The sequence below is a fragment of the Myxococcus guangdongensis genome (assembly GCF_024198255.1).
Taxonomy (GTDB): domain Bacteria; phylum Myxococcota; class Myxococcia; order Myxococcales; family Myxococcaceae; genus Myxococcus; species Myxococcus guangdongensis.
The window spans coordinates 283758-745130 of record NZ_JAJVKW010000004.1; the positions used below are offsets into that span (position 1 = coordinate 283758).

The window sequence follows — 461373 nt, forward strand, 5'->3', positions numbered from 1 at the left end:
GTCGCGCGGAACGCAGCGCGTCATTCCCTTCGACGTTGATGCGCTTGTCGCGCTCCTGGTTGCCGAGCGTGTAGTAGCGGCTCAAGGCGGCGGCCACGTCGAGCAGCAGGCGGGCCACGAGGCTGGGCTCGTACTGCTCGGCCGCGTCGCGCACGACTTCGGGCAGGCGCATGATTTCGCGCACCAGGGCCTGCTCCTCGGGGAGCGTCAGCAGGCTGGCGTCGTAGGTGGCCGGAGCGCCGCCGCCCTTGCGCAGCACGTTGACCACACGCGCGTGGGCGTACTGGAGGTAGGGGCCCGTGTGGCCCTCGAAGCTGACGACCTCGTCCCAGTCGAAGGTGTAGTCGGTGGCGCGCTTGTGCTTGAGGTCGCCGAAGGCGATGGCGCCCAGGCCGATCTGCTCGGCGAGCTTGTCCGGGTCATCCGTCTGGAGCCGGCCGGCCTCCTGGTTCTCCTTCACCTTGGCGGCGGCGCGCTCCTTGGCCTCGTCGAGCACGTCGTTGAGCTGCACCACCTGGCCCTTGCGCGTGCTCATGCCGTGGATGCGGCCGAACGCCACGTGCACGCACTTGTCCGCCCACGGCTGGCCCATCTCCTTCAGCGTGCGGAACACCTGACGGAAGTGCAGCGCCTGGTCCTGGGCCACGACGTAGAGTGACTTCTCGAACTGGAAGCGCGTGTGGCGGTCCTCGGCGGCGGCCAGGTCTCGCGTCGCGTAGAGCGTGCTGCCGTCGTTCTTCTTGAGCAGGATGGGCGGCTCGTTCTCCGCGTAGGGCAGGTCGACGATGAGCGCGCCCTGCGACTCCTTCACGCCGGGCTTCTTGGCGATCTGCTCGATGACCGCGTCCATCTTGCCCTGGTAGCGGCTCTCGCCCTCGATGTGCTCGAACGCGATGCCCATCCGCGCGTAGATCTGCTTGAAGCCGCGGATGCTCGTCTCGCGGAACTGGTTCCAGAGCTTGAGGGCCTCGGCGTCACCGGCCTCCATGCGGCGGAAGAACTCGCGGGCCTTCTCGTCGAACGCGGGCTCCGTCTCGGCGCGCTTGTTGGCGCGCACGTAGACCTCCACCAGGTGGCCCATGTCGTCGATGCGCGCCGGGTCGCCGTACTCCTGGAAGCCCACCGCGACGAGGCCGAACTGCTTGCCCCAGTCACCCAGGTAGTTGATGCCCTCCACCCGCCAGCCGAGCGCCCGGTAGATGTTGGCGATGCAGTGGCCCAGGAACGTGGTGCGGATGTGGTGGAAGCCGATGGGCTTGGCGATGTTCGGCGACGAGTAGTCGATGACCACCGTCTTGCCGCGCCCCGCGTCCGTGTCTCCGCCGTAGTGGACGCCCGCCTTGCGAGCCGCGTCGAGGACCTCGCTCGTGAAGGGCACCGCGTTGAAGCGGGCATTCACGTACGGGCCCACGGCCTTGATCTCCAGGCCCGGCACGGTGACCTTCTCGGCCAGCTCCTTGGCGATGACCGGGGGCGCCTTCTTCTGGGCCTTGGCGAGAGGGAAGGTGGCGAAGCTCAGGTCGCCGTGCGCCGCTTCCGCGGGCTTGACCTGGGCTTCGATGTCGGCGGCCTGCACGCCGAGGGCGCTGGCGAGGCCCTCGGCGAATGCGGCGCGGTAGCGGGAATAGACGGAAGTGCTCATGAACGCGCGGATACTAGCCAAGCCGAGGTGGCGTGCGGCCACCTCTTGTTCGTTCCGCGGTCCATTCCGTCCCCCTCAGGGGACGGCGGGAGCCCGGCGGCTGGGCCGCACCACCGCCGACACCGTGTCCAGCAGCTTGGGGAGCTGGAGCGGCTTCTCGAAGAAGCCGTCGATTCGCTCCAGACCCTGGCCGGACGTGAGGGACGCCACCTCGCTGGCACCCGAGATGATGTACACGACGATGTCCGCGAGCGACTCGGTGCCCCGGATGAAGCGGAGCACCGACTGGCCGTCCTCCTCGCTCAGCCGCAGGTCGAGCAGCACCATGGCCGGGCGGATGTGCGAGAGGATGGAGCGCGCCTCGGAGGCTCCCGAGGTGGCCATCACCCGGTAGCCCTCCTGCTCCAACACCTGCTGCAGCACCTCGCGGCAGTCCGCGTCGTCCTCGACCAGGAGGATTCCGCCCGCCTTGGGCGCCGCCTGGTTCGGGTCCGGGGAGCTCACCGCGCCGGCGAACATCGGCAGCACCAACTGGAACGTGCTCCCTTCTCCGAGCACGCTGGAGGCCTCCACGCGGCCCCCGTGGAGGGCGACGATCTTCCCCACCAGCGGCAGGCCCAGCCCCGCCCCTGGAGGACGCGGCACTCCGGGCTGCGCCCGATAGAAGGCATCGAAGATGTGCTCCAGCGCCTCGGCCGACATGCCGGGGCCGCTGTCCTTCACCGTGAGTGCGGCGAGCCCCTCCTCGGCGGAGACGGTGACCTCGACGGTGTCGTCCTGCTCACTGTGGTGGATGCCGTTCTCGACGAGGTTGTGGATGGCCTCGGCGATGCGCTCGCGATCTCCCCGGACGAAGACCTCCGCGCACGGGGGGATGTGCACCTGCACCTTGCCGTGCTCAGCGACGACGGCCAGGGAGCGGACCACCTCCTCGGCCACGGCCTTGAGGCCGAAGGGGCGCTGGTTGAGCTGCATCTTCCCGGACTGGAGCCGGGACATGAGCAGCAGGTCGTTCACCATGCGCAGCATGCGGTCGGAGTTCCGATCGCAGATCTGCACGGCGCGGCGCTGGGAGTCCGTGAGAGGGCCCAGCTTCTCTCGCCCCAGCATCGCCAGGTACGACTTGATGGTGGTGAGCGGGTTCTTGAGGTCGTGCGAGACGTTGCCGAGCAGCTCCTCGCGGTTCTGCTCCAGGCTCTTCAAGCCCGCGATGGCCGTCTGCAAATCTTTGTTGCGGCGGGCGCTGTCGTCGCGGAGCCGGGCCACCTCGTACGCGGCGCCGAGCTGCGCGGCCAGCGACTGGAGCACGGTGTCGGAGACGGCGCGGCGGGCGCCCAGGACGACGAGCACGCCGGTGACGCCGTGAGGGCTCTCAAGCGGCACCGCGAGCGTGTCCGCTTCGCGCAGGAGCTTCTTCTCGGAGAAGGCGCGTCCCACCACGCCCTCGCCCGGGACGGCGGCGACCACGCGGCTGTCATAGCGGCCGCGGACGTGCTCGACGTGGAGCTGCTCGCGCGAGGCGAAGAAGCGGGCCACGTAACAGACCTTGGGTTTGAGCAGCGCGTGGAGCGTCTGGAGGTGGGAGCGCAGGGCCTCGGTGGGGCCCGCGTTGTCGGTGAGGTGGCGCGCCATCTCCAGGAGGGCGCGCGCGACGGCGTCGGCGTCAGCCGGGGGAGCCGGCTTCGCTGCTCGACGGGTGGTGGACTTCTTCGAGGTGGTGGGGCGCAGCGGCACGACCTCTGCCAGGGCCCCTTTCTTCTTCGAGCGCACGGGTGAATCCTGCTCCAGGTTCCGAGCGCCTGGGAACGGCCCAGGTGTGCAGGGCCTTCCGGAGGACAGTGGCCGTGTCGGCTGCCCGACACGACCGGGCTCGGGCACTCAGGCCCGGCGCTGGATGCGGCCGTCCTTGTCGACGACGAAGGGCTCCACCAGGAGCGACTCCACGCGGGCGCGCTGCTCGCCCACGCTGAAGCCCGAGTCCGCCAGGGCGGAGAGCGCCGAGGTCTGCACCCGACGCGCCGTCTCGTCGGCGGTCAGGAGCTTGAGCATGGGCTCCCTGGCCGGCTCGTACTTGAAGGAGGCGAGCGCCTTGAGCGCGGCGATCTTCACGTCGTCCGACATGTCCTCGAGGAAGGGGACGACCACCGGAGGGATGCGCGCGTCCTGGCGACCCGTGACGTGGTGGAGCAGGACGACCTTCTTCTCCGGGTTCTTCGTGTAGGTCGCGGACAGGTGCTGCAGCGCCTTCACACAGGCCTCGGTCACCTCGTCCTCGGTGACCAGCTCCCCCAGCAGTCGGAGCGCCCACGACGTGGCGGGCTCCGTCTTGCTGAGGAACTCGACGATGGGAGGGACGGCGTCCTTGCCGAAGGACTTCACCAGCTCGAAGGTGTGCTCCTTCTCGTCGGCGTCCGTGGTGAGCGGGTCCACCGTGATGGTGAAGCGGGCCAGGAGCACGGAGACGGCCTCGGGAAACTTCATCTCCCCCAGCTGCTGGATGGCCTTCTGGCGGGTCGCCGGGTCGCCGTACTTCTGGGTGACCTTGGGCTTGAGCTTGAGGGCTTTCTCGGGGCCCGAGCCGCCCGTGAAGATGTCTAAGAGGCCCATGTGCGCGTGTGCTCCGTTTGCGGCGACGTGTGAACCGACTGTGGGAGGGGCCGTCTATGCCTTGGCGGCGCCCAGGACAAGAGACAAGAGCTTCAGAGGGTCAGCTCGCGACGGACATCGTCCCGGTAGGCCTTGGCCAGGGTCTCCGCCGCGGCGCGGGTCTCCGGGGTGTCGGTGTCCGGCACCTTGACCTGGAGGCGGAGGTAGAGGTCACCTGGTGAACCCCCCTTGAGGGAGGGCACCCCACGTCCCTTCAGGCGCATCTGCCTGCCGGACTGGGAGCCGGAGGGGACCTTGACGGTGAGCTCGCCCTGGAAGGTGGGGACGCGCACCTCGGCGCCCAGCATGGCCTCCGGCACCGTCACGGGCACGTCCATGTGGAGGTCGTCACCTTCCCGACGCACCAGGGGATGCTCCATCACCTCGGTCTCGATGTAGAGGTCGCCCGGAGGCCCACCCCTGGCGCCGGGGGCGCCCTGGCCCGCGAGCCGGACCTTGGAGCCCGTCTGGACGCCCGCGGGAATCTTCACCGTCAGGCGGACGCGCTCGTCCGGGGTGGAGCGGTCGGGGGAGGCGCGGCTGACGGACAGGGGCCGCTCGGTGCCGGTGACGGCCTCGGCCAGCGTCAGGCGGACCTGGGCGTTGAGGTCCTCGCCGCGCTCGGGACCCATGGGGCCTCGCCCCCGGGCCCGACCGAAGGCGTCATTGAAGCCGCCCCCTCCGCCGCGCCGCCCTCCGAAGAGGTCGTTGAACAGGTCCCCCAGGTCGAAGTCCTCGCCGCCGTAGGGGATGCCGCCCACGCCCCCCCGGGACGCCTGGGCCCGGTACTGCCGGTAGGCCTCCGCCTTCTTCTCGTCGAAGCCGATCTTCTCCGCGTCCTCGCCGAACTCGTCGTAGAGCTTGCGCTTCTTCGGGTCCGACAACACTTCGAAGGCCGAGTTGATCTGCTTGAACTTCTCCTCTGCGGACTTGTTGCCGGGGTTGACGTCGGGGTGGTGCTGGCGCGCGAGCTTCCGGAACGCCTTCTTGATGGCCTCCTCGGAGGCCGTCCGTTCCACGCCGAGGATCTGGTAGTAGTCGTCCGCCATTTGTTCCCGCCGAGCTGTACGTGATTGAAAGTAACCAGTCGGTGGGAGTGCGCCAGCAAGGACTGTTCGGCTGGCCTGGGATGTATAAAGTCCGGCGGAAGGTGAGGGAGTCCATGTCAGCGCCGCGCCGAGCGGGAGCAGGTACCTTCTGGCTGGCGGGCTGGCTCCTCCTGCTGGCCGCCCCCGTCGTACGCGCCCAGGCTCCCGTGGGGGACGCGCAGGGCAGGGTGATGGACCGGGTGGTCGCCATCATCGAGGGGCGGGTCCTCACCCAGAGCGAGCTGGAGTTCGAGGCCCGGGTGGCGCTCGTCCAGCAAGGCGGCCTCCAGGCGCTCGAGGAACCCCTGGACGAGGAGCTCCTCCGGGGGGCGCTGGAGCTGGCGATCAGCCAGCGGGTCCAGGTGCTCAACGCGGACCGGCTCCAGGCGTTCCCGGCCGAGCCCACCGAAGTGGAGGCCCGGCTGGAGGCGTTCCGGCTGCGCGTCGGGGGCTCCCAGGCCCTGGAGCGCTTCCTGACCCGGGCGGACGTGGACGTGGAGGGGCTCAAGGCGGTGCTGACGCGGGGGCTGAGGGCGGAGCGTGTCCTGGACAGCCGCATCCGCCTGAGGGCCCAGGTGGGTGAGACGGAGATCCGTCGTTTCTACGAGCAGCACCCCGGGGACTTTCCGGCCGACTACGAGACGGTGCGGGAGTCCATCCGGGAGAAGCTCTTCCGCGAGCGCTATGCGGCGCTGGCCGTGGAGGAGCTGGCGCAGGTGCGGGCCTCGGCCCAGGTGCGCCGGGTGGCGCCCTTCACACGGGAGGCAAAGCGATGAGGCGGATGCGGGAGGACGCCGAGCCACGCGAGCCGCATGGCTTCTCCATCCGTCAGATGACGGAAGGGGACCTGGCGGCGGTGATGGCGCTGGAGCAGGCGGCGTTCAAGAACCCCTGGTCCCCGGAGCTGCTCAAGCGGGAGCTCCAGCACGAGTGGTCCACCATCCTCCTGGTGGAGGAGCCCCGGCAGTTCGTGCCGCCGCTGCTCCTGGGCCTGGCCATCTTCTGGATCGTCCACGACGAGGTCCACGTGCTCAACGTCGCCACCGCCCCTCAGCATCGGCGGCGGGGCGTGGCGCGGGCCGTCATGGAGGAGGTGCTCGAGCGGGGCAAGGCGCGCCGCTGCTGCCTCGCCACCCTGGAGGTCCGCAAGAGCAACGAGCCGGCGATCCAGCTCTACCGCGCCTTCGGCTTCCGTCCGGTGGGCATCCGGCCGAACTACTACGCCGACGAGGGCGAGGACGCGGTGGTGATGGTCCTCGACTTCTGAGCGCACGCGGAGTAGAGGACCGACCCGTCGTAAGCTGGGTTGACGAGTCTCAAGGAAAGACCTCATGGGCGCTGACCTGTTCCAGGTCCGCGTCATGCCGTGCTTGACACGGAGGGGTCGCTCCCTATACTCGCGGCCTTTTTCAGTAGTCCTGTAGGTAGATATGCGCCGCCTCGCGTCTCGGGGCGGCTGTGAACCCGAAGAACGAGGTATCAGTGCCGACCATTAGCCAGCTGGTCCGCAAGGGCCGCGAGAAGCTGAACATCAAGGGCAAGAGCCCCGCGCTCAAGGAGTGCCCCCAGAAGCGCGGCGTCTGCACCCGCGTGTACACGACGACTCCGAAGAAGCCGAACTCGGCCCTCCGCAAGGTGGCCCGCGTGCGTCTGACCAACGGAATCGAAGTGACGTCCTACATCCCCGGCGTGGGCCACAACCTCCAGGAGCACTCGGTGGTGATGATCCGCGGCGGTCGTGTGAAGGACCTCCCGGGCGTGCGCTACCACATCGTCCGTGGAACGCTCGACTCCGTGGGCGTGGCGGGCCGCAAGCAGAGCCGCTCCAAGTACGGCGCGAAGCGCCCGAGCTGAAGCGCGACCACCTTCGTTTCACTGTCTGGACGTTGAGCCCCGCACCCTGGGGAGCGTCCTCATGAAGTTTTCTCGAGCGGTACTTCAAGCCCGTTGTCGTGCTCCCAAGGGGGCCAGGGCGTAAGGGAAGAGAGAAGAGATGCCTCGCCGTCGCGTAGTCGCCAAGCGCAAGATTCTTCCGGATCCGAAGTTCCAGGACCGGCTCGTCACCAAGTTCGTCAACGACCTGATGCGGAAGGGCAAGAAGTCCATCGCGGAAGGCGTCTGCTACGGAGCCTTCGCCCTCATCGAAGAGCGCGCGAAGGAGGACCCCCTCAAGACGTTCAAGAAGGCCCTCGACAACGTCAAGCCGGTGCTGGAGGTCAAGAGCCGCCGCGTCGGTGGCGCCACCTACCAGGTGCCCGTCGAGGTCCGTCAGGACCGTCGCGTCGCCCTCGGCATGCGTTGGATCATCACGTACTCCAAGGCCCGTGGCGAGAAGACCATGCAGGAGAAGCTGGCCGGCGAGATCATGGACGCCGCCAACAACCGCGGCAACGCGGTGAAGAAGCGTGAAGACACGCACAAGATGGCGGAGGCCAACAAGGCCTTCGCGCACTACCGCTGGTAGGTCTTTCGGCCTCGCGGTGTCCCGCCCGGATGCAGAGGTTGCATCCGGGCGGTTTCTTTAGGTGAAGCAGGTTCTCTGAAATCGTCCGGGTGGGAACGTGAGACGGGCTTCACAAAGCCCTCCCGCCCTCATGGAGAGGTACCGACGCAATGGCTCGCGAGCATCCCCTGGAGCGCTACCGCAACATCGGCATCATGGCGCACATCGATGCCGGCAAGACGACCACCACCGAGCGGATCCTCTTCTACACCGGCGCCATCCATCGGATGGGCGAGGTGCACGAGGGAAACACCACCACGGACTGGATGGTCCAGGAGCGTGAGCGCGGCATCACCATCACCTCCGCCGCCATCACCGCCTTCTGGCAGCGCAACGAGCATCGCTACCGCGTCAACCTCATCGACACCCCCGGGCACGTGGACTTCACCATCGAGGTGGAGCGCTCCCTGCGCGTGCTCGACGGCGCCGTCGCCGTGTTCGACGCGGTCAACGGCGTGGAGCCGCAGTCGGAGACGGTCTGGCGCCAGGCGGACCGCTACAAGGTCCCCCGTATCTGCTTCATCAACAAGATGGACCGCATCGGCGCGGACTTCGAGATGTCCGTCGGCACCATCCGCGAGAAGCTCGGCGCCAGGGCGGTGCGCATGCAGCTGCCGCTGGGGGCCGAGGACAAGCACCGCGGCGTCATCGACCTCCTGACGATGAAGGCCCTGGTCTTCGTCGACTCGGAGCAGGGGAGCCGCTACGACATCGAGGCGATTCCCGAGGAGTACCGCGAGCAGGCCGAGGCCGCGCGCGCGGAGCTGCTCGAGGCCGCCGCGGAGCAGGACGACGCGCTGACGGAGAAGTTCCTGGAGGGCCAGGAGCTCACCGAGCAGGAGGTCCGCGCGGCCATCCGCAAGGGCTGCGTGGGGCTGAAGCTGTTCCCGGTGTTCTGCGGGTCGGCGTTCCGCCACAAGGGCGTGCAGCCGCTGTTGGACGCGGTCATCGACTACCTGCCGAGCCCGCTGGACATCCCGCCGGTGCACGGCAAGACGCCCAAGGGCGAGGACGCGGTGCGCGAGACGCGGGACGACGCGCCCTTCAGCGCCCTGGCGTTCAAGATCATGAACGACCCGGCGTTCCAGTCGCAGACGCTGACGTTCCTGCGCGTCTACTCCGGGAAGCTGGAGGCGGGCACGGCGGTGTGGAACTCGGTGAAGGGCAAGCGCGAGCGCGTCAGCCGCCTGGTCCAGATGCGCGCGGACAAGAAGGACGAGCTGACCGAGTGCTACGCGGGTGACATCTGCGCGGTGGTGGGCCTGAAGCTGGCGGCGACGGGCGACACGCTCTGCGACGACAAGCAGCCCATCATCCTCGAGCGGATGGAGTTCCCCGAGCCGGTCATCGACATCGCCATCGAGCCGAAGTCCACGGCGGACCAGGACAAGATCATCCAGTCCCTGCAGCGCCTGGCGATGGAGGACCCGTCCTTCCGCGTGCGGACGAACGAGGAGACGGGGCAGACGCTGATCGCCGGCATGGGCGAGTTGCACCTGGAGATCATCGTCGACCGCCTCCTGAGGGAGTTCAAGGTCGACGCGAACATTGGCAAGCCGCAGGTGGCCTACCGCGAGACCATCACCACGCCGATGCAGGCCGAGGGCAAGTTCATCCGCCAGACGGGCGGCCGGGGGCAGTACGGCCACATCTGGCTGAGGGTGATGCCGAACGAGCCCGGCAAGGGCTTCGCCTTCGAGAACAAGATCGTCGGCGGCGTGGTGCCCAAGGAGTTCGTGGACGCGGTGCGCGACGGCGTCCAGGAGGCCCTGCAGAACGGCCCCGTGGCGGGCTACCCCATGGTGGACGTGAAGGTGGAGGCCTACGACGGCTCCGTGCACGACGTGGACTCGAGTGAGATGGCGTTCAAGATCGCCGGCTCGCTGGCCTTCAAGGACGCGGTGCGCGCGGCCAGCCCCGTGCTGCTCGAGCCCATCATGAACTGCGAAATCGTCACGCCCGAGCCCTTCATGGGCGACGTGATTGGCGACCTGAACGGCCGGCGAGGCAAGGTGCTGGGCATGACGCCCCGCCCAGGCAACCTGCAGGCCATCCAGGCACAGGTGCCCCTGGCCGCCATGTTCGGCTACTCGACCGACCTGCGCAGCCGCAGCCAGGGAAGGGCGACCTACACCATGCAGTTCAGTCACTACGCGCCGGCGCCCAAGACGGCGCTGAACCGCTACTGACGGCCCGGCAGTCGACCCTGCGGGCGATTTCAGTTGACGTTGTGGCGGGTTTGGAGCAGGACGCAGCACCTTCGCAGTGAGTTTTTGCGGGATTCGATACGCGCCGGGTGATTGACCGGCTCAGCCGCGGTGAGGAGTGTCATGGCCAAGGAGAAGTTCGAGCGTAACAAGCCCCACGTGAACATCGGCACGATCGGACACGTGGACCACGGCAAGACGTCGCTGACGGCGGCCATCACGAAGGTGCTGGCGAAGACGGGCGGCGCCACGTTCCTGGCGTACGACCAGATCGACAAGGCGCCGGAAGAGCGCGAGCGCGGCATCACGATCTCGACGGCGCACGTCGAGTATCAGACGAAGAACCGTCACTACGCGCACGTCGACTGTCCGGGCCACGCCGACTACGTGAAGAACATGATCACGGGCGCGGCGCAGATGGACGGCGCCATCCTGGTGGTGTCGGCGGCGGACGGCCCGATGCCCCAGACGCGTGAGCACATCCTGCTAGCGCGCCAGGTCGGTGTCCCGTACATCGTGGTCTTCCTGAACAAGGTGGACCTGCTGGACGACCCGGAGCTGCGCGAGCTGGTGGAGATGGAGGTCCGGGACCTGCTGAAGAAGTACGAGTTCCCCGGCGACAGCATCCCCATCATCCCGGGCTCCGCCGTGAAGGCGCTCGAGGGTGACGCGAGCGACATCGGCGAGCCGGCCATCCTGAAGCTGATGGAGGCGGTGGACAGCTACATCCCGACGCCGCAGCGCGCGACGGACAAGCCCTTCCTGATGCCGGTGGAGGACGTGTTCTCCATCGCCGGCCGTGGAACGGTGGCGACGGGCCGCGTGGAGCGCGGTCGGGTCAAGGTCGGCGAGGAGGTCGAGGTCGTCGGCCTTCGCCCGACGCAGAAGACGGTCGTGACGGGCGTGGAGATGTTCCGCAAGCTGCTGGACGAGGGCATGGCGGGCGACAACATCGGCGCGCTGGTTCGCGGCCTGAAGCGTGAGGACATGGAGCGTGGGCAGGTGATTGCCAAGCCTGGCAGCATCACGCCGCACACCAAGTTCAAGGCGCAGATTTACGTGCTGTCGAAGGAAGAGGGTGGTCGTCACACGCCGTTCTTCAAGGGCTACCGTCCCCAGTTCTACTTCCGCACCACGGACGTGACGGGAACGGTGAAGCTGCCGGAGAACGTGGAGATGGTGATGCCGGGCGACAACATCGCGATCGAGGTGGAGCTCATCACCCCTGTCGCGATGGAGAAGGAGCTGCGCTTCGCTGTTCGCGAGGGTGGCCGCACGGTGGGCGCCGGCGTCGTGGCGGAAGTGATCGAGTAGCAGACCTCCTACCGGCTCCCCGGGACGTCCTTCCGGGGAATTTCCAGGGAGCCGGAGGAAATCCAGTTGCATACACCGGGGCGGGATGGTAATCACCGCGCCCCTTCGTTCTGAAGAAACGGCTCTGTGACAACCAGGGGACGTCGGTCGTAGCGCCTTCCGGGGCGTTGGCACAAAGTTCGTTCTAAGAGGTTCTTGCGAATGGCGACACAGAAGATCCGCATCCGGCTGAAGGCATACGACTCGAAGCTCCTGGACCAGAGCGCGGGTGAGATCGTCGAGACGGCTAAGCGCACTGGCGCGAAGGTGGCCGGTCCGATCCCCCTTCCTACGCGCATCAACAAGTTCACCGTGCTGCGTTCTCCGCACGTGGACAAGAAGAGCCGCGAGCAGTTCGAGATCCGCACCCACAAGCGCCTGCTCGATATTCTCGAGCCTACGCAGCAGACGCTGGATGCGCTCATGAAGCTGGATCTGTCGGCCGGCGTTGACGTCGAGATCAAGTCCTAGGAAGCGGGTGGGCGTCTGAGTGGTTTCACTCCGACCCCCGCGAGGAAAGTGCCATGGCGAAGTTTGACGTTGTCGACCTGGATTTGAAGAAGGTGTCGGAGATCGAGCTCTCCGACGACATCTTCGGCGCTGAGCCGAACACGCACCTCTTTTACGAGGTCGCGAAGATGCAGCAGATCAACCGGCGCCGCGGCACGGTGGGTGTGAAGAACACCTCGCTGGTCAGCGGCGGCGGCAAGAAGCCCTGGAAGCAGAAGGGCACTGGCCGCGCCCGCCAGGGTTCCATCCGCGCTTCCCACTGGGTGGGCGGCGGCAAGGCGATGGCTCCCAAGGCTCGCGACTACTTCTACCGCCCGCCCCGCAAGGTGCGCCGCGGTGCGCTCAAGTCCGCGCTGTCCCTGCGCGCCAAGGAGAAGACGCTCATCATCCTGAGCGGGTTCTCCCTGGACGCCCCCAAGAGCAAGCAGGCCTTTGAGGTGCTGACCAAGCGCCTGAAGCTGCAGAACGCCCTGGTGGTGGACGAGAAGGGCAACACCAACCTGCACCGCAGCGTGCGGAACCTGGCCAAGTTCGACGTGCTTCCTCCCGAGGGTGTCAACCTCGAGATGGTGCTGAAGCACTCGCACCTGGTCCTGACCTCCGCGGCCGCGAAGACCCTCGAGGGGGCGCTGTCATGAACCTGAACGATGTCATCAAGGGCCCGCTCATCACCGAGAAGCTGGACAAGGCCCGCGAGAAGTTCCGTCAGTACTCGTTCATCGTCGACCGTAAGGCCACCAAGCACGACGTGGCTCGCGCGGTGACGACGCTGTTCAAGGTCACCGTCGAGGGCGTTCGCACCAACATCGTCCGCGGCAAGATCAAGCGCGTGGGTCGGAGCATCGGCAAGCGGCCCAACTTCAAGAAGGCGGTCGTCACCCTCAAGGAAGGCGACTCGATCGAACTCTTCGAGGGAGGGGCGGCCTGACGCTACGGCGTTGAGGTCAGCCTGAGGAACACACCATGGGCATCAAGAAGTACAAGCCGACAAGCGCCGCCCGCCGTCTGATGACGGTGTCCGATTTCGCGGACATCACCAAGGACGCGCCCGAGAAGAAGCTGACCGAGCCGCTGAAGCGCTCGGGTGGCCGCAACGTCCACGGACACATCACCCGTCGTCACCAGGGTGGTGGTCACAAGCGCCGCTACCGCGTCATCGACTTCAAGCGTCGTGACAAGGATGGCGTGCCGGCCAAGGTCACCGCGGTGGAGTACGACCCGAACCGCACCGCCAACATCGCCCTGCTGACGTACGCGGACGGTGAGAAGCGCTACATCCTGGCCCCCGTGGGCCTGAATGTGGGCGACACCCTGTTCGCCGGCGAGAACGCGGACATCCGTCCGGGCAACTCCCTGCCGCTGCAGAACATCCCGGTGGGTACGGTCATCCACAACGTGGAGCTGAAGCCGGGCCGTGGCGCCCAGGTCATCCGCTCCGCCGGCACGTCCGGCCAGCTGATGGCGAAGGAGGGCCGCTACGCGCAGGTGCGCATGCCTTCCGGGACCGTCCGCATGGTCCTCATCGAGTGCCGCGCCACCGTGGGCCAGGTGGGTAACATCGAGCACGAGATCATCCGCATCGGCAAGGCGGGTAAGAGCCGGTGGCTGGGCATCCGCCCGACGGTTCGTGGTCTCGCGATGAACCCCGTGGACCACCCGCACGGTGGTGGTGAGGGTAAGTCCGGTCAGGGTAACCCGCACCCGGTGTCGCCGTGGGGCAAGAAGACCAAGGGTCTCACCACGCGTACCAACAAGCGTACTGACAAGTTCATCGTGAGCGGCCGCCGCCAGGGCGCGCGCAGCCAGTAAGAGGATTCGCAAGCCATGGCTCGTTCGATCAAGAAGGGTCCGTTCGTCGACGACTTCCTCGTCAAGAAGATCGAGGACATGATCAAGACGAACAAGAAGACTGTCGTGAAGACGTGGTCCCGCCGCTCCACCATCCTTCCGGAGTTCGTGGGTCACACCTTCGCGGTGCACAACGGGAAGAAGTTCATCCCGGTGTTCGTCACGGAGAACATGGTGGGCCACAAGCTCGGCGAGTTCTCCCCGACGCGTACGTTCGGTGGTCACTCGGCGGAGAAGAAGGTCGCCAAGGCCCCGGGCAAGTAGCCTGGCGCATTGCCTGAGAGCCTGAGGAGATGACCATGGAGTCGACTGCACATCTGCGTTTCCTGCGCATGAGCCCCCGCAAGCTGTCTACCGTTGCGGCGCTCATCCGGGGCAAGCCCGTCGAGGCGGCCCTCAACATCCTGAAGTTCACCCCGCGCGCCGCGGCCCTGCCGGTGGAGAAGCTCATCAAGAGCGCCGTGGCCAACGCGACCGACAAGTCCAAGGGACAGGTCGACGTGGACACGCTCTACGTCAAGACCATCTCGGTGGACCAGGGTCCTACCCAGCGCCGGTTCATGCCGCGCGCCATGGGCCGGGCCACCCCCATCAAGAAGAAGACCGCCCACGTCCACGTGGTGCTGGCCGAGGCCAAGAAGTAGGACCCGTCGGGCCCTGCCCGGACGTTCAAGGAGATTCACGTTGGGACAGAAAGTTCATCCGATCGGGTTCCGGCTTGGCGTCATCAAGACCTGGGACTCCAAGTGGTTCGAGCACAAGAACTACGCGCAGTGGCTCCATGAAGACATCCGCATCCGCGAGTTCGTGAAGAAGTCGCTGAACCACGCGGGCGTGTCCAAGGTGGAGATCGAGCGCGCCGCAAACAAGGTGAAGGTCAACGTCCACACCGCGCGCCCGGGTATCGTCATCGGCAAGCGCGGCGCGGGCATCGAGACGGTGAAGAAGGACCTCCAGCAGTTCACGAAGAACGAGGTCTTCCTCAACATCGTCGAGGTCCGCAAGGCGGAGACCGACGCGCAGTTGGTGGCGGAGAACATCGCCACGCAGCTCGAGCGCCGCATCGCCTTCCGCCGCGCCATGAAGAAGGCGCTGCAGACGGCCATGAAGTTCGGGGCGAAGGGCATCCGCGTGGCCTGCTCGGGCCGCCTGGGTGGCGCCGAGATGGCTCGCTACGAGTGGTACCGCGAGGGCCGCGTGCCCCTGCACACCCTCCGCGCGGACATCGACTACGGCTTCGCTGAGGCCAAGACGACCTACGGCAAGATCGGCTGCAAGGTCTGGGTCTGCAAGGGCGAGGTTCTCCCGGGCAAGGGTGGCCAGGCCCCCATGCCCTCCAACCGGTAATTGCCCTCCCGCGCCGGGTGTCTCCGCGAGGAGGCACCCGGGGCAGGGTAGGGAAGGACAGCGACGATGCTTCAGCCTGCACGTACGAAGTACCGCAAGATGCACAAGGGCCGCATGCCGGGCGCCGCTCACCGTGGCAGCGACCTGACCTACGGCGAGTTCGGCCTGATGAGCCTTCAGCCGGGCTGGATCACCTCCCGGCAGATCGAGGCGGCTCGTATCGCGATGACCCGCCACGTGAAGCGCGGCGGCAAGATCTGGATCCGAATCTTCCCGGACAAGCCCATCACCAAGAAGCCCGCCGAGACTCGAATGGGTACCGGTAAGGGTGGCGTGGAGTACTACGTCGCGGTGGTGAAGCCCGGCCGCATCCTCTATGAGATGGAGGGTATGACGACCGAGGTGGCCACCGGGGCGCTGAAGCTGGCGCAGGCGAAGCTGCCCGTGCTCACGAAGATCGTGAAGCGCGCGGACCTGAGCCTCTAGGCACCGCGGCGGGAGCTGTCCTCTGGATGGCTCCCGCGCGCATGTGGAGATTGCAATGGCGACTGCGAAGGAACTGAGGGAGCTGTCGGCGGACGACCTGCAGCGGCGGGCGACGGAACTGCGCGAGACGCTGTTCCAGGACCAGCTCAAGCGGCGGACCGGCTCGCTGGACAACCCGGCGGAGCGGACCGGACACCGGCGTGACCTGGCCCGTATCCTGGCCGTGCTGACCGAGAAGAAGAAGGCGGCGAAGGCGTAACGCCTCCACCCGCGAATCCTCCAAGCGCGCTCGCTCGAGTCGGGTGCGCAAGGCCATCCGGGACGTGCGAGCGCCCGGGTGCATGAGAGACAGTGAGAGAGAAGATGGCTGAGACGACCGAAGCGCCCAAGGCAGAGACCTCCACCCGCGGCCGTCCCAAGACGCGCGTGGGAATCGTCACCTCCAACAAGATGCAGAAGACGGTGGTGGTCACCGTCCAGCGCCGGGCTCCCCACCCGAAGTACGGGAAGATCATGAGCCTGCGCGAGAAGTACAAGGCCCACGTGGAGGACCACGACTACCCGAAGAAGGTCACCATCAACGAGGGTGACCGGGTCCGGATCGCCGAGACCAAGCCCGCTTCGAAGGACAAGCGTTGGCGCGTGGTCGAGGTGCTGGAGAAGAGCAAGAACGTCTAGCACGCACCTCCACATGCGCGGCCGTGAGGCTGCGCGGTGGAGACACCGGCGATAGGAGATTCCCAGATGATTCAGATGACGAGCGTGCTCGACGTGGCGGACAACTCGGGCGCGAAGAAGGTGTTCTGCATCAAGGTGCTCGGCGGTTCGAAGCGCAAGTACGCGTCCATCGGCGACGTCATCGTCGTGTCGATCCGCGAGGCGCTGCCCAACTCGAAGGTGAAGAAGGGTGACGTGGCCAAGGCCGTCATCGTTCGCACCAAGCGCGAGGTGGGTCGTCCCGACGGCAGCTTCATCAAGTTCGACGGCAACTCCGCGGTCCTCATCAACAAGGACATGGAGCCCATTGGTACGCGTATCTTCGGGCCGGTGGCCCGTGAGCTCCGCGCCCGTAAGTTCATGAAGATCATCTCGCTGGCGCCCGAAGTCCTCTAAGAGGACCCCCAGGCCGGACGGCGAGCAGCCAGAGAGACGAGGAAGCCATGCAGAAGATGAAGGTGGGAGACACGGTCCAGGTCATGGCCGGGGCCGAGGCCTCCGAGAAGACCCCTGCGACGAAGCGCGGCAAGGTGCTGAAGATCGACCAGGAGGCCGGCCGGGTGACTGTGGAGGGCCTGCGCCTGGTCAAGCGTCACCTGAAGAAGACGCCGCAGAACCCGGAGGGTGGGATTGTCGAGAAGCCCGGCACCATCGCCCTGGCGAACGTCCAGGTCGTTTGCGTCAAGTGCGACAAGCCGACCCGCGTGGGCATCAAGGCGGACGGTGAGAAGCGCCAGCGGTTCTGCAAGAACTGCGACGCGCTGATTGACTAGGAGTCCCTGTTGGGGCATGTATGCGCGCCCTTCTGTCCGCCCTGGTAGGCGGGTAGGGGGGCGTGCAGGCAACGAGGGCCTGGGTAGTCCACGGGGCCCTCGCGGTGTTTTCAGTTTCCAAGTGAAGGACTGATCGGAAGCGCTGGGTCACGACGGCGCCCGAAGCAGAGGATACGACGATGGCTGACGAGAAGAAGCCGGACCAGAAGGAAAAGAAGGCGAAGCGGGGCAAGAAGGAAGAGGCCAAGAAGGTTGGCTTCGCGGCGAACATCGAGGAAGGCCTCGAGAGCAAGCCGGCCCGCATGAAGGAGCGCTTCCGCAAGGAAGGGGTGCCCGCCCTGATGAAGGAGCTGGGCCTCAAGAACCCGATGGAGGTTCCGCGTCTCCAGAAGATCGTCGTCAACATGGGTCTGGGCGAGGCGCTCGCCAACAACAAGATCCTGGAGTCCGCGGTGGACCAGCTCGCGGCGATCACGGGCCAGAAGCCCATCGTGACGCGCGCCCGCAAGAGCATCGCGAACTTCAAGCTGCGCCAGGGCCAGGCCATCGGTGCCGCCGTCACCCTGCGTGGCGCCCGCATGTACGAGTTCATGGACCGCCTCATCACCGTGGCGCTGCCTCGCGTGCGTGACTTCAAGGGCGTGTCCCCGAAGGCTTTCGACGGGAAGGGCAACTACACGCTCGGCGTCCGCGAGCAGATCATCTTCCCCGAAATCAACTACGACCAGATCGAGAAGGTGAAGGGGCTCAACATCAGCTTCGTCACCACTGCCCGGAACGACGAGCAGGGGCTGGCGCTGATGCGTCACTTCGGCATGCCCTTCCGCCAGTAAGCCCTCGAGCCAAGGACCTCAAAGACAATGGCCAAGCTCTCCAAGATTGCCCAGGCGAAGCGCAAGCCGAAGTTCGCCGTGCGCCAGTACAACCGCTGCCCGCTCTGCGGCCGCCCGCGCGCGTTCCTGCGCAAGTTCAAGATGTGCCGCATCTGCCTGCGCAACCGTGCGCTGCGCGGTGAGATCACCGGCGTGACCAAGTCGTCCTGGTGAGCCGGTAGAGCAGGGTGCCAAGGGAGCCTGGAAGGGCTCGTTGGCACCCTGGACGCGCTTCGTGAGGAGCGTGTCCGCAAGCAGTTTCAACCCAAGCAGTTGCGCTCGGCGCGAACCCCCGGGATGGGCCCGGCAGGCGCGACGAACGCGAACACGAAGCGCCCGGACAGGGTGCTCGTTTGGAAAAGGTAGCCCATGCCGGTCAATGATCCTGTTGGCGACATGCTGACCCGCCTGCGCAATGCGTCGCGCGCGCGTCACGACAAGGTCGTCATTCCCCACTCGAAGCTCAAGCTCGAGGTCATCAAGGTCCTCAAGGACGAGGGCTACATCGGGGAGTTCGTCGTCCACACCCAGGACGGCTCGCCCCAGAGCGAGATCACCGTTCAGCTCAAGTACGGGCCGGACCGCGCTCCCGCCATCACCGGCATCCGCCGCGTGTCCAAGCCGGGTCTGCGCCGCTACGTCGGCGTGAACGACATCCCGCAGGTGTTGGGAGGCATGGGTATCTCCATCCTCTCCACGTCGCGCGGCATCCTGGTGGACTCCGAGGCCCGCAAGCAGAAGGCGGGCGGCGAGCTGCTCTGCACCGTCTACTAGCCAGCGGCCTGGTGGCCGCGCCTCGCGAGAGTGCGCGCCCCGGGCATACAGGACCGAGGCAACCATGAGTCGGATTGGAAAACTGGCGATCAAGCTCGGCGACAAGACGAAGGCCGTCGTCGCCGGCCAGCAGGTGAATTTCGAGGGCCCCAAGGGCAAGCTGTCCGTGAAGCTGCCCGGCAAGGTCAAGGTGGAGATCAAGGACGGCCAGGTCAGCGTGCTGCGCGCGGATGACTCGCGCGAGGCGCGCAGCCTGCACGGCCTGACGCGCACCATCCTCGCGAACGCCGCGAAGGGCGTGTCCACGGGCTTCGAGAAGAAGCTGGACATCCGCGGCGTCGGTTTCCGCGCCGAGGTGAAGGGCAAGGCCATCCACTTCGCGCTGGGCTACTCCCACCCCGTCGTCTACGAGCTCCCCGAGGGCGTGACGGCGGAAGTGGACAAGACGGCCCGCACCGAGGACAGCCTCCCCACCGTGGGGCTGACGCTGCGTTCGGCGGACAAGGAAGTGCTCGGCGCGACGGCGGTGAACATCCGCTCGCTGCGCCCGCCCGAGCCGTACAAGGGCAAGGGCATCAAGTACTCCGAGGAGCGCATCCGCCGTAAGGAGGGCAAGACCGGAACGACGTAATCGTTCCGTCTGTCCTGAGTGTTCCCAATCCCGCCGGACCCTTGGGGTCTGGCGGCATCATCCGGCGGCGGAAGACCGCATCGCCGCCGGAAGGACAAGGAAGCAGCCATGCCGACGAAGATCGACTCCCGTATCAAGAGGAAGAACCGCATCCGCAAGAAGCTCTCGGGTACCACCGAGCGGCCGCGGCTTACCGTCTACAAGAGCCTCAAGCACATCTACGCGCAGGTGGTGGACGACACCACGGGCAAGACCCTCGCGTACGCCTCGTCGCTGTCCAAGGAGCTGAAGGGCCAGGACGAAGGCGACAAGAAGGCGGACGCGAAGCGGGTGGGTGCCCTCATCGCGCAGCGGTGCAAGGCTGCCAACGTCGAGGCGGTGGTGTTCGACCGCAACGGCTTCCCTTATCACGGGCGTATCGCCGCCGTGGCTGACGCCGCGCGCGAGGCCGGGCTGAAGTTCTAGCTTTCGAAAGGATTTCCAAGTGGCAACTCCGATCAATCCGAACGATCTGGACCTCACCGACCGCGTGGTGAACATCAACCGCGTCGCCAAGGTGGTGAAGGGTGGCCGGCGGTTCTCGTTCGCCGCCCTCGTGGTGGTGGGTGATGGCGCCGGGCACGTGGGCGTCGGCCTGGGCAAGGCCAACGAGGTCCCCGAGGCCATCCGCAAGGGTGGCGAGAACGCGAAGAAGAACCTGTTCCGCGTTCCGCTGATGGGTCACACGATTCCGCACGAGGTGCTCGGGCACTTCGGCGCCGGCTGGGTGCTGCTGAAGCCGGCCAGCGAAGGTACGGGCGTCATCGCGGGTGGCGCGGTGCGCGCGGTGCTGGAGGCGGCGGGCATCCGCAACATCCTGACGAAGAGCCAGGGTTCGCGGAATCCGCACAACGTGCTGAAGGCCACGGTCGCGGGCCTGAAGCTGCTGCGCAGCGCGGCGCAGGTGTCGCGCCTCCGTGGCAAGGACGTCGAGTCGGCGAAGCTCGCCGGGGAACAGAGGGGCTAGTCATGGCGCTCAAGGTGAAGCTGACGAAGAGCTACGCGGGCGCTTCCGAGGACATGCTGGCCACCATCCGTGGCCTGGGTCTGAAGAAGTTCGGTGATGAGCGCCTGCTGAAGGACACGCCCGCCATCCGCGGGATGGTGTTCAAGGTGAAGCACCTGGTCTCCTCGGAGACGGTGTCCGCCGAGGCGCCGGCGCCCAAGCGCCGCAAGCCGCGCAAGATCGCCCTGCGGGACCGCGCGCGCGCTTACCAGGCCAAGGCCTGAGCACGAGAGGACCTAAGACAATGAGCACTCTGCACGGTTTGAAGCGCCCCTCGCGCTCGTGGCACCGCAAGAAGCGCGTGGGCCGCGGTCAGGGTTCCGGCCTGGGCAAGACGGCCGGTCGCGGTGGTAAGGGCCAGAAGGCCCGCACCGGTAACATGCGGTTCGAAGGCTTCGAGGGTGGCCAGAGCCCCCTGCAGCGCCGCCTGCCGAAGTTCGGCTTCAACTCCCCCAATCGCACGGTGTACGCGGTGGTGAACCTGTCGGATGTGGACACCCACTTCGACGCGGGCGCCACGGTGGATGAGGCCTCGCTGAAGAAGGTGGGCCTGGTGAAGGGCCGCTACGACGGCGTGAAGCTGCTGGGTCGGGGCGCGCTGACGAAGAAGGTCACCATCCGGGTGCACAAGGCCTCCGAGACCGCCAAGTCGGCGGTGGAGAAGGCTGGTGGCGCGGTGGACGTCCTTCCGCTGATGGCCCACAAGCCCGAGGCGGCCGCCAAGGCCCACGCTGGCAAGGGCGTCAAGGCCCCTCGGCAGCCGAAGGCCTGAGCATGTCCGACGCGCATCACTTGTCGGTGGTGCGCGTCATTTCGCTTGTGTAGGCTTCTGCGCCCCTTTCCCATCCGTGGAACAGGGGCGTTTTGTCGTCCTGGCAGAACCCTCACGAAGAGGATGGCTACCCCGTGGCTCTCAATGCCTTCGCCAACGTCTTCCGCATCGCGGAGCTGCGCAGCCGGCTCGCGTACACGCTAGCCCTGCTGGCCGTCTACCGCATCGGCATCTTCATCAACACACCCGGCGTGGACCGGGCCGCGATGAACGCCTTCATGGACGCCCAGAAGCAATCGGGCGGGCTGGTCTCGCTGTTCAACCTCTTCTCCGGCGGCGCGCTGGAGCAGATGTCCATCTTCGGATTGGGCATCATGCCCTACGTCAGCGCCTCCATCATCATGCAGCTCCTGGCGGTGGTCATCCCCAGCCTCGAGCGCCTGCAGAAGGAGGGGGCGGCGGGCCGGCAGAAGATCAACCAGTACACGCGCTACGGCACCATCGTCCTCTCCGTCATCCAGGGCATCGGTATCTCCCGCTGGCTGGCGTCCTTGGGGCGCTCGGACGCGGGGCAGAGCGGCTTCAACCAGGTGGTCGTGCCGGACGACAGCGTCTGGTTCACCTTCATGACGGTGGTCAGCCTGACGGCGGGCACGGCCTTCATCATGTGGCTGGGTGAGCGCATCACCGAGCGCGGCATCGGCAACGGCATCTCGCTCATCATCTTCGCGGGCATCGTGGCGGGTGTGCTCCCCGGCGCCAGCACGCTGCTGGACCTGACGCGGCAGGAGGTCATCGCGGTGGCCGAGGTCCTGGCGCTGCTGGTGTTCATGCTCCTCATCATCGCGGTGGTGGTCTACGTGGAGCGCGGCATGCGCCGCATCCCCATCCAGTACGCCAAGCGCATGGCGGGACGGCGGATGTTCGCGGGCCAGGCCACGTACTTCCCGATGAAGGTCAACACGGCCGGCGTCATCCCGCCCATCTTCGCGGGCGCGGTGCTGTCGTTTCCCGCGACGCTGGGCACGTGGTTCCCGTTCCTCCAGGATGTGCAGCGCGCCATCGAAGGCAACCTGTGGATCTACAACGGGCTCTTCGTGCTGATGGTCATCTTCTTCGCCTACTTCTACACGGCGTTGACCTTCCGTCCGGATGACGTGGCGGACAACATCAAGAAGCAGGGCGGCTACATCCCGGGCATCCGCCCGGGCCGGCAGACGGCGGAGTTCATCGAGCGGGTGCTGAACCGGCTCACGTTCGGCGGCGCCATCTACCTGGCGGTCATCTGCGTGATTCCGTCGGTCATCAGCGGTCTGCTCAACGTGCGCTTCACGTTCGGCGGCACGGCGCTGCTGATCGTCGTGGGCGTGGCCCTGGACACGGTGCAGCAGATCGAGGGTCACCTCATCAGCCGCAACTACGAGGGCTTCGCGGGTCCGCGCGGTCCCCGCATCCGCGGCCGGGTGCGCGTGGCGGCCTGAGTCACGGCGACAACGTCACGGGCGCCTCTCCTCGTCGTGGGGAGGGGCGCCTCGTCGTTCCGGGGCGCAGTCATTTTCGAGGTATTCGGTGGTGCACATGGGGGGCGCGTGAAAGTTTCGTGGCCGACGACTTCCGTGCCTTCCTTGGGAGCTGAGAGGAGCACATGAACCTGATCCTGTTGGGACCGCCGAACGCGGGGAAGGGTACGCAGGCGAAGAAGCTCTTCGCCGACTTCCACATCCCGCAGATCTCCACCGGTGACATCCTCCGCAAGGCTGTGGCGGAGGGGACGGAGCTGGGGAAGGTCGCGGGGCCGCTGATGGCGGCGGGCCAGTACGTGCCGGACGAGGTCGTGATTGGAATCGTCGAGGAGCGCCTGAAGGAGGCGGATGTCGCTCAGGGCTTTGTCCTGGACGGCTTCCCTCGCACGCCAGGCCAGGCGGACGCGCTAGACAGGATGCTGGAGCGGCTGGGCAGGAAGCTCGACGCGGTGGTCTCGCTCGAGGTTCCGCACGAGACGCTGGTGAAGCGCGGCTCGGGCCGGCGCGTGTGTCCGAAGGACGGCAGCGTCTACCACGTGGAGACGAGCCCCTCGAAGCGCACGGGCTTCTGCGACAAGTGCGGCGAGGGCCTGGTGCAGCGGCCGGACGATATGCCGGAGGTCATCGAGAAGCGCCTGCAGAAGTACGACGCGGAGACGCGTCCCCTGAAGGCCTTCTACGAGAAGAAGGGCGTGCTCAAGAGCGTGGACGGCGTGGGCTCCCCGGAGGGCATCTACGAGGAGATCAAGGCCGCCGCGGGTCGGAACAAGGCTTGAGGGCCGGACGGGCTGGCGAGCGGAGCTCGAGGGCTTGCGGTGCCTCGAGTCGCTGGCCACCCGTGTCCCGTGCAGGTGAGGACGGCGCGGGAATCCGATGAGCCAGGTGGAGATCAAATCCCGGGAGGAGATCGCGCTCATGCGCGAGGCCGGCCGCATCGTGGCCGACATCCTGGACGCGCTCGAGCAGGCCGTGGCGCCGGGCATCACCACCTGGGAGCTGGATGCGCTCGCGGAGAAGATGACCGCGGAGCGGGGCGCCAGGCCAGCCTTCAAGGGCTACCTCGGCTTCCCGTGTGTGCTCTGCGCCTCCATCAATGACGAGGTGGTACACGGCATCCCCAGCCGGAAGCGGAAGCTGGTCGAAGGCGACCTGATGAAGCTCGACTTCGGGGTGTCGTACCGAGGGTGGTTCGGGGACTCGGCGCGGACGGTGCCGGTGGGGAAGGTGACCGCGCAGGCGCAGTCTCTGGTGGACACCACCCGGGAATCGCTCCAGAAGGCCATCCAGGCGATGAAGCCGGGTAACAGGCTGGGGGACATCGGCCATGCGGTCCAGCGGCACGTGGAGGGGCGGGGGTTCTCCGTGGTCCGGGATTTCACGGGGCATGGGATCGGCCGCAAGCTCCACGAGCACCCACACGTGCCCAATTACGGGCAGGCGGGGGCGGGGATGAAGCTGCGGGCGGGCATGGTGCTCGCGGTGGAGCCGATGGTGAACGAGGGGACCTCGGACATCGAGATCCTGGACGACGACTGGACGGCGGTGACGGCGGACCGGAAGTTGTCCGCCCATTTCGAGCACACCATCCTCATCACGGATGGGGGGCCCGAGGTGCTCACCCGAGGGCGGTGATGCGGCCGGGACTGCGGGTGAAATAGGTCCTTGTTACGGTGGGTTGGTAGGAATCCGAGTTTTGCTGCGCGGGACGCTTGCCACTTGCGGACCAAAGTGCTACTTCGCCGCGCTTCCAAGAGGTTCGTGGTCCGGGAAGAGGTTTGACGCTTGCCGAAGGATGATTCCATCGAAGTCGAGGGGACGGTGATGGAGCCCCTCCCCAACGCGATGTTCCGTGTGGAGCTGGACAACGGCCACAGGGTGCTCGCGCACATCTCGGGCAAGATGAGGATGCACTTCATCCGAATCCTTCCCGGTGACAAGGTGAAGGTCGAGCTGTCTCCGTACGACCTGACGCGTGGACGGATCACGTACCGGGCGAAGTAACGAAAAGGGCGGCCCGCCGAGGTAAAGGTGGGTGGCCCGCTGGCTTTTCTCTGTTCGAAGGAAGGAAGTTCGCTCCATGAAGGTTCGGGCGTCCGTCAAGAAGATCTGCGACAAGTGCAAGGTTGTCCGCCGCAAGGGTATCGTGCGCGTGATTTGCGCCTCCAACCCCCGGCACAAGCAGCGCCAGGGCCGATAGCCGCAAGGCTGTTGGCTTCAGACCAACTCCACTCCAGAAGGAAGACCGAAGATGGCTCGTATCGCCGGCATCGACCTGCCGCCCAACAAGCGCGCCGTGATCTCGCTCCAGTACATCTACGGGATCGGCAACAAGTCCGCGCAAGACATCATCGAGGCGGCGGGCATCGACCCCACCACCCGGACCAAGGACCTCACCGAGGACCAGGCTCGAAAGATCCGCGAGATCATCGAGGCCAGCTACAAGGTCGAGGGTGATCTCCGGCGTGAAGTGACGATGAACATCAAGCGCCTGATGGACCTGGGCTGCTACCGTGGCCTGCGTCACCGCAAGGGTCTGCCCGTCCGCGGCCAGCGCACCCACACCAACGCGCGCACCCGCAAGGGTCCGAAGCGTGGCATCGTCCGGGCGAAGCCGGCGGCTCCGGCTCGGTAAACCGCAGCGCCGGCCCATGAGGCGCCGGCGTCGATCACCTTTCAGGAGCAGCAATTCACATGGCTGACGAGACCAATACTTCGGCTGCGGCGCCTACGGGTGCCGAGGGCGAGGCCCCTGCCGCGAAGAAGACCAAGCGCAAGGGCAAGAAGAGCATCCTCAACGGCGTGGTCCACATCCAGTCCACGTTCAACAACACCATCATCACGATCACGGACGTGTCCGGGAACGTGATCTCCTGGTCCTCGGCCGGGGCGCGTGGCTTCAAGGGAAGCCGCAAGTCCACCCCGTTCGCCGCCCAGGTGGCCGCTGGCGACGCCGCCGCGAAGGCGATGGAGCACGGTCTGAAGAACGTGTCCGTGTTCGTGAAGGGCCCGGGCGCGGGTCGTGAGTCGGCGCTGCGCGCGCTGGCCGCCGCTGGCCTGAAGATCAACCTCATCCGCGACGTGACGCCCATCCCGCACAACGGGTGCCGTCAGCCCAAGCGTCGTCGCGTCTAAACCCTTCGTCCGGGTCGCCCCGCGTGCTCGCGCGCGCCGGGGCGGCTCCAGATCATCTCCAAGGACAAGACCATGGCCCGTTATACCGCGAGCGCTTGCCGTATCTGCCGGCGCGAAAACCTCAAGATGTACCTGAAGGGCGACCGCTGCTACACGGACAAGTGTGCCATCGAGCGCCGCCCGTATCCCCCCGGCCAGCACGGCCAGGGCCGCGTGAAGTTCTCTGGTTACGGCGTGCAGCTGCGCGAGAAGCAGAAGGTCAAGCGCATGTACGGCCTGCTGGAGAACCAGTTCCGCGGCTACTACCACCGCGCGTCCGCCGCCAAGGGCAAGACGGGTGAGAACCTCCTGCAGCAGCTGGAGCTCCGCCTGGACAACGTGGTGTTCCGCATGGGCTTCGCGGACACGCGCAACGAGGCGCGCCAGCTGGTGCGTCACGGTCACTTCCAGGTGAACGGCCGCAAGGTCAACATCCCCTCGTTCTCCATCAAGCCGGGCACGGCCGTCGAGGTGGTGGAGAAGAGCCGCAAGGTGCTCCGCATCTCGGAGGCGCTGGAGACGGTCGACCGTCGTGGCGTTCCGCAGTGGATCGACCTGGACAAGAAGTCGTTCAAGGGCACGGTTCGCACGGTCCCCAACCGCGAGGACCTGACCATGCCCATCCAGGAGCAGCTCATCGTCGAGCTGTACTCGAAGTAATCCTCCACGCCAGGTGCAGTCTGGCACCTGGAAGTGGAACCCAGCGCCCTGGCCGACGAGGCCGGGGCGTCGTGCTTTATCGCAGTCCCCTACGTGGCCATCCTCCCGCCGTGCTGGTGGGTAAGTCGGTGGTGGCGCACGTCTCGAGGAGTCGTACACCATGGCTGATACGTTCGTTGCGAAGAACTGGCGTGACCTCATCAAGCCGCGCCGGATGGAAGTGGACCAGGACAGCCTGACGCCCACCTACGGCAAGTTCGTCGCGGAGCCGCTCGAGCGCGGTTTCGGCACGACGCTGGGCAACTCGCTGCGCCGGGTGCTCCTGTCGTCGCTGCAGGGCGCGGCGATCACCTCCGTGAAGATCGAGGGTGTGGACCACGAGTTCACCACCATCGCCGAAGTGTCCGAGGACGTCACGGACGTTGTGCTGAACCTGAAGGAAGTCCTCCTTCGGATGCACACGAACGAGACGAAGACGCTGCGCATCGAGGCGGAGGGCCCCAAGGAGGTCAAGGCGGGTGACATCATCGCCGACGCCGACGTGGAGATCCTCAACCCCGGTCACCACATCTGCACCATCTCCGAGGGTGGCAAGCTCCGCATGGAGCTGACGTGCCGCCGCGGCCGTGGCTACGTGCCGGCCAACTCGAACAAGGTGGCGGGTGCGCCCATCGGCACCATCCCCATCGACTCGCTGTTCTCGCCCACGCGCAAGGTGAACTACCAGGTCACCAACGCCCGCGTCGGTCAGGTCACCGACTTCGACAAGCTGTCGCTCGAGGTCTGGACGGACGGCTCGGTGTCTCCGCAGGACGCGGTGGCGTACGCGGCGAAGATCATCAAGGAGCAGCTGACCGTGTTCGTGAACTTCGACGAGACCGAGGAGCCGGTCATCGCCGAGGCGCCGAAGGAAGAGGCGAAGCTCAACGAGAACCTGTTCCGCTCGGTGGATGAGCTGGAGCTGTCGGTGCGCTCCGCCAACTGCCTGCAGCAGGCGAACATCAAGACCATCGGCGACCTGGTGCAGCGCACCGAGGCCGAGATGCTCAAGACGAAGAACTTCGGCCGCAAGTCGCTCAAGGAGATCAAGGAGATCCTGGCGGAGATGGGCCTGTCGCTCGGCATGAAGCTGGAGAACTGGCCGCCGAAGCAGGCGCCGGCTCCCGCGGCTCCCAAGGCGTAAGTCTTTCGCGGTATGTGGTACTTTCCCCGCGCGCCCGCGACATGGCGGTAGGCGGCGCGCGGAGGGAAGGAGCCCGGTGAAGTCCTCCGGGCTCGACGAGCAGTGGTGGACCCCGTGTCGGGTCCACCCTTCCCACCCGGTACCTGATACGGCCGGAGTGGCGGGCTCCCACGGGAGCCCGGAGCACGACGATGCGTCATAGGGTAGGACAGAGGAAGCTGCACCGCAGCACGAGCCACCGTCTCGCGATGCTGAACAACATGGTCACCTCGCTGCTCGAGCACCAGGCCATCCGCACCACGCTGCCCAAGGCCAAGGAGGCCCGGAAGCTGGCGGAGCGCATCATCACGCTGGGTAAGCGTGGTGGGCTCTCCAACGTGCGCCTGGCGGCCCGGACCGTGAAGGACCGTGACGTGCTGAAGAAGGTCTTCAGCGAGTACAAGGATCGCTACGCCAAGCGTCCCGGCGGCTACACCCGCATCATTCGTCTCGGCTTCCGCCGGGGTGACGCTGCGGAGATGGCCCTGCTGGAGCTGGTGGACCGGCCCGAGAAGAAGGCCGCTCCCGCCGCCGAGGCTCCTGCGTCCACCGAGGAAACCAAGGCCGAGTAACGGCTTGCCAACCGCGCCCCTTCGCGAGGAGGGGCCGGAGGCTACGCGAGGGCGCTCTTCCCGCTGGGGAGGGCGCCCTTCGCTATTGCGGAGCCCCTGGGGGACCGTGGGGCTACTTCTTGGGGCCCAGCAGGCGCTTCCACTCGTTGCGCAGGTCCTCGGTGAGGTTCGCGCTGTCGTCGTGGCTGCGCATCTCCAGCGTCTCGAAGCGCAGGTCCGCGGGGGCCGCGCCGCTGGTGCCCATGAGCTGCTTGGGCGTGATCGTCATGAACTCCCCCGCGCCCACGGACGCCACCGCCGCGCGGTACTGGCCGTTGACGATGAGGGTGACGTCCTTCCACGCCTCCTTGCTCTCGTTCCAGATGGTGATGGAGGGCCGGTCCAGCTTGTCGCTGAGCACCAGGCGCGCGTCCATGTCACCCGTCTGCATGGAGCTGCCAGGGCAGGCGATGGCGAAGCTGGCCGCCGTCATCACCAGCCACCCGGCGACGATGGAGGCCTTGTACTTGAAGAACCGGTCGCGCTGACTGAAGTCGGCCGCGAACTCCTTGAGGACGGAGAGCGCGTTGAGGGCCTGGTTGGAGGCCTCGCCCGCGAGCCGCTTGCCCAGCGGCCCATCCTGCTTCGACTTCTCCAGCGGCGCGGTGCGCGCGGCGGACATCACACGCATGCCCGGGCTCGTCGGCGTGCGCGGCATGCCCGGATTCGTCGGAGTGCGCGGCTGAGTGCCCGTGGGGGCTGCCGTGCTCGGAGACTTGCGACCTTCGCTCATCGGAGCTCGAAGTGTAGAGGGCCGGGCCCGTTGGTGGCTACTGGCCCTTGAGGCTTTGCAACGCGCGCGATGCCATCGCGTTCTCCGGCTGCGCTTCCAGCACCTTGGAGAGCCAACGCTCGGCCTCCGCGGCCGCTGCCTTGCGCGCCTGCGGGCGCGTGGACTTCAGCGTCTGCTCGGTGAAGAGCAGCCCCAAGCGCAGCGTGAACTCGACGTTCTCCGGGTCCTTTTCGACCACGTACCGCAGCTCGCGCTCGGCGGCGGGGTAGTCCGCCTCGAGCTGGTACACGAGGGCGAGCTTGCCTCGCGCGGGGAGGGAGTCGGGCGTGAGGGACACCGCGACGGTGAACGCCTCGCGCGCGGCGGGCAAATCCCGCCGCTCCAGGTGCAGATCGCCCAGGCGGAACCACGCCGCGTCCAGGAGGGGGTGCAGCGCGACGGCCCTCTCGAAGGAGCCGCGCGCCGCGTCGGGGCGCTGGCGGGCCGCGTAGAGCTCGCCCAGGTACAGGTGGTTCTTCCCGTCACGCGGAGCGCGCTCGATGGCCTGCTTGAACTCGTCCACCGCGCGGCCCGCGTCGTCCAGGCGCTGATAGGCCAGGCCCAGCAGCGAGTGGAGCACGGCCAGGTCCGGGTAGTCGTGCAGCACCTCCTCGAAGGCGAGGATGGCGTGCTGCGGGGCATCCAAGTCGTTCAGGTAGCGAAGGCCCTCCTCGAGTTTGGCCTCGGCCGCCTTGGGGGTGCCTCCGAAGGGGTCGCTGATCTGCTCCATCAGCGCGCGCGCCGTCGCGACGTCCGCGGCCGAGGGGCGGCCTCGCACCACGACGCCCAGCGCCTCCACCGCGCCTGGGGAGTCCCCGGTGCGGTGCAGCGCCTTGGCCAGGGGCAGCCGCCACGCGGTGCGCTCGGGCGCGAGCAGGGCGGCGCGGCGCAGCGGCTCCACGGCGGCGGGGTACTGCTCGGACTCGAGCCGGGCGACGCCCAGCCGGTAGTGGTACTCAGCCGTGTCCGGGGCGAGGGTGATGGCGCGCTCGAAGGCGGCCACGGCCGGGGCGCCGGCGTCCCTGGCGCGGGAGAACAGGGCGAGCCCCAGCATGTACTGGTCCACGGCGCGCTCACCCTTGGCGATGCGCCCCTGCAGCTCTTGAATCCACGCGTCCGCGCGGCCCGCCTTCACGTGGGCCTCCGTCAACGTGCGCGCGACGTCCACGTCCTCGGGGGACCGGGCATGCAGGTCCGCCAGAATCCCGAGGGCCTTCTGGGGCTGGTTCTCCTCCAGGTAGGCCCGCGCGCGCGAGCGCTCGTCGGTGGGCACCGCGGCGCCCGTCTTCGTGGTGGAGGTGTGGCCGCAGCCAGCGGCGAGGAGTCCCAGACCCAGCACGGCGGCGCGAGCCCAGGGGCGGAAGCGGAAGGCGGGAGTCATCGTCACGGAGCGAATCTCAGGAGGTAGGGGTGGCGTGGGCGGAGCCGACGCCCTCGTGGCCGGCGGAGGCGATGGCGTCCTCGTGGTCGCCGCCCTTGCCGCCCATCTCGAGGTTGTCCGCGATGATGGCCTCGCGCACGGCCCGGGCGAGACCCTCGCGGTCATTCTCCGCGAAGACGGTGGTGTCGATGGGCTTGCCCACCCTCACGCGGATGACGCCGGGGGTGATGTTCCAGCTGTCCTTGGGCATGAGGTTTCCGGAGCCCTCGATGGTGACCGGGCAGATGGGGACGCGCGCCTTGAGCGCGAGCGCGAAGGGGCCCTTCTTGAAGGGCAGCACGCGGCCGTCCGAGGAGCGGGTGCCCTCCGGGTAGAGGAAGATGCTGGTGCCGCCGCGAATCTTGGCCGCCGCCGCCGCCAGCGAGCTGATGGCCTTGGCGCGGTTGGTGCGGTTGATGAAGACGTGGCCTCCCAGCGCCAGGTACCAGCCGATGAGCGGCACCCACTTGAGCTGGTCCTTGGCCACGAAGCGGAAGGGCACCGGCACCGCCATGAAGTGGGCCGGGATGTCGATGGTGGACTGGTGGTTGCCCACGTAGATGGTGGGGCGCTTGGGGTCCACGTGCTCCTGACCGGAGACCTCCAGCTTCGCGCCACCGGCCCACAGGAGCACCGGGGACCACAGCTCGCGGACCACCCACAGCGCGCTCGAGGAGCGCAGCGTGACGAGCATCGCGACGAGGGTCAGGGGAAAGCAGACGAGCGTCCAGACTCCAGCGGTCAACATGCAGAAAAGCTTGCGCATCCCTCGGCCCCCTCCTCGGGGCCGGCTCGACGCCCAGGCAAAGGCCTGGACCCGAGGGCAGTCCCGCCGCGAGATGTCCTGTCCCGAACGTCCAGACGGGCGGCCGCACCCTGGGTGGTGGCGGCTCCCGAGACGTGGCGGGACGGTGAGGGCGGGGGCATGCACTTCTTCTACCACGAGCCTTCCGTACCTTGTTGCTGGTGTGCTCCGCTCGCCGGGGTTACAAGCAGGGGTGGCTTGGCCAGGAAAAAGTTCATCGCCATCGCGGGCAACATCGGCGCCGGGAAGACGGAGCTCACGTCCTTCTTGTGCCGGAAGTACGGGCTGACACCGTCCTTCGAGCCCAATGACCAGAACCCCTATCTCGCGGACTTCTACAAGGACATGAAGACGTGGGCGTTCCGCTCACAGCTCTTCTTCCTCACGCACAAGTTCCGCCTCCACCGGGAGTTGGAGCGCACGACCGGTACCGTGTTGCAGGACCGCACCCTCTACGAGGACGCGGAGATCTTCGCGAAGAACCTCCACCGCCAGCGGCTCATCGACAAGCGGGACTGGAAGACGTACTGCGAGCTGTACGAGACCCTCTCCGAGTCGCTGCGGCCTCCCGACTTGATGATCTACCTGCGCTGCCCGGTCCCCACGCTCAAAGCGCGCATCCGCCTGCGCGGCAGGTCCATGGAGAAGGACATCCCCACCCGCTACCTCCAGCGCCTCAATGCCCTGTATGAGGAATGGTTCGGTGCCTACCGGTTGTCTCCAGTGCTGGTGCTGGCCACCGACAAGCTCGACTACCTGACCAATCTGGTGGACCGCGTGGACCTCTTTCAGCAAATCGAGAAGCACCTGTGATGGAGGTCTACCTCCTGGCGACCGAGCAGGAAGGGCCCGTGCCGTTGGATGCCCTGCGGGCCTCGTTCGCGACGGATGAGGTGGAGTTCACCCCGGACGAGGATGCCCAGGGGTTCGTGCTCCGGGCGGACAGCTCGGAGGTGCGGGTGCGGCTGACGGTGGGCCCCGAGGGCCTGCCGAAGTTCAACAAGGCCGCTTACAGCGGCAGTCCGGAGGCCTTCGCGCGGTTGGGCAAGGCGCGCGCGTACTACCACCTGTCGCTGGAGCCGGGTGGGGCGCAGCCCACGTTGCCGGTGTTCGAGGCCCTGTGGGCGGTGCGCACGCTGTTGGAGCATGTGCCCGGCGTCCTGGTGGACCTGGCGGCCTACAAGCTCCACGAGCCCGAGGACGTGGTGGAGATCACCGAGCTGGACTTCGACATCCGGGACCACGTCCACCTGCACGCGGTGGAGGTGACGGAGGGCGACACCCCGCTGTGGGTGCACTCTCACGGGATGGAGAAGTTCGGCGCTCGCGATCTGGAGATCTTCCACCTGGCGGAGCAGGACCTGCTGCCGGCGGAGAGCTTCCTGCACGAGCTGTGTACGGACCTGGCCTTCGGGCAGGGGCCGGCGCTGCGCTCGCAGGTGGGGACCAGCGAGGGCCAGGCCTTCATGGTGGTGCCTTCCGAAGAGGCCCGGGCGAACCTGCTCGGCGTGCCGCTGGAGACCTTCGAGGGGCACGAGGGGCTGTTCCTCACGGTGGTGTCGCCCCTGGGGCGACACAACACGTCGCAGCTGCTCGCGCCCTACCGGGAGCGCTTCTCGCAGGAGCCCGAGGAGCAGACGGAGTCCATGCGCCGCGAGGCCCAGGCGCTGCTGCCCGCGTTCCTGGCGCGCTTCCAGCGCCGGGGGTTGATGGAGCCGCTCACCTTCCTCGTCCGGGCGCCGTTCGACACCCACCCGGATGGGAACAAGGTGGTGGAGAACCTGTGGCTGGAGCTGATGGCCCGGGATGACGGCAGCCTCGTGGGCAAGCTGGTGGATGGCGCGGTGCACACCACGGAGTGGCGCAAGGGCGCCCACGTGGAGGTCGAGGAGACCCAGGTCAACGCGCTGGCGCTCAGCCGCGAGGGCCGGGCCCTGGACGAGGCCGAGATTCGGGCCCTGCTCAACGCCGAACGGCCGATGTAGTGCGACGCGGCGCCGCTTGCCCGCGTCATCCAGGACGCTAGGCTCGCGCGCCGCATGCCCGCACTCCTGCTGCTCACCGGCCCGTCCGCGGGGCGCCATTACGAGGTGCTCTCGGACATGGCCATCGGCCGCAGCCCGTCCTGCGAAATCCCCCTGCGGGATGACCAGGTCTCGCGCAAGCATGCCCAGCTCACCGTGCAGGAGGGGCAGGTCCGGCTGACGGACCTGGACTCGCGCAACGGGACGCTCGTCAACGGCGCTCGCATCAGCGGACAGGTGGTGCTGCAGCCAGGGGACCGCGTCCGGGTGGGCTCGACGATGGCCGTGTTCGAGCCGGCCCCCGTGACGCTGGTGGAGGGTGGGCCGACGTCGCCGGGGCATGTGCCCATCGAGGAGGTGCTGCCTCACGTCGGCGCGGCGGCGGCGCTGTACTCCGCAGGCACCGCGCTCCTGGGGGCCACCAGCGAGGCCATGGTGCTGCGCAGGCTGGCGGACGAGACGGCGCGGGCGCTCAGCGCGGACCGGGCCGCGGCGCTCCTGGGCAGCAATACGGGGCTGCTCACCGCGGCGGTGTCGGGCGCGGACGCGGTGGCCGTGCCCCGCTCGCTCGCGCAAGTGGCGTTGGACCGCAAGGAGTTGGTGCAGGCGGAGACGGAGATGTGCGCGCCGCTGGTGGCCTCGGGCGGCAAGCCGTTCGGCGTGCTCTATGCGACGCGGGCGGACTCGTCGTTCACGGGGGGAGAGGGACAGCTCCTCGCCGCTCTGGGGCGGTTGGGGGGCGAGGCGTATACGGCGGTGCGCTCGCGGGTGGAGGCGGAGGCGCCGGTGCCCGTGCTGCTCGGGACGTCCAGGCCGCTGCGTGCGCTCGCGGATGCGGCGCGCCGGGCCGCCAACAGCGCCGCGCCAGTGGTGCTGCATGGCGAGCCGGGCACGGGCAAGACGCTGCTGGCTCGCGTCATCCATGCCCGCTCTCCGCGCGCGCTGGAGCCCCTGGTGACGGTGGACTGTCGGCTGCCACAGGATGCCGTGGAGGAGGCGCTCTTCGGTCGGGCCAGCGCGCCGGGGCAGCCTCCGGTGGCGTCCGCGCTGCTGCGCGCGGACCGGGGCTCGCTGCTGCTCCAGCATGTCGAGGCGCTGCCGCGTGCCACGGCGGAGCGACTGGTGCGGTTGCTGGCCCGGAGGACGGCTCCCGCACGGCAGGGTGGTGAGGAGCCCGTGGACGTGCGGCTGCTCGTCACGTCGTTGGCTCCGGTGGCGGTGCTGGGCTCCAAGGGCGAGGTGGACGCGGCCCTGGCCCGGACGCTGATGGGCTTCGAGCTGGAGGTGCCGGCGCTGCGGGAGCGACGGGCGGATGTGATGGCGCTGCTCGAGGGATTCCTGGCGCGCGCGTCGCGTCGGGTGCGCCGGGAGCCTCCGACGCTGGGACCCGATGCGCGGCGGCTGCTGACGGACTATCCATGGCCTCACAACGTTCGCGAGCTGGAGCTCGTGGGGGAGCGGCTGGGGTTGCTGTACGCGGGAGCTCGCGTGGGGGCGCTGCACCTGCCTCCCGAGGTGCAGCAGGGCGCGGCGGCGAGTGATGCGCAGACGCTCCAGGCGCGTGTCGGGAGGCTCGAGCGCGACGCCATCGCGGAGGCGCTCCGTGAGGCGGGCGGCAAGAAGGTGCGCGCCGCGGCGCTGCTGGGCATCAGCCGGCCCACGCTGGACAAGAAGATTGAAGAGTACGGCCTGGCGGTGGAGCGCGGGCGGCGAGGCGAGGACGGGCGCTGACGGCAGGCACCGCTTTCCGTCTCCGAGCTGTCACCCCTCGATGCCGAAGGGCCTCTTCGCGATGAGCGGGCAGCGAGGCGAGGACGGGCGCTGACAAACAGGCACCGCTTTCCGTCTCCGAGCTGTCACTCCTCGATGCCGAAGGGCCTCTTCGCGATGAGCGGGCAGCGAAGCGAGGACGGGCGCTGACGGCAGGCACCGCTTTCCGTCTCCGAGCTGTCACTCCTCGATGAGAAGGGTCTCTTCGCGAAGCTGGGCAGCGAGGCGAGGACGTAGCCCGTTTTTCCTCGATGCGGTGGCCCCCTCAACGGCCCGAGCGCCGCGATGGGGTCGAGCGTCCGCGGCGCACCTGCCTGCGTCTCGAACTCGAAGGTGCCTCGGCCGCGCCGAGGGAACGGACGCACGACGCTCGCGGCGTCCGTCCGCTCACTTCCTGCGGCTGAGCAGCACGCCCCCGAGGATGAGCGCCGCGCCCAGGGCCTGGAGCCACGTGGGCCGCTCGCCGCGCACGCCCCACGCCGTGAGCGCCGCGACCACCGGCACGCCCGTGTTGTAGAGCGACGCGCGGGCGCTGCCGACCTGCTGCACGGTGCGGCCCCAGATGAAGTAGCTGAGCACCAGCGGTATCAGCGCCGAGTACACCACTCCGGCCCATGCCCCGAAGCCGATGCTCCCCACGTCCAGCGCGAGCACCTCCGGCACTCCCGCGAGCACCACGCCCGGCGCCCCCGTCAGCATGGTGATGGCGGTGATGCGCAGCGCCGACACCTCGTTGCCCACCGAGCGGATGCCCACCGTGTAGAGCGCCCAGCACGCGCACGCCCCCAGGATGAGCCCGTCGCCCAGGCGCGTGCTGGTGCCCAGTGATGGGCCTCGCGCGGCGACCACCAGCAACATGCCCACCACCGCCAGCGACATGCCCATCACCAGCGGACGGCCCGGACGCTCCACGCCCAGCGCCGCGCCCAACGCGGCCACCAGCACCGGCGTCACGGCCGTCAACAGCCCACTGTTCGCCGCCGTCGTGTTCGCCAGGCCCAGGATGAAGCACAGCTGGTACAGCGTGTTCCCCACCAGCCCCAGCGCCGCGAGCTTGAGGAACACTGGCCGACTCACCGGCTTCCAGCCCTCCACCACCAGCAGCAGCGCGGCCATGGCCACCGAGGCGATGGCGAAGCGCACCGCCATGAAGGCCAGCGGCGGAATCGTGCCCAGCGCTTCCTTCACCACCGTGTAGTTGGTGCCCCAGACAACGACGACGCACAGGATGGCCAGGTCGTTCGCGGAGAAGGCGCGAGACGGCGCGGCGGGAGCGCTGGCGACAGTCGTGGACACGGCGCGCGAGGGAATAAGGCCCGACACTCCCGCGCGCAAGCCGACGTTTCAGCGCGCGCCTCGCTTGTGCCCCAACGACAGCCATGGCTTAACCGCGCGTCATGGACCTACGCTTTTCGGACGAGGTGCGTCGCGCCCTCGACTCGCGCCAGCCCGTCGTCGCGCTCGAGACGAGTGTGGTGGCTCAGGGGCTTCCCTATCCGGACAACCTCGCCGCCGCCCGGGCGTGCGAGGAGGCCATCCGCCGCGCCGGCGCCGTGCCCGCCGCCACCGCCGTGGTCGACGGTCAGGTGTACATCGGCCTCGAGGACGCGCAGCTGCGTCGGCTCGCGGAGGGCAAGGAGAAGCTGCTGAAGCTCGGCTCTCGTGACCTGGCCATCGCCGTGGCCACGCGCGCCACCGGCGGCACCACCGTCAGCGCCACGTGCGAGCTGGCCGCCGCGGCGGGCATCCGCGTCTTCTCCACGGGTGGCATCGGCGGTGTCCACCGGGGCGCCTCCGAGCACTGGGACATCTCGCAGGACATCGCCGCGCTGGCGCGCTTCCCCGTGGCCGTGGTGTGCGCGGGCGCGAAGTCCGTGCTCGATTTGCCCAAGACGATGGAGCTCCTGGAGACCGCGGGCGTGCCCGTCATCGGCGTGGGCACGCGCGAGCTGCCGTCCTTCCACAGCCGCGAGTCCGGCATCCAGCTGGAGCACAGCGTGGGGGATGTGGCGACGGCCGCGCGCATCGCTCGCGCGCGCTTCGAGACGCTGGGGCAGGGCGGGGTGCTCTACACCGTGCCGCCGCCAGAGGAGACGGCGCTGCCCAAGCACGAGGTGGAGCTGCACATCGCCTCCACGCTCGCGGAGGCGGAGCGTCAGGGCATCCGTGGCAAGGACGTGACGCCGTTCCTGCTGCGCGAGCTGGGCAATCGCACGGGGGGCAAGACGCTCAAGGCCAACCTCGCGCTGCTCGCCAACAACGCCCGCTTCGCCGGACAGCTCGCCGTGGCCTACGCGCGCGGGGACTGAGCCCGCGCGCCAGGGGGCCGCGTCGTCTACTCCTGGAACCAGCGCATCATCGTCTCGAGCTCGCGGCGGTCCACCTCGTCGAAGGTGGACTTGCTCGCGGAGTCGATGTCCAGCACGGCGATGAGCTCGCGGTTCTTCCCGTACACGGGCACCACAATCTCCGACGCGGAGCGCGCATCACAGGCGATGTGTCCGGGGAAGGCGTGCACGTCCTCCACCACCTGCGTCTCGCCCTTCTCCGCGGCCGTGCCGCACACGCCCTTGCCGAACTTGATCTCCAGGCACCCCAGCGTGCCCTGGTAGGGGCCCACGCGGAGCAGCTTGCCCGGCGTCACCACCCGATAGAAGCCCGTCCACAGGTGGCCGAAGGCGTGGTGGATGAGGCAGCTCATCGTCGCCATGCCCGCGATGGGGTCATCCATGCCGGCGAGCGCGGCCTTCACGTGCTGCTGAAGCTCCTCGTACGCCTGCGCCTTGGGAACCGCGCGCAGGTTCAGCGTGATTTCCGCCATGATGGGCTCCTCGAGCCAAGGGCTTGCGCACCCACGAGTCAGACCCGGGTGCGGTCAACGTCCCGCTTCATAACCTGAATCCCTTGTCGTGCAGGAGGCTCCATGGAAACGCTCCTTCTTGATTCCAATACCTGGCTGCTCGTCCTCACCGGCGCTGGCGTCTCCGCCGAGAGCGGAGTGCCCACCTTCCGAGGAATGAACGGGTTGTGGGAGGACCAGCCCGTGACGGAGGTCGCCTCACCGCAGGGCTTCGCCAAGGACCCGCTGCGCGTGTGGCGCTTCTACTCGCAGCGCCGGGCCGGAGCGGCCGACGTCGCGCCGAACCCGGGCCACGACGCCCTGGTCGCCTGGGAGCGCCACCTGGGAGACCGCTTCCTCCTGGCCACGCAGAACGTGGATGGCCTGCACCGACGCGCCGGCAGCCAACGCGTCGTGGAGATGCACGGCAACCTCTTCACCAGCCGCTGCAGCAATCCCGACTGCACGCGCGCGCCCTTCCCGGACACCACCGTGTACGCCTCCGGCACCGTGCCCGGCTGCAAGGACTGTGGCGCACTGCTCCGACCCCACATCGTCTGGTTCGGGGAGCACCTGGACCCCGATGACCTCACGCGCATCGAGTCCTTCGCGGTGAAGGCGATGCGCTCGGGCGGGCGCCTCGTCTTCCTCGCGGCCGGCACGTCCGGCGCTGTCTATCCGGCGGCGGGCATGGTGGACAACGTGCGGGCCGCGGGCGGCGAGACGTGGCTCATCAACCTGGATGCGTCGGAGAACGCCTCCAGCTTCGAGCACTTCGTCCAGGGCAAGAGCGGTGAGGTGCTGCCGAAGCTGGGCCGGCTCGTCTGAGGACCCCGTCGTGAGGCGTGACTCCCCGTGACGTGACGGGGAGCCCGCGACGCTTCACTCGAAGACGTTGATCTCCTGCCCGGGGTTGGCTGGCCGGGTGGGGCGCGGCTTGGGCGGCGTGGCGGCGCGGATGGGCTCCAGCGACACGTCCACCGTCTGGCTGTCTCCGGCGACGCGGCTGAAGTTGAGCGAGCGCTCCTCCGGCTTGTGGTTCGCCAGCCGGAAGGTGAGCTGGTGCGACTTGTCGCGCGGGAGCATCAACTCGATGGGCGTGGTGCCGATCTGCTCCTCGCCCTCGAAGATGGCGGCGCCATCCGGCGACGAGTTGAACTTCACCCGGATGGACTGGGCCGCGGCCTGGGGCGGCGGCGTGTTGGTCGTCGTCGTGGGGCTCGTGGGACGATCCCTGGGGACCTCGACGACCTGCGTGGCGGGCGTCTTGGAGCCACCCTGGCCTCCGATGACCACCGCGGCGGCGATGCCGAGCAGGAGCAACGGCACCACGACGAGGGCCGCCTTCTTGCCCGTGGACATGCCCTCCGGGGCGAAGGCCTCCTCGTCGGGAGGTGGGGCCTGGACCGGCGCGGGGCGCGGCGGGCCCTGGCGGACGCGACTTGGGGATGAGCCGCTGCCTCCGGGCACCCCCGCCTGACTGCGGGCGATGACGACGTTGGACGGCGTGGAGCCTCGGCCCGGTGCTCCGCCGGCGCGCGAACGCACGCCACTGCCGCTGCCCGGGGAGGGCCGTCCGGCGCGGCTGCTGGCCCGGCTGCCGCTGCCGCGCTCGTTGACTCCGGAGGCGGAGCCGCCGCTGGGCATCGCGTCGAACTGCTCGGGTGTCGCGTCCGCGACCGAGTCCATCATCGCGTCGATGAACTCCTGAGCGTTCTGGTAGCGGTCGTCCTTCTCGGGCGCGAGCGCCTTCCTGAAGAACGCGTCCAGCGCGGGAGGAACGGGGGCGCCCTGGCGCTTGGTGTTGACGGCGGGCACCTGCTGCGTGAGCGACGCGGTGAGCGCCTTGCGCACGGTGTTCGCGCCGAACGGCGAGCTGCCCGTGAGGCAGAAGTAGAGCACGCCCGCCATCGAGTACAGGTCCGAGCGCTGGTCCACGGACTCACCGCCGGCCTGCTCCGGCGGCATGTACTGGGGCGTGCCCAGCACCTGGCCCGTGGAGGTGAGCTGCTCCTCCTCCTCGGCCTCGAGCGCCTTGACCAGACCGAAGTCCAGCACCTTGACGAAGTCCCGTCCGGCCAGGTCCTGCACCATGATGTTGTGGGGCTTCAAATCGCGATGGACGCAGCCCTCGGCGTGCGCGTGCGCGAGGCCCTGGGTGGCCTGCTCCAGGAGGCTCGTCGCGCGGCGCAGGGACATGGGCCCCTCGCGCTTGACGACCTCCTTGAGGCTTTCGCCCTGGAGCAGCTCCATCACGTAGTAGCAGGTGCCGTCGGGGGCGCGGCCGAAGTCGAAGATGGTGATGACGTTCGGGTGACGCAGGCGGCTGGCGATCTCCGCCTCTCGGCGGAAGCGCTCGAAGAACTGGGGCGCCGCGGCGAGCGACGGGTTGAGCGTCTTGACGGCGACGGGGCGCTGCACCGACGTCTGCGTGGCGCGGAACACCATGCCCATGCCGCCCTGGCCGAGCACGCTCTCAATCTTGTAGCGGCCATCGAGCACCTGGCCGATGAGCTGGAGGCTCTGGCCTGCGCAGAGGTGGTCGACGCCGTCGGTGCTTCCGCAATGGGGACAGGGGGCAGCCATGTGGGGCCGGAGTATAGGCAGGCCCCGGGCAGGTCCGGAAAGGGGGCGTTGGGCCGCAGGGCCTCCGGGCAGGCATCTGCGCCATTTCCCGAGGGGCCGGAGGCTGTTACATCCCCGGCCGCCATGAGCCTCGTCATCGCCCAGGACCTCAGCCTCTCCTATGGGAAGAAGGTCCTCTTCGACAGCGACAACTTCACCCTCGGCCCCAAGGACCGTGTAGGCCTCGTGGGGGCCAACGGGACTGGGAAGAGCACCCTGATGAAGATTCTGGCCGGGGTGCTCCAGCCGGATTCGGGGTCCTTGACGTATCGGCGCCGCGCGCGGTGGGGGTATCTGCCCCAGGAGATCGCCGGCCTGCCGGAGGGCACCGTGGTGGAGGCGGTGATGAGCACCGTCCCCGGGCGCGACTCGCTGGAGGTGCGCCTGAAGGACACCGAGGAGGCGCTCTCGGCGGCCACGGACGAGGAGGAGCAGCTCGAGCTGGCCCAGTCCCTGGCCGACCTGCACGCGGAGCTGGACGACTTCGAGAACCGCTTCGGGAAGCACCACGCCGAGCGCATCCTGAAGGGCCTGGGCTTCCGGGACATGGACCTGGCCAAGCCCACCTCCGCGCTGTCGGGCGGCTGGCGGATGCGCGCGGCGCTGGCGGGCCTGCTCCTCCAGGACCCGGACCTGTTGCTGCTCGACGAGCCCACCAACCACCTGGACGTGCCCACGCTGGCGTGGTTCGACGGCTTCCTGCGCCGCTCGAACAAGGCGCTGGTGCTCATCTCCCACGACCGCGACTTCCTCAACCGGCAGATCGACCGGGTGGTGTCGCTGGAGCTGGAGGGCGTGCGCGAGTATGCGGGCAACTACGACGACTACAAGCGCCTGCGCGCGGAGGAGAAGGAGCTCCTGAAGGCGCGCGCCGAGAAGGTCGAGGCGCGGCGCGCGGAGCTGCAGGGCTTCATCGATCGCTTCGGCGCCAAGGCCACCAAGGCGAAGCAGGCGCAGAGCCGCGCGAAGATGTTGGAGAAGCTGGAGAAGGTGCACGTCCTGGAGGAGCGCTCGACGATGCGCTTCCGCTTCCCGGAGGTGGACCGGAGCGGCCGGGACGTGGTGACGCTGGAGCACATCACCAAGAAGTACGGCGCGCAGACGGTGTACGACGGCCTCACGGGGCGGGTGGAGCGCGGGCAGCGCATCGCCGTGGTGGGCGCCAACGGCGCGGGCAAGACGACGCTCCTGAAGATGGTGGCGGGGGAGCTGGCGCCGGACACGGGCACGGTGACGCTCGGGCACAACGTGGTGGTGGGCTATTACGCGCAGCACCACGCGGACAAGCTCGACCGGTCGAACACCATCATCGAGGAGGTGCGGCCCCTGGCGGCGGACAAGCCGGAGAGCTACGTGCGCGGCGTGCTGGGCGCGTTCCTCTTCAGTGGGGACGACGTCGACAAGCCCATCGGCGTGCTCAGCGGTGGTGAGCGCGCGCGCGTGGCGCTGGCCAAGCTGCTCCTGGTCCCCTCCAACTTCCTCTTGATGGACGAGCCCACCAACCACCTGGACCTGGACTCGTCCGAGATGCTGATTGAAGCGCTCAAGGGCTACGGCGGCACGCTGCTGTTCGTCAGCCACAACCGCAGCTTCATCAACGGGCTGTCGTCGCACGTCTGGGAGGTGGCGGAGGGCAAGCTGACCCCGCACCCGGGCAACCTGGATGACTACCTGTACCACCAGGAGCAGCAGCGACTGGAGGCGGAGGCGGCGGCGGGCGGCGTGTCACGCGGAGGTGACAAGGCTGCCTCGGGTCCCGTGTCGGAGAAGGACCGCAAGCGGCTGGAGGCCGAGGCGCGCCAGCGACGCAGCGTGGTGGAGGGGCCGCTCAAGAAGGAGATCGCCAAGCTGGAGGAGCAGATCGCCAAGGTGGAGGCGGAGCAGAAGGAGCGCGAGGCGCAGCTCGCGGACCCCGTGCTCTACAACGACTTCGCGCGCGCCAAGCCGCTGATGGATGCGCACCGCGCGGGCAAGGAGTCGCTGGAGGACCTCTACGCGCGCTGGGAGACGGCGCAGGAGAAGCTGGCGGAGGCGACGGCGTCGTTGGGCTGAGCCGTCGTCGAATAAAGAGTCCGCGCGCTTCAGGAACGCGCGGGCCGCGTCGCCCATCGAGGACAGCGCGGTCGTAAGCCTCAGCCCGCCTTGCGCTTCCTCTCGCGTTTGCTGGCGCGCGGGGCGGGGGAGGGCGGCTTGGGGGGCTCGCGCAGCTCCTCCGGCACGGGAATCGACTGGGAGATGCGCGTGGCCGGAGGCGGCGTGCCCGTTCCTTCTGGCAACCCCTCCACGGGCTTCTCCACCGGCAGTGCGGGCATGCGGATGATGAACGTCGTGCCTTCGCCCGCCTTGCTCTGCACGGAGATGCTGCCTCCGTGGTTCTTCACGATGCGCTGACAGATGGCGAGCCCCAGCCCCGTGCCCTTCTGCTTCGTCGTGAAGAACGGCACGAAGATGTGTGGCTGCTGGTCCGGAGGAATGCCCGGGCCGTTGTCTGAGACGCGCACCTCCAGCAGCTCGCCGCCCGCGTTGCGGAATTCACCGAAGCGCTCCGGCCGCTCCGTGCGCACCGTGATTCGCCCCTCGCGCGTGTCCAGCGCCTGCACCGCGTTCTGCACCAGGTTGATGAGCACCTGCTTGAGCTGCTCCGCGTCTCCGTCCACTCGCGGGAGCTGCAAATCCAACTCCACCGCCAGCGCGACGCTCGACGGCACGTCGTTCTGGATGAGGCGCATGGTGCGCGTGACCACCTCGTTCAAGTCCGTGGGTCCGAAGCTCTGCTTCATCGGCCGCGCGTAGTCGAGGAACGCCGTCACCACGCCGTTGAGCCGGTTGACCTCCTCGACGATGACCTCCAGGAACTCGCCGTCCTCGCCCGGCAGCCGCCGAGGGTCCAGGCACTGCGCCGCGCCCTTGATGGCACCCAGCGGATTGCGAATCTCATGCGCCAGACCCGCAGCCATCTCACCCAGCGCCGCCAGGCGGTCCCGCTCCCGAATCTTCTCGTAGAGCTTGGAGTTCTCCAGCACCGTCGCCAGCTTCTCCGCGACCTCCAGGATGAGGGCGATCTCGTCGGACGCGTACGCCTCCGGCACCCGCTCGTCCCACAGGTTCAGGAAGCCGATGACCCGGTCATTGCCCACCAGCGGCACGCTGATGCCCGCGCGCATCTGCACCAGCGCCGCGCGCGTGTCGTTCAACCGCTTGAGCTCGTCGCGGTACCGGCGCCCCTCCACCGACTGGAGCCGCATCGTCGCGCCCCGGCGCTCCACGTTCTCCAGCAGCACCGCCTTCTGACCGCTCGCCACCGCGAACAGCAGGCCGCGCGCCGCCGCCGTGTCCAGGAACGTCGCTGGCAACGGACCGCGTGAGTCGAGCAGCCGGTAACCGGGCCGGTCCTCCGCGAGCAGGTACACCGACGAGTGCGTCACGCGCCCCGTCTCGTGCAGCGTGTCCAGCACCAGCGTGGCCAGCTCGGAGATGTCGATGACGTTCGCCATCCGCGCGCGCAAGGTCCCCAGCGCGTCCAGCAGCGCGAAGCGCTCGCGGAAGAAGATGCGCACCACCATCTCCTCCACCTTCGTTCGCAGCGGGTCCAACAGGATGAGGATGACGAACGCCGCCACCACCGTGTTGAACAGGAACAGGCCCGTGTCCTCGTCCACCCACGCCGTCAGCACCGTGAAGACGGCCGCGAGAATCACCGCCAGCACCGTCTGCGAGGCGATCTTCCCGAGCAGCTCGTGCAGGTCCATCAGCCGCAGCCGCAGCAGCGTCTGCGCGAGGAAGAACAGGTACAGCGTCGTGAAGACCGGCCCCAGCGTCGGCAACGGCACCGAGCGGCCGATGAAGTCCAGCGCGGAGAACAGGATGCCCGCCGCCGCGCCGATGGCCAGGTACATCAGCCTCAGCTGCTCGATGCGCGAGTCGTTGCTGCGCACCCGGTGGAGCAGCAACGACACCGAGGCGAGCAGGGAGCCGTGCACCCAGACGCCCATGGCCACCCGGGCCCACAGCTTGTCGGCCAGGGGGGTGACCGCCACGGCCAGGCCCAGGAAGACCGACAGGAGGGCGAGCCGGCGGCCGACGAGGTGTGTTCCCTTGCTGACATCCAAGAACTCGAGGAAGAACCCCACGGCGGCGCCCGGGATGAGCGAGGCGACCAGGACGGTGATGCCCAGGGTGATGCGGTGCGCCCAGGGGTACGTCACCTCGGGGAAGAGGCTGTGGAAGAAGAACGAGAGGTAGTACCCGGCCACCGTCAGGGCGAAGACGGAGTACAGGGTGAGCACCTTGGGCCTGGCCGGCCGCAGCAACATGGACACGCCAAGGGCGAGGCCGATGATGGATGCCAGCAGCGCGCTCTGAGTCCGGATGTCCATGGGCGGGCGGACAGTCTAACCTGTGACAGCCTCCGGAAATTTTCCATGCACCCCCGGTTGTCCTGGGGCGAGCCCGCGCCCAACTCCCAGGCTCCCCAGCCCCGCGTATGAAGCCCTTCCTGCCCAAGCTCGCCGTCATCGCCTCCGCGCTCATGCTGTCCGCGCAGGCTCCCTCGTCCCAGGCTCCCTCCGGGACGGAGGCCTCCGAGGCCCCCACGACCCACACCGAGAACGCGCCCCCGGAGGCGCAGCTCTCGCCGCCGCCGGACGCGGAGAAGGCGCCGCTGCCGCCGGGCTTCGTGGAGGTGTTCAACCCGGCCTTCCCCAACGCCGCGCCGCCCGCACCCGTCGTCCACCGGGGCCGCCGCTACGCGCTGGAGGACCTGTCGCCGTACTTCGGCGAGGGCAAGAAGAAGGAGGCCCGCGCGGCCTTCGACAAGGGGCACTTCGCCCGCGCCCGCGAGCTCTTGAAGGACGAGGGTGACAGCGCGCCGGTGCGCTACCTGCGCGCCCTGGCCGCGCTGCGCTCGGGGGACGAGGAGACCGCCGCGAAGGAGCTGGCCGCCCTGGCGCCGGACTACCCCGCGCTGAGGGACCGCTGCCTGACGCACTCGGGCGTGGCGCTGGAGGGGCTGCGCCGCTACGACGAGGCCGCCGTGCAGCTGGCCCAGGTGCCGCCCGAGTCCCGGCTCTACGTGGACGCGCGGCTGGCGCTGTCGCGGGTGCTGCGCAAGAAGAAGGACGCGGATGGGGCCATGGCGGCGCTGGAGCCGCTCACCTCGCGCGCGGCGCCCAGCTGGGGGCGCAACGTGGGCGCCGAGGCGCTGATGGCCATCGCGGACATCGCCGCGGAGAAGAAGGACAAGGCCGCCGAGCGCGCGGCGCTGTGGCGTCTGTGGGGCGCGCATCCGTTGTCGCCGCTGGCGGTCCAGGCGGACAAGCGGCTCAAGGGTCAGACGGCGCCGCTGGAGGCCCGGGTGGCTCGCGGCGAGGCGCTGGTGGAGCTGCACCGCAACAAGCAGGGCCTGGCGCAGCTGGAGCCGATGCTCACGCAGCTGAAGCTCCCGGACGCGCTCGCGTGTCGGGCGCACTTCTCCTACGGCAAGGGGCTGCGCAAGGAGCGTGAGCACACGCGCGCCATCCAGATGCTGTCGCCCGTCGTGGAGAAGTGCACGGACCGCGACCTCCTGGCGCGAGCGCTGTACGTGCTCGGCTCGTCGCGCTCCATCGTCGACTCGTCGCGCGGCACGGAGACGTACGAGCGGCTGGCGCGCGAGTTCCCGGACCACAGCTTCGCGGACGACGCGCTCTTCTACGCGGCGGACCTGTACGTGAAGACGGGTCGTCCCAAGGAGGCGATGGCGCGGCTGGACGAGCTGGCGCGGCTGTATCCCCAGGGGGACTTCCTGGGCGAGGCGCTCTTCAAGGCCTACTGGATCGCGCGCACGAGCAAGGTGGAGGACGCGGGCCTGTCGTTCCTGGACCGCATCGAGCAGCGCTTCGCGCAGGCGGACGAGAGCTACGACGTGGAGCGCGCGCGGTACTGGCGGGCTCGGACATTCCAGGACCAGGGCAACATCCAGGGCGCGGCGGAGCTGTTCGAGAAGATCTCCGTCGAGCACCCGGCGACGTACTACGGGCTGATGGCGCGCTCGCAGCTGTCCTCCGTGGACCCGCAGCGACTGGAGCGCATCTCCCCGGAGATCTTCGCGGTACCGGAGGCCGCGAGCCCCTGGCCGCTGTTCGCGGGGCCGGTGGGGGAGGACCCGCACTTCCGCGCGGGCGTGGAGCTGTTGCGCCTGGGCTTCCCGGAGGCGGTGTCGTCGGAGCTGCTCGCGGTGAGCCGGACGAACCAGCCCGCGGAGGCCATCCGACTGTTGGTGCTCGTGCTGCACGAGGCGGGCGACGAGCGCGCCGCGCACGCGGTGGCTCGGCTGGCGCTGCGCAAGGATTTGAGTGGCCGCATCACCCGCGAGACGCGCGTGGTGTGGGAGGTGGCGTATCCCAACGCGTTCCGCGACCTCATCGAGAAGCACACGGCGGTGTCGGGCGTGGAGGCGGACCTGCTCCAGGCGTTGATGCGCGAGGAGAGCGCGTTGGACCCGAAGGCGCTGTCATGGGCCGGCGCACTGGGCCTCACGCAGCTCATGCCGTCCACCGCGAAGGGTGTGGCGCGGGAGCTGAAGCTCAAGCGCTTCACGGTGGACCAACTGCTCCAGCCGGACCTCAACATCCGCTTCGGCGCGCATTACCTGGGGGGGCTGCTCAAGAAGTTCGGTGGCCACACGCCGTACGCGGTGGGCAGCTACAACGCGGGGCCGGGCGCGGTGAACCGCTGGCGCGCGGACAAGCCGGACCTCCCGCTGGATGCGTGGGTGGAGGAGATCCCCATCTCCGAGACGCGCGGCTACATCAAGCGCGTGCTGCGCTCGTACAACACCTACCAGTTGCTCTATGGCCGGGCGCCCAAGCTGCCCGTCATCAAGACCGCCAACCGGGAGTGATGAAGCAACGGCGCGCTCACGACGGACCTTCGTGAGCGCGCGGCTGGCTCGAGGCTGACGCTCGGACGCGTCGCTTCAGGGCGCGCGTCACGCGCCCGCTCGACGCGCGAGCAGGGCCATGGCGATGAGCGCGAACAGTACGGACGTCGAGGCGGGGCCTGGAGAGGCCGAGCAGCCACCGGAGGGCGGAGGCTTGGGAGGCGTGGGCGGAGCAGGGGGCGCCTGCACTTCGATGCGCACCCGTCCTTCGCTGGTCTCGAACCCGTCCGACACCGTGTACGTGAACGACTCCTCACCCGTGAAGGACGCACTGGCGCGATAGGTCAGCGTCGGCGCTTCACCGGTGAGCGTGCCCGACGCGGGCGCCTGGGTGATGGCGTACGTCAACGCATCGCCGTCCAGATCCTCCGCATCCAGCACGATGTCGATGGCCTCGCCTTGCTGGACGACGAAGGTCTGCTCCCGGGTGACGGGGCTCCGGTTCCGCCGGGTGACATCGACCGTCACCGTCGCCGTCGCGTTGAGCGCCCCATCGCTGATGGAGAACTCGAACGAGTCCTCCGCTGGCTCCGCCTCGTCCGCGCGATAGACGAGGCGAGGCGGCGTACCCGAGAGCGCTCCCTTCGTGGGCGGCCGCGTCACGCTGTACATCAGCGCATCGCCGTCGACATCGCTTCCCTCCAAGGTCACCTCGATGCTCCCTCCCGCGGTCACCGTGAAGCGGCCGGTCCGGGCGACAGGTGCGTCGTTAATCGGCGTCACCGTGAGCGACGCGGCGACGGGCACCGAGGCCTGCTTGCCATCGAACACGACGAACTCGAAGGCATCCATGCCATGGAAGTCAGCGTGTGGGGTGTACGTGAGCGTCGGCGGTGTGCCCGTCAGCGTGCCGTGCGCGGGCTGCGCCGAAACTTCGAACGTCAGCGTGTCCCCATCACCATCCGAGCCCGAGAGCACGAGGTCCGCTGCCGTGTCCTCCTGGAGTGATCGCGTGAGCGCGTGCGCGACGGGGACGTCCTCCTTCGAGGTCACCGTCAGCGCGACGGTGGCCACATCCGAGGGCGCGCCGTGGTCCCTCGCGATGAACCGGAACTGGTCCGTCCCATGGAAGTTCTCGTCCGGCGTGTAGACGAGCTGGGGTGGTGCGCCCGTCAGCGTGCCGTGCGCGGGAGGCTCGGTGATGAAGAAGTCGAGCGCATCGTCTTCCGTGTCCGAGGCCGTGAGCGTTATGGAGAGCGGCGTGTCCTCCTCGAGCACGAGCTGTCGCGACTCGGCCACTGGCCCCAGGTTGTAGGAGATCTCCCGAGCGTGGACCCGCAGCGTCTCGTGCGACGTGCTCGCGAAACGCGAGGAGACCAGCATGAAGTGACCGGCCCCCACCGAGGCGATGCTCGTCCCTCGCGAGACGATGCTCTCCTGGCCTGGTACCACCTCCATCAAGTCTCCCGAGGTTTCACCCGAGGGCAGCACGCGTCGAGCCCAGACTCGCTGGGGGGGCTGCCCCGATTCTCCGGGCAGCTTGCTCGACATGATCACGAGGAAGGCCTCTCCGTCGAAAGCCACGTCCGGCAGGATTGGGAAGTCGAGCCCGGTCGCCAGCACGAGCGGCTCGGTGTCGAGGACCGCTCCCTCCTTGCTCACGCGCATGCCCATGATTGACGTCGGCTCCCTCCACACCAGGAGGTGGTTCTGCCCATCGAACGCCAGGGCGGGCCGGTCCGTGGGCCTCCCGAGCGGCGCTCCCAGGGGGAATCGCCCTGGTGGATGGATGACTCCCAGCGGACTGACGCGAACTCCTTCGAGCTGCGTGCCGCCAGTCACCGGGAGAGAGAGGTCCCAGACCACCAGGAAGTCCGTTCCGTCGAATGCCACGGAGGGCGTCGCGAAGATGTTCCACACGCCCGGCGTCAGGATGAGTGGCGTCGTGTCCAGGACCTCTCCATTCGCGCTCACCCGCGCCGCGAGCAGCTGGTAGCCGCTCCACCACGCCACCAGGCAGGTGCCCCCTCCGCACGCGACCTGCTGATTCATGTTGTATTCGTACTCGTTCTGGATGCGGAGCTCGGCTCCGGGCGCACCGTGGCCGGGCGGCGGAATCCTCCGGCTGTAGAGCTTCGGCTTCTCGGGCGTGGCGCGCTCGTCCTGCCAGAGCACCAGGTAATGCGTCCCATCGAACGCGACCGTGGGGAAGCGCTGCGCTCCCACGGCATCGCTGATGACGAAACCTCCTGGAGTCAACTCCGTGCCGGCCGCGCTCAGGAAGGTTCCGTGAATGTCCTCGAGCCGGGGCGTCCGGTCGCGGCTCGACCAGACGACCAGGTACCCATCGCCATCGGTGGCGATGGCGGGATGGGTCTGCGTATTCGTCGAGCTGCTGAGCCGCTGCTCGGCTTTCAGGACCGTCCCCGAGAGGCTCATCACCGAGGCCCACGTGTCCTGCTCATCGCTCGCGTTGGAGGCATCGTGCCAGGCGACGAGCAGGGCGCTTCGGGTGAGTGCGAGTCCCGTGCCTTCACGCACTCCATCCACGGTGTTCCGCCGGAGGATGATGCTGGCCGGGTCGAGCACGGCTCCCGCGCGGCTGACTCGCGTGGCGCGCAGGCCTCCCGAGTTGTAGTACGCGCCTCCCGCGAAGTCGGTCCAGGCCACCACGTGGTTCGCGCCGTCGAACGCCACGCCCACGGGCCAGCGGTCACCCGCGCCGGAGAAGAGCGTGACGGGCGTGGCCAGCGCCCCCGATACGCTCACCCGTGCCCCCTTGATGTCGACGGCGGCGCGGGTGGTGTCGTGTGCCTCGCTCCATATGACGAAGTACTCCTCCCCGTCGAAGTCGATGGCGGGATGCCTCAGGTCACGACCCGCGGGTCGCTCCAGGAAGAGACGCTCGATGAGCGCGCCGTTCGCGTCCAGCCGCGCGCCCCAGAGCTTGTTGTCGGAGAGAAAGACCCCCGTGGAGACGACGAGATACTCCGAGCCGCTCCACGCCACCCTCGCGTCACCGCCGTAGTAGAGCTCGTGGCCGGCGGGGGTCGCCGCGAGGCCTTCCAGGCTCACCCGGGTCGCGCGCAGCTGGGGCGTTTCGAAGGAGGCGATTTCCCGCTCGCCCCAGATCAGGAGGAAGTCCGTCCCGTTGAAGATGAGCTCCACTGCGCTGAACTCCCGATGCGCGGCGAAGGGTGCGGGGATGAGGACCTGCGGTGTGGCATCGACCACCGTCCCATCTGGACGGACCCGAACGCTGAAGAGGGCCGTGCCTCTCGTCGGCGCATAACCCGCCCAGACAACGCGATGGTGCGTGCCGTCGAAGACCACGGCAGGTGGGTGATTGGCCCCGACGCCCGGCAGCGGAATTCCGAGCGGGTCCAGCACCTCTCCAGTCGGACTCACGCGCGTCGCGCGGAGCTGGCGGTAGCTGCGTTCGTCACGCTCATCGCTCCACACGACCAGGAAGTTCGTCCCGTCCGACGAAGCTTTGGGCGTGGACTGGGCTTTGCGCGCGGGCCCCAACTGTCGTGCGCCCACGTGCCGCTCCGGCGAGAGGAAGGGTGGAGTGACCTGGGCCGGAGCGACGTCCAGCCAGTGCGACGGGGCCAGGAAGTGCTCGAGCGGGTCCGAGGACAGCCTGGACCGGGAGGCGCCCGTCGAGGCCCTAGGCACTCCTGCTGGCGCCTCGACGTACGAGCCCGTCGATGTGGCGCCCCATGCGGGGCTCAGTTTCTCGAACACCCCAAGACCAAGACACACCATGAGCGCGGCGATGGCTCGCGCTCGCATTCGCATTTGTCGTCCTGACATTTCTGACCTCGCGGGGAGCAGAGGCCGGGGGGGCGTCCGGGACACTCAAACCCGCGCGAGTCCCAACGCTCATCACGGAATCATCATGACTTCCGCATGCGTGAGGCACCGTCACATCCGCCTTCGACATGAGGGCCGCGCGAACGAGCGTGTCCGCGTGGCTCTCGTCGTTCCGCGCTGGACGCGCCAGGTGTCGCTTCGCCAGGAATGGGCGCGGAGCGGACCTCCGTCGTGGATGGCCGAAGCCGAGGCATCACGAGACCTGCTGGAAGTCCTGGCGGGGCGTGGCACGTGGGCCCGACCGAAGCAGCTCGGGCCCACGCGTGACGCTCGACTTCAGCCTCGGTGCTTCGTGACGCGCGCCTGTGCGTAGCCGCGGTGGCGCCGCGCGAGCAGGGCGAGGACGCCGAGCACCAGCACGAGCGACGGTGCGCCGCCGGATGACGAGCATCCCCCCGACTTGCCGGGAGACGGAGCCGCCGGCCTGGCGAGAGACCGGATGAACACGCGGCCGGTCGCTGAGTCCAGACCATCGCTGGCGACGTAGGTGAAGGACACCTCTCCGGTGAACGAGTCACTCGCCTGGAAACGCAGGTGGGGCGGCTCACCGGACAGCGTGCCCGACGCGGGCTGCTCGGTGATGACATAGGTCAGGGCATCACCGTCCGGGTTCTCGACGTCGAGCTCGATGTCGATGCTCTCCCCAGGGGTGACGGCGAGGCGTTGATCCTGGGTGAAGGGCGGGACGTTCTGGAACCGGACATCGATGGTGACGGTGCCCGTGGCCACACGCTTCCCGTCGCTCACGGTGAAGACGATCGACTCGTCCTCCCGGGCATTGGGGAAGGGGGTGTAGACGAGGTTCGGCGCGGTGCCAGTGAGCGTTCCATTCCGCGGCTGTGCCACGGAGTAGGTGAGCGCATCTCCATCCACGTCGTGGGCCTTCAGGAGGATCTCGACGGAGGACCACCGGTCCACGATGTAGGAAGAGTCCTCCGCGACCGGGGCGTCATCGATGGGGCGCACGGTGATGGTCACCCGGACCCGCGCGGACTCGAGGGTGCCGTCGCTCGCGAGGTATTCGAAGGTGTCGGTGCCGTTGAAGTCCGCGTGCGGCGTGTACTGGAGGTCTGGCGGTGTCCCCATCAGCGTGCCGTGCAGCGGAGGCGGGCCGACCCGATACGTCACCGCGTCGCCGTTCTCATCCGTGGCCATCAGCCGGAACGAGAGGGTCGTGTCTTCGTCCAGCTCGAGGTCGAGTGGCACCGCCTGGGGCGCCACGGGTGCGCGGATGACCGTCACCCGGACGGTGGCGGTGCTCGACATGCCCTCTGTATCGGTCGCGGTGAACTGGAAGCTGTCCTCGCCGCGGAAGCCGGGCGTGGGCGTGTAGGTGACGTCCGGCGGCGTTCCCCTCACCGCGCCGTGCGTCGGCCCCGCGGAGATGCTCAACGTGAACGCGTCGTTCTCCACGTCGCGCGCGGTGAGCGAAAGGTCGAGCGACCTGTCCTCCACCATCTGGTGCGAGCGGTCCGTCACCTGGGGCGCGGTGTTGTAGCGGGCCTTGCGCGTGAACAGCCGATGGGTGCCATGCGGCGGCCCCTCGAACCGTGAGTACGCGACGAGGAACTGCCCGGGCTTCATCGAGGTGCCCGCCGCGAAGGTGTCGCTCCACGGCGCGGCGGCCAGGACCTGGGGCGTGCCCGGGGTGCTGTCGAACGCCATCGTCCGCGTGCCGTGAATCGTGTTGAGCGTCGAGCCCTCGGGAGGACGCGAGGCCCAGAGCACGAGCGACGAGATGCCGTCGGAGACGACCGTCGGACGCTGCTCGAGCGAGGACTCCACCGGAGACATCTCCCAGGGCGTGGTCTCCAGCACGGTGCCACCGACGCTCACGCGGGTGGCCCGGACCTGCGAGCCCTCCATCCATGCGACGACGTGGTTCGTCCCGTCGAACGCGGCGGACGGGGAGCGCATCCCCGATGCCGCCTCGCTGATGGGGAAGCTGTTGGTGCCGGGCTGGCCGCTGGTCGTCGCCACCAGCCTGCCTTCGACGCGTCGGGTGTTCGTTCCCGTGTTGAAGCCCGAGCTGTACACCACGAGGAAGTGCGCTCCACTGGTGGAGACCGACAGGTCCTTCTCCAGGGGGCCTCGCCCGACGAGCTCCGCTGACGCACCCCGGGGGAGCACGTCGTCGTTCGGGTTCACGTAGTTGCTGGTGATTGCATCCGACGATGGGTTGGAGGACGGGTCATACCACGCCACGAGACACGTCTTCGTGACGCACGCGAGTTTCGGCCGGGCCGAGGTGGTCGCGAACGCGTTGATGCGGAACTCGGGTTTGACGGGAGCGCCGAACGCGGGAATTCGTCGCGCCATGACGTAGGTGGTGGTGGTTGAAACCGTCTCCGTCCAGGTCACCAGGAAGTGCGTGCCATCGAACGCGACGGCGGGGTGCTGTTGGTCCTGCGCGGACTGGGTGATGGCGAAGCCGCCCGGCGTCACCTCGATGCCCGCGTCATCCACGAAGGTGCCGAAGATGTCCGAGCCCTGCGGGAGCGCATTCGGCTCGGTCCAGACCACCAGGTGGTGCTCGCCACCCGAGGCCATCGCGGGTGAGAGCTGTGTGTTGGAGGCTGACGAGACGAGGAGCGGGTCCGGCAGGGGCGCCCCCGTGCTGTCCATCCGCGAGGCGTAGAGGGCGTCGTCGAGGTCCCCGAGCCTGCTGTGCCAGGTGACGAGGATGTCCGTGCCGGAGGCCGCCATCGCCTCCTGGAAGAGGGCGACGTTTCCCGGGTTCCTCCGGACAAGGTAGCTTTCGGCGTCGAGCACCACTCCGGAGGGAGAGAGCCGCCTGGCGTAGATGCTGGTGACGCGTGCGCCGTTGAGCACCTCATCGTCCTGCCACGTCACCACGTAGTTCGTGCCGTTGAAGGCGACCTGAGGGAAGGACTGGTAGGTGGGGGCGTCGTGGATGAAGAAGGGCGCACCGAGGACGCCCTGCGTGGGGCTGACGCGCGCGCCCAGGACCTTGTCTTCGCCGCTGGATTCCGGGGCTGGCTCGGTCCAGACGACCAGGTGATTCGTGCCATCGAACGCGACCTGTGGGCTGCCGGGTCGCTCGACGTCGGGCGCGTTGATGCGGAACGCGCTCCCCTGGGCTTCTCCACGGGCATTCACCCGGATGCCCCAGATTCCCTGGGACCAATAGAGGAGGAGCCCGCCCTGGGGTGTCCAGGTCATCCGCGCGATGCTTCCTACCCCCACGTCCACTCCCGTGGGGTCGAGCACCGTTCCATCGAGCTCCACCCGCGAGGCGAGGATGCGTTCCCGCCCCTCGGCCGTCCGTTCGTTCCAGACCAGCAGATAGCCATCACCCGTGAAGGCCAGTCTGGTCAGCGTGGAGGTCCCGGCCCTGGGGCGGATCAACTCCTTCCCGGCCCACACGACCTGTCCATCCGCGCCGACCCGCGTGCCGAGGAGCGGGTCGACTGTGTTGCCGTCGAGCGACGCGTCCTGCCAGGCCACGAGGAAGCCCGTGCTGTCCGCGGCGATGGAGATCCCCTGCTGATAGTGCGGCACATGGGCGCCCGTGCTCAAGCGGATGCCCGCGGCGTCCAGCACCTCACCGGAGGCGCTCAGTCGGGTCGCGTAGACCTGTGTCCCATGGCCCTCCTCCCCATGGATGCCGTGACGAAAGTCCACCCAGGCCGCGAGGTAGTTCGAGGTGCCCCAGGCCAGGGCGGACTCATACTGGGTGAGGTGCGCCGGGCCCGACCGGGTGGCCCCCACGGGCCGCTCCGTGGAGAGCACGGGGCCCGACTGGGGCGTGGCACCCCACGCACGTCCTTGTACGCCCGACACCCCGAGAAAAAGAACGAACGCCGCGATGGCTCGCGTTCGCAGCTGTGACGACCACATGGTTGACCTCGAAGGGAGCCGAGGCCGGGGGGGTGTCTCCGTCGTGAACGGAAGTCAGACGTCCGCGCACCACTTTAATTCGGGGGGGTGCTGCTCCCGCATCAAGAAAAAGCAATGGGCCGCGCGAACGTGTCCGCGCGGCCCCGAGTCGTCAGCCTTGGATGAAGGCGAGCAGGTCCTCGTTGATGATGCCCTTGTTGACCGCGCACATGCCGTGGCTGAAGCCCGGGTAGACCTTGAGCTTCGCGCCCTTCACCAAGGTGGCGGTGAGCCGGCCCGCGCCGTCGATGGGGACGATCTGGTCGTCATCGCCATGCATGACCAGCGTGGGCACGTCGAACTTCGCCAGGTCCGCGCGGAAGTCCGTCTCCGAGAAGGCCTTGATGGTGTCGTACTCGGCCTTGATGGAGCCCATCAGTCCCTGCATGACGAACGTGTCACGAAGTCCCTCGGAGACCTTCGCGCCCGGGCGGTTGAAGCCGAAGAAGGCCAGGCTCAGCTCGCGGAAGAACGACGCCCTGTCATTGCGTACGCCCGCGCGGATGTCGTCGAACACCTTCATGGGGAGTCCATTGGGGTGCCAGTCCGTCTTGAGCATGATGGGCGGCACCGCGCCGATGAGCACCGCCTTCGCCACGCGCGAGGTGCCGTGACGGCCGATGTACCGGGCCACCTCGCCACCGCCTGTCGAGTGGCCCACGTGCACGGCCTTGTTCAACCCCAGCGCCGAGGTCAGGTCCGCGAGGTCGTCCGCGAAGTGGTCCATGTCATGGCCGCTCCACGGTTGTGAGGAGCGACCGTTGCCTCGCCGGTCATGCGCGATGGTGCGGTAGCCGCGGTCCGACAGGAACATCATCTGGTCCTCGAACGCGTCGGCCGACAGCGGCCAGCCGTGCGAGAAGACGATGGGCTGGCCATCCCGGGGGCCCCAGTCCTTGAAGTAGATCCGCGTGCCGTCGCGGGTGGTGAGGTAGCTGCCCGTGATCTTCCCGGCCCCTGTGGACGCTTGTGTCGCCATGGCGTGTCCTCGCGTTTCGGATGGGTGCAACCGTCGCGAAGATGGGGCCCGGCTCCAGGGGACGCCACGGAGCCCGGGCGCGCGGCCGGCCGGCGATTCGAGTGGCTGAGGCAGGGGGCTGCCTGGGCTGGCCAGCAGGGGAGCGCCTGGGAGCGGACATCCGATGACACGGAAGGATGCAGGCCGCGGCGTCGGTGCTACCCTGCGCCGCGATGAAGAAAGTCCTCGCGGCTCTGGCAGTGGTCATCGTGTTGGCGGTGGTGGCGGGTGTGGGCGCCTTCGTGGTGATGGAGGGGGCGGTCAACAAGGCCGTCGCCGCTCCGGGTGCACCCGTGGTGGAGTTCACCGTGCCCAAGGGCACCTCGGGCAGGGGCCTGGGCGGCCTGCTCGTCACGCAGGGGTTGCTCGCGGACACCAAGGTCTGGCGCTACCACCTGTTCCGTCGGGGTGGGTTCTCGCCCAAGGCGGGCCGCCATCCGGTGAGCCCGTCCATGACGGTGGCGGAGCTGGCGAAGGCGCTGGAGGGCAACCCGCTCCCGGACGACATCCCGTTCGTGGTGGTGGAGGGCTGGCGGCTGCGCGACACGGACGCGGCGCTCGTCGCGGCGAACCTCATCAAGCCGGGCGAGTACATCGCGGCGGCCAGCAACCCCAGCCGCTTCAAGGCGCCGTTCCCGCTGCCCGTCACCACGCTGGAGGGTTACCTCTACCCGGAGACGTACGGCATCATCCCCGGGGACGTGGACGTGGAGGACCTCATCCAGCGGCAGCTGGACGCGTTCGCCGCGCGCTTCTTCACGCCGAACAAGGACGCCATCGCCAAGAGCGGCCGTTCGCTGCACGAGGTGGTGGTGATGGCCTCCATGCTGGAGCGCGAGGAGCCGGTGCCGGCGCAGCGTCCGCTGGTGGCGGGCATCCTCTGGAAGCGCGTGGACAAGGGCTTCCCGCTCGGCGTGGACGCGACGTCGCGTTACGTGCTGGCGCAGTGGAATGACCGCAAGGAGTTCCTCAAGCGGCTGAGAGATCCCGAGGACCCGTACAACACGCGGCACCGCAAGGGCCTGCCGCCGGGGCCCATCGGCGCGCCCACGGTGGAGTCGCTCCAGGCCGCGATGGCGCCGAAGCCGAGCGAGTTCTGGTACTACCTGCACGACGCGCAGAAGAACCTGCACCCCTCGCGCAACGCGGACGAGCACGAGGCGCTGCGCAAGAAGTACAACGTGTACTGAGCCTGGAAGGCGCCCCCTTGCTCGTCAGGCGGGGGAGCGATGCCTCGGCTCCATCTGTCCTCGGGTGGCCAATCGCTGGCGCACCTGTTGCTCAGCCACCTCCCTCGTTGAACACGAGGGAGAGGTGTCGTGCGGCGCAAGACAGTCGGGGCGGTGGGGTGGGGGGTGGGTGTGGCGCTCGTGCTCCTGGGTGGGTGTGGGCCTTCCCAACATGGGGCACGGAGTTCCACGCCGGTGGTGGCCTCCCCGGACTCGAGCCCGGAGTCGAGTGACGAGGAGCTGGTCACCCGGACGGTGACGTTCGTCGCGGGCGCGGACACGCACGTGGTGGCGACGTCCCCGACGACGCGCTTCGGCGACTCGCCCACGCTGGAGGTGGGCCGCGCTCCCGAGTCCGAGGCGTACCTGCGCTTCTTCATCGCGCCCTTCACCGGGACGGTGACGACGGCGCGGCTGCGGGTGTTCGCGGTGGAGGGCTCGGCCGATGGCCCCACGGTGTTCGACCCGCCCGGCGTGCGTCCGTGGAACGAGCTGACGACGTGGGACAGCCGCCCGGACTGGGGCGGGTACTGGGGCGTGGTCAGCGCGGGCGCGGTGCAGAGCGGCACCTGGATGGAGTTGGACATCAGCGACATGTCCATCTCGCAGGGCAGCGACGTGGACGTGTTCCTGCGCGGGGACAGCACGGACGGCATGACGCTCGCGTCGAGCGAGCATCCCGACCCGGCTTTGCGTCCCCGACTGGTGCTCACCGTCGAATCCGCGTCGGACCATCCGCCGCCGCGCCCGGTACCGCTCACGGTGTCCGGTGCGCCGGTGTCCTTCGTCCCGAGCGCGGACACGTTCGTCTCCGAGGACGCGCCGGGCTCCTCGGAGGGGGGCGCGGAGCGGGCGCTGCGCGTGGGCTCGAGTCCGCGGCGTGAGGCACACCTGCGCTTCTCCGTGACGGGGCTGACGGAGACGGTGCAGCGCGCGGTGTTGCGCCTGCGGGTGGGCGCGGACGGCGCGGAAGGTGGCCCGTCTGTCTTCGGTACCCAGGGCCCGTGGAGCGAGTCGGGCCTGACGTGGAGCACGCGTCCGGCGCGGGTGGGCGGCACGTTGGACCGGGCGCCGTTCCTCGCGCCCTATGGCTTCGTCGAGTACGACGTCACGAACCAGGTGCGCGGCAACGGGGACGTCACCTTCGGGCTGTATGGCAACTCGGGGGACGAGGTGTCGTTCCACTCGCGCGAGGCCGCGGACCTGGAGCCCCGGCTGCTCGTGTGGGCCGGCGCGTCGCGCAGCGAGCCGGGCGACGACTGCCTGACGCGACAGGAGGTCATCGCGACCACCGTCCACCCGCTGAATGACACGTTTGCGACGCCGGAGACGCCGTCGACGAAGTACCACCGCGAGGCCTCGCTGCGCGTGGATGGGTCGCCGCGCGCGGAGGGCTTCCTGGACTTCGACGTGCAGCTCGGCGCGCAGCCCGTGCGCCGGGTGCTGCTGCGCCTGTATGCGTTGGATGCGTCGGCGAATGGCCCGCAGGTGTTCCCGGCGCAGCCGTTCGACGAGGCGACGACGGACTGGGCCCATCGTCCTGTCGTGAGGGGCGGCGCCCTGGCGGACCTGGGCGCGGTGACGCGCGACTCGTGGGTGGAGGTGGACGTGACGGACGTGGTGACGACGTCGGGGCGTCATGCCTTCGCGTTGGTGCCGGACTCGGCGGATGGGCTGCGCTTCGCGTCGTCCGAGGCCCGTGAACTCGGCATCCTCGACGCCGCGCCCCAGCTCGTCGTCGTCACCGACACGGCGCCGCGCTGCTCGTATCGGGGCACGAAGCCCTCGGGGACGACGGCGTGGGTGAAGCAGTCCACGGCGGTGGAGGCGGAGCGCTCGCAGCACACCGCGCCCGCGCCGGGTGGAGGCTTCGTCGTCCTCAGTCACCAGGAGCAGACGCGAGATGCGCCTGCTTCAGCCGAGCGGACGGACGTCCTCACGCTGCACCGCGAGGACGGGAGCGTGGTGTGGACGCGCGCCTTCTCGCAGGCGCAGGTCCACTTCTCGAAGGTGGCGGTGACGGCGCAGGGGCACGTGCTCGCCGCGGGTTCCTATGCCGGGACACCGGACCTCGGGACGGGCGCATTGCCCCAGGGCACCGGCATGTTCGTGCTGGAACTGACGGCGTCGGGCGCGGTGGAGTGGACGCGGGGCTTCACCGCGTGGTTCCAGCGAGCCGACGAGCGGCTCGACAACCCGATGCAGGTGCTCGACCTGGCCACGGACGCGCAGGGCGGCGCGGTGCTGGTGGGCACGTTCTGGGGCTACACGGACTTCGGCGCGGGGCCTGTCTACTCCGGCAAGCCGTTCCCCTATGACGACACGTATCCGAACTCGTACGTGCTGAAGCTGGACGGGCAGGGGGGCTACCAGTGGGCGAGGCTGCTCCTGGCGGACACCCTGCGTGGCACGCTGGCGACGAGCGTGGCGGTGGATGCCGGCGGCAACGTCACCGTGGGCGGCTGGGCGGGGAGGGCGACGGACTTCGGCGATGGGCCTCTCGCGCAGAGCGGTCCCTTCGTGGCGCGGTGGGACGCGAGCGGTGCGTATCGCTGGGCGCGGCTCATCCCGGTCTATTTCAGCAGCCTGAAGGCGTTGGCCGTCTTGCCCGACGGTGGCGTGGCGTTCATCGGGGACTTCGGTGGACGCTTCGACTTCGCGGGCCAGTCGTACGCGAGCCGCGAGCCCGACGAGTACGACGGTGGGCTGCGGGACACGATGCTCGGTCGGCTGAGCGCCACGGGGGCGGACGTGGTGCTGCGCACGTTCCGTCAGCTGACGTTTCGAGACCTCATCGTCGACGCCGAGGGGCACCTGGTGACGACGCAGGCGGGCGGCGGAGGTCTGCTGGGCCTGGGGGACGTCGGCCCGTTGGAGTCGGAGGCGCCGTACCGGCCCACGGTGGCCAGCTTCACTGCCTCGCTGGAGACGCGTTGGGTCCGGGTGTTCGACCTGCTCCAGTCGAACCTCCTCACGCCGCTGCCGGGCGGTATCCTCTTCACCGGGGACCTGGTCAACACGTTCGAGGTGGATGGCGTCTGGTACACGCCGACGTCACGCCGCTCGGATGTGTTGCACCTGATGCTGCGTCTTTAGGGTTTGGGATGGCACCCAGACGTGCTGTTCACCACCGCTCGGTCCAGTGACCGGGCGGTCGCATTTTTCCGGCAATGACATCCACTCCAGGTCATTCAATGGCTCGCACGCGTTGGCGCAGCTGTTGCTTTCCCAATGCAATGGCAGCACGCGAGGGAGAGGTCACGTGAACCGGTGGACAGTGGGTGCAATGGGTTGGAGTCTGGGAGTGGCACTTTTCTTCCTGAATGGGTGCGGAAGTGCCCAACCAGGAACAGGGGTTGACCCGGAGACGGGGAGCAGCGCGCAGGAGCTCGTCACGCAGACCGTGGCGATTGTCGCGGCGGCGGATACGTATGTGTCGGCGGCCTCGCCGGCGACGAGCTTCGGCTCGCAGCCGACGATGGAGGTGGACCGGTCCCCTGAGTCGGAGGCGTATCTGCGCTTCTTCGTCGCTCCGGTGGACGGCACCATCACCACCGCCCGGTTGCGTGTGTATGCCTTGGATGGCTCGGCGGATGGGCCCACGGCGCACGACCCTCGCATCGGGGGACGGGCCTGGAACGAGCTGACGACCTGGAACACACGGCCGACGCGGGATGGATTCTCCGCGTTGAGCAGCGCGGGGGCCGTGGCCAGCGGTACGTGGATCGAACTGGACATCACCGACCTGCACATCTCCACGAGCGCCTTCACGGACGTCCATCTGGTGGCCGACAGCACGGACGGCGTGACGATTGCGTCGAGCGAGCACCCGAACACGTCCCTGCGTCCCCAACTGGTCCTCACCGTCCAGTCCGCCAAGGACCACCCCCCGCACCCCGCGCTGCCCATCACGGTGTCGAGCCCTCCGGTGGTCTTCCCCGCGAGCGACGACACCTATGTCTCCGCCGACGCGCCCACGTCCACCGAGGGTGGTTTCGACACGGACCTGTGGGTGAGGCAGTCGCCCGAGCGCGAGGTGCACCTGCGCTTCGACGTGCTGGGCCTGACGGAGTCGGTGCAGCGCGCGGTGCTGCGGATGCACGTGGGCCTGGATGGGACGATGGGTGGACCGGCGGTCTACGCGACGCAGGGGCCCTGGAGCGAGATGAGCGTCTCCTGGAACACCCGGCCCACGAAGGTGGGCGCGGAGGTCGACCGGCTGCCCTACCTCTCGCCCTCCGGGTACGTGGACTACGACGTCACGGACCTGGTGCGTGGCAACGGCAACTTCACCTTCGGCGTGTATGCGACGTCGGGTGACGCGGTGACCTTCTTCTCGGGGGAGCACTGGGAAGGCATTGGCCCGGAGCTGCTCGTGTGGACGGGGGCCTCCAGGGCCGCGCCGACCGATGCGTGCATGACGCGCCGGGAGGTCGTCTCGAAGGTGACGGAGCTCCGGCACGACACCTATGTGAGCGCGGACCGCCCGACGACGACGTTCCACCGGGAGGCGTCGGTGCGCGTGGATGGCTCGCCGGGGATGAACGGCTTCCTGGAGTTCGACGTCCAGCTCGACGCCGCGCCGGTGCGTCGCGTGCTGCTCCAGCTCTACGCGCTGGAGGCGACGGACAACGGGCCGCTGCTCTACCAGGCGCAGCCGTTCGACCCGGCGACCGCGACCTGGCAGAACCCGCCCGCGATGACGGCGTTGGTGGGCGACGCGGGCGCGGTGAAGAAGGACCAGTGGGTGGAGTACGACGTGACGAGCGTGGTGACGACCTCGGGGCGGTACGCCTTCGGACTGCTCGCGGACTCCTCCAATGCGTCGAGCTTCGCGTCGAGGGAGGCCAGCGCGAAGGGCCTGCTGGACGCGGCGCCCCGGCTGGTCGTCGTCACGCAGAGCGAGCCGTTCTGCTCGTACCGGGGCACGCAGCCCTCGGGGACGACGGCGTGGGTGAAGCAGACGAACAATGCCTCGGCGGAGCGCGCGCGGGACACGGCGCCCGCGCCGGACGGTGGCTTCGCCGTCGTGGGCACCCAGGCCCAGACGCGGGACGGTGAGTCCTGGGCCGAGCAGACGGATGTCGTGACGCTGCACCGGGCGGATGGCTCCGTGGCGTGGCGACTGACGTTCACCCAGCCCGACGTGGAGCTGCGCAAGGTGACGGTGACCACGCTGGGCAACGTGCTCGTCGCGGGGGAATACCGAGGCGCTCCGGACCTGGGCAAGGGCGCGCTGCCTCGGGGCACGGGCATGTTCGTGATGAAGCTGACGCCGTCGGGCGCGGTGGACTGGACGCGCGGCTACACGGCGTATTTCCGCCGGGACGACGAGCTCCTCGACAACCCCATGTTCGTGCACGACCTGGCGACGGACGCACACGGCAGCGCGGTGTTGACGGGTGGCTTCTGGGGCAAGACGGACTTCGGTGGCGGTGAGGTCGACGCCGGCAAGCCCTTCCCCTACGACGACGAGTACCCGAACTCCTTCGTCCTCAAGCTCCAGTGGGACGGCGCCTACCAGTGGGCGCGCGTGCTGAAGACGAACGCGATGCGGGGCACGCAGGCGGTGAGCGTCGCGGTGGACGCGCAGGAGACCATCACCGTGGGCGGCTGGGCGGGGCCGGGCACCGACTTCGGCTCGGGCGCGCTCGCGCAGGGTGGGGTGTTCGTGGCGCGCTGGAGCGTGACGGGAGCCCCCCTGTGGCAGTGGCTGTTGCCGACGTCCTACGACACGGTGTTCGCGGACGTGCGCCAGGTGGCGGTGCTGCCGGATGGGGGTGTGGCCTTCACGGGTGACTTCGATGGCCGCTTCACCTTCGCGGGAACCCCGTACGCCAGCGCCGAGCCGGACGATTCCTACGATGGACCGCGCGAACCGTTCCTGGGCCGGCTCACCGCCACGGGCGCGGAGCTGACGCTGCGGCAGTTCCCGCTGAGCACGACGAACGCCTATGGTCTGGGCTCGCTGGTCGCGGATGCCAACGGGAACCTGTTCACGGTCCAGGCGGGGAACGGGGGCCTGTTGGGCCTGGGCACCGTGGGGCCGCCGGAGACGGTGGCGCCGGAGCGACCCACCGTGGCCAGCTTCTCGCCGACGCTCCAGACGCGCTGGGTGAGGGTGTTCGAGCCGCTCCAGCTCCCTCGGCTGACGGCGGTGACGGGCGGTGTGGTGCTGACGGGAGAGCTGGGACAGTCCATCGAGCTGGAGGGCACCTGGTACACGCCGACCTCGCGCCGGCTGGACCTGCTGCACGTCAAGCTGAGGCCATGAGCGACGGGTGACCGCCGGGGGTGTGACCGTCCGTGCTTGTGCGTGCGGGCGGTCACCTGCCCTGGGGGCGACGAGGCGAGCCACCTGTCCATTGGCGCGCGTTCGTCATGTTCGTGGGGGATGGTCTCTTCCTGCTTCCCGGGAACGGGATTCGCGATATGGACGGAGGGGTACATGACTCCTTTCCCCAAGAAGCTCCAAGATCGTGCAGAGGCCCTCGAGGCCGCGGATGAGCAGCTCACCACGTTGGACGAGGACGGCCTCCTGGCCGCGCCCGTCGATATCTTCTCGATGCTACGGGATGGCATCGACCTCCACGAATCCCTGAAGGACACCTCCCGGACCTTCGCCTCGGGCGAATGCGTGGTGGTGACGGGGAACGTGGATGTGGAGACGCTGGTGTTGAAGGGGCCGGGCGGGATGCTCGTCCTCGGTGACCTGAGGGTCGGCACGGCGGAGCTCCACGCCAACGTGCTCGTGCTGGGGAACTGTGACATCTCCGAGCGCGTCGTCGGACACGACGAGCCGAACACGCTCACCGTGCTGGGTGAGGTTCAGGGCGGCCGGGCGGAGATGCAGAAGCAGTTCATCATGCAGTTCCTCGGCGGCGGCAAGCTGACGGCGCTGGTCGACAGCGAGGGTGGCGCGGCGGAGCTGCTCGAGCTGCTGAGCGGCGCGGGCAGTGAGCTGGAGGTCGACGAGGTCGACCCGTAAGTCGTGCAGGGAGCCCGCCGGGACGTACTCCACGTCCCGGTGGTCCCGCATGGAGGCTCGGGCGCGTGGCGTGGTGTCAGGCCGCCACGCCGAGCAGCTCGCGCAGCTGGCGCAGCATCTCGATTTCGCTCGGGTGGATGTGCCCGTCGCTGGCGATGAGGTCATGCGCCGCGTCGATGACGGCCTTCGGGTGGGCCTTGAGGATGCCCAGGTTGGGCGCGGGCAGCGGCGTGCCGTTCTGCAGGCACTTCGCCAGCTGCTCCAGGTCCGGCAGGGGAACGCTCATCCCCCGGGCGGTGGCCATGATGTGGTCGATCTCCTCGCGGCTGACCCCGTCGTCTCCGCTGGCGACCTGGAGCAGCAGCTTGAGGACTTCAATCTGGAAGCGGGCGTCGGGGCTTGAGGCGGTGGACATCCTTGGTACATCCTCCGAGGTGGGCTCGCGAGCGGGCGCGACACATGTATCGCTCCTACAAGTGCACGGGCTGCGCGGAGAAAGCTTCTCATGAAAGTGGTGGAGACGGAGCGGCTGGTCCTGCGTCGCGTGACGCATGAGGACGCCGCTTTCATCCTGGGGATGTTGAACGAGCCCTCGTGGCTGCGTTTCATTGGAGACCGTGGCGTGCGCACCCTCGAGGCCGCCCACGACTACATCAAGACGGTGCCCCTGACGCAGTACGCCCAGCTCGGCTACGGGCTGTACCTGGTGGAGGGCCGGAAGGACGGCGCGTCCATGGGGCTGTGTGGCCTGCTCAAGCGCGACGCGCTGGAGCACCCCGACATCGGCTTCGCGTTCATGCCGGCCTACTGGAACCAGGGCTACGCGCGAGAGGCCGCCGAGGCGGTGCTGCGCCACGCGCGGGAGGACCACGCGATTTCGCGCATCGCCGCCATTGTCTCCAAGGACAACGTCAGCTCCATCAAGCTGCTGGAGCGGCTGGGCCTGCGCTTCGAGCGGTACATGCGACTGCCCGGCGCCAGCGAGGACATCAGCCTCTATCTGACGGCGCCATGAGTCGAGCGGGGAATCCAGGAAGAAGCCCGCGCGTGAGCGGGACGTCACCTGGCTGACACCCCCGCTGGATTGGCGTGCGGGCCGCGCGTCTCCTAGACTCGCGAGCGTGGGCCCCCCGTCGAACAGCGTAGACGGCGGGAAGAACGCGCTGCTGCGCGCACTCCCCTCCATCGAGCAGCTCCTGCGACGGCCGTCGCTGGAACCGCTGCTGTCCGGTGTTCCCCGCGCCAGGGCCGTGTCCGCGCTGCGTCTGGCGGTGGACCGCGTGCGCGCGCGGCTGCTCCAGGGCGACGCGCGCCCCTTCGACGACGCGGACGTGGGCGACGCGCTGAGCACGTTGTCCACGCCGGGGCTGCGCGCGGTGCTCAACGCCACGGGCGTGGTGCTGCACACCAACCTGGGGCGCGCGCCGCTCGCGCCGGAGGCGGTGGCGCGGGTGGCCGAGGTGGCGCGGGGCTACTCGAATCTCGAGTACGACCTGGACGAAGGCGAGCGGGGCAGCCGCTACGCGCCGGTGGTGGGGCTCTTGCGTCAGCTCACCGGCGCGGAGGACGCGCTCGTCGTCAACAACTGCGCGGGCGCGGTGCTGCTCGTGCTGGCCGCGCTGGCGTCCGGCCGCGAGTGTGTCGTGTCGCGCGGGGAGCTGGTGGAGATTGGCGGAGGCTTCCGGGTGCCGGACGTCATGCGGCAGTCCGGCGCGCGGCTCGTGGAGGTGGGCACCACCAACCGCACGCGGCTGTCCGACTACGCGGCCGCGGTGGGCCACGACACGGGCCTCCTGGTGAAGGTGCACCGCTCCAACTTCGCGGTGGTGGGCTTCACCGAGGAGGCGAGCGTGGGAGCGCTCGCGACGCTGGGCCGCGAGCGCGGGGTGCCCGTGTTCCAGGACCTGGGGTCGGGGGCGCTGGTCCCCATGGTGGGGGAGGGGATGGGGCAGGAGCCCACGGTGGCGCAGGTGGTCGCCGAGGGCGCGGATGTGGTGGCGTTCTCGGGGGACAAGCTGTTGGGGGGACCGCAGTCGGGCGTGGTGGTGGGGCGCTCGGCGTTGCTCGCGCGCATCAAGGCGCATCCGCTCACCCGGGCGTTGAGGGTGGACAAGCTGACGGTGGCCGCGTTGGAGGCCACGCTGGAGTTGTATCGGGACGGCAAGCCAGGGGCCGTGCCCACGTACAGACTGCTCGCCCAGTCGTCCCAGGAACTGCGCGCCCGTGCGCTGCGGCTGAAGGACCTGTTGGCCGAGCAAGGTGTGAGTGCCCGAGTGGACGGGGTGGTGGGACAGGTGGGCGGGGGCGCCATGCCGCTGGCCCGGTTGCCTTCCTTTGCGTGCATCCTCAACGTGGGTGCACCGGAATCTTTCCTCGAGCGCCTGCGCGCCGGCGGAATGCCGGTTATTGGCAGGATCGCGGATGGCGAGGCGGTCCTCGACGTCCGCTGTCTCGCGGAGGAGGAGCTCAGGTCGGTCGCCGAAGGGGTGGCGACCGCAAGTCCCGGGAAACCACCATGATCAACAGCGCCGTCCTCGTACTCAACCGGTATTACCAACCGGTGCATGTCACGTCGGTGAAGCGTGCCTTCAGCCTGTTGTATCAGGGCGTCGCCAAGGCCATCGACGCGCAGTACCGGCTCTACGAGTTCGATGATTGGGCGGCGCTGAGCGCCACCAATGACTGCATCACCACCATCAACCGGACCATCCGCGTCCCCCGGGTGCTGGTGCTCAGCGCGTATGACCACCTGCCCCGAGGGCGGGTGCGCTTCTCCCGGCTCAACATCTACGCGCGCGACGCGGACACCTGTCAGTACTGCGGGAAGAACCTGCCGCGCAGCGAGCTGAACCTGGACCACGTCATGCCCCGTACGCAGGGGGGCAAGACGACGTGGGAGAACGTCGTGTGCTCGTGTGTGCCCTGCAATCTGAAGAAGGGCGGGCGCACGCCGGATCAGGCGGACATGCGGCTCTTGAAGAAGCCGGTGCGCCCGCGCTGGACGCCGTTGTTCCGGGGCGCCACGCGCAAGGTGACGTATCAGGAGTGGTTGCCGTTCCTGCACCTGGCGGACGCCTCGTATTGGAACGTGGAGCTCCTGGACGAGTAGGGCGCCCGAGCGCTTGTTCACTGGCCTGCCTGGCGAACCCTGTAAAATGGGGTGTCGCGGGGTGAGCCATGCTCGGGTTGATCCACGAAGTGGCCACGGATTGGCGGGGAGTCGACTCGGGCGGTAGGACGGGCTTTGATGCCCCTGCCCATGTCCAAGTCCCCGCGAGCGCCCCAGGCCGATGCCCGTGCCCTGGGGACCCCGACCGCCGAGCCGGTGGCCCCCGGGCCTCCAGGGGTTGGCGGCGCTCGACAGCGGCCCCGGCGCATCATCGCGGTGGGCGGCGGCAAGGGTGGCATCGGCAAGTCGATGGTGTCCGCCAACCTGGGCGTGGCGTTGGCCCAGGCGGGGCTGAACGTGCTCCTGGTGGACGCGGACCTGGGCGGGGCGAACCTGCACACGTGCCTGGGGGTGGGGCAGCCGGAGGCGACGCTGTCCGACTTCCTGCGGCGCAACAAGGCGCGGCTCGAGGACGTCATCGTCCCCACGGGCGTGCCCCGGCTGTCGCTCATCGCGGGCGCGCAGGACGCGCTGGACGCGGCGAACCTCAAGTACGCGCAGAAGCAGAAGCTGCTCAAGACGCTGATGGGCGCGTCGGCGGACTACCTCATCCTGGACCTGGGCGCGGGAACCAGTTTCAACACCATCGACTTCTTCATCCTGGCGGACCACGGGTTGCTGGTGGTGTTGCCGGAGCCGACGTCGGTGGAGAACGCGTACCGCTTCGCGAAGGCGGCGTTCTTCCGGCGGCTGCAGCAGATGGAGGCGGAGTACGGCATCCAGGACCTGGTGGACAGCGCGCTCACCACCCGGGAGGGCTCGCTGAGAACGCTGCATGACGTGCTGGCGCAGGTGCGCAACAAGGACCCAGCGGGTGCGGAGCGACTGGAGCGGGAGCTGGCCGAGTTCCGCATCCGGCTGGTGGTGAATCAGGCGCGCACGGACGCGGACCTGAACGTGGGTGCGGCGGTGGCCTCGGCGTGGAAGAAGTTCTTCGGCATCGCGATGGATGACCTGGGCGCCATCCGGTATGACGATGAGGCATGGCGCGCGGTGCGAAAGCGGCGCCCCGTGCTCATCGAACGTCCCGACGCCCCGGCCGCCCTGGCCATCCAACGAATCGCCTCACGACTGCTCGCCCTCGACGCGACCCCCGACCCCTCGTCTTCACCATGAAGCCCTTCGCGCAGCAGACCTATTACGAGCTCCTGGAGGTCCCGGTCACAGCGCCCATGGAGGAGATTCGCGCCGCGTACTCCCGACTCATGGAGCTGTATGCGCCGGACTCCATCGCCGTGTACGCGCTGGTGGAGCCGGACCAGGTGGATGCGCTCCGCGCCCGGATGACCGAGGCGATGGAAATCCTCACGGATGTGGACCTGCGCGGTGAGTATGACCGTGACCTGGGTCTGCCCGCGCCCTGGGGCACGGTGAAGGCGCCCGAGGCAGGCGTGGTGGCTCGCGCGGCCGAGGCGCTGGCGAGCGCGGTGGAAGAGGGGAAGAAGCGTGAGCCCGAGGAGGAGGCTCCGGCCCTGAGTGGGCCCGAGGCGTTCCGGGCGAGCTTCGTCAGCGGATACTCGTTGTCGTATGTGACGAGCTCCCTGCAGTCCGTGCCGCTCGTCGGCGGGCTGGTGGATGTGCCCGCCTCGCTGAGCGTGGGCGCGGAGGCGCAGGCCTCGTCGTCGGCGACGGAGGCTGTGTCGTCCGGCTCGAAGGCCGTGAGCACGGTGGAGCAGGGGGCCGCGCAGAGCGTGCCTCGGCAGGAGCACGTGTCCGCTGCGGAGCAGGCTCGGGTTGCCGCGGTCCCGGTCCCGCCCGAGGTCTCGCCGTCGGTGGAGTCCGCGCCTGTTGCGGCGCCTCCGGTCGCGGTCGCTCCGTCTGCGCCTGTCGTCTCGGCTCCGGCTGTGGCCGCGGCGCCCGTGGAGCCGGCTCCTGTCGCCGCTCCCGTGGTCTCGGCGCCGGTCGTCGTCGCGCCGCCGGTGGTGGCGACTCCCGTTGCCTCGGCGCCGCCCATGGAGCAGGTCCCCGTCGCCGCTCCCGTGGCCGCGGCACCTCCCGTGGAGTTGAACCCCGTCGCCGCTCCCGTGGCCTCGGCACCTCCCGTGGATCCATCCCCGGCCACGCCGGCTTCCGTCGCCCCGGTGATCTCCGCTCCGCTCCCCGTGGCCGCGAGCCCGGACGTCCCTGCGTCCGTGCCGACCCAGCCCTCGGAGCCCGTCACGTCCATCGTCGTGGCCCAAGCGCCCTCCCGGACCCCGGAGCCCGCTTCGACCCCCGTGACGCGTCCCGTCGGGCCGGCGGCGCCCCCGCCCGTGTCCTCCTCGCAGAACCGCGTCTCGGCGGGGCGGCAGCTGAGCGAGGCGCAGGTGCTCGCCCAGGACTCGGCCATCGCCACGGCGGAGGCGGCGCTGGCCCAGGTCGCGGCCCGGACTCGCGAGCCCCGTCCCCGTCTGCCGGACATCCCCGCCGACGCCGAGTTCAACGGCGAGCTGCTGCGCAGGGTCCGCGAGACCCGGGGCTACACGCTCCAGCAGGTCGCCGACCGCACCCGCATCTCGTCGCGTCACCTGGAGAACGTGGAGGCGGACCGCTACACGGCGCTGCCCGCCCAGGTCTACCTCCGCGGCATCCTCATGAACCTCGCCCGGGAGCTCGGGCTGGATCCGCTCCGGGTGTCCAGGAGCTACCTGGGCTTGGCTTCTGAGAAGTCAGGCAAGAAGTAACGCCGCCCTGGCGGGGGGGCCGACTTTTGCTGGTACCACAAGGAAAGTTGACTCCCCTCCGAGCGGTGCCTATGTAGGAAAGACGATGACGGACGAGGAAAAGATCAAGGCGATGCGGCTCGCCCGTGCGATTGCCTCGGATATCTCGCTCTACAACGAGCAGAAGATCATCAAGGGTATCGAGCAGGACAACCTCTTCGAGGTCCTCAAGGAGGAGCTGGAGGAGGGCCGAGAGCTCTACAAGAGCCGCGTCAGCCAGGAAGTCTTCACCACGGCGAACTTCTTCGAGCGCGCCATCAACGACATCGTCCTGCGCTCCAAGGCGCACGTGAAGTCGAAGATCTGGTAGTCCGCTCCCTGTGGCAGCGCCCGACACCCGAGAGCATCGCGCCCCGCCGGAAGCCCGCGGAGAGCGCATCGACCAGTATCTCGCGGGCGTCTTCACCGACCTGACCCGCTCCCGCATCCGGGGACTCATCGACGACGGGCACGTGCTCGTCGCCGGCAAGCCCGTGAAGGCGGCGATGCGTCTGCGCGGTGGTGACACGCTCACCCTCCATGTCCCGCCTCCCGTAGCCGCCGTCCCCAAGGCCGAGGAGCTGCCCCTGTCCCTGCTCCACGAGGACAAGGACCTGGTGGTCGTGGACAAGGCCGCGGGCATGGTGGTGCACCCCGGCGCGGGCCACGCCTCCGGCACCCTGGTCAACGCGCTCCTGCACCGCGTGAAGGACCTGGCCGGCGTCGGCGGCGAGCTGCGCCCGGGCATCGTCCACCGGCTCGACAAGGACACCACCGGCTGCCTCGTGGTGGCGAAGAACGAGCAGGCCCTCGTCGCGCTCCAGAAGTCCTTCAAGGGGCGCGAGGTCTCCAAGACGTACCTCGCCCTCGTGCACGGCGCGCCCCCGGCGGAAGGGCGCATCGAGACGCTCTACGGCCGTCACCCCGTGCACCGCCAGCGCTTCACCGGCAAGGTGCGCGAGGGCAAGCCCGCAATCACCTTGTTCCGCACGCTCGCGTCCTTTGACGGCGCGGCCCTGGTGGAGGTGGACCTGCTCACCGGCCGCACGCACCAGATTCGCGTGCACCTGGCCGAGTCGGGCCACCCACTGCTGGGAGACACCCTCTACGGCGCCGGCCGCAAGCCCAAGGGCGAGGCCGGTTCCGCGCAGGAGCGGCTGGGCCGGCAGGCCCTGCACGCGTGGAAGCTGGCCTTCGCGCACCCGCGCACGGGCAAGGCGCTGTCGCTGGAGGCCCCGATTCCGGAGGACTTCTCCGCGGCGCTCGCGCTGCTCCGAGGCCCCGAAGCGCCCCCGGTGGCGGAGGCGAAGAAGGCCCCCGCCCGCAAGAAGGCGGCGACGAAGAAGCGCGCGGCTACAGCCCGGAAACGCTGAGCGACTGCTGTCGCTTGCTCAGCACCTTCACCGGCTGGATGGCCATGACGCGCATGAAGACCTCGAGCAGCTCGGGGTCGAACTTGTTGCGCATCTCCGTCCACATCAGCATCAGCGCGACTTCCGGTCCGTAGGCATCCCGGTACGGACGCTTGGACGTGAGCGCGTCATACGCGTCGCAGATGGCGATGATCTTCGCGTACGCCCCCAGGTTCGTCTTGGGGATGATCATCTGGATGTTGCCGCGTGAGTCGCGCACCGCGGTGCCGAAGTCCGTCTTGTGCTCGAACGTCGTCACCACGCGCAGCAGCGTGGAGCGGCTGAAGCCCTTCTCCATGAGGATGTTGCGCACGGAGATGAGCGGCGCGCGCTGCACCGCCACGCGCTCCTCGGGCGTCAGCGCGCCGCGCTTGGTGGCCAGCTCCTCCGGCAGCGTCGTCATGCCCGCGTCGTGGAACAGCGCGATGTAGCCCAAGTCGCGCAGCTGCGGCTTCGTCAGCCCCAGCTCCGCGCCGAAGACGATGCTCATCAGGCACACGTTGACCTGGTGGTACACGAGGTACTCGTCCTCGCGCCGCATCGTCGTCATGCCCAGGAAGTGTGTGCGCTGGTCGTAGCTGATGTCCACGAAGTCCTGCACCAGCCGCAGCGCCTTGGAGGCGTTGATGGGCTTGCCCGCGCGCACCGACTCCAGGTACTTGGAGAGGAAGAACACCGAGCGGGCGTAGACGGTCATCGCGTACTTCTTGCGATCGACCTTCTGGTCGCCCGGGTTGTTCATGTCCTTGTCCAACTTCTCCTTGAGCTTGGAGAACTTGGCCACGCGCATGTTGAGCAGCTTGCGGCCGGACAGCCCGTCCTCTTCGGCCTGGGTCGTCTGCTCCTTGCTGAAGATCCAGATGAAGTTCTTCAGCTCCGGCACCGTCACCGGCTTGGTGAGGGTGAAGCCGCCCACGTCCTTGCCGCGCATCTCCGCCAGGAGGTAGCGCTGGTTCTCGATGGAGTTGAGGTCCACCTTCACCAGCATGCCGTTCAGGTAGAACGAGTCCTTGACGCCCGCGAGCTCCAGTCGGCCTTCCTTGCCGATGATTTGATTGATGATGTCCTGGAGCTGGTGCAGCGGCTTCTGGAAGACGGCGTTCTCGGGGTCATACATCTTCACCGAGCGCACGAGCATGTAGAGGCCGGCCACCATGGCGCGCGAGAGCGACTGGAGCTTCTCGTTGTGCTCGCGCCCGAACTCGCTGGTGCTCTCGTCCTGGCTCTGCGTGATCTTGAGATTCTCGGCCATGGCTCAGTTCTCCTCCGGCAGTGCCGAGTCCCCGAACAGCGTCTTGCGTGTCTGGTACATCGCCTTGCGACCCGCGGTGAGCAGCTCCACCGGCTGGTTGCGGTCCTCGACGACGGCTTGCAGCATCTTGTAGCTCTGGATGGAGCACGCGCCCGCCAGCCCCGCCACGGCCAGCATCTTGTCCTCCAGCACCCGCCGCTTGTTGAGCAGGGAGGGCTTCACCGCGAGCAGCTGCTGCATGTGCGAGAGCGCGCCCGGCGTGCCCGTGGCGCCCACCGCCGTGTAGAAGGCCGTGCGCTCATCGGGCGTCTTCTTGTCGAAGGTCGGCTCGCGGATGAGGCGCATCAAATCCGAGAACGCCTTGTCGCGGTCGAACTCCGGCAGCATCCGGGCCGCGAGCATGCGCACCTGCGACACGGGGTCCGCCAGCGCCTCGGCCACCAGCCGGCGCGCCTCGCCGGTGCGGCCACGGCCGATGATGCCGAGCACCTCCAGCTTCACCACCAGGTTGGGGCTCTTGAGCACCTGGCCGAACATCTTGATGCGCTCGGGGTGGTTGCTCTTCTCCAGGATGTAGACCATGTCGCGCACCGTCTGGGGACGGTCCGACGTGAGCCGCGCCACGAAGGGCTCCGGCGTCTCCCGCGCGACGACGGCCAGCGCGTCGCACAGCAGCGCGCGGTTCTCGGGAATCTCCAGCGTCTCCAGCACGGTGAGCAGCGGGATGACGGAGTCGCGCCCCAGCGCCTGCAGGTAGCGCGTCACGTCCTGCGGCTGCTTGGGCCGCGCGCCCTTGAGCGACTCGCCCAGGCGCATCAGCCGCTGCTCCTCGCCCATCCTGTGCAGGAACGACTCCAGCAGCTTCTCCAGCGACTGTCCGCTGTCCTTCTGCGACAGCGCGCGCAGCTTGAGGACGATTTGGTTGATGGTGCCGAAGTCGTCCTGGAGCAGGAGCATGTCCAGCAGCTGCACGAAGATCTCCTCGAGCAGCGTGCCGTCCTCCACGCCTCCTTCGACGACCTGGAACACGGCGCTCACCAGCTTGGGGAACAGCCGCGAGCCTTCCTCCTCCATCACCTCGCGCTGCAGCCGGGCCTTCAGCTCGTCCGACGCGTGGCGACCGCCGACGACCAGGCCGCGAATCTGCTCCACGCCGTCCATCTTCGCGTCCAGGTCCTCCGCGGACACGCGCGCGAAGCGCAGGTAGTCATCCGAGTTCGTCTGCAGGCGCGAGTAGAGGTAGCCCACCACCTTGTCCACCTCGACCTGCACCTCCTCCTCGCTGGCGTTCTCCATGGAGAAGCCTTCCACCACCACGTACTCCACATGCTCCATGCCCGCGCGCCACAGCTGCGCCAGCACGTCGTCCGCGCCGCGCTCGGGCTCGGACAGGGAGATGAGCGTGAAGGTGGTCAGCTCCTCCACCGTGAGGCCGGGGCGGAAGATGAGCTGACGGATGCCGTCGCGGTAGAACTTGTAGGGGAGCGGCGTGTCCTCGGAGAAGAGCGAGTCGTTGTGGAGCGTGAGGTTCTGCTGCTCCACCTTCAACGACAGCGGTCCGTTCTTCTCCGTGTATTGGGAGATGGCCTCCAAGGCCTTCGAGAGGAACTCGGGGAAGCGAGCCTCGTTGTGGCGGTACATGCCGATCTGCTTGATGCCCTTGAGGAGATGGAACGCGAACGTGCGCGCCATCTCCACCTTCTCTCGGACCTCCGGAGACTGCTCGGCGTCCGTGCTCGCGTCCTGGGTCTTTTGGGGCTGGGCCATGCGTCTGCAACTCTCCGCTCGGGCGGTATCACCAGCCTACTCCGAAATCCTCAGAAGCCCCAGCCGGCGGCGGTAGGAACTACGAGGACTTGGAGAGAGATGGGTCTACCCCGACACGGTCGTACAGGGATTCCCCAGTAAGAGCCGGGAGCTGGGCTCCGTCGCGCCGCTGGGAGGCGGGGGTGTCAGACGCGCTCCCTAGGATTCCTTCCGAGCGGCCAGAGAACTGGCCCTCCCTTCGGAAGGAATTCACATGCATCGTCTCTTGAAGCGCGGAGCCTCGGCTTGCTGTGTCGCGACGTTGCTGTCGGCGCCCGCGGTCCTCGCGGGTTTCACGACGGAGTCAGCCAATTGTTACAAGAACGCGGATGGCTCCGGGAGGTGCTACGGCAGCCTCCTCGGCTTCCGCAATCACGCCGGCGCCAACACCCAGGCGTACTTCTCCCGGTCCAGCAACGCCACGCCGTTCTTCTACGCCGCGCTCACCACGGGCGCGACGACGGCGTACTTCAGCTGCACGCCCGACGCGATGACGGGGGCCCACTGGAGCAAGGCCATGAACCACGAGGGCTACTTCTCCATCTTCTGGTCGGCCGCGGGTGACTGCTATTCGTTGTTCCTGATCAACGGCAGCCAGTACTCGAACTTCTGAGCCATCTCATGAACGCCCAGGTGTTGCATGGCTGGCTTCCGAGCCTGACCACGGCGGTGGGGTGCGCATTGGGGTGCTGGCTCGCGGTGATCCAGGCGCAGCAGTCCCAGGAGCAGCGCATCGAGCAACTCACGGATGAGGTGGGTTCGCTGCGCCAGGCACTCGATGCGCGTGCCCACGCGGCGGGAGCAGGCTCGGGGGTGCGCGCTTCCTCCACGAGGGGCTCGGGGCAGGGGCGCCTCTCCGGTGAAGAGCTGGAGGCCATGGCCCTGCGGGTGGCCACGTTGCTGAAGGCATCAGGAGGGCCCGTCGTGGGGGCCCGTGAGCCCGAGCCGTCCGCGCCCTCCGTGCCGGAGCTCTCCTCGGAGCAGCGCGAGTCGGCAACGCGGGTGGGCACGATGGTGGACCGGGTGGTCTCCAACGGACGCATGACGGCGGAGGACGTGCTCGAGATTCGACGTGAGCTCGCCCACCTTCGAGGCCGCCCCGAGGCCGATGAGCTCCGCAAGCGGCTCATCGTCGCCATCAACCAGGACCGGCTCATCCCCGCGCCGGACGCCGATGGTCTTCCGTAGCTCTCGCTTCACTTCGCTTCGAGCAGTCGAACGTCACACGGCTCAGGAGTCACAAACATGAAGCAGCTCTCTTCTTCGAGGTCCCTTGTTCGCAAGGGCTTGTTCCCTGGCGTTGCGCTCGCGGCCCTGGCGCTCGCTCCCGTCGCGTGGGGAGGACTCCAGTCGCGGACCGTCTTCTGCCAGAAGAACACGGATGGCTCGGGGCATTGTTTCGGCAACCTGGTCGGCTTCCGCCAGGACGCGGTGACGACCTCCTCCGCGTCCTTCCGGGATGACATGGTCGGCGGTCGCCTCTTCCAGGCCTATTCCACCCCGGCGGGGGCCACCACCTACACCATCTACAGCTGCGTGCCCGACGCCGTCGTGGGCGAACTCTGGGAGCAGGCCCTGAGCACCCGGGGCTTCTTCCGGGTGGAGTGGGACGCGACGGGCACCTGCAAGTACCTCAGGCTCGTGAACGGCTCGCAGAACACGAACTTCTGAGGAGGGGAGGGACGGCGCTCCGAGCACGGGAGCGCCGTCGCCTCACGGTGCTACTTGCCGGGCGGCGGCGACACCGCGGCGCTGGGGCCACGCAGGGCCGAGCGCAGCAGGAACAGCGTCAGGCCGCCGAAGAAGAGCAGGCCCCACAGGTTGGACCAGAGCGGATGCGCCAGCTCGCTCTCGCCCACCGCGTTGAGGAAGCCGCCGAAGGCGCCCTCGTGGCCGAAGACGGCCGGCAGGTTGATGGCGCGGGAGCCGGCGCCATCCGTGGCGATTTCGAGGAAGGCGATGAGCACGCCCGCGATGGAGCCACCGGCGATGTAGCCGGAGGAGAGCAGGGTGCCCGGCGAGAAGTCGGACTCACCGCCGCGCACGCGGTCCACGAAGTAGCGCACCATGCCGCCCACGAAGAGCGGCGCGCTGCTGCTGATGGGCAGGTACACGCCCACCGCGAAGGGCAGCGAGGACACGCCGCACAGCTCCAGCATCAGCGCGATGAACACGCCCAGCAGCACCAAATCCCAGGGCAGCCGCTGCGTGAGGATGCCGTCGATGATGAGCGCGAACAGCTGCGCCTTGGGCGCGGCGTAGCGGGTGAGGGCCTGGCCCTCGTAGGTGGTGATGCGGCCGCCGATGCCCGGGTCCACCACGTACTGGATGGTGCCGGCGCCATCGACCAGGTACTTGCCCGCGGGCACCGGCGTGTCCGCGCCGCGCACGTAGCCTTCCTTGAAGGTGCGCTGGGGGCCCTCGGTGACGGCGCCCAGGTCGGACACCTTCACCTGCGAGCCGCCCGTGGGGCTCAGCATCACGCCGCCCACGTCCTGCGCGGGCACCTGCCGCCAGCTGCGCAGCTCCAACGCGCCGTTCGTGTTCGCCAGCTCGTAGCCCTGCGCCCAGGCCGCCTTGCGCAGCGCCGCCTCGTCCAGGTTGCGCGAGGCCAGGGAGTCCGCGGACACGCTCCAGGGGAACACGTACTGGGTCCGCGTCTCCTCGGTCAGCTCGGTGACCTGCACGTTCGGGTGCGGCTCCGGGATGGTGACGGTGGCGCCCTTGTTGAGCGTCACCAACACCACGCCGATGAACATGGCGCTCGTCAGCACGCCCACGAAGAGCGCCGTCTGCTGCCGGCGGGGCGTACCGCCCACCAGGAAGGCCGTCTTCAGGTCCTGCGCGGTGGTGCCGCCGTTGGACGCGGCGATGCCGACGATGGCCGCGGTGGTCAGCGCCATGAAGCGGTCATTGGAGTCCGTCCAGCCCAGCACCAGGTACACCAGGCACGTGACGAGCAGCGTGGCCACCACCATGCCGGAGATGGGATTGGAGGAGCTGCCGATTTCACCCGTGATTCGCGCGCTCACCGTCACGAAGAAGAAGCCGAAGACGATGATGAGCAGGGCGGAGATGAAGTTGACGTGCAGCGGGGGCGCCAGCCAGATGGTCAGCACCAGCATCAGGCTGCCCACCAGCACCACGGTGATGGGGAGGTCCTGCTCGGTGCGCAAGAGCTGCGGGGCGCCGCCGTGGGCGCGCGAGGCCTTGAGGGACTCCACGCCGCGCTTGAACGCGCCGATGATGGTGGGCAGCGAGCGGATGAGGCTGATGAGGCCGCCCGTCGCCACCGCGCCCGCGCCGATGTAGAGCACGTACGCGTTGCGAATCTGGTCCGGCGACATGTCCCGGATGAGCTGCCCGTTGTGCACCAGCAGGGGCTGGTCCAACCCGCCGCCGAAGAAGGAGATGGCGGGGATGAGGATGAGGTAGCTCAGCACGCCGCCGGCGAAGGTGATGGCCGCCACCCGGGGGCCGATGATGTAGCCCACGCCGAGCAGCTCCGGGCTCACCTCCGTGGAGAGCGTGGCGCTCTTGAGGCCCTTGAGCGGGGTGCTCAGCACCTCCCGGAAGAGCTTCATGCCGGAGTAGGCGAACTTGTAGATGCCGCCCACCAGGAAGCCGATGATGACCGTGCGGGCGTTGGTGCCGCCCTGCTCACCGACGATGAGCACGTCCGCGCTGGCCGTGCCTTCCGGGTAGGGCAGCTTGCCGTGCTCCTGGACGATGAGGCCCTGGCGCAGCGGAATCATCATCAGCACGCCGAGCACGCCGCCCAGCGCCGCCGTGAGGAACGCGTGCGTGAGGCTGATGTCGTAGCCCAGGAGGAGCAGCGCTGGGAGCGCCGCCGCCACGCCGAAGGCCAGCGACTCACCCGCCGAGCCCGTCGTCTGGACGATGGTGTTCTCCAGGATGTTCGACTTGCCCAGCGCCCGGAAGATGGCGATGGAGAGCACCGCCACCGGAATCGACGCGGACACCGTGAGGCCCACCTTGATGGCCAGGTACACGGAGGAGGCGGCGAACACGATGCCCAGCACCGAGCCGAGCACCAACGCGCGGATCGTCATCTCCGTGGGCGACTGGTCGGGTGGGATGTACGGGGAGTGTTGGTGGGGCGCGTGCGATTGCGCGAGCGGAACACGCTCGTCGACGACCGGCGGGGTACCGTGGGCCAAGCGAAAGGCTCCTTACGAGGGAATCGGGCCCCTTCTAGCAGGGCCCCGCCCGGCGCGCGAAGCAATGCCCCTCAAATGGCAAGCGCCCCCACCCCGGGAGGGATGGAGGCGCTCGGGGCCCCCCCTCGGTGGGGAGGCCGACCTGCCGCGTCAGGCAGGGGCTACTGCTGCATGGAGGCGGCGTCCGGGTCCACCTCGGCCATCAGCGCGGCCAGCTCCGCCTTGAGCTTGTCCTTGGCGCGAATCTCGAGCTGACGGGCGCGCTCCCGCGAGAAGCCGAAGTGCTCGCCCAGCTCCTTGAGCGTCATGGGGCGCTCGTTCATGACCCGCTGCTCGATGATGAAGCGCTCGCGCGGGTCCAGGCGCATCAGCGCGGTGCGGACGCGGGCGTTGATGAGGCCCGCCTCCTCCTTGTCGGCGAACTCGTCGTCCTGGGGGGCCGCGGCGCTGACCACGAAGTCCACGTGGCTGTTGCCGCCGTCCTCGCCCATGGGTGCGTCGAGGGAGAGGTCGCGGCCGCCCATGCGCTGCTCCATCTCGCGCACCTCGCCGGGCTTCACGTGCAGCCGGCGGGCAATCTCCTCCACGTTGACCACGGCCTCGCCGTTGCCGAACTTCTCCAGCTCGCGGCGCGTGCGCGCCAGGCTGAAGAACAGCTTCCGCTGCGCCTGCGTGGTGCCGAGCTTCACCAGCGACCAGCTCTTGAGGATGTAGTTCTGGATGTACGCGCGAATCCACCACACCGCGTAGGAGATGAGGCGGATGCCCTTGTCCGGGTCGAACTTCTGCACGGCCTTCATCAGGCCGATGTTCCCCTCCTGGATGAGGTCCGACATCTTGATGCCGTAGGAGCGGTACTCGTAGGCAACCTTCACCACGAAGCGCAGGTTGCTCGTGACGAGCCGGTGGCCGGCGGCCAGATCACCCTGGATGAAGCTGCGCGCGAGCGCTTGCTCCTCCTCCACGGTGAGCAGGTTGTAGTGGTTGATCTCCGAGAGGTACATCGCCAGGGAGCCGGAGTTGGACGACTGCTCGGTGGACGCCTGCATGGATGGTTTCTCCCGACGTGGGGCCTCGTGGAGGCCGCTAGGTTTTTTCGGACCGCTTGACGACTGAACGAGGGCTGTCATGAGCAACCCGGATGCCAGCGCCACCCACACCCCCTTCCCCTGTGTCTGCGGGGGGTTGGCGGAACTGTCGCTCATGTACAAAGAAGGAGGGCTGTAACCGTTACGGCCGACCTGGGAACTTGCTCGGACTTCCCGGCTGTAGAATGTGCCCGTCTGTGCACGTCACGCCTCCCAGGGAGGAGCACCCGGGTCCCGCATCCAGGACCGAGGTGCCGGGCGAGCGTGGAGGCCCCTTGCCCGCCTGGCAGGTGAACTCCTGACGAGAGGGCCGCGCACGGCGCCTTTCGCCTTCCCGTGGATGAACGGCTAACGACTCCAGCGACCTCTGTCCGGCGCGATTTTCCGCGCCCGAGGGGACGCCCGGACAGCCTCCCGCCACGCGAGCCCCTGCGGCTCGGGAGGGCGGGGGAGGATTAAGAAGCGCGGGCGCGAGGCGCGTCCGCGCGGGCCCGGAGCTGGGCCTCCATGCGGACGAAGTCGGAGACGGCGCTCTTCAAGGCGCGCAGCAGCGTGTCCGCCTCTCCCTGACGCAGCGGGCGCCCGCCGAAGCGGGCCTCCAGGTAGCGCCGGGTGATGGGCGCGAGCGCGGGCGCCAGCGCGTGCCCGTCCGAGGACATCCGCGCGTGCAGCTCCTCCAGCGTCTCGTCGTCACCCCGCACGATGCCGGCCGAGGCGAGCACCGCCTCCACCGCGTCCACGAAGCGCGTGGCCTCGAGTGGACGAGGCCGTCCCGACAACCGCTCCGCGAGCCGCCACCCGGCGTAGACGAGCATGCCCACCACCAGCGCCGCGCCCCAGGCCCGGGCGGGAGGCAGCTGACTGCGCTCGTTCTTCTCGGAGCCCTGGGGCGGACGCACCAGCGCGCGCGCCACGTCCACCTGGTCCCGGAACGAGTAGTCGACGACGGAGTTGCGCCACCGCGACTCGATGGCCTCGTACAATCCCAGCAGCCGCTGCAGCCACTTCGAGCCCTGGCCCGGACGGTTGGCCGGCGGCGTCGCGTCCACCGTGACGAAGCCCCGCTCGGGCACCAGCACGTGCGTCCATGCGTGGGCGTCACCGGCGCGCAGGATGTAGCCTTCGTTCACGCGCTCGCCGCCGAAGAAGCCCGTGGCCAGCCGGGCCCGGATGCCCTGGGTGCGCAGCATCAGCGTCAGCGCGGTGGCGAAGTGCTCGCAGTGCCCGGCCTTGCGCTCGAAGAGGAAGTCCGCCAGCGGGTCGTCCCGCTCACCGGCCTGCTCCAACGTGTACGAGAGCTCGCGCTGGAGCCACGCGGCCAGCTTCTGCGCGGCGGCCATCGGCTCGCGCTCGCCATTGAGCACCCGCGCCGCCGTCTGGGCCACGCGCGGGTCGATGTTCTCGGGCAACGCCAGCAGCGCGTCCTGCTCCACCGTGGGAAGCTTGCGGAACCGGTCTCCACTGCCACCCGGCGGCAGGCTGTACGCCTCATAGGAGTAGGAGAGCCCCGGCTCCAGGAAGCGCGCCTCGCCGCCGGACAGCTCCTGGAGGAAGGTGCGCCGGCCGCCGGTGCTCGTGTTCGCCACCGCGTTGCCCAGCCGCGACGGCGTCTCGAGCGCGATGAGCGTGCGGCCTCCGTAGGCGGGGAGCAACTCCACGCGCTGGTGCACCAGGTTGTCGCCGCCTGGACGCAGCGTCAGCAGCGGCTCGCGCTCCTTGCGCACGCCGCCCGCGTTCGTCCACTCCAGCCCGTCGAAGATGTCGTAGGTGCGGCCCACCCAGTACGCGCCGAGCGCGTCCACGCCCGGGTCCGGGTTCAGCGTCGCGCGCAGCACGACGCGCGGGTTGTCCTTGATGGTGCCCGTGCCGCCCAGGCGCACCGTGTTGGAGAAGCCCGTCGTCGCGGGGCCGATGCCCGGTGACGCGCGAGGCCCCGTCATGTTCCAGTTGAGCCGGGGGAAGAGGATGAAGAAGGCCACCGCGCCGGCCACCGCGAAGCTGACGCCCGTGCTCAGGGGGCGCAGCACCTGGCGCACCGGGATGGGCTCGCCCTCCGGCACCGCCGACTCCACCACGCCCAGCGCCAGCGAGACGCTGGACATCACGCTGAAGGCGACCAGGAACAGTCCGTAGACCAGCTCACCGGACAGCGCCGCGCCGCCCGCCACCATCAACAGGCCGGACAGGTGCACCTGTCCATCCGTGGCCGGGTCCGGCGCGGACAAGAGCCGGTGCGCGGAGATGAGGCCCGCGAAGGCACACGCGGCCACCACCAGGTTGAGCGAGCCCGCCGTGACGTTCACCGCCAGCACCGCCGCCACGCCCAACAGCAGGAGCGCGGTGAGCTTCGCGCGCCGGGCGAACAGCCGCTTGCCCAGCAGCGCCGCCACCAGCGAGAAGACATAGAGGCCCAGCGTCCACAGCGGCAGCTGGCCGGACACGGCCATCGACGCGAAGGCGCAGCCGGACGCCACGTCGCGCAACACCAGCCGCAGCTTCGAGCCGCGCGTCATGCCGCCGCCTCCTCGTCTCCAGGCCGCTCGAAGCCCAGCCACGCCAGGGCCCGCAGGATTCGCCGCTCCTGCGCCGCGCCCGTGCCCGCGCGCAGCCGCTCCTCGGCGGTGTGGAGGCCCACCTCATGGCCCTCCTCGAGCAGTCGGTGGGCCAGCGCCGCCACCTCCTCGCAGCGCCGCTCCAGCGCCTCACCCTCCAGGCCCGGCTCAATCGAGAGCATCCACGTACGGCGCTCCTCGCGCTCGCGCTCCACGCGCAGGAGCTTCCCCATCGACGCGCTCTTGAGCCAGTGGATGCGCCGCGCGTCCTCGCCCTCGGCCAGCTCGCGCAGGCCCGTCACGTCGCCGCTGCCGTCGTTGCGGCGCGGGTTGCCCGCGTCACCCACGGGGCCTCGCTCGGCGTCACCCGGGTCCATGCAGGCATAGCCCCGCTTGGGGTAGACGAGCAGCAGTCCCTCCAAGGGGAGCACGCGCGTCTTGGCGAACAGGCCCAGGGGCCACGTCGTCGTCACCTGCACGCCCGTCAGCCGCACGGGCCCACGTCGGGGGGCGACGAGGTCCGCGCGGACGATGTGCTCCACGCCGGAGGGCAGGTAGCCCACGCCGCCCACGCCCGTCAGCGGCGAGTCCGCCTCCGCGAGCACCAGCGCGAAGGCCTGTCCCTGCTTGCGCGACACCGCCCAGCGGAAGGCGAAGGGCTCACCGGCGAAGGCCGCGTCCGTGCCCACGCGGCGCACCGAGAGGTCCCGGATGCACCGCTCCGACAGCACGCCGGACACCACCACCATGCTGAGGAGCAGGCCGAGCAGCAGGTACAGCAGGTTGTTGCCCGTGTTGAGCGCGCCCAGGCCCACGCCGAACGTGACCACCAGGTACGTGCGGCCAATGCGCGTCACCCGGAGGGTGCGCGGCGGACGGAGCCTGGCGCGAAGTCGCGCCCAGCGCTGCTTCCACGGGGACTTCACCGCGGCGCCGGGACCTTTCGGACCAGCTCCTCCAAGAGGTGCGCCGCCTCGTCCCGCGCCGCCACGCCCTGCACGGCGCTGCGCAGCAGCACGCGGTGCGCCCAGCACGGCACCAGCACCGCCCGCACGTCCCCGGGCGTCACGAAGTCCCGGGCCTCCCACAGGGCCTGCGTGCGGGCCGCCGCGCCCAGCGCCAGCACCGCGCGCGTGGAGGCGCCTCGCTCGATGTCGCCGTGCTCACGCGTCGCCCGCGCCAGCCGCACCACGTACTCCGCCACGGACGCGTCCAGGCGCTGCTCCGCGGACAACGCGCGCAGGGCCGCCAGCTCCTCGGGGCTGGACACGCCCTTCACCGCGTCCAGCGGCGGCGCGCGGCCCCGCGTGGCGAGCAGTCGCGCCTCCACGTCGGCGGCGGGGTGCCCCAGCGACAGGCGCACCATGAAGCGGTCCAGCTGCGAGTCCGGCAGCGGATAGGTGCCGGAGAAGTCCACCGGGTTCTGCGTGGCCACCACCGTGAAGGGGGCGGGCAGGGCGTGCGTGCTCCCGTCGAGCGACACCTGGCCCTGCGCCATGGCCTCCAGCAGCGCGGACTGCGTGCGGGGCGGGGCGCGGTTGAGCTCGTCCGCGAGCACCAGCTGTCGGAAGAGGGGGCCGGGACGGAACTGGAAGGTGGCCGTCTGCGCGTGGAAGACCTGGGCGCCGAGGATGTCGGCGGGCATCAGGTCCGCGGTGAACTGCACGCGCGCGAAGCTCAGCCCGCAGGCGCGGGCCAGGGCCTCCGCGAGCGTCGTCTTGCCGACACCCGGCACGTCCTCCAGCAACAGGTGCCCACCGGAGACCAGGCACGTCGTCACCAGGCGCGCCTGGGCCTCCTTGCCCTCGACGGCGCGCCCGAGTTCGGCGGCGATTCTCTCCATGGCCGGGCGCGCGGAGGCGGGGGACGGTACGTCGGCGGCGAGGACGCGGGCGGGCTGGGTCATCCGCCGTCACTCTAGCCGACTCCCCCGGGGGCCGGCACCGCCAACTCCAGGGCGCCCGCTCAGGAAGCGCCCGTCTGCTCGGCCTCCCTCTAGAGGGAGAGCACATCCTCGGGCGTGTAGTACGGACGCGGCACCACCACCCCCGTCGTCACCCCGAAGTAGCGGAACATCCGCTCGTGGTGCGTCGCCAGCCCGCGCAGCTTCACCGAGTGGGCCAGGTTGCGCGTCAGCACCCCCACCGCGCTGTCCTTGAACTCCCGCAGGTGGGTGAAATCCACCACCACGTCCTGCCCCTGCAACGTGTCCAGCGACGTCTGCACCTCCTGCGCCGTCTTACCGTCCAGAACCCCTTCCAGACGCAGGGTGATGCGACCTGCGACGTCCTCACGGTGGATCTGCAAACCCGCCATTGCTGTGCTCTCCCAATCGATGCGTGTGCGCGCTGTGCCGAAGTCTCGGGCACGGCGGCAGGAGCACATACCGGGCCAATGTCGCACCCGGAAAACCCATGGAATATCCACGGGGTGCACTGCCGGGCGCGAACACTGCCGAAGGAGCGGCAGGAATTTCAGCCACCAGGATGCAACATCTACACGACTGTCAGCTGTCGGGCGTCGTGGCTGTCGCCTGGCGATCAACCCTGCCGGTCAATCGTCTTCTGCTGGTCTCGCAGGGTCAGCTCGCGCTCCTGCTGGGCCTTCAGCTTGCGGAACTCCTTCACCACCTTGGTGGGGTAGCCCGCCATGAACTTCGTGCGCGACTCCTTCTTGGCGAGGATGCGCCGGGCCAGCCCCGGCCCCGCGTTGTAGGCGACCAGCGCCTTCTCCACCGAGCCGAAGCGCTCGATGAGGTCCGCCAGGTAGGCGGTGCCCAGCGTCACGTTGGTCTCCGCGTCGAACAGGTTGGTGGAGCGGCCCAGCCGGAAGCCGGCCTTGTCCGCCAGCCACGTGCCCGTGTCCGGCATCACCTGCATCAGGCCCATGGCGCCCACGTGGGACACCGCGTAGTTGTTGAACGAGCTCTCGCAGCGGATGACCGCCACCACCAGCAGCGGGTCCACGTTGTTGCGCTGCGCCTCGCGGACGATGGCCACCGACAGCCGGCGCTGCTGGTGCACCGGCAGCCCCGACGCCTTCACCATCTCCGCCACGCCCAGGCGCTCGGCCTGCGCGAACATCGCCTCGTCCTCGTACTTCTCCAGCTTCGCCAGCGCCGCCTTCAGCTCCCGCTCCCGCTGCTCCAGCGAGGCGCGCAGGTACATCACCTCTGCGGGCTCTCCCTGGGGCCCCGTGGGCACCTGCACCGGAAACGCATACGCCCCCGCGCTCAACAGCATCGCCGCCGTCGTCACCGCCACCGTCCAGCCCCTCATCCCGCCCTCCCCGGCAACCCCATGCCCACTGGCCCACGGATGTCGCGCTCGTTCACCCGACTCCGACGAGGAGACACCCAAGCAGGCGCCGTGCCAGGTCCAAAGGTGCCCCTTGCACGCGTGTCTCTCCTTTAGATCTCTTGGAACACCGAGTTCCTGGTGGGTACGCGGGCTTCTCGGGCGTCGGAAAAAATGCCCGGAGAGGGAACTTTGCTTCCTGTGAAAAGGACCGGGTTGCCGGTGGGCAACCGCGTTCCTAGTTTGGGCCGCTCCGGGATGGGGATACGGGGGAGGTGCCAACGTGTACTGGACCATGGGGATGATCCTGCTCGTGCTGTGGGGCACGGGCCTGACGGTGGGCTCCACGGAGGGCTACTGGGTCCACCTGTTGCTGCTCTTCGCGCTGCTCACGTTCGTGGTGGGCGTGGTGGCGCGGGGCCGGAGGACGGCGGTGTCATGAGCGCGGTCCGAGGTCCCAGGGCCGACGGGGTGGAGCTGCCCCGGGACACCGCGGGCTTCACCCGCCGCGAGTGCCCCAGCTGCATGCGCGCGTTCAAGACGCGCCCCGGCCCGCATGACGCCCGTGCGCTCCTGCACAAGCTGCAGGCCTTCTTCACGCTGGAGAACGCGCACGAGGGCGAGGAGGGGCTGCCGGTGTGGCGCTGCCCCTACTGCGGCCACCGCGCGGAGGCGGACGGCTTCCTCACGCCCGCCCAGCAGACGCACCTGGAGTCGGTGGCGCGGGCATGGGCCAACCACGTCCGCTACGAGCAGCTGGCGCACGTCTCGCGCACGCTGTCGCTCAACCCCCGGCCCACCTTCGTCGCCGTGGAGCCCGAGTCGATGCCGGGCCCCATGGACCCGGAGCCGGACGAGCTGCTGCGCGTGATTCCCATGCTCTGCTGCGGCGAGGACGTGAAGCTCCTGTGGGAGTGGGATCAGCTCATCTTCTGCCCCCGCTGCGGCGCCCGGCACGGCGGGCTGAGCGGTCGGCAACAGATCCAGCTCGAGGTCATCCAGGAATAGCGCGGGTGGGGTGGACTCGGCCGCCGGCCGACGGCAGGCTCGCGCGCCATGAAGAGGTTCCCCTGGTGGGGGCTTGGGGCGTGTCTGCTGCTCGGCGCACGGCCCGCCTTGGCCCACGACGCAGACATCCTCTACACCCAGGTGCATCGCACGCCGGACGCCCGCGCGTCCGAGGTGCGCCAGGTCCTCACGATGACGGGAGCGACGCTCGGGCGGCTCGTCCCGGCGGGCGTGGACGCGGACTCGGATGGCGCCCTGTCGCAGGCGGAGCTGGACGCGCGCCCCGACGCCCTCTCGAGCGGCGTCTGGGACGCGCTGCCGCTCACCGCGGGCGGCGCCCCCTGCGCGCGCACGGCCCAGGCGGCGCGGGCCCGGCAGACCTTCATCGAGCTGACGGCGACCTTCCTCTGTCCCGAGGGACGGCTGCGCCAGCGCTACGGCGTGCTGTCGGTGCTGCCCTCGGGTTACCGGGTCATCCTGGGCAGCGTGGGGGAGGGTGGGGCTCCGGGCGCGCTCTTCGCGGAAGCCGGCCAGCCCTCGCTCGACATCCCCGACCCCGGGGATGTGTCCTCGTCCGCCATCGGAGGTTTCCTCGGGTGGGTGGGGCTGGGCATGCGCCACATCTTCGAGGGCGTGGACCACCTGGTGTTCCTGCTGGCGGTGCTGCTGGTGGGCGGCGGCTTCAAGCGGGTGCTGCTGCTGGTGACGTCGTTCACGGTGGCGCACTCGCTGACGCTCGGGGCCACGGCGCTCGGCTGGGTGGTGCTGGATGGCGAGCGGGCGCGCTGGGTGGAGGCCGCCATCGCGCTGTCCATCATCTATGTCGCGGTGGAGAACCTGCTGCTGCGCGAGCACCGGCACCGCGCGCTCGTCACGTTCCTCTTCGGACTGGTGCACGGCTTCGGCTTCGCGAGCGTGCTGGCGGGCTATGGCCTGGGAGACTCCGTGGCGAAGGGGCTGCTCGGCTTCAACCTGGGCGTGGAGCTGGGCCAGGCGCTCGTCGTCGCCGTGCTGCTGCCGCCCCTGCGGATGCTCCAGCGCAGGCCGCGCGCGCACCTGGGGACCGTCCGCGTGTTGTCCGTGGGCATCCTCGCGGCTGGTGGGTACTGGATGGTCCAGCGCGCACTCGGTTGAATCCCGCGGACCCCGTTCCTACGTTGGCCTCGAAGAGGGTAGGGATCGGGGGACGTAGATGGGTGCGAGGCATACCCGGCTGGCCGCGGCACTGGCGGCCGCGTGGGAGGCGGAGGTCGTCTCCGCACGGCGGATGACGATGCTCGCCGAGCGAATCATGGATGCGCGCATGCGCGCGAGGCTGATGGTGCTGGCCGCCTTCTGCCGGGCGCATGCCTCCAGGTTGCTCGCGCGACTGGCGGCGCTGGGGCGGGGGCCGCTGCCGGTTCCTCCCGAGGAGATCATCCTGGACCCGGACACGCAGCTGGAGCTGCGGCGCGAGGGGGCCTTCGCCCGCGCGTCCGCCGCCCGCTACGAGGCCACCGCGGAGCTGGCGCGCCAGCAGGCGGACCTGTCCTCGGCCTGGGTCTGCGAGCTCAACCGCACCGAGGAGCAGGACCGCTCCCGGGAGCTGCTCATCATGGCCGAGGGCGCCCTGGCCGGCGCCACCCTGTCGAGCCCCGCCGCGGCCGCCGCGCCCGCCGACTCCTGAATTCGAGCGCCGGGGGCGCGCTCTCCCGGTGACAGTCCGGGGGCCTTGGGCGTAGAAATCCGCCCATGGCGAAGGAGAGCTACGACGACCTCATCTTCCAGCTCGGAGACCTGTCCCGCGACAGGCTCCCGGGCAAGCCGAACTGCCCCCGCTCCATGGACCGCGTCTACAAGGCGGAGGAGGCGGTGGTGGCGCGCCGCGAGGAGCTGGCCGGCTTCGAGCAGGAGATGAACGACGAGGATGCCGCCTACCAGGCCTTCCTCGACCAACAGGAGCAGGAGAAGGCCGGCCACCAGGCCATCGTCCGCAAGTGGAAGAAGGCGGTGGATGCCATCGACGGCAAGGTGAAGGACCTGCGCAAGACGCTCGCCACCCGGCGCGCGGAGCTGCGCTACGCCGCCGACGCGCTCATCAAGATGGAGAAGAAGATCGAGGACATGGAGCTGACGCGGCAGGACATCGCCCGCATCGACACCGCGCGCACCAACCTCAAGAAGAACCGCCTCACCCAGATGCGGCTCGGCCGGGAGGTCGAGGACCTGGAAGAGCGGCTGTCCACCGCCCTCACGCCGGAGCCCGGCCAGCCCGGCGCCCCCGGCATCCTGGCCCACAAGCGCCTGCTGGAGATGGAGGACGAAGCGGAGGCGCGCAAGGAGGAGCACGAGGCGCGCATGGTGGAAATCGACCAGTCCATCGCCACCCTCGAGGAACAGGTGAAGGCCGCCGAGGATTATCTGGACCAGGCGCTGTTCCTGCTCGGGGAGGACGTGTACGCTCAACGCATCGCTGATCCACAGCTGGCCGCGTTCTACCCCCGGCTTGATCGCGCGCAGTGAGGGAACCTGGCTCCCGTAGTGCTTGACGTCAGGGGTATGTCTGCTACATTGCGCCGCTTCCTGGGGACCGCAGAGTAGTTCGCGGGCCAGATCATTGATTTTATTGGGTTTTTCCGCGCCTACGCGCGCTGGCAGTGTGAGGACGACGTGAAGGGTCTGATTGGCAAGAAGATCGGAATGACCCAGGTGTTCACCGACGAGGGCAACCTCGTTCCCGTGACGGTCATCGACGTGAGCACCTGCCAGGTGGTGGGCAAGCGCACTCCCGAGAAGGATCAGTACTCCGCGGTCACCCTGGGCTTTGGTGAGATCCGCGAGAAGATCCTGAACAAGTGCGAGCGGGGCTTCTTCAAGAAGAACAACGCCCCCTACCGCCGGCACCTGAAGGAGTTCCGCGTCACGGTGGAGGAGGCGACCTCCTTCAACGTGGGCGACGCCGTCAAGGCGGACCTGTTCTCCAAGGGCCAGCTCGTGGACGTCACGGGCGTGACCAAGGGCCGCGGCTTCTCCGGCGTCATGCGCCGCTGGAGCTTCAAGGGTTCGCAGACGAAGACGCACGGTACGCACGAGTACCAGCGTCACCCGGGCGCCATCGGTCAGCGTAAGACGCCGGGCCGCACCTACCCCAACAAGAAGATGCCGGGTCACTACGGCGTGGAGCAGGTCACCACGCAGAACCTGACCGTCGTCGACGTGGACCTGGAGAAGGGGCTCGTCCTGGTCAAGGGCGCCGTCCCGGGCCACAACAACGCCATCGTGTACGTCCGCCCGAGCATCAAGGTGGCCATGCGCGAGCAGCACAAGTCCGCGCGCCGCGCCTGATCCGCTGTCCGAGCGGCTTCGCCTGAAGCCCTCATGACGCCCCGCCTCCGGGCCCGCTTCGTCGGGCATCCGGGCGGGGCGTTTGCTTTTGGGGCCTGGGTTTCCCCGCGGTGGGTGGGCACAGGTGTGTCCCGCCGTGGGAAGCGCCGTGGGCCGCCTTCCGTGCTCCAGGGCCGCGCGAGCGCCCGGAAACGTTGAGAGGTGGTCGGCGCGGGGGCCTCGGGGTGAAAAGAATTCCGCCTCCAGGGCTCCGTGGCTTGTCGGGCGTGGAAGGCGTGTGCACATGGATGCGCCATGAAGGGGCCTGGCCGTCGGTGACGCAGGCGCCCTGGATGGGGGAGGCTTTGATCTTCCCGCACACGTCGGCCCAACCCCTTGGGCCGGGCAGGAACCATGAACGCACGCACGCTCCGCGTCTTCGCACCTCTGGTGGTCTGGTTGGCGGCCTCGGCGGCCGCCGCGCAGGATGACGAGGCCGTCCTCGACAACGTCGTCGTCCGCAACCGGCTGTACGAGCCGGGTGGCAAGCTCGAGCTGTCCTTGGGGGTGGGGCTGCCCCTGCAGACGCACCTGACCGCGCACTACTTCTTCAACGTCGGCGTCGCCTACAACCTCTTCAACACGCTGGCCGTGGAGGCGCGGGCGGGCTACGCGGCCAGCCGCCACACGGGCCTGGCGCGCTCCATCTCCGAGAGCTTCCTGGCGCGCGAGGACAAGCGCGTCACGGACGAGCTGGAGGACCTCTGGGAGATGAACCTCCACGGCGTGGCCGGCATCCGCTGGGCGCCCATCTACGGGAAGCTGAGCCTGGTGTCGGACCTGCCCGCGCACTTCCAGGCCTATGTGTGGGCTGGCGGCGGGCTGGGCAGCTTCCAGCGCAACTCCGTCATCCAGTGCTCGCAGGTCGTCAACCGCACGGCGGGCGTCTGCGACAACCGCACCTCACTGGATGACCGGGGCAGCGCGTCCGAGGACTACTGGGTGCGCGAGACGCGCGTGGCGCCCATGGTGTCCGCGGCGGTGGGCTTCCGCTTCTTCATCCTCGACAAGCACGGGCTGCGGCTGGAGGTGCGCGACTGGGTGTTCCGCGACAACTACCGCGTCAACCTGGTCCGCGAGGACTGGGAGGCGGGCCGCGTGACGGGTGAGTCCGCGTCCAGTCCGGGGCTCACGCACCTGGTGCAGTTCGACCTCGGCTACACCTTCTCCTTCTAGGGCACGTTCGAACCATGCGACCGATTTTGTCCCTCGCGCTCCTCGTCGCCGCGGTGGCCCAGGCGGCCCCGCGCTTCCCGACGTCCGCGGCCTACCTCGCCCAAGCCGAGGCGGCGCCGTCCGTGCCCGCTCCGGGCGCGGAGACCGCCGTCCCGCCGCCTCCCGCCGCGCCCGAGCCGAAGCTGGAGGTGCCCCGCGCGCCAGCCTCGCGCCCGGAGCCCACCGTGCCCACGCAGGCCGCCCAGAAGCCCTCGGTTCAGCCCGCGCTCGCGCCGGTGCAGGAGGAGCTGCCTGTCCAGGAGGACTCCGAGCCCGCGGTGGCCGAGCCCGTGCGCGAGCACGACGTGGACGCGCCGGTGACGCCGGACGACGCGCCGGTGCTGGCCTCGTCCGACGACGAGGCGCCGCGCACCACCGACGCGCAGCAGCAGCGCCTGGTGAACGGCGCGCCGCTCTACAACCCCAACGTGTCGCTGCACATCGTCCAGAAGAAGCGCTTCGCGGACGAGGGCAAGCACGAGCTGGCGCTGTACCCGGCGGTGGTGCAGGTCAACGGCAAGTACACCAACCACGCCGGCACCGCGCTGCACTACATCTACCACCTGCAGGAGAACTTCGGCCTCCAGGTGACGGGCCAGTACAACTGGCACACCAACGAGAGCGGCTTCAACCTGGAGCTCATCGACAAGGTGCGTGAGCAGGCGCAGGCGGCCTCGTCGCTCCTGTTGGTGTGGGGCGCGCAGGCGGGCGTGGAGGTGACGCCCCTGTACGGCAAGTTCGCGTTCCTGGACAACAAGCTGGCGCAGTTCAGCCTGGTGCTCAGCGGCGGCGCGGGCATCGGCTCCACGCGCCACCTCATCCGCCCCGCGGTGTCCAACGAGGTGGACGGCCAGCGCTACGACGTGCCGGCGCGCTTCGGCGACACGGGCACCAAGTTCCTGGGCTCGGTGGGCGGCGGCTTCCGGCTCCAGTTCGGTGAGTCCTACGCGTTGCGCCTGGAGGTCCGCGACCTCATCTACACGGCCCGCGTGGACAAGGTGGACGGCTGCAACCTGGCGGACTTCGAGGCGCTGGAGGCCGCGCGCTCCACCGGGCAGGACTTCGCCGCGCTGCAACTGAGCGGCAGCTGCAACTACCAGAAGTTCGACGGCGTCGACCCGAAGACGAAGAAGAACTACCGCGAGGACATCATCCTCGGACGCGACCTGGTGGCCGAGCCGTCCTCCGACGTGCTCAACAACATCAGCTTCTACGCAGGCTTCTCGTTCCTCTTCTGATTGCGCCATGAAGGCACGACTCGCCATGAACCGACTGCTTCCTCTCCTCGCCGTCCTGGCTCCGCTCGCGGCCAGCGCCCAGCAGGACTCGGGCGGCTACAACCGCGCGCTGGCCGCCTTCAACGCCGGCGACCTCGACACCGCCGCGCCGCTCTTCTTCCAGGCCTCCGAGGCTGGCGGCGACGCGCAGACGCAGGGCAAGGCGGAGTACTTCCTCGCCCAGTCGCTCGCGAAGAAGGGCCTGCCGGTGGCGGCCTTCATCTCCTACGCGGCCATCGTCAACGCCGGTCCCTCCCACCCCTCGTACCTCAAGGCGGTGGAGGGGCTGGTGGACATGCAGCAGCAGCTCGACGAGCAGAACCTCATCCCCAGCATCCTCAACCAGGCGTACTCGGACGAGGTGCGGGACCAGTGGGTGACGCTGCCCAAGGAGGTGCTCGCGCGCATCAACTACCTGGTGGGCACGGTGAGCCAGCGTCGCATGCGCTTCGAGGAGGCGCGCGCGCTGCTGGAGGCGGTGCCCAAGGACAGTCGTGTGTACGCCAAGGCGCGCTACCTGTTGGGCGTGGTGCTGGCGGACCCGCGCTTCCCGGGCCGTCCCGGTGAGGGCGAGGCGCTGGACAAGGAGGCGCTGTCCGCCTTCACCGTCGCGCTGTCCTCCAAGGAGCCGCAGGTGGAGCTCAAGGCGACGCAGCACCTGGCGCTCATCGGCCTGGGGCGGCTGCACTACCGCCGGGGCGAGTACGCGGAGGCGACGGCGGCGTACGAGCGGGTGCCGCGCTACACGCGCTACTGGGACCAGGCCCTCTTCGAGAACGGCTTCGCGCGCTTCCAGAACGAGGACTTCGGCGGGGCGCTCGGCAGCCTCCAGGCGCTGCATGCCCCGCAGTTCGCCGGGGCCTTCCAGCCCGAGTCGTGGATCCTGAAGTCCACCGTCTATTACTACTCGTGCCTCTACGACGAGGTGAAGACCACGCTGGCGGCCTTCGACGACCTGTATGGCCCCATGGCCAAGCAGCTGGAGCCCTTCACCGCCGAGGACGCCGACCTCATCCAGGCCTACAACCTGGTGGCCGCGGAGAACCGCCGGCTGCCGCGCCCGGTGTACCTGTGGCTGCGCAACAACGAGCGCATCCGCGAGGTGATGCGCGTGCTGGCCCGCGTGGACCAGGAGAAGCGGGAGCTCTCCTCCGGACCCTGGCGCGGCACGCCCCTGGCGACGCAGACGGTGGCGTCGCTGGAGGAGATTCGCGGCACGCTGCTCCAGGTGGGTGGGACGCTGGCGCGCAGCCGCATCCGTGAGGCGGCGGACAACCTGCGCACGTTCTCCGACCAGGCCGAAATCATCCGCGTGCAGACGGCGCTCGACGAGAAGGACCTGCTGCAGGCGGGCCTGGACCAGAAGACGCTCCTGACGCGCCAGTCGCTCTACCGGCCGAAGATGCCGGGCGCGGCGTGGAACTACTGGAAGTTCCAGGGCGAGTTCTGGATCGACGAGATTGGGTACTACCAGTACACCCTGAAGCGGGGCTGCCCGGCGAAGACGGCGGACGCCCAACAGCCGTGACACTCCGGGCACACGCTGCCCGGCTTTCGTTCCCAAGGGGACCTCCTCCGCACACATCGTGTGCCGGGGTGGTCCCCTTCGTGTTTCCTGCGTCGCAAGAGCCGTTCCACACCACTTCTCATTCAGGGTAGGCGCGTCTACTTTCGTTCGTCCCTCGTCGCCGGGTGAATGACTGCTCGGGGGGCGGGGCGGCGTCACAGGCGGGAGCTCGCATGAAGGTGGTGCTTCGTTTCGGTGCGCTGGCGGTGGGCGTGGCGCTCGCCACCAGCGGGGTGGGGGAGGCGGCGGAAGCGCCGGCACGCAAGGCGGCGAAGAAGCCCGCGGCTTCGGCGTCGAAGACTCCGGGCGCGGACAAGGGCAAGAAGGGCGCCCAGGCGAAGAAGGCCGAGGCGAAACCTCAGCCTCCGCCCGGCGTCGCGCCCGAGGACGTGCGGCGCGGCCCCGCGCGCGTGAAGCCCGCGACGGCCAAGTTCGCGGACATCCCGCGCATCGCGGACTCGCGAAAGTACGCGCTGGCGGACAAGAAGCGCGACGAGGCGATCGAGGCCTTCAAGCGCCTCATCCCCAAGCTCCAGGACGGCAACCAGCAGAAGGCGGAGATGCTCTACCGCCTCTCGGAGCTGTACTGGGAGAAGTCCAAGTACCTCTACCAGCTGGAGATGGACCGCTTCCTGGCGGAGGAGAAGAAGTACGACGCGGCCGTGGCGCGCGGCGAGCAGGTGGAGGCGCCCAAGCAGGACCATCGCGACAGCGAGCGCTACCGCACCGAGACGATGGGCATCTACGAGGACATCCTGCGCGGCTATCCGCAGTACCCGCAGCGCGACGAGGTCCTCTTCTCCATGGGCTACAACCTCTACGAGCTGGGCCGGCGCGAGGACGCCGTGGCCCGCTACGAGGAGCTCATCAAGGAGTTCCCGCGCTCGCAGTTCGTGCCGGACGCGTACATCCAGCTCGGCAACCACTACTTCGAGTCCAACAAGCTCATCCCCGCCAAGGCCAACTACGAGAAGGCCCGCGACTCCGGCGTCCCGAAGATCTACGCCTACGCCGTCTACAAGCTGTCCTGGTGTGACTACAACACCGGCGACTACGACGCGGGCCTGGCCAAGCTGCACGAGGTGGTGGACTACGCCGCCAAGCAGCCGGAGCTCGGAGATTTGCGCACCGAGGCGCTCAACGACCTGACGGTCTTCTACGTCCAGTTGGATCAGCCCAAGCAGGCCATCACGTACTTCCGCGAGAAGGCGCCGGCGAAGCGCCAGGGGCGGCTGCTCGCGAAGACGGCCGCGGGCCTGGTGGACGCGGGTCACTTCGACAGCGCCATCCTCCTGTACCGCACGCTCGTGGACGACGAGCCCATGGGCGCCAGCGCGCCGGAGTACCAGCAGGCCATCGTCCGCGCCTTCGAGGGCTTGAGGAACCGCCAGCAGGTCCGCAAGGAGATGAAGCGGATGGTGGACCTCTACAGCCCGGGCGGCGAGTGGTGGAAGTCCAACGAGGGCAAGGCCCCCGTGCTGCGCAACGCCTTCAACGTCACGGAAGAGGCGATGCGGGTGATGGTGACCGAGTACCACCAGGAGGCGCAGAAGACGCGCCAGGTGGAGACCTACCGGCTCGCGCGCGACATCTACAAGCAGTACGTGGACGCCTTCGCGTCGAACGCGAACCCGGAGTTCGTGGCGGACTCCGCCTTCAACCTGCGCTTCTTCTACGCGGAGATTCTCTGGGCGCTCGAGGAGTGGCAGGCCGCCGCGGCCGAGTACGACGCCGTGGTCGCCTTCCAGATTCCGGACCGTGACTCGGCGCGCGAGGTCTCCAATGAGAGCTACCGCAAGAGCGCCGCGTTCAACGCCATCCTCGCCTACGACAAGCTGGTGAAGATCGAGCGCGGGCAGCTGGCCAAGAGCGACCTCAAGGACGGCCAGAAGGTCGACGAGAAGAAGGACAAGGGCGACGTCGCGCGGCAGAAGATCGTCAAGCGCGACGCGAAGGAGAAGCAGGAGGAGGCGCTCACGAAGTTCGAGGAGCGGCTGGTCTCCGCGTGCGACGTCTACGTGAAGCTCTACCCGGGCACGCAGGATGAAATCGACCTGCGCTACCAGGCCGCCGTCATCCTCTACGACCGCAGCCACTTCGTGGACGCGGCGCGGCGCTTCGGCGAAATCATCGAGAAGTTCCCGGAGGAGCGCCGCTCGCGCGACGCCGCGGACCTGACGATGTACGTGCTGGAGAGCCGCCAGGAGTGGCTGGAGCTGTCCACGCTGTCGCGCAAGTTCCTCGAGAACAAGAAGCTGTCCAAGCCCGGCTCCGAGTTCGCCGCCCGCGTCGCCCGCGTCGTGGAGGGCAGTCACTACAAGTGGGTGGACGAGGTCGTCTACAAGCAGGAGAAGAACCCGAAGAAGGCCGCCGAGGAGTTCCTCAAGTACGTCAAGGAGTTCCCCAAGTCGGAGAACGCGGACCGCGCGCTCACCTACGCCATGTCCATCGCGCAGGAGGCGGGCGAGCTGGACCGCGGCATCGAGGCGGGCGAGCGTGTGCTGGCCGAGTACCCGCGCAGCCCCTTCGAGCTCAAGGCGCGCTACACGCTGGCGGGCCTCTACGAGAAGGTCGCCGACTACCGCAAGGCCGCGACGCTGGCCGAGTCCTTCGTCGCCAGCTACGACGCCGCGCTGAAGGCGAGCGACGCGGAGGGCAAGAAGGGCAAGGCCGCTCGCGAGAAGCCGGTGGCGAAGAAGGGCGACACGCCGGGCGCGGAGGAGGACTCGGACTCTCGCCGTTCGCAGAAGGCCGCCGAGCGCAAGGCGCTGGTCGACGAGGCGGGCGCGTGGGTGGCGGATGCCCAGTTCAACGCGGGCGTCTGGTGGGAGAGCGCCGGCGAGGCCCAGAAGGCCGTGACGGCCTACAACGCCTACGTCGCGCGCTTCCGCGACCGCAAGGACGTGCCGCAGGTGGCGTACTCCGCGGCGCTCGTCTGGGAGAAGGAGCGCAAGTGGAGCGAGGCGGCCCGCGCGTTCGGCGCCTTCGCGGAGGGTTATGGCCGCGACGCGCGCGCCACGCCCTCGCAGCTGTACCTGGCGCGCTACCACGAGCTGCTCGCGTGGCAGCAGCTCAAGAACGCCCGCGAGCAGGAGCGCGTGCAGACGGAGCTGGTGCGCGCCTGGGGGCGGCTGCCCGAGGCCACGCGCAAGGAGGACGCGACGCTCAACGCCTACGCCCACGCGCGCTTCCTGGCGCTGGAGCCGGCGTGGAAGCGCTACACGGACATCCGCTTCTCGCGCGTCACCACCATCCGTCGTGACTTGACGGCCAAGCAGCGGGAGATCCAGCGCGTGGAGAAGGAGTACCTCGCGGTGCTCTCCACGGGCTCGGGCGAGTGGGGCATCGCGGCGCTCACGCGCATCGGCCTCGCGTACGCGGACTTCGCGCGCAACATCATGGACTCGCCGGACCCCACGGGGCTCGACGAGGAGCAGCTGGGGATGTACCGCTCGGAGCTGGAGAACCTGGCGCTGCCGCTGGAGGACAAGGCCAACGAGGCGCTGGAGAAGGCGCTGGAGAAGGCCTACGAGCTGGGCATCTACAGCCCGTGGACGCTGGCCGCGCAGGACCAGGTCAACCGCTACCACCCGGGCACCTACGCCCAGGTGCGCAAGGTGGGCTACCGCACGCATGACTCGCTCGCGGCGGCGGAGCTCGCGCGAGAGCCCGGTGGCCCCTCGGGCGCGACGGCCACGCCCGCGGTGACGCCCGAGCCCGGCGCTCCCTCCATTCAGCTCCCGCCGGTGGATGGCGCGCCGAAGACGCCCCTGCCGGAGGACAGAACGCAGGCACCCACCGCCGCGGTCCAGGAGGTGCTGCCATGACCCGCGACGCGAAGAACGCCTTCACGCCTCACACCGGAATGATGCCGATGAAATGGTTCCGCTCGCTCGTCGTCGGCTCGCTGGCCTTCACGGCCGCGTGCGCGACGGGCCCCCAGACGAAGCCCACCGCCACCAGCGCGCTGCCGGAGAAGCCCACGCCCGCGGCGCCGTCGACTCCGGAGGCGGCCCCCGCGGCGCCCAAGGAGACGTCCACCATGGCCGAGCAGTTCGCGGCGGCCATCAAGTCCTACGAGGCCGGTGAGCTGGACGCCGCGCGCCAGGGCTTCGAGAAGGTGCTGGTGATGTCGCCGCAGACGCTCAACGCCCAGTTCAACCTGGGCGTCATCGCCGAGCGTCAGGGCCGCGTCGACGACGCGCGCACCGCCTACGAGAAGGTCCTGCTGCTGGACCCGGCGCACACGCCGTCCGTCGTCAACCTGGCGGGCGTGTACCGCGCGCAGGAGCGGGGCGATGACGCGATTGCCCTCTTCGAGAAGGCGCTGAAGACGCCGGGCCGCGCGCACGACGCGTCGCTGCTCAACGGGCTGTCCGCGACGTACCGGCACCTGGGCAAGCTGGACGAGTCGGAGGCCACCGCGCGCCGCGTGCTCGAGCGCAACAAGGACCACCCGGGCGCGTACAAGAACCTGGCCTACGTGGCCTACGCGCGGGAGAAGTACCGGCTGGCGGAGCTGCTCGTCGGCACCGCGCGCAAGCACGCGGAGAAGGACCCGTCGCTCTACAACCTGCTGGGCATGGTCTACCTGAAGCTGGATGAGCGCTCGCGCGCGCTGTCGCAGTTCCAGAAGGCCGTGTCGCTCGACGACAAGTACGCGCCGGCCTACGTCAACCTGGGCGCGCTGGCGCTCAGCTACCGCGACTACGCGGGCGCGGAGAAGTCCTTCACCCGCGCCACGGAGCTGGAGCCCGACTCCGCCGAGGCGCGCCTGTCGCTGGCGTGGGCGCTGGATGGACAGAAGGGGAAGGACCCGAAGAAGGGCATCGCCGCGGGAGAGACCTTCGAGAAGGTGCTCGCCCATCGCGCGGAGCTGCCCGAGGCCGTGTGCGGCGCGGGCTGGGCCTATGCCGCGGACCGCACGGGCTGGGAGCGCGCCATCGGCTTCCTGGACCGCTGCAAGACGCTGGAGTCCACGACCGAACAGGACCGGCAGATGATCACCGCCAAGGTCACGGGCCTCACCAACATGCTCAAGGCCCCGCCGCCCGAGGCCGCGACGGCCGGCGCGGAGGGCGACAAGAAGGACGAGGCCACCGGCGGCGCGGGCTCCATGCTCAACAACCTGCCGCAGGACGCGAACGCTCCGGAGGGCGCGCCCACGGAAGGTGCACCCGCCGAGGGTGCGGAAGCCGCGCCGCCGCCCGAGGACGAGCAGGCGCCCACGGGCGCGGAGGGCTCGGGCACGCAGGCCCCCGCGGGCGCGACGCCTGGCGCCAACGCCGCGCAGCAGGGGACGGACGCACAGGCGCCCACGCCCGTGCCGGCGGCTCCGACGCAGCAGGACGCGAAGCCCGCGCCTGCTCCGTAGGACGGCAGTCCCTACAGGGACGGGAGGAAGTTTTTTCCAGCCTCCGGGCCCAGGTTTGGAAGGCGGCGAGCGAGGCCCATAGGATTCAGGGACTTGGGTGTGGATCGCCTCGTGCAATGAGTCGCGGGTACCCAGCTCGGAGCCCGCTGTCACACCCGAGGAAGCAAGAGGAGGTTGGGGATGAAGCGACTGGCAGCGACGGTGACGATGATGGGCCTGCTCGCGGCGCCGGCGGTGATGGCGCAGGAGCAGTCAAAAGACTCGGTGAAGATCATCCAGGAGGAGGACCGCACGGTCTTCCGGAAGAAGACGGTGATCGACTTCACGGATGTCGCGGTGGAGGGCGAGCTGACGAAGCCGGAAGGCTCATACGTGCTCCACCGCAAGAAGACGGACTTCCAGAGTCTCATCAAGGTCCGGGAGAACTTCGACCCGGAGCTTCAGAAGTCCGTCGACAACCTCTAGCGGCGGCGGTCAGGCGTTTTCGGGAGCGGAAGGGAAGAAGGAAGAACTTCATGGCGGCGGCGAAGAACAACGGCTTGACCCTTCGAATCACGGGGCCTGATGGCTCCACGGTGGAAACCGTGTCGGAGGCGGAGAGCGTTATCGTGGGGTCGGGCGCCCAGGCGGCGGTGAAGGTTCAGGATCCGCGGGTCTCCAATCTCCACGTGATGCTCAAGGTGGACAAGGATGGTTCGGTAACGGCCATCGACCTCGGCAGCGAGGGCGGCACGGAGGTGAGCGGCCAGAAGCTGGTCATCCCCACCGCGCTCAAACCCGGGGATGTGCTGCGCGTGGGAGGCACGCGGGTGGAGGTCCTCTTCGGAGGCGCCGACGAACCCGAGCGCCTTGCACCCGCGGGCGCGAAGGTGGCGGGACCGCGCTTCCAGGGCTCGTTCCAGGGCTCGGTGACGCAGCGGACACCCACGCCTCCGCCCGTGAACCGCACGGTGCCGGAGGTGGTGACACCTCCGTCGGCGGCGGGCGGCAACACACGCGGCGGCTTCGTCTTCACGAATCCGCGTCCTCCTCCCTCGGCGAACGTCGGCGGCCTGCGCACCGAGCGCGTGGCTCCGCCCGGCCTCAACCGCGTGGGACCTCCGCCCCCGCCGCCCATGGCGCGCGAGGAGCAGCGGCCCACGCCCCGGGTGGACACGCCTCCGGTCGCGGTGGCCCCGCGTCGCGCGGTGCTGCCTCACCTGCAGGAGCAGCTGCCGCCCGAGGCGATGCCCACGGCGCGGGAGAAGGTGCTCCAGGTGTCCATGCTGTGGGGCGACACCCTGTTGCAGGTGCAGCACTTCAAGGACGGCGTCCCCGTCACCATCGGCGAGGGGAAGAAGAACTTCTTCCACGTCTTCGCGCCGACGGTGGGCAAGCGCCACGAGCTGGTCATCAGCCGGGGTGACGTGCTGGAGGTGCACGCGCCGCAGGGCACGGGCGTCATCGTCACCGAGCGCGGCAACGTGAAGTCGAAGGACACGCTGCGCTCCGCGGGCCTGCTGACGGGCACGCCCGAGGACACGGAGCAGGTCTTCAAGCTGGGCCTGCATGACCGCGTGGAGGTGTCGTTCGGCACGGTGGCCTTCGTGGCCCGGTACGTGAAGCCGTCGCCGGCCATCGCGGCCACTTCGTTGGCGGAGGCGGACTACACGTTCTTCAAGATCGTCAGCATCTGCCTGCTCGCGGGAGCGGCGGTGGTGGCGGCCATGGCGCTCACGCCCCGCTCGGAGCAGGCGCCGGCCAACGACATCTTCGAGTCCCAGCAGCGCGTGGCGAAGTTCCTCATCACCCCGGAGAAGAAGCTCGAGCAGAAGAAGCTCCAGCTGTCCGGCGTGGAGGAGGGCGCGAAGGCGAAGGACGAGGAGGGCAAGTTCGGCAAGGAGGAGGCCAAGCAGGCCGAGGCCGCTCCGTCCAAGCCCGGCACGCCCGTGGTGGACAAGACGAAGAAGGAGAAGGACCGCCAGGTGGTGGGCAAGGTCGGTCTGCTCGGCGCGTTCAAGGGCCTGAAGGGTGGGGCCTCGGACGTGTTCGGCCCCGGCGGCTTCGGCACCGGCCTCAACAACGCGCTGGGCGGCCTCAAGGGCGGCGCGGCGATGGGTGACGCCCAGGGCGTGGGTGGCCTGGGCTCGCGTGGCTCCGGCACCGGCGGTGGCGGCACGGCCATGGGCATCGGCGGCCTGGGCACCAAGGGCGAGGGACGCGGCGCGGGAGGCTCGGGCGGCATCGACCTGGGCGGCCGTGGCAAGTCCATCACCAAGGTCATCCCCGGCAAGACGACGGTGGTGGGCGGCCTGGACAAGGATGTCATCGCCAAGGTCATCCGGCGCCACCAGAATGAGATCAAGTACTGCTACGAGTCGGAGCTGAACAAGGACCCGAGCCTCGCGGGCAAGGTGGCGGTGGCCTTCACCATCGACCCGGCGGGCATGGTGTCCGATGCGACGGTCTCCGAGTCGACGCTGGGCAACTCCCGCGCGGAGCAGTGCATGATCTCCCGCATCCGTCGCTGGAAGTTCCCGGAGCCCAAGGGCGGCGGCGTGGTGGCGGTGACGTACCCGTGGATGTTCTCGCCGGCGGGCTCCGAGGGCGAGGGGTAGTCGCGGGTGTAACGGCTCGGGACGGCGCTGACCGTCCCTCCAAGTGGCGTGGACGGAACGGTCCACGCCATTTTCATTCCCGCCCCTCATTGCCGGAACGAGGGGGGCGTCATTAACGTCCGTCGCCGCTTCCGGTTGGACCGGGAGGGCACCGCGTGGGGAGGACCCGTGAAGAAGTCCCAGCTCGTTGCCGCGCTCGCCTTGTTGTCGTCTCCGGCCCTCGCGGCCACGCCGCCGGAGGGAGTGGAGTTCCAGCCGCGCCGCGGCTTCTACACCGACACCAACGTCGGCGTGTTCTTCACCGTGGGCGGTGAGAACGCGTACTCGAACGCTCAGACGTACCTGCAGCTCGGCATCGGCTACGACCTGACGGAGCGAATCTCCCTGGGTGCCCACTTCGGCATGGGCTCGTCCGCGCAGAACTGCTTCGCGGGCTACCTTCCCGGCACGGAGACGTGCGCGCTGTCCGACAACTTCACCATGCAGTTCCTGGACATCTCGGCTGCGTACCACGTGCCGCTGATGAACCGGCTGTACCTGACGCCCAAGCTGGTTGCGGGCTACACGCGCATGGACCCGGCGCCGGTGGACCCCGACAAGGGAGACCCGGGCCGCGCCGTCAGCTCGCCCAACGCGGGCGTGGGCGTGGGCCTGGAGTACGCCACGGGCATGGACCACTTCTCCGTCGGCGCGGACCTGCTGGCGCGCTACGTCATCGGCCCCAACATCACGTCCTTCGCCATCTTCCCGAAGGTGAAGTACACGTTCTGAGCGCGGGCCGAGGGCCTCGCGGGAAGATACGTCGAGGCCGTCGTTGTCCCGGCATGTCCCCTGGAAGGTCCCTGCCTCCGCGCTGGCCGACGCGGGGGCTCGTGCTGTGGTCGATGTGCCTGGTGCTGGGCGTCCTGTGGGGACTGTCCTCGCGTAGGGCGACCTCCCGGCCCCCGGGGCCGCTCCCCGTGTCTCTCGCGGTGTCCCCGGGCTGTGAGGGCCTGGTGGTGGACCCGCGCCCCTCGCGTCATCCCGCGTCGTCGTGGCGTCCGTGTGGCGACGGCTGCCAGGAGCTGGCACCAGCTCCGGGCTCGGGGCACCGGTACTTCGCGCTCTTCGGCGCGGCTCGCGATGGGGCGCGGATGCTGGGCTACTCCCAGGTTCGCGACGCCTCGGTCGAGCTGCGCGTGGAGGACCTCACGCGGGGACAGGTCCTGTTCCTCGCCCGTGTGCGCGAGGGGACGAAGGGCTGTGACCTGCGGCTGCGGGACTTGAGCACGGACCGGGCGTTGTTCGAGGGCAACGCCATCGACGGACGCATGCATCCGCGAAGCCTCATCGGCGTGTCGTTCGAGGACGCGAGTGCTTCGGTCCGGGTGTGGTCCCGACCGGAGGGCGCGAGTCCCCTGGAGGCCGTCCTCGGGCCCGGAGGGATGGCGAGCACCACGACGCGTCGCCGGGTCTGGAGCGCGCGCTGGGAGGCCGACAGCGAGCCCGTGGAGGCGTGGAGCGCGCCGGACCGGAGCGTGGTGGCGGCGCACCTGACGGTGGGCGGCGACGCGCTGCTCTTCAGCGCGCTGGACGAGGGGCGCGCGTCGCTGTGGTCCTGGAGGGAAGGGGAGCCCGCGCGGCCGCTCGTGCTGCCCCCGGCGGGGAGTGGCGCGGCCTGCCCCCGGACGGATGGTGAGCACCTGGTCTGGTTCCAGGGCCAGGGCTACGACGCCGAGCGCCACGCCTTCACGCGCATGGACCTGATGACCTCACCGCTCGTCCACCACGCGGAGGACCTGCGTCCCAGGCGTCTGCGCTCCTCGCGACAGGACTTCCTCACGGACGTCTCCGCCGTCGTGGGGGGAGGCCACGCGCTGCACCTGGAGACACGGCGAGGGGAGTCGCGAGGGACGTTGGTCCTCACTCGCCTCGCGGATGGCGCCACGTGGCACCTCCCGCCCAGAGCTGGCTTCCACTGGGGCGCGCCGCTCTACGTGGACGCGGAGGAGCTCGCGGTGGTCGAGGACGCGCCGGAGCGGGCCTTCGCCACGGGCGCGCTGGGGCCCGGCGAGGCGTGGACGGTGGTGCGCCGCACGGTGTCCTCGCTGGGGCCGCCAGACGTCGAGCCGTGGACGCCGTTGGGCACGGATGCGTCGTGCAGCGCCGCGTCCGACTGAATGCCCTCGCGAACACGAAGGGCCCGCTCCCAGGAAGGAACGGGCCCTCGGTGCTACACCGGCCTGGGGCCGGCGTCGGGACTACTCCGCGTCGGCCGCGCGCTCCTCACGCTTGCGGTCGCGCTCGGCGCGGTAGCGCTCGCCCACGGCCAGCGCCTTCTTGCGCATGCGCACGGACTTGGGCGTCACCTCGACCAGCTCGTCGTCGGCGATCCACTCCAGGGCCTTCTCCAGCCCCATCTCGCGGGGCGGGACGAGGATGACGTTCTCGTCGCGGCCAGCGGCGCGGATGTTGGTGAGCTTCTTCTCGCGGCAGCAGTTGACGTTCAGCTCGGACGGGTGCGCGTGCTCGCCGATGATCATCCCCTCGTACACGGTGATGCCGGCGGGGACGAACAGGTAGCCGCGCTCCTGGATGCTGAACAGCGCGTAGGGCACGGTGTCGCCCAGGCGGTCCGAGACGATGGCGCCGTTCTGCCGCTTCGGGATGTAGCCGAACCACGGCTCGAAGCCGTCGAACTGGCTGCTCATGATGCCCTCACCACGCGTAATCGTGAGGAACTCCGAGCGGAACCCGATGAGGCCACGGGCCGGGATGCGGAACTGGAGGCGGGTGCGGCCCGAGCCCAGCGGGGCCATGTCCGCCATGCGGCCCTTGCGAGGCCCCATGCGCTCCGTCACCACGCCGACGCTGGTCTCCGGCACGTCGCAGAACACCAGCTCCATCGGCTCGTGCAGCACGCCATCGATGGTCTTGGTGATCGGCTCCGGGTTGGAGGCGGTCAGCTCGTAGCCCTCGCGGCGCATGTTCTCGATGATGACGGCCAGCGCGAGCTCGCCGCGGCCGACGACGCGGAACGCGTCCGGCGTCTCCGTGTCCTCCACGCGCACGGCCACGTTGCGGTAGGCCTCGCGGTACAGGCGCTCACGCAGGTTGCGCGAGGTGACGAACTTGCCTTCCTTGCCCGCCAGCGGCCCGTCGTTGACCTTGAAGATCATCATCATCGTGGGCTCATCCACGGTGATGCGCGGCAGCGCCACGGGCTTCTCCGGGTCGCCGAACGTGTCGCCGATTGACACGTCCTCGATGCCGGCGATGGAGACGATCTCTCCCGGACCCGCGTCCTGGATCTCCACGCGCTTCAGGCCGGAGAAGCCGAACAGCTTGACGATTTTGCCAGGCTCGACCTTGCCCCCCTCGCGCACGACGGAGATGGGCATGTTGGGCGTGAAGCGACCTGCCTGCACGCGGCCCACCGCGAGACGGCCGACATAGTCGTCGTAGTCGAGGTTCGCCACGAGCAGCTGCGGCGTCTTCTCGTCCGAGGCCGGCGGGGGCGGGATGTGCTTGATGATGGCGTCGTACAGCGGCTCCAGCGTCGTGCCGGGCACCTCCAGCGACGTCGACGCCTGACCCCTGCGGGCCACGGTGTACAGGACGGGCATCTCCAGCTGCTTATCGTCCGCGCCCAGGTCGATGTAGAGCGAGTAGACCTGATCGAGCACTTCGGGCGCGCGCGCGTCCTGACGGTCGATCTTGTTGATGACCAGCACCGTCTTCAGGCCCATCGCCAGAGCCTTGCTGAGCACGAAGCGCGTCTGGGGCAGGGGACCTTCGGCGGCGTCCACCAGCAGGATGACGCCATCGACGAGGCGCAGACCGCGCTCCACCTCACCACCGAAGTCGGCGTGACCCGGGGTGTCGATGATGTTGATCTGCATGCCCTTGTAGGAGACCGCGGTGTTCTTCGCGAGAATGGTGATGCCCTTCTCGCGCTCGAGGTCGTTGGAGTCCATCACCCGTTCGGCGACGTGCTCGTTGCTACGGAAGGTGCCCGCCTGCCGCAGCAGGTGATCGACGAGCGTGGTCTTGCCATGGTCAACGTGGGCGACGATGGCGACGTTACGGATGTTTTCGCGAGGAATCATACGAACCAAACTGAGGTGAATGGCGGGGGGGAAGCCGCGTTGTGGTCAGGTCTCCCGATCCCCACCGGAACCCGGAAGGCGGGGGCTTATATGCCGTGAGTGCGGCTCCTGCAATGAGTGCGGATGCCCACCGGGCGTTCAGTCAGGGGGTACATCCCGTCTGAACGCCTAAGCGCCGGGTATCCGGGGCCTCTTGTCACCCCGGTGTCACTCGCCAGGGCCTGTTGGCGAGGAATTCCGACCCTGGACGCTGCCCGGGGGGCTGGGGTGGGAGGGCCCGCCCAGCCGCTCCCGGAGGAAGCGCTCGACCCGGACCTCGACCAGCCCCGGAGCCTCCAGGGGGGCGGTGTGGGTGCCGTCGGGGATGAGGACCAGCTCGGCCTCGGGGATGCGGGAGGCCATCTTCCGGGACAGCCACCCGGGGGTGAACTTGTCCCGCCCGCCGGCCACCACGAGCGAGGGCACGTCCACATGCAGCAGGTGGTCCCACGCGCTGTGCTCGGCCAGCGAGTCCAGCGTGCGCACGAACACCACCGGGTCCATGCGGGCCAGGTGCTCGAAGTAGGGGGCCAGATCATTGCGGGCGATGCGCTCGCGGTTCATCTCCAGGGAGATGGCCAGCTGCACCGCCAGCTCCGTGCGCAGGGCCGCGTGGATGAGGCGCGCGGACTGCTCGGGGAAGCGCTCCACCACCCGGCGCAGGGCGGGGAAGAGCTTCTTGAGCACGTCGGAGTCGTGGAAGGTGTCGAGCGGGTTGCCGTAGCTGCCGCAGATGAGCACCAGCCCCGCGACGCGGCTCGCGTAGCGGCGGTGGAACTCCAGCGCCACCTGCACGCCCATGGAGTGCCCGAAGAGCACGGCCCTCTCCATCCCCGCCGCGTCCATCACCCGCTGTAAATCGTCGCAGGTGTAGAGCATGCCGATGCGCTCGCGGTCCTCGGGGATGCCCGAGCGGCCATGCCCGCGGTAGTGCCAGCGCAGCACGCGGTGGCGCCGCGACAGGTACGGGGCCAGGTACTTCCAGGCGAACCCGTCGCAGCCCAGGCCGTCGCACAGGACCACGCCCGGCTCTCCGTCGCCGGTGACCTGGTAGTACAGGTCCGCGCCGTCGGGGACGCGCAGGAAGTCCTGATGGAAGTAGACGGCCTCCGCGCTCACGCCTCCACCTCGGCCTCGTCGTCCTCGGGCAGGCCCCGGTCCAACCCGTAGCGGGCGATCTTCAGGATGAGGTTGGAGCGGCTGATGCCCAGCTCGCGCGCCAGCCGGCTCTTGTTGTTGCGCGTGCGCAAGAGGCCCTGGTGGATCATCTCCCGCTCCAGCGCCTCCACCGCCTCGTGCAGCCGGCCGTGGGCGCGCGGGGGGATGAAGGGGCCGCCGCCGGGCACCACCGCGTCGCGGATGCGGCTGGAGAGCAGCTCCGCGGGGAGCATCTCCAGGTCTCCGCCGAGCACGAGCAGCCGTTCGATCTCGTTCTCCAGCTCGCGGATGTTCCCCGGCCACGCGTAGGCGCCCAGGATGGCGAGCGCCTCCGAGGCCAGGCCGCGCGTGCGCTGGCCCTCGCGGTGGTGCTTGCGCAGGAAGTGGTCGATGAGGACGGGCAAATCGTCCCGGCGCTCGCGCAGCGGGGGCAGCTGCACGCGGATGACGTTGATGCGGTAGTAGAGGTCCTCGCGGAACTCGCCGCGCTTGACCAGCTCGCCCAGGTCCTTGTGCGTGGCGGCCACGACGCGGACGTTGACCTCCTTGTGGTGCGTGCCGCCCACGGGGAGGAAGGTGCCCTCCTGGAGCACGCGCAGCAGCTTCACCTGGAGGGCGGGGGACATGTCGCCCACCTCGTCGAGGAAGAACGTTCCGCCGTCGGCGACCTCGAACAGGCCCTTCTTGTCGCGCAGCGCGCCGGTGAAGGCGCCGCGCGTGTGGCCGAAGAGGGCGCTCTCCAGCAGGTTGTCGTTGAAGGCCGAGCAGTTCTGCACCACGAAGGGCTGGTCCTTGCGCGGGCCGTTGTGGTGGATGGCGCGGGCGACCAGCTCCTTGCCGGTGCCCGACTCGCCGTTGATGAGCACGGTGGAGTCGGAGTTGGCCACCTTCTCCATCAACCGGAAGACCTCCATCATCGGCCCCGAGCGGCCGATGATCTTCTCGAACCGGTAGCGCTCCTGCACCTCGGGGGACGGCAGGGGCAGCTGCTCCTCGCGCCGGGCCAGCTCCGACTCGTGGTTGGCGATCTCCAGCGCGGCGAACTCGAGCAGGTCGGACAGCTTCGCCAGCTCCGCGCCGTCGAGCACGGGGACGCGCTCATCGGCGCGGTCCAGGTCGGAGAAGGGCGGGGCGAACTGGAGCAGGCGCGAGCGCAGCACCTCCACCTCGCGCGCGTTGAGCAACTGGCGGGAGAAGCCCTCGACGAAGAGGCAGCCGGCGTACTCGTTGTCGACGTAGAGCGGGGCCCCCACGATGCTGAAGTTGAGGTGGCAGTCGTGGAAGAGCGAGCGGCGCATCTTCTTGTTCCCGCGGAACTTCTCGTGGAGCACGCGCACGGACTGGCTGCAGCGGCGCAGGCCCTCCCTGGAGAACAGGGCGATGCGACAGAACGGGTTGGGAGGCGGGGAGATGTCCCCCCGCTGCCACTCATGCACCACGCCGTGGCGATCCGCGAAGGAGAGCTCCATCTGCCACCACTTGCGGATGACATCTCTCAGCATGATGATGGTGTGCAGGCCCTGGTGCTTCTCGAAGTCCATCCCTACCTCCGTCCGGCCCCGCGCTCCGGGGAGGGACCGGGCCGTCGGAATCGCGTTTCCCCCCTCTCTTACCCCAGGACTCGGCTGTATCCTCACTTCTCTCTCCCGTGACTACCTCCACTCACACACGCGGCGGGGCGGGGCATGGGCATGACCACGACCACGGGCATGACCACGGCCATGGGCATCACCACCATGGGCACGGGCATGGGCACGGTCCCAAGCGTGGTGGGTTGGCGGAGGAGCGGCGCAAGGATCGTCGTCGGCTCATCTTCGCGCTGGTGCTGACGGCGACCATCGCGTTGGCGGAGGCGGTGGGGGGCTGGCTGACGCACTCGTTGGCCCTCATGTCGGACGCGGGTCACATGTTGACGGACGTGTCCGCGCTGGGCCTGAGCCTGGTGGCGCTCTGGTTCGCGGGCAAGCCGGCGGACGTGAAGAAGACGTACGGCTACTACCGGATGGAGATTCTGAGCGCGCTGCTCAACGGCGTGCTGCTGCTGGGCATCACCGGGTTCATTCTCTACGAGGCGTGGGAGCGCTTCCACTCGCCGCAAGCGGTGGACGTGAAGCCGATGGCGGTGGTGGCCACGGTGGGGTTGATCGCGAACCTGGGGGCGCTGGGGTTTTTGCATCGCACACACTCGATGAACGTCCGTGGCGCATTTCTTCACGTGCTGGGGGACACGTTGTCCTCGGTGGGCGTGTTGATTGGCGCGGGCATCATGGCGTTGACGGGGTGGTTCGTGGTGGACCCCATCATCTCCGCGGTCATCTCGGTGGTCATCGTGGTGGGGGCGGTGCGGCTGGTGCGCGACGCGGTGGACGTGCTGATGGAGGCGGTGCCCGCGCACGTGGACATGCCGCAGCTGCGCGAGTTGATGCTGCGTGTGCCCGGAGTGACGGCGGTGCACGACCTGCACGTGTGGACCATCTCCAGCGGCGTGTACGCGCTGTCCGCGCACCTGGTGGTGCTGGACCCGATGGTCTGCAACAACGACGAGATTCTGTCGGCGGTGAAGCACGACCTGTACGACAAGTTCGGCATCGACCACACCACCATCCAGATCGAGAGCGAGACCTACGCCCATCTGGGTGAGGTGCACTGAGGGCAGGTCCGGCGCTCATGAGCGCGAAGGCAACTGGATGCCATGACAGACCAGGTTGATGACGCGTGCGTCAGCCTCCTGTGTCTGGACGGTACGGGGGACGGGTCGATGCATCACACAGGTGGCGGCTGCCTGGCTTGCTGAGGCGTCCCTCGTGCGGTGTGAACTGGCTTCATTTCCGAATCCTCAGTTGAGATCGCCACCAAGGGAGAAATCAAGGAGCGATGCGTCCGCCGATCCGCAGAAACCGAGCATAGGTTCGGAGCAGCGCGTCCAGGTGGTCGGGCTTGTCCAAATCGAGCGGCGTGTCCGTGAGCTGCACGACCCATCCGCCCGATGCCGTGCGCCGCGCTCGTGAGAGCAGGTCTGCGTCGCGGGCGGGGTCAGGAAATCCGAGCGCTTTCGCGGCATCGGCGGACCAGTAGTTCACCCACGCGAGGAAGTAGGGAATCTCAGGGGCGGGGAACTTCTCGGGCATGTTGAGCATGGGCAGCCCACGGGGGGGCTGTGGGAGGCCATCCGCCGAGCGGCGAAGCTGCTGCGCGACCTCCGCGCCATAACCATACCTCGACGCCTGTCCCCAGAACGCGTGAGCTCCTTCCGCCACGGCTTCAAGCACGGTCGCCGCTGCCGCGAGCACATGATCGTCCAGTGGCATTTCCACGTGGACTTCGAACTGCGGCTGTCCGCCTGGGCTGAAGCGTCCCGAACGTTCCCTCCCAAAAACCGTCACGGGACGACGCTCGTCCCCGTTGCACACGATAGGGAATTCCCCGTCCTCGATACTGTCGATGAGCCATGCGTCGCGCTGTGGCAATGGGATGGGACGCCCGCTGTCAGAGAGACGCCACCTGAGCTGCAAGGAGGGGAGCGCCTTCTCCATTCGATGAAGGATGTCGACTGGGCGAGCGTCTTTGCCCACGAGGGCGGGTGCGTAGACGATGAGCGTGAGGGCATTTCGCCGAGTCATCGTTTGCACCCCGTGACGACGACATTCAGTGAGAAGTCCGCTTCGAGCAGCGCTTCTCGATGCTCCTGGGTGCTCACTCCGATGATGAAGTCATAGCCACACGCCACGGCTGTATCCCGCTCCTTGTTGATCTGCTTGAGCTCCTTCTGGAGCTCCATCCGCTGGACGAAGGAACTGTACTCATCGAATCGATGGGTCTTGATCTCCCACAGCGCGCGCGCCGGCTTGCAGCGCATCGAAGCGAATCCCGCCCACGCGCACGTCCATGCCGGGATAACGGTTGGGAGGAACCTTGTCGGCACACTCGTTATGCGGGCCATCTTTGGAGGCGCGCGGTACCGGGACGGGCTTGCAGTCCGGGCGGCGCTCTCGCTCCCATGGATCTGGAGTCACCGGCGGCTGCCAGTCCTGCCCCGAGGGCTCGGGCTTCGGCTTGCGTTGTGGTTCAGCTTCCCGGGAGGACGTCTTCGTCTCGCGTGAGGTCCCTGCTGCCTCGGGATAGGTGTGGCGGAGCGCATAGGCCTCCAGAGCCTCCTCGATGACAAACCCGACCACCACCACACCCAGCACGACGACCGCGCCCACGGCAATCTCTGGAGCGGCCAGGATGCAGAGCCCGACGCCCATGGCGGCGGCGGCAGTGGATGCGACCGCGCATCTCCCCGTGGTGTCGCGGTACTCGATGCGGTCGTGGTCAAGGGTCCGGTAGCACCGCTCCACCAGGACCGGCCAAGGCTGAGATGCCTCGTGGACGACGCACCGCCCGTCGTCAGCCCAGGGCAGCTTCGCCGCCCGCTCGAGGTTGGTGCGTCGTTGGCTCCGCGTCCCGGAGGTGTCGGGGGTGGGGGGCGACGCGGCGCATGCAGACAGGAAGAGTAGGAGCGCGATGCGGGCGCGGAAACGCATGGCCCCATCCTCGCCGCTAGGAGTGGCCTCGGCAATCAGCACGGAGGTGCCTGCGATTCGCACCCCTAAAGAGGCAGGGACCACCCCGGAGTGCCCCACCCCGAGTCAGCCCAGTGGCAGCCCTGCCTGTCGAGGCGGCCATGCATCAGAGTCGCCGCATGCTCAACGTAGGCGCCCTCGTGCTCGCCGCAGTGCTCACCGCCTCGCCCACGAACAAGGCCGACGTAGACCTGGATGGTGACGGCACGCACGAGCGCCTCACGTTCGATGTAACGAAGCCCGGCGCCTTCCGACTCTCCGCGGGCACGGCCGTCACCGAAGGCGAGCTGCCCGGAGTGCGCGGCGTCACCGTGTTGGACCTCGACAGCAGCGACACGCAACGCGAGGTGCTCGTCCACGGCGAAGCATGCTTCTGCCTCTTCCGCCATGACGGGACCGCGCTTCAGGATGTGCCGCTGCCTCCCGGAGCACCGAGTGCCTCCGGCAATGGCATCCTCCTGTGCGACGTCCCCATGTCCGACGGCTGGGCCCGCTGCGACAAATACCTCTACGACGCGAAGCAGCCGGGCTCCACCGAGGTTCCGCAGGAACTCTACGCCGTGGGCCGCGTCCCTCCCTCCTCCGGGTTGGGTGTCGCTCCAGCAGACGCCCGGGAGCAAGGACGTCGTCACCCTGGCCGGACCCGAGAAGACTCTCTCCATGCCTTCAAGCCAGACCCAGCGGAGCGTGACGGCGGCTGGTGCCTCGCGGGACTCGCGAGCAAATCCGAAGACGCGCTCGGCTGGATTCTCGCACGGGAGCTCCGGAAGAAGGTGAGCGTCGACGACGGCGCGATGCTCGGGGCCATCGCTCCGTGGCAGACGGGCTCTGCGCCGGTAGGCGTTGAGCCCGCAAGGGGCCGCCCGGTCACGAAACCCGGGCGGCCCCCACCCACTCAATGCGTCCGCATCAGCATGACCTGATCGAAGCGCTTCCAACCCATCTCCAGCAGATGGGGGTTCTGGCCATCGAAGAAGAAGGCCTTGCCCTGGAAGTTGATGACGTTGAAGGCATGCCCGCTGCCTGGCTTGCCCTTGAACCCCGCGATCACGATGCCGCGACTGCTCGGTCCCCAGCCCACCACCATCTTCTGGATGGCGCCCTTTCCCGTCAGGGACAGGAAGGCTCCGCCGAACTCCGCCTCCAGGACGGTGGAAGGGAGGGCCCGATGCGGCTCCGCGACCGTGGGCCTCCCCGCGAGGGTGTGCTCGACAGCGGCCGTCGTGCTCGTGCAGTTCGTCGTGCAGGGCTGCGCCTGGACCTTGTCGGCGCCCTTGAAGCGCAGGTACTGCCTGAAATCCTCCACAGTGACCTTGGGCGCCGGGACGAACGCGCTCGGGTTCAGGGACATGATCGACCCGATGATTCCGGTGATGGAACCCCACATGTATGCGCTGCTGTTGCCTCCGGACGTGATTCCCCAGGTCTTGCGCATGTGCTCGGTGCAGCCCGGACACCAGAAGATGATGGAGTCACCGACTCCCTGCCCGAAGCTCGACAGCTCGTCGTAGAACGCGTTCTCCATGGCGGAGATCTGCTTCGCGCCCTCCGTCGTGTTGGCGAGCTGGTCCGCCACCTGTCCGACGGTGAACCCGCGCGCGGCGAGCGAGTCGTAGTCGAACGACGAGCCCGCCCAGATGCCCGTCATGAGCTGGGCGGACATCTTCAGGACCACCCCGGAGGGCGTCTGGGGCCCCGTGGGCGCCTGGGTGAAGGACGCAACCGAGGACGGAACACGGGACGTCGAAGCCGGGGCCGCGGAGCCTCCGGAGGCGCCCATGCTGGGGAGGTAAAGGCTCGGGTCGTTGATGGCGCTGGGGCCTCCACCGCCGCCGGGCTGGCCGGGGAAGCCGCCTCCGCCGCCCTGGCATTCCTTCCCGATGCAGCCCGCGTCCAGACCGGAGGGATCCGACCTGTTCACCGGGTCGTTCATCGAGAACCCATAGGCGTTCGTGGTGGCCGCGGTGCGTGGGACGACGAGCGGATCCCTGCTCAGGAAGCGGCCGATGACCGGGTCATAGAGCCGCGCGCCCAGGTGGGACAGTCCCAGTCCTTCCAATGACTCACCGCCGTTCCACTGGTCGCTCGAGTAGAGCCGCGTGCCCGGATACCCCTCGACGCCGTTGGACCTCGACTCTCCGAAGGGCGAGTACTCCACGTCCTGGACGAACCGCCCCTGGCCGTCCACGGAGTAGCGCGCGCCGCGCAGCTCTCCGAACGGGAAGACCCACTCCTGCTTCATTCCACGACGGGAGGCGATGATGCCGCCCGGCCCGGGGATGTGGCGCGTGAGGATTTGAAGCGGCTTGCCGTTGATGACCTGCTCCTTGAGCTCCAGCAGGTCGCCGAACCCCCACGTGTGCCGCGCGTCCTTGTCGGGGGACACGAGGTTCATCTCCCGCAGGACGTTCAGGGCTCCGTAGCGGAAGGTGGCCGAGGCGCTGGGGTTGGAGTTGACGACGCTGCGCACGTTGCCCGAGGGGAAGAACTCGAGCGTCCGTTTCCCCACGCGCAGGGGCTGGCGGATGATGTTGCCGACGCTGTCATGGACGACGTTGCACGCGGTGCCGCCCAGGCCGCCGTTGCCGTAGCCGACGCGGCAGAGCCTGTCCCTGTCCCCGGTGGAGGCGTAGCTCATCGCCGCGTCAGCCGTGCTCAGCGCGTCGGTCTGCGCGAGCAGGTTGCCCAGGGCGTCGTAGCTGAAGCTCCAATCGGCCAGGGGCGTGGTGCCCAGGTATCGCTTGGAGGTCGCGAGCCGCCCCAGCGCATCGTAGGTGGTGTTCACCTTCACGTAGGTACTGGCGCCATCGACCACCTCCGAGCGTCCGCGCTCCCGGCCCAGCAGGTCGCGCGTGGTGATGTAGGTCGCCCGTGAACCCTGGCTGGTCGCGACCGTGGCGCCGAGCGGCAGCCTGCGGCCCGTGGTGGCGAACTCTCCGATGAACTCCGCGACACCGCCATGGACGGACCCGAGCACCCGGCCGGACGCGTCGATGTTCGTGGCCAGGTAGAGCTCCCTGCTGCCCTTGTCGTCCTGGAACTTGATGTACGTGGGGCGCTGGGCGGTGTCGTACGCGTACCAGACGGTCTCCTCGGCGTAGCCGGTGTCGGGCAGGTAGCGCGTGAGCGTGTCCAGCGCACCGTCCGCGCGCTGCACGGTCTTCTCGATGTAGGGCGTGCCGGTCTCGTCCGTGTAGACATACGCGTTCGGCCGGCCATGGGCGTCGTAGCTGTAGAAGACCTCACCGAGCTTGGACGTGGTGCGCGCCAGCCGGCCCAACACGTTCGTCGGGGTGACGAGCGACGTGGGGCTGGCGCCGACGTCGTAGAAGTAGTCGTGGGCGGTCTCCACGTCCTGCACGCCCTGGATGCGGTCCTCGGTGTGCGTGACGCGGCCGAGCGCATCGTATTGCGTCACCCGCGCGCGCGCGCCCGTGGGCGTGGCCACGGACTCGGTCCAGGAGACGTTCGTCAGCTCGCCCCAGGTGTCGTACTGCAGCGTCTTGACGGCGGTGTCGGCCTCCTGCCACGTGAGCTGCTGGCCGAACGAGTCATACGTCCACGACGTGCTCACGGGGCCGGTGAGACCCACCGGGTCCAGGTAGCGCGTCATGCCCGTCATGTGCCCCAGCTTGTCGAAGGTGAAGGTGGTGTGCTCCAGCGGCGTGCCGGCCTGCGTCGTCGTGCGAGACAGCAGCCGGCCCGCACCCGTCAGCGTGGCGGTGCGCACCACGTTCAGCTGCGGCGACGTGGTGGAGTAGGAGGCGGCGTCGCGGACGCTCACCTGCTCCTGGTGGTTCACGATGGTGCGCGAGTAGCAGAGCGGCAGGCGCTCGGTGGCCGCGTCCGGCGTGGTGGTGTAGGCCTGCGGGCCGATGCCCTGGATGGAGCACGATGGCGTGCCGTCCTGGTTGAAGTAGTGGCTGATGCCGTAGGCGGTGGCGGCGCCCTGGGAGGCCGGGTAGGGGTCCGCCTCGAACACCACGCGGCCCAGGCCGTCATACGTCCGGGCGCCGCTGATCATCACCTCAGTGCCGTAGTCACTGCCCAGCGCGGACTCGGTGCGGCGAGTCCGCGCCAGCTCGTCGAGGAAGGTGATTCGCACGTGGCCGGCGGTGCCGTCCTCTCCGCCCGGCTTGACGGGGTCGCTGAAGCCCTTCTCCACCACGCGGCGGCCCAGCGGGTCCACACCGGTGAAGCCCAGATAGGCCCGGGTGGACAACACGCCCAGCGGCTCGTTCGGAGGTTGGACCAGGGTGCGCACCAGTCGCCCGTAGCCGTCCACCTCGAACACCTCGCGCGTCTGGTTGGGCTCCGTCACGGCGGTGACTTCGGCCGTGAGCGGGTCGAGCTCGGACGTGGTGGAGAACGTCGGCAGGCCGGTCGCCTCCACGCGCATCTCCGTCACGCCCAGGCCGAACTCGTCGCGGAAGAGCTTCACGGTGCGCACGGCGCCGTCCTCGCGCACGCGCTGGACGGAGGCGAGGTTGCCGGCGGAGTCGTAGCCGGCGGTGTACTCGAGCACCGAGTCGAGCACCGTGCCCGAGGCGTTGCGCCGGTCCCTGCGGTGCGTGGTGACGTGACCCACGGAGACGCTGCCCGCCGGCAGCCCGTCATACGTCCAGGACTCGGAGGCATACGTCACGAAGGGCGTCTTGTCGCACGTCCAGACGCGCCGGCTCATGGGCGCCAGCAGCACCCGGGGAGCCATGCCCGTGCTGGTGGGCGTGGCGTAGAGCGTCTCCTGGCAGAGGTCGTCGTCCGCGCGATGGATGTCATTGGAGTGTTTGACATTGAGGACCCTGCCCAGGTCGTCCACGGTCGTCACCTCGGAGCGCGTGGCCACGTGGGCGGTGGACGGAGCCGGGGTGCCGCGCCAGGCGTCGGTGGTGCGCGTGTATTGGAAGCCCCGCGCGCGGCAGGTGTCGAAGGCGGTCGCGGAGCCGAGGACTTGAAGTGTCGAGGCATGGAAGTCGAGCGGGAAGGCCATCTCCATGCAGTCCAGGGGCGTCTGGGTGCCGCCAGCGGGGGCGGGCTCCTCGAAGAGCTTCGCGCCCCACTCGGTATGCGTCGCCTTCAGTCTGCGGGCATAGGTGGAGAGGTCCACGGCCAGCAGTGTCCAGGGGTCCAGGCTGGCGCTGGTGACGGTGGTGACGTCGCGCGCCCGGCCGGCCTGGAGATAGCGCGCGAAGCGCACGAGCTTGGACGTGTTGTCGAACGCGGGCAGCGGGTACGTGTCCGTGATGGTGCCCACGCCCTCGCTCTTGCCTTGGACGGTGACGGTGGACAGGGCCACCGAGCGCTGGTAGCCGGGCAGGCCGAAGCTGTGGAGCGCGGAGTCGTAGACGAGCTCCGCGCCGCCATGGGCATAGCGTGTCTCCGACAGCGTGCCTCCCAGGCCCCGACTGCCCACCGTGGACACGGAGGACACGACAATCTCCGGGAAGGGGACCTGGTGCTTCGTGGTGCCGTCCTCCTTGGCGGAGCGGTAGCCCACGGTGGTGAGCGCGCCGTAGCCGTTGTCCACCTGGATGATGCGCCCGGCCTCGGGCTTGCCGGGACGCGTGCCACCGGAGAGCTCGTAGACGTCCAGGGTGGCGCCGTTGAGTCGCACCACCTCCGGCTTGCCGTCGCCGTTGAGGTCATACAGACCGCCCACGGTGAGGGACGTCAGGCCATCGCAGCGCTCCGTCTGGAGGGAGAGGGCGAAGCTCGAGCCCGCCACGTCGATGTCGACCGCGGGAGCGAAGCCCGCGCCCGTGCCCACCGCCACCGTCCATGACAGGGTGGCGCTCGAGACGTAGTCCGGGATGCCGTCGCCCGTCACGTCTCGCAGCCCCGTGGTCATCCGGGAGGTGAAGGGCGTGGCGGGAGGTGCATCCGGATTCGGCTCGGTGCAGATGCGCTCCTGGGAGTTCTCCTGCACGGAGAGGTAGCCGGGAGCGGGCAGGGTGAGGGTGACGTTGGAGAAGCCGCTGCCGGTGCCCAGGGACACGGTGGCGTTCTCGACGCGGTCGAGCAGACCATCGCCGTTGACGTCCTCGAGGCCGCAGATGACTCGCTGCGAGTGCTGGTTCGTGGCCCACTGCGAGACGCCGCAGGCGCCCTGGGTGAGGGTGACGGCGGAGGAGAAGACAGGGGTGCCTTCGTCGATGAACAGACCTCGGTGGTTGTAGACGGCCCGCACCTCGTTCGAGGCGTCGTCGCGGGGCCGCACCTTGATGTGGAAGTCGCCGTAGACGACCTGTCCGCCGAAGCTGCCCGCGTAGGCCGGCCGTGGCACCACCGTCTCCACGGGGGAGGAGTTGAAGACGAGGTCCGGGAAGCCGTCACCGTTGACGTCCTTCACCTCCCACTCGGTGAAGGTGATCTCCGGGGTCGAGGCGGCCACGGTGCCCAGGACGACGGGGCCGCAGCTCGAGCCCGTGTGGGGAGACCACTGCAGCGTCTGGTCGTTCCACACGAAGCACTGGCGCGTCGTGCGTTCGCGACTGCTGTAGCGGCTGGACAGGGGCAGGTGTCCACTGGGCAGGGAGTGGCCCAGGCCGATGAGCAGGTCGCGCACCGCGGTGATGGAGTACGAGCGACGCAGCCACGTCACCCCCGAGGCGCCCGTGCCCGGCGTGTTGATGTAGATGACCCAGTGGCCCGGCATCTCCGCGGCGTCCACCATGTCGATGCGGCCGTCGCCGTTGACGTCCATGGCCTGGCGCCACACGCGGTCCTTGTTGATGGCGCCGACGTCGTTGGGGAAGCGCACCGCGGTGGCGGCGCGGGACTCGAAGGGGCCCGAGGAGAAGGTGGTGTCCTGGAGCTGGGCGTTGATGGTGCCCAGGGTGGTGGCGCCCGCAGCGTTGGGCCGGTTGTGGGCGACCCAGAGCTTGCCGTTCTTGTTGTAGACGAGGTCGGGCAGGCCATCGCCGGTGACGTCGGTGAGGCTCTGCCGGGTGGTGGAGCCGATCTCCGAGCCGGGCGGGGAGAAGGTGTCATCGCGGCCGGTGCTGGAGAGCCGCGTGGCGTCGGCGCCAGCGGGCATGGGGATGGAGGCCGTCTTCGCGTAGGTGAGCCGGCCGTTGGTGGTGGCGCTGCCGTAGGTGTACGAGGCGATGGGCAACGCGATGGACTGCTCGGGCGTGCCCTGGCGGCCCTGCATCGTCACGGCGTCCAGGCGGGGGTGTTGCGTGTCCGGGTCAATCCCATACGCGAAGGTATAGGTGCGCAGCTTCTCGGGGAGGCTGGCGCAGGTGGCTCGGCTGGAGACGTCCAGGGTGTTCAGGGTGCGAGCGCGCGTCAGCACGCGGTCTCCCAACAAGGACAGCGACATGACCGCGCCGGGCCAGCCGTGGTTCAGGGTGACTTCGTTCTTGAAGCAGTCGCCGGACGGGTGCTGGTTGTAGAGGAGCTGTCGCAGGTCGATGGTCAACCCGAGGCTCCCGCCGGGAACGGGCGTGCGGGAGATGCTGTAGTGGAGCTGGACGGCGGTGTTGCCCGGGCCGGTGATGGACGTGAGCAGCCAGAGGCCGGTCCCCTCCAGACCGCTCAACGCGGTGAAGGTCCAGGTGCGGCCATCGCCGTCGTGCATCACCCAGGTGTTTCCTTGTTCCTGGAGGAGCAGGTCGGGCGCGTTGTACCGGGGCAGCCAGTGCACCCCCTGCGGCGGCCCCGCGGAGACCTGTCGAGGGACCAGGTCCATCACCTGCCCCTGGAGGAAGAGGGTGACCTGCTCGCGGCCGGCGAGGACGGTGCTCGACACCTGTGGCTTGCGGTGGGCGAACGTCATGTCGCGGCGGATGTATGAGAGCGGGATGTCCCAGCCCAGGCCCACCGCGCCCACGCCCCGGGTGCCGGAGTTGATGGAGATGGGCACGGGGAGGCCGCCGCGTGAGGCGGGCAGCTCCAATGGAATGGAGGCGGAGTAGCCGCCGGAGGCGTTGACCGCGCCGGGCGAGGTGCCCGTGTCGGAGGTGCGGCCGCCGTAGTGGCCACCGGTGGGCGCCAACTGCGCCGCGCTCGGACGTGACCACAATCCCAAGAACAGACCCATGGCCAATCCCAGCCAAGGGCTCGAGGACTTCCTCATCATGTCTGTACCCCCTCAGGTACGGTGCTGCTCGTTCGCCGTGGACCGGCGACCCCTGAGGGATGAGTACAGCAGTCCCCGATTAAATTGAAGACCCCTGGTTCCCCGGGTCAATCCCAACCAAGGGCTTGGGGGAATGCGTCATGAATCCTGGTTCATGAGTCACTCACGCCAGTTGTCGAATCCACTGACGCACGAGCGCTTCGAGCGCCTTGCGCTGGCCCTTCACGGACTCGAGCGTGACGAGGCAGCGGTCCTTCGCGAGCCATCGGCAGAGCCCTTCGGGGTCGTCGAGCTCGACGCCATGTTTCGCGCTTGGCTTCACCTTCGCGCCGGTGTGGAAGACGAGCTGCACGCGGTCCTCGGAGCGCAGGTGCACCGCCGCGAAGAACTCGGTGGTGAGGAAGCTCGCGGTGTTCCACTTCACCGCCTCGCGGATGGAGGGGTCGACACCGAGGATGATCTTCCGGACCTGGTCGATGTCCTTGTGCAGAGGATGCGCTCGCTCCTCGAGCAGCGCGGTGACCTCCTGGGTGCCGTCTTGTGTGGACTTCGCTGCGCGCTTCGCGGCCATGCTCCTGTGTCTCCTCTCCGACGATTGCGTCCCGGTGCCGCGCCATCATCGCCTGACGGGGCCTGTCGAGGCATCGATGAAAGTGCGGCGGCATCGGTCAGATGACGTAAAGGACGACCGTATCGGTCAGGTGTCGTATCGGAGTGGCGGAGTGGAAAGGCAGGCGAAACTCGCTCATCGCAGCTCCGATAAGTCCTTTGTACGCAGCACCTACTTCCACGGAGAGACACCATGTTTCGAATTAGCGGACCGAAGACGGGCGCGGTGGTCATGGAGTCGTTGGACAGGACGATGAACGGGGTGGCGCTCGAGGCCACCGCGGCCAAGAGCGTGGGCAACAAGAACGCGCCGTCGGCGCCGGTGACGACGCCGCAGCAGGTGCTGGAGAAGGTGGGCAGCGTGTCCGGCACGGTGGGCAACGTCGCCAGTGTGGCGGACACGTTCGAGAGCGGCGCGAGGGCCGTGGGGCAACTGAAGAAGGGCGTGGAGCTCACGTCGATGCCCACCACGTTCGTCGGAAAGACGCTGGGCCGGTTCGTCCCCGGGCTGAACATCGCGACCGCGGTGGCCTCCGCCTCCAACGCGCATGGCGTGTTCACCAACCCTGCGTCCACGCCCGCGCAGAAGACGCATGCCGCCATCGACGCGTCCACGGCGATCGTCGCGGCGCTGCCCGTGCCCTTCGTCGCGCAGGGCGCCGCGGTGGTCAACACGGTCAACAGCCTGCTCACGCCCGCGTCGAAGTAGGCCGGGGCGAAAGCCTCTCTTCGTCACCCCCGACCTGAGGCAAGGTCCGTGGCGGGACGGGCTGAATGCCATGCATGCGGGAGCGCGCCGTCAGTCGGACCTGGTGTCCACCGTCACGCTCCGCGCGTCGAGCATCAACAACTCCGCGTTCGACACGCACGCCGCCAACGGGGTGACGGTGCATGCCAGCCACCTGCGCATCGCCTTCGAGATGATTGGCCGGAGGGTGGCGGAGATGAGCCTCACGCCCAGCCGCACGAACCCCTCCCAGTCGCTAGGACTTCTTCATCCCCGGCGGCTACGGCGTCTTCGACGGGGTCGCGAGGACCTGAGCCGGACGGTGACGCGGGCGTGCCTCATCAACGTTCCACGCCTCAACGCAGTATGGCGAGGCCGACGATGATTCAGAGCGCCGGTGGCACGACGTTCCTGCGCGCGAACGCGAGCGCCGGTGGGTCACGAGCTTGTCGCTCAGGTGAATCAGCGAGTGGATGACGCGCAGAGTCACGTCGGTGCAGGCAAGGTGGACGACCCGTGGGCTGCCCGAGCACGGCGCTGGACTCCCGGAGCGCGAAGTCTTCGGGCCTGCGGCGCCCGGGACGACTGCCTCGCTCTCGACATTCACGGGTCCTTTCCTTGACCGGGCTGCTGGCGATGAGCGCCTTTCATTCGCATGCAGCCCCCGGCAATAGACAGATGCATGCCTCTGGCAACCATTTGACCACCTTTCCCGCCTGGAGGCGTGAAGCGACCCGCCGGGGCCGATAGTTGCCTGGGGCAAGTATATTCATGCCATCGTGTTGCAAATTCCGCGAAGTCGTGCTTTACATGCCAAGCCTGTCCGTGCGGCCACCTGGGCAGGCAACACACACATCGTGAGAGGAGAGAGCCATGAATGCCGTGGGACTGCGTCGTTTTGCCTTGTGGGCGGGGTTGGTGATGCTGACCGCTTGCGGAGGGCCCCTTGCGGAGGAGGTCGACACGTCCGCGGGAGTTCCCCAAGAGGAACTTTCGATGGAGAACGAGGGGCAATCAGATGCTCCGCAGAGTTGCGCCTACCAGGGGGCAGAGTCCTGTAATCCGAATCGCCCCATCTGCGCGGCCTTCTGCTGCAATGGCGTGCGGCACCGCACCTATCAAGCCTGTGGCAACTGCACGACGTACGCGCTCAATGAGTGCAGCGATGAGGGCGGGGTCTGGCGCATTGAGTGGCATGCGCAGTAGTTGCCACTGCCCATAGGCGGCGTCTCGTCTCGCCGCTCATTGACCCAGCTGACAAGGGGCGCGCCTGCTCGCCAACAGGTGCGCACACCTCGGCAGCGGCGCTGCCATCCATCCCATCGTCAGATGTCCGGCTGCCAGCACGGCCCGAGGCCCTTGTGGGTCCTCTTGCGTCACGCGCCTCGGGGCCTGGCGTCGTCGGAGCCCTCAGCGCTTGCCGAAAGGATTCGACAGGGTCTGCCGGTTCATCTGGCAGTCGATCATCTCCTGCGTGAGTCCCGGATGGCGGAAGGGCGCCAGGCGCATCTGTGGCGAGGCCAGCCCGTCCGAATCCAGCTTGCCCTTCAGGTACTCGAGGCTGTCGCCGGAGCTGCTCTCGACGTTGCACGTCTGCCAATCGAGCTTGAAGGCGGGGTCCGGCCGATAGTGTCCGGAGGCAGAGTCCGCATGCACCACCTGGCCCTGCTGGGCTTGCAGCATCCCGGCGGCGTAGACGTCCCCGCCTGACGCCAGATAGCTGTGAGCCACGGCGTTGTTGGTGTTCGGATCCGTCCCCGTGTGGGTGATGGCCACGTTCCCGTCGCTGGCGCGATAGGCATACGCGTAATAGCCATCCCGCGCGAGGTCCTCCGGGCTGTCCAGGATGTCCACGCCAGGAATGTCGGTCGGGTCCGCGCGGTAGGACCACAGGCCGGTGGCGAGCGCGTTGATCCAATCCTTCCAATAACCCTGGTTGGAGTACGTCTTGGCGTCGGGCGGGGGCTGGAAGGGGACATGGGTCGCAGGGGGCGCGTCGTCCCAGGCGCAGAAGCCAGGGGCCTCGGGCTGGAACAGGGATGGAAGCGCGGGGACCTCGCACAGGTCCTGCTCCAGGTCCTGCGGTGAGGCCAGCGCTTCCGACCCTCGTCCGAGGCCCGGGAGCACCTGCGCGTTCGCCTTGGGGAGCAGGTTCCCCAAGGCGCTCTGGCCCGCCAGCAGCAGCGTCCCGTACTTCGCCAGCTTCCAGGCGAACGCGCCCCACCCACCCGAATTCTCCGCGGGCGCCTCGTCGACCGTGTCCTCCTCTCCAATGGGGTAGTTCGTGCCTTGCTCGTCGTTCAGTCGCGAGGCGAGCAGGTCCGCGATGTCGTCGTAGTACTCGAACGAGGCGTCCTCTCCCAGGGCCAGGAACTGCTCCTTCAGCGCGGGCATGTCCCGGCTGGGGATGCCCTTGTCGTCGAGGAGCAGCTCCACGTCCAGCCAGGCGTCCTCGGCGCTCTGCTCGATGTCGCCGCTGGTGATGCGCATCCTCTGGAGGACGGGGCGCGGAGCGCCATTGACGGCGGCCGTCTTGCGTTGGAGCGCCGAGACGCGAGGGCTCGTGTCCAGCATCCGCTGATAGCTCAACGCTCGCTGCACCGGGTGACTGTGATTGGCGCGTGCCTGGCTTCGGGCCAGGCTCCGCTCCGAGTCCGTGTGCCCCTCGCCCGTGTGGGACTTCGCCTGGACCGCGCCGACAGGCACCCCCTGTCGGGGCGCTTGCGTCATGACTCGCATGGGAGGACCTCGGGGATGGGCGTCGAGGATACGCCCAGGGGGCGTCCGCGAGACAGGCGCTGGCGGGTCCTCTCAGGTGAGAGGCTCCCCGGGACGCGCGGAGTCGGCCCGCGGGCTCTCGAGAATTCGCGCGAGGCAGGGGAGGGGAATTCGCCGGGAGTTTCGTTGAAGAGCCGAGGCCAAAGGGGGGCGGTGCTGAAGCGCGCCCCTCCTGGCCCCAGTCACTCATGCCCCGCACGGGGGGAGACCCGGACGATGAAACCTCGGAAGCACACCCGGAATTGGACGAGCACGACCCTCATGGGGGCGCTGCTCCTGCCCTCGGCGGTCCTGGCCAACGAGACCCATGTCTACGGCATCGCCGAGTTCGGCAGCGCGTCGAGCGGCCTGTGCGAGGCCAAGAGCCACAAGGTCCACACGAAGTCGGCGGCCGAGTTCGCCGGCTACTTCACCTCGCTGAAGAACAGCGGGAAGTGGTCGGACGTCCGCACCCTCAACAACGGGAGCGCGCGCGCCAACCTCTGGAGGGACGCCGCGCTGGTCTCCTCGCCCAACGGTGAGGACGACCGGACCAACGCGGGCGTCGACGACGCCGACGTCGTCTTCGTGCACACGCACGGTGGCCACAACCTGTCCTACAACCAGAGCTGGCTGGTGATGGGCAGCAATGTGGACGGCTGCGCGGCCATCACCAACCACATGCGCCTGGGCAACACCAAGCTGAACATCGCCGTCGTCAAGGCGTGCCAGTCCGGTGACTTCGAGGTCTGGAAGGCGGGCGGCTACAACGGGCTCGCCCCCTCCAGCAGCAGCTTCACCGTGTGGAACGCGTTCCACGGCGACTCGTCGTGCGGCAACTTCGTGAAGCGCTACGTGAAGCGCTACGTGTCCCAGTCGCGCAGCACCGGCGTGGGCGAGAACTGGATCGACGAGTTCTACGACCACGACTACGGCAAGAACAACGACGACTGCCCGGTGTCCATCGTCTTCGGAGAGACCGAGGCCAAGCGCTTCAAGATGTTCGAGTCCGGAGGCTGGACGGACCGCCACAACACCGGCCCCAAGGTCCGCTCCTCCTACTACGGCGTCTACGAGTGCGACCCCGACAGCGGCATGAAGCTGCCCTCGGAATGACCTCCCTCCAAGCCCTTGCCCGGAAAGAACGCCACGCCATGAAGACCCCACTCCTCCGTCTGTTGACCGCACTCCCGCTCGCCGCCGCGCTCGGCTGCGACAGCGGCGCGCCCGTCGAGCCCGCGCAACTCGACACCCAGGTCGCGCCAGCGGCCCTCGGCTTCGTCTTCGACTCCTCGCGCATCGCCACGCCTCCCTCGGGGGCCCTGCCCACCACCTTGCTGACACAGAGCGCGTTCACGGACGCGTCGCTGCAAGGGTTGTTGGTGGGCTCGACCGAGGCCTTCTCCGACGTGGAGGTCTTCGGCTCCCGGCGGGATCGCGAGTCCCTCACCTGGCGGCTGGAGAGCGACCCCGCCGAGGGCCAGGTCCTGGTGCTCAACAATCTGGGCAGCGGACCGGCGACGCCGCAGGAGCCGGCGGTGCTGCAGCGCACGGCCCTGGCCCGCCTGCAGCGCTGGGGCATCCCCACGGCGGAGCTGGGCCCCGTGTTCCAGCGGAAGACCTTCGTGCAGCATCGTGAGGACGGCGTGGAGACCTCACCCATCCTCCACCGCCACAAGACCTTCGTCATGCGCGCCATCAACGGCATCCGCGTCGAGGGGCACCGCGCGGTGGTGACGCACGGCGTGGATGGCACCTTCCAGCGCGCGCTCATCACCTGGCCTCCGCTGGCCCGCACGGGGCATCTGCTCCGCACGCGCCTGTCCACCGCGGACATCGAGCAGCGCGCCCGGGAGGCCCTGCTGGAGGAAGGGGAGACCGCGGGGAACGTGCGCCTCTTCTGGAAGTATCTCCCCACCCAGCTGGCCACCGGCGAGTGGGCGCTGACGCTCGAAGTGGGCGCCGGCACGGCCGGTGTCACGGGCCCCAACGGCTCCGAGGAGCCGCGCATCATCGACGTCGACGTGAGCGCGATTCCGTAGTCGTGCTCCTTCACTCCGGCCCTGCCGTCCTCGTGGGACGGCGGAGCTGGAGGGTGGGATAGGCTGGCGACGTGAACGAGGCCGATGGAGAGTCCCGAAGCGCCAGCATCCGGGAGCAGTGGCTGCCACGCGTCTATGCCAACCCCGAGGACGACGGCGTGCGGCTGGTGATGGCGGACCAGCTTCTGGAGACGGGCGACCCCCTGGGCGAGTTCATCGTGCTCCAGTGCGCTGCCGCCCCGGACCCGGCGCGCATCGACGCGCTGCTCGCGCGGCATGGACGGCGCTGGGAGCTGCCGCTGGGGGACCTCATCGAGCGTGGGGCGACTCGCTTCGAGCGGGGCTTGCCCGTGGCGGTGCGGATGTCGAGGGATGCGGCGCGTCTGATTCCCGCCGAGCCGGGACCGGCCTGGTGCACGGTGCGGGAGCTGGACTGGGCGGTGGTGCCCTGGTCGGTGGTCCATGGACAATGGCTCGCGCATCCGCATCTTCGAGGTGTGACGCGGATGCGAGGGGTGGAGCCATTCTGGGCCCGGTTGATGGGGCAGCCGCCCTCCGTCCATCGGCTGGAGCTGTGTGGGCCCATCGGGCCTCAGACGCGCGGCAGGACCGCGCCGGCGGATGTGTTCGACATCTTGGCCCTCCTGCCGAACCTGTCGTGGCTGGAGTTGCGCGACGCGGACGCGGACGACGTGCGCCTGTGCGCGAGCTCCAAGCTGGCGACGAAGCCGGTGCGCTTCGATGCCATCCTTCGGGGGCACTGGGCGCTCACGGTGAACCCGGGCGGGCAGGTGCCCATGGAGGCGACGCTGGTGAGCGAGCGGGCTGTCGGGACGTTCGAGCGGGTCCTTCGTGCGGCGGAGGGATTCGGGCCACGGGGCCTGCGGGTGCGCTGTGAGCCCAAGCTCGATGCCACGCGTCTCCAGCGCCTCCGCCGGGCCGCGTCTGGGTTCTCCCGCGTCGAATGGGTGTGAGCGTGTCCGTGTCACGGTAGAGTGGTGATGTGGAAGACACCGTGTACGGTCACCTGGAGCGCGCCGCGGAGTTCCTGGCCCGGCACGACGAAGAGCAGGCGCACACCGCCCTGATGGCAGCCTGGCGGGTGTGTCGCTCACCAGCCCTGGTCAAGGTGTGTGAAGAGGTCGAAAGCCGCCTGGTCGTGAGCGGCCTCGCCGTGGATGACGGGCCAGCGCAAGGGGCGTGGGAGGACAGGGCCAGGCACATGGCGTGGCTCCTCGTGCCGAAGGCGGGGAGGGCCTCGACCTCCCAGCTGGTCTACCTCGACGAGCTCCTTCGGGCGTTCCCGAACCCGCAGTTCGGGCCCGTGCTGGTGCTGCTCGCCCAACAGCCCGAGTTCCAGACGCCGCTGAACCTGACGAAGCTGTGTCTGGCGCTCAAGCACGTGGGACCGCCCTTCGACGTCGCCCCGCTCGAAGCGCTGCAAGCCAGGCTGGGGCCGGACAACGACTCCGCGGGGCGGCTCGCCTTCATCATCCGGGTGGGACGTGAGTGGGTGCCACCGGTCCTGGATGCGCGCGCCGAAGCCGCGCTGCGGGACGTTCGCGACGCGCTCTGCGCGAGAGGAGAATATGAGCGGCGCCGCGCGAGCGTCCGGGAGCAATGGCTGCCCCAGGTCTACGCCCAGCTCGACGACGATGCCGCGCGGCTGGTGATGGCCGATGAGCTGGCCACCCTCGGAGACCCCTGGGGGGAGTTCATCGTGCTGCAATGCTCGCCCGCGCCGGATGAGGCCCGGGTCCACGCGCTGCTCCATGCGCATCGGTCGACCTGGGAAGCGCCCCTGGGCCCCCTCGTCGCACCGGCCAGGACACGTTTCGAGCGGGGGTTCCCGGTGGCTGTCCAATTGGGGGAGTGGGCAGCCCTTCACGACTCCTGGCCCGAGCCGAGCGCTGCGTGGAGCACGGTGCGGGAGATTGATTGGGGCGGAGGTTTCGACACGGAGTGGTTCATGCATGCGCACCTGCGCGGTGTCCGACGGATTCGTCGGATGGCGTTCGCGGCGGCGTACAACCTGGACCTCCACCCCGCCGTCAGCAGGCTGGAGTTGTGTGAGTCTGGAGGGAGCGGGGCCCACCTGGCCGCGGGGCCCGGTGTTGGCTGGGCGGCGACGTTCGAGAGGCTGGCGCTGCTGCCGAGCTTGTCGTGGCTGGAGCTCCGCGACGCGGGCCCGGTGGGCCTGCGCCACTGCGCCAGCTCGTCCCTGGCGAGGAAGCTGGAGCGCTTGGATGCCGACAGGCAGGCCGCATGGCGGCTGACGGTGCGGCCCGCGGAGCAGGTGCCCCTCGAGGCGACGCTGGTGAGCGAAGAGGCCGTCGGCCTGTTCGTGAAGGTCCTTCGCGCGGCGGAGGGGTTCGGGACGCGAGGGCTTCGGGTGCGCTGCGAGCGCAAGCTCAGGTCCTGGGAGATGCGGGACCTGAAGCAGGCCACGGAGGCCTACGCCCACGTCGAGTGGGCGTGAGTCCCAATCCGCCGTGTCCATGCCGTGCCGAAGGACAATTCAACGGTCCGGTGGCGGACGGCCTCTCATCGCTCGCTCGAGCCATGTCTGGCAATCCCCACGCCTACCCGCCAGTCCCCTCGTCTTGGGGGACCTGGAAGGGGAGGGGATACCAGAAGGGGCCCAGGTGCATTCCCAGTCCCAGGGTGGGCCCTTCTTCCCAGGCGCGGCGGAACCGCACGGATGACTCGGCCCGCCCTGTCTTGTCCTGTCGCCAGGTGCGCCGCACGTAGACGTGGTCGTGGATGACGGTGCGCAGCTCGCGCTCGGTGATTCGGTAACCGGGGCGCTGGGTCCAATAACAGTCCATCTTGCCGATGATGAGCGGGGGCACCAGCTCCGGGGTCACCATCGGCTTGCCAAAGCCAATCATCAGCGTGGCCGGGGGGATGTCCTCGCCATAGAGCGCGCGGATGGCCTCCCCCTGCGTCCGGGCGCCGCTGCGCGCCGCGGCCTCGAGCACTTCGTTCCAGGAGTCTCCCGGCTCGGCGACCAGGGAGCACCAGAGCGTGTGCTCACCCCGGGGCATCAGGGCGACCGCCCGCTCCGCATGGGGCCGTAGCGCTGGCATGCTCGCGTCCCCCAACAGCCGCACGCGCCACCCGTTCTTCACGTAGAGCGCGGCGGACTCCGGCTCCGTGACGATGAGCCCCGTCCAGTCAATCAGTCGCTCTCGGTAACGAAGGGTGAGCTCCTTGAAGTGGCTCGGAGTGAGGTAGGGCGTGAAGACGTGGCGCACGCCGTGGTGGAAGAGCACCCGTACGCACTCGTTCATCCGGTCGAGGGTCCAGCGCGCGTACGCCTCGGTGCGGAGATCGACGCCGGCCAGGGCGGCGCTGCGGCGGGTTCCCTCTACCATCCAGACGAGGGTCGCGGGCGCCACGGCGCGGACCTGCTCGACAGGGGCCGCGAGGAACGCTTCCAACGTGGGCACTTCAGGCGACATGGGAGGGCTCCACTCCGAGGTGGGACGGGGGCAGCCGCAGCGCGAGCGAGAGGGCCAGCACGGCCATCGCCGTGCTCAGCAGCGGCACGTCGAAGGAGATGGGGCGAGGGCCCATCTGGTCAGGGATGGAGACGAACTCCCCCGTCCCCGCGTCTTGTTGGCGCAGGAGGTACGCGCTCGCTCGTCGCAAGCACGAGGGGGGAATCCGGTCCGCGCACCGAGGAAGGCACAGGGCCGCCAGCGCGTAGGCGGTGCTCAGGCCATCCGGGATGGGGGCGGTCTGCCTTTGTCTCCACCCGCCGTCCTCCCCCTGGCTCTCCAGCAGGTGGCGCAGGGCCCGCTCGCGCACCGGGTCGGGGGCGAGGTCGGGCTCCGCCTTCTCGTGGCACTCCAGCGCCCACAGCACGCGGAAGATGCTGTACGTCTCGCATTGGCTCCAGCTCGTCTCGAAGCGGCCATCGCTCCGTTGTCGCTCGCGAAGGAACTGTCGGGCCCGATGCATCGCCGGGCGAAGGTCGGGGCGGCGGTGGAGCATCAGGCTCTGCACCAGGAGGATGTTGGCGGTCATCGTGGGTTCGGACTCCGCCTCGCGCTCGTAGGTGGGATAACCACCATCCTCCCGCTGCAAGGGCTGGAAGTAGTCGAGCGCGCGCTGGAGGACGGGCGCGAAGCGGACCGCATCCTCCTGGTGCAGGACCTGGGCGCAGTTGGCGGTGCTGTCCGTGTCCGTCTGCCGGACGCCCTCCGCGAAGGCCCATCCTCCGTTGGGGTGCTGCCGCCCGACGAGGAACCGTGACACCTCCTGCCGCACCTCGGGGAGCAAGCCTCCCGCCTGGAGGCTGAGTCCGAGGATGGCGTTGAGCCACACGTCGACATCGTGGAGGAACGGGATGCCGCCGTCCTCCTGCTCCAACTGCCGGAGGAAGCGCAGGCCGCGAGGGAAGGCGGGGTGGGTGGGGCCCAGGGCCATCATGGCCACCAGGGTGATGAGCGACTGCTGCTCCCAGCTCCCGTTGGTGGCTTGCCGCGACTCGAGGAGGGCCAGGTCGCCCTCCTCACGTGTGGACGTGCCGCCCGAGTGGCGGGCATGGATGCGTCGTAGGGCGGCACCATAGGACTCGCTGAACCGATGGACCGCCTGGTCCCCGAAATCCTCCGGAGTCACCCCGGAGTGCTCGAGGCTCGAGAGCCCCAGCTCCACCATCAGCATGAGCAGCAAGGCCTTCTTGCGACGCTTTGCGTACTCCAGCGTGCCCAACAGGCGCTGAAGGGGCTGAAGGGTGTCGTCAGTCTGTGTGCGCCCCAGGGCCGCCAGGGCGAGGAGCCTGCTGAACTCATCCGTGGTGGCTTCGTGTCGGAGCAGATGGTCGCGCAGGCGCTGCTGCCACGCCGGGTCGAGGTCCGCGAGCTTCAGCGCATGCAGGGTGAGCGCTGTCTCCAGGACGCGGCCTCGGGCCCGACCGATGAAACGGCCTTCCCCTTGGGATTGGAAGTGCAGGAGCAGGAAGCGGCCCCCCTGGGCCCGGCCCGCCTCGAGGTCGCTTCTGTCGGGAAGCGCGTGCCGTGGGGAGGAATCACCCGCGCTGCCCGGATGAGAGCCTGCTCTCATGGCGCCTCTCCATTCGAACCACGACAGGGTTCGACGGAGAGGATGCTGCGCGTGATGTCTTGGTGCAAGGCTTTCGGACAGCTGCCTGGCGCCGACGGGCCGGGTGTCTGGATGTTTCAGTCCCCGCAGCTCAATCCAGACATGCCCGCAGCCCGCGCGCGGCTCGCCCCGCAGCCCAGATGCCGGCGACTGGCCCAACCCCTGCCGCGCCCGTGGGCACGGCAGGGGCGAGGGCTCAGGTCGAATCCCTGCCGGTGATCAACACCGTGCGCCTGTCGACACTGACGCCATTGACGTTGTCGAGCGCGGTCACGGTGATCGTGTAGGTGCCTGGCGACGCGTAGACGTGCTGGGTGATGATCTCGTTGCCCGCCACGCTGGCGGTGGCGCCATCGCCGAAGTCGACGACGAGATACGCCACGCTGCCGTCGGGGTCATGCGCGCCGACGGTGATGTCGAGCGCGAAGTTGGTGATGTAGTGGTTGATGTAGATCCAGGGCGTCTGGTTGTTGAGGGTGTTCTCCGGACGCGTTTGCGTGGGGTCCTCCGTCGGCGCGGCCAATGCGGCGGATGTGGCGCCGAGCAGCAGGGTGGCGGATAGAACAGGGAACAGCATGCGTCGCATGACCATCTCCTTGGTGTGATGCCGCGAGCGTCCGCGGCGGCGCGGGGGACTGTTCTTGCTAATGACCTTCATCGTCAATGCCAGCCACTCAGGAATCCTGAGGAACATAGCGCAGACGCGTGCCTCCGATGCCGTGCTCGAAGAGCACTTGCTCGAGCGGGGAGGAGAGGTCTCCGCCCGTGGCGGTCCGCTTGAGTTGCTCCTTCTGTCGGTTCTCGACCTTCGTGGGAGGGGAGGATGGCTTGTTCTCGAAGAGCTTCTTCTCGGATTCCTCTGCCTGCCGTCCCGCCCGCGCGGTGCCACCGCCCGTCATCGGGTACAGACCGTTGTCCGGGAGCATGTCCGCGAAGCCGTGGGTTCCCCTGGCGATCTCCTGGAGGCTCAGCACGCTGTTGAAGATGACGGAGCGGTGCCGGGCGGGCTCCGCGACCATCCAGGTGACGAGCATCTCTCTGAGCAGGGCGTGGAAGCTGGCGAGCTCGTCCGGAGGATCCACGGTGGGGTTCTTCACCATCTCCAGCATCGCCTGGGCGAGCACCGGGTCCGCCACGTCTTCCATTTTCTGCAGTTGACTCAATCGATTGAGGAACTCGGGATAGCTGACCTTGTGCTGCGGTCCGGCGGTGCCGGGCGTTCGCAACCCCTGCTGGTTCGGGTTCTCGTCATAGGCAATCGGCGCATCGTGTCCGAGGACGATGAACTCTCCCTTGGGCAGGGGCTTGCTCTTGCCCTTCACGCCAATGGGGACCTTCCCCGAGCCGACCGCCAGGTGGAGCAACTTGCCTCCGGGTATTTCTTTCTCCGCGGCCTGGCGCAAGCCCTGGGCCGCCGAAGCCCACCAGAGCAGCCCGTCGCCACTGGGGGTCAGCTCGCCCGTCTCGACGGAGCGCGTCCGGCCGGTGGGCACTTCAGAGTCGGTGGAGTCGATGACGTCCACGTTCGTGGGGGCCTCTGGCGTGTCGGTTCCCGGCACGACGTTGCGGTAGAGCCGGTCTGCCGCGCCGCCCAACGCGAGCGATGCCCTGGCGCTCTCGTTCTCCTTCGGGGGGAGGTTCGGCTGGTCACGGAGCACGGGGCGGTGCTTGATGGCCTCGACTCGCGCCTTCAGCCGGAGGCCCGCCATGGCCTCCTCGCTGTCCGGAAGCGCGTCTTTCGCAATCCACGACGTGAGGTTCTTGGACAGGGTGTTGAGCTTGAGGAGATAGCTCTTGAGGACGCCCTTGCTCGAGGCGGACGGACCCTCGCCCAGCGCGGTGAATTGTGTTCGCAGGTCCTCTGGAACCAATTCGTCTCCCGCCTGGGGAACATGATGGTTGTAGCGAAGCAGTCCGGTCTCGCCGTCGTAGACGTTGTTCGTGGCGTCATCCCAGATTTGATGTTCCTCCAGCGTTGGAGGAATCAGCAGGAGGTCGGGCGCTGGGCCGCCATGGGTGGTGTCCTCCGGGACGACGCCCCCTCCCTGTTTTCGCCAGTCCATCCGCTGGATGGGCGCGGCGGAGGCCGGTGCTCCCGGGTTGAGCGAGGTGCCGACGCGCGACAACTCCCGCACGCGAGGGCTCTGGTCGAGCTCACCCTGGCGCGCTCGCAGCTGGCTGACGTGGGGGGAGTCCGCCGCGAGCCCTGGGCGCATCATTCCCGGGGCGCGTTCTCCCGTGCGCTCCTGGGCGGGTCGGGCCATCTGGGTCCGCATGCGGGGGCTCCTGTCCATTCCGCGTGGAGGCCAGGGATTGTGGAGGGACACCCGGTGGCGAAGGAAGGAGCGGGGACGTTCGTCCATCCCCAACGACTCGCTGGGGCGGTGGGGCCGCGGCCCACAGTCCCAACCGGGGGCCCTGATGCCTGGTCACCGCGTCGTCCTTCTCGGCCAGGGTGCCGTCCGCCTTGAGCGCCAGCACGGGAGTGACCCACCCGGTCTGTCCACCGGCTGGAAGTCGAGGTGGGTGCCACTTCGAGCAGACGCAGACGAACCTGTGTGAAGCGGTGACACGGAGCGCGACCTACCCTTGATCGAGGGCAGGGGTTAGCGTGACGGGCCATGCGTCACTCTCTCATCGTGTCGTTGTCGGTCGTGCTGTGGGCGACGGGCTGCGCCCATTCGGGGATGCCGTCGCTCCCCGCGAGTCATGGGCAGCTCTCCCTCGCGATGGCGCACAACCTGGACCCGGAGGGTAATCCGCGCGAGGCCTCGGAACTGCCCCCCGCGTCGTTGTTCAACCCGGAGGCGCAGGGAGGCGTCGCGCCGGAGAGGGCGCGTGAGGCGTTCGACGAGGCCGTGGCGCTGTTGAAGGGCGCGCCCACGGAAGCGCAGGTGCGGCAGGCCTCCGCGACGCTGTCGGCCGCTTGCGCCGTTGACCTGTTCGACGCCTGTGAGTTCCTGCTCGCGAACTTCCAGCCCGTGAAGCGGCTGGAGGGGCCGTCGATGCCGGACGTCCCGAAGGAAGCGTTCCTTCTCCGGAAGCCGCAGGTGGTGGTCCTCCGGGGGCGAGTGGACACGGACGGGCGCGCGCGGGAACTGCACGTCGTGGAGTCGGCGTTCCCGAAGTTCGGGGAGGACCTGGTGAAGGTCTTCGCCGCCACCCGGTATCAGCCGGCGATGCTCGCGGGGCACCCCATCGCGACCTCGCGCCTCTTCCGGATCCAGTTCCAGATGCCCCTCGAGAACCGGACGCCGGAGGCGGAGCTGGAGTGGGTCCGGATGCGCGTCGCCCGCTTCCCCGAGAGCGCCGACGCCTGGTCGCACCTGGCGAAGCTGCTGGGCTCACAGACTCCCGAGGCCCCGGGCTATGTCGAAGCGCTCGAGCGGGTGAGTGCGTTGGCCCCGACGTACTGGTGGGCCGCGAACGAGCTGGCGTGGCACTACGTCCAGACGGGGCGCCACGAAGAGGCGGCGCCGCGGGTGCGGGTGGCCCGGCAGATGGCCCCGCGCAATGCCTACGTCCTGGAGACCGCCGCCGCCGTCGCGTGGGGCAAGGGGCGGTGCGCGGAGGCGCTGGCGGACCAGCGGCAAGCCGTGGCGAGGCTCCAGGCGCAGTGGCCGCGCGAGGAGCGGGAGCGGTTCGAGCGGACCCTCGCGGACTATCAGCGGGACTGTCCGGGTGGGTCCCCGCCTGCGCCGAGTCCCGTCACGCCCTGAAGCGCCGCGTTGTCGTGCCTCATGGGCTCCTTCCTCCCGAGGATGACCGCGGTGGCGGGCCCCACCAGCAGACTGCCCATCCAGAAGAAGTACCCGAGGGTGGGATGGAGCAGCTCGAGTTGCCGATCCGGGCTGCCGCCCTCGTCCGCGGGGATGGGGTTCAGGTACCAGGACAAGGTGGAGAGTCCGACGAGCACCGTCACGACGCCCGCCCAGTAGGCCCCCCGGTACCTGCCCATCAACAGCAGCAGGAGCGTGAGCAGCAGCAGTGGGTTCGCAAACCAGCCCATCTGCATCACGAACACGCCCAGCCAGCCGGTGAGCAGGATCGCCATGCCCCACAGCGACTCTTCCTTCCCCGTCCCGGTGTTGTGCAGGACGAGCGCGGGCTGGGCGCAGCCCAGGACGAAGAGGAGCGCCGACAAGGCGGCGGCGCTCACCCGGGTCAATCGGAGCGGGGAGGCGTGGGCACCAGCGGGTCCAGGGGGAGTGGGTGTCATGGCGCCGCGGATTCTATCCTCGGACGGTTGGACGCGTGCCAGGGGGCCGCCAGCGACCTCAGTCGCGAATCCCAAGAATCGTCGGCGCGAATGTATTGATTTGCGCGGCGTTGTTCGCGCCCGCGTCACCCGTGACGTGTGGAGGGTGTTCTCCATCGTCGTAGGTGACGTCGGGATTGCTGAAGCGTCCGATGATGGGGACCCTGCGTTGGGGAGAGGTGGTGTTGTACGCCATGATGGTGCGCCAGTGGTCGGCGATGTAGCCGTAGCAGGACGCGCCGGTGCGCACGATGACGGCCTCCCGGTTGTGCTCACACCCGAAGAGGTGACCCACCTCGTGCGCGGGCGCGTGCTCATCCAGGAGCTTGGCGGCGGGAACCACCGCGATGGATTCGTCCCAATTCGTGACGCCAATGCCACCGCTGATGGGGTCTCCGATGTTCCCCGAGACGAAGAGGAGGACGTGCGGCCGGTAGCGCTCCCGGAGCGTCAGGTATGTGTTCCGGATGGTCCCGTAGTAGGTGTCCATGTCCGTTGGGATGGGCTCCTGCCGACGGCGCCTGCGCTCCTCCTGATTCTCGGGCTCCCCCAGCAACGCGTCCCGGTACATCGAGGTGGTGATGAACGGAGGCGGAGGCGAGAACCGCTCGATGGCCACCAGGCGCCCCCTCACGGTGATGCCGCTGTGAAGGAACGCTTCGTTCATCTCCTGGATGCAGTCGTGGATGTTCTGCAGGAGTTGGTCCTGGTCGATGCGATCGTCGGACTCCATGAACGCGCCGTCGCTCGTGAACACGGCCAGGATGTCGAAGACATTCTCGGCGTCGGCCCGCTCGTCCAGCGTCCACATCGTCCGGGTCTCCCACTCCTCCGTCACCCAGGGCTGCTCGAGGGGTGGTTGCTCATCCTCTACCTCGATGGGACGCAGGCGCTGCGCGCGTGTCCTTCCGAAACAGCAGCCCATCAGCGCACCTCCTCGGAGAGCGTCTCGAGTCCACCGCGCGCGTTGAGCACGAGGCGCAGTCGTGACGAGGCTTCCGCGTAGAGATTCTTGTAGCGCAGGGGCTCCGGGGTCTGCGTGTCGCGGAGCATCGTGCCGGCCCACGCATACCTCGGGTCGGTCTCGAAGTGACTCCCCAGCAGGAACATGAGCACGAGGTAGAGCGGCCGCACGCCCTTGCTGTGCTCGGCCACGAGCGCCTGCGCGAGCGTGAGCATGGACTTCATCTGGGAGCCCATCACCCGGCTCTTCTCGGGGTGGAGGGTCGCGAGCAGGCGCGACGCCTCTGCCTCGGAGATGCCCACCCGGTCGATGAGCGAGGTGGGGGCGAGCTTGCGCGCCCGGAGCAGGGCCTTGATGTAGAGGTTGCCGGTGTCTCCGGAGATGACGCCCAGGTAGGACAGCGCGCTCTCGAAGAGCACGGTCATCGACTTCTTGCTCAGCGCCGGTCCAACCCAGGGAAGCTGGGGGTCGATGTCGAAGCGGTGCCCGAACATGACCATCAGGTCGAGGTGGTTCAGGACATCCGCGGGCTTGGTGAAGCCCAGGCGCTGCGCGCGCTGGCTGGCCGACTCCGCGAAGGCGGCACCACCGGAGGCGCCCATCAACAGGTGGTCGACGGGGTGCACCGCCATCAGTCGGTGGAGCATCGCCTTCTGCTGCGGGCTCGACTTCTTGAGCGGCTTGCCGACCTCCGGCTGCTTCCTGATATCGAGCAGCGTGGACTTGGGTGTCTCGACGAACAACGCATCCAGGGACGCACTTCGACGACTCCCTGCATACTCAGACATGGTCAACTCGAGGGGGCGAGAGGGGCGGTGTGTCTCATCGCAAGGCACGTGCCACTCCCTGCGCCGGGGCAGGCGTCTGGAGGGAGATCACCTCCAGGCGTCCCGGCGTGACGCCCGTGCGTCCTGGTGGAACGCTGGGGACCTTCCCTTCTCGATGGAGTCTGGGACACCTTCGAGAAGTACCTCGCGAAGCAGGAGGAGCGCGGGCACACGAACATGCACCGCTCCGACTACAACCACTGGGTCCATGGCTGAAGCCAGGGCGCCTGGCGGCCCCAGGCGCCGTGCCGCCGCCGCACGGTCGTCAGCGAGCCTGGGGCGGGTGAGCGTCCCAGGCGACCTCGAGGCTCCTGACGGTGACGCAGAAATCCACGTGAGGACGGCCGGTTCAGGGCTCGGAGAAGCCGCCTTGGACCCACGCGTTGGCGGCGTCCCGGGTGAACTTGAAGTTCATCGGCACGCGATGCTTGGCGACCGTGGTGCCCGCGTCGTCGATGGCCGAGAGCAGGGCATGGGGGTCATACTCATCGGCCACCAGCTCCATGCGGACCTCGTACCAGCGGCCCTCCCAGGCGATGGAGAGCTTCCGGGTCATGGCCTGGTCGCGTTGACGCGCGGAGCGGTCGAGGACCTCCGAGGCCGTCTTGACGAAGGTCGCGAACGCGGGCGCATCGAAGGGCTTGGGGTTCTTCTTGTCGCGGCCCATGACCCACGGGCTGATGAGGACGGGCTCGGCGATGCCCTGCTTGCTGATCTCCACGGCCCAGCCGTCATCTTCTTCGTTCTTGATGACCCGGGCCGACCAACCATTCTTCCGCCAGAACGTAGGCTCCATCACCTCGGGCTCGGCGGGCGTGCGCTCTTCACTCATGGGCTTCTTCATACCCTCCGAGGGCCATTTGTCGGAGCGGAGAATGCGCTTTCCGCCATCACGGCAGCCGACCGCGCGCTCGATTTCCTCGTCGCTGAGCGCTCCCCGTCAGGCGGCCCGAGTTCTCCAGGTTCGCAGGACTCACGAGAAGGTCGTGGGAGACAGCCGTGAGCATGCGCCCTGGCGAGTTGGCGTTGGGGAGCGCCGCAAGGGCTTGCTGTATTTAAGTGTTGTTCTGTTGATATTTGTAATTCCTTTATTGCGCGTTTAGGATTGAATTTGGCCCGCAGGGTGTGCGGGTCATGCTTTGAAAGGAGAATTCCATGAAGATGTTTGCCAAGCTGGTGTCGGTCTCCGCGGCTGCCCTCCTGATGTCCGCCTGTGGCGGCACGATGGAAGACGCCACTCTCGATGAGAACCTCGGCCAGGACGAGCAGGAGGTCTCCTGTGGTTGGGGCGGCCCGCCCGCACACTGTCTGGTCCACTGCTGCTCGCACGCGGACTGGTCCGACATCGGCAATCCAGGTGCGGGCAACTGCACCGCCGCGGGCAACAGCTACTGCGCGAACCGCGGCGGCAACTGCGGCTCCTGTTGGGGTTACCTCTAAAGCCTGACAGCAGCCGCTGAACAGGGAGCCCATGGCCGGTCCTCGCGGCCGGCTGTGGGCTCCTCGGGTGCGGAGGCGCGAAGGCGGCTCGTCGAGTTCGCCGGGGGCATGAGTCAGAAGGGCCGTCTCGTCGGGAGGCCGAGGTCATACGGGCGGCAACTCACCGCGAACATCGTGGAGTGGACAGCCTCGAAGCGGCAGCAGAGGAGCCGAGGCCCTCCACTGCCACTCGTTCAACTCGTAGCGCATCGCGCGGTCATGCATCCCTACTGAGGGCTGCAACTGGCGTCGGCGCTTTCATCGGACGGGGGCTAGCAGTTGTCCCACTTCGCGCCCTCGTAGGCCAGACCCCGTTGCATGCAGTAATACTTCCCGTAGTTCCCGCAGTTGCCATACGCGATCTTCCAGAAGGGCCCCCGCCACGCCGCGTCGGTTGCGCAGAGGACGAAGCAGCAAGCCCTGAGCTCTCCCACGGTGCGGTCTTCGTTGGAGACAGTTTCGTCCTGTCCGAGATACTCCTCCGGAATGGGGGGGGCGGGGCTTTCACCCTCGAGCGGCTCGTTCGCGGTGCCACCACAGGCGAGGAGGAGGGTGGCCGCCAGGGACAGCAGCCCTGTGTTCTTGAATGGGGTCTACGTGGGGGGCTCGTGTGATTGAAGAGGACTAGCACTTCTTCCAGGCATAGGACTGATAGGAGAGTCCCTTCTGCCTGCACCTGTATTTCCCGAACTCAGGGCAGTTGTTGTATTGAACGGACGGATAGAGGCCATACCAGGTGCCTGAGCACTTGATGTTGCAGCAGACGGCGCTACTTCCGACCTCTGCTTGGGGGGGCATCCTCCTGGACCGTCTCGTCATCCTCGGTACCGAGGTTCTCGGGAGGGATGGCCACCGACGAGTCACTGTCCTGGGGCTGCGCCTCGTCCTGAGGAGCGCCACCACAACCCACGGCAAGCACTGCTCCAAGTGCAAGCAGGTACAAACCCCTGAGTCGGAAGTCTGCTCCGGAGCCCCAGATAAGTTGGGTCCCGCCGTCAGTGGTGGAATACCTCTCAGGTGGTATTCCCGCCCCCCGGGGGATGGGGGATGGGGGATGGGGGATGGGGGATGGGGGATGGGGGATGGGGGATGGGGGATGGGGGATGGGGGATGGGGGATGGTATGGGGCGCAGTCGCGCCTTCGTTCTCCACTCCAGGGGCAATCCGCGTTGTGTCGCGTGGCCATCGAAGCGAGCACCTGTCGGGCTGCCGACGCTGTGGTGGCCGCTTCTCGCCCTGGTGGGAGCGCGCAGAGGCCTCAGGTCGGGTGCGCGGACGCAGTTCCCGTCCAGGCTGAAGCCAGAGGGCATGAACCTCCATGCCCCTGTCGTGGCAGCCGCACCCACGAGACAAATCTTTCGGGGTGGTCCGTCGTGGGTTTCAGCGTGCCACCCGCGTGGCGAGCCACGCCATCGGCAGGTAGGCCACCACGATGTCGAGCACGATGAACCACGTCGGCGCGGGGATCATGAAGCTCGCCGCGATGCCGCCGGCCAGGAAGAGCGTGCCGATCGCGAACGCGAAGACCGCGCGATGACTCCCTGCGATGAGGAACGCGACCAGCGCTCCGGCGAACGTGCCGAGCGCGTGGGCCAGGAACGGAAACACGAAGTGCTTTGGCTCGAACGTGTGAATCGAAGCGGCGAGGCTCGCGGCGTTGGCGGCATCGACACCGGCGGGGGCGGGAATCACCCGCGGGCCGAGCATCACGAGCGCCATGTTGACGACCGAGCCCACAGCCATGCCGATGATGACCGCGAGAATGTTGCGAATGATGTTCATAGGGGATGCCACGCATTGTGACATGCCTCTGCGCGGCTGTCCCTCTCCCGTGGAGCCGACCTGACCGCGCTCTGCTCCGCGCGGCCCGTACTGCCGCGCGGAGGGGAGGGAGGCCGACACTTCGGCCCACGACAGGGCGCCGAGTGGTGCCTCAGCCCGAGGAGTGCCCGAGCCTACGGTGTCGTCGTGCAGGCCCACGGCGTCCAGGCGGAGTCGCCCGCCACGTTCTGGGAGCGGATGGCGAAGCACATGTATGTGCCAGCCGCGAGGCCGCCCCAGGTATACGAGGTGGTGTTGGCGCCGAGGTTCAGCGTGGTGACACCGTTGGTCAGCTGGAACCCGGTCTCGTTGCCAGAGGTGTCCGTCCAGTTCACCCGGATGCTGGAGCTGCTGAGGGCGGTGGCCGTCTGATTCGTCGGCATGGCGGGCACCGTGGGCGTGGTGGTGCATGCCCACGGCGTCCAGGCGGAGGCGCCCGCCGCGTTCACCGAGCGAATGGCAAAACACATGTAAGTGTTTTGAGACAGGCCCGACCAGGTGTACGTGGTGGTGTTGGCGCCGAGGCTCATGGTCGTGACTCCGTTGGTGAGCTGGAACCCGGTCTCATTGCCAGAGGTGTCCGTCCAGTTCACCCGGATGCTGGTGCCGCTGAGGGCGGTGGCCGTTTGATTCGTCGGCGCGGCCGGCCCCGCGGGCGTGGTGGTGCATGCCCACGGCGTCCAGGGGGAGGTGCCCGTGGCGCTGTAGGCGCGGATGGCGAAGCACATATAGGTGTTGGGCGACAGGCCCGCCCACGTGTACGTGGTGGTGTTGGCGCCCAGGCTCACGGTCGTGACTCCGTTGGTGAGCTGGAATCCGGTTTCATTGTTGGACTGGTCGGTCCAGTTGACACGGATGCTGGTGCCATTGAGCGCGGTCGCCGTCTGTCCGGTCGGCGCCGCCGGAACGGTGAAGAAGGCGCTCTTGTTCGTGGCGAGGGAGGTCCGGTCGTAGTCGTTCAGACCGATGGTCGGGTAGTCCCACCAGAAGCCCATCACGGAGGTCTCCATCCCCCAGCCCACGCTATCGGGGTGGGGAAGGCCGAAGCCGTGGCCGAGCTCGTGAGCGACCGCGCCGGTCTGCTTGCGCTGGCCGGACCACCAGTAGGCGCCCTCCGCCACGTGGCCCTGGAGGCTGTCGATGGCCCAGTCGCCGACGATGGCCTGGCCGCCGTTGCCGCCGGTATATCCACGGCCTCCAGCGAAGCCTCCGGCGCCCTTGAAGAAGATCATCGTGACGTAGCCGCTCTGATTCTGGGCTGGAGGGGTGGGGAAGCCGCGCGAGTGCAGCTCCGCCATGACGGCCCCCTCCATGTTGCCCGTGATGGTGATGACCCCGTCGTCGTAGATGTTCCCCGGTCCCCAGGAGATGCCGTACGACTCCTTGGCGCCGTTGGCCTGGATCACCTGCACCGGGTTCAGCACGAAGGTCGCCCCGTTGTTGTAGGTCCCATAGAAGCGCTGGATGTCTGCCATCGCGTTGTTGATGGCGGTAGCCTCTGATTGCACCTCGGCGCTGCTCACGCTCCAGTCGGTGGGCACGAACAACACCGGCACCACCGAGTAGTCCGGCCAGGGATACGGAAACGTCGGGCTGGCCGTCGCGACTCCTGACCCCAGCGCGGTGGAGACGAGGAGGGCCGCGCAGAGGATGCTGAGACATCTGTTCATGACGTGCTCCTGAAGCAGGCTTGCCCCGGTCAGGGATTCGGGCCGAGGAGGGGTGTGGCGCGGTGGAGTTTAAGCCGCGCATGTGTTGCCCGATAGAACGCCCGGGAGGCGGAGCGGACTTGTTGCGGTTCGCGCTTTACAGCCGCGATGCGATTGTCCGGTGAACCCATACTGCTCGGGATTCTGGGCTCGCCACGGCGCGTGTGATTGCTACTGGGTTGCCGCGCTGTCCCACCTGCCACCGCGCCTGACGGGCCTCCCCATTCACCCCGCGGGCCCTGACTCGGCAGTGCTGACCCGACAAGGCCTCCCGCCACGTCGCTCGCCGGACGGTGACGTCCGTTCTGCTCGGCGAGAGGACCGTCACCGCCAGCTCATCGCGGCTTGCGCGCCATCAGGAATACGTTCTGCGCGCTGTCTCCGACGTCGGGCGTCTCGATATCGACGAATCCCGCATCGGCGACAGCGGCCCGAAGCTCGTCGCGGCGGAGCACCGCCACCCGTGGCGCCTTGCCGAGCCAACGCATCACCGTGAGGAGGCCCCCGATCAGTGACCCCAGGGGGCCGCCGAGGCACGCAGTGGAGGTGACGAGCGTGCCTCCCGGCGCGGTCACGCGATACATCGCTTGCAGGAGCGCCGCTGGATCGTCGAGCAGGTGCAGGAGGTTGTAGGCGCATACGCAGTCGAACTGCGCGTCCGTGAACGCGTCCAGCGTGCCGGCAGGCTGCGCGTGGAAGACGACGTTCGCGGTGCCCGCAGCCGCGGCCTTGCGGTGGGCGATGGCGATCATGTTCCGCGAGATGTCGACCCCATGTGCCTCCGCCACGTGGGGAGCGAGCTCGAGGACGATGCTGCCGGTGCCACACCCCACGTCGAGCAGTCGGTCCGTCGGGCGGAGCCGATCCCTGTTCAGTGCGAGCTTGCGAGCGGTCGCGGCGGGGTTCGGGAGCGGTTTCTTCGCGTACTTCTCGGCGATTCTGTCCCAGAATCGAGCGTTCGGGTCCGTCGTCATGTCGGCCTCCTGGTCCGCTGCTGGATACACCGGAGGCGTTCGATCAGCCTGGTGCGTCGGCGGAACGCTGTGGTGCGTCCGTGCGCCGCCCGGCGTACCGCGCGATGCGGCGCTCGAACCCCTCGCGGATGACGCCGCGGACCGCCTGCACGCGCGCGTTGTCGCGCAGGTCCGGGTGGTACAGGAGCCAGATATCGGCGACGTGCCGGGCGTCTGCCTCTGGAAGCCGCACCAGCCCGGGCTCCGCGTCACCGACATAGGCGGGGAGGATCACGAGGCCGAGCCCCTCGATCGCCGCGCGCACCAGCAGATGCAAGGTGGAGAACGCGCCCCACATCGGCAGCCCCGGATAGCTGCCCTCGCGGATGAGGGGCTCGAGTTGACGGCGATCTTCGATGGTGAGCCACCGCGCCGCGCCCCCGCGTGGATCGAGCCGCTCCACATGCGCCGCGCCAACGAAGTTGACGCACACGATGGGGGCAAGCCGCCGCCCGGCCAGGTACTCCGGCGGCGTGGTGTCTCTGGGGAGCACCCGCACGGCGAGGTCGGCTTCGCCCTTGGCGAGGTTGAAGGGCCGGCTGTCGGTCGTGACCGCGATCTCCACGCTCGGGTGCTGCGCGCACCAGGGCCGCAGGTCCTCGAGGATCTGCCCTGCGACGTACTCGTCGCAGCACGTGAGATGGACCGTCCCCGACAGGCTCTCGTCATGTCCGGCAGCACCGCGCGTCAGCGCGCATACCTCGTCTTCGACGCGCACGGCGGCCGGCATCATTCGCTCGCCGGCATCGGTGAGCACGAACCCGTCGCGATGCCGGTCGAACAGCCGGGTCCTCAGCTCGAGCTCGAGCGCGTCGACCCGCCGGACGACCGTGCTGTGGCTCACGCCGAGTGCAGCGCCGGCGGCGCGCACCGATCCGAGCCGAGCCAGCGCGAGGAAGTAGCGGAGATCGTTCCAGTCCACGGGGGAAGACTATACCTGTGACGCACGGTGACGAGCCGCCGCGGAGCGAAGTGCCCCGAGCCTCCGTCAACTCCACCGCGCGAGGGGCTGAAGCACAGGACGGGGACAAAGCGCCTGGAATCCTTGAGGTTTCCCGCTCGATTCCAGGTGCCTCCAGGGGCGAGGAGTACGTGACGGAGCGCGAGCTCGCCCTCGAACTCAGCGCCCCCACGCCCGCATCGTCCGAGTCTCCGAACGTGACCTCGGCGGCGCTGAACCCGACGTGGGTCAGTCGAGGGGCAGGAAGTCCGGCCGGGACGCGCTCTTGGACATGGGCCCGGTGGGCCCGTCGTTGAGGATGCACTCGCCAGTGATGGGCTCGGACACTTCGCAGCCTGACTTTGGATTGCCCCAGCGCTCGGTGCGGTTCAGCCAGGACAGGCTCCCCTCGAAGGTGCCCGGCGTGCGCCAGTCGAAGGGCACCAGCGCGCTCCACGTGTCCCAAACGATTCCCCGGCCGGTGTCATCCGCCAGGAAGTCGCCGTTGGGCAGGTTCCGGTAGATGTGCCGCGCGGCATCCGCGTAGAGGCCATGCGAGCCCTGCGCGGAGAAGAGCTCCGGTCGCCAGCCCAACAGACCCAGGCCCTTGTCTCCATAGGTGAAGGTCTGCCCACCGGCGTGTTGGCTCAGATAGACCTGCGACGGGCGGCCGTCCACGAAGCGCACCGTGGCGTGCTCCCAATCACCCACGTGGTTGCCGAAGGTCGAGTAGCCGCCCACGCAACCCCAAGGCGAGTACCAGCCGATGCAGACACGCTTGCCATTGTTGTAAGGGTAGAACATCCAGTACACCACGTCCGTGGTGGACGTGGCCTGGCCATTCACGGTGCGGGTGATGACTTCCGCATAGACAGGCACCGGCGTCTGGTTCGGCCGCTGTCCATCCAGGAACTGCGGGTCCGTGCACGAGTCACAGCCCAGCGCCTGGTTCGTCACCTGATGACCGCCCTCCACGTGCACGTTGGCGAGGTGGAACTCGGTGGAGGAGGGGAAGTATGCCTCGTTCGGGTGGAGCCACACGCGAGGGGCGAAGGCCGCCGCCGTGGCCGCGCTCACGGGCAGCCCCTGGAGCTCCGGGTGCGCCGTCGCGCTCTTGTTGAGGGCCCAGTAGCGGCTGCCTCCCGTGTCCGAGTGACTGGGGCGCGCGACGAAGGTGGTGGCGGGCAGTCCCCGGTGATCCCGGGCGTTCGGCTGCCAGAGCCCCACGTCATTGTCCGCGCCGGAGCCGCTGTCATTCCACAGTGCGGTCGGGTCGGCGGCCACCACGTACTCGCTCTTGATGCAGCGGATGAGGTCCGTGGAGGGCTTGCCGTAGCCCAGCACGCCCACGGCGCCGAGGCAGGTGTAGCCAGCAGGCGCCACGGGCTCCCAGAACGAGCCGTCATGGGTGCCGCCGGAGCCCTTGTCGTTCCAGATCCAGACGTAGTCCACGGGCCGCGCGAGCAGGTCTCCCTCGCCTTGCACCACGAGCGCCGTCGAGGGGGCGGGACCGCCGCCGCCGTTGGGCATCGCGACGTCGCCCAGGGAGTAGTAGCCCGGAGCCTGGGAGAGGTTGGGGCGCCAGATGGAGACGTCGTTGTTCGAGCCCGTGCCGCTGTCGTCGTAGATCCACTGGAACGCCGACACGGGCTTGAGGAGGAGTCGCTGGCTGAAGCGCAGCGGCGCCTTGTCGGAGGAGAGGGTGAGGTCCGCACTCTGGCCCGGTGACGCGGTCGCCGCGACGAGCTTGTACGTGCCGGGGGCCAGGGAGACCGAGAGCCGCGCGCCCAGGTTGCCCGCGCTGTTGTCGTCCTCGGCGAGCACGTTGCCGCTCGCATCGAGGAGGTAGAGATAGGCGTCCACGGACGAGGTGAGCGAGAAGGTCACCGTCGCCGTGGGGCCCGCATGGTCGACGATGAAGGTGCGATTGCCGGGATGCGTGGGATTCCTGCCACCCGAGCCGAGCCAGCGCCCATGCACCGTGTTGCCCTGGAGTCCCGCGAGGGACGCCTCCGTGTCGCGGAGCGCCGTGTCTTCGACTGCCTCCAGCGAACCACCACAGCCCAGCGCGCTCACTCCCAGCGACGACAGCACGAGCCAGCGGCGTGAACCCAGACGTCCAGCGAGCATACGGGCCTCTTCATGGTCCTGCGTGGACGCGCAGGATACACTCAGCGCCTGTTGAAGGAGGCCACCACGATGTCGAGAAGGAGCCGCTGATCTTGTCATTCGGGCCCCGGGCCCGAGAGGGCATGTCAGACCGGTGATGTGCAATCTCCTCGGCGGGCGCGCGCGGCCCCGGGGGAAGGCGTACCCCTCTCAGCGCAGCAGCGCCACGACATGAAACCGTGGAGGCTTGGGACTTGGAACCCTCTGGACGCAGATTCGGAAGCGCCGTGGTCATCGGCGGCAGCATGGCGGGACTCCTGAGCGCGCGGGTGCTCGCGGACCACTTCGACAAGGTGACGCTGGTGGAGCGGGATGTCCGGGGGGACGGGCCCGCCGCGCGCAAGGGTGTTCCGCAAGGGCCGCACATCCACGTGCTGCTGGATGCGGGCCGGCGCATCCTCGACAAGTACTTCCCGGACCTGTTCGAGCACCTCCAGGTCGAGGGCGCCGAGCTCATCGACTCGAGTGGGGACCTCGCGTGGCACCACTTCGGGGTGTGGAAGCTGCGCCGCACCAGCGGCATCCCCGGGTTGCTGTGCACCCGGCCCCTGCTCGAGTGGAACGTCCTGCGCCGGGTGAAGGCGCGGCCCAACGTCGTGGTGCGCGAGGGCTGCTCCATCGAAGGGCTCATCCACGACGAGAAGGGCACGGGACGCATCACGGGCGTCCGGGTCAAGACACCCCAGGGCGAGGAGTCGTGGGAGGCGGACCTCGTCGTGGATGCCAGCGGCCGCGGCTCGCGGATGCCTCAGTGGTTGGAAGCCATCGGCTACGCGCGCCCGGAGGAAGAGCAGGTCATCGTGGACCTTTCCTACACGACGTGCCTGCACGAGCCGCCGCCCCACTTCCATAAGGAATGGAAGGCGCTCTTTCTCTATCCAAATCCTCCCAAGGTCTGGCGCGCGGGTTTCATCTCTCAGGTCGAGGGAGGCCGGTGGATCGTCACCCTCAATGGCTACTTCGGGGAGCACGCGCCGACCGAGTACGCGGGGTTCCTCGAGTACGCGCGCTCACTGACGCGTCCGGACCTGTACGACTCCCTGAAAGAGGCCACGCCGATAGGGCCCATCTCCCAGCACAAGGTGAAGGACTGCCGGTGGCGGCACTACGAGAAGCTGCCCCGCTTTCCCGAAGGGCTGGTCATCCTGGGAGACGCCGCGTGTGCCTTCAACCCCCTCTACGGGCAAGGCATGTCGGTGGCGGGGCTTGGCGCCGAGCTGCTGGACGCCTGCCTTCGCGAGCAGGCCGAACGAGGCGAGCTGTCGGGCCTGGCGCAGCGCTTCCGCGAGCGGCTGCCAGAAGTCATCCGGCTCCCGTGGCTGTTGGGGACGGGCATGGACCTGCTGTATCCGCAGGCCGTCGGGAAGCGGCCCTTCGGGCTGGGCTTGCTGCACTGGTACATCCTGCGGCTGATGGAGCGCACGTCGACTGACGCGCACGTCCATCGCCAGTTCTACCGGATCCTGCACTTGCACGCGGGGCTGGAGGCGGTTCTCCAGCCCTCCGTGGCCTTGCCCGTGTTGGGCCATGGCGTCATGTCGCTCTTCCGACCTCTCGAGCGGCTGGCGAATACCGAGACACGACCTCTCCCTGTCACGCTTCCGCGTCCAGGCCCTGTCCCGGTCGAGAAGTCCACGGGGTAGAGGGGTGGGGTGAGTCTCCAGTCTGGAGACACTCTGGAGACGCGAAGGAGCCTGAAGACACCGAGGTCAGGCCGCTCGCATCGAAGGCTTCGGCGACCTGGAACCAATCCGGCTTCTCAACCGGCTTCGACATTCCGGCCAGGGCCCTCCACAACTGCTGGCCCGGCAGTGCCTCCCGCCATGTCGCTCGCCGGACGGTGACGTCCGTTCTGCCCCGAGAGTGGTCTGGGACCGCCAGCTCATCGCGGCTTGCGCGCTATCAGGAATACGTTCTGCGTGCTGTCGCCGACGTCGGGCGTCTCGATGTCGACGAATCCCACATCGGCGACAGCAGCCCGAAGCTTGTCTCGGCGGAGCACCGTCACCCGTGGCGCCTTGCCAAGCCACCGCGAGGAAGCCCCCGAAGATCGGCCCCAGGGGCCGCCGAGGCACGCAGTGGAGGTGACGAGCGTGCCCCCCGGCACGGTCACGCGATACATCGCTCGCAGGAGCGCCGCGGGATCGTCAAGCAAATGCAGGAGGTTGTAGGCGCATACGCAGTCGAACTGCGCGTCTGTGAACGTGGCCAGCGTGCCGGAAGGCTGCGCGTGGAAGACGACGTTCGCGGTGCCCGCAGCCGCGGCCTTGCGGTGGGCGATGGCGATCATGTTCCGCGAGATGTCGACCCCATCCCTCGATCGCCGCGCGCACCAGCAGATGCAAGTGAGATGGACCGTCCCCGACAGGCTCTCGTCATGTCCGGCAGCACCGCGCGTCAGCGCGCATACCTCGTCTTCGACGCGCACGGCGGCCGGCATCATTCGCTCGCCAGCATCGGTGAGCACGAACCCGTTGCGATGCCGGTCGAACAGCCGGGTCCTCAGCTCGAACTCGAGCGCGTCGACCCGCCGAACGACCGTGCTGTGGCTCACGCCGAGTGCAGCGCCGGCGGCGCGCACCGACCCGAGCCGCGCCAGGGCGAGGAAGTAGCGGAGATCGTTCCAGTCCACGGGGGAAGACTAGACCTGTGACGCACGGTTACGGGCCGCCGCGGAGCGAAGTGCCCCGAGCCTCCGTCAACTCGACCGCGCGAGGGGCTGAGGAGTACGGGACTTGAACCCGTGGGCAGGGCGATAGCAAACCCCAGGCAGGACGCGCTGTTACCCGCTATCACCTTGATTTCCCTCGGGTTCGTCATCCCGCGCCGTTCCCCGGTGCTCCGCGTCAATCCACGCTGGAGGGGCACACTGAGGGCACATGCAGCCAACTGGGTCCAGCCGCTCACGGACGCGAGCGGCCGGAACTCCCCGATTCACAAAAATCCGTGGGAAACTGACGGCAGCATGTGCCCTGGTGATGTGGGGCTGGGGAGAAGCAGGAGGGGTCGTGGGTGGGCGGACCAGCAGGAGGGCGGCATGCGCTTCGAGGCGTTGCCGCTGCCCACGCAAGGTGAGGTGGAGCGACGGCTGCGGGTCGTCACTAGGGACTGAGTCTGCTGGAGAGAGGAGGCAAATCCCGCGCAAGGGCCGGAGGACGTGCAGCAGGACCACTAAGGGTGCTCGCCGCCGCAGCGGCTGCACTGGCTGGAAGTGGACTTCCGGTTCCCTCCCAGAAAACGGCCTTGGTGCTCCTTCTTCAAGGGCGTCTCCCAGCATGCCCAATACGCACCTGCATGCGCGAACGATAGGCAGCATCTGTAATGGCTGTGCCGCTACGCTGCCACCGTCGCCTCCCGGCACCAGTCGGCCTGCCCAGCAGGAGGGCCGCCTTGTCGCCTATGCTTGAAGCGGACAAAGCCCAAGCGCTGTCAGGGAGGAAATGCGTTTCTCGTCTACTTCTGTTCGCCTGCGTCTGGCAGGGGGACGCCGCGCACACCCAGAGTTATTGGATTTTCCATATGAGCACGACTTCAAAGAAGAAGCCTGCGACGAACAAACCCCACCCCTTCCTGGTGTTTCTCTTGGAAAGCGGGCGCCAGTGGCAGAACAAGTTTGCTGACACGGCTCGTCAAACCGGAAGCCGTCCTGGTCAGAAGGTGGAGGTGGAACTCTCGCTTGTAGAGTTCTACCAATCTGAAGTCTTCCGCTACGCGACGCGCCTTGCGGATCTTCCCGAGCAACTCCGCGTCATCGCCAACTTCATGGTTCACCGCCCTAAGGGCCGGGCATTGAAGAGGCTGAGGATTCGCAGGGCGGAATACGTCGCCTACCATTACAGAAACTTCGTTGTTCTACTTCAGACGGCAACGGACATCGCTATACGGCTGACAGGCGTGACTCTGGCTCTTGGGCTGCGTCCGCAAGAGATGAATGAGAAAACGGTCGTCGGGAATGAATGGACAAACCGCTTTCGCTTGAAGGCTCCGTTAGAACGGCTTCAGAAGGTGGCCTCACCTCTCAAGCGGATCCGTAATGAATGGATTCATGCCGGGGTCACTCCTCTCATTGAGCCCACCGATACGATCGCTCTCATCGAGAGTGCCCAGCATCTGAGCGGGGAGGAGATTTGGCTGGCCGAGTGGGAGATTGACGCGTATTTTGATAAGGCTTGCGATGATCTCGTCAAACAGATCGCAGAACACGCGACGGCTCTTCACGAAGCTGTTGACGTGCTACTGACCGCCCTCCAAACTCCCTATAAATACTGGTCCTCCCGTCTGGAGCATGACTGGCGGATCACTGCAGAGGGCACTTCAGCGAAAGAAAAAGCATAAGAAAGAGGGAGCCCTTTGAAGGCAAAGACTGGAGCGGAGCTGTTCCAGCAAATTGGATACGCGGTGCCCCTTCGAGTTCGTCGAGGACGCTCGCAGTTGGGTGGAGCGCTTCGTGAGCTGGTACAACACCGAGCGTCGGCACTCGGCCACCTGCTTCGTCATGCCTGCCGACAGGCACTTCGGCCGCGAGACGGCTCTGCTGGCTCGACGCCACCAAGTGTACCAGTGGGCCCCTGCCCGTCACCCCGTGCGCTGGATCTACGGCATACGCAACTGGACTCCGGCGCGCCCGTCAGTGTCGGTCCCTCTCCGAACCTCATCCTGGCAGTGCAGCAGATGAGGCGCAGGGGCTGCTCCTCTCTCTCTCGACAACTACCTTTGACGCTCACCGTCTAGGTCGAAATGGCTTGCGCGAAAGGTGTAGACATTCGGCCATCCCGCAATCGGGGCGGGGCTTCCTTTTGGGCAGCGAGGCGGCAGGTTCTCTGAAGAGGCTTGGGCGTCCATCTCTTCAATGGGGGCAAAATCGAGGAGCATTCTCCAGCATAGCAATTGCCAAAACTTGCAGTGCAAATCCACATCCAGCCCCAATCTCTCAGCCCGCCAATCAATTCAATGGAATTTGCTCTCGCCATTAGTCTTTTGGGGACGTCAATCCCGCTCACTGTTGCTCTTTTTAATGTTATCTACCAAACAAAAGCTCTAAAGGAAACGCAGCTCTACGAGGCTCTGAAGCGCTCGGGAGACAAGGATAGCCCATTGATCCGGGCGAGCGCATCTGCACTCATTGCAACAATCGGAAACTCTTCAGGTCCTCTGTTGTTTTCAAAGCCGCATCGGTCCACCGCAATCAATCATCTATCCACCAGCCTCCAGATAGAAGCAAATCCGACGGTCCTAGTTGCACTGCAGGACGGACTGCACAAGCTTGCAAAGAAATCCCCAGGCCTCGTCGCCAAAAGCATTGCAACGGCAAACGTCCGCATCCATCGTGCGCTCGCCCACGCAATCACAACAAGCCAGCAAGTCGCGCGGCCACAGTCCGCTGAGGAACCGCATCCGACAGAAGTTTCTTCCCTCGGCTATAATCAAGATACCATCGCATACTTACTCGAACTTTGGGGGAAGGAGGCTAAAAGGCGGCCACATCTCCCGCCGCATCATTATGAACCAGGTGCCCTGCCTCCCATCGCAACTCTCGTCAGCCAGTTAAGGTCGTCAACAGTCGCACTGTCACTCGCCCTCCACCATTCTCCAAGCTTCAAAAAGACAGAACACTCACTCTGCTATGTTTTCATGGCAAACGAGGAGTTGTCGGACATCGAAATCAAGAACACCATCATGCATGGGGCCTGCTTCGACAGTTCCATCCTGCTGCGCACAGAAATCACCTACACCGACATGGCAAACTCAAGGCTTCGAAGAATAGAAGCCCAGTCTTGCCAGTTTGATGGCAGCAACTTGTCCGGCTCAGATATGCGCGAAGCGATTTTTACCAAGTCTTCATTTGAAAAATCCAATCTCGCAAAATGCAATCTCGAAGATGCGAATTTCGAGCAGGTTAATCTTTTGGGATCTAACCTTTCCGGTGCAAACGTTCGCAATGCACGATTGTGGAGTTCGACTATTGGGAGTGCCGCCGATCTTACTGGTGTCAACTGGTGGCTTGCGAATTTTTATGGTCCAGCGCCAGCCCAAGAAGTCAACGAAGAACTCATTGCTTCGCTGGCACAGAAACATCCACCGCCGCCCGACCCGCAGAGCTGGCACCCTTCAGTCCGCGCAGTATTGAAGCCGAGCCTCAGTGCCAACTCCAGCCTCAGTGCCAACTCCAGCCTCAGTGCCAACTCCAGCCTCAGTGCCAACTCCAGCCTCAGTGCCAACTCCAGCCTCGGCACAGGTTTGAATGATTCCGCCAAGCGAAAGCGAAATAAGTCTAAGCAAAATAGATGACTGCCGAAACACATTCGGGCGGAACGAGACTGATGGGTCAAGAGCAAATCTGATCTAGGCTGTACCAATGGGGCTGTGCCCTGTGCGAACGATCAAATTCTATCGTGTAGCCGTCCGGCGAGCGACGTGGTGGGTGTCATTGTAGAGGTTGCAGTCGTGGCGGACCCTGGCTGGAACGTCGAAGCCACTGGAGACTCAGGAGAGGTTCCAGGTCGCCGAGATGTTCGAGGCACGCGGCCTGCCGCATCAAGAACGCGTAAGTGCTCGCCGTGTCCGAAAGGAGCGCGCGTTGCTTGTTGCGAGGTGAACAGGGACTGGGTCAACTCAGGCCATGCCCACCCGCCGCATCTTCCTGAAGGCCGCCGTTCCGGCGATGCTGTCCATCCTGTTGCCTGCCTTGCCCACTCAGGCGCGCGGTCCCTCCGTGGTGGAGGAGAAGGGCAAGATCGTGCTCGTGGAGGCCAACGGGAAGAGGCGCTCGCTGACCTCCTCGGGGCAGGACTCCCAGCCGAGCCTCTCTCCGGATGGCAGGGCCGTCGTCTTTGTCCGCAATGCCTCCGGCAAGAAGGTGGAGTCGGCTACGGGCGAAGTCGAGGCCAATGAGGTCTGGTGGGTGGACACCTCGGGCGGCAAGCCCAGGCGGCTCGTCGCCTCCACCGCGAGCGATGATCCGAAGGCGTCTCTCGGAGCGCTCGAGGCGCCTCAGTTCTCTCCGGATGGCAAGACGGTCTTCTTGCTGAGCGCGGCCTGGGTGACCTCGGGCGCCGTACACAAGGTGGACGTGGCCACGGGCAAGGAGCAGTTCGTCTCGCCAGGCAATACCCTGGAGGTCATCCCCCGCGGAGAGCACCATGGCAAGCTGATCGTCCAACTGCACAAGTACTTCCTGGGGGGCGGCAGCTACGACTGGTTTTGGCTGCTGGAGCCCGATGGGAAGCCAGTCGGCCCCATCGGCGACGACGTGAGCCGCTTCCGAGAGCTGTACTTCCCAGAGCCAGCCTCGCCCTGATGACCGCTCCCGTTCCACGCCGTTACGGCCAACGGCTGAATGGCGAAGAGCAGGGGACTCGGCCCCGTACTCCAACCGACGCTCCCCCAAGCTTCACCTTGCCACGGGCCCCACGGGCGGACGATTCTCCGCGTCCCATGAGCGTGCTCGACAAGGTGCTGTCATTGCGGCCGGGCAACACGGTGGCCCGGGTGGGCGCGAGCTCGCGCGTGCCGCTGCTCAACCCGCGTGAGCCGCTGCGCGCCCTCGACCGCCTCCCGGTCGCCCTGGCCTGTCTCCCCGTCCAGTCGAAGGCCGCGCTGCCGGGTCTGCTCCGCGCCGCGCGCTCGGAGGACGCGGTCCTCGGCCTCGCCTGTCCGCACCCCACCGCCGACCGTGGCGCCGCCGAGCGCTTCATCGCGGCCGTGCACGAGGCCGCCGCCGAGGCCGAGCACGCGCGCCCCCTGTTCCTCCAGGCCGGTCCCATCCGCGTCACCGGCTCCGACGAGGACTCCCTCGCCCCCCTGCGCGAGGGCCTCTTCCGCGTCGTCGACGCGGGCTTCACCCTGGTCTCCCTCGACCTGTCCCGCCTGGACTCCTACGCCGCCGTGGAGGCCGTGAACGGCCTCGTCGGCCCCGTGACGGAGCGGGAGCTCGCCCTCGAACTCAGCGCCCCCGTGCCCGCGTCCGGTGGGCTCATCGACGCCTACCGCACGCTCCTCGAGGGCCTGTCCCAGTGGAAGGTCCCCCTCCGCTTCGTCCGCGTCTCCGAACGTGACCTCGGCGGCGCTGAACCCGACGTGGGCACCCTGCGCTCCATCGTCGACCTGGCCACGGACTACAACGCCTCCGTCTGCGTCGGCGACGTGCGCGAGGGCTTCCCCCGCATGCTCCCCACCTACGTCGCCGCGGGCGCGAAGAAGGTCGACTGCGTGGGCCCCTTCGAGCGGCTCGCCCTGACCTCCTGGCCCTCCGAGGTCCGCGAGAGCCTCGAGTCCAAGTCTGCCGCGTCAGGTCTCCCCGCCGGAGACCTCCTGAGCGTCATCGAGGACAGCCTCCCACCCCTCGACCCCCAGGCCCGCGAGCGGCTCGAAGCCCTCTCCTTCGCCGAAGCCGCCGAGGTCCTCGCCGCCCTGGGCGCCGCGGGCACGGGCCACTCCGTGATGCGCTTCCTCGCGCAGAACCAGGGCGAGTAGCCCCGGCGCGGTGTAGAAGGCCCCCCATGCGAATCGTCTCAGGCTCCGCGAAGGGCAGGGCGCTGGCCGGCCCCAAGCCCACGTCGCAGCACATCCGCCCCACGGCGGACCGCGTGCGGGAGACCCTCTTCAACATCCTCGGCCAGTTCCTCGACGGCCAGCGCGTCCTCGATCTCTACGCCGGCACCGGCGCCCTGGGCCTGGAGGCCCTGTCCCGCGGCGCGGGCGCCCTGGTCCTCGTCGACCAGGACCGCGAGGCCCAGGCCCTGTGCAAGCAGAACACCCAGGCGCTCGGCTTCTCGGCCCAGGTGGAGCTGCTCTCCCAGCCCGTGGTGCGGGGGCTGGACACCCTGGGTCGTCGGGGAGACCGCTTCGAGCTCATCTTCGCGGACCCGCCCTACGCGGCGCGCGTGGTGGAGACGGTGCTGGAGGCCGTCACGGCGGCGGGGGTGCTCGCGCCCGGCGGGATGCTCGTCGTGGAACACGACAAGCGCGAGGAGGCCCCCGAGTCGCACGCCGGGCTCACCCGGGAGGACCAGCGCCGCTTCGGGGACACCGTGGTCAGCTTCTACCGGGCGCCGTGAGCATTGCTTGACCGGCCCTCGGCCCCGTCCGAGACTCCCCGTCTCATGCCTGTCGCCATCTACCCAGGTTCGTTCGATCCGCTCACCAACGGGCACCTGAGCCTCATCCAGCGCAGCCTGAAGATGTTCGACAAAGTCATCGTCGCCATCGCGGTGAACCCCAAGAAGACCCCCCTGTTCACCGAGGACGAGCGCCGCGACCTCATCCGCGACGCTGTCAAGGACGAGCGCGTGGAGGTGGACGCCTTCCACGGTCTGCTGGTCGACTACGTCAAGCGCCGCGGGGTGAACGTCATCGTCCGCGGGCTGCGCGCGGTGTCGGACTTCGAATACGAGTTCCAGCTCGCGAACATGAACCGCAAGCTGGCGCCCACCGTGGAGACCGTCTTCATGATGACGGGTGAGGACTACTTCTACATCTCCTCCCAGCTCGTGCGTGAAGTCGCCTCGTTCGGAGGGGACGTCACGGGGCTCGTCCCACCCAATGTTCACGCGGGGCTGCAGGCGAAATTCGCGCGGAAGACGTAGTGGCCTGACAGCACTTGTCGGGCCGGCCCTGGCGCGCTACGCATCCGGGCCATGAAACTCGCCCGCCGGCTCCAGGCCATCAAGCCCTCCCCGACGCTCGCTCTCAACTCCCGCGCCAAGGCGCTCGCGGCCCAAGGCGTGGACGTCGTGGTCCTGGCGGCGGGCGAGCCCGACTTCGACACGCCCGACTACGTCAAGCAGGCCGCGGTCGACGCGCTCAACGCGGGCTTCACCAAGTACACCGCCACCGCGGGCATCCCCGAGCTGCGCGAGGCCATCTGCAACAAGCTGGAGCGCGACAACGGGCTGCGCTTCACCCCCGAGCAGGTGCTCGTCACCTCCGGCGGCAAGCAGGCGCTCTACAACTTCTGCCAGGCGGTGCTCGACGAGGGTGACGAGGTCATCATCTTCGCCCCGTACTGGGTCAGCTACCCGGACATGGTGCGGCTGGCCGGCGCGACGCCCGTCATCGTCAACACGCGCGAGGAGGACGGCTTCGCGCCGGACCCGGACGCCATCCGCCGCGTGCTCACCCCGCGCACGCGCGCCATCATCATCAACAGCCCCGGCAACCCCACCGGCGCCGTGTACTCGCGCGCCGCGCTGGAGGGCATCGCCGACGCCGTGCGCGGCCACGACTGCCTCATCGTCACCGACGACATCTACGAGAAGCTCCTCTACACCGGCGAGCGGCTGGGCATCAGCGACGTGGCCCCGGACCTGGTGCCCCGGCTCGTCGTCGTCAACGGCATGAGCAAGGCGTACTCCATGACGGGCTGGCGCCTGGGCTACGCGGCGGGGCCCCGGCCCGTGCTGTCCGCGATGCAGCTGGTGCAGGACCAGTCCACGTCCAACGCCTCGTCCATCGGCCAGAAGGCGGCGCTGGCGGCGCTCAAGGGGCCGCCGGACACAATCACCACCATGGTGAAGGAGTACAAGGAGCGCCGGGACTCCTTCGTGGGCGGACTCAACGCGCTCGATGGCGTGCGCTGCCGGATGCCTGAGGGCGCCTTCTACGCGCTGGCGGACGTGCGTGGCCTCTACGGGCGGCCCTACAAGGGGAAGGCCGTGGCGGGCTCGGTGCAGCTCTCCGAAATCCTGCTGGACGACTTCCGTGTCGCCGCGGTGCCGGGAGATCCGTTCGGCGCCGAGGGCTACATCCGCATGAGCTTCGCGACCTCGCGCCAGGTGCTCGGCAAGGGGCTGGAGCGGCTGGGCGAGCTGGTCCAGGCGCTGCGCTGACGTCCCTCGACGGCTCCGGTGTCGCCCTTGAGCGCGACGCCGGAGCGAAGAGGACACCTCAGTCCGTGTAGGCGAAGGCGCGATGCTCCTCGCCATACGGGCGGTAGACGAGCACCGCGGCGCGGCCGGAGAGGTTTCCCACGGCCACCCAGATGTCCTTCGCGTTACGCAGGTCCAGGCCGAGCCGGGCGGGGGCCTTGCCGTACTTCTTCTCCATCGCCTCGAGCGGGAGCACCTCCACGTCGTAGAGCGTGATGAGGTCCGTGCGCTTCAGTCGCAGCTGCTTCACCCACGCGGCGACGAGCTCCTCGGGCGTGGCGTAGCGCTTGTCCTCGAGCTGGAACGGGTAGAACAGCTCGTTGGCGGTGCTGCGCACATCGCCGGTGAGCAGGAACTGGAAGAGCACGCGGGCGCTCGTCTGGATGTCGCGCCGCTTGAGCTCCTCCGGGGACGACGGCGGCGCGGGCTCCGAGGTGTCCAGCCCCGCCGGCAGGTTCATGGGCATGATCGGCGCAGGCGCCGCGGCCGTCGTGGGCGCCGCGGTGGGCTTCTGTGCGGGCGCTGGGGCGACGGGCTCGGCGCGCCTGGGCGGCGGAGGCTTCACCTCGGCGGCGGGCTTCTCCGGGGCGGCGGCGGGGGCCTCGGCGGGCTTGGGGACGGGGGCGGGGGGCGGCTCGGCCTTCACGGGGGCCGGGGCGGCGGGGGCCTGGGCGGCGGGCTCCTGGGGGGCGGGGGGCGCGGCGGCGGGCTCGGGCGTCTCCTGCGCCAGGGCGAGCGCGGGCGACGTGAGGGAGAGGATGAGGGCCAGGGACCAGCGACGCATGCGACCTCCGAGAAGGGGTGGAGCGTAGCAGAGCGGGGCGCCTTGGCGCGTGCCGGGTGTGGACCCGGCGCACCGGGCGTCCGGGCGGTCGGCAGGCCACGGCCACATAACATCCGTGCATGCCGGGGCAGAGGTTGGTATGGGGGCGCCCCGATGCCTAAGCGTACCGATATCCGCAAGGTTCTGGTGATTGGCTCGGGCCCGATTGTCATCGGGCAGGCCGTCGAGTTCGACTACTCCGGTACCCAAGCCATCAAGGCTCTCCGGGATGAAGGCGTGGAGGTGGTGCTGCTCAACAGCAACCCCGCCACGGTGATGACGGACCCCGAATTCGCCTTTCGCACCTATATCGAGCCCATCACCGTCGACGCGGCGGAGCGCATCCTCGCCGCCGAACGGCCGGACTCGCTCCTGCCCACCATGGGGGGCCAGACGGCCCTCAACCTGGCCAAGGCGCTCGCCGAGCAGGGCATCCTGGAGAAGTACGGGGTGCGGCTGATTGGTGCGTCGCTGGAGGCCATCAACAAGGCCGAGGACCGCCAGCTCTTCAAGGCGGCGATGCAGAAGATTGGCGTGGCGCTGCCCAAGAGCGGCTACGCGACGACGCTCGACCAGGCCATGTCGCTGGTGGAGGAGATCGGCTTCCCGTCCATCATCCGGCCCTCCTTCACGCTCGGCGGCACCGGCGGCGGCATCGCCTACAACCGCGAGGAGTTCGAGACCATCTGCCGCTCGGGCCTGAAGGCCTCGCCCACGTCCACCATCCTCGTCGAGGAGAGCGTGCTGGGGTGGAAGGAGTACGAGCTGGAGGTGGTCCGCGACACCGCGGACAACGTCATCATCGTCTGCTCCATCGAGAACCTGGACCCCATGGGGGTGCACACGGGTGACTCCATCACGGTGGCGCCCGCGCAGACGCTGACGGACCGCGAGTACCAGCGGATGCGTCAGGCGTCCCTGGCCATCATCCGGGAGATTGGCGTCGACACGGGTGGCAGCAACATCCAGTTCGGCATCCACCCGAAGGATGGCCGCATGGTGGTCATCGAGATGAACCCGCGCGTGTCCCGCTCCAGCGCGCTGGCGTCGAAGGCGACGGGGTATCCCATCGCGAAGATCGCCGCGAAGCTGGCCCTGGGCTACACGCTGGACGAGCTGCGCAACGACATCACCCGCGACACGCCGGCCTCGTTCGAGCCGACGCTGGACTACGTGGTGGTGAAGGTGCCGCGCTTCAACTTCGAGAAGTTCCCGCACGCGGACCGGACGTTGACCACGAGCATGCGCTCGGTGGGCGAGGTGATGGCCATCGGCCGGACCTTCCCCGAGGCGTACATGAAGGCGCTGCGCTCGATGGAGCTGGGGCGCGTGGGGCTGGAGCCGCCCGAGCTGCCGCAGGAGAAGGAGGAGCGCGAGAAGGTGCTGCGCGAGGCGCTGCGCATCCCGCGCCCCGAGCGGCCGTGGTTCGTGGCCCAGGCCTTCCGCGAGGGCCTGACGGTGGCGGACGTGCACCAGCTGTCCGCCATCGACCCGTGGTTCCTGCGCTACATCGAGATGTTGGTGCGCGAGGCGCAGTCCATCCAGGAGTACGGCCGGTTGGACCAGCTGCCGGACGAGGTGCTGCGGCAGGCGAAGGCGCACGGCTTCTCCGACAAGTACCTGGGCAAGCTGCTCGGCTACCCGGAGGAGGAGGTGCGGGCGCACCGGCACTCGCGCAGCATCCGTCCGGTGTTCAAGCGGGTGGACACGTGCGCGGCGGAGTTCGAGGCCTTCACGCCGTACCTGTATTCGACGTACGAGGAGGAGGACGAGGCGCCTCCGACGGACCGGCAGAAGGTGCTCATCCTGGGCAGCGGTCCCATCCGGATTGGGCAGGGCATCGAGTTCGACTACGCGTGCGTGCACGCGGCCTTCGCGCTGCGCGAGGCCGGGTACGAGACGGTGATGGTCAACTGCAACCCGGAGACGGTGTCGACAGACTACGACACGTCGGACCGGCTGTACTTCGAGCCGCTGACGATTGAGGACGTGCTCGAGGTGTCCCAGCGCGAGAAGCCGGTGGGGGCGATTGTCCAGTTCGGCGGGCAGACGCCGCTGCGCATCTCGGTGCCGCTGGAGAAGGCGGGCCTGCCGATTCTCGGGACGCCGCCGGACGCGATTGACCGGGCGGAGGACCGCGAGCGGTTCAGCGCGCTCATCGAGAAGCTGGGGCTGACGCAGCCGGAGAACGGGGTGGCGCGCAGCCACGCGGAGGCGTTCAAGGTGGCCGAGCGCATCGGCTATCCGGTGATGGTGCGTCCCTCGTACGTGCTGGGCGGGCGGGCGATGGAGACGGTGTACGACGCGTCCAGCCTGGAGCGGTACATGCGCGAGGCGGTGAGCGCGTCGCCGGAGCACCCGGTGCTCATCGACCGGTTCCTGAAGGACGCCATCGAGGTGGATCTGGACCTGGTGGCGGACCGGACGGGCGCGGTGATGATTGGCGGGGTGCTGGAGCACATCCAGGAGGCAGGGGTGCACTCGGGTGACGCGGCGGCGACGCTGCCGCCGCACTCGTTGTCGCCGGACCTGGTGGAGCGGATGAAGGACCAGGCGATTGCGCTAGCGCAGGAGCTGGGCGTGGTGGGGCTGATGAACGTGCAGTTCGCCATCCAGGGGAAGACCATCTACATCCTGGAAGTGAACCCGCGTGCGAGCCGCACGGTGCCGTTCATCTCGAAGGCCACGGGTGTGGCGATGGCGAAGATCGCCGCGCTGTGCATGGTGGGCAAGACGCTGGTGGAGCTGGGGGCGACGCAGGAGCCCCAGATGAACCACGTCGCGGTGAAGGAGAGCGTGTTCCCGTTCGCGCGCTTCGCGGGCGTGGACGTCATCCTGGGGCCCGAGATGAAGTCGACGGGCGAGGTGATGGGCCTGGCGCAGGACTACGCGTCGGCCTTTGCGAAGAGCCAGCTGGCGGCGGGGGTGAAGCTGCCGAAGAGCGGCAAGGTGTTCATCTCCGTGAAGGACGACGACAAGCCGGCGGTGGTGGACCTGGCGCGGCGCCTGCGGGCGATGGGGTTCACGCTCATCGTGACGGCGGGGACACACAAGTACCTGGCGACGAAGGGCATCGAGGCGCAGGTGGTGCAGAAGGTGAAGGAGGGCCGGCCGAACATCGTCGACAAGATCGTCGACGGGGAGATCGTGCTGGTCATCAACACCACCTTCGGCAAGCAGGAGATTTCCGACAGCTTCTCGATTCGCCGTGAGTCGTTGATGCACTCGGTGCCGTACTACACGACGGTGCAGGCGGCGCGCATGGCAGTGGGCGCGCTGGAGTCGCTCAAGCGCGCGGACCTGGAGGTCAAGCCGCTCCAGGAGTACCTGGGCGTCACGAGCACGGTGCCGGGCAAGGCGCGCCGGTAGGATTCAGAGCAGTCCGTCTTGAGGTCAATCGCGGCCCCGTTCCCTGTCTTGGGAGCGGGGCCGTGGTGTTTTCGGGGGCTGAGTCCCGGCGAAACGCAACTGCGTCCTGCCTGTCCATGCTGCGGGCAAGTCTGTCTGGGCGCTCCTCTTGTGAGTCCTTGCATCGGGCCCATGGCACGGAAGACGCAGTGACTGCCAGTGAACCGCCTTGCCGCAGGCGCCTCGGGTTGGTCGTGGTACGGCACGCCGAGCGTGGCTTGTGTCAATGCGTGCTCAAGTCTCGAAGAGAGGAGTGGGGGGCACATGAAGACACGTTTCGGACGGATCTCTGGCGTCAAGCTCCTGGCGATACTCGATGCGGAGGTCTTGCGCCTGGTCTCGAATCCCGATGATGAGAACAAGGAGAGATTCCACTACTGGATTCGGATGAGTGGCGTCTTGGCTGTCACAGATAACCGCAGGCGTCCGACCCGCGTCCCCATCCGGGTGCCGATGCAGAGTCAGGTCTTGGTCGCCGGAAATCCCGCCAGAAGTTCAGCGAGCGGGTCCATTTCCCCGTGTCCTATGGCTCTTCTCCCAAACCTGATTTGAACTATGAGCAGATCGCGCAACACCTCACGACGATCCTATCGACGACCACCTTGACGGATCGCGACATCGCCATCGATTTGCTCCGTCGCATGATGGACAAGCCCACCCTGTTGGACTTCCGGCAGGATCGCGCGCACGGAGCCTTCTTTGATGCGCTCGTGGTGTTGATGTTCGGCGTCGAGGCCTCGCGAAACCAGGCCACCTGGCGACGAGCGTGTTCCTGCTCGACCTCATCCGCAGCGAATGTACCTATGGGCGAAAGGGCACCAAGCGGTTCACGTTCGCCAAGGCCTTTCACAGTCGCTACTACTGGGACGACGGGCTGCTGACAGATGGGCGGTTCAAGGAGAGCTGGTACGGCGGAAAGTTTCCCATGGCTGTCCATGGTACGGGTTCCGGCAACATGCGGCGGCGCTATGAAATCGTGGGCGCTCCAGGGAGCTCGTCGAATCAGGAAGCCCTTGAGTACCTGACCCAGCGTCATGCTGTTCCCCAGCGGGAGATCGCCTTGCTGGTACATTGGTTGGAGGCTTCGGGCGCCGAAGACACGGCCGAGAGCGTTGAAGAGTGCATCCGGACCCGTCTTCACCAAGCCTTTGTCTCGGGGACGCTCCCTCAAGCGCTTCCGCAGAACCCACGTCCAGACACCGTCGAGCACGTGAAGCTCGACTCCCTCTCCGTGGATGGCGATCAGAAGGTGTTCGTTGTCCCGGGTCCCGCGGCTCGTCACTATCATCTGGATCCCACCTGCAAGACGGTGCCCGGAAAGTTCCGCACCCATCACTCGCTCCATTCTCGAGAGGGGGGCGGGATAGAATTCTCGATGAACACACTCCCTTCGCTGGTGCTCTGCTCCCGCGAGGACGCGGAAGAGGATGGCCTGACTGCCTGTCCGTGGTGCTTCGACGTCGAACGACGGGAGAACGGGGACGTCGAGGACCAGTCGGTGTCACTCTCCAGCAGCTCCAGTTCTGGTGGATGCCGCGACGGCTCGCAGTTCTGAGTGTATGCCCGTCCAGTGGGGCGCCATGAGCCGCGAGCGAGGCCGGAAGCCTCCGTGGCGCTCCGGTTTCGTGTTGTCACGGAGAGGACTGGGAGGTGGTGGTCTGTTGCTTCCGTCTCCGTCTGGGAAACGTGACCGCCGGCGCGGCGGGTGCTGTTCCCGGCTTCATTTCGACCCGGGCGATCTCGACCTTGAAACGTGTTCGCTGGAGCATCCGCGCGTGCTTGAGGAGCATGACCTTGCTGAAGATGGGGAGGATCTCCAACAGCGGCTCTGTCCGCTCGGTGCCAAGGGCATAGACGAACCGCAGGGAGTCGATGTCTTCGTGAGAGAAGGTTTGTGAAGGCCACTGCCGCGTGACTTCGGTGACGAACTTGTCCCGGTAGGGGGCGTGCTGCCGGAAGAGGTCCGCTGAGACGGTGGCCTGAGAGAAGAGGTGGCTGAGTGTGGCCGAGTCGTTCAGGCGCTTCACGCAGAACAGCTTCTTGCTCGGGCGATGGAAGAGGTCCGCGATCTCGATCTTGCTGTGACCAAGGCCAGGGCCAAAGGTGAAGAGCTCTTTGTCCATGTACAGGAAATCGGCATCCTGTTTGTACTGGATGTTGTAGTCACCTTCGATGTGTGTCAGTTTTTCTTTTTTGTTGAGGGTTTGATGCCAGGGCTTGAGCCCTGGTGTTTCACTCGGGAGGATGAGCGTGGCGAGCTCTTGCTGTATCTGGTCGAGATAGTCGTTGCTGATGCGGTACCATTTCCGATTGCAGAGCACAAACTTGATGCCATCGAGGTCCACTTCATAGGTGAGGTAGGCGTGAAGTGGCTCCGCCGCAGTCTGTCTCATTGCTCCCGAATCGACCTCGATACCCGTGATCCGGATCTTCTTGAGGTCGGCGAACTCGACCTCATCGTCACCGAGGTAGTCATAGAGTGCGGGTAGGGTGACCTCGTTGAATTCACGGTGGCTGCCGCGCCCCTGGAGCACATAGTGGGAGTTCGCCTCGTAGTCGATCTGATCCGGATAGGCGACGGAGAGCTTCGCGGTCGTTAGACGCTGGTTGAGGGCTTCGACCAGCTTTGAGTCCAGCTTGTCCAAGGTGCGTGCGCTCTTCTCAGGTTTGATGTGATCGATGAAGCTGAACTTTTTCTGGTAGGTGTCCTCGCGAAAGGTCTTGTGGATTGACAGGCATTTTTCGGGCAGCGCCTCGAAGTCGAGCTTGCTCGTGAGCAGGAGGCTATCCGAGCCACGAATCCGCGTCCCGAGCTTCTCGTCAGCGCAGGCTCCGGAGACGATGTGCAGGAGCTCTGCGTCGAACTCGAAGTCGAAATCCGCGAGCTTCGTTTCGAGGTTGGAGGCTTCTCGTTTCTGGAGCGTCTGAACGCCGATACGCTTGGAGTCGACGAGCTTGAGGCGCTCAGGGTCAACTCCATTGAGTGTGGTCAGCAAGCCGAACTGGGGCTCGATGACGTCCTTGTTGATGAGGTGATGCCCGTGCCCGATGGCAATTGCGAAGATCCTGAGGCCTTCCGGAGTCTCGACTTTGAGCAGGATGAGCGCGGAGTTGGCGGCGTTCGCGATATCGGCGACAGCACCCGGCTGGACGTGTGCGTGGATGAAGGGGAGCCACTTGGGTGGATTGGGCTGCGCCTTGAGGAGGTAGATGTCGTACTCGGCCCCCGGGAGCTTCTTGTTGGACCTGATTGATTTGGGGAGACGCGAAGGAGAGGACTTTCGCAGGCAGCTGTCGAAGTCTTGGATCTCCTTGGAGAAGAGTGTGATGTTGAGCTTCATGGAAATCCCCCAATGCCCCGAGCGTGGGGCGTTCGACTCACTTGTTGGGACCGGCGAAACTCAAGGCTGGCATTGGAGGCTTTCAGGGCTCCATACCCCCACAGTGGTATGGCGGGTTCCTCAGCAGGTCAGGCTGATGTCGTGTTCTCAGAGGAGGAGCCACCATCGGCGTTGCCGCTGCTCTGCCTCCTGGCTTCCTCCTCGTAGGCGACGAGCACCAGTGTCCGGAGCTTTTCGATGTCGCCAGACGCGTTGAAGTAGATGCGGCTCTTGCCGATTCCATCCGGCGCCGCCTCCACCTCGAACCCCGGAGCGAGCATCGCCGCTTGTTCCGCCGGCAGTCGGGTGACGAGCGACTTCTTCTTCCCGTTGGTGAACGCCCGGAGGAACCAGGACGTCACCTTGCCCAGGTTGATGCCGAAATAGCTGGTCGAGTCCTTGTAACTGATGGACTGCCTGAGTGCGGACTCAGCGCACTGCTTCTGGACGATTCGGAAGATCTCCAGCTCTAGTTCCGTGGTTTCGATCTGCGGCACTGCGGGCGCCTCGGCGACCTCCGCCGTTCGCTGCAGCGCCTCCGCGGGGCTTGGCGCGGCGGCATTCGGCGGGTTGGGCTGGGCGATCTCCTGCTGGATCGACTTCGTCATCATGTCCAGGAGCGTGGTCTGGATGGACTTCTTCACGATGGGGACGAAGCGCTCGACCACGTTGCGAGTGACGCGCCCGGAGACCAGCTCCACTTCCGCGAGCAGGAACCGGACGAAGCTCTCCGAGGGATTGCGCAGCAGCTCATTGATGAGCGCCGTGACCTTGCCGACGAAGATTATCTCCTCGGCGTGCCCTTGGATGGAGGTCGCGTCGAAGAACTCCTTCGTGAAGGGCCTGAGCAGGTCGACATCACGGTCGGAGAAGTTGAGGACGTTGAACTCCATGAACGGAGTCGCGTCCATCATGTTGGACGACTGGAGGTCGGTGAAGAACCGGTAGCGTGTGCCATTCGTCACGACGCCGATGCGCACGGACGGCGTGGCATTGAAATAGCGAGCCAGTTGTCCGTCGTGGTCCTCGGGCGTGGCATCCGCGGCCTTGCACTCGATGAAGAGCGCGGGCTGGCCCTTCAGGTGCAGCGCGTAGTCGACCTTCTCCATGACGCCGCCGCGCTTCTTGGCGAAGTCCGCGACGTACTCCGGCTGCGTCTCCGTCGGGTCGTAGATGTCGTAACCCAGTGCTTGGATGAACGGGAGGATGAGGGCCTGCTTCGTGGCTTCTTCCCCCTTGATGAACGCCTGCCGCTTACGAACCTGCTCGGACAGCAGTCGCAAATCTTCGCCAAGGCCCATGTCGTTCCCCCAATTCGAGCGCGGCGAACCGCCGCAGCCCTCACACGCTAACGCATGGCACGGGCGACTTGAATACCTCGCGGTATTGGTTGTTTGAGCAAGGTCGGCGCAGACCCTGTGTCATGCATTGACCCTACTACCGTGGTGGTATTGCATCAGGCATTGGGTTCGCTCGCGGTGTGTTCTGTCTCCGCAGTCGGACAGAAGCGCTTCCCGTCCCACGCTTGGGCGGCTACCCTTGACGCGCTGCTTCCGCCCCTGGTCCTACATCCTCCCCCGAGGAGCGTCACGCATGTCGTCGTCTCTGCCCCCCGCGTTCAACATCGCCTCCGTGGACGTGGAGGGCTTCCACCGGGACCTGAAGGCACTGCGCGCGGAGCTGGACGCCAATCTGGGCGAGGCGGACGCGAAGCACCTTCGCAAGATCGAACGCTGGGGCCGCATCGGCACGATTCTCGGCATTGCGACCTGCTGGATTGCTCCCAACCCGTTCAGCGCCGCCGCGCTCAGCGTGGGCCGCTCGACGCGCTGGCTCCTCATGCATCACGTGGGGCACCGTGGCTATGACCGCGTCCCCGGGCTCCCCGCATCCCGCACCGGCAAGGGCTTCGCCAAGGGTGCTCGTCGCTACCTCGACTGGCTCGACTGGATGCTCCCCGATGCCTGGGTGTTCGAGCACAACGTCCTGCACCACTCGTACACGGGTGAGGAGTCGGACCCCGACCTCCTCGAACGCAACGCGGAGGGCACGCTGCGCAACCCGGCGCGCCCCCTGTTCCTGCGCTACGTCCAGCTTACGCTCCTGGCCCTCACCTGGCGCGCCTCGTACTACGCTCCTGAGACGCTCAGCGCCCTGCGGCGCAAGGGTCGTCGTGATGGTGGCTCGCTCTCCGGCGCCGAGTGGAAGGAGCTGCTGCTCCGCTGCTACCTCCCGTACGCCGCCGTCCAGTTCGTCCTCTTCCCGGCCCTGTTCCTCATCATCGGACCCTGGGCGGCGTTCAGCGCGTTCTGCAACTCGCTGATGGCGGACGTGCTCACCAGCGTCCACACGTTCCTCGTCGTCGGCCCCAATCACACCGGCGAGGACCTGTATCGCTTCGACACGTCCCCCGCGAACAAGGGCGAGCGCTACGTCCAGCAGGTCATCGGCAGCGCGAACTACCGCACCGGCGGAGACCTCAACGACTTCGCCCACCTCTGGCTGAACTACCAGATCGAACACCACATCTGGCCCGACCTGCCGATGCTCAAGTACCGCGAGGTCCAGCCCAAGGTCCTCGCCCTCTGCCAGAAGTACGGCATCCCGTATGTGCAGGAGAGCGTCTGGACCCGCGTCCGGAAGATGGTGGACGTCGTCGTGGGCAAGCGCTCCATGCGCAAGCTCACCCAGCGCGAGGGCTCGGAGGCCGCTCCAGTCGCCACCGATGACCTTCAGGCCCACGTGGCCTGACGCGAGGCCTCAGCTCGGTGCTGCGCGGCGCTGGCGGGGCGGTACGGCCCGCGTCAGCGTCTTCTCCGCGGTGCCGCCGTTGTCCTCACGGCGCAGGACCTCCGCGTCCACGACCCGGGCCCCATCGGCGGAGACCGGCGGTCCGAGCGTCACCACCAGCACCCGGTAGGACTCCTCCAACCGCTTGTGCAGCTTGATGAAGTTCACCTGCGCGGTGCCGGGCATGTCCTCGGTGTATGTGAAGTACCAGCGCAGCTCGTCCAGGTGCGTGTAATACCGGTCCACCACCGCCTGCTCCTGCTCGGGCAGGTGGATGAGCTGCTCGAAGGCCCCCTCCGCGTACCGCGAGGCGATGGTCTCCAGCAGCGGCCCTCGGCTGCGCAGGCGCGAGAACAAAGCAAACATCTCGTCACGCCGGGCTTCCAACCGGCGCATGATGCCAGCCGCGTCCATCGCGATCAGGTTGCGGACGCGCGCGGCAATCTCATCGGCCTTCTTGCGACGAGCCATGGGCCGCAGCCTAACCTATGGGGGGGCACCGGACTCAATACACCCGCAGCAGCTTCGCCTGACAGACGAAGCGAGGGTTGCGCAGGTCGATGACCTCGACTTCTCCCGTGGTCTCGTCGAAGCGGCCCGCCAGCATGCCCAGGGCCAGCGCCCCGGCGACGTACAGGCTGTCCTTGCTCTCGAGCTTCTTCAATTTGATGGTGTACACGACGCGTCCCTCCACGGCCCAGCGCGTGTGGATCCCCTCGGCGCGGACGCCGCGCGCTCCCTCCGCGGGGGCCCCGAGCTTCGCCAGCGAGCCCGACACCGTGTTCAGCACATAGGTGTCGTACGAGGGGTTCCCGCTCGGCGTCACCACCTTCTTGTCCCGCAGCGTCCCATCCGCGTCCTGCCAGAGCTCCAGCGTGACGACGAGCTTGGAGCTGCTCCCGTCCGCGAGCTTCCGCAGCTCGTCGCCTGCCTGGTCGAGTCCTCGGAGGCGCTCCATGGACTCGTCTCCCGCGCGGTTCTGGAGCGCCAGGAGCTGCTCGGAGGATGTGGGGGCCAGAGGCGCCGAGCCTCCGGGATTGCCCGAGGCCCCGAAGTTCTTCGCCTGGGATGCCCACGACGTCGCGGCTTGATGCAGCAGCTTCGGCTTCGAGAACAACGGTGCGTCCTCGAGCCCCTTCTCGATCTCCTCACGCACCCGGCTGAAGTACGGGTCGATGAGTCCGTTCGCGACTCGGAGCGCGGCCTGCTGCCCCGTGACCATCTCGTTGACCCGACCTGACACCCGTCCGTGTTCCTCGGCGACGAGGGACTCCGCTGACGGCTTCGGGTCCCCGGGGCGCGAGGTCCGTCCACTCTGTCCGTCCTTGCCGGTCAGCAGCGGAGGTCCTCCAGGAATGAGTGACGGGGGCAGGGTGAACGACCCACTTGGTGCGCTGGCCACGGGAATCTCGTCATGGGTTGGCTCCGTGGCCCGCGGTACATCGCGAGGGAGGGGCTCCGTGAGGGCCACACCGTCCTCGGTCCGTGAGTCCTCCGGTGTCAGGGGATCGGTCCGCGGTTCCTCACGGTGGGGCGCGGAAGCCTCGCGAGTGGCTGTGTCCTCCTGCCGTCGCGGAGCCTCCGAGGGTGGGGGCGTTGCGACATCCTTCCTCGGATGTACCCGGGGGCTCGGCGGCACAGGTGGCTCTCGCCGAGGCTCCGGATCCTTCGGCTGTGGCGCAGGATTCGCGTCGCGCTTGGACGGCGTGAGGATCTCCACGAACAGCGGCGGAGGCTTCGCGGACGGTGGACGCGCGGGCGGAGCCCCATCCCAGAGGAGGGCGAAGAGCACCGCGTGGATGGCGAGTGAGACCAGCGCGGCCCACCCGAGGTGTCGAAACCGTCGCATGCGCCTCCTGCACTCCCAGGAACGAACCCACGGCGCACCGCCGCGAGAATCCAGCGCCGGCCCTCTGTCTTCGAGAGTCTACCTCTTCAGGCGTCCCGGGGCCTGCTCCGTACGGCCTTCTCGCCATGGGATTGCATGTGCCCCACGACTCGGGTGCTCCCACTCTGTGTGCTGCCGGACGCATGAACGCTCGGTCATCCCTGGCGACGAGGCGCCGTTTTCGGCGGCGGGGGACTCCAAATCGCCTGCTACGCTCGTCGCATGGTGCTCAAGATCGTCCAGGCGGGAGAGCCGGTGCTGCGTGCGCAGGCGCGAGACCTGACCCCCGAGGAGATTGGCAGTCCAGAGATTCAACGGCTCATCGTGTTGATGCGCGACACGATGCGCGACGCCCCCGGTGTGGGGCTGGCGGCACCCCAGGTCGGTGTGGGCCTTCGCCTGGTCGTCATCGAGGACCGCGCGGAGTACCAGGCAGGCGTGGCTCCCGCGGACCTCTCGGCACGGGAGCGGCAGCCGGTGCCCTTCCATGTGCTCATCAACCCGACGCTGACGGTCGAGGACGCGACCCCCGCCGAGTTCCACGAGGGCTGCCTCAGCGTGACAGGCTTCGCGGCGCTCGTGGCCCGAGCACGTGGTGTTCGCGTGGACGCGCTGGACGAGCAGGGCCGCCCCGTGACGATTCGCGCGACGGGCTGGTACGCCCGCATCCTCCAGCATGAACTGGACCACCTCGACGGCACGCTCTACGTCGACCGGATGGCCACTCGCAGCTTCACGACGGGGGAGAACCATCGTCGTCACTGGGCCGGGCGCTCCACCGCCGAGGTCCGCTCCGCGCTCCGAATCCCCTCGGACTCGGAGCAGTCCTCGACCTGAGGGCTCGCCGAGGAGCACAGCTCCGGCGCATCCGCATCGGTACAGCGAGAAGCCGAGCCCTCCGCACGTTGTCCCGGGGAGGGCGAGCGCCTACGGTTGCCCCCGTCAAACACTGACGGGGGAACACCGATGACTGTCGCGAACGAAGACCTCATCCGGCCCATCCTGATTGGCCGCTCGAGCTCTCACTTCACCCGCATCGCGCGCATCTTCGCGGCGGAGCTGGGCGTCGCCTACGACTTCCACATCCTGCGGGACATCATGTCCCCCAATCTCCAAGACTACGGCGGCAATCCCGCGCTCAAGATTCCCGTGCTGCGCACGGCCCGAGGCTCGTGGTTCGGTGCGCTCAATGTCTGCCGCGAGCTGCGGCGCCACTCCGCGAGCAAGGCCCGCGTGGTGTGGCCCGAGGACCTGACCGAGTCCCTGTCCGCCAACGCGCAGGAACTGGTCCTCCAGACCATGGCCACGGAGGTGACAATCGTCATGTCCAAGGTGGGGGGCGGGGCCGAGAGTGGGGCTCACCACGACAAGCTGCGCAAGAGCCTGCTCAACATGATGGCGTGGCTGGAGCAGAACGTGGACGCGGCGCTCTCCGAGCTTCCCTCGGAGCGGGGCGTGAGCTTCCTCGAGGTCTCCCTCTATTGCCTGGTGATGCACCTGTCGTTCCGCGAGGTGCTGGACACCACACCCTACGCGGCGCTCACCGCGTTCTGTCAGCGCTTCGGTGAGCGGGCCTCGTGCGTCGGGACGACGTTCCGCTTCGACACCTGAGCACTCGCGTCACACCCGGGGCCACCGTGCCCCGGGTTGCGGCGTGACACGAGTCGCGCGATAAGCGAGACGATGATCACCGAGGTCCAGGCAGGTCCCTATACCGTCCGAGGCATCTCCGTCGGCGGTGTCTACACCTCCCTCCAGGTGCCCGAGCTGGACGTGGTGCTCGACGTCGGCATCCCCATCCGCTCGTTCGCCGGGTGTGATCGCATCTTCCTCAGCCACGCACATCCGGACCACGCCAGTGCGCTCGGGGCTTTGCTCGGCATCCGCCGGTTGATGGGGAAGGGCGCTCCGCAGCTCTTCATCCCCGCCGAAATCGAGGCGCCCGTTCATGAGGCCCTCCAGGTCCTCTCCCGGCTCCATCACACGTCGATGGAGGTGACCACCGTCCCGATGCGGCATGGAGATGTCCAGCCTCTCGGGCAGGGGCTCCACGTGCGCGCCTTCCGCACGCATCACCCGGTGCCCTCCCTTGGCTATCAGTTCTTCCGCCGCGCGACGAAGCTCCGGCCCGAGTTCCTCGCGCTGCCGCCGCAGGAGATCGCCCAGCGTCGCAAGGCCGGTGAGGACCTCTTCACCCAGGTGGACCATCTGGAGCTCGCCTACGCGACCGACACGCTCTCGCGCATCCTGGAGACCGAGCCGACGTTGTTCGACTCGCGCGTGCTCGTCATCGAGTGCACCTTCGTCGACCCGAAGCGGTCCGTGCAGGATGCGAGGGATCGCGCGCACCTCCACCTCGATGAGCTCCTCGCCCAGGCCGACCGCTTCCGCAACGAGGCCCTCGTGCTGATGCACTTCAGCCAGGCGCTCGGACCGCAGGAGGTGCACGCCCTGGTTCGCGAGCGACTGCCTCCCTCGCTCGCGGAGCGCGTCCGCATCTTCGCGCCTGAGTCGGGTCGTTGGTTCGGCTGAGCACCGGCTTCCCGTCCAGCATCAGGGCCTCCGCGACTTGCCAGTCTCGTCGCGGCGAGGTCTCTCCACTCCCGTCACCGAATCGACTGCGCGCCTGCCTTCAGTCCGGCCGCAGCGACTCCAACTCAGTGAGCACCGCGCGCAGCTCGGGCGCCTCCAGGACCTTCTCCACCGACGCGAAGAACTCGGACAGGTCTCCCGCGCCCTGGTGTTCATAGACGCACGCCTGCAGCCCCATCTCCAGCCGGTCCACCTGCCGCACGAGTCGGGCTTCGAACGAGGTGCCTTGTTCGTACTCGTCCCAGAGTGACAGGTATTCCGCGCCGCGCGGCAGCTTCCCCACGAGCTGCTCCATGGCTCGTCGCTCCTTCGCGTGCTTGTCCTCGCGCGCCACGCCGTCGTGCGGCGTCAGGTCTCCCACGTACGCCTCACCCAGGTCATGGAGCAACGCGATGCGCACCGCGCGACCCGCGTCCGCCTCCGGGAAGTGGCTGTCCACGATGAACAGGCACAGCAGCGCCACGAAGAGCGAGTGCTCCGCCACGCTCTCGCAGCGCTCGGTCGGAATCCCCACCCGCAACCAGCCTTGACGGAAGAGCTGCTTCAGTTGGTTCAGCTCGAAGTACGTCTCGATGAGCGGGAGCGTCTTGCGTCCTCGCAACAGGGCCACGGGCGGCGAGCTCTTCGTCTTCATGGGGGCTTCTACAGTACACCGATGCGCGTCCGTACCCCGGGGTGAGGTGCGGCCCCGGGGCCCGGAGCCCTCCGCGTGCGTGTCTCAGGATGCCACGTGTGTCCACCCCGTCACCTCGGGTGAGGTGTGGTCCAGGAGTCCTCCTCGCGCGTGTCTTCGAGGGGCCCGTGTATTCACCGCGTCACGATGGGTGAGGTGGGGCCTCGGGCCGCGAATCCTCTGCGCGCGCGTCTTCGAGGGGCCCGTGTATTCACCGCGTCATGATGGGTGAGGTGGGGCCTCGGGCCGGGAATCTTTTGCGCGCTTGTCTTCGAGGGGGCACGTGTATTCACCGCGTCACCATGGGGAGGTGGGGCCTCGGGCCGGGAATCCTCTGCGTGCGAGTCGCAGGAGGCCACGTGCGTTCACCCCGTCACCTCGGGTAGAGGGGGAGGCGAGGGGAGCGTGTCCACGCATCTGGACATGGCTCCGATGAGGGGGAAGTACCCATGGTGTCGTCTCGTTGTTTTGTCGCCGCGCTGCTCGTGTGTCTCGTCGCCTGCAAGCAGGAGCCTCCCGCTCCCACGCCAGCACCCGTGGCCGCGCCCGTCGTCGCGGAGCCCGAAGACCCGCCGTTCCCCGAGACGCCCCTGCCGCTCGTCGCCGAAGCCGCACCGCCCGACGCCGAGCCCGTGAAGCCCCCCGAGCCTCCATTCACCGGTGACCTCCCGGCCCTCCGCAAGCGCGGCGTGCTGCGCATCCTCGTCGAGACCACCGACGAGAGCTCCCTGCCTCGCCAAGGCACGCCCCGCTCGCAGGACCGCGAGTTGCTGGAGCGCTTCGCCGAGAAGCACGGCCTGTCCGTCGAGCTCATCGCCGTGGAGCGCTTCGACCTGCTCATCCCCCTGCTGAAAGAGGGACGCGGAGACATCATCGCCGCCGACCTCACCGTCACCCCGGAGCGCTCCCGCGAGCTGTCCTTCACCCGCCCCATCGCCCTGGTGAACGAGGTGCTCGTCGGCAAGAAGGGCTCCACGGACCTGCCTCGCAAGCCCGAGGACCTCGCGGGCCGCGCCGTCCACGTGCGCGCCAGCTCCACCTTCGCCACGTCCCTCGCCGCGCTCGCGCAAGCCAAGGCTCCCGGACTCACCGTCCAGCCCGAGCCCGAGAGCCTCGACTCGGAGGAGCTCGTGTGGAAGGTCTCTCGCGGAGAGCTGCCCCTCACCGTGGTCGACAGCCACCTGCTGGCCGCCATCCAGACGTACAACCCCGACGTCGAGGCGCTCTTCCCCGTCGCGGAGAAGCGCGCGCTTGCCTGGGCCGTGCGCCTGGAGAACCCCATGCTGCGCACCGCGCTGGACGCCTTCCTCGTCGAGCGCGCCCTCACCGACCATCGCGACCAACGCTTCACCGGAGACCTCGACGGCATCCGCAAGCGCGGCGTGCTCCGCGTCCTCACGCGCAACAGCCCCGTCACGTACTTCCTCCACCGTGGCGAACAGGCGGGCTTCGACTACCGGATGGCGAAGCTCGCGGCCGACGCGCTCAAGGTGCGCCTGGAGGTCGTCGTCCCGGACACGTACGAGGAACTCCTCACGTGGCTGAAGGAGGGGCGGGGAGATGTCGTCGCCGCCTCGCTCACCGTCACGCCCGAGCGTCAGCGCGAGGTCGCCTTCAGTCGCCCGTACCTCTTCGTGGAGGAAGTCCTCGTCCAGCGGGTCGGCGCGCCGCGCCCCACGTCACTCGCGGACCTGAAGGGCCAGTCCATCCACGTGCGTCGCACCTCCAGTCACTTCGCCCACCTGAGCACCCTCTCGGCTGAACACGGATTCACCGTCGTCGAGGAACCCGAGGACCAGGACACCGAGACGCTCATCGACCGCGTGGCGCGCGGCGAGATTCCCTTCACCGTCACCGACAGCCACATCCTCGCCGCCGAGCGCGTCTATCGCGATGACGTGGAGGCCGCGCTGACGGTGCCCGGGCAGGGGACGCCCGCGGGCAAGGACGGACACCACGGCATCGCCTTCGCCGTGCGCCCGGGGAGCGTGAAGCTGCGCGCCTTCCTCGACGGCTTCGTGCAGAAGACCTACCGCGGCACCGAATACAACCTGGCCCGCCGCCGCTACTTCGAGGGACGACGCAGCGAGGCCCCGACCACCACCGAGGCCGCCTCGGCCGCGGGCACCATCTCCCCCTACGACCTGCTGGTGCGCTCGTACTCCTCGCGCTACGGCATGGACTGGCGATTGATGGTGGCGCAGATGTTCCAGGAGAGCCGCTTCGACCCCACGGCGCGAAGCTGGGTGGGCGCGCAGGGCCTCTTCCAGGTCATGCCCGCCACGGGCCGCGAGCTGGGCTTCCGCAAGCTCGAGGACCCCGACCAGGGCATCCACGCCGGCGTGAAGTACATGCACCAGCTCCTCGGCCGCATCGCTCCGGAGATTCCCTTCAAGCAGCGCCTGCGCTTCGCCCTGGCCTCCTACAACGCGGGCCTGGGCCACGTGCTGGACGCGCGGCGGCTCGCGCAGGAGCAGGGCCTGGACCCCAACCGCTGGTTCGGGAACGTGGAGAAGGCCATGCTCCTCCTGGAGAAGCCCAAGCACTACCGCCGCGCGCGACATGGCTACTGCCGAGGCTCGGAGCCCGTGAAGTACGTCTCCGAAATCCAGACGCGCTACGGCGCCTACGTGTCCGTCGTCCAGCACTGACGGACACGGGCGCTCGGGTCAGAGCCCCACGCCCACGTAGGCCGCGGCCCAGGGGCCACTGAGCGAGACCGAGAAGCTGTCGGGGCCCTTCGTGGGGCTCACCTGGAAGTTCTTCGCCTGCGACACGAACTGCGTGTAGCCGACCTGCATCCGCGTGTGGAACCAGCGGTTGAGCTGGTACTGCAGCGCCGCGCCCGCGCCTCCGCCGAAGAGCCACTTGCGCGAGCGCGCCTGGAAGTACCGGCCGTCGATGACCGGGTCTCCGCCTCCCGTCCCGGGGATGTTCGCGGAGATGCGTCCGGTGGCGAGCGACACCTCCGACGCGGCACCGAAGAGGCTCACGCCCAGGCTCAGCGAATCCGTGAGCGCCAGGCGCTTCTCCAGGCCCGGCCGCAGCGCCAGGACCTGGACGTCGTCACCCAGGAGGTACCAGTCCACGCCATTGGTCCACCACCAGTCCATCCGGCCGGAGCTGCGCACCATGTTGAAGTGGATACCGCCCGCCAGGCGCACCGCGTTGGCCCGGGGGCCTACCGTGCGCACCTCGTTCCTCAGCCCGGGGATGTCCGTCGTCGGATGTTGCATCCGCCCCCAGCCGCCGCCCACATCGACGGCGACCTGGGGGATGCGCCGCTCCTGCTCGGCCTCCGGTGGAGGAGGCGGCGTGTCGGCGAAGGCCGGGGACACCGGCCCCCACGCCATGAACAACCCGAGTGCGGACAGGGACGTGCGCATGCTTGACCTCTAGAGCCCCGCCACCTTCGCGGCGCTGCTCACCGTGTAGACCAGCGTCAACTCCTGCTGCGAGCGCGGTGGCGCCGTCAGCTCGAAGCGGGCGATGCCCTCCGCGCTCACCTTCGTGGGCGCGGGGCGGGTGGTGTCCTTCTGGAGCGTCACCTCCACCGACTCCACCTCCGAGACGGGGATGCGCTCCTCCAGCGCCACCGCCGCGGGCTGCGCGCTCATGTTGGAGAGGAACATCTTCACGTGGTGCGTCTTCTGCTTGCGCCCGGTGAGCCGGCTCGTCTCCTCCTGGACGTCCGTCAGTCGAGCGACGCGCAGCGAGTCCTCGCTGCCGAAGCCCAGGCGCACGCGCTCGCCCTTGCCCGTGAATCGCAGCTGCGAGCGCCCCACGTAGCCACTGGTCCGCACCAGGTCCACCGGCCCCGCCAGCAACACGGAAGGGCCCACGTTGTCGAACCTCGCCACGCGGTGCACCAGCGGCGACAGCTCCGGACACACCACCAGCTCGGACGCGGCGGGCGCGGTGAAGTGGAACAGCGGGATGCGGTGTGGCTCTCCATCCGCGGGGACGTTGGCGCGGTGGGGCGCGACGAGGGAGAGCGCCTCGCCGCCGTCATCCATGCCCGGAAGGCCCTCGTCACGTCGGGCACCGGCGCCCTCGCCCGTGTTCTGGATGACCTCCTCGCGCACCGCGACGTCCACCACCTGCTTCTCGCGCTCCGTCTTGTCGCGCAGGAAGAGCCAGTCCGTCTCCAGCCGGGGGGGCGCCGCGCCCAGCGTGGGACGCGCCGTGGACAGCGCCAGCTCCACGTCCTTCCACTCCTCCTCGGTGCGCTGCCACACCACGGCCTCACACTCCAGGCGCACCGTCGGGCCCTGGGCGCCCGGAGCCTGCTCCAGCGTCGCGCGGTACGCCGGGCGCCACGCCGCGCAGGGCACCAGGTAGGTGATGGACAACAGCGCCGTGCCGCCGGCGGGATGGCCCACCTCGAGCTCGGCTTGCACGTCCAGCTTCGCCTCGGGCTTCTGCGTGTTCGACAGGGCGCCGCGGGCCTGCGCGAGCTGCTGCTGCAGGCGCTGCTCCTCCACGGCCGCCAGACGTCGGGCCGAGTCCACGGCCTCCAGCGCCTGGCGCACGCTGTCGAGCTGTTGCTTCCACGTGTCGGGTTGCGCGACGCCGCCGCCGGACTGCTCGGAGATGGCGCGGTACACGTCGGCGTGGGCCGCGGTGAGCAGGGCGTGGCGCGTGTTCAGTCGCTCCCGGTCCGCGCGGGCCTGACGCTCCAGGCGCTCCAGGTCGGCGACACGTCGGCTCAGCTCCGTGGTGTGCTCGCGCAGCGCCTCGGGAGGCTGGGCGCGCGTCACGCGGCGCACGCGGGCCTGGGACACGGTGCCCCCGGCGAGCTTCGCCTGGAGCGAGCGGTCCACCGCCAGCGGCGACAGGCCGGCGATGACCAGCCGCTGCGCTCCGGGGACCAGGGGGACTTCTCCGCGCCGCTCGACGAGCGCGCGATCTTCCAGGACGGTGACCTTGACCACCGGCAGGGTGAGGGGCGTGCTCATCAGGTCCTCCGGTTTCCGCCGCCGAGCATCTTGCTGGCGGGAATCTTCACGGTCCACGTCGCCTTCAGGGTCTGCGCCTCACCGGGCTGGAGCACCACGCGCCAGGCGCGCTCGCCTTCCACGGGTGTCTCGCCCGGCAGCGGCGTGCGCTTCTGCCAGGGTGGGGCGGTCTCCGTCTCCTCCACCTTGATGTCCTTCTCGTAGCCGGTGGGCACGGCGGGCACGCGCTCGCAGACCTCCACGAGGATGCGGTTGGAGAGCCGGTTGGCCAGCTCCACCGACACGTGGTGCGTGAGCATCGTCGCGCCGCCGAAGATGCCGCCGGTGGCCTCGTCGAAGCGCGTGTTGCGCGCGACCTTGATGGACTCCTCCACGCCCAGGCCCAGGCGCTGGGTGGAGCCCGGGGGCATGGTGGGCAGGGGAGAGGTCATCAGGAACTCGTCGCCGAGCGTGACGTCCACGGGGCCGGCGAGCAGCGGGTAGGGCGTCCGGTTCTCCACGCGCACCGTGCGGAAGGCCCTGGGCTCCACGGAGGGGACGATGACGTACTCGGCGGACAGGCCCACGGGCACCGACAACACCGGCAACGTGTGCCAGGCCGAGTCCGAGGGGACGTCGACCCGTGACTCCAGGTCGAACTTCGCGTCGAAGTGCATCGCCGACTCGCGCGGCGACACGGACCAGGTCGGCAGGGGCAGTTGTCGGAGGCTCGCCACCTGCTGCTCGCTCACCGCGATGAACGAGAGGACGTTCACTTGAATCTGCACGGCCTGCAGGGCGATGAGCTCCCGCGTGACGTGGGTGGGGCGTGAGCGCAGGCGGCCTCGGCCCTCCAGGTCATCGGCGGCGCTCAACGTGAGCCGGTCGTAGTCCAGCAGGCTGTCGGACGGCTCCACGCGCGGGGCGGCGGCGGAGAGGCGATCCACGCTGGCGCCTCCGCCCCCCATGGCCCCGTCGAGGTCGGACATGTCCATCGACGCCATCGGCATGTCGTCGGCGTCGCCCGGCGCTTCGGCGAGGGCCTCTTCCTCCATCGGCACCTGGTTCCTGGAGAAGGAGCCCCGTGAGCGCGACAGCTCCCGCTGGGGCGCGGCGGAGGGGCGGGGGGGCGCGGCCTGCGAGGGGGCCGCGAGACGCTTGGCCTTCGGCGCCATGGAGGGCGCGGAGCGCACGGCAGTACCGGGCGCGCTGCGGAGCTTCTCCATTCCCGACCCGGTGCTCTCGTCGTCCGCGAGGTACGGCGCGGGCGCGGGCGGTGGAGGGGGCGGCTCCATCGGTGGAGGCCTCGGCTTGGCGAGCACCGGGGCGCGCCGGGCGTCGTACCCCGCGAACAGCTCATCGAGCCCCGGTGGAGGCTCACGCCAGCCCGAGCGCGGCGGTGGCGGCTGGCGACGGCCGATGCGCAGCGCCTTGAGCTCGGGGACCTCGGCCCTGCGGTCCAGGGCGGCGGTGGACACGGACAGCTTCACGCCGGTCCAGTCCTCGCCGGTGTTCTGGCTGACGGTGGCCCGCATGCGCAGCGAGCCTTCCTCCAGCGTGCGAGGCAGCCGCAAGTCGTAGGTGGGCACCCAGAGCGCGCCGGGCACCGCGTACTCCAGCGCGATGTGCGCGGGTGTCTCGCGAGGCCAGGGGTTGCCGGACAGCGTGAGCACCGCGGCGCGGTACACGCGGGCGCGCTCGCCCCGGACGGATGACGAGGCCTCGTGCAGGCGCTGGCGTCGCAGGCGGACGTCGTTCTCCGCGTCGCGCAGCTCCCGCTCCAGGTCGAGCTGCCGCGCGTTCAGCGTGGCCAGCTCCGTGTCCACGAAGGACGTGAGCGCCAGGAGCGAGTCGAGGGGCGCCTGGTGGGGCGTGTAGCGGGCCTTCTTCTGCGGCGGGAAGGTGGGCTTGAGCTTGCCCACGGCCTGCAGCTCGCGCCGGGTGACCTCCAGTCGCGCCGTCACGTCGGAGACGCGCGCGAGGGCCTCCTCCAGGGCGCGGTGCTCCAGGGGGACGTCGACCTCGGGAGGGAGCTGGACGTCGAAGGTGGGTCGGATGGCGCGGATGGTGAGGCCGGGCGGTCCCTGTCGCACCGCGGCCCGGAGCGTCCCGGTTCGCAGCGAGAGTGGAAGTCCGTTGAGCTGGATTTCGTTGGGGACGCGGTCCTCCACGAGTTGGAGGGTGGCGATGCGCGTGCAGAGCGCCCCCTCCGCGTGAACGGTGACCGCATCCAGGATGGATGGCACGACGAGCATGCGCCCCCTCGGCTCAGGTGTGGGGCGCCACGGTAGTCGAGATGGGCTCCGGAATCATGTCCCCCTGGGGACGTCGACGCCAGGGGCGGCCGAGGGGCCCGAGGGACGGGGTTCGGGGGCCCATCGGAGCACGCGTCCGCCGGGCAGCCGCAGGGCCCACAAGAGCCGCCGCGTCGTGTCGTGACGCCGGGCGATGAGCACCAGGCCCCGGCGTCGCACCAGCGCGCCCGAGGCGGTCATGCGCCAGCTCGCGTCGAAGTCGAGCAGGTCCCTGGACAGCATGCCCGGCAGTCGGCCCTCGTCGCTCAGGGCCTGGGCGAAGCGTCGTCCCTCCACGCGCGAGTCGGGCTCCACGGACATGGGGTTTGCCCGGGCCCATTGCTCGAAGCGCGGGGCGAAGTCGGGACCGAGCGCCGAGGCCAGCAGGGGCCACGCACGCTCGACGCCTCGGCGGCGCTTGCTCATCAGGGCCTTGGCGGCCGCGAGCACGCGGGCCTCGTCGAACCCTCGTGGAACCGGGGCACCGACACCGAGCGCGCGCACGAGCTCCGCCTGGGCCCGGGCCTGTCGCTCACGCGCGCTCATGCGAACGCCTCCGGAGGCGCGTCATTGGCGCCGCGCTCATGAGCGGGACTCCCGCGTGTCGCGGAGGAGGTCGCGCTCGTGGGGCGCGAGGGAGACCTCCGGCTCGAGCGTCTTCGGGGGAGCCTCGCGGCCATGTCGCTCCGTGCCGCGCAGGAGCGCCTGCTCCATCGCGGACAGCTCCGCGGTGAGCTCCGCCTCGGGAGGGAAGCGGTCGTCGCGCTCGAGCATCACGGGGACGGGCCCCAGTCGCGCGGCCAGTCGCTCCAGCAACGCGAGCGGCCCCGAGGGGAGCGGATGCGCATGCGTGTCGTGATACAGCCCGCCGCGCTGGACGCCGCCGGCGACGTGCACATAGGCCAGCCGCTCGCGAGGCACGGCCGCCAGCACCGCGTCCGCATCCGTGCCGTGATTCAGCACCTGGGCGTGGAGGTTGGCCACGTCCAACAGCAGCGAAGCGCCGGTCCGCTCCAGCACGCCGCGCAGCAGGTCCGCTTCCGTGAAGGCCGCGTCGGGCCACTCGAACAGCGAGGCCACGTTCTCCAGCGCGAGCGGCACCGGCAGCACGGCCTCGGCCATCCGGATGTTCTCGGTCAGCACCTCCAGCGCCTCCTCGGAGCGCTGCACGGGCAGCAGGTGCCCCGACTCGAGCCCTCCCGCGCGGACGAACGCGAGGTGCTCGCTGACGCACACCGCGCCCAGCCGCTCCGCCAGTCCCGCCAGCCACTCCAATCGCCTCGGGTCGGGTGGCTCCGCGGAGCCCAGGCCCAGTGAGACGGCGTGCAGCACCACGGGGACACCGCGCTCACGCAACCGCGAGAGTGGCTCGGGGATGGGGCCCTTCGGCGAGAGGTGCTCGGCGAGCACCTCCACGAAGCCGAGCTCGGGCCGTCGGTCGATGAAGAGCGCGAGCTCGCGTCGCCACCCGATGCCGACTCCCCGAAGGCCGAGCCTCGTCAATCGCCACCTCCACCGCAGCCGCCGCACCCACCACCGCCGCCGTCACCTCCGCTGCTGCAACTGCTGGAGCTGCTACAGCTGCTGGTGCTGCTCGAGCCGCCGAAGGAAGAACCCGAGGGGTCGATGTGCCGGCGCATCAGCTCGAAGTCGCTCATCGCCACCGCGCCCAGTCCGAAGAGGGCCACCGCCACTCCCAGGTCCTGGCTGTTCATCGCCTGGGACGTGTCCGCGCTCATGGTGGACATCTTCAGCGGCTGCTGATTCCAGCGCAGCGCCTGGAGCACCGCCGAGCCCCGACGGCTGGTCCACACGCGCCCCGTGAGCAAGAAGAGGCTGCCCGCCGTCATGAGGCAGAGGAAGACCAGGATGGACACGGGCTTCTCGCGCTCCAGGCCCACGTTGATCTTCGCGAGCCCCAGCAGGAGGACGCCGAGCATGGGCAGCATCGGCAACCACCGGGCCCGCGTGGCCTGGCCTTCGTCGACCAACCAGCCCCGCTGTTGCAGGGGGACCTTGAGCCGCTCGAGGGCGGGCTCGATGCTGGCGACCAGCTCCGCGCTGCTCTTCTTCGACTCATGGACCGCGGCGTAGACGAGCCGCTCGAGATGCGACGCGAACTCGTACCGCTTGCCCGTCGTCGTCAGGTGCGCGCCGTCCATCACCAGGGCCTTCTCGTGGAGCAGCTTCGCCAGGGCCGTGTGCACCACGGCCTTGGGGCCGGAGAGCATCGCGAGCTCGAACGGATCCAACTTCTGCGGCAGCGCATCCGGGCCGCCCCCGGGCGTGCGCAGCATCCATCGCAGGAAGAAACCGAGCGCCAGGGCGCTCATGCTCAACAGGACGTACAGCGCGAGGAAGTCCGGGCCCGGCAGGTTCAAGAAGTCCGTCATTGCGCCCTCCCACGGTGGGTTCGCCCCCTTGATGAAACGCCGTCGGGCGTACGTGACAGCCCGGTCCCGTGACGTCTCCGTGACGTCCGGGTGTCACCGGTGCGCCATGTGTCGGGACCTGTCGGCCAGCCTAACGTGGAAGCGTTCGCGCTGGGGAGGTGCGGCCCTCGCGACCCAGGGTCAGCTCGCGTCCTGTCGGGCCACGGGCTCGGGTGTCGACTTGGGCCGCTTCACCTCCTTGCCCGTGCAGTCATGTCCGACGACGGGCGGGAAGGTGCTGCTGGGGCGGTACTCCCAATGCCATGGCTCGGAGGGCACCGTGCGGCGGAAGCCGAAGCGACAGGCATTGGCCTCCAGCCATTGATGGCGCTTCGACATGCGCTTGCCGATGACCAGGTCCACCGCGAGCCCTCGCTGGTGGTTGGAGCGACCGGGCCTCGCCGCCTTGTTGCCCCGGCCCCGGCGGTACTGCTCGTACAGGACGCGCTGCTCGGGCAGGGAGCGGTAGCCGCTGGTGACCCGCAACACCACGTCGTGCTTCGCCGCGTCCAACGTCATGCGTTGGAGCGCCGTGGCCGCGTCGCGATGAAGGCGGTGGCCGCCATCGATGTGGACCAGCTTCGCGGCCTTCGCCTTGCGGCGAGGACGGGCCTCGGCCGCGAGCACGGCGGTCGTGAACAGGCACACGAGGAGAACGGCACTCCAGCGGAATAGCGCGAGCGACATGGCGGAATCCGGCCCGGGGGTTGGGGCCTGACTTTCGCGCGTCTATTCCCGCAGGCAAGCAGCCGGGGAGCCGAGCCCTCGACGGACGGTTTCGCTTCGTCAGAACAACGAGAGCTGCGCGGCGGCGGGCTTCGGCGTCGGTGCGGGCAACGTCTGGAGGCCGCGGGCGCGCGCCCAGTCCTCGCTCGGGCCGGACCAGTGGTGCAGGTCCATGCGCGCCTGTCCGCGCTCGTCGAACCCGATGCCCTCCGCCTCGAGCAGCTCCTTCTGTCCGTGGCCCGTCAGGCTGATGCCGCCGGTGCGGTTGATGATGCGCTGCCAGGGCACCGTGGCCGAGCGGGCGCCCAGCGCGCCCAACGCATGGCCGACCACCCTCGCGTCGCAGCCGTCACCGACGATGGTCGCGATGTCGCCGTAGGTGGCCACCTTGCCGGAGGGGACGGCCTGGACGGCGGTGTAGATGCGCTCGAAGTAGTCGCGCTCGTCGCGCGCGGGCTGCGTCATGGGGGCGTTGCTCCTGTCGAGGACACGGTAACGGTGTGGGGCCTTTAGCCGCTGCGCGAACCCAGGCCCGTGGCCTCGCCCGCCTTCAGGCGCTCGTGCAGCGTCCGGGCCTCCAGGTACCAGAACTGCACGTTGCCGAAGCTGAGGATGTCGCCGTCGCGCAGGGTCGCCTCGCGCAGGCCCAGGGTGCCCGCGTTGAGGAACGTGCCGTTGGTGGAGCCCAGGTCCTGCACGGTGCAGCGGTGCTGGGACCCGTTCCAGCGCAGCTCGGCGTGCAGCTTGGAGACGGACGCGTCGTCGATGACCAGGTCGCAGTCCATGCGCCGGCCGATGCGCAGGTGGTCCGTGGCGTGGAGGGGCGGGAGCGTGGCGACGCGCAGGTGTTCGAATTCGAACAGGAGGGTCATCATGCCCAGGCTGATGTCCTCGGGGGCGGCCATGCGGGTGGGCGCGAGCACGGCGGCCGAGGCCTCCGAGGGTGGACGCTGGATGAGGGCGAAGGGCCCCAGTTGGCGTTCGAAGTCCCTGGCGGGCAGTGACGCGGCGAGCGCGCGCAATTCCTGGACGGACAGCACGGAAGGCAGCCTAGCGGCTCACCCCGCGTGCGCCCAGCGTCCGCGAGGGTCCCTGTACGGCTTTCATTGACCTGCATGTCACGGGTTCCCTACATTGGGACATTCATGGAGGGGGCCGGGCTCCGGGAGGAGCGCCGGCCCTCGACTTTTTTGTGAACCTGGGAGTGGTGGAAGGAGCTGTGTCGATGGCTAGCGGGAGCGACAACATCCCGATGACCCCCTCCGGGCTGCGCAAGCTCAAGTCGGAGCTCAAGCACCTGCAGTCCGTCGAGCGAGGGAAGATCTCGCGGGAGATCGAGGTCGCCCGGGCCCACGGGGACCTGCGCGAGAACGCGGAGTACCACGCGGCGAAGGAGAAGCAGTCCCACATCGAGGGCCGCATCCTGACCCTCAATGACTGGATTGCGCGCGCGGAGGTCATCGACCCCAGCAAGCTGGGCGGTGACAAGGTCATCTTCGGGGCGACGGTGGATCTGCTGGATACGGAGACGGACAAGCCCGTCACCTACCGCATCGTCGGGGAGATGGAGGCGGACCTGAAGAAGCGCTGGCTCGCGGTGACGTCGCCGGTGGCCCAGGCGCTCATCGGCAAGCGCAAGGGTGACATCGCCACGGTGCGGAGTCCGGGTGGCACCCGCGAGCTGGAGATCCAGGAGATCCGCTTCGAGGATCCTCCGGACGACGCCCCGGCCGGCGAGGGCTGAGTCCGCCGTCCGACGGGAACAGCTGAGGACAGCCGACGGGGGAGCGGGCCTTGGCTCGCTTCCCCGGTCGCGTTTTCTGGGAGACGTCACCCCCGTTCCGTAGGATGGATGGACGTGACTCACGCGTGAACCATCCGCTCGCCAGTCTTGTAGGGCCCCTTCGCTACGCGTGTCAGCGCGACTTCGCCATGCTCGCGACGGTGAAGGGGCTGACGCCCGTCCTGGAGCGCGCGCTGGCCGGAGCCAGTGGCGTGAGCGCCGAGGCGCTGGGACACCTGCGCGCGGCGCTGCCGGATGTGGACCACCCCACGCCCCAGCGCCGCAAGGCCGCGCTGCGACGGGTCGTCGCGGGGCTGAAGCTCAGCGGCGTCGCGCTGCCGGCGGAGCTGAAGGGGCTCGCGAGCGGGGAGGGGACCTCGGACGCGGGGCAAGAGCCGCGTGGGACCGGGGGCGCTCGCGGCGAGGGGCAGCGTGTGTCGGAGTCCATGCCGCCGCTTCGCGAAGGCAGGTCGTCGCGAGAGGCGCCGGAGCCTCTCCGTCAGGCCTCCGGTGCGCGGGGTACCACGTTGAGCGAGTCGAACTCGCCGCGAGGGATGCCTGCGTCGGAGCCTCGTGGTGATGCGGCGAGTGCACGGCGTACCCCTGCGGGGGATGCGAACTCGCCGCGAGGGATGCCGCAGTCGGAGCCTCGTGGTGATGCGGCGAGTGCACGACGTACCTCTTCGGGGGATGCGAACTCGCCGCGAAAGATGCCGCAGTCGGAGCCTCGTGGTGATGCGGCGAGTGCACGACGTACCTCTTCGGGGGATGCGAACTCGCCGCGAAAGATGCCGCAGTCGGAGCCTCGTGGTGAGGCGTCAGGCGCGCGTCCCCCGGCGTCGGGCGAGTGGCCGCGCGGCGGAGCCGATACGGCACGCGCGCCTCGCTCCAATCCGAACGTGGGCCGGGCGCAGGAGGGACAGCTCGGCCCCGCGGTGGGTGGCGCACGCGTGCGGACCTCGGGCGATGGTGGGCCGGGCGCGCCGCCTCCGGGCTACGTCCAGATTCCACCGTGGAAGTCGAACGAGCCCTTGCCGACGTCGCCTCGGGCGAAGACCGCGGCGCCCCGCACCGGGACCGCGGAGATGGGGCCCGCTCCCCGCACTTCGTACGGAGCCCAGGCGGGCCTCGCGCGTCCTGGCACGCCCTCGGCGCCGCGCGCCGACGGACGTCCGGCCCGTCAGACGGCCATCGACACGGGCCCCGCGAGCACGTCTCCGGCCAAGGCGCGCAAGGAGAAGGAGCAGCGCAAGAAGAAGCGCGCCGTGGCCGCGGAAGCCTCCCGCTCCGAGGCGAAGCTGTTGTCCATCGCGCCGCGCTCGGGGCCGCTGTCCTCGCCGCTCAAGACGCTGGGCAAGCGGCTGGGGCCCCGGCTCATCTCCGCATTGGACAAGAAGGGCCTGCGGCGGATGGGCGACATCCTCTTCCTGCTGCCGCGTTGCTACGAGGACCGCAGGCGACTGCTCACCATCGCCGAACTGGAGCCGGGCGCGCGCGGCGTCACGGTGGGCATCGTCAAGGTCGCCGACTTCGTGCCCGGAAAGCAGGGGCGACGGATGTTCCGCGCGGTGGTGGGAGACCGCTCGGGCAGCATCGCCGCCACGTACTTCAACGCCGGCCCCTGGCTCAAGAGCCGCTTCACCGTGGGCAAGCGCATCGTCCTCTCCGGCGAGGTGCGGGCGACGATGAGCGGGCGCGAGATGGCGCACCCGGAGATCGAGCCCGCCGAGGACCTGGACTCCGCCGGCTCCGTGCACTTCAACCGCATCGTCCCGGTGTACCCGGGCTTCGAGCGCGGCGAGCAGCGCTCCTTCCGAGAGCTGGCCTCGCGCGTCGGTGAGCAGTACGCGCACGAGCTCGAGGACCCGCTGCCCCAGGAGCTGCGCCGTCGCCTGGAGCTGATGCCGCTGCCGGAGGCGCTGCGCTTCATCCACTTCCCGCCGGACTCGGCCGACCTGGAGGCGCTGGACGTGCACCAGAGCCCGGCCCACCGTCGGCTCGCGTTCGACGAGCTGTTCTTCCTCCAGCTCGGCATGGCGCTCAAGCGCCAGGGCGTCAAGGCGGAGCTGGGCATCGCGTTCGATGTGTCCCCCACGCGGATGGACACGGCGCGCGCGGCGCTGCCCTTCCAGCTCACGGGGGCCCAGTCTCGCGTGGTGGAGGAGCTCGCAAGGGACATGGCTCGCGAGGAGCCGATGAACCGGCTGGTGCAGGGCGACGTGGGCAGCGGCAAGACGGCGGTGGCCATGGTCGCCGCGATGGTGGCGCTGCAGGCCGGCTACCAGGTCGCGGTGATGGCCCCCACCGAAATCCTGGCGGAGCAGCACGAGCGCAACTTCCGCAAGGTGCTCGGCCCGCTCGGCTTCCAGGTGGGGCTGGTGAGCGCGTCCGGCACGGCGAAGGCCAAGCGTCAGGTGCGCGACGCCGTGGCTCGGGGCGACATCCACCTGGCCGTGGGCACGCACGCGCTCATCCAGCAGGACATGTCCTTCGACAAGCTGGGCCTGGTGGTCATCGACGAGCAGCACCGCTTCGGCGTGCTCCAGCGTCACTCGCTGATGAGCAAGGGCCCCAAGCCGGACGTGCTGGTGATGACGGCCACGCCCATCCCGCGCACGCTGGCCATGACGCTGTATGGGGACCTGGACCTCTCCATCATCGACCAGCTCCCGCCGGGCCGCACGCCCATCAACACGCGCGTGTTCAACGACAAGCAACGCGCGCGCGTCTACGAGTCCATCGCCTCGGAGCTCGCCAAGGGCCATCAGGCCTACGTCGTGTATCCGCTGGTGGAGGAGTCGGAGAAGCTGGACCTGGAGGACGCGACGCGCGGCGCGGAGAAGCTCCGGGCGGCGTTCCCCCAGGCGAAGGTGGGCCTGCTGCACGGGCGGATGAAGGCGGAGGAGAAGGACGCGGTGATGGAGGACTTCCGCGAGAAGCGGCTGCACGTCCTCGTGTGCACCACCGTGGTGGAGGTCGGCGTGGACGTGCCCAACGCGTCGGTGATGGTGGTGGAGGCTGCGGAGCGCTTCGGTCTGTCCCAGCTCCACCAGCTTCGTGGGCGCGTGGGACGTGGCGCCGCGGCCAGCTACTGCTACCTGGTGGCGAGCAGCGCGCGCTCGTGGGAGTCCACCGAGCGGCTGGCGGTGATGGAGGCCAGCAGCGACGGCTTCGTCATCGCGGAGAAGGACCTGGAGATCCGCGGGCCGGGCGAGTTCCTCGGCACGCGGCAGAGCGGCCTGCCGGAGCTGGCGGTGGCGAACCTCGTGCGGGACGGCGACTTGCTCTCCATGGCGCAGGCCGAGGCCCGGCGCATCCTCACCAGGGACCCGGACATGAAGTCCCCCGAGCACCAGGGGCTGGTGAAGGCGCTCGAGGAGCGGTGGGAAGGCCGGCTCGCGCTCGCGCGGGTGGGGTAGCGTGCGTCAGGGCCCCGCATCGGGACTCGCGGGCTTCGGGAGCGGCTCGTAGTCACGCTCCTCCCCCCACTTGCGCTCGCTCGTGGTCTTCCGTCCCGTCTCTCCACCCAGGACGCCCTCGCCCTCGCTGCAGGTGAGTCCGAGCCTGCGCGTGCAGGGGTCCACCGCGACGATGTTGCAGGACTTGAACGTGAAGATGCCGGGACTCTCGTCCGAGTTGCCCGCGAAGGTGTCCTGCGTGAAGCCCAGGTCGATGAGGGTGCATCCCTCCGGGTCCGAGCCTTGGGGCGTGGAGCACAGATACTCCGCGCTGTAGGCACCGCCCGAGGTAGAGCCCGACGTCCGATAGAGGTCGGCGTATCGGTCGGGGCAGAGCCACGCTGTCTCCGCGCACTCCGGGAGCTGGGCCTTCTCGCAGGCCGCGTCGTACCCCTCTCGCGTGAACACCCGGTCGCCGCCGCCGAACTTGTCCAGGTTGAAGTAGGTGTTCTTGCGCGTCTTCTCATCACCCCAGCGCACGGCGTGGCGCGCGGCGTCGAAGGCCGCGGGCTTCTTCTTCGCGCGGAACAGGCACAGGGACAGGTCCGACCACGCGGCGCCGTCCTGGGGTGACAGCTTCGTGAGCTTCTCGAACAGGGGACAGGCCTTGGCGAACTGCTTCGCGTCGTAGGCCTTCTGGGCCTGGGCGCGGAGGGCAGCGGCGTCCGGAGGCGCGGCCGTGAGCAGCAGGAGCAGGGGTGTCAGCATGGGAGTCTCCGCGCTAGAGGCGGGTGGCGGCCGTGACGTACACCGGGAGCCGGAAATTCATCGCCAATCGCTTGCCCTGCTCGGTGATGCCCCACACCTCGAGCTCCCAGGAGACCTCCTCGTCCGATTGTCGCCAGGTGGAGGAGCGCGCGTCGGTGACCAGGAACGTGAGCGGAATCTTCAAGGGACGGTCGGCGCGCAGCCCCTCGAAGTCGAGCTCCTGCCGGTGCTCGTGTTGGATGGTGCGGGTGGTGATGCGCCGCTGGCTCTTGCCCGTGCCCTTGGTGCGGGTCACCTGGTGCGTGCGTCGGAGGGTGACCGTGAGCGAATGCAGCGACGGGACGTCGTGCTCCGGCAACAGCTCCACCGTGTCCTGGCTTCCCAACGACAGGGGAACCTGTGGCAGTCGCAGGCTCACGCGCCCGAAGACGCGGCGTGCCTTCCAGCGGCGATAGAAGGCTCGCAGCAGGAAGCGCCAGGTCGTGTAGAGCCCGCAGGTCGTCAGGGCAAGCAGCATGAATCCACCGCCGAGCCGCTGCTGCTGGGGCGCATGGGGGCTCAGGACTTCGGGGGCGAGGTGCCAGAAGGCGCCGAGCAGCCCCACGATGACGAGCCCACCGAGGATGGGACGCGGGAGCGGGCCGGTCGCGAGCTGGGGCGCCACCGTCTGCTGGGTCCAGGGGTGGTCCCACAGCCAGGGCTCGGTGCGGTGCTCCCTCGCGAAGGCGCGCAGCCGCAGCGAGCGCCGCAGGCGGACCGCGCCCCAGACGCCACACACCAACGTCCCCGTGAGCAACGCGCGCCGAGGGCTGAGCGCCTCCGAGGGGGCCAGCTCGGATGTCGCCGTCCGGAGGCCGAGGAGCAGGTACCCGCCGACGAGCGCCAGCAGCAGCAGCACGATTCCCTGGACGAACGGAAGACGCGTGGGCGGAGGTTGGAGACCGCCTGGGGATTCGACTCTCCCGAAGATGAACGCCGGCTCGGCCATCGCGCGAGCGTAGGGTGGGGGCGTTGTCTTGGATAGCGCGCCGCCGGGGAAATTCCCGCGAGGGCCTGAGGGCCGCCGGACCCTCCCGCTGCTGCGAGCGCCAGGTGTGGTTAGGCTTCAGGAATGGGAGACCTGGACCGCGCCGAGTACCTGTCTCGACAGGGCATCCATGACCCCCGTGTGCTCGAGGGCATCGGGAGGCTGAGCCGGGCGGAGTTCGTGGCGGAGCACTCGCGCTCGGAGGCGGGCGTCGACGCGCCGCTGCCCATCGGCCACGGACAGACCATCAGCCAGCCCTATGTCGTGGCGTTCATGACGCAGGCGCTGCGCCTGGAGGGGCACGAGCGGGTGCTGGAGATAGGCACGGGCTCCGGCTACCAGACGGCGCTGCTGTCGCTGTTGTGCCGCGAGGTGTTCACGGTGGAGATCATCCCGGAGCTCGCCCGCTCGGCGCGCGAGCGGCTCCACCGTCTGGGCTTCGAGAACGTGTACTTCCGCCAGGGCAACGGCGCCGAGGGCTGGCTGGAGCAGGCGCCGTTCGACGCCATCATGGTCACCGCCGCGCCGTCCGAGGTCCCTTCCTCGCTGCTCGCCCAGCTGCGACGTGGGGGCCGGATGGTGGTCCCCGTCGGGCCGCTCGAGGGGACCCAGCAGCTGCTGCTCATCCATCGGGCCAAGGAGCCGGGGCAGCTCCCCCGGGTGGAGTCCTTGTTGCCCGTGCGGTTCGTCCCCCTGACGGGGCCGACGGGGCTCCCCCAGCCTTGATGCGCCCGAGAGGGGAGCGGTCCGCCCGGATGCCTGGAAGCCACCAAGGGCCGAGAAGTCGCGTTGCCCCCGAACGTGGCCGCCCGCTAACGTCCCGGCATCATGATCATCTGTCCGGTCTGCGACCACGTACAGCCCGAAGGCACCGAGTGCGATGTCTGTGGGAAGCGCTTCCCGGTGACCGCCGTGGCCGCGACGCCCCCGGTGGCCCCGCTGCCTGAGCTGGAGCTGACGCCGCACGCGGGGGGCCGTGACGCGGTGAACGCGCAGCCACTGCCGGAGCTGGACATCACGCGCCTGCGCAGCGGGCCGGACCTGCCGCCGCAGGTGGTGCAGGACCTGGAGCTGACGCGCTCGGCGCCCACGGGGGACTTGCCGGTGGCGGTGCTCCCGGAGCTGGACACCGGCCGCGCGCCGGATGATGGCGTGCGCACCGCGGCCCCGCTGGGCGCCGTGGTCTGCCGCTACTGCCGCAACGTGCAGGCGCAGGGGCTGCTCTGCGACAACTGCGGCATGCGGCTGCCTCGAGCGCGCGTGGCGCCCGCCGTGGTGGCCGGGAAGCCGGGCGCGGACGGTGACGACTGGATGGCCTGCCCCTCGTGCCACACCCGGGGCCGCCCGGGTCGGGCCTGCTCCGAGTGCGGCACGCGCCTGCAGGAGAAGACATGAGCGCCTCGGAGTCCGGCTTCAAGGCGGAGTACGCGTGCAGCGAGGGCTGCGACTTCCGAGCCTCGCTCCTGGACGTCGTCTATCGCTGCCCGCGCTGCGAGGGCTTGCTGGAGGTGCGTCACGACGTGGCCGCCCTGCGCTCGGTGCCCGCGGCGGAGTGGAAGCGGCGCTTCGAGTCGCGCTTCGGTTCATCCCGTCTGCCGGACGGCTCCGGCGTGTGGGGCAAGCGCGAGTGGGCCTACCCGCAGCTCCCCGTGGAGGACATCGTCTCGCTGGGGGAGGGCCGTGTTCCGCTCAAGCCCCTGCCGCGCATGGCGTCCGAGCTGGGGCTGTCGGCGTTGGAGTTGAAGGAGTGCGGCGTCTCGCCGACGGGCAGCTTCAAGGACTGGGGCATGACGGTGCTCGTGTCCGCCGTGAAGCACATGCGGGCCCGGGGCGTGCCCCTGCGCGCCGTGGCGTGCGCGTCCACGGGTGACACCTCCGCGGCGCTGTCGGCCTACTGCGCGGCGGCGGGGATTCCCGCGGTGGTCTTCCTGCCGCGCGACAAGGTCTCCCTCGCGCAGCTGGTGCAGCCCATCGCGAATGGCGCGCGCGTGCTGTCGCTCGACACGGACTTCGACGGCTGCATGCGCCTGGTGCAGGCGGTGACGGCGGACACGGGCCTGTACCTGGCCAACTCGATGAACTCGCTGCGCATCGAGGGACAGAAGATGGTCGCCGTGGAGCTGTGCCAGGACCTGGGCTGGGAGCCACCGGACTGGGTGGTGATTCCGGGCGGCAACCTGGGCAACGCCAGCGCCCTGGGCAAGGGCTTCGAGCTGATGCTGGAACTGGGGCTCATCACCCGCAGGCCGCGCATCGCCGTGGCGCAGGCGCAGCGCGCCAACCCGCTGGCCCGCGCCTTCCGGGGCGGCTTCCAGGAACTGCAGCCCATGCAGGCCGAGAGCACGCTGGCGTCCGCCATCCAGATTGGCAACCCGGTGTCCTTCCGCCGCGCGGTGCGAATCCTGAAGGCCTTCGATGGCGTGGTGGAGGAGGCGACGGAGTCGGAATTGGCCAACGCCGCCGCGCGCGCGGACCGCGAAGGGACCTTCACCTGTCCCCAGACGGGGGTTGCGCTCGCGGCGCTGGAGAAGCTCGTGGCCCAGGGTGTCATCGCGAAGGGCTCGCGCGTGGCGGTGGTGTCCACCGCCCACGGGCTGAAGTTCGCGGACTTCAAGGTGGGCTACCACCGGGGCACGCTCGCGGACGTCACCAGCCGCCATGCGAATCCTCCGGTGCAGTTGCCCGCAAACCTCGACGCGGTGCGCTCGGCCCTGTCGGACCTGGGCTGACGGCGCGAGCAGGGACGGGCAGGGCGGGGCTCACCTCACGGGGAGCCGCCGCCCTCGGGCACGGCGAGGCGCGAGTCAGTCCGCGAGCAGCGGGACGCGCTTGTCGATGGTGAGCCCGAAGCCCGCGAGGCCCCGGTAGGTGATGTCCGTGTTGGTCATCACCTGCAGCGTGCGCACGTTCAGGTCATTGAGGATCTGGCAGCCCATGCCCAAATCCCGCGTCTCTTGCGGCCCGCGGCGCAGGTCGGCGCTGCCGTCCGTGTTGCGCTTGTGGTGGATGCCGAAGTCGTCCCCGTGCATGCCGGGCAGGTACACCAGGACGCCGCTGCCCTCGCGGGCGATGCGGGCCAGCGACTGATCCAGCAGCGCGTTGCAGTTGCACGTCGGCGAGCCGAACACGTCGCCCATCGTGCAGGCCGCATGCAGGCGCACCAGGGCGCTCGGGCGGGAGGCGGGGTCTCCCTTCACCAGCACCAGCGACTTGGCGCCGTCGGGCAGCCACGTGTACGTGAGCGCGGTGAAGTCGCCGTAGCGGGTGGTGACGGTGTGCTGGCCCGGCTCGCGGCGCACCAGCCGGTCCTTGCGGCGGCGGTACTCGATGAGGTCCGCGATGGTGATGACGCGCAGCTTGTGCTCGAGCGCGAAGGCCTGGAGGTCCGGCATCCGCATCATCGTGCCGTCGTCCTTCACCAGCTCGCACAGGATGCCCGAGGGGCCCAGGCCCGCCAGCCGGGACAGGTCCACGGTGGCCTCGGTGTGGCCCGCGCGGCGCAGCACGCCGCCCTCGCGGTAGCGCAGCGGGAAGATGTGCCCGGGGCGCAGGAAGTCGTTGGCCTGGCTCTCCGGGTCCGCCAGCGCCAGGATGGTCTTCGCGCGGTCCGCCGCGGACACGCCCGTGGTCGTCCCGTGCCGGTAGTCCACGGACACCGTGAAGGCCGTGCGGTGGGATTCGGTGTTGTCCGACACCATCTGCGGCAGCCGCAGCGCGTCCAGCCGGTCCGCCAGCATGGGCATGCAGACGATGCCGCTGGTGTGACGCACCATGAAGGCCAGGTGCTCGGGCGTCACCTTCTCCGCCGCCATGATGAGGTCGCCCTCGTTCTCGCGGTCCTCGTCGTCCGCGACGATGACGAACTTGCCGTCGCGGATGTCCTGGATGGCATCCTCGATGGAGGAGAGCTTGGCGTCGTGGCTCATGGTGGCTTCGGTCCGCTCGCGGGTCTGCATGTGCAGGCGCATGTAGCGTCTAGGTCCGGGGCTGGCAAGCCAACCCGCCACCCGGCGTGCGCCCGGATGATGGGCCGGAGTAGGTCTTCCACGGGCGCTCTCTCGACTGGCCGTTGTGGTGTGGGTGGAATCCTGTGCGACCTGGAAGGTTGGAGTCCCCAGGGACGATGACTCGACGCGTGGAACAGCCTGCTGTAGGGTGTCCGGTTCCGAGATGAGCGCCAACACCCAGGACTTGAGGACGCGGCTCGACCAGCTCCAGGAGAGCCTGTCCGTCCGCCAGAGCACCACCCACTTCGCCCACACCGGGGTGGCCACCATGGTGGCCCTCATGTTCGGTGGGGCGGCGGGCAAGCTGTTCTACGACTCCCTGCGCACGCCGCTGCTCGCGTGGGGCGTGGCCCTGCTGGCGGTGGTGCTGCTGGGGTACGCCTTCCGCCGCTACGTGCTGGGACGCCGGGTGCTGGCGGACGAGCTTCAGCGCTACCAGACGATGCTGGAGCTGCGCAGCCAGCTCCGGCTGGATGATCCCTCGGCGCTGCTGCCCCAGTGAGCGCGGCGCGCAAGGTCTCCCGTCGGGGCCGCTTCATCGTCCTGGAGGGATTGGACGGCGCCGGCACCACCACGCAGGCGGAGCGGCTGGCGGCCGCCCTGCGCGCGGAGGGCCATGGGGTGCTCACCACGCGGGAGCCCTCGGATGGCCCGGTGGGGACGCTGATCCGCCAGGCCCTCACGGGCCGCCTGGGCCTGCCCCAGGGCGCGGGGCCGCTGACGCCCCAGACGCTGGCGCTGCTCTTCGCGGCGGACCGCACGGACCACCTCGCGGCGCGCGTGCTGCCGGCGCTGGAGGAGGGGAAGCTCGTCCTGTGCGACAGGTACGTGTTGTCCTCGCTGGCCTATCAGGGCGCGTCCCTGCCCATGGGCTGGGTGGAGCAGGTGAACGATTACGCCGTGTCGCCGGACCTGACGCTGTTCGTGGGCGTGGCGCCGGAAGTCGCCGCGAAGCGACGTGCGGCGCGGGGTGGGGCGGCGGAGCTGTTCGAGGCGGACGAGGCGCAGCGGCGCATCGCGAAGCAGTACCTGGCCGCCATCCGCCGCCGCGCGAAGAAGGAGCGCATCGTCCACATCGACGGTGAGCAGGGCATCGAGGCGGTGACGCAGGCCTCGCTGGTCCAGATTCGCAAGCTGCTCGGCCGTAAGCGCTGAGGGAGCCGGGGGCCAGAGGCCCCCGTGGTCCGGTGCGCCCCAGCCCCGCGGGGGAGGCCGGGCCCTTTTGAATTCGGACATGGCGGACAGTCCCCCCGACTCGCGCCACGGAAATCCGAGCCGTTGCGGTAGAGTCCGCCGCTCCATGGAGCGCACGGGCGCGGCGGCGATCATCATCGGCAATGAGGTCCTGACGGCGAAGGTCCAGGACCAGAACGGTCCGCACCTCATCAAGAGGCTGCGCGAGGTGGGCATCCCCCTGCGTTCGGTGGAGACCATCCTGGACGACGTGGACGCCATCGTGGACGCGATGAACCGGGCGCGGCAGCGCGCGCGCTATGTGTTCACCAGCGGCGGCATCGGCCCCACCCACGACGACGTCACGGTGCGCGCCGTGGCGCTGGCGCTGGGCAAGTCCGTGGTGCGCCTGCCGGAGATGGTGTCGCTCATCGAGGCGCGTGCTCCCGAGGGCAAGGTGACGCCGGAGGGCATGCGCCTGGCCGACGCACCCGAGGGCGCCGTGCTGCTGCCCCAGGCGGGCACGTGGTACCCGGTGCTGACGGTGGGGGACATCTACCTGCTGCCCGGCGTGCCGCAGCTCTTCCGGATGCAGCTGGAGACGGTGCTCGCGCGCCTGAGCGGCACCCCGGTGGTGCTCCAGAACCTGTTCCTGCGGCTGGGCGAGAGCGAAATCGCGGCCGTGCTGGACCACGTGGCGCTGAACATGCCGCACGTGGCCATCGGCTCGTATCCGGAGTTCGACCCGGCCAAGGACTACCGGGTGAAGATCACCGTCGAGGCCGGCGAGCGAGGCCCCGTGGAGGAGGCCGTCGCGCGCATCATCGGCGGCCTGCCCGACGGCGCGGTGCTGCGGCGGGAGTGACGAAGCCCCCCGCCGCGCCCGGCGAAACTACAGCGACAGCCCCAGCCGCTGGCGCAGCCGGAAGAAGTCGTCGGTGAAGGACCAGGACACCAGGGTGCGCAGCCGCTCACCCTCGCGCACGGCCTGAATCACCGGCTCGGCAGAGTCCAGCTTCGCGCCCGCGAAGTTCGGGTCCTCGCGCAGCACCATGCCCAGGCCCACGGACACGTCGCCGGCCATCAGCAGACCCGCGCGGTCCGCCGAGTAGTCCAGCGCGTCCAGCCACGGCGCCAGCTCCAGCTTCTGCACGTCACCCAGCGACAGCGCGGGCACCTCCAGCGCCTTGATGGCCTTGCGGGAGAACGCCTTGCGCAGCTGCTTCACCGCCTCGTCGTTGCGCCGGCCCAGCGCGGAGAAGTTCTGCGCGTGGATGCGGATGGCGTTGCCGAACAGGTCCGCCGTCTCGCCCTGCGACAGCTTCTCCAGCACGGCCGCCTTGTTGAGCAGGCCCAGCGCCGCGCGGCCCAGGAGGAACTTCTGCTCGCGCGCGTTGAAGCGCCGCACCACGTCCTGGCCGATGCACACCGACATGGGCTCGGTCGTCTCCAGCACCGTGAGCCCGCGCCGCGCCTGGTACGCGTCGAACTCCTCCACGCCGAACACCTGCGCCACCGTGCGCACGGCCTTGTACACCGCGCTGTCCGGCTTGAGCTTGTCCGTCTTCGGGTTGACGCCGACGATGTCGAAGCTCGGTGGGTAGACCTTCTCCAGCTGGTCCCCCATCGCTCGCAGCACCTCCAGCAGCGGACCCCGGACGCCCGGATGCATCAGCACCGTGTCCACGTCCGTCGACGTCAGCGCCTCGCGAGCCTCCTGCGCCAGCCGCGCGCGGCCCTCCGTGTAGAAGGCCAGCTCCACCTCGTTCGTCGAGCGCAGGAACTGGAGCACCGACGCCACGCAGAACGCCTTGTCCAGCTGCTTGAGGCCCTCCCAGAGCTTGAACAGCGCATGCAGGCTGTCCACCCGCGTCGGGTCCTGGCGGAGGATCTGCTTGTGCTCCTCGATGGCCATCGGCACGGACGACGTGTCGCGCGCGTACAGCCCGGCCAGCGCGAAGCGGGCCGTGAGATTGGCGCCGTCCGCGTCCACCACCTGGCGGTACAACCCGGTGGCGCGGGCGGGCTCGGACAGGGCGCCCGCGTACAGCTCCGCCACGCGAATCCGCAGCGCGCTCGCGCGGCGCGGGTCCGTGGACGCGGAGGCCTGGGCCTCCAACAGCTGCGCCAGCTCCGGCAGGTTCCGCGCGCGCTCGTACAGCGTCACCAGCTTGTCGATGAGCGTGGTGTCGCCCGGCGACAGCTCCAGCGCGCGGCGGTACAGCGGCGTGGCCGCGGCCGCGTCACCCAGGCCCTCGTCATACGTGCGCGCCAGCTCCAGCGTGAAGCGCGCGCGGGCGTCCGGGGACAGCTCCTGCTGCAAGAGCTTGTGCAGGCAGTCCACCGCGCCCGCGTAGTTGCGCGCCTGCGTGTGCAGCGTGGACAGCCGCTCCAGCGCCTCCTGGTGCCGGGGCTGCGAGGCGAGCACCGTCATCAGATACGCGATGGCGCGCGTCGCGTCGTTCAGGTGCGTCTGGTACAGCGTGCCCAGCGTGAGGTGGAAGGGCGCGAGCGTGCGCACGTCCCCACCCAGCTGCACGCGCTGGGTCAGCATGGCGGCGGCCTCCGCGTACTGCTGGGCCTCCAGGAGCAGGGAGGCGCGCAGCTCCAGCGCCTCGATGTGGCCCGGCTGCGCCGACAGCGCCTTCTCCAGCAGCGCCACCGCGCGCGGCTTGTCTCCCAGCGCCCCGTGGTGCAGCCGCGCCGCGCTCACGAAGCCCGTGGCCGCGGCGACGTGGTCCTTCTGCGCGAGCTTCGCCTCGGCGCGCCGCTCGTGCAGCGCGGCCAGGTCCGCCGAGCCGCCCCGGTGCGCCAGCAGCTCCTCCAGGCCCGCCTGCGCGGCCGGGTGCAGCGGGTCTCTCTCCAGCGCCTGCTTGTAGAGCGCCGCCGCGCCGTCGGTGTCCTTCTGGATGAGCGACGCCAGCCGCGCCGCGCCGATGAACGCGTCGATGGCGCCGCGCGGGTCCTTGCTCAGCCGCGCCTCGGCCTCCAGCGCCGAGCGGGCCTCGGCCGCGTCTCCGCGCCGCATCGCCACGCGACGGGTGCCCTGGAGCGCCGGGATGCACTGCGGCTGCAGCTCCAGCGCCTGCTTGTAGAGGGCCGCCGCGCGCTCCAGGTCCCCGAAGCGCGTCTCCGCGAGCTCGGCCGTGCGCAGCAGCATCTCCAGCGCCTCGTCCGCGTCGCGCGCGTGCGCCAGCCGCAGCGTGTACAGCCGGGCCAGGCCCGACACGTCCCCGGCCAGCTTGAGCGAGCGCTCCAGCGCGAACGCGAGCCGCGCGTCACCCGGGTCCGCCTCGAAGGCGCGCTTGTACGCCTCCAGCGTGCCCTCCGCGGGGCCCTTGTCCAGGTCCACCACGGCGGACAGCCGCAGCGCGGTGGCCAGGCGAGGGTCGTTCACCCGCTCGGCGATGCGCTGCCGCAGCTCCGCGCGGCGCGGACGGTCCGACGCGCGGATGCGCTCCAGCAGGGTGAGGGCGGTGAGGTTGCCCGCGTCCAGGCCGAGCACGGCCTCGCAGCACAGCGCCGCGCGCGAGGGCTCCTGGAAGCGGTCCAGGTACAGCCGCGCCAGCTTCAGGTACGCCGTCACCTTGGCCGCGGGCGTGTTGCCCACCTGCGTCTCGCGGTCCAGGATGGCGACCAGCTCCTTGACGTTGTCCTGCGACAGGAACAGCCGCTCCAGCGCGCGCAGCGTGGCGGCGTGGCCCGGCGTCAGCCGCAGCACCTCCTGGTAGGTCTCGATGGCCAGGTCCGGGCGGCGCAGCGCCTCCTCCCAGATGACCGCGGCCTGGAACAGCGCGTTGGCCCGCTCCAGCGGGTCCGTGCGGTTGGCGGCCTCCTCGCGCAGCATCGCGACCAGGCTCTCCCACGCGCCCTGGGCGCGGTAGATGCGGGCCAGCGCGCGCAGCGCGGGGAAGTAGCTGGGCGCCAGCATCAGCGCCTCCTGGTACGAGGCGATGGCGTCGTCCTCGCGCGACAGGCGCTGCTCGTACAGCTCACCAATCTTGTAGATGAGCGCGGCGGCCTGCTCGGTGGACTGCGAGCTCTCCGACTCCGCCCGGTACATGTCCACCAGCTTCTCCCAGCGGCCGTCCTGCGCGTATAGCCGGCCCAGGGCCTTGAGCGCGGGGAGGTACGACGGGGACAGCGCCAGCACCCGCTCGTACGCGGAGATGGCGCCCGCGCGGTCCTTCAGGTTCTCGTCGAGGATCTCCGCGTTGCGGTGGAGCAGCGACAGCACCTGCTTGGTGTCGCCCGCGAGCGACGCCTCCAGGTCATGCGTCTCCAGCAGCTCACGGAAGCGCTGCGCGCGCTCATACAACCGCGCCAGGTTGCGGATGGTGGGCAGGTGGTCCGACGCCAGGTCGAGGATGCGCTTCATGCACTCGATGGCGTGGTCCAGGTCTCCCAGCCTGTCCTCGTACACCCCGGCCATCTTGTTGAGCGTGGTGATGAGCTGATCCCGGTCCGACGTCTGGAGCAGGTCCTGCTCGAACATCGCCACCAGCTCCGCGAAGCGGCCCTGGCGCTCGTAGAGGCGGGTGAGGGCCTTCTGCGCGGGCAGGTAACCGGGCTGCAGCTGGAGGCAGGAGTTGTAGCGGGAGATGGCGTCCTCCTGCCGTCCCAGCCGCTCCTCGAGGATCTCCGCGGCCTTGTACATGCGCGCGGCCTTCTGCTTGGCGTCCTCGGCGGCGGCGACCTCCGCGTCGAAGACGGAGACCAGCCCCTCCCAGTTCTGCATCCGGTAGTACAGCTTGCCCAGGCCCGCGAGCGCCGCCGAGTGACCGGGGATGCGCGCGACGATGGCCTGATAGCGCGCCGCCGCGTCCACCTCGCGCTTGAGGACCTCCTCGTACAGCGCGGCCAGCCGCAGGTTGGTGGCCACCAGCTCGCTCTCGTCGTTGAGCGAGCCCACGCGCGCGAGCAGCACGTCCGCCAGCTCCTCGAAGCGGCCCTGCGTCTCGTAGATGCCAGCCAGCTCGCTGAGGATGAGCGGGTCATTGGGCGCCGCGTGGCGTCCATCCAGGAGCGCGGCCAGGGCCTCGCCCTTCTGGCCCAGTCGCTCGTGGACCTTGGCGATCTGCAGATAGGCCGGCGCGGCCTGGGGCCCCAACAGGGCGGCCTCCGCCGTGAGCGCCTCGAGCAGCTCCTCGGTGCGGCCCTCGCGCTCGGCGACGCGCTTGAGCGCGGCGAGCAGCAGCGCGTCCGCGCGGTCCAGGGCGAAGGCCTCGCGCAGGAGCGACGCGGCGGGCTCGCGCTGCTTGAGGCGCTCCTCGAGCAGCAGGCCCGCGGAGGTCAGGTAGTGCGCGCGCAGCGACGGCTGCTGCATGGTGGCGGCCAGGAGCCGGTAGACCTCCACCAGCGCGGCGGCGTCATTGCGCGCGGCGTAGACGGACTCGAGCTGCGTGAGGACCACCACGTCGGTGGGGCGGCGCTCCAGGCACTGGCGCAGGCACGCGGCGGACTCCTCGTCGCGGGACAGGCGCTCCTGGAGGACGATGCCCTTCTCGAACAGGAGCGCGGCCTGGTGGCGCGCGTCGTCGGTGGCGGACAGCTCCGCGTCGAGCAGCTGGATGACCATCTGCCAGTTGCCGACGTCCGCGAAGAGGCGGCGCGCGGCGCGGATGTTGACCAGGTAGCGCGGCGCGAGCTTGTACGCGTTCTGGAACGCGACGGCCGCGTTGCGCGGATTCTTGAGCGGCTCTTCCCAGAGCAGGCCGACCTCGTGGAAGAGCTGCGCGGCCGTGGTGGCGTCCGTGGCGCTGAGCGTCCGGGCCTCGCGCTCGAGCGAGGCGATGCGCTCGCGGGCCTCGTCCTCCATGCTCGGCGTGGGCGCCGCCTGGGGCGCGGCCTGAACGGACTGGGCGAGCGCCTCCGTGGCGGAGGGGCCCGTCTTGCCGGGCACGACAGCGGACGGAGGAGGGGCGGCCGTGACAGGGGGTCGCGGGATGTCGTTGCGCTCGCTCATGGAAGGCCGGCTCCGGGGGCCAGGGATGATGAGGGGAGAATGGCCGGGAACGGTCGTAACACGCGCTTGCCCGGTCCCTCAACTTCCCGACTTTCCAGGCGATTTGGGTGTCCGGATACCCGGGGAGCGAGCGTGCGCCTGCTCGGGACTCCGGGTGGGAGACTGCGGCGCGGTCCGCCGTGACAGGGGCGCGAAACGGCTTTTGCGAGGGGCCCCATGTCCGCGTTGTGATGGAGTTCGCGGTGAGCTGGGGTTCCCACGAAGGAGACACACAGGTGCCGAGGCAGATGACGCGGTCCCAGGTGATGAAGGCGCTCGAAGCGGCCGGCGACCCGAGGGTGCGTGAGCGCTATGTGCGCGACGGCGCCGGGGAAAACGTGTTCGGCGTGCTGATGGGGAAGCTTCGCGCGCTCGCGGGCGAGGTGGGACAGAACCACGCGATGGGACTGGAGCTCTGGGCCACGGGAAACCACGAGGCCCGCCTCCTCGCTTGCATGGTGCTCGAGCCGGACGCTCTCACGGAGAAGGCGGCCCGTGAGCTGCTCGAGCCACTCACCCTGCCGCTGCTGGTGGATGAGCTGGTCGGGCGGGTGCTCGTGAAGTCGCCGGTCGCCGGGGCGCTGGAGAAGCGCTGGAGGGATGGCGATCAGGAGTTGCCACGGCGCGCGGGCTGGAAGCTCCTCGCGGGACGGATTTCGGCGGGACTGGCGAAGGACCTCGAGGTCGGGGCGACGCTCGCTCGCATCGAGAGGGAGCTGCCGAAGGCGCCGTACCGCGTGCAGGAAGGCCTCAACTTCTGCCTCGTCTGGATCGGCCTCCACCTGCCGGAGCACCGCGACGAGGCCATCGCCATTGGTGAGCGACTGGGCCGTTGGGATCCGAGGCCCATTCCAAAGGGCTGCACGTCCAGCTACGCGCCGGAGTGGATCGCCGCGGTCCTCGCGCTGCGCAAGGGGGAGAAGACAGAGGCGCGCAAGAAGATGGAGGCCACGGCGGCGAAGAAGAAGCCGGCTCCCTCGAGCAAGAAGACCGCGTCGAAGAAGCCGGCCCGGAAACGCACGGCCTGATTGGCGGGCCCTACATCAGGTCGCGCAGGTTGCGTTCAGCGATGCGCGTCATCTGCGAGACGCGCTGGTGCATCCACAGCCCGAACGGCTGGATGCGGCTGACCGGCGTCTTCTTCGGCATGTCGGAGGTGTTCTCGTCGAACGGGACGATGGCCCGCTCCCCGGCGGCGTTCGACGCGCGGTTGTCGAAGGCGAAGGACCGGTTGATATCCCAGCCGCCGTGGAAGGGCTCGAGGTCCTCCAGCTCATCGTTGCCCGTGGCGTCCACCAGATTGCCGATGTCGTAGACGTCAGCGGAGATCTCCAGACAGCTCCAGCCACCCCCGGTGACGTTGCCGCAGTAGAAACCCGGCAGGTCCTCGGAGGCGTTCGTGGCGAGGATCCACGTGGCGGACCCATAGACGCGCAGGAAGTAATCCCAGCTCGACTCCTTCTTCTTGGGCTTGAGCGGCTTCGCCTTCAGCCACTGTCCGAGGCGCAGCTTGTGGTGGCGCACGAAGAACGACACATGCTCCTCGGCGGACTCGATGCGCTTCTTGTCCTTCTTCGCGTCGACCAGCTCCGTGATGAAGTGCCCCGAGGGGAATCGCTCATGGAGGTCCTTGAGCATCGCCACGGCGATGTCCACGGCCTCGAAGGCGTCCTTGGGCTTCGGGAACTTCGTGCCCTTGGGCGGCTTGGGCCGTTTGGGCGCGCCCTTCGCGGGCTTGGGCTCGGGATTGGGGTGCTTCGCGGGCCAGAGCTCCTGGTTGTACTGCACGAAGCCGGCCTTCTCCTGCGCGCGGACGCGCTTCTCCGCGTAGGCGACGGCCGCCTCCCAGCTCGCGTGGGCCTTCTCCTTGCGCTCCTCGATGGTGTGGTTCCCATCGACGGTCATGGACCAGGCCTTCGTCTCCTCCTTGCGGTACTGGCGCTCGAGCACCTTCTTCGACGTCGCGTTCCAGGGGGTTCCGTCACGGAAGCCCATGCTCCGGTAGCGCGCGAGCAGCGCCTCCACTCCGGAGGCGTCGACGAGCGCGACGTGGCTGTGCCCGTTCAACGTGCCACGGCGAACGGTGGCCTTGTCCCCGCGCACCGTCACATCGACATAGAGGAGCCAACCTCCCCGGTACAGCACGTGCCGCGCCGTCACGGGCGCGGTGAACGTCACCGCCTGCTCATCCCGCTTGTAGAGCGTCCCCGCGCTCCAGACTCGCAGCTCGAAGTCCTCCGAATAGAACCAGACCTCATCCTTCGAATCGAACTGTGGGTCAGCGCGCCGGATGGCGTCGCTGCCATTGAGCTTCTGGAGTCGCTTCCAATCGGTATCGGCCATGGAGGGTTTCTCTCCCGGAGCGTGGAGAAGATCAATGCCGCAGGGACGACTCAGCTCCCTGATTGTCGGGACTCCTCGCGCTGTTCGAGTCGGCGCATGAAGTCATTCAGGTGTCGAGTCAGGGTCGTGACGTGTGGCGGTTCGATCATCGTCTGGTGATTTCCCGGGACTCCGATGAGCTCCAGTCCGCCGCGCACCAGCTCCTGCCATGGGCGCTCGGGGTGGAGCGGATGGGGCGGGGTGTACTCCTGGGCGCGCAGGTAGATGGCGCGGCCCTCGGTGGGGCCGGGCTCGTAGCTGAACAGCGCGCGCATGTGCGCCTTCCAGACGGAGAGGAACACCTGCAGGTCCACCAGCGAGAACGACTCCGGCACCGTGGCGCCATCACGTGCGCGGCGCAGCACCTCGAGCATCTGCGCCTGTGGCTCCAGTCCGCGCAGCAAGGTGATGAGCTCAGGAGACGAGTCCCCGAAGATCGCCGCGAGCAGCTCCGCGTCATCCTCGAAGCGCGTGGGGAGCTGGCCCGGGCCGGGCGTATCGAGGAAGACGAGCAGCTCGGGAGGCCCGCCGAGCTGTCGCAGCCGCTGCGCCATCTCGTAGACGATGGTGCCGCCCATCGAGAGGCCCACCAGGTAGTAGGGCGGCTTGGGACGCAGTTGGAGCAGGGCCTTCAGGTGCACCGAGGCGAGCTGCTCGACGGTCTGGAGCGGCTCGCATTCGCCGTTCACGCCGGGCGCCTGGAAACCGTAGACGGAGCGCTCGGGGCCGAGCGCGCGGACCAGCTCCTGATAGCAGAACACCGTGCCCCCAATCGGGTGCATGCAGAGCAGCGGCGGCAGACGGTCGTCACGCCCTTGTTGGAGCAGGACGACGCCGTCGGGCAGTGATGGTGCCTTCGTTGAGGAGGCCACGGGCGCGCGCTGCTCCTCGAACCACGCGGCGAGCGCCGCCACCGTGGGGCTCTGGAAGAGGACCTGCAGTGGGACCTTGAAGCCGAAGCGCTCGGACAGCTTCGCGACGAGCTGCGCGGCGAGCAGCGAGTGGCCACCCAGGTCGAAGAAGCTCGTCGTCACGCTGAGGACCTCGCGGCCCAGCACCTGCGCCCACAGTGCCGCGAGCTCTTCTTCGAGTGGCGTGCGAGGTGCCACGCGCGTCGAATCGTCGGCGGACATGCTGGGTCGAGGCAGGGCGCGGTGGTCGACCTTTCCATTCGCGGTGAGGGGCAGCGCGGACAACACCACGAAGTCCGAGGGCAGCATGTGAGGCGGCAAGGAACTCTGGAGGAGGTCGCGGAGCGCGCGAGGCGACAGCTCCGGAGCGCTCGCGACGTAGCCGACGAGGCGCCGGTCGCCCGGGATGTCCTCGCGGACGAGGACGATGGCGTCACCCACGTCGGGATGGGCCCGCAGCGCGGACTCGACTTCGCCCAGCTCGATGCGGAAGCCGCGCAGCTTCACCTGGTTGTCGGCCCGGCCGACGAAATCCAGCGCGCCGTCGGGGCGAAGCCGGACGAGGTCTCCGGTGCGGTAGAGCCGAGCGCCGGGCGTCGTCGCGAACGGATGCGGGATGAAGCGCTCCGCGGTGAGGTCCGACCTGTCCCAATAGCCCCATGCGAGTCCGTCGCCCCCGACATACAGCTCGCCCGTCACGCCCGTGGGGACGGGCCAAAGGTGCGCATCGAGCACGTAGGCCGTGCTGTTGGCGATGGGCCGGCCGATGGGCACGGAGTGTTCCTGTGGCGTGCTCACGGGGTGCCAGGAGCTGAACGTGGTGTTCTCCGTGGGGCCGTAGACGTGGAGCAGCCGCTGGGGAGCGCCGGACGAGAGGACCCGATTGACGCACGCGAGGTCGGCGTTCTCGCCGCCGAAGAGGAGGAAGCGCAGGCCGGAGAAGGCCGAGGGCTCCGTGCGTGCGACGAGGTTGAAGAGCGCGGTGGTGAGGAACAGCGCGGTGATGCGCTCTTCGCGCAGCCGGCGGGAGAGCATGGCCGGGTCGATGACGTCGTCCTTGTCGAGGATGACGAGCGTCGCGCCGTTGAGCAGTGCGCCCCAGAGCTCGAAGGTGGAGGCGTCGAAGGCGATGGTCGCGGCCTGACCGACACGGTCGTCGGGCCCGAGCTGGACATAGTCCGAGCCCGACACGAGACGGAGGACGGCGCGGTGCGGAATGCAGACACCCTTGGGCCGGCCCGTGGAGCCCGAGGTGTATGTGACGTAGGCCAGGTCCTCGGGGCCGGTGTCACGCGCGAGTCGGTCCGTCGCTCCCTCGTCGGTGAGCGAGAGGGCGTCGAGGCACAGCGGCGCGGCGATGTTCTGGGGAACGCGGGACACGAGTGAGGTCTGCGTGACGATGCACTGGACCTGCGCGTCACGGGCCATCAACTCCAGTCGCTCGGAGGGATAGTCCGGGTCGAGCGGCACGTAGGCACCACCGGCCTTGAGGATGGCGAGCAGCGTGACCACCAATCGGGGCGAGCGGGGCAGGCACACACCGACCCGAGGCCGGGCGCGACTCACGCCCTGCGCGCGAAGCAGGTGCGCGAGCTGATGGGCCTGTCGTTCGAGCTCCGCGTACGAGAGCACCGAGTCGCCGTGCTGGAGCGCGATGGCCTCCGGCTGCCGTGCGGCCTGCGCCTCGAAGAGGTCGACGATGGAGGAGTCGGCCGGGTAGGCGCGAGTGGTGTCGTTCCACTCGACGAGCCACTGGTGACGCTCCTGTTCGGAGAGCAGGTCGAACGCGTGGATGGATGCGTGGGGGTGCCGGGTCACATGCTCCATCAGCGCGCGGAGATGTCGCGCCATGCGCTCGATGGTCGCGGGTGAGAACAGGGCCGTCGCGTATTCGAAGACGCCCACGAGCCCGTCCGCGGACTCCTCCAGGGAGAGCGTGAGGTCGAACTTCGACGTCCCCGGATGCAACTCCATCGTGTCCACGGTGACGCCTGGGAGTTGAAGCTGCCCGGTGGGCGCATTCTGGAGAGCGAACATGACCTGGAGGAGAGGGCCATGAGAGAGGGAGCGCTCGACGCGGAGTTCATCGACGAGCTTCTCGAAGGGGAGCTCCTGATGGGAGTAGGCGGAGAGGCAGACGTCGCGAGTGCGGCGGAGGAGGTCGAGGAAGGAAGGGTTGCCGGAGAGGCGAGCGGGGAGAGGGAGAGTGTTGACGAAGAAGCCGACGAGGGATTCGAGCTGGTGGCGGGTGCGATTGGCGATGGGAGAGCCGACGAGGAAGTCGAGCTGGCCGGAGTAGCGGGAGAGGAGGAGTTGGAAGGAGGAGAGGAGCGCCATGAAGAGGGAGGCGCCCTGCTGGCGAGCGAGAGAGTCGAGAGAGGAGCGAAGGGAGAGGGGAAGAGAGAAGCGGTGAAGAGCGCCGTCGAAGCGCTGGAGGGAGGGGCGAGGGAAGTCGGAGGGGAGGGAGAGGAGGTGAGGGACGCCGTCGAGGAGGCGAGTCCAGAAGGAGAGCTGAGAGGAGAGGACGGTGCCGGAGAGGTGGGAGCGCTGCCAGGAGGAGAAGTCGGCGTACTGGAGGGAGAGGGGAGGCAGAGCCGAGGAGGAGGAGAGCTCGCGGTAGAGGACGCCGAAGGACCAGCCGTCGGAGATGATGTGGTGGAGGTTGAGGAGGAGGACGTGGCGCCGAGGGGCCAACTGGAAGAGGCGGGCGCGGAAGAGCGGACCGTTCACCAGGTCGAACGGCGCCTCGGCTTCGAGTTGCACGCGTCGCGCGGCTTCCTCGTCGGGTGACTCCGCGGAGGAGAGGTCGAAGAACTCCCAGGACAGCTGCGCGGAGTCGTGGATGTGCTGAGTGGGAGTCCCGCTTCCAGGGAACGTCGTGCGAAGAGATTCGTGTCGGTCGACGAGGCGCTGGAGGCTCGCGCGGAGCGCCTCGGTGTCGAGTTCGCCCTCCAGCCGGAGCGCGAAGGGCATGTTGTAGACGCCCTGTTGTTCGTGGAGCTGGCTGAGGAACCAGAGTCGCTCCTGCGCGAAGGAGAGCGGAGGCGCGGTGTCCCGGGGCCTGCGAGGGATGACCTCGGAGTCGTGGCCCGAGGACGCGGTTCCGAGGAGCTTCTCCACGGCGCGCGCGAAGCGTTCGAGTGTCGGCGCCTCGAAGAGCAGCTTCACGGGAACCGTGACGCCGAGCGATTCCCGGGCCCGTGAGACGACCTGGGTCGCGAGCAGCGAGTGCCCGCCCAGGTCGAAGAAGTTCGCGGTGACGCTGAGCTGTTCGAGCTGGAGGACCGAGGACCAGATGGCGGCCAACGCCACTTCCAGCGCGGTGCGAGGCGCCACCAAGTCCTCCACGGTGCCGCCCTCCGGCGCTGGGAGCGCGCGTCGATCGACCTTGCCGTTCGGTGTCAGCGGCAATGCCTCGAGCACGACGAAGGCCGACGGCACCATGTGCGCTGGGAGCTGGCTCCGCAGATGCTCACGAAGCACCGTCTCGGATGCAGACGTCGCGGCGTAGGCCACGAGGCGCCGGTCTCCCGGCGAGTCCTCCCGGACGAGGACGGCGGCGTCTCGGACGTCGGGGTGTGCACGCAGCGAAGCCTCGATCTCACCCAGCTCGATACGAAAGCCGCGCAGCTTCACCTGGTGGTCCGCGCGTCCGACGAACTCCAACGCTCCGTCAGCGCGAAGTCGGACGAGGTCTCCAGTGCGGTAGAGCCGAGCCCCCGGAACCGAAGAGAACGGATGCGGGACGAAGCGCTCCGCGGTGAGGTCGGGCCTGTTCCAGTAGCCCCACGCGAGGCCCTCGCCACCGACATGCAGCTCGCCGGTGATACCGATGGGCACAGGCTGACCGTGGACATCCAGGACGTAGGCCGTGCTGTTGGACACGGGGCGGCCGATGGGAACCGAGTGCTCCTGTCGCTGACGCACCGGGTACCAGGTGCTGTACGTGCTGTTCTCTGTCGGGCCGTAGAAGTTCGCGAGCTGACCGGGAGCGCCGTAGGTGAGCACGTCGTTCACGCAGTCCGGGTCCGCGGCCTCTCCACCGAACCCCAGCCATCGCAGACCCTTGAAGCTCTCCGGCCGGGTGCGCGCGACGAGATTGAACAGCGCGGTGGTGAGGAAGAGGGTGGTGATGCGCTCCTCCTGGAGGCGCCGGTCGAGCAGCACCGGGTCGATGACCTCCTCCTTGTCCAGGATGACGAGCGTCGAGCCGTTGAGCAGTGGCGCCCACAGCTCGAAGGTCGAGGCATCGAAGGCGATGGTCGCGGCCTGTCCGACGCGATCATCCGGGCCGAGCCGGATGTGGTCGGCATCGCGAACCATGCGCACCACACCGCGATGCGGAATGCAGACACCCTTGGGATGGCCCGTGGAGCCCGAGGTGTAGATGATGTGAGCCAGGTCTTCGGACGTGCTCTCGCGAGGAAGCGCGGTCGCCTCGAGCTTCGTCAGTTCCTCGCCCAGTGCTTCGAGACTCAGTACCGGGGCATCCGGGGTGAAGCTCGAGCGGAGTGCGTCGAGGCTCACGATGACGACAACCCGTGAATCACGGGCCATGAAGCCGAGTCGCTCGGAGGGGTAGTCCGGGTCGAGCGGCACGTAGGCGCCACCGGCCTTGAGGATGGCGAGCAGCGTGACGACCAGCTCGGGATGCCGCGGCAGGCAGACGCCGACCTGCGGACGCTCACGGCTCACTCCCTTTCCTCGGAGCAGTCGCGCGAGACGATTGGCGCGAGCGTCGAGCTCTCCATACGTGAGGCTCGTCGACCCATGCCGCACGGCGATTCCCTGGGGACGAAGGGCCACCTGCTCCGCGAAGAGGTCGATGATGGACGCGCCGGCCGGGAAGGTGCGAGCCGTGTCATTCCACTCGACGAGCCACTGTTCGCGCTCCTTCGCGGAGAGCACGTCGAGAGAGCGGACGGGTGCGTGAGGGGTTCGCGCGACCTGTTCCATCAGGTTTCGAAGGTGCTCGGCCATCCGCGCCATGGTGGTCGGCGCGAACAGTGACGTGGCGTACTCGAAGACGCCGTTCAGGCCGTGAGGCGTCTCTTCGATGAAGAGCGTGAGGTCGAACTTCGACGTCCCGGGATGCAGCTCGAGATGATCGACCGTGACGCCCGGCAAGGTGGGCGGAGCACCTGGCGCATTCTGGAGAGCGAACATGACCTGGAGGAGAGGGCCATGAGAGAGGGAGCGCTCGACGCGGAGTTCATCGACGAGCTTCTCGAAGGGGAGCTCCTGATGGGAGTAGGCGGAGAGGCAGACGTCGCGAGTGCGGCGGAGGAGGTCGAGGAAGGAGGGGTTGCCGGAGAGGCGAGCGGGGAGAGGGAGAGTGTTGACGAAGAAGCCGACGAGGGATTCGAGCTGGTGGCGGGTGCGATTGGCGATGGGAGAGCCGACGAGGAAGTCGAGCTGGCCGGAGTAGCGGGAGAGGAGGAGTTGGAAGGAGGAGAGGAGCGCCATGAAGAGGGAGGCGCCCTGCTGGCGAGCGAGAGAGTCGAGAGAGGAGCGAAGGGAGAGGGGAAGAGAGAAGCGGTGAAGAGCGCCGTCGAAGCGCTGGAGGGAGGGGCGAGGGAAGTCGGAGGGGAGGGAGAGGAGGTGAGGGACACCGTCGAGGAGGCGAGTCCAGAAGGAGAGCTGAGAGGAGAGGACGGTGCCGGAGAGGTGGGAGCGCTGCCAGGAGGAGAAGTCGGCGTACTGGAGGGAGAGGGGAGGCAGAGCCGAGGAGGAGGAGAGCTCGCGGTAGAGGACGCCGAAGGACCAGCCGTCGGAGATGATGTGGTGGAGGTTGAGGAGGAGGACGTGGCGGCGAGGGGCCAACTGGAAGAGGCGGGCGCGGAAGAGCGGACCGTTCACCAGGTCGAACGGCGCCTCGGCCTCGCGTTGGAGCGCCTCCTGGAGGTCGTCAGGAGCTGAGGTCAGGTCGACGACCCGCCAGTCGAGGTCCATGTCCTCGGAGATGACCTGCGTGGGAGTTCCATCTCCAGGGAAGCGCGTGCGGAGAGACTCGTGACGAAGGACGAGGGCTCGAAGACGCTCACGAAGCGCGGGGACGTCGAGCTCACCTTCGAGCCGCAGCCCGAAGGGCATGTTGTAGACGCCCTGTTGGTCGTGGAGCTGGCTGAAGAACCAGAGTCGCTCTTGTGCGAACGACAGGGGCAGCGCCGAGGCCCGGCTCACCTTGGGGATGAGCGTGGACTCAGTGGGCTGGGACTCGCTCCTGAGCTGTTCCACCACGCGCGCCAGGGATTCGAGGGTGGGGGACTCGAAGAGGGCGCGGACGGGAACGTGGACGCCGAGCGTGCCCTGGATGCGTGAGACGACCTGGGTCGCGAGCAGCGAATGCCCACCGAGGTCGAAGAAGCTCGCGGTGACGCTGACGCGCTCCAATGAGAGCACCGTGCTCCAGATGGCGGCGAGCTGTGACTCCAGCTCCGTGCGGGGCGCGATGAAGTCCCCGGCGTCGAGCAGGCCGAGGTCCGGAGTCGGGAGCGCGCGCCGGTCCACCTTCCCGTTGGGTGTCAGCGGAAGCGAGTCGAGGACGATGACCGTCGATGGGACCATGTAGCTGGGGAGCTGCTGTCCCAGCTCCTCGCGCAGTCGCGCTCCCTCCACCTGCGTCACGGCATAGGCCACCAGGCGTCTGTCACCCGGAGTGTCCTCACGCACGAGGACCGCGGCGTCACGGACCTCGGGATGCGCACGCAGCGCGGCTTCAATCTCCCCCAGCTCGATGCGGAAGCCACGCAGCTTCACCTGATTGTCGGCGCGGCCGATGAACTCCAGCTCTCCGTCAGGGCGAAGCCGGACGAGGTCTCCGGTGCGATAGAGCCGAGCCCCCGGCGCCGAGGAGAACGGGTGGGGAACGAAACGCTCGGCGGTCAGGTCGGGCCTGTCCCAGTAGCCCCACGCGAGGCCATCACCACCGACGTGCAGCTCACCGATGACGCCCACGGGCACGGGTTGTCCATAGGCATCCAGGACATAGGCGGTGCTGTTGGACACAGGGCGCCCGATGGGCACCGAGAGCTCCGAGGACGGCCGCGCCCGGTACCACGTGCTGTAGGTGCTGTTCTCGGTGGGGCCGTACCCGTTCACGAGCGCGCCAGGAGCTCCATGGGACAGCACGCTCTGGAGGCACGTGGCATCCGCGGCCTCTCCGCCGAAGATGACCCAGCGCAGGCCTGAGAAGGCATCCGGATGCACGCGCGCCGTGTGGTGGAAGATGGCGGTGGCCACGACGAGCGCGGAGATGCGCTCCTCGCGCAGCCGGCGAGCGAAGACCGTGGGCTGGATGAGCTCGTCCTTGTCGAAGATGACCAGGGTGGCTCCGTTGAGCAGGGCGCCCCAGATCTCCAACGTGGAGAGGTCGAACGTCACGGTGGTGACCTGGGCCACGCGGTCGTCGGGCCCCAGTCGGACCTGGTCCGGGTCCAGCGCCATGCGCGCCACGCCTCGGTGCGGGATGCAGACGCCCTTGGGGCGCCCCGTGGAGCCCGAGGTGTAGATGATGTGGGCCAGGTCCTCCGCGGTGCTGTCGCCCGGCAGCGGCGTGGCGTCAGCGCGCTCCAACGTGTCGAGCCGCACCGTGTGCCACGGCCCCTCCGGCAGCCGCGCACTCAACGTGCCGTCGGACACGAGGGCCGTGAGTCGTGCGTCGTGGGCCATGAAGGCCAGTCGTTCGGTGGGGTGCTCCGGGTCGAGCGGGACGTAGGCTCCGCCCGCCTTGACGGTCGCCAGGAACGCGACGATGAGGTCGGCGGAGCGGGGCAGGCACACGCCGACCTGGGGACGCCGACGGTCGACGCCCTGCGCGCGCAGCACCCGGGCGAGCGCATTGGCGCGGGCCTCGAGTTCGGCATACGTCAGGTCGAGCCCACCGTGCCGCACGGCCACGGCGTCGGGGCTGCGCGCCACCTGGGCGGCGAAGAGCTCTCCGAGTGACGCCTGTGACGGGTACGCACGTGCCGTGTCGTTCCACTCGACCAGCCACTGTTGGTGCTCGTCCTCGGAGAGCAACGAAGCCCGGGCGCAGGGACGTTCAGGCGCACGGACGAAGGACTCGGCGAGCTGGACGAAGCGCTCCGCCATCCGCGCGACGGTGCTCGCGGAGAACAGCGCGGTGGAGTACTCCAGGGCACCACGCCATCCGTGGGCTGAAGGCTCCACCGAGAGGAAGAGCTCGAAGCGCGCCGTGCCGGTGTCCATCTCCAGCGGCGCGACCTGAACGCCTGGAAGCCGAAGCTGTCCACCCGGTGCGTTCTGGAGCGCGAACAGCACCTGGACCAGCGGGCTGCGCCCCGACTCGCGTTCGACGTGGAGCTCATCGACGAGCCGCTCGAAGGGATGCTCCTGGTGTGCGTAGGCGCCGAGGCACACGTCACGGGTGCGACGGAGGACCTCGCGGAAGGACGGGTTGCCCGAGAGGCGGGCGGGGAGGGGGAGGGTGTTGACGAAGAAGCCGATGAGCGCTTCGAGCTGGGGCCGCGTCCGATTGGCGATGGGCGAGCCGACGAGGAAGTCGAGCTGACCGGAGTAGCGGGAGAGCAGGAGCTGGAAGGTGGCCAGCAACGCCATGAAGAGCGTGGCGCCCTCATCCTGCGCGAGCCCTTCGAGGGCTTCGACCAGCGGCAGCGGAAGCGAGAAGCGGTGGAGCGCGCCCTCGAAGCGCTGACGCGATGGGCGCGGGAAATCGGTGGGCAGTGTGAGGACGTGAGGCACACCGTCCAGCACGCGCTTCCAGAATGTCTGCCGCGTGGCGAGGACGTCGCCCGAGAGCTGCACCCGCTGCCACGACGAGAAGTCAGCGTACTGGATGGACAACGGCAACAGGGCCGCGTCCTTGCCCTCGAGTCGCGCGGCGTACTCGGCGGTCAGCTCACGGAAGAGGACGCCGAAGGACCAGCCGTCGGAGATGATGTGGTGCAGGTTGAGCAACAGCACGTGTCGATGCTCGGCCCACGTCACGAGCATCGCTCGGAAGAGAGGCCCCCGTGCCAGGTCGAAGGGCCGTTCGGCTTCCTCCTGGAGCAGTCCTCGCGCTGCTCCTTGGGACGCGGCGGACCGACGCTCCAGCGTCACGGACCACGACTCCAGGACATGCTGTTCAGGCGCCCCTTCGCCGGGGAAGCACGTGCGCAGGGACTCGTGCCGGGACACCAGCGCCTGGAGGCTCTGCTCCAGCACGGAGACTTCGAGCGGCCCGTCCAACTGGAACGCCATCGGGAGCGAATAGACGGCGCTGCCCGGCATCCACCGGTCGAGGAACCACAGTCGCTGCTGGGCGAACGAAGGGGCTCGGCGCTCGTCTCCCACGGCTCGCGGGATGAGGCCGGCATCCTCTGTCCCCGGAGCCTCCTCGAGTCCCGCGCACAGCTCGCGCAGGACGGGCCGGTCGAAGAGGGCCCGCAGCGGGATGTGTCGGCGCGTCGCCTCACGCATGCGGGTGACCGCCTGGGTCGCGAGCAGCGAGTGGCCTCCCAGGTCGAAGAAGTTCGCGGTGGCGCTCACCGCGTCCACCCCGAGCACCTCCGCCCAGATGCGCGCGACGGTCTGCTCGAGCACCGTCTGCGGCGCGATGAGCTCCGAGCCCGCGTGGGGCGCGGGCAGTCGCGCGCGGTCCACCTTGCCATTGGGCGTGAGCGGCAATTCCTCCATCACCACGATGGCGGACGGGACCATGTGGCCGGGGAGCTGGCGCTGGACGTGCTCACGCAGCTCCGAGGACGTGGCCCTCGCGACGACATACGCGACCAGTCTCCGGTCTCCGGGCGAGTCCTCACGGACGAACGCGAGCGCCTCCGTCACACGCGCGTGCTGGCGCAGCGCGCTCTCCACCTCACCCAGCTCGATGCGGAAGCCTCGCAGCTTCACCTGATGGTCGCGCCGTCCGAGGAACTCCACCGCGCCATCCGGTCGCACGCGGGCGAGGTCCCCCGTGCGGTACATGCGACCTCCGGGCGTGTCGCTCCACGGGTCCGGCAGGAAGCGCTCACCCGTCAGGTCCGCGCGCTGCCAGTAGCCCCACGCGAGCCCCATGCCTCCCGTGTACAGCTCACCCACCTCACCATCCGGGACGGCGCGAAGCGACTCGTCCAGCACGTACATCCGCGTCCCGGAGATGGACCGACCGATGGCCACGGCCGTGGAGTCCTCCTCCGCCAGCACGCCCCGCATCGGGTGGAAGCTGGTGAAGGTCGTGTTCTCCGTGGGGCCGTAGAAGTTGACCAGTCGCACGTCGGGGAGCTGCGCCAGGGCCTTGCGTGCATGCGGCACGGAGAGGACCTCGCCGCCGGTGAGCAGCTCGCGCACCTTCGCCGTGCCGGGCAACCCCAGCTCCACGAGCTGATGGAACAGGCCCGTGGTCATCCAGACAATCGTCACCCCCTGCGCCTCGAGGAACGGCCCCAGCTCATCCAGTCCCTTGGCCCCTTGGGTGAACACCGCCAGTCGCGCCCCGTTGAGCAGCGCTCCCCAGATTTCGAACGTCGACGCATCGAAGGCGACGGGCGCGAGCTGCAGCAGCACGTCCTCGGGCCGCACGTCGACGTAGTTGGCCCCCAACACCAACCGCAGCACTCCGCGGTGCGGTACGCAGACACCCTTGGGCCTGCCCGTGGAACCCGAGGTGAAGACGACATACGCCAGGTCATCCGGGCACACGTCCCGCGCGGGCGGATGGTGGGGGAGCCCGGCCAGCGCGTCGCCGAGCCCATCCAGACACAGGCGCACGCCCTCCGAGGGCAGGCGCGGCAGCAGCGACGTGCGCGTGATGATGACTCGCACGTCCGCGTCCTGGGCCATCAGCGCCAGCCGCTCGGACGGGTAGTCCGGGTCGAGCGGCACGTACGCTCCGCCCGCCTTGAGGATGGCCAGCAGTGTGACGAGCAGCTCCGCCGACCGCGGCAGGCAGACACCCACCCGGGGATTCTCGCGTCCGACACCCTCGGCGCGCAGCCGCCACGCGAGCTGATTGGCCCGCCGTTCCAGCTCCGCGTACGTCAGGCTCAAGCCGTCACTGGTGAGCGCCAGGGAGTGGGGCCTCAGGGCGACCTGGGCTTCGAAGGCCTCCGGGATGCTGGCCGGAGAGGAGCGCTGCGGGAGGGTCGACAAGGAGGGGGCGTCGAGCATGTCAACGCGTCGCCCCCAGGAGATGAGAGACGGTGGCTGCCGCATGCGACACGGCAGCCGATGGGATGGGGCGTCACGCGTGAGACATATCTAGGAGGCTTGGCCAGACAGACGCAAGATTGGCTGCCCCTCCCCGCCCTGGTGAGGCGGATCTGAAACCCGGCTGTGTTTCAGTCCGGTGTTCTCACGGGTGACTCGTCGGGTCCGCCGGGTTCGTTCCGGCCGCGCGCTCGTCGCCATCACGCGCGCCGTCGAGGTCCCGGTCGATGCCGATGCGCGTCCCCGAGCCGAGCGGCACGCAGGTGTACGTCAACACTCCGCCACTCGCGACGGTGGCCGCGCGCAGCGGCCCATTGCCCACGGGTGGCAGGGCTTGTCGGTCCGACGTGAACTTCCCCCCACCCACGTAGAGGAAGCCCACCTCCTGCGAGCCCATCCGGCCCTTGGCCACCAGGTCACACTCGCCCGCGTCCGCTCGCGCCACCATCAGGTCGATGCGAGGCCCCGCCACACCCACCCGCGCGGCCGTCAGCGTCACCTGCTGTCCGACGATGGGCGCCAGGTTGGTGTCGAAGGCGAGCATGAACTGCTCCATGTCCAGCTTCGCCTGGTGGCCCGCGGGCGTGTTCGGGATGCCCACGGAGTTGAAGATGGGGTGGAAGTCGAAGCCGCTGTTGAACGTGAACAGCGTGGGGACGCTGCCGTCGCTCAGGAAGCCGAAGCCCCGGACCTGGTCTCCCAGGAAGGGGTCGATGGGGGAGTTGCCGCTGACGAACGGCGCGCCGAACATGCCCACCTTCTGGTACGCGTTGCGCAGGTGCGGCACCTTCGGGAACTGCGGCTCCACGTCGAACGACGACTGGCCCGCCGTGCCGAAGAAGCCCTTGAACGGGCCCTCGGAGGGATTCGCCTGCGGGTCGATGACGTGGCACGCGCCGCAGGCGCCGTGGAAGAAGGTCGTCGTGTTCAGGAAGAAGTCCCGCCCCGCCGCCTGCGCGGGCGTCAGCGAGTTGTCCAGGTGGCGGATGGGGTTGGGCGGATAGACGACCTGGAGCGCGAAGTCGGTGAACTTCTGCATCTGCGCCGGCGTGAGCGGGGTGTCGCGGCCCAGCAGGTCCACGAAGGCTGGGTTGAACTGCTTGAAGGCCGCCGCCTCGTCATGGGAGCCCGAGTTGGGCTGCGCCGTGGCCGCGTCGAAGCCGCCGTTGCGGTCGCCTCGCCAGTGCATCGGGCCCTGGTTCGCCATGCCGCGCAGGCTCTGCGTGGCCATGGGGCCCTTGAGCGGATGGAAGGCCGTGGACTGGCCGAACGTCGGGTCGTCGCCGAACTCCGGGAGGATGGGGACGATGGGGCTCGGGTTGGCCTTCACCGCGCCGTCCGGGTTGCCCAGGTCCCACGACAGGCTGTCGAAGTCGCCGAAGATGTGGCAGCTGCCGCACGACGAATCGCCATGGCTGGAGCTCAGCCGCGCGTCGTAGAGGAAGGGCCGGCCTTCGACGACGCTCGCGGGCTCCGGGTTGTACATGGGCAGGTGGGCGATCTCCTGGCGCGTCGTCGTGTTGATGACGGAGATGGCGTTGTCGAAGCGCGTCAGCACGTAGATGCGCCGCCGGGCCTCGTCCAGCACCATGCCCGTGGGTCCGCCGCCGGAGAGGACGATTTGATTCGCCGTGCTCGGCACGAAGGTGCCGTTCTCCAGCGCGGCCGTGGAGTAGACGCCCAGCTTCGACGACCCGAACGCCGCCACGAACAGCGTCGAGCCGTCCGCCGTCACCGCCATGCCCAGCGGCTGCGCCAGGCTCTTCTCGCTCTCCGCGTTGGGTGTGGGCGCGCAACAGACGTCGTAGTCGATGTGCTTGTTGAGGTGGCGCGGCGTCACGCTCGAGCCGCCGAGCACGGTGATGCGGCTCTCGTGCAGGTGGCCACGCAGCGAGCTGCCCGCGAAGGTGCCCGGGCCCTCGAAGCGCAGATCGTTCCGCGCCTCGGTGTTGCTGACGTACACCTTCCCGTTGACCGGGTTGACGGCCATGTTGAACAGGATGGTGCCCACGCCCGAGTACACGCTCCCCGGCCCGTTGACTGGCGCGGGCGGGTTGGCGTTGGCGTTGAGGGTGAAGACGTCCTTGTCCGGGAGCGAGAAGCGCACCGATGATGTCCACGAGCGGTTCAGCACGTCCACCCAGTCCTGGCCGTTGTGTTTGAGGAGGACGCCGCACTCGGGGGCGCGGACGCCCGCGAAGTTGGTGTTGGGACCGGGGACCCCGCCCACGGCCTCGCCGCCGTCCGGCACCGCCAGCTCATGCATCACCGTGGTGCGGTTGCCGGAGTGGAAGGCCGCCGCGTACACGCGCGAGCCGTCCGGCGTCACCGCCAGCGCCCGGGGCGTGTCCGCGAACAGCGAGACGATGGTGAGTGGCGTGCCGCCCAGCGTCGAGCCCAGCTGGTCCGAGTCGAACACCCACACGTCCGCGCGGCCGATGCCCGGCGTGGTGAGCTTCGGGTCGAACGGCGCGTTCTGTCCGCGGTGCGCCGCGGTGATGAACGCGCGCCGGCGCCCGGGGCCCGCGAAGACCACGTCGCGGGGCTCGTCGCCCACGAGCAACGTCCGCGTCACCAAGCCGCCCTGGCCGTCCGCGTCCACGCGCACCACGCTGACGCTGTCCGACAGATGGTTGACGACCCAGACCTCATCGTTCGTCCGCGCGGCCACCGCCACGGGCTCCAGCCCCACGGGCACCGAGCCGCGGTGGGTGAGGCCGTTGTTCGCGACGCGGAAGATCTCCAACCGGTTGTCCGGCGTGTTGATGGCGAAGAGCAGCTTGCCATCGGGGGACAGCGCGAGCGGCCGCACCTGACCACTCTCGAACAGCGTGAAGGGCGCGGCCTGGGCGCTGGGGCCCATCGCGACTCCCGTCATCAACAACAGCGCGACGACGCTTCTTACGGCACCAACTCGAACAGCCGTACACGGGGCTTTCATGATGATGCGCTCCAGGGGTGAGTGACGAATCCCTCCCTCCGTCAGGGGAGTGACGGCAGGGTGGGAATGGGCAATCTTCCGTGGTTCCGCCCCGTGGCGTAAATGCTGGCATCACCCTGCGTGAAGGACTGACACGCGAGCGGGCCGCGCTTGACAGACGCCATTCGTTGAGTCGCGAAGGGGACGGGTGGTTGGGACTGGAGCGTCCGGACCGACCCATGGCATGTGTGGACGCGCTGGACCTTGACAGGAGTGTGAGCGGATGGCCTGGAAGATGCCCGAAGAACCCTTTGTCGACGCGGAGCCCGACTCCCTGCTGGAGACCGTCATCGTCCCACGCACGAGGGACTTGGGGGACGGCTTCGAGGTACGCCGGGCGCTGCCGTCGTCGCGGCGGCGGATGGTGGGCCCGTTCATCTTCATGGACCAGATGGGCCCCGCGGTGCTCCAGGCCGGCAAGGGGCTGGACGTGCGGCCCCATCCGCACATCGGTCTGGCCACGGTGACGTACCTGTTCGAGGGCGAGGTGCTCCACCGCGACTCGCTGGGCGTGGTGCAGCGCATCCGTCCCGGCGCGGTGAACTGGATGGTGGCGGGGCGCGGAATCGTCCACTCGGAGCGGACGCCCCCGGAGCTGCGGGTCTCATCGAACCGGATGTTCGGCATCCAGTTCTGGGTGGCGCTGCCCGGCAAGCACGAGGAGGACGCGCCGTCGTTCGTCCACACGCCGTCGGAGGCGCTGCCCGTGGTGCGGGACGGTGGCGTCGAGCTCAAGCTCATCGCGGGGGAGATGGCGGGCGCGCGCTCGCCGGTGACGACGCAGTCGGCGCTCTTCTACGCGGACGTGAAGCTGGACGCGGGGGCGCGGATTCCCGTGCCCACGGTGCACGAGGAGCGCGGCCTCTTCGTCGCGGAGGGACAGGTGGAGGTGGGCGGCGAGAGCTTCGGCCCCGGGCAACTCCTGGTGCTGCGTCCGGGCAAGGAGGTGGTGGCGCGAGGCGGCGGCACCACGCGCTCGCGGCTGCTGCTCTTCGGCGGTGAGCCGATGGACGGGCCCCGGCACATCTGGTGGAACTTCGTCTCCAGCTCGAAGGAGCGCATCGAGCAGGCCAAGGAGGACTGGACGGCCCAGCGCATCGGCCAGGTCCCCAGTGAGTCGGAGTTCATCCCGCTGCCGGAGCCCGAGCCGAGCGTGCCCCGCTATCCCTGACGTGTCCCGCGGGACGCGGGCTCTCGTCCCCGCAGGCGTCATGCGTCTGCGGGGAGTGGGGGCGGCCCGCCGAGACGCCCGGACATTGAACAGACACTCCAACCTTTCGTGAGTCCCCGCTCGGACCGAAGGGAAGCCGACGAGCGAGTGGGTCTGGCTGTGTTTGGATGGTGCCGTGAGGCTCTCGGTGTCATTGCTTGCGTGTCGGCCTGGGGGCGGTTGTCTCCGCCCGGAGCCGCGGATGGGTATGCGCGACTGAGAGGAGTTGCCGCGCTCGCGACGGCCCATGGCGTGGGCGAGCTGAGCTGGGGCCCCTGGGCAATCGCTGACCCTGCTCATCGAGAAGCCCGAGCCGCTGGCGCAGGCCGTGCGTCTCCAACGAGAGGGCCGTCTGGTGTTCTGCCGCGCTTCTGACGCTTGGCGGCATTGCCTCTCAGGGGCGCGCATGGGCAAATCCCTCTCAGGATGGTAATCTGGGAGGGCCGTACAACCCATGGACTTGTTCCTGGAGGCACGAATGCAGGCTGGAAGGATCGTCAGCGGTGCGTTGCTTGCTGTGGGGTTGGTGCTGGCGGGTTGTGGTGACCCCATGATGGAAGACACTGATGCCCCGGAGACCGCCTCTCGTGAGGCGCTGGTGCCCGACTGTCAGGACACCACGGAGGGGGTCATCTGCTACTCCGATGCGAGCTACACGGTGATCGTCGGTTACGTGGGCTGTGGTTGTGAAGGTCGCTGGTCGCGTTGGGGCGACACGTCGACGCTCTATTTCGTCCCCACGGACGCGTGTTTCGAGGAGCCGTGAATCGTCGTTCAACCCATGAGTCGATGCTGGAGGCACGTATGAAAACGGGAAGCTTCATCCGCGGTGCGTTGCTCGCGGCGGGTCTGATGATGGTGGGCTGTGGTGGTCCCGTGGTGGAGGACGCCGAGGCGCAGGACCTCACCTCGCGTGAGGATGCCGCCCCCAACTGCAATGGGGTGTACTACGAGCACACGTATTACCGCGACGACACGTACACGACCATCGTGGGCTCTCGGGCTTGTGACTGTTCCTTCTATTCGGGCTTCGGTCGGATCAGCGCGTTCGTCGAGTCCTACTATGGGACGTGTGGTTAGCGCGTCACGCTGAAACGAAGACGGCCCGCCCCGGAGTGCTCCGGAGCGGGCCGCGGTGTGTCTGGCAATGACAGGCGTCGGGCTCAGGCCGTGGCCGAGCGCACCGCCGCGAGCATCTCGCCGGAGTCGACCAGGTCGCTCACCGCCTGGATGTCCTTGTGCAGCTCGCGGTCCTTCTCCATGTGCGGCACCTTGGAGCGGATGAGCTCGTAGGCCGCCAGCGCGCCCTTGCCGGGCTTGACGGGCAGCCGGAAGTCCAGCGCCTGCGCCGCCACCAGCATCTCGATGGCCAGACACGAGCGGGCGAAGTCCCCCACCTGACGGCCCTTGAGCGCCGCCGTCATGCCCATGGACACGTGGTCCTCGCGGCCCGCGGACGACGGAATCGAGTCCACCGACGCGGGGTGGCTGAGCACGCGCGACTCGGCCACCAGCGCCGCGCTCGTCACCTGCGCAATCATGAAGCCCGAGTTGAGGCCCGAGTTCTTCGCCAGGAACGCCGGCAGCCCCGACAGCGCCGGGTTCACCAACTGCTCCACGCGCCGCTCGCTGATGGAGGACAGCTGCGTGAGCGCCATCGCCACCACGTCCATCGCCAAGGAGATGGGCTGGCCGTGGAAGTTGCCGCCCGAGACGATGCGCTCGGTCTCCGTGAAGACCAGCGGGTTGTCCGTGGCGCTGTTGACCTCCACCTCGAGGATTCGCCGCGCGAAGGACAGCCCCTCGCGCGCCGCGCCGTGCACCTGCGGCATGCAGCGCAGCGAGTAGGGGTCCTGCACCTTGCTGCAGTTGACGTGCGTCTCCACCAGCTCGCTGTTCACCAGGATGCGCCGCAGGTGCGCCGCGCACGCCTTCTGGCCCGGATGGGCGCGGACGTCATGAATCTCCGGGATGAAGGGCTTGTGGCTGCCGAGCAGCCCTTCCAGCGTCATCGCGCCGGCGACGTCGGCCAGCTCCGCCAGGGACTCGGCGCGCAGCTGGAGCAGGGTGCCCACCGCGCACATCGCCTGGGTGCCGTTGACCAGCGCCAGGCCCTCCTTGGCCTCGAGGATGACGGGCTGCAGGCCGGCCATCTCCAGCGCCTTGCGCGCCGGCAGTCGCTGTCCCTGGTGGAAGGCCTCGCCCTCGCCGATGAACACGAGCGCCAGGTGCGCCAGCGGCGCCAGGTCACCGGACGCGCCCACGCTGCCGCGCTCGGGCACGACGGGGACGACGTCGCGGTTGAGCATGTCCAGCGCCAGCGCGAGCGTCTCCGGACGGATGCCCGAGTAGCCCTTGGCCAGCACGTTGCAGCGCAGCAGCAGCAGCGCGCGCGCTTCGCCATGGGGCATGGGCGTGCCGACACCACAAGCGTGGGAGAGGATGAGGTTGCGCTGCAGGTCGCGCAGGTCCTTCTTGTCGATGCGGACCTCGGCCAGGGTGCCGAAGCCGGTGTTGATGCCGTAGGACGGGGTGTCTCCCGCGGCGACCCGGTCCACCAGGGCTCGCGAGGCGCGGACCCGGGCGGCGGCCTCGGGGGCCAGCTCCACGGTCACCTCGTTGCGGGCGACCTGGAGGATCTGCTCCAGCGTCAGGGTGTCACCGTCGATGAGGATACGGGGGCGCGACATTGGGGGCTCCAAGGGGTGGTTGGAATGCGGGACAGCCGGCAGCGGGGCTTTACACCGGGGAGTGGGGCTCGTATAGGTCCGCGCGACTGAAGAGGGAGGTCACGGTTCCCGTGGCGCTGATCGTCCAGAAGTATGGCGGTACCTCCGTTGGTGACACCGAGCGGATGAAGAACGTCGCCCGCCGCTGTCTGGCCGCCCAACAGGCGGGCCATGACGTGGTGGTGGTGGTCTCGGCGATGTCGGGTGAGACGAACCGGCTGCTCAAGCTGGTGGCGCAGATCACCGACCGTCCAGACGAGCGTGAGCAGGATGTCGTCGTGGCCACCGGGGAGCAGGTCTCCATCGGGCTGGTGGCGATGGCCATCCAGGCCCAGGGTGGAAAAGCGACGAGCTTCCTGGGGCATCAGGTGCGCATCGTCACCGACAGCACCTTCTCGAAAGCGCGCATCAAGAGCATCGACGCGCAGCCCATCCGCCAGGCCCTGTCCAAGGGGCACATCGTGGTGGTGGCGGGCTTCCAGGGCGTGGACGAGGAGGGCAGCGTCACGACGCTGGGGCGCGGCGGCTCGGACACCACGGCGGTGGCGGTGGCCGCGGCGCTGAGCGCGGATGCGTGTGAAATCTATACGGACGTCGACGGCGTCTACACCACGGACCCGAACATGGTCCCCGCCGCGCGCAAGCTGGAGCGCATCGCCTACGAGGAGATGCTGGAGCTGGCGAGCGTGGGCGCGAAGGTGTTGCAGATCCGCTCCGTCGAATTCGCCATGAAGTACAAGGTGCCGCTCTGGGTGAAGTCGTCGTTCTCCCAGGACCCGGGCACACTCGTGTGTGAGGAGGACAAGTCCATGGAGGACGTGCTGGTCCGCGGCGTGGCGTATGACCGCAACGAGGCGAAGATCACCATCTGCGGCGTGCCGGACGTGCCGGGCGTGGCGGCGAAGATCTTCGGCCCGCTCGACGAGAAGCACATCGTGGTGGACCTCATCGTCCAGAACCAGTCCCGCGAGGGGCGCACGGACCTGACCTTCACGGTGGGCAAGTCGGACTTCCTCAAGGCGCAGGAGGTGGTGCGCGAGGCGGTGAAGGAGATTCCCATCTCCGGCATCGAGACGGACGACAACGTGGCGAAGGTGTCCATCGTCGGCGTGGGCATGCGCAACCACTCGGGTGTGGCGGCGCGGATGTTCACGGCGCTGTCGGCGGAGGGCATCAACATCCAGATGATCTCCACGTCGGAGATCAAGGTGTCGTGCGTGGTCCACTCCAAGTACACGGAGCTGGCGGTGCGCGCGCTGCACACGGCGTTCGGGCTGGACCAGCCGCTGCCGCCCGAGGGCGCGACGACGGTGTCGGAGACGGCGGCGCTCAAGGGCGAGAAGGTCTGAGCCGGTGGCGGGGCGGACGGCCGCGCTCGCCATCGTCGCGTTGGCGGTGATGGGTGTCGGGGCGGTGGCCCGCTGGCGCTGGCCGGATTCCCGGTCAGCGTTGGATTGTCCTCCGGAGGCGGTGCGGATTCGGGCGGACGGGGTGGCGACGTGTGGTGAGGGCGAGGAGCCCACGGGGGCGGCGGCGCTGGCGTTGGGGCGCAGGCTGGACCTGAACGTCGCCACGGCGGAGGAGCTGGCGTTGTTGCCGGGAGTAGGGGCTTCGCTCGCGCGGGCGCTGGTGGAGGCCCGGGATGCGGCGGGCGGGTTCCGGAGTTGGGAGGCGGTGGACGAGGTCCCCGGGGTGGGGGAAGCCCGGTTGAAGACCCTCCAGGCGGCCACGGTGTTGGGCTCGCCTCCGGATGCCGGGCCCGTGTGGTAAGCACGCGGCGTGCAGATCGCCTGCCCTCAGTGCTCGATGCAGTATGCCTTGGATCCCCGCCTGCTTCCGCCGGGAGGGGCGTCGGTCCAGTGTACGCGCTGCGGCCATGTGTTCCTGGCCTCGCCCCAGGCGCAGGCCCCGCGCCCCGTGACCTCGGAGGGCGCCGGGCCCAAGACACCGAGTGGTTCGTGGCCCACGACGCCCGGTGGAAACCCGAGCTTGATGCGCACGCAGATCTTCGGCTCTGGCCAGTCGCCGAATGGCGCGGCCCAGACGACTGGGGCCGCGGGCGCGCATGGGACGACGCAGCCCCCCGGCGCGGTGGGCGGAGGCCATGGGGCCCCGCAGACGTTCGATGCCGTGAGCGGGAAGGGTGGGGCGCAGGGCTCGGGTGGCCATGGGGCCCCGCAGACCTTCGGAGCGGTCGGCTCCCAGGGCGCGACACCGGCTGAGGGCGCGGCGGGCTCCCATGGTGCGACGCAGACGTTTGGCGCGGTGGGTACGCCCGGAATGACGCAGTCCTCGTCGGGGACTCACGGAGCAACGCAGACCTTCGGTGCGGTCGGCACTCCTGGCATGACGCAGGCGTCGTCCGGTGCGCACGGTTCGACGCAGACGTTCGGGGCGGTCGGCACGCCCGGAATGACGCAGGCGTCGTCAGGTGCTCACGGTTCGACGCAGACGTACGGCGCGGTGGGCACGCCTGGAATGACGCAGGCGTCGTCCGGTGCGCACGGCTCGACGCAGACGTTCGGGGCGGTCGGCACTCCTGCAATGACGCAGGCGTCGTCAGGCTCTCACGGTTCGACGCAGACGTACGGCGCGGTGGGCATGCCCGGAATGACGCAGGCGTCGGCGGGTGCTCACGGCTCGACGCAGACGTACGGCGCGGTCGGCGCCCACGGGGCGACGCAGACGTTCGACACGGTCCCTCAGTCAGGCTCCGCTCCCGCCACTTCAGGGAGCCTGATCTTCCCCAGCCACACGGGCGGAAGCCCACGCCAGACCGCCCAGGTCTTCGGTTCGGCCACCTCGGGCCCTGCTCCAGCGCCCCCCTCGATTGCTCCCGTGACGCTCAACGCATCGGGGACCTCAGGCGCGAGCGCGTCCACGCCCGCCTCGATCGGGCGCACGCTCACGTACGGCGCCGTGTCCGACTCGGCCGAAGCAGCTCCCGTCCCCGAGCTCCCCGCCGAGAGCTCCACGCATCTGTACGGCGAGGCCTCGCCATCCAGCGACCTCTTCGGTGCCGCCAACGCCGGGACGCCCGTCAATCGCAAGACCTCCGTCTACGGCGCGGCCACCGACGCCGAGTCGCGCGGGGTGAACCTGCCTCCCGTCGAACTGCCTGGACTCGGCGCGCTCGCAGCGGCCGGTGGTCCCGGTCCCAGCGCCTCGGAGCCCGCCTACCGCCGAGGCGGCGTCTCCCTCCCTCCCGAGCTGCTGTCCGCGAACCGTGAGTCCGCCGACCTCGCGGCCTCGGAGCCCGCGAGCTCCTCGCGACTCTGGATGGGGCTGCTCGTGGCGGCTGGCGTGCTGCTGGCTGGAGTGCTCGCCTATCCCGCCTGGAAGAACCGCGACGTGGACATGCCGGCCACCGCGGTGACCGAGAAGGAGCGGGCCTCGGTCCTGCTGCGCCGGGACGACGCCTCCTCCAGAGACCAGGCCATCCAGAGCCTCAAGGCCCTGACGGCCACGCATCCCAAGTACACCGAGGCCCAGGCCGAGCTCGTCGTGGCGCTCTCGCTGCGCCTGGGCGAGCTCCAGGCCGAGGCCGAGCGGCTGCGAAACCAGGGCGAAATCCTCCAGCGCGACATCGACAACCGCGCCACCGCGCAGGCCACCGTCGACTGGGAGAGCCGCGTCAACGCCCTGAAGGCGCAGCGTGAGGACGTCATCAAGGCCGGCGGCCCCCTGCGCATCGAGATCGACCGGCTGCGCAAGGAAGTGGACGTCCTCGCCGAGGCCCTCGAGGCCGCCCCCGAGGTGGAGCCCACGCCGGCCCTGGCCGCGCGCGTGAAGGCCCGGGCCCTGCACGCCGGTGTGACGGCGGCGCCGGATGCCCTCGCGCTGGCCGAGCGTCTGCGCAATGTGGAAGGCGCCCCGAAGGCGTGGAGCACCGTGGCCCGCGCCGAGTACGTGCTCAGCTCGGGCTCTCCGCCGGACTCGGTGGCCCAGTCGGTGGCGGAGCTGGAGGCGCTCCGTCAGGCGGATGGCACCCTCCTGCGCCCCTACGTCCTGGGAGCCCGCCTGGCCCTGCGCCAGAAGGACCCGGCGGCGGCGCGTTCACTGTTGGACGACGTGCTGGCGCTCAACAAGAACCACGAGCTGGCGCGAAAGCTGCTCGAACAGGTCTCCGCGAGCGCCTCGCAGCCCTGAAACGACGTGCGTCACGCCCGGGAGGAGGACTGGAGAAAGTCCAGTCCCACCCAGCGTTGATCCCCACGCCTGCCCCAGCGCTCCGAGCGGAGCCGGGGACTCGGGCGGGGCATGCCTCTTGCTGAACCCAGGGCCGATTCGAGGACTGGGTCTTGGGAGGCATGGTCGATGGCGGAGGTCTTCTTCTGGTGTGCCGCGCTGCTGCTGGCGCACACATATTTTCTCTACCCATTGAGCCTGTTCGTGCTGGATGGGGCGGCGCAGGTGGCGCAGAACATCCGGGCGATGCGAGGGGGGGACGCTCGCCGTGAGCTGTCGAGGAGACGTGGGCCCGCCCCGTCGGTGAGCCTGGTGGTCGCGGCGTACAACGAGGCGTCCTGCATCGAGCAGAAGCTCGAGAACAGCCTGGCCTTCGACTACCCGGCCGACCGGTTCGAGGTGCTCATCGGCTCGGATGGCTCCACCGACGGCACCAACGAGCGCGTGCTGGAGTGCCGGGACGAGCGCGTGCGCCTGTCACCCGCGCCCCGCGCGGGCAAGACGACGGTGCTCAACCGCTGCATCCCCATGGCCAAGGGCGACATCGTGGTCCTCTCGGACGCGAACACGATGATCGAACCCGACGCCATCGAGAAGCTGGTGCGCCACTTCGATGATCCGGAGGTCGGGGCGGTCTGCGGCAAGCTGCGCCTCTACAACCCGACGAAGAAGGACTACGAGGAGAGCGCGTACTGGAGCTACGAGTCCCTCATCAAGATGTACGAGGGGCGCCGGGGCGCGGTGGTGGGGGCCAACGGAGGCCTGTACGCCATCCGCCGCACGCTCTACACGCAGCTGCCGCCGTCCACCATCGTGGATGACTTCGTCATCCCGCTGCGCATCCTCGAGAAGGGCTACAAGGTCGCGTACGAGGAGAAGGCCGTCGCGCACGAGGAGACGACGGAGGACTACGGCAAGGAGTTCGGTCGCCGCGCGCGCATCGCCGCCGGCAACTTCCAGAGCCTGCGCATGGTGCCGGGGCTCCTGCTGCCCACCGCGGGCTTCCCCGCGTTCGCGTTCTGGTCGCACAAGCTCTTGCGCTGGTGCGCGCCCGCGCTGATGGGCGTGGCGCTGCTGGCGAACCTGTTCCTGCTCGACAGCCTGTTCTACCGCGCCACGCTCTTCGGCCAGGGCCTGTTCTACGCGCTGGCGTACCTGGGGAAGGTGGGCGTGCTCAAGCGGGGCGCGGCGAAGCGGGTGGCCTCGGTGGCCTACTACTTCGTCACCATGAACCTGGCCATCGTCGTGGGCTTCTGGCGCTTCCTGCGCAACTCGCAGCGCGCCGCGTGGGACCGCACCGCGCGCGCGTCCTGAGACGACGTCTTCGGACGCGTTCGCTTCACCGGCGCCCGGCTCCTTCCCTGGAGTCGGGCGTCGTGCGTTTCAGCGCAGGGCCACGGGGATGGGCGCGGGCTTCTTCTTCGCCGGAGGGCTGGCGGGGAGCACGCTGCCGTAGGCCGCGAAGAGCTGGCCGGTGAGCACCGGGGCCTTGTTCGGGCCGGGGTGGCGCAGCAAATCGTTGAGCACCTCGCCCGTCTTCGGATCTCTCGGCAGGTGGGGGCGCGCCAGGTTCATCCGGTAGCGCACCACGCCCCGGCCCACCCGGTGGATGACGGTGACGGTGCCCTGGTCATCCACGCCGTCGACGATGCCCACGTGGGTGAGGCCGTCGTTGCGGCGGCCATCCCGGTTCTGGTCATACGTCTCGTTGAAGAACACCAGGTCTCCGGGTACCGGCCGGCCGTCCTCGTACACGCGGCCATTCGCGCGGGCATAGCGGTACAGCGCGGTGACGCCGTTGTCCCCGGGCTTGAGCGTGCCCCGGAAGGACAGGCCCGCCTGCGCGTAGACGCCCTCGATGAGGCCCGTGCAGTCGGACGGGTACTTGCGCCCGTCGAACGTCACCTGCGGCTTGCCCACCACCGAGCGCGCCGCGGCGAGGACCTTCGCGCGCGCATCGGCCGAGACAGGGCGCAGGCTCGCGGTGCTCACCGGGGGGGGGGCCGGCTTGCCCTTCGCCGGCCGGGACGCGGTGGCGCGCGCGGGCGTCTTCGCCTTGGCCGGCGCGGACTTCTTGGGCGGAGCCTCCGCCACGGGCGTGGACAGCGACTCGCGCGGGAAGGCCGGCGGCGAGGCCGAGTGGTAGCGGACCGCGTACGAGTCCAGCCAGGGCTCCAGCCGGCCGGACGGGGTGGCGCAGCCCGTCGCGAGCATCGAGAGCATTCCCATCAGCGTGAGCCACCGCATGCGCGACCTCCCTGTAGCGTCCTGGGGCACCATGCTGGCCCCAGGTTCGTGTGTCGTCAAAAAACCTACCCAGGCAACCGTCCGTGGCGGCGCGTGTTTCCGGGGGGAGCGGGGTGCGGTATTGCTCCAGGAGAATGTTTTCACTCCGCCGAGTCTTCCCCGTCCTCCTGCTGGCCACCGGGTGCCTGCCCAATCCGTATGACCGCGCCGCCAGCACGGACACGGTGGAGGGCTATCGCGCCTTCCTGCGGGAGAACCCGACGCACCCGGATGGTGACGCCGCCGAGGCCCGGCTGGAGGAGCTGGAGTTCGAGGAGGCGAAGCGGCTGCACACGGTGCTCGCCTACAAGCGCTTCCTGGAGGCGTACCCCGAGGCGCCGCACTCGCGCACCGCGAAGACGCTGCTGGAGGGCCTGCGCTTCAACGCCGCGAAGGAGGCCGACGCCGTGGCCGCCTGGAAGCAGTTCCTCCAGGAGCACCCGGACGGCGCCCAGCGCGACGAGGCGAAGCGGCTGATGCTGGAGGCGGAGTCGCGCGAGCTGGCGACGACGGAGGACCCGAAGCGGCTGGCGGAGTACCTGCGCGAGAAGCCGGATGATCCACGCCGCCTCCAGGTCGAGTCACGGCTGGACGCGCAGGCCTTCGAGCAGGCCAGGGGCTCCGGCGCGACGAAGCTGTTCGCCTACCTGAAGGACTTCCCGGCCGGGGTGCACCGCGAGGAGGCGCGCGTGCTGCTCCTGGGGCTGGAGGTGGAGGGGCTGCTCGTCTCCGGCCTGGTGGACGAGGCCGAGGCGCGGGTGAAGGCGCATCCGCTGGGGCCCAAGCTCACGGACTTCCCCGCGCGACTGACGCGCGCCCGGGCCGAGCAGGCCGCGCTGGCGCATCCGGATCCGCTCGTCCGCGCCGCGCACGTGGGCCACTACCTGCGGGACCTGGAGGACCTGAAGCGCTCGCTCCTGGCTCCGGACGCGCTGGACCGCTGGCAGGCGGCCGAGGAGCTGGGTCAGCACGTCTCCGTGCGCGCGGTGGACCCGCTGCTGGACGCGCTGCGCTCGGCGCGAAACCCGTTGATCCGCCAGAACGCGCTGGAGTCGCTGCGCACGGTGCTCACGTCGCTGCCGCGTCCGGTGGCGGAGTACGAGGTGGCCTCCCGGCTGGACGCCCTGCGCGAGAGGGCCAGCAGCGCGGAGATGTACCTCACCGTCGCCGTCCTCCTGGACCTCTCCGGGCAGTTGCCGCAGGCCTCCACCGAGTACCAGCGCGCCTTCGACTCCGGGGTGCCGGACCCCGTGGTGCTGCGCCGCTGGGTGGACATCCGCGAGGGGCGCAAGCAGCCCTTCTCCGCCGCGGTGGCCGCGCGCCAGCTCGCCGTGTGGGCGCTGAACGTGGCCCGCGACGAGACGGTGACGACCGAGGGCCGCGTGCCCCTGGCCTCGGCGCGGCAGCTGTGCGCGGCGGCCGTCAACGCGAGATTCGCCCAGGAGGCCATCGCCCGCGCCCGCTCCTTCTCCACCGAGTTCCCCGAGGACCTGGCCGAGTTCGAGCGCCGCGCCGAGGAGGCCCGCCGCCTCACCGAGGCCCGGCTGGGCGACGCGGAGCTGCTCCTCCGGGAGCAGTCCCCCGGGGTGCGCACCTGCTCGGACCGCGGCGTCACCGAGCGGCTGGAGGGTGGGGTGAAGGAGCGCACCGCCGCCCTGGCCTCGGTGGGCACGAAGCTGCCCCAGGTGGGGCGGGTGCTGCTGGAGCTGGCCCGGGAGCGGGATCCTTCCGCCCAGGTCCGCGAGGCGGCCTCGGCCCGGCTGACGGCGCACAAGCCCGCGCCGTGAAGTCCGGCTGATCCGTTCGTCCCGGGCGGGCGGGGCGGTTAGAGTTCCGCGCCCCATGGTCTCCCCGCCCACCCCCAGGCCGCTCGGTCCGCCGAGTGGCCCGTCGCGCATCGACTACGCCCGGCGCCTCAACGAGGAGCAGCTGCGCGCGGTGGAGGCCGACGCGGGGCCGGTGCTGGTCATCGCCGGCGCGGGCTCCGGCAAGACGCGCACGCTCACCTTCCGCGCCGCGCGCAGGCTGGAGCAGGGGCTCTCACCCGACAACCTCCTGCTGTTGACGTTCACCAACAAGGCCGCGCGCGAGATGACCCGGCGCCTGGCGGACCTGGTGGGCGGCTTCGTGGACGTGGGGCGCGTGACGGGCGGCACGTTCCATCACGTGGCGCACGCGCTGCTGCGCGAGCACGCGACGGCGCTGGGCTACTCGGAGCGCTTCACCGTGCTGGACCGGCAGGACGCCCGGGACCTCATGGTGAGCTGTCTGGCCGAGCGCAAGCTCCAGAGCAGCAGGCGCTTCCCCCGGCCGGAGCTGGTGCTGGAGCTGGTGTCGCTCGCCACCAACCTCCAGCAGGCCGTGTCGGAGGTGCTGGTGGACCGCCGGCCGCAGTTCGTCCCGCTGGCGCCGGAGGTGCTCGCCACGGCGGCGCTCTACCGTCAGCGCAAGACGCGGCTGCACCTGATGGACTTCGATGACCTGCTCCTCAACCTGAAGCGGCTGCTCGTCGAGCAACCCCGGGTCCGCGCCCTGCTCGCCGAGCGCTTCCACGCCGTGCTCGTGGACGAGTACCAGGACACCAACAGCCTCCAGGGCGAGCTGGTGGATCTGCTCGCGGGCGAGCGCCGGGATTTGACGGTGGTGGGGGACGACTGCCAGTCCATCTACAGCTTCCGGGGGGCGGACTTCGCCAACATCATGGGCTTCCCGGAGCGCCACCCCGGCTGCGCCGTCTTCACCCTCACCCGCAACTACCGCTCCACCCCGGAGATCCTCCAGCTCGCCAACGCCGCCATCGCCCAGAACACGCAACAGTTCCCCAAGGCCCTCGTCTCCGAGCGCGCGTCCGGACCCCGCCCTCTCGTCGTCCCCACGCTGGACGCGGCCGAACAGGCGACCTGGGTGGCCGAGCGCATCCAGGCGCTCCGGGAAAAGGGCCAACCCCTGGAGTCGATGGCCGTCCTCTACCGCGCCCACAACCACGGCCTGGAGCTCCAGCTCGAGCTGACCCGCCGGGGCCTGCCGTTCCGGGTGCGCTCCGGGGTGCGCTTCTTCGAGCAGCCCCACGTCAAGGACGTGCTGGCCCACCTGCGCTGGGTGAACAACCCCCGGGACGAGCTCGCGTTCCGCCGGGTGGTGCGCGCGGTGCCCGGCGTGGGACCCACCACGACGGAGCGCCTGTGGACCTCGCTGCGCGCCCTGCCCGAGCACCTGTCCCTGGAGGAGCGGCTGGTCCACGAGGACGTGCGGCGTCATGTCTCGAAGAAGTCGCTCGGGGCCTTCGAGCGGCTCACGGCGCTGATGGGGCGGCTGGGACGCCCGGAGGCCACGCGCGACCCGGGGGGGCTCATCGAGGACGTGCTGGCGGGTGGGGACGCGGCGCGGCTCGCCCTGGAGTCCACGCCCGAGGACAGCCGGGAGGACGACCTCCGGCGGCTGGCGGAGCTGGCCCGGCGGTTCGAGGACCTGCCGCGCTTCCTGTCGGAGCTGGCGCTGGTGGCCGAGTTCGCCGCCAAGGAGGCCCTGGAGGGTGATGCCCCCGGGGACATGCTGACCCTCACCTCCGTCCATCAGGCCAAGGGGCTGGAGTGGCGGAGCGTGTTCGTCCTCTGGCTGGTGGACGGGCGCTTCCCCATGTCCCAGGCGACTCGCTCGGCCGAGGAGGAAGAGGAGGAGCGCCGCCTGTTCTATGTGGCCACTACCCGGGCCCGGGACTCGCTGGCGCTGGTGTACCCCCTGTCCGTGCTGCCCCGGGAGGGGGAGCGCATCGTCCTGCGCCCGTCCCGCTTCCTGGACGAGCTGCCGACGGGGGAGGGGGGGCCGTATGATCGCCTGGTCCTGCCCTCCACGGAGGCGGTACGCGGGGTGTTACCACCCCCCCTGGGGTGGAACGAGCCGGGTCCGGAGGGCTCCGAGGCGGAGGACTGAGGGCTTCGCCCAGAAACGCGCGCGCGAAGTCGCGACGTGATACAGAGTGGGACGGGGGCGCGCGTCTGGTGGCCCGCGCCCGTGAACTTCATGGCGGACAGACCTCGCATCGTCGGGATTGACCTGGGCACCACCAACACGCTGGTGGCGTCCGTGCGCAACCGCATCCCGAAGATCGTCCCCACGGATCGCGGCAACCTCATCCTCCCCACCGTCGTCGCCCTGTCGGCCAAGGGGGACCTCCTGGTGGGCGGGGTGGCCAAGGACCAGATGGTCACCAACCCCCGCAACACGCTGTGGGGGACCAAGCGCCTCATCGGCCGCAAGTACCACTCCAAGTCGGTCGAGGACCTGCGGGGCTCGTTCCCCTACGACATCGTCGAGGGCTCCAACGGGGACGCCGCGGTGATGATGGGCGGCAAGCTCTACTCGCTGCCCCAGGTCTCCAGCTTCGTGCTGTCCCAGCTGAAGACCATCGCGGAGCAGTTCCTGGGCGGCCCCATCGACGCGGCCGTCATCTCCGTCCCGGCCTACTACAACGACAACCAGCGCCAGGCGGTGAAGGAGGCGGGCAGGCTCGCCGGCTTCGACGTCAAGCGCATCGTCAACGAGCCCACCGCGGCGGCGCTCGCGTACGGCTTCAACCGGGGCCTGGACCAGAAGGTCCTCGTCTACGATCTGGGCGGCGGCACCTTCGACGTCTCCGTGCTGCACCTGGCCGGCAACGTCTTCGAGGTCCTGGCGACGGGCGGCGACACCTTCCTGGGCGGCGCGGACTTCGACACCCGCATCATGGAGTACGTGCTGGAGCGCTTCCGGGAGGAGACCAAGGTCGACCTCACCGAGAACCCCATCGCCCTGCAGCGCATCAAGAACGCCGCCGAGGCGGCGAAGATCGACCTGACGCTCATCCCCAACGTCGTCATCGACCTGCCCTTCATCGACGAGCGCAAGGGCAAGCCGGTGGACCTGCGCATCCCCCTGACGCGCGAGTTCCTCAACAGCCTCACCGGCGACCTGGTGGACCGCACCTTCGAGATCTGCGATCGCGTGCTCGAGGAGAAGGGCATCGCCCGCTCGGACATCGATGAGATCATCCTCGTCGGTGGCCAGAGCCGCATGCCGCTCGTGCAGCAGAAGATCCAGGCGCACTTCGGCAAGCCGCCCCGCAAGGGCGTGCACCCCGACGAGTGCGTGGCGCTGGGCGCGGCGCTCCTGGGGGACTCGCTGGGCAGCATCGACGCGGTGACGCTGCTGGACGCGGTGTCCATGCCCATCGGCTACGCGCTGCCCAACGGCCGCGTGAAGCGCATCATCGAGAAGAACTCGCTCATCCCCATGGTGAAGAGCTTCCGCCTGCCTCCGCCGAAGGAGCCGGGCTCGGCCTACATCGAGCTCGACATCTTCCAGGGGGACAGCGACCTGATGGTGGACAACGAGTACCTGGGCACCGTCCGGGTCCCGTCCGCCGCGGCCGGCAGGAAGATCGACTTCCGCCTCACCGAGGAGTGTCTGCTCCAGGTGACGGTGGAGGAGGCCAGCGGCACCCCGCGCCGGGTGGACCTGGCCACGCGCGACACCCCCGAGCAGCTCAAGCGGGCGCTCTCGGATGTCCTGCGCAACAACGTGGACCATCAGCCCGTGGCGAGCGGCTCCAACGCCGCCAGCGATGACGAGCGGGGCCTGCTCTCCAGCATCAAGAGAGTCTTCCGAAGAGGATAGGTAGCAGCTCATGGCGAAGTTCCCGTCGAAGGAGTGGCTGGACGAAGCGGTCCGGCTCACGAACGAGGACCCCGAGTGCGCCGTCGCCGGCAGGGGATGGAAGGGCGACTTCGGGGCCATCATCGAGGCCGAGCCCGGCAAGCTGGCGAAGTCCTTCGTGGTGCATGTCGTCCCGGGCGACTGCCGAATCGAGAAGGCCCGCGTGCTCGCGGATCCGGACGACCTGGACGAGCTGGAGCCCGTCTATCTGGCCCGCGCCCCGTACACCGTCTGGAAGCAGCTGCTGCAGGGCACGTTGGACCCCGTGGAGGCGGTGCTCAAGCGCCGCATCTCCATGAAGGGCGACCTGCAGCCGCTCATCGAGCGCATGAAGTACAAGGGCATCGCGGACCGCGTCTTCGCGAAGCTGCAGACGCAGTACATCGACGAGCCGTAGGTCGGGGGGCACTGAGCCATGGGTATCCGTGACGACTTGAAGAAGCAGGCGCTGGAGGTCTCCAGCAAGGCCGTGGAGAAGCTCATGGCCGACGAGAAGCGCGCCATGGCCATCGCCAACGCCATCGGCAAGGTCCAGCGGGGCAAGCAGGCCCTGGACCGCGGTCAGGAGGAGCTGCTCAAGGCGTTCCACTTCGCGCCGAAGAGCGAGTTCAAGGCCGTGGGCAAACAGCTCTCCGGCCTCAAGCGTCGGCTGCGTGAGCTGGAGGAGAAGCTGGACGGGCTCTCGTAGAAATTGCGTTGACACCTGAGGGAGCAGATGGCATCTAGCTCCCCGTCGCGACTCGGTGGCAACACGAAGCGCGGGCGTATAGCTCAGCGGTAGAGCACTGCCTTCACACGGCAGGGGTCGCAGGTTCAAACCCTGCTGCGCCCAACAAGAAGAGGCCGTGAATCCAAGGGGAAACCCAAGGGTTCACGGCTTCTTCGCTTTCCGACGCATGTCTTCAGCGGCGCCCGGCTTTGGCGCGCCCGGCATGAGGTCCGGACGCGCCCTGGCTTCGAGGAGGTGCCGCTGCGGGCTGGTTCAGCTCTCCGACGGTTTGACCAACGTGTCCGCGCCAGCCTCCGGCGCGTGCGGCTGCGGCGGCAGGTTCTTCGCCTTGATGAGCGAGGCGACGATGCTGGCGCCCAGCAGCGTGGCGATGACGCCCAGCGAGATGGCCGGGTGGATCTTCACGAAGTCGATCAACGCCATCTTCGCGCCCACGAAGACGAGCACGCCCGACAGGCCCACCTTCAGGTAGCTGAACTTCTCCACCGCGCCGGCCAGCAGGAAGAACAGCGAGCGCAGGCCCAGGATGGCGAAGATGTTGGACGTGAAGACGATGAAGGGATCTCGCGTCACCGCGAAGATGGCGGGGATGGAGTCCAGCGCGAAGAGGATGTCCGACGCCTCCACCAGGATGAGCGCCATGAGCAGCGGCGTGGCCAGCCGGCGGCCGTTCTCCACCGTGAAGAAGTGATGCCCGTCGAAGCGCGTCGTGGAGGGGATGCTCTTGCGCAGCATCCGCATCATCCACCCGTCCTCCGGGTGGTCCTCCTTGTTGCGCTGCACGAAGAGCTTCAGGCCCGTGAGGATGAGGAAGGCGCCGAAGACGTAGATGAGCCAGTGGAAGCGCTCCAGCATGGCCACGCCGGCGAAGATCATGATGGCCCGCAGGACCAGTGCGCTGAGGATGCCCCAGAAGAGCACCCGGTGCTGGTACAGCGCGGGGATGCGCATCGCCGAGAAGATGACGACGAAGACGAAGATGTTGTCGACGGAGAGCGACTTCTCGATGAGGTAGCCGGTGAGGAACTCCAGCCCGGGCTTGCCTCCGAACTTCCACCAGAGCCCCGCGTTGAACAGCAGCGCCAGGCTGATCCACACCGTGCTCCAGCCCAGCGCTTCCTTGAAGCTGACCGTGTGGGCCTTCCGGTGGAAGACGCCGAGGTCCAGGGCGAGCATCGCGATGACGAAGGCAATGAAGCCGCCCCACAGGGCGGGACTGCCGACGGTTTGTAGAGGTTCCATAGGTGGGGTTCAGATAAGAGCCACCGTTCTCTTCGACAAATAGGGATTACAGACTCACTCCTTCGAGAAAACCGAAGGATGGCTCCGAAAGAGGCCCAGGCCTGTCCCGGGAGGGGGCGGCCCGGGGAGGGCCGGAGCGGGTGTCACTGGCTGGGGAAGGGTTGCGGGACGTGGTGGGTTTCGCGCCGTCCGGTTGGAAAAACGACAGTCACCGGGCCGCTGAGACCAGCCAGGCGTCATCGCTCCGAGGCAATCCTGGCCTCGGGGGAGCGACGCGGCGAGGGCCCGCAGGGCGATAGGCGTCCGCGGCTCCTCCGCCATTCTCGTGGCCCCCCGCAGAAGGACCGCCATTTGATCCGGAACCGTGTTCTCTCATCCCTGTGTGGCGCCTTGTTCCTCCTGTCCGCCTCCGCGTGTGGCGCCGATTCGGGCGCCCCCGGGGCCTCCACTCCTGGCGGCGGCACCGGGTCGCCGTCCGAGCAACCCCAGGTCCCCAGCCCTGGGCCCACGCCAGGCACCCCCACGCCAGACCCCACGCCCGAGGTGACACCGACGCCCGAGCCCACACCCGAGCCCACGCCGGAGCCGACCCCCGAGCCCACGCCGGAGCCGACCCCCGAGCCCACGCCCGGGCAGGCCTCCGTGGACAAGTTCGGCGTCACGCGGCTGTACCCGTCCAAGGCGGGCGGCGAGTCCTGGGCGCTGGCGGATGACCCCACGTCGGACCCCCGGTTCGACCCGCAGCGCGCCATCACCCGCAACGCGGATGGCTCATGGAAGATGAAGAACCGCCAGGTGCGCATGGGCGTCACCACGTCCACGGGCTACTCCGCCGCGAAGATTCCGACGTATGACCGGGACGTGCTGGCCAGCCGGGGCTACATGCAGGCGCCCAACGACTGGAAGAACGTCGAGATGACGGGCTTCGTGAAGCTCAACGCCGCGTCGGATGGCTCGGACAACTTCGACTGGTACGCGCGCGGCGGCAAGCACAACGACCAGAACTCCGGCTGCGAGGGCAGCAGCTACAAGGGCGGCCTGCACTACGACGGCCGCGCCCGCTGGCAGAAGGAGACGTGGCATGTCTCCTACGAGCAGGCGCCATACAAGCCCGCCACGTCCGCGCTCAAGGGGCGCTGGGTGGGCTTCAAGGCGGTGATGCGCAACACCACCGCCAGCGGCAAGGAGGCCGTGCGGCTGGAGATGTACGTCAACGAGAACGCCGACAAGGTGACGTGGAAGAAGGTCTACGACTGGGTGGACTCCGGCGGCTGGGGCGGTGACGCCGAGCACTGCGGCGGCTCGGTGGGCGCCATGCCGATCACCTGGGGAGGCCCCATCGCCACGTTCCGCTGGGACAACGCGGAGGACGTCGACTTCAAGTGGCTGTCCGTGCGTGAAATCCAGCCGTAGTCGTCGGCGCTTCGCCTGAAGACACAGGGGCGCGGGAGGTCCTCCTTCCGCGCCTCTCGTGTTTCCGCCCCGGGGCGTGTCGGGCCGAGGACGCGAGGTGAGACCCGAAGGCCCCTGGCCCGGGTGACGCCACGTTCGCAGCCTTCTTCGCGCCGTCCATGAGCGCGGGCGGAGACTCGGGTGTGTGTGCGGCTCCGGCGCGTCGTCGGGCCGCTTCGGTTGAGGGCGGGTACATGCGAATCACTTTCCTGGGCCATGCAGGCTTCGCCGTGGAGTGCGCGGGGAGCGTCGTCGTCATGGACCCGTGGCTGTCCCCGCGCGGGGCGTTCGACTCGGCGTGGATGCAACTGCCCCGCAACCACCACCTGGCCCCGCGCGTGCGCGCGCTCCTGGAGACGCCCGGCCGCGAGCGCTACCTGTACGTCAGCCACGAGCACAAGGACCACTTCGACCCGGAGTTCCTCGCCACCCTGCGCACCCGCGACTTCACGGTGGTGATTCCCCGCTTCCAGCGCTCGGAGCTGCAGGACATCTTCGCCCGCTACGGCTGCAAGCGCGTCATCGCCTGTGAGGACGGGCGCGAGGTCCCCATCAAGGGCGGCTACATCAAGCTCTTCGTGTCCGAGCAGGGCACCAACCGGGACTCCGCCGTCATGGTGCGCGGCGACGGCCAGTGCTTCGTCAACCTCAACGACTGCAAGCTGCATGACCGGCTGGCGCGCATCAGCGAGGAGGAGGGGCCCATCGACCTCTTCACCGCCCAGTTCTCCGGCGCCATCTGGCACCCCACCTGCTACGAGTACACGCCGGAGACGTACGCGGCCATCTCGCTGAAGAAGCGCGAGAGCAAGTTCGAGGCGGTGGCGCGCGCGCTGGAGGTGGTGAAGCCGCGGGCCTACCTGGCCTCGGCCGGCCCCGCGTGCTTCCTGGACCCGGCCCTGTTCCAGCTCAACCTGGAGAAGGTGAACATCTTCCCCAACGCCTCCACGCTGTTCCGCTTCCTCGAGCAGCGCCTGCCCGGCCGCCACACCCGCTTCCTGGAGCCCATGCCGGGGGACGTGCTGGACGCGGCCTCGCTGGAGTACGTCTCGCTGGACGGCGAGCGGCTCACGGAGGAGGGCTTCGAATCCTACCTGCGCACGTACGCGGCGGACATGGCGCACCTGTTCCGGGAGCGGCGGCGCAACATGCTGCGCGCGGAGGTGGATGAGATTCACGGCCGGCTGCGCGTGGAGCTCCAGCGCAAGCTGGACCTGTTGGACTTGCACGAGCGGGTGGGGATGCCGCTGTACGTGGAGCTGACGGAGCTGCCCGAGCGCCTCTTGCGCGTGGACTTCAAGGGCCGGCGCGTGGACGAGGTGCCGGAGATTCGCGAGACGACGCGCTACACGATGAAGGTGAGCGCCGCGGACATGGTGCGCGTGCTGGACCGCAAGCTGACGTGGGAGGACTTCCTGCTGTCGTTCCGCCTGCGGCTCAGCCGCTTCCCGGACGTCTACGAGCCCATCCTCCACGGCTTCCTGGGCGTCGAAATCGAGGACATGCGGACCTTCTGCGAGGGCGTGCGCTCCACCGAGTCCCAGCGCGAGCGCACCGTGGTGGCGGTGGGCAACCGGCGCTTCACCGTGCAGCGCTTCTGCCCGCACCAGGGCGCGGACCTGTCCGAGGGGTGGGTGGAGGAGGGCAGGTACCTCGTCTGCCCGCGCCACCGCTGGCAGTTCGACCTGGAGGACGGAGGCCGGTGCGCCCTGAACGGCTCCACGCTCTGCGCCGAGTCCGTGTCGGAGAAGCCCTCCGCCCCGACTCCCGCCGAGGAGCCGCTCGCGCTCTGACGTCCTCGTGTGTCGAAACCATGGCACACCGGGCCATGTGGAAACCCCGTATGCGTGTATCGCCGGGTTGTGACATTCCAGGCCACAAGGGTGGGTCGAGAGGCTTTGGTTTGTAGCGCGGGGTGTCACACGTGTAGTCGCTGTCGCCTCGGGTCCTGGGTGACGTGTCTGTGTTTGATGGAGATTGGTGCTGGGATTGAAACACCCGGCGCCGCCGTGGCAACGTCAGATGAATCACATACCATGCGAGGAGGTGACGCCCTCGGGGTGTCGCCTTTCTTCAACGGGGAGGTATGTGATGTCTCTGTCAGCAATGGTCAGCAAGCGGTGGATGTGGCTGTGTGGCGCGCTGAGCGGCACGATGCTGCTGGGCGCGGCCTGTGGTGCGCCCGAGGGTGAGGCGGAGGCTCCCGCGACGGTGGAGCACGTCCAGCCGCTGGTGACGTGTACGCCTTCGACCTCTGGGACCACCATCTGCGGCGTGGTCACCAACGCGGCGGGAGCTCCGCTCGCGGGGGCGACGGTGAACGTAGGCCCCGCCTGGGGGGTGTCGGCCACGGACGGCTCGTTCTCCGTGACGGCGTCGGTGCCCATGGGCACGCAGGTGACCATCGATGTTCCGGGCTACATGCCCTACGTGGGCGCCGTCACGCGCAACGTGCTCGGGGCGCGCTTCGTGCTCCACTCGCTGCACCGGCAGACGTTCAGCGCGTCGGGCACCGTCGTGGTGACGGACCCGCGCAACGGCTCCTCCATCCAGGTGAACCTGTCCGCGCTGCGCGGCCCCTCGGGTGAGCAGGTGCAGGGGCCGTTCACGGTGGGCGTGCGCCACATCGACACTGGCCTGTTGGCGATGCCGGGCACCGACGGCGCCGTCAACCTGGGCGGGCAGCAGGTGTTCCTGGAGTCGCGCGGCGCCATCTACACGGAGGTCCGCGACGCGAGGGGGCAGATCCTCAAGCTGGCCCCGGGCGCCACGGCGCGCGTCTTCATCCCGCTGACGCGCGACCAGGTCAACACCGCCCCGACGAACATCGCCTTCTGGTCCATGCCCGTGGGCAGCAACCAGTGGCGGCAGCAGCCCTCCAACGGCACGCGGTCCACCAACCCCGTGCAGTGCAACAACCGCGAGACGGTGAGCTGCAACGCGGATGACTGCTCGCGCATCTCCGCCAGTGGCTTCTCGGCCAACACCAACGAGATCGGCTTCATCAACGCCGACATCGAGAAGACCAACCCCGCCTGTCTGCGCATCGACGTGAACGTGGCCTCGCTGCCTCCGGGCACCACGCTGCCCATCTGCCTGGAGCTGGAGATTCCGCTCCCCACCGGTGGCAGCCAGACGCGCAACATCTGCGTGGGCGGGGGCACCGACATCCTCTTCAACCTGCCGTCCAACGCCAACATCGTCGTGCGCCAGGCCCAGGGCAACGGCTGCCCGGCGCCGCCTCCGGGTGGCAGCGTGGTGGTGAACACCGGCGCGCCTTGGGGTGGCACCGGGGTGCCCGCGAGCCCCGGCCAGTGCAACGGCGTGCTGACCCTGCCGCCGCTGCCGTGAAATCCCTGACAGCATGAAGTCAAGAGGCCTCGGCGCGTCCCGCGCCGGGGCCTTCTTGTTGGGGGCAAGGAGACCGAGGCTCTGACGGACAGGCGACGGCCCGATCGGATTCCTTCGACTCCCACTCCGGTGCCGAGCCGGTGTCGGAGACATCCCTCCCGCGCCCACGGAGGCGCCGCTCGTGCGTCGGTGTCGTTGTACGTCGACGCATGGGTGCGCCGAGCCCCGTGGGAACTCCGTAGGTACGTCGCCAAGCCGTGACACTCAGGCGGAATGGCAGGCGAAGAGACTTTGATTTGTGACACGAGGGTCACACGCGTGCTCGGGTGCCTGGAATTGTTTGGCTGTCTCTGATTCGGCGGATGTTGGTGCTGGGAGCGAAGCCTTCCTTGTCGGTATGGCAATGTTCTTTGAATTGCATATCATGCGGGCGGTGACGTCCCGGGGTGTTGCCCTTTCTTGATGGCTGGGAGGTGTGTGATGTCGTTGCCAGGAGTGGTCAGCATGCGATGGATGTGGCTGTGTGGCGCGCTGAGCGGCACGCTGTTGCTGGGCGCGTCCTGTGATGCTCCGGAGCGTGACGCGGACGCTCCCGTTGTGGCGGAGTACGTCCAGCCGTTGGCGACGTGTATTCCCTCGACTTCTGGCACCACCATCTGTGGCCTGGTCATCGATGAGGCGGGCACTCCGCTCAGCGGAGCGACGGTGCGCATGGGCAGCGTAGTCGAGACGTCAGCCGCGAACGGCTCGTTCTCGGTGACGGCGTTGGTACCCATGGGCGCGCCGGTGACCATTGAACTCCCGGGCTACATGCCCTACGTGGGGGCCGCCGCGAACAACGTGCTCCGAGCTGCCTTTGTGCTCCACTCACTTCACCGCCAGACGTTCAGTGCATCGGGCATCGTCTCGGTGACGGATCCGCGCAACGGAGCCTCCATCCAGGTGAACCTGTCCTTGCTGCGTGGCCCCAAGGACGAGCAGGTGCAAGGGCCGTTCACGGTGGGCGTGCGTCACCTCGACACCGGTCTGTTGGCGATGCCGGGCACCGACGGGGCCGTGAATCTGGCGGGCAAGAAGGTGTTTCTCGAGTCGCGCGGTGCCATCTACACGGAGGTCCGTGACGGCAAGGGGCAGATTCTCAAGCTGGCTCCAGGCACCACGGCGAGTGTCTTCGTCCCGCTGACGCGCGACCTGGCCCGTACAGCTCCGGCGGACATCGCCTTCTGGTCCATGCCCGTGGGCAGCAACCAGTGGCGGCAGCAGGCCTCCAACGGCATTCAGTCCCCCAATCCCGTGCAGTGCTCGCCTGATGAGGTGACGGTGACCTGCGATGCGGATCTCTGCTCGCGCATCTCGAAGATCGGCTTCGTCGCCGACACCGATGAGATCGGCTTCATCAACGCCGACATCGAGAAGACCGAGCCGGCCTGTCTCCGCATCGAGGTGGACGAGGCCAAGCTGCCCCCGGGCACCGTGCTACCCATCTGCCTGGGAGTGGAGATTCCGCTGCCCACGGGTGGAAGTCAGACACGTGAGTTCTGCGTGGGTGCGGGCACGGATGTCCTCTACAACCTGCCGCCCAACGTCAACCTCGTCGTGCGCCGAGCCCAGGGCTACGGCTGCCCGCCGGCTCCAGGGGGCAGCGTGGTGGTGAACACCGGCGCGCCGTGGGGGGGCACCGACGTGCCCTCCAAACCCGACGAGTGCAACGGCGTGCTGAAGCTGCCGCCGCTGCCGTGAAATCCCTGACAGCATGAAGTCAAGAGGCCTCGGCGCGTCCCGCGCCGGGGCCTTCTTCGTGAGGTGCAAGCGACTCCGAGGCTCCGTCTGGGAGGCGACAGCCCCGTGGGACCGACAGGCGATTACGAGCCCTGGCCCGAGCGGCCACCATCGGCCACCCCCATGCGAGTCATTCCCAAAGGCTGTGCTGCCTGGGATGCCGTCGTCCTCGGGGTCCCACGTCGCCGTTGGAGGAGTTCCCCATGAGGGATGTCGCGCAGACCCCCACGCTGCAATCGGAGCCCCGCTCCGCCGCCGAGCTCGTCCGCGGCTTCCTTCCCGTCCTGTATGGCTGTGATGCGCACCTGCCGCGCGCCACCGCGTCCAAGCACTATCATCCGGAAGCGACGGTCCAGGACGCGCTCGTCACGGCGGAGGGCGTGGAGGGAGCCCGGAGGCTGGTGTATGTCAACCGGGCACTCCTGTCCGACCGCCACCTGGAGTTCGGTGACGTGGCCGAGACGCGGCGCCCGGATGGTTCCACCGTCGTGCTGGCCGAGGTGACGACCACGCTCGTCTTCAAGCGCTTCCTGGCCCTGAAGGCCTGGCAGTCCCTGGCGGGGGACACCTTCACGTACCACGCCGTGCACAAGGTGGTGTTCGACGGGGACCTCAAGGTCACCGAGCACGAGGAGATCTGCAGCGTCCGCTCCGTGCTCGACTCCTCCACCCTGGGGCGCGCGTTGTCGGGCGTGCTGCGGCGGCTGGGGCGCGAGTGCACGTCCGACTTCGGCTACACGCTCAACCAGTACATCGCCGGCGACCGGAGCATCCGGACCGTCTTCTGAATCCCCTGGCCCTGTGCGGATGTCAGGGATTGAACGGCGCCAGCAGGCCCGCGATATGGGGTGGGGCCCCCCTTCCGTTCGAGGGATTCCGGGTCGGCTGCTCTTCCGTGCACGTCCATCCAGCTCGCGCCGGCCCCATCCCCGGAGGGGCTGACATGGTGAAGTGGACGTGCGTCGGCGGCTTCGATCAGCTGCTGGCCCGGTACTACGCGGCCTCCCCAAATGAGGGAGGGCTGTTCGTCTTCGACCTCGCGGACCGCGCCGCGCCGCGGCTGGTGAACTCCATCACGCACCCCGATGAGGCCTGCTCATCTTCCCGGAGCTCTGAGCTGTCAATGGGCCCGGCTGTCCCCCGCACCGGGCCTCTGGTAGTCTGGATGCCAATGCAGTCCAGGAGGGGGAACTCCGATGAAGGCGCTGATGATTCCGCTCGTGACCTCGTGTGTCGTGGTGGGGGGCTGTCGCGAGAACAAGGTCGAGGGTGACACACCGGGTCCGGCGGCACCTGAAGTCGAGAAACGACTCGAGGTGCCACCCAACGGCAAGGTGGTCATGCACCGGGTGTTCGACGACAAGTTCATGGAGATGGCGGCGATGCCGCTGCCGGACAACTGGATCGTCAACAACGGCAAGGCGGTCATCAGCGGACCGGGCAACGTGAATGTCTACATGGTGCCCATGAAGACCTTCATGTTCTCGGGCGACCCGATGATGCGACAGGTGGCGGCCCGCAGCGGCCAGCCGATGCGGCCCTTCGAATCCATCGACAAGGTCATCCAGCAGGACCTGGTGCCGATTGCTCGCAAGGAGGGCGCGAAGCTGGTGAAGCAGTACGACGCGCCGGACATCGCCGCATCCGACAAGGGCTTCTCGGACCTGCTCTACAAGGTCGCCCCCATGCGCCAGCTCTTCCTGGCGAAGGTGACGGAGTGGACCGACAAGCGCGGTGAGCCGTACATGATGGTCGTCCACCTGAGCGCCACGGACCTGGGCAACATGATGTCCTGGAACTACTACACGCACGCGCTCGACGCGCCCCAGGAGCGCTACGAGGAGAGCAAGAAGGTCGTCCTCCAGGCGCTCGCGGGCACCCGCTACAATCCGCAGTACGTCCAGGCCTACAACCAGGGCGAGATGGCCCGGGAGCGCGCGAGCTGGGCGGCGCACAACCAGCGCATGCAGGCCAACAAGGCCGCCTTCGAGGCGCAGCAGCGCGCCTTCCACGAGAAGAACGACGCCATCAACAAGTCCATCGCGGAGACGTACGCCAGCCGCGACGCCGCGTCGGACCGCATGCACCACCGCTTCGTGAACTACATCAAGGACGAGGAGACGGTGCGCGACACCGCCAAGGGCACGCGCCACCAGGTCCAGACGGGCGCCAATCAGTACTGGATGAACGGCAATGGCCAGTACGTCCCGTCGAACAACCCGAACTACGACCCGAACCGCGACCCCAACCTCAACCACCAGCAGTGGAACGAGGCCGAGATCGAGGACTGAGCCGCCCCCATTCCCTGCCACCGTGCAGCCGGTTGCACAGCTACGCCCGGTGGGCGTGCCGTCCCCTGCACGGTGGCGCTGTCCCTCGCGCGCGGAGCCCCCGGACGCGCTGGTGGGCATCCTGGGTGCATGGCATCCTTTCCTGACTTCCGGAAAAGGGGATGCGGATGGCCTTGGAGCTGGCGGTGATCCTCGGTTGTGCGGCTGTTGTGTCCTTCATCCTGGGGATTGTCTTCGCGCTCCCCAGGAACCACTCCCAACAGACGCGTCGGCTCGGGGGCCGCCTGCTGATAGGGGGCGGCGTGCTGTCGACCGGCGCCGTGGTGGGGGCGGCCTGGGCGTTCTTCGAGTTCCTGTCGTCGCTCAGCTACTCGAAGGGGCGGGTGCTGCGCCTGCAAGGGCGTGCACGCGTGGCGCGCAGGGCGTTGGGGACGGGCTGGGCGGATGAGGCCGTGCCGGAGGTCTCCGGGCTCACCGCGTGGCAGCGGACGGTGCTCGGGGAGTTGTGGATGTATTCGGCGCGCATGGAGCACGCGTCGGTGCCGGCCTTCGCGAAGCTGTCGCTCCGGCTCTCCGCGCTGGGCGCTCCGTCGGCGTTGCTGGAGGACTGTCACCTGGCGGCGCTGGATGAGGTCCGCCATGCCCGGAGGTGCTTCGCGCTCGCCCGGGCCTACTCGGGCATGGCCTGGACGGCGGGGCCCATCCCGGAGCTGGGGCAGGACGGCGGACGGCCCCAGGCGACGGCCTCGGAGGACGACTGGGCCCGGCTGGCGCGCGGCTCCCTGCTGGATGGGTGCCTCGCGGAGGGCCTGGCCTCCCTGGTGGCGGCGGAGGGCGCGCGGCGGGCCTCGGACCCGGTGGTGCGCGAGACGCTGTCCGTCATCGCCGAGGACGAGGGCCGGCACGCCGAGCTGGGCTGGGACGTGCTCGACTTCGCGCTGGAGCGGGGCGGCGGGAGCGCGAAGGCCGGCCTGCGGCGGGCCCTGGCGGAGCTGGACTCACGCAGCACGCCCGCGCTCCCGCCCATCCCGGGGATGGACGAGGCCTTCCTGGCGCGCAATGGCCTGCTGCCCCAGGCGGAGCTGGGGCACTGGATGGGCGTGTGCATCCAACAGACACGGGCCCGGGCGCTTGCGCTCCTCACGCCGGGCAGCGCCCCTCGGGCGGATGACGAGGGACTTCGAACCGCCACCCTGTGAGGACCGCGGAGCCGCTCAAATCGCCTGCCAGGGAACGACGGTCTTCAGGTAGCCCTGACGGTTCGAGCGCAGACCGGAGCGGTGGTAGTCGGTGACGCCGGTGACGTGGAAGAAGAAGTCCCAGGTGTTCACGGCGGTCCGGATGCCGAAGACCAGACACATCGTCTCATGGAGCGCGACGTTCGTCCGGCCCTGTCCCTGCTTGTAGTTGCGGTAGGCCAGCGTCACCGGGGATTCGACCTTCGCGCCTACCAACGGGTCCCAGACCCTGGCCAGGTAGTCATCCTTGCGCATCTGGTGGAGGATGACCTCGTTGGGCCCCTGCGCCGCCGCCATCAACCCGTCCATGTAGGCCTCGGCCAGGTCCGGCCGATTGTGGTCGGTCGACATGCCAATCTTGTTGGCGTTCGCGTGATGAACCCGGACCTGGTTCGTGACGGTGTCCTGCGTCACATAGAAATGACAGCCGTTGAAGGGCCCGGACATCATCCAGGGTGGGCCGACGTTGGAGAGGTCCATGGAGACGATGCAGGAGTCCTCCCAGCTCAGATACTGGCAGGCCAGCGCCGCTCCTGGATTGACTTGATAGGCGTGGAGCTCGTTGGCCGGCGCGTTGCCGAAGTAGGCCTGTTTCCCCGCGGTGATGTCCAGGTAGATGTCGACGTTGTTCTGTTCGATGACGGCGTTGTTGGGCGCTCCGACGACGCCCCCGACGACCATCGCCGCGACGTCGGTCGCGAGGAGGTGCACGAACGGGGCGTTCCCGGCCAGGGGCTTGATGCGATTGTACCAGCCGGGCGCGGGCCGGTCGGTGTGGTGGAGGAACAGCGGCTTCTTCTGGAGGAGGTTCAGCCGCGTGACGTTGTTGTTGAACTGGCCGATGAGGGTCATGTCTTGCTCCTGGCGTGACTGGCTTCAGAGCCAGGTGAACTTCAACTTCTTCGAACTGCCCACGTTCTCGAACATGGCCCAGAGGTCCTTGGGCTCTCTGCGCGCGAGCCCCACGCAGTGCGCCTGGTGGCGCTCCTCGGCCGAGTCGTTCCAGCACGCGCGCGGGACTTCGTACATCCCATGGATGCCGTAGTGGTTGACGAGCCTCGCCTTGACGTGGTTCGCGAAGTTCGCGTCGTCGATGTGCACGTCCAGCTCGCCGTCGTAGTCCATGGCCCGGCAGTCGAAGTTCGCGCTCCCCAGCACCACGTGCTGACTGTCGACGATCATCAGCTTGGTGTGCAGGTAGATGGTCTGCGGGACCTGGTTCTCACCCCCGTAGCGGTAGGGGAAGTAGACCTGGATCTTGGGCGCCACGTCCGCGTGCCTGGGCTGGACCTTGCTCTTCTGACCCGTCCCCTTGTGGATGAACCTCAGGACGGCGTCGAGCCGCACCTCCGTCCTCACGTGGGTCTTCTTGTGCGTCAGGCGCAGGCGGTAGTCCTGCTGGGGCCAGTCATGCAGGTTGATGGAGGGCTCGTACACCTCCCAGACGTAGTCGTCCTTCGAGTACGTCTTCGTCCCCTGGGTGCGCGGGTCGACGTTCGTCGTGATCTCCCCGTCGATGACCTCCACGGCCAGGCAGTTCTCGTCCAGGTAGCCGCTCTCGATGGCCATCATCGCGTAGGTGATGCGCGTCAGGTACGTGACGCCCTTGTCCGCGTCGTGGAGGGGATCCGGGATGACCAGCACCACCTTGAGCTGCTTGGCCCCCAACTGCTTGATGCGCGTGCGCACCGCCTTCACCAGCTCTGGATTGAAGAACTGGAAGTTCTCGATGTAGATGTATTTGTTCGCGTGGGAGATGAGGTCTACCAGCTTGTCTCGGATGTGCGTCTGATTCGAGAACGACTCGCTGTTGGTGGTCAGCGCGGTGATGGTGATGTTTCCGCCCTGGATGACCTGGTCGTTGGCGACGGCCTGGAGGGTGGAGCGGGCGGCGGCGGGGTGCGGCTTGCCGAACAGGCTGAGGGTGGGGAGCTGCTTCCTCCAGCGGCGCAGCCACTCCGCCTCGATGTCGAGGGTGACGGGGCCCTGGAGCAGCACGCCGGTGTCGTGGCAGGAGTGCCCGTAGGGACGCGAGTGCGCGATGTTGTCCCAGTACTCGTGTTCGATGTTGAAGCCGCCCACGAGCACCTTCAGCGTGCCGGCGATGGAGAAGATGGCGATCTTCTGGTGGAGCGAGTAGCCCACGCCGGCGCCGCTGTGCTTCTCCAGGTACACCTGGATGCGCTGGTTGTGGTTGTGGAGCAGCGTCTGGGTGGCCTTGTTCTTGGCCAGCGTCTGCAGGGAGAAGTGGTCCGACATCTTCGCGAGCTCGAGCCCCTTGACGGTGAGGTCGTCGGGTTGCCAGAGGACGATGTCGACGTGGTGGCCCTGGTCCGCGACCTCCTTCAGGATCTGTCCGAAGTTGCGTCCCGTGTCGCGGTCGAGCAGGGTGTCGTGCTGCAGGCACCACCAGCCCAGGCGGACGTAGGTCTTCGGGTCGGGCTGCGCGTCCCGCACCTCGTAGAGGCAGTCGCGGAACTTGTCGAAGTACTCTTCGCCGTCCATCAGGAACACGGCCGTGTTGTTCTGGGTCGGGGGCATGGACCTTCCTCGAGGGGGACCTCGAGACCGAGCCCTGACGAGGACATGACCGCGGAGAACGGCGGTGTGGCAGGACGGCTCCTCCGGGGTGGGGGCTGTCCCGGAGACCTCTCGCGGATGGGCTTCGTCAGGGGTGGGTCACGAGGCGGGCTCTCCCTGAGCAAGGCACGTACCAGTGGAAGCCCCCGGACTCTGGAGCCAGGAGGACCCAGGCGGGGGCTGGGTGCTTGTCACCGGGACGCAGGTGCGTTGCGTGGGGACGCGGGGCGCATGCTCAGGGCGTGGCGGCGGTCGTCGCGCAGGGCCACCAGGCTGGCGGCGTGGCGCGGTCGTCCCAGGTTCCGTCCCAGTAGTCACGCAGCGTGTAGACCTCTGTGTTCGCCGAGACGCAGTAGCGCTCCGGGTGTTTGTTCACGTAGAGGGCCGGCTCCTGGAGGCCGGGGCTGAAGGATCTGCAATAGGCCTCACTGCTCGACGGCGGACGGGGCGCGGTGGCGGCGCGCACCTGTGTGCGCAGGGCGCTCGTGTTGTGCTCGCAGACGTACCCGCGGAAGCGCCCATCCAGCTCGATGAAGAGGTCCATCTTCACGCGTCCGCTGTTGACGTCGCAGCCGTCGAAGTAGGTATGGCCCGGCGGCAGCGCCGGGTCCTCCTTGTAGCGATACGTGACCAGGGAGTAACCCTGCGGCGGCTCGGGGCAGTGCGGGAACATGGCGTTGTAGAACGGGTGGAGCGCACCCTCGCGATACACCACGTGATGGAAGACGAAGGCTTCGTGGGTGTAGCCCTCCTGGTGCCCGATGACCTCGTCCGGGCTGCTCGTCGCGGTCAGGCTCACGCGGTCCAGCTTGCCGTTGCCGTTACCGTCGACGTAGGCGAGCACGTAGGCCATGCCGAACTTCATGCCTTCGTCCCCGTTGAGGACGCCGGGTTCGGGCAGCTTGCGCACGGGCATGTCGAAGGTGTTGGGGAAGCGGCCGCGCACCTTCACGTCCACGCCCTGCCGCGAGTAGTCCGATGATGGGCTGAGGCGGAGGCACTTGTTGTAGTCCTTCAGGCTGGTGATGGTCTTCATGCACTCCGCCGTGGCCTCGGGCCAGTGCTCCCAGTGGAGCGCGACGCGCAGCTTCTCGCGGCGCGCGCCGTCGAGCGACTCGGCCGAGACCAGCGAGCCCTCGACGGTGAACAGGGCGTCGTCCTCGCCCTCTTCGCCGAGGATGCCGCCGCACCCCATCGATGCCCCGGCCAGCAATCCCATGCACAGCACTCGGTGTCGCCATCGTCTCGTCATGCTTCGCTCCCGTGGTGGTTTCATCCCGGAAGACGCGGCACGACGGTGACGTGGGACATGTCGAAGCCGCGTGGGGTCAGCGCTGCTCCCGGGGCAGCTCGCGCACCGCGTGGCGCAGGGCTGGGAGTGGCTCGAGGGTGGGAGGGAAGCCCGCGGTCCGGGCACCTTGTTCCAGCCACCGCCGCACGGCTGTCGGCGAGGGGGCCTCGCGGGTGGACGAGGTCAGCACGAAGACGAGCGCCTCGCGCTCCGAGCCCGTGTCCAGCTCCAGGCTTCCAGGGAGCAATATGCGTCCCGGCTCCAACCGGAGCTCGCCGCCCGTCTCCGGGAAGCCATGCAACGGAGTGACCCGGCCCGCGCCGTCGACGGCCAGTACGTACAGCGCGCCGCCCACCGGGTCCTCGACCTCCAGGCGCACGCGGTCTCCGGCACGCAGCGCTCCATCCTGGGCCTGTTCGAAGACCACGTCGCCGCGTTTGACGTGCAGGCGTGTCGTCAGCCCTCCGCGCACGCGGATCCGCTCCTCGACGTCCGGCGCGGGGCGCAGGAGCGGCAGGCCCAGGGCGAGCAGGGCACAGAGCGCGAGGACGGGCTGGACCCAGCGCTCGACTCCGGCCCAGGCGGGGGTTGGCCTGGTCTCTTGCAGACGCGCCTCGATGTTCGAGAAGGGACGCCGTCGCACGAAGGCGCTCTGCGCGGCGCGACGCTCCTCCAGGTAGGCCGCGAGCAGGGGCATCTCGTGTGCGGCTTGCTCCACGGACCCGGCCTCCTCGGGGGTCACTTCACCGCAGAGATAGCGTTCGATCAGCAGGTCGGGCACGCCCGGGAAGCGAGGCAGCGATGAGGGACTCATGCGGAGGCGGGTCCTTTCCACGAGACGGCGCTCGGAGAGACCTCGAGGAGGCGCCGGGCCGTCTCGAAGAAGGTCTGGAGCTTGCGTTGGACGGTCTTACGGGACACGTCGAGCAGGGTGGCGATCTGCTCCTGCTCGAGCTCATCGAGGAACCGGTGCGCGACGATGCGCTGGACGTCCTCGGGACAGTGGGCGAGCACATGTCTCAAGAGGTCCGCGTCGGTGACGAATCGCTCCATCGAGGTGTCCAACTCGTCATCCACGGGGGCGCGCAGCGTGATGGCCGAGGTGCGCTCGGTGCGACGGCGGCGCAGCAGCGAGAAGCACTGGCGGTCCGCCACCGTGAGCAGCCAGGAGAGCGGAGAGGTGGCCGCGCGCACCTGTTTCAGATGGACGTGGACCCGCAGGAACACCTCCTGCGTCACGTCCCAGGCCTGCGCGTCGTCCCCGAGCAATCGCTGGCAACGCCGGTGCACGGCCTCGCCATAGCGGTGGTAGTAGCCTTCGGTCCGTTCGACGTCCTCGTCCTTCGGTTGCACGCACGACCTCACGTGGCCCCCGGCCAGTGTCGCCGAGCCGCGCGATGGATGGGGAGGAACTGCTGGATGCGCGCCACATGGTCTTCACGGCGTGGGGCATCTTCCCGGGACAGGCTTCACCCCCTTGACGCGCGGCGGTGTCGCTGTTCCCGCTGAAACCTCTCAACGCCGTGCTTGTCCGCGGGGTGGAGGTCTGCTGGGGTGTCTGTCTTATGTCGACCCTTCAAGAGCGGATCGCCGCGTTCTATGACTTCCTCTGGCCATTCCTGGAGGAGGAGGGGACGCGGTATGGGTATCTGGACGCGTCGCCCGGTGGGCGGCCGATGTCGGAGCTCCTCGATGCGATTCCCTCGCGGCGTGGCGTGGGCGCGGGCTCGCGCGTGGTCGACGTCGGTTGTGGCAAGGGACGTCAGGTGGTGGCGCTGGCGCGGCGGTTGGAGGGGCACGTCGTGGGGGTGGACCCGTTGGACCAGAACCTGTCGCTCGCGGCCGAGCGGGCCCGGCGGGAAGGGGTGGAGGGGCGGGTGAGCTTCGCGCGAGGTGGAATCGAGCGGCTTCCGCTGGAGTCGTCCTCGGTCGACTTCGTCTGGTGCCTGGACATGCTCAACCACGCAGAGGACCTCGAGCGCGCGATGAAGGAGTGCGCGCGGGTCCTGCGACCGGGTGGCTCGATGATGAATTGCAGCGCGCTGGCCACGGAGCTGTTGGAGCCGCGCGAGGCGGAGCGCGTCACCTGGCGGTTGGGCCTCAATCCCGCGACGCTGTCACGGGAGCGGATGGACGCGGCCTGCGAGGCCGCCGGGCTGCGTGTCGTGGAGTTCGGCACGACGACGGACGAGGGCTCGCCGTACCTGGAGGAGCTCGACGAGGGGATGGCTCGCCACGCGCTCCGGTTGGCGAAGGTGAGGCGGGCCCGCAAGCAGATGGAGTCCCGGTTGGGGGCCGAGGCGCTCGAGGTGCTGTGTGCCTATGACGAGTGGAACATCTTCCTGCTGCTGGGGAAGGTGACCTATGGCGTGTGGGTGCTCGAACGCGGATGATGCCGCCGGCCTCCAAAGGAGAGACGCCCATGTCGCGACTGCGGGTCAACGCGTTCTCGATTTCAATCGACGGTTACGGCGCCGGTCCCCACCAGGACCTGGCCAATCCGCTGGGCGTGGGAGGTCCCGCGCTGCACACCTGGATTTTCGGCACGAAGACGTTCCAGAAGCTCCATGGCGACTTCGCTGGCGACCTGATTGGAGATGCCGCGGGCCGAGGTGGCCCCGATGACGACTTCGCCGCGCGCGGCTTCGAGAACATCGGCGCGTGGATCCTCGGCCGCAACATGTTCGCCCCCAGCCGGGGCCCGTGGACGGATGACGGTTGGAAGGGCTGGTGGGGTGAGACGCCGCCGTACCATGTGCCTGTCTTCGTGCTCACCCACCACGCGCGCCCGCCCCTGGAGATGAAGGGCGGAACCACGTTCCACTTCGTGACGGAGGGCATCCACGCCGCCCTGGAGCGCGCGAAGGAGGCCGCCCAGGGCAAGGACGTGCGGCTGGGTGGCGGCGCCGCCACCATTCGCGAGTACCTCTCCGCGGGGCTCGTCGACGAGCTCCACCTGGCCATCTCGCCCGTGCTCCTTGGCCAGGGCGAGCACCTGCTCGGCGGCATCGACATGGTGGGCCTCGGCTACACGTGCACCGAGCACGTCGCCACCGCCCAGGCCACGCACGTGGTCCTGACGAAGTCGAAGGTCAGGTGACCCTGAATATTTCCAGGGGGCGCACGTCCTCAGCGCACTCACTGGCCAAGAGTCCCCCTGGCCACATCCCCCGGAGCTGACATGTCTTCGCGCGCCTTCGTCGCGTCCCTGGTTGCGTTCTCCCTCACCGGCTGCGCCGGCATGGTCGTCACCACGACCAAGACGGGGCTCGATGGAAAGACCGTCGTGACCAGCTCGGACCCCGCGGAGCAGGCTCGCATCGACGCCGAGGCGCGCGAGAACGAGGACTACGCCAAGGCCATCGCCGCCGCGCCCCGCCGCGCGCCCCAGGACGTCATCGAGGTCGCCGTGTTCGAGACCTACGTCTCCGAGGAGCTCTCCCAGGCGGTGGACCGCAAGAAGCTCGAGGCCATGCTCCTGGGCGAGCTGTCCAACGACGCGCGGCTGCGCATCGTCCCCGTGAAGGGCCTGTCCTCCAGCGGCCTGCGCGCGAGCGCCTCCACCGAGGAGCGCATCGACGCGGCCCGCGCGAAGGGAATCTCCCCGGACGTGTGGGTCCTCCCCGCGGTCCTCCTCACCGACGCGGTGGGCACCAGCGGCGGCAAGCTCGTCTCCATGAAGGCCTTCACCGTCCGCGGCGAGGTCATCTCCGCGTACGGCACCGGCGCGTCGCAGGCCGAGGACAAGGGCACCCTCTTCCAGAACGAACAGGTCGTGAAGACCACCGCCGCGAGGACCCGCTCCGTGGTCCTCGACCAGCTCGGGCCCAACCTGCCGTCGCGCGAGGCGGTGGCCGGGCTGCAGAAGGCGCGGATGCAGAAGAAGGTGGCCACCATCGAGGAGCAGGCCGGAATCCTCCCCGAGGACGACGCGCAGACGCGCCTGAGGAAGATCCTCGAGGCGGCCAAGAACGGCCCCAAGCCCGCACAGGCGGCCGCGCAGGAGTAGCCAGTCCCTGGCACGGAGGTGAGCCATGCCCGTGGCGGAGCCGTTTCCCGGCGCAATCCCCAAGAAGCTCCACTTCATCTGGATGGGAAGGCCCGTTCCGGAGAAGTACCTGGCCAACATCACCTCCTTCGCCTTCCGCAACCCGAACTACGAAATCAACCTCTGGTCTACCAGCGCCGACCGCTTCAGGACCTCGATGGCGGGCCTGCGGATGCAAGGCTCCAACTGGAGGTTCCGCACGCTCGCCGAGCTGAACCTCCACCCGCGCTACCGCCATTGGATCGACTTCGAGACGCGCGGCTATCTGGTCAACTTCGCCGCCGCCAGTGACTTGCTCCGGCTGGCCATCCTTCATCAGGAGGGCGGCGTCTACACAGACACGGACAACCTCGCGTTGGCGGCCTTCGGAGAGCTCTGGGCCGAGTATGGCTTCCTGCTGGCCAAGGCCGGACTGGACAACAACACCCTCACGAACGCGCTGATGGCGTCGGTGCCCGGCAATCCCTATGTCAATGTGATGGGATTGCACATCCTCGACAAGTACGACACCACGGACCCTGACTTGTTGGAGCGCAAACGCGTGCCGGGGACGCTCGCGCGCCGCTCGATGACCATCGAGATGAGCGGACCTGGGGCGCTGTCGCTCGCGTTGGATGGCTATGGACACCACGAGCAGCGGACGCTGACCAAGGTCCGTCACGTCCGGGACGCCTCCGGCGCGCGGAGGTCCGTGAAGACGGAGCAGGTCGTGACGACCTTCGTGCAGGACCTGCTGCACGGCGGCTTCGCCCCCCACCCGAAGGTCTGCTTCCCGCAGGGGCTGGTGCGGGTGGCCTCGGACAAGACGTGGCTGGGGACGCGGCCTCCCTCCGCCGAGAGCCCGCTCTGAGCGGAGGCGCTGCCATGGGGCCCGGAGTGGAGTAGGGTGTCGCCCCTTCTCGCACCTCGGGATTGCTCGACCGCATGTCCACGGACGTTCCTGTCACCGAAGAGGCCGTGCGCCCCACGCCCTGGCGGGCGAGGCTTCGGGCCCTGGGCTCGGAGCTCGCGTTCCCCGTCAGCCTCTTCTTCTTCAGCCGACTGGCGCTGCTGCTGCTCGCGCGGGTGTCGCTGGTGTTCGACAACCGGCTGCATCGCCCTCCGTTCCAGCAGACGGGCCTGGCGGGACTGGATGCGTTCTGCCGGTGGGACTGCGGTTGGTACACGGAGATCGCCCGTCAGGGCTATGTGCGCCCACAGGCCACCAACTTCTTCCCGTTGCTGCCCATGCTGGGGCGGTTGGTCCGTGAGACGACGGGCCTGAGCATCCAGGTGTCGCTGGTGCTGGTGGCCAACGTGGCCGGGTTGCTCGGGCTCATCGTCCTGTACCGGCTCTTCCGCACGCTCGAGGACGAGGACACGGCCCGCGCGGGCCTGCTGCTCTTCACCGCCTATCCGTTCGCCTTCTTCCAGTCCGCGGGCTACCCGGAGTCGTGGATGGTGTTCCTCACCGCGCTCGCGGTGCTCTTCAGCCAGCGAGGGCGCCACTGGTGGGCGGCGCTGGCGCTGGGCTTCGGTGGGCTGTCACGTCACCTGTCACTCGTGGCGGGGCTGTCGCTGCTCTACCAGCAGCTGCGCTCCCGGGGCGGTGGGCTCAAGGCGTGGTTCCACCGCGACATCCTGGCGCTCGCCGTGCCGCTGGTCGTGACGTCGCTCTACTTCGTCTTCCTCGCATGGAAGTTCGGCGACCCGCAGCTCTGGTGGAAGGTCCGCGCCGGTGAGTGGTCGGGCGCGTGGGCGGGGCTCGGGACCTGGTGGCTCCGCGATGACTGGGCGCCCGAGGTCACCCTCTACGTGGCGGTGTCCTTCATCCCCGGCGTGGGGGCGCTCCTGCTCGCGCGTCGGCGCCAGTGGTGGCCGCTGGCCGCGTTCGGGATTCCGTTGATGCTGGTGCTGTGGACGGTGGGCCTGGTGGGCCTGGGCCGCTACAGCGCGGCGGTGTGGCCCGCGTTCCTGCCGTTGGGCGCGTGGCTCGCGCGCCGTCCCGCGCTGCGCGGGCCCTTGGTGCTGGGCATGGCCCTGTTCCAGGGCATGCTCGTGTTCCTCTTCGTGCACTCCTATCCCATCAACTGACGGCGAGGGCCCCGGTGGCGCGTGGCCGCCGGAGCCCTCGGTGATGCGTCAGTCGCGACGCGCCCGGCGACGCAGCGGCAGCGCCAGGAGCAGCAGGGCCAGCGGAGCGAGGGTGGCCGCGCCGCCCGTGGTGCAGCCGCCTCCGCCGACGACGAAGTCGTCATTGCCGTCCAGCGGGTTGGTGCCACCGGCGACCTCCTCGCCGTCGCTGGCGCCGCCCCCGTCCGTGTCGGCGTTGTTCGGGTCCGTCTCGCCCGGGTCGACGCGGCCGTTGTGGTTCGCGTCCTCCTCGCCGTCCTTCAGGCCGTCCCCGTCCGTGTCCGCGTCGAGCGGGTCCGTGGGGTTCTCGCCCTTCACCTCGATGCCGTCGGGCAGGCCGTCACCGTCCGTGTCGGGGTTGTTCGGGTCCGTCTCCCGCGCGTCGACGCGGCCGTTGTGGTTGGTGTCCTCCTCGCCGTCCTTCAGGCCGTCACCATCCGTGTCCGCGTTCTTCGGGTCGGTGGTGGTGCTGGGGTCCTCGTCCGGACGGAAGTTCGGCGAGCTCTGGTCCGTGTGCGGGTGCGCCGTCTCGCGCGTCACGCCCATCTCGGTGCCGTCCAGCACGCCGTCGTTGTCGCTGTCCGGGTCCAACGCGTCGATGAGGCCGTCCCCATCCGTGTCGGTGATGCCATCCACGCCATCCGGCACACCGTCGGAGTCGGAGTCTGCGTTGCGCGGGTCGAGGCCCAGCGCAATCTCGGTCGCGTCATCGATGCCGTCCATGTCGGAGTCCACGTCGTCGGGCGCGAAGAGCGGGTCCGTCTCCCGCGCGTCGACGCGGCCGTTGTGGTTGGCGTCCTCGATGCCGTCGAACACGCCGCCGCCATCCGTGTCGGGGTTGAGCGGGTCCGTCTTCGTCGACGGGTCCGCGTCCGGCGTGAAGCGCGCCGGGTCCGTGTCGGTGCCCTGCGGCTCGGTGAGGCCCAGCTCCAGGCCGTCCGCCAGTCCGTCGCCGTCCGTGTCCGCCTTCTTCGGGTCCGTCTCACCGTCGTCGACGATGCCGTTGTGGTTGGCGTCCTCGTTGCCATCCAGCAGGCCGTCGTCATCCGTGTCGTCGTCGAGCGGGTCCGTGCCCGCGACCTTCACCTCGATGCCGTCCGGCAGGCCGTCGCCGTCCGTGTCGGGGTTGTTCGGGTCCGTGCCGAGCGCGAGCTCCTCCGCGTCCGTCAGGCCGTCACCATCCGAGTCCGCCGTGATGTTCCACGAGTAGGAGGCCGGCGAGTCATCCACGTTGCCCGCGCCGTCCACCGCGCGAACCTCCAGGGTGTGCGCCCCGAGCGCCAGGTTCGTGAAGGCCATGGGGTTGGTGCACGCCGTCCAGGCCGCGCCGTCCAGGCTGCACTCGAAGGTGGAGCCGGGCTCGGTGGACTCGAAGACGAACGTGGCGTCGGCGGGCGCCTCCGTGAGCGGCGGGCCGCTGAGGATGCGGGTGTCCGGCGCCTGGGTGTCCACCGTCCACGTGTACGACGCGGGCGTCGGATCCACGTTGCCGTCGTCATCCTTCGCGCGGACCTCGAGCGTGTGCTCGCCGTCGGCCAGGCCCGTCAGCTCGGTGGGGTTCTGGCAATCGCCGAAGGGCGCGCCGTCCAGGCTGCACTCGTACGTCACCGGGGACTCGTCCGAGCTGAACCCGAACGTGGCCGAGGTCTGGTTCGTCAGCGTGGGCGGCGTCTGGGTGAACTCCGTCTGCGGCGGCTCGGCGTCCACGGTGAAGGTGTGGACGACGGGCGTGCTGGTGTTGCCGGCCTCGTCCGTCGCGGTGACGGAGACGGTGTGCGAGCCCTCGCCGAGCGGCGCGCTCCCCGTCAGCGTCCACGTGCCCGAGGCATCCACCTCGAAGGTGCCAATCACGGTGCCGTCCACCGTCACGGTGACGGTGCTGCCCGGCTCCGCCGTGCCCGAGTACGTCACCGTCGAGACGCTCGACTCCGAGCCTTCGGCCGGCGAGTCGATGTCCACGGCCGGCGCCTGGGTGTCCACCGTCCAGGTATGCTCCGCGGGCGTCGCGTCCACGTTGCCCGCGGCGTCCACGGCGCGCACCGCGAGGGTGTGGTCGCCGTCCGTGAGGTTGTCGAACGTCGCCTGGGAAGCGCACGCGACGAAGGTCGCGCCGTCCAGGCTGCACTCGAAGGTCACCGGCGTCTCGTTCGAGGAGAAGACGAAGGACGCGGAGGCCACGTTCGTCAGGGCCGCGGGGCCGCTGTCGATGGCCGTGTCGGGCGCCGTCGTGTCCACCGTGAAGGTGACGCTCGCCGACGCGCCGGTGTTGCCCGCGGCGTCCGTCGCGGTGACGACCGCCGTGTACGGCCCGTCACCCAGCGTCACGGGCGGCGTGAAGGACCACCCACCGGTGCCATTCACGGGGATGGGGCCGTAGGTCACTCCGCCCACCGTCAGCGTCACCGACGTCGCGTCGGTGGCCGTGCCCGTGAGCGTCACCACGCCGTCAGCCAGCACCGCGCCCGGAGCGGGAGAGGCGATGAGCGGCGCGGCCGGCGGCGTCAGGTCCACCGTCCACGTGTACTCGGCGGGCGTGGGGTCCACGTTGCCCGCCGCGTCCACCGCGCGCACCGTCAGGGTGTGCTCACCCTCGGCGAAGCCCTCGAACAGGGCCGGGCTGGTGCAGGCGATGTACGCCGCGCCATCCACGCTGCACTCGAAGGTGGAGCCCGGCTCGCTGGCGACCAGCTCGAACGAGGCGTCCACGGCGCGGGTGGGCGAGTCCGGACCGGACACGATGAGCGTGTCCGGCGGGGTGGTGTCCACCGTCCAGGTGTGGGTCGCGGGCGTCGCGTCCGCGTTGCCCACGGCGTCCACCGCGCGCACCGAGAAGGTGTGCGAGCCGTCCGCCAGGCCCGTGAAGCTCACCGGCGAGGTACAGGCCACGTAGGCCGAGCCATCCAGGCTGCACTCGTAGCCCACCGCGTCGCCCTCGGAGCGCAGCTCGAAGCTGGCCGACGTCTCACGGGTGAGCGCCTCCGGACCGGACTCGATGAACGTCTCCGGCGGCGTCAGGTCGATGGTGAAGCCGTGCGACGTCGCGTCGGAGGTGTTACCCGCGGCGTCCACCGCGACGGCGGTGAGCGTGAGCGGGCCCTCGGGCTGCGCGGTGGGGAAGGTGAAGGTCCACGTGCCGGAGGCCGTCACGGGGATGGGGCCGTAGGTGGCGCCGTTCACCTCCAGGTAGACCTCACTGTCCGACGCGGCCGTGCCGGTGATGGTGGGCGTCGCTGTGCCCACCGTGCCACCGTTCGCCGGCGAGACGACAGCGGGGGCCGCGGGCGCCTGCAGGTCCACCGTCCACGTGTACGTCGCGGGCGACGGGTCCACGGTGCCCAGCGCGTTGACGGCGCGGACCGCGAGGGTGTGGGTGGCCTCGGAGAGGCCGGTGAGGTTCAGCGGGCTGGTGCAGGCCGTGAAGGCCGCGCCATCCAGGCTGCACTCGAACGACACGCCGCCGTTCTCCATGCGGAGCGCGAAGGACGCAGTCGTCTCGCGCGTGAAGGCCGCGGGGCCGGAGTCGATGTACGTCTCCGGCGTGGACAGGTCGACGGTGAAGTCGTTGGACGCCGCGTCGCTGGTGTTGCCGGCGGAGTCCGTCGCGGTGGCCTCCACCGTGTGCGGGCCCTCGCTCAGCGCCGTCGGGCTGGGCAGGCTCCAGTCGCCGTCGATGTTCGCCGTCACGGTGCCAATCACGTCCCCGTCCACCTCCACCGTCACCTGCGCGAAGGGCTCCGCGGTGCCGGAGTAGACGGGCGTCGCGGTGGCGATGGTGGTGCCGTCCGCGGGGGTGGTGATGACCGGCGCGTCGGGAGCCACCGTGTCCACGGTGAACTCGGAGGGAGCGCTGTCGTCGCTCACGTTGCCCGCGGCATCGGTGGCCGTGGCAATCGCCGTGTGGAGCCCCTGTCCCAGGTCCACGGTGGGGGTGTACGTCCAGCGGCCCAGCGCATCCACGGGCGCGGTGCCCAGGACGACGCCGTCCACGGACACCGTCACCAGCGTGCCCGCCGTCCCCGTGCCGGAGATGACCGGGCGCTGCGTGGGCACCACGACGCCGTTGGCGGGCGTGTCGATGACGGGCGCGTCCGGCGCCGTCGTGTCCACGGTCCACGTGTACGTCGCGGGCGAAGCGTCCACGTTGCCCGCGGTGTCGCGCGCGCGGACCTCCAGGGTGTGGCTGCCTTCGGACAGGCCCGTGAGGGTGCGGGGGTTGGAGCAGGTGATGAACGCCGCGCCGTCCAGTGAGCACTCATACGTCACCGGGTCCGTGTCGCTGCCGAAGCCGAACGTGGCGGAGGTGGCGTTGGTGATGGAGGGCGGGGTGCTGGTGAACGTGGTGGTGGGCGCCACGGTGTCGACGGTCCACGTGCGGCTGGCCGGCGTCGCATCCACGTTGCCCGCGCCGTCACGCGCGCGCACGGTGAGGGTGTGGGCGCCCTGGGACAGGTTGTCGAACGTCACGGGGTTGGAGCAGGCGACGAACGTGGCGCCGTCCAGCGAGCACTCGTAGGTGACGCCGGACTCCGAGCTGCCGAAGCCGAACGTCGCGCTGTCGCTGTTCGTCAGCCCGGAGGGCCCGCTGACGATGGTCGTGTCCGGCGCGGTGGTGTCCACCGTCCAGGTGTAGGTCGCGGGCGTCTGGTCCACGTTGCCCGCGGCATCCCGCGCGCGAACCGCCAGCGTGTGCGAGCCGTCCGTGAGGTTGGGGAAGGTCTGCGAGGAGGCGCAGGCGCTGAAGGCCGCGCCGTCGAGCGAGCACTCGTACGTCACCGGCGACTCGGTGGCGCTGAAGGTGAACTGGGCGTTCGCCGAGGCGGAGACGCTCGGCGGGCGGGTGACGATGCTCGTATCCGGCGCCGTGGTGTCCACCGTCCACGTGCGGGTGGCCGGCGTGGGGTCCACGTTGCCCGCGGCATCCACCGCGCGAACCGCGAAGGTGTGCGAGCCGTCCGCCAGGTTCGACAGCGACGTCGGGCTGGTGCACGACGTGAACGGCGCCCCGTCGAGCGAGCACTGGAACGTCTGCGGGCTCTCGGTGGAGGTGAAGCTGAACGTCGCGCCGGTGTTCGACGTCGTCCCCGTCGGGCCACCCGAGAGGGTGGTGTCCGGCGCGAGGGTGTCGACGGTCCACGTGTAGGTGGCCGGGGTGGGGTCCACGTTGCCCGCGGCATCCACGGCGCGGACCTCGAGGGTGTGGCTGCCCTGCGACAGGCCCGGGAAGCTCTGCGACGCGGAGCACGCGGTGAACAGCACCGCGCCATCCAGGCGGCACTCGTAGCTCACGCCGCTCTCGTTGGAGCTGAACTGGAAGTTGGCCACCGCCGAGTTGGACACCGACGGCGGGGTGCTGGCGAAGGACGTGTCGGGGGCCACGGTGTCGACGGTCCACGTGCGGGTGGCCGGCGTCGCGTCCACGTTGCCCGCGCCGTCACGCGCGCGGACCTGCAGGGTGTGGCTGCCCTGCGACAGCCCCGTGTACGTCATCGGGTTCGTGCAGGCGGTGAAGGTCGCCCCGTCGAGTGAGCACTCGTACGTCACGCCGCTCTCGTTGGAGTCGAAGTCGAACGTCGCCTGCGTGGAGGCCGTCGTCCCGGACGGACCGCTGACGATGGTCGTCTCGGGCGCCACGGTGTCGACGGTCCACGTGCGGGTGGCCGGCGTCGCGTCCACGTTGCCGGCGCTGTCGCGCGCGCGGACCGCCAGCGTGTGGTTGCCCTGGGACAGGCTGCTGAAGGTCGTGGGCGAGGTGCACGCGGCGAAGGCCCCACCGTCCAGGCTGCACTCGAAGAGCGCGGGCGTCTCCGTGGAGGTGAAGGAGAACGTGGCGCTGGTGGAGTTGGTCGTCCCCGTCGGGCCCGAGGTGATGGCGGTGTCCGGCGCCGTGGTGTCCACGGTCCACGTCCGGCTTGCGGGCGTGGGGTCGATGTTGCCGGCGGCGTCCACCGCCCTCACCTGGAGCGTGTGGCTGCCCTGCGACAGGCTCGTGATGCTCAACGGGTTGGCGCACGCCGTGAAGGAGGTCCCGTCCAGCGAGCACTGGTACGTCACCGGGGCCTCGTTGGAGGCGAAGTTGAACGTCGCGTTCGTGCTGTTCGTCAGGCCGCTGGGGCCGCTGACGATGCTGGTGTCCGGAGCCACGGTGTCCACGGTCCAGGTCCGACTGGCCGGCGTCGGGTCGATGTTGCCGGCCGCATCCCGGGCGCGCACCTGGAAGGTGTGGGAGCCCTGCGCGAGCCCCGTGTAGCTGGTGGGCGAGGTGCAGGCCGTGAAGGCCGCGCCGTCCAGGCTGCACTCATACGTCACGCCGCTCTCGTTGGAGGTGAAGGTGAAGCTCGCGCCGGTCGCCGCCACCGAGCCCGAGGGACCGGTGATGATGCTGGTGTCGGGCGCGACGGTGTCGGTGGTGAAGTTCACCGTGGTGGCCGGACTGGCGTTGTTGGCCGCGTCCCGAGCCGTCACCGTGGCCGTGTGGGCCCCCTCCGGGAGCGCGCTGCTGGTGCAGGACCAGGCGCCGGTGGTGGGGTGCGCCGAGGCGGTGCAGACGGTGACGCCCCCGATCACCACGCTGACGGTGCTGCCGGGCTCGGCCGTGCCGGTGAACACGGGCCGGTTGGTGCCCACGGTGCTCCCGTTCGTCGGCGCCGTCACGACGGGCGCGGGAGGCACGGACACGACGATGTTGGTGGGGCCGGTGGTGGTGGTGGACGGGGAGCTGTTGGCCGAGCTCGCCGGCGCGCCACGCTCGCCCTGGGCCGTGATGGTGGCCTGGTTGGCGATGACGCCGGAGGCCGCGGCATTCACCACGGCGCGGAAGCGGATGCTGGTGCTCTGGTTGAGCTGCAGGCTGCCACCCAGGGTGCTCGTCGCGCCCGTGCCCAGCCGCACCGTGATGACGCCCGTGGGGCTGACCTCGCCCACGTCGTCGCCCTGGATGTCGGTGAGGGGGCCCGCGTTGGGGCCGGTGAGGATTTCGAGCGTGCCCGGGACGTAGGCGAGCTGGGCGGGGAGCGGATCCCGGAGGATGGTCTCGATGCTGACGTCGTCACCGGTGTTGGTGGTGACGATGGTGTAGTCGATGAGGTCGCCGCCGCGCAGCGAGCCGTCCGAGCGCGGGTTCACCGCCGTGGCCGTCTTGTACGTGTTGGTGAAGTCGGGGCGCAGCGTGGCGATGGACGTCGCGAAGGCGCCGAGGATGTACGCGTCACCCGAGGACGTCGCCGTCACCGTCATGGACGTGGCGCCGCCGGAGACGTAGTTGGTGATGTCCACCACGTCCATGTCCACGCCGGACATGCTCGCCGACGCGCCCGTCAGCCGGGGCAAGTCGTTGGCGTGGCTCGCGGGCGTGCCGAGCACCGAGCGGGTGCTGTTGAAGAAGTTGTTCACCGGGTTGGCGCCGTCGGAGATGTTGCTGCCGTTGACGCGGAACTGGTCGCCGGTGCGCGTCGCGTCGCCCTCGAAGGCCAGCACACCCAGCTTGGCGTCGAAGCCCGAGTTCGGCACGGTGAAGCCAGACAGCGTCACCGTCTGCGGATTGCCATTGCTGACGTAGTCCATGCCGTCGAACAGCGTCAGGTTGCGGATGGGCGCGTCCGGGTGGCGATAGAAGACCACCAGCGCCCAGGCGCTGAACGGGTCCGTGCTGTTGAGGTTGGCGAGCGGCGCGGAGTCGACGTCGCTCACCTCGTAGACACCCGAGCCATTCGCGGCGACCAGGCTGGTGACGTCCGCGGAGGACTCGTAGATGTAGCGGCCGTTGGGCGCGTAGCTGTGCGAGACATCCGCCGTCAGCATCTGCGTGAAGACACCGGGCCGGCCGAACTCGGCGGTGAGGTCCGGCGTCCGCGCGTTCGTCGTGGTGGACAGGTGCGCGGCCCAGTACAGCCGCGCGTACGTCACCACCGCGCCCGTGGGAATCACCAGCGCCGCCCGGCTGCGCGCCTGCGTGGCCGTCACCGAGGTGTTCGCCAGGGCCACGCCCGACTCGATGGTCCAATAGACATCCACCGCGTCGTCATTGGTGTTCGAGCCACAGGCCCCCACGGTGCCCACCAGGGGCGCGGGGACGTTGGAGGCGCAGTCGTGGGCGAGCGTGTTGCCCACCATCAACAGGTCGCCGCGCTGGTCCGCCGTGTGGCGGAGCACCGGCGCCGCCAGCGCCTGGCCCGCGAAGGCGGTCATCAGCAGCGGCAGCACCCAGCGCGTTCGCGCCGCGGCGCCGCGAGTGGAGGTCTTGGACATGGTGGGGGCACCTGAAGAGGCTGGAGGAGGGGACGGATGCGCGAGGTCCGCGACGACCTGGGGCCGGACGCCATGAGCCCGGGAATCGCCGGGGGGCATGGAATCCCAGTCAGTTGTGGCTCGCCGGGGGGACGGCTCGGAGGCGGGGGTGGCTCGCTCTGTCACGGACCGTCGAAAAAGCAACCGCGGTGCCAGCGTGAAACACAGGATTCACGGCCGTGTTGTCGGTTTTCGAGGCCACATGAAACACAGGCTCGAAATGTCTGTCCGAGGGCTGGATCCAGATTCTGGAATCCGGACGAACGTGTCTCGACGGGACAGAGCGAGCGTGGAGAGTGGATGTCTGGGATTGCTGATTCGTGGCGAGCGAAATCACGCGTCGTGTCGACACTCGCAGCAGCGAATCCACTGGCACGCGTCGGCAGGGTCAATGTGGACGCGTGGCTGACGGAGGCGGGACGCGGAGCTGGAGCGTCACGCGCACGTTGTCCGAGCGGAGCCCCACCGGGCCATCGAAGGAGAAGGCCTCGGGAGGCAGCGCTCCCTCCCACGCCAGGGTGTCGTCGGCCCAGACGCGGAGGGTGGGGCGGACGAGCTCGACGCGCAGCACGTGCTCCTGTCCCCAGGTGGGCGCGCCCAGCGCGACACGACGGGTGGGGCGCACGGTGACATAGCCCGCGTTCCCGCAGTCGGCGCTGCGGTGCAGGTCCGGGTTGTGCTTGTAGTTGACGACGAGGCCGGGCTTGGGCGTGAAGCGCCACATCACATACACCACGTTGCAGCCATCCTGGGCGCGCAGCTTGAGGCCCACCTGTTGGCGAGGTGCTCCGGATTGCAGCGCGCGTTGCTCCTCGGACGGGGCGTGAGGCGTGAAGCGCAGCTCGGCCCGCGAGGAGTCGGAGCCCGGGAGGATGGCTCTCAGGCGCGCGCCGTCCACGTCGAGCCGGCCGTCGGGCCGCTGCCGGGTCGCTCCCTCCGTCACCTCCAGCTTGCTCGGTGGCAAGGGCTTGTCCGCCGTCCTGGGCGCGGCCGCCAGGGCCCCTGTCCCCAGGCAGGTCGCGAGGAGCCACGTCGAGACGCGTGTCCTCCTCAGGGGGCGGTGCTCCCGAGGAACGAGGTGAGCGCCTCCACGTGGGCGGTGAGATAGGCCTGCTCGGCGCGCAGCCTCGCCAGCTCCAACAAGAGGTAGTCGCGGAAGCGGCGAATCTCTCGGGTCTGCAGCGCCTCCACGTCGCGCAGCTGTCCCTCCAGGTCCGTCACCAGCGCCGTGACTTCGCGCAGCCGGGCCTCCTCCGTGCGATGTCGGGAGCGCAGCTCCACCAGGAGCTCGGAGACCTGCTGGTTCATCCCCTCCACGTCATGCAGCGTCGCGCGGCGGCGACCATCGCGCGCGCGGGCGTTCGCCTTGCCCTGCCACAGGTGACCCAGGTCATACGTGAGCATGACCTGCCCGAAGAGCGGCACGTCCTGGTCCACGTCGAAGACCTCGTCGTACCCGCCGCGCACACTGAGCTGCCAGGCGCGCGCCCGGCGCAGTCCTCCGACCTCGGACTCCACCGCGTCATCGGCCGCGCGGAGCTCCTCCAGCAGCGCCTCCAGCCGCTGCCCCCGAGCGAAGACAGGACGGGCGGCCAGTCGCTCCCGCGCCAGCGCCGTGTCCGTGCTGAGCGAGCGCAGGTGGTCCAGCCGCACCTGGACGGCGTTGAGCTCCTCGAGCGTCGCGCGGCCTTCCTTGAGGTCGTCGCGCAGCGTGGTGACGAGCGCCTCCGCGCGGGGCAGGGCCTCCTGGAGGACGCGGGCGCGGGCCTCGAGGGCGGAGTCCTCGCCCAGGCCCGAGCCCTGTCGCACCGCCGCCTGGAGTGACGAGAGCGCCTGGTGTCTGCGGCACTCCGCCGCCGCGCGTCGGTGGATGGTGCGTCCCCGGTACAGGCCCACGAAGTCGTAGCTCAAGCCCGCGGTGACGCGCAGCTTGGGCTTACCCAGGGCGGTGCCTCCCTCGGCCTCGCCGGTGTTCACCGCGCCGAAGCTCCCGAACACCTCCGGCGCCAGCTCCAGCGCGGCCTCCGCTTCACCCATCCCCTGGACCCAGTCGCAATAGCCCGCGGAGCGCTCCTCCAGGCGAGCAGCTGGCCGGGTGGCCTCGGGCGTCGACTGGGCCCAGGAGACGGGAGTTCGCGCGGCGAGCAACAGCAGCGCGCCGCAAGTCAGGCTCTTCCGCATGGGACTTCTCCACCTCGTCATGGGCGCGCGGCTCACAGCACCAGGGGCGCGCGGCCCAGGTGCAGCAGGTCCTCGCGGGCCGACGCGTCGTCCGTGAGCTTCAGCTCCACCATCACCCCGCGCAGCATGTGCTGACGGATGGGGTGCTTGATGGTGACCTCGCCCTCCAGCACCCCGCCCACCACGCCCACCTCGCGGCACCAGACGACCTTCAAGGCGCAGGCGAACAGGGGCGAGCCCTCCGCCGCGTTGCCCAGGTTCTCGTACGGCACGAAGGCCACCGTCAGGTCCTTCTCGATGGCGCGCAGGTACGGCGACGCCTTGAGCGACGCGATGAGCGCCTCGTAGCGCTGGGCCACGTCGTCGAGCGCCTTCGCGTCGTGCTCCAGGCTGCGCAGCGTCGCCTCCGCGCGCGCCTGCTCCAACATCGAGTGCGTGTACTCCCGCTCCAAGAGCAGCACGTCCGACGTCATCCCGTCCGGCGTGCCGTCCTGCACCGCCGTCAGCCCCGCGATCTCGCGGTGGATGCCCTCCACCCGCGTCTCCAGGTCCACCGTCGTCTGCGCCAGCGAGAGGTTGCTCTGCGCCAGCTGCGCCAGGTGGTGGTTGAGGGTGAGCTTGTCCTCCTGCTGCAAGAGCCGGGCGCCATACAGCGCGTCCGTGCGCGCGCGGGACAGGCCCGCGTAGGCCCGGTTGGACTCGAGGATCTCCTTGCGCGCCTCCTGGTACTCCCGGCGCAGCGTCGACAGGCGTTTGGCGGTGCGGTCCTTGGAGGCGCGCTCGCCGCGCAGGGCGACCAGGAAGCGCTGCTGGAACGAGCGCTCCGCGGCGGCGGTGCGCTGCGCGTCCGTCATCCGGTTCTCCACCGCGCGCTTCTCGGCGAGCACATGATCTCGTGACGACGTCTGCGCCGCCAGCTGGGTGTTGAGCGTGAGGATCTGCGGGTCCGTGGGCGATATCACCGTGGGCGTCGCCCACGAGCGGCTCAGCAGGAAGAAGCCCTGCACCGACAGGAACCAGAGGAGCGCGGTGAGGATGAGGCCCAGCAACACCGAGCCCATCATCTTGTAGAGCGAGACGGCCACGGCGTTGATGCGATTGGCGACGCGTTGGTTCATGGAGAGCCCTCACCAGCGGGGTCGGTCGGCAGCTCGCCGCGGTTGGCCACGGGACTGGGGGCCGGCGCGGTGCTGGCACTGCCCCGCGTCTCCCAGCTCCCGGAGTCCAGCGTCAGCAGCGCCAGCGGCGTGAAGAGCGCGTACGTCACCGGCATCAGCAGGGCCATGGGCAGGAAGCACGCCCCATGCACCCGCCGCTCCTCCGGCAGGTGCCGCGTCTCCAGCCGGTAGATGATTCCCAACAGGCCGATGACCAGGAAGTGGAACGCGAGGATGTCCAAGAACTCGCCCGTCAGGACGTTGTGGACGATGACGACGGGGTAGGCGAGCAGCAGCGCGAGCTGCGACACGTAGTGGATGGTGATGACCGGGTGCAGCCTCCACGCGTGGGACAGGCCGCCCAGCAGGTCCACCAGGTTGGAGCGCCGCCACCGCAGCTGCTGGGAGAAGTAGCCCGCGAGCGTCGCCGGCGCGGCGGTGAAGCAGAACGCGTCCAGCGTGTAGACGGTCTCATAGTCGTGCTTGACGATCTGCCGCGTGAGGAAGCGGTCCTCGCCGTACTTGATGGGCACGCCCGCGATGGAGCGCGCCTCCAGGATGGGCTCCAGCTCCAGCAGCACGTCGCGGCGGTACGCGGTGAGGCAGCCCGACAGGCACATCACCTGACGGAAGCTGCGCTCCAAATCCTTGAGCCACTGCTGGGCAAAGTGGAACTTGATCTCCACCATGCGCGTCAGCCAGTTCTGGTGGCGGTTCGTCACGTAGGTGCGGCCGCCCACCGCGGCGATGCGCGAGTGCGTGAAGCGGCGCACCAGGCGCCGCACGGCGGAGCGGTCCACGATGACGTCCGAGTCCACCGAGACGATGATCTCCGCGTCCACCGCGGCCTTCACGGCCCGGTTGATGCCCTTGCGCTTGCCCAGGTTCTCCGGGTTGCGCATGACGAGCACGTTGGAGTGGCCCTCGGCGGCCTTCATCGCCCACGCGTAGCTGTCATCCTTGGAGCAGTCGTCCACCACGACGATCTGCAGGAGCTCGTGGGGATAGTCCTGCTCCAGCAGGCTGCGGACGGCCGTGAAGATGCCCTGGCCCTCGTTGAAGAGGGGGATGACGATGGCGACCCGCGGACGGTACGCCTCGTCCACCTGGTCGATGCTGCGACCCCGCACGCGGCGCAGGAACGGCCCCAGGATGTAGCGGTTCATCAGCACGACGATGAACAGCAGGTGGATGGGAAAGAGCTCCATCAGACCCCGCCCCCCATCACGCCCCCCTCCCTCGCCACGCCCGCGGCCCCCATGAGGGAGCGGTGGGAAAGTTGGCGATGCGGGGGCCCGCGCCAACTGCCCCCAGGGACGGTGGAAGGGGATTGCCCACCGGGGCGGGAGCACGCCCCCGCGGACGTCCGGAACGCGTCAGCCGGCCAGCCCCGCGCAGAGGGGAGCTTCCGCCGGCCGACGCTCCAGGAGGACGTCAGTGCGCCGCGGGCGGCGAGGGCGACGTCAGGGCGTCCGCGCGCTGCAGGTCGCGCAGGAGCTCCGTCTTGCGTGCGTCGCGCTGGGCCGCGGAGGTGAAGGCGATGCCCTCCATGGACTCGCGCGCGGCGAGCGCCACGCGGGCGAGGCCATCCCGGGAGATGAGGCCCACCGCGAACGCGTCCACCGCCGCGCCCACGTAGGTGTCGAAGAAGTGGATGCGCTTGTCGAGCCAGGCCCGCCGCGTCGTCTCCGGGGTGTCCACCACGTCATGGATGAAGACGGCGTGCACCGCCTCCGGCGCGTGGCGGAGCATCCGGTCGCCGAACTCCACGTCGCCCTGGCCGCTGTCGCCCACGAAGACGAAGCTGTACTCCGGGAAGCAGCGCAGGTAGCGCTGGAAGTTGTCGAACTTCTTCGCGGCGATGCGCGAGTTGCCCAGCAGGTGCGTGAGGCTGCCGGACAGCACCACGTGGGGCGGCACCCCGTGCTTGCGCAGGCTGTCGAACGTCAGGTTCTCCACCGCGCCCAGCGGGTCCATGGGGCGCGCGGTGACGAAGGTGAGGTCACCCTCGCGCCCGGGGATGATGCCCGGCCCCCGGTCCAGCTCCGCGTAGAAGGCGAGCACGCCCGGGTACACCGTCTTGGACGGGTACCGGCTGTCCTTGAGGTTGGCGTAGAAGGTGTCGTCGATGTCGCTGAGCACCTTGCTCTCGCCACTGGGCGCCGTGCGGGCCTCCTGCTGGATGTGGCCGAGGATCTCCTCGCGCAGCGCCGCGTTGTCCACGTCGTCGAAGAGCAGCTTCTCCAGGTCCTGGTGGTTGTTGCCGGCGTCGAGCAGGTTCTTGAAGGCGGTCAGCTCCCGGCCGCGCACGCCGAGGAAGAGGTCGCGGATGCACTGCTCGGCGGTGAACGGCGTGCCGCCCTTCTGGATGGCCGTCACCAGGCTCGCGCGCACGGGCAGCGCCAGCTCCTGGGCCCGCTCCCGGCAGAGCAGCTTCATGAGGATGGTGTGGTGGTCCGGGCCAAAGACGCGGTCGTCCAGATCTCCCAGGAGCGACTCCAGGTCGACGTTGGCCAACAGGTAGTTCAGCTCGGTGGGCGTCGCGTCACGCAGCAGGTCCAGGATGCGCCGCTCCTCGCTGGCGTCGGTGTGCCCGGCCATGAGCGTGCGCAAGGTCTCCAGCTTCTTCGTCGCGGCGTGTGGATCCATGTGGCTCCCCCCGTCCGGCGCGAGGCCGGCACTGGACCCGGGAGCCTACGCGGGGGTGGGGCCGGCGTGGTAGAGCAGGCGCATGTCGACTGTCGGCGCGCCGCTGGAGCTGGGTCCGGACGAAGTCCACGTGTGGATTGTGGAGCCCGAGCGCATCCTGGAGCGGCACCTCCTGGACGCGTACTGGGGCCTGTTGGACACAGCGGAGCGGCAGAAGCAGCAGCGCTTCCGCTTCGAGCGTCACCAGAAGCAGTACCTGGTGAGTCACGCGCTGGTGCGCCTGACGCTGTCGCGCTACGCGCCGGTGCCGCCCACGGCCTGGAGCTTCTCGACCAACGCCTACGGGCGGCCGGAGATTCGAGGCGAGCATGGCGCCCGGCTGCGCTTCAACCTGTCCCACACCGATGGCATGGCGCTGGTGGCGGTGGGGCTGGACGCGGAGCTGGGCGCGGACGTGGAGGACGCGGAGCGCAAGGGCGAGACGGTGGAGATCGCCGACAGCTTCTTCGCCGCCCCGGAGGTCGCGGCCCTCAGGGCCCTGCCCGAGAGCGAGCAGCGAGGCCGCTTCTTCGAGTACTGGACGCTCAAGGAGTCCTACATCAAGGCCCGGGGCGCGGGCCTGTCCCTGCCGTTGGACCAGTTCGCCTTCCACCTGGAGGCGGGCCGCGAGCCGCGCATCTCGTTCGATGCGCGGATGCAGGACACGCCCCAGACGTGGCGCTTCATGCAGCTGCGGCCCTCGGCGCGTCACCAGGCCGCGGTGGCGATGCGGCGGCCGTGGAATCAGCCGTTCCGCGTGCGCTGGCAGTTCACCGTCCCCCTGGCGTCGGACGCGCCGCCCCGCTTCGAGGCGGCGGAAGGGGTCACGCCGGGTTCGACATCCACCGGGTGAGGTCCTCGCCCAGCGCGGCGAGCAGCTCGGCCTGCTTCGCGCGCAGGAAGAAGTGGCCGCCCTCGAAGTGACGGATGCGGAAGTCCGGGCTGCGCGTCTCGTCGCGCCACGTCTCCAGGCGGGGGAGGGCCACGTGCTTGTCGGCGGTGCCCCCCATGACGGAGATGGGCACGTCGAGCTTCACGGGGGAGATGCCGTTCTCCCACCACGCGAGCGCGAAGTCCGCGCGCAGCGTGGGCACCAGCAGCTCCAGCAGCTCGCGGTGCTGGAGGATCTCCTCCGGCGTGCCGTCGTAGCGGCGCAGCTCCTCGATGAACTGCTCCTGCGGCAGGTGGTGGATGGGCTTGCGGTCCGACTCGCGCGGCGCGCCGGACGCGGCCAGCACCAGCCCGCGGGGCATGGGGCCGTTGCGCGCCTGCAGCCGCCGGGTGAGCTCCAGGGAGATGCGCGAGCCCATGCTGTAGCCGAAGAAGGCGAAGGGCTTGTCCAGCAGCGGCGCCAGCACCGGCAGCAGCGTGTCCACCAGCGCGGGCAGGCTGTCGAAGGGCTTCTCCATCAGCCGGCGCTCGCGGCCGGGCAGCTGCACCGCGCACAGCTCCACGCCCGGCGGCAGGCCACCCTGCCAGGCGCTGTAGATGGACGCGCTGCCGCCCGCGAAGGGGAAGGCGAACAGCCTCAGCCGGGCGTCCGGCAGGGGCTTTCGGGAAGGGAACCAGCGTTCGGGGGCGTTCGGATTCGAGGTGGGCGCACTGGGCATGACGGTACGGTTCTGTCGCACAGCCGAGGAAAACGGGTCAAGCCCTGGCCACTTCGAGCCGGCTGAAGACTTCTACCCCGCGTACATTGCTGGCTTGTTACGCGCGTATTTCGTGAATGAGTGGACTGGCGGGACTCCGAGCGAGCCGTGCTAGCGTTTTCTCTCGTGAGCTACGAGCTTTCGCACCTGGACGCCCTCGAGGCGGAGTCGGTGTTCATCATCCGGGAGGTGGTCGCGGAGCTGGACAGCCCCGTGCTGCTGTTCTCCGGCGGCAAGGACTCCGCGGTGATGCTGCACCTGGCGGTGAAGGCGTTCGCGCCCGCGCCGCTGCCGTTCCCCCTCCTGCACGTGGACACCGGGCACAACTTCCCGGAGGTGCTCGAGTACCGGGACGCGCGCGTGGCCGAGCTGGGCGCGAGGCTCCTGGTGGCGTCGGTGCAGGAGGCCATCGACGCGGGACGGGTGGCGGAGGAGAAGGGCCCCCGCGCGTCGCGCAACCGGGCGCAGACGGTGCCGCTGCTCGAGGCCATCGAGAAGCACCGCTTCAACGCCGTCTTCGGCGGGGCGCGCCGGGACGAGGAGAAGGCGCGCGCGAAGGAGCGGGTGTTCTCCTTCCGCGACGAGTTCGGCCAGTGGGACCCCAAGCACCAGCGCCCCGAGCTCTGGAGCCTGTACAACGGCCGTCACCGCCGGGGTGAGCACCTGCGCGTCTTCCCGCTGTCCAACTGGACGGAGCTGGACGTGTGGCAGTACATCGCCCGCGAAGGTGTGGCGCTGCCCTCCATCTACTTCAGCCACCGGCGCGAGGTGTTCCGTCGGGACGGCATGTTGATGGCGTGGTCCCCGTACCTGCCGCTGCTGCCGGGCGAGGCGGTGACGACGGCGGCGGTGCGCTTCCGCACGGTGGGCGACATGACGTGCACCGCGTGCGTGGAGTCGGAGGCGGTGAAGGTGGAGGACGTCATCTCGGAGATTGCCGCCTCGCGCGTCACGGAGCGGGGCGCGAGCCGCGCGGACGACAAGTTCAGCGAGACGGCGATGGAAGACCGCAAGCGTGAGGGGTACTTCTAGTGGAACTGCTACGCTTCGCGACCGCGGGCTCCGTCGACGACGGCAAGAGCACCCTCATCGGCAGGCTGCTCCACGACACGCGTTCGATTCTGGAAGACCAGCTGGCCGCCGTGGAGCGCACCAGCCGCGCGCGCGGGGACGAGTACGTCAACCTGGCGCTGCTCCTGGACGGGCTCAAGGCCGAGCGCGAGCAGGGCATCACCATCGACGTGGCGTACCGCTACTTCGCCACCGCGAGCCGCAAGTTCATCATCGCCGACACGCCCGGGCACCTGCAGTACACGCGCAACATGGTGACGGGGGCGTCCACGGCGGACCTGGCGCTCATCCTGGTGGACGCGCGCAAGGGAGTGCTGGAGCAGACGCGGCGCCACGCGTTCCTCGCGTCGCTCCTGCGCGTGCCGCACCTGGTGCTGTGCGTGAACAAGATGGACCTGGTGGGCTTCGACGCCGCCGTCTTCGAGGCCATCCGCGAGGAGTTCCGCCAGTTCTCCATGAAGCTGGACGTGACGGACCTGACGTTCATCCCCATCTCCGCGCTGGGCGGGGACAACGTGGTGACGCGCTCGGAGAAGATGCCCTGGTATCAGGGGCCGACGCTGCTGCACCACCTGGAGAACGTGCACATCGCGTCGGACCGCAACCTCATCCACGTGCGCTTCCCCGTTCAGACGGTCCTGCGGCCCATGTCTTCGAAGTTCCCGGACTACCGCGCGTACGCGGGGCAGGTGCTGGGCGGCGTGCTCAAGCCGGGTGACGAGCTGATGGCGCTGCCGTCCGGCTTCACCACGCGCATCCGCTCGCTGGACCTGGCGGGGCGTCAGGTCGCGCAGGCGTTCCCGCCCATGTCCGTGAATGTCTCGCTGGCGGACGAGCTGGACATCAGCCGGGGCGACCTGCTGTGCCGCCCGGGCAACCCGCCGCACGTGGGGCAGGATCTGGACGCGATGGTGTGCTGGCTGTCGGAGGGCGTGCCGTTGCAGACGGGCTCGCGGCTGGCGCTCAAGCACACCACGCGCTCGGTGCGCGCGCAGGTGAAGCAGCTGCACTACCGGCTGGACATCAACACGCTCAGCCGTGACGAGCAGAGCCCCAGGCTGGCGCTCAACGAGATTGGCCGGGTGACGTTGCGCACCACGGCGCCGTTGTTCTTCGACGCGTACCGCGACAACCGGCACACAGGCAGCTTCATCCTCATCGACGAAGCGACGAACGCGACGGTGGGGGCCGGGATGATCAACGGCCCCGCCGTGTGAGGTGCGCATGAACCGGCAGGGCTTCATCCTCTGGCTGACGGGCATGTCGGGCGCGGGCAAGAGCACGCTCTCGCGGGCGCTCCGGGAGCGGCTGGCCCCCGAGCGCGCCGTGGAGGTGCTGGACGGTGACGAGGTGCGCACGTGGCTCACGCGCGGCTTGGGCTTCTCGCGCGAGGACCGCGAGGAGAACGCGCGGCGCATCGGCCATGTGGCGCGGCTGCTCGCCCGGCACGGCGTGGGCGTCATCGTCGCGGCCATCTCTCCGTACCAAGGCTCTCGCGCGGAGGTGCGCGCGCTGGCGGCCCAGGTGCAGGTGGACTTCGTGGAGGTCTACATCGAGGCGCCCCTGGACGCGCTCATCTCCCGCGACGTGAAGGGGCTCTACAAGAAGGCGCTGGCGGGGGAGCTGCCGCACTTCACCGGCGTCTCGGACCCCTACGAGGCCCCGGAGTCGCCGGACGTCACGGTCCGCTCGGCGACGGAGCCGGTGGAGGCGGGCGTGGAGCGCGTGCTGGACGCGCTCCGGGCGCGGGGCCACCTGTCGCCCCGCGCCGCGTGAGCCTCCGCTAGAGCACGCGCTCCATGCGCACGTACGGGCGCTCGGCCTGGATGCCCTTGGCGCGGCAGTGCTCCAGGTACTTGTTGGACTCGATGAGCTGGGGCGCCGTCTCGTCGTAGACGAGGATCATCACGTGGCGCAGCCAGGGCTCCTGACCCATGGCGTAGACGTAGACCTCCTTGGGCGTCAGGTAGTTGGAGATCTCCGCCGCGCGGGCGCAGTCGGAGCCGTTGAGGCGCCGGGCCTGGTCCATCTTCCGGGGCAGGGGGTTGGTGAGCAGCGGGCCGTACATCCAGCTCATCGGGCCGCCCTCGCACTCCATGCCGAGGAAGAGGATGTCGATGGGTCCGATGATGTCGCGCAGGTGCTGGTACATCCGAGGCTCGAGCGCGTTGGAGTCCGCCGCCATCAGGATGGACTTGCCGCCCAGCCGCACCAGGTGCGCCGTCTTCGCCTGGATGGCCAGGTCGCTGTGCTCGCCGATGAAGGGCAGGCCGGTGATGGAGCCGCCGGGGATTTGAATCTCCTGCAGGTCGTCGATCTCCACCACGTTCTTGAAGCCCGTGGCCTGGAGCATCAGCCGCAGTGAGGGGTCCGCCAGCGAGTTGCCGTTGTTGCGCGGGACGATGATGGTGCCCACGCGGTGACGCAGCTGGATGAGCGTCTCCATCATCAGGTGGTCGGCGTGGCCGTGGGTGATGACCACGTAGTCCACGTGCTCGGGCAGGTCCGCGTGGGTGTAGCGCGGCAGGTCCGTGGGGAACTCGTAGCTGATGACGGGGTCGGTGAGGATGCTCACCTCCTTGGTCTCCAGCAGCACGCACGCGTGGCCGAAGTAGCGCACGCGCACGCCCTCGCCGTCATAGCGGGCGGCCTTGCGCGGCACGACGTCGGTGAAGAGGTCGGCGAACGCGGCGGCGGCCTTGGACGGCACGCCGAGCATCTCCGCCACCTGGCCCGGGGAGCCCGGCGTGTGGCGCATGCGGAACAGCGCGTCCAGGCCCTCGTGGCGGAAGGGCACGTTGAGCCAGATGGGCGTGTCCTCCTCCAGGCGCGGCGTGCTGAAGATGTACGGGCGCCAGTCGCCGTCCACCTGCGTCAGCGTCACGCTCTGCGAGGACTCCTGGTAGAAGCGGCTCTTGTAGAGCAGAGGCTCGATGAACCGGGCGCTGGCGCGGTTGCTCAAGTCGTACGTGAGCTCCACGTAGCCGCGCAGCAGGTCGGGCACCTTGGAATAGAGCGCCTCCAGAGAGCCGCCGTTGTTGGGCGCGAGCAGCTGCTCCAGCTCACCCACCGCCTTGGTGTAGGCGAGCATGTGGGCCTGCTCCTTCTGCGTGCGCTCCAGGAGCTCCTTCACGCGCGGGGCCTTGGCCGTGGGGTGGTTGATGAAGGGCCCGCCCATCAACATGGGGTTCTTCAGCGCGGCCACGTGCACGTCCGGGTTCGCGACGAACGACTGCATCAGCTTCTGGTGCAGGTTCGTGACGAACAGGGGCGCGGTGGCTGGCGAGAGCAGGTACCACCACGCGTACCACTGGTTGTACAGCGGCTCGATCGCCACGTTGGGCTTGAGGTACATCGGTCGGTCCAGCATCGGTTCTCCAGGCGAGCTTCGATTATCGAGGAGGGCTCGGAGACTGGGAAGCCCCAGGTGACGGCTGGTCGCCCGCCGAGCGCGTGTAGGGCTCTGGGTCCACACGGGGTGCGTCTTCCTGGAGCGGCTTCCTGTTCGCTCGGCTTTCCCGTGCGCTACGATTGCGTCGGAGTTTCAAGAGTGCGCAGGTTTTGCGCGTCATCGGGTGGAGACATCGTGAAAGCTCCGTCGAGCGTGGGCGAGTTGCCGTTGGCGTCGTGGGCGCGGGGGCTGGGGCCGTCCGCCATCCAGGACATGTTGCAGAAGATCACGCGGCCGGGGGTGTACTCGCTGGCCCTGGGGTTGCCAGCGGCGGAGCTGTTCCCGACGGAGGGGATGGCGGAGGCGGCGGCGCGGGTGCTGGCGGAGGAGGGGCAGGCGTTGCAGTACTCGGCGACGCTGGAGCCCTTGCGCGAGCAGGTGGTGGCGCTGATGGCGAAGCGGGGCGTGCGGTGCTCGCCGGAGCAGGTGTTCCTGACGACGGGGGCGCAGCAGGGGATGAACCTGCTGGCGCGGCTCTTGTTGGAGCCGGGGCGGAGCGTGTTGTTGGAGGACCGGGTGTACTCGGGGTTCCAGCAGGTGCTCGCGCCCTACGACGTGCGTCGGGTTCCGGTGCGGAGGGATGCGCGCACGGGGTTGGACCTGGACGGGATGCAGGCGCTGCTCGCTGCGGGCGAGCGGCCGGCGCTGTTCTACACGATGAGCGACGGGCACAACCCGCTGGGGACCAGCCTCGCGCTGTCGGCGCGGGAGCGGCTCGCGGGCCTGGCGCGCGAGTACCGGATGCCCATCATCGAGGATGATGCGTACGGGTTCCTGCACTACGAGGAGGGCGGGGCGATTGCGCCGGTGAAGGCGCTGGAGTCGGAGTGGGTGTTCTACGTCGGCTCGTTCTCGAAGATTCTCGCGCCGGCGCTGCGGGTGGGCTGGGTGGTGGTGCCGGAGTGGATGGTGTCCCGGCTGGCGACGGTGAAGGAGGCGAGCGACATCGACACGACGACCTTCCCGCAGCGGATGGTGCTGGCGTTCCTCCAGTCGGGACGGTTGGAGGGGCATCTGGAGACGCTGCGGCGCGAGTACCGGCTGCGGCGGGACACGTTGCTGAAGGCGCTGGAGACGCAGCTGCCGGCGGGCGCGACGTGGACGACGCCCACGAGCGGGATGTTCGTCTGGGTGGAGCTGCCCGAGGGGATGGACAGCACGGGGTTGCTGTCACGCGCGCTGGAGACGCAGCAGGTGGCGTACCTGCCGGGGCAGGCCTTCGCGGTGAAGGGTGGGCGCTCGGCGTCGCATGGCCTGCGGCTGAACTTCTCCGCCTGCTCGCCGGAGCGGATCACCGAGGCGGTGCGCAGGTTGGGTGAGGTCTTGCGGGCCCGGTGAATCGGGTGGCTGGCTCTTGGTTGAAGGGCCATCTTGGCGCGACCCAGGGCGAGGTGACTGTTTCGAGAGCGTGTCCCTGGTGCCGCGTGCACGATTGATGTCTTGTGATAGGGGCGTTCCAAATGGGCATTCTTGTGGACGTGAAGTGCTCGTCGTTCATCCTTCCCGAAAGTGTCCTCGACCCGGCGCTCGCCGCCTTGAAGGCGCTGGCCGAAGATCGTCCCGGTGAGTTCCACGAACCGGACGGCGTGCTCGAAGCAACCGACTTGCTTGGCGCGGTCAATGCCGATGGTTGGGAAGTCGAACGTGACGCCAACGGATTGACGCGTCTTTGGTACGGCGGCGACAAAGCCCCCCACGACAGCGATGAAGAGTGGCCACGGTCGATCTTCGAGACGCTCGCACCATTCGCGACGGCAGGCGCAGTCGAGGTCTTCTTCGACGGTGAGCGCGCCTGGGCACTTCGTCTTGCTGACGGGGAGTTGACGGTCGAAAGCGACTGAAGCGGGCCGCGGAGCATCCGCCCTATGCCTGGGCCCAATTCAGGCACGCACGCTTCGATGCGGGGCGTCACGCATGTGACCGCGTCGTGCCAACCCGACGGTTGTCGTCAGTGCGCGGCGGCGCTCGGTGGGATGTGTGCCTCCACCCAGCTCACGATGTCTGCGACGACCTTGGCCGCGTCGGGTTCGTGCGCGAGGTCGTGGCGTTGGCCTTCGTAGATGATGAGGCGCTTGTCGGTGCTCGTGGCCTGGGCCACCAGGGCGCGGCTGCCATCGATGGAGGTGATGACGTCCTCGCCCCCGTGCACCACCAGCAGTGGGAGCTTGAGGTCCTGGAATTTCCCCTCGAGCGCTTCGATGGAGGCGATGAGCGCCTTGGCGGAGCCCGCGGGCAGCCGCTCGTGGGTGATGAGGGGATCCGCGAGGAACCGTTCCTTCTCCGGGCCGTCGTGCAGGAACATCTCGCTGTCCAGGTCCTGCGCGGGCAGGCCGGGGAGGAGTGTGCCGAAGATCTTCGCCAGGCGCGTGTCGAAGCCGGATACGCCGGGAGGGAGCACGATGCCCGCGCCGCTCAGGATGAGCCCTGACACGCCGGGGCCGTGCTGGAGCACGTAGTGCGTGGCGATGAGTCCGCCCATGCTGTGGCCGAACACCACCACCGGCACGTCCGGGTGTCTGGCGCGGGCATCCTGGACGACGCCGCCCACGTCATCCACCAACTGCTGCATCGACTCCATGCGCTGGCGGTCCCCACCGGAATGTCCGTGGCCCCGGTGGTCCTGCGCGACGACGGCGAACCCCTGGGCTTGGAGCGCCTCCGCGAGCCGGCCGTAGCGGTCGGAGTAGTCCCGCAGGCCGTGGATGAGGACCACCACGCCGCGCACGGGCGGGCGGGCGGGCTCCCACCGGACGCTGCTCAGGCACAGGCCGTCGGAGGCGGTCCGTTCAAAGCCGGGGGACGTGGCGGGACGCGTGCGGCACGCGGTGGAGGCCGCCGCGCAGCCCTGCAGCAGGGCCAGCGCGGCCAGGGCGGTGAAGAACAGGACGACGGCGAAGGGCTTGTTCATGGGGCTCAATGCACCATGAGGTGTTCCTGCCCACATCGGCCAGATGGCGGATCACACGATGCCCGTGCGCGCGGCCACCAGCGAGGCGCCTGCGCGGGTGCTCACACCCAGCTTTTCGTAGATGTGGATGGTGTGGTGCTGCACCGTGCGGTCCGACACCCCGAGCCTCTCCGCGATCTCCTTGTTCGTCGCTCCTCCCGCCAGCAGGCGCAGCACGTCCACCTCTCGGGGCGTCAGCGCGGACGTGGGACCAGGGCCCGGCGCGCGCCGGACGTGCTTCGTCCCGGCCACCACCGCGACGCAGTCCGCGTCCAGCCGGCCCGCCTTCACCTCGGCATCCAGGGCCTGCCTGGCCAGGGGCGCGGTCCGCGCGGGACGATGGGGACGCTCCTCCTGAAGCGCGACCCAGACGTCGGCCACCGCGAGCAGTCGCGCGGCCCGGGACAGGGCGGCGGGCGCGAGGCCCCGGGGATAGCCTCCGCCATCCAGTCGCTCGTGATGCGCGCCCGCGAGCTTCGCCGCGTCTCTCAGCATGGGCGTGGCGGTGAGCAGCTGCTCGGTGGCGTGGGCATGGCTCCGGGACAGCTCCCGGTCCGAGGGGCTCCACTCGGGGCGCAGCCACATGCCGGTGGGCAGGGTCACGTGTCCCAGGTCGTGCAGATACGCCGCGAGTTGGAGCGTGGCCTGCTCCGCCACGTCCAGGCCCAGGCGGGGCGCGGCGGATGCGCACGCTTCCGCCACGCGCCGGGAGTGACCGCGGGTGAAGGGGCTCTGCAGGTCCGCGAAGTCCCCGAAGGTCGTTGCCAGCGCGGTGGCGTCGATGGTGGGCGGTGATTCGAGCAGGCACGCTTCCGCCGCCTCGATGCGCGCATCCGACAACGTCTGGAGCGCGGCGGTCTGGGCCAGGGCTCGCTTCGCCCACGTCGGGTCCAGCGTCGTCCCGGATTGCAGCGCCAGGGCCTCCTGCGCGACGGCGGTGCCCGAGCCGACGAAGAAGACGACCGCCACATGCGCCGCCTGCGCGACGCGCCCGACTTCACACAGGTTCGTGCCGCCCAGGCGGCGCGGCCCTCCCGTGCCATCCCAGCGCTCGTAGGCCTCATCCAGCCCTTGGAGGACCCGCGTGTCCAGCCCCAGGCCGGAGGCGAGCAGCCGCGCCGCGCCGCATGCCTCCGCGAACCATTCCGAGCGCAGCCGCCGCGATGACGTCAGCAGTCGCGCCAGTCCGACGGCGCGGCGAGGCAGACTGGGGTTGGCCTCCAGGACGGAACGCACGACATGCTCGGGGCGGCCCGTGTCCCCGCGCAGCAGGTTGCGGCGCAGGTGGACGTCATTTCCCAGTCGGGACTCCTCGGCCGCGTAGGCGGTGCAGCCCAGGTGGCGCAGCAGGCCCACATAGAAGGCGGCCCGGGCGTCGTCCTGGGACAGGCCGCCGTCCAGCGCCAACTCCAGCGCGAACAGACCGGTCAGCAGGCTCTTCTCCCCCTCCAGTCCATTGGCGAGGTCGAGCACGGAGGACAGCGCGGAGAGCGAAGCCACCGGATCCTGGCGCAGGTTCATCACGGCAAGAGCTTGGCACGGAGCACGTGCCCAGAGCACAGCGGTTGCTGCTTGCCGATGGCGGACTCGCCCGGTCCTCGCCCATCGCCTGGGACTGTTCTCGGGTGGAGCGAATCGTGGAGGCGGAGGGAGCACGTCCCTTCAGGTGCGTCGCGGCGCCAGGTCGCGGAGCGCTCGCCGGTCGAGCTTGCCGTTCTGGGTCCTCGGCAGCTCCGGCAGCACGCGGAGCTCGTCGATGATCATGTACCGGGGCAGTCGCTCCGCGCAGTGCTTCTTGAGCTGGAGGAGGGTGGGCTTCGTGCCGTCGGCGGCCACGACGAAGGCCACCAGTCGCGCGTCCAGGCCCGACGCGGTGGTGACGACGCCCACCTCACGGACCGCCGGATGGGACAGCAGCGCCGTCTCGATTTCGCCCGGCTCGATGCGTCGGCCCCGCACCTTCAGCATGTTGTCGCGGCGTCCGAGGTACTCGAATCCGCCATCCGGGAGCTGGCGGCAGAGATCTCCCGTCGCATAGGGCCGTGAGCCTTGGGGCGGCTGCCCCCAGTAGCCCAGCATCACCGTGGGTCCCTCCACCATGAGCTCCCCGACGCCCGGCTGCGTCGCTTCGTCCTCGGTTGAGCGGGCCAGCCAGACGCGGTCACCACAGCTCGCATGTCCGATGGGCACCGGCTCGGTGCGCTCGGGGGAGATGTCGCCCACCTCGTAGGCGGTGCAGACGTTCGTCTCCGTGGGGCCATACAGGTTGAAGAACCGCGCGGCGGCGAGGCGCTCTCTCAGCGGACGCAGGTGGCGGATGGGGAAGGGCTCTCCCGCGAACAGCACCGTCCGGAACGGGAGGTCCTCGTGCTCCAGCAGCCCGCCCTCCGACATCATCAGGATGAGCGCGGAGGGCACTGAGTACCAGATGGTGAACCGCTCGCGCAGCACCAGCTCCACCAGCTTCTTCGGCGTGAAGGCCAGCGTCTCCGGGATGAGCGTGACGGAGGCTCCCCCGAGGAACGCCGCATAGAGGTCCAGCACCGAGAGGTCGAAGAAGAACGGCGCGTGGTTGCTGAAGCGGTCCTCCGGCGTGGTGCCCAGCAGCGCATGGCTCCACTCGATGAAGGCCAGGGCGTTGCGCTGGCTGATGCACACGCCCTTGGGCGTGCCGGTGGAGCCGGAGGTGTAGAGGATGTAGGCCAGCGCGTGGTCATCCACGCCATGTCCAGGCAGTGGCTCCGGGGAGACGCCGCCCAGGCTCGTCCATGCGCGCCCAGGGCCCGTGTCATCCACCAGCAGGAAGCGCAGCCGCTCCATGCCTCCATTGCGCAGCTCGGCCGCGCGCGCGGCGCTGGTCACCACCACGTCGATGCGGCAGTCGTCGAGGATGAGTCGCGTCCGCGTGGCTGGGTTCAGTGGATCCAATGGGACATAGGCGGCGCCCAGCCGCGCGATGCCCTGCATGGCGGCCACCGCTCGCGCCGACTTCTCCGTCCACAGTCCCACCCGGTCGCCGTGCTGGACGCCCAGCTCCCGGAGGACCCGCGCCACCTGGTTGGCGAGCGCGTCGAGTTGTCCGTACGTGAGGACTTCATCGGGCCCGCGCACGGCGATGGCCCCGGGGTTCCGCGCCGCGGCGCGCATGACAATCTGGTCGAGCGTCATAGGCCCAGGTGACTGGCGATGATGTCGCGTTGCATCTCCGAGGTGCCGGAGAAGAGGGCGCTGGGAATGGCATCGCGCAGCACGCGCTCGATGCCCACCTCGGCCACGTAGCCCAGGCCCCCGTGGATCTGGATGGCGTCCAGGCCGCACTGGATCGCCGCCTCGCTGATGGCCAGCTTGGCGAGCGACACCTCCATCGCCGCCTCCTGTCCGCGGTCCATCAGCCAGCAGGCCCGGTACAGGAGCAGCCGCGCGGCCTCGAGCCGCTGCTTCATGTCCGCCGTCCGATGGGAGATGGCCTGGTTCTTCCCAATGGCCCGCTTGAACTGCTTGCGCTGTCGGGCGAAGTCCACCGTCTGCTCCAGCACCCGCTCCATCAACCCCACATAGGCGCCGAACAGGCACGCCCGCTCCCACTGCATGGAGCGCTTGAAGAGCGGCGCGCCCTCGCCCTCATCCCCGAGTCGCGCGGAGGCGGGCACCCGACACCCCTCCAGATAGAGCGGAGCGATGGGGGAGGTGGACAAGCCCATCTTCTGGAAGGGCCGTCCCACCGACAGCCCCGGCGTGTCCTTCTCGATGAGGAAGGCGCTCAGGCCCATGTACCCATGCGTGGGGTTGGTGACGGCGTACACCAGGAAGACGTCGGCCACCGGCCCGTTGGTGACGTAGCTCTTGCTCCCGTCGAGCACGTAGTCGTCGCCGTCGCGCACCGCCCGCGTCCTGAGCGCGAAGACGTCCGAGCCTGCCTCCGGCTCGGAGATGGCGTTGGCGCCCACCCACTCTCCCGCGCACAGCCGGGGGAGGTAGCGGTGCTTCTGCGCATCGTCGCCTCGCTCCAGCACCGGGAGCACGCACGCGAACAGATGCGCCCCCACGGAGAAGACCAGCCCCGTGTCCGTGCATCCCCGTCCCAGCGCCTCCATCACTCGCGCCGTCGTCAACGTGTCCAGCCCGAGCCCTCCGTGGCGCTCGGGAACCGGCAGGCCCAGGAAGCCGAACTCGCCGCATCGCCGCCACAAGCCTCGCGGGAAGCCCTCCACATGGGCGTTGGCCTCCGCGTTCAACTCCGACTTCGCGAACGACAGAGCGCTGTCGTACAGCTCCACCTGTTCACTCGAAAAGCTGAAGTCCATGCGGTCCTGAGCCGTCAGGGGTGATGGGCCAGCCGCGCCATGAGACCCGTGGGCGTCTGAAGACTCTCACTCCCGCCTGTGTCAGTCGTCAAGAATCTCTCGGGTTGTCATGGTTTGTATGTGTCCTGGGTTGGGTCTGTTTGGATTGTCTGGTATGTGATTCGCGGTGTTTGACCGCGGCGTTGTGCGTGCGTTAAGGGTTTGTGCAATGCGACACGAGGCAATCGCTGTCGTGGGCATCGGACTCCGCTTTCCTGGAGCCGAGTGCCCGCGGACGCTGTGGAGGCTTCTGTGCGAGGGATTGGATGCGACCCGAGAGATTCCGGCCTCCCGCTGGGAGAAGGGCTGGCTCCATGAGCCCACCCCGGACGCTCCGGGAAAGGTGCGCCACTGGCGCGCTGGGCTGCTGGAGGACGTGGCGTCGGCGGACCCCCAGGCCTTCCGTCTGTCCAAGCGAGAGCTGAGGCAGATGGACCCCCAGCACCGCGTGTTGTTCGAGTGCGCGTGGCGCGCGCTCGAGGACGCGGGCATCCCCCTGGATTCCCTCCGGGGCAGCCGCACCGGGGTCTTCGTGGGGGTCAACTTCAATGACTTCCAGCGCATGCTCGCGCGGGACTGGGCGGCGCTGGATGGGTATTCGCTGCTGGGCACGACGCCGTCCTTCGCGGCCAATCGCATCTCCCATGCGTTCGACCTCCGGGGACCCAGCACCTGCTCTAGCGTGGGCTGTGCCTCGTCGACGACGGCCGTACACGAGGCCTGTAGAAGTCTGGTGTTGGGAGAAATCGACTGCGCGCTCGCCGGTGGGGTGGAGCTGATGCTCTCCCCGGACAGCAGCATCATGCTCTCCCAGGCCGGAGTGCTGTCGGCGCGCGGAGCGTGCCGGACCCTGGATGCCGGAGCAGATGGCTACATCCGAGGCGAGGGCGCCGGGCTGGTCGTGCTCAAGCCCCTATCCCGGGTGGACCCGAGTGATCGCGTGTACGCGGTGATTCGCGGCAGCGCCGTCAACCACAACGGCCGGAACGAGTGGATCATGGCGCCCAGCATCGAGGCGCAGACGGACGTCATTCGTCAGGCCTGCTCACGGGGCGGCGTGGAGGCCGCCAGCCTGGACTACGTGGAGCTGCACGGCTCGGCCTTCCTCAAGGGCGACGCGGCCGAGGCCCTCGCCATCGGCGCGACGCTCGAGGGCACCCGCTCAGGTCCCTGCCGCCTGGGCGCGGTCAGCAACAACCTGGGCTACCTGGGGGCGGCGGCCGGCATCGCGCAGCTCATCAAGGTCTGTCTGTCGTTGTACCACCGCACCTTGCCGCCGACGATTCATGTGGATTCCCCTAATCCCACCATCGCTTTCGGCGAGCTGGGACTTCAAATCCAGTCAGGTCTGGAGGCCTGGCCAGACCGCGGGGCAGGGATGCCCGCACGCGCTGGCGTCGTGTCTACCTCCCTGGGTGGGTCCAATGCCTTTGTCGTCCTGGAGTCCGCTCCGGAATCCCCTCTCATGCAAGGGCTTGCAGCTGCTTCGTCGAGCCACCTCCTGGTGCTCTCCGCGCTGACCTCGGAGGCGCTCGTGCGACAGTCCCAGCAGGTTCTGGATTTCCTTGAGGAGAACGCAGACTCTGCGGGCCGGCTCGGGGATGTCTGCTTTACCGCGATGTTCAAGCGGCAGCACCATCGCCATCGTGCCGCGATGCTCGCCGGGGGGCGGGAAGGATTGATGCGAATGCTGAAGGCATTCATCGGTTCTCCGGAGCAGACCCTCTGGGTGGAGGAGGAGCATCCGATTCCATGGGTCGAGGCGGCCCGGACCTATCTCGAGGATGGCAGGGTTTGTCGTGAGGCCTTCCCGGGGCGCGACGGGAGATGTGTGAGTCTTCCGGTCTATCCCTTTCAGAGACAGCGATTGTGGCCGGAGTGGCTGTCTCCCGAGGTGGTCTCTCGCGCTCCCTCCCCGTCGAGGCAGGAGATGGCCGAGACGCCTGTGCCGAAGGCGGCCACGGGGATGGACTTCCGGGAGGGGACCCCGCAAGCGCGCGAGGCGCGGCTGCTGGAGCTCCTCCAGGGGCAGGTGGCGGCGGTGATGGAAGTGGAGCCCGCGGCGCTGGACTGGCGAGGACGGACGCTGTTCGAGCTGGGGTTGAGCTCGGTGGCACTGGTGATGCTCGCGGGGCGCCTCGTGAGGGCGCTGGGCATCGCGGTGCCGACGACCTTCCTCTTCGAGCATCCACGGTTGGACGCGTTGGCGGCAGGGCTGCGGGGGCTCCTGGATTCACGGGCGGGCGTCGCTCGGGCGGCGGATGACGATGCGGGGCTGGTGGAGCGGATCGCTGGGTTGTCGGAGACGCAGGCCCGCGAGATGATTGCCCGGAAGCTCGCGGAGCTCGACCACGAGGAGGTGGGGGGATGAGCCGCGAGGACGGCGCGAGCGTGGAGTTGACGCCGCTCCAGCAGGCCCTGCTGACCATCGAGAAGCTCCAGCGGAAGCTCGGGGCTGGTGTGCGTGCTGACGACGGTGCCATCGCCATCATCGGGATGGGCTGTCGGTTCCCGGGCGGCGCTTCGAGCCCCGAGCGTTTCCGTGAGCTGCTCTGGAGCGCCGGCGACGCGGTGACGGACGTCCCCGCGGATCGTCGGGCGCTGCGAGGCGCTCATGACGCCGAGCCCTCCACGCCAGGCAAGACGACGATGCGCCGGGCGGCGTTCGTGGAAGGGGTCGACCGGTTCGACGCGGAGTTCTTCCGCATCTCCCGACGGGAGGCGGAGGGGATGGACCCCCAGCAGCGCTTCTTCCTGGAGGTGAGCTGGGAGGCGCTCGAGGACGCGGGGCTCTCGCCGCATCGGCTCGCGGGGACGAGGACGGGTGTGTTCGCTGGCATCCACGCTCGGGACTACGCGCTGGTCGCGGAGGGAGGGCTGGAGCGCGTTGGCGCGCATTACTCCACGGGCGTGGACGCGAGCTATGTCGCCGGTCGCCTCTCGTACCTGCTGGGTCTGGAGGGTCCCTGCATGGCCGTGGACACGGCCTGCTCCTCCTCGCTGGTCGCGGTGCATCTGGCCTGTCAGAGCCTTCGCGTGGGTGAGTCGACGGTGGCCATCGCGGGGGGCGTGAAGCTCCTCCTGGCCCCGCACCTGAGTGTGTTTCTGTCCAAGGCGGGGGCGCTCTCGCCGAGTCAGGTTTGCCGCGCGTTCGACCGCGACGCGGACGGGATGGTGCAAGGGGAGGGATGTGGCGTGGTCATCCTGAAGCGGCAGCGGGATGCCGTTCGGGATGGAGATCGAATCCTCGCGACGATTCGGGCCACGGCGATGAACCATGACGGCGCGAGCGGTGGGCTGACGGTGCCCAACGTCCGGGCGCAGGAGTCGCTGTACCGACTCGCGCTCGAACGCGCGGGCCTCGAGGCGGGACAGGTGGACTACCTGGAGGCCCACGGGACGGGGACCCGGTTGGGGGACCCCATCGAGTTGGAGGGGATATCGAGGGTCTACGGGCGGGCACGGGGTTCGGCGCGCCCGTTGTGGGTCGGCTCCGTCAAGCCGAACATCGGCCACACCGAGGCGGCGGCGGGCATCGCGGGGCTCATCAAGGCCGTGGCGATTCTCCAGTCGGGAGAGGTGCCGCCTGCTCTGCACTTCGAGCATCCGACGCCCGAGTTCGCCTGGGAGGGCTCCGGCCTCGCCGTGGCGCGGGAGCGCATGTCTCTTCCGGAGCTGGGGCGCCCGCATCGGGTGGCGGTGAGTTCGTTCGGGATGAGTGGAGTGAATGCCCACGCGCTGCTCGAAGCGCATCGGGAGGCGGTGGAGGCCGCTCCGGATGTCGGGCCCTACTTGCTGCCGCTCTCGGCGCGCGGTGAGGCCGCGCTGAGGGAGCTGGCCGGGGTTTGGTCGCGTCAGCTCCCGGGGATGAATCTCAGGGATGCGTGCTTCACGGCGGGAGCGGGACGCGCGCACCACGACCAGCGGCTCGCCTGCGTCGCCCACACGCGCGAGGAGTTGCAGGCGCTGCTGCGCCGCGCCTCGGAAGGGCAGGAGGGCGAGGGGGCCTTCCAGGGACGCCTCAAGGGCTCGGGCGGACGTGGCGTGGTCTTCGTGTTGGGAGATGACGCCTCCTTGGCCCGAGGGCTCATGCGTGCGGAGCGGGGCCTGGAGCCCTCGTTCCTTCGTCACGTCGAGCCTCTCGACGGTGTTTTCCGGCAGCTGATGGGCACGTCGGTGTTCGCGCGTGAGGCCGCGCCCCTTCGCTCCGTCGAGAAACGCGATGGCGTCGTCGATGGTATGGCGGGCGAGTCGGTGTCCGCGCGGGCCCGCGGGCGTGAAGGTGATGCCGCGCTCCTCCTCATCTGTCAGCTCGCGCTGGCGGAGCTGTGGCGCTCCTTCGGCGTCGAGCCGTCCGCTGTCGCCGGCCATGGCACGGGTGCGCTTTCCGCCGCCGTGATTGCGGGCCTGCTCACCGTGGAGGAGGCGCTCCAGATTGTCCTCGGTCTCCCTCCGCCTCAGTCGCTTCCCGCTCGGCCGGCGAAGTGCCCCTTCCTGTCCTTTCGAGAGGAGACGTGGGTCGACGCGGGGGCAGAAGGAGCCGTTGGTGACCTGGCGAGTCGGGACGTTCCCGACGTTGACCTGTCCGCCGAGCACCTGATGGAGCGGAACGCCTCCGTCTACCTGTCGCTGGCCTGTGAGACCTCGCTTGGAGAGGCCGTGGAGGCGGCGGCCCAGCGTCGGGGCAGGGACGTGCTGCACGGTGCTTCCGCCGTCGGTCTTGATGCCCGTCACCCACTGCTGACCCTCGCCGCGAAGCTCTATTGCGCTGGAGTCCCTCTCCGCTTCGAGCACCTCTTCCCCGAAGCGAAGAAGGTCGTCGCGCCGACCTATCCCTGGCAGCGAGAGCGCTTCTGGTGGGATGGGGAACGCGAGCCCGCGAAGGCCGCGCCCGTGGCGGTCGAGGATGCTGCCGCGAGTGAGGAGCTGTTCCACGAAATCTCGTGGAGCCCTCGCGAGTCGGAGCGCACACAGGCCCGGCTGGATGGCACCTGGCTCATCGTCTCCGAGGAACCGGAGGCCACACAGGCGATCCGGGATGCACTGACCGATGCGGGAGGCGAAGTGGTGCTGGCGCGTCCAGGCGCTGCCTATGAGCGCGTGTCCGCTCGTGACCACCGTCTCGACTTCACCCAGGCTGCCTCCTTCTCCCTGTTGCTGCGCGAGCTGTGCTCGGCGGACCCGGAGCTTCGCGGTGTCCTCTTCCTGGCGCGTGCCGAAAACCCCGAGGCTCCCGAGTCCCTGCCCCGTGACGTCCGGGTCCAGGCCGTCGCCGTGACCTCGCTCGTGCAGGCCCTGGCTCGCGCGACGCTGGAGAGGCCTCCGCGTCTGTGCCTCATCACCCGAGGCTCGCAGGCCGTGGGCGGAGCCCCGGAATCGGTGTCCCTGCTGGGCGCATCCCTCTGGGGGCTCGGACGGGTCATCGCCTACGAGCACCCCGAGCTGAGGTGCTTGCGAATCGACGTCGACTCCGTGTCAGCCGTGGAGTCGTCGCGATTGCTCGTCGATGAACTCCGTCGCGCATCTGCTCCCCCCGCGGAGGACGACGAGGTCACGCTGCGCGGAGACAGACGGTGGGTCCCGACGCTCACGCAGGGGCGTCGTACTCCCACGCCCGCGAAGCCGTTCCGTCCACGAGCGGACCGCACGTACCTCATCACGGGTGGGCTCGGCGGCATCGGGCTCCGATTGGCCTCCTGGCTGGTGTCCCATGGCGCGCGTCACCTCGCGCTGTGCGGTCGGACGGGGGAGACGCCAGAGGCGCGTCGGGTCCTGGCTCCCCTGCGCGCCACGAGAGCGCAGGTGGACGTCTTCTCCGTCGATGTGAGCCAGACGGAGTCGGTCGCGGCCCTGCTTCGCTCGGTGCGGAGTGGAGGACCTCCTCTTGGCGGACTCTTCCATTGCGCGGGCGTGCTGGCCGACGGCTCGCTGCTCCAACTGGAGCCCCGGAGCTTCGACAGCGTCATGGGCCCCAAGGTGGACGGCGCCTGGAACCTCCACACGCTCGCCACGGAGGCCACGGTGGAGCAGTTCGTCCTGTTCTCATCGACCGCGTCATTGCTGGGCGCTCCGGGGCAGGGCAACTACGCCGCGGCGAACGCCTTCCTCGACGCGCTGGCCCACCTCCGTCGCGCACGTGGACTGCCCGCCATCAGCCTCCAGTGGGGAAGCTGGGCGGAGATCGGCATGGCCGCCGCGGACGCCCGGCGCGGTGCGCGACTCGCCGAGCACGGCATGGAGCCCATGTCCGTCGACGCCGCCCTATCCGCCATGGCCCTCACGCTCGCCGAGGCGCCCGTGGTCCGCGCCATCGCCCGCTTCGATGTGCAGCGCTGGACACGCAGCCACCCGTCCGTGGCCCGCTCGTCCCTGTTCCGTCCCCAGGTCCACGCGCCCCGCTCGGAGGGCGAGCCGCGCAAGCTCCGCGAGGCGCTGCTCTCCCTGGAGGGCCCCGCGCGCTCCCACCTGATGGAAGCCCGACTCAAGGACATGGTGGCCCACGTCTGTCGACTGTCCCCAGAGCGACTCCACGCGACGGACTCGTTCGAGTCGCTGGGCCTCGATTCCATCATGGCGCTGGAGCTGCGCGACCTGGTCCTGGGAGAGCTCGACGTGGGGCTGCCCCTCAAGCGCTTCGTGGATGACGGCTCCATCGGGCAGGTGGCCGCGGAGCTGCTGGAGAAGCTCGCCGTCGCCAGCGTGATGGGCGGAGTGTCCTCGGCGCGCGCCGACACCAAGCGGGTCCTCTTATGACGCTGGCGGAGCTCCTCCAGTCGCTGTCCGCTCACGGCATCAAGCTGAGCGTGGATGGCGAGCACCTGGCCGTCGATGCGCCGAACGGGGCGCTTCCCACGCGGCTGCGCGAACAGCTCGTGGAGCACAAGGCGGCGCTCCGGGCCCTCCTGTCCGAGCGCGACGAGTCCGTGTCGGGAAGCCCCGTGGAGGTGGTGCCCCGGCCCGAGGAGCGCCATCTGCCGTTCCCGATGACCGAGCTCCAGCAGGCCTACAGCGTGGGTCGACAGGCCGAGCTGGAGATGAACGCGTCGATGCACGCATACAACGAGCTCGACTGCCCCGCGCTCGACCTCGCGCGTTTCGAAGAGGCGTGGAACCAGGTCGTGGCCCGCCACGAGATGCTGCGCGCCGTGGAGGCCCCGGGCTTCCAGCAGCAGATCCTCCCCTCCGTCCCGCGCTACCTCCTGCCCGTCGAGGACCTGCGTGGGCGTGGCCAGGAGGAGGTCGAAGCGCGGCTCGGCGCCATCCGTGGGCGGCTGTCCCAACAGGTGCTCCCGCTCGACCAGTGGCCCTTGTTCGAGCTGCGTGCGTGCCTGCTCGACGGCGACCGCGTGCGCCTCTTCATGAGCATCGATGGGACCTTCATCGATGGGTACAGCTTCCAGATCCTCTACCGAGAGCTGGTGCGCTTCTATCGGCACCCCGAGGCCACCGCCGCGCCCCTCTCGCTGTCGTATCGGGACTATTCGCTCGCCGTGCACCACGCCCGAGGTGCCCGCTACGCGCGCTCGCTCGAATACTGGCGCGCGCGTCTCCCGAACCTGCCGCCCGCGCCGGACCTGCCGCTGGAGAAGGACCCCCGCACGCTCCGGCGTCCCCGCTTCGGCCGCTGGTTCGCTCGCGTGGACGCGGAGGTGTGGCAGCGACTCAAGCAGCGGGCCCGCGCACGCCGGCTGACCGAGCCCGAGCTGCTGCTGGCCGCGTACGCGGAGGTCATCGCCCGTTGGAGCCGCAGCCCGCGCTTCACGCTCAACGTCCCGCACTTCAACCGACTGCCCGTCCATCCGCAGGTCAACGACATCATCGGGACCTTCGCCAGCTTCACGCTGGTCGAGGTGGACCACCATCCGGAGCGCAGCTTCACGGAGCGGGCGCTGGCGATTCGTGAGCAGCTCCTCCTCGCGCTCGAGCATCGCGAGGTGAGCGGCGTCGAGCTGCTGCGCGAGCTGTTCCGGGCCCAGGGGCGCATCTCCGGCGCCATCATGCCCGTGGTGATGACGAGCTTCGCCTCCCACTCCAGGAGCGGGGACTCGCATTGGGTGGACTTCCTGGCGGAGTCGTTCGGTGGGCTCGTCGAGGCCCTCACGCAGACGCCGCAGGTGTGGATCGACCTCCAGATCGTCTACCAGCGGGGCGGCGTCTTCCTGAACTGGGACGTGGCGGAGGAGCTGTTCCCGCCCGGCATGTTGGAGGACATGTTCAACAGCTTCCACGCGCTGCTCCTCCGGTTGGCGGAGGACGACGCGGCTTGGGAGCGAGCGGACCTGGACCTGCTGCCCGTGCGCCAGCGCGAGCTCATCGCCAGCGTGAACGACACGGCCCGCCCGCTGAGCGGCGAGCTGCTCCACACGGGCTTCTTCCGGAACGCCGCCGCGCGTCCCGACGCGCTCGCCCTGGTCTCCGAGGGGAGCACGCTGAGCTATGGCGAACTCGCCCGGCGCGCCAACCGCCTGGGACATGTCCTCCGCGAGCGAGGCGCCGCGCCCAATCGCGTGGTCGCGGTGGTGATGGAGAAGGGCTGGGAGCAGGTCGTCGCGGTGCTGGGTGTCCTGGCCTCGGGCGCCGCGTACCTGCCCATCGACGCGGGCCTGCCGCTGGAGCGGCGCTCGTTCATGATGCGCAACGGCGGCGTCGAGCAGGTGGTGACCCAGCCCAAGTTCGCGCGGGACTCGTGGCCCGAGTCCGTCCAGGTGCGGGTCCTCACACCAGAAGCCTTCGGTGAGTACCCCGACGCGCCGTTGTCGACCGCGCAGCGGCCCGAGGACCTCGCGCACATCCTCTACACGTCCGGCTCCACGGGGCAGCCCAACGGGGCGATGCTCACGCACGCGGGGATGGTCAACGCCATCGAGTGGACGAACCGGAAGTTCGGTGTCGGGCCGGACGACCGACTCATCGCCCTGAGCGCGCTCCACCACGACTTCTCCGTCTACGACCTCTTCGGAACGCTGAGCGCGGGGGGCACGGTGGTGATGCCCGATGCCTCCCGGCGTCGGGACCCCTCGCATTGGGTCGAGCTGATGGCCCGTCACGGCGTCACGCTCTGGAGCACCGTGCCGGCGATGATGGAGATGCTGCTGACGTACCTCGAGGGAGGCAACGTCCGGCTCTCGTGCCCGCTGCGGCTCGTGATGTTGGGCGGCGACTGGATTGCCGTCACGCTCCCCGGACGCCTGCGTGCGCGCTTCGGCGGCGTGAAGGTGGTGAGCGTCGGCGGTCCGACCGAGACGTCGCTGTGGAACATCACCCATCCCGTCGAAGAGGCGGACGAGCGTCGCCGAAGCATCCCCTACGGCAAGCCCATCGCCAACACGCGGTACTACGTGCTGGACGAGCGATTGGAAGAGAGGCCCGTCTGGGTGCCCGGCGAGCTGTGCTGCGCGGGCATCGGCGTGGCCCAGGGCTACATCGGCGCGGGGGCGGGCTCGCGGAAGTTCACCGTCCATCCGCGCACGGGTGAGCGCATCTATCGCACGGGAGATCTCGGCCGTTATCTGCCCGATGGAACCATCGAGTTCCTCGGCCGCGTCGACTTCCAGCTCTCCATCCGCGGACAGCGCATCGAGCCCGGAGAAATCGAAGCGGCCCTGCTGCGGGTGCCGGGCATCCGAGCCGGCGTGGTGGGGGCCGTCGGTGAGCACCACGAGAAGCGGCTCGTCGCGTATGTCGTCCTCGCCGACGGGGCGGGGGCGTTCGACACGCGGCGCGTCCGCGAGCTCCTCTCGCGTGAGCTCCCCGAGCACATGGTGCCCGCGACGTATGTCGTGCTGGACGCCCTGCCGTTGACCCGCAACGCCAAGGTGGACCGCCGGGCCTTGCCTCACCCGGATGAGGCCTCCCAGGCAAAGCGGGACGTCGCGGCGCGGCCACCACCGGCCTCCGTGGGTGAAGGCACGCGAGCGCTCCAGGACGCGTTGTCGAAGGCCGTCGGGGCCGTGCTGGGGATTCCGGCCGTCCATCCGGACACCAACTTCTTCGAACTCGGCGCCAACTCCGTGCATCTCATCCAGCTGCACCTGCGCATCAAGCAGGCGCTGGCGCTGACCATCCCCGTCGTCGAGCTGTTCGGGAACCCGACGGTCCGCTCACTCGCGGCGCGACTCGGCGGTCCGGGGACGGCGGCGCGACCCACGCCCATCGTCGAGGCACCGCCGAAGCAGGAGGACCGGGACATCGCCATCATCGGGATGAGCGGCCGCTTCCCAGGAGCAGCGACGCTCGACACGTTCTGGCGCAACCTGGTGGAGGGCGTCGAGTCCGTCGGCACCTTCACCGATGACGAGCTGCGCGCCGCGGGCGTGAGTGAGTCGGCGTTCAGGGACGCGCGCTATGTCCGCGCCTCGGCGGTGATGGAGGACTTCGACGCGTTCGACGCCGACTTCTTCTCGCTCACGCCCCGCGAGGCGCGCTCCCTGGACCCTCAGCAGCGCGTGTTCCTGGAGTGCTCGTGGGAGGCGCTCGAACACGCGGGCTATCCGCCTGGCGCGGGAGACGCCGTCGTCGGCGTCTACGCCGGCAAGAGCGTCAGCCACTACCGCTATCCCTATCCGGACCTGACGCGGCCGCTCAGTTTCTTCCAGGACCTCGTGTCCCAGGACAAGGACTTCCTGGCGACGCAGACCTCGTACAAGCTCGACCTGCGCGGTCCGAGCCTGAATCTACAGACGGCCTGCTCGACGTCGCTCGTCGCCGTGTCGACGGCCTGCGACGCGCTGCTCGACGGACGCTGCGACATGGCGCTCGCGGGCGGGGTGGCCATCAAGGTCCCGCACAAGGTCGGCTACCTCTACGAGGAGGGCAGCATCTTCTCGAAGGATGGCCACTGCCGGCCGTTCGATGCCCGGGCCAGCGGCACGCTCCCCGGAAGCGGAGCCGGCGTCGTCGTCCTCAAGCGCCTGAGTCGAGCGCTCGCCGATGGGGATCGCGTCCTCGCGGTCATCAAGGGCTCGGCCATCAACAACGACGGGCACCAGAAGGTCGGCTTCATGGCGCCCGGTGTCGAAGGGCAGTCGGATGTCGTCCGACGCGCGCACCACCGCGCCGGTGTCGACCCTCGGAGCATCTCCTACGTCGAGGCGCACGGGACGGGGACCGCCATGGGCGACCCCATCGAGGTCGCCGCGCTGACCCGCGCCTTCGGTGAGCAGGCGGAGTCCCGGTCCTGCGCGCTGGGTTCGGTGAAGAGCAACATCGGACACCTGGACAGCGCGGCGGGCATCGCCGGGCTCATCAAGGTCGTGCTGTCCCTCCAGCACCGAACCCTGGCGCCCTCGCTCCACTTCGAGGCGCCGAACCCGCGCATCGACTTCGAGCACAGCCCCTTCTACGTGGTCGACAAGGCCATGCCCTGGAGCGTGGCGGGCGGCCCGCTCCGCGCGGGCGTCAGCTCCTTCGGCATCGGCGGCACCAACGTCCACGTGGTGGTGGAAGAAGCCCCCGCTACACGGGCGCCCGAGACCTCCGGGCCGGACCGCTCCCGCCATGTCCTGACGCTCTCCGCGCGCAGCGACACGGCGCTGCGGCTGCTCGCGGGCCAGTACCAGGCGCTGCTGGAGGGAACCGACGCGGCGCTCGCGGACGTGTGCTTCTCCGCGAACACGGGTCGGGTCGCCTTCGAGCACCGGCTCGCCGTGGTGGCCTCGGAGCGCGGCGCCATGGCCGCATCGCTCGGCGCCGCGGCGAAGGGCGAGGAGCGTCCGGGGCGGGTGCATGGGGTTCTCGACGCGAGGTCATCGCCGAAGGTCGCGTTCCTCTTCTCGGGGCAGGGCTCGCAGTACGTCGGCGCTGCTCGCGAGCTCTATCCGACGCACCCGGGGTTCCGCCGCCGCATCGATGCGTTCGATGTGCTGCTGCGAGGCGCCTGGGGACGTTCGCTCCACTCGGTGCTCTATCCGGAGCCAGGACACAGCTCGCCCATCGACCAGTTCGACTACGCGCAGCCGGTGCTCTTCGCGCTCGAGTACGCGCTGGCCGAGTTGTGGATGTCCTGGGGCGTCCAGCCGGATGTCCTGCTCGGGCACAGCACCGGAGAGCTGGCGGCGGCGTGCCTCGCGGGGGTGTTCAGCATCGAGGACGGCCTGAAGCTGGCGATTCATCGCGGCCGGCTGATGCACCAGCTCCCCGAGGGCGGAAACCTCGCGGTCTCGACAGGTGAGGCGGAGGTCCGCGAGGTCCTGGCGCGAGGCGGGTGGAGTTGCTCCATCGCCGCGCTCAACGGCCCCGACAACGTGGTCGTCTCCGGTCCTCCTGGCGAGCTGGGTGAGGTGGCCTCGGCCCTGGAGTCGCGGGGCCTCAAGGTGCGCCGCCTGAACATTCCGCGCGCGGCCCACTCGGTCATGGTCGAGGCCCTCCTCCCGGAGTTCAGGGCCGTCGCCGCCACGCTCACCTATTCGCGGCCCGGAATCCCCATGGTCTCCGGGATGACCGGCGAGCCCATCACGGACGCCATCACCACGCCCGACTACTGGTGCCGCCAGCTCCGAGAGCCGGTGCGCTTCGCACAGGGCGTGGAGCACCTGTACCGCGACGGGGTGCGGGTGTTCGTCGAGATGGGGCCCAAGGCCACGCTGCTCGGCATGGCGGCGCGGTGTGTCCCGGAAGGGGAGTGCGCGTGGCTGCCGAGCCTGCGGCCCGAGGACGGCGGCTGGCAGCAGATGTTGGAGAGTCTGTCGGCCCTGTATGTGCGAGGCGTCCGCGTGGACTGGACGGCCTTCGAGGCGGGCTTCACCCGACGCAAGGTGGCGCTCCCCACGTATCCCTTCCAGCGTCAGCGTTACTGGGAGGAGGGGGCGGGGCTGCAGCGGCTTCAGGGGACGAGCGTCGCGCGTGAAGAACACCCCCTGCTCGGCGCGCGCTTGCCGTTGGTCGTGCTCGGCGCGGACGCGTTGCTGTTCGAGTCGACGCTGGGTCCTTCGTCGCAGGCGTTCCTGGCACAGCACCGCGTCTTCAGCACTCCGACGTTGCCCGCGACCGCCTATGTCGAGATGGCGCTGGCCGCGGGCGCGCGACTGCTCGGCACGAAGGCTCCGCGGCTGGAGAACCTGTCCCTGCTCGCGGCGATGACGTTCCCGGGGGACGCAAGCCGCAAGGTGCAGTGCTCGGTGAGCAAGGCCGAGGGCGGCACCGCGACGGCGCGCATCTTCAGCCGCGCCACGGAGGGCGAGTGGATCCTCCATGCGACCGCGACGCTGCTCGCTCCGCGCGAGGACGAGACTTCCGAGGCGTCGGGCTACGACGCGGTGCTCGCGATGCAGCGGTCCGCGCCGATCATCCAGGACCCCTATCGAAGGGCACGGGAGTCCGGGGTCGACTTCGGCGCGGAGTTCCAGGGCATCACCGAGTTGCGCCGGCACGCGGATGAGGTCCTGGCCCGAATCGAGAGGCCCGCCGTGCTCGGGGACAACGACGCGTTCTTCGCGCACCCGGCGCTGTTGGACGCGTGTCTCCAGGTGGTGGGGGGCGCGTATCCAGAGCCGAGCGGCTCCGAGCTCTATGTGCCGAGGAGCCTCGAGAGCCTCGAGTTGTTCGGAGGACTCGAAGCGCGGATGTGGAGTCACGCGGTGGTGCTCCCCCTGGACGCGACGTGGAAGCGGCTTCGCGCCGATGTCCACGTCTTCGGCAGTGATGGGAGGCTGTGCGCGCGAGCCCTCGGGCTGGAGCTTCAGCGGACACGTCGGGAAGCCCTGAGCCCGACGACCCAGGCGCCGTTGGACGGACGGCTCTACGAGCGCCGATGGGAGCCGCTCGCGTTGGATGCGGTGGGCACAGCTCCGGCAGCGACAGAGCGCGGTCCGTGCCTGATTCTCGCGGACGAGCGCGGACTGGGACTTCAGCTCGCGCGCGCACTCGAGCGTGATGGACGGACCTGTCTCCTCGCGTTCCGCGGACAGACGTTCCGCGCGCTCGATGCCTCGCGCTTCGAACTGCCGGAGGGCCCCGAGGCGCTCGCGGATGCGCTGCGGACCCTGCCGCTCCCGGCCTCGCTGTCGGACGTCATCCTGCTGTGGGGGCTCGACGGCGCGGATTCGGAGGACTTGGACCCGGCGCGTCTCGATGCGGACTCCGTGCGCGGCTGCGGAAGCGGTCTCGGGCTGCTGCGCTTCCTGATCGAACGTGGATACTCCCAGGCCGTGTGGTTGGTGACGCGGGGCGCGCAGGCCGTCGTCTCCGGGCAACCGCTCTCCGGCATTGCGCAGTCGCTGCTCTGGGGCCTGGCGCGACCGGTCGCCATCGAGTCCTCCGAGCTGGATGTCCGGTGCGTCGACCTCGATCCACACAGCGAGCCGGGTGCGCAGGTGGAGGCGCTCTCGCGGGAGCTCCGTGCACGAGCGGAAGTGGCCGACAACCAGGTCGCCTTCCGAGGGGGGCGCTGGGTCGCGCGGCTGCGCGGGGTCCCGTCTCGAGAGGTGCTGACCGCGTCTCCTCGGTGGGTGGGGACCGACGCTGTCCGGGAGGATCGCAGCTACCTCGTGGTGGGTGGGCTCGGAAGGCTGGGGTTGCTGACGGCGGAGTTGCTGGCGAAGCGAGGCGCGCGGAGCCTGGTGCTGACGGGGCGCGGCGTCGTGGGACCGGAGGCGGCCGAGCGGCTGGAGCAACTGCGTGAGCTCGGGGTGAGCGTCGAGTACCGACAGGTGGACGTCGCGGACGAGGACGCGCTCGCGGCGTTGCTCCGAGAGGTCGCGGACGAACTCCCGCCGCTGGGCGGCGTGTTCCACTCGGCGGGCGTGCTCGATGACGGTGTGCTGCGCCAGCAGCGCTGGGCCCGGTTCGAGAACGTGCTGAGGCCCAAGGTGAGGGGCGCCTGGAACCTGCACCGACTGACCTCGGGACTCGCGCTCGACCACTTCGTGTTGTTCTCGTCGGTGGCCTCCCTGGTCGGCTCCGCCGGACAGTCGAACCACTGCGCGGCGACGGCGTTCGAGGACGCGTTGGCGCACCATCGCCGCGCCCTCGGACTGCCGGGGCTCAGCATCAACTGGGGCGTGTGGGCGGGAGACGCCGGAGCCCGCGTGGACGTCGGCGAGCGCTCTCACACTCCGGGCTGGGGGAGTCTCCCCGTGCGAGACGGACTCGCGGCGCTCGAGGCGCTGCTCATGAGCCCTGTCGCCCAGGTGGGCGTCGCGGAGATCGACTGGGCGGTGTTCGGCGGTGGCCGCTCCGCGCCCTACGACGCCGAGCTGCGCGACGCGGCCCGGGGACGGACCGTGGAGCGCGCTCGCTTCCTGGAGACGCTCTCTCGCTCGCCCGTCATGAATCGCCGGAAGCTGCTGCTCGAGTACCTGCGTGAGCAGGTGGCGTGGATTCGCGGCGCGGCCTCGGGTGCATCGGTCGACCCATCACAGGGCTTCAGCGAGATGGGCATCGACTCCCTGGCGGCGCTGCAGCTCAAGAACCGGCTCCAGAGCGGCTTCGGGCTCTCGCTGCCCGCCACCCTCGTCTTCAACTACCCCACCACCGAGAAGCTCGCGGAGCAGCTCGCCACCACGTTCCTTCCCCTGGAGTTCGCCTCGCCCACCAGCGCCGCTCCCGAAGCTCCGGAGCAGGGCACCTCCGCACTGGAGAACCTGTCCGAAGCGCATCTGGCCCACCTGCTCGAAGAGCAGCTCTCGAAGATGAACTAGGAGCCCGCCTTGTCCGCCCAGGCAGACCATGGGGAGTTGATGAAGCGCGCGCTCCTGAAGCTCCAGGAGGCGCAGGCACAGCTCGACGCCCACGCGCGCGAGCGGCACGAGGGCCTGGCCATCGTCGGCATGGGCTGCAGGTTCCCGGGTGGTGCCTCGACTCCCGGCCGCTACTGGCGGCTGCTCCTCGATGGCGTCGACACCGTCACCGAGGTCCCCAAGGAGCGATGGGACGCGGAGGCGTTCTACCACCCCGAGCCCGATCAGCCCGGGAAGGTCTACTGCCGCCACGGCGCCTTCCTGGAGGACATCGACCAGTTCGAGCCCAGGTTCTTCGGCATCTCCCCGCGCGAGGCGGCGCGGATGGACCCTCAGCACCGGCTGCTACTGGAGGTCGCCTGGGAGGCCCTGGAGAGCGCCGGGCGTGACCCGAGCTCCCTGCGCGGAACCCGGACGGGCGTGTTCGTCGGGATGATGGGGCAGGACTACACGCAGCTCGCCACCCAGTCTCCCGACCTCATCGATGCTCACACGGGCTCCGGCAACGGCGCGAGCGTCGCGTCGGGCAGGCTGTCGTACACGTTCGACCTCCAGGGGCCGAGCCTCACGGTCGACACCGCGTGCTCATCGTCGCTGGTCGCCGTCCACCTCGCGCTCCGGTCGCTGCGCCAGCGCGAGGTCGACTTCGCGCTGGTGGGCGGGGTGAACCTGGTGCTGTCGCCCGTGGCGACGTTGATCGAATCGCGCGCGCACATGCTCGCCGCGGATGGGCGCTGCAAGGCCTTCGATGCGGCGGCCAATGGGATGGGAAGAGGAGAGGGCTGTGGTGTCCTCGTCCTGCGGCGGCTCTCGGATGCCATCGCGGACAAGGACCCCATCGTCGCGGTGATTCGCGGTTCGGCGGTCAACCAGGATGGCCGGACCAGCGGGTTGACGGTCCCGAACGGGCTCGCGCAGCGGCAGGTGCTCTCGGATGCACTGAAGGACGCGCGCGTCGATGCGTCGCGCGTGGGCTACGTCGAGGCACATGGGACCGGGACGGCGCTCGGTGACCCCATCGAGTTGGAGGCGCTCGGCGCGGTCTACGGAGACAGGACGACGCGCGAGCAGCCCCTGATGGTGGGCTCGGTGAAGACGAACCTGGGTCACCTCGAGGGCGCGGCGGGCATCGCGGGGTTGATGAAGGCGGCCCTGTGTCTGGCGAACGAGGCGATTCCTCCCCACCTCCACCTGCGGACCCCCACGCCGCACGTCGACTGGAGCCGGCTGTTCGTCGAGGTGCCCACCGCGCGGCGCGACTGGCGAACCGAGCAGCCGCGCTTCGCGGCCGTGAGCTCATTTGGTTTCTCGGGCACGAACGCGCACGTCATCCTCGAGTCCGCGCCGCGCTCGGAACAAACGGCCGTGCGGAGTTCCGCGCGCCTCCAGCACCTCTTGACGCTCTCGGCCCGCACGGGCGGCAGCCTGCGCCGGTTGGCGGAGTCGTTCGCGGACGAACTCGCGGGGCCCCGCAAGGACGCGCTCGAGGAGGTCTGCCACACGGCGAGGGTCGGCCGAAGTTCGCTGGAGGAGCGCGTGGCCTTCGTGGGCTCGACCTCCGAGGACCTGTCCGCCGCCCTGCGCGACTTCAGCCGGGGCGAGTCCCAGTCCACGAGCGCGTGGGTGGAAGGACAGCGAGGCACGGAGACGCCGCGCGTCGCGTGGCTCTTCACGGGGCAGGGCGCCCAGTACGTGGGCATGGGGCGTGAGCTGTTCGAGACGGAGCCAGGCTTCCGTCGCGACCTGCTCCGTTTCGAGGAGATCCTCCGGCCTCACCTCGACCGTCCGCTGACCGAGGTGCTGTTCCAGGACGACACTAGCGCGCTGGACGAGACGCGGTACACGCAGCCTGCCATCGTGGCGCTCGAGCTGGCGGTGACCGGTCTGCTGCGCTCATGGGGTCTTCACGCCGACGCGGTCCTGGGGCACAGCGTCGGTGAGTATGCCGCCGCCATCTTCGCCGGTGCCCTGACTCCGGATGTGGGGCTCCCACTGGTGGCCGCGCGCGCGCGGCTGATGCAAGCGCTGCCCGAGCGCGGCGCGATGCTGGCCCTCTTCACCGACGAGGCGCGGGTCCTCCGAGCCCTGGCGGGGCATGACCGGGTCTCGCTGGCGGCCCTCAACGGACCGCGAAACACGGTCATCTCCGGAGCGCGGGAGTCGATCGACGCCATCGCACGAGAGTTGGCCGCCGAGGGCATCGAGAGCCAGCGCTTGAAGGTCTCTCATGCGTTCCACTCGCCATTGATGCAGCCGATGTTGGAGTCGTTCGCGCGGGTCGTCAGGGACGTGCGACTCCAGGCACCACGGGTGTCCCTCATCTCGAACCTCGACGGCACCGAGGCAGGGGAGGGCTTCACGCGTCCGGACTACTGGGTCCGGCAGGCCCGCGAGCCGGTCCGCTTCGCGGAGGGACTCCGCACGCTCCTCCAACGTGGGGTGCGCGTCTTCCTCGAGGTGGGCCCGAAGCCTGTCCTGTCCAATCTCGCGCGCGACATCGCGGCTCCCGAATCCGCCTTGTGGTTGGAGACCCTGCACCCGCGTCGCGCGGACCGGCTGGGACTGCTGCGCGCCCTGTCGGAGCTCTACGTCCGTGGCGTTCCGGTGGACCTGGCGCGCCTCGACGGCGGACGCGGGCGCATCGCGCTTCCCACCTATCCGTTCGAACGGCAGCGGCACTGGCTGGACGTGCCCGCGCCGTGGTCACGTCCCACGAAGCCCACGGTGCATCCGCTGCTCGGTGACCGTTGGGACTCCTTGGCGCTGCGAGAGGGCACCACCGTCTTCTCGCGAGAGCTGGAGGCGCGGGCCCTTCCACTCCTGGAGGACCACCGCGTGTACGGCAAGGCGGTGGTCCCCGTCGCGGCCTTCGTGGAGATGGTGGTCTCGGCGGTGGCGCAGGTGTCGGGCTCGGAGTCCATGACGCTGGAGGCGGTGACGCTCCACCAGCCGCTCGTCCTGCCGGAGTCACGCACTCGCGTCGTCCAGACGCTCCTCGAGGAACAGGGCACCGCGGGCTTCACGTGCACCGTGATGAGCAGGGAGGATGGAGGGAGGGGCGAGCGGTCCTCCTGGAGCACCCACCTGACCTGTCGTGTTCGTGCGCCGGGCGCGACGCAGCCGCCTCGGGTGGAGCTCGAAGCACGGCGCCAGAGCTGCCCCAGCCCCGTCGACATCGAAGCCTTCTCCGAGGCGATTCGTCAGCGCGGGCTCGACTATGGCCCCTCGCTGCGAGTCCTGTCGTCGCTCCATCGGGGACCTCACACCGCGTGCTCCTCCAGCGAGGTGGAGGCGCATGGTGTGAATTACCGCGTCCATCCGGCCCTGCTCGATGCGAGCCTCCGGACCGCGGCCGCCGTCACGCCACTGTCTTCAGACGACGCGCTGCTGCTCCCGGTCGCCATCCACCGCCTCGAACTCTACCAGCGCCTGCCCGCGCGCCTCTGGACGTTCGCCACGCAGCGCGCCGACCCCGGCTCGACGGAGCTCCCGACCACGGACATGACCCTGTGCGCCGAGGACGGCAGCGTGGTCGCGTCCCTCATGGGGCTCTCCGTTCGCAAGGCCGAGCGGGAAGTGTTGCTGCGCGGCCTCGACGTGGACTGGCAGGACTGGCTGTACCGCGTCACCTGGCGTCCGTGTCCCTCTCAGGGCGAGCTGCGCCCAGCGGGCCAGCACTGGGTCGTCTTCATCGGGGATGGGGGGGGCGGGGACACGTTGGCCGAGCTTCTCGAACAGCGTGGCGCCCGAGTCACCCGCGTGCGCAAGGGCCCGGCGCTCGGCCACGGCGCCGAGGGCCTCATCGTGGACCCCTCGATGCCTGACCACTTCGACCGGCTGTTCTCGGAGTGGGACGGCGTGCCTCCACACGGCGTCGTGTATCTGTGGGGCGACGAGGCGCTGTCGGGCTGCGTGGGCGCGCTGCACCTGGTGCAGGCCCTGTCGCGAGCTTCGTGGGCGCCCCGATTGATTGTCGTCACCCGAGGCACGCGAGCGCTGTCCGCTGATGCCCAGGAGCCGCGCATCGCGCAGGCGCCGCTGTGGGGCTTCGGGCAGGCGGTGTCGACGGAGCTGCCAGAGCTGCGCTGCCTCCGGGTCGACCTCCCCAGTGAGCCGACACAGGATGAGGCCGAGGCGTGCCTGCGTGCGTTCGCGCTCGCCGAATCGGAGCAACAAGTCGCCGTACGCGCGGAGGGCCTGTACCTCGCTCGACTGGAGCGCGTCCGAACTCGCGCGGTGTCGCGGCAACTGGAGCTCTCCGCGGAGGCGTCCTACCTCATCGCGGGTGGACTGGGAGGGCTCGGACTCCGACTCGCGGGATGGCTGGCGGACCGGGGCGCGCGACACCTCCTCCTGTTGGGACGACATGGCCCTTCGGTGGAGGCCCAGCGGCAGCTCGATGCGCTGGCGACGCGAGGCGTGCATGTCCGCGTGGCCCTGGCGGACCTGGCTTCTCACGACGAAGTGGCGGCGGCCCTGGTCGAGCCGATCGGCGCTCCCCCGCTGCGAGGTCTCTTCCACGTCGCGGGAGTCCTGGGTGACGGCACGCTGGCCCATCAGACGGCGGAGCGCTTCCGCGAGGTGCTGGCACCCAAGGTCCAGGGCGCGTGGAACCTGCACGTGCTCACCGCCGGGATGACGCTGGACTTCTTCGTCTGCTTCTCCTCGGCGGCCTCGCTCCTGGGGACGCCGGGGCAGGCCAACTACGTCGCCGCGAACGCCTTCCTGGATGCACTGGCCCAGCTCCGGCATGCGCAGGGACGGCCCGCGCTGACCCTCAACTGGGGCTCCTGGGCGCAGACGGGCATGGCCGCGCGAATGGGGCCGGTGTCCACGAGGTCGGCCGCGGCCCTGGGCTTCGGGTCGATTCCCGTGGAGCGCGGGCTGGAGGTCCTCGAACGCCTCATGGGCGGAGCGAGCACCTCGCTCGGGGTCTTCCCTGTCGACTGGACACGGCTCGCGGAGCAGTGGCCGGGACTGGCCCGTCAGGCCTTCTTCGAGGGACTGCTCGGTGGCTCGCCGCCCGAGCCTCGCGCTCCTGCCTTCCGCGCGCGATTGGACGCGGCCGCGCCGAACCGGAGGGTGGAGCTGCTGCGTCAGCACGTGGCGGAGCAGGTCGCGCGCACGCTGGGGCTGGCGGAGTCGGAGCGGCTCTCCGGTGGCGAGCGGCTGTTCGACCTGGGCTTCGATTCACTGCTGGCGGTGGAGCTGAAGAACCGGCTCTCCAGCAGCCTCGGCAAGAGCCTGCGCTCCACGCTGGTCTTCGACTTCCCCTCGCTGGCCGGGCTCGTCGCGCACCTCGTGGGAGAGCTGGGGCTGGGCGAGCCCACGCAGCGGCAGGTGGAGGGCCCGACGCGAGAGGACGCGTTGACCGCGGAGATACAGGCGCTGTCGGAGCAGGAGCTCACCTCCCTCATCGACCAGGAGCTGGTGAGCGCGCTCACCCGCTGAGGACCGGATGGCGAAACTACCGACACGCATCTCCGAGCTGCCGGCCGTCAAGCTCGCCTATCTCGCGAGCCAGCTCCGCGCGAAGAAGGACCTCCTGGCCGCGGAGCCCATCGCCGTCGTCGGCATGTCCTGCCGCTTCCCCGGCGGAGGCGAGCTGCCGGAGACGTTCTGGCAGTTCCTCCGCGAGGGAGGTGACGCGACCCGCGAGGTGCCACCCGAGCGCTGGAACATCGACGAGCTCTACGACCCCACGCCGGGCGCGAAGGGGAAGGTGTACACGCGCCGCGGCGCCTTCATCGAGAACGTCGACCTGTTCGAGCCCGCGTTCTTCGGCATCCCGCCGCGCGACGCGAAGGACATGGACCCGCAGCAGCGCATGTTGCTCGAGGAGTGCTGGCGCTCACTCGAGCGCGCGGGCATCCCTCCGGCGGGACTGAGCGGCAGCCGCACCGGCGTCTTCGTGGGGCTGATGCACAACGACTACAACGTGCTCGGCATCACCGCGGGCGTGGAGATGCACTCCGCGTCGCTCAACTACCCCTCCATGGCCGCGGGGCGCATCGCGCACACGCTGGGCCTCCAGGGGCCCGCGCTCACGGTGGACACTGCGTGCTCGTCCTCCGCGGTCGCCGTCCACCTGGCGTGCCAGAGCTTGCGCAACGACGAGAGCGACCTGGCCCTCGCGGGCGGCGTCAGCCTGAGCCTGTCACCGCTCACCATGATCTTCGAATGCCAGAACCGCATGCTGGCGGTCGATGGTCGCTGCAAGACCTTCGATGCCTCGGCGGATGGCTTCTCGCGCGGTGAAGGGTGCGGCGTCGTCGTGCTCAAGCGCCTGTCGGACGCGCTGGCACAGGGCGACTCCATCCTCGGTGTCATCCGGGGCTCGGCGCTCAACCACGACGGACGCAGCAGCGGATTGATGGTGCCGAACGGGCGCGCGCAGGAGCGCGTCATCCGCATGGCGCTGGAGGGCTGCGGCGTGGAGCCCGAGCAGGTGAGCTACGTCGAGGCCCATGGCACGGGGACGTCGCTCGGCGACCCCATCGAGATGGAGGCGCTGCGCTCGGTCTTCGGCCGCGCGCCCGCGCGAGGCTCGCCGCTGTGGGTGGGCTCGGTGAAGACGAACATCGGACACCTGGAGGCCGCCGCCGGAATCGCGGGGCTCATCAAGGTGCTGCTGGCGCTGCGGCACGAGGCCATCCCCGCGCACCTCCACCTCTCGCGGCCGAACCCGAACATCCGCTGGGATGACCTGCCGGTGGTCATCCCCACCGCGCTGCAACCCTGGCCGCGAGGGGAGCAGCGGCGGATCGCCGGCCTCAGCAGCTTCGGCTTCTCCGGCACCAACGTGCACCTCGTGGTGGAGGAGGCGCCGCTCCAGTCGCGGCCACCGGTGGCGCGGGAGCGCCCCGTCCACCTGTTGACCCTGTCGGCCAAGACCGAGGCCGCGCTCGAGGCGCTGGTGGAGGTGCATGCGTCCTCGCTGCCCGACGAGGGCGAGGTGCTCGGGGACTGGTGCTACACGGCCAACGTCGGTCGGTCCCACTTCGAGCACCGCGCGGCCATCTCGGGTGCGAACGCCGCCGAGCTCCGGGCCGGTCTGTCGCGTCTGCGCATGGAAAGGTCACCTCCGCGACGTGAGCCTCGCCGGGGGACGGAGAGCCCGAGGCCGGTCTTCCTGTTCACGGGACAGGGCTCGCTGCGTCCCGGGGTGGGGCGCGAGCTCGCCGAGACCTGGCCCGTGTTCCACGCGGCGGTGCAGCGGTGCTCGGCCGCCTTGATGGGACTGCTCGAGCCGAGGCTCGGGGACATCCTGTATGGCGAGCAGTCCCTCTCCCTGCTCGCGGACACACGCCACGCCCAGCCCGCGCTCGTGGCGCTCGAATACGCGCTCTCCGAGCTGTGGGCCTCGTGGGGCATCGTCCCAGGCGCGGTGGCCGGTCACAGCCTGGGCGAGTACGCGGCGGCGGTGGTCGCCGGGGTCCTGTCCATCGAGGACGCGCTGAGCCTGGTCGTCGCGCGCTCGCGACTCATCCACGAGGCCCCGGGCGAAGGCGCGATGCTGGCCGTCAACGCCACGCTGGAGGTGCTGGCGCCGACGCTCGCACCGGTCTCCCACCTCATCTCGCTCGCGGCGGTCAACGGTCCCCAGGACCTGGTCATCTCCGGAGACCGCGCGACGCTCTCCGAGGTCGCGGGGCGTCTCGCGCGGGAGGGCATCGCCTGCAGGCCGCTGTCGGTCACCCACGCCTTCCACTCGCCGCTCATGGAGCCGGTGGTGGCGGCCTTCGAGGCGTGCTTCGAAGGGGTGGCGCTCTCGACGCCGCGCCTCTCCTTCGTGTCGACGCTCGAGGGCGGGCTCGTCTCCGAGGCGCTGACCCGGCCCGCGTACTGGTGTCGCCACCTGCGCGAGCCCGTCCGCTTCGCCGAGGCGCTGGAGACGCTGCGCGAGCAGAAGCACCGCACGTTCCTGGAGGTGGGGCCCACGCCGGTCCTCACGGGCGTCGGCCTGCGCGTCTACCCGGGCGAGGAGGAGCTGAGCTGGCTTCCGAGTCTGCGTCCCGCATCCGGTGAGGCCGCGCAGATGCTCACCGCCCTGGGTGCGCTCTACGAGCGTGGCTTCGAGGTGGACTGGAGCGCGTTCGACGCGCCCTTTGAGCGGAGGTCCGTCACGCTCCCGACGTATCCCTTCCGTCGCGAGCGCTATTGGATCGACTCGCCGACGGAGGGCTCGATGGCGGAGCGGAGGGCGGCACGCGCCAGCGGCCCTCTGCTCACGGGCGTACCGTTGTCGCTCGCGGGGACGAAGGGTTCGCGATTCTCGGCGCGCCTGAGCACCCGGGAGCCTTCGTTCCTCGCCGAGCACCGTGTCTTCGGTGCGACGGTGTTGCCAGCGGCTTGCTACGTCGAGATGGCGCTGGGGGCCGCGCACTTCGCGGCGCCGCCGGAGGCCACGTTCGAGCTGCTCTCGTTCGAGCTGGAGCGACCGCTCGTGCTCGGCGAAGGGGAGGGCCGTGAGGTCCAGACGGTGCTGACGCCGGAGGAAGGGCGCACGCACTTCGAGATCTACGGCCAGGGGACAACGGGCGCCGAGCGGGACTGGGCGCGCCTCGCCCATGGGTACCTCGTGGAGCACCGCGATTCCGCGCGACACGTCGACCTGGAGGCCGGGCTGTTCGAGCGCTTCTCCCCGCCACGACCCGTCGGACCGTTCTACGAGCTGATGGCCAGGCACGGCATCGAGTACGGCCCCTCGTTCCAGGCCATCGACGCACTGAGGTTCGGGAAGAACGCCTGCCTCGCCCATGTCCGGTTGCCCGACAATCAGGTCGTCGGGATGGGCGAGTACCGACTGCACCCCCTCATCCTCGATGCCTGTTTCCAGACCGTCGCCGCCCTGTTCATGGAGGAGGCCAGCGAGGCGCCGGACCACCGGCAACGGATGCCCGTCGCCATCCAGCGCCTGCGCTGGTTCAAGAAGCCCGGGAGCAGCGCCTGGGTGCATGCGCGCCACGACGAGCGCGTCTCCGCCTCCGATGAACTCTTGAGCATCGACCTGCGCATCCTCGGGGAGGCGGGGGAGGTCATCGCGGAGGTCGAGGGGCTGCTGCTGAAGCGCATCGACCGGCGCGCGCTCACGACCTCGTTCTCCGACTCCACGCGGGAGCTGCTCCTCGAGCTGGCGTGGCGCGAGCTGGACGCCCCTCGGTCACGGGCTCCGGTTCCTCTCCAGTCCCATCGCTGGTTGTTGCTCGCGGACTCGGGCGGCGTCGCGGAGGCGCTGAAGGCGCAGGTCCAGCGTCACGGTGGAGCGTGTGTGGTGGCGACACCGGACCCGAGCAACGACGCGGACCACGTCCGCGTCGATCCGAAGCACCCGGAGACCTTCGTTCGACTCCTCCAATCGCTGTCCGAGGAGGGCGCGGCGCCGACGACGGTCGTCTGCCTCTGGGGGCTCGACGAGCCAGGGGGCGAAGCGCTCTCACCAGAGGCGTTGGTGCGTGCCACCACGCGGAGCGCGACCGGCGTGCTCCACCTGGTGCAGGCCATGGCCCGTGCGAGCTGGGCCCAGCGGCCCGCGCTGTGGTTGGTGACTCGCGGCGCCGTCGCGGCCGCGCCGGGGGACACCGTGAACGGCCTCGTGCAGTCGATGCTCTGGGGGCTCGGTCGCGCGGCCACCATCGAACACCCGGAGTTGGGGTGCCGGCTGGTGGACCTGGACGACGGAGAGGACGCGGCCTCGCGGTTGTTCGAGCAGATGACCCGCGCGACAGGGGAGAACCTGCTGGCGCTGCGAGGCTCGCGGCTCCTCGGAGCTCGGCTCACGCGACCCGGCGCGCCGTCGAACAGCGCCAACCCGATGGGGATCCACGCGGATGGCGCGTATCTCATCACCGGAGGACTGGGCGCCCTCGGGCTCGCGACCGCCGCGTGGCTGGTGGAGGCCGGCGCCCGCCAGCTGGTCCTGGTCAGCCGAAGCGCACCGGGAGACGCGACGAAGCTCCAACTCGACGAGTTGGGGGCGCGTGGCTGCGACGTCACGGTGGCTCGCGCGGATGTCTCGCGCCCGGACGACGTGCGGCGCGTCCTGGAGGAACTCTCCGCGAGAGGCACACGCCTGCGAGGCGTCTTCCACGCGGCGGGCGTGCTGGACGATGGCGTGTTCCTGCGGCAGGACCCGGAGCGTCTGGCGCGCGTGCTCGCGCCCAAGGTGATGGGTGCGTGGAACCTGCATCTCGCGACGGCCGGGCTCCCGCTCGACCTCTTCGTCATGTACTCGTCCGCGGCGTCGCTCGTCGGAGTCGCCGGGCAGGCCAACTACATGGCCGCCAACACCTTCCTCGACGCGCTGGCGCACCATCGCCGCGCGAAAGGGCTGCCCGCGCTCAGCGTCAACTGGGGACAGTGGGCCGGCGGAGGAATGGCGCGGAAGGCGAGGGCGCGCGTGTCGACCGCGGACACCCCGGGGCTTCCACCCCAGCGCGCGCTGCGCATCCTCGAGGAGCTGTTGGGCCGGGACGTCGCGCAGATGGGCGTGGTGCCCGTCGACCCCTCCGCGCTGGAGTCCTCGCTCTCCTCGAGCCATGGCCCCCTGTTCTCCGAGCTGGCGCTGCGTGAGAAGGAGCCCTCCGCCGGCACGGGGCGGATGGTGGAGCTGCTGGAGGAGTTCACGCGCTCGGATGGCGCGCGTCGGCGCGGGCTCCTGACGCACTACGTACGAGGCCGGCTGGCGCCCCTGCTGGGGTTCCCGCCGGAGCACGAGGTGCTCCAGAAGAAGATCTCCCTCAACGAGATGGGGCTCGATTCGCTGCGCGCCGTCGAGCTGAAGAACCGCATGGGCCGTGAGCTGGGCGTGGACCTGCCCATGGCGCGCTTCATCGACGGAACCGGTGTCGCCGGAATCGTGGAAGCGGTGCACGAGCAGCTCGAGCTCAGTGAGCTGCTCGCGCGAGCCCCCGTCACCGCCGCGCAGTCCGAGGTCGAGGAGCTGACGCTATGAAGATGGGTGAGCTGCTCGCCGAGCTGAATCGGCGGGGCCTCGAGGTCCGTGCGGAGGGCGAGCACCTGAAGCTGCGTGGCCCGAAGGGGGCCGCGGGCGAAGAGCTCCTCAAGCTGCTCGCCGAGCACAAGCAGGAGCTGCTCGCGTTGCTGCGGGAGCGCCAGCGGGTGGACGAGGAGCGCCCCATCACCCCCGTCGCGCGCACGGGACCGGCGCCGCTGTCCTTCGGGCAGCAGCGACTGTGGTTCCTCGACCGGCTGGAACCCGGCGGCTCCACCTACAACCTGGTCATGCCCATGCAGGTCGAGGGGCATCTCGACGTGGTGCTCCTGGAGCGCTGCTTCGTCGAAATCCTCCGGCGCCACGAGGTCCTTCGCACGCGCTACGCCGAGCAGCAGGGCGTCCCGGTGCAGCTCGTCGACCCCGAGCCGCGGCTCGAGTTCGAGGTGATGGACGAGACGGAGGTGTTCGCCTACGAGCCCGGAGGCACGGAGGCGTTCCTGCGCCGCGAAGGGGAGCGGCCCTTCGATTTGTCCGAGGGGCCGCTGACCCGCGTGCTCGTCGTCGAACGGGGGGCTCGGGGCCAGTACGTCCAGGTCTGCCTGCATCACATCTCGGCGGATGTCTGGGCGCGGGGGCTCATCATCCGCGAGCTGATGGTCCTCTACACGGCCTTCGCCCAGGGGCAGCCCTCGCCCCTGCCGCCCCTGTCGTTGCAGTACTCCGACTTCGCCATCTGGCAGCGCGGTCATCTGCAGGGCGAGGTCCGCCGAGGACTGGTGGACGCGTGGAAGCGGCGACTGGCGGGGATGCCTCCGCTGCTGGAGTTGCCCACGGACCGCCCGCGTCCCCGGGTGCAGACCTACACGGGAGGAGAGGTCCGCTTCGACGTGGGGCCGGTGCTCACCGAGGCCCTGAAGACCCTGAGCCATGCGGCCAACGCCACGCCCTTCATGGGCATGCTGGGCGCCTTCTTCGTCCTTCTGCACCGGCTCACCGGACGCGACGACCTGGTCGTCGGCGCCAACTCCATCAACCGGACCCGCACCGAGCTGGAGCCCCTGGTGGGCTTCTTCGTCGACAACCTGGTGATGCGGGTGGACCTGGGAGGGCGCCCGGGCTTCTCCACCGTGGTGGAGCGCGTCCGGGAGGTGGTGCTCGACGCCTTCGCGCATCAGGACCTGCCCTTCGACCTCCTCGTCGAGGAGCTGAAGCCCCCGCGCAACCCTGGCTACAACCCGCTGTTCCAGACCGTGTTCTCGTGGACGCGGGCGATGGAGGGCACCCCGGCGCCGAGCGGGATGAAGATCCTCCCGCTCGAGTTCGAGACCACCACCTCGCGCTTCGACGTCAACCTCTTCGTCGAGGACCACGGCGACCGGCTGACGGTGCGCTTCGTGTTCAACCGGGGCCTCTTCGACCAGGGCACCTTCCAGCACTACGCCGACTGCTTCCAGCAACTGCTCCAGGGGCTGCTCACCGAGCCCCAGCGGCCGGTGGGCGAGCTCCCGTTGCTTCCCGCGGAGGCGCGCGAGCGAATCCTCCGGCAGTGGAACGACACGCGAGGGGAGGGCGCCGACGGGCCGTGCCTGCACGCGCTGTTCGAGGCCCGCGCGGCGGGGACCCCGGATGCCTGCGCGCTCGTCATGGGGGACTGGGAGCTGACCTATGGCGAGTTGGATCAGCGCGCGGACCGACTCGCGGTGGCGCTGCAGTCGATGGGGGTGGGGCCCGAGACGCGGGTGGGCATCTGCATGGAGCGCTCGCCCCGGTTGATCGTGAGCCTGCTCGCGGTGCTCAAGGCGGGCGGCGTGTTCCTCGCGCTCGACCCCGACGAGCCGCTCGCGCGACTGCGGCGCATCCTCGACGACGCCCGTCCCGCGGTGCTGCTCACCTCGGGGACGCACCCGGAGCCGCAGGCCGGCATGAAGGTCCTCCACGTGGACGCGGCGGCGGAGCGACTCCCGGACGCCACCGGTGCGCGCCTGCGCCACGACGTCACGCCGGACCACCTGGCCTACATCCTCTACACCTCCGGTTCGACGGGCCAGCCGAAGGGCACGGAGGTGACGCACCGGAGCATCGTCAACTACCTGAAGTGGAGCGTGCGGACGTACCGGCTCGACGAGGGCACGGGGAGCCCGGTGCTCGGGTCCATCAGCTTCGACGGCACCCTGACCAGCCTCTTCGCGCCGCTCATCTCCGGGCGCGCGCTCTTCCTTCTTCCACGAGGCCAGGAGCTGGACCTGCTGTCCTCCAGGGACTACCTCGAGCAGGGCTTCAGCTTCATCAAGCTGACGCCCTCGCACCTGCGGGCGTTCGACGGGCTGGGGCGGCTGCGCGAGGTGCTCGAGCGCACGAAGGCGCTCGTCCTCGGTGGCGAGGGCCTCCACGGCGGAGACCTGGAGACGTGGCGCGCCTGGCGCCTCCCCACGCGCGTCATCAACGAGTACGGACCGACGGAGGCCGCCGTCGCGTGCTGCTTCCATGAGGTGGCCACGGATGGAGCGCCGCTCCCCGAGCGCATCCCCATCGGCAAGCCCATCGGCAACACGGAGCTGTACGTCCTGGACCGCTGGGGACACCCGGTGCCCGTCGGTGTGTCGGGCGAGCTGTACATCGGCGGTGTGGGACTGGCGCGGGGCTACCTGGGGCGGCCGGACCTGACGGCCGAGCGCTTCGTCCCCAACCCCTTCGAGGCGGGAGCGCGGCTGTATCGCACCGGAGACTTGGCCCGGTACCTGCCGGACGGCACCCTCGAGTTCCTCGGGAGACTGGACGACCAGCTCAAGATTCGGGGTCACCGCGTCGAGTCCGGAGAGGTGGAGGCCGCCCTCGCGCGGCACCCGAAGGTCACCCACGCCGCCGTGGTCTTGCAGCGCTCCGCTCCGGGACAGGAGCCGCGCCTCGTCGCCTACGTCCAACCCTCGGAGCCGCGACTCCCGGGTGAGGCGCTGGAGAACGTGCTGCGCAAGTTCCTCCAGGAGGAGCTCCCCGAGTACATGCGGCCATCGGTCCTCCTCATCCTCGATGCGCTGCCGCTCACGTCCAGCGGCAAGGTCGACCGCAAGGCGCTCCCCGCCCCGCACGCGGGACCACGGGAGAGGGGGCTCTCGGTGCGCGAGACAGGTGTGCTGACCGACACGGAGCAGAAGCTCCAAGCCCTCTTCCGCGAGCTGCTGGGACTCGACGCCGTGGCTCCCGGCGACAGCTTCTTCGACCTGGGCGGGCACTCGCTGCTCGCCGTCACCCTCATCGCTCGCATCCGGAGCGTGCTGGACGTGGAGGTCCCCCTCAACGAACTCTTCGAGCGCCCCTCGGTGGAAGGACTCGCCCGGTGGGTCGACGCACAGGCCGGAGTGCTCGCCCCGCGCTTGCCTGATGGGGTGGTGGCGCTGAGGCCGAAGGGGCGCAAACCGCCGCTGTTCGTCGCGCCTCCCTCCGCGGGCAACCCGGCCGTCTATGTCTCGCTCACCCGACACCTGAGCCCCGAGCAACCTGTCTTCGGCTTCCAGATGCCGGGGCTGCTGGACGACAGCGCCCCCAGGGCCACCATCGAAGAAGCGGCGACGCACTACGTGGACGTCATGCGGCGGATGCAGCCCCATGGGCCCTATCGCCTCGCGGGGTGGTCCTTCGGCGGCATCGTCGTGTGCGAGATGGCGCGCCAGCTCGAGGCTCAGGGAGAGCAGGTCGCGCTGCTCGGCCTGATTGATGGCGCCTCGCTCGACCGCAAGGCCGCGCAGGACAGCCAGGACCTCCGACAAGCGGTCTCCACGGGCTCGCAGCTCGTGAAGGTGCTCACGCAGACGCCGCTGCCGCGTGACTACGAGAACTTCCGGCTCGTGGGTGAGTGGATGGGCATCAGCCTCCCCGAGGCGCCCAAGGACCTCTGGCGCAAGGACTCGGGCGGTCGGCGCACGTACCTGCGCAGGTTCCTGAAGGACGTGGCGCGAACGGCGCGGAACATGTTGGTCACCCTGCGGGCGGAGCGCTCCTACACCTTCACCGCGTATGGGGGCCGCGCCACGCTCTTCCGGGCCGAGCCCCCCAGCGAAGGGCGGGATTCGCTGGTCGACAGCGTGCGCAGGTTCGCGCCCAATGGCTTGCAAGTCATCGTGGTCCCCGGCAATCACATGACACTCGTCATGGATGAGAAGAACGCCGCGGTGCTGGCCTCACGGCTCCAGCAATGCCTGGACGCGGTCGCGCCCGGAATGCCCGCTCAAGAACCCCCTCGGGCGCTCCTGCCCGCGAATGGGTGGAATGCGCAGTTCTCGAAGGAGGTCGCGTGATGCCGCACCGAATCCTGTCAATGGATGGTTCCTCCATCTCTGGAGGGGAGGGCTATGTCACCACGGGCATGCTCGGAGCGCTCCGACAGACGCTCGACGCGGGAGGAGACCGGCGGGCCCTGCTCGGTCAGGTGGACCTCTTCGTGGGCACGTCCGCGGGCTCGTTCAACGCGGCCTTCTTCGCCAGCGCGGCGGACCCGGACACCGCCTACGACCTGAGCCTCCAGTTCTGGGGTGAGGCCGTCGCCATGAACAAGAAGGGCGTGTCCCTGGGACGCACCCTGCTGGCGCTGACGGGCGCCAGCTCGTTCCTCGACTCGAACTACATGCGCGACTTCCTGGGCGGCTACTTCGGGATGACGACGCGGCTGGGGGACCTGAAGCGCAAGGTCGTCATCCCGAGCTTCCAGCTCGATGGACAGCGCAAGGGCGTGCGGACGTGGAAGTCGAAGATCTTCCACAACACCGGCCCGGAGAACGACCCGGACCTGAACGAGCTGCTCATCGATGTCCTGATGCGCAGCGGCTCGCCTCCGCTCTCCTATCCCATCTACCAGGGGTTCAAGGAGCGGGGCAGCGGCTACGTGGATGGTGGGCTCTTCGCCAACAACCCCGCGCTCGTGGGGCTGGCGCAGGCCATCAACAACAGCTCCCGCAAGAACAAGCACGAGCAGGTGGACACGCTGGCGACCGAGCCGCCCAGCCTGGACTCCATCCTGGTGCTGTCCATGGGCAACGGCATCATGTCCTCCTATCTCTCGCCCACCTTCCGAAGCGGAGAGTCCAACTGGGGCTTCGCCCGGTGGCTGTTGGACACGCGAGATCCGATGGTGCTGGTGAAGATGTTGCTGGAGGCTGGCTCGGACGCAGTGAACTACCAGTGCCGGATGATCCTCCGGAAGAAGTACCTCCGGTTGGATCCCATCGTGGAGCAGCGCATCTCCGCCTACGACGCGCGACAGGTCGAGGCGGCGCTGGTCCAGCTGCTGAGCCAGCAGTCCACCATGGACCAGCTCCAGCGCACGCGGCACTGGCTCGAGAAATCCGGCTGGCTGGGAGACTCGCTGCAGGACACGCAGCCCTCACAGGTGGGGACCTGATGACGCGGCTCCTCCTGGTCGCGGGAAGCGGCGGCGCGGGCCGGACGACGGTGGCGGCGGCGACAGGCCTGGCGGCCTCGCGTCGGGGCCAGCGCACGTTGGTCCTCTCCGTCGACGCCTCCCGAGACCTGAGCGGTGTCCTGGGCCAGGTGCCGCCGACGCTCCCGGAGGGCCGGGGGCTGCCGGTTCGCATCGAGGACCACCTGCACCTCCAAGAGCTCGACATCGCGTCGGAGCTGAAGCGCCGCTGGAGCGAGGGCCGTGGCGAGGTGGCCGCGCTGCTCGGCGGTGGCTTGGAGGGCGTGACGGCGGAGGAGGTGGCGCTCACGCCGGGGTTGGAGGTGTTGCTGGCGCTCCTCCTGCTCGGCGAGTACAGCCGCGCGCGGACGTACGACCTCATCGTCATCGATGCGGGGGACGCGCTGCGCTTCGTCGGTGGCGCGGATGCCGTGGGCTGGTATGCGCGCAGGTCGAGGGCGCCGAAGCAGAGCGCTCGGCGGGTGAGGCCGTCGCGCGCGAACCCGGAGGTCCTCCACGGGGTCAGTGACAAGCTGATGGACGTGGGCGCGCTGCTGAGAGCGCCCACGGTGACGAGCGTGCGGTGGGTGACCACGCATGACCACCGGACCGAGCAGAGCCTCCGGAGGGCGCGCGCGACGTTCGGCCTGCAAGGCGTTGCCCTGGACGGAGTCATCCTCAATCGCCTCGCGCTGGTCGGGGAGGACGCGGCCCTCGCCCGGCACCCCTCGGTGGAGAACCTGCAACACCTCGTCGGCTCCATCCCGGTGACAGGGGTTGCGCTCCAGGGGCGAGACATCGTCGGGGAGGAGGCGCTCGAGGCCTTCGCGACGCTGCTGTACCGAGGTGAAGACCCGGCGCGGCTCGGGAGCACGCATCCCAGCCTGGGCGTCGGCAAGCAGGCCGTGGATGTGTACACGCTGGAGGTCCAGCTCCCCTTCGTGCGCAAGGAGGAGGTCTCGCTCTCCCGGCGCGAGGCGGAGCTCGTCATCCAGGCAGGTGCCTTCCGGCGCAACGTCCTGCTCCCCAGGATGGTCGCGCCACTCGCCACCACAGGGGCGAGCCTGGAGGGCGACAGACTCGTCGTCGAGTTCAAGAAAGAGAGGGTTTGAACATGGTCTGGCAGAAGAGGCGTTTGCCGAAGGACTTCTTCCGGTTGGAGACGCAGCCCGAGGAAGGGGCCCGGGTCGCGGAGGTCGTCGACGCCGTGATTCCAGGAGGGAAGGGCTTCATCCAGCAGCTCTTCCGCGCGAAGAAGGACGTGCTGCAGGCTGTCTCGCATCTGCTCCAGGCGCAGATCCACGAGCTGGAGCACATCGACTCGGCCATCCGGGGCGAGTACCGGCCGGGCGCCGCCGGGACAGGTGCTTCGTGCACGGAGCCGCCGCTCAGCCCGCGCATGATGACCATCAAGCAGATGATGGAGGAGGCCAGCGCGAAGCTCCGTGGGGAGAAGGTCGTCCATCCCCACGCGCCGGGCGCCGCGTGTCCTCCGGTCCAGCCCACGCATGGCGCGGTGGAGAGCCCCAGGAGCACGGAAGGTGAGCCGGGCAGCCGCCCCGGCGCCACGGGTCCGGAGAAGATCACGCTCACCTGAGTCCAGGTCGTCCGCGTCGTGCATCCACGGTCTTCCTCGTCACGTCGGTGGGCACGGACCCACCGCGTGCGAGGTGTCGTCGAGGAGGCGGTCTCATGGGACAAGAGGGACAGGGACGTATCCTCGCGGAGCGACTCGCCGCGCTTTCGCCCGAGCGCAGGGCGTTGCTGGAGCTGGCGCTGAAGAGGACTCCGGCACCTCGTGTGTCGGGTCCTCGTCCTGGCCTGGACGTGTTGCTCCAGGAGGGGACGGAGGACTTCGCGACGTTGGCGCCGTTCCCGGAGGTCGCCGCGTCGTTCTCCTGGGTGCTCGCGGCGCGGGGGCCGCGGACGGATGAGCAGGCCCGGCTCCTGGAGGACGCGCACCGCGAGCTGCGCGGGGCGCTGTTCAGGGCGGTGGACCTCACCGCGTGTGAGCGAGTCCTCGGCTTCGGGGGCGGTGACGGCCGCGAGTGGGTGTCGCTGGCCCGAAGGCCTGGGACGTTCCGAATCATCGGCCATGCGTCCTCACCCCGGGACGTGGAGGCGGCCCGCGAGCGCGTGCGCACCCATGCGCTGGAGGACCGTCTCCAGGTCATGACGGGTGGGCTGGACTCCGATGCCCTGGAGGCGGGCTTCGATGTCGCCTTCGGACTGGAGGCCCTCGGCCCTCCGGAGGAGCGGGGCGCTCTCTTCACCGCCTTGGGAAAGAAGGTCCGGGAGGGTGGGCGACTGGTCCTCGGGGACGTGTTCCTGAAGTCGGGGCTCGCACCGCCGCACGTCGAGCGACTGTCGCTGCCGCTCATCGAGGAGCTGGGGACCTGGCTCACGACGAATGGCTTCCTCGTCGTGGACTGCGTGGACGCGGCCCGCGAGATGGGGAACTTCCTCCACGAGCCCGCGATGGACGCGCGCCTGTCGCAGCTCGGCTGGGGGGGCGAGGACGCGCGTGCGCAGGTGGCGCGGGCGTACGAGGTGATGGGGGGGCTGCTCCGCGGAGGCGCGGCGGCCTATCTGCTGCTGACCGCCGAGAAGCGCGGTGGGCTGGAGCCTCGACAACTGGAGGCGCTGAACCGCGAGCGACTGACGCAGGCGACTCCGTACGCCGAGCTTCCGCACGCGTGGCTGTATGCGCCCAGGTGGCGGCCCGTCGCGAGTCCTTCGCGTGTGCATGAGTCCACCTCGTCGCCCGGGCACTGTCTGGTCTTCGCCGACAAGGGCGGGCTGGGCGAGGCGCTCTCGCGGCGCGTGGGCGAGGCGGGAGGACGCTGCACCTTCGTCCACCGGGGCGAGGTGTTCCGACAGCGTGAGGACGGCGGTTACGAGGTGCCCACGCGGAACCCGGAGTCGTTCCTCCGGTTGATGGAGTCGCTGTCCGCCGCGGAGCTCGTGCCTTCCCACGTCGTCTATCTATGGAGCCTCGATGTGCCTGAGCCGGAGGGCCTGTCGGTCGCCCAGCTCCAGGACGAGACGCTCGATGCGTGCGGTGGCCTGCTGTATCTCGCCCAGGCCCTGCTCACGGCGGGCGCGAGCCATCCGGCCTCGCCTTCACTCTGGATGGCCACGCGGGGCGCTCAGCGCGCCGATGACACGGGGGGGCTCCCGGGCCTGTTGGGGGCTCCGCTCTGGGGACTGGGGAAGGCCATCGCCTATGAGCACCCGGAGCTCGACTGCCGCCGGGTGGACCTGGATCCTCAGCGCGACCTCGAGGACGGTGCGCAGGCGCTGTGGACGGAGCTGCGCTCTCGCGACGAAGAGGACCAGGTCCTGTTGCGCGAGGGACGTCGTCACGTGCTGCGGTTGTCCCGGCATCGGCAGTGGGACTGGGAAGGCGCGGGACGCCTCCAGTTCAAGGCGGACGCCACCTACCTGGTGACAGGAGGGCTGGGCGGACTGGGCCTCCAGGTGGCGCGGTGGATGGTGGAGCGGGGCGCACGCAACCTGGTGCTCCTGGGGCGCAAGCGGGCCAGTGACGTGTCCGCCGAGGAGGTGAAGGAGATGCGCGCCCGGGGCGCGGCCATCATCTCGCTCGCGGGTGTGTCGGTGGACTCGGACCTCGACTTCGTGATGGCGGGCATCTCGAAGCGGATGCCGCCGCTGCGGGGCATCATCCACGCGGCGACGGAGGTGGACGACGGCATCCTCGTGCACCAGACGCGCGAGCGCCTGGGCCGGGTGTTCGCGGCGAAGGTCTCCGGCGCCTGGAATCTGCACCGGTGGCTCGCGGGCACACCGTTGGATTTCTTCTTCTCGCTGTCCTCCTCCACGTCGTTGATGGGCGCCTCGGGGCAGGGCAACCACCTGGCGGCGACGGCCTTCCTGGACGGGCTCGCCGAGTACCGCCGCTCCCAGGGACTGCCCGGGCAGAGCTCGAGCTGGGGCGCCTGGACGCAGCCTGGTGACGAGACGCAGGCGGCGCTGGACGCGCGCATGCGCAAGCGAGGCGTGGGCCTGGTGCCGACGCAGCAGGCGTTCGCCATCCTGGAGCAGGTGTTCGGCCCGATGCCGGCGGTGGTCGGGGTGATGCCCATCCATTGGCCCACCTTCCTCGGCGGCCTTCCCGGTGACGGCCCTCCGCCGTTGTTCGCGGACTTCGGCGGGGAGGCGGGCGCGGGCCACGCGGGCGCAGAGCTGAGGCGCGAGCTGCTGCGTCGCGTGCGCCAGGGTTCCGCGGAGGACGGGCGGAGCGCGGTGCTCGAGTGGTTCCGCGCGCGCGTGGCGAAGGTGTTGGAGCTGGGCGCCACCCAGCTCCCGGAGCCCGAGCAGTCCCTGCACGAGCTCGGGCTCGACTCCCTGATGGGCGTGGAGCTCAAGAAGCTGCTGCACGCGGAGCTGCAGGTGGAGTTCCCCCTCCAGGAGTTGTTGGGGGGCAAGAGCATCGGCGAGCTGTCGGGTTCTCTCTACGAAGCCCTGCGTTGAGATTCGCAAAGGAGTGGAACGTGTCTGGTGATTCCGTTCAGGTCCGCTTCGTCGTCGCTCCCTTCCTCCCCGAACACCAGCCCGCGCTGGGCGTGAGCACGCTGATAGGGGTGCTCGGGAGGAGCGGCATCCAGGCGGATGTCCGCTACCTCAACGTCCAGTTCATGCGACAGATTGGGTGGGAGCTCTACTACTACCTCTCCTACGCCACGCCCCCGGAGATCCTCGCGGGGGAGATGGCCTTCCTCCCGGCCTCGCCGGACTTGTTGTTGGGGGAGATGGTCTTCGCTCCGGCGCTGTGGGGAGACGCGGCCTCGAACTGGGAGGAGTACGCGGACCGCCTGACCCCGCTGCTGGAGGTGAAGCAGCACACGGAGGGCGCCACCTCGGGAGGCGCGCGGCGTGAGCAGGCGTTGCATTGGGGACGCGCCCGCGAGCTCATTCGCGCCCTGCGTGAGGACAGCCCTCGTATCGTCAGGCAGTGGGCGCAGGACATCCTCGCGGACAAGCCGCGTGTCATCGGCTTCACCTCGACGTTCCAGCAGAGCGTCGCCTCGCTCGCGTTGGCGAAGGAGCTGCGCCGGCTGCTCCCGCGCGAGGAGCTGACGCTCATCATGGGGGGCGCCAACTGCGAGGCCGACATGGGCAAGGCGCTCTCGGACAACTTCCCCTTCATGGACCACGTGGTCTCGGGGGAGGGCGAGGGCGTCATCGTCGACCTGGTCAAGGGCGTGCTGGATCGTCGGAGCGGACGCCCGCAGCCTCGCTACGTGGCCGCGCCGCCATTCGAAGCCATGGACACGCTGCCGATGCCGGACTTCGACCACTACTTCGACGCCATCAAGGACATGCCGATGGCCAAGCGCGCCAACCTGACGGCGGAGTCGTCGCGGGGCTGCTGGTGGGGAGCCAAGTCGCACTGCACCTTCTGCGGCCTCAACGGCTCCGGCATGGCGTACCGGAGCAAGGACCCGGGGCGCTTCGTCCAGGAGCTGCGCACGCTGGCGGGGCGCTACGGCTTCAACTTCTTCATGATGGCCGACAACATCCTGGACCTGAAATACATCAAGTCGGTGTTCCCCGCGCTCATCGAGCAGGGGGATGAAATCACCATGTTCTATGAGACGAAGAGCAACCTCCGGAAGGATCAGCTCGAGCTCATGGTCGCCGGTGGTGTCACCGAGTTGCAGCCGGGCATCGAGAGCCTCAGCACGCCCATCCTCGAGCTGATGGACAAGGGCACCACGCGCCTGCAGAACATCCAGCTCATCAAGTGGTGCGAGGAGTTCGACATCAACGTGAACTGGAACATCCTCTTCGGCTTCCCGGGCGAGGCACCCGAGGAGTACGCGGAGATGGCCCGGCTGATGCCCTCGCTGGTCCATCTGCCGCCGCCTGGGGGATGCGGGCGCATCCGCATGGACCGGTTCGCGCCGTATTGGAAGACGCCGGAGAAGTACAACCTCAAGAACGTCCGCCAGAAGTGGGCGTATGACTATGTCTACGCCGCGCTGCCCGCTGAGGAGCGCCGGCGCATCGCCTACTACTTCGACTACGACCTCGAGGGCGACATCGACCCGACGGTCTATCTCCAGGACACGCTGAAGCGGACCGAGGAGTGGCGCGACGGGTACAGCCGCGGTGTGACGCTCGAGCTGAAGACGCGCGATGGCGTGTCCCATGTGCTGGACACGCGGGGCGGGACATCACTGGAGACGGCGGTGACGGTGGACGGTGTCCGGCTGTTGAAGGCGATGGACTCCATCCAGAGTGCTCGCGTCGGGCTCGAGAAGGTGAACGAGTCGCGAGAGGGAGGCCCGATGTCCGCGGCGGACTTCGACGCGATGCTCGCGCGGTTCCTGGAGTGGGGTTGGGTCATCCGCGAGGGCGCGAAGCACCTGAGCCTCGTGCTCGACCGCACGGAGCGCCAGCGCATCATCGACCTGAAGATGGCCGCGCAGCTGGGCACCATCGACTGGGCCCGTCTGGGGGCCAGGCCCGCCGTGAGCCCTGGCCCCGCGCAGCTCGTCGCCTCTTCGACCTAGGCCCACGCGATGCCCGACGACTCGACGTCCTCCGCCACGGAGGAGCTGACGCCCCTGCAGCGGGCGGCCCTGGCCATCAAGACCCTCCGGGCGAAGGTGGAGGGACTGGAGCATGCGCGCTCGGAGCCCATCGCCATCATCGGAATGGGGTGCCGTTTCCCTGGAGGCGCGGACACTCCGGAGCGGTATTGGGAGCTGCTGCGCGCGGGCGTCGACGCGGTGGGGCCGGTGCCCGCGGACCGCTGGGACGCGGGGGCCTACTACGCCGAGGACCCCGACGCCGCGTGGAAGATGGTCGTGCGCGAGGGAGGCTTCCTCTCGCAGCCCATCGCCGCGTTCGACTGCGAGTTCTTCGGGCTGTCGCCCCGTGAGGCGAGCTACGTCGACCCCCAGCAGCGCTTGATGTTGGAGGTCGCGTGGGAGTCGCTGGAGGACGCGGGGATTGTCCCGGGCTCGTTGGCCGGGAGCGACACGGGTGTATACGTCGGCTTCCTCAGCAGCGACTACGGGCGCGTTCCGTTCAACGCGCTGCCGACGCGGGACCTCCCCTACATGGGGACGGGGAACGAGCTGAGCTTCTCGGCGGGACGCGTCTCGTATGTGTTGGGACTGCAGGGCCCGTCCATGGTTGTCGCGACGGCGTGCTCCTCGGCGCTCGTGTCGGTCCACCTCGCGTGCCAGGCCTTGCGTCAGGCGGAGTGCTCGCTGGCGCTCGCGGGCGGCGTGAATCTCATCCTCCATCCGGACAACAACATCGTCCTGTCGAAGATGCGAGCGCTGGCGCCGGATGGTCGCTCGAAGACCTTCGATGCGTCCGCCAACGGGTACGGGCGAGGCGAGGGGTGCGGCGTCCTGGTGCTCAAGCGGCTCTCGGATGCGCTGCGGGACAAGGACCGCATCCACGCCGTCGTGCGGGGCTCGGCGGTGAATCATGACGGGCCCAGTGGTGGACTGACGGTGCCCCACGGACCCGCGCAGGAGAAGCTGCTGCGCAGGGCGCTGAGGTCCGCGAGCCTCGCTCCCTCCGACGTGCGCTACGTGGAGGCGCATGGGACGGGGACGCCGCTGGGAGACCCCATCGAGTTGCGGGCCCTGGACGCGGTGCTCGGCGAGGGGCGAGGCGCCGAGGCGCCGCTCCTGGTCGGCTCGGTGAAGACGAACCTGGGCCACCTGGAGTCGGCTGCAGGTGCCGCGGGCCTCATCAAGGTCGCGCTGTCGCTGCGCCATGGCGAGATTCCTCCTCACCTGCACCTGCGCAACCCCAACCCGGCCATCGACTGGGAGCAACTGCGGATTCGTGTGCCCACGCGGATGACGCCGTGGCCCGCGGGGCCTCGGGTCGCGGGTATCAGCGGGTTCGGGCTCAGTGGGGTCAACGCGCATGTCCTCGTTGGAGAGGCACCGCCCGAGCCTCCCAGGGCCCCGGAGGAGTTCCCGAGGCCCGTCCACCTCCTGGCGCTGTCTGCCCGGAGTCCGGACGCGCTGGCGGCGCTCGCGCAGCGTTACGAGGAAGCACTGGGTGGCGCCGAGCTGGCGGCCCAGCCCGTGGAGGACGTCTGCTTCACGGCGAACACGGGGCGCACGCATTTCCAGCACCGCCTCGCCGTCCTCGGGGACTCGCATGAGGGCCTGCGCGAGCAGCTCCGGACGTTCGGCGAGCGACGTGACGTGCAGCGCGTCCAAGGCGCGCCGCGCATCGCGTTCCTGTTCACGGGCCAGGGCTCGCAGTGGCTCGGGATGGGCGAGGAGTTCTTCCGGACCGAGCCGCTCTTCCGTCAGACGCTGCAGCGCTGCGACGAGGTGCTGGCACCGTTGTTGGGTCAGTCACTCCTCGGGCTGCTGTACCCGTCCGAGCGAGACGAGTCCGCCCGCGCGCGACTGGACGCGACGGGCTTCACGCAGCCGGCGTTGTTCGCGCTGGAGTACGCGCTGGCGCGGGTGTGGATGGCGTGGGGCATCGTCCCGGACTTCGTGATGGGACACTCGGTGGGCGAGCTGGTGGCCGCGTGCGTGGCCGGCGTCTTCACGTTGGATGAAGGGCTCCAGCTCATCGCCGCGCGCGCCCGGCTGATGCAGTCGCTGCCTTCAGGGGGCGCGATGGCCACCGTGTCCGCGGACCCATTGATGGTGGAGGCGCTGCTGCCCCGGTATGCGGGACAGGTCTCCATCGCGGCGCTCAACGGACCGCGCAGCGTCGTCATCTCGGGCCGCGAGGGCGCGGTGCGAGACTGCCTCGGCGAGTTGGACAAGCACGGCAAGCGTGGCTCGCTCTTGCGCGTGTCCCACGCCTTCCATTCGGCGCTGATGGACCCCATCCTCGATGCGTTCGCGCGCGAGGTGGCCAAGGTCCACCTCCAGCCACCGGGTATCCCGCTCATCTCCAACGTGAGCGGTGAGGAGGCCAGTGGCGAGCTGCTGGAGCCCCGGTACTGGGTGGAGCAACTCCGTGGGCCCGTGCGGTTCGCGAGGAGCGTGGAGACGCTGAGCCGGGCAGGTGTTCAGGCCTTCGTGGAAGTAGGCCCCAAGCCGACGCTCACGGCGATGGGGCAGGCATGTGTCTCCGGAGAGGGGACGCTCTGGTTGTCGAGCCTCCGTCCGGAGCGCTCGGACTGGCGGCAGATGCTGGAGGGGCTCGCTTCGCTCTACGCGGCGGGCGCGACGGTGGACTGGCACGGACTGGATGCAGGCCGGGAGCGACGCAAGGTCTCGCTGCCGGGATACCCCTTTCAACGCAAGAGGCACTGGATGGAGCTGGCCGGAACGGGGTGGGATCGTCAGGGCGTGCGAGCCCGAAGCACCGCGGGCGTGCACCCGCTGCTGGGGAGCAGACAGGACTCGCCGGCGAGGACGCGACAGTTCGAATCGTCGCTGGGGTCGTCCACGCCCGCGTTCCTCCGAGACCACGCCGTGTACGGGCAGCTCGTCGTGCCAGGAGCGGCGTACGTGGAGATGGGGCTCGCCGCTGGCCTGTCGCTGTTCGGTGCGACGGGAGGCGTCGTCGACGAGCTCGGGTTCTCCCAGGCCCTCTTCCTCCCCGACGAAGGGGAGCGCCGCGTGCAGTTGCTCTACACGCCGGAGGGAGACCGCGCGGGGAGGTTCGAGATCTTCAGCCAGGAATCGACAGGCGGTGACGCCGAGCCGTCATGGACGCTTCATGCCCACGGCAAGCTCCGCGCGGCGACGCGAGAGTCGGGAGGACGTGTCGACCTCCAGGCGTTGCGGGCGGCGCTCGACACCGAAGTGGCCGTGGGTGGCTACTACGAGAAGCTGGGCAAGGCGGGCCTCGCCTATGGCCCCAGCTTCCGCGCGATTCGAGGGCTGTGGCGCGGTGGGAGCGAGGTGCTGGGGCAGCTCGCTCTGTCTGGCGCGGCCGTGGTGGATGTGGAGCGCTACGTCCTCGCGCCCGCGCTCCTGGATGCCTGCTTCCAGATGGTGGGGGCCGTCCTGGAGGAAGAGGGGGATGCCGCCTATCTGCCTGTCGAAGTCGGAAGCGTCCAGGTGCGGATGGCGGGAGTCCGTGAGGTCTGGGCGCACGCGCGGATGTCGCGCGACGAGGACTCGAAGGCGCCTGGCTACACGTGTGACCTGGAGCTGTTCACCGCGGACGGCGAGCCCGTGGCCGTGGTGGAGCGACTGCGTCTACAGCGCGTCGGTCGCGACGGATTCCTGGGGGTGAGGAGCAAACGCTTGCAGAGCTGGCTCTATGAGCTGGAGTGGCGAGACGCTCCGTTGGTGGAGTCGACCCCATCGGCAGCGCAGGAGGTCGTGCCCTTCGGCCTCATCCTCGAGGATGGGGCGGGGGTAGGGCGCCGCCTCGCGGAGTGTCTCCAGGGACGTGGCTGGCGTGTGGAGACCGTTACGAGAGAGCGGGCCTTCGACCGCGAGCGCGCCGAGGCGCTCCTCGCGATGCGTGAAGGCACGGCGCCGGTGCACATCGTCGACCTCTGGAGTCTGGATGTCGCGGAGCCCGATGTTCCCGGGGCGGCCCTGGCGCATGGCGCGCGAGCGTTGGAGCTGGCACAGGCCCTCGTGCGTTCCCCAAAGGGGGCGACGTCGCTGTGGCTGGTGACGCGCGGTGCACAGGCCGCTGTCGAAGGAGAGCCACTCTCGGGCCCGACGGGCTCGGTCCTGTGGGGGCTCGGCAAGGCGATTGTCCGCGAGCATCCGGAGCTCCAGTGCCGTCGAGTGGACCTGGACACGAGTGCTCCTGAGCACGAAGTGGAGCAATTGCGAGACGAACTGCTCGGAGGGGGCGATGAGGAGGTGGCCCTTCGAGGTCGAAGTCGCCGCGTTCCGCGACTGGTGCGCAGCCGTCGACTGAAGTTGTCGAGCGGGGAGCCCGCAGTCACGCTGCGTCCAGATGCGAGTTACCTCGTCACAGGTGGGCTCGGTGGACTGGGGCTCGCCGTGGCGGAGCGACTGGTGGAGCGTGGGGCGCGACATCTCGTCTTGATGGGGCGCAGGGCTCCGGACGTGGAAGCACGCGCGCGACTGGCGGTGCTGACGGAGCAGGGCGTGGAGGTCCGGACGCTCGCCTGTGACGTGTCCGTGGCTTCTGACCTCGAGCGAGCCATCGAGGGAATTCAGCCGCCCATCCGAGGCGTGGTGCATGCCGCGGGTGTCATCGACGACGGGCTGTTGATGCAGATGACGCCCGCGCGGTTCGCGAGTGTGTTCGCCGCCAAGGTCTCTGGCGGATGGAATCTGCACCGTGTGTTCCAAGGGGCGTCGATCGACTTCTTCGTCCTCTTCTCCTCGGCGGCCTCGATGATTGGCTCCGCCGGTCAGTCGAGTTACGTGGCCGCCAATGCGTTCCTGGACGCGCTGGCGCACCTGCGTCGGGCCGAGGGGCTGCCCGGCCTGAGCCTCGACTGGGGTGCCTGGTCCGAGGTGGGCGCCGCCGCGGAGCAGTCACTCCAGCGGCGCATGGAGCAGCAGGGCTTCGGCGTGATTCCTCCAGCGGATGGGCTGCGCATCTTCGAGCAGGCGCTGGGCCTGGGAGGCCAGCTCGGCATCCTGCCAGTGGACTGGGCCGTGCTCGGAAGGCGGGGCCGTTCCGTGTTGTACGAGGACTTCGTCGCGCAGCCGAGCGCGGCTGCAGGCGAAGACCTGCGAGCGAAGCTGGAGCGCCTGCCGCCCACCGAGCGCCGCGGCGAGCTGCGCGCGCACGTGGGGGGCCTGGTGAACGGTGTGTTGGGGCGGCCGCTGACGGAGTCGTTGGACCCGGGTCAGGGCTTCTTCGACTTGGGCATGGACTCGCTGATGTCCGTGGAGCTGCGCAACGTCCTCCAGCGAAGCCTGGGTGTCTCGTTGCCCGCGACGGTCGCCTTCGACAATCCCACGGTGAACGCGCTCGTGGACCATCTCGCGAGAGAGGTGCTGGGGCTGCAGGAGCAGGTGGCGCCCACGAGGCAGCTCGTCGAGGACGCGGACCTGGAGGCGCTCTTGTCCGACGTGGATGACCTGGCCGATGGGGACGTCCAGGACCTGCTGCGCCGCCGCCGCTGAGTCGAGCTCCGTGAGGACATCATGACGACGGATTCCACCACCCCCCGCCTCAGTGACCTGCCGCCGCTGAAGCTGGCGTTGCTGGCGCGCAAGGTCGAGTCGAAGCTGGCGATGGCGTTGAGCGAGCCCATCGCCATCATTGGAATGGGCCTGCGGTTCCCAGGGGGCGCGGACACGCCGGAGTCCTTCTGGGAGTTGTTGAAGGAAGGGAGGGAGGCCATCGCCCCGATTCCTTCATCGCGCTGGGATGTCGACGCGTACTACGACCCGACACCGGGGACGCCGGGGAAGATGTACACGCGTCACGGGGCCTTCATCCGAGGGGTGGAGGACTTCGACCCCCAGTTCTTTGGCATCTCTCCCCGAGAAGCGTCGCGGATGGACCCTCACCAGCGCCTGCTCCTGGAAGTGACCTGGGAGGCATTGGAGCGCGCGGGCCTGTCGGCGGCGGACCTCAAGGGCAGCTCGACGGGGGTGTTCGTCGGGATGATGAACGAGGACTTCTCGCACCTGATGACGGATGCGACGCAGATCGACCTGCACACCGCTTCGGGTTCGGGGTTGAGCGTCGCCGCGGGGAGGCTGGCCTACAGCCTGGGGCTGCAGGGGCCGACGATGGCCGTCGACGCGGCGTGCTCGTCGTCACTGGTCACCGTGCACCTCGCGTGTCAGAGCCTGCGGACCCGCGAGTGCGATTTGGCCCTGGCCGGCGGCATCAGCCTCATCCTGTCTCCGCTCACGTCCGTCGTGAACTGCGCGATGCGCATGCTCTCCGCGAAGGGGCGGTGCAGCACGTTCGACGCCTCGGCGGATGGCTTCGTGCGAGGTGAGGGCTGTGGGATGCTCGTGCTCAAGCGACTGTCGGACGCGGTCGCGGACAGGGACCCCATCCTTGCGTTGTTGCGAGGCTCCGCGACGAATCACAGCGGCCAGTCGAGCGGCCTGACAGTGCCCAATGGCAACGCGCTGGCGAAGGTGATGCGAGCGGCCCTGAAGTCCGGAGGGGTAGAGCCCGAGCAGGTGGGCTACCTGGAGGCCCATGGCACGGGAACGGCCATTGGGGACCCTATCGAGATGGAGGCGCTGGGCCGCGTCTTCGGGCCCGCGCATTCACGTGAGCATCCGATGGTCGTCGGCTCCGTGAAGACGAACATCGGCCATACCGAAGGCGCGGCGGGTGTGGCGGGAATCATCAAGGTCGTGCTCGCGCTGCAACACGAGGAGATCCCCGCGCACCTGAACCTGGAGACGCCGAATCCCAACATCCGCTGGGATGCGCTGCCCGTCGTCGTGCCGCGGAAGCGAATGAGCTGGGCGCGAGGGCCGAAGCGGCGAATCGCCGGAGTGACGGCGTTCGGCTTCAACGGAACGAACGCGCACGTGCTCATCGAAGAAGCACCTCTCGTCGAGGCCGCACCGGTGGAGGTCGCAACGTCCCCTCAGCTCCTGCTGCTGTCGGCCCGCTCCGCGCCCGCGCTCCAGGCCTTGGCGCGGCGCTATGTGGAGCACTTCGCGACGGAACATCGGCATGCTTTTGGTGATGTCTGCTTCACGGCCAACACGGGCCGGGTTGCGTTCGCACATCGGGTCGCCGTCGTGGCGTCGAGTGCCAGCGAGGCCCGCCAGCGGCTCACGAGCTTCGTGCAGGGGGAACAGCTGCCGGGCGTGTGGACCGGTTCCGGACGGCAGCGGCCCCGACTGGCGTTCCTGTTCGCGGGGTGGGATCGGGAATGGCAGGGGTGGGGACGGCGACTCGTCGAGTCCGAGCCTGTCTTCCGGGAGGCAGTCCTCCACTGTGAGGGCGCGCTGGGCCGTCCTCTCGTCGCAGGACTCTTCCCCGAGCGAGGGGCGGCTCCACGGCCGCTGGGACCAGGGCTCGCGCTTCCGGGGATGTTCGCGGTGCAGTGTGGACTGGTGCAGCTGTGGAGGGCGTGGGGCATCGCGCCCACGGCGGTGTTGGGTGTCGGCGTGGGGGAGTACGCGGCGGCCTGTGCCGCGGGTGTGCTCACCTGGGCGGACGGCATGTCGCTCGTGGCGACGTTGGGCGAGCAACTCGAGCGCGCGGCTCCCGGTGCTGAGCTGACGGTCGAGCGACCCGAGCGTCTCGCGGATGTCCTCCCGAGGTTCCCGGACGTATGCCTGTTGGGGCTCGATGGAGAGGGGCGCGGCATTCTCTCCGGCACGAACGCGACCATCGAAGCGGTGCGGGCGGAGCTGCTTCAGCAAGGGATTCGTGCCGACCCGCGCGACACACCGCATGCAGTCACCCTGACGACCTGGAGCGCGGCGCGTGATGCCGTGGCTGCTGCGGCACGCTCGAAGATCCACGATCGACCTCGGGTCCCCTGGCTCTCGGCGCTCACGGGAAGGGTGATGGAGTCGCCCAACGCGGAGGCCTGGCGAGAGCGCTCGGGAGCTCCGGGGCAATGGCTCAGCGCGATGGATGCGTTGAGCGGGCACGGAGTGAGCGGATATCTGGACGTGGGCCCCGGCGCGGGCTGGATGGCCCTGGGGCAGCGAAGCCGTCCCGCGTCAGCGCAATCCTGGTTCCCCAGCTTGCGCGCACCGGACGACGACAGGACAGCGCTCCTCAAGAGCCTCGCGGGCCTGGTGGCCGCGGGGGCTGAAGTCGCGTGGTCGGAGCTCTATCGAGACAGCGCCCACGACAAGGTGGTGCTCCCGACGAGCTGTTTCCAGCGCAGTCGGTACTGGTTCGATCGCCCCGCGACGCCCGATGTGCCCTCAGCCGTGCCAGGAGGGGACCTCGAAGCGTTGGCGGGACAGCTCGACCTGCTCGAACAGCTCACGGACGAGCAGGTCCAGGCGTTGCTGGAAGGCCAGAAGCAAAGAGGCTGAGCCGCTACCGCTGGGGGGGCTGCGCGCAGGCTTGGACCATGGCTGTGATTGCGGACAGCGTGGCGAGGTTCTCCACGCGCATCGCGTCCGCGGGGATGGTGATGCCGTATTGCTTCTCGATGAAGCTCATCATCCGCGCTGTCTCCAGCGAGTTCAGGATGCCGAGTTCGAGCAAGGGAGTGGAGGGCAGGAGCTCCTCCGCCTCACCTTCGAGAATCTCTTCGGCGATGTACCGGGTCAAACTGGCGAGAAGCTGAGTCTGATTCACGGTGTCGACCCCCATGAGGAGATTGGGCCGACGGGTCGGCCTCGAAGGTCATCCTATCGATGAACAAGGTTTTCAGGAATGCCCATGCTTTCGCTTCTTTGATCGCCACCTCGGATGGTCTCTCTTGATTCTCCCCACCATGCTCGCTTGAACGCGACTGTCAGGTGGGGTGTTGTCAGAGAATGTCTTGAGAGGGGTTGGGGCTCGCTGAAATGGCCCAATGCTCTCCGTTAATGGCCGTCTAGCAGGTGGCTTGCCAGTTGCAGCCGAGTCCTTCCGTTGGGCCATTCTAGTGTTCCCCTGATGGCCCGGTTGGGGCTGACGAAGTGGCTAACGATAAAAGACGAGGTCTTGGTGCCCTGTGGCCCTCGATTCAGGGGGCTCTTGGTCTCCCGAGTCCCGAAACCAGGATGCCGAGTCCGGCGGCCGGGACGCTCATTCTTGCCTGGGTGGATTCGCTCCCATGGGGTTCACTTCGTGTATGGATTCGGCATGCACTGGGTTGGTTGTGGCGCAAATCATGTGAGCAACCAACCCAGCGCGACCTTGAATTGACCCTGGCACCTGTCACAAGGTGCGCGTCCATTTGTCAGGTATCGAACTGCGATGGGTCGACGGGGAGCTTTCCTGAAATGACGAGATGGTGGAGGGGTGCGGCGCTTGTCGCATGGGCTCTTTGTTGTTCGTGCACGAAGCCTGCGGCAGAGCAGGGGGCGGGGACTGGCGGTCTGGTATCGGCCTCCCCCGCGGTGGGCCGCTTCGATGGTGGCGTGGTGACGCAGGCGGAACTGGCCGAGGAGTCGGCCCGACTGCCCTCCCCCTTGCGTGAGCAGTTCGAGCGCCCCGCCGGGCAGCGCGAGTTCGTGCGCTCGATGATCGACAAGCGCCTGTTGGCCCAGGAGGCCCGGGTCCGCGGCCTCCATCAGAAGCCGGAGATCCACAAGCAGGTGCAGGCCCTGGAGGAGCGCCTGGTCATCCAGGAGTTGCTCGCGGCCGAGGAGAAAGCCGCGGGCACGCCGGGTGAACAGGCCCTGCGCGAGTACTACCAGCAGCACCGCGACGAACTCGCCCAACCCGAGCGCCTGCGGCTCGCGCGGGTGCAGGTGGTGGTGCCGCCCGGTGCGACGGCGACGCAGCGCGCCCAGGCGAAGCAGAAGGCCGAGCGACTGGCACAGCGCCTGAAGTCGGGTGAGGCGCTGGAGAAGGTGGCGGCGGATGGGGATGGACGGGGCGGGGAGCTGGGCTGGGTGGCCCGGGGAGACCTGTCGGACCGCGAGCTGGAAAGCGCGGCGTTCAGCTTGAAGAAGGTGGGAGACACCAGCGCGGTGGTGGCGGAGGCGAAGGGGTACTCGGTGGTGCGACTGCTGGAGCGCCGGGAGGCGAGGGTGCCCGCGTTCGAGGAGGTGAGGGCGGAGGTGGAGGGGCGCGCGCTGCCGCAGTGGAAGCGAAAGGTTCTGGAAGGATTGCTGGCCCGGCTGCGTGAGGCGGGCTCGGTGAGCATCGACATGCCAGTGGCGCCCTGAGGGCGTGGTCGGGAGCGTCTGTGTATTTCTGTGATTCGAATGGCGGTCTCGCGCGCTTCATTCCAGGGCTGATTGCGGCGGCCCTGACGCTCGCTGCCTGTCGTGATGAGAAGGTCATGGCCGAGGTTGGCAAGAGGGACGTGCTGGACGCGGATGTCACGGCCTACATCGCTTCGCGCAGCTCGAGGGACCGTCCGACGCCTGCGGAGGCACTCGATGCACTGGTGGGGCGCAGCCTCCTCGCGGAGGAGGCTCGGCGAGCCGGGCTCGACAAGGATCCGGACCTCCAAGCGCGGCAGCGCGCGTCCGAGCGCGAGTTGCTTGCGCAGGCACTCTTGGAGAAGCGTCTGGCGGAGGCGAGCACGGAGTCGAAGCTTCGCGAGCGCTACGCGGCGACGCGAGAGCGGCTCGGCCGCCGCGAGGTCCATGTCCGCCAGCTGCTGATCCGCGTTCCACCGTCGGCGGATGAGCAGGCCCGAGCTCAGGCGCAGTCTCGGATGAATGGCCTGTTCGCTCGACTCGCGGGAGGAGCGCCTTTCGAGAAGGTCGCGCGCGAAAGCTCCGAGGACCCGAGCACCGCCGCACGGGGCGGAGATCTGGGGCCCGTGCTGGAGGGACAGGTCGACGACGTGTTCTTCGAGGAGGCTGCGCGGCTCGCCAAGGGGGAGCGCTCCCGTCCGTTCGCGACGCCGTACGGTTTGTATCTCCTGGAGGCGGTGGAGCCTGTGAAGCAAGTGGTTCCGAGCTTCGATGAGGCGCGCGGGAAGTTGGAGGCAGAGGCTCGCCGCGAGGCGCAGGAACGGTTGCTGGAGGAACTCCGGGCGCGAATCCCCGTGAAGCTCTACCCGGAGCGGCTCAGCCAGGATGGAGCCCCCTCCAGTGGCGGCGGGGGGACGAGGGACGCGGGGCGTGGGCGATGAGGCGTCAGCGGCATGGCTTCAGGAAGTCTCTCATCCGGGATGGCGGACTCCCTGGGGGGATGGGCGTGTGCGAGTCGGGCAGGCGAGGAGAAAAGGGATGAACCAGGGTGGCGTGGGAGTCTGGTCGAAGCGGGTGTTCGCGCTCCTGGTGGTCGCGGCCCTCGCGAGCTGTCGCACGAAGTCGGAGGGTCAGGAGCCACTCCCCAGTGAGCTCGGCCCGGCGCCAGGCGTGTCGCGTGCGACGCTCCCCGTGGAGTCGCTCGCTCCGGCGTGTGCGGGTGTTCTGCCCGAGACGGTGAATCCGAGCTGGCGACTGGGCGGGCTGTCGGTCCCCGGTGGAGAGGCTCGAACCGAGACCTTCGCTGCCTCGGACAACCTGGATGCCCTGGTGGTCCTTCAGAATGGAGATGGAAGAGGCACAGGGCGGGCACAGTCCGCGACCGTCTCTCTCAATGGTGTCGCGGTAGGGACGCTCTCCGCGGGCCAGGACTTGAAGGTCTTTCGTGTCACGCTCTCCGCGACCAACCAGCTCACGGTCGAGGCCCAGGGGGATGGTCGGGTCCGGGTCTCCGTCGCGACGCTGGGCACGCTTCCTTGCATGATGGCGGACACGGGATACCTGCAGCCGGGGCACGCGCCGTCTCCCGCCGTGGTCGACTTCGAGCCCAAGGGCGCGGGGACGCTCGGCGTGCTGGTGGTGGACATGTTGGGCGAGACCGTTGACGCCCAGGTTCGCTTGAATGGGGTGGAGGTCCTGGCGGGAGTGCCTCCCTCGCAACGCCGTGTCCATGCGACCGCCATCTCCTTGAACTCCACGAATCGGCTGGAGGTCCTGGTTCAGGGTGACTCCGATTCCAACGTGCGCGTCGCCATCTTCGATGCCGACACGCTCCCAACAGCACTGTCGTTCACCGAGCCCGAGGATGGCGCCTACGTCACCAGCTCGCCAGTCGTTGCCTCGGGTAGATATGGCAGCGATGGGAAGTCCTTGGTCGTCAATGGCACGCCAGCCTGGCTCGTGGGCTCGGATGGCTTCAGGTCGGACGTGCCGCTTGTGGAGGGCGTGAACTCCATCACGGCGGTCATGGCGGATTCCTGCGGGAACGTCTCCCGGGTGTGTCGAGCCGTGGTGCTCGATCAAAATGCTCCGGTCATCACCGTGCGAGGGGTGTCCGATGGCGACGTGACGCGCGGCCCCGTGACGGTGGAGTGGGAGGCGGTAAGCCCCTACGTGGTCAACACCTCGGCCACGCTCAATGGTGTCGCCATCGCGAACAACACGGAGGTGTCAGCGGATGGTGAGTACGAACTGCTCGTCACCGCTCAGGATCCCGAGGGCCGGGTGGCGATGAAGCGGGTTCGCTTCACGTTGTTGGTGCGGGTGCCGGTCATCACCGTGGCGGGTATCTCCGAAGGAGAGTTCGCCTCGCGGGTGGTGACTCCATCCATTCAGGTGGACAGCAACTATCTCGAGGCGCTGATCATCACGTTGAACAGCGTGGGGCATCCCAACAACACCCCCATCCACGAGGATGGCACGTACTCGCTCTACGTCGTCGCGAAGGACCGCGCCGCCAATTACGGCATCGCCACGGTGAACTTCACCATCGACCGGACCTTCCCGCTCGTGGCGTTGTCGGGCGTGGCGGAGGGCGCCGTTCTCAATGGGCCTGTCGTGGTGAGCTATACCGCCAAGGACCTCAACATGGCGGCGGAAGGGGTCGAAGCCCTCCTGGATGGCCAGGAGTATCGCGGCGGCGACACCATCTCCGCCGAGGGGCGGCATACGGTGAAGGTCACCGCCCGTGACAAGGCGGACAACCGAACGGTCTCCACCGTTTCATTCACCCTGGACTTCACGCCTCCACTCCTCGTGGTTGACGGAGTTCCAGAAGAAGGGCTCGTGGCGCGGGTCGTCACGCCCGTCTTCAGTGCCACGGATGCGAATCCTGGAAGCGTGAGCGCGACGCTGGGTGGCACGCCATTCGTTTCGGGGACGGCGGTGGGGGATGATGGGGCGTACCTGCTCGAGATTCGAGCCGAGGATCAAGCCGGAAACGTCACGAGTACGGTCAGGAGTTTCGTCATCGACCGCACGCCCCCCGTCGTGACGGTGGAGGGGGTCGACGAGGGCGAGCTTCGCAGGACGCCAGCGACGATCTCCTGGACTGTGGCGGATGCTCATCCTGGCACTGTCAGCGCAACCCTCGATGGCGCGCCGTTGACGAGCGGGAGCACGGTCTCCGCCTCGGGAGCGCACGTGCTGGTCATCACTGCGACCGACCTCGTGGGGAATGTTCGCGAGGAGCGGAGGAATTTCGTCCTGGATGCCGTGCCTCCGGTCGTCACCATTCGCAAGCCGGTGAATGGCCTGGTGACGCGGGAGGCCCAGGTGGAGGTCGAAGTCGAGGTGGTGGACGAGAGCCTCGTCGAGAGCGTTCTGGTGGGCGGGGAGGAGTTGGTCCGGGGGCCCGATGGTCTCTGGCGGCGGACGCATTCGTTGCTCGAGGGGACCAACCTCCTCGTGGTCACGGTCATGGATGCCGCGGGGAACACCTCGACCCAGAGCGTGTCGGTCATCAGAAACTCCGAAGAACCAGGAGATGGTGGGGTGGGAGATGGCGGGACTCCAGACGGAGGTGCTGGGCAGGATGCGGGGACACCGCCTCGGGATGCAGGGGTTCCGTCTCGAGATGCAGGCGCCATGGATGGCAGTGACGCTGGCTCGGTGGGGAACTCGGATGCCGGCGCTGGCGTGGAACCCGCTCCGGTCCTGGTGGTCGAGGCGCCGCAGGAGGGTGGGGTCTACGGGGGAGCCCACGTGGTCGTCCGTGGCCGGATCGAGGGGGGCACACTCCCGCTGACGGTCACTGTGCAAGGTGTGGGCATGGCGGTGAACGGTCGTGAGTTCACGGGCGCCTTGTCGCTCGCGGACGGTGACTACTCGCTCCAGTTCCGGGTGACGGATGCACGCGGCCGTTCGCAATCGCAGACACGGACCGTGGCTATCGACCGGCTTCCGCCTCAACTCTCGCTGACCCCTCCTTCTTCGGGGTGGGATCGCATCGCGCAATCGCCTTACTTGCTCATGGGGACGGTGGGAGACCGACACCTGTCGGAGGTGTTGGTGGATGGCGTTCCGGTGCGTGTCGTCGCGGGCGCGTTCAGCGCCTATGTGACGCTGCCACCGCAGGTTCCCACGCAGGTCAACGTGGTGGCTCGCGACGTCGCGGGCAACCGCACCCAGCAGATGGCCACGCTCACGCTTCGTGGAAGTGCTCCACGGGTGGCCATCCTGGAACCATCGAATGGGTTCGAGGCGCCGAATTCGGAGGTGACGGTTCGTGTGCGTGTCACCAGCGCCGCACCGCTTCGAAGTCTGAGAATTGGCACGGAGTCCCTCGACGTGTCATCGGCGCGGGAGGAGTACACCACGACGGTGCGATTGAGCCTGGGGGAGAACGTCATCCACGTCACCGCGGAGGACACGCAGGTGTCCGAAGGCGCGCTGGGCGGCATGGTGGGAGCGGCGAGTGTCACGGTGCGCTACCGCGACGCAAGTCAGGAGCCGCTCTCCGTGACAGGGGTCTCGCCGCGAGGGGGCGCGCAGGGAATTGAGCCCGACTCGCTGGTGAGCGTGTCCTTCAACAAGCCCATCCGAGGGACAGCCCTGGCAGAGCGCTTCCAAGTCCATGTGAACGGGGAGGGGGCGGCATTGCCTGGGGGCTACTCCGTGGCGCCCGGGGGGCAGACGGTGTCCTTCATCGCCAGGGATCCGCTCCCCGAAGGGGCTCGACTGAGGGTGCTGGTGAAGAACCTCGAGCCGGTGACGCTGCCGGGAATGGGCAACGCGGAGTTTTCCAGCGAGTTCACGGTGCGCCGTCCCTTGACGCGTGTGCGTGGGTACGTCGTGGATGCCGACTATCGGCCTCTGCCAGGAGTCAAGGTTTCGGTGGAAGGGACGACGCTGTCCACGGTGAGTGGTCCGGATGGCAACTGGACGCTCTTCCCGTCGCGCGGTGGTGAGCTGGCGCTTCGCTATGAGGGAGGCGTCACGTCCGAGGGACAATCGTTCCCCTCGGTGCGTCGCCGCCTGTTCGCCCAGTCCGAAGCCGACACGTTGGATGCTCCGTTGGCACTGACCGCCGTCGATACAGCCTCCGCCCAGGTGGTCGATGCCCTTCGCCCGATGTCGATGGACTTCGCCGGACGTCATCGGGGCCTGCGCGTGGACGTGCCCGCGGAGGGCTTCTTTTTCGAGGACGGTGCCACTCGCGGGTTGGTGACCGCGACAGAGGTCCAGCCCTATGCCCTTCCGCTGCCCATGGAGGGTCGCGCGGGCCTTGGCGCGCTCTGGCAGATGGGGCCGGCGGGGCTGAGGCTTCAGAAGGCCGTCAGCGTGACGTTCCCCAATCGAACGAACCTGCCCGCGGGGCGGTTGGCGATGGTCCTCGGTCATGATCCTCAGCGGCACCAGCTCAAGCGCGTGGGCTTCGCGCGGGTGAGCGCGGATGCGACGGTGCTGAATCCATTGAGCCCGCTGGGACTCACGTCCCTGGAGTTCGTGGGCTATGTGCCGCTCGACGAGGTCCAGCACCAGGCGGTGGCTGTGGCGCTGGGATTGGATGATGCGGGAGGCGACGCTGGGCAGCCGCTCGATGGCGGAAGTGGCCTTCGCGGTTCCAGGGGAGGCGTTCGCCCCGTGAGGTCATCGGAGCCCCTCTGGAAACAATTCCTGTCGAACTTCGCGGTGACAGAGGCGCACGCCCAGCTTGGGGGTGGGGTGAATCAAGCTGGCTACACCGCCTTTGACACCCTGGCGGGAATGGCCATACCGGGCGCGGTGACGGGCTCGGTGCGCGCTCCCTTGGAGCGTCAGCTCGAACTGGAGGTGAGCAGGCCCACGCTTCCAGGTCAGGGGGCGCCTGCGTCCGAGCAGACCGTGACGCTGCCCTATTCGTTGGCGCTCGACTTCCGGTCGCGCTTCGTCTCGATGGACCCCTATGAGGTGGCCAACCCCGAGACGGTGCTCGTGACGCTGACGGCGGAGGGCCCACAGGGGCCGTTGCCGGAGCCGACTCCGGGCGCATGGCAGGCGCAGGGTGTGGGCGAGGCGGCGGTGGCGCAGGATGTCGCATTGCCCGAGGGGCGGACGGTGCTGACCCTGTCCGCGTTGTCGAAGTCCTCGCATCGCCTCCTGAAGCTCGAGGCGGAGCTGGTTCGGGAGCCAGGGGACGCGGGGCCGGCGCGGGCGAAGCTGCGGCTGCGCACGTTGCAGGACACCTTCAGTGACGTGGGCGACGAAGCGGTCCACAGCCCGGTCCGCTTCAAGAACCTGAGGGTGACTGTCACAGGCCCTGGCGGCGGCTCGGTGGGGATGACGGGGGCCTCCGGAGGGTTTGGCATTCCGGTGGCGGGCCTGACGGGTGGGGAGATGGGGATTGCCTGCACGGAAGTGCCCACGGGCCCTCGTCTGGTGGAACGACTCGGGGATGATGGCGTCATCCGCTACACGCCGACGCTCAACCAGTTCCCGGTCTGCTCCCAGACGTTCACGGTGAGCCCGGGGAGCAGCGCGCGCGCGGACATCCTGGTGGATGTGCGGATGCTGTATGGCGCGCTGACCTTCGTGAATCGGCGAGGTGAGTCACTTGGGCTGAACTGTGACGAGGACGCTTACAGCCAGCGGGCCCAGACGCCGGGGGAGTTCGTCGACATCGCGCTGCGCGATGTGAAGTCCACCGAGGTGCATTTCTTCCGCGAGGATGACCTCGAGCACCCCATCGCCACGTTCGCCGCGGGGACGCCGAATGGAGCAGTGTGTAGCCAGGGCTCGTATCAGCCCGGCGACCCGCATGGTTACTACACGCGGGTGCGGACCGGCCCCGCCGCGCGCATCCGGCAGGTGGCGCGCGAGCGGTGCCGAGAGCTGGAGCGGGAGCTCGGAACCTCCGACGGTGGTGGCCTGAGCGACGCGGACCAGGGCTATTACGACGGGAACTGCCGTGACAACCGGACCAATCATCTGCGGTTGAACCCGGGGGATCGCCTGGTGGTCTTCGCGGTGAACCACGCGACGGGCTACTCGGGCATGGCCCACGTGACGGTGCCCGCCGTGAACCGTGTCGAGCGCTCCGCGTCGGGGGCCTGTCAGGCGGATGACGAGGCGGGTGGACCGCTGCAGGTGACGGAGTTGGGCGAGACGATGACGCTGTCTCGGTGCACCCAAGCGGAGCTGGGGATTCCCGCGGACCTCAAGCTCTATCCTCCCGAGCTCGACATCCGTGTGTCCAGACGTCTGACTCCCGAGGGCGTTCAGGTCGCGGCGCGGCCGAGCCTCGTTCGTCACGGTGGGGCGGGGACGACGAAGGATGACTTCCTCCAACTCGACACCCACTGGCGCGTGCGCCAGTTGCCTGAGGTGGCGACTGACGGTGGCGTCGGGAGTGATGCAGGCGTGGTCGCGCATGTCGACGCCGGGCCGGACGAGGCGTCATGCGTGACGGTCGGCTACCTGCCGGATGGCGGCATCTGCGAGCCCGGGATGCTTCGGGACCTGGGCGCACCGGGAGAGGCGCTGGAGCAGTTCTGCTCCGAGCTGCCCGCGTCCTCGCCCCACCGGTTGCTCGGGCGCTGCGACATGGGGACGCCCCGTGTCGTGGACGTGCCTCCTGGTGTTCCCGCGATCGCGGGCCGTGTGGTGCGTGTCACGGGCACGGCCGAGGAGCAGCCCGTCGTGGTGACGTTCCCGGTGCGCCCGGGCCGGCACACGGCGTCTGTCCAGACTCCGTTGACCTACGTGAATGGTCAGGGCCAGACGGCGATCCTGGGGGCGCTGCCGAGGGCCAACTACTACCTGCACGTCGTCGGACATCCGATGCTCGAGCGGGACCGGAACGACGACGGCTTCCTCCAGCCCGACGAGGTGAACGCGCCGCCGCCGAACTTCTGCGAGCCCGGCGAGTGCAAGAATCGGGATGGGATGCCGGAGTCCGAACCGGGTACCGGTGAGCACCCCGAGTCACTGCCGAAGTGGGCGGTGGGGTTGAAGAACGTCTACCGGCATCGTGAGGAGAATGGCTCGGCGCTGGAGCGATATGACCGCGCTCGCGAGCATGAGTTCCGCGTGCTGGAGCTGGGTGCCGCCACCATCGTCGCCGAGGGTGGGGAGCATGTTCAGCTGGATGGTGGCTCGGCCGATGGGGGGCGTGTCCTCGCGGGGACTCGGCCTGAGGCCACGGATGATGACGTGGCGTACCAGTTCCTGCTCAATGGCCTGCAAACGCCGGACGTTCCGGGCCGTGCGGGGACGGTGAGTGGTGAATACCGGCTGCGGCTGGGAACGGATGACTTCGGCATCGAGTGCCCGGTGGCGTTCAACCCCGAGCAGCGGACGATCAGCGGCACCTGTGATGGAGAGTATCTCCCGGAGGTGCTGTCGGCGGCGGACATCCTGTACTTCGAGCTGTACCTGAGCGGGAACGCGGACAATGTGCTGTACCGCTTCAACTTCCATGGCATCTCGCCGCGCACGGACTTCGTGACGGCGGGCAGCGAGGACACGCAGGTTCGCTCGCTGGCGCGGGCGACGCCTTCGGCGCTGTCTTCGCAGAGCGCGACCTCTCGGCCCATCTCCGTCAAGGCCATGGCTCAATTCGCCATCGAGCCGGATGTGATGACGGAGGGGACGATCCGCCTCTGCGAGGGTACTGAGTGCACGAAGGACACGCTGCTCAAGGCTGCGGAGGTGCGGTACGTTCGGAACGAGGCGACGGGGGCAGGCAAGTACCAGGTGGTGAGGTATCTCGATGAGGCGGACGCGGATATCTCCCAGCCGCTCATCATCCAGGCGAAGCCGGGCGCGAACGGCGCTGGGCGCTTCGCGTTGCCGCTCGCCAATCACCTGGGGCGGATGCAGGACATGCGCGCGCAGGGACGAGAGGTGGTCCTGACCCTCGAGCCGAAGGCAGGGCCCACGGGCGTGAGCAAGCCGATGAAGCAGGTGCTGGGCGAGCCGGTGGGACGCTATACGTTCGTGAACGCCATGGCCGCCGGGCAGACGGTGTTTCAGGGGGTCAACCTCGCGGGAGGCCACCTCCGGGTGACGCACGAGGACTTCTCCGTCCCTCATCTCGCGGAGGCCGTGTCGTTCTCGCGGACGTTCAACAACCAGAACAATGAGGTGTCACCGCTCGGAGTGGGCTGGACTCATGACTACGAGGGGTTCGTCGTCGAGGAGGAATTGGGACGCTACATCGTCGTGCTGAATGGCCAGTCGTATGACTTCCCGGTCTGCGCGACGGTGAATCAAGCGGGCTTTGCGGCGAGTGACTGCAGCACCGACAAGTCCCACGGAGGGCGCCTCACGGTTGATGTGGATGGCGCGGAGTTCACGACATCGACGGGGATGGTGTACCGATTCAAGACCGAGTCGGTGCTCGCGACGGGAATTCCCGACCAGCGGCGATGGGTCCTGACGGAGTTCTCCGACGGTCAAGGCACGGATGAGCCGAAGCAGGGTTGGACGATGCTGACCTACGTTCCGGGCTCGGACCTCGTGGCGAGCGTCTCTCGTGCGCCGGGACATGTCACCCTGGTCTTCGAGTACAAGGATGCCGACGTCAGGGGGAACGCGGAGAAGCTGCGCCTGCTGGCACGCTCCCGGAACCTGAAGCTGATGTCCGCCGTAGGGCTCTACCTGAACTCGAGCCTGCCGTCGGGCGTGGGGCAAGGCGTCAATCCCGCTGCGGCCCTGCACCGGGTCGAGTTCGAGCACGACGCCTGGGGCAATCTGCTGAAGGCCGTGCGGCGGACAGGGCTGCCCCAGCAAGCCTGGCGCTACGAATACGAGCCTGTTCCGAAGCTAGCGACGGGTTACTCGCGCTGGAGGCGGGTCAACGAGCTCAGAGAGGCGCACTATCAGGTCAGCCAGGACACGACGCCTCCGGCGTCGGGTGACGTGGCATTTTTCGACCAGTGGGTGGCCCACTATACGAGTCAGGGGAACTCGAAGACGTTCGAGCACGTCGACCCGGCCGAGATCATTGACTCGGTGACGAGTTCCGGGAGCGGCCCTGCGGCCTACCAATTCTTCTATCCAGCGAAGGGGCAGCGCCGGGTAACGCGCCCCGATGGGGTGGACGTGGTGTTCTCCCTGTCGGATTACGGTAGTGCGACGAGGATGAAGGCGGGGGCACTGCCCGAGCAGAAGACGCAGTGGCGGGCCGATGGTCAGATCTCCCCGGACGTCGTGACCCTCTCGAATCAGGCGGAGCTCAAGTACAACATCGATGCGTCTCATCGCTTGACGTCTCTGTTCCTGCAGAAGGATGCAGTCGGATACCGAGACACTCTCGGGGTGAAGGCTGGCGAACCGCTCGTCCAGCAAACGTTCACCCACGACGTGAACAAGCAATTCGGCATCCCCGACCAGCGAATCACTCCCACGCGGGATGGGCATCAAGCCATCAAGACTCGCGTCACGACGAAAGGACAGGTCGAAGGCATCGCTTTCGTGAACAGCGACGGTTCGACGGCCTTGGATTCAGGGGTGCGCTCCTTCGGGACCGACGGCTCGGGTGTCCTCATTGCGGAGACGGATGCGCTTGGGCAACAGACCTCCTACAGCTCACCGAACGAGCTCGGTCTTCCTCAGCTCATCACGCTGACGCACCCGCACGCAGGCTCCCTGGGGTTGGCGACCCTGACCCGGAACGTGACGTACGACCGACTGGGGCGGGTCGTCGAGGTGACGGAAAACGAAACCGGGGCTGAAGAAGCGTGGCAGTACGACGGCCTCGGGCGGGTGACGCGGCACTTCATCAAAGCGGAGCCGGCGCAGGAGTGGACGTACACGTACACGCAGGGCGATCGGCGAACGAAGATGGAGGAGCGGCTCAATGGATCGCAACCGCTTAGGACCGTCGAGACCTGGGAGGTCGTCGATGGGGACCCTGGGGTGCGTGGCGTCTTCGTAGAGGAGAGCACGCCCTTTGGTCCCCCGGGGCAAGCGAAGGTGGCGATTCGGAAGCGCCACATCCAGAACGGGCGCGTGGTGGCGACGACCGATGCCGTGGGCGTGGAGCGTGCGTACGAATACGACGCCTCTGGCCGACTGACGGGGGTGCGCATCATTGCTGCTGGGACGACGGCAGGGCCGGTGGGTGGTTACGAAAGTCGTTACCAGGACTTCGACTCGAATGGGAATGCCCGTGTTGTCGTGGACCAGAACGGGCTGCGTACAACGGTGGGGTACGATGTCCTCGGCCGGGCCACGTTCTGGGACTACACGGGCGCCGAAACCGTGTCGGGAGAACGTTCCTCAGAGGAGTACCAGCGGGACTTCGCGGGGAATGTGCTGCTTCGAGCCTTCGGAAACAGCAAGTCGAGTCATGTTCTCGAGCACGCGCCCGATGCCGCGGGTCGCGTGCGCTCCACGAAGTCGCAGGGCGCTGGCGTTGGCGTCCATACCACCGTCGATTACGACGGTGCTGGGCGTGTGGTGAAACAGCATGACGTCGTCATGGGGACGGACGAGCGCTTCGAGTACCACGATGTGCTTGGACGTCTGACGCACTACTCGCGGACGATTCTGTCATCGGATGGGCCGCTTACGCTCGAAGAGGAGCGTCGGTATGAGGACGCGACGGCCGCGAGCACCGGTCTGAGAAAGGTTGCGATATCCCGGACCATCCAGATGGTGGGTGGTCAGGAGCGTTACGAGCAGACCGAAGAGTACTACGACGTGGCTGGCAGGCTCCGTGAGCAGGTTCGTTTCATCGCGGGTGAGCGGGCCACGTGGAAATACACCTACAACGAGCGTGGGCAGGTGCGGACCCTCGTCGCACCGACCGAGGGCCAAGCGACAGAGACCACGACCTACCATTACGACTCTGCGGGCAATCTCTATCGCGTGGAGGAGCCGGGTGATGCGAACAATCCGGCGGCGATCACGGAGACCGTGGTGGATGGAGAAGGGCGCGTCATCCAGCAGAAGGGGCCACACCCCGATGCGGACTGGCGGTTCACCTATGACGTGTTCGGGCAGCTCCTGTCGAAGGAACTGATGGCGACGGCGGGAAGCTCGGAAGGGGGGCGCTGGTCCTTTGCCTATGGGGTGCAGGGGAAAACGGGCGGTGACCTCACGGTGCCTGACAGCGCCGTCGAGGAGACAGATCCGCTGGGTTACAAGACCTATCGCTTCTTCAATGCGCGGTATCAGATCCTCAAGGAGGTGCGAGAGGACGCGCCGACCGTGGCAGGCGGCGGAACGAGTACGAGAAAGAACGCGACCACGACAACTTATGCGTATGCGGGATCGTGGCTTCAGAAGCAGGTGCGGACGGAGAGGACAGAAGGAACGGATGGGCCATCTTCCGTTCTGACCGTGGAGCACACGAAGTTCGATGACCGTGGGCGTTCGCTGGGGCGGAGTGAGCGCTGGCAGCGAGGTGCGGACTCGTACGAATATGTGACGAAGTCTCAATGGGCTGGGCGCACGGTGGCAGTGCTCCAGACGGGGACCGTCAGTGCCTCCCCAGAGGTGGTGCTGCCGCAGCGGAACTTCACGGTGACCACCAACAGCCTGGGACAGGCCGTGTCCAGGGCGCAGGGAGGTCTGACGGATGCCTGGAGCTATGATGCTGCGGGCATTCTGAGCAAGGAGCAACCTGCGGGTCGGCCTGCCACGCGTTACACGTACGACCAGGGCTTGGTCGTGGAGATGGCCTTGGGCGAGGGGGGGCTGACCGAGTACACGCGGATGACCTATCGCCTGGATGGGCGGCTCAAGAGCGTGACGGACCCTGCTCACCGCGTTCGGTCACTCTTCTATGGCCCCCGTGGCTTGATGGTCCGCGAGACCTTCGGCAGGGATGGGGTGCTCACGGACACGAAGTACGCATACGACGCTGGTGGCAATGTCGCCAGTGTCGCGAAGGACCCAGACAATCCCGGCGACGCCTGGCTGTACAAGTACGGCCCGCTGGGCGAGTTGTCGAGTGTGACGCCTCCGGGGCTGACTGCCTTCACGTATGGTTACGACGGACTCCGGCGGCTGAGGAGCATCCAGCGCCCGCCCGGAGGAGTGCCCTCGGAGTACTTCGAGTACGACTACCTGGGACGGACCACGAGCCGGGTGCGCGGTACGTCGAATTGGTCGACATCCTGGGTGAATGGCGTCCAACAAGTGACGAGTCCGAACAACTCGGAAGAGGCAGGTGGAAATGACCGTGACCTCGTTGAGACCCTGGTAGATGGCCGTGGTCGTCCAGTCTGGAAGACTTTCACGCCAGGCCCGTCCTCCGAGCCTCAGCAAGATATCACGAGATTGGCGTTCGCCTACGACGCGTCTGACGAGCTTGTTCAGGCGCATGAACACCGAGTCGGCAGGAGCGTGCTGAATACATTCCGCTACGATTCACGTGGCCGACTCGTGCAGGTGAGGCGAGGAAAAGACTCGGAGTCCGATCGCGAGGACTTGATCGAGTATGCGTATGCTTTGAATGCCGATCTGCTCAAACAACGGTTCTCCGGAGTGGCCGAAGTTGAGCCACTTCTGGTGCAAGAGTTCGAATACGATCTGCTGGGCCGGATCAACAACATAAAGACGCGAAACGCAGAGAAACTGGCATCAAGCCGCATCATCGAGTGGGAGCAAGGGGGCGGTCAGCTTGTGAGGGTGGCAGACGCTTCGATAGTCGAGCGTTGGTGCTATGACAGCCGAGGGTGGCTCAAGGCGGTTCGCACAACATCTGCGATTGCGGATGTCGACTGTGCGCAGTCACCTATTTCTCTGAAGATTGGTTTCCATTACGCGTACGACTCGCGCGGAAACCGTATCGAAGAGATTGCTCAGTATCCCAACGAACAGGGCACTATATCGAGCGAGGTCACGACTTATGGTTACGACAAGGCGGACCGCCTTACTGGAGTGAAGTACCCCAGTGGAAACGCTGTGCTCTATCTGCTCGCAATGGATGGGACGCGTCTTGGGGAACGCCATGCAACGAACTTCTCCGGTGCATTGTCTGAATCCGGCTACGGTCAAGCCTTGCAGGCTGCTCGTCGACTGGAGTATGGATTTGACGGCGCAGGAGGTCTTAAGTTTATTGATGACTTGACGTTGGATGGTGCGATGCGTAGGCAGGCGTCCATTTTCACGGATGGCTCAGGTCGTGTGCGGACCGAGATACGCTCAACGAACAAGACGTCTGATTATGAGTGGGATGCAGATGGGAAGTTGCGCCAAGTTCGCGTCCAGAAGCCAGGGGCGAGTGGGGCGCAAGAGTCGATAGTTGTGAGTTATCGCTACGGCTTTGATGGACTGCGTCGTGAACGAGTCGTGGCTGATGATACGACGCGCTACGTTTGGAATAGCGGGGAGCTTGTCGAGGAACAGCTTGGTGACGGGACGCGACTGCATCAGGAGCGGATCGCGGAAGTGACCATCTCCGTTGGAGATTTGCGAGTTCTTCATGATGGGCTCGGCAGCGGGGTGGGGCGAATCAAGACAGACGGAACTCTCACCGCGCACCGGTACGACGCCTGGGGCAACTTCCGTGACGACACAGCGCCCACGTCAGCGCAAGCGAGCATTGGCTACACGGGCCATGGCTGGGACGCGGACGTGGGCCTCACCTATGCCCAGCAGCGATGGCTTGACACTCATACGGGGCGATTCCTGTCCGAAGACCCCGTGGGGGCTGGGGCGTACCTGGGAACGCCGAATGGTCTTAACCCCTGGGCGTATGCCAATGGGAACCCGACGCGGTACACGGACCCAGATGGGCGACAGGGGCTCGAGCCTATGCAGCCGACTCCAGCCCCGGGTAGTGGCGGAGGTCCGAGCGGTGGGCTATCACCGCGCGCGATGCTTCCCTGGGAGCAGTGGCAGAAGCCGTCAACGACGGGCGGACCTAGTGCACAGCCCCTAACTCTTCCTCGTCCTTGGTGGTTCACTCCGCCAACACTTGCGCTGTGGCTCTTCTTCAATGGCCCCGGGGGGAGTGGATGTACACCAAGTGCAACCGAGGGATGTGGCGGGTTCACATCCGAGCAACTAGACGCGATTGCGCGAGAGCGAATCCTTTACCAGCAGGAATTGTGCGGCAACGGTGACCGAGCGGCGTGTGCGGTATTGACAAGGCTTGGGGGACAGTTGCCAATGTTCGCTCCTGGTGCTTCCAGCGCACTCGGGGCAGTCGTTCAGGAGCCTGTTCGTCCCAGTCCTGCGATAAAAGAACCTGCTCTGCCCGGACCCGCGGTGCAGGAGTCGTGGTCGTGGATCGATCCTGTCGTTGATCCAACTAATTTTGACGGTCCGTTCCAATTGTCGAGCGATGGCAAGGAGGAACCGGATCCGGCAGTGGGTATAGATGTGTTTTTCCGAGGTACGACACGCGGATATCCAGGAAATCGTGGCAATCAAATCATGGGGATCTCGCCAGTCTCCACGGATCCGCTCGTTGCGACTCTATTTGCCGCGGAAAGCGCATCGCACGGAGGTGAGGCCGTTGTCTTGATTGCTACTCGTCGAGACTTGGAGGGGGTCAAGTTCGAGGAGGGCAACATCTTCGCAGGCCTGGAACGCGAGTTCGGCGCCACGATTCCGCCGCTTGAATTCGAGGCGAAGGCAGGAATTAAGCTTCCGCTCGAAATTGCTCGCAAGATACTCAAAGAAATGGGCTACTCTATGCCGCCCAAGATTCATGGCAAGACGATGCTGGAGGAGAGGCTCAAGAGTTCTTCGCGTTTGACTAGTGAGCAAATAGATGAATTCGTGCGCAAAGTGAGTGAGGCCTCAAGGTGAATGGACAGAGTGGATCGGTTGTGATTAGTCGAGTGCGACAATCTGGTGGTCAGCATTGCGTCGCATGGGTTCGTTGCAGCGGAACCGTGCGGTTGGGTGATGCCTTTCGGCGCGCTGAGAAGATGCGGTCGATAATTGAGCCCGATGGGACCGAGGGTAGTGTGCCTTTGGAGATCATTGATCTGCCGGAGGTTCGTTTGATTCGAATCGAGGCTTATCGAAGGCAATGGAGCGAACTCTATGATGGAATGACGGCCGAGGTCGAATTTCAGGGGGCTGGTTGTTCTGCTATAGTCGATGGAGTTGTCTTGTATGTGTCGTGATTTCATGGCTGGTTAGGATGTGTTTGTGTGTTGGTTGGCCGAATAGAGGCATACCTGGCTGAGGACCCGGTGTGGGCGGAGGGCTACTTGACCACGCCAACAGAGTTGAATCCGTGGCTCTACGCTCGGGGGAGTCCTTTGGAGTTCACGGACCCGGAGGGGCGCTCGGACTGCTTTGATGGCGAGGACCACGGTATGTGTGAGGCTCGGCTCAATGCTGCTGGCAGATGGAAAGGTTCTGTGTTCGACTCGTCCAGTAGGCTTTCGCGCCGGCATGTTCCGCAGGCTGGATCGCACTCTTGTGGTGCACCATGCGGCGAGATGGCTGCTGAGCATCACGGCGTTCAGGTGACCGAAGCTAGGCTGACGCAGACCCCAGAATCCACTTCGCTCATTGTAGGTTCATCACTGTTGCAGCGGGATTTCAATGTGTATGATAAACAGGCGGGATTCACGGCAGGCGCGCTTCGCGATGTTCTTAGTCGTGAGGCTCCCGTTCTTCGGCGAATCTGGATGGGATGGGATTTGCTGCCCGAGGGGCTGGTGTAAAGACGCTTACTGAGAGACTTGCTGGACTTGGTGTCTTTACTGCTCCGAGGTGATGCGAATGGAAGTCGTAATTGTCGATGTCCGACGTGAGGGCGATGGTCGATGGATTGCGGACTTGATGTTGGATGAGAGTCTGGGGCGTATCGTGCTGGAATTCCATCCTCCAGAGGGGGATGACGCCTCGATTAATGTTGAGCCAGGTCAGCTAGAGGCTACCCGTGAGTGCAAGGAGGTGGTTTGGCTTATTCGTAAAGTGCGAAAAGGCGAGCGCCTAATGGTCCCATACCGCGTCGACGTTGAAGGCCGGTGGCCAGATTGGCCGTCTGTGAATGAGTCTTCTGACGAGCCACTGGAGCGGTCTCGAGATATCGTCCTTTTGGAAATAGCGGAGGAGTCACCAGGGGTGTGGGGGGCGGAGACTCTTGTGGATGGCTTTCCGGAGAGATTAGTGATCCGGCTGTCTAGGGATGGAGGGCGGCATGTGTTGTTGAGGTGCAGTGGTAGGTTGCGTGCTGCGTATGAGTTTGTTGATGTTTGTTGGGTGTTGGTTCGGGCAAGTGAAGGTGAACGGCCTGAGTTGCCAGTGCGCATTCCGTGCGGCATGCCGAAGTGGCTGAGAAACAAGTTCGAGAGGTAGGGTGTGGGCGAGAGTTTGTTTGCGAGTCAGTTGGTGTCGAGTGTTGTTCGGCTGGGTGCTGGTGAGTTGGTTGTTGAGGATGGGTTCGGCTTCATGGGTGTTTCTTTTGTGAAGGTGTCGATCGATGGGGAGGATCTCGAGCGAGTTGATGTGTTTCGTGATGCGCCCGTTTCTTGGAGGAGATGGATGCGAGTGCGAATGCCTCTGGGAGTTGTCTGGTTTTTGCGTGTGCTTGCGGAGTTGCAGAGGATGGAGGGTGGGAGGGGCAATGTGAGGCTGAGTGGGGCGACAGTGTGTTGGCGGATGGATGCGGTAGGGGAGCGGCTTGAATATGTTTCTTGACGGGGATGGCTGTGTTTCCGGGATAAGGGCGGTGAGGTCTGCGCTTGGACGCGAGGCGCTTTTGTTGGATCGTCAGGCGGTTGTTTTTCCTGTGGACTTCAGGCGATAGTTGCTTGGCGAGGATGTCGGTGCGAACACCTCACTTGCCGGTCTTTGAGTGGTCGGCCGAGCGTGCCCGGTCGCAGTCGGAACAAGTATGGCCGATGCTGAGCGGGCTTTGGATGTGTGAAGAGTGGCTAAGGCTGTGTTGGGCGGGAGGGGATGTGAATCGTCTGGTTTCGATGAGCGTTCGAGCGATGCTGTTGGCTGTGAGCTTGGGCTACACTGCGGCCGCTAGTGCGGCTGTTCCAGTCGTGACAGGGACTTACCCTCTGGCTTCGCTGCGCTCTGGCGCGAATAGCGTCGAGTTCGCCTTCGATATCGAGAATCAAGTGTCGCAGATTCTCGTTTCAGTGGAGGGCGATTCCCCGTCGCAGGGGTCCTTTGTCTCGCTATCGCGCCTTCGCGTCGATCGTGACCTTGCCAGCGCGCTTCCGTTCCACGTCCTTGTTCCGCTGAATGCTCCTTTTCCAGCGGATGGTGTCCTGGCGGTCACGGCGGTTCCTGTTGGACCTGACTCTGTTTATGGTGCTCCATTCACCGTCGCTTATGATGCGAAAGCCAGTCCTCCTGGATTCGGTGTAACCCCTATCGCAATTCGTGCGGACCCAACTTGGAGAGGTATCGTTCTCGAGCTCTCCCATACAGGTCAGATCGCATCTGTGGAGTTGTCCGTACTGGGGGTTTCTTCTCTGGCCCTCCGCACATCGTTGGGCGATTTGAGCGCAGTGGAATCTCAGGCATTTGTCTCTACTCGTCGTCTCGTGGGACGGCCTCGTAGTAGCACTCCTGGCCGCATCCAGTTTTATGTTCCCACAGTCGATGGCGCGGTTCCTCCGGATGGAGTCGTCATTGCCGATGTGGCTTTGCACGATCCATTTGGCCGCATTGTCCACACATCTGTCGTCGAGTTCATCAATGCCAACTCGTTCGATCCACTCATCTTCATTCATGCGCAACCTGGCTCGCTCTTGATGAGTCAAGTCGGGAGCCGCGAGCACCTGAAGGTCTTCGGGAGCTTCGCTATCTCGGGAGAGGTTGATCTGTCGGGTGGGCGTCAGGGTGTCCTCTATTCCTCGAGCAACCCGACCGTTGTCGCTGTGACGCAGTCCGGTGAAGTCATTGCGTTGGGGCAGGGTGATGCAACCATCAAGGTTTCCTATGCCGAGCATGTGGCAGAGGTGCCTGTCTTTGTCACCGACTCCTCGCGTATCGTCGCGACGCACATCTCACCGAGCACGGTGACGCTGGACCGTGTCGGCGCCACCCTCCAACTCAAACTCGAAGGACTCCTGGATGATCCTGTCTCCGGTCGAGTCGTCGATCTGTCTCCTTCAGCCTTGAACACGGTCTGGAGTTCGAGTGATCCGACCACTGTTTCTAGCTCCGTTGACGGCAAGCTCACTTCTCGTGGCGTGGGCACTGTTACCATCACGGCAACTCATACAACCGCCGAGAACGTCGTTTGGCGCGAGGAGGTTCGGGTTGAAGCGCTCAATGGCGTTCCCCAGGTTCATCTCTCCGGTCCTGCGTCAATCACCGCTGGCTCCAGTTTCGAAGTTCGCGCCACCGCGTCCGATGACGTGGCCATCAAGCACGTCGTCTTCCTCGTCAACGGCGTCCCGACGGCCGAGGATGATTCCGCCCCCTATACCCTGAGCATCCAGGCCCCCCCTGCCGCGGGCTCCACGCTGCGCCTGGCCGCCATCGCGGTCGACTCGAGTGGCAAGTCCTCCATCCAGGCCACCCTCGACACCAAGGTCCTCCCGCCCGCTGGACCCAGTGCGCTGAAGGTCGTCTATGAGCATCCCGCTGCTGGAGCGAGCCTCATCGAGGGCCTCCCTCATACGATCCGGGTGACCAGCGGTGACTGGACCTCCGGTGCCTTGTCGCCGCTCGACTTTCAGGCAGTACGCTTCACCGTGGATGGTGCTCCCGCAGGTGTTGCGCAGGTCCCGCGTGTCGAACTACGCCCCATCCCCAATTCGAAACCGCAACAACTCGCCACGGTTCCGATTTGGGAGGTCAATTACATCCCACCACCGGGCTCACAAGGCTCGAGCGCTGTCATCCAGGCTGTAGCCGTGGATCGCCATGGTGCCACGGCGCCTGGCGCGGCGCTCATGGTCCGCATCGTCGGTAATGCGCCTCCACTCATTACCCGCCGCAGCCCCTTGGGGGATAGCGTCGAAGTAACGGAGGGCGTTCCGCTCTCCGTCGAGGGGCGTGTCAGTGACGACGCGCTTTCCTTTGGCGTCAAGGTGGCGTTGCTCGTCAATGGGAACGCGGTCGATGTCTCTCGACTGGACCAGGGAGGGCAGGGGGGAGTCACCCCAGGGAGCCAGGATTTCAATCTCTCGTGGACGCCGCCTCCCGGAAGTACAGGCCGCCGTTATCGCGTTGAGCTTCAGGCCGTCGACCACGCAGGCCTCGAACGCCGCGTGGGCTTCGAGGCGGTCGTCAAGGCGGACGGCCCACCGTCTGTATCCGTTCTGACCCCCGTCGCGAACGCCTCGTTCATGGGCGGCACGCCCATTGTGCTCACCGCCGCGGCGACCGACGACAGCGGAGCGCCTCCTCAAGTGACATGGAAGGTGAATGGCCAAGCTGTCGGGCAGTCTTCTGTTCCACCGTACCGTGTCCTCTATGTCGCTCCTGTCGTTCCCCAGGGCGCGTCTTCCTCGCTCAACCTGGAGATCACTGCGGTGGCCCGGGATGCCCAGGGACATGTTCGCGAGAGCAGCGCCATCCCTGTCTCTATCACCCGGGATTCCTCTCCTCCCACCGTCTCCATCCTGACGCCGAGCCACCACGCCCAGGTTCCGAACTCGCAGGGGCTGCTCGTTACGGTCGCAGGAGTCGACAACGTCGACGTGGCGAAGGTGGAGGTCTACCTCAATGACGAGCAGACAGCCTTCTTCACCGATAGTGCTCCTGGGAAGAACGCGGGCGTCACCGGCTCATTCGTCAGTCATGTGGTCATCCCGAAGGAGAAGTTCTTCCAAGGCACGCTCGCGAAAGAGCAACTCACATTGACGGCCCGCGTGGTCGATGCGGCGAACAATCACTCTGAGGCGCGCCACACGGTCTTTCTCAAGGCGGACAGCGCTCCATCCCTGGAGTTCGTCAGTCCCGCTCCAGGCGCTGCTGTTACGGCGGCCACGCGTGTCCCGATTGTCCTACATGCCAAGGACGACGTGGCTGTCTCCCGTGTCGACCTTTATGAACTCCGCGGCAGCACTCGCCATGCCATCAGCTCCTCGAGCCTGTCCCCTTACCGGTTCGACCTGTTGCTTCCGTTGGCCCCTGGCCCGTTCACCCTCTTGGCGGAGGCGTTCGATAGCGCGGGTCAGAAGAACGCGGGCGAGGTCTCGCTCACGTTGAAGGTGACCGCGGACGATGAGCCGCCGATGGTGGCCTTCCGCAGTCCTTCCGAAGGCAGCACGGTGTTCGCCGGGGCGGGACGAAGCGTCGATGTGGTGGTCGTGGCCACGGACAACGTCCACGTCAAGCACGCCTCGCTCTATCTGAGAGACCCTTCGGCTTCCAATGGCTCATCGGCTTCCGAGGTGCTGGTGGGCTCGGGGCCCATCACGGGGACGACGGAAGGAGGGCTGTACCAGGTCTTCAAGTGGAAGCTGGACGTTCCCGCCGCGTACGAAGGAAAGACACTGAATCTTCGCACCGTGGTGTCGGACGACGGGAACCGCACCGCGGATCGCACGCTCTCGCTGCGCGCCATCAAGAACGCTGCCCCCGTGGTCTCCCTCATGTCCCCCTCTCCCCGCACACCGGTGAAGGAGGGGCAGGACGTGACTGTCACCTTCACTGTCGCCGACGATGAGGGTGTCGCGAGTGTCGCCGCTCGCTCGGGTGGCACCACGCTGGATCCGTTCATCGGGCCCATCGATGTCTCCGTGCAGCAACGGATCGTGGTGCGGGCCCCCATCGTCGACTCATCCACGCCCGCCGCATCGCGGTCCGTGGGTGTCGCCGTCAAGGACGTCAGCCCCGTGCCGCAAGTGGGGCATTCCGACGTCGTCCTGGACATCGTCGATGACGTGGAGCACCCCACGGCCCTGTTGATGGCACCGCTCCCGACTGCCTCGGAGCAGGTCATCCAGGTTCCCTCCAACGGTAGTCTCGGCATGCGCATCGAGGTCTCCGACGACGTTCGAGTCTCACGCGTCGCCTTGTTCCTCGATTGTCCGGAAGGCGCCCCCGGAACTCCGGCGTCAAACTGCCCTGAGTTCGTCCCGCATGACCCGACGCAGTCCTTCCTCCGAGCCACGCAGGAAGACTTCGAGGAAGTGCGTGTGCCCAATCCGCAGGGACCTGGGGACATCCTGGTCAGCCGTCGGTACGTGGGCACATTCTCAGGAACCGTCTCCTTCCAGCCGCCCGATGATGTTCGCTTCAAGCCCGTGCCCGTGAGGCACGTCCTCTTCGCCCGCGCCTATGACCCCGCCGGCAACTTCACAGACACCTCGAAGGTGGTGTTTGAGATTGTTCCCGTCGAGGACAAGCTCCCTCCTGTGGTTCGAGTCGCGCTCGACGGCGTCCCGGATGCTCGGACGTGTGTCGCGGGGGCCACTGTGAAGCTCGGTGTCCAGGCATCGGACGACACCACCGTGCAGTCCGTGTCCGTGCGTTTCGACGGCGGCGAGCCGCTGGGAGGCCTGGTTCAAGAGCCCTCGACATTGCCGGCTGCTCGAGTTTCCCTGAGTGGCGATTTCGTCCTACCCACCTTGACGACCACCGAGTCACGGACGGTGAGCTTCGAGGCCACGGCTGTCGATACGCACAACCGCAGATCGGTGGCGTCGTACTCCTGTTTGTTGGTCCCCGACACGAAGCCCATCGTCCGGTGGGTGGCACCGACGAGCGGTGAGCTTGTCGAGGAGCAGCGCTACTCCGGCTCGTTGGAACTCCAGGACGATGTTGGGCTGCAGGCCGCATGGTTGGTGGCTGCGACATCCGAGGTGACCTCGGTGTCCTCCAGTTCTGTGACGCTCGCCGCTCCGTCGCTGGCGACCGAAGGCGCATCCTTCGATGCAAGTGCCTTCGCCTTCTCGAGGGCCTCCCTCTCATTCGGCATGCATCCTCTTCTGTCCGAGGCCGTTGCTTTCGGAGTCGAAGGAGAAGCGGGGGCCTTGCGCCTCACACCTCACGCTCCGGTTGGCAATGAGGGAGCCCCAGGCGTCCTGAAGCTCAAGGTCTCGGGGGCGACCCCGGGCGCTCAGGCACGTGTGACCTATCACCTTCGTCCCAAGGACAATCTCTCCCCCGATGACCGTGTGGCGTTGGAGGTCTTCAAGGCCCGTTTCCCTTCGGGCGATTTCACCCAGTCTCGATGGGTGGCGCTGAGCGCCCAGTCGGATACGGCGGTAGACATCGGTTTCGATGCACGGGTGGTCGAGGTCGAGCAGGTCCAGGTGGAGCTGCTGCGCGCCTCGGGAGACGCGAGGCCCGTGCTCGTCTCCGGACTCGCCGTCCGCTATCAGTCGGGGCAGCCCTACCAGGTTCGAACCATCGCGGCAGGACAGCAGGTCGCCGTGGATCCGCTTCCGCTGGACCTCAAGGCAGGCGTGCTCACCTCGCGTCAGGTGGGTTTCCGTGTTCCAGAGACCTGGACCTCTTCGAGCGTGGGCTTGACGGCCGTGGCGGTGGATACGAGCGGCGGCGCGTCGCGGACGACGCGCGTACTGAGCGTGGTGCCCGACACCGTGGCTCCCCAGGCGTCCATCCTCGGCATGGGCGAGGGGGCATCGATTGTCGTGGGTCAGCCGCTCTCGGTCCGGGTGCGCGTGTCCGACAACGCGAGCCTCGCTCGAGTCCGTCTCCTGGTGGATGGCGTTCCCCAGGGGGAGCAGCTCCTCGTGGGCACCGCGCAGGAACTCTCGTTCCCTGTGACGCGCGAAGCGCTGGGACCCGCCGAGCTGTACGTCCAGGTCTGGGATCGTGCTGGCAATCAGTCCGTCTCCCTTCCTTCCTACCTCCAGGCTGTTCCGGACGGAAAGCCCATGGTCCAGCTCGACAGGCTGGAGGCTTTGGGAGAGACGCTGCATCGCACCGAGCTGGAGAGCGGCTTCGTCCGCCTGCTCCAAGGTGGAAATGCAACGCTGTACTTCACGGTGAAGGATGACGTCGGCGTCAAATCCGTGACCACCACCTTCGGTTCGGAAGCGACGCGGACTCACTCGTTCGTCCCATCGGTGAAGACCGAACAGCGTTCCGTGGTGTTGACGCCGCCCCTGGGCGCGGAGGGACAGCCCTCGGTGCTCACGGTGACCGTGCGCGACACCGCGGATCACGAACAGAGCATTCGACTGGTGGTCGAGAGTCGCAGGCCGCGTGCTCCCGAGCTGGCCTTCCTGGAACCCGCGGCGGATGCATCGCTCGTGGAAGGTAGCATCCAGCTCCGGCTGGGAGCGCTGTCATCGGACGACACACGGGTGACCGGAGTGGAGTTCTTCATCAACGACAGGCCCGCGCTGCAACTCCAGGAGCGTGACGGCATTGCCGTCCCGACCTTTTTCAATGAGGCCGGTGACCCCGTCGCCTCGGATGTCACCGTCCGCGAGGCGTTGGCCCAGCTGAACGTGGTGCCCGAGGAGATTGGCCGCTTCCGAATCTTCCGCGGCCTGTTGTCCTTGCCCGCGGGCTTCGTCCGGCTGGATCCGAATCGCTCGGAGAGCTTCATCCAGCTCCGCGTGGAGGCTCGGGATCTGGAAGGGAACCGCGCTTCCGTGGAACGGAGGATTCGTATCGTCTCCGACTCGCGTCTGCCTGTTGCGAGCATCTTGCGCCCGAATCTGGGCCGGGACGTCATCGAAGGGACACCCGTGCTCGTTCAGGTCCAGGCGCACGACAACGCCTTCGTGGACCGGGTGGAGATCTACGCTGGCCCCAGCGCGGAGGCCCTGGAGATCATCCACATCGCCGGAGGCTTCCCCGCAGAGAACGCACTGCCGGGCTCCGCCTTCGACGTGTACTCGCCGGTGGTGACCTTCCAGCATTCGGTGCCGGAGCTGGCTCGGCTCGGAGGATTGGACAATGTCCCGTACTTCATCGCCACCAGGGCCCGTGATGTCTCCGGGAACTACGGGGAGATAGAGTATCAGCAGATTGACGTGGTGAGGGACCGCGAGCCGGCGCTGTCCATCCTGTCCCCAGCAGATGGCTCGCGCGCCGTCGCGAAGAACCTGCTCCCGGTGGTGATGTCCGCCGAGGATGACGTCGCCATCACTTCGGTGTCGCTGTTCCTGGACGGCGCGACGACTCCGTTCGCGACGCTCTCCCAGGCACCCTTCTCGTTCCTCGTTCCTGTCCCGGAGACCGAGGGAGGCACGCTTCGCCTGCAGGGGCGGGCGAAGGATAGCTTCGGTCACGAGGTTTTCTCACAGCTGGTCGTCCTGACCGTGGCGGAGGACCAGGCTCCGACGGTGGTCATCGCCCAGCCCGGGCACGAGAGCGTCGTCTACGAGGGACGTGATTTCTCCGTGCTCGTCGCCGCGCAGGATGACGTGGAGGTCCGAGGCGTCGAGGTCACCGTGGAAGGTGGCCCGAGCGGACCGCTCCACTTCGTCAGCACTACGCGTCCCTATACGTTCCGGGTCCCGCTGCCGCATGGCTCGCGTGACCACCGACTCACCATCAACGCGAAGGCTCGAGACTCCGCCAACCAGACGACTCGTGCGCAACCTGTCTCCGTCAACGTCCAGGCGGATACGACGCCTCCGACGGTGAGGTGGGCCTCACCCGCGCAGGGCTCCGCGATTCGTGAGGGCTTGAGGCTCGACGTGGAGGCTCGCGCGGAGGACAACGTCGGAGTCGCGAGCGTGACGATCTCCGCGCAGGTGGGGACTGGCGCGCCAGTCGAGGTGGCGCGCTTCGCCGCGCCGCCGTACCGCTTCTCCTATTCCGTTCCCAAGGCGCTGGTGCCCTCGGGGGGCGATTCGGTCCCCGTGACGTTCACCGCCAAGGCGGTCGACCTGAGCAATCTGAGTGCGACCGCGAGCGTGACGGTGAGCGTGGCGGACGACGAGCCGCCCACCGTGGCGCTGGTGGCGCCCTCGAAGCCCGTGGTGGTGGGGCAGCCGGCCATCTTCCGCGCGGATGCGAAGGACTGGGTCGCGCTCTCACACGTCACGTTCCTCGTGGGCCCGGCGCCGGACCGCCTCGCGGAGGTGGGTCGCCTCTTCATCGCGCCTTTCGACTACGCCTTCATGGCGGAGCCGTCCCAGGTGGGGCAGCGGCTGTGGATGGCGGCGCGGGCCGTGGACTCCGCCGGTCAGGCGACGCTGTCCGAGCCCGTGGACTTCACTGTCCGGCAAGACCAGGCGCCCACGGTCGCGTTGACGCGCCCCGAGGCCGACAGCGTCGTCTTCGCGGGCGCGCGCATCCGCATGGAGGCCAACGCGGTCGACGCGGACAGTGGCATCGCGTCCGTGTCCTTCTTCGTCGACGGCCGGAAGGTGGCCACTGCCACGACGCCGGCGGGCATCCCTGGCAGGCCGAGCGCCTATGTCGGGAGCTTCGTCGCCCCGCTGGGAAGCGGGAGCAGGACGTTCGACGTCATGGCGGTCGCGGTGGACATGGCGGGGCAGGAGACCGCCTCCGCCGTTCGGAAGGTGGGCACGATTCCCGACACGACGGCTCCTGAAGTCGAGCTCATCGACCCGCCGCACCTCGATATCGTGACCGAGGGCGAGCCGTTGCTGCTGTCGGCGTTCGCGGAGGACAACGCCGCGGTCGACCGGGTGCTGTTCACCTCGACCCGCGACCTGCCCGGTGGCGGGGCGGTGACCGAGGAATTGGGTTCCACGGCGATGCCCATCCTCGCCGACTCTGGGCGAACCCATTATCGCTACACATGGCTCCTGCCGACGCCGATGGCGGGCCAGCAGAGAACCCTCCAGGCGCACGCGCGGGACCTGGCTGGAAACTCGGCCGTGTCAGGTGTCGTCCGGGTGGAGGGTGGAATGCGCCCGACGCGTCCCCCCTATCGCCCGTTGGGAGTCTCGAGCGAGAGCCTGCGGCTGTCCGCCCTGTCCTTCGATGGCAACACCGTGGGCGTGGTGGGTATCACGGGCGCGCCCTGGGGCGCCCCTGTGTCTCAAGGCGTCGAGTTCTTCCAGGTGTCAGGGGCCTCTCAGGAACCGGTGACGGGATTGGCGGCGCACGCGCTGGAAGGTGTGCCGGTGGCCTCCACCTTCCACGAGAAGCGGGCGCTCGTCAGCGTTCGCCACAATGCCGCGGGGCGTGCTGGAGAGCTCGTGCTCTTCGACACGCGAGACATCGGGAACATCAAGCGCGAAGGGGCCGTCGACTTGTCGGGCCCCGAGGTCGGGGGCGTGGCTGCAGCGGGGCAACTGGGGTTCGTCGCCAACGGGCGGGCAGGTGTCGTCGTCATTGATCTTGCGAGCCCTGCCTACCCCCAGCGCATCACGACGCTCCCCGTGACGGGGGAGGCCCTGGACGTGGCGGTTGCGGGAGACCGACTGCTCGTGGCGGCGGGGAGCGGGGGGCTCCGGGTGTTCGACCTGTCGGACCCGGAGCTGGGAGAGCTGGACTTCATCCCGGTCCCTGGTTCGGCGCAGACCGTGTCGGTGGAAGGCGCCCGGGCCTTCGTCGGGTGTGCGGGGGCGTCTGCCTCGCTGATGGTCGTGGACCTGAGAGGGGCACCCCGGGTCCTGTCCATGCTGTCGCATGCGTCGGCTCGGGCGGATCTGCTGGCGCAGGGGCAACGCTCGGTGGCGGCCCTGGGCAACCTGTCCGTGTCCACGGTGCAATACGTCAACGAGGAGGGCCGGTCGGTGAAGGGGCTGCTCACCACCTCCATGGTGGACAGCGAGGGAATCGCATCGAAGCTCGTCCACGCCAACGTTCCGGAGGCGCAGGAGGTGCTGTTGACGCCTTCGGGCCCGATGACCCTCTTCGGTCACGCGGGCGTAGCGGAGTTCACCGTGCCGCGACTGGTGGTCACCGATGTGTCCCCGAGGGACGGCGCGGAGCAGGTGGCGCTCGGCGGTGGTTCACTGAACCTCTCCGTCGACTTCTCCCAGCCACTGGATGCGCAGACGGTGACCTCCGCGCGTGTGGCCCTGCGCAAGGGGCTGATGAACGGCGCCCCCCTCGATGTCACCGTCCGACTGAGTGCGACCGACGAGCGACGTCTTGAGATCGTCCTGCCGCCCGGCGCGGTGTTGGACCCCGACACGCTGTACTCCATCACGGTCGAGCCTGGCATCCGGAGCCAGTCTCCTTTCAATCAGGAGTTGGAGAAGCGCTTCATGGCGCGCTTCCGTACGGGAACCACGACGGGGGATGCGCCGCGGGTGAGCGGTGTGGTGCCCAGGGCGGGGCCGGTGGACGGTGGAACGCCCGTGAAGATTTCTGGCGCGCACTTCGAGTTGGGCGCTCGTGTCTACTTCTCCGGTGTCGAGGCGACGGACATCATCGTCGACAGCGACGGCGGCTTCGTCATGGCGCGCACTCCGCGGCAGGTGGAGGGGCCCGCGCGTGTCACGGTCGTCAACCCAGGTGGACTCCAGGGGAGCTTGCTGGGTGGCTTCGTGTACATGGACATCCTTCAGGTGCATCAGGCCAGTCCATCCTCGGGACCGCTGGCGGGTGGACAGGAGGTGGAGCTGTCCGGAGCGGGGTTCCAGTTGGGGGCGGAGGTCCATTTCCGGGGGCAGTCCGCGGAAGCGCCGCTGGGCGGCAAGGCGACCCGGGTGACCGTGCTGTCGCCGGGACGGATGCGTGTGACGACGCCTCCCGGGAGCTTTGGCCCGGCGGACATCGTCGTCGTGAATCCAGACGGTCAGCGCGCGGAGCAGCAGAGTGCCTACCTCTACTCGAATCTGTCGGCGCCGACGCGAATCGCACGGTACACGCCTCGCGTGGACGGACCTGAGTTCCGGCCGTTGGATCGGCTGCCGCAGGGACGTCCTGGTCAGGTGGTGCTGGCGGACCGCAGGGCCTACCTGCTCTCCGACGCCTCGATCGAATCTGGAGCCAAGGACATTACCGAGGTCCTGAAGCGAAGCATCCTGGGGGCGCTCTCCGTGGTGGACGTCTCGGTGCCTGGAAGCGCCAGCGTGATGGGGGGCGCGTCCTTCCCCCCGCCGTACCTACCCAGGGCGCTCGCCGTGCGCCAGGGTGTCGCGTACGTGGCCGCCGATTCTGAAACGGTGCCTGCCGTGGAGCTCGCGGGAGAAGGGGGGCCCTCGCTGCTCGTGGTGGACGTGAGCCAGCCTTCGCAGCCTCGGCTCGTGTCCGCGTTGCCGTATGAGGGACAGGCGCTGGAGATCGCCTTGGTGGACGACCTCGCGCTCATCGCGGCGGGAGAGCGCGGCCTCGCGCTGTTCTCGCTCGTGGACCCCTTGCGTCCCGCGCTGCTCGGCTCGGTGCGCTCCTTCCTGCTGAAGGGGAGCGTCCGGAACGTTTCCGTCCAAGGCGTTCGGGTGATGGGGCGATATGGCGTCCTCGACGCGTCCAGCGAAGGCCTGCGTGCCTCGCTGGTGGTGGACCTGGCTCGCCCTGGCTTCCCGGTGGTGGGCGAGGGCCCCGCACTGGGGGCGCTGGCCCTCTATGAGGGCATGGGACTCTCCGTCGTGAACGAGCAGGCGAGCGTGGTTTCCCTGGTCCCGCCGACGCAGCCGCGGAGGGTCGCTCCGGTGCCCGCGCTCGTGGGGACTCGTTTCTCCACGTCGGACATCGGGCCCCACCTGGGCGTGAGTGGTGGTGGCGGCGTGGTGCAGCTCACGGCGGTCTCCGAGCCGACGGCGCCGCTCCCCATCGATGCCGTGGACCTCTGGCCCGCGACGGTCCTGGGTGGCGTGTCCATGGAACGTGGCGTCGTGGTGGCGTCACTCCGGGAGGTCTACACCCCTGCCAACCAGGTCGCGCCCAATGACGGAATGGCCATCATCGAGGTGCCGTTCCCGGTGGTCGTGTCCACGCAGCCTCGTGCTCACGAGAAGGGCGTGCCCAAGACGTCGAGCGTGGTCCTCGACCTCAACATGCCCATCGCGGTGCCGGGGCGGCTCGACGCCCGCTTGTTCAAGCTGAGCGGCTCCGTCGAGGGTGAGCCCGTGCCGGCGACCGTCTCGATTCCCGAGGGGCGTCCTGACCGCATCGTCCTCACCCCCGCCAACCTGCTCGAGGCGGGGATGCGCTACCGCGTGGTCGCCACGGCGCTGAAGGGGGCCGCGGACGGCGCCCGCATGCCCGGTCGCTTCGTGATGGAGTTCGAGGCGTCAGGTGAGACGGTATCGCGTCAGCCCGTCGTCCAGTCCCTCTCGCCGCGAGAGGGCCCCGTGGCTGGAGGTACGCTCGTCACGCTGTCAGGCAGTGGCTTCCAGACAGAGCTGGTGGTTCGCTTCGGTGGTGCCCCAGCGGTTGTCGAATCCATCTCACCGGTCGAGGTGAAGGTCAGGACACCCGCGTCGCTGACGGCGGGCGCGGTGGCGCTCGAGGTGCGCAATCCATCGGGAGGCACGCTGATTCGCGCGGGCGCATTCCTGTACACGAAACCCCTCGAGTTGCTCGCCATCTCTCCGGGACGCGGACCCTCGACAGGTGGCGCGAAGGTGGTGCTGACGGGGCAGGGCTTCACGACGACGGGCCTGATGCAGGTCCTCTTCGACGGCGCACCGGCCCTGCGCGTGCGCACGCTCGGCATGGAGCGCATCGAGGCGGTCACGCCCAATGGGCTCCGTGGCGCGGTGGATGTGACGGTGGTGCATCCGAGTGGAGCCCGCGCCACGTTGCGCGACGCCTACATCTTCGACCAGCCGACGGATTCGGCGGTCGCGTTCCCGGGAGAAATCCGCGACATGGTGACCATCGGTGACCATGTCTACATGGTGGGCGCCAACGGGCTGCGCGTGGTGGACCTCTCCGGAGTCCACCGCCTCGGGCGCCTGGCAGGGACGCCGATTCCGCCCGAGCGGCGCAATGAGCTCGTGGACGAGGACGGCGACCGGGTCGATGACCGCATCGTCGGTACCTGGAGCTTCGGTGGTGGCGAGTTGCTCTCCCTGTCCTATTCGCCGGATGGGCGTGATCGGCTCTACGTGGGGGCGGGCGTTCGTGGCCCGCAGGGGACCTACGGCAGGGCGATGGTGCTGGAGCTGGACATCTCGCGTCCGTTCGAGCCTCGCCAGGTGTCCGTGACGTCCTCGGGGCCTGGCGCTGTGTTCGGTCTGGATGCGCAGGGAGATCGCCTGCTCGCCGCGGCCGGTGCGGCGGGTCTGCGCGGCTTCGACATCACGCATGGCCCCTTCCTCTTGAACCTGCTGCCGTCCCCGCTCGGGCCGACGGAAGACGGTGGTCCCGACGTCTCCGCCCTCGCGGTGGAGGACGGGCTGGCGGTCGTGGGCTCCGGGCGATGGATGCCGGGGCATCGTTTCACGGGAGGCAGGCTGCATACGGTCCGAGTGGACCGGGCCTTGCTGCATCAAGATTCGCTGCCACTCGAGGTCCAGCGGGTTCGCCTGCGCCGGGACCACTGGGCGGTGGTGGCGGCGGGCAACGAGGGCCTCGTCCTGGTCGACGTGTCGCGGCCCGAGGACCTCCAGCGAGGGCCTTCCCTGGGCACCGATGTGCTCAAGGGATTCGCCTCCGATGTCCAACTGGTGGGGGACCTCGCGTACGTGGCCGTCGGCGCGGCGGGGGTGGCCGTGGTGGACCTGAGCAACATGCTGAGCCCACGGCTGCTGCACCATGTCGCCGGAGCGAGCGGCGGTTCCGCCGAGCGTGTGGCCGTCGCGGGTGGACGCGTGGTCAGCGCACGTGACCTGGGCGCGCGTGGCTGGTCCCTGGAGTTCGGTCCAGCGGCGGAGCTGACCGTGGTCTCCGCGAGCGTGAGGGCGGGAGAGGTGGTGCCTCGCGACCTGTCTTCGCTGCTGCTTTCCTTCTCGTCGACCATCACGCCGGAGAGCGCTCGCGCCGCGGTGTCGCTGACGGTCGATGGTGAGGAGTGGGTTCGGACGAGCGCGCCTCGTGTGGAACTGGAGGCTGGGAGTCCGTCGGAGCCGGCGAGCACCGTCGTTCTCCGCTTCCGCCCCGAGATGCCGCTTCCGGCGGGCGCCCAGGTGCGCCTGGCCGTGTCCACGGAGTTGCTGACTCCGGATGCGCGACATCTGCTCTCTCCTTTCGAGGTGGTCTTCGAGGCGGCATGGGCCGATGGTCGTCGCCCGTTGATTGGTCAGGTGGCGCCCCGAGTGGCTTCCACCGAAGGCGATGTCCTCGTCGAAATCCTCGGGGAGAACTTCGCGGAGGTGACCACGGTCCTCATCGGTGGCTCGGTCGCGCAGGTGCTGCCGACGGTGCCGCACGACCCGACGCGGCTGCGTGTCAACGTCCCGCCGGGGCTCCCTGGGCTCGCCGACGTGGTGGTCCTCAACGGTGAGCTCGATGCCTTGGGACGGCTTGTTCCTGGCACGGGGTCTGGCCTGCTGGACCGCAGGGCCGGCGCCTTCCTGTACAAGTCTCCGCTGTATCTCTCGACGGCGACGCCGCGCTTCCTCGACCCGAAGGGGGGCGGCCAGATGCGCGTCGTGGGCGATGGCTTCCTGCCGGCCTGGGCCTATGGCGCCCTGGGCGCGCCCCGTGTCTTCGTGGGGGGCATCGAGTCTTCCGAGGTCTCCGTCGTGTCGACGACGGAGCTGAGCGTGAAGGCGCCTCCTGGCTCGTTCGATGCGCGGGAGCGCTACGCGAGAGTTCGCGTCCTGTCGTCGCTGCCAAGGAACACGGGAGAGGGCGGCAGCGCGGTGCTCGACGAGGACGCGACGCTCAATCAGTCCGTGAGCTATGGCCTTGCGCGTGGGGCCGTCGTGGATTCGCTTCCTCCTCCGCCCACGCCGGGCGAGGTCTTCGTCCAGTCCTTCGTTCCGAAGTCGCTGACCGTGGACTCGGGCAATCCGCTGATGCTCTACGCGTCCGCGGGCGCATCCATCGCTGGCAACCGTCTCCCGACGGATTACCAGGGGACGTACAACACGTCAGGACGCTACTTCGACGCGTTCGTGGCGGGTGGGTTCGATGCCCAGCGCCCGGGTGCTCCCAAGGCCTCCCTTGAGGTGCGTGCCACGCCCGATGCCGCGCGAGTGGATGTGCTCCAGGCCATCCTGACGGGGTATCTGCCCGCGGAGACGCCGTGGCCCGAGCTGGACCTCACTCCGGATTCCCTCGACATCGCGACGCGCGATGAACAGGTGCTCGTCGCCAATGGTTCGGGCGGTCTGGCCGTGGCCCGTTCCACGGGCACTTCCTTGGAGGTGGTGGGGCGCGCGAAGTTCGGGACCTGGGCCGAGCCGCAGTTCGCCACGCGGCTGCTGGCCATTCCCGTGGGTGGCTGGGTGGCGTTCAATGGCATGACGCCCAATCCGCCTCCCGGCGCCGGCCTCTGCATCGGGCACGAGCCCGCGGTGGGGACGGGCGGGGCCCTGAGGCTCGTCGACACGCGCCATCCGTCGGACCCGTTGCTCGTGGGGAGCATTGCCCTGGCGGAAGAGCCATTCGGCATGGCCTTGGGGCGCGGCCGACTCTTCGTGGTGACCGGTCACCATGAGGGCGTCCATTACTGCAACAACCCGGAAGGTGGCTTCCCTCCACCGCCAGACTACTCGCTGGGCGGTGGTGCCCGAGGTGGCCAGCGCACGACGTATCACCAGGCGGGAGAGGCTCCTCGTGGTGCGCTGGAGATCTATGCATCCGCGCATCCAGGCGCGGCCCGGGTGAAGCGACTGGAGTATGCGGCCACGCTCTCCGACGTCGTCGTCGTGGGCGACACGGCCATCGTCGCCGCGGCGGAGCTCGGGGTCCTCTTCTTCGACATCTCGACTCCGGAGGACGCGGAGGAACTCACGTCCCTGCGCATCCCCTTCGACGAGCGCCTGTCCAACACCCCCGGCGAACCGCAGCGGCTGCGCCTGCTGGGAGACATGCTCTTCGTGTCGTCCAACCGCGGTGGCGTGCTCCTGGTGGACGTGGCGGATCCACGCCACCCCGAGCTCATCAGCGGTGGAAACACCGAGGTGGCCTTCGACACGGCGATGGTCGGGGATCGGCTGATGCTGGCGGGAGGCGACAGGCTGACGGAGCTGGTGGTTCCCTTCTCGTTCGTCACCGACGTGGTGCCCGCGCGCGGCTCCATCATCTCCCCCGACAGTCCGGAGCTGCTGGTCCGAATCAACCGCCCCATCCATGTCCCGAGCATCCATACGGGCACCGTCCAGCTCGTGGGGAGCGATGGCCTGCCGGCGGTCGGCGCGGATGGGCAGCCCGTGGCGCTCACCTTGACGGTGGAGAATGACCTGAGCACCCGTCGTCACGGCGTGAAGGTCCGTGTCGAGGGGACGCTGCGGCCGCAGACGCAGTACGTGCTGCGCATGACGACCGGCGTGACGGACCAGTCCGGCGGGAGCCTGTTGCGCTCATTCGAGGCGGGGTTCCTGACGGGGGCGGCGCTCAGCCGACAGCCCTTGCTGGTGGCGCTGGAGCCGCACAGCCTGCCTCGCGCCTCGGGAGGCCGTGTGGCGCTCCGAGGGAGGGGCTTCACGGGCACCGAACGCGTCAGCTTCACCGTGAGCGGGCATGCGGCCCGCATGGTGGACTGCGCGCTCGGAGGCAGCGGCTGCGTCGTGTCCGCGGATGGCACCTCGCTGTCGCTCGATGCGCCGGGCGCGGACCAGACGGGGCCCGCGGACGTGAAGGTCGTCCATCCGGGAGGGCCGTCCTCGGAGCTCGCCTCGGCGCTGTTCTATCTGGAGGCGGTGGCGGAGGCTCGGGCGACGTTGTCCCCGGACCATGGCCCCGTGGGGGGCGGTACCCGCGTCACGCTGGCGCTGGACCGCGATGCGCTGATGCCAGGGATGTCGGTGCTCGTCGGCGCGGAGTCCGCCGAGGACGTGGACATCGTGGACCTGCGCACCATGCGCTTCACGACGCCCCGAGCCGACGCGGCGGGGCTTGCCACGATTCGGGTGGTCGACCCCAGCCAAGGGGCGCCTGGGGCGACTGGGTGGCCGGTCGCGACCTTCGCGTACGACATGCCGTTCCGGATGAACCTGGACCTGCCGGGTTATCCCCCCAAGCAGGTGTCCGAGCTGCGCAGAGTCAGCGACACGCTGTTCGTTGGCGTGAGCGCGCCGTCCCATGCCGTGGGGCTCGACATCTTCGACATGGGCCTCGAGGAGCGTCCCATCCGCCTCGGTGGCTTGGTGACGGAGCAGCCGGTTCTGGGGCTGGACGTCAGTGGGAACCTGGCGGTGCTCGCGGAGGGGGCGGGCATCTCCGTGGTGGATGTCTCCGCGCCGAAGCGGCCCTATCTGGTGGGCCGGGCGACGACGGGCGGCATCGCCACGGGTGTCAGGATCGAGGGGCCGCTGGCCTATGTCAGTGTGACGCACCCAGGCGTGGCCAGCGGGCAGATCCAGGTCTTCGACCTGGCCGCACCGCAGCCGGTGTTCGTGCGCTCGGTGCCGCTGTATCCGGAAGATGGGCTGGCGCTCGAGCTGGGAGTGGGGCGCTTCTACGTCCTCACCTCGAACATCCGCGATGGAGGGGCCAACGGGTTGAGACTCGCCATCCATGACCGCGAGGGTGTCCGCGTGGGCGGCGTGGTGGTCGAGGCGGGGCTGTCGGTGGATGGGCTGATGCGCGCGCGCATCGCGGTCCGCTCGGGTCGTGCCTATATCTCGGTGGGGCCGCGCCTCTACGTCTTCGACGTGTCCGCGGAACACGAGGCCCAGCCCGTGAAGCTCCAGTCCACGGCGTTGGTGGCGGAGGGGACGGGCCTGACGTGGTACGGCGGCAGTCTGCTGGTCGCCACGCGCGATGCGGAGGAGACGATTGTCGAGGTGCCCGCCACGGAGTTGTTGGCGGTGGGCCACTCTCCCGCGCACGAGGCCGTGGCTCCCGTGGGCTCGAGCGTCCACATCGACTTCAACCTGCACGTCGACGCGAGCTCGCTTGCGTCCGGGGGGCTGGTCGTGAAGGCCTTCTCCGCGAGCCATCCGCCCCCCGTGGGGCGTGTGGTGGGGGGCGAGGTCGAGGTCCTCTTCACGGGAGCCAGAGGCTCGTCGCTCCTCTTCGCGCCGAGCTCGGGCTCCGCCTTCATGCCGGGTGAGCGGGTCGAGGTCTCGCTGGCCCAGGGGAGCATCAAGTCCTTGCTGCAGGAGTCGGGCGTGACGCGCTCACTGGCGAGCCCGGTCTCCTTCAGCTTCCAACTGGATGAGGGAGGCCGTCCTCAGCCCGTCATCTCCAGGGTCGTTCCGGCCGGTGGTTTGAGGACGGAGACGACGACGGTTCGCATCGAGGGTTTGGGGTTCGGCGGTGCGGGGCTCGTGGTCGCCGTCGGGGGAACACCCCTGACTGGCGCCGGGGAGGTCGTGTGGAGTGGCGGGACGCCCGAGACGCTCACGGTGAAGGTGCCTCCTTCGGCGGTCGCGGGGCCCGTGGCCATCCAGGTCGGCTACCCCGAGGGGCCGGCGGACATGCGGCTCGGCGGCTTTGTCTACCGCGATCCACTCCAGCTCAGCGCGCCCCTGCCGGACCACGCGGGTCAGTCGGGCGGAGTCGAGGTGGTCTTCACGGGAGCCGGTTTCATGCCGGGCATGGCCGTCCTCTTTGGCGACACGCCGTCATTCGATGTCCGGGTTCACTCCGCTCATCGGCTCACCGCGGTGGCGCCGCCGCATGAGGCGGGCCTCGTGGAGGTCAGGGCCTCCCTGCGGACACCGACCCATACAGGAGGGGTTCGTGACCACGTGGCCGTCAGCCCTCGCCCCTTCCTCTACGGAGCGGGTGCTGTCGCTCGATTGGAGACGCCGCCGCTGCGCCAGGTGCTGGTGGAGCAGGGCGTTGTCTATGCCTCCATCGGCGGTTCGGTCGAGGTGACGGGACCGCAGGGCGCCGCGATCACCGGCGGAGGAACGCGCACGCAGGCACAGGGTGGCGTGTACATCGCGGACCCGTCGGAGCCGACGGCCGTCCGGCAAGTGGCGCGCCTCATGTTCCCGGACAGCGAGAGCTCGGGTGCCTACCAGCTGGTGAAGGCGGGATCACGGCTCTATGTCGCTGCTGGGACGGGCGGCGTGAAGGTCGTGGATGTGACGCGGCCTTCCGCGCCCTCGCTCGTGCACTCCCTGCCGGGTTCGGGGACGACCGTGGGCGTGGCGGTGGGGGGCGAGATGCTCTTCGCCGCGGACTCGGCGGGAGTCCGCGCGTATCGCACCATGGAAGGAGTCCAGCCCCGACTGACGCATCAGCGTGCCATTCCAGGTGGGGTGACAGCGTTGGCCCTGCACGGACACCTCTTGCTCGTCGCGGCCGAGGGTGCTGACGGAGCCCGGTTGCTCGTGCTCGACGCCCGCCGGGGCGACCTGGCGCAACTGGGCATGTTGCCGCTGCTGGGCCGGGCGAGTCACATCACCGCAGAGGGGCATCGTGCCTTCGTGTCGCTGGGCGCCAAGGCCCGGGTCGCCATCGTCGACCTGTCGACGCCCTCGGCGCCACGGCTCGTGGAAGGGCTGGTTCTCGAGGATGTGATGAACAGCGGGCGCGTCTCCGCGGAGCAGGCGAGCGTGGCGGGTGGCATCGCCTATGTCGCGGCGGGTGGCGGCAAGGTGCAGCGCTTCCGCGTGCCGGTGGGTGGCATCCCGTCGAAGCTCTCGCACGCCGTGGTCCACGGGGATGCCATCACGCTGGCGATGCGGGACCGCTACCTCCTGGTGGGGACGCTGGTGCTCGACAAGGGTGGGCGCGCGGTGGAGTTGCCCATCCTTCCTCCCGAGGACGGCTCGGGTGGGCTCGCCGGGACCATTGCTTCGGTGACGCTGGACCATCTTGAGCTTCGAGGCACCCTTCCGTCCGAGGGGGAGACCGTTCCGGTCGGCACCTCGCCCGTGGTGTTGCTCTCGGAGTTGCCGAGCGCCGCCTCGCTGTCGGAGATCCACCTGGAGACGACGGCGGACCAACCGGTGGCCGGGACGCTGCAGTCGCATTCCGATGCAGGTGGCGCGCGCGTGGTGTTCACGCCCGCGGCGAGTCTGCAGGTGGGGACGAGCTATGTCCTCAAGGTGGGCAGTGGGCTGGCCGATGTCCGGGGCGGAACGCTGGGCACGCAGGTGGAGGTCCGGTTCCGGACCGCATCCCAGGCGACGCTGGAGGCTCCGACGCTGGTCGCGGTGGAGCCCTCGTATGGCCTGACCGCTGGTGGAGAGACGCTGGACCTCTTTGGAACGGGCTTCCGCGCGGGCTGCACGGTCTACATCGGAGGGCAACGGGCGGGCGCCACGCCGGCAGGGAGTTGCGCGGTGGGGGATGGCGGGACTCGAGTCACCGTCGCGGCCCCTCCGGGAGTCGTGGGGGCGGCCTCGGTCGAGGTCGTCAACGCGGACGGTCTGTCCGCGTCGCGACTGGGTGCCTACCGGTACCTCGTCGCTCCGAAGATCTCCAAGGTGGAGCCGGCCTTCGCGGAGACGATGAGCCGTGAGCAGGTTCGCATCCACGGCGAGGGTTTCTACGCCGGGTCGCGGGTGACGTTCTCCGGCATCCCGGCGCGTGCCACCTCGGTGGATGTGACGGGCACCCTGACTGCGACGTTGCCAGATGGGCTCGTGGGGCCCGTGGACGTGCGAGTGGAGACGCCGTCGGCGGGAGGCTCCATCGCCAGCCTGCTGCCGGGTGGATTCACCTTCACCCTGGCCCGACGCGAGGACCTGACGGAGGGGAGCCCCGCGAGCGCGCTCGTGGGCGACACGTTGCTCCAGGTTCAAGAGAACGAGCTGGTCGCCATCGACCTGTCAGCCTCGGGTAACAAGCTGGAGCTGGGACGGGTCCCTGGCGTGGGGAACGCGACCGCGTTGAGCGTCGCGGGAACACATGCCGTCCTGCTCGGTGAGCGGGAGGTGGTGCGTTACGACCTGGGGGCTTGTGGCAGTGGCCCTGGGGTGGGTTGTCTCCCGATGGAGGTCGACCGCGTACCGTTGGTGTCCGGGCAGTCCCTGTCCTCCGTGGCGGCGACCCCAGGTGCGACGACGGTCGTCGCCGCGGGCGGAGGCGAGTTGGTGATGCTCGCGACGCTGCGCGAACCCGGGCAAGCACAGGAGCGACTGAGGGTGGTCGCCCAGCACTCGCTGGTTCCCGCGCGCATCGCCGGCCTCGGCGTGGTGGGCTCGACGCTCGCGCTCCTCCTGGAGGAGCAGCAGATGTCTCGGCTCGATCTCCTGAGCCTCGAGGACGGCGCGCTGCGCCCCCTGAGCCAGGTGCAGAACCTCGCGGGGGCGGCGCATGACCTGGTGGTGGATGGCAGCCGAATCGCCGTATCGGCGGGAGCATCCGCACACCTGGTGGACGTGACGGACCCGGTGCTGCCGAGGCGCCTTGGCTCCTGGACCGCACCCGGCGGGAGCGGCGCGGTGCCTCGCTCGCTGGCGTTGTCGGGGCCCTGGCTCCTCGCCGTGGGGACCGAGCGTGCCTCATGGATCGACACCACTGCCTCGACGGCATTCGCGGAGCGGACCTTCTTCACGCATGGCGCCAGGGTTTCGCCGAAGGCGCTGGTGGGAGATGGGTTCGCGCTGGTGAGCCAGGTCGCGCGGACCCAGCTCTTCGACACGTTGCCGTACCCGACGGTCGCCCGAACCTCCCCGAAGCCAGGGGGCGAGTTGATGCAGGGGGCACCCGTGGTGGTGGCGGTGGCGAGTGAGCTCCCGCTCTCCGTGGCGGCCCGCTCGACGCTCGGGCTGCTGGACGGAGAGACCGAGGTCCCGGCCTCGGCCATCACGCGGTCGGGTGCGTCCGTGCGCTTCCAGCCGCGCGATACGTTGGTGGCGGGTCGCGTCTATACGGCGCGGGTCGGATTGGAGCCGACGTCCTTCGTGGGGGGATACCTCCGCGGTCCCTGGACGTTCGATGTTCGAGGTGGAGCACAGGCGCCGGATGTCTCGGTCGGCCTGCTCAGTCCGGACCATGGTCCGACCGCGGGCGGGACCGTGGTGACATTGTCCGGGACAGGCTTCACTCCAGGGACACAGGTGTACTTCGGCGCCTCGCTGGCGGTGGACGACCCGACGCACGAAGCGTCGTCCTCCGAGTTGCGAGTGGTGGCTCCGCCCACCCCGTATGCGGGGCCCGTCCGCGTCCGCGTCGTGACAGGGGCGGGGAGTGCCGAGGTGGCGGGAGGATTCGTCTACACCGCTCCGTTGAGCGTCTCCGAAGTCGTTCCGTCGAAGATCGACCTCGCGGGACAATGGGTGTCGCTGCTGGGCACGGGCTTCACGCGAGGCATCGAGGTTCGCTTCACGGAGCACGGTGCGCCAGCGCAGTCGCGGAACGTCACACCCGGTCGCGTGGACGTGCTCGTGCCCCCGGGGGCCGAAGGCTGGGTGCCGCTGTTCGCCACACAGTCCGGCGGGAGTGTGTCGTTGCCTCAGGCGCTTCGCCGTGGAGACGTGAAGGCACCGACCGCGCAGCCGGTGTTTTCGCCCGCCGGCGCTGTCGCCGCGGAAGAGAAGGTCTTCAGCGCCACATTCGATGAGCCCGTGAGTCTGGGGACGGGTGGCGAGGCACCGACCACCGCCACCCTGACCGCGTTGGCGACGGGCGTCGTGATGCCCGGGGCCCTGAGCGTCTCTGGAGCGACGGTGTCGTTCACGCGTCCGACTGGCTCGCCGGCCCTTCCGTCGGCCAGCACCTATCGACTGACACTCGCGAACGTCCATGACCTGGAGGGCAATGTCCGCTCCGGGCCGCTGTCCCATGTCTTCACGGTGCAGGACACCGTATCACCCACGGTGTCGCTCGCCTTCGTGGGAAGGGCCGAGGCCGTGGACAACGCGGTGCTGGGCGTGGGGACGGAGTACGCGTTCGTCGTGAAGGTGACGGACGACAGCAGGAGCGTGGCGAAGGTCGAGTTCTTCGTGGACGGGGTTCCGCTGTCGGTCTCGAACGCGGCGACCCACGAGTTCCGGCATGTGTGGCGCTTCGTTCCGGCAGGGGGGACGTCCTCGCTGCTGGCACGGGCGACGGATGGAAGTGGCAACGTGGGCCTGAGCTCGGCGACGGTGAGCCTGTCCAACGACCGCCTGCCGTCCGTGCGCTTCACGCAGCCGGCGCTCGCGAGCGTCCGTCAAACGGAGGGGACGTCGCTGACCCTGCAACTGCGTGCCGAGGACGCCGAGGAACTGCGCGCCATCGAGCTGAGCATGGATGGCGTGCCGTTGCGGCGCGTCCCCATCACCGCGAAGCGGGAGGAGCTTCTGGATGAGACACTCACGCTGACCTTGTCCGGCGACGTGTCCGAGACGCATGAACTCGTGGCCGTGGCGATTGATTCACGCGGGCAGAGCTCGTCTCCCGCGCTGCTTCAGGTGACGGTGGAGCGCGATGTCACCCGGCCGACCGTCGCGTGGCACATGCCCGCGCAGGGGGCGAGGGTCTATTCGGGCTCCGCGATGGACCTCCGGGTCTCCGTCGCGGATGACACGCGAGTGGCGACCACGACCTTCCACCAGAAGGATGGGAATGGGACGTCCCGGGAGATTGCGGCCTTCCAAGGGCTGCCGCAGCCCGTGCGGTGGGTGGCTCCGTCGGTCCAGGAAGACACGCAGGTCAAGCTCCGGGTCGCCGCCCGAGATGGGCGAGGGAACGAGGGCGAGGCTCAACTGGATGTGACGGTCGTCCCGGCGGCGCAAGGTGCTGGGAAGCCCTACGTGAGCCTCCTCTCGCCGCGGAACGAGGACTCCCTGGTCGAAGGAAAGATGGTGGATGTTGCCGTGGAGGTCGTCGCTCCGGCGGGGGTGGCTTCCGTCACGCTCGGCCTCGAAGCCCAGCGCGTGACGCTGACGCATGCGCCCTGGCGCCATGCGTTCAAGATTCCACCGCTCGTGGGGACCCAGCCATACCGCATCCCGGTCCACGCGATGGCGACGGACCTGGAGGGGCGGAACTCGGAGCCCGTGGTGCAGCACTTCTGGGTGACCGACGACTCGGCCGTGCCCTCACCCGACCTGCGGGTCGCGACGAGGCCCGATGGCCCTGTCTGGCTGGGTGGGTCCAGCCTCCACGTGGATGACACGCTCATGGCGCTGGCGACCACCGCTTCGGTGCGGGTGGCAGGAGTGCCCCTTGCTCCGGCGGCGGACGGCCGCTTCCCGTTGCCCTTGGGCGGCGAGTCCGCTCCCGTGCTCGCGGTGGTGGAGCCCTTGCCGGGGACCGGACAGTCGTTCTCGGCGACCCGTCAGGGGGTGCTGAATGTCTTCGCGCGGGAAGCTGCCAGCGTGAAGCCCGAGTCCGCGGCGCCGGTGGTCGGGGTTGCGGCGCGGAGCGATGTCTGGGCCGTGGTCCGCGATGACTCGACGGGAGAGTCCATCGTCGAGTTGCGCGGGCGGGGTGCCTTGGAGGTGCTGGCCACACGGAAGTTGAAGGGGCGCGCGGTGGGGCTGGCGTTCGTGGAGGAGCGACTCGCGGTCGCGTTGAAGCGAGGAGGCGAGGGGGCCATCGAGCTGCTCTCTGTCCCAGACCTGCTCGTCACCACGGTCCCCCTGCGGCGTCCTCCCACGGCCCTGGCTTCGGCCCGGGGCGCCTGGGTGCTGGTGGGCTCCGAGGAAGGACTGGAGGTGCGGTCCGCGGATGGCGAGCTCCTGGGACGCCTGCCCGGGCCCGAGGTCCAGTCCGTCTCGGTGTATGGGAAGCAGGCCTGGGTGCTCGCTGGCGACGTGTTGACGGCCGTGGACCTCTCCGTGCCCTATGCGCCGAAGCGGGGGGCCGCCATCGAGGTCCGCGATGTGACGTGGGTCGTGGCGTCGGCCGAGGACCAGGCGTGTGTGGTGGGCGACAACAGCGGAGTCGGCTTCGTCCACTGCTACCAGGAGGTGGTCCAGGGAAGTTTCTACGCGATGGGCGCGTCGCGAGCGGAGTTGTACGGAACGCCGCTCTCGGCAACGGTCCTGGGACCGTGGCTCGTCGTGGGGACGGAGCAAGGCCTGAAGGTCCATGACGTGAAGTCCCGCCCTGTTCAGGGGCGCGCCTATCCAGCGAGTGTGGGCGACTTCCCGGCGCTGATGGGTGCTGCCGCCGCGGGGCCGGCTGAGCTCTACGCAGCCGATGGGAACACTGTCGCGCGACTGCCGCTTGGCCGTGGACCTGGCATGCCGGTCGTATCCCTGGTGGCGCCGGAGTCGGGCGCCAGGGGGCGTCGGCTCGCGTTGACGGCGGCGGTGCAGGACGGCGCGGACGCCTTCAATTCGTATGTGGCGGAGTTGAAGGTGAATGGGCGGACCGTCGAGGTGCTGGATGGACGGGTGCCCGTCGCGGTGGATCTGCCTCTGACAGGGGCCACGGCGCACCTGGAGCTGAGGGTGCACGACCTCGCGGGCAACACTGTTTCCGCCGAGGACACGGTGACGTTGACGGCGCCGGAGGCGGGGCCCGAGTTCGTGGCGCTCCGTTCCGAGTCGCATGTGCTCGAGGGCACGATGATGGAGGTCGTGCCCGTGTTCGTCGACCCGGCACGGGTGAGGGCGGTCACCGTGACGTTGCGCGATGGCGGGACGGTGCTCGACACGGTCACCGTGAACGCGCCTTCGCTCCGGGCGGTGCTGTCCGTCCCGGTGCTCGGTATCACCGAGGAGTTCGGTCGAGCCGTGACGCTCGAGGCCGTCGCGACCGACGGGACGCAGGTGGCCATCTCCACGCCTTCCGTGGTGTTCATCCTGCCGGCCGTCGAGCCGTCAGGGCCCCTGTTCTCCCTCTCGGCGGTGCCCGCGCAGATGGTCGAGGGAGAGGCCGTGGGCGTCCGGGCGAGCTTCACGGGGCCAGCTCCTTTCTCCGACTTCACGTTGAGCTTCTCGGTCGGAATGGTGGGACAGCCGCTCGTGGAGCAGGTGGTGCTCGCATCGCCTGAGACTCGGGCCATCCTCCGGATGCCGGAGCTGCCGGAAGGGGTGGCGAGCGCGCCGGTGCGAATCGAAGTCCGTCTGGTCGATGGCCAGGGTCTTCACTCGAACGCGTCGGTCGAGGCCGAGGTGGTGGAGGACACCACGGGACCGAACATCGTCGAGTTCGAGGTGGATCCTCCAGGAGCCGTGGTCGTGGCGGGCTCCACGCTCGCGGCGACGATGCGGGCAACGGACGAGGCCCGTGTCACCCCTGACTCCGGTCTGCGTGTGAGGTTGGGCGGAGCTGTCGTCGCCACGGGAGTGAACTCCGTGAGCTACGTCATCCCTCCGGAGACGCCACTGGGGAGCGTGCTTCGCGTCGAGGCCTGGGCGGTGGACGCTCGAGGCAACCTGACGCAGAGGTTCCAGGAGCGCGAGGTGAGTGGCCCCATCGCGGCTCCTGAGACCCGCGTTCATGGCGGAATCTTCGCGGGTGCGAAGGACGTGGCGGTGCTCGGAGAACTGGTGGCCGTGGCGACGGAAACGGGCGTCTCCCTGGGACGGCTGCTTCATGCCGGAGCCAGCGTGTTCGTGACGCCGTTGGGGGCAGTCCGCGTCGATGGCGGTACCCCCAAGGAGCTTGCGGTCATCGGCCAGCAGGTGCTCGTCACGCTCCAGGATGGCCGGGTGTTCGTGGTGGATGTCACCCGTCCCGAGATGCCTCGGGTCGTGGGCTGGGCGCCGTCCCAGGACATCACGTCACTCAAGGCCTCCAGCCGCGTCTTCGTGGCCGAGGATCAGTCGGCGGTGCTCGAGCTGGACGTGTCGAATCCCGCGTCTCCGGGCCTGGTCCCTTACATGACCCGGCTGTCCACGGGACCGCTGCTCGCGGTGACAGGAGAGCGGTTGTTCTATGCGAACAACTCGACGCTCTTCGCGGCCCGCGTGAGCGTGACTCCTCCACCCAGCTACGAGGCCGCCCCGTCCGCACTGTTCGCGGGTGTGCCGCTCGTCGTGGATGTCGACGGAAACACGGTGGTGGTGGGCACGGAGGAGGGAATCCAGGTCGGCACGCTCGGGGCTTCGAGCCTCACGGCCCAGGGCTTCATCGGTCTGGGCAGCCGCGCGACCGCCGTGGTGGCGAGTGGTGGGCGGGCGTACGTGGCGGGAGACGATGGCGTCCTGCGGGTGGTGGACCTCCGCGAGCCCCACGCGCTGCGGGTGGTGGCCCGAGAGTCCCTCGCGGCGCGCGCGCTGCGCGTGTCGGGAGGCGTGCTGATGGCGGCCACGGAGGAGGGGCTCGCGTTGAAGTCCCTGGTGAATCTCTCCGAGGGCCCTGTGAACGCGGCGCAAGGGGCGTGGGAGACGACCGACGCGGTGGTGGGGCTGACGCCCGCGCGGCGAGGCGTCATCGCGGCCGCGGGGCTGGCGGGCGCCCCCCTGGTGGACGTGGGGCTGCCGTTCCGGCCGTTGCGTCAGCTCACGGTGTCGGCACGCTCCGGGGTGCGGCAGGTGGAGGGGCTGGACGCGGATCTCTTCCTCCTCGATGCGAGCACCCTGGGCGTGCTGACGCAGCGGGCGACGGACGGGGTGTATGTGGCGGATGGGAGCCGTGACGCGCGACTGGCGGCGCTGGGCAGTGTGGAGCGCTTCCAGGTCCGGTCCGGACGGCTGTGGGCCGTGGGGGGCGGGAGTGTCTCGACCGCCGAGCTGCCGGCTGTCCTGATGCCCAGGACGCTCGATTTGCAGGGGCCGGTATTGGATGTCGCTGGAGACGGGCGTCGCGCGGTGGTCGCGCGTGGTGCCGCGGGCCTCGGCGTCGTCGAGTTGGACAGGACGGGTGCGCTGTTCCGTCGCGCCAGTCTCACTGACCAGGCGGTTCAGGCCGTGGCAATGGAGGGAGAGCTCCTGCTCGCGGGTGGAACCACCGGGGTGCGGGTTTTCACGTTGAATGTCGCCGGAGCCTTGGTCGAACGAGGCTCCCTGAGCACGCAGTCCCCGGTCCGGCGCATCCGGATGAGCGGCCGCCTCGCGCTCGTTACGACGGAGGAGGACGTGCAGTTCTGGAACGTGGAGCCGCCCCAGCCCGTGCTCCTGGTGCGACTGGAGGCTCCGGGTGCACAGGATGCCGTCCTGGTGGGGGAGAGTGTCGTGGTGGCGAGGGGCTCGGCCGGGGTGAGCGTCTTCTCCGCGCCCTCCATCATCATGCCGGCGCCCGTCGTGGAGCTGTCCCTGCCTGGCGATCAAACCGTCGCGATGCCTGGCGAGGTCGTCACCTTCGAGGCGCGGTCCTCTGGCGTCAACGTGGACGATGTCGACCTCCTGGTGAACGGGGCCGCCTGGTCTCGGTTGGAGCCGGGAGTTTCCCGAGGTCAGTGGCGAGTGCCCGCGGGTTCGGCTCCGGGGACGCAGTGGGTGCTCCAGGCCCGGGCCCACGGGGGCGCGGGCGTCACGGGTGTCTCCGGGAGCCGGAGGGTGCTCACGGGCACGCCGCCTGTTTCGGAGCCCCTCTGGGCGTCCATCGCCGCCCCCTCGGGCGGGAACTCCTTCTATTCAGGAGCGCCTTTCGAGGTCGTGGCCATGGTCCAGGGAGGACATCCCCCGTACACGGTGAGCACGAGCGTGGAGGATGCCTTCCTGGGCATGCTCACGCCCATGCCGGGGCAGGTGGGCCGGTATTCCTCCTCGGTCCGCATGCCGCCACAGAGCCTGGGCTGGGTGTCGCTGCATGTGGATGTCATCGACAGCGCGGGACACTCGGTGCGCCAGTCGTTGGAACTCCTGGGTCAGCAGACCGCGGGCATTCCTCATGACCTGCGTGGGTTGCCGGAGCGCTTGTTCGCCGCTCCTCGGAAGAACCCCATCCACCTGAGCGTGGTGGATGACGGGCCCAACGTGCTGCGGCTCTATGTCGACGGGGCCGTCGTGGCGAGCAACCACCAACCGTGGGGAGACAGCGAGAACACGCTCGACCATGTGTTGGAGCTGTCCTCGAAGCGGCCGGGTGACGCCGTGTCTCTGCGGGTCGTCGCCGAGGATTCGCTGGGTCAGCGCTTGGACACGGGGGAGCTGCGCTATGTCGTGATGCCGCTGGTGGCCATTCCGACCATCGACTCGTTCCTGGTGTCGGGAGAGATGGAGGGGAGCACGGTCTCCATCCAGATCTCGGCGCTCGACATGGATGACGACCTGGACAAGGTGAGCGTCTGGGCCATCTACGGCGCGACGTATGTCGACCGACTGCGCATCGAGGGCGGGTCGGCTCCCGAGCTCATCACGCAGGTCCAGGGCGGGGCGCTCGAATCGTCGTTCACGCTACCGCTGCTCGCGGACCCTCGGTTGATGGGGCGCAATGAGTTGGTGCTGATGGCCTTGGCGACAGACAGGTCAGGTCATGAGGTGCGGCGGTACTACCAGGTCTTCCTCCAGGAAGACCTGGCGCCGGGGGTCCAGCACTACGCGGGCTCGTGGCCTCACGCGACCCGGCTGGTGGTCGGGTACCCGGTGGAGATCATCGCCTTGGCCCACGATGTGTCGGGAATGGCGGGCATGACGATGACCGCGACCCTGCCGGATGGCCGCTCCGTCCAGGGGACGGTGACGTGTGCATCGCCTGATGAGTGCGAGGGAACGCTGGGCGTCCTGGACCTCTCCGAAGGCTCGCTCGACGTCAGCGTCCTCGCGACGGATACAGGAGGCCGGGTGACGCACTCGACGCATCGCTACACCGTGACGTCGAACGGGGCTCCCGTGCTCGAGGTGAAGCCGTGGCCCAGCTACGGTGTCGTTGGCTCGCCCATGCGTGTCGACGCGAAGGCCTTCGACGAGAAGGCGCTCTCCTCGATGCGCCTGGTGGCCAATGGGAGCACGTTCGCGCAGACAGGGCCAAGCGAGGTTCCTTCGTTCGGCGTGTCGTTGACCGGCATGTACACGCCCTCGGCCCCGGGCTCCCTGGTGTTCGAGGCGACGGCGACAGACACACTCGGCTTGTCGGGGAGCGCCTTCTCCACAGCGATGCCGGTCGTGGCCGCGGGGGCAGGCGCGTCCTGTGCCGCGGCGGTCCCGATGCCCGCGGGCGTGGACTTCCGTCCGACGAGCGTCCAGGTGAACCCGACCTTCACGAGTCCTTGTGGTCGTGGCGAAATCTGGGGCTTCGGGTCGTGGCACTCGCTGCCGTTCGATGGCCCGATCGAGAGCCTCGTGCTCGAGTCCACGGCTGGGAACACGCTGCCCTACCTGTTCGTCCAGGACATGGCAGACGGGTGCGCGCCCGTGGTCGGTTCCGTCAGTTGTCGTGTGGACAGCTACGAGTTGCGGACGGGACCGCTCTCGAGGAACGCGAAGATCTTCATCCCGAGGATGGGCTCCTTCGAGGGCGTGAAGATCTCCCGCGCGGCATTGGGGCTCGGGGCGTTGTGTGTTCCGTCGTCGGAGGCGTTCACTTGTTCCCTGGGATCCTGCCAGGACGTGGGGGCCACGGGGGCGCCGGAACACCGTTGCGTGGCGCACCAGTGCAACGACGGGTTGAACAACGACGATGGTGACGACGTCGCGGACTATCCGAACGATCCCGGCTGTGACTCCCCGGACGATGACGACGAGACCGACCCGGTTCCGCTGCCCGCGTGCTCGGATCAGATCGACAACGATGGTGATGGGAGAACGGACTGGCCCGAGGATCCAGGGTGCTCGAGCGCGGCTGGGGACTCCGAGGGTGGAGACGGTGAGACCTGCGCGGAGCCGCTGGACTTGATGTCAGTGATGGAGGAGAGCGCGGAGCGGGCTGTCCTCACGCTGGACTTCGACGAAGCCCAGGACGATGAACACCTTGTCTGTTCAGCCCCAGGCGTGCAGTGGGGAGACCGTGTCCTCGGCGTCCAGATGCCGGGTCCGGGCTACCTCTCCGTGAACGGAGATGCGCAAGTCCATGGCCTCTCGCTCAGGAACGTTTGCGCCCTCTCCACTCGGGATGCGGTGTGCCGGGCGCGTTCCGTGGGTGGGAGTGGTGGACTCGTGGCTTCGTTGCGTGTCGACCAGATGGGCCCTGCGTATGTCGTCGTCGAGGGCAGTGGTACGGGGCAGGTCGAGGTCAGCGGGCTCCTGGATGAGGATGCCCCCTGCGCGCCGTGGCAACCGTGGTTCCGTTGTGGCGACAGGCAGCAATGCTTCCCTCGGAGTGGGCCAGGAGGCGTGCCGTCCTTGACGGAGTTCCAGTGCCGCCTGCCTCGTTGCTCCGATTTCATCGATGACGATGGGGACGGTCTGACCGACTTCCCCTTCGACCCTGGATGCTCGAGCCCGGAGGACGACGACGAGACGGATCCCGCCCAGGTCCCGGCGTGTGGCGATGGATTGGACAACGAGCCGGACGGCTTGAAGGACCAGCGGATCGATTATGGTCCGGCGGGAGATCCCACAGCCGATCCGTCCTGTATGAGCGCCGCGGACGACGACGAGTTGTATTGCGGTGCGGTCCTCCCTGCGGCGGGCCTTCCTTCGGCGCCGTTGGTGGTCTCGGGAAGGACCTCCAGGTCGGGTGGACCCGTGCGCCGCTGTACGTCCTCGTTCAGTCCACACGTCAATGCCTACGACTTCGTCGCCCCGATTCCCGGGGCCTACCGATTCCGGATCGAGAGCGTCCAGTCCGCGTACCTCGCGCTGCGTGAGGACACCTGTCGAGGTGCTTCCATCGGCATGTGCCAGCTCACCGATGAGACCCGTTCGACCGAGAGGGTCGTCGTCCTGGCGGCGAACGAGCATGTCGTGGCCACTGTCGAGGCCAGCGTCGCCACGGACTTCGTCTTGACCGTGGACATGCCGTTCCAGTGTGGGAATGGCCTGGATGATGACGGTGACGGGGTGGTCGACTTCCCGGCGGAGCCAGGGTGCGAGTCCTTGATGGATGCGGACGAGCGGGACCCGTTGGTGCCTCCGGTCTGCTCGGATGGAATCGACAACGATGGGGATGGACAGGTGGACTTCCCCCAGGATTCGGACTGTGTGTCCGCATCGGGGACGACGGAGTCCGCCAACTGTCAGGGGGTCGAGGAGGTGCTGTTGACCGGCCCGCTGCCCATCTGGGCGACCGCGAACACGTCAGGGGCGAGCCGTATCGAACATGGCGGGTGCGGCTATGAATACACGGGACCTGAGAAGGTGTTCCGCTGGGTGGCACCGGAGGCGGGCACCTACCAGGTGGACACTGCGGGCTCGAGCATCGGTACGGTGCTCGCGGTGTATCCGCCGACCTGTCGCCCCGAGCAGGTCCTGGTGTGTGACGGCACTCCGGCGAGGAGCGATTATCCGACGAGAGTCGACGTCGACCTGCAGGCGGATGAGGCCATCATCATCGTCGTGGATGGACTGACGACGGAGGACGCTGGAAGCATCCAGCTCCACATCCGGCGACAGTGAGTTGTATCGGGGCTCACGAGCCGGCGCGAGTCGTGCGCCGGCTCGGAGGACCTCCGTCGAAGTCTACGGCTGCGCCGTCGGAGCCGTCGCGGGCTCGGCGGCCTTGGTGTCCGCGCCTTCGATCTTCACCTGCTCGAGCGCGGCGTCCTTCACTTCGATCTTCGCCTTCGTCTTCAGGCCATCGATGAAGCCCTCCATGGCCTTGGAGCGGCGCTCGCCCATGAGGCGCGCCTCGATGCGCGGACGCGCTTGCTCGAAGGTCAGGTCCATGCCCAGCTGACGGCTCTGCAGCTTCACCAGGTGGAAGCCCTTCTCCGTCTCCACCACCTGGCCGATGTCCGCCGGAGTCTTCAACCCGAAGGCAGCCTCCGCCAGCGCGGTGCCCCAGTTCTGCGTCAGCTCCTCTCGGCTGCGGAAGCCCAGGTCCCCACCCGAGGACTTGGACACGGGGTCCTGTGACTGCTCGGACGCGGCCAGCTCGAAGGCGCTCTTGGTGGGGCCCGCCTCCTTGCCCTTCAGGTCCGCCAGCAGCTTCGTCGCCGCGGTGCGCGCCTGGGCGCGCTTGGCCGCATCGGCCTGCGGGGCCTCCAAGTAGATGTGGCTGACCCGCACGCGCTCGGGCCGGACGAACTCAGACTGGTGCTCCTCGAAGTACTTGCGCAGCTCCGGCTCGTCGATCTTGCCGGCGGCGGCCTCCTGCTGCTTGCGTAGCAGCTTCTGCACCATCACCTTCTCCACCGTCGCCTTGATCTCGGGGTCGTCCTGCAACCCCTGACGTCGGGCCTCCTGCACCAGCAGCTCGAACCGCACGAGGTTGTCGACGAACTCCTTCTTCTTCTCGAGCGTGGCGTAGCGGCTGCGAACGAAGAGCGGCTGCTCGTCCAGCTTCGCCTTCACCTCGTTGGCGGTCAGGTTGCGGTCATTGATGACCGCGACGACGGGGCTCGAGTCCTTGGGCTCCTGCTTCGCGGGGCCCGCGCCTCCACCCTCGCAGGCGGAGAGCGCGACGACGGCGAGGGCGGCGGAGAGGACTCGGGTTCGGATGGAGCGCGTGTGCATGGGAAGTGGTGCTGAATCGTACATCCAAGAGGGGTCGAGGCGCGAATCGCATGAACGTGCTGTGACGGCTGTCTCTCATGGACTCGGTGGTCTCCCAGCGGGCCGTGGTGAGCGCTGAGGACGCGCTGATTCCATTCCTTTTCAGCGGGGGAAGGACCGCATCGACACCACAGCCCACGAGGGTGGTGACGGCGATGAGTGCCACGACTTCGCGGGAGGTCGATGGAAGGACATTCGACCCCTGGAATGATTCGGGGTGGGGTTCCTGGACGGAGACCCATGAGACGGGGAGTGGCCGGAGCGAGGTGCTGGGAGATGCCACTTCTGTCGCCGTGTGGACGGACGTCGGGTGGCGGGGCCGCGAAACAGCACGTAGGGTCCAGTAGGAGCGTACTGGGTGTGGATTTGACGGAATTTGCTCGAATCCGGAGGGCCTGGGCAGTCGGGCGAGGGGCCAGGAGGGGGGCGCGGATGCCGTACGTTGCGCTTGAGGTACCCCGGGGCTCTTGCTAGAAAGCGTCGTTGTTTCAGGCGTTTGTTGCCACGACCCCGTAGCTCAGTTGGATAGAGCGGCGGTTTCCTAAACCGCAGGCCACAGGTTCGATTCCTGTCGGGGTCACTCTGCAACCCCCGGAACTCCAGCGGCTTTTGGAGTGGAGGGGGCCGTGGTGATGAAGTTGCTCCCGGCGTGGCGTCCATGTGGCGTTGGGACCGGCGCTCGCTTCCGGCTCGGGCAGTCCCCATGCGCCTGCCCTCCTGCTGTCAGAACGCAGCAGGAGGGCTGACTTCTTTCATTCCGAGATGGGCGCTAAGGATTGATGACCAGGAAGTCCGTCGAGATCCTCAGTGAAGAGCCCCAGTCGACGTTGACTAGGAATTCCACATACCCATCCTTGGGTGCGATGTTCAGGACGGTGAAAGGTGCAAGCCCAACGAAACGATTGCCCGAATTGTCGACTTCGCTCGCAGAGATGAAGACGAGCGATCCTCGGCGGATGACGGGCCACCAGAATGTGAAGCGAGCGACTCCGCGGACGTTGCTCCATCCGTCGTATCGGATGGCGGCGCCTGAGACGGGGGCCAGCGAGAACTCTCGGGGCTGTGCATCCAGATACGAGGCTTCGTAGCTGAGGATTGGAGCCGAAGGGGGAGCGGCTTCACCAGGCGGAGATGCCCTTGCTGTCGAGGCCAGTGTGAGCAGTGAGGCGACCATCCAGGGGGCGAATTGATGATGCATGAAAACTCCAGACATGTGGCGGTGATGCGAAATCCAGAAGAGTCTTGCCTCCTACGCGGTTGCGGTGTGTGAGGCAAATCTGGTGGCGGCGTGTGTTGATGCGAAGTGGTTTGTTGCGGATGGCCTGAAGGACTTTGTCTGGAGAACGACGGCGATGTGTCTTCGGGGATGGATGTGTTTGTGACGGTTCGCTCCCCGCACGACGTGGTCAATCAAGCCGCGAGACGGAAGCGCGCGGACCTCGGCCGGCGAGAAGTTTCGCCACGTCGGCTGGCACCTGGGGCTGCGCCCGCCAGTAGCACCCCGTCGTACGGCGACAAGGGAGCACACTTTGTTGCGTGCCTCTTCGCCTCCGCGTCCGTCCGTCATCGGTTTTCGTATTGAAGGCGCGGTCGCTGGGGCTGTAAGACGCGCGCGCTCAAGTTTCCGAGCGCTGAGCAACATCTGTCCGGCGGACCCTGATGATGATCTCCGGTTTTGCTCCTGCTGCTGCTCCAAACGCGGTGGGGTTGTTCTTGTTCGAATGCGAGCGCCCGCTCACGGCGTATCAGCGCAGCGAGCTCCTGCGCGAGATGCGGGAACTCGGGTTCGTCCGTGCCTCTGCCTGGGGATTGGAGCGCCCGATCGACGAGCGGCGACGCTGGTTCGGCACTGGCGGCTGGCTGCCTCATCTGGACGTGGAGCACGCGACACGCACGCGAGACCTCCACGCGTTTCTCGAGCGGCACCGCGTCGCGCGCGCGTGGTTCGTGCAAACGACCACTGTGTATCCTGCACTGCGAACGGTCGACCCACTGCAGGAGCCCGTCGAGACCATCGAGCCGCTGGGCTTCCTCGACGACGAAGCGCATGTGCACGTCGTGGTGATCACCGAGCGCAAATGGTTCACCTACGGTCCCGGCGCGAAGCTCCAGATCGAACGGCGTCGCCGGATCACGCTGGGCGAGTACGAAGACGAAGGCGAGGTCGTATTCGAGAGCGCCGTGCGTCCGGAGAGCGGATATCGGTACTTTCTTCGAGACGGGGTACTCGTTCGTCAGCGCTTGCGCACGGTCATCGTCGACGACGACGATATCGACGACCCCAGCGCCGATGCCCCGGTCATCGACGCATCAACGCCGATTCCAGATCCGCCGTCGTGTCCGTTCAAGCTCTCGGGGTACCACGCTCTGGTGGAGCGGCTCCCGTACGAGATGGAGACGAATGGCGAGCTCTCCGTTGAAATCAAATTCGCATCGACGCCCGATGAGGAGCACCTCGAGATTGTCGACGCGTTCCTGGATCTCTGGGCCGCGCAGTATCCACCCGGACGTGGAGGACCGCCTTGGCGTCACTCGGGCATCTCATGCAAGGGCAAGAGCGTGCGCTTCTGGCTCGATCGATTCGCGCCGCCATCGGGACGCGCAGACGAGCATGTGGATCGCATCCTGGCCATCATGAATCGTCTGCACGAGCATCTTCCGATCGTGAAAGTCAGCTTCTGACGAACGGGGTGGAAGCCTCAGGCACATGGATCGCCCTGTCGGGGATGCACTCAAGCGCTCCGTGATGCGATGAGCGCGAGGTTTCGCGGAGACAGGTTCGGCTCGAAGAGCTGGAGGAGTTCGACCTCGAAGCCCACCTCTTCCAGGAGCATCGCCCGATCGATCAGGAGAACGACCTCCAACGCCCTCGCGAAGCGGTCCCTCAGCAAATGACAGAGCAAGAGGTCCCGTGTCTCGGCGCGAACGGAGACCTCGAAGGCATTCAGTTCGCCCTCCGTCATTCCGGAGTCGAGCCCCAGTCGTTCCATGCGGTCGAGCGCGTAGAGGGCGAAGGGGCCGTCATAGAGCGCCCGAGGCGCGTCCCCGGCCCTGACGAAAGCTCGCTCGGGAAACTGTCGCTTCGAGAGGAGATGGAACGCGAATCGCCACGCGTACACCCGCTTCATCCGCGCGAACTCCGCTTCGGTCTTCTGTGGCCTCCCCCGCGTGGTCAGTGCCAGGGCATGCGGCGTGAAGGGCAGGGGATGCGCGCGCCCGACGCGGGAGACGGGGTAGTCCCTGGGGACCTCGAGCTTGTCGTAACAGCAGCCGATGTTCAGGACGAAGCCCGCCCCCTGGCTCTTGCGGATTTGCGTGAGGGCGAGAGGCCCGCACGTGTGCAGGCCGATGGAGGCCCGGTCCGGACCGCAGAAGAGCGGATCGATCTGCGGTTGGAGTCCGTCCTCGACGGCGGCATGGATGAAGCTCAGGGTGTCCGTGGCGGGCGAACGGGTCCTCGTCAGCCAACGTCGCCCCTTGTCCTGCAATGCAGTGTCTCGATCGATGCTGTGGAATCTCCACCCGAACGTCCGCGCACAGAGTCGGGCGAGGTGTCCCATGCCGCCTCCGATATCGACCGCCTGTTGGATGAAGCGCGTTCTCGGTCCGAGCAGGGCGAGCACCCGCTCGAGCTCGTGCGTTTTCTTGTCGCTGAGCCCCTGCGTCTCCGCGACCGTCAGTGCATGCCGGCCCTCGTGCCAGGGAAGCGACGTCAGCTCCTGAAGTGCGCTCAGGAGCGTGCCCAGGGACGGAGGCGGCTCGCCCACGAGTATTCCCTGGTCCAGTCGTCGCTCGCCTGCTTCATCGAGTGACCGGGCGTAGGCGAGCCAATCCTCGGGATAGGCGGCGCCGGACTCGGGCCAGCCCTGGAGGACGGAGCGGGACCAGAGCGAGGACCAGGGGCGGAGTTGGTGCGTGAGCGCCTCGAGCCGCGCCGGGAAGTCCATGGCGGCGCATCCTATGCGCCACGATGCTCGAACGCCTGTCACGTCGTACGCGGCGGCCCGAACCATCCGGTCAGGGCTTCACGCAGACCCTGGCCCGTACCCTCGCCGACCCACGCAACGTGTCCATCCGGACGAATGAGTACCGCGACGGGGGCGGTGACCACGCCGAGCACCGGGAGCTCCCACTCGCTCGTGTATCGAGCCGCGATCCGTTGGACCCGGTCCTCCCAAGGTGTGATGTCGAGTCCCCCAGGTTCTCCCAGGTCGAGCAACACCGGCCGTGCCTCGTGCAACAGCTGGAACACGCGCCGTGGGCCCTCGGCGGTCACCAGGTCGAGGTCCGGCATGCGACGCCCGAGCAGCGGGTGTCCCGCGCCCAGGTCGTAGTGGACGTCCAGCCCCGACATCAGCGCCGCGTACTGTTTGCGTGGCCCGTCCATCCGCAGCAACTCCGACAGCGTCTCGCGCACGGCATCCATCCGTGCGTCACCTCGGCTGAGCGCGGTCTGCGCCATGGTCTTTCGCAGCGCACGTGCCGCGACGGGGTGCCGCTCGGCCTGGTACGTGTCGAGCAGACTCTCCGGAGAGACACCGCGCACGACCTGGGCCAGCTTCCACCCCAGGTTCACGGCGTCCTGCACGCCGAGGTTGAGCCCCTGTCCTCCCATCGGCGAGTGCACGTGGGCCGCGTCGCCAGCCAGGAGCACCCGCCGGTTCCGGTAGGACGCCGCCTGGCGCGTCATGTCGGTGAACCTCGAAAGGTACGTGGCGCTTCTCAGGCCAAAGTCCGATCCGTAGAGCGCGATGAGGCTCTCGCGCAGCGTCTCGAGCGTCGGCGCGTCGCCCGTGTTGACCTGCTCCTCTCTCAGCACGACGCCCACGCTTCCGTCCGCCTGCTTGCCCATGGCGAACGTGCCCTTCTCGTCCCGGCGGATGCCGAACGCGGGGGCTCCGGTCATCTCGACCTCGGCGATGAGGTAGCTGATCGACGCGTCCCATCCTGGGAACTCGATGCCCGCTGCCTTGCGGACGAGGCTTCGCCCCCCGTCGCACCCGACGAGGTACTTCGCCCGCAACGTCCGGCCGTCTGAGAGCGCCACGTCGACGCTGGTATCTCCTTGCGTGAAGCCCGTCACCTCGCTCCCTTGGTAGATGGGCACTGCCAGCTCGCCGACCCACTGCGCGAGGATGCGCTCGAAGCGCTCCTGCAAGAGCGCGAGCCCGTGATTGTGACGTGTCGGGAAGTCACTGAGGTCCAGCGGCGTCTGCCCGAACGCCACGTTCTGGACCGGTTGCCCTTGCGAGACGAAGCGCTCGACGACCCCGCGCTGATCGAGCACCTCCAGGCTGCGCGCGTGCAGGCCTCGCGAGCGTGAGCCGGCGACCTCCTGACTGGCCCGTCGCTCGACGATGGCCACATCCACCTTCGCCAATGCCAGCTCCGCCGCCAGCATCAGCCCGGTCGGGCCTCCTCCCGCAATCACCACGGCGTGTTGCGTCATCGGTTCCATGGTCATGGCTCGGTCCTCCCACTCCTGTGTCGAAACGGCCGACGGTGGACCATGACCCGGGGGGCTTGCGGCAATACCCGGGGTCTGGCATCTGCTGAGGGTGGAAAGAACGCAGGCCAGTGCCGTAGGGCGCGCGCAGGGGCGCTCGTCGCGAGGAAGCGACACAGCCTGGCCGCGTGACCGTCTGCCCTGAGCGCGCTACGGACTGGACGGGAGCCCGCTCACTGCGGATGGGGGAGGGGGGCCATACCATTGCTTCCCAGCGACCCGGCCAATCACATAGAGGCCGATGTTGAAGGGCAGCAGATGCATGAAGAAGAGCGGCATCGTGAGGAACTCGAAGCCCGAGATCTCATATTCGACGGAGGCCACCTCTTTCTCCTCGCCATGGGCGAACAGCACCTCCCGATAGGCGAAGACGTCATTGCTGATCTCTCCAGATCGGCAGGTCACCAATCGCAGCTGTCCCGAATCGCCTTGCACCGTGATCGCCATGCCCCCTTGGGGCGTGGCCCAGTTTCCGCACGTGCGGTCGATGTGCGGACGCAGTGCTTCCACCGACTCCGTCCGAGAGACATCTCCCGGCAACGTGATGACCGCGGCCATCAGTCGGTCATCCATGCACCCGGACTCGAAGTCGAAGAGAGGGCATCCGATGAACTCGCTCGGCACGATGGGCGGGGTCGGACTTATCTCCACGTTCCCGTCCGAGTCGATCCTGAAGTACGTCAGGGCTTCGAGTCGGTGCGAGTCGGCAATCACGCCCGCTCCGCTCGGCGGTGTGATGAAGTATCCCCAGTGGCTGTAGCAGAAGACAGAGGCCTCGAGACCGCTGATGAACACCAGCGCGAGGACGACGAAGGCCTTGGTCAGCATGGCGTCGAATCCCTCCAGGGGTTCGGGGTGACGCGCCGGCCGCGCCACCCCATCCTATCTGGAAGGGTTGCGCACCGTCGCCCCTCCCGTGTCCGACGAGGGTCGGGGAGGGGCGTGATTCCAGTCATCCTCGACCTGCGTTGAGGAAGGCCGTCAGCGATGACGCGCGGTAGGGTCGCCTACAGCGCGCACATCCACCGGTAGGGAGGCCGCGTCGCGCCTGCTCGGAAGCACACGCAGGAACTCTCCCACGAGCCGGTTGTCTCCATGACGCAGCAGGGAACCTCCTCGTTGAGGGAGTTGCAAAGCTGGCCTGAAAGCGACGTGCAGAGCAGCAGGGAAGGATCACACTCTGGCGGCGGAGGGCACGGAAGGTCGACGCCGTCGCACGTCACGCCCACGTAGTGGGTCGCGGAGCACGTCGTCGCGGAAGACGGACAGCTGACCGTGCCGTACTCGCAGGTCGCGGTACAGCCAGTCAGCTCCTGGGTGGCGCGGGTCTCGTTGTCGAGGCTGACCTCGTCCGGTGACGTTCCGCACCCGAATGCGAGCACGGCGACGCACCCCAGCAACAACAGCTTCAAGCGGTTCATGGAGAATCCCCTGTTTTGAAGATGTGCGAGCGCAGGGCCACCGGGCCGTGGGCATCGTCGGAGATTCGAATACAGGGAGCAACTCGTCACTTCTCGCAGGTCAGATCGTAGCCGGTGCTCCAGCTCAGGCCATCCATCGAGTACTGGCCGCGCAGCGTCAGCTTCGCAGTCGAGACGAGGTGCTCGGTGTCCTGGATCTTCATCCTGCCCATGGGGCCCGCCGACTCGCCAACCCAGGTGATGCCATCCGTGGACGAAGACGTGGCTTCGCCTCCCATGTTGTCGAGGATGACATTCCTCCACGTATGTGCCGTCGAATCGAACGTTCGGTACGATGTGAACTTGTAGGGATACTGGCCGGACACCGTCACGAAGTCGGTTCGCAGCCAGGCCTTGTCGAGCTCCAACCGGGCCTCGAGTCGAACCTCGCTCGGGCTCGCACCTTTTGGCCCATGGATGGAACCGCTGCAGGTCCACATCCCGGTCAGCTCCCTGGCCGCAGCTTCCAGGGCTGACGCCGCGGCTCCAGCGGAGTCGGCTGTCGAGGGTTGCGCTAGAGCTGCGTTCGAGGACGTCCCACGACATCCCATCAAACAAACAACGGTGACGAACACGGTGGCGGACGGACGCGCGAGCATGAGTTCCTCTGGGTGGGCTGCTGTGAATGCACAAGGCATCTAAAGCAGCCTCGCTCCTCGAGGACAGGGCGCCGTTTATGGAGGGATCGGCGGATGTTCGGATGTCGGTGCCTGCTGGAACGGACGCGTGTCCTTGGGGGGGCGATGGTGAAGCGGGTGCCTCGCTCGGGAAGAGTGTCCACTGCGATTCTCCCCCCCGTGGGACTCGGCGGCGCCCCGCACCTGTGCCAATCCCAATCCCGGGCCCGGCGAGTTCCCGTCCGCCGCGCTCGGCGACAGGGCGACTCACCTCATCGCTGCAGCCCTGGCAGCAACGGCCCGGCGCCGAACTCCGGCGTCGCCGCGAGCCTGCGCAACGCCAACGTCAACAACCCCAGCACCTCCAGGCGCGTCAGTCCTCCCTCGTCCCACCACACCGTGAGGCTCAACGGCGGCGCCATGTTCCGCCGGGCGCTCTCACAGGCTTCCTCCCAGAGCCGGTGCTCGACGACCTGGGCCGCGGGTGGCTCCTCGGGGAACGGTCGCCGAAGCTCCTCGCGACTCGCCTCCTTGCGCGTCTCGGCTAGCAGCTTGTCGAGGTACGCGTGGGCCTCGGGGGACATGCGCACCTGTCGCTCGACCAGGTGCCGCGCGGCCTTCAGATCCGGGTCGCCCGAGGCAATCCGGGTCCGGAGCTCCTTCAATGCCTGCGTCAGCGTGTGGCGAAGCATCCGTGACCCTCCAGCAACCCGTGGGGGACTCGCTCCAACACCAACACCCTGGCCATCCATGCGTCCGATGGCCACGACCACCCCCGAGCGTGCCACGCCCGAGCCCCGTGCCTCCAATTCCGGGCCTCGCCCCCTGATGACGACCGTCATCACCCCCTTGACCCCAGACATCAGCGCCCTCGTCTGGAGTCGCCGCCGCGAGTCCTCAACCCACTGAAATCACGAGGCCCGAGGAGTGGATCCGAGGTGGGGAAGGGTCGGCATGGGGAATGCTCTAGGGCTTCCCCGTCACCGACTCCCACTCCGAGGCGATCCCCCATGAAGCTCCGCTCCCGCCCGTCGTTCTCCTCGCCGTCCCCCAAGACGGACACGACGTCGCGCCCCCGCGCGAACAGCACCCCGGCGAAGCCCGACACGACGTCGCTGCCCAAGGCCCGTCCGTCCGCCACGGAGCTCCAGGATGGGAAGAACAACCTCAAGCCCACCGACTACGGCGTCACCCACCCGGACCTCCCGGGCATCCGGACCCGCCGCGATGGTGGCCAGAGCGGCGCCCAGTTCGCGGACTTCACCCGCGACACGCGCGAGTCCACCCAGACGTTGATGAACCGGCCGACCGGCAATCGGATGATGACGGAGCTCGACGGCCGCACCCAGGCGCTCAACCCCGGCCAGACGGGCACCGTGCGCAACCCCATCACCGCCACGGACATCTACTCGGGCCGCAACGCCGACATGCCCATGTCGCACCTGCCTCGGCACCAGGGCACCTTCGAGTCCATCCGTCCGGCCTACCGTCACGACGGCCAGCCCAGCGCGGGCCTGCCCAGCCGCATCAACTACGACGAGTCGGCTCCCGGCCATCAGCGCTTCAACAGCCTGGGCCACGAGTCGGTCCACGCGTGGCGCGCCTCCAACGGCCTCCAGGTGGGCTCCATCGAGTCGAGCAAGCACGCCAACGCCGACGTCTTCAAGCGCTACCCCGACTTCGCCGACAACATGAAGGCGAACCTCAACCGCCGCACGATGCTGACCGAGGAGTTCGAGACGGTGGGCCTGAAGCCCACGCCGCACACCCCCGCGGGCTGGGCGCCCACGGAGAACAAGATCCGCGCCGAGCACGGCCTGCCGAGCCGCAACGACTACTCGGGCCGCTCGCCCACCTTGCCCAACCCGACGAACGAGGCCATCCAGCGGTACGACGAGGGCTCCGACAATCGGAGCGTCTTCCAGAAGATGATCGGCACCCCGACCCCCATCGGGAAGATCCTCGGCGACATCGAGGGCTGAGCACTCCCCACGCCCGGCTCCCTCCGAGGGGGCCTGTGCGCCGGAGTCCTGAACACGACAGCGCGTCCTGGGCCTGGATCCCGAGTAGGGCGCGCAAGTACAACCCAGGTGTCAGGCGGGCACGACGCCCGCCGACCTGGGACGAATGCTCTCGAATCTCCACAACGCCGACATTCCCCGCCCCGTGCTCGACGTCATCGCGCGGCTGCGGGAGCTCAACCACGCCGTGTACCTCGTGGGCGGCTGCGTGCGGGACATGGTGCGCCAGGTCCCCCCGAAGGACTTCGACGTGGCCACCAGCGCGCTGCCCGAGGAGGTCCAGCGCGCCTTCAAGAAGGTCATCCCCACCGGCATCCAGCACGGCACCGTCACCGTCGTGCAGGGCGGCACCCACGTGGAGGTGACGACGTTCCGTTCGGAAGGGGACTACCTCGACGGGCGCCGGCCCAGCTCCGTCGCCTTCGAGCGCGACATCGTCAAGGACCTGTCCCGCCGCGACTTCACCATCAACGCGATGGCCTACAACCCGTTGGACCGCGACCTGGTGGACCCGTTCGGCGGCCAGACGGACCTGCAGGCCCAGCTCATCAAGTGCGTGGGCTCCGCGTTCGAGCGCTTCTCCGAGGACGGCCTGCGCCCCATGCGCGCGGTCCGCTTCGCCGCCGTGCTTGGCTTCTCGTTGGACTCCGCCACGCGCGACGCCATCCCCGCCACGCTCGGCGTCTTCCGCAAGGTCGCGTTGGAGCGCGTGCGCGAGGAGCTGGTCAAGCTGCTCTTGTCCCCGCGCGCGGAAGGGGGACTCGTGCTGCTCGTGGAGACGGGTTTGTTGGACGTGTTCCTCCCCGAGGTGGCGCGCGCTACGCCCGAGGAGGCCCGGCTTGCTCGCGCCGCCGTGCAGGCCGCGCCCGCGGAGCTCGAGGTCCGGCTGGCCGCGCTGCTCGCGGACCTGGTGGACCGCAATCAAGCCCGGGACATCGGCCTGCGGCTGAAGTTTCCCAACAAGGTCGCCGACCTGGTGGCGCTGCTCGTGGAGACCGCGAAGCTCGAGGAGCGCTTCGCCGACACGGACCCCGCGCTGCGTCGACTCCTGGCGCGGGTGGGGCTCGCGCAGCTGCCCGCGCTGCTCCCCGTGGCCCGGGCCCGCGTCCAGGTGCGTGCGCCCGAGCGTTCGGCGGAGCTGGAGCGGCTGTGTACCCGGCTGGAGGCGCTCGCCGCGGCGAAGCCGCCCCTGGTGGCCAAGGACCTGGCGCTCACCGGCGGAGACATCATGTCCACGCTCGGCGTCGGTCCGTCGCCCATCGTCGGGGAGGCCACCCGCTTCCTCATGGACTCCGTGCTGGATGACCCCGCGTTGAACACCCGCGAGGCGCTCGCGCAGCGGCTCAAGGACTGGCACGCGGCCCGTCCGAAGGCCTGAGGTCGGCGGTCCGCTCGCGCGGCGGTGCGCGGGCTGACACGTGGCTCGTCCGAGGGGCCGAGGCTGGCGGCCTGCTCCCGTGGCGGGCGTGGACGTGCCGGGGCGGACGAAGGCGCGCCTGCCCCTGTGCCGGTCGGGGCGGGCCTGCCCCCGGGTGCCTCCTGGTCGGGTTCCAGGGACGTCCGGCGTCCTGCCGCGTGCGCCCGGAGGCCAGGGCGTGTAGGAAGGGCACCATGCGAGTCGTCGTTGCGATGAGCGGCGGGGTGGATTCCTCGGCCGCTGCCGCCCTGCTCAAGGAGCAGGGCCACGAGGTCATCGGCATCACCCTGCGCGTCTGGTCCTACGAGGGCAAGGCGAAGTGCGGCAGCTGCTGCAGTCCCGACGACATCGATGACGCGCGCGCCGTCGCCCAGTCGCTGGGCATCCCGTACTACGTCGCCAACGCGGAGGAGATCTTCCAGGACCGCGTCGTCAACCCCTTCGTCCAGTCCTACCTGGGGGGACGCACGCCCATCCCGTGCGTGGCCTGCAACCGCGACGTGAAGTTCAACTTCCTGCTCAAGCGGGCCCGCGCGCTCGGCGCCAGGCTGGCCACGGGCCACTACGCGCGCGTCGAGGAGCAGGACGGCCGCTACGTCCTGCGCCGCGCGGCGGACCCGGCCAAGGACCAGAGCTACTTCCTCTTCACGCTGGGCCAGGACGAGCTGCGCGACATCGTCTTCCCCGTGGGCGACATGACCAAGGCCCAGGTGCGCGCCGTCGCCGAGCGCCACGCGCTGCCCACCAGCCACAAGCCGGAGAGCATGGAGATCTGCTTCGTGCCGGACGGCGACTACGCGGGCTTCGTGGAGAAGGTCGCGGGTCCCCAGCCCGAGGGCGACATCGTCGACGCCGAGGGCCAGGTGCTCGGCAAGCACCACGGCATCCATCGCTACACGGTGGGGCAGCGCAAGGGCCTCAACCTGGGCGGTGGCCAGGTGCGCTACGTCCAGCGCCTGGAGCCGGACACCCACCGCGTCGTCGTGGGCAACGCCGAGGACACGGGGAGGGATCGCTTCGGGCTGCTGCAGCCCCACTGGGTGGACTCACCGCCGTCGCCCGAGACGCCCGTGGAGGTCCGTATCCGCCACCGCCACGCCGGCGCCGCCGGACGCGTGGAGATCTCCCCTCACGGTCTCGTTTCGGTGAAGCTGGAGGCTCCGGCGCGCGCCGTCACGCCGGGACAGGCCGCGGTGGTCTACGCTCAGGACCGGGTCCTGGGTGGTGGGTGGATCGTCTGAGCTCGAGTCAACCGGGAGGAGTACGGGACATGGCGCAGCGCCTCGTGGGATGCCTGCTGGCCGCGGCCAGCCTCGTCGCCGGCTGCAAGGAGCGCTCGGACAAGCCCATCGCCGGACTGCTCGCGGCTGGCGCCCCGGTGGTGCGCAAGGAGGGCAAGGCCGAGTACACCATCGCCGTGGGCGCGCAGCTCATGGGCGACGTGAAGCTCACCGCCACCGGGCCCGCCGTGCTCGAGTACTTCGGTGGCGGCCTGCGCTTCCTGGAGAAGGGCGACACGCTGGAGGTGGGCGACGCGGACGAGGCGAAGCTGCACGGCTCCAACCTCCCGTCGTTCCGCTGGGCGGACGGCGGCGTGCAGGAGGCGCCTCGCGCGCTGCGCATCGTCGCCGCCCGCTACACCAACGTGCAGGTGACGCCCAAGAGCGCCCACGAGGACGCGTACTCGTCCACGCAGTACTTCGTCGCCTTCTTCACGCCCAACGGACTGAGCCGGCTCGGCTCGGACACGAAGCACGAGGGGCCGCACCAGCCGCTGCCCGCGCCGCCGTTCCGCCCCAAGGTCCCCTTCATCCACGCCGGAGACCTGGGCGAGGGCGGGCTGGTGGCGGTGGTGGAGGACGGCTTCGCGATAGCGGAGACGGATGACCTGGCCACCGCGGTGCTGCTCGAGGGGCGCGAGGTGCCGCTGGGCCGCACCGTGCGCCTGCTGGTGCCGGACGGCGCGGAGGTCATCCTCAAGGGCGGTGGCGGGGCCGAGGTGGAGGTGGAAGGGCCCGCCGACGTGCGCCTGCGTTGAGCCTGGACCCGGGGGCGTTTGTCCTCGCGGGGCTGGCTTCTGTAGAGTCCCTCGTCCCGCTCGGCCGAGGTGTGCCATGACGAGGAGTGAGCTCATCGAACGCATCGCGGAGCGTGCGCCCCACGTGCCGCGACGTGAGTTGGAGTCCATCATCCACGCCGTCTTCGACTGCATGTCGGAGGCCCTGGTCGCGGGCCGGCGCATCGAGCTGCGCGGCTTCGGCGTCTTCTCGCTGCGCACCCGGCGCGCACGCACGGGCCGCAACCCGAAGACGGGCAAGAGCGTCGCCGTGCCCGAGCGCCGCACGCTCTCGTTCGCCGCGGGCAAGGAGCTGCGCGCGCGCCTCAACGCGCCAGCGCCCCGGCAGGAGCCCGTGGGCTCGGTGCTGCCTCCGGTGGTGCTCGCCACGCAGCCCCTCGCGTCGACGTCGCTCGCCCGGTAGCCGCGCGGCGCGAGCGCGCCGCTTTCCGTGAATTTGACCGTGTGGGAGGTGGGGCGTACCTTCCTTCGACGCCGACGCTACAGGCCGCAACACGGACTCGTGTGGCCCGCTCTGTCCGCGCGCGAGGATTCCAAGAGTCATGCGTGACGCCCACCGGATGAAAGAGAAGTTCGATGTCTCTCTGGACAACCGGCAGATTGTCAGCCTGTTGATCGCCGGCATCGTGGTGCTCGGCGCCGTCTTCGTGCTGGGCGTCGTCGTGGGCAAGAAGCTCGCGGGGGATGCCCAGACGGCCAGCGCCCCGGATCTGCTCTCCGCCCTGGACGCCAACGCCCAGGCGCTGCAGGCCGTGCGCAAGGAGCCGCAGCTGACGTTCCAGGACGAACTCACGCGCAAGGCCAGCGCCGAGCCCATCGCGCCCCCCGTGCCCAAGCCCGCCCCGAAGGCGCCCGCCGTCGCCGAGAAGCCCGTGGCCAAGCCCGCCGAGCCGGTGAAGACCGCCGCGCTGGCCCCGACGCCGGACCCGGACACCGGTGAGCTGCCCCCGGAGGAGCCCGCCGAGGAGCCCAAGGCCGTCGCCGAGGCGCCCAAGCCCGTGGAGAAGCCCGTCGCGGAGAAGCCCGCCCCCGCCGCCGAGAAGCCCGCGGCCCTCGCGGTGAAGCCCGCGGTGGTGTCCGGCAAGGTGGAGGTGGCGGCCGTCCCCACGCGCACCACGCAGAAGGAGGGTGGGGGGCTGAAGGAGGCCATCGCCCGGGCCGCGCAGCTGCCGGACCCCGCGGTGAAGGGTGGGGCGTTCACGCTCCAGCTCTCGGCGTTCCAGGACAAGCAGGAGGCCGAGCGGTTCATGGGTCGGTTGCGCGACCGCGGCTATGCCCCGTATATCGTCACGGCGGAGGTGGCCGGTAAGGGCACCTGGTACCGCGTGCGGATGGGCACCTTCGCCTCGAAGGACGCCGCCACCCGGTATCTGTCAGACTTCAAGCGAGAGACGCAGCTCGACGCGTTCGTGGCCGGCACGAACTGAAGAGCGGCCGAGGAAGACAGGAAGCACCATGACGACGACGAGGCGGGTGGAGAAGCCCTGGGGCCACGAGCTCATCTGGGCCCACACCGAGCGCTATGTGGGCAAGCTGCTGCACGTGAAGCAGGGCCACAAGCTCAGCCTGCAGTACCACAACCAGAAGGACGAGACGATCCACGTCCAGAGCGGCAAGCTGCTCTTCGTCGTCGACGAGGGACAGGGGCTCATCGAGAAGGAGATGAACCCGGGCGAGAGCTACCACATCAAGCCGCTCACCAAGCACCGCATGGTGGCCATCACCGACTGCGACATCCTCGAGGTGAGCACCCCCGAGCTGGATGACGTCGTCCGGTTGGAGGACTCCTACGGTCGCACCGGCACCAGCAAGCCGTAGCAGTCCCCGTCGTACCCGGAAGGTGGACGCGGCCCGGCGCCTCAGTCGCTGGCCGCGTTGTTGGGGTTGCGGGTCCACTTGTCGACGGTGCCGTCGCCGTCCAGGTCCTCGCCGATGCGGTCCACCTGGCCCTTCTCCCAGTACTCCCAATAGTCCACGCGGCCGTCGCCGTTGGTGTCGCGCTCCTTGCGCACCAGCACGCCGCGCTCGTAGTACGTGACGCTGTCGGGCTTGCCGTCCCCGTCGAAGTCCCGCTCGCGGCGCGTGTTGGCCCCCTTCTCGTAGAAGTAGGTGGCGTCCACCTTGCCGTCGTAGTCCAGGTCCATCACCTCGCGCATCAGCGCGCCGGACTCGTCGAAGTAGCGCGTGAGGTCCACGCGCCCGTCCCAGTTCAGGTCCAGCTCCTGGCGCACCTTGCGCAGCGTGTCCGAGCCCTCGACGTCCACCGTGTACGTCCACACGTCGGGCTTGCCGTCACCGTTCACGTCCTGCGCCGTGACGTGCTCGCCACGCGAGCGCTCCGGCTTCACGGACTCGCCGGTGGTGGTGGGTGAGGATTGACCCGAGATGCCCTGATTGGGCCCGGAGGCCTTGTTCCCGGCGCAGCCCGCGAGCAGGCCCGTGGTGACGAATCCGAGGAAAATCCAGCGCTTGCCGACTGTCATCCGGAGCTCCCGCGACGATGGGGCGTCTGGGCCAGGACATGTGCACGAGATGCTTCCGCGCGCCACGTCATTCCATATATTTTCACATATCGCCATGGCCCGAAAGAAAGTCAGCACCACCATCTACATTACCCCGGAGCAGAACGAGCTCCTCAAGGCGCTGAACCAGAAGACCAAGGTGCCCGTGGCCGAGTACATCCGCCAGGGCATCGACCTGGTCCTGGAGAAGTACAAGGCGCAGCTGCCCGGGCAGGCGACCTTCGACGAGATTTGAGGAAAGAGGCGGCACGTGAAGAGCATGCAGGGGAAGCGAGTGGTGGTCCTGGGCGGCGCGGGCTTCGTTGGCTCGCACCTGTGTGAGCGCCTGCTGGATGACGGCGCGGCCGCGGTGACGGCGGTGGACAACCTCATCACCGGCAACGAGGAGAACCTGCGCACCCTGAAGGGGCGCCCGGGCTTCTCGTACGTGAAGGCGGACATCACCGAGGGCATCCCGGTGGAGGGGCCGCTCGACTACGTGTTGAACCTGGCCTCGCCCGCCTCGCCCATCGACTACGCGAACCTCCCGTTGGAGACGCTGCGCGTGGGCTCCATCGGCACGGAGAACGGGCTGAAGCTGGCGGAGAAGCACCACGCCGTCTTCCTGATGGCGTCCACCTCCGAGGTGTACGGGGACCCGCTGGTGCACCCGCAGCGCGAGGACTACTGGGGCAACGTCAATCCCATCGGTCCGCGCTCGGTGTACGACGAGGCCAAGCGCTACTCGGAGGCGATCACGGCGGCCTACGGGCGCAAGGGCGTGCAGGTGCGCATCGTCCGCATCTTCAACACCTACGGCCCGCGCATGCGCCTCAACGACGGCCGCGTGGTGCCGGCCTTCGTGGGCCAGGCGCTCCAGGGCGAGGACTTCACGGTGTTCGGCGACGGCAGCCAGACGCGCTCGTTCTGTTACGTGAAGGACCTGGTGGACGGCCTGGTGCGGCTGGCCCTGTCGGACGAGCCCAACCCGGTCAACATCGGCAACCCCCGGGAGATGACCATCCGTCAGTTCGCGGAGGCGGTGCGCACCGCGGCGGGCGGGGGCGGGAAGATCATCGAGAAGCCGCTGCCCAAGGACGACCCCAAGCAGCGTCAGCCAGACATCACCCGGGCCCGCACGATCCTGAACTGGGAGCCCAAGGTGCCGCTGGAAGAGGGTTTGCGAGAGACCATCGCGTACTTCCGCGAGGTTGCCGTGCGACGCTCCCCGGCATAGGTTGCCGCCGCGAGTGATCCTGGATGTGAAGACGGGTCCGGCCACGGCCGGATGGCGGGGAGAGCGATAGCGTGAAAGTCCTGGTGACGGGTGGCGCGGGCTTCATTGGCTCGCACGTGTGTGACGAGTTCCTCCGGGGTGGGCATGAGGTCATCGCCCTGGATGACCTGTCCGGCGGCCGGAAGGAGAACCTGGACCCTCGCGTCCGGCTGGCGGTGCATGACATCCGCAGCCGGGAGGCCTCCGAGCTCATCAAGGCGGAGAAGCCCGACGTCCTCTGTCACCTGGCCGCGCAGATGGACGTGCGGCGCAGCGTGGATGACCCGGGCTTCGACGCGGACGTGAACATCCGCGGCATGCTCAACCTCCTGGAGGCCGCGCGCGTCTCCGGCGTCAAGAAGGTCATCTTCAGCTCCACGGGCGGCGCCATCTACGGCGAGCAGGACGTGTTCCCCGCGCCGGAGTCCCACGCCACGCGGCCGGTGTCGCCGTACGGCGTCTCCAAGGCGGCCGGCGAGCTGTACCTGGGTTACTACAAGGCCCAGTACGGCCTGCCGTACGTGGCCCTCCGGTACGCCAACGTCTACGGCCCCCGCCAGAATCCGCACGGCGAGGCGGGCGTGGTGGCCATCTTCTGCCAGCGCCTGTTGTCCGGACAGGGTTGCACCATCTACGGCGAGGGCAAGCAGACCCGCGACTTCGTCTTCGGTCCCGACGTGGCCCGCGCCAACCGGCTGGCCTTCGAGAAGGACTACGTGGGCGCCATCAACATCGGCACCGGCGTGGAGACGGACATCAACCGGCTCTACGGCCTGCTGGCCGAGGCGGCGGGTTCGTCCGCGCCCGCGGCCCACGCCCCGGGCAAGCCGGGTGAGCAGCTGCGCTCGTGCATCGACAACTCGCTCGCGAAGAAGGTCCTCGGCTGGGAGCCCACCGTGGACCTGCGCGAGGGCGCCCGCCGCACGGTGGCGTTCTTCCGCGAGAAGGCCGAGCCGGGCCGCGCTCACGGCTGAAGCCCGCCGGGTCGCAGGGCAGGGGAGTCCGGGTGGGGCCCTCGGGGCGCCTCCCGGGCTCCGTCGTGCCCGGGGGGGCACTGGGGCGGCATGACGCTGGGGGAACAATCGAGCGCCCCTGTGGGGTTGCTCGTCGGGCAGTCGTTCGCGCGTAGATTTTCGCGCGGTTCGATGTTACTCACGCCCGCTTCTTTCGACGAGCGCCCCGAACATGCCGGCTGAAAACGCGCACATCCGCAACTTCTGCATCATCGCCCATATCGACCATGGGAAGTCGACGCTGGCCGACCGCCTCCTCGACAAGACGGGGACGCTGAGCAAGCGCGAGGCGCAGGCCCAGTTCCTCGACAACATGGACATCGAGCGGGAACGGGGCATCACCATCAAGGCCCAGTCCGTGCGGATGAACTACACGGCGAAGGACGGCAAGCAGTACGTCCTGAACCTCATCGACACGCCCGGACACGTGGACTTCGCCTACGAGGTGAGCCGCAGCCTGGCCGCGTGCGAGGGCGCGCTGCTGGTGGTGGACGCGTCGCAGGGCGTGGAGGCGCAGACGCTCGCCAACGTCTACATGGCGTTGGACCACGACCTGGAGATCATCCCGGTCATCAACAAGATCGACCTGCCCAGCGCGGATGTCGACCGCACGCGCGCCGAGATCGAAGACGTCATCGGCATCGACGCGTCGGTGGCCGTGCCCGCGTCCGCGAAGGAGGGCATCGGCATCCACGAGATCCTCGAGTCCGTGGTGGCCCGCGTGCCCCCTCCGACGGGCGTGCCGGACGCGCCCCTCAAGGCGCTCGTGTTCGACTCCTGGTACGACAACTACCGGGGCGTGGTGACGCTGGTGCGCGTGCTCGAGGGCACGCTGAAGCTCAAGCAGAAGATCAAGCTGTGGAGCAACAACAAGGTCTTCGAGGTCCAGGAGCTGGGCGTCTTCAGCCCGTTCTCCCGTCCGGTGACGCAGCTGATGGCCGGCGAGGTGGGCGTGCTCGTGGCCAACATCAAGGAGCTCCAGGACGCCAAGGTCGGTGACACCGTCACGGAGGAGGCCCGCCCCACGGCGGAGCCGTTCCCCGGCTTCCAGGAAGTCAAGCCGATGGTGTTCTCCGGCATCTTCCCGGTGGACTCGGACCAGTACGAGAACCTGCGCGACGCGCTGGCGAAGCTGAAGCTCAACGACTCCGCCTTCACGTACGAGCCCGAGTCCTCCACGGCGCTCGGCTTCGGCTTCCGCTGCGGCTACCTGGGCCTGCTCCACATGGAGATCGTCCAGGAGCGCCTGGAGCGCGAGTACAACCTGGACCTCATCACCACCGCGCCCAGCGTGGTGTACCGCATCACCACCAGCAAGGGGGACGTGCTGCTCGTGGACAACCCCGCGAAGCTGCCGTCGGTGCAGAGCATCGAGAAGTTCGAGGAGCCCATCCTCACCTGTCACATCCACGTCCCCAATGATCACCTGGGCGCCATCCTGAAGCTGTGCCAGGAGCGCCGCGGCGTGCAGAAGGACATGAAGTACCTGGGCAGCAGCGGTCAGCGCGTGCAGGTGACGTACGAGATGCCGATGGCCGAGGTGGTCTTCGACTTCTTCGACAGGCTCAAGAGCGTGTCGCGCGGCTACGCGAGCCTGGACTACGAGCTGACCGGCTATCAGGAGGCGGACCTGGCGCGCCTGGACATCCTCATCAACGGGGACCCGGTGGACGCGCTGAGCGTCATCGTGCACCGCGAGCGCGCGTACCAGCGCGGCCGCGAGGTGTGCGAGAAGCTCAAGGAGGTCATCCCGAAGCAGATGTACGAGGTGGCCATCCAGGCGGCCATCGGCGCGAAGATCATCTCGCGCGAGACCATCTCCGCCATGCGCAAGAACGTGCTCGCCAAGTGCTACGGCGGCGACATCAGCCGCAAGCGCAAGCTCCTCGAGAAGCAGAAGGAGGGCAAGAAGCGCATGAAGCAGGTGGGCACGGTGGAGATTCCTCAGGAGGCCTTCCTCGCGGTCCTGAAGACGGAGCAGTAGCCCATGAACGCCGCCAGTCCTTCGGCCACCCCTCCCGCGAAGCTGGCGTCCGTGATGGCGGCCCGGCGCACCCCCGAGCAGGTGCGCGCCCGGCGCACGCTGGTGTGGCGGGAGATGCTCACCAGCCTGTGGGCGCCGCTGTGCATCGTCGCCATCGTGCTGTTCCCGTACACGGTGCTCATCGAGTACGTGCCCACGGCGGCCTCATGGGCGCAGCCGGCGATGAAGGGGTTGGGGCTGTTGATGGTGGCGTACTTCGCGGCGCTGCTGGTCTGGCGCAACGTGTCGCCCAAGGAGAAGCAGCTGCGGCGCCTGCGGCACGAGGCGCACGAGCTCATCTCGGAGAACGAGCGCATCCTCCAGAAGCCGGCCGTGCGGGAGAAGGTCTCCCCGGCGGTGGCGGAGCAGATCGCCGAGCAGGCGCTGAAGGTGGAGGGCGCGTCGGCGGCGGGTGACTCGGACGCGCTGGTGCGCGAGGTGAAGGCGCTGGAGGCGTTGACCACGCAGCACCTGGGCGCGTTCCGCAAGGAGTCCGCGGCGGACTTCGTCGGCGGCTTCGTGAAGATGCTGCTGGTGGCGCTGGTGTTCCGCACCTTCATCGTGGAGCCCTACCGGATTCCGTCCGGCTCCATGCTGCCGACGCTGCAGATCGGCGACCAGGTCTTCATCAACAAGTTCATCTACGGCGTGCGTGTGCCGTTCGCCAACGTGGTGCCGTTCGTCATCGTCCGGCCCCCTGGGCGCGGCGACGTCATCGTGTTCAACAACCCCGTCAACGAGGCCACCGACTACATCAAGCGCGTGGTGGGCGTGCCGGGCGACACGGTGGAGATGTACGACGGCGTGGTCCACATCAACGGCCAGCCGCAGGCGCGCCAGCTGGTGGACGGCGAGTACATCGTCCACAACATCACCGACAGCGGCCAGTGGTACGACCAGCAGGAGGCGCTCTACCAGGAGAACCTGAGCGGCGTGCCGCACAGCGTGCTCCAGACGCCCACGCGCATGCCGCGCCACGAGGGCCCCTACGTCGTCCCCGAGGGCCACGTCTTCGTGATGGGCGACAACCGGGACAACAGCTCCGACAGCCGCCACGGCCTGGGCGTCACCGGCTACGGGCGGACGGAGTTCGTGCCCTACGGCCACATCAAGGGCAAGGCCATGGTCGTGTGGCTGTCGCTGGGCTATCAGGGCCTGTTCCACGGGCTCTTCGGCGGCACCGGTCTGCGGTTGGACCGCTTCTTCGAGCCCGTGCGCTGACATCGCCCGTCCCGGGCTGACGGGAGTTCCTGGCAATCGTTCCCCTCGTGGTTCGTAGAGGGGGACGGTCGACCATGTCCTCCTCGAGCCCCTCCGCCGTGTCCGTGGTGTCGTTGCCCTCCCTGATGGCGGCCCGGCGCACCGTCGCGCAACGGGACGCCTACCGGCGGCTGCGGTGGCGGGAGCGGCTCACCAGCCTGTGGGCCCCGGTGCTCATCGTCGCCGCGGCGCTGTTCCCGTACATGACGCTGATCGCGTACGTGCCCTCCACGGCGAGCTGGGCGCAGCCCGTGATGAAGGGGCTGGGGCTGCTCATGGTGACGTACTACGTCGTCCTCTGGGTCCGGCGTGGCGTGCGGTCCGCCTGGTTCCAGGCCCGACGCGCCGCGCGAGAGCAGCTGGAGGAGAGCGAGCGGGCCCTGTCCCGGGCGCAGGCGAAGCAGGCGCTGGCGGCGGGGACGGGCGAGCTGGTCGCCGAGCAGGCGCTGAAGGTGGAGGCCGCCTCGGTGCGAGGCGACGCGGACGTCCTTCACGGCGAGGTGAAGCTCCTGTCGGCCCTCACCGAGCGACACCTGGGGGCCTTCCGCAAGGAGTCCTCCGTGGAGCTCCTCGGCGGCGTCGCGAAGCTCCTGCTCATCGCCCTGGTGTTCCGCACCGCCTGCGTGGAGCCCTACCGGATTCCGTCCGGCTCCATGCTGCCCACGCTGCACATCGGCGACTTCGTCCTCATCAACAAGTTCATCTACGGCGTGCGCGTGCCATTCGCCAACGTGGTGCCGTTCGTCATCCTGCGCCCACCAGCCCGAGGGGATGTCGTCGTGTTCAACAACCCGGTCGACACGTCCGCCGACTACATCAAGCGCGTGGTGGGCGTGCCGGGGGACACGGTGGAGCTGTTCGACGGGGTGGTGCACCTGAACGGTCAGCCGCAGGCGCGCCAGCTCGAGGACCCGGAGTACGTCGTCCATGACCTCGCCGAGGGGACGTGGATGGCGCGACGGGAGGCGCTCTACCAGGAGGACCTGGGAGGTGTGTCGCACGCGGTGCTCCAGACGCCCACGCGGACGCCTCGTCACGAGGGGCCCTACGTCGTCCCCGAGGGCCACGTCTTCGTGATGGGCGACAACCGGGACAACAGCGCGGACAGCCGCCACGGCCTGGGCGTCACCGGCTACGGCAGGACGGAGTTCGTCCCGTATGGCCACATCAAGGGCAAGGCCCTGGTGATGTGGCTGTCCGTGAGCCACGGCGGTCTGTTGCACGGGCTGTTCGGCGGCACCGGCCTGCGGGTGGACCGCTTCTTCGAGCCCGTGCGCTGACCCACACGTCAGGGGCAAGCAGCCCGGCGTGCCTCGGACGGTGCTTGACGCGCCGCACGGCCCGGGGTACGCGGCGGCCCCGGCCATGAGACACCTCCTTGGAATCGAAGGCTGGCGCCGGGACGAGCTCGAAGCGGTGCTCGACAGGGCGCGCGCGCACCTCCCCGGTGGCCCGGATGCCACCCACACCCTGCGCGGCAAGGTCGTCGCCAACCTCTTCTTCGAGGACTCGACGCGCACGCGCACCTCGTTCCACATGGCTGCTCGCGGCCTGGGAGCGGGGGTGCTCAACTGGAGCCCCTCCGGCTCGTCCACCTCCAAGGGCGAGACGCTGCTGGACACCGCCCGGAACATCGAGGCGACGGGGCCGGTGGCCATCGTCATGCGGCACCGCTCCTCGGGCGCGCCGCACCTGGTGGCCAAACATGTGCGCTGCGCCGTCATCAACGCGGGGGATGGCACCCACGAGCACCCCTCCCAGGCGCTGCTGGACGCCTTCACGCTGCGCCAGCGCTGGGGCGGCCTGGACGGGCGCACGGTGCTCATCGTCGGCGACATCCTCCACAGCCGCGTGGCCCGCTCCAACCTCTGGTGCCTGAAGGCGCTGGGCGCGCGGGTGGTGGTCTGCGGACCGCCCACGCTGATGCCCCCGGGGCTGGAGGCGCTGGGCGCGGAGGTGACGCACAACCTGGACGCGGCGCTGCCGCAGGCGGACGCGGTGATGTGCCTGCGCCTGCAGCTCGAGCGGATGGGCGAGGCCTTCCTGCCCTCCACGAAGGAGTACTCGCGGCTCTTCGGCCTCACCGCCGCGCGCGAGGAGCGGATGAAGGCGGGCGCGCTGGTGATGCACCCGGGCCCCATCAACCGAGGGCTGGAGCTGGCCCCCTCGGTGGCGGACGGGGAGCGCAGCGTCATCCTGGAGCAGGTGTCCAACGGCGTCGCCGTGCGGCGGGCCATCCTCGAGGTCTGCACGTCATGAGTGCCACGGTGCTTTTCCGCAGAGGGCGCGTCATCGACCCGCGCAACGGCGTGGACGGCGTGCGGGACGTCCTGGTGCAGGACGGCAAGGTGGCCCAGGTCTCCGACGCGCCGCTGGCGGTGCCCGCGGGCGCCGAGGTGGTGGAGGCCGACGGCAAGTGGGTGCTGCCGGGCTTCATCGACCTGCACGTGCACCTGCGCGAGCCGGGCGAGGAGGGCAAGGAGACGGTGCTCACCGGCTGCCGCGCCGCCGTGGCCGGAGGCTTCACCGCCGTGGTGGCGATGCCCAACACCAAGGTGGTCAACGACAGCGGGCTCGTCACGGAGCTGGTGCTGTCACGCGCCCGCGCCGCCAACCTGTGCCACGTGTACCCCGCGGGGGCCATCACCAAGGGCCTCAAGGGCGAGGAGCTGGCGGAGACGGGTGAGCTCATCTCCTCCGGCTGCGTGGCGATCACCGACGACGGCAAGCCGGTGATGAACGCGGCCCTGATGCGCCGCGCGCTGCAGTACGCCACGCTGTTCGGCGTGCCGGTGATGGTGCACGAGGAGGACCTCACGCTGTCCGCCGGGGGCGCCATGCACGAGGGCCCCACGTCCACGCGCCTGGGCCTGCGCGGCATCCCCGCGTCCGCCGAGGTGGCCATGGTGGCCCGGGACCTCGTCCTGCTCGAGGAGACGAAGGGCCGGCTGCACATCGCCCACGTGTCCTGCGAGGGCAGCGTGCGGCTCATCCGCGAGGCGAAGCGCCGGGGCCTGTTCGTGACGGCCGAGGTGACGCCGCACCACCTCATCCTGGATGACCGGGCGGTGGGGGACTACGACACGCACGCGAAGATGGCGCCGCCCCTGCGCGCCGACCGCGACGTGGAGGCGCTGCGCGAGGCCATCGTCGACGGGACCATCGACGCCATCGCCACGGACCACGCGCCCCACGGCGTGCTGGACAAGCAGGTGGAGTTCGAGAAGGGCATCAACGGAATCGTGGGGCTGGAGACGGCCCTGGGGCTGACGATGGAGCTGGTGCACGCGGGGCGGCTGGACGCGAAGCGGGCGGTGGAGCTGCTCTCGCACGGCCCGGCGAAGGCGTTCGGCCTGCCGGGCGGCCACCTGGCCCCCGGGGCTCCAGCGGACATCACCGTGGTGGACCCCTCGGAGGAGTGGACGGTGGATGCCCACCGGTTCTATTCCCGCAGCCGGAATACCCCCTTCCATGGCCGTAAGCAGAAGGGACGCGTGGTGCAGACCTGGGTTTCTGGCCGGAAGGTGTACGCCGACGGTCAGGTGAAGGAGTCGCGGTGATGACGAAGCGGGCAGTGCTCGCCCTGGCGGATGGCACCACCTTCGAGGGCCGCGCTTTCGGCGCGGTCGGCGAGACGGTGGGTGAGGTGGTCTTCAACACGTCCATGTACGGCTACCAGGAGATCCTCACGGACCCCTCGTACGTCGGGCAGATCGTCACCATGTCCTACCCGGAGATGGGCAACGTCGGCACGACGCCGGAAGACGAGGAGGCGGGCAAGCCGCACGCGGTGGGCATGGTGGTGCGCGCCCTCGCGAGCCAGCCCTCCAACTGGCGCTCGCAGGAGTCGCTGGACGCGTACCTCAAGCGCCACGACGTCGCGGGCATCGAGGGCCTGGACACCCGTCGTCTGGTCCGGCACCTGCGCACCCACGGCGCGCAGATGGGCGTCATCTCCAGCGAGGGCCTGTCCCCGACGGCCCTGGCCGAGCGCGCCCGCACGGCGCACGGCATGGAGGGCCTGGACCTGGCCACCGGCGTGTCCACCAAGACGCCGTACACCTTCACCGCGCCCTCGCCGGACGTCTTCACCGGCATCGGCGAGGCCCACCCCCAGGGTGCGCCGCGCTTCGACGTCGTCGCGTACGACTACGGCCTGAAGAAGTCGATGCTGCACTTCCTCGTGGACGTGGGCTGCCGGGTGACGGTGGTGCCGTCAAACACCACGGCGGACGAGGTGCTGGCCCGCAAGCCCCACGGCGTCTTCCTGGCCAACGGTCCTGGCGACCCGGCGGCGGTGAAGGGCGCGGACCGCACGGTGGCGGCGCTGCTCGGCAAGGTGCCCGTGTTCGGCATCTGCCTGGGGCATCAGATCATGGCCCTGGCGCTGGGCGGCCGGACGTACAAGATGAAGTTCGGCCACCGCGGCGGCAACCAGCCCGTGAAGGATTTGACGACGGGCAAGGTGGAGATCACCGCGCAGAACCACGGGTTCGCCGTGGACGACGCCAGCCTCAAGGGCAAGGCCGTGGTGACGCACATCAACCTCAACGATGGCACGGTGGAGGGCCTGGCCGTCCCGGACGCGCGGGCCTTCAGCGTGCAGTACCACCCCGAGGCCTCTCCGGGCCCACATGACGCACGCTATCTCTTCGGCCGCTTCGCGAAGCTGATGGCGGGGTAGGATCAACCACCCAATATGGACTCCCCGCTGTCACCGCTCTCCTACCAGCCGTACCTGGACCAGCTCATCGCCTTCGGCAGCGCGGAGTCCCGGAAGGAGGACCTCCTCGCGGCCAAGGCGGAGTACTTCCGCCTGACGGGCGAGGTCTTCGAGGACGACAAGCTCTTCGAGCTGCGCATGGCGTCGTTCCTCGACTTCTACCTCTACGACCGCGTCTCGACGCTCACCGGCAAGACGCCGGCCGTGGAGTTCTACGAGCAGCGGCTCGCCAACACCCCGCCCGAGGAGGCCAACGCCTTCCGCAGCTTCACCGAGACGGTGCACGGGCTCTTCGAGGTCCGGAAGCTGGCCAAGGGCCTGGTGCGGCTGCGCGAGCTGTACTCGGGCAAGGACTTCGACGTGACGGAGCGCCGTCACATCGCGGGGCTGGAGGCGGGCGACATCCTGGAGGCCCGGCTCATCCCCTTCGGCGGGCACCTGCTGTTCTCCTCCGCCTTCTGCTACCACCCGCGCGTGGCGCTGAAGTCCATCAAGGCCGAGGTCAAGCGCCGCAAGAAGAAGGAGCCGCAGCGCACCCCCAACGAGCTCGTCTGGGAGTGCGCCCGCCGCGCCCTCAACATGGACCGCTACCGCCAGCTCTCCGTCGAGAAGATCTACGACTTCGAGCAGAAGGTGCTCTGACGACGCGCGTCCACCGCGCTCACACGCGGTGGATGCTCATCAGATTCGTGTTCCCGGGGACGTTCAGCGGCACGCCCGCCACCACCACGACGGGCGCGCCCTCCGCGCAGATGCCCTCGCGCAGGCACAGCTTGCGCACCTGGCTGAGCATCGCGTCGGTGGAGCGCACCCGGCGCACCTGCAGCCCCGTCACGCCCCAGTACAGCGACATCCGGTGGACGGTGGTCTCGCTCGGCGTGAGCGCGATGATGCGCGCGTTGGGCCGGAACTCGGAGATGAGGCGCGCGGTGTGGCCGCTCTCCGTGTACGCGACAATCGTCCCGATGTTGAGCTGACTGGCCGCCGCCACCGCCGCCGCCGCCACGCCGGTGCCCAAATCCTCCGAGCGCTCGAAGGGCGAGTGGTGCTGGTGGCGCGTCACGCCGCGCTCGGTCTCCTCGACGATGCGCGCCATGGTGGCCGCGGCCTCCGTGGGGTAGCGCCCCGCGGCCGTCTCACCCGACAGCATCACCGCGTCCGCGCCGTCCAGAATCGCGTTGGCCACGTCGGACACCTCCGCGCGCGTGGGGCGGGGGTTGACCACCATGCTCTCCAGCATCTCCGTGGCGACGATGACCAGGCCGCCCATCTGGTTCACCACCTTCACCATGTGCTTCTGGATGGCGGGCAGCTGCTCCAGGGGCATCTCCACGCCCAAGTCCCCACGCGCCACCATGATGCCGTCCGCGGCGCGGGCGATGGCCTCCAGCTGCTCCACGGCCTGGGGCTTCTCAATCTTGGCGATGAGCGGCGTCTTGTTCTTCGCCACGTGCTTGCGGGCGCGGTGGATGTCCTCGGCGGTGCGCACGAAGGACAGCGCCACGTAGTCCACGCCCACGTCCTGGCCGAAGGCGAGGTCCGCCTCGTCCTTGGACGTAATCGTGGGCACCGACATGGGCGAGCCGGGCAGGTTCAGCCCCTTGTGGTCCTTGAGGAGGCCGCCCACCTCCACCTCGCACGTCACGTCCTGGCCGGACACCTTGCGCACGCGCAGGCGCACCCGGCCGTCGTCCAGGAGGATGGCGTCCTTGGGCGCCACGTCCTTCACCAGCGACTTGATGGGGGTGGGGATGATGTCGCCCTGACCCACCACGGCCCGGGTCGTCACGGTGACGCGCTGGCCGGGTTTCACCACGAGCTGTCCACCTTCGAACTTTCCGAGGCGGATCTTCGGACCCTGGATGTCCTGGAGGATGGCCACCGGCAGCTTCAGCCGCTGGGCGGCCTTGCGGATGAGGGACACCCGCTGGCGGTGCTCGTCATGCGTGCCGTGCGAGAAGTTCAGCCGCGCCACGTTCATGCCCGCGCGGATGAGGCCCTCGATGGCCTCCAGCGAGCTCGTTGCGGGCCCCAGGGTGCAGATGATCTTCGCCTTGCGCATAGGTGCGCGCATCCTAGGCGCCCGGGTGCGTGGCTTGACAGCTTCGCGCTCGGGGGACTAACTCTTCGCTTCCAAGTACCGAGCTTCAGCAAGAAAGCCCGGCTTCCCTGGGAGGGGGGGCCGGGCTTTCTCGCGTCCCGTGAGCCGCGTCACAGCTCGAGGATCTTCCCCGTGCCCTTGGGCGCGCCCAGCGGCGGGTGGCCCGGCGGCAGCACCTCCGCGTCCATGTCGATGGGCGGCGCGCTGCCCGGAGCGGGCATGCCGGGAGGAGGCAGCGGGGTGGGCTCGTCCATGAGGCCACCCGGGTCGCTGCCGCCCACGCCGGGGCCGCCCCCCTGGAGGGACTCGATCTCCTCGCGGCTGATGCCCGCCAGCGTGAGCACCTTGCGCGTGACGCGGATGCGCGCGTGGCTGGTGAGCGCCATGGCGATGGAGTCCGACGGCCGGGCGTCCAGCGTCATCTTCTTCGCGCCCTGCTCCAGGAACACGCGGCCCGAGTAGACGTTGTCGCGCAGGTCGTCGATGCGGACCTCGGTCACCTTGCCGCCGAGCTCGTCCACGACGTTGTCCAGGAGGTCCTGGGCCAGCGGCTGCGGCGGCTCGCGCTTGGCCAGGCGGAAGGCGATGGAGACGGCGGAGGCCTCGTCCACGAAGACGGGCAGCACCACCTGTCGGTCCTTGGTGGTGAGGACCACCGCGTGTGTCTGGGCCTCCATCAGCGGCACGACGTCCTGGACTTCCAGTTCGACGAGCTCCGAGCAGGCCTTGGGGTCGCCCCCGTGCTCGGTGATGCAGGGTTGACCGGCGGTGGCGTCAGGCAGGGGCGCGGCGACAGCACCGGGCGCCGTGAAGGCGGGGAGCAGCAGCGTCCCTCCCAGCGCCAGCAACAGCGCCGAGAGGGGGGCGAAGAAGAAAGTGGCGCGGTTGGGTGTTCTCACACCCTGAAGCTACGCACCCGCACCCCTGTCGGGAGGGTACGGCTTCCGCCCGGTTGCCCTGGGCGGCACGAACCGGCCGCCCGGAGGGCAAGGGAGCGAACGTCAGCGGCGCTCGTCTTCGTCCTCGTCCTCGTCGTCGTAATCCTCGTCGTCGTCGACGTCCTCGTCCTCATCCTCGTCGAGGTCGTCGTCGTCGTCCTCGGAGTCCTCGTCCTCGTCTTCATCCTCTTCGTCGAGGGTGTCCGCGGCGTCCTCCGACTCCAGCGTCATGGAGACGGCGAACTTCTTGTCGAGCACGGCGATCTGCGCGCGCATCTCGGAGAGCGCGGCCACGAAGTCCTCGGTGAGATTGGCGGGGGCCTTCGTCTCACAGTGGGGACAGACAATCTTCTCCGTCCCCTCGATGAGGTCTTGAACGTCAAGCTCGAAGCTTGCCTCGCACTTCTGGCAGGTGAAGTCGATGCTCATGGTCGGGCGCGGCATACAAAGCCCTCCAACCAGCTGTCAACGTCCGCGACGAGGGGGCGTGGTGGTGAGGCCCCTACATCCGCTAGCGTCCGTCGGATGGACCTCCCGAAGACGATGGTGCATGCCCTCCATGACCGGGCCGCGCAGCATGAGCATCGGCCGGCCCTCTGGACGCGTCGAGGACGCGCCTATGTCCCCACCTCCTGGTTCGAGTACGCCCAGCGCGTCAAGGCCTTCGCCCTGGGCCTGAGGAGCCTGGGCTACGGCGCGGGCCAGCCGCTGGGCATCATCAGCTTCAACCGCGAGGAGTGGCACGTCGCGGACCTGGCGGCCATGGCCATGGGCGGGGTGCCGGTGGGCCTCTACACCACCAGCGCGCTCGAGCAGCTCGAGTACATCCTGGGCCACTGCGAGGCCACCGTCCTGGTGGTGGAGAACGAGAAGCACCTGGCCACGGGCCTGGCGCTCAAGGCCCGGCTGCCCAAGCTGCGCCACATCATCGCCCTGGACGTGCCGGAGGGGCCCTTGCCGGAGGGCGTGTGGCGCTACTCGGAGGTGCTCGCGCGCGGCACGGGCGTGGACGACAAGCCCTACTGGGACAGCGTCAACGCGCTCCAGCCGGAGGCGCTGTGTACGCTCATCTACACCTCCGGGACGACGGGCCACCCCAAGGGGGTGATGCTCAGCCACCACAACATCGCCTGGACGTCGCGCCAGCTCATCATGGCGGTGGAGTTCGGCAGGCAGGACGGCGTCATCCTCTCGTATCTGCCGCTGTCGCACATCGCCGAGCAGGTCATCTCGCTGCACAGCCCGCTGATGCTGGGCGTCCAGGTGTACTTCGCCGACTCGGTGGAGGCGATGCCCGGCAACCTCAAGGACGTGCGCCCCACGTTCTTCTTCGGCGTGCCGCGCGTGTGGGAGAAGTTCAAGGCCAAGGCGGAGGAGGGCCTGCGCTCCCAGCCCCCGCTCAAGCGCCGCATCGTCTCCTGGGCGCGCGGTGTGGCCTCGGAGTACCACTCCCGGGCCCAGCGCCACGAGCGCATCCCCGTGACGCTGGACGCGCAGTACAAGCTGGCGCAGCGGCTGGTGTTCGAGCCGCTCAAGGCCCGCATCGGCATGGAGCGGGTGGACTTCTTCGCCACCGCGGCGGCGCCCATCGCCCGGGAGGTGCTCGAGTTCTTCGCCTCCATCGACATCTTCATCCACGAGGTGTGGGGCATGACGGAGGTGTCCGGCCCCGGCACGGTGAACACGCAGGAGGCCACGCACCTGGGCACGGTGGGCCGCGCGATGATTGGCGTGGAGGTGCGCATCGCCGAGGACGGGGAGATCCTCGTCAAGGGCGGCAACGTGTGCATGGGCTACTACAAGAACCCGGAGGCCACCGCGGAGCTGCTCGAGGGCGGGTGGCTGCACTCGGGGGACGTGGGGCAGCTCGACGGCGAGGGCTACCTGCACATCACCGGCCGCAAGAAGGAGATCATCGTCACCTCCGGCGGGAAGAAGACGGCTCCGGGCAACATCGAGGAGCTGCTCAAGTCCCTGCCCGCGGTGGGCCACGCGGTGGTGGTGGGCGAGCGGCGCAACTACCTGGTGGCCCTGCTGGCGCTGGACGTGGAGAAGGTGGGCGCCCTGGCGAAGGCCCAGGGCTGGCCCGAGGACGTGGGCACGCTCGCCCGCGACGCGCGCCTGAAGCAGCTGCTCCAGGAGAAGCTGGACCGGGACATCAACCCGAAGCTGTCCCGCTTCGAGACCATCAAGCGCTTCGCGGTGCTGGAGCAGGAGCTCTCCGTGGACGCCGGTGACTTGACGCCCACGCTGAAGGTCCGCCGCAAGGCCGTGGAGCAGAAGCACGCGGCGCTCATCGAGTCGCTCTACGCCGAGCTGGCCTCCGCCCACACGGGCTGACGTCGCGGAGCGGTGTGCGGGGCAGGGTGGCCCGCAAAGAGAAAGGGGCGGGGAACCTCACGGTCCCTCGCCCCTTCATCACATCACGGACAGCCTCGGCCTACTTCGCCGCGCGCTTGTCCATCGCGACGTAGTCGCGGCGCTGATGGCCCGTGAAGACCTGGCGCGGACGGGCGATCTTCTGCTCGGGGTCCAGGACCATCTCCTCCCACTGCGCGCACCAGCCCACCGTGCGGGGAATGGCGAAGAGGACGGGGAACATCTCCACCTGGAAGCCCATCGCCTCGTAGATGAGGCCGGAGTAGAAGTCGACGTTCGGGTAGAGCTTGCGCTTGACGAAGTACTCGTCCTGCAGGGCGATGCGCTCCAGCTCCACGGCGATCTCCAGCAGCGGGTTCTTGCCCGTCACGTCGAAGACCTCGTCGGCCACGCGCTTGATGACCTTGGCGCGCGGATCGTACGACTTGTAGACGCGGTGGCCGAAGCCCATCAGCTTCTTCTCGCCCTCGCCGCTCTTCACGGACTTGATGAAGTCCGGGACCTTGGAGATGTGGCCAATCTCACGGAGCATGCGCAGCACCGCCTCGTTGGCGCCGCCGTGCAGCGGGCCGTAGAGGGCGCCGATGCCGGCCGTCACGGCCGAGTACGGGTCCACTTCCGACGAGCCCACCGTGCGCACGGACGTGGTGGAGCAGTTCTGCTCGTGGTCCGCGTGCAGGATGAAGAGGACGTCGAGCGCGCGCTCGAGCACCGGGTGCACCTTGTAGGTGGTGGTGCCGATGCGCTTCACCATCGTCAGGAAGTTGGCGACGTAGGAGAGGTCGTTGTCCGGGTAGATGTAGGGCAGGCCCATCGAGTGCCGGTAGGAGAACGCGGCGATGGTGGGCATCTTGGCGATGAGCCGGGTGATCTGGATGCGGCGGCTGCGCTCATCCTTGGTGTTCTTCGCGTCCGGGTACAGGCCGGAGAGCGCGGCCACCGTGGAGCCCAGCATGGACATGGGGTGCGCGTCGTAGCGGAACCCGTCCATGAACGTCTTCACGTTCTCGTGCACGTACGTGTGGTGCGTGACGAGGTGGATGAACTGCTCCAGCTCCTTCGGGGTGGGGAGCTCACCGTTCAGCAGGAGGTAGGCGACCTCCAGATAGCTGGACTTCTCGGCCAGCTGCTCGATGGGGTAGCCGCGGTACTCCAGGATGCCTTTGTCACCGTCGATGAAGGTGATGGCGCTCTTACAGTTCGCGGTGTTGAGGAACGCCGGGTCGTAGCCCATGAGACCGAAGTCGTCGTCCGCGACTTTGATCTGGCGCAGGGCGTTGGTGCGAATACAGCCGTTCTCGACCGGGACCTCGTACGTCTTGCCGGTCCGATTGTCGGTGATCGTCAGCGTGTCCTTGGGCATGGGCGGAGATTTCACAGGGCGCAGATCGCTTTCAACAAAAAAGAACGATAAGTCGGTGAGGGAGACACTGATGTTTCCTACGGGGACGCTGAAATACGGACGCCCGAGCGGGTGAGCTGCCGCCAGAAGCCCGGAAAGCTCTTCTCGACACACTCGGGACCGGTGAGGACGAGGGTCACCCCGGACAGCACGCTCAAGGTCGCCGCCGTCATGGCGAGCCGGTGATCCCCCCGGCTGTCCATCTCGAAGCGGGCGGGCGGCGTGGAGGGGGGCGTCAGCAGGAGGGTGTCGTCCTCCAGCTCCGCCGTGCCTCCGTAGGCCGTCACCAGGTCACGGATGCCTTCCAAACGGTCGCTCTCCTTCAGTCGGAGGATTCCGACATCCGTGAGCGTGGAGGGCGCGGGGAGTACACAAGCGAGCGCCGCCAGGGTCGGCAACAGGTCCGGGCACTCCTTGCCCGAAGCCCGCAGGCCCCCCGCGGGCCGTCCCGTCACCTTCAGGACGTGTTCCCCCGGCGCGGGCCCGGTCCGCAGGCCCACCTGTTCGATGAGGCGGAGGATGGCCTGGTCCGGATGGGCGCTGGCCGCGTCCGCGCGCTCCACGGTGCCGCCGGCCTTCCAGGCCACGAGCAGCAGGTAGCCCAGGGAGGACCAGTCGCCCGGGAGTGTCGGGACGCTGGGGGGAGGTGTGTAGCCGGAGACGGTGTAGCGGGAGGCGGACTTCTGGAGCTGGAAGCCGAAGCGCTCCAGCCACGTCAGCGTGAGGTCCAGGTAGCCCGCGCTCGTCAGCGTGCCCTCGATGTCCACGCTCCACGCGCGGCGCTCCCGCAGGTACAGCGCCGCGCAGCCCAACAGGAGGCTGGAGGCGTACTGGCTGCTCTGCGAGCCAGGGACGCGGAAGACAGGGGCGACGGAGGACGTGTCCGTGGGCGCGGCGAGCTCCACCGGCCAGGGCTGTCCCTCGGTGAGGGTGAGCCCCGCGGGGCCGAGCGCGTCCTTCAGTGACGTGAAGAGCGGCCCGTGGGGACGCTCGCCCAGGCGCGGGGTGCCGGTGAGGCGCACGCGCGCGCCCGGCGTCACGGCGACCTGCGTGGCCAGGATGCGGAACGGGGCGCCTCCGTCGGCGCAGTCCACGTCGCGCACGGGGCCGGCGGGAAGGCGCAGCGCCTCCACGCCCCGGCGGAGCACGCGCACGTCGGCGGGCAGGTCCTCATCGGACTCGGCCTGCACGGAGGGCAGGGGCCAGGCGCCAGTGAGGTGGCCCAGCACCAGTGCCCGCTGCGCGTCCGACTTGGACACGGGCGGCGTGAGGGGCGACGGCCTCAGGCTCGAGGTCTCCACCCTGATGCGTTGGGTGCTGGCGCTCACGGGCGCACCGCCTTCGTCCACGCGGGCCACAGCGCGCGCCACGTCTCCGGGCCCACGTCGCGGACCTCGGTCGCGCCGATGGCCGTCAGCAGCACCATGCGCAGCTCGCCCTTGGCGCCGGCCTTCTTGTCGGCGTCGAGGAGCGTGGTGATGGTCTTGAGCGACGTGGGGCGAAGCAGCTGGGCCACGCGCTCGCGGCCGAGGACGCCGGGGCCGTTGACCAGCGCGGCCTCCGCCTGGGCGGCGATGGGCTCCGGGGTGACGCCCAGGTGGCGGCCCACGTCCAGGGCCAGGAGGATGCCCAGCCCCACCGCGTCACCGTGGGACAGCTTGAAGTGGGACACGCTCTCCAGCACGTGGCCGAAGGTGTGGCCGAAGTTGAGCACCCGGCGCAGGCCCTGGAACTCGTACGGGTCCTGGGCGCAGACCTTCTCCTTGAGCCCGCGCGCGTGTTTGACGAGCTTCTCCAGCGCGGGGGGCGTGCGCGTGTAGCGGCGGAACAGGGCCGCATCCAGGCTGATGACCATCTTCCACGCCTCGAGCGAACCCTCGCGCACCTGCGTGGGAGAGAGCGAGGCGAACAGCTCCGGGCAGATCCACGACTCGTCGGCGTAGTGGAAGACGCCGGCGGGGTTCTTCACCACGCGGCCCTTCACCGTGAGGTCCACCGCGCCCTTGCCGCCGAGGCTGCTGTCGACGGCGGCGAGCAACGTGGTGGGGACCTGCACCAGCCGCACGCCGCGCTTGAGCAGGTGCGCGGCCACGGTGGAGACGTCGCCCACGGTGCCGCCGCCCACGGCGACGAGCGTGCCCGAGCGCGGCAGGGACAGCCCCGCGGCGAGCACCTTCTCCAGCGCCACGAAGCTCTTGGCGCTCTCACCGCCCACCAGCTGGACGATGGCGCGAGGCGCGCGGGCCTCGAGCGCGGGGATGAGCGTGGGGTGGAGCTTCGCGACGGTGCGGTCCACCACCGCGAGACTTCCCTCGGGGAGTCGTCTGGCGAGTCGGGTGAAGGGGCCCCAGCGATCGTTGGGTGGACGGTAGGCGCCGGGAGGATAGGGGGTCATGGCGTGTTGGGGCGTGCGTTCATCTGCTGGACGAGATCTGCGATGACCAGGGACACCATGGACTCCAGCACCGGGACGGCGCGGGGCATGATGCACGGGTCGTGACGGCCACCCTTCGCGTGGTCCGCCAGCGTCGCTGGGGGTTTGAAGTAGGCGCGGACCTGGAGCGGCTCGCCGTTGGTGAGCCCGCCCTGGATGCCGCCGTAGACGTCCTTCACGGAGTGGAACTGGGTGCCCGGCTGACCGATGCGCTGCATCAGGTCCGGCGGTCCCCAGACGACGCCGGTGACGGCGCCCACGCTGCCCAGGGCCTGGGCGATGAGCGCCTTGATCTTCCCGAAGATGGGCTCGCCCAGTCCCACCGGCAGGCCCTCCACGCGGATGTCGATGGAGCCGCCCAGGCTGTCTCCGGCCTCCTTGGCGGCGAGGATGCGGCGGGACATCTCCTCGCGCACGGCCTCGTCGGGGCAGCGCGTGGGGTGCGCATCCACCATGGCGCGCGTCAGGCCCGGCGCGGGCACGGAGGCGACGAGGTCGCCCACCTGGGACACGTACGCGACGGTGCGGATGGTGGGCAGGTCGCGCTCGAGATAGGCCTCGGCGATGGTGCCGCCGATGACGCGGCAGAGCGTCTCGCGTCCGCTGGTGCGTCCGCCGCCGCGGTGGTCGCGGTGCTTGTAGCGCTCGCGCCACACGGCGTCCGCGTGGCCAGGCCGGTCCACCTGCTTGAGTTCCTTGTAGTCACCGGAGCGCTGGTTGGTGTTGCGGACGATGGCGGCGATGGGCGTGCCGAGCGTCTTGTCCTCGAACACGCCGGAGAGGATCTCCACCTGGTCCGGCTCGTTGCGGGGCGTGACGAGCGCGGACTGGCCGGGGCGGCGCCGGTCCAGGGCGGCCTGGATGCGCGCGCTCGTGAGCGGCACGCCAGCGGGGCAGCCGTCCACCACCGCGCCGAGCGCGGGGCCGTGGCTCTCGCCAAAGGTCGTCAAGCGAAAGAGGACGCCGAAGGTGTTCATGTCGCGGTCTCCCAAAGCTGGCGCTGTCGCCGGGCCTGCGCGACGAACCACGCCGCACCCAGCAGGACCGGGGTGCCGCCGCGCCGCGTGATCTCCGCCGCGATGCGTCGGCCGGGCGCACCGTACGCGATCACCGCGACGCGTGCTCGCTCGAATCGCAGGGAATCCGGTGGAGCCACCCGGTCCGGCCAGGTCCACACGACAGCCCCTGTCACCGGCCCCTGGATGTCGGCCCGGCGCAGGATGCGCAGCGCCTGCCCGCGCTCGGCGGCCACGGTGCGCAGGGCGGAGGTCGCCCCGCCGTCGCCCAGGACGATGACGTCCTTCGCGTCCAGGCGCTCCAGGACCTTCCGGGCGCCCTCGGTGTCGGTGTTGAAGGACTCCCACCGCGAGCCGCGGCGGACCAGGGTGTTGATGGCGTCCAGCGACGAGCCGGTGTGCTTCGCGAGCCTGAGCTTGAAGGGGCTGGTGACGGCGAAGCCGCCGTAGTGGGGCACGAGCGAGTCGAGGACCGCCTCGACGGGCCCGTCCTCGGGGAGGTCGATGCGGTCGAACGGCTGGCGGTGGATGCGGGGCGAGCGGGAGTGGGTGATGGACGTCCCGAAGATGCCCAGGCGCAGGGGCGCGGGGAGCGTCGTGCGGTCCGCGCCCTTCCACTCGCGCACGGCGTCGTCGAGCAACCGCTGTCCCGGCGCCGCGACCCACGCGCCACCCGCGGCCACGTAGTCGAGCAGGTTGTTGCGGGCCAGCACCGCGCGCGCCGGCAGCGCCACCACGCCCATTCCGAGCACGGTGACGCGCGCCACGCCGAAGCGCTCGCCCAGCCGTCGCTGCGTCTCCAGGAGGACGGACAGGTGGGCCGGATTCGTCATCGGCTCCACGTGCTTCACCAGCGCGTCGGCGGGCAGGTCGCGCGACCACAACGCGAGCGCCTCGTCGGTGGTGAGCTGCCGGTCCGCGTGGTGCGACGCGAGCAGCTTGCCGGAGGGCGCGTCGAGCGAGCCCTCCTGGCCCGTGGCGTCCATCAGGTCGCGGTCCACGCGCCACGCGGCGGCGACCCACGCGGCGGGAAGGGGCTTGCCTCGCTCGGATACGAGCAGCGGGAGCACGGCCGCGAGCGCGCCAGCGTCCACTGCGTCGGGCGTGTGCAGGTCGGTGCGAATCTCCAGCACGTCGGCGCCGCGACGCTGGCACCCCCGGGCGAAGTGCACGGCGTCGGGGCCGAGCAGGGTGGGGGGCAGCGTCACGATGCGCCGGGCGGGCGTCACAAGACCTCCTCGGGATGCAGGCAGCCCCGGAGGAAGTCCACCAGGGCGATGGTCGGAACGCGGGCGTGCAGGGCCTCGCGCTCGCGGAAGATGGAGGCGATCTCCTCTTCCAGGGAGACCTCTGGTCGCAGCCGGGGCCGCGTCCGGTCCGTGAGCAGCCGCTCGCGGTAGGTCTCGAACGTCACGGGGATGATGAGGGTGAAGGTGCCGGCGAGCGCGTCCGGATGATGCGACAGGAACCCGCCGCCCACGGCCACGAGCCCACCGGGAGGCAGCTCCAGCAGCGCGCGGCGCTCGGCGGCGCGGAACTCGGAAGGCGCCTGCGCCACCCAGGTGCGCAGCGGACGTCCGTGCGTCTGCTCCAGGTGGGTGTCCAGGTCCACGCCCGGGCGCCCGAGGAGCCGGGCCACGCGGGGCAACAGCGTGGACTTGCCCGCGCCCCGGTGTCCCCCCAGCACCACGGTCTGCCCCGCGGCGGGACGGGGCGTGGGCCCCGGGCGCGTGAGGGCGTCCCTCAGTGCCGGCGTGAGCCGGGGATCCACCGAGGAGAGGACATGCTCGACGAGGTGTTGCCGCGGCTCAGCGGACGAGGCCGACATACACGTTCGCCGTTCCGAACGTCAGCGGATGCGCGCTTCGCTCCGCATAGGCGCCGGACTGGTCCATCAGCGACAGGAAGCGCTCCCCCGCGGGGAACGCCGCCGACGTGCGGGGCAGGTACTCATACGCCGCGCGGTTGCCGGTGAGCAGCCCACCCACCGTGGGCATCACCGTCTTGCTGTAGAAGCGGAACAGCGCGCCGAACGCGCCGGTGGGCTGACCGAACTCCAGCACCACGACGCGGCCGCCCGGCTTCACCACGCGGCCCATCTCGCTCAGGCACTTCACCGGGTCATCCACGTTGCGGATGCCGAAGGCGATGGACGCCACGTCGAAGCGGTTGTCCTCGAAGGGCAGGTCCATGGCGTCGGCCACCTGGAAGTCCACCGGGAGCCCCGCCTTCGCCGCCTTGGCGGGACCGCTCTCCAGCATCTCCGCGCAGAAGTCGGTGCCAATCACGTGGCCCGTGGCGCCCACCTTGCGCTTGAACGCGAGCGCCAGGTCACCCGTGCCGGAGGCGCAGTCGAGGACGCTGTCCCCCGGCTTCGCCTGGCTCAGGCGCACCGCCGTGCGCCGCCAGAGGCGGTGGATGCCGAACGACAGGACCTCGTTCGTCACGTCGTACTTCGTGGCGATGGAGGAGAACATCTGACGGACTTCGGTGCTCATCTCGCCCTCACGACCTGGGCCGGGCTCTCCGGCCGCCAAAGATGTCGGCCCACCGCGTCTAGCACGGGTGGCAGCCGCTGCATCAACGTTTGGAAGCGCTCCGGCGTCAGCGCCTGGTTCCCATCGCACAGCGCCTGCTCGGGCCGGGGGTGGACCTCGATCAGCAACCCGTCCGCGCCCGCCGCCGCCGCCGCCAGGGACATGGGGAGGATGAGCTCCACCTGGCCCGTCGCGTGAGACGGGTCCACGATGACGGGCAGGTGCGTGCGCTGCTTGGCCCAGGCCACCGCCGCCAGGTCCAGCGTGTTGCGCATCTCCGTCTCGAACGTGCGGATGCCCCGCTCGCACAGCATCACCTGCTCGTTGCCACCCTCGAGCACGTACTCCGCCGCCAGCAGCCACTCCTGCAACGTCGCCGACAGGCCCCGCTTCAGCAACACCGGCCGGCGCACCTTGCCCAGCGCGCGCAGCAGCGAGAAGTTCTGCATGTTCCGCGCGCCCACCTGGAGGATGTCCGCGGACTCCGCCATGAAGGGAATCTGCGCGGTCTCCATCACCTCACTGATGATGGGCAGCCCATGGCGACGGCCCGCCTCGGCCAACAGGTGCAGGCCCGGCTCGCCCATTCCTTGGAACGCATAGGGACTGGTGCGCGGCTTGAACACGCCACCCCGCAGCACGTGCGCGCCTGCCTGGGCCACCGCCGCGGCGGTCTTGTCGACCTGCTCCAAACCTTCGACGGCGCACGGCCCCGCCATCACCACGAAGCCCGGACCGCCGACCTCGACGGAGCCCGCACGCACCCGCGTGCCCTCGGGACGGAAGGCTCGAAGCACGCGCCGCGCACCCGTCTCCTTCCCGGCCACCGCCGGCGCGGATTCGTCTGGCTGCTTGCCTCCCACGAGCCCTCCCATCCACCGAGTTCAAGAGGTTTTGAACTCCTTGGTGCATGTATAGCCGTTATGGCTTAGAAGACAACCGAAGGTGATTTCAGGGCAGTCGCGGATGAGGACCGCTGATGAAGACGCTCAATCCCGTTGAGGGCCAGCGCTGGGTGGCCGGAATGATGCCCCTGGCCGCGGTGGATCCACTCTCCGGAGCGGATTCGCTGGGCGTTCCGACGGTGTATTGGGAGCGGCCCCTGGCGCGCGAGGCGGCGGCGGGATGGGGCGAGGCGGCGGTCGTCGAGGCGACGGCGCCCGGCCAGGTTCCCGCGGTGCTGGGCTCCCTGGGTGTCCTCTCGTTGCGGTGGTTGGACATGGCGCCGTCCGACATGCCGGGACCGTGGTTCGGTGGGCTTCGCTTCGGCGCGGCGGGCGTGGTGGACGCGGCGTGGTCCGCGCACGGCGTGGCGCGCTGGACGCTGCCGGAGGTGCTGGTGTGGCGCACCGGGAGCGGGCTGGCCGTGGCCGCGTTCGCGCCCGAGGCGCGTGGGGGCGAGGACGTGGTGCGCTCGCGGCTCGAGCGGGTCCGCGCGCGGTTCTCGGAAGGGTATCGCCACGCGCGGGGCGGAGAGGTCGCGCTCACGGTGGTGTCGTCGCGTCCGGAGTTCGAGGCGCGCGTGGAGCGGGCGCTGGAGGCGATTGCCTCGGGGCAGCTCCAGAAGGTCGTGCTGGCGCGGTCCGTGGACGTGGAGGCCGCCGACGCGTTCGACGTGGTGGACGTGCTGGCGAGGCTGCGTGAGCAGAACCCGCGCTGCGCCACCTTCCTGTTCCGCGCGCCGGACGGGGCGTGCTTCCTGGGCGCGACGCCGGAGACGCTGTGTCGGGTGGAGGGTGGGGCGCTGGAGACGGAGGCCCTGGCGGGCACCGCGGCGCCGCGCGAGGCGGAAGGGCTGCGGGGACAGGACAAGGACGCGCGTGAGCACGCCGCGGTGGTCCGCTACATCCTCGCGGCGCTGCGCACGCTCGCGGACGAGGTCCACTCCGACGCGGAGCCCCAGTTGCTGGCGCTGAAGAACGTGGTGCACCTGCGCACGGGCATCCGCGCGCGGCTGCGCGAGGGGGTCTCGGCGGCGCAGGTGGTGGAGGCGCTGCATCCGACGCCGGCGGTGGGCGGGACACCTCGGGAGCGCGCGTTGTCCTTCCTGGTGGAGCACGAGGGGTTGGACCGGGGTTGGTACGCGGGGCCGGTGGGGTGGGTGGGACCGGAGCGGGCGCACCTGATGGTGGGGTTGCGCTCGGCGCGGGTGCGGGGTTCTCGCGCCCGGCTGTACGTGGGATGCGGAATCGTGGCCGGCTCCATCGCGGAGGCGGAGTGGCGGGAGACGGAGATGAAGAGTCTGGCCGTGTTGCGTGCGTTGGGAGGCGGGGATGTCGGGCGACAGTAATCTCAACCTGCTGTGGGCTCGCGCGCTCGTGGAGGAGTTGGTGCGTGGCGGCGCGAGACACGCGGTGGTGTGTCCGGGCTCGCGCTCCTCGCCGCTGGCCATCGCCTGCGCGCGCGCGGAGGGCCTGCGCACCTGGTCCGTCATCGACGAGCGGAGCGCCGCCTTCTTCGGGCTGGGGCTCGCGAAGCAATCGCGCGCGCCGGTGATTCTCGTGGCGACGAGCGGCACCGCGGGCGCGCACTTCTACCCGGCGGTCATCGAGGCTTCGCTGTCCCAGGTGCCCCTCATCGTGCTCACCGCGGACCGACCGCTGGAGCTGCAGGGCTGGGGCGCGGCGCAGACGGTGCCGCAGGCGCGCTTCTACGGTGAGCACGCGCGCAGCTTCACGGACGTGGGCGTGCCGGAGTCGAGCGACGTGGCGCTGACGCACCTGCGCGCCACCGCGGCCCGGGCCGTGGCCACCTCGCTGCGGGCCCCTCGGGGCGCCGTGCAGCTCAACGTGCCCTTCCGCGAGCCGCTCGCGCCGGTGGCCGAGGCCTATGGAGAGGAGCGGCTGTCCGCGCTCGCGAAGCACGGTCGTCCGGGTGTTCCGTTCACGCGCATCGCTCCGCCCACGCCGGCGCCGGACGCGGCGGTGCTGGAGTCGGTGCGTCAGCGCATCGCCGCGACGGAGCGGGGTGTCATCGTCTGCGGTCCTCGCGATGAGGCGGACGGTTTCGCGGAGGCCATCTCCGCGCTGTCGCAGGCCACGGGCTACCCGGTGTTGGCGGAGGCCACGTCGCAGGCGCGCTACGGCGGCGGTCCGCTGACGCTCTCGCACTACGACGCGATTCTCCGTCACGCGCCCTTCGCCCGGGCGCATCGGCCGGAGCTGGTGCTGCGGTTCGGTGGAGGCCTCACGCCCAAGGTCCCACAGCAGTGGCTGGACGGCTCGGGCGCGGACATCGTGCTCTTCAGTGATGGGGGCGCGCTGTTCGACCCCGCGCACCGCGCGGCCACGGTGGTGGAGGGCTCGGCGGTGGCGGCGTGTGCGGCGCTGGCGAAGGGCGTGAAGCGGAGCGTGGGGCGGTGGACCCAGGGCTTCCTCGCGGCGGAGCGGATGGTGCGGGGCGCGCTGGAGGCGGCCTTCGCCGAGCGGCCGGAGTTGCTCAGCGAGCCGCGCATCGCTCGCGAGGTGGTGGCCGCGCTTCCGGCCGAGGTGCCGCTGTTCGTCTCCAGCAGCATGCCCATCCGGGATGTGGACGCGTTCGCTCCGGCGAGCAGCGTGCCGCTCCGCGTGCTGGCCAACCGGGGCGCGAACGGAATCGACGGCATCATCTCCAGCGCGCTCGGCGTCGCGGCCGCGGCGTCGCGTCCCGCGGTGCTGCTGACGGGCGACCTGGCGCTGCTGCACGACGTGGGCGCCTTCGTGACGGCGGCGCGCTCGCGCGTCCCGCTCACGGTCGTCGCGGTGAACAACGACGGCGGCGGCATCTTCTCGTTCCTGCCCATCGCCCAGGCGGCGAAGCCGGACGAGTTCGAGGCGCTGTTCGGGACGCCGCATGGCGTGGACCTGTCGCACGCGGCGGCGCTGGGGGGGGCCCGGCTGCACAGGCCCACCACGCCCGCGGCGCTGCGAGCGGCGGTGCGCGAAGGACTCGAAGGCGGCCTGCACCTCGTGGAGGTGCGCGTGGACCGGGCCGCGAACGTGGATGATCACCGGCAGCTCTTCGCGAGAATGGCCGCCGCACTCGGAGAGGGACCATGGGCGTGACGCTGGCGTACGAGACGTGGGGCGAAGGCCCCCGGCCGCTCGTGCTGCTCCACGGCTTCACCGGGAACCGTGGCTCGTTCGATGGGCTGAAGCCGCTGATGGGGCGCTCGGTGAGCGCCATCGCGGTGGACCTGCCCGGCCACGGCGCCACGCCGCTGCCCGAGCGGTGCGGACGTGACGGCTTCCTCGAGACGGTGGACGCGCTGGTGGCCCTGGTGGACTCGTTGGGGCAGGGCCCGGTGGACCTGTTGGGCTACTCGCAGGGCGCGCGCGTGGCGCTGGCCGCGGCCGTGCGTGCGCCGGACCGCTTCGGTCGGCTCATCATGGAGAGCGGCTCGCCGGGACTTCACCGTCGTCAGGAGCGCGCCGAGCGGCGGGAGTCGGACGGGCAGCTCGCGGCCTTCATCCGCGCGAAGGGCGTCAACGCCTTCGTGGAGCGCTGGGAGTCGCTGCCGTTGTTCGACTCACTGCGCGCCATGCCGGCGGAGCGTCAGGAGAAGCTTCGAGCCCACCGCCAGGCTTGCACGGTGGACGGGCTCGCCGGAGCGCTGGAGTGCCTGGGGCTGGGCGTGCAACCCGATTACTGGTCGGAGCTGCACCGCCAGCGCCTGCCCACGCTGCTCTTGACGGGGGCGAAGGACGAGAAGTTCACGCAGACGGCGCGGCGGATGGCGGCGGAGCTCCCGGTGGTGTGGCGACATGCCTTCACGGACTGCGGCCACGCGCCCCATCTGGAGTCGCCGGAGGAGTACGTCCGCGAGGTGCTGGGCTTCCTGCAGACGCCCTGGTACGAGGCGCCCCAGTTCGAGGCGGCCGCGACGGGAGCGGCCCCCGGGAGGGTGAGTCCGTGAGCACGTCGGTCCCTGGCGCACCGGTGTCATTGTCGAAGCCTCGTCCCACGGTGAAGACGTGGTTGATGGCCGTGCGCCCGAAGACGCTGACGGCGGCGCTGGTGCCGGTGTTGGTGGGGACGTCGCTCGCGTTCGGCCTGGGCGTGGGGCGGCTGCTCCCGGCGCTCGCGGCGCTGGTGGGCGCGGTGCTCATCCAGATTGGCACCAACTTCATCAACGACTACTACGACTTCAAGAAGGGCGCGGACACGCACGAGCGCCTGGGCCCCGTGCGCGTCACGCAGAGCGGGCTCATCGCGCCGGGCACGGTGTTGATGGGCGCGGCGGTGTGCTTCATCGCCGCGACGGCGGTGGGCGCCTATCTGGTCGCGGTGGGCGGCTGGCCCATCGTCGCGATTGGTCTCGCGTCGCTGCTCTGTGGCTACGCGTACACGGGTGGGCCGTTCCCGCTGGGATACAACGGCCTGGGCGACCTGTTCGTCTTCATCTTCTTCGGGCTGGTCGCGGTGACGGGGACGTTCTACGTGCAGGCCGGCACGGTGCATCCGGCGGCGTGGTGGGCGGCGATTCCCGTGGGGGCGAGCGGCACCATGCTCATCGTGGTGAACAACCTGCGCGACGTGACGACGGACGTGAAGGCCGGCAAGCGGACGCTGGCGGTGCGTTGGGGCACGACGGCGGGCAAGGCGGAGTACGTGCTGTTGCTCGCGGCCTCGTTCGCCACGCCCGTCGCGATGTACGCGCTGGGGTACGCGGCACCCTGGGTGTTCCTGTCGCTCCTCAGCCTCCCGTTGGCGGTGCCTCCGCTCAAGCAGGTGATGCGCGAGCAGGGGGCGGCGTTGAATCCCGCGTTGGGCGGCACGGCGCGCTTCCAACTCATCTTCGGAGTGCTGTTCGGGCTGGGCCTGTACCTGCGATGATGTGAGTCCATGCGCATCGTCAAGGCAACCCTGACCCCGCTCCGACTGGAGCTGCTCCAGCCCCTGAAGACGGCCCGAGGCACTTACTCCGCGCGCGAGGGTTTCCTCGTGCGCCTCGAGGACGAAGAGGGACGGGTGGGGCTCGGCGAGGCGATGCCGCTGCCCGAGTTCGGCACGGAGTCGCTCCCGGTCTGCGGCGAGGTGCTGGCGGCGTGGCTGTCCTCGCTCGAAGGACAGCCTCTGGGCGACACGGTGCGAGCGGTCGAGGACACGCTGTCCCCCTTCCCGCCGACGGTGGCGCGGGGAGAGGGGGTCCGGGTGCGAGCCCGTCATCCCGCGCCCCCGGGGCCGGTGCCTGCGGCGGAGCATGCGCTGGAGCTCGCGCTGTTGGACCTGCTCGCGAGGCGGCAGGGTGTCCCGCTGTGCTGGCTCCTGGCCGAGGAGGCGCGTCCCGAGGTCCTGGTGAACGCCCTGCTGAGTGGGGAGACGGCGGAAGCGCTGGTGGACGAGGCGCGAGCGGCGGTGGCCGAGGGGTATGGGACGATCAAGCTGAAGGTGGGCGGTCGCGCGCTGGAGGAGGACGAGCAGCGGGTGAAGGCGGTGCGCGAGGCGGTGGGGCCGGACGTGAAGCTGCGGCTCGACGCGAACGGTGGGTGGACGGAGCTCGAGGCGAAGCGCGCGTTGGACAAGCTGGGGTGGTACCAACTGGAGCTGGTGGAGCAGCCGACGCCGCCGGACGACCTGGCGGCGCTGTGGCGCGTGCAGCGACGAGCGCCGTGCATGGTGGCCGCGGACGAGTCGCTCGGTTCTCCGGAGACGCTGCGCGCGTTGTTGGGTTCGGATCCGTTGTTGGGCGGTGGGCCGGCGGTGGGCGCGGTGGTGCTCAAGCCGATGGTGTTGGGAGGGCTGCTGCCCGGGCTCGTGGTGGCGATGCGGGCCGCGCGGCTGGGCATGCAGGCGTATGTGACGAGCTCGCTGGACGGCGTGGTGGCTCGGGCGGGGGCCGCGCACCTCGCGGCCGCGTTGCCTTCAGGGTCGCTCGCGTCGGGGCTCGCGGTGGGGCGGCTCTTCAAGAGTGAGCCCGCCGTGCACGACTACCGGCCGCTGCACGGGCGCATCCGGCTGCCGGAGACGCCGGGGCTCGGGCTGGATGCCGGAGCGGTGGTGTGACGACGTTCGGCTGTCCCATCCGTGAGGGGGCCCGAGCGCATCCGGAAGCGGAGGCGCTCACGTACGCGGGGCGCTCGTGGAGCTACGGAGCGCTGGATGTCGAGGTGAGCCGGTGGGTGGAGGCGCTCGAGGCCCGGGGCATCGGCGCGGGACATCGGGTCGCGCTGCTGTCGACGAACCAGCCGGCCTGTGTGTTCCTGTTCTGGGCCCTGGGCAGATTGGGGGCGCTGCTGGCGCCGCTGAACGCGCGGCTCACGCGCGCTGAGTTGGCACCGCTGGTCGAGGACATCGCGCCTTCGCTCACCTTGGCGATGGAGACATTGCGAGAGCGTCTGCCTGACGCGGAGCCGCTGGAGACCTTCGTGGCGTCGACGACGTCCACGACCTGTGTGTCGTTGACCGATGCCTCGCCGCGCGTCGTGCTCTTCACCAGCGGGACGACGGGCAGACCGAAGGGCGCGGTGCTGACGGAAGGCAACTTCCGTGCGTCTTGCCGAGCCTCGGCGGAGAACCTCGGAGCGCATTCCGCGCCGCGTTGGCTCGGGACGTTGCCGCTGTTTCACGTCGGTGGTGTCGCGATGCTGACGCGCACCGCGTACGAGGGCGGCTGTCTCGTGCTGCACGAGCGCTTCGACGCGGACGCGACCAGTCGAGCCATCGACGAAGGCGTGACGCACGTGAGCCTCGTCGCCACGACGCTGGAGCGGGTGCTCGACATCCGAGCCGGTCGTCGAGTCCCGGAGACCTTCGAGCTCGCGCTGATTGGCGGCGGGCCCGTGCCGGTGTTCCTGTTGGAACGAGCACGAGCCGTCGGGCTCCAGGCGCTCCAGACCTATGGGCTCACGGAGGCCTGCTCGCAGGTGACGACGGAGTCTCCCGCCGAGGCGGATGGAAAGACCGCGGGACGCCCCCTTCCAGGGACACAGGTGCGCATCGTCGGCGATGACGGCGAGGCACGGGGCCCAGGCGAGGAAGGGAACATCGAGGTCCGAGGTCCCACGGTGATGGCGGGCTACTGGAATCGTCCCGATGCGACGCGTGAGGCGTTCCGTGACGGATGGCTCCACACGAGGGACCTCGGAGTGCTGGACGCGCGAGGGCGCCTCACGGTCCTCTCACGCCGCACGGACCTCATCGTCAGGGGAGGGGAGAACATCTACCCGGCGGAAGTGGAGGCGGTGCTCGCCAATCACCCCTCGGTGCAGGAGGCCGCGGTGATCGGCGTCCCCGACGCGAAATGGGGCGAGGTCCCCGTGGCGTTCCTCGCGCCGCGTGCCGGTCAGCCACGTCCGGATGAACACGTTCTGCAGACGTGGTGCCGTGAATCGCTCGCGGGCTTCAAGCTCCCCACGCGCTTCGTCTGGTTGGATGCGCTGCCTCGCAACGCGATGGGCAAGCTCGAGCGGACGGCTTTGCGCAAGCGCGTCCCTGACGGCGGATGAGCCACGAATCGCGGTGACCCAGGTGCCGCATCCGCCGGGGGCTCAGTGGGTGACCTGTCCGATGAGCTTCCCTTGCTCGTTCCACTGTCGCCGTGGCCCCAGACACTTCGACGCCCTTCATGTGTACTCTTTCGCCAAGGATCTCGGTGACACGCTGAAGGTGTCTCCCGATGCCTTGTCCTCAACAGGCGGTCCACCTCTCGCGAATGGACCCGGCGTACTTCTCCAGGTGATGCTTGGTGACCCGCGCTTGAAGCGGAGCCATGTTCACCGACCGCGAACCAACCCCCCTCGGCCTTGGGCTCAGCGGGGATTGTTCGTCATGGGCTGGCGAGAGGCGGTCGTCAGCAGTGCATCCCTGAAACGACCCTCCCGTGTCGCCACACAGACCTTGAACCCCTCCACGGTGCCGCAGGTGACGCGCTCGCCCAGCCGCTCGAAGAGCGCGAGCTTCGGCGGGTCGACGACGTAGAGTGTGTCGTCCGCGAGCCGCCCCTGGGCGACCTCGGCCTCGAGCGCGGCGCAGGACTCCTGGACATGCTGCTCGTTGAAGCGCGCGGCATAGCCGCTGTTCGTCGACATCCCCTTGCGGTAGGCGAGGTCGCCCCATCGCACGTAATCGTCGGGGGCGAAGGTGCTCTGCACGCACGGCATCTCCGAGCCATGGATGGACGGCGGGAACAGCTTCACGTGGCGATAGGATGGGTCCAGATGTTCCCACTCCGCCGCACGGAGCCGGGGCCAGGGCGCTGGACGAAACCGCTTCTGCGCCCAGAGTTCCTCGGTGTCGGCGATCTGGATGAGCAGCGCGCCCGACAGCACGAACGTGACGATGGCGGGGTGTCTCCGCCAGCGCCAGACGACGAGGGCCAGGATGCCCGTGAGCACGACGTAGTGCAGGGGCCAGATGAAGCGCCCGGACGCGCGGAACATCCCCAGGAGGGGCATGAGCGGCCCGGCCAGCTTGCGCATCGAGAGAACGGTGACGCCACCGAAGGTCATGGTCGTCGAGAACGCGAGCAACGCCAGCAGTCCCACGACGATGAGGAGCGGGGCATGGGCCCTCGCCTGGGCGCGAGCCTGGGACCACCAGACAGAGGGGCTGCCCGCCAGCAGCGCGACGAGCGCGAGCCCGAGCACGCCCGTGCCCAGATAGCCGAAGCCCTCGTATTGCTCCATTCGCGAAGGCAGCCAGGGCAAGGCCCGGGACCACCCCATGGGATTGAAGAGCGCGAGCATGTCCGCGCTGTAGACACCGAAGCCCTGGGTCGTTCCGCGGACGTCCTGCCCCACATACCCGAGCGCGATGAACACCCCGCTCACCGCAAGCCCGCCACCGAGGAGCGCGAGCCCCGCCTGTCGCCAGGTGAGGAGCTTCTCCCTCCACGCCATGTTGACGACCAGGGCCGTCGAGAGCGCGAAGACCATGACCGTCAAGTACGGGTGGATGCCGGCCGCGAAGACGTTGAGGAGCAACGCGCCTCGCAGCGTGCGCCACGCGCTCCCCGTATCCGGGCGGGGCGTCAGGTGCATCCACAGCAGCGCGGTGAGCATCCAGTGCGCGCAGAGCGCGTCGTGCCCGAAACGGAAGACGAGCACCGGCGCGAGCACGAACAGCGCGGCCCCCAGGAGCTGATGAGCGGCCCGGGGCGTGAGCAGGGCCATGAGCTTGACGCCCATGAAGCCCTGGAGCGCGAGACACGACACCAGCCACAGCCCGATGAACTGGAAGTCCTGGGGCAGCCACCGCGCGAAGGGCTTGAGCGCGAGGGAGACCCAGGGCGTCGAGTCGGTGAAGCCCACCGTCGTCGTCAGCGGTGTCATGAGGTCCGGCGTCCGGCCGAGCGGAAAACTCCACGGGGCGTCGCGGACGAACCACCAGCCGAGGATGCTCTTCGTCCAGTCCCCCCAGCCCAACCAGTCCAGATACGTGGGGTCCAGCGCGCGCCCACCGCCCAGCGCGACGAACCAGAGCACGCCCAGGAGCGCGCCGAGCCACGGGAGGACCCTGGACCCTCCAGGCTCGGGGTTCACACGCGTCGAGTTCCCCACGGTTGTCTCTCTGGGCACGTGTTCCTCGGGCTCAGGGGCGAAGGTCCATCGTGGAGGGCATGGGAGTGCGGGTTGCGGTCTTCAAGAGCTCCTCCCGGAACCGACCGTCACGTGCGGCGACGCAGACATTGAATCCATCCACCGTGCCGCAGGTGACCTGTTCGCCCAAGCCCTGGAACAAAGCCAGCTTCGGAGTATCGACGACATAGAGCGTGTCCACGGAGAGCCGGCCCTGCGCGACATCGGCCACGAGCGCCTCGCAGCTCTGCTCGACATGTCGCTCGTTGATGCGAGCCACATAGCCACTGTTCGTCGACAGGCCCTTGCGATACGCGAGGTCCCCCCAGCGCACATAGTCATCACGGGCGAACGTGTTCTCGGTGCACGGTAGCTTCGAGTCATGGATGTACGGCGGATACAGCACCACGTGCCGGTAGAACGAATCCAACTGGGCCCACTCCGGCGCACCGAGCCGGAGCCACGGCGCCGGACGAAACCGTCGCTGGGTCCAGAGTTCCTCGGTGTCGACCACCTGGATGGCCACCGCGCCCAGCAGGATGCCCGTGAGAACCGCGGGACGCTCACGCCAGCGCCAGACGACGAGCGCCAGGATGCCGGTGAGCACCAGGTAATGGAGCGGCCAGATGAACCGCCCCGAGGAGCGGAACATCCCCAGCACGGGCATGAACACGTCGGTCAGCTTGCGCACCGACAGCAGGATGACGCCACCGAAGGTCAGCGTCGTCGAGAACGCGAGCAGCGTGAGCAGGCCCACCGCGACCAGGAGCGGCGCATGGGCCCGGGCCCACGCTCGAACCTCGGGCCACCAGACCGCGGGGCTCCCCAGGAACGCGATGAGCACGAGCACGCCGGTGCCGAGATAGCCGAAGCCTTCGTACTGGTCCTTCCGCGTCGGAAGCGCCGGCAACACCCGTGACCACGCCATGGGGTTGATCAGCGAGAGCATGTCCGCGCTGTAGGCACCGAAGCCATGCGCCGCGCCTCGCACGCCCTGGCCCACGTACCCGAACGCGAAGAAGAGCCCCGCGAGCATGACCGTGCCACCCAGGAACGCGAGCCCCGCCTGTCGCCGCGTGAGCAACCGCTCCCGCCACGTCACGTTGACGAGCAGGGCCGTCGAGAGCGCGAAGACCATGACCATCAAGTACGGATGGACGCCGGCCGCGAGCACGTTGATGAGCAGGGCGCCGCGCAACGTCCGCCACGCGCTTCGCGAGTCCGGACGCGGACGCAGGTGCAGCCACAGCAAGGCCGTGAGCATCCAGTGCGCGCAGAGCGTGTCGTGCTCGAAGCGGAACACGAGCACGGGCGCGAGCACGAACAGCGCGGCCCCCAGCAGCTGATGCAAGGCTCGAGGCGTGAACAGCGCCATGAGCTTCACGCCCATGAAGCCCTGGAGCGCGAGGCACGACGCCAACCACAGGCCGATGAACTGGAAGTCCTGGGGCAGCCCGCCCGCGAAGGGCTTGAGCACCAGGGAGATCCACGGGTTCGAATCCGTGAACCCCACCGTCGTCGTGAGCGGCGCCATGTAGCCGGGCGTCCGGCCAAGGGGGAACCCCCAGGGGGCCTCGCGGAAGAACCACCAGCCGAGCACGTGCTGCGCCCAGTCTCCCCACCCCAACCACTCCAGGTACGTGGGGTCCAGCGCCCGCGCGCCGCCCAGCGCGATGAACCAGAGCACCCCCAGAAGCGCCCCGGCCCAGGGGAGAAGTCGCGTCAGCGCCCGCTCGGGGCTCGCTGCGATGCCAGGGCTGCGTGTGTTGGTACCCACCGACGTCCTCTTCCGCACACCGGAGCCGCGACGACGCGCGGGACTCGGAGCGGGGCGGACCCATATCCTGGGCGCGGGACTGGAACCAGCACGCCGATGCGCGAGTGGGGGACTCCACCGTGGATTGACAGGTCAATCAAGAGCGCGGCGAACCGCGAGGTCCCTGTCGTTTCCACCGGAGGGGGGCAGGCATGGAGCCCTCGAGGGCCCTTCATGCGCTCACCATCGACGGTGGGGCAGGGTGTGTGTCCCGAGCGTGACGAGGTGCCGGAGCCCCGGGGCTCACGGTGACCTCACCTGGGGCTCAGGACTCCGAGACGGGGTGGCCCCAGGGGTTGGTGCGCGGGAACTCGCGGAGCATCGCGCTCAAGCGGTACGCCGCCGCCACCGTGGCGCTCATCCGGACCCGCCGGGTCAGGGCGGTTCCGCGGGCCGCCGTGGCGCCGAGCCGCGCTGCCTGCTGCGCGAGCTGACGCTCCACTTCGGGAGACCAGCGGGAGAATTCGAGCCATTCCATGGAACTGCTCCTTCGCGAACCACGCGTGAGGGGGAATCGCCACCTAACCACTGGCGATCTCCGAATGCACGACGCCGCGCGTTGCCCATGACGTCAGTGCGGCGTTTCCGACAGCGAGACCTTCACTCGTTCGACACTGCGATTCGGTGTTAGTGCAATGTTGAAGTCCGCGAGGAATGTCTGCCCACCTCGGCGCCTCACGGAAACCCACTGGGTGGGGAGTGCACCCCCGCCTGCAACCGAGAACACCCAGGGTCTGATTCCAGATTCTCGTCGAGGGGTGAAACTCAAACATGCAAGGAATTTTCCCCGCGGCGTTCTTTGAATCGAGAGGCCTGGGACGGGGTGACGGGATGGGTCGCACGCTCGCCGGTGGAGTGGGCGAGGACTCGGGGCCGCATTGTTTGCGTGAACCGAGGGAAAACGCGACGGCGGCGCCTTTCTGGAGTCCACTCGCGTCAGGGGACCGCGCGAGAGCGAGGGCGAATGGCCTGCTGATAATTCCAGCCATGGCCTGGGGGATGAATCATCAAAGGCAGCTCAACAACGAGACGACCCGGAGGGCGGACGTGGCTCCAGAAACTGTTGATGTCATCATCGTGGGATGTGGGCCGGTCGGAGCGATGGCGGCCAACCTGCTCGGACTGCAGGGCGTCAGGACGCTCATCGTGGAGAAGGAGCTGTCCGCGCACAGCCAGTCCCGCGCCATCAGCCTGGATGACGAGGCGCAGCGCATCTTCCAGTCCGCGGGCCTGGAGGGAGAGCTGGGGCCGGGCTTCCATCCCTGCAAGACGCTGCACTACCTGGATGACCGCCTGCGCGTGCTCGCGGAGGTGGACTTCACGAAGCTGGACCGCCCCTATGGGCACGACGTGGCCACCTTCTTCCAGCAGCCGCGGATGGAGGCGATGCTGCGCAAGGGCATGGCCCGCTTCGAGCACGTGGAGCTGCGGCAGGGCCACGAGGTCGAATCCTTCGTTCAGGACGGCGAGGGCCTCACGGTGCGCGTGCGCGAGGTCGCCACCGAGAAGGTGCTCACCGTCCGCGCCCGCTACCTGCTCGCGTGCGACGGCGCGCACAGCCCCATCCGCCGCAAGCTGGGCCTGAAGCTCGAGGGCACCACGGGCCTGGAGCACGCGCTCGCCATCACCGTGAGCACGTCATCGCCGGAGCCCGACTACACCAGCTACCTGTGTGGACCGAAGCGCCGGGGCTTCATCGCGCGCACCGCGCGGGACGAGATGCGCTTCGACATCATCGTCGACCCGGACGCGGACCTGGAGGCGGTGCGGCAGCCGGACCACGTGCGCTCGCTCATCGCGCCCTACATCGACCCGTCGACGGTGAAGATCCGCTCCATCAACGTGCACTCGTACCACTCGCGCCTGGTGGACCGCTGGCGGGTGGGGCGCGCCTTCCTGCTCGGGGACGCCGCGCACCTGATGCCGCCCTTCCTGGGCCAGGGCCTGTGCGCGGGCTTCCGCGACGCGGCGAACCTGTCCTGGAAGCTGGCGCGGGTGCTGGACGGCTCGGCGGACGACTCGCTCTTGGACACGTACGAGCAGGAGCGGCGCGGCCACGTGGCGGAGGTCATCAAGAGCTCGGACGCCATGGGCCGGGTGATGATGTCCGGCGGCCAGGTGCTCTCGCGCGTGCGCAACGCGCTCATCCAGATTCTCTACCGCCTGCCCGTCACCGGGGAGTTCATCCGCCAGTTCAAGGTGAAGCCCGTCTTCGCGCTGGAGCAGGGCTTCCTGCTCGGCGCACGCCGCGGGAAGGCCGCGCCGGAGGGCACCTACTTCCCGCAGCCGCGCGTGGAGGTGCTCGAGGGCCAGCGGGCGCTCTTGGACCACGTGCTGGGTGACGGCTTTGTGGTGCTCACGCGGCCGGGCGCCTCGCAGGACCTGCAGCGCGAGGCCCGCGCGCTGGCCGCGGAAATGGGCGCGCGCGCGTGGACCGTGCTCTCCGGTGATCGCATCGGCGAGCCTCCGGCGGAAGCGCTCGTGGACACGGAGGGCCGGTTGGGCGCGTGGTTCGCCCGCCACGGCAAGGACGTGGTGGTGCTGCGCCCGGACCGCTACGTGTACGGCACCGCGACGGGGCCGGAGCTGGAGGGGCTTCGCCGCTCGCTGCGCGGACGCATCCGTCCGCGCGCGCACACGGCGGCCGCGGTGGTGCGTCGCGCGGGGTAGGGCGGCACGAAGACGACGGGGCGCCCAGGCCGATTCCTCGGCCCGTGACGCCCCGGGGTGTGACAGGAGGGCTCGCCTTCGGGCGGGCCCCGGTGCGACCTCAAGCCGCGGCGGGCTTGATCATCTGCTGGGCGCGCTCGACACAGTCGCCCATGAAGCGCAGGTAGATGTCCAGCGCCTGCGCGCCCGTCTTGCCGATGACCGCGGTCTTCTCGGGGACCTGGTCCAGCAGCTTGCCGAGCATGACCTCGTTGAGCGCGGTGTGGCCCACGTCGAGCTCCGCGTGCTCCTTCACGAAGGACATCGCCTCCATGATGTCCTCGCCACAGACGCGCTTGGCCTGCTCCATCAGCCCGGGCGCGAACACGACGGACAGGTTCTCGATCTCATATTCGATGGCCACCTGCGCCGCCGGCATCTCGCCGACGATGGTGTCCTCGTGGATCTTCCGGTACTCGACCATCGCCTGGGTGGGCGTCTGGCTCAGCAGCGCGTCCACATCCAGTTGGGGAGAGCGGCGCGAGTTCCACCGGGCCACCAGGTTCTTGGTGTCCTCGATCATCATCAGGTGGTGGCCCTCCTCGTGCTTCGCGTGGGTGATGAGCTTCTCGCCCACGTCCTTGAGGCCCATCTTCACGGTGGCCTCGCCCGCGCGGCGGATCCACTTGTCCACCGGCTCCGTCATGTAGACACCCAGCGAGTTGAGCTGGATGAGGAAGCCCTCCACGAGCGCCGGGTCCACGTTGGGATCCAGCAGCGTCTTCAGCGCGGGGGACGTCTTCAGGCGCTCGCGCACGGGGGCCACGTGCGGAACATAGTTCTGCTCCACGAATTGCTTGCTCATGTGTCTAACCTCTGGGGCGTTTAGCGAGGGTTGTGGGCGCCGCGGCGCCCGATGGTCAGCTCACTGATGTGCTCGAGGAAGTCCGGAATCAGCTTGGAGGAGATGATCCACATGTAGGGATCGGGCCCTCCGTGGATGCCGGCCTCCTGCACGTAATCCCCCCCCTCGTCCTCACACAAGAAGTGGAACGAGGTGCGGCGGCGCGCCGCGTACCACCGGCGCGCGGCGTCCACCAAGGCGACATAGGTGGACGGTCCTTCTTCGGTCAGCGGGAACAGGCGGGCCATGTCCAGCAGGCAGTACAGATTCGTACCCCGCTGCCCCAGCTCCAGCACCGTCGCGGCCACGGGGACGCCGTTGCGCCGCGCGACCAGGACTTCCCGCTCACGCTCGAGATTGAACTGCTTCCAGCGCGCCTGCACCGGACGCATGTCGATGCGCTCGCGCGTGAAGTCCAGCGCGTCCACGTAGCATGCGGGGCGGGTGCGCGCGATGGTGTCCGCCAGCAGCGTCAGCTCCTGCGCCGTCGCGAGGCCAATCTGGATGCCCTCGTGCGCGCGGCCCGTCTGCTCGTGCGTGTACACGTCCAGCATGTGCACCTTGCGCGTGAAGGCCAGGCCCTGGCCCGTCTCCATCTGCCGCTCGGCGTAGCGCACGTGCGCCTTCGCGATCCACGGGTTGAGCGCCTCCACGTACGCGACCACCCAGCGGAAGTCCGGGTCGCTCTGCGGATGCTCGAAGGTGCGCACGTACAGGTCGCGCATGATCTGCCCCGGCTCCTGCACGCTCGCGGGCGGCTTGCCGGGACGCTTGGCGACCTGATGCCCCATCCACGCGTGGCGGTAGGGCTTCATGAAGGACAGCGTCGCCTCGGGGCCGCGCTCGGACGGCCACACCGCCTGGCAGAACAGCTGCGGAATCTCCGCGCCGCGCTTGGCCATGCTGCGGAAGGCCAGCCGCTGCTCCTCGAACTCCTCGGACGTCTTGCCCGCGAGGCTGAAGAAGCCCGAGCGGGTGAACAGGTCCCAGAGCCCGTCCTCCATGTTCTCGCTGGTGCGAGTGGCGGGGGACGTCGTCTGCGACACGAAGCGCACCCAGCGCGCCTCGTCCACGGAGTAGGGCTGCACGCTCAGGCCGCACAGCATGTAGCCATCCGCGCGGGGGCTGGTGACGTAGCGGATCTCCCCGCGCAGCGTCAGCGTCTGGCCCTCGCCCGTCTGCAGCTCGATGTGCGGCGGCAACAGGCCGGGGAACATCAGGTCCTCGGGCTTGCAGCGCAGACACAGGCCGGAGAACGACAGGTCCACCACGTCGCGCTGCAGCTCGCCCAGCTCCCGCCACAGCGGGTGGTGGAAGCGCACGTTCGCGCCAGCGGGCGCGGGGACGCGGCGGTGCCACCGGTGACGGATGCGGGAGATGCGCGTGGGCAGCTGCGTGTAGAGCCGCTCGCCGTCGCCGCTGCCGCCGTCCAGGCGCATGCGGTACGCGCTGTTGTAGCCGATGACGTCCACGTCGAAGGGGGCCTCGCCCCACTCGGTGACGGACTCCTCGGAGCGCCACTCCAGCTGCGACGTCGCCGTGTTGAAGCGCTCGAGCACCATGCGCACCGAGCGGCCCTTGCGGCGCAGCACGCCGTTGTTCCCGGACGCGCAGATGGCCACGAGGATGGAGCGGATGCGCTCGGGCTGCTCGATGGTGTCCTGCACCGGCAGCACCGACGCCGCCGGCTCCGCCACGCCGTTCTTCAGCGCGTCCGCCAGCAAGGAGAGGATCTGCCGGCCCTGCTCCACCGTCACGCCCACCAGCTGCAGGCCGACGGGCGCGCTCGCCGTCTCCGCGTCCGCGCGGATGAACGCGCCGACGAGCGGACCGATGGTGAGCCCTCGGCCCTTGAGGAAGACGGGCAGGGTGGGGCCCTCGGCGTGCGTCACGGGACCGCGCGGCATCACCCAGACGACGGTGGGGCTCAGGCGCGTCACTTCACCCAGCGTCGCGTCCAGCGTGCCCAGCGAGCACGTAATCGCGTTGGCGCCCCGGCCGTGCAGCGAATAGCCCGAGTCGTCCAGCGCGGCTTCCGCTGGCGGCAGCGGAATCACATTGATGAAAGCGTCGCGGCTATCGAACTCGACCGTCCGCCGGTCGGAGAGCGGGTTTCCCCCTTCCATGTCCAGGAGCCCCCTTCTCCGGTAGTGAGGAACGCCTGATGCGGATGGCGAAGTTGCAAGCACAACAGTTCCTCCCTGCTCCAGCGGTGCTGCGGTGGGCGGCATTTCGCTATGGGTCCGTATCATACGGAGTCGAGAGGAACAGTCAAATCGAATTTGTGCAGCCTTGCTGTTTTCGTCAAGGCCGGAATCTAGGGCACTGGGTCAACCGTGACAGGTCATTTCTTCGAGTTTAACGAACTGCATGCCCAACACCCGACAACCGCACGGCCAAGATGTCGCGAAGCTGTAATGTCGCCAGTCAACCACGCCCTGCGTACTTTCTCGTAGTGAAATGGAGCGCGTCGGATTCCGCCAGTAAAGTCCCTCTGTAAGGCCAACGGGACGAGGTGCGGCATGAGCGCGGCGTGGGACTGGGTGGACAGGACGACGGGTGAAGCCGGGGCGGCGCCCCAGGTCGCTTCCCCAAAGGCCTCTCTGGCGTCGGTGGAGGGCCCGGATTCCCAGCAAGTGGACGTCGCGGCGCTCATGAATGAAGCCCTGGAATTGCTGGAAGCCGCGAGGAGAATCCACGGCATCGAAGTGAAGATGGAACTTCCCGGGGAAACCGTTCTGGCGCGGACAGGCGCGCGACGTACACGGCAGGTGTTGCTGCTGTTGTTGTCGTATGCGGCGGACCACGCGGGGGAGGGAAGTGTGCGCGTGGTGCTGGACGCGCCGGATGACTTCGGTGATGAGCCGCCGCGCTTCCAGGTGGTGACGTCCGGGGCGCGGCTGTCCGCGCGGGAGCTCCAGGCGGTGTTCCTGTCGCCCATGTTGGTGGGCCCCGCGCACCGTCGGCTCGCGCGGGCCCGGGAGTTGGTGGAGTCGGTGGGCGGGACGCTGGGCGTGGAGCGCGGCGAGCGCGAGGGGCTCACGGTGACGGTGGAGCTGCCCGCGCCGGGTCTCGCCTGCTGGTAGGGCCCGTCGCGCGCGCGTGCCCGAGCGCATGCGGCGCCGCTGGGTCCGATAAGTCCTGCAACCTGGAGGGGCGGCCAAACTCCTTGACGGGAGGGGGGCGGGTTCTCGACTATCCCGCGCCAATTCTTACACGGCCACACCTTCCAGGAGTACGTCCATGGCTCCCCCGACTTCCGGCGAGAAGATCACCCTCCAGAACGGCAAGCTGTCCGTGCCGGACCACCCGATCATCCCCTACATCGAGGGCGACGGCACGGGCCGCGACATCTGGCGCGCGTCCCAGGCCGTGTTCGACGCCGCGGTGGAGAAGGCCTACAAGGGCAAGAAGAAGATCGCCTGGTACGAGGTCCTCGCCGGCGAGAAGTCCTTCAAGGCGGTCAACAACTGGCTTCCCGACGAGACGGTCGAGGCCTTCCGCACGTACCTGGTCGGCATCAAGGGCCCGCTGACGACGCCGGTGGGCGGCGGCATCCGCTCGCTGAACGTGGCGCTTCGCCAGATGCTGGACCTGTACGTCTGCCTGCGGCCGGTGCGCTACTTCAAGGGCGTGCCCAGCCCCGTGAAGACGCCGGACAAGGTCGACATGACCATCTTCCGTGAGAACACGGAGGACATCTACACGGGCATCGAGTTCGAGGCCGGCACGCCGGCGGCGGACAAGTTCCTGGCGCTGCTGAAGCAGGAGTTCCCGAAGGAGTTCGGGAAGATCCGCTTCCCCTCCAACGTCGGCGTCGGCCTGAAGCCTGTGTCGCAGGAGGGCAGTGATCGCCTCATCCGCGCGGCCATCCAGTACGCGGTGGACCACAAGCGCAAGAGCGTGACGCTGGTCCACAAGGGCAACATCATGAAGTTCACCGAGGGCGCCTTCCGCAAGTGGGGCTACGAGCTGGCCGCGCGGGAGTTCGGTGACAAGGTCTACACCTGGGATCAGTGGGAGGTGACCAAGGCCGCCAAGGGCGAGGACGCCGCCAACGCGGAGCAGAAGGCCGCGGTCGCCGCCGGGAAAATCATCATCAAGGACTCCATCGCGGACATCACGCTGCAGCAGGTGCTCACGCGTCCGGACGAGTTCGACGTCATCGCCACGCTGAACCTCAACGGCGACTACCTGTCGGACGCGCTGGCGGCGCAGGTGGGCGGCATCGGCATCGCGCCGGGCGGCAACATCAACTACGTCACGGGCCACGCGGTGTTCGAGGCCACGCACGGCACGGCGCCCAAGTACGCGGACCTGGACAAGGTGAACCCGGGCTCGGTCATCCTCTCCGGTGAGATGATGTTCCGGCACCTGGGCTGGCACGAGGCGGCGGACCTGATGATCCAGGGCATGGACCGCGCCATCGCCTCCAAGACGGTGACGTACGACTTCGCCCGCCTGATGAAGCAGGAAGGGCAGTCTGGCGTGAACGAGGTGAAGTGCTCCGAGTTCGGTCAGGCCATCATCAAGCACATGTAGTCCCCTCGCGGGGAATTGGGAGACGGCGAAGCCATGGCTCAGAATCGCAAGAAGAAGATTGGCCTCATCGGTGGCGGGCAGATCGGCGGCAACCTCGCCCTGCTGGCGGTGCAGAAGTCGCTCGGTGACGTGTTCCTGTACGACATCCCGGCGGCCGAAGGCCTGGTCAAGGGCAAGGCGCTGGACATCAACCAGCTGGCGGCGGTGGACGGCTACGACTGCCGCGTCACCGGCACCACGGACTGGAAGGATGTCGCTGGCTCGGACGTGATCATCATCACGGCCGGCATGCCCCGCAAGCCGGGCATGAGCCGCGAGGATCTGCTCGAGATCAACCTCAAGATCATGACGGACGTGGCGGGCAACATCAAGCAGCACGCCCCGGGCGCCTTCGTCATCAACGTGGCGAACCCGCTGGACGCGATGGTGTTCGCGCTCCACAAGATCGCCGGCCTGCCGGACAACATGGTCGTGGGCATGGCGGGCGTGCTGGACACCAGCCGCTTCAAGTGCTTCGTGGCCGAGGCGCTCGGCTGCTCCATCCGTGACGTGGAGGCGCTGGTGCTCGGCGGCCACGGCGACGACATGGTGCCCCTGGTGCGTCACAGCACCGTGGGCGGCGTGCCCCTCACGGAGCTCATCGCGAAGGACAAGCTGGACGCCATCGTCAAGCGCACCCGCGAGGGCGGCGCGGAGCTGGTCGGCCTGTACAAGACGGGCAGCGCCTACTTCGGGCCCGCGGCCTCCTCCATCGCCATGGCGGAGAGCTTCATCTTCGACCGCAAGCGCATCCTGCCGGGCGCGGCGCTGCTGAAGGGCCAGTACGGCATCAGCGACTACTTCTTCGGGACCCCCGTGCAGATCGGCGCGGGCGGCATCGAGAAGGTCATCACCGTCGACCTGAACGCCGCCGAGAAGGCCGAGCTGGAGAAGTCCTTCCAGTCGGTCAAGAAGACGGTCGACTCCGTCAAGCTGTAGGCCGTACCAGCTCAGAAGCCCGTCGGGACCTCCCGGCGGGCTTCTTGGCTGATGCCGCGAATGACGCGGGCTTATCGAGTTCCTCGCCGCCGTTGCGGCGTGCTTCCAGCAAGTTAACTAGCCTGTAGAACTCGCACGGAGATGTCCGGAGCGTGGCGCGCCGGTTGTGGCGAGCCGGCTGACGGCAGGCGCCCTGGATCCGGCGGTCAAGGAGACGATGATGGCAGCAGCAGCGCGGTTCACAGTGGTGGGCGGCGGTCTCGCCGGGCTGATGACGACGATCAAGCTCGCGGAGGCGGGCCACCAGGTGGATGTGCTCTCGCTCGTCCCGGTGAAGCGCTCTCACTCGGTCTGCGCGCAGGGAGGCATCAACGGCGCGGTGAACACCAAGGGAGAGGGTGACCACCCGGAGATCCACGTCAAGGACACGCTGCGCGGCGGCGACTTCCTGGCCGAGCAGATCTCCGTGAAGGGCATGTGCTACGCGGCCCCCGGCATCATCTACCTGCTGGACCGCATGGGCGTGACGTTCAACCGCACGCCGGAGGGCCTGCTGGACTTCCGCCGCTTCGGCGGCACGCTGCACCACCGCACGGCCTTCGCCGGCGCGACGACGGGCCAGCAGCTGCTCTACGCGTTGGACGAGCAGGTCCGCCGCTACGAGGCCGAGGGCAAGGTCACCAAGTACGAGTACTGGGAGTGGCTCGGCACCGTGAAGGACGAGGGCGGCCGCTGCATCGGCAGCGTGGCCGTGGACCTCAGGACCATGGAGATCCGCACCTTCCCGGCGGAGGCCGTGTGCCTCGCCACGGGTGGTCCGGGCATCGTCTTCGGCCGCTCCACCAACTCCGTCATCAACACCGGCACCGCCGCGGGTCGCGCCTACATGGAGGGCGCCATCTACGCCAACGGCGAGTTCATCCAGGTGCACCCGACGTCGATTCCGGGCGAGGACAAGCTGCGCCTGATGAGCGAGTCGGTGCGCGGCGAGGGTGGCCGCGTCTGGGTGCCTCGCAAGAAGGGTGACACGCGCGGCCCCCGGGACATCCCGGAGAGCGAGCGCTGGTACTTCCTCGAGGAGAAGTATCCCAAGTACAAGAACCTGGTCCCCCGCGATGTCGCCACGCGCGAGATCTTCATGGTCTGCCGCGACCTGGGCCTGGGCATCGGCGGGCGCGACGGCGTGTACCTGGACGTCACGCACATCCCGGCCAAGACGCTCGACGCCAAGATCAAGGGCGTGATGGAGATCTACGAGAAGTTCGTCGGAGATGATCCGCGCGTCACGCCGATGGTCATCTTCCCGGGCATGCACTACTCGATGGGCGGCCTGTACGTGCAGTTCGAGGCCGACTCGAAGACGCTCACGCCGCTCGAGGGCAGCCCCAAGAACCAGTCCACCAACATCCCGGGCCTGTACGCCGCGGGCGAGGCGGACTACGCGTTCCACGGCGGCAACCGCCTGGGCGCCAACTCGCTGCTCTCCTGCATCTACTCGGGGATGATCGGCGGCCCGGCCATGGCGTCCTTCGCCAAGAGCCAGACGACGAGCGCGGCGGCGATGCCGGAGAAGTTCTTCCAGGACGCCAAGCGCTACTGGGAGGACCGGTTCACGACCATCAAGAAGATGTCGGGCCCGGAGAACCCGTACGGCCTGGCGCAGGAGCTGGGCGACGTGATGACGGAGAACTGCACCGTCGTCCGCTACAACGATCGCCTGAAGAAGACGGTGGAGAAGGTCCGCGAGCTCAAGGGCCGCTGGAAGAACGTCAACGTGCTGGACACGGGCAACTCGTCCAACCGCTCGATGTCGTTCGTCAACCAGCTCTGGAACATGCTGGAGCTGGGCGAGGTCATCGCCACGAGCGCGCTGCTCCGTGACGAGAGCCGCGGCGCGCACTACAAGCCGGACTTCTCGCTGCCCGAGCCGAAGACGAAGGACCCGAACGACGATCCGTCCTGGATGGCGCTGTGGCAGGCGCGCCACGACAAGTGGGCGAAGACGACCATCGCGAAGTACGCGGAGCAGGGGCCGAACATCTCCTACGAGGATGTGCCGACGCCCGTGCTCAAGCCCGAGCCGCGCTGGTACGCGTAAGGCACCGGGGAACTTTCTGGGCGGGCCCGTGGCAGGTCGCGCGGGCCCCCGTAACTGACTTGGAAGCGAAGGGTCGAGCGACATGGACACCGCACAGGCAGGCGCCGTCAGCAGCCAAACCATCTCCTTCCGCATCTGGCGGCAGGATGATCCGAACCAGCCGGGCCACTACGAGGAGTTCAAGGTCCCCTATCGCAAGGGCGCCAACGTCATCTCGTGCCTGATGGAGATCCAGCGCAACCCCGTCACCGTGGAGGGCAAGAAGGTGCCGCCGGTGATCTGGGACGCCGCGTGCCTCGAGGAGGTCTGTGGCAGCTGCGCGATGAACATCAACGGCCGCGTGCGCATGGCCTGCTCGGCGCTCATCGACAAGCTGGAGCAGCCGATCACGCTGGAGCCCATGAGCAAGTTCCCCGTGGTCCGGGACCTGGCCGTGGACCGCAGCCGCATGTTCGACGCCCTCAAGAAGGTGAAGGGCTGGATCCCCACGGACGGCACGCACAACCTGGGCCCCGGTCCGCGTCAGTCGCCGGGCGACCAGTCCACCATGTACGTGCTGTCCACGTGCATCACGTGCGGCAGCTGCCTGGAGGCGTGCCCGCAGGTGACCATGGGCAACGACTTCGTGGGCGCCGCGGCCATCAGCCAGGCCCGCCTGTTCAACATGAACCCCACGGGCAAGCTCAACTCCGAGGAGCGCGTGCGCTCGCTCATGGGCCCCGGCGGCGTGCAGGACTGCGGCAAGGCGCAGAACTGCGTGAAGGTCTGCCCGAAGGAGATTCCGCTCACCACCTCCATCGCGCTGATGAACCGTCAGGTGACCAAGCTGGTCATCAAGGACCTCTTCTCGCAGGAGGAGGAGAAGAAGGGCCACAGCGGTCCAGGGTGATACGGGCGCGCGAGCGCCTCGCCGTCTCCTCGGCCCCGCTCCGGTCTCCCTCGTGGAGCCCGGGCGGGGCTGTTGACGTTTCTGGGACACAGGCGCGCTGAAGGGCGCCTCATCTGCCCGGACATTCCTGATTATCAGCGGTCCACACCGTGCCGCACCGCGGTGCCTGTCGGGTCAAACGGCCTTGCCATCCGTCGGTTTCTGCGCAATGAGGGCCACGCGCTTGACGCCTGTAAGGGGTCGTCCCCCTCGTCTCCACATGGAGCCTCGATGAAGATCCACGAGTACCAGGGCAAGGAAATCTTCCGGAAGTACGGCGTGCCCACGCCGAAGGGAATCCTCGCGCTCTCGCCCAACGACGCGGAGGCCGCGGCGAAGACGCTCGGCACGCCCGTCGTGGTGGTGAAGGCCCAGATCCACGCCGGTGGTCGTGGCAAGGGCGGCGGCGTGAAGCTCGCCAAGAGCCCCGCCGAGGCGAAGGAGCTGGCCAAGCAGATGCTTGGCATGAAGCTCAAGACCATCCAGACCGGCCCCGAGGGCCAGACGGTCCACAAGGTCTATGTCGAGCAGGGTCTCGACATCGGCCAGGAGCTGTACCTGGGCGTGACGCTCGACCGCGCCACCAGCCGCGTCACCTTCATGGCGTCCCGCGAGGGCGGCGTGGAGATCGAGGAAGTGGCGGAGAAGCACCCCGAGAAGATCCTCCGCGAGACGGTGGACCCGGCGGTGGGCTTCCTGGACTTCCAGGGCCGCAAGATGGCCTTCGGCCTGGGCCTGACGGGCCCGACGGTGACGAAGTTCGTCCAGTTCTGCTCCGCGCTCTACAAGATGTTCGTGGAGACGGACGCGTCGCTGGTGGAGATCAACCCGCTGGTCATCCTGAAGGATGGCGGCGTGGTGGCGCTCGACGCGAAGGTGACCTTCGACGAGAACGCGCTCTATCGGCACAAGGACCTGCTGGAGTACCGCGACCTCGCCGAGGAAGAGGCGCGCGAGACGCAGGCCAAGGAGTGGGACCTGGCGTACATCGCGCTCGATGGCAACATCGGCTGCATGGTGAACGGCGCCGGTCTGGCCATGGCCACCATGGACACCATCAAGCTGGTGGGCGGTGAGCCGGCCAACTTCCTGGACGTGGGCGGCGGCGCGACGAAGGAGAAGGTGACGGCGGCCTTCAAGCTCATCCTGGCCGACCCCGCGGTGAAGGCGGTGCTGGTCAACATCTTCGGCGGCATCATGAAGTGCGACGTCATCGCCGAGGGCATCATCGCCGCGGCGAAGGAGGTCCAGCTGAAGGTCCCGCTCGTGGTGCGCCTGGAAGGCACCAACGTGGAGCTGGGCAAGCAGCTGCTCAGCAACTCCGGCCTCGCCATCACCCCGGCGGACAACCTGCGTCAGGCGGCCGAGAAGGCCGTCTCCGCGCTGAAGTAGTCCGCGCGCTTCATTGCCCACACTTTAAGGAGCGCCATGAGCATCCTCGTCAACGAAAACACGAAGGTCCTCTGCCAGGGCATCACCGGCTCGGCGGGCTCGTTCCACTCGAAGCAGATGCTGGAGTACGGCACGAAGCTCGTGGCCGGCGTGACGCCGGGCAAGGGCGGTACCCAGTTCGAGGGCAAGGTTCCCGTGTATGACACGGTCGCCGACGCCGTGAAGCAGACGGGCGCGAACACGTCCGTCATCTTCGTCCCGCCCCCGTTCGCCGCGGACTCCATCATGGAGGCCGCCGACGCGGGCGTGTCCCTCATCATCACGATCACCGAGGGCATCCCCGTCCTCGACATGGTGCGCGCCAAGCGCTACCTGCAGGGCAAGCCGGGCGTGCGCCTCATCGGCCCGAACTGTCCTGGCGTGATCACGCCCGGCGCCAAGTGCAAGATCGGCATCATGCCGGGCCACATCCACAAGGCGGGCCGCATCGGCGTGGTGTCGCGCTCGGGCACGCTGACGTACGAGGCCGTGCACCAGCTCACCCAGCTGGGCCTGGGCCAGTCGACGGCCGTGGGCATCGGCGGAGACCCGGTCAACGGCACCGACTTCGTGGACGTGCTGAAGCTGTTCCAGGCGGATCCGGACACGGACGCCGTCATCATGATTGGTGAGATCGGCGGCAGCGCCGAGGAGGCGGGCGCGGAGTACGTGGCCCGCGAGTTCACCAAGCCCATCGCCGGCTTCATCGCCGGCCAGTCGGCGCCTCCGGGCAAGCGCATGGGCCACGCCGGCGCCATCATCTCCGGCGGCAAGGGCACGGCGACGGAGAAGATCAAGGCGATGGAGGCCGCGGGCATCCTGATGGCCGCCAGCCCCGCCGAGCTGGGCACCACCCTCCAGGAGGCCGTCAAGCGCGGCCCCCCGAAGCGCTAACACCCCTCAAGGGACAAAGGAGCCAATCACATGGCCATCGAGCGTACGCTGTCCATCATCAAGCCGGACGGTCTGCAGAAGGGCGTCATCGGGAAGATCATCAGCCGCTTCGAGGAGAAGGGTCTGAAGCCGGTCGCCATCCGGCTCCAGCAGCTCTCCCAGAAGGAGGCCGAGGGCTTCTACGCGGTCCACAAGGCCCGGCCCTTCTTCAAGGACCTGGTGCAGTTCATGATCTCCGGCCCCGTCGTCCTGATGGTGCTCGAGGGCGAGAACGCCGTCCTGGGCAACCGCGACATCATGGGCGCCACCAACCCGGCGCAGGCGGCCGAGGGCACCATCCGCAAGGACTTCGCCACCAGCATCGACCAGAACACGGTCCACGGCTCCGACAGCCTGGAGAACGCGAAGAACGAGATCGCGTACTTCTTCCGGGAGACGGAGATCCAGCCGTACGAGTACACCGCCAAGAAGTAGGCGACAGGGCCCCTCGGGGCTCCTGACCCGCGGCCCGGTGTCGGCACCCGTCAAAGGGGCTGGCCCGGGCCGTTGGTTTTCGGGCGGGACGGTGTGGGGATGCGTAGGGTTGGGGGAGGGGAGTGCGTTCCCAGGTCGACCAGGCGGCCGGTGCCTCCTTTGACACCTCGACCCCAGGTGTGGGAAGGGACGCCCCCGGGCCCCCCGTTTCACTGCGCGACGACGATGACCGAGACCTCCGCCACCGCCACTCTTCCCGTCACGGAGCCCCTGCCGGCGCCCGCTCCCGCGAAGCTCGTGGACGTGGCCAGCCTGTCCATGGAGGGGCTCACCCGCTTCGTCACCGAGCAGCTGGGCGAGCGCGCGTTCCGTGCCCCGCAGATGTACCGCTGGCTGCACCAGCGCGGCGCCACCTCGTTCGACGAGATGACGGACCTGTCCAAGGCCTTCCGCGAGAAGCTCAAGGCCGCCGCGGAGATCATCCCGCTGGTGAAGGACTTGGAGCAGCGCAGCATCGACGGCACCATCAAGTACCGGTGGAAGACGCGCGACGGGCGCTACATCGAGTCCGTCTACATGCCCTCCGAGGACCGCCGCACGCTGTGCGTGTCCACCCAGGTGGGCTGCGCCATGGCCTGCGGCTTCTGCATGACGGGCACCATGGGGCTCAAGCGCAACCTGACGCCCAGCGAGATCGTGGCGCAGGTGCACGCGGTGAACCGCGAGGTCCGTAAGAACGAGGGCCACGAGACGCTGCGCCCCTTGAGCAACCTCGTGTTCATGGGCATGGGCGAGCCCCTGCACAACTTCGAGAACCTCAAGACGGCGCTCGCCATCCTCCAGTCCGGGGACGGGCCCAACTTCAGCCACCGGCACATCACCGTCTCCACCGTCGGCCTCGTTCCCATGATCGAGCGCTTCGGCAAGGAGACGGACGTGAAGCTGGCGATTTCGCTCAACGCCAGCACGGATGAGCAGCGCAGCAAGACGATGCCCGTCAACCGCAAGTGGAACATCGCCGCGTTGTTGGACGCGTGCCGCAAGTTCCCGCTGCGCCAGGGCCGCCGCATCACCTTCGAGTACGTGCTCATCCAGGGCTTCAACGACAGCGATGAGGACGCGCACCGGCTCATCCAGCTGCTCAAGGGAATTCCGGCGAAGGTCAACCTGATTCCCTACAACGAGAACCCCGGCCTGGGGTTCCAGACGACCGCGGAAGAGCGGGCGGAGCAGTTCCGGGCCATCCTGTCGGACGGCCACGTGGCCGCCTACATCCGGAAGAATCGGGGCCGGGACATCGCGGGGGCTTGCGGGCAGCTCGCGAATCGTGGTGAGGCCACTCCGGCCGAAAGCACGACATAAAGTCCCGAGCTTCCTTGACAATCCCGCGGGTGCGGCGTTAAGAGCGCCACCCCGTTTACATCGTCGTTTCCTGTTCGCTGGAGTACTCCATGGCCGTCGTCCTCCGTCTTGCCCGCGCGGGCGCCAAGCACAAGCCCTACTACCACGTGGTCGCCACCGACTCCCGCAACCCCCGGGATGGCAAGTTCATCGAGGCCGTCGGCGCGTACGACCCGACCGTGAGCCCCCCGAAGGTGGAGTTCAACGAGGAGCGGCTGAACTACTGGCTGAAGACGGGCGCGACGCCCTCCGAGACGGTCGCGGACCTCATCAAGGTCAACGCGAAGGCCGTCAAGCCCACCCCCGCGGCTTGATCCGCGACCGGCTTTACTGAGCGGACGTGGAGCAACTCCTCACGTATCTGGCGCGGGCCCTGGTCGATCAACCTGACCAGGTGGGCCTGCGCATCTCCGAGGCGGACGGCGCGCGGCTCTATGAGCTGAAGGTCGCCCCCGAGGATGTCGGCAAGGTCATCGGCCGTGACGGGCGCACCGTGAACGCCCTCCGGACGCTGCTCAACGCCGCGGCCCAGAAGTCTGGCCAGAAGGTCCGACTGGAGATCCTGGACGACCGCCGCAACGCCGCTGGCGCCCCGCCCGCCACCGCACCGGACGCGTCGCGGTGACGCAGAAGCCCCTGCTGGAGCTGGGCTTCATCTCTCGCGCGCACGGGCTGCGGGGCGAGCTGGCGGTGCGCCCGTTTGATCCGGGTTCGCAGACGCTCTCCACCGTGGACCGGGTCCGCATCCGCACCCGTGCGGGCGTGGAGAAGGACCTGGTGTTGGAGTCCCTGCGCCCCACGCCGAAGGAGGACATCGTCGCCTTCGAGGGCGTGGAGTCCCGCACGGAGGCCGAGGGGCTGGTGGGCTCCACGGTGTTCGTGTTCCGCGAGGACCTGGAGCAGCCCGAGGAGGGCGAGTTCTTCCAGGGCGACCTGCTGGGCCTGTCCGCCGTGGACGAGGCGGGGACGCCGCTGGGCAAGGTGGAGGAGATCTGGGCCACCGGTGAAGTGCCCAACCTCGTGATCCGCGCCGCGGGCCGGCAGGAGCTGGTGGTGCCGTTCGCGGACGAGTTCGTCCCGACGGTGGACATCGCGGGCCAGCGCATCGTGATCCGTCCTCCGGAGTACGTGGAGGTCGGCCGGCGCGACGCCGACAAGGATGCCCCGGACGGGTCCGAGTCGTGAGCCCGCCGTATCCGGTGGAGCTGCTCACGCTGTTCCCGGGGATGGTGTCCGGCTACCTGGGCGCGAGCATCCTCGGCAAGGCCCAGGAGAAGGGCCTCCTGTCCGCCACCGTGACGGACATCCGCGAGTACGCCGAGGGCAAGCACCGTGTCACCGACGACGCGCCCTACGGCGGCGGTGCGGGCATGGTGATGAAGCCAGAGCCGCTGGTCGCCGCGATCAGCGCCGCGCGGGCCCGGCTGCCCGGCGCGAAGGTGCTCCTGATGAGCCCTCGCGGGACGACCTTCACCCAGGTCACCGCGCGCGAGCTGGTGGCGCACACCGCCGGGCTGATCCTGGTCTGCGGCCGCTACGAGGGCGTGGACGAGCGGGTGATGAGCCACCTGGACGGCGAGCTGTCGCTGGGGGACTTCGTGCTCACCGGCGGGGAGATCGCCGCGATGGCGGTGGTGGACGCGGTGGCGCGCCTGGTGCCTGGGGTGCTGGGCAACGTGGCGTCCTCGGTGTCGGAGAGCTTCGAGGAGGGGACGCTGGAGCATCCTCAGTACACCCGTCCGCCCGTGTTCCAGGGCGTCGAGGTGCCGGCGGCCCTCCAGTCCGGAGACCACGCTCGCATCGCCCGGTGGCGCCGGTGGAAGTCGCTGGTGCTCACGCGCGAGCGACGGCCGGACCTGTTCGCTCGCATCACCCTGTCCAAGGCCGACGAGAAACTGCTGGCCCGACGGGAGGAAGAGCTGTAACCCTGGGGGTTCTTTGGGAGTCGGGTCACAGCGGGCTTGTCCGACACCGCTCTCTCTGCTAGTACGGCCCGCTCTTTCACGCGTTCTCATCGCGTCAGCTTTCGCTTCACTGGAGTCCGAAATGCGTAACGCCGCCATTCAGCACGTCGAGGCCAAGTACCTGCGCCAGGACGTCACCTCGTTCCGTCCTGGTGACTCCGTGCGCGTCTTCTGGAAGGTGAAGGAGGGCGAGAAGGAGCGCGTTCAGGCGTTCGAGGGCACCGTCATCCGGAAGACCTCGGGCAGCCACCGCGCCATGTTCACCGTGCGCAAGATGTCCTTCGGCGTCGGCGTCGAGCGCATCTTCCCGCTGCACAGCCCCCGCTACGAGAAGATCGAGGTCCTCTCGCGCGGCCGCGTGAACCGCAGCCGTCTGTTCTACCTCCGCAACCTCAAGGGCAAGGCCGCCCGCGTGGACGTGCAGGAGGAGGCGGACGCGACCCAGGGTAAGGCTGCCAAGGCCGCCAAGGCCTGATCGCCTGAGTCCTCGTTGGCCTCCGGGCCATCGTGAGAAGGAGCGTCCGATACCGGGCGCTCCTTTTTTCATTCGCGCTAACATGGGCGAGCCATGCAATTCGTCGAGGTCGCCGTCCAGAATGTCCGGGGATTCACTCCCGCGGGCCGCTTCGCGCTGAAAGCCGGGTACCTCGTCCTCAAGCCGCCCTCGGCGGAGGCGAGTCCCTTCGCGGGCGTGCTGCTCGCGCTGCTCTACGCCGACGGGCGGGGCGGGGATGCCTCCTTCATCGCGCCGGGCGCGAAGTCCGGCAAGGCCGCGCTGACCTTCGTGGGCGTCGATGGCGCCACGTACCGCGTGCTGCGCGAGCTGGGTGGATCCGGGACGCTGCACCGGATGAACAAGACGACGCAGCAGCCGGAGCTGGTGTCGTCGGACGCCTCGGAGATGAACCAGTTCCTGCGGGGGCAGGTGGGCTTGCCGCCGCGCACGAGCTTCGAGCAGCTCTACTGCCTGCAGCCGGGGCATATGCCGTCGCGGCGCCCGCGCAAGGCCGCGGCGAAGGCGGTGGATCCGAAGACCTCCGGCAAGTTCCCCTCGCTGGCGAACGCGTCCTCGGTGGCCGCCGCGGAGGACATCCCGGCGGCGGAGGCGAAGGTGCGCGCGCTCGAGGCGGAGCTCGTCTCCGCGCGCGAGGTGGATCAGCTCCAGTTCAAGGTGGATGGGCTGTCGTCGCAGATCTTCGACGCGGACCAGCGGCTCAAGGGCACCGAGGGCCTCAAGGTGGCCATCCACGAGGCGGAGAACGCGTGGCGGGCCGCTCCGACGCCCCAGACGCTCGGGCTGCCCCAGGACATCCTCAACCGCGTGCAGCGCTTCCCCAAGGCGATGTCCCGGCGAGACGAGGCCCTGAATCGGCTGGGCGCGGACCGTGACGCGGACGCGGCGGACGTGCCGGACGCGGTGGAGCCGCTGACGCAGGACCGCATGTTCTGGGTGGGCATCGCGGTGGGCGTGCTGTTCCTCGGGCTGTCCTTGGGCCTGGGGCTCGGTGTGCACCGCGCGTTCCGCTACCTGGCGCTCCTGGACATCCCGGCCTTCGGCTTCGCCGCCTTCGTGGCGTTGCGCTACGTGGACGAGCTCCAGCGCGCCTCGCGCAAGGGCAGCAAGGAGGGGCGCTTCGACGCGCGCGAGAAGAAGATCCACGAGGAGTTCGAGGCCGAGGCCGCGCCGGTGCGCATGGCGCAGAAGGCGCTCGGCGTGGAGAGCCTGGACGAGATTCCCGCGGCGCTCGAGCGCAAGGAGCTGCTGGCCGCGCGGGTGGTGGAGCTGAAGGATCAGCTCGCGGGCGTGGAGGCCGACCCGGAGTTCGTGGCCGCGTCCACCCAGCGCCAGACGCTCAAGGAGCAGATGGACGCGCTCAACGCGGAGCTGACGCGCAAGGGCTCCTACGTGCGCGACATGCGCGAGGTGGAGCGTGAGCTGGGGCGCGTGAAGGAGTCCATCACCCTGGCCAAGGCCCCGCCCGCGCCGGTGACGACCGCGGATGGCTCGCCCGCGCCGGTGGAGCCGCTCGAGGACCCGTCTCCGGCCGTGCTGTCCCAGGCGGCGGACATCTTCACCACGGACGTGGTGAGCGTGCAGGGGATGCTCAAGGAGCGCTGCGTGCAGTACCTCACCGCGCTCACGGACCGCCGCTACCAGGGCGTCGAGTGGGACAAGGAGGGGCGGGCCTTCGCGCTCACCTCGGGGCGCCGCGTGCCGGTGGGCGAGCTGCCGCCGAAGGACCTGGACCTCTACTACCTGGCGCTGCGGATGACGGTGGTGGAGAAGGGGAGCGCGCGAGTGAAGCGGCCCTTCATCCTGGAGGATGTCTTCTCGGGCATGGACGAGGTGAAGCTGCCGCTCATCGCCCGCATGCTCAAGCACCTGGGCACGCTCACGCAGGTGGTCCACGTCACACCACACCCCGGCTTCGCCCAGATGTCGGACGGCACGGTTAACGTGTAGTCCGAGGTAGCGGGTGCCCTCCATGGGGGAGGGCGGGGGAGTGGGGGCGGGATGGGGCGTGGGGTGCGGCGGGAGTATGGGGACGAGGCGGAGGCGGCGGCGGTGCGGTACCTGGAGGAGCGAGGCTGGCGCGTGCGAGCCCGCAACTGGCTCTGTCGTTACGGCGAGCTGGACGTGGTGGCCGAGCGCGAGGAGCTGCTGTGCTTCGTGGAGGTGCGGATGCGCTCCTCGGCCGTGTGGGGAGACCCGGCGCACACCGTGTCGTTCGCGAAGCAGCGTCGGGTGGTGAAGGCCGCGCTGCACTATCTCTTCGCGCATGAGCTCCAGGGGCGGATGATGCGCTTCGATGTGATAGCCGTCGTCGGGCGCGGCGAGCGGGCCACCGTGGAGCACATTCCCGGCGCCTTCGATGCGGGCATGTGAGGGAAGGCATGGCTGGAACGCTGTACCTGGTGGCCACGCCCATCGGGAACCTGGGTGACATCACGACACGCGCGCTGGAGACGCTCCGCGCGGTGCGCTTCATCGCTTGCGAGGACACGCGGCACTCGCGCGTGCTGCTCGACCACTTCGGCATCGGCGGGAAGGACCTGGTGAGCCTGCCCGCGTTCGCGGAGGGGCAGCGCGCCGGGCGCATCCTGGACCGGCTCGTGGAGGGCGAGGACTGCGCGCTCATCACGGACGCGGGCAGTCCCGCCATCAGCGACCCGGGTGAGCGGCTGGTGGCGGAGGCGCTGGAGCGGGGGTTGACGGTGGTTCCCGTGCCAGGTGCCACGGCGCTCGTGGCGGCGCTGAGCGCCTCGGGGCTGCCCACGGGCCGCTTCCACTTCCTGGGCTTCCTTCCGCGCAAGGGGCCGGAGCGGCGGGCCATGCTGGAGGAGGTGGCCTCGCTGTCCGCCACGCTGGTGCTCTACGAGTCCCCCCGTCGCCTGGGCGAGACGCTCCAGGACCTCCAGGAGGCGTGGGGCGACCGTCGGGCGTGCGTGGCGCGCGAGCTGACGAAGCTGCACGAGGAGTTCGTCCGCGCGCCGCTGTCGGAGCTCTCGGCGCGCTACGCGACGGAGGAGGCCCGGGGCGAGGTGGTGGTGTTGGTGGAGGGCCGCACCGGGGAGCGGCGCTGGTCCGAGGAGGAGCTGCGCCGGGGGCTCGAGGACGGGCTCGCGCGAGGCGAGAAGCTCAAGCCCTTGAGCACGGAGCTGGCGCGCCGGGCGGGGTGGTCGGGACAGGACGTGTACCGACTCGGGTTGTCGCTGAAGAAGTAGGTACTCCAGAACCGGGAGGCGCGTGCTCGAGGCCCGCGTCTCCCGGGGACTGCCCTGGCGCCTAGAAGTTGAAGGACGCGCTCAGGTCGAAGCGGAACGTCGTGCTGCCGATGGCGCGGAAGCGGCGCGACACCAGGTCATAGCGCCAGTCGAACGTGGGGTTGAGCTCGCGCGAGCCGATGCTCGCGTCGATCTGCCCGTCGCCGTCCAGGTCCTTGCCCAGCTCCTCGTTCGTCAGCGTGTGGTCGGTGTTGTAGAGGAACGTGCCGGACGCGCGGATCTTGAAGGTGTCCGACGCGCTCGCGGTGGCGCCGAGCATGCCGCCCACCTGGAAGTACTCCTCGGAGGTGAGCAGCTTGCGCAGCGCCGCGCTCATCTCGTTGTAGTAGCGGCCCGCACCCACGTAGTTGCCGATGGCGCGCAGGTCCAGGGTGAACTTCTGGTGCTTCTGGGGCCGGTCGAACGGCACCAGCTCCACGCCCGCGAGCATGCTCACCATCTTGGGCGCCTTGATGCCCGTCTCCTTGCGGTCCCACGGCCCGGTGCCGCAGTTGTCAGGAGCGCCCAGGGTGGGGGGCGTCGCGTTGCGCTGGTCGCAGTTCGAATAGAACACGGGGCCGCGCACGGGGATGGTGTAGCTGGCCTTGAAGTACGGCTCGGCCACGCCCATTCGCCGCGAGAACGACGTGTAGAGCTGGTACTTGTGGACGCGGTCACCGATGTTGCCGCGGTCGTCCGAGTTCGTCGTGTCGACGCTCGGGTCGCGCTGCTTGGCCGTGGGGGCCTCGTAGTCGATGCCGACGATCCACGTGGGCTTGGTGACGTCCTTGTCCTGGTTGAAGAACGCGTAGGCCAGGCCGAAGTGCAGGTTGCCCAGACCGCCGCGGAAGCTCTCCTGCGGCATGCCGAACAGGGGCACGCCGTTGGCCTGCGGGTCGTCGAGGCACCCGGGGATGGTGGAGCCATCCGGGTTGATGCAGTTGTTGGTGATGGTGGAGGACTCTTGCGACGACTGGGAGGTGAAGTCCCAACGCTCGTTCTGCTGGAACACCAGCGGGAGCGTGAAGGACAGCTCCAGGTCGCGGTACAGGCCGACGGCCATCCTCAGGTTGAGGCGGGCATCCACGCCCTTGTACCAGAGCTCCGCGGCGTCACCGCGCCCGGGTTCACTCCCCACCGGCGCGAGCTGCTCGCGGATGATCTTCGCGCGAGTCTGGGTGCGTTCGAACCCGACGTCGATGAACAGGTCGAACGGGTCGTCGTCCTCGAAGGACGAGGCGATCCGGGTGATATCCGCCGCGCTGGCGGCGAACGGCGCGCCTAGTGTCAGCGCGGCGAGTACGGCGCGAAGCCTGTGCATCCGACCTCCGACGGCGAAACGACCGGGCCTTCCGGCAAGCCCGGGGGGCTTCCAGCTAGCCGCGCCGTCGGAGGAGTGTCAAGAATCGGGTTGCTTTTACTTCCCCGCGACGGACGTCCCGAGCAGCCCTTCCAGCCTGCGGACCTCGTCGTCGAAGGCCGTCTTGTGGTTGGCGGCCAGGGCGCGGCGGTAGGTCTTGTGCTGGTCGAAGGGGTCCAGGACCTTCTCCTCGCCCTGCATGAGCTGGTAGTGCAGGTGGGGCGCGAAGGAGCGGCCCGTGTTGCCGCTCCGGGCGATGACCTGGCCCACGCTGAAGCGCGTGCCGGGCTGGAGCTCCTTGGACACCTCGTCCAGGTGCAGGAAGAGCGCGCGGCGGCCCTTGCCGCCCGTCTCCACCAGCTCCAGGCAGTTGCCGTTGACGCCCCAGTTCCAGTTCTTGCGCTTCACCACGCCCGCGAAGGGCGCCTTGACGGGCGTGCCCACCGGGGTGCGGAAGTCCACGCCCTTGTGGCGGCGGCCATCGCGCAGCAGCGACGTCACCTGCTCGTAGTCGTCCACGGGGGACTTTTCCAGGCGCAGCTCCAGCTCGTCGCCCGAGGACAGGTAGTAGCGCGGCGTGCTCTCCGCCGAGCCCTGGAAGCGGTAGGCGCTCATCGTCTTGCCCAGCTTCGCGCTGGTGAAGCGCACCGCGTGCACCAGCGGCTCCTCGTTGGGGCGGCGCTGGAACAGCACGTCCAGGGTGTCCCCGCGGAGGATTTCATTGGGGACGGCCACCCACCACACCAAGGTGCGCGTCACCACCTGCGCCAGCGCCGGGCCCACGTCCGCGCCCGCGGAGTTGACGAAGGCCGTCTCCAGCGGTCCGTCGATGCGCATGGACGCGCGCTCCATGCCCGCGGCCTTCACCGGATCGGTGGGAACGGCGGGGGCGGTGGGCGCCGCGGCCAGGGCGCCCGCGTCGGGCGTGGCGGCGTCGGCGGTGGCCTGCGTGACGGCGGCCTCCTGCGTGGCGGTGGCCATGCGCTGCTTCCACCACCACACGCCCCCGGCCGCGCCGCCGAGGATGAGTGACACGGCGACCACGGGCCCGATGGGGCTCCGCTTGGGAGGTGCACCGAGGGTGGGGAGGTTCGGCCGCATGCTGGCTCCATGAGTCGGAAAAGAGTGAGCGGGCGCGAAACTCGCGCCCGCGACGAGGAATTCCGCCAACCGAGGGTCAATCCTCGGGGCCGTCCTCTTGCTCGTCAGGCGTGGTGTCGCGCAGGCCGAATTCCTTCATCTTCGTCTGCAGGGACTTGCGGCTGATCTGCAGCAGCCGCGCGGCGCGAGTGACGTTGCCGCCCGTCTCGTCCAGCTTCTTGATGATGAGGTCCCGCTCGAGCTCCGCGGACTTCATCCGGACGATGTCCTTCAGGCCCACCTCGCCCGTGGGAACTTCCATGGCGGGCAGGGAGGGCGCCGAGGTGTGGCTCGGCTGGACGCCTGCTCCCTGGCGGATGGGCTCGGGCAGATCCTTGGCGGTGATCAACGGCCCGTCCGCGAACAGCAGGACGCGCTCGATGAGGTTCTCCAGCTCACGGATGTTGCCCGGCCACGAGTACGCCTGGAGCAGCGCCAGGGCGTCGTCGGTGATGCCTTCGATCTTCTTGTTGAGGCGCTTGTTGTACTTGTCCACGAAGTGCCGCGCGAGCATCAGCACGTCGCTGCGGCGCTCACGCAGCGGAGGCAGGGACAGCGGCACCACCGCGAGGCGGTAGTACAAATCCTTGCGGAAGCGGCCCGCTTCGATCTCCGCCTGCAGGTCGCGGTTGGTGGCGGCGACCAGGCGCACGTCCACGCGCGTGGTCTTGATGCCGCCCACGCGCTCGAACTCGCCCTCCTGCAGCGCGCGCAGCAGCTTCACCTGCATCTCGACGGGGATCTCGCCAATCTCGTCCAGGAAGAGGGTGCCCTCGTCGGCCAGCTCGAAGCGGCCCGGCTTGGAGGTGACGGCGCCGGTGAAGGCGCCTCGCTCGTAGCCGAACAGCTCGCTCTCCAGCAGGGTGGCGGGGATGGCCGCGCAGTT

The 461373-nt window shown here is 68.7% G+C and carries 314 protein-coding genes, 2 tRNA genes and 5 pseudogenes (2 of these 321 running past the window's edge); 203 read left to right on the top strand and 118 right to left on the bottom strand.

Annotated features, from left to right (window positions below; genetic code table 11):
* From argS to LXT21_RS14545, 4 genes are all read right to left on the bottom strand, one after another.
* Positions 1-1642, bottom strand: the 5' portion of a protein-coding gene (gene argS / locus LXT21_RS14530) for an arginine--tRNA ligase (RefSeq protein ID WP_254038740.1). It extends 80 nt beyond the left edge of the window; the window shows 1642 of its 1722 coding nt (coding positions 1-1642); it begins with the start codon at positions 1640-1642; its stop codon lies off the left edge, out of view.
* Between the two features lie 75 nt (positions 1643-1717).
* Complete coding sequence (locus tag LXT21_RS14535; protein WP_254038741.1) at positions 1718-3412, bottom strand: ATP-binding protein; 1695 nt, start codon at positions 3410-3412, stop codon at positions 1718-1720.
* A 108-nt stretch (positions 3413-3520) separates the two neighbouring features.
* Positions 3521-4249 carry a HEAT repeat domain-containing protein gene (locus LXT21_RS14540; protein WP_254038742.1) on the bottom strand — a complete coding sequence of 243 codons (729 nt, stop codon included), beginning with the start codon at positions 4247-4249 and terminating at the stop codon, positions 3521-3523.
* Positions 4250-4341: 92 nt separating this feature from the next.
* Positions 4342-5337 carry a DnaJ C-terminal domain-containing protein gene (locus LXT21_RS14545; RefSeq protein ID WP_254038743.1) on the bottom strand — a complete coding sequence of 332 codons (996 nt, stop codon included), beginning with the start codon at positions 5335-5337 and terminating at the stop codon, positions 4342-4344.
* Positions 5338-5450: 113 nt separating this feature from the next.
* Here LXT21_RS14545 and LXT21_RS14550 point away from each other — a divergent pair, with 113 nt between their 5' ends.
* The 36 genes from LXT21_RS14550 to rplQ all read left to right on the top strand — a co-directional run bounded on the left by LXT21_RS14550 (position 5451) and on the right by rplQ (position 28362).
* Positions 5451-6152 (top strand): hypothetical protein, encoded by a 702-nt coding sequence (locus LXT21_RS14550; protein ID WP_254038744.1) that lies wholly within the window; start codon positions 5451-5453, stop codon positions 6150-6152.
* Positions 6149-6643, top strand: coding sequence for a ribosomal protein S18-alanine N-acetyltransferase (rimI, locus tag LXT21_RS14555; protein WP_254038745.1), 495 nt, complete (start codon positions 6149-6151; stop codon positions 6641-6643). Before LXT21_RS14550 ends, rimI begins: the two co-directional genes overlap by 4 nt.
* A gap of 215 nt (positions 6644-6858) precedes the next feature.
* Positions 6859-7230: a 30S ribosomal protein S12 gene (gene rpsL / locus LXT21_RS14560; RefSeq protein WP_043408969.1), complete on the top strand. Its 372-nt coding sequence runs from the start codon at positions 6859-6861 to the stop codon at positions 7228-7230.
* Between the two features lie 139 nt (positions 7231-7369).
* Positions 7370-7840 (top strand): 30S ribosomal protein S7, encoded by a 471-nt coding sequence (gene rpsG, locus LXT21_RS14565; protein ID WP_011553340.1) that lies wholly within the window; start codon positions 7370-7372, stop codon positions 7838-7840.
* 149 nt (positions 7841-7989) lie between these two features.
* The gene (fusA, locus tag LXT21_RS14570) at positions 7990-10068 is read left to right on the top strand and encodes an elongation factor G (RefSeq protein WP_254038746.1); all 2079 of its coding nucleotides are present in this window, start codon (positions 7990-7992) and stop codon (positions 10066-10068) included.
* A 141-nt stretch (positions 10069-10209) separates the two neighbouring features.
* A complete protein-coding gene (gene tuf / locus LXT21_RS14575) occupies positions 10210-11400 on the top strand; it encodes an elongation factor Tu (RefSeq protein WP_254038747.1) in 1191 nt (396 codons plus the stop codon).
* A gap of 201 nt (positions 11401-11601) precedes the next feature.
* Complete coding sequence (gene rpsJ, locus LXT21_RS14580) at positions 11602-11910, top strand: 30S ribosomal protein S10 (protein ID WP_002633608.1); 309 nt, start codon at positions 11602-11604, stop codon at positions 11908-11910.
* A 53-nt stretch (positions 11911-11963) separates the two neighbouring features.
* Positions 11964-12587 (top strand): 50S ribosomal protein L4, encoded by a 624-nt coding sequence (gene rplD, locus LXT21_RS14585; RefSeq protein WP_046714303.1) that lies wholly within the window; start codon positions 11964-11966, stop codon positions 12585-12587.
* A complete protein-coding gene (locus tag LXT21_RS14590; RefSeq protein WP_254038748.1) occupies positions 12584-12877 on the top strand; it encodes a 50S ribosomal protein L23 in 294 nt (97 codons plus the stop codon). The genes rplD and LXT21_RS14590 overlap by 4 nt, the downstream gene beginning before the upstream one ends.
* 35 nt (positions 12878-12912) lie before the next feature.
* Positions 12913-13758, top strand: coding sequence for a 50S ribosomal protein L2 (gene rplB, locus LXT21_RS14595; protein ID WP_206716910.1), 846 nt, complete (start codon positions 12913-12915; stop codon positions 13756-13758).
* 15 nt (positions 13759-13773) lie between these two features.
* Complete coding sequence (rpsS, locus tag LXT21_RS14600; protein ID WP_254038749.1) at positions 13774-14061, top strand: 30S ribosomal protein S19; 288 nt, start codon at positions 13774-13776, stop codon at positions 14059-14061.
* A 35-nt stretch (positions 14062-14096) separates the two neighbouring features.
* The gene (rplV, locus tag LXT21_RS14605) at positions 14097-14441 is read left to right on the top strand and encodes a 50S ribosomal protein L22 (RefSeq protein ID WP_015350182.1); all 345 of its coding nucleotides are present in this window, start codon (positions 14097-14099) and stop codon (positions 14439-14441) included.
* Positions 14442-14481: 40 nt separating this feature from the next.
* Positions 14482-15144 (top strand): 30S ribosomal protein S3, encoded by a 663-nt coding sequence (gene rpsC / locus LXT21_RS14610; RefSeq protein WP_002633602.1) that lies wholly within the window; start codon positions 14482-14484, stop codon positions 15142-15144.
* Positions 15145-15210: 66 nt separating this feature from the next.
* Positions 15211-15630, top strand: coding sequence for a 50S ribosomal protein L16 (gene rplP, locus LXT21_RS14615; protein WP_046714299.1), 420 nt, complete (start codon positions 15211-15213; stop codon positions 15628-15630).
* Between the two features lie 43 nt (positions 15631-15673).
* On the top strand, positions 15674-15889 hold the full coding sequence (gene rpmC / locus LXT21_RS14620; protein ID WP_254038750.1) for a 50S ribosomal protein L29: 216 nt from the start codon (positions 15674-15676) through the stop codon (positions 15887-15889).
* Between the two features lie 92 nt (positions 15890-15981).
* Complete coding sequence (rpsQ, locus tag LXT21_RS14625) at positions 15982-16308, top strand: 30S ribosomal protein S17 (RefSeq protein ID WP_194869291.1); 327 nt, start codon at positions 15982-15984, stop codon at positions 16306-16308.
* A gap of 66 nt (positions 16309-16374) precedes the next feature.
* A complete protein-coding gene (gene rplN, locus LXT21_RS14630; protein ID WP_046714296.1) occupies positions 16375-16743 on the top strand; it encodes a 50S ribosomal protein L14 in 369 nt (122 codons plus the stop codon).
* 47 nt (positions 16744-16790) lie between these two features.
* Positions 16791-17120, top strand: a complete 330-nt coding sequence (gene rplX, locus LXT21_RS14635; protein ID WP_254038751.1) for a 50S ribosomal protein L24 — start codon at positions 16791-16793, stop codon at positions 17118-17120.
* Positions 17121-17422: 302 nt separating this feature from the next.
* Positions 17423-17953: a 50S ribosomal protein L5 gene (gene rplE, locus LXT21_RS14640; RefSeq protein WP_174816817.1), complete on the top strand. Its 531-nt coding sequence runs from the start codon at positions 17423-17425 to the stop codon at positions 17951-17953.
* Between the two features lie 27 nt (positions 17954-17980).
* Positions 17981-18166, top strand: coding sequence for a type Z 30S ribosomal protein S14 (locus tag LXT21_RS14645; RefSeq protein WP_015350175.1), 186 nt, complete (start codon positions 17981-17983; stop codon positions 18164-18166).
* Positions 18167-18361: 195 nt separating this feature from the next.
* Positions 18362-18766: a 30S ribosomal protein S8 gene (rpsH, locus tag LXT21_RS14650; RefSeq protein WP_046714293.1), complete on the top strand. Its 405-nt coding sequence runs from the start codon at positions 18362-18364 to the stop codon at positions 18764-18766.
* 64 nt (positions 18767-18830) lie between these two features.
* Positions 18831-19397, top strand: a complete 567-nt coding sequence (gene rplF / locus LXT21_RS14655) for a 50S ribosomal protein L6 (RefSeq protein ID WP_254038752.1) — start codon at positions 18831-18833, stop codon at positions 19395-19397.
* A gap of 108 nt (positions 19398-19505) precedes the next feature.
* Positions 19506-19862: a 50S ribosomal protein L18 gene (rplR, locus tag LXT21_RS14660; protein ID WP_254038753.1), complete on the top strand. Its 357-nt coding sequence runs from the start codon at positions 19506-19508 to the stop codon at positions 19860-19862.
* Between the two features lie 19 nt (positions 19863-19881).
* On the top strand, positions 19882-20403 hold the full coding sequence (gene rpsE, locus LXT21_RS14665; RefSeq protein WP_046714290.1) for a 30S ribosomal protein S5: 522 nt from the start codon (positions 19882-19884) through the stop codon (positions 20401-20403).
* Positions 20404-20405: 2 nt separating this feature from the next.
* Positions 20406-20666: a 50S ribosomal protein L30 gene (gene rpmD, locus LXT21_RS14670; RefSeq protein WP_254038754.1), complete on the top strand. Its 261-nt coding sequence runs from the start codon at positions 20406-20408 to the stop codon at positions 20664-20666.
* Between the two features lie 20 nt (positions 20667-20686).
* Positions 20687-21214, top strand: a complete 528-nt coding sequence (gene rplO, locus LXT21_RS14675) for a 50S ribosomal protein L15 (RefSeq protein ID WP_254038755.1) — start codon at positions 20687-20689, stop codon at positions 21212-21214.
* A gap of 134 nt (positions 21215-21348) precedes the next feature.
* Complete coding sequence (gene secY / locus LXT21_RS14680; protein WP_046718097.1) at positions 21349-22695, top strand: preprotein translocase subunit SecY; 1347 nt, start codon at positions 21349-21351, stop codon at positions 22693-22695.
* Positions 22696-22859: 164 nt separating this feature from the next.
* Positions 22860-23513 (top strand): adenylate kinase, encoded by a 654-nt coding sequence (locus LXT21_RS14685; RefSeq protein WP_254038756.1) that lies wholly within the window; start codon positions 22860-22862, stop codon positions 23511-23513.
* Positions 23514-23610: 97 nt separating this feature from the next.
* Entirely contained in the window at positions 23611-24369 is a 759-nt protein-coding gene (gene map / locus LXT21_RS14690; protein ID WP_254038757.1) for a type I methionyl aminopeptidase, read from the top strand.
* Positions 24370-24519: 150 nt separating this feature from the next.
* The gene (gene infA, locus LXT21_RS14695; RefSeq protein WP_046714285.1) at positions 24520-24738 is read left to right on the top strand and encodes a translation initiation factor IF-1; all 219 of its coding nucleotides are present in this window, start codon (positions 24520-24522) and stop codon (positions 24736-24738) included.
* Between the two features lie 76 nt (positions 24739-24814).
* Positions 24815-24934 carry a 50S ribosomal protein L36 gene (rpmJ, locus tag LXT21_RS14700; RefSeq protein ID WP_074951669.1) on the top strand — a complete coding sequence of 40 codons (120 nt, stop codon included), beginning with the start codon at positions 24815-24817 and terminating at the stop codon, positions 24932-24934.
* A 51-nt stretch (positions 24935-24985) separates the two neighbouring features.
* Positions 24986-25369, top strand: a complete 384-nt coding sequence (gene rpsM / locus LXT21_RS14705) for a 30S ribosomal protein S13 (protein ID WP_141644008.1) — start codon at positions 24986-24988, stop codon at positions 25367-25369.
* 59 nt (positions 25370-25428) lie between these two features.
* Entirely contained in the window at positions 25429-25869 is a 441-nt protein-coding gene (gene rpsK / locus LXT21_RS14710; RefSeq protein ID WP_046714283.1) for a 30S ribosomal protein S11, read from the top strand.
* 72 nt (positions 25870-25941) lie between these two features.
* A complete protein-coding gene (gene rpsD / locus LXT21_RS14715) occupies positions 25942-26568 on the top strand; it encodes a 30S ribosomal protein S4 (RefSeq protein WP_254038758.1) in 627 nt (208 codons plus the stop codon).
* Between the two features lie 160 nt (positions 26569-26728).
* Entirely contained in the window at positions 26729-27751 is a 1023-nt protein-coding gene (locus tag LXT21_RS14720) for a DNA-directed RNA polymerase subunit alpha (protein ID WP_254038759.1), read from the top strand.
* A 191-nt stretch (positions 27752-27942) separates the two neighbouring features.
* Entirely contained in the window at positions 27943-28362 is a 420-nt protein-coding gene (gene rplQ, locus LXT21_RS14725) for a 50S ribosomal protein L17 (protein ID WP_254038760.1), read from the top strand.
* Between the two features lie 112 nt (positions 28363-28474).
* Here the strand turns inward: rplQ and LXT21_RS14730 are convergent, their stop codons facing one another.
* From LXT21_RS14730 to LXT21_RS14740, 3 genes are all read right to left on the bottom strand, one after another.
* Positions 28475-29032 carry a hypothetical protein gene (locus LXT21_RS14730; protein ID WP_254038761.1) on the bottom strand — a complete coding sequence of 186 codons (558 nt, stop codon included), beginning with the start codon at positions 29030-29032 and terminating at the stop codon, positions 28475-28477.
* Between the two features lie 139 nt (positions 29033-29171).
* Complete coding sequence (locus LXT21_RS14735) at positions 29172-30554, bottom strand: tetratricopeptide repeat protein (protein ID WP_254039111.1); 1383 nt, start codon at positions 30552-30554, stop codon at positions 29172-29174.
* A 16-nt stretch (positions 30555-30570) separates the two neighbouring features.
* Complete coding sequence (locus LXT21_RS14740; RefSeq protein ID WP_254038762.1) at positions 30571-31359, bottom strand: lysophospholipid acyltransferase family protein; 789 nt, start codon at positions 31357-31359, stop codon at positions 30571-30573.
* Between the two features lie 237 nt (positions 31360-31596).
* Between LXT21_RS14740 and LXT21_RS14745 the strand changes: the two genes are divergently transcribed.
* The 3 genes from LXT21_RS14745 to LXT21_RS14755 are packed head-to-tail and all read left to right on the top strand — an operon-like array spanning position 31597 to position 35153.
* Complete coding sequence (locus LXT21_RS14745; RefSeq protein WP_254038763.1) at positions 31597-32211, top strand: deoxynucleoside kinase; 615 nt, start codon at positions 31597-31599, stop codon at positions 32209-32211.
* Positions 32211-33383 carry a DUF2314 domain-containing protein gene (locus LXT21_RS14750; protein WP_254038764.1) on the top strand — a complete coding sequence of 391 codons (1173 nt, stop codon included), beginning with the start codon at positions 32211-32213 and terminating at the stop codon, positions 33381-33383. The genes LXT21_RS14745 and LXT21_RS14750 overlap by 1 nt, the downstream gene beginning before the upstream one ends.
* Positions 33384-33437: 54 nt before the next feature.
* Positions 33438-35153: an FHA domain-containing protein gene (locus LXT21_RS14755; RefSeq protein WP_267145409.1), complete on the top strand. Its 1716-nt coding sequence runs from the start codon at positions 33438-33440 to the stop codon at positions 35151-35153.
* A gap of 426 nt (positions 35154-35579) precedes the next feature.
* Here LXT21_RS14755 and LXT21_RS14765 read toward each other — a convergent pair whose 3' ends face one another.
* Entirely contained in the window at positions 35580-36488 is a 909-nt protein-coding gene (locus LXT21_RS14765) for a DMT family transporter (protein WP_254038765.1), read from the bottom strand.
* Positions 36489-36589: 101 nt separating this feature from the next.
* Between LXT21_RS14765 and LXT21_RS14770 the strand changes: the two genes are divergently transcribed.
* Positions 36590-37501 carry a pseudouridine-5'-phosphate glycosidase gene (locus tag LXT21_RS14770; RefSeq protein WP_254038766.1) on the top strand — a complete coding sequence of 304 codons (912 nt, stop codon included), beginning with the start codon at positions 36590-36592 and terminating at the stop codon, positions 37499-37501.
* A gap of 26 nt (positions 37502-37527) precedes the next feature.
* On the opposite strand, the gene LXT21_RS14775 is transcribed toward LXT21_RS14770, so the two are convergent.
* On the bottom strand, positions 37528-38013 hold the full coding sequence (locus LXT21_RS14775; RefSeq protein WP_254038767.1) for a GAF domain-containing protein: 486 nt from the start codon (positions 38011-38013) through the stop codon (positions 37528-37530).
* Positions 38014-38115: 102 nt separating this feature from the next.
* Here LXT21_RS14775 and LXT21_RS14780 point away from each other — a divergent pair, with 102 nt between their 5' ends.
* Entirely contained in the window at positions 38116-38859 is a 744-nt protein-coding gene (locus LXT21_RS14780) for an NAD-dependent deacylase (protein WP_254038768.1), read from the top strand.
* A gap of 54 nt (positions 38860-38913) precedes the next feature.
* On the opposite strand, the gene LXT21_RS14785 is transcribed toward LXT21_RS14780, so the two are convergent.
* Positions 38914-40617, bottom strand: a complete 1704-nt coding sequence (locus tag LXT21_RS14785; protein ID WP_254038769.1) for a serine/threonine protein kinase — start codon at positions 40615-40617, stop codon at positions 38914-38916.
* A 123-nt stretch (positions 40618-40740) separates the two neighbouring features.
* On the opposite strand from LXT21_RS14785, the gene abc-f reads away from it, so the two are divergent.
* Positions 40741-42708 (top strand): ribosomal protection-like ABC-F family protein, encoded by a 1968-nt coding sequence (gene abc-f / locus LXT21_RS14790; RefSeq protein WP_254038770.1) that lies wholly within the window; start codon positions 40741-40743, stop codon positions 42706-42708.
* Between the two features lie 80 nt (positions 42709-42788).
* Here the strand turns inward: abc-f and LXT21_RS14795 are convergent, their stop codons facing one another.
* Positions 42789-45032, bottom strand: coding sequence for an ATP-binding protein (locus tag LXT21_RS14795; protein WP_254038771.1), 2244 nt, complete (start codon positions 45030-45032; stop codon positions 42789-42791).
* A gap of 107 nt (positions 45033-45139) precedes the next feature.
* On the opposite strand from LXT21_RS14795, the gene LXT21_RS14800 reads away from it, so the two are divergent.
* A complete protein-coding gene (locus LXT21_RS14800; protein ID WP_254038772.1) occupies positions 45140-47536 on the top strand; it encodes a transglycosylase SLT domain-containing protein in 2397 nt (798 codons plus the stop codon).
* Positions 47537-47623: 87 nt separating this feature from the next.
* Here the strand turns inward: LXT21_RS14800 and LXT21_RS45365 are convergent, their stop codons facing one another.
* The 3 genes from LXT21_RS45365 to LXT21_RS14815 form a co-directional block, all read right to left on the bottom strand.
* Positions 47624-51193 (bottom strand): Ig-like domain-containing protein, encoded by a 3570-nt coding sequence (locus tag LXT21_RS45365; protein WP_254038773.1) that lies wholly within the window; start codon positions 51191-51193, stop codon positions 47624-47626.
* A gap of 474 nt (positions 51194-51667) precedes the next feature.
* Positions 51668-55252 (bottom strand): Ig-like domain-containing protein, encoded by a 3585-nt coding sequence (locus tag LXT21_RS14810; RefSeq protein WP_254038774.1) that lies wholly within the window; start codon positions 55250-55252, stop codon positions 51668-51670.
* 151 nt (positions 55253-55403) lie between these two features.
* Positions 55404-56270: an alpha/beta fold hydrolase gene (locus LXT21_RS14815; RefSeq protein ID WP_254038775.1), complete on the bottom strand. Its 867-nt coding sequence runs from the start codon at positions 56268-56270 to the stop codon at positions 55404-55406.
* A gap of 212 nt (positions 56271-56482) precedes the next feature.
* Between LXT21_RS14815 and mltG the strand changes: the two genes are divergently transcribed.
* The 4 genes from mltG to LXT21_RS14835 all read left to right on the top strand — a co-directional run bounded on the left by mltG (position 56483) and on the right by LXT21_RS14835 (position 64526).
* Positions 56483-57499 carry an endolytic transglycosylase MltG gene (gene mltG / locus LXT21_RS14820; protein ID WP_254038776.1) on the top strand — a complete coding sequence of 339 codons (1017 nt, stop codon included), beginning with the start codon at positions 56483-56485 and terminating at the stop codon, positions 57497-57499.
* 234 nt (positions 57500-57733) lie between these two features.
* Positions 57734-60634, top strand: coding sequence for a CBM96 family carbohydrate-binding protein (locus LXT21_RS14825; RefSeq protein ID WP_254038777.1), 2901 nt, complete (start codon positions 57734-57736; stop codon positions 60632-60634).
* Between the two features lie 307 nt (positions 60635-60941).
* Complete coding sequence (locus tag LXT21_RS14830; protein ID WP_254038778.1) at positions 60942-63812, top strand: CBM96 family carbohydrate-binding protein; 2871 nt, start codon at positions 60942-60944, stop codon at positions 63810-63812.
* Between the two features lie 174 nt (positions 63813-63986).
* Positions 63987-64526: a hypothetical protein gene (locus tag LXT21_RS14835; protein WP_254038779.1), complete on the top strand. Its 540-nt coding sequence runs from the start codon at positions 63987-63989 to the stop codon at positions 64524-64526.
* A 76-nt stretch (positions 64527-64602) separates the two neighbouring features.
* Here the strand turns inward: LXT21_RS14835 and LXT21_RS14840 are convergent, their stop codons facing one another.
* Positions 64603-64941 carry a tellurite resistance TerB family protein gene (locus LXT21_RS14840; RefSeq protein WP_254038780.1) on the bottom strand — a complete coding sequence of 113 codons (339 nt, stop codon included), beginning with the start codon at positions 64939-64941 and terminating at the stop codon, positions 64603-64605.
* A 90-nt stretch (positions 64942-65031) separates the two neighbouring features.
* Here LXT21_RS14840 and LXT21_RS14845 point away from each other — a divergent pair, with 90 nt between their 5' ends.
* The 7 genes from LXT21_RS14845 to LXT21_RS14875 all read left to right on the top strand — a co-directional run bounded on the left by LXT21_RS14845 (position 65032) and on the right by LXT21_RS14875 (position 71749).
* Positions 65032-65541: a GNAT family N-acetyltransferase gene (locus tag LXT21_RS14845; RefSeq protein WP_254038781.1), complete on the top strand. Its 510-nt coding sequence runs from the start codon at positions 65032-65034 to the stop codon at positions 65539-65541.
* Positions 65542-65647: 106 nt separating this feature from the next.
* Entirely contained in the window at positions 65648-67045 is a 1398-nt protein-coding gene (selA, locus tag LXT21_RS14850; RefSeq protein ID WP_254038782.1) for an L-seryl-tRNA(Sec) selenium transferase, read from the top strand.
* A complete protein-coding gene (locus tag LXT21_RS14855) occupies positions 67042-67635 on the top strand; it encodes an HNH endonuclease (protein ID WP_254038783.1) in 594 nt (197 codons plus the stop codon). Before selA ends, LXT21_RS14855 begins: the two co-directional genes overlap by 4 nt.
* A gap of 216 nt (positions 67636-67851) precedes the next feature.
* Positions 67852-68811, top strand: a complete 960-nt coding sequence (locus tag LXT21_RS14860; protein WP_254039113.1) for a P-loop NTPase — start codon at positions 67852-67854, stop codon at positions 68809-68811.
* Complete coding sequence (locus tag LXT21_RS14865; RefSeq protein ID WP_254038784.1) at positions 68808-70358, top strand: helix-turn-helix domain-containing protein; 1551 nt, start codon at positions 68808-68810, stop codon at positions 70356-70358. The genes LXT21_RS14860 and LXT21_RS14865 overlap by 4 nt, the downstream gene beginning before the upstream one ends.
* 85 nt (positions 70359-70443) lie before the next feature.
* Entirely contained in the window at positions 70444-70707 is a 264-nt protein-coding gene (locus LXT21_RS14870) for a hypothetical protein (protein ID WP_046714254.1), read from the top strand.
* Positions 70708-70717: 10 nt separating this feature from the next.
* On the top strand, positions 70718-71749 hold the full coding sequence (locus tag LXT21_RS14875; protein WP_254038785.1) for an RluA family pseudouridine synthase: 1032 nt from the start codon (positions 70718-70720) through the stop codon (positions 71747-71749).
* Here the strand turns inward: LXT21_RS14875 and LXT21_RS14880 are convergent.
* Both LXT21_RS14880 and LXT21_RS14885 read right to left on the bottom strand, forming a co-directional pair.
* On the bottom strand, positions 71730-73040 hold the full coding sequence (locus tag LXT21_RS14880) for an HD-GYP domain-containing protein (RefSeq protein WP_254038786.1): 1311 nt from the start codon (positions 73038-73040) through the stop codon (positions 71730-71732). The genes LXT21_RS14875 and LXT21_RS14880 overlap by 20 nt on opposite strands.
* Positions 73041-73043: 3 nt before the next feature.
* Positions 73044-74807, bottom strand: a complete 1764-nt coding sequence (locus LXT21_RS14885) for a HEAT repeat domain-containing protein (protein WP_254038787.1) — start codon at positions 74805-74807, stop codon at positions 73044-73046.
* A gap of 253 nt (positions 74808-75060) precedes the next feature.
* On the opposite strand from LXT21_RS14885, the gene LXT21_RS14890 reads away from it, so the two are divergent.
* From LXT21_RS14890 to LXT21_RS14900, 3 genes are read left to right on the top strand one after another with little or no spacing between them, the layout of a single operon-like run.
* Positions 75061-75459, top strand: coding sequence for a hypothetical protein (locus LXT21_RS14890; RefSeq protein WP_254038788.1), 399 nt, complete (start codon positions 75061-75063; stop codon positions 75457-75459).
* An 8-nt stretch (positions 75460-75467) separates the two neighbouring features.
* Positions 75468-76034, top strand: a complete 567-nt coding sequence (locus LXT21_RS14895; RefSeq protein WP_254038789.1) for a hypothetical protein — start codon at positions 75468-75470, stop codon at positions 76032-76034.
* A gap of 57 nt (positions 76035-76091) precedes the next feature.
* Positions 76092-76517, top strand: a complete 426-nt coding sequence (locus tag LXT21_RS14900) for a hypothetical protein (protein WP_254038790.1) — start codon at positions 76092-76094, stop codon at positions 76515-76517.
* Positions 76518-76567: 50 nt separating this feature from the next.
* Here LXT21_RS14900 and LXT21_RS14905 read toward each other — a convergent pair whose 3' ends face one another.
* From LXT21_RS14905 to LXT21_RS14935, 7 genes are all read right to left on the bottom strand, one after another.
* Entirely contained in the window at positions 76568-79027 is a 2460-nt protein-coding gene (locus LXT21_RS14905) for an OPT family oligopeptide transporter (RefSeq protein ID WP_254038791.1), read from the bottom strand.
* A 161-nt stretch (positions 79028-79188) separates the two neighbouring features.
* On the bottom strand, positions 79189-80076 hold the full coding sequence (locus LXT21_RS14910; protein WP_254038792.1) for an RNA polymerase factor sigma-32: 888 nt from the start codon (positions 80074-80076) through the stop codon (positions 79189-79191).
* 494 nt (positions 80077-80570) lie between these two features.
* A complete protein-coding gene (locus LXT21_RS14915; RefSeq protein ID WP_254038793.1) occupies positions 80571-82628 on the bottom strand; it encodes a transglutaminase TgpA family protein in 2058 nt (685 codons plus the stop codon).
* Entirely contained in the window at positions 82625-83593 is a 969-nt protein-coding gene (locus tag LXT21_RS14920; protein WP_254038794.1) for a DUF58 domain-containing protein, read from the bottom strand. The genes LXT21_RS14915 and LXT21_RS14920 overlap by 4 nt, the downstream gene beginning before the upstream one ends.
* Positions 83590-84573: an AAA family ATPase gene (locus tag LXT21_RS14925; protein ID WP_254038795.1), complete on the bottom strand. Its 984-nt coding sequence runs from the start codon at positions 84571-84573 to the stop codon at positions 83590-83592. Before LXT21_RS14925 ends, LXT21_RS14920 begins: the two co-directional genes overlap by 4 nt.
* An 89-nt stretch (positions 84574-84662) precedes the next feature.
* The gene (locus LXT21_RS14930) at positions 84663-84983 is read right to left on the bottom strand and encodes an STAS domain-containing protein (RefSeq protein ID WP_254038796.1); all 321 of its coding nucleotides are present in this window, start codon (positions 84981-84983) and stop codon (positions 84663-84665) included.
* A 224-nt stretch (positions 84984-85207) separates the two neighbouring features.
* Positions 85208-85945 (bottom strand): lytic transglycosylase domain-containing protein, encoded by a 738-nt coding sequence (locus LXT21_RS14935; protein WP_254038797.1) that lies wholly within the window; start codon positions 85943-85945, stop codon positions 85208-85210.
* 301 nt (positions 85946-86246) lie between these two features.
* On the opposite strand from LXT21_RS14935, the gene LXT21_RS14940 reads away from it, so the two are divergent.
* The 15 genes from LXT21_RS14940 (at position 86247) to LXT21_RS15010 (ending at position 104523) form a co-directional block, all read left to right on the top strand.
* Positions 86247-86405 carry a lmo0937 family membrane protein gene (locus LXT21_RS14940; protein WP_254038798.1) on the top strand — a complete coding sequence of 53 codons (159 nt, stop codon included), beginning with the start codon at positions 86247-86249 and terminating at the stop codon, positions 86403-86405.
* Positions 86402-86971 (top strand): hypothetical protein, encoded by a 570-nt coding sequence (locus LXT21_RS14945; protein ID WP_046714240.1) that lies wholly within the window; start codon positions 86402-86404, stop codon positions 86969-86971. Before LXT21_RS14940 ends, LXT21_RS14945 begins: the two co-directional genes overlap by 4 nt.
* A gap of 48 nt (positions 86972-87019) precedes the next feature.
* Entirely contained in the window at positions 87020-88105 is a 1086-nt protein-coding gene (locus LXT21_RS14950; protein ID WP_254038799.1) for a HupE/UreJ family protein, read from the top strand.
* Positions 88106-88163: 58 nt separating this feature from the next.
* The gene (locus tag LXT21_RS14955) at positions 88164-88637 is read left to right on the top strand and encodes a hypothetical protein (protein WP_254038800.1); all 474 of its coding nucleotides are present in this window, start codon (positions 88164-88166) and stop codon (positions 88635-88637) included.
* A gap of 65 nt (positions 88638-88702) precedes the next feature.
* The gene (locus tag LXT21_RS14960) at positions 88703-89473 is read left to right on the top strand and encodes a hypothetical protein (protein WP_254038801.1); all 771 of its coding nucleotides are present in this window, start codon (positions 88703-88705) and stop codon (positions 89471-89473) included.
* A 147-nt stretch (positions 89474-89620) separates the two neighbouring features.
* Positions 89621-90295, top strand: coding sequence for a 50S ribosomal protein L3 (gene rplC / locus LXT21_RS14965; RefSeq protein ID WP_254038802.1), 675 nt, complete (start codon positions 89621-89623; stop codon positions 90293-90295).
* A 393-nt stretch (positions 90296-90688) separates the two neighbouring features.
* A complete protein-coding gene (locus LXT21_RS14970) occupies positions 90689-91510 on the top strand; it encodes an outer membrane beta-barrel domain-containing protein (protein ID WP_254038803.1) in 822 nt (273 codons plus the stop codon).
* 14 nt (positions 91511-91524) lie between these two features.
* A complete protein-coding gene (locus LXT21_RS14975; RefSeq protein WP_254038804.1) occupies positions 91525-92787 on the top strand; it encodes an outer membrane beta-barrel domain-containing protein in 1263 nt (420 codons plus the stop codon).
* Positions 92788-92812: 25 nt separating this feature from the next.
* Positions 92813-94354, top strand: coding sequence for a tol-pal system YbgF family protein (locus LXT21_RS14980; RefSeq protein ID WP_254038805.1), 1542 nt, complete (start codon positions 92813-92815; stop codon positions 94352-94354).
* Between the two features lie 212 nt (positions 94355-94566).
* Positions 94567-98220 (top strand): tetratricopeptide repeat protein, encoded by a 3654-nt coding sequence (locus LXT21_RS14985; protein WP_254038806.1) that lies wholly within the window; start codon positions 94567-94569, stop codon positions 98218-98220.
* Positions 98217-99767: a tetratricopeptide repeat protein gene (locus LXT21_RS14990; RefSeq protein ID WP_254038807.1), complete on the top strand. Its 1551-nt coding sequence runs from the start codon at positions 98217-98219 to the stop codon at positions 99765-99767. The genes LXT21_RS14985 and LXT21_RS14990 overlap by 4 nt, the downstream gene beginning before the upstream one ends.
* A gap of 180 nt (positions 99768-99947) precedes the next feature.
* On the top strand, positions 99948-100232 hold the full coding sequence (locus LXT21_RS14995; RefSeq protein WP_254038808.1) for a hypothetical protein: 285 nt from the start codon (positions 99948-99950) through the stop codon (positions 100230-100232).
* A 50-nt stretch (positions 100233-100282) separates the two neighbouring features.
* Positions 100283-102364: a TonB family protein gene (locus tag LXT21_RS15000; RefSeq protein WP_254038809.1), complete on the top strand. Its 2082-nt coding sequence runs from the start codon at positions 100283-100285 to the stop codon at positions 102362-102364.
* A 168-nt stretch (positions 102365-102532) separates the two neighbouring features.
* Positions 102533-103135: an adventurous gliding motility protein CglE gene (gene cglE / locus LXT21_RS15005; RefSeq protein WP_254038810.1), complete on the top strand. Its 603-nt coding sequence runs from the start codon at positions 102533-102535 to the stop codon at positions 103133-103135.
* A gap of 188 nt (positions 103136-103323) precedes the next feature.
* On the top strand, positions 103324-104523 hold the full coding sequence (locus tag LXT21_RS15010) for a hypothetical protein (protein WP_254038811.1): 1200 nt from the start codon (positions 103324-103326) through the stop codon (positions 104521-104523).
* 81 nt (positions 104524-104604) lie between these two features.
* Here LXT21_RS15010 and typA read toward each other — a convergent pair whose 3' ends face one another.
* The 3 genes from typA to LXT21_RS15025 all read right to left on the bottom strand — a co-directional run bounded on the left by typA (position 104605) and on the right by LXT21_RS15025 (position 109190).
* Positions 104605-106452, bottom strand: a complete 1848-nt coding sequence (gene typA, locus LXT21_RS15015; protein WP_254038812.1) for a translational GTPase TypA — start codon at positions 106450-106452, stop codon at positions 104605-104607.
* A gap of 207 nt (positions 106453-106659) precedes the next feature.
* Positions 106660-107610, bottom strand: coding sequence for an alpha/beta fold hydrolase (locus LXT21_RS15020; RefSeq protein WP_254038813.1), 951 nt, complete (start codon positions 107608-107610; stop codon positions 106660-106662).
* Entirely contained in the window at positions 107607-109190 is a 1584-nt protein-coding gene (locus tag LXT21_RS15025; protein ID WP_254038814.1) for a sigma 54-interacting transcriptional regulator, read from the bottom strand. The genes LXT21_RS15020 and LXT21_RS15025 overlap by 4 nt, the downstream gene beginning before the upstream one ends.
* A 107-nt stretch (positions 109191-109297) precedes the next feature.
* Between LXT21_RS15025 and LXT21_RS15030 the strand changes: the two genes are divergently transcribed.
* Complete coding sequence (locus LXT21_RS15030) at positions 109298-110299, top strand: cation diffusion facilitator family transporter (protein ID WP_254038815.1); 1002 nt, start codon at positions 109298-109300, stop codon at positions 110297-110299.
* A gap of 214 nt (positions 110300-110513) precedes the next feature.
* Here the strand turns inward: LXT21_RS15030 and LXT21_RS15040 are convergent, their stop codons facing one another.
* Together LXT21_RS15040 and LXT21_RS15045 are read right to left on the bottom strand one after the other, a co-directional pair.
* The gene (locus tag LXT21_RS15040; RefSeq protein ID WP_254038816.1) at positions 110514-111269 is read right to left on the bottom strand and encodes a DUF5953 family protein; all 756 of its coding nucleotides are present in this window, start codon (positions 111267-111269) and stop codon (positions 110514-110516) included.
* Positions 111266-112175, bottom strand: a pseudogene (locus tag LXT21_RS15045) (DUF6310 domain-containing protein). The gene LXT21_RS15040 and the pseudogene LXT21_RS15045 overlap by 4 nt, the downstream one beginning before the upstream one ends.
* A gap of 140 nt (positions 112176-112315) precedes the next feature.
* On the opposite strand from LXT21_RS15045, the gene LXT21_RS15050 reads away from it, so the two are divergent.
* Complete coding sequence (locus tag LXT21_RS15050; protein ID WP_254038817.1) at positions 112316-113137, top strand: hypothetical protein; 822 nt, start codon at positions 112316-112318, stop codon at positions 113135-113137.
* Here LXT21_RS15050 and LXT21_RS15055 read toward each other — a convergent pair.
* Positions 113110-120258, bottom strand: a complete 7149-nt coding sequence (locus tag LXT21_RS15055; RefSeq protein WP_254038818.1) for an RHS repeat-associated core domain-containing protein — start codon at positions 120256-120258, stop codon at positions 113110-113112. The genes LXT21_RS15050 and LXT21_RS15055 overlap by 28 nt on opposite strands.
* Before the next feature lie 202 nt (positions 120259-120460).
* Positions 120461-120868 (bottom strand): DUF1801 domain-containing protein, encoded by a 408-nt coding sequence (locus tag LXT21_RS15060; RefSeq protein WP_254038819.1) that lies wholly within the window; start codon positions 120866-120868, stop codon positions 120461-120463.
* 231 nt (positions 120869-121099) lie between these two features.
* Here LXT21_RS15060 and LXT21_RS15065 point away from each other — a divergent pair, with 231 nt between their 5' ends.
* Both LXT21_RS15065 and LXT21_RS15070 read left to right on the top strand, forming a co-directional pair.
* Positions 121100-121615, top strand: coding sequence for a hypothetical protein (locus LXT21_RS15065; protein ID WP_254038820.1), 516 nt, complete (start codon positions 121100-121102; stop codon positions 121613-121615).
* A gap of 70 nt (positions 121616-121685) precedes the next feature.
* The gene (locus tag LXT21_RS15070; protein WP_254038821.1) at positions 121686-122018 is read left to right on the top strand and encodes a hypothetical protein; all 333 of its coding nucleotides are present in this window, start codon (positions 121686-121688) and stop codon (positions 122016-122018) included.
* 1025 nt (positions 122019-123043) lie between these two features.
* On the opposite strand, the gene LXT21_RS15075 is transcribed toward LXT21_RS15070, so the two are convergent.
* Positions 123044-124372, bottom strand: a complete 1329-nt coding sequence (locus LXT21_RS15075) for a hypothetical protein (protein ID WP_254038822.1) — start codon at positions 124370-124372, stop codon at positions 123044-123046.
* A 255-nt stretch (positions 124373-124627) separates the two neighbouring features.
* On the opposite strand from LXT21_RS15075, the gene LXT21_RS15080 reads away from it, so the two are divergent.
* The 4 genes from LXT21_RS15080 to LXT21_RS15095 all read left to right on the top strand — a co-directional run bounded on the left by LXT21_RS15080 (position 124628) and on the right by LXT21_RS15095 (position 128911).
* On the top strand, positions 124628-125506 hold the full coding sequence (locus LXT21_RS15080) for a hypothetical protein (RefSeq protein WP_254038823.1): 879 nt from the start codon (positions 124628-124630) through the stop codon (positions 125504-125506).
* Between the two features lie 38 nt (positions 125507-125544).
* The gene (locus LXT21_RS15085) at positions 125545-126432 is read left to right on the top strand and encodes a hypothetical protein (RefSeq protein ID WP_254038824.1); all 888 of its coding nucleotides are present in this window, start codon (positions 125545-125547) and stop codon (positions 126430-126432) included.
* A gap of 71 nt (positions 126433-126503) precedes the next feature.
* On the top strand, positions 126504-127406 hold the full coding sequence (locus LXT21_RS15090) for a TIGR02996 domain-containing protein (RefSeq protein ID WP_254038825.1): 903 nt from the start codon (positions 126504-126506) through the stop codon (positions 127404-127406).
* A 248-nt stretch (positions 127407-127654) separates the two neighbouring features.
* A complete protein-coding gene (locus LXT21_RS15095; RefSeq protein ID WP_254038826.1) occupies positions 127655-128911 on the top strand; it encodes a hypothetical protein in 1257 nt (418 codons plus the stop codon).
* Positions 128912-129014: 103 nt separating this feature from the next.
* Here the strand turns inward: LXT21_RS15095 and LXT21_RS15100 are convergent, their stop codons facing one another.
* The 4 genes from LXT21_RS15100 to LXT21_RS15115 form a co-directional block, all read right to left on the bottom strand.
* Entirely contained in the window at positions 129015-129896 is an 882-nt protein-coding gene (locus tag LXT21_RS15100; protein WP_254038827.1) for a hypothetical protein, read from the bottom strand.
* Entirely contained in the window at positions 129886-131505 is a 1620-nt protein-coding gene (locus LXT21_RS15105; protein WP_254038828.1) for a prenyltransferase/squalene oxidase repeat-containing protein, read from the bottom strand. The genes LXT21_RS15100 and LXT21_RS15105 overlap by 11 nt, the downstream gene beginning before the upstream one ends.
* A 235-nt stretch (positions 131506-131740) precedes the next feature.
* Entirely contained in the window at positions 131741-132130 is a 390-nt protein-coding gene (locus tag LXT21_RS15110) for a PKD domain-containing protein (RefSeq protein WP_254038829.1), read from the bottom strand.
* A gap of 88 nt (positions 132131-132218) precedes the next feature.
* Positions 132219-133820 carry a hypothetical protein gene (locus LXT21_RS15115; protein WP_254038830.1) on the bottom strand — a complete coding sequence of 534 codons (1602 nt, stop codon included), beginning with the start codon at positions 133818-133820 and terminating at the stop codon, positions 132219-132221.
* Positions 133821-134165: 345 nt separating this feature from the next.
* Here LXT21_RS15115 and LXT21_RS15120 point away from each other — a divergent pair, with 345 nt between their 5' ends.
* Positions 134166-135263: an energy transducer TonB gene (locus LXT21_RS15120; protein WP_254038831.1), complete on the top strand. Its 1098-nt coding sequence runs from the start codon at positions 134166-134168 to the stop codon at positions 135261-135263.
* Here LXT21_RS15120 and LXT21_RS15125 read toward each other — a convergent pair.
* The 3 genes from LXT21_RS15125 to LXT21_RS15135 all read right to left on the bottom strand — a co-directional run bounded on the left by LXT21_RS15125 (position 135209) and on the right by LXT21_RS15135 (position 137554).
* A complete protein-coding gene (locus tag LXT21_RS15125; RefSeq protein ID WP_254038832.1) occupies positions 135209-135703 on the bottom strand; it encodes a hypothetical protein in 495 nt (164 codons plus the stop codon). The genes LXT21_RS15120 and LXT21_RS15125 overlap by 55 nt on opposite strands.
* A gap of 118 nt (positions 135704-135821) precedes the next feature.
* A complete protein-coding gene (locus LXT21_RS15130) occupies positions 135822-136727 on the bottom strand; it encodes a M12 family metallo-peptidase (RefSeq protein WP_254038833.1) in 906 nt (301 codons plus the stop codon).
* The gene (locus LXT21_RS15135; protein ID WP_254038834.1) at positions 136727-137554 is read right to left on the bottom strand and encodes a hypothetical protein; all 828 of its coding nucleotides are present in this window, start codon (positions 137552-137554) and stop codon (positions 136727-136729) included. The genes LXT21_RS15130 and LXT21_RS15135 overlap by 1 nt, the downstream gene beginning before the upstream one ends.
* 126 nt (positions 137555-137680) lie before the next feature.
* Here LXT21_RS15135 and LXT21_RS44830 point away from each other — a divergent pair, with 126 nt between their 5' ends.
* The gene (locus tag LXT21_RS44830; RefSeq protein WP_256571622.1) at positions 137681-137809 is read left to right on the top strand and encodes a hypothetical protein; all 129 of its coding nucleotides are present in this window, start codon (positions 137681-137683) and stop codon (positions 137807-137809) included.
* Positions 137810-137942: 133 nt separating this feature from the next.
* Here the strand turns inward: LXT21_RS44830 and LXT21_RS15140 are convergent, their stop codons facing one another.
* Positions 137943-138425: a hypothetical protein gene (locus LXT21_RS15140; RefSeq protein WP_254038835.1), complete on the bottom strand. Its 483-nt coding sequence runs from the start codon at positions 138423-138425 to the stop codon at positions 137943-137945.
* A gap of 323 nt (positions 138426-138748) precedes the next feature.
* Between LXT21_RS15140 and LXT21_RS15145 the strand changes: the two genes are divergently transcribed.
* Positions 138749-139033, top strand: coding sequence for a hypothetical protein (locus tag LXT21_RS15145; protein ID WP_254038836.1), 285 nt, complete (start codon positions 138749-138751; stop codon positions 139031-139033).
* A gap of 311 nt (positions 139034-139344) precedes the next feature.
* On the opposite strand, the gene LXT21_RS15150 is transcribed toward LXT21_RS15145, so the two are convergent.
* From LXT21_RS15150 to LXT21_RS15175, 6 genes are all read right to left on the bottom strand, one after another.
* Complete coding sequence (locus tag LXT21_RS15150; protein ID WP_254038837.1) at positions 139345-139506, bottom strand: hypothetical protein; 162 nt, start codon at positions 139504-139506, stop codon at positions 139345-139347.
* A gap of 946 nt (positions 139507-140452) precedes the next feature.
* Entirely contained in the window at positions 140453-140854 is a 402-nt protein-coding gene (locus LXT21_RS15155) for a hypothetical protein (protein WP_254038838.1), read from the bottom strand.
* A 173-nt stretch (positions 140855-141027) separates the two neighbouring features.
* A complete protein-coding gene (locus LXT21_RS15160) occupies positions 141028-142563 on the bottom strand; it encodes a fibronectin type III domain-containing protein (RefSeq protein ID WP_254038839.1) in 1536 nt (511 codons plus the stop codon).
* Between the two features lie 374 nt (positions 142564-142937).
* Positions 142938-143576 carry a class I SAM-dependent methyltransferase gene (locus tag LXT21_RS15165; protein WP_254038840.1) on the bottom strand — a complete coding sequence of 213 codons (639 nt, stop codon included), beginning with the start codon at positions 143574-143576 and terminating at the stop codon, positions 142938-142940.
* A gap of 43 nt (positions 143577-143619) precedes the next feature.
* Positions 143620-144537, bottom strand: coding sequence for a LysR family transcriptional regulator (locus tag LXT21_RS15170; RefSeq protein WP_254038841.1), 918 nt, complete (start codon positions 144535-144537; stop codon positions 143620-143622).
* Positions 144538-144804: 267 nt separating this feature from the next.
* Positions 144805-146685, bottom strand: coding sequence for a Vps62-related protein (locus LXT21_RS15175; RefSeq protein WP_254038842.1), 1881 nt, complete (start codon positions 146683-146685; stop codon positions 144805-144807).
* 233 nt (positions 146686-146918) lie between these two features.
* Here LXT21_RS15175 and LXT21_RS15180 point away from each other — a divergent pair, with 233 nt between their 5' ends.
* Complete coding sequence (locus LXT21_RS15180) at positions 146919-148367, top strand: FAD-dependent oxidoreductase (protein ID WP_254038843.1); 1449 nt, start codon at positions 146919-146921, stop codon at positions 148365-148367.
* Positions 148368-148606: 239 nt separating this feature from the next.
* Here LXT21_RS15180 and LXT21_RS15185 read toward each other — a convergent pair whose 3' ends face one another.
* Positions 148607-149356, bottom strand: coding sequence for a LysR family transcriptional regulator (locus tag LXT21_RS15185; RefSeq protein WP_254038844.1), 750 nt, complete (start codon positions 149354-149356; stop codon positions 148607-148609).
* A gap of 887 nt (positions 149357-150243) precedes the next feature.
* Between LXT21_RS15185 and LXT21_RS15190 the strand changes: the two genes are divergently transcribed.
* From LXT21_RS15190 to LXT21_RS15220, 7 genes are all read left to right on the top strand, one after another.
* Positions 150244-151059 (top strand): hypothetical protein, encoded by an 816-nt coding sequence (locus LXT21_RS15190; protein ID WP_254038845.1) that lies wholly within the window; start codon positions 150244-150246, stop codon positions 151057-151059.
* Positions 151060-151626: 567 nt separating this feature from the next.
* Complete coding sequence (locus LXT21_RS45375; RefSeq protein WP_254038846.1) at positions 151627-153012, top strand: pentapeptide repeat-containing protein; 1386 nt, start codon at positions 151627-151629, stop codon at positions 153010-153012.
* Positions 153013-153343: 331 nt separating this feature from the next.
* Positions 153344-154021 carry a TolB family protein gene (locus tag LXT21_RS15200; RefSeq protein ID WP_254038847.1) on the top strand — a complete coding sequence of 226 codons (678 nt, stop codon included), beginning with the start codon at positions 153344-153346 and terminating at the stop codon, positions 154019-154021.
* Positions 154022-154158: 137 nt separating this feature from the next.
* Positions 154159-155196, top strand: a complete 1038-nt coding sequence (locus tag LXT21_RS15205) for a hypothetical protein (RefSeq protein ID WP_254038848.1) — start codon at positions 154159-154161, stop codon at positions 155194-155196.
* Between the two features lie 26 nt (positions 155197-155222).
* Positions 155223-155780, top strand: coding sequence for a 16S rRNA (guanine(966)-N(2))-methyltransferase RsmD (gene rsmD / locus LXT21_RS15210; protein ID WP_254038849.1), 558 nt, complete (start codon positions 155223-155225; stop codon positions 155778-155780).
* 45 nt (positions 155781-155825) lie between these two features.
* On the top strand, positions 155826-156308 hold the full coding sequence (gene coaD, locus LXT21_RS15215) for a pantetheine-phosphate adenylyltransferase (protein ID WP_254038850.1): 483 nt from the start codon (positions 155826-155828) through the stop codon (positions 156306-156308).
* A gap of 51 nt (positions 156309-156359) precedes the next feature.
* Positions 156360-157550, top strand: a complete 1191-nt coding sequence (locus LXT21_RS15220) for a pyridoxal phosphate-dependent aminotransferase (RefSeq protein WP_254038851.1) — start codon at positions 156360-156362, stop codon at positions 157548-157550.
* A gap of 58 nt (positions 157551-157608) precedes the next feature.
* Here the strand turns inward: LXT21_RS15220 and LXT21_RS15225 are convergent, their stop codons facing one another.
* Complete coding sequence (locus LXT21_RS15225; RefSeq protein WP_254038852.1) at positions 157609-158373, bottom strand: hypothetical protein; 765 nt, start codon at positions 158371-158373, stop codon at positions 157609-157611.
* A 153-nt stretch (positions 158374-158526) separates the two neighbouring features.
* On the opposite strand from LXT21_RS15225, the gene carB reads away from it, so the two are divergent.
* Entirely contained in the window at positions 158527-161781 is a 3255-nt protein-coding gene (carB, locus tag LXT21_RS15230; RefSeq protein WP_254038853.1) for a carbamoyl-phosphate synthase large subunit, read from the top strand.
* 805 nt (positions 161782-162586) lie between these two features.
* A complete protein-coding gene (locus LXT21_RS15235; protein ID WP_254038854.1) occupies positions 162587-163375 on the top strand; it encodes a hypothetical protein in 789 nt (262 codons plus the stop codon).
* Between the two features lie 76 nt (positions 163376-163451).
* On the opposite strand, the gene LXT21_RS15240 is transcribed toward LXT21_RS15235, so the two are convergent.
* Positions 163452-165161: a DUF6119 family protein gene (locus LXT21_RS15240; protein WP_254038855.1), complete on the bottom strand. Its 1710-nt coding sequence runs from the start codon at positions 165159-165161 to the stop codon at positions 163452-163454.
* Between the two features lie 128 nt (positions 165162-165289).
* The gene (locus LXT21_RS15245; protein ID WP_254038856.1) at positions 165290-166501 is read right to left on the bottom strand and encodes a type I restriction endonuclease; all 1212 of its coding nucleotides are present in this window, start codon (positions 166499-166501) and stop codon (positions 165290-165292) included.
* A 292-nt stretch (positions 166502-166793) separates the two neighbouring features.
* On the opposite strand from LXT21_RS15245, the gene LXT21_RS15250 reads away from it, so the two are divergent.
* Complete coding sequence (locus LXT21_RS15250; RefSeq protein WP_254038857.1) at positions 166794-167951, top strand: fatty acid desaturase family protein; 1158 nt, start codon at positions 166794-166796, stop codon at positions 167949-167951.
* Positions 167952-167960: 9 nt separating this feature from the next.
* Here LXT21_RS15250 and LXT21_RS15255 read toward each other — a convergent pair whose 3' ends face one another.
* Positions 167961-168461 carry a hypothetical protein gene (locus LXT21_RS15255; protein ID WP_254038858.1) on the bottom strand — a complete coding sequence of 167 codons (501 nt, stop codon included), beginning with the start codon at positions 168459-168461 and terminating at the stop codon, positions 167961-167963.
* Between the two features lie 34 nt (positions 168462-168495).
* Positions 168496-169233, bottom strand: coding sequence for a TonB C-terminal domain-containing protein (locus tag LXT21_RS15260; protein ID WP_254038859.1), 738 nt, complete (start codon positions 169231-169233; stop codon positions 168496-168498).
* A gap of 867 nt (positions 169234-170100) precedes the next feature.
* Here LXT21_RS15260 and def point away from each other — a divergent pair.
* The 3 genes from def to LXT21_RS15275 all read left to right on the top strand — a co-directional run bounded on the left by def (position 170101) and on the right by LXT21_RS15275 (position 172410).
* Complete coding sequence (def, locus tag LXT21_RS15265; RefSeq protein WP_254038860.1) at positions 170101-170715, top strand: peptide deformylase; 615 nt, start codon at positions 170101-170103, stop codon at positions 170713-170715.
* A gap of 129 nt (positions 170716-170844) precedes the next feature.
* The gene (locus LXT21_RS15270; RefSeq protein ID WP_254038861.1) at positions 170845-171489 is read left to right on the top strand and encodes a glutathione S-transferase family protein; all 645 of its coding nucleotides are present in this window, start codon (positions 170845-170847) and stop codon (positions 171487-171489) included.
* A 72-nt stretch (positions 171490-171561) separates the two neighbouring features.
* Positions 171562-172410: an MBL fold metallo-hydrolase gene (locus LXT21_RS15275; protein WP_254038862.1), complete on the top strand. Its 849-nt coding sequence runs from the start codon at positions 171562-171564 to the stop codon at positions 172408-172410.
* A gap of 100 nt (positions 172411-172510) precedes the next feature.
* On the opposite strand, the gene LXT21_RS15280 is transcribed toward LXT21_RS15275, so the two are convergent.
* Positions 172511-173104, bottom strand: coding sequence for an HD domain-containing protein (locus tag LXT21_RS15280; RefSeq protein WP_254038863.1), 594 nt, complete (start codon positions 173102-173104; stop codon positions 172511-172513).
* A 488-nt stretch (positions 173105-173592) separates the two neighbouring features.
* On the opposite strand from LXT21_RS15280, the gene LXT21_RS15285 reads away from it, so the two are divergent.
* Complete coding sequence (locus LXT21_RS15285) at positions 173593-175794, top strand: MltF family protein (protein ID WP_254038864.1); 2202 nt, start codon at positions 173593-173595, stop codon at positions 175792-175794.
* Between the two features lie 18 nt (positions 175795-175812).
* Here the strand turns inward: LXT21_RS15285 and LXT21_RS15290 are convergent, their stop codons facing one another.
* The 9 genes from LXT21_RS15290 to LXT21_RS15330 form a co-directional block, all read right to left on the bottom strand.
* Complete coding sequence (locus tag LXT21_RS15290) at positions 175813-176529, bottom strand: hypothetical protein (RefSeq protein ID WP_254038865.1); 717 nt, start codon at positions 176527-176529, stop codon at positions 175813-175815.
* A 9-nt stretch (positions 176530-176538) separates the two neighbouring features.
* Positions 176539-178101 carry a DUF4139 domain-containing protein gene (locus LXT21_RS15295; protein WP_254038866.1) on the bottom strand — a complete coding sequence of 521 codons (1563 nt, stop codon included), beginning with the start codon at positions 178099-178101 and terminating at the stop codon, positions 176539-176541.
* Positions 178101-180335, bottom strand: a complete 2235-nt coding sequence (locus LXT21_RS15300; RefSeq protein ID WP_254038867.1) for a DUF4139 domain-containing protein — start codon at positions 180333-180335, stop codon at positions 178101-178103. The genes LXT21_RS15295 and LXT21_RS15300 overlap by 1 nt, the downstream gene beginning before the upstream one ends.
* 54 nt (positions 180336-180389) lie before the next feature.
* A complete protein-coding gene (locus tag LXT21_RS15305) occupies positions 180390-180920 on the bottom strand; it encodes a hypothetical protein (RefSeq protein ID WP_254038868.1) in 531 nt (176 codons plus the stop codon).
* Positions 180921-180956: 36 nt separating this feature from the next.
* Positions 180957-181877, bottom strand: coding sequence for a DUF692 domain-containing protein (locus LXT21_RS15310; protein ID WP_254038869.1), 921 nt, complete (start codon positions 181875-181877; stop codon positions 180957-180959).
* Positions 181874-182767, bottom strand: coding sequence for a TIGR04222 domain-containing membrane protein (locus LXT21_RS15315; protein ID WP_254038870.1), 894 nt, complete (start codon positions 182765-182767; stop codon positions 181874-181876). The genes LXT21_RS15310 and LXT21_RS15315 overlap by 4 nt, the downstream gene beginning before the upstream one ends.
* A gap of 180 nt (positions 182768-182947) precedes the next feature.
* Positions 182948-183454, bottom strand: coding sequence for a M15 family metallopeptidase (locus LXT21_RS15320; protein WP_254038871.1), 507 nt, complete (start codon positions 183452-183454; stop codon positions 182948-182950).
* Between the two features lie 138 nt (positions 183455-183592).
* On the bottom strand, positions 183593-183997 hold the full coding sequence (locus tag LXT21_RS15325) for an MGMT family protein (protein ID WP_254038872.1): 405 nt from the start codon (positions 183995-183997) through the stop codon (positions 183593-183595).
* 44 nt (positions 183998-184041) lie between these two features.
* Complete coding sequence (locus LXT21_RS15330; RefSeq protein WP_254038873.1) at positions 184042-184572, bottom strand: FHA domain-containing protein; 531 nt, start codon at positions 184570-184572, stop codon at positions 184042-184044.
* A 185-nt stretch (positions 184573-184757) separates the two neighbouring features.
* Here LXT21_RS15330 and greA point away from each other — a divergent pair, with 185 nt between their 5' ends.
* A complete protein-coding gene (gene greA / locus LXT21_RS15335; protein ID WP_254038874.1) occupies positions 184758-185276 on the top strand; it encodes a transcription elongation factor GreA in 519 nt (172 codons plus the stop codon).
* A gap of 125 nt (positions 185277-185401) precedes the next feature.
* Positions 185402-188734, top strand: a complete 3333-nt coding sequence (recG, locus tag LXT21_RS15340) for an ATP-dependent DNA helicase RecG (protein WP_254038875.1) — start codon at positions 185402-185404, stop codon at positions 188732-188734.
* Between the two features lie 6 nt (positions 188735-188740).
* On the opposite strand, the gene LXT21_RS15345 is transcribed toward recG, so the two are convergent.
* Both LXT21_RS15345 and LXT21_RS15350 read right to left on the bottom strand, forming a co-directional pair.
* Positions 188741-189481, bottom strand: coding sequence for a tetratricopeptide repeat protein (locus LXT21_RS15345; RefSeq protein ID WP_254038876.1), 741 nt, complete (start codon positions 189479-189481; stop codon positions 188741-188743).
* 13 nt (positions 189482-189494) lie between these two features.
* Positions 189495-190379 (bottom strand): hypothetical protein, encoded by an 885-nt coding sequence (locus LXT21_RS15350; protein WP_254038877.1) that lies wholly within the window; start codon positions 190377-190379, stop codon positions 189495-189497.
* Positions 190380-190592: 213 nt separating this feature from the next.
* Between LXT21_RS15350 and LXT21_RS15355 the strand changes: the two genes are divergently transcribed.
* The 3 genes from LXT21_RS15355 to thrC all read left to right on the top strand — a co-directional run bounded on the left by LXT21_RS15355 (position 190593) and on the right by thrC (position 193237).
* Complete coding sequence (locus LXT21_RS15355) at positions 190593-191234, top strand: protein-L-isoaspartate(D-aspartate) O-methyltransferase (RefSeq protein WP_254038878.1); 642 nt, start codon at positions 190593-190595, stop codon at positions 191232-191234.
* Positions 191235-191336: 102 nt separating this feature from the next.
* Entirely contained in the window at positions 191337-191903 is a 567-nt protein-coding gene (locus LXT21_RS15360) for a hypothetical protein (RefSeq protein WP_254038879.1), read from the top strand.
* Complete coding sequence (gene thrC, locus LXT21_RS15365) at positions 191900-193237, top strand: threonine synthase (RefSeq protein WP_254038880.1); 1338 nt, start codon at positions 191900-191902, stop codon at positions 193235-193237. Before LXT21_RS15360 ends, thrC begins: the two co-directional genes overlap by 4 nt.
* A 75-nt stretch (positions 193238-193312) precedes the next feature.
* On the opposite strand, the gene ribB is transcribed toward thrC, so the two are convergent.
* Positions 193313-194464: a 3,4-dihydroxy-2-butanone-4-phosphate synthase gene (ribB, locus tag LXT21_RS15370; protein ID WP_323394567.1), complete on the bottom strand. Its 1152-nt coding sequence runs from the start codon at positions 194462-194464 to the stop codon at positions 193313-193315.
* A 214-nt stretch (positions 194465-194678) separates the two neighbouring features.
* On the opposite strand from ribB, the gene LXT21_RS15375 reads away from it, so the two are divergent.
* The 3 genes from LXT21_RS15375 to LXT21_RS15385 all read left to right on the top strand — a co-directional run bounded on the left by LXT21_RS15375 (position 194679) and on the right by LXT21_RS15385 (position 196553).
* On the top strand, positions 194679-195017 hold the full coding sequence (locus LXT21_RS15375) for a hypothetical protein (protein WP_254038882.1): 339 nt from the start codon (positions 194679-194681) through the stop codon (positions 195015-195017).
* Positions 195014-195670, top strand: coding sequence for a dTMP kinase (gene tmk, locus LXT21_RS15380; RefSeq protein WP_254038883.1), 657 nt, complete (start codon positions 195014-195016; stop codon positions 195668-195670). The genes LXT21_RS15375 and tmk overlap by 4 nt, the downstream gene beginning before the upstream one ends.
* Before the next feature lie 145 nt (positions 195671-195815).
* Positions 195816-196553 (top strand): competence/damage-inducible protein A, encoded by a 738-nt coding sequence (locus LXT21_RS15385; RefSeq protein ID WP_254038884.1) that lies wholly within the window; start codon positions 195816-195818, stop codon positions 196551-196553.
* A gap of 27 nt (positions 196554-196580) precedes the next feature.
* Here LXT21_RS15385 and LXT21_RS15390 read toward each other — a convergent pair whose 3' ends face one another.
* A complete protein-coding gene (locus LXT21_RS15390; protein ID WP_254038885.1) occupies positions 196581-201653 on the bottom strand; it encodes a UDP-N-acetylglucosamine--peptide N-acetylglucosaminyltransferase SPINDLY family protein in 5073 nt (1690 codons plus the stop codon).
* A 287-nt stretch (positions 201654-201940) separates the two neighbouring features.
* On the opposite strand from LXT21_RS15390, the gene LXT21_RS15395 reads away from it, so the two are divergent.
* The gene (locus tag LXT21_RS15395) at positions 201941-202720 is read left to right on the top strand and encodes a DNA alkylation repair protein (protein WP_254038886.1); all 780 of its coding nucleotides are present in this window, start codon (positions 201941-201943) and stop codon (positions 202718-202720) included.
* Positions 202721-202730: 10 nt separating this feature from the next.
* Here the strand turns inward: LXT21_RS15395 and LXT21_RS15400 are convergent, their stop codons facing one another.
* The 3 genes from LXT21_RS15400 to LXT21_RS15410 form a co-directional block, all read right to left on the bottom strand.
* On the bottom strand, positions 202731-204035 hold the full coding sequence (locus LXT21_RS15400; protein ID WP_254038887.1) for a hypothetical protein: 1305 nt from the start codon (positions 204033-204035) through the stop codon (positions 202731-202733).
* A 50-nt stretch (positions 204036-204085) separates the two neighbouring features.
* Positions 204086-216100 carry a non-ribosomal peptide synthetase gene (locus LXT21_RS15405; protein WP_254038888.1) on the bottom strand — a complete coding sequence of 4005 codons (12015 nt, stop codon included), beginning with the start codon at positions 216098-216100 and terminating at the stop codon, positions 204086-204088.
* A gap of 202 nt (positions 216101-216302) precedes the next feature.
* Complete coding sequence (locus LXT21_RS15410) at positions 216303-219098, bottom strand: YncE family protein (RefSeq protein ID WP_407666989.1); 2796 nt, start codon at positions 219096-219098, stop codon at positions 216303-216305.
* Positions 219099-219360: 262 nt separating this feature from the next.
* Here LXT21_RS15410 and LXT21_RS15415 point away from each other — a divergent pair, with 262 nt between their 5' ends.
* The 3 genes from LXT21_RS15415 to LXT21_RS15425 all read left to right on the top strand — a co-directional run bounded on the left by LXT21_RS15415 (position 219361) and on the right by LXT21_RS15425 (position 221427).
* Positions 219361-220308, top strand: a complete 948-nt coding sequence (locus tag LXT21_RS15415) for a pirin family protein (protein ID WP_254038889.1) — start codon at positions 219361-219363, stop codon at positions 220306-220308.
* A gap of 589 nt (positions 220309-220897) precedes the next feature.
* Positions 220898-221113 carry a hypothetical protein gene (locus LXT21_RS15420; RefSeq protein WP_254038890.1) on the top strand — a complete coding sequence of 72 codons (216 nt, stop codon included), beginning with the start codon at positions 220898-220900 and terminating at the stop codon, positions 221111-221113.
* Positions 221114-221151: 38 nt separating this feature from the next.
* Entirely contained in the window at positions 221152-221427 is a 276-nt protein-coding gene (locus LXT21_RS15425; RefSeq protein ID WP_254038891.1) for a hypothetical protein, read from the top strand.
* Positions 221428-221510: 83 nt separating this feature from the next.
* Here the strand turns inward: LXT21_RS15425 and hutH are convergent, their stop codons facing one another.
* Positions 221511-223037: a histidine ammonia-lyase gene (gene hutH, locus LXT21_RS15430; RefSeq protein WP_254038892.1), complete on the bottom strand. Its 1527-nt coding sequence runs from the start codon at positions 223035-223037 to the stop codon at positions 221511-221513.
* 110 nt (positions 223038-223147) lie between these two features.
* Between hutH and LXT21_RS15435 the strand changes: the two genes are divergently transcribed.
* The 5 genes and pseudogenes from LXT21_RS15435 to LXT21_RS15450 all read left to right on the top strand — a co-directional run bounded on the left by LXT21_RS15435 (position 223148) and on the right by LXT21_RS15450 (position 228578).
* The gene (locus LXT21_RS15435) at positions 223148-224425 is read left to right on the top strand and encodes an aspartate kinase (RefSeq protein ID WP_254038893.1); all 1278 of its coding nucleotides are present in this window, start codon (positions 223148-223150) and stop codon (positions 224423-224425) included.
* Between the two features lie 4 nt (positions 224426-224429).
* Positions 224430-224846: a ComEA family DNA-binding protein gene (locus tag LXT21_RS15440; protein WP_254038894.1), complete on the top strand. Its 417-nt coding sequence runs from the start codon at positions 224430-224432 to the stop codon at positions 224844-224846.
* A 9-nt stretch (positions 224847-224855) separates the two neighbouring features.
* Positions 224856-224954: pseudogene (locus LXT21_RS45640) on the top strand (zinc-ribbon domain-containing protein); the annotation flags it as partial.
* 960 nt (positions 224955-225914) lie between these two features.
* Positions 225915-227225, top strand: coding sequence for a tetratricopeptide repeat protein (locus tag LXT21_RS15445; protein ID WP_254038895.1), 1311 nt, complete (start codon positions 225915-225917; stop codon positions 227223-227225).
* Between the two features lie 168 nt (positions 227226-227393).
* Positions 227394-228578: a glycosyltransferase family 2 protein gene (locus LXT21_RS15450; protein ID WP_254038896.1), complete on the top strand. Its 1185-nt coding sequence runs from the start codon at positions 227394-227396 to the stop codon at positions 228576-228578.
* 69 nt (positions 228579-228647) lie between these two features.
* Here the strand turns inward: LXT21_RS15450 and LXT21_RS15455 are convergent, their stop codons facing one another.
* Positions 228648-229511, bottom strand: a complete 864-nt coding sequence (locus LXT21_RS15455) for a CHAP domain-containing protein (RefSeq protein WP_254038897.1) — start codon at positions 229509-229511, stop codon at positions 228648-228650.
* 134 nt (positions 229512-229645) lie between these two features.
* Between LXT21_RS15455 and LXT21_RS15460 the strand changes: the two genes are divergently transcribed.
* From LXT21_RS15460 to LXT21_RS15485, 6 genes are all read left to right on the top strand, one after another.
* On the top strand, positions 229646-231337 hold the full coding sequence (locus tag LXT21_RS15460) for a serine/threonine-protein kinase (RefSeq protein WP_254038898.1): 1692 nt from the start codon (positions 229646-229648) through the stop codon (positions 231335-231337).
* A gap of 55 nt (positions 231338-231392) precedes the next feature.
* Positions 231393-233480 carry an ATP-dependent helicase gene (locus LXT21_RS15465; RefSeq protein WP_254038899.1) on the top strand — a complete coding sequence of 696 codons (2088 nt, stop codon included), beginning with the start codon at positions 231393-231395 and terminating at the stop codon, positions 233478-233480.
* Positions 233481-233570: 90 nt separating this feature from the next.
* Entirely contained in the window at positions 233571-235202 is a 1632-nt protein-coding gene (locus LXT21_RS15470) for an Hsp70 family protein (protein WP_254038900.1), read from the top strand.
* Between the two features lie 10 nt (positions 235203-235212).
* A complete protein-coding gene (locus tag LXT21_RS15475; RefSeq protein ID WP_254038901.1) occupies positions 235213-235638 on the top strand; it encodes an SCP2 sterol-binding domain-containing protein in 426 nt (141 codons plus the stop codon).
* Positions 235639-235656: 18 nt separating this feature from the next.
* A complete protein-coding gene (locus LXT21_RS15480) occupies positions 235657-235929 on the top strand; it encodes a hypothetical protein (protein ID WP_254038902.1) in 273 nt (90 codons plus the stop codon).
* Positions 235930-236001: 72 nt separating this feature from the next.
* Positions 236002-236073: transfer RNA gene (locus LXT21_RS15485), tRNA-Val, on the top strand.
* A gap of 150 nt (positions 236074-236223) precedes the next feature.
* Here the strand turns inward: LXT21_RS15485 and LXT21_RS15490 are convergent.
* A complete protein-coding gene (locus LXT21_RS15490) occupies positions 236224-237213 on the bottom strand; it encodes a TerC family protein (RefSeq protein ID WP_254038903.1) in 990 nt (329 codons plus the stop codon).
* 351 nt (positions 237214-237564) lie between these two features.
* On the opposite strand from LXT21_RS15490, the gene LXT21_RS15495 reads away from it, so the two are divergent.
* The 7 genes from LXT21_RS15495 to LXT21_RS15525 all read left to right on the top strand — a co-directional run bounded on the left by LXT21_RS15495 (position 237565) and on the right by LXT21_RS15525 (position 247285).
* On the top strand, positions 237565-238626 hold the full coding sequence (locus tag LXT21_RS15495; protein WP_254038904.1) for a carbohydrate-binding protein: 1062 nt from the start codon (positions 237565-237567) through the stop codon (positions 238624-238626).
* Positions 238627-238859: 233 nt separating this feature from the next.
* A complete protein-coding gene (locus tag LXT21_RS15500; protein WP_254038905.1) occupies positions 238860-240458 on the top strand; it encodes a Rieske 2Fe-2S domain-containing protein in 1599 nt (532 codons plus the stop codon).
* Positions 240459-240756: 298 nt separating this feature from the next.
* Positions 240757-242016: a carboxypeptidase-like regulatory domain-containing protein gene (locus LXT21_RS15505; protein WP_254038906.1), complete on the top strand. Its 1260-nt coding sequence runs from the start codon at positions 240757-240759 to the stop codon at positions 242014-242016.
* 504 nt (positions 242017-242520) lie between these two features.
* Positions 242521-243756: a carboxypeptidase-like regulatory domain-containing protein gene (locus LXT21_RS15510; RefSeq protein ID WP_254038907.1), complete on the top strand. Its 1236-nt coding sequence runs from the start codon at positions 242521-242523 to the stop codon at positions 243754-243756.
* 242 nt (positions 243757-243998) lie between these two features.
* Positions 243999-244583, top strand: a complete 585-nt coding sequence (locus LXT21_RS15515; RefSeq protein WP_254038908.1) for a hypothetical protein — start codon at positions 243999-244001, stop codon at positions 244581-244583.
* Positions 244584-245003: 420 nt separating this feature from the next.
* On the top strand, positions 245004-246086 hold the full coding sequence (locus tag LXT21_RS15520; RefSeq protein WP_254038909.1) for a hypothetical protein: 1083 nt from the start codon (positions 245004-245006) through the stop codon (positions 246084-246086).
* Positions 246087-246247: 161 nt separating this feature from the next.
* Positions 246248-247285 carry a ferritin-like domain-containing protein gene (locus LXT21_RS15525; RefSeq protein WP_254038910.1) on the top strand — a complete coding sequence of 346 codons (1038 nt, stop codon included), beginning with the start codon at positions 246248-246250 and terminating at the stop codon, positions 247283-247285.
* Positions 247286-247300: 15 nt separating this feature from the next.
* Here the strand turns inward: LXT21_RS15525 and LXT21_RS15530 are convergent, their stop codons facing one another.
* The 5 genes from LXT21_RS15530 to LXT21_RS15550 form a co-directional block, all read right to left on the bottom strand.
* Positions 247301-248176, bottom strand: coding sequence for a hypothetical protein (locus LXT21_RS15530; protein ID WP_254038911.1), 876 nt, complete (start codon positions 248174-248176; stop codon positions 247301-247303).
* A 24-nt stretch (positions 248177-248200) separates the two neighbouring features.
* On the bottom strand, positions 248201-249865 hold the full coding sequence (locus LXT21_RS15535) for a phospholipase D-like domain-containing protein (RefSeq protein WP_254038912.1): 1665 nt from the start codon (positions 249863-249865) through the stop codon (positions 248201-248203).
* Between the two features lie 274 nt (positions 249866-250139).
* Positions 250140-251156, bottom strand: coding sequence for a hypothetical protein (locus LXT21_RS15540; protein WP_254038913.1), 1017 nt, complete (start codon positions 251154-251156; stop codon positions 250140-250142).
* 76 nt (positions 251157-251232) lie between these two features.
* On the bottom strand, positions 251233-252009 hold the full coding sequence (locus tag LXT21_RS15545; RefSeq protein WP_254038914.1) for a hypothetical protein: 777 nt from the start codon (positions 252007-252009) through the stop codon (positions 251233-251235).
* Complete coding sequence (locus tag LXT21_RS15550; RefSeq protein WP_254038915.1) at positions 252006-252548, bottom strand: RNA polymerase sigma factor; 543 nt, start codon at positions 252546-252548, stop codon at positions 252006-252008. The genes LXT21_RS15545 and LXT21_RS15550 overlap by 4 nt, the downstream gene beginning before the upstream one ends.
* A gap of 212 nt (positions 252549-252760) precedes the next feature.
* Between LXT21_RS15550 and LXT21_RS15555 the strand changes: the two genes are divergently transcribed.
* The 5 genes from LXT21_RS15555 (at position 252761) to LXT21_RS15575 (ending at position 257316) form a co-directional block, all read left to right on the top strand.
* On the top strand, positions 252761-253588 hold the full coding sequence (locus LXT21_RS15555) for a class I SAM-dependent methyltransferase (RefSeq protein WP_254038916.1): 828 nt from the start codon (positions 252761-252763) through the stop codon (positions 253586-253588).
* A gap of 29 nt (positions 253589-253617) precedes the next feature.
* Positions 253618-254295 (top strand): dihydrofolate reductase family protein, encoded by a 678-nt coding sequence (locus LXT21_RS15560; protein WP_254038917.1) that lies wholly within the window; start codon positions 253618-253620, stop codon positions 254293-254295.
* An 81-nt stretch (positions 254296-254376) separates the two neighbouring features.
* Positions 254377-255204, top strand: coding sequence for a hypothetical protein (locus tag LXT21_RS15565; RefSeq protein ID WP_254038918.1), 828 nt, complete (start codon positions 254377-254379; stop codon positions 255202-255204).
* A 25-nt stretch (positions 255205-255229) separates the two neighbouring features.
* Positions 255230-256093 (top strand): glycosyltransferase family 32 protein, encoded by an 864-nt coding sequence (locus tag LXT21_RS15570; protein WP_254038919.1) that lies wholly within the window; start codon positions 255230-255232, stop codon positions 256091-256093.
* A 74-nt stretch (positions 256094-256167) separates the two neighbouring features.
* Positions 256168-257316, top strand: a complete 1149-nt coding sequence (locus LXT21_RS15575; protein ID WP_254038920.1) for a mannosyltransferase family protein — start codon at positions 256168-256170, stop codon at positions 257314-257316.
* Between the two features lie 48 nt (positions 257317-257364).
* Here the strand turns inward: LXT21_RS15575 and LXT21_RS15580 are convergent, their stop codons facing one another.
* From LXT21_RS15580 to LXT21_RS15605, 6 genes are all read right to left on the bottom strand, one after another.
* Positions 257365-265599: an Ig-like domain-containing protein gene (locus tag LXT21_RS15580; RefSeq protein ID WP_254038921.1), complete on the bottom strand. Its 8235-nt coding sequence runs from the start codon at positions 265597-265599 to the stop codon at positions 257365-257367.
* 427 nt (positions 265600-266026) lie between these two features.
* Entirely contained in the window at positions 266027-266602 is a 576-nt protein-coding gene (locus tag LXT21_RS15585; protein ID WP_254038922.1) for a hypothetical protein, read from the bottom strand.
* Between the two features lie 86 nt (positions 266603-266688).
* Positions 266689-267819, bottom strand: coding sequence for a hypothetical protein (locus LXT21_RS15590; RefSeq protein WP_254038923.1), 1131 nt, complete (start codon positions 267817-267819; stop codon positions 266689-266691).
* 32 nt (positions 267820-267851) lie between these two features.
* Complete coding sequence (locus LXT21_RS15595; protein WP_254038924.1) at positions 267852-268937, bottom strand: hypothetical protein; 1086 nt, start codon at positions 268935-268937, stop codon at positions 267852-267854.
* Positions 268934-270184: a glycosyltransferase family 2 protein gene (locus LXT21_RS15600; RefSeq protein WP_254038925.1), complete on the bottom strand. Its 1251-nt coding sequence runs from the start codon at positions 270182-270184 to the stop codon at positions 268934-268936. The genes LXT21_RS15595 and LXT21_RS15600 overlap by 4 nt, the downstream gene beginning before the upstream one ends.
* A 226-nt stretch (positions 270185-270410) precedes the next feature.
* Positions 270411-271625, bottom strand: a complete 1215-nt coding sequence (locus LXT21_RS15605) for a phosphatase domain-containing protein (RefSeq protein ID WP_254038926.1) — start codon at positions 271623-271625, stop codon at positions 270411-270413.
* An 82-nt stretch (positions 271626-271707) separates the two neighbouring features.
* On the opposite strand from LXT21_RS15605, the gene LXT21_RS15610 reads away from it, so the two are divergent.
* Positions 271708-272517, top strand: coding sequence for a 4'-phosphopantetheinyl transferase family protein (locus LXT21_RS15610; protein WP_254038927.1), 810 nt, complete (start codon positions 271708-271710; stop codon positions 272515-272517).
* Here the strand turns inward: LXT21_RS15610 and LXT21_RS15615 are convergent.
* Positions 272489-273274, bottom strand: a complete 786-nt coding sequence (locus tag LXT21_RS15615) for a thioesterase II family protein (RefSeq protein WP_254038928.1) — start codon at positions 273272-273274, stop codon at positions 272489-272491. The two genes, LXT21_RS15610 and LXT21_RS15615, sit on opposite strands and share 29 nt — an antisense overlap.
* 165 nt (positions 273275-273439) lie before the next feature.
* Between LXT21_RS15615 and cysD the strand changes: the two genes are divergently transcribed.
* From cysD to cysC, 3 genes are read left to right on the top strand one after another with little or no spacing between them, the layout of a single operon-like run.
* Positions 273440-274345: a sulfate adenylyltransferase subunit CysD gene (gene cysD / locus LXT21_RS15620; RefSeq protein ID WP_254038929.1), complete on the top strand. Its 906-nt coding sequence runs from the start codon at positions 273440-273442 to the stop codon at positions 274343-274345.
* A complete protein-coding gene (locus tag LXT21_RS15625; RefSeq protein ID WP_254038930.1) occupies positions 274345-275601 on the top strand; it encodes a sulfate adenylyltransferase subunit 1 in 1257 nt (418 codons plus the stop codon). The genes cysD and LXT21_RS15625 overlap by 1 nt, the downstream gene beginning before the upstream one ends.
* A 7-nt stretch (positions 275602-275608) precedes the next feature.
* Positions 275609-276160 (top strand): adenylyl-sulfate kinase, encoded by a 552-nt coding sequence (gene cysC / locus LXT21_RS15630; protein ID WP_254038931.1) that lies wholly within the window; start codon positions 275609-275611, stop codon positions 276158-276160.
* Between the two features lie 7 nt (positions 276161-276167).
* On the opposite strand, the gene LXT21_RS15635 is transcribed toward cysC, so the two are convergent.
* Entirely contained in the window at positions 276168-277754 is a 1587-nt protein-coding gene (locus LXT21_RS15635) for an MBL fold metallo-hydrolase (RefSeq protein ID WP_254038932.1), read from the bottom strand.
* 216 nt (positions 277755-277970) lie between these two features.
* On the opposite strand from LXT21_RS15635, the gene LXT21_RS15640 reads away from it, so the two are divergent.
* Positions 277971-279173, top strand: coding sequence for an aminotransferase-like domain-containing protein (locus LXT21_RS15640; protein ID WP_254038933.1), 1203 nt, complete (start codon positions 277971-277973; stop codon positions 279171-279173).
* A 122-nt stretch (positions 279174-279295) separates the two neighbouring features.
* Positions 279296-279676: a hypothetical protein gene (locus tag LXT21_RS15645; protein ID WP_254038934.1), complete on the top strand. Its 381-nt coding sequence runs from the start codon at positions 279296-279298 to the stop codon at positions 279674-279676.
* A 107-nt stretch (positions 279677-279783) separates the two neighbouring features.
* Here the strand turns inward: LXT21_RS15645 and LXT21_RS15650 are convergent, their stop codons facing one another.
* From LXT21_RS15650 to LXT21_RS15665, 4 genes are all read right to left on the bottom strand, one after another.
* Positions 279784-280743: an alpha/beta hydrolase gene (locus LXT21_RS15650; RefSeq protein WP_254038935.1), complete on the bottom strand. Its 960-nt coding sequence runs from the start codon at positions 280741-280743 to the stop codon at positions 279784-279786.
* A gap of 51 nt (positions 280744-280794) precedes the next feature.
* Entirely contained in the window at positions 280795-282282 is a 1488-nt protein-coding gene (locus LXT21_RS15655; protein ID WP_254038936.1) for an HD domain-containing phosphohydrolase, read from the bottom strand.
* A 162-nt stretch (positions 282283-282444) separates the two neighbouring features.
* On the bottom strand, positions 282445-283950 hold the full coding sequence (locus tag LXT21_RS15660; protein WP_254038937.1) for an amino acid adenylation domain-containing protein: 1506 nt from the start codon (positions 283948-283950) through the stop codon (positions 282445-282447).
* On the bottom strand, positions 283947-285086 hold the full coding sequence (locus LXT21_RS15665) for an acyl-CoA dehydrogenase family protein (RefSeq protein WP_254038938.1): 1140 nt from the start codon (positions 285084-285086) through the stop codon (positions 283947-283949). The genes LXT21_RS15660 and LXT21_RS15665 overlap by 4 nt, the downstream gene beginning before the upstream one ends.
* A 208-nt stretch (positions 285087-285294) precedes the next feature.
* Here LXT21_RS15665 and LXT21_RS15670 point away from each other — a divergent pair, with 208 nt between their 5' ends.
* The 15 genes and pseudogenes from LXT21_RS15670 to LXT21_RS15740 all read left to right on the top strand — a co-directional run bounded on the left by LXT21_RS15670 (position 285295) and on the right by LXT21_RS15740 (position 332069).
* Complete coding sequence (locus LXT21_RS15670; protein WP_254038939.1) at positions 285295-287496, top strand: beta-ketoacyl synthase N-terminal-like domain-containing protein; 2202 nt, start codon at positions 285295-285297, stop codon at positions 287494-287496.
* Entirely contained in the window at positions 287493-291878 is a 4386-nt protein-coding gene (locus LXT21_RS15675) for a type I polyketide synthase (protein WP_254038940.1), read from the top strand. The genes LXT21_RS15670 and LXT21_RS15675 overlap by 4 nt, the downstream gene beginning before the upstream one ends.
* Positions 291875-300760, top strand: coding sequence for a non-ribosomal peptide synthetase/type I polyketide synthase (locus LXT21_RS15680; protein ID WP_254038941.1), 8886 nt, complete (start codon positions 291875-291877; stop codon positions 300758-300760). The genes LXT21_RS15675 and LXT21_RS15680 overlap by 4 nt, the downstream gene beginning before the upstream one ends.
* Positions 300761-300769: 9 nt before the next feature.
* The gene (locus tag LXT21_RS15685; protein ID WP_407666990.1) at positions 300770-306250 is read left to right on the top strand and encodes a type I polyketide synthase; all 5481 of its coding nucleotides are present in this window, start codon (positions 300770-300772) and stop codon (positions 306248-306250) included.
* A gap of 7 nt (positions 306251-306257) precedes the next feature.
* A complete protein-coding gene (locus LXT21_RS15690) occupies positions 306258-311753 on the top strand; it encodes a type I polyketide synthase (RefSeq protein ID WP_254038942.1) in 5496 nt (1831 codons plus the stop codon).
* Positions 311750-316048, top strand: a complete 4299-nt coding sequence (locus LXT21_RS15695; protein ID WP_254038943.1) for an amino acid adenylation domain-containing protein — start codon at positions 311750-311752, stop codon at positions 316046-316048. Before LXT21_RS15690 ends, LXT21_RS15695 begins: the two co-directional genes overlap by 4 nt.
* Complete coding sequence (locus LXT21_RS15700) at positions 316048-317148, top strand: patatin-like phospholipase family protein (RefSeq protein ID WP_254038944.1); 1101 nt, start codon at positions 316048-316050, stop codon at positions 317146-317148. Before LXT21_RS15695 ends, LXT21_RS15700 begins: the two co-directional genes overlap by 1 nt.
* Positions 317148-318278, top strand: coding sequence for an ArsA family ATPase (locus tag LXT21_RS15705; RefSeq protein ID WP_254038945.1), 1131 nt, complete (start codon positions 317148-317150; stop codon positions 318276-318278). Before LXT21_RS15700 ends, LXT21_RS15705 begins: the two co-directional genes overlap by 1 nt.
* A 2-nt stretch (positions 318279-318280) precedes the next feature.
* Entirely contained in the window at positions 318281-318763 is a 483-nt protein-coding gene (locus tag LXT21_RS15710; protein WP_254038946.1) for a hypothetical protein, read from the top strand.
* Positions 318764-318858: 95 nt separating this feature from the next.
* Entirely contained in the window at positions 318859-321660 is a 2802-nt protein-coding gene (locus LXT21_RS15715; protein ID WP_254038947.1) for an SDR family NAD(P)-dependent oxidoreductase, read from the top strand.
* A gap of 20 nt (positions 321661-321680) precedes the next feature.
* Entirely contained in the window at positions 321681-323705 is a 2025-nt protein-coding gene (locus LXT21_RS15720; RefSeq protein WP_254038948.1) for a RiPP maturation radical SAM C-methyltransferase, read from the top strand.
* Between the two features lie 144 nt (positions 323706-323849).
* Positions 323850-326255, top strand: a pseudogene (locus tag LXT21_RS45645) (type I polyketide synthase); the annotation flags it as partial.
* Between the two features lie 234 nt (positions 326256-326489).
* A pseudogene (locus LXT21_RS15730) lies at positions 326490-326586 on the top strand.
* Positions 326574-329213: a type I polyketide synthase gene (locus LXT21_RS15735; RefSeq protein WP_254039117.1), complete on the top strand. Its 2640-nt coding sequence runs from the start codon at positions 326574-326576 to the stop codon at positions 329211-329213. The pseudogene LXT21_RS15730 and the gene LXT21_RS15735 overlap by 13 nt, the downstream one beginning before the upstream one ends.
* 21 nt (positions 329214-329234) lie before the next feature.
* Positions 329235-332069 (top strand): type I polyketide synthase, encoded by a 2835-nt coding sequence (locus tag LXT21_RS15740; RefSeq protein WP_254038950.1) that lies wholly within the window; start codon positions 329235-329237, stop codon positions 332067-332069.
* 4 nt (positions 332070-332073) lie between these two features.
* On the opposite strand, the gene LXT21_RS15745 is transcribed toward LXT21_RS15740, so the two are convergent.
* Complete coding sequence (locus LXT21_RS15745; protein WP_254038951.1) at positions 332074-332337, bottom strand: acyl carrier protein; 264 nt, start codon at positions 332335-332337, stop codon at positions 332074-332076.
* Positions 332338-333110: 773 nt separating this feature from the next.
* Here LXT21_RS15745 and LXT21_RS15750 point away from each other — a divergent pair.
* From LXT21_RS15750 to LXT21_RS15765, 5 genes and pseudogenes are all read left to right on the top strand, one after another.
* Positions 333111-333860, top strand: a complete 750-nt coding sequence (locus tag LXT21_RS15750; protein ID WP_254038952.1) for a peptidylprolyl isomerase — start codon at positions 333111-333113, stop codon at positions 333858-333860.
* Positions 333861-333976: 116 nt separating this feature from the next.
* A complete protein-coding gene (locus tag LXT21_RS15755) occupies positions 333977-334780 on the top strand; it encodes a peptidylprolyl isomerase (RefSeq protein ID WP_254038953.1) in 804 nt (267 codons plus the stop codon).
* A 97-nt stretch (positions 334781-334877) separates the two neighbouring features.
* On the top strand, positions 334878-349589 hold the full coding sequence (locus tag LXT21_RS15760; protein ID WP_254038954.1) for an RHS repeat-associated core domain-containing protein: 14712 nt from the start codon (positions 334878-334880) through the stop codon (positions 349587-349589).
* A gap of 2924 nt (positions 349590-352513) precedes the next feature.
* A pseudogene (locus LXT21_RS45650) lies at positions 352514-354199 on the top strand (Ig-like domain-containing protein); the annotation flags it as partial.
* A 45-nt stretch (positions 354200-354244) separates the two neighbouring features.
* On the top strand, positions 354245-383848 hold the full coding sequence (locus tag LXT21_RS15765; protein ID WP_254038955.1) for an Ig-like domain-containing protein: 29604 nt from the start codon (positions 354245-354247) through the stop codon (positions 383846-383848).
* 63 nt (positions 383849-383911) lie between these two features.
* Here the strand turns inward: LXT21_RS15765 and LXT21_RS15770 are convergent, their stop codons facing one another.
* The gene (locus LXT21_RS15770) at positions 383912-384907 is read right to left on the bottom strand and encodes a peptidylprolyl isomerase (RefSeq protein ID WP_254038956.1); all 996 of its coding nucleotides are present in this window, start codon (positions 384905-384907) and stop codon (positions 383912-383914) included.
* A 545-nt stretch (positions 384908-385452) separates the two neighbouring features.
* Between LXT21_RS15770 and LXT21_RS15775 the strand changes: the two genes are divergently transcribed.
* Positions 385453-385526 (top strand) — tRNA-Arg (locus LXT21_RS15775).
* Positions 385527-385715: 189 nt separating this feature from the next.
* Here LXT21_RS15775 and LXT21_RS15780 read toward each other — a convergent pair.
* The gene (locus tag LXT21_RS15780) at positions 385716-386144 is read right to left on the bottom strand and encodes a hypothetical protein (protein ID WP_254038957.1); all 429 of its coding nucleotides are present in this window, start codon (positions 386142-386144) and stop codon (positions 385716-385718) included.
* A 461-nt stretch (positions 386145-386605) separates the two neighbouring features.
* On the opposite strand from LXT21_RS15780, the gene LXT21_RS15785 reads away from it, so the two are divergent.
* Positions 386606-387628: a hypothetical protein gene (locus tag LXT21_RS15785; protein ID WP_254038958.1), complete on the top strand. Its 1023-nt coding sequence runs from the start codon at positions 386606-386608 to the stop codon at positions 387626-387628.
* 50 nt (positions 387629-387678) lie between these two features.
* On the opposite strand, the gene LXT21_RS15790 is transcribed toward LXT21_RS15785, so the two are convergent.
* The 6 genes from LXT21_RS15790 to LXT21_RS15815 all read right to left on the bottom strand — a co-directional run bounded on the left by LXT21_RS15790 (position 387679) and on the right by LXT21_RS15815 (position 393221).
* The gene (locus tag LXT21_RS15790) at positions 387679-388893 is read right to left on the bottom strand and encodes a methyltransferase (protein WP_254038959.1); all 1215 of its coding nucleotides are present in this window, start codon (positions 388891-388893) and stop codon (positions 387679-387681) included.
* 38 nt (positions 388894-388931) lie between these two features.
* Positions 388932-390410 carry an FAD-dependent monooxygenase gene (locus LXT21_RS15795; RefSeq protein ID WP_323394526.1) on the bottom strand — a complete coding sequence of 493 codons (1479 nt, stop codon included), beginning with the start codon at positions 390408-390410 and terminating at the stop codon, positions 388932-388934.
* A 192-nt stretch (positions 390411-390602) separates the two neighbouring features.
* The gene (locus LXT21_RS15800; protein ID WP_254038960.1) at positions 390603-391280 is read right to left on the bottom strand and encodes a hypothetical protein; all 678 of its coding nucleotides are present in this window, start codon (positions 391278-391280) and stop codon (positions 390603-390605) included.
* A 179-nt stretch (positions 391281-391459) separates the two neighbouring features.
* Positions 391460-391873 (bottom strand): hypothetical protein, encoded by a 414-nt coding sequence (locus LXT21_RS15805; protein WP_254038961.1) that lies wholly within the window; start codon positions 391871-391873, stop codon positions 391460-391462.
* A gap of 86 nt (positions 391874-391959) precedes the next feature.
* A complete protein-coding gene (locus tag LXT21_RS15810) occupies positions 391960-392280 on the bottom strand; it encodes a hypothetical protein (RefSeq protein WP_254038962.1) in 321 nt (106 codons plus the stop codon).
* 521 nt (positions 392281-392801) lie between these two features.
* On the bottom strand, positions 392802-393221 hold the full coding sequence (locus LXT21_RS15815) for a hypothetical protein (protein WP_254038963.1): 420 nt from the start codon (positions 393219-393221) through the stop codon (positions 392802-392804).
* 318 nt (positions 393222-393539) lie between these two features.
* Here LXT21_RS15815 and LXT21_RS15820 point away from each other — a divergent pair, with 318 nt between their 5' ends.
* From LXT21_RS15820 to LXT21_RS15850, 7 genes are all read left to right on the top strand, one after another.
* Entirely contained in the window at positions 393540-394511 is a 972-nt protein-coding gene (locus tag LXT21_RS15820) for a M91 family zinc metallopeptidase (RefSeq protein WP_254038964.1), read from the top strand.
* 145 nt (positions 394512-394656) lie between these two features.
* Positions 394657-395928, top strand: coding sequence for a CCA tRNA nucleotidyltransferase (locus LXT21_RS15825; protein ID WP_254038965.1), 1272 nt, complete (start codon positions 394657-394659; stop codon positions 395926-395928).
* A gap of 233 nt (positions 395929-396161) precedes the next feature.
* The gene (mnmA, locus tag LXT21_RS15830; RefSeq protein WP_254038966.1) at positions 396162-397208 is read left to right on the top strand and encodes a tRNA 2-thiouridine(34) synthase MnmA; all 1047 of its coding nucleotides are present in this window, start codon (positions 396162-396164) and stop codon (positions 397206-397208) included.
* Between the two features lie 29 nt (positions 397209-397237).
* Entirely contained in the window at positions 397238-398005 is a 768-nt protein-coding gene (locus LXT21_RS15835; protein ID WP_254038967.1) for a hypothetical protein, read from the top strand.
* 76 nt (positions 398006-398081) lie between these two features.
* Positions 398082-398447 carry an integration host factor subunit beta gene (locus tag LXT21_RS15840; RefSeq protein WP_254038968.1) on the top strand — a complete coding sequence of 122 codons (366 nt, stop codon included), beginning with the start codon at positions 398082-398084 and terminating at the stop codon, positions 398445-398447.
* Positions 398448-398586: 139 nt separating this feature from the next.
* The gene (locus LXT21_RS15845) at positions 398587-399471 is read left to right on the top strand and encodes an SPOR domain-containing protein (RefSeq protein WP_254038969.1); all 885 of its coding nucleotides are present in this window, start codon (positions 398587-398589) and stop codon (positions 399469-399471) included.
* Between the two features lie 28 nt (positions 399472-399499).
* Entirely contained in the window at positions 399500-399862 is a 363-nt protein-coding gene (locus LXT21_RS15850; RefSeq protein ID WP_141646421.1) for a cupin domain-containing protein, read from the top strand.
* A 41-nt stretch (positions 399863-399903) separates the two neighbouring features.
* Here the strand turns inward: LXT21_RS15850 and LXT21_RS15855 are convergent, their stop codons facing one another.
* Positions 399904-400527, bottom strand: a complete 624-nt coding sequence (locus LXT21_RS15855; protein WP_254038970.1) for a hypothetical protein — start codon at positions 400525-400527, stop codon at positions 399904-399906.
* A gap of 94 nt (positions 400528-400621) precedes the next feature.
* Here LXT21_RS15855 and LXT21_RS15860 point away from each other — a divergent pair, with 94 nt between their 5' ends.
* The 10 genes from LXT21_RS15860 to LXT21_RS15905 all read left to right on the top strand — a co-directional run bounded on the left by LXT21_RS15860 (position 400622) and on the right by LXT21_RS15905 (position 411482).
* Positions 400622-400801 carry a ribbon-helix-helix domain-containing protein gene (locus LXT21_RS15860; protein WP_046714083.1) on the top strand — a complete coding sequence of 60 codons (180 nt, stop codon included), beginning with the start codon at positions 400622-400624 and terminating at the stop codon, positions 400799-400801.
* A 24-nt stretch (positions 400802-400825) separates the two neighbouring features.
* Positions 400826-401782, top strand: coding sequence for a UDP-glucuronic acid decarboxylase family protein (locus LXT21_RS15865; RefSeq protein ID WP_141323332.1), 957 nt, complete (start codon positions 400826-400828; stop codon positions 401780-401782).
* Between the two features lie 71 nt (positions 401783-401853).
* Positions 401854-402795: an NAD-dependent epimerase/dehydratase family protein gene (locus LXT21_RS15870; RefSeq protein WP_254038971.1), complete on the top strand. Its 942-nt coding sequence runs from the start codon at positions 401854-401856 to the stop codon at positions 402793-402795.
* 211 nt (positions 402796-403006) lie between these two features.
* Complete coding sequence (lepA, locus tag LXT21_RS15875) at positions 403007-404818, top strand: translation elongation factor 4 (RefSeq protein ID WP_254038972.1); 1812 nt, start codon at positions 403007-403009, stop codon at positions 404816-404818.
* Positions 404819-404821: 3 nt separating this feature from the next.
* A complete protein-coding gene (lepB, locus tag LXT21_RS15880) occupies positions 404822-406078 on the top strand; it encodes a signal peptidase I (RefSeq protein ID WP_254038973.1) in 1257 nt (418 codons plus the stop codon).
* 74 nt (positions 406079-406152) lie between these two features.
* A complete protein-coding gene (lepB, locus tag LXT21_RS15885) occupies positions 406153-407397 on the top strand; it encodes a signal peptidase I (protein WP_254038974.1) in 1245 nt (414 codons plus the stop codon).
* Positions 407398-407482: 85 nt separating this feature from the next.
* Positions 407483-408376, top strand: coding sequence for an aspartate carbamoyltransferase catalytic subunit (locus tag LXT21_RS15890; RefSeq protein ID WP_254038975.1), 894 nt, complete (start codon positions 407483-407485; stop codon positions 408374-408376).
* Positions 408373-409677 (top strand): dihydroorotase, encoded by a 1305-nt coding sequence (locus tag LXT21_RS15895; RefSeq protein WP_254038976.1) that lies wholly within the window; start codon positions 408373-408375, stop codon positions 409675-409677. Before LXT21_RS15890 ends, LXT21_RS15895 begins: the two co-directional genes overlap by 4 nt.
* Positions 409677-410801 carry a glutamine-hydrolyzing carbamoyl-phosphate synthase small subunit gene (carA, locus tag LXT21_RS15900; protein WP_254038977.1) on the top strand — a complete coding sequence of 375 codons (1125 nt, stop codon included), beginning with the start codon at positions 409677-409679 and terminating at the stop codon, positions 410799-410801. The genes LXT21_RS15895 and carA overlap by 1 nt, the downstream gene beginning before the upstream one ends.
* Before the next feature lie 15 nt (positions 410802-410816).
* A complete protein-coding gene (locus tag LXT21_RS15905) occupies positions 410817-411482 on the top strand; it encodes a hypothetical protein (RefSeq protein WP_254038978.1) in 666 nt (221 codons plus the stop codon).
* Positions 411483-411501: 19 nt separating this feature from the next.
* On the opposite strand, the gene pyk is transcribed toward LXT21_RS15905, so the two are convergent.
* The 3 genes from pyk to LXT21_RS15920 form a co-directional block, all read right to left on the bottom strand.
* Entirely contained in the window at positions 411502-412902 is a 1401-nt protein-coding gene (gene pyk / locus LXT21_RS15910; protein ID WP_254038979.1) for a pyruvate kinase, read from the bottom strand.
* A 149-nt stretch (positions 412903-413051) separates the two neighbouring features.
* Positions 413052-413840 (bottom strand): bifunctional nuclease family protein, encoded by a 789-nt coding sequence (locus LXT21_RS15915; protein ID WP_254038980.1) that lies wholly within the window; start codon positions 413838-413840, stop codon positions 413052-413054.
* A gap of 102 nt (positions 413841-413942) precedes the next feature.
* On the bottom strand, positions 413943-414323 hold the full coding sequence (locus tag LXT21_RS15920) for a hypothetical protein (protein ID WP_254038981.1): 381 nt from the start codon (positions 414321-414323) through the stop codon (positions 413943-413945).
* An 81-nt stretch (positions 414324-414404) separates the two neighbouring features.
* On the opposite strand from LXT21_RS15920, the gene LXT21_RS15925 reads away from it, so the two are divergent.
* Positions 414405-416219, top strand: a complete 1815-nt coding sequence (locus LXT21_RS15925) for an AMP-dependent synthetase/ligase (RefSeq protein ID WP_254038982.1) — start codon at positions 414405-414407, stop codon at positions 416217-416219.
* Between the two features lie 100 nt (positions 416220-416319).
* Here the strand turns inward: LXT21_RS15925 and LXT21_RS15930 are convergent, their stop codons facing one another.
* The 8 genes from LXT21_RS15930 to aroF all read right to left on the bottom strand — a co-directional run bounded on the left by LXT21_RS15930 (position 416320) and on the right by aroF (position 424510).
* Positions 416320-417621 carry a citrate synthase gene (locus LXT21_RS15930; RefSeq protein WP_254038983.1) on the bottom strand — a complete coding sequence of 434 codons (1302 nt, stop codon included), beginning with the start codon at positions 417619-417621 and terminating at the stop codon, positions 416320-416322.
* Positions 417622-417698: 77 nt separating this feature from the next.
* Complete coding sequence (locus LXT21_RS15935; protein WP_254038984.1) at positions 417699-418988, bottom strand: 3-phosphoshikimate 1-carboxyvinyltransferase; 1290 nt, start codon at positions 418986-418988, stop codon at positions 417699-417701.
* Positions 418985-420055 carry a 3-dehydroquinate synthase gene (locus LXT21_RS15940; protein WP_254038985.1) on the bottom strand — a complete coding sequence of 357 codons (1071 nt, stop codon included), beginning with the start codon at positions 420053-420055 and terminating at the stop codon, positions 418985-418987. The genes LXT21_RS15935 and LXT21_RS15940 overlap by 4 nt, the downstream gene beginning before the upstream one ends.
* Complete coding sequence (aroC, locus tag LXT21_RS15945) at positions 420052-421071, bottom strand: chorismate synthase (RefSeq protein ID WP_254038986.1); 1020 nt, start codon at positions 421069-421071, stop codon at positions 420052-420054. The genes LXT21_RS15940 and aroC overlap by 4 nt, the downstream gene beginning before the upstream one ends.
* Positions 421068-422339: a shikimate dehydrogenase gene (locus LXT21_RS15950; protein WP_254038987.1), complete on the bottom strand. Its 1272-nt coding sequence runs from the start codon at positions 422337-422339 to the stop codon at positions 421068-421070. Before LXT21_RS15950 ends, aroC begins: the two co-directional genes overlap by 4 nt.
* A complete protein-coding gene (locus tag LXT21_RS15955; RefSeq protein ID WP_254038988.1) occupies positions 422336-422881 on the bottom strand; it encodes a shikimate kinase in 546 nt (181 codons plus the stop codon). Before LXT21_RS15955 ends, LXT21_RS15950 begins: the two co-directional genes overlap by 4 nt.
* A 37-nt stretch (positions 422882-422918) precedes the next feature.
* Entirely contained in the window at positions 422919-423608 is a 690-nt protein-coding gene (ubiE, locus tag LXT21_RS15960) for a bifunctional demethylmenaquinone methyltransferase/2-methoxy-6-polyprenyl-1,4-benzoquinol methylase UbiE (protein WP_254038989.1), read from the bottom strand.
* Positions 423605-424510, bottom strand: coding sequence for a 3-deoxy-7-phosphoheptulonate synthase (gene aroF / locus LXT21_RS15965; RefSeq protein WP_254038990.1), 906 nt, complete (start codon positions 424508-424510; stop codon positions 423605-423607). Before aroF ends, ubiE begins: the two co-directional genes overlap by 4 nt.
* Positions 424511-424626: 116 nt before the next feature.
* Here aroF and LXT21_RS15970 point away from each other — a divergent pair, with 116 nt between their 5' ends.
* Genes LXT21_RS15970 through menE form a run of 6 tightly spaced genes read left to right on the top strand, consistent with a single transcriptional unit; the run spans position 424627 to position 432073 of the window.
* Entirely contained in the window at positions 424627-425937 is a 1311-nt protein-coding gene (locus LXT21_RS15970) for an isochorismate synthase (RefSeq protein WP_254038991.1), read from the top strand.
* Positions 425921-427690, top strand: a complete 1770-nt coding sequence (gene menD, locus LXT21_RS15975; protein ID WP_254038992.1) for a 2-succinyl-5-enolpyruvyl-6-hydroxy-3-cyclohexene-1-carboxylic-acid synthase — start codon at positions 425921-425923, stop codon at positions 427688-427690. Before LXT21_RS15970 ends, menD begins: the two co-directional genes overlap by 17 nt.
* A complete protein-coding gene (gene menH / locus LXT21_RS15980; RefSeq protein WP_254038993.1) occupies positions 427681-428541 on the top strand; it encodes a 2-succinyl-6-hydroxy-2,4-cyclohexadiene-1-carboxylate synthase in 861 nt (286 codons plus the stop codon). Before menD ends, menH begins: the two co-directional genes overlap by 10 nt.
* A complete protein-coding gene (locus LXT21_RS15985; RefSeq protein WP_254038994.1) occupies positions 428538-429461 on the top strand; it encodes a 1,4-dihydroxy-2-naphthoate polyprenyltransferase in 924 nt (307 codons plus the stop codon). Before menH ends, LXT21_RS15985 begins: the two co-directional genes overlap by 4 nt.
* 9 nt (positions 429462-429470) lie before the next feature.
* Entirely contained in the window at positions 429471-430631 is a 1161-nt protein-coding gene (menC, locus tag LXT21_RS15990) for an o-succinylbenzoate synthase (RefSeq protein ID WP_254038995.1), read from the top strand.
* Positions 430628-432073, top strand: coding sequence for an o-succinylbenzoate--CoA ligase (gene menE, locus LXT21_RS15995; protein WP_254038996.1), 1446 nt, complete (start codon positions 430628-430630; stop codon positions 432071-432073). Before menC ends, menE begins: the two co-directional genes overlap by 4 nt.
* 303 nt (positions 432074-432376) lie before the next feature.
* Here menE and LXT21_RS16000 read toward each other — a convergent pair whose 3' ends face one another.
* From LXT21_RS16000 to LXT21_RS16010, 3 genes are all read right to left on the bottom strand, one after another.
* Entirely contained in the window at positions 432377-434107 is a 1731-nt protein-coding gene (locus LXT21_RS16000) for a DUF6311 domain-containing protein (RefSeq protein ID WP_254038997.1), read from the bottom strand.
* A 49-nt stretch (positions 434108-434156) separates the two neighbouring features.
* A complete protein-coding gene (locus LXT21_RS16005) occupies positions 434157-435920 on the bottom strand; it encodes a DUF6311 domain-containing protein (protein WP_254038998.1) in 1764 nt (587 codons plus the stop codon).
* 304 nt (positions 435921-436224) lie between these two features.
* A complete protein-coding gene (locus LXT21_RS16010; RefSeq protein WP_254038999.1) occupies positions 436225-436437 on the bottom strand; it encodes a hypothetical protein in 213 nt (70 codons plus the stop codon).
* 521 nt (positions 436438-436958) lie between these two features.
* Here LXT21_RS16010 and LXT21_RS16015 point away from each other — a divergent pair.
* On the top strand, positions 436959-438629 hold the full coding sequence (locus LXT21_RS16015) for a bifunctional 3-(3-hydroxy-phenyl)propionate/3-hydroxycinnamic acid hydroxylase (RefSeq protein ID WP_256571630.1): 1671 nt from the start codon (positions 436959-436961) through the stop codon (positions 438627-438629).
* A gap of 100 nt (positions 438630-438729) precedes the next feature.
* Here the strand turns inward: LXT21_RS16015 and LXT21_RS16020 are convergent, their stop codons facing one another.
* Both LXT21_RS16020 and LXT21_RS16025 read right to left on the bottom strand, forming a co-directional pair.
* Positions 438730-439473, bottom strand: a complete 744-nt coding sequence (locus LXT21_RS16020; RefSeq protein WP_254039001.1) for a hypothetical protein — start codon at positions 439471-439473, stop codon at positions 438730-438732.
* A gap of 20 nt (positions 439474-439493) precedes the next feature.
* A complete protein-coding gene (locus LXT21_RS16025) occupies positions 439494-441638 on the bottom strand; it encodes a hypothetical protein (RefSeq protein ID WP_254039002.1) in 2145 nt (714 codons plus the stop codon).
* A gap of 528 nt (positions 441639-442166) precedes the next feature.
* On the opposite strand from LXT21_RS16025, the gene LXT21_RS16030 reads away from it, so the two are divergent.
* From LXT21_RS16030 to rsmI, 17 genes are all read left to right on the top strand, one after another.
* Entirely contained in the window at positions 442167-442598 is a 432-nt protein-coding gene (locus tag LXT21_RS16030) for an ATP-binding protein (protein ID WP_254039003.1), read from the top strand.
* A gap of 157 nt (positions 442599-442755) precedes the next feature.
* The gene (gene icd / locus LXT21_RS16035) at positions 442756-444054 is read left to right on the top strand and encodes an NADP-dependent isocitrate dehydrogenase (protein ID WP_254039004.1); all 1299 of its coding nucleotides are present in this window, start codon (positions 442756-442758) and stop codon (positions 444052-444054) included.
* Positions 444055-444087: 33 nt separating this feature from the next.
* Positions 444088-445032: a malate dehydrogenase gene (mdh, locus tag LXT21_RS16040; RefSeq protein WP_254039005.1), complete on the top strand. Its 945-nt coding sequence runs from the start codon at positions 444088-444090 to the stop codon at positions 445030-445032.
* Positions 445033-445252: 220 nt separating this feature from the next.
* On the top strand, positions 445253-447130 hold the full coding sequence (gene sdhA, locus LXT21_RS16045; protein WP_323394569.1) for a succinate dehydrogenase flavoprotein subunit: 1878 nt from the start codon (positions 445253-445255) through the stop codon (positions 447128-447130).
* A gap of 82 nt (positions 447131-447212) precedes the next feature.
* Positions 447213-448019 (top strand): succinate dehydrogenase iron-sulfur subunit, encoded by an 807-nt coding sequence (sdhB, locus tag LXT21_RS16050; RefSeq protein ID WP_254039007.1) that lies wholly within the window; start codon positions 447213-447215, stop codon positions 448017-448019.
* A 270-nt stretch (positions 448020-448289) separates the two neighbouring features.
* Positions 448290-449450 (top strand): ADP-forming succinate--CoA ligase subunit beta, encoded by a 1161-nt coding sequence (sucC, locus tag LXT21_RS16055; RefSeq protein ID WP_254039008.1) that lies wholly within the window; start codon positions 448290-448292, stop codon positions 449448-449450.
* Between the two features lie 36 nt (positions 449451-449486).
* The gene (gene sucD, locus LXT21_RS16060; protein ID WP_046714050.1) at positions 449487-450383 is read left to right on the top strand and encodes a succinate--CoA ligase subunit alpha; all 897 of its coding nucleotides are present in this window, start codon (positions 449487-449489) and stop codon (positions 450381-450383) included.
* A 30-nt stretch (positions 450384-450413) separates the two neighbouring features.
* Positions 450414-450857 carry a nucleoside-diphosphate kinase gene (ndk, locus tag LXT21_RS16065; protein ID WP_046714049.1) on the top strand — a complete coding sequence of 148 codons (444 nt, stop codon included), beginning with the start codon at positions 450414-450416 and terminating at the stop codon, positions 450855-450857.
* Between the two features lie 225 nt (positions 450858-451082).
* Complete coding sequence (gene rlmN, locus LXT21_RS16070; RefSeq protein WP_254039009.1) at positions 451083-452219, top strand: 23S rRNA (adenine(2503)-C(2))-methyltransferase RlmN; 1137 nt, start codon at positions 451083-451085, stop codon at positions 452217-452219.
* Positions 452220-452308: 89 nt separating this feature from the next.
* Positions 452309-452572: a 30S ribosomal protein S16 gene (gene rpsP, locus LXT21_RS16075; protein ID WP_254039010.1), complete on the top strand. Its 264-nt coding sequence runs from the start codon at positions 452309-452311 to the stop codon at positions 452570-452572.
* Positions 452573-452598: 26 nt separating this feature from the next.
* Positions 452599-452883 (top strand): KH domain-containing protein, encoded by a 285-nt coding sequence (locus tag LXT21_RS16080; RefSeq protein ID WP_254039011.1) that lies wholly within the window; start codon positions 452599-452601, stop codon positions 452881-452883.
* Positions 452880-453443: a ribosome maturation factor RimM gene (gene rimM / locus LXT21_RS16085; protein ID WP_254039012.1), complete on the top strand. Its 564-nt coding sequence runs from the start codon at positions 452880-452882 to the stop codon at positions 453441-453443. Before LXT21_RS16080 ends, rimM begins: the two co-directional genes overlap by 4 nt.
* A complete protein-coding gene (gene trmD / locus LXT21_RS16090) occupies positions 453440-454183 on the top strand; it encodes a tRNA (guanosine(37)-N1)-methyltransferase TrmD (protein WP_254039013.1) in 744 nt (247 codons plus the stop codon). The genes rimM and trmD overlap by 4 nt, the downstream gene beginning before the upstream one ends.
* Before the next feature lie 121 nt (positions 454184-454304).
* Complete coding sequence (gene rplS, locus LXT21_RS16095) at positions 454305-454697, top strand: 50S ribosomal protein L19 (RefSeq protein WP_254039014.1); 393 nt, start codon at positions 454305-454307, stop codon at positions 454695-454697.
* 93 nt (positions 454698-454790) lie between these two features.
* The gene (locus tag LXT21_RS16100) at positions 454791-456686 is read left to right on the top strand and encodes an AAA family ATPase (RefSeq protein ID WP_254039015.1); all 1896 of its coding nucleotides are present in this window, start codon (positions 454791-454793) and stop codon (positions 456684-456686) included.
* Between the two features lie 51 nt (positions 456687-456737).
* Positions 456738-457109 carry a YraN family protein gene (locus tag LXT21_RS16105; protein WP_254039016.1) on the top strand — a complete coding sequence of 124 codons (372 nt, stop codon included), beginning with the start codon at positions 456738-456740 and terminating at the stop codon, positions 457107-457109.
* 8 nt (positions 457110-457117) lie between these two features.
* Positions 457118-457948 carry a 16S rRNA (cytidine(1402)-2'-O)-methyltransferase gene (rsmI, locus tag LXT21_RS16110; protein WP_254039017.1) on the top strand — a complete coding sequence of 277 codons (831 nt, stop codon included), beginning with the start codon at positions 457118-457120 and terminating at the stop codon, positions 457946-457948.
* 61 nt (positions 457949-458009) lie between these two features.
* Here rsmI and LXT21_RS16115 read toward each other — a convergent pair whose 3' ends face one another.
* The 3 genes from LXT21_RS16115 to LXT21_RS16125 all read right to left on the bottom strand — a co-directional run.
* Positions 458010-459308 carry a hypothetical protein gene (locus LXT21_RS16115; protein ID WP_254039018.1) on the bottom strand — a complete coding sequence of 433 codons (1299 nt, stop codon included), beginning with the start codon at positions 459306-459308 and terminating at the stop codon, positions 458010-458012.
* A gap of 96 nt (positions 459309-459404) precedes the next feature.
* Positions 459405-460448 (bottom strand): peptidoglycan DD-metalloendopeptidase family protein, encoded by a 1044-nt coding sequence (locus LXT21_RS16120; RefSeq protein WP_254039019.1) that lies wholly within the window; start codon positions 460446-460448, stop codon positions 459405-459407.
* A gap of 76 nt (positions 460449-460524) precedes the next feature.
* Positions 460525-461373 carry the 3' portion of a sigma-54-dependent transcriptional regulator gene (locus tag LXT21_RS16125; RefSeq protein ID WP_254039020.1) on the bottom strand. Its footprint extends 576 nt past the window's final position, so the window shows 849 of its 1425 coding nt (coding positions 577-1425); its start codon lies beyond the right edge, outside the window; it ends in the stop codon at positions 460525-460527.

Excerpts from the sequence above, each read along its gene's own strand:
- LXT21_RS15840 (WP_254038968.1), top strand. The coding sequence starts at position 398,082 with ATGACGAGGAGTGAGCTCATCGAACGCATCGCGGAGCGTGCGCCCCAC.
- LXT21_RS15285 (WP_254038864.1), top strand. The coding sequence starts at position 173,593 with ATGGTGTCGTCTCGTTGTTTTGTCGCCGCGCTGCTCGTGTGTCTCGTC.
- LXT21_RS15510 (WP_254038907.1), top strand. The coding sequence starts at position 242,521 with ATGCGATGGATGTGGCTGTGTGGCGCGCTGAGCGGCACGCTGTTGCTG.
- rplN (WP_046714296.1), top strand. The coding sequence starts at position 16,375 with ATGATTCAGATGACGAGCGTGCTCGACGTGGCGGACAACTCGGGCGCG.
- LXT21_RS16020 (WP_254039001.1), bottom strand. The coding sequence starts at position 439,473 with ATGAGCAAGCAATTCGTGGAGCAGAACTATGTTCCGCACGTGGCCCCC.
- LXT21_RS15395 (WP_254038886.1), top strand. The coding sequence starts at position 201,941 with ATGACGCGGTCCCAGGTGATGAAGGCGCTCGAAGCGGCCGGCGACCCG.
- LXT21_RS15925 (WP_254038982.1), top strand. The coding sequence starts at position 414,405 with ATGGACCTCCCGAAGACGATGGTGCATGCCCTCCATGACCGGGCCGCG.
- sdhA (WP_323394569.1), top strand. The coding sequence starts at position 445,253 with ATGGCAGCAGCAGCGCGGTTCACAGTGGTGGGCGGCGGTCTCGCCGGG.
- LXT21_RS15695 (WP_254038943.1), top strand. The coding sequence starts at position 311,750 with ATGAAGATGGGTGAGCTGCTCGCCGAGCTGAATCGGCGGGGCCTCGAG.
- LXT21_RS15000 (WP_254038809.1), top strand. The coding sequence starts at position 100,283 with ATGGCGGCGGCGAAGAACAACGGCTTGACCCTTCGAATCACGGGGCCT.
- LXT21_RS14840 (WP_254038780.1), bottom strand. The coding sequence starts at position 64,941 with ATGTCCACCGCCTCAAGCCCCGACGCCCGCTTCCAGATTGAAGTCCTC.
- LXT21_RS15140 (WP_254038835.1), bottom strand. The coding sequence starts at position 138,425 with ATGAGTGAAGAGCGCACGCCCGCCGAGCCCGAGGTGATGGAGCCTACG.
- LXT21_RS15895 (WP_254038976.1), top strand. The coding sequence starts at position 408,373 with ATGAGTGCCACGGTGCTTTTCCGCAGAGGGCGCGTCATCGACCCGCGC.
- LXT21_RS15790 (WP_254038959.1), bottom strand. The coding sequence starts at position 388,893 with ATGGACTTCCCGGCGCGGCTCGAGGCGCTCACGCACCAACTCCGCCCC.
- LXT21_RS15305 (WP_254038868.1), bottom strand. The coding sequence starts at position 180,920 with ATGAGCGCGCGTGAGCGACAGGCCCGGGCCCAGGCGGAGCTCGTGCGC.
- LXT21_RS15645 (WP_254038934.1), top strand. The coding sequence starts at position 279,296 with ATGGGCATTCTTGTGGACGTGAAGTGCTCGTCGTTCATCCTTCCCGAA.
- LXT21_RS15690 (WP_254038942.1), top strand. The coding sequence starts at position 306,258 with ATGGCGAAACTACCGACACGCATCTCCGAGCTGCCGGCCGTCAAGCTC.
- LXT21_RS15845 (WP_254038969.1), top strand. The coding sequence starts at position 398,587 with ATGCGTGACGCCCACCGGATGAAAGAGAAGTTCGATGTCTCTCTGGAC.
- LXT21_RS15205 (WP_254038848.1), top strand. The coding sequence starts at position 154,159 with ATGAGCGTGCTCGACAAGGTGCTGTCATTGCGGCCGGGCAACACGGTG.
- LXT21_RS16100 (WP_254039015.1), top strand. The coding sequence starts at position 454,791 with ATGCAATTCGTCGAGGTCGCCGTCCAGAATGTCCGGGGATTCACTCCC.
- LXT21_RS15360 (WP_254038879.1), top strand. The coding sequence starts at position 191,337 with ATGATCATCTGTCCGGTCTGCGACCACGTACAGCCCGAAGGCACCGAG.
- LXT21_RS14550 (WP_254038744.1), top strand. The coding sequence starts at position 5,451 with ATGTCAGCGCCGCGCCGAGCGGGAGCAGGTACCTTCTGGCTGGCGGGC.
- LXT21_RS15100 (WP_254038827.1), bottom strand. The coding sequence starts at position 129,896 with ATGTCGCCTGAAGTGCCCACGTTGGAAGCGTTCCTCGCGGCCCCTGTC.
- LXT21_RS15755 (WP_254038953.1), top strand. The coding sequence starts at position 333,977 with ATGGCCGAGGTTGGCAAGAGGGACGTGCTGGACGCGGATGTCACGGCC.
- LXT21_RS15240 (WP_254038855.1), bottom strand. The coding sequence starts at position 165,161 with ATGAAGCTCAACATCACACTCTTCTCCAAGGAGATCCAAGACTTCGAC.
- rplF (WP_254038752.1), top strand. The coding sequence starts at position 18,831 with ATGAGTCGGATTGGAAAACTGGCGATCAAGCTCGGCGACAAGACGAAG.
- LXT21_RS15660 (WP_254038937.1), bottom strand. The coding sequence starts at position 283,950 with ATGACGCTCGACCAGATTGTCATGCGCGCCGCGGCGCGGAACCCCGGG.
- rpsD (WP_254038758.1), top strand. The coding sequence starts at position 25,942 with ATGGCCCGTTATACCGCGAGCGCTTGCCGTATCTGCCGGCGCGAAAAC.
- LXT21_RS15530 (WP_254038911.1), bottom strand. The coding sequence starts at position 248,176 with ATGACCCTCATCGGCCAGTTCAACAACAACGTCACGCGGCTGAACCTC.
- LXT21_RS14735 (WP_254039111.1), bottom strand. The coding sequence starts at position 30,554 with ATGACTCCCGCCTTCCGCTTCCGCCCCTGGGCTCGCGCCGCCGTGCTG.
- rlmN (WP_254039009.1), top strand. The coding sequence starts at position 451,083 with ATGACCGAGACCTCCGCCACCGCCACTCTTCCCGTCACGGAGCCCCTG.
- ndk (WP_046714049.1), top strand. The coding sequence starts at position 450,414 with ATGGCCATCGAGCGTACGCTGTCCATCATCAAGCCGGACGGTCTGCAG.
- LXT21_RS15835 (WP_254038967.1), top strand. The coding sequence starts at position 397,238 with ATGGCGCAGCGCCTCGTGGGATGCCTGCTGGCCGCGGCCAGCCTCGTC.
- rplV (WP_015350182.1), top strand. The coding sequence starts at position 14,097 with ATGGAGTCGACTGCACATCTGCGTTTCCTGCGCATGAGCCCCCGCAAG.
- LXT21_RS14545 (WP_254038743.1), bottom strand. The coding sequence starts at position 5,337 with ATGGCGGACGACTACTACCAGATCCTCGGCGTGGAACGGACGGCCTCC.
- LXT21_RS15930 (WP_254038983.1), bottom strand. The coding sequence starts at position 417,621 with ATGCCCAAGGACACGCTGACGATCACCGACAATCGGACCGGCAAGACG.
- LXT21_RS16015 (WP_256571630.1), top strand. The coding sequence starts at position 436,959 with ATGAATCATCAAAGGCAGCTCAACAACGAGACGACCCGGAGGGCGGAC.
- LXT21_RS15500 (WP_254038905.1), top strand. The coding sequence starts at position 238,860 with ATGCGAATCACTTTCCTGGGCCATGCAGGCTTCGCCGTGGAGTGCGCG.
- LXT21_RS15675 (WP_254038940.1), top strand. The coding sequence starts at position 287,493 with ATGAGCCGCGAGGACGGCGCGAGCGTGGAGTTGACGCCGCTCCAGCAG.
- carA (WP_254038977.1), top strand. The coding sequence starts at position 409,677 with ATGACGAAGCGGGCAGTGCTCGCCCTGGCGGATGGCACCACCTTCGAG.
- LXT21_RS15635 (WP_254038932.1), bottom strand. The coding sequence starts at position 277,754 with ATGCTGGACCGACCGATGTACCTCAAGCCCAACGTGGCGATCGAGCCG.
- LXT21_RS15605 (WP_254038926.1), bottom strand. The coding sequence starts at position 271,625 with ATGGATCCACACGCCGCGACGAAGAAGCTGGAGACCTTGCGCACGCTC.
- LXT21_RS15325 (WP_254038872.1), bottom strand. The coding sequence starts at position 183,997 with ATGACGCAGCCCGCGCGCGACGAGCGCGACTACTTCGAGCGCATCTAC.
- LXT21_RS15375 (WP_254038882.1), top strand. The coding sequence starts at position 194,679 with ATGAGCGCCAACACCCAGGACTTGAGGACGCGGCTCGACCAGCTCCAG.
- rsmD (WP_254038849.1), top strand. The coding sequence starts at position 155,223 with ATGCGAATCGTCTCAGGCTCCGCGAAGGGCAGGGCGCTGGCCGGCCCC.
- rimI (WP_254038745.1), top strand. The coding sequence starts at position 6,149 with ATGAGGCGGATGCGGGAGGACGCCGAGCCACGCGAGCCGCATGGCTTC.
- LXT21_RS15040 (WP_254038816.1), bottom strand. The coding sequence starts at position 111,269 with ATGACTCGGCGAAATGCCCTCACGCTCATCGTCTACGCACCCGCCCTC.
- fusA (WP_254038746.1), top strand. The coding sequence starts at position 7,990 with ATGGCTCGCGAGCATCCCCTGGAGCGCTACCGCAACATCGGCATCATG.
- rpsK (WP_046714283.1), top strand. The coding sequence starts at position 25,429 with ATGGCTGACGAGACCAATACTTCGGCTGCGGCGCCTACGGGTGCCGAG.
- LXT21_RS15355 (WP_254038878.1), top strand. The coding sequence starts at position 190,593 with ATGGGAGACCTGGACCGCGCCGAGTACCTGTCTCGACAGGGCATCCAT.
- LXT21_RS15410 (WP_407666989.1), bottom strand. The coding sequence starts at position 219,098 with ATGAAAGCCCCGTGTACGGCTGTTCGAGTTGGTGCCGTAAGAAGCGTC.
- LXT21_RS14540 (WP_254038742.1), bottom strand. The coding sequence starts at position 4,249 with ATGGGCCTCTTAGACATCTTCACGGGCGGCTCGGGCCCCGAGAAAGCC.
- LXT21_RS16025 (WP_254039002.1), bottom strand. The coding sequence starts at position 441,638 with ATGGAAGGGGGAAACCCGCTCTCCGACCGGCGGACGGTCGAGTTCGAT.
- LXT21_RS15785 (WP_254038958.1), top strand. The coding sequence starts at position 386,606 with ATGATGATCTCCGGTTTTGCTCCTGCTGCTGCTCCAAACGCGGTGGGG.
- LXT21_RS15425 (WP_254038891.1), top strand. The coding sequence starts at position 221,152 with ATGAAAACGGGAAGCTTCATCCGCGGTGCGTTGCTCGCGGCGGGTCTG.
- rplS (WP_254039014.1), top strand. The coding sequence starts at position 454,305 with ATGCGTAACGCCGCCATTCAGCACGTCGAGGCCAAGTACCTGCGCCAG.
- LXT21_RS15315 (WP_254038870.1), bottom strand. The coding sequence starts at position 182,767 with ATGACGGACTTCTTGAACCTGCCGGGCCCGGACTTCCTCGCGCTGTAC.
- pyk (WP_254038979.1), bottom strand. The coding sequence starts at position 412,902 with ATGCGCAAGGCGAAGATCATCTGCACCCTGGGGCCCGCAACGAGCTCG.
- LXT21_RS15275 (WP_254038862.1), top strand. The coding sequence starts at position 171,562 with ATGATCACCGAGGTCCAGGCAGGTCCCTATACCGTCCGAGGCATCTCC.
- LXT21_RS15190 (WP_254038845.1), top strand. The coding sequence starts at position 150,244 with ATGAGCACGACTTCAAAGAAGAAGCCTGCGACGAACAAACCCCACCCC.
- LXT21_RS14755 (WP_267145409.1), top strand. The coding sequence starts at position 33,438 with ATGCCCGCACTCCTGCTGCTCACCGGCCCGTCCGCGGGGCGCCATTAC.
- LXT21_RS15280 (WP_254038863.1), bottom strand. The coding sequence starts at position 173,104 with ATGAAGACGAAGAGCTCGCCGCCCGTGGCCCTGTTGCGAGGACGCAAG.
- LXT21_RS15825 (WP_254038965.1), top strand. The coding sequence starts at position 394,657 with ATGCTCTCGAATCTCCACAACGCCGACATTCCCCGCCCCGTGCTCGAC.
- menH (WP_254038993.1), top strand. The coding sequence starts at position 427,681 with ATGGGCGTGACGCTGGCGTACGAGACGTGGGGCGAAGGCCCCCGGCCG.
- LXT21_RS15700 (WP_254038944.1), top strand. The coding sequence starts at position 316,048 with ATGCCGCACCGAATCCTGTCAATGGATGGTTCCTCCATCTCTGGAGGG.
- LXT21_RS15295 (WP_254038866.1), bottom strand. The coding sequence starts at position 178,101 with ATGAGCACGCCCCTCACCCTGCCGGTGGTCAAGGTCACCGTCCTGGAA.
- LXT21_RS15025 (WP_254038814.1), bottom strand. The coding sequence starts at position 109,190 with ATGGACTTCGAGAAGCACCAGGGCCTGCACACCATCATCATGCTGAGA.
- LXT21_RS15220 (WP_254038851.1), top strand. The coding sequence starts at position 156,360 with ATGAAACTCGCCCGCCGGCTCCAGGCCATCAAGCCCTCCCCGACGCTC.
- rpmD (WP_254038754.1), top strand. The coding sequence starts at position 20,406 with ATGGCGCTCAAGGTGAAGCTGACGAAGAGCTACGCGGGCGCTTCCGAG.
- LXT21_RS15225 (WP_254038852.1), bottom strand. The coding sequence starts at position 158,373 with ATGCGTCGCTGGTCCCTGGCCCTCATCCTCTCCCTCACGTCGCCCGCG.
- LXT21_RS15505 (WP_254038906.1), top strand. The coding sequence starts at position 240,757 with ATGTCTCTGTCAGCAATGGTCAGCAAGCGGTGGATGTGGCTGTGTGGC.
- LXT21_RS15570 (WP_254038919.1), top strand. The coding sequence starts at position 255,230 with ATGCCCGTGGCGGAGCCGTTTCCCGGCGCAATCCCCAAGAAGCTCCAC.
- lepA (WP_254038972.1), top strand. The coding sequence starts at position 403,007 with ATGCCGGCTGAAAACGCGCACATCCGCAACTTCTGCATCATCGCCCAT.
- LXT21_RS15290 (WP_254038865.1), bottom strand. The coding sequence starts at position 176,529 with ATGCGCACGTCCCTGTCCGCACTCGGGTTGTTCATGGCGTGGGGGCCG.
- LXT21_RS15490 (WP_254038903.1), bottom strand. The coding sequence starts at position 237,213 with ATGGAACCTCTACAAACCGTCGGCAGTCCCGCCCTGTGGGGCGGCTTC.
- rplO (WP_254038755.1), top strand. The coding sequence starts at position 20,687 with ATGAGCACTCTGCACGGTTTGAAGCGCCCCTCGCGCTCGTGGCACCGC.
- LXT21_RS15560 (WP_254038917.1), top strand. The coding sequence starts at position 253,618 with ATGTCGCGACTGCGGGTCAACGCGTTCTCGATTTCAATCGACGGTTAC.
- LXT21_RS15800 (WP_254038960.1), bottom strand. The coding sequence starts at position 391,280 with ATGCTGACCAAGGCCTTCGTCGTCCTCGCGCTGGTGTTCATCAGCGGT.
- LXT21_RS15615 (WP_254038928.1), bottom strand. The coding sequence starts at position 273,274 with ATGCCCAGTGCGCCCACCTCGAATCCGAACGCCCCCGAACGCTGGTTC.
- LXT21_RS15145 (WP_254038836.1), top strand. The coding sequence starts at position 138,749 with ATGAAGATGTTTGCCAAGCTGGTGTCGGTCTCCGCGGCTGCCCTCCTG.
- map (WP_254038757.1), top strand. The coding sequence starts at position 23,611 with ATGAGCCAGGTGGAGATCAAATCCCGGGAGGAGATCGCGCTCATGCGC.
- LXT21_RS15130 (WP_254038833.1), bottom strand. The coding sequence starts at position 136,727 with ATGGGCTGCTGTTTCGGAAGGACACGCGCGCAGCGCCTGCGTCCCATC.
- rplB (WP_206716910.1), top strand. The coding sequence starts at position 12,913 with ATGGGCATCAAGAAGTACAAGCCGACAAGCGCCGCCCGCCGTCTGATG.
- LXT21_RS14945 (WP_046714240.1), top strand. The coding sequence starts at position 86,402 with ATGAGCGCGGTCCGAGGTCCCAGGGCCGACGGGGTGGAGCTGCCCCGG.
- LXT21_RS15670 (WP_254038939.1), top strand. The coding sequence starts at position 285,295 with ATGCGACACGAGGCAATCGCTGTCGTGGGCATCGGACTCCGCTTTCCT.
- LXT21_RS15420 (WP_254038890.1), top strand. The coding sequence starts at position 220,898 with ATGATGGAAGACACTGATGCCCCGGAGACCGCCTCTCGTGAGGCGCTG.
- LXT21_RS15860 (WP_046714083.1), top strand. The coding sequence starts at position 400,622 with ATGGCCCGAAAGAAAGTCAGCACCACCATCTACATTACCCCGGAGCAG.
- ribB (WP_323394567.1), bottom strand. The coding sequence starts at position 194,464 with ATGCAGACCCGCGAGCGGACCGAAGCCACCATGAGCCACGACGCCAAG.
- LXT21_RS15545 (WP_254038914.1), bottom strand. The coding sequence starts at position 252,009 with ATGAGTCCCTCATCGCTGCCTCGCTTCCCGGGCGTGCCCGACCTGCTG.
- LXT21_RS15855 (WP_254038970.1), bottom strand. The coding sequence starts at position 400,527 with ATGACAGTCGGCAAGCGCTGGATTTTCCTCGGATTCGTCACCACGGGC.
- menC (WP_254038995.1), top strand. The coding sequence starts at position 429,471 with ATGCGCATCGTCAAGGCAACCCTGACCCCGCTCCGACTGGAGCTGCTC.
- LXT21_RS15120 (WP_254038831.1), top strand. The coding sequence starts at position 134,166 with ATGCGTCACTCTCTCATCGTGTCGTTGTCGGTCGTGCTGTGGGCGACG.
- LXT21_RS14995 (WP_254038808.1), top strand. The coding sequence starts at position 99,948 with ATGAAGCGACTGGCAGCGACGGTGACGATGATGGGCCTGCTCGCGGCG.
- LXT21_RS15865 (WP_141323332.1), top strand. The coding sequence starts at position 400,826 with ATGCAGGGGAAGCGAGTGGTGGTCCTGGGCGGCGCGGGCTTCGTTGGC.
- LXT21_RS15390 (WP_254038885.1), bottom strand. The coding sequence starts at position 201,653 with ATGAGCGAGCGCAACGACATCCCGCGACCCCCTGTCACGGCCGCCCCT.
- LXT21_RS15740 (WP_254038950.1), top strand. The coding sequence starts at position 329,235 with ATGACGACGGATTCCACCACCCCCCGCCTCAGTGACCTGCCGCCGCTG.
- LXT21_RS15710 (WP_254038946.1), top strand. The coding sequence starts at position 318,281 with ATGGTCTGGCAGAAGAGGCGTTTGCCGAAGGACTTCTTCCGGTTGGAG.
- LXT21_RS15095 (WP_254038826.1), top strand. The coding sequence starts at position 127,655 with ATGGCGTGGCTCCTCGTGCCGAAGGCGGGGAGGGCCTCGACCTCCCAG.
- LXT21_RS16030 (WP_254039003.1), top strand. The coding sequence starts at position 442,167 with ATGAATGAAGCCCTGGAATTGCTGGAAGCCGCGAGGAGAATCCACGGC.
- LXT21_RS15460 (WP_254038898.1), top strand. The coding sequence starts at position 229,646 with ATGTTTTCACTCCGCCGAGTCTTCCCCGTCCTCCTGCTGGCCACCGGG.
- LXT21_RS14815 (WP_254038775.1), bottom strand. The coding sequence starts at position 56,270 with ATGGCGACACAAGCGTCCACAGGGGCCGGGAAGATCACGGGCAGCTAC.
- rpmJ (WP_074951669.1), top strand. The coding sequence starts at position 24,815 with ATGAAGGTTCGGGCGTCCGTCAAGAAGATCTGCGACAAGTGCAAGGTT.
- LXT21_RS14730 (WP_254038761.1), bottom strand. The coding sequence starts at position 29,032 with ATGCGTGTGATGTCCGCCGCGCGCACCGCGCCGCTGGAGAAGTCGAAG.
- rplD (WP_046714303.1), top strand. The coding sequence starts at position 11,964 with ATGGCGAAGTTTGACGTTGTCGACCTGGATTTGAAGAAGGTGTCGGAG.
- LXT21_RS15555 (WP_254038916.1), top strand. The coding sequence starts at position 252,761 with ATGTCGACCCTTCAAGAGCGGATCGCCGCGTTCTATGACTTCCTCTGG.
- LXT21_RS15455 (WP_254038897.1), bottom strand. The coding sequence starts at position 229,511 with ATGCGGTGGCTCACGCTGATGGGAATGCTCTCGATGCTCGCGACGGGC.
- LXT21_RS14910 (WP_254038792.1), bottom strand. The coding sequence starts at position 80,076 with ATGCAGGCGTCCACCGAGCAGTCGTCCAACTCCGGCTCCCTGGCGATG.
- LXT21_RS15920 (WP_254038981.1), bottom strand. The coding sequence starts at position 414,323 with ATGCCGCGCCCGACCATGAGCATCGACTTCACCTGCCAGAAGTGCGAG.
- LXT21_RS14855 (WP_254038783.1), top strand. The coding sequence starts at position 67,042 with ATGATCAACAGCGCCGTCCTCGTACTCAACCGGTATTACCAACCGGTG.
- LXT21_RS15575 (WP_254038920.1), top strand. The coding sequence starts at position 256,168 with ATGTCCACGGACGTTCCTGTCACCGAAGAGGCCGTGCGCCCCACGCCC.
- ubiE (WP_254038989.1), bottom strand. The coding sequence starts at position 423,608 with ATGAGCACCGAAGTCCGTCAGATGTTCTCCTCCATCGCCACGAAGTAC.
- rplE (WP_174816817.1), top strand. The coding sequence starts at position 17,423 with ATGAAGGAGCGCTTCCGCAAGGAAGGGGTGCCCGCCCTGATGAAGGAG.
- LXT21_RS15470 (WP_254038900.1), top strand. The coding sequence starts at position 233,571 with ATGGCGGACAGACCTCGCATCGTCGGGATTGACCTGGGCACCACCAAC.
- LXT21_RS14780 (WP_254038768.1), top strand. The coding sequence starts at position 38,116 with ATGGAAACGCTCCTTCTTGATTCCAATACCTGGCTGCTCGTCCTCACC.
- LXT21_RS14750 (WP_254038764.1), top strand. The coding sequence starts at position 32,211 with ATGGAGGTCTACCTCCTGGCGACCGAGCAGGAAGGGCCCGTGCCGTTG.
- LXT21_RS15595 (WP_254038924.1), bottom strand. The coding sequence starts at position 268,937 with ATGAACCAACGCGTCGCCAATCGCATCAACGCCGTGGCCGTCTCGCTC.
- rplQ (WP_254038760.1), top strand. The coding sequence starts at position 27,943 with ATGCGTCATAGGGTAGGACAGAGGAAGCTGCACCGCAGCACGAGCCAC.
- LXT21_RS15815 (WP_254038963.1), bottom strand. The coding sequence starts at position 393,221 with ATGCTTCGCCACACGCTGACGCAGGCATTGAAGGAGCTCCGGACCCGG.
- LXT21_RS15665 (WP_254038938.1), bottom strand. The coding sequence starts at position 285,086 with ATGGACTTCAGCTTTTCGAGTGAACAGGTGGAGCTGTACGACAGCGCT.
- LXT21_RS15450 (WP_254038896.1), top strand. The coding sequence starts at position 227,394 with ATGGCGGAGGTCTTCTTCTGGTGTGCCGCGCTGCTGCTGGCGCACACA.
- rpsG (WP_011553340.1), top strand. The coding sequence starts at position 7,370 with ATGCCTCGCCGTCGCGTAGTCGCCAAGCGCAAGATTCTTCCGGATCCG.
- LXT21_RS14950 (WP_254038799.1), top strand. The coding sequence starts at position 87,020 with ATGAAGAGGTTCCCCTGGTGGGGGCTTGGGGCGTGTCTGCTGCTCGGC.
- LXT21_RS14915 (WP_254038793.1), bottom strand. The coding sequence starts at position 82,628 with ATGACGCGCGGCTCGAAGCTGCGGCTGGTGTTGCGCGACGTGGCGTCC.
- sucC (WP_254039008.1), top strand. The coding sequence starts at position 448,290 with ATGAAGATCCACGAGTACCAGGGCAAGGAAATCTTCCGGAAGTACGGC.
- LXT21_RS15055 (WP_254038818.1), bottom strand. The coding sequence starts at position 120,258 with ATGGGTCTGTTCTTGGGATTGTGGTCACGTCCGAGCGCGGCGCAGTTG.
- LXT21_RS14980 (WP_254038805.1), top strand. The coding sequence starts at position 92,813 with ATGAACCGACTGCTTCCTCTCCTCGCCGTCCTGGCTCCGCTCGCGGCC.
- LXT21_RS15135 (WP_254038834.1), bottom strand. The coding sequence starts at position 137,554 with ATGTCTGAGTATGCAGGGAGTCGTCGAAGTGCGTCCCTGGATGCGTTG.
- LXT21_RS14865 (WP_254038784.1), top strand. The coding sequence starts at position 68,808 with ATGAAGCCCTTCGCGCAGCAGACCTATTACGAGCTCCTGGAGGTCCCG.
- typA (WP_254038812.1), bottom strand. The coding sequence starts at position 106,452 with ATGATTCCTCGCGAAAACATCCGTAACGTCGCCATCGTCGCCCACGTT.
- greA (WP_254038874.1), top strand. The coding sequence starts at position 184,758 with ATGGCTAGCGGGAGCGACAACATCCCGATGACCCCCTCCGGGCTGCGC.
- LXT21_RS16105 (WP_254039016.1), top strand. The coding sequence starts at position 456,738 with ATGGGGCGTGGGGTGCGGCGGGAGTATGGGGACGAGGCGGAGGCGGCG.
- LXT21_RS14930 (WP_254038796.1), bottom strand. The coding sequence starts at position 84,983 with ATGGCGGGTTTGCAGATCCACCGTGAGGACGTCGCAGGTCGCATCACC.
- rpsM (WP_141644008.1), top strand. The coding sequence starts at position 24,986 with ATGGCTCGTATCGCCGGCATCGACCTGCCGCCCAACAAGCGCGCCGTG.
- LXT21_RS15535 (WP_254038912.1), bottom strand. The coding sequence starts at position 249,865 with ATGCCCCCGACCCAGAACAACACGGCCGTGTTCCTGATGGACGGCGAA.
- LXT21_RS15270 (WP_254038861.1), top strand. The coding sequence starts at position 170,845 with ATGACTGTCGCGAACGAAGACCTCATCCGGCCCATCCTGATTGGCCGC.
- cysC (WP_254038931.1), top strand. The coding sequence starts at position 275,609 with ATGAACCGGCAGGGCTTCATCCTCTGGCTGACGGGCATGTCGGGCGCG.
- LXT21_RS15155 (WP_254038838.1), bottom strand. The coding sequence starts at position 140,854 with ATGAACATCATTCGCAACATTCTCGCGGTCATCATCGGCATGGCTGTG.
- LXT21_RS15715 (WP_254038947.1), top strand. The coding sequence starts at position 318,859 with ATGGGACAAGAGGGACAGGGACGTATCCTCGCGGAGCGACTCGCCGCG.
- LXT21_RS15160 (WP_254038839.1), bottom strand. The coding sequence starts at position 142,563 with ATGAACAGATGTCTCAGCATCCTCTGCGCGGCCCTCCTCGTCTCCACC.
- LXT21_RS15050 (WP_254038817.1), top strand. The coding sequence starts at position 112,316 with ATGCATCAGAGTCGCCGCATGCTCAACGTAGGCGCCCTCGTGCTCGCC.
- mltG (WP_254038776.1), top strand. The coding sequence starts at position 56,483 with ATGAAGAAAGTCCTCGCGGCTCTGGCAGTGGTCATCGTGTTGGCGGTG.
- LXT21_RS15175 (WP_254038842.1), bottom strand. The coding sequence starts at position 146,685 with ATGCTCGCTGGACGTCTGGGTTCACGCCGCTGGCTCGTGCTGTCGTCG.
- LXT21_RS14740 (WP_254038762.1), bottom strand. The coding sequence starts at position 31,359 with ATGCGCAAGCTTTTCTGCATGTTGACCGCTGGAGTCTGGACGCTCGTC.
- LXT21_RS14795 (WP_254038771.1), bottom strand. The coding sequence starts at position 45,032 with ATGGACATCCGGACTCAGAGCGCGCTGCTGGCATCCATCATCGGCCTC.
- LXT21_RS14990 (WP_254038807.1), top strand. The coding sequence starts at position 98,217 with ATGACCCGCGACGCGAAGAACGCCTTCACGCCTCACACCGGAATGATG.
- LXT21_RS15795 (WP_323394526.1), bottom strand. The coding sequence starts at position 390,410 with ATGACCATGGAACCGATGACGCAACACGCCGTGGTGATTGCGGGAGGA.
- lepB (WP_254038974.1), top strand. The coding sequence starts at position 406,153 with ATGTCCTCCTCGAGCCCCTCCGCCGTGTCCGTGGTGTCGTTGCCCTCC.
- LXT21_RS14890 (WP_254038788.1), top strand. The coding sequence starts at position 75,061 with ATGCATCGTCTCTTGAAGCGCGGAGCCTCGGCTTGCTGTGTCGCGACG.
- mdh (WP_254039005.1), top strand. The coding sequence starts at position 444,088 with ATGGCTCAGAATCGCAAGAAGAAGATTGGCCTCATCGGTGGCGGGCAG.
- hutH (WP_254038892.1), bottom strand. The coding sequence starts at position 223,037 with ATGTCGCGCCCCCGTATCCTCATCGACGGTGACACCCTGACGCTGGAG.
- LXT21_RS15480 (WP_254038902.1), top strand. The coding sequence starts at position 235,657 with ATGGGTATCCGTGACGACTTGAAGAAGCAGGCGCTGGAGGTCTCCAGC.
- LXT21_RS15115 (WP_254038830.1), bottom strand. The coding sequence starts at position 133,820 with ATGCGGACCCAGATGGCCCGACCCGCCCAGGAGCGCACGGGAGAACGC.
- LXT21_RS14925 (WP_254038795.1), bottom strand. The coding sequence starts at position 84,573 with ATGACCCAGCCCGCCCGCGTCCTCGCCGCCGACGTACCGTCCCCCGCC.
- LXT21_RS15610 (WP_254038927.1), top strand. The coding sequence starts at position 271,708 with ATGTCGACTGTCGGCGCGCCGCTGGAGCTGGGTCCGGACGAAGTCCAC.
- aroC (WP_254038986.1), bottom strand. The coding sequence starts at position 421,071 with ATGAACACCTTCGGCGTCCTCTTTCGCTTGACGACCTTTGGCGAGAGC.
- rsmI (WP_254039017.1), top strand. The coding sequence starts at position 457,118 with ATGGCTGGAACGCTGTACCTGGTGGCCACGCCCATCGGGAACCTGGGT.
- LXT21_RS14645 (WP_015350175.1), top strand. The coding sequence starts at position 17,981 with ATGGCCAAGCTCTCCAAGATTGCCCAGGCGAAGCGCAAGCCGAAGTTC.
- LXT21_RS15065 (WP_254038820.1), top strand. The coding sequence starts at position 121,100 with ATGTTTCGAATTAGCGGACCGAAGACGGGCGCGGTGGTCATGGAGTCG.
- LXT21_RS15565 (WP_254038918.1), top strand. The coding sequence starts at position 254,377 with ATGTCTTCGCGCGCCTTCGTCGCGTCCCTGGTTGCGTTCTCCCTCACC.
- LXT21_RS15940 (WP_254038985.1), bottom strand. The coding sequence starts at position 420,055 with ATGACCCCCTATCCTCCCGGCGCCTACCGTCCACCCAACGATCGCTGG.
- LXT21_RS16010 (WP_254038999.1), bottom strand. The coding sequence starts at position 436,437 with ATGGAATGGCTCGAATTCTCCCGCTGGTCTCCCGAAGTGGAGCGTCAG.
- LXT21_RS15890 (WP_254038975.1), top strand. The coding sequence starts at position 407,483 with ATGAGACACCTCCTTGGAATCGAAGGCTGGCGCCGGGACGAGCTCGAA.
- rpsS (WP_254038749.1), top strand. The coding sequence starts at position 13,774 with ATGGCTCGTTCGATCAAGAAGGGTCCGTTCGTCGACGACTTCCTCGTC.
- LXT21_RS14720 (WP_254038759.1), top strand. The coding sequence starts at position 26,729 with ATGGCTGATACGTTCGTTGCGAAGAACTGGCGTGACCTCATCAAGCCG.
- LXT21_RS14885 (WP_254038787.1), bottom strand. The coding sequence starts at position 74,807 with ATGGCCCAGCCCCAAAAGACCCAGGACGCGAGCACGGACGCCGAGCAG.
- def (WP_254038860.1), top strand. The coding sequence starts at position 170,101 with ATGGTGCTCAAGATCGTCCAGGCGGGAGAGCCGGTGCTGCGTGCGCAG.
- LXT21_RS15850 (WP_141646421.1), top strand. The coding sequence starts at position 399,500 with ATGACGACGACGAGGCGGGTGGAGAAGCCCTGGGGCCACGAGCTCATC.
- LXT21_RS15760 (WP_254038954.1), top strand. The coding sequence starts at position 334,878 with ATGAACCAGGGTGGCGTGGGAGTCTGGTCGAAGCGGGTGTTCGCGCTC.
- LXT21_RS14895 (WP_254038789.1), top strand. The coding sequence starts at position 75,468 with ATGAACGCCCAGGTGTTGCATGGCTGGCTTCCGAGCCTGACCACGGCG.
- carB (WP_254038853.1), top strand. The coding sequence starts at position 158,527 with ATGCCTAAGCGTACCGATATCCGCAAGGTTCTGGTGATTGGCTCGGGC.
- lepB (WP_254038973.1), top strand. The coding sequence starts at position 404,822 with ATGAACGCCGCCAGTCCTTCGGCCACCCCTCCCGCGAAGCTGGCGTCC.
- LXT21_RS15345 (WP_254038876.1), bottom strand. The coding sequence starts at position 189,481 with ATGCTGACACCCCTGCTCCTGCTGCTCACGGCCGCGCCTCCGGACGCC.
- rplR (WP_254038753.1), top strand. The coding sequence starts at position 19,506 with ATGCCGACGAAGATCGACTCCCGTATCAAGAGGAAGAACCGCATCCGC.
- LXT21_RS14960 (WP_254038801.1), top strand. The coding sequence starts at position 88,703 with ATGGCGAAGGAGAGCTACGACGACCTCATCTTCCAGCTCGGAGACCTG.
- LXT21_RS14955 (WP_254038800.1), top strand. The coding sequence starts at position 88,164 with ATGGGTGCGAGGCATACCCGGCTGGCCGCGGCACTGGCGGCCGCGTGG.
- LXT21_RS14785 (WP_254038769.1), bottom strand. The coding sequence starts at position 40,617 with ATGGCTGCCCCCTGTCCCCATTGCGGAAGCACCGACGGCGTCGACCAC.
- LXT21_RS15580 (WP_254038921.1), bottom strand. The coding sequence starts at position 265,599 with ATGTCCAAGACCTCCACTCGCGGCGCCGCGGCGCGAACGCGCTGGGTG.
- LXT21_RS15525 (WP_254038910.1), top strand. The coding sequence starts at position 246,248 with ATGCGGATGGCCTTGGAGCTGGCGGTGATCCTCGGTTGTGCGGCTGTT.
- LXT21_RS14685 (WP_254038756.1), top strand. The coding sequence starts at position 22,860 with ATGAACCTGATCCTGTTGGGACCGCCGAACGCGGGGAAGGGTACGCAG.
- abc-f (WP_254038770.1), top strand. The coding sequence starts at position 40,741 with ATGAGCCTCGTCATCGCCCAGGACCTCAGCCTCTCCTATGGGAAGAAG.
- LXT21_RS15705 (WP_254038945.1), top strand. The coding sequence starts at position 317,148 with ATGACGCGGCTCCTCCTGGTCGCGGGAAGCGGCGGCGCGGGCCGGACG.
- LXT21_RS15465 (WP_254038899.1), top strand. The coding sequence starts at position 231,393 with ATGGTCTCCCCGCCCACCCCCAGGCCGCTCGGTCCGCCGAGTGGCCCG.
- LXT21_RS14775 (WP_254038767.1), bottom strand. The coding sequence starts at position 38,013 with ATGGCGGAAATCACGCTGAACCTGCGCGCGGTTCCCAAGGCGCAGGCG.
- LXT21_RS15600 (WP_254038925.1), bottom strand. The coding sequence starts at position 270,184 with ATGGAGCTCTTTCCCATCCACCTGCTGTTCATCGTCGTGCTGATGAAC.
- LXT21_RS14985 (WP_254038806.1), top strand. The coding sequence starts at position 94,567 with ATGAAGGTGGTGCTTCGTTTCGGTGCGCTGGCGGTGGGCGTGGCGCTC.
- LXT21_RS14590 (WP_254038748.1), top strand. The coding sequence starts at position 12,584 with ATGAACCTGAACGATGTCATCAAGGGCCCGCTCATCACCGAGAAGCTG.
- LXT21_RS14845 (WP_254038781.1), top strand. The coding sequence starts at position 65,032 with ATGAAAGTGGTGGAGACGGAGCGGCTGGTCCTGCGTCGCGTGACGCAT.
- coaD (WP_254038850.1), top strand. The coding sequence starts at position 155,826 with ATGCCTGTCGCCATCTACCCAGGTTCGTTCGATCCGCTCACCAACGGG.
- menD (WP_254038992.1), top strand. The coding sequence starts at position 425,921 with ATGTCGGGCGACAGTAATCTCAACCTGCTGTGGGCTCGCGCGCTCGTG.
- LXT21_RS15245 (WP_254038856.1), bottom strand. The coding sequence starts at position 166,501 with ATGGGCCTTGGCGAAGATTTGCGACTGCTGTCCGAGCAGGTTCGTAAG.
- LXT21_RS14970 (WP_254038803.1), top strand. The coding sequence starts at position 90,689 with ATGAACGCACGCACGCTCCGCGTCTTCGCACCTCTGGTGGTCTGGTTG.
- LXT21_RS15060 (WP_254038819.1), bottom strand. The coding sequence starts at position 120,868 with ATGGCCGCGAAGCGCGCAGCGAAGTCCACACAAGACGGCACCCAGGAG.
- LXT21_RS15400 (WP_254038887.1), bottom strand. The coding sequence starts at position 204,035 with ATGGCCGATACCGATTGGAAGCGACTCCAGAAGCTCAATGGCAGCGAC.
- LXT21_RS15070 (WP_254038821.1), top strand. The coding sequence starts at position 121,686 with ATGCATGCGGGAGCGCGCCGTCAGTCGGACCTGGTGTCCACCGTCACG.
- LXT21_RS15250 (WP_254038857.1), top strand. The coding sequence starts at position 166,794 with ATGTCGTCGTCTCTGCCCCCCGCGTTCAACATCGCCTCCGTGGACGTG.
- LXT21_RS15385 (WP_254038884.1), top strand. The coding sequence starts at position 195,816 with ATGGAGCGCACGGGCGCGGCGGCGATCATCATCGGCAATGAGGTCCTG.
- rplP (WP_046714299.1), top strand. The coding sequence starts at position 15,211 with ATGCTTCAGCCTGCACGTACGAAGTACCGCAAGATGCACAAGGGCCGC.
- LXT21_RS15475 (WP_254038901.1), top strand. The coding sequence starts at position 235,213 with ATGGCGAAGTTCCCGTCGAAGGAGTGGCTGGACGAAGCGGTCCGGCTC.
- LXT21_RS14935 (WP_254038797.1), bottom strand. The coding sequence starts at position 85,945 with ATGAGGGGCTGGACGGTGGCGGTGACGACGGCGGCGATGCTGTTGAGC.
- LXT21_RS15780 (WP_254038957.1), bottom strand. The coding sequence starts at position 386,144 with ATGCATCATCAATTCGCCCCCTGGATGGTCGCCTCACTGCTCACACTG.
- thrC (WP_254038880.1), top strand. The coding sequence starts at position 191,900 with ATGAGCGCCTCGGAGTCCGGCTTCAAGGCGGAGTACGCGTGCAGCGAG.
- LXT21_RS15680 (WP_254038941.1), top strand. The coding sequence starts at position 291,875 with ATGACGCTGGCGGAGCTCCTCCAGTCGCTGTCCGCTCACGGCATCAAG.
- LXT21_RS15590 (WP_254038923.1), bottom strand. The coding sequence starts at position 267,819 with ATGCGGAAGAGCCTGACTTGCGGCGCGCTGCTGTTGCTCGCCGCGCGA.
- LXT21_RS14770 (WP_254038766.1), top strand. The coding sequence starts at position 36,590 with ATGGACCTACGCTTTTCGGACGAGGTGCGTCGCGCCCTCGACTCGCGC.
- LXT21_RS15820 (WP_254038964.1), top strand. The coding sequence starts at position 393,540 with ATGAAGCTCCGCTCCCGCCCGTCGTTCTCCTCGCCGTCCCCCAAGACG.
- LXT21_RS15085 (WP_254038824.1), top strand. The coding sequence starts at position 125,545 with ATGAAGACCCCACTCCTCCGTCTGTTGACCGCACTCCCGCTCGCCGCC.
- LXT21_RS14880 (WP_254038786.1), bottom strand. The coding sequence starts at position 73,040 with ATGGCCGAGAATCTCAAGATCACGCAGAGCCAGGACGAGAGCACCAGC.
- LXT21_RS15770 (WP_254038956.1), bottom strand. The coding sequence starts at position 384,907 with ATGCACACGCGCTCCATCCGAACCCGAGTCCTCTCCGCCGCCCTCGCC.
- rplX (WP_254038751.1), top strand. The coding sequence starts at position 16,791 with ATGCAGAAGATGAAGGTGGGAGACACGGTCCAGGTCATGGCCGGGGCC.
- LXT21_RS15540 (WP_254038913.1), bottom strand. The coding sequence starts at position 251,156 with ATGACGAGACGATGGCGACACCGAGTGCTGTGCATGGGATTGCTGGCC.
- LXT21_RS14975 (WP_254038804.1), top strand. The coding sequence starts at position 91,525 with ATGCGACCGATTTTGTCCCTCGCGCTCCTCGTCGCCGCGGTGGCCCAG.
- LXT21_RS14810 (WP_254038774.1), bottom strand. The coding sequence starts at position 55,252 with ATGTGGTCGTCACAGCTGCGAACGCGAGCCATCGCGGCGTTCGTTCTT.
- LXT21_RS15905 (WP_254038978.1), top strand. The coding sequence starts at position 410,817 with ATGGACTCCCCGCTGTCACCGCTCTCCTACCAGCCGTACCTGGACCAG.
- LXT21_RS15805 (WP_254038961.1), bottom strand. The coding sequence starts at position 391,873 with ATGAACCGCTTGAAGCTGTTGTTGCTGGGGTGCGTCGCCGTGCTCGCA.
- mnmA (WP_254038966.1), top strand. The coding sequence starts at position 396,162 with ATGCGAGTCGTCGTTGCGATGAGCGGCGGGGTGGATTCCTCGGCCGCT.
- sucD (WP_046714050.1), top strand. The coding sequence starts at position 449,487 with ATGAGCATCCTCGTCAACGAAAACACGAAGGTCCTCTGCCAGGGCATC.
- tuf (WP_254038747.1), top strand. The coding sequence starts at position 10,210 with ATGGCCAAGGAGAAGTTCGAGCGTAACAAGCCCCACGTGAACATCGGC.
- LXT21_RS15080 (WP_254038823.1), top strand. The coding sequence starts at position 124,628 with ATGAAACCTCGGAAGCACACCCGGAATTGGACGAGCACGACCCTCATG.
- LXT21_RS14800 (WP_254038772.1), top strand. The coding sequence starts at position 45,140 with ATGAAGCCCTTCCTGCCCAAGCTCGCCGTCATCGCCTCCGCGCTCATG.
- LXT21_RS15110 (WP_254038829.1), bottom strand. The coding sequence starts at position 132,130 with ATGCGACGCATGCTGTTCCCTGTTCTATCCGCCACCCTGCTGCTCGGC.
- rpsJ (WP_002633608.1), top strand. The coding sequence starts at position 11,602 with ATGGCGACACAGAAGATCCGCATCCGGCTGAAGGCATACGACTCGAAG.
- sdhB (WP_254039007.1), top strand. The coding sequence starts at position 447,213 with ATGGACACCGCACAGGCAGGCGCCGTCAGCAGCCAAACCATCTCCTTC.
- LXT21_RS15165 (WP_254038840.1), bottom strand. The coding sequence starts at position 143,576 with ATGACGACGGACCCGAACGCTCGATTCTGGGACAGAATCGCCGAGAAG.
- LXT21_RS15970 (WP_254038991.1), top strand. The coding sequence starts at position 424,627 with ATGAAGACGCTCAATCCCGTTGAGGGCCAGCGCTGGGTGGCCGGAATG.
- rpsH (WP_046714293.1), top strand. The coding sequence starts at position 18,362 with ATGCCGGTCAATGATCCTGTTGGCGACATGCTGACCCGCCTGCGCAAT.
- LXT21_RS15200 (WP_254038847.1), top strand. The coding sequence starts at position 153,344 with ATGCCCACCCGCCGCATCTTCCTGAAGGCCGCCGTTCCGGCGATGCTG.
- LXT21_RS15515 (WP_254038908.1), top strand. The coding sequence starts at position 243,999 with ATGAGGGATGTCGCGCAGACCCCCACGCTGCAATCGGAGCCCCGCTCC.
- LXT21_RS15105 (WP_254038828.1), bottom strand. The coding sequence starts at position 131,505 with ATGAGAGCAGGCTCTCATCCGGGCAGCGCGGGTGATTCCTCCCCACGG.
- LXT21_RS16120 (WP_254039019.1), bottom strand. The coding sequence starts at position 460,448 with ATGCGGCCGAACCTCCCCACCCTCGGTGCACCTCCCAAGCGGAGCCCC.
- LXT21_RS15650 (WP_254038935.1), bottom strand. The coding sequence starts at position 280,743 with ATGAACAAGCCCTTCGCCGTCGTCCTGTTCTTCACCGCCCTGGCCGCG.
- LXT21_RS15415 (WP_254038889.1), top strand. The coding sequence starts at position 219,361 with ATGGCCTGGAAGATGCCCGAAGAACCCTTTGTCGACGCGGAGCCCGAC.
- rpsP (WP_254039010.1), top strand. The coding sequence starts at position 452,309 with ATGGCCGTCGTCCTCCGTCTTGCCCGCGCGGGCGCCAAGCACAAGCCC.
- LXT21_RS15075 (WP_254038822.1), bottom strand. The coding sequence starts at position 124,372 with ATGCGAGTCATGACGCAAGCGCCCCGACAGGGGGTGCCTGTCGGCGCG.
- LXT21_RS15300 (WP_254038867.1), bottom strand. The coding sequence starts at position 180,335 with ATGCTCGTCGTGCCATCCATCCTGGATGCGGTCACCGTTCACGCGGAG.
- LXT21_RS14900 (WP_254038790.1), top strand. The coding sequence starts at position 76,092 with ATGAAGCAGCTCTCTTCTTCGAGGTCCCTTGTTCGCAAGGGCTTGTTC.
- LXT21_RS15255 (WP_254038858.1), bottom strand. The coding sequence starts at position 168,461 with ATGGCTCGTCGCAAGAAGGCCGATGAGATTGCCGCGCGCGTCCGCAAC.
- LXT21_RS14835 (WP_254038779.1), top strand. The coding sequence starts at position 63,987 with ATGACTCCTTTCCCCAAGAAGCTCCAAGATCGTGCAGAGGCCCTCGAG.
- icd (WP_254039004.1), top strand. The coding sequence starts at position 442,756 with ATGGCTCCCCCGACTTCCGGCGAGAAGATCACCCTCCAGAACGGCAAG.
- LXT21_RS15520 (WP_254038909.1), top strand. The coding sequence starts at position 245,004 with ATGATTCCGCTCGTGACCTCGTGTGTCGTGGTGGGGGGCTGTCGCGAG.
- LXT21_RS16115 (WP_254039018.1), bottom strand. The coding sequence starts at position 459,308 with ATGCACAGGCTTCGCGCCGTACTCGCCGCGCTGACACTAGGCGCGCCG.
- LXT21_RS14870 (WP_046714254.1), top strand. The coding sequence starts at position 70,444 with ATGACGGACGAGGAAAAGATCAAGGCGATGCGGCTCGCCCGTGCGATT.